This window comes from Micromonospora sp. TSRI0369 (assembly GCF_001905625.1).
Classification (GTDB): Bacteria; Actinomycetota; Actinomycetes; order Mycobacteriales; family Micromonosporaceae; genus Micromonospora; species Micromonospora echinospora_A.
Genome location: NZ_LIVU01000001.1, coordinates 1 through 456,262 on the forward strand (window position 1 = coordinate 1; position 456,262 = coordinate 456,262).

Below are 456,262 nucleotides of genomic sequence, written 5' to 3' on the forward strand. Positions count from 1 at the left end.
CACCCCGCGTAGGCGAGATCGTCAGTCGTCACGGGAGAGGCTACGCGTCCCGGGCGAGCGGCTCGGTGCCGAGCAGCGCGTCGACGAACTGCGCCGGGTCGAACGGGGCCAGTCGCCTTCACATTCGCGGTCTGCTCGTCGTTCAGGTCGATGCGCGACTGGGTGCCCTGCACGCCGTGCGGGATCAGCTTGTCACCCTGCACGCTCACGCTCACGCTCACCGGCTTGACGCTAGTGGTGGTGTCGGCCGCGTGGGCGGCGACGGGGCCGGCGAACACGCCACCGGTGAAAGCCAGACCAGCAATACCCAGGATGCTCTTACGCAGAATCGTGTTCATCAGAGGGCTCCATTCGGGGGATCGACGCCCACACCGACAGGGGATTCGGCGCGGGTGCGAGCACCGTCAGGCGCTCAAAAGAAGTCTTCGAGAGTTCGGCTGCTCGCGGGGGCGGGGGCCTCTACGCGGCGCCGGAAGAATGTCCAACGACCCGCAGCCCGGCATCATTCCCGGGCGCCTCACGCCACCGGCAAGCGGCGCGGGTTCACGTCGTCGGGCGCCTCACGCCACCGGAGGGGGCGGCGCGGGTTCACCTCGTCGGAACCATGCACAACGACCGGCAGCCCCGGACTGTTCCCACACCCGGCGCCGCCGCCGCGAGGGGCGGGGCCTTGCTCGGTCGGTCACCTGGTTACAACGCCACCGGCCCGCCCACGATTCCGCCACCAGAGTGCCACCCACCACCCCCGAACCGGACACTCACCCCACACCTCCCACACACGCCAGATGCAGCCGCGCCCGGCCCGCCGCCGAGCGCATCCCACCGTGCCCAGCCCGGGCAACCTCGCTCCGCCGGCCCGTGATCAAGGAGTTTGCGGCACCTTTCGGCACCTACGAGGACACAAACTCCTTGATCACCCCCGAAGGAGCCCTCCCACCCATCACAGGGTCGATCATGAGGTTAGCGGCGACAAAACGGACACCACGTGCCGCCAAGTTCATGATCGACGCCCTCGAGGCGGGCCGAACCGAGGGGCGGAGCGAGGGGCGGAGCGAGGGGCGGAGCGAGGGGCGGAGCGAGGGGCGGAGCGAGGCCACGCGATCTTGCAGTTTGAGCCCTCCGAACGTCCCATTCGCGCGGTTTACGGGGTACCGAAGTGCAAGATCGCGCGCTCAGGGGAGCCCTGGGCGGGTTGAGGCGCCCCAGGAACTCCCCCGAGAATCCTCGGTCGGCGATCTTGGAGTTGTGGCACCTCGCGAAGGCTGTCAAACCCCGACAACCTGGGCGCCACAACTCCAAGATCGGGGAGAGGGTGCGAGATCGACGAGGGAGTGCGGGTCAGCGGCGGCCGTGACGGGCGCGTAGGTAGTCGGACACCACGTACTCGCCCAGGTCGTCCAGGTCGGGGGTGAACATCCGGCCACCCGAGCGCCGCGCCACCGCGTCCACGAACCGGCGCAGTCCCGGGTCGTCGCCCAGCATGAACAAGTTGAGCGTGGCGCCGTACCGGGTCAGCCGGTCCACCTCCCGGATCGTCGCCGAGATGGTCTCCGGCAGCGGCGGCCAGTGGAAGTACGCCTCGCCGTCCTCCGGGTCCAGGTGGGCTGTGGGCTCGCCGTCGGTGACCACGAGCACCACCGGCTCGGCGCCCGGATGGCGGCGCAGGTGCCGGTCGGCGAGCCGCAGCGCGTGCTGCAGGTTGGTGCCCTGCTGCATGTCCGGCTCCACCGCCGCCAGCTCCTGCTGGGTCAGCGGCATCGCCTCCCGGCCGAAGCCGACGATCTGCAGCGCGTCCTGCGGGAACCGGGTCGCCATCAGGTGCGACAGGGCCAGCGCGGTCTGCTTCATCGGACCCCAGCGGCCCTGCGAGATCATCGAGTACGACAGGTCGACGCAGAGCACCACAGCCGCCGACGCGCGCCGCTCGGTCTCCACCACCTCGAAGTCCTCGACCGCGAGCGGCACCGGCACTCCGGGCCCGGCCCGGCGTACCGCCCGGGTGAGCGTGCGCACCACGTCCAGCGGCTGCTCGTCGCCGTACTCCCAGGGGCGGGACGCGCCGCTCACCTCGCCTGCCGCGCCCGCGGTGCGGAGGTCGTGCTGGCCGCGCGGGCCGGCGGTCAGGTCGGCGAAGACACGCCGCAGCGCGGTGCTCGCGAGGCGGCGCAGCGCCTTCGGGCTGAGCGTCAGCCCTTCCGCGTCGCGGGTGACCCAGCCCTGGCGGCGCAGCTCGCGTTCCAGCTCCTGCAACCGGCGTACGTCGTCGGCGGCGTCGCGGCCCAGCGTGCGGGCGACCGCCTCCACGTCGACGTCGTCGAGCGTGGCGCCGGACTGGTCCTGGTCGAGGGAGTCCAGCAGCTCGTCGAGTTCGGCGATCTCGTCGAGCGCACCGGTGGCCTCGCCGTAGCCGAGCGGCTGGTCGCCGCGGACCCGCTCGCCGCGCTGCCAGTTCAGGTCCGGCCGCAGCGACCGCAGGTGCGCGTCGAGCTGGGACAGCTCACCGGCCAGCCGGTCGCCGAGCGACTGGCGCATCAGCCCGGCCAGTTCCTCGCGCTGCCGGTCGGACAGCGACCGCATCAGCCGCTCACCCGCGGCGGCCCGGCGGGCCAGCACGTCGATCAGCTCGTCGACGTTAGTGGGCCGCTCCGGGAAGAACTCGCCGTGCCGGCGCATGAACTCGGCGAACGCGTCGGTGGTGTCCTCCGAGCGGGCGTGCCGGGCGAGCAGGTCGTTGAGGTCGCGCATCATTTCGGCGAGCTGCCGCTGTGCGGCCGGGTCGGCGGCGGCTCGCGCCGCGTCGCGCAGCCCGGCGAAGCGCTGCTCCAGCACGTCGCCACGCAACCCGTCGAGAATGCGCTGGTACGTCTGCCGCGCCTCGGCGCTGGCCCAGTCGTACCCGGAAAGCTCCGACACCGCGCGGGCGGTGGAGCGGGGCAGGTTGTCGAGCACGGCCTCGGCGAACCGGGCGTCGTCGCCGTCGCGGCCGCGCAGCTCGTCGCGTTCGGCGGCGAGCGCCTGGTCGAGCAGCGCCCGGGCCCGGGTGACGGCGCCGTCGAGGTCACCGCGGCGCAGCGCCTCGCGACGCAGGCGGCGGGCGCGGGCGGCCAGGTCGTCCAGGCCGCCCCGCCCCTGCGGGCCGCGCCGCAGCAGCTCACGAAGCGACTCGCGCAGGCTGCCGCCGGCGAGCACGTCCGAGCCGACCGCGTCCACCGCGGCGCGCACGTCGTACGGCGGGGCGAGCGGGTCCGGTCCGCCGCGCCACTGCCCGTACCGGAAGCGGTTGCCGCCGGCCACTGTCAGTCCCGGTCCCCGTAGACGGTGCGCCCGGAGTCGGTGACGTCCTTGCCGAGTCGCCGGGTCAGGTGCAGCCCTTCCAGCACGAACTCGATGCCGGCGGCGGCCTCCTCCGGGCTGGGCGCGTCGCCGAGCCCGAGCCGGTCGAGCACCTTGGCCAGCCCCGGTACGGTGCCGACCTGGCGCAGCAGCTCGGCCGAGGAGACCAGCTCGCCGGTCTCGACGGCGCCGCCCCCGGCGACGATCGCGGTGAAGCCGGACAGGTCCAGCCCGGCCAGGCGGGCGCGGAACGTCTCGGCGGTGGCGGTACGCAGCAGGTGCGCGAGCACCTCGATCTCGCGTCCCTCCTCGCCGCTCTCGAACTCGACCTTGCCGCGCAGCGTGGAGGTGACCGAGACGGTGTCCCCGATCCGGGCCACCGGCGCCTCCGGCCGGGACGCCGACCCGGCCCCGCCACCCGAGGCAGCAGCAGAGGCACCGGCCAGCAGACCGGAACGGCGCAACGCGGCGGCGGCCACTGTCTCCGCGGCGGCGATGGCGAACCGGGCGGACACACCCGAGCGCGGGTCCACCGACGGCGACTCCCGCACGTCGCGGGCGAACCGGGCCAGCACCTCCAGCACGTGCTCCGGCACGACGGCGACCAGATCCGCCTCCTGCCGGATCAGCGACAGCTCCAGGTCCAGGTCCAGCGGGTAGTGGGTACGGATCTCCGCGCCGAACCGGTCCTTGAGCGGCGTGATGATCCGGCCCCGGTTGGTGTAGTCCTCCGGGTTGGCGCTGGCCACCAGCAGCAGGTCCAGCGGCAGCCGCAGCTGGTAGCCGCGGACCTGGATGTCGCGCTCCTCCAGCACGTTGAGCAGCGCCACCTGGATGCGTTCGGCCAGGTCGGGCAGCTCGTTGACGGCGAAGATCCCCCGGTTGGTACGCGGTACGAGCCCGAAGTGGATGGTCTCCGGGTCGCCGAGCGTGCGCCCCTGGGCGAGGCGGATCGGGTCGACGTCGCCGATCAGGTCACCGACGCTGGTGTCCGGCGTGGCGAGCTTCTCGCCGTACCGCATCGAGCAGTGCAGCCAGCCGATCGGCAGGTCGTCGCCGGCCGATTCGACGAGCGCCCGGGAGGCGGGCGTGATCGGGTGCATCGGGTGCTCGTTGAGCACCGAGCCGGGGATCACCGGGGTCCACTCGTCCAGCAGCGCGCCGAGCGAGCGGATCAGCCGGGTCTTGCCCTGCCCGCGTTCGCCGAGCAGCACCATGTCGTGCCCGGCGAGCAGCGCACGCTCGACCTCGGGCAGCACCGTGTCCTCGTAGCCCACGATGCCGGGGAAGCGGTCCTCGCCGGAGCCCATCCGGGCGAGGAGGTTGTCTCGGAGTTCCTGCTTGACCGTGCGGTACTGGTGGCCGGCCGCGCGCAACGCGCCGAGCGTGCTCGGCAGCTCGGCGGGCGGAACCGGGAGAACCTGGTTGGGAGCGGTCACCCGATCCACGCTAGCGCGCTCCGATGACCGGCGGCGCCCGTCGCCACTGACGCCGCCGGAGCGCCGCTCACCTCCCGAGGCGGGCGCGGACCATCCGGGGCACGGCGGCCAGGCCGGTGACCGGGCGGAACGCGTGCGCGGCGGCGACCAGCGCGGCGTACTCGTCGTCGGCGAGGTCGATCTCGGCGGCGGCCGCGTTGCGTTCCATCTGCTCGACCCCGGAGGCACCAGGGATGGCCACCACGTTGGGGTGCCGCAGCACGTACGCGAGCGCGATCTGGCTCGGCGTGGCGTCGTGCGCGTCGGCGACCTCGCGCAGCGTGGCGATCAGCTCGGCGCCGCGTTCCAGGTTCTCCGGCAGGAAGTACGGGTTGGCCCGGCGTACCGCCCCGGCGGGCGGGTTCGTGGCGTCGTAGCGGCCGGAGAGGAAGCCCTGCGCCAGCGGCGAGTACGCGATGACGATGCGGCCGGCCTGCTCCGCGTACGGGATGAGGTCTTCCTCGGGCCCGCGGTCGATCATGCTGTAGCGGACCTGGTTGCTCAGCACCCGGCGGCCCAGCGCGGCCTCGGCGAACCGCCACCGGCGCAGGCCGTAGTTGCTGACCCCGACCTCGCCGACCAGTCCGACGTCCTGCAAAGAGCGCATGCCGCGCATGGTGGTGGTGTCGGCGACCACCGGGTTGGCCTGGTGCACCTGGTAGAGGTCGATGCCGTCGACGCCGAGCCGGGCGGCGGAGGCGACAGCGCGCTGCTGCACGACGGGGGCGACCGGCAGCAGCGGGAAGATCTTGCTGGCGACCACGACCTTGGCCCGGTCGTCGCCGAGCGCCGCGCCGAGGATGCGCTCGCTGCGGCCGAAGCCGTACAGCTCGGCGGTGTCGAACAGGGTGACGCCCAGGTCGAGCGCCCGGCGCACGATCTCGGCGGCCCGGCGCTCGTACTCGGGGCCGTAGCCCCACTCCTTGGAGCCGAACTGCCAGGTGCCGAGACCGATCTTGGAGATGGGCTTGGGGGTGTCGAGCCGCACGTAACGCATGAGGCCGAACGTACCCGCGCCGCTGCGTGCGCACTCCGGTCCGGACAGAATGGCCTGGTGACCTACCTCGCCAGCGACGACCGTTACCACGAGATGATCTACCGGCGCAGCGGCCGGAGCGGGCTGAAGCTCCCCGTCATCTCCCTCGGCCTGTGGCACAACTTCGGTCCGGACCGGCCCTTCGAGCGGCAGCGCGACATCGTCCGCCGCGCCTTCGACCTCGGCATCACCCACTTCGACCTGGCCAACAACTACGGCCCGCCGCCCGGTTCGGCCGAGGAGAACTTCGGCCGGCTGCTCGCCACCGACCTGAAGCCGTACCGGGACGAGCTGGTGATCTCCAGCAAGGCCGGGTACCTGATGTGGCCCGGCCCGTACGGCGAGTGGGGCTCGCGCAAGTACCTGATCTCGTCGCTGGACCAGTCGCTGCGCCGCCTCGGGCTGGACTACGTCGACATCTTCTACTCGCACCGCTTCGACCCGGAGACGCCGCTGGAGGAGACGATGGGCGCGCTCGACGCGATCGTCCGCTCCGGCAAGGCACTCTACGTGGGCATCTCCAACTACGACTCCGAGCAGACCGAGCGCGCCGCCGAGATCCTGCGCGACCTTGGCACGCCGCTGCTGATCAACCAGCCGTCGTACTCGATGATGAACCGCTGGACGGAGAGCGACGGCCTGCTGGACACGCTGGAGCGTGTGGGCGCCGGCTGCATCGCGTACAGCCCGCTCGCCCAGGGCCTGCTCACCGACCGTTACCTCACGGGCATTCCGGCCGACTCCCGGGTGCGTACGAGCGTCTTCCTCAACGAGAGCGACCTCGACGAGGAGACGATGGCGACGGTCCGCGGGCTCGCGGCGGTGGCCGAACGGCGCGGTCAGACCCTCGCGCAGCTCGCCCTGGCCTGGGCGCTGCGCGACCCGCGCATGACCAGCCTCATCATCGGCGCGAGCAGCGTCGCCCAGTTGGAGGGCAACGTGGCCGCGCTGGACAACCTCGACCTCGCCGGTGACGACCTGGCCGAGATCGAGGGCCTGCTCGGCTGAGTCACCAGATCCGGCGCCGCCCGGCGCGGTGGTTGCGGACACCGCACGGCCGCCCGGGCGGCGGGCCGCCGGTCCGGTTCAGCCGCAGCCCCACAACTGCCGCGGCGAGCAGCGCGACGACGACCGCCGCCGCGCCGACGACGAGCGGCCGGGACAGCGGTCCGCCGTCGGTCACCGTCGCCACCGGCACCGCCGGCTCGTCGTCGGTCGCCGCCCCGGCGAGGGTACGCGGAGGCGACGCGCTCGCCTTCGGCGCTGCCGGTGACGCGTCCGGCTCACCGCGGGCCGCCCGGAAGATGACGTCCGAGCAGGAGTAGTAGGTGTCCTGGGTGTCCGAGTTCTGCCAGATGACGTAGACGATGTGCCGGCCGGTGCGGTCGGCCGGCAGCCGGCCCCGCATCTCGTACGCGCCGGAGCGGATCGGCGGGTCGGTGACCTGAAGGAACGGCTTCTTCTCCAGGTCCGCCCAGGTCAGCCGCTGCTGCGGCGAGTACGAGCCGGTGGTGACGTAGTACCGGAACGTGCCCTGGTGCGGGATGGTGGTGCGGTAGCGGAACGTGTGCCGGGCACCGGCGGTGAGCGTGGTGGCCGGCCAGTCAGCGCGCGGCAGGTCCAGCCCTCGGTACGCGGACAGCCCGCCACTGCACAGTTCCCCGTCCGGGATGAGTTCCCGGTCCCGCCCGTCGACGCGGGCGACCCGGATGTTGTCCCACTCGCGTACCGCCGCGCCGGCGGCGATCGCGGCCCGGCACGCGGGTGTCTGCGCGCGGCCACCCTCCGGCCCGCACGCGGCGGCCCGGCTCAGCGGGCTGGTCGGCGCACCGTGCGCGACGGCCGGTGTGGCGCCGAGCGGCACCGTCACGGCGACGGCGGCGAGCGCGGCGAACGCGCGGCGTGCGGCCATGTGATCGACCTCCTGCGCACTGGTACGGCCGCGAGGCGTCAAAGGTTCGATCCGCGCCGATCGGCCGGGCCAGTGTGACCGAACGGACAGGCGGGGCGGCGGGGCGCGTACAGGGGGACCTACAGTGACGAAACCCTGTGATCGAGGAGCGTCCCTTGCCCGAGCCGGAACCGTCCCCCGAGCCCTCCCGCGCCGCCGCGGCGGACGGGCCCGCGACGGGCGACGTCCCACCTGCCGCCCAGCCGTATCTGCTGGTAATGCCCACCATGGAGGGCGCGCCCACGCCGGTGCCGTGGCCCGGCGCGGAGGGGCAGCCCGGCTGGGCGATTCCGGTCACCGTCCCGCCCGGCACCCAGGGGTACGCGCTGTTCCTCCCGCTGGTGCCGGCGACCGGCCAGCCGAGCGCGGTGCCCGCTCAGGCGAAAGCGCCGGCCGTCGAACGCTCCCCGGTGGAGGGTGCCGCCCACTCCCCCGCCACCGGCGACGCCGCCAAGCCGCAGCCGGCTCCCGCGGGCGCGGGCGTGTCCCCGACCGGGGAGGGTCCGACAGGGGCGGCTGATCGTGGAGAGCCCGTCGCCGCCACGCCGGACGCCGCTCCGGCGGCCCGGCCTGCCGCCGCCCGAGCCGACGGAGCCCCTTCGGCTGCCGAGGACGCCGCATCGGCGGGTCCGTCCACCTCGGGCACCGGCACGGCGGCTTCGGCCACCGGTTCGCCTGCCGCCCCGGATTCGTCCCCGTCGGATGCGCCGAACCCGCAGGCCGGGTCCACGCCGCAGGCTCCCGGCGCGCCGGGGACCCCGAGCGCGCAGCCGATTCCCGGCCCGTCGCCCGCGCCGGGCACACCGCACGCTCCGGGCATGTCGCCGCCTCCCGGTCGGCCGATGGGCGCGCCGCCGTACCCCGGCCCGGGGTGGACCGGCCACCCGCAGGCGCCGGTCTGGGCGCCGCGACCGCCGACGCCGCGGACCTCGTTCCTCGGCGCGCGGTGGCCCGGCCCGAAGAAGGCGACCGGCCGGGCCGCGCCGCTCGCGGTGCTGGCCGGCGCGGTCGGCAGCGCGGTCTTCGTGCCGCTGGGCCGGGTCGGCGTCGGCTGGTTCCTGGGGTGGCTCACGCTCACTGTCGCGGTGGTGCTGGCGGTCCGGGCGAAGACCGCTGACCTGCCTCGCGCCGACCGGCTCATCCGGGCCGGGTGGGCGGCGGCCGCGCTGGCCCTGATGGCCGTGCCGGCGTTCCGCAACGCCTGGTGGCTCGTGACGTTCTGCGTGCTCGGCGCGCTGGGCTGCGCCACCCTCGCGATCATCGGCGGGCGGCTGGTGCGGTCGATCCTGTTCGGCCTGGTCGCCACGCCGTTCGCGGCGCTGCGCGGCCTGCCCTGGGTACGCCGGCACGTCACCACCTCGGCGTCGGCGGCGACGGTCAGCAAGGTGACCGTCTCGGTGGTCGCCACAGTCGTGGTGCTCGTGGTCTTCGGCAGTCTGCTCGCCTCCGCCGACGCGGCGTTCTCCGAGGCGCTCGGCTCACTCGTTCCCGAGACCGACATGGGTTCGGTGTTCAGCTGGGTGTTCCTGGCAGTGGTGGGCGGGCTGATCGCGGTCGCCGCGGTCTACACGATCGCCGCGCCGCCCGACCTGTCCACCGTGGACAAGTCCGGCGAGCGGCGGATCGGCCTGCTGGAGTGGGCCCCGGCCATCGGAGCGCTCGTCCTGCTGTTCGCCGGGTTCGTGGTGGTGCAGTTCACGGTGCTCTTCGGCGGGCAGCAACACGTGCAGCGCGTCGCCGGTCTCAGCTACGCCGAGTACGCGCGCAGCGGCTTCTGGCAGCTTCTCTTCGTCACGCTGCTGACGGTGGCGGTGCTCGGTGGCGTGGGCCGCTGGGCGCGCCGGGAGCGGCCGGTCGAGCGCGTCCTGCTGCGTGTGCTGCTGGGGCTGATCAGCGCGCTGAGCGTGGTGATCGTGGCGTCGGCGCTGTCCCGGATGTGGACGTACCAGAAGGTCTACAGCTTCACCGGTGAGCGGATCTTCGTGATGGCGTTCGAGATGCTGCTCGGCACGGTCTTCCTGATGATCATCCTGGCCGGCGTCCGGTTCAAGGGCCGGTGGATTCCCGGCACCACTGTCGCGCTGGCGGTGGCGATGCTGCTCGGCCTGGCGGTGCTCAACCCGGAGGACTACGTCGCGCGCCGCAACGCGCTGCGGTACGAGCAGACCGGCAAGATCGACGCCTGGTATCTGCGGGCGCTGTCCGCCGACGCGACGCCGTCGCTGGCCAAGCTTCCCGACCCGGTACGCCGGTGCACGCTGAGCTGGATCGCCGACGACCTCGCCGAGCCCGACCCCTGGTACGCCTGGAACCTCGGCCGCCAGCGCGCCCGCAAGGCACTGGAGGAGGTCGGTCCGCAGGCGGTCGGCGGCCCGAAAGACTGCCGCCGCGCGGACCAGTTCGACCTGCCGAAGACGCGGAGTCCCCGCTGACGTACCCGACCGGGCCGCGGATCGCCGCGGCCCGGTCAGGCCGGGCCGCCGCCGAAGCCGATCTCGTTACCGTCCGGGTCGCGGAAGATCGCCTTGCGGACGCCGTTGTCGTAGGTCTCCTGGACCGCAGGCGTCAGACCACGGCCGGCGATCGCCGCGACGCGGGAGTCGAAGTCCTCGACGAAGACCGTCTGCATGGCGTGACCGGCGTGGTCGGGCCGCACCTCGACGTAGAGGTAGCGGTGCTCGGCAAGCTCCCACACCGCCTCGTGGTCGTTGGGCAGGAACTGCGGCGGGGCGCCGAGCAGCCGCTCGTACCAGGCCGTCGACACGGCGAGATCGCGGATCGGGACGCCGGCGAACAGGTCGACAGTCATCCGGCCAATCTAGCGGCGTCGACGTGCCCGCGTGGGCTCACGCCGTACCGGCGCTTGAACGCCGTACTCAGGGCGAACGAGCTGCCGTAGCCGACCCGGCGGGCCACCGCGCCCACTGTGGCGCCGGGCTCGCGGAGCAGGTCGGCCGCGAGCGCCAGCCGCCAACCGGTCAGGTACGACATGGGCGGCTCGCCCACCAGCGCGGTGAAGCGCCGCGCCAGCGCCGCCCGGGACAGCCCCACCTCGGCAGCCAGCGACGCCACCGTCCACTGACGGGCCGGGTCGTCGTGCAGCATCCGCAGCGCGCGGCCGACCACCGGATCCGTGTACGCCCGGTACCAGGCGGGCGCGGCGGCGCCCGGCCGGGCGAGCCACTCCCGCAGCGCGGCGATGAGCAGCAGGTCGAGCAGGCGATCCAGCACCGCCTCCTGGCCGGGGTCGTCCTTGACGATCTCGTCGGCCAGCAACGGCACGAGCGGCGTGTCCCAGGACTCGCGGCGGACCACCGCCAGCGACGGCAGCGCGTCGAGCAGCCGCCGCCCGACAGCGCCCCGCACCGGGTACGTGCCGGTGAGCAGCACGGTCCGGCCGTCCGGCCCGTTGCCCCAGGTGCGTACGCCCCACCGCGTCATCGCGAACAGCTCGCGCCCGTCCGGCGTGGTGCAGCGCTGGCCCGGGTGCACGACCACCTGCGGCACGGTGACCGGGTCGTCCGCCACCGTGTACGGGGCCGGGCCACGCACGATCGCCACGTCACCGTCGCCGAGCCGCGCGGCCTCCCCTTCCGCGGGCACGATCCAGGCGTCCCCGCGCACCACGGCGACCAGCGTGAGCGGCGCCTCGTCCCGGATCAGCATCGACCAGGGCGGCGTGAGGATCGAGCGCAGCAGGAAGGCACCCCGCGCCCGGGGACCGTCGAGCAGGCCGGAGACGGCGTCCACGAGACGATTGAACACAGGATCGCGCGTCCTGGCCATGGGCCGTCTCACCGCGCGGCGGTTCGATGAACACATGCGACTCGTACAACAACTGACGCTGGTCGGCGCCACAGTCGGGGCCGGGCTGATGGCGGGCCTGTTCGCCGCGTTCGCGTACGCCGTGATGCCGGCGCTGCGCGGCGCGGACGACCGCACGTTCGTGGACGCCATGCAGCGCATCAACGCCACCATCGTCAACGGCTGGTTCCTGCTGGCCTTCCTGGGTACGCCGGTGCTCGCCGCGCTCGCGGCGGTGCTGGCGTGGCGTGGGGTGGCCCGGCCGGGGCTGCCGTGGATCGTCGCCGGGCTCGCCCTCTACCTGGTGATGTTCGTCGTCACCGTGGCGGTGAACGTGCCGCTGAACGACGCGCTGGCGGCAGCCGGTTCGGCCGGTCCCGGTGCGGCACGGGAGCGCTTCGAGTCCGCCTGGGTCACCTGGAACGTGGTTCGGGCGGTGGCGAGCACTGCGGGGTTCGGCGCGCTGTGCTGGGCGCTGCTGCTCGCCGGCCGGGCGGCCGGTTGAGCGGATTCTGGCCGGTTCAGCCCATTGCCGGCACCACCCGGATTGCTGGCACACCGCCGTTCGCCAACTCACACCGCCGGTGGGCCGGCGGTCATCAGCGGGGGCCGAAGACCGTGCCCAGCTTGGACAGCCGAGCGTTGTCCAGCTCCCACTGCAGCACGGTATCGAGCGTGTCGAGTGCCCGCCCCTCGACCAACGCCTTTGTGCTCTGCAGGCCGTCGACCACCTCGGGCAGGGCCGCCACCACCGCTGCGGTGGCGGTCCGCATGGGCTCTTCGGCGCCGTCAGCCACGGCCCGGATCAGGTTCACCACCGGGATGCGGGCGGTGCCCGCGTACCGCCCCGCGATCCGCTCCAGGCCGGCCGGCATTCCGACCCCCGCCTCCCGCGTGGCCGCGGACAGCCCGGCGAGGATGAACTCGGCCAGTTCGCTGCGGCCCACGGCGAGACCGGGCAGCACCGCCGCGACCGCGGCCCGGGTCGCCGTCTCCACGGGCGTCTCGGCACCGCCGTCTTCCGGGGCGTCCGCTTGGTAGGCCAGCCGCCGCCGACCCGCGGTGCTCATCTGGAACAGCACCATGAGCGTCATCGCCCGGTAGAAGTCGCTCACCCCGTCGGCACCTGCCAGCGCGGCCAGCCGCGGCACCGCCCCCGGGGTGGCGGGCACCACCGAGCCCTGCGGGAACGCGTCGCTCGCGATCGCTGCGATCAGGTCGCCCACACCGTCGAAGGTGTGGCCCTCGAAGGGCACCACCTCGGCGGCCGCGCGAAGATCGGCGGCAGGACGACGGAAACCACCGCACTTGAGTCCGGGAGGCGCGGGCAAGGACGGCGCGACGGCTGTCTGCCCGCCGACGAGCTCCGCGCGGATCCGGTCGGCCTCGGCCCGGTCGAGCTCGTGCGCGAGGCCCTCCCGGGAGAAGCGCTCGATCGCCTTGTCCGGAAACTGGCCGCACGCCGAGTTGACCTGCCCGCCGTACTTCCGGGCAATTGCCGCAACGGCCTTCTTCTCGGCCGGTGAGACCTCCAGCGGACCCTCGTAGGGCGGGTCCACGGCCAGCGAGTGAACTCGCCACCAGCCGGCGAAGCGACCCTCCAGCGGGTCGGTCGGCACCTCCCGTACCGCGACCAGCAGGTGGCCGCGCTCGGCCAGCTTCTCGGCGACGGCATGGGCCGAGACCTCATCCGGCACCGACACGACGAAGCGCATCTCACGAATCACGGCGGAGCATCCGGACGAGCGCCATCGAGAAACTCCAAGCCGGTCATCGCCGAAGTCCAAATCACCGACCAGGGAGTCGTACCCGTGTTCAGATCCCCACCGACACGACAATGCCCCCGCCCGAAACGGACGAGGGCACTTCAGGAGTACCACCGGTTCGCACAATGGTGCGGTCGGTGGAGCCGAGGGGACTCGAACCCCTGACCCCCACACTGCCAGTGTGGTGCGCTACCAGCTGCGCCACGGCCCCTTGCGTTCGCGCCCGTTCGCCCGGGCACGGGAAGAACTATACACACGCCGCCCCGCATGGTCATCTCGCGGGGGTCCCCCACCGAAGGGGTCAGTTCAGCGCCACGTCCGGCGGGAAGTGGGCCACCGCCGCCATCATGCCGCCCTGCCGGCGCAGCACCATCGGCCAGAGATCATCCGGCCGTTCGACGAAGGCGTCACCGGGCAGCGCATCCAGCACGAACCAGGAGCCCTCCTCGATCTCGCGCTCCACCTGCCCGGCGCCCCAGCCGGAGTAGCCGGCGAACACCCGGATCCCGCCGACTGCCTCGCGCAGCTTCTCCGGGTCGACGGAGAGGTCGATGGTGCCGACCGCGCCGGAGACGCGGTGGAAGCCTTTGACCGGCCGGACGGGGTGCCGCATCCGGGCCAGGCAGATGGCGGAGTCGGGCTGTACGGGACCGCCCTCGAACAGCACGGCCGGGTCGCGGGCCAGGTCGCTCCAGTCGCCGAGCACGTCGGCCACCGAGACCTCGGTGGCCCGGTTCAGCACCACCCCGAGGGCGCCGCCGGGTTCGTGGGCGACGAGCAGCACGACCGTACGGTCGAAGTTCGGATCCTTGAGCCCTGGTGTCGCGACCAGCAGTCGTCCGGTCATCGACTCCATGGCTCGGCCACCGATCGCCTGCCCCTCACTCTGCATGTCCGACACCCGTCAGCCGTGCGCCCGTACGGGCCCGAGGCCGTCGACCGTCCACCCTGTCAACGCCATGTCACGCACCATAGCTTGCGTTCCGCCCGCTGGTTAAGGTCTGACAGGCGGGTGATCGCCACGTATCGAGGGAGGGCCGGATGGCGGCGGAGGCCGAACTGGCGGTGATCGGCGGGTCGGGTCTCTACGCTCTGCTCGACGGGGTTGAGCACGTGGTGGACACCCCGTACGGCGAGCCGTCAGGCCCGATCACCGTGGCCGAGGTGGGCGGTCGCCGGGTGGCGTTCCTGCCCCGGCACGGGCGCGATCACCGGTACCCGCCGCACCTGATCCCCTACCGGGCCAACCTGTGGGCGCTGCGGTCACTGGGCGTACGCCAGGTGCTGGCGCCCTGCGCGGTGGGCGGCCTGCGGCCGGAGTTGGGTCCGGGCACGTTCGTGGTGCCGGATCAGTTGATCGACCGCACCACCGGGCGCGTGCAGACCTACTACGACCGGGGCGCGGTGCACGTGTCGTTCGCCGACCCGTACTGCCCGGCGGGGCGGCGCACGCTGCTGGACACGGCGGCCGGTCGGGGCGTGCCGGCGGTGGACGGCGGGACGGTGGTCGTGGTCGAGGGCCCGCGCTTCTCGACGCGGGCGGAGTCGCGCTGGTTCGCCTCGATCGGCGGCACGATCGTCAACATGACCGGGCACCCGGAGGCGGTGCTGGCCCGCGAGCTGGCGCTCTGCTACACGTCGATCGCGCTGGTGACGGATCTGGACGCGGGTGTCGAGGCGGGCGAGTCGGTCACCCACGAGGAGGTGTTCCGGGTCTTCGCCGAGAACACCGACCGGCTGCGTGGGCTGCTGCTGGACGCCGTCGCCGCGTTGCCGGCCGAGCGGGAGTGCCAGTGCGGGAGCGCGCTGGACGGAATCAAGCTGCCGTTCCCGCTGCCCTGAGCGTGGGAAGCGCCCGAAAAGTCGGCTACGGCCCGATAGATTCGGCTGGTCGGGGGACCGGGCACCGGACTGTCTCCGGCATCCGCATGGAGGACGGGGGCAGCCGGCGATGGCGACGGTGCGGGAGGCGACCTACGACCTGCTGCGCGCCCTCGGGCTGACCACCGTCTTCGGCAACCCCGGCTCGACCGAGGAGCCGTTCCTCCAGGAGTTCCCGGCCGACTTCCACTACGTGCACGCGCTCCAGGAGGCGTCGGCGGTCGCGATGGCCGACGGCTACGCCCAGGGCACCGGCCGGCCCGCGCACGTCAACCTGCACACCGCGCCGGGCACCGGCAACGGCATGGGCAACCTGGTCACCGCCTGGCACAACCGGACCCCGCTGATCGTCAGCGCCGGCCAGCAGACCCGCGAGATGCTGCTGATCGAGCCGCGCCTGGCCAGCCCCCGGGCGGTCGAGCTGGCCCAGCCGTACGTCAAGTGGGCCCACGAGCCGGCCCGCGCGCAGGACATCCCGGCAGCCTTCATGCGGGCGTACGCCTCGGCGGTGCAACCACCGGCCGGGCCGGTCTTCCTCTCGCTGCCGATGGACGACTGGGACCGCCCGGCGGACCCGCCGCCGCAGGTGCGTACCGTCGCCACCCGGATCGCGGCGGACCCGGACCGGCTGCGGAGCTTCGCCGGCGCGCTGGCCGCCGCCCGCGCCCCGGCGCTGGTGCTCGGCGCGGCGGTGGACCGGTCGGACGCCTGGCCGGACGCGGTCGCGCTGGCCGAGCACCTGGCCGCCCCGGTCTGGGCCGCCCCGGCGCCGGAGCGGGCCGTGTTCCCGGAGCGGAATCCGCACTTCCGGGGCGTGCTGCCGTACGCGATCGGGCCGCTGTCGGAGGCGTTGCGCGGCCACGACGTGGTGCTGGTGGTGGGCGCGCCGGTGTTCCGCTACTACCCGCACGTGCCGGGCGAGTACCTGCCCGGCGACGCGCGGCTGCTGCACGTCACCGACGACCCGGACGAGGCGGCCCGCGCCCCGGTCGGGGACAGCCTGCTCGGCGACGCCCGCTTGACCATGGCCGCGCTGCGGGAGCTGCTGCCGACGACCGACCGGCCGGCGCCGTCACCGCGCCCGCAGCCGGCCCCGCCCGAGCCGGCCGACCCGCCGAGCGCCGACGCGTTGTTCGCCGCGCTGGCAGCCGCGTGGCCGGCGGACGGGGTGCTGGTGCAGGAGTCGCCGTCCAACCTGGCCGCGCTGCGCCGCCGGCTGCCGATCGAGCGGCCTCGCTCGTACCTGACGATGGCCAGCGGCGGCCTCGGCTTCGGGCTGCCGGCGGCGGTCGGCCTGGCGCTCGCCGAACGCGACACCGGGCGCTGCCGCCCGGTGGTCGCGGTGGTCGGCGACGGCTCGTTCCACTACTCGGTGCAGGCGCTGTGGACGGCGGCGCGGCTGCGGCTGCCGCTCGCCGTCGTGGTTCCGGTGAACCAGCAGTACGCGATCCTCAAGGCGTTCGCCGACCTCAAGCACACCCCGGGCGTGCCCGCGCTGGACCTGCCCGGGCTGGATGTGACGGCGGTGGCGCACGGCTACGGCTGCGCCGGTGAGGTGACCACGCTGGACGGGCTCGGTGCGGCGCTCGCGGCCGCGCTGGCCGCGGACCGGCCGACAGTGCTGCCGGTGCCGATCAGCACCGACGTGCCGCGGATCCTGTGAGACTCAGCCGGGCCGGACGGTGAGCGGGGCGCCGCTGGCGGCGTCCAGCACGGCCCGGCCGCCGAGCGGCGCGTCGAGCGTGACGCTGACCGGCTTCAGCACGAGCTGTGCGGTGCAGGTGCCGGTGGACGTGACCACGGCGCCGCCGATCACCACCACGTCCGGCCGTTCCAGCACCAGCGGGGTGGGCGGGCCGTCGCAGGCTCCGACGCCGAGCACGTAGTCGATCCGGTTGCCCTCGACCGCCCGCAACTGCTGCGCGGACACCAGGCCCGCCGGGAGCGGCTGGGCCGGCACCGCGCCGCCGGGGGCCCGGCCGGTCACGCGCGGCGCGACAGCGATCCGGGCCACCGGTACGGCCAGCTCGTCCACGGTGAACAGCCAGGCGGGCACCTCGGCGCGGCCCCGGCTGGTCAACACCGGTGCGCTGCCCAGCCGTACCTCGGTCACGGTGAGCGGGACGCACGGCGTCGGCGCCGAGGTCGACACCGGGTCGTTCGGGCCGGGCCGCCCGGTCGCGGCCGGCTCCGGCGCGGCCGGGCGCCCGTCGCACGGCGGCGGGTCGCCCTGGCGGAGCTGGGCGTACGCGTCGGCGGCGCTCATCAACGGCACCCGCAGCGTGCCGTCGGGGAACCGGATGGTGCCGTCCGTCGGCACGGCGGCCGGGATCGGGATCTGGTCCCGGTACCAGCCGGCCCCGAACGCCACCTTCGTCTCGTCGGTGAAGCCCGGGTCGCTGCTGAGCACTGTGGCGTCCTGGAGCGGCACGTACCCGTCGCGCCAGCCCGGCCCGGGCCGCCAGCCCGCGGCGACCTCCTCGGCCCGCTCGGTGAAGGCGGGCCGCTGGTCCGGGCCGGTGGGCGGCGTCCGGACGGGAGCGGCGCCGGGCGTGGCGCAGGCGGAAAGGGCCAGCAACGGGATCCCGAGCAGGGCGAGCACACGACGCATACCGGTTGGACGCGGGCCCGTCCCGGCCGGTTCCCCCGGGCTCAGTCCTCGCCACCGAGGTCGGCCTGGTACGCCTCCCAGAGCAGGTCGGCGCCGTGCCGCCGGTGCCGGTCGAGCGCGCGCAGCAGGTCCACGGTGCGGGCGCGCACCTGGGCGGCGGACGCCCCGGGCAGCCGGACCGCGTGCTGGAGCGCGGCCAGCGCCGCCAGGATCGCGGCGTGCTCGGCGACCAGCAGGCGTACGCCCCGGTGCAGCCGCGGCGCGGCGCGCACCAGGTCGGCGTAGTGACCGCCCGGCCCCTCGGTGACGCGGACGTGTTCGGTGAAGCCCTGCCGGACGGGGTCGAGGTCGGTGAGCAGGCGCTCCCGCCAGCGCGGGCCGCCGGTGGCCCGCGCGAGGGCGCGCAGGTCGCCGGGAGCGGTGGGGAGCACGGAGATCGGCTGCTGGATCGGACTGGTGACCATGGGACACCTCCCGCTGCTGGGCGAACCCGTATGGCGATGGTGGACCCGGTTCGCGGCGCTGTCCAGCGGTGGAGGACGCCTCATCTGCCGCATTGGCAACAACTGCCCCGGCAGCCGCAGGAGCCTCAGACGACTGTGCGCCCCGGTCCGTCGTGGACCGGGGCGCACAGGCCGTGTAGTGGAGGTGCCGGGAATCGAACCCGGGTCCTTCGCCGGTTTGTCAGGGCTTCTCCGAGCGCAGCTCGCTGTGCCTCTACTCGGCCCCACCGCTCACGCGAGCAAGTTGGTGTGACGGGCCCAGTCGCTGATTGATCTCGCCGCACGGACCCCGCGACCGGGTCCGATTGGCCAGCCTTCTAGCTGATGCCGGCTAACTGGGTCGAAGGCGCTCCCAGGCCGACAGACTTGCTACTCGCCTCAGGCGGCGAGAGCGAAGTCAGCGCGAGTGTTCTTGGCGCTTATTGGTTTCCGACGACCGATTCTCGAGACGACGTCGGCTTCCTCGGCTCGCTTCCCCTGTCGCTGCGTACGAAGTCGAAACCAGTCACCCCCTCGTAGCGCTGCCCCTGTCGGCAGCACACCAAGCGTAACGCCTGGCGCAACCGGATTCATCCCGAGGCCCGCCCGACGCGGGCAACCGGACGAACCGGACATATCACTCGGCCCTGCCCTTGCCGCGCCGGCCGACCGCCCGGGCGATCTCCTTGGCGGCGTCCCGCTTGGCGAGGTCCTGGCGCTTGTCGTACGACTTCTTACCCCGGGCCAGGCCGATCTCCACCTTGGCCCAGCCGTCGGAGAAGTAGACCTGCAACGGCACCAGCGTCAGGCCGCTCTCCTTGAGCTTGCCCAGCAGCCGGTCGATCTCGATCCGGTTGAGCAGCAGCTTGCGGGTGCGCCGGGGCTCGTGGTTGGTCCAGGTGCCCTGGGCGTACTCCGGGATGTGCATGGCGTGCAGGTAGATCTCGCCGTCCCGTTCCTGGGCGAACGCGTCGACGAGCGACGCCCGCCCGGCCCGCAGCGACTTGACCTCGGTGCCGGTCAGCGCCATGCCCGCCTCGTACGTGTCGAGGATGGCGTAGTCGTGCCGCGCCTTCTTGTTGGAGGCGACCACCTTGCGACCCTTTTCCCGTGGCATCGGCGCCACCTCCCTTCCGGTCCGTCGCCGGCCACCGGCCGGCGAGCGAAGATCATGCTACCGGAACCACAAGGGCCCTCCCGCGCGGTTTATTCCGTGCGGGAGGGCCCTCGTCGGAGCCGGACGGGTGACTAGACCCGCAGGTAGAAGCGGAGCGTGACCCAGGCGGTGACCGCGCTGACCACGCCGCCGACGGCGGCCATCAGCGGGAAGGTCAGGAAGATCTCGGACCAGGAGATCGGGGTGATCAGGCCCTCCAGGGCCGCCATCGAACTGCCGGCCGCGAGCACCTTCACCGCGATCAACGCGAGCAGGCCGAGGAGGGAGCCGAACAGACCGGCCACCACCGCCTCGAGCACGAACGGCGCCTGGATGAACCAGTTCGACGCGCCGACCAGCTTCATGACCGCGACCTCACGCCGCTTGCTGTAGGCGGCCACCTGGATGGTGTTCGCGACGAGCAGCAGTGCGGCGGCGGCCATCACGATCGCGATCGCGAGAGCGCCGTTCTGGAAGCCGCTGAGCACGCCGAAGACCTTGTCGAGCAGTTTGCTCTGGTCGACGATCGTGTCGATGCCCTCGGCGGTCTTGTACTTGTCGTAGATCGCCTTGTACTGCTCGGGGTCGTTGAGCTTGACCCGGTACGACTCGGGAAGCTGGTCCGGCTTGACCGCGCTGACCAGGTCCGGGGCGTCGGCGTACATCTGCTGGAAGCGCTCGTACGCCTGCTCCTTGTTGACGTACGTCGAGTCCTTGACCAGCGGGTCCTGGCCGAGCTGCTGACCCAGCGCGTCGACCTGTTCCTTGGTGGCATCGGTCTTCAGGAAGATCGAGACCTCGACGTTCTCGTAGTAGAGGTCCTTCATGTCGCCGACCTTCTGGTACAGAAGGCCGCTGCCGCCCAGCATGAAGAGCGACACCGCCATTGTGATGATCATGGCGATGGTCATGGTGACGTTGCGCCACAGCCCGACCAGTACTTCGGACAGGACGTACTTCATCCGCATCGGGATATTCCTCCGGCTCTCCGGCGTGAGGGTTCGTCGTCAGGGTCTACGGAACGTCGTCCGGCTCAGCCGTAGACGCCGCGGGCCTGGTCGCGCACGATGCGGCCGCTCTCGATCTCGATCACCCGGCGCCGCATCTGGTTCACGATGTTGGAGTCGTGCGTGACCATCACGACGGTCGTGCCGGTGCGGTTGATCCGGTCCAGCAGGCGCATGATCTCGATCGAGGTGTCCGGGTCCAGGTTTCCGGTGGGCTCGTCGGCCAGCAGGATCAACGGCCGGTTGACGAACGCCCGGGCCACCGCCACACGCTGCTGCTCACCACCGGAGAGCTCGTGCGGGTAGCGGTGCTCCTTGCCACCGAGACCGACCAGCTCCAGCACCTCCGGCACGACGCGGCGGGCCACCGCCTTCGTCTTGCCGATCACCTCCAGCGCGAACGCCACGTTCTCGTACGCGGTGCGGTTCGGCAGCAGGCGGAAGTCCTGGAAGACGCAGCCGATGGAACGCCGGAAGTGTGGTCGCTTCCAGGAACGCATCGACGTGACGTCCTTGCCGTTGACGACGACCCGGCCCTTGTTGGGCGTGACCTCGTGCAGCAGCAACTTGATGATGGTGGACTTGCCGGAGCCGGATGGACCGATGAAGAAGACGAACTCGCCCTTCTCGATCGAGACGGACACGTTGTCGAGCGAAGGCCGGGACGCCTTCGGGTACGTCTTCGTCACTTGCTCAAGCTGAATCACGGGTCGGTAGTCTACGCGGTGTAACCGCAGAGCCAAGCCCCCAGGCCCGCCGAAGCGGTGCGCGTCATCGATTTACCCGGTCAGAACGAGATCGATGACGCGCTCAGTCCGACCGTGATCACGCACCGTCAGCGGTGAGCTGCTGCTGCTTCCGCCAGCGGATTCCCGCCTCGATGAAGCTGTCCAGGTCACCGTCGAAGACCGAGGACGGATTGCCCGTCTCCTGTTCGGTACGCAGATCCTTCACCATCTGATACGGGTGCAGGACGTACGAGCGCATCTGGTCGCCCCAGGAGCTGGTGCCGCCGGTCTTGAGGCCGGCGAGCTTCTCCTCCTCCTCCTGCCGCTTGCGCTCCAGCAGGCGGGCCTGGAGCACCCGCATCGCGGAGGCCTTGTTCTGCAGCTGGGACTTCTCGTTCTGGCAGGTGACCACGATGCCGGTGGGGATATGGGTCAGCCGCACCGCCGAGTCGGTGGTGTTGACGCTCTGCCCACCCGGCCCGGACGACCGGTAGACGTCCACCCGGACCTCGTTCTCCGGGATGTCGATGTGGTCGGTCTGCTCGGTGACCGGCAGCACCTCGACCCCGGCGAAGCTGGTCTGCCGGCGGCCCTGGTTGTCGAACGGGCTGATCCGCACCAGCCGGTGGGTGCCGGACTCCACGCTGAGCGTGCCGTAGGCGTACGGCACCTTCACCGTGAAGGTGGCCGACTTCAGGCCCGCCTCCTCGGCGTACGAGGTCTCGTAGACCTCGGTCGGGTAGCCGTGCCGCTCGGCCCAGCGCAGGTACATCCGCAGCAGCATCTCGGCGAAGTCCGCGGCGTCCACGCCGCCGGCTCCGGCCCGGATCGCCACCAGCGCCTCCCGGGAGTCGTACTCACCGGAGAGCAGCGTGCGGACCTCCATCTCCTGGATGGCCTTGGTCAGCCCGGCGATCTCCGACTCGACCTCGGTCAGCACGCCCGGGTCGTCCTCCGCCTGGGCCAGCTCCAGCAGCACCCCGGCGTCGTCGAGCCGGGAGCGCAGGTCGCCGAGCTTGGTGATCTCGCCGTTGACGTACGACAGCTGCGACGTGACCTGCTGCGCCTTGGCCTGGTCGTCCCAGAGGTCCGGCGCGGAGGCCTCCTGCTCCAGCCGTGCCTTCTGCTCGCGCAGCTTGTCGAGGTCGAGCACGGCCTCGATGTTGCGCAGCGTGGCGTCGAGTTCCTTGAGCTGTTCGGCGTAATCGGCAGCGGTCACGACAGACAAGACTACTGCCTGGTCGACGCGGGTGGTCAGCCGACGGGCGCGGTCTTGAGCCAGGACAGGGCCGCCTTGTGGTAGGCGACGGCGAACTCCAGCGCGCTGGCGTCGTAGCTGTCGCCTTCCTTCTTGGCGTTCTTGACCTGCTCCCGCACCGCCGCCAGGGCCTCGGTGTGGTACTCGTTCGCCGAGGCGTACAGGTTCTTGAGCTGGCTCGACGAGTGCAGGTCGCCGAACGCGATCCGTAGCGCTATCGGGTTACGGATGGTGTCCTTGCCGGGATTCTCCGCCAGCCAGCGGGAGAATGTCCGTTTACCGGCCGCTGTCAGCGCGTACGGCTGGCTCATGCGCGGCCCGGGCTTGCCGAGACGCACCAGACCCTTCTCGGCCAGGACCGGTAGCTCGCGGTAGACCTGACTGCGGGTCATCGACCAGTACGGCGCCAGCCGGCGCTCGGCCGCGGCCATCAACTGGCCGCCAGTCATCGGGCCGTCGTGCAGCAGGCCGAGCAAAGCTGCTGCCGTCGGGTTGACTCCGGAATCCGCCATGCCCTCTAAGCTGCCACTTTGTCGGCTCTGGCGTCCAGGATTTGCCTATTTCGGCACCCGATGACTGGTCCGATGTGCACTGTCGGATGAGGAAGAGGGCCCGCCCCGGCCGGGACGGGCCCTCTCGAAGCCACTCAGCCCATGTGCGGGTAGGCGTGATCGGTCGGCGGAACGAACGTCTCCTTGATCGTCCGGGGCGACATCCAGCGGACCAGGTTGTGCCAGGAGCCCGCCTTGTCGTTGGTACCGCTGGCCCGGGCGCCGCCGAACGGCTGCTGCCCGACCACCGCGCCGGTCGGCTTGTCGTTGATGTAGAAGTTGCCGGCCGCGTACCGCATCTTCTCCGCCACCTGGTCGACCACCCGGCGGTCGGTCGCGAAGATCGACCCGGTCAGCGCGTACGGCGCGATCGACTCGGCCTGGGCGACCACCTCGTCGAAGCGGGCGTCGTCGAAGACGTGCACACCGAGGATCGGGCCGAAGTACTCGGTGGTGAACGTCTCGTGCGCGGCGTCGGAGCACTCGAACAGCGTCGGCCGGACGAAGTAGCCGACCGAGTCGTCGGCGGTGCCGCCGGCCAGGATCCGGCAGGAGTCGTCGCCCTTGATCAGCTCCAGCGCGGCGGTGTGCCGGCCGAACGCCTTGTCGTCGATCACCGCGCCGCCGAAGTTGCTGAAGTCGGTGACGTCGCCGTAGGTCAGCGAGTCCGCGGTGGCGGCGAGCCGGTCGCGCAGCCCGCCCTCCCAGATCGACCGCGGGACGTACGCCCGGGAGGCGGCCGAGCACTTCTGCCCCTGGTACTCGTAGGCGCCCCGGATCAGCGCGGTGTGCAGCGCGTCCACGTCGGCGCTGGTGTGCGCGACCACGAAGTCCTTGCCGCCGGTCTCGCCGACCAGGCGGGGGTAACCGCGGTAGCGGGCGATGTTGTCGCCGACGGTCTTCCACAGGTGCTGGAACACCTTTGTCGAGCCGGTGAAGTGGATGCCGGCCAGGTCCGGGTCGGCGAGCACCACCTCGGAGACCTCCTCGCCGCGCCCGGTGACCATGTTGATCACGCCGGGCGGCAGGCCGGCGGCCTCGAACAGGCGCATGGTGAAGTGCGCCGCGAACTGCTGGGTCGGGGACGGCTTCCAGACCACTGTGTTGCCGAGCATGGCCGGCGCGGACGGCAGGTTGCCGGCGATCGCGGTGAAGTTGAACGGGGTGATCGCGTAGACGAAGCCCTCCAGCGGCCGATGGTCGAGACGGTTCCAGACCCCGGGCGAGGACAGCGGCTGCTCGGCCAGGAGCCGCCGGGCGAAGTGCACGTTGAACCGGAGGAAGTCGATCAGCTCGCACGCCGCGTCGATCTCGGCCTGGACGGCGGTCTTGGACTGGCCGAGCATGGTGGCCGCGTTGAGCGTGTCCCGCCAGGGGCCGGCGAGCAGGTCGGCTGCGCGCAGGAAGATCGCGGCCCGCTCCTCGAACGGCAGCGCCCGCCACATCGGAGCGGCGTCCTTGGCGGCCCGGACCGCGGCGCGGGCGTCGTCGTGGGTGGCGTGCCCGGTCACGCCGAGGACGTGCGCGTGCTTGTGCGGCTGCACCACGTCGATCGACGCGCCGCCGGCCATCCGCCGCTCACCGGCGATCGTCATCGGCAGCTCGATCCGCTCGGCGGCCAGCTCGGCCAGCCGCCGCTGGAGCCGCTCCCGGTCGGCGCTGCCGGGTTCATAGTTGTGAACCGGCTCGTTGATCGGCTCGGGTACGGAGAACACGGCGTCCATCACAGGCTCCTGGCGATCTCGACGGCGACGGCGAAACCGGACCCGCGGGCACCGGCCGGGCGGCCGGACGCCGGGGCGCCGCGGGGTGGGCGGCGGCGGGACCTGGCCCGATTCTGTCACGACAAGCCCTCGCCGGAAGCGCCTCCCTGGCACACCGGACGGCCAGCCCATCTCCGGACCGTAGGCCCCAGCCCGCCCCATTCCGACGAACCATCGGACAACAGCCCTCTTCTTCGAAGATTCGTCGGCCCCCCACGCACTAATTGATCCACTCCACCTCGGGGAGGTGGCGGTATCCGAGCATCCGGATGGCACCACCTCCCCGAGCTGCAGTCGCCACACGACCTCCCCCGAGGAGGACGGGCACGCCCCGACTCGCGGGTATCGGCCACTGATCCACTCCACCCCGGGGAAACGGCGGTATCCGAACCCTCCGGATGCCACCACATCGGCGAACTGCAGTCGATCAAGGCACAGACGGCACGTCGCAGGCCGCGAGCACCGTCCGACCCCACGACCCAGCCCTGCCTCAGGTTCCCGCGCACCCCGCCTCGCGGAAATCGGCCACTGATCCACTCCACCCCGGGGAAACGGCGGTTTCCGAACCCTCCGGATGCCACCACATCGGCGAAGCGCAGTCGATCAAGGGCACAGGCGGCACACGGCCCGCCCGAGGAACGGTGGTGCGCCGCGTACCCTGGATGACCGGTGACCTGCCCGGCCCGGCGCGGGGAGATCCGGCGACCGTCGAAGGGAAGACGATGAGCAACCAGCCCGGCAGCTCCACGGCCGCGCAGACGGATCAACCCGAGGCCGTCGGGCCGACCACGGGCGACGGGGCCGCCGTCGAGACCTCCGCCGTCAAGGCGTCCTCCGGAGAGGCACCGACAGGCGAGGCAGCGTCGGGCGAGGCACCGTCGGCCGTGGCAGCGCCGGGCGAGGCAGCGTCGGGCGAGGCTTCGACGGGCGAGGACGCGGCCGGACCCGCGCATGCGGACGAGGGCACCGTCACCGGCGGGCGGCCGGAGTTCGCCCCCGGCGCGCTCGTGCTCGCCCTGGTCTCGATCGGGTGGCTGGCCGCCATGCTCTGGTCGACCCGCGAGGCCATCCACTCGACCGCGGCCGGCGTCACCGCGATCAGCCTCTCCGCGTACGCGCTGCCCGGTGTCATCACCGCGGCGCTGGTCAGCGGTGCCACCGTCGCCCTGGCCGCGACCAACCGGCTGGGCCGGGCCACGCTGCGCTTTCTGGCCGCCGTCGGAACCGGCCTGGTGATCGGGCTCCTCGCCGCGGTGGCGATCAACCTGACGTACGCGGACAACGCCACCACGAACACGATCGCCGGAACCACGGCGGCAGCCGCGATCATCGGCGGCGCGATGGCGGGCGCGCGTCAGGCCCGGGTGGTGGGCGCGATCACCGCCGCGACGCTCACCGCGCAGATCTTCGTGGTGCTGTTCAGCCGCGTCCGCGACCCGCTGTCCGATCTGTTCGGCGCCGGGGAGACCCAGCAGTCGGTGCTCGACGCCGCGAAGTGGGTCTCGCGTACCGAATCGCTGCTCGCCGGCCTGCTCGCCGGCCTGGCGGCGTACCTCTATCTGACCTGGTCCCGCCGCCGGGCGGAGCGCCGGGACGGCGTGGCGTCGCCGCTGCGCTGGCCGGCGTACCTGGTGGCCGGCGCGGGTGCGGGCCTGCTCCTGCTGCTCACCGAGGTGATCATCCGGATCGGCGGCCGCGGGCTGCTCGACCTTGCCGCCGCGCTCAGCGAGGCCGACGAGGTGGCGCAGACCGCGCTCGGCACCTCGCGGGTGGACAACGGGATCTGGGTGCTCTTCGTGGGCGCGCTGACCACGCTCATCGTGTTCGGCCGCACGCTCGGCCCTCGCCCGGTCGAGGACGAGACGGACGAGCCGGCGGCGCCCTGAGCGGCTGACTCAGCCGGCCTCGCGCAGCAGCAGGTCCAGCTCGGTCACGTCGTACCACTCCAGCTCGTGGTCCTCGGCGCTGTCGACGGTGAACTGGGCGTCGGGGTCGCCGGCCTGGGCCTCGGCCACCACCTCGACGGCAGCTGCCACGTCCTCGACCGCCTCCGCGCCGTCCACGTGCAGCGCGGCGACCGACTTCACAGGTACGGGCCCGGCCGGCCGGACCACGCTCGACCCCAGCTCGCCGCCGACCCGTCCGACCGCCCGGGCAGGCAGGTCGGCCGACACGACAACCCGTCGCCGGGGCGCGGCGGAATCGCTCCGGAGCAGGAACAGCGCGTCCTGGGCGGCCCGGGTGAAGGCCACGTACTCGAGTTCCTCCTCGTCGCCCTCGGCGTACCACTCGCGCAGTTCCGGAGTGACCGCGTGCGCCGCCTCGACGGTCAGCCCCTCCTCGCGCAGCCGGGCGAGCATGGGTACGGTCGCCGGCAGGTACACCCGGACAAGCTCGTCGGTCACCGGTCACTCCCGCACTCAGGCCAACCGCCGGCGGACGCCGGCTCCGGGCGCCGATCATGCCGTACGCCAGGACCGTCATACACCCGGCACCCGCGCGGGTGAAGTCTCCCGCCGGTGTGTCAGGCGAACGGGCCTGGGGCGATGTCAGCCGGTGATGGCAAACTTAGGCAAACGAAGCCAACCCCGGGAGTCGCCGTGGAGTCGAGGTTCCTGCTGCTGTCCGACGTCGCCGCCGAGCTGAACGTCTCGGACTCGCAGGTCTACCACATGGTCCGCAGCGGCGAGCTGCCGGCGATCAAGATCGGCGGCCGGGGGCAGTGGCGGGTCGAGCGCTCCCGGCTGGAGGAATACATCGAGCGGAAGTACGCCGAGACGGCGGAGTGGGTACGCGGGAACCCACTCGGTGAGCGCGACGAGGAGTGACCACCCGAGGACCGTCGGCCATTGACGACGGTCAGGCCAGTCCGGGAAGATGAAGCACTGTCGGAGGCAAACGAAGGCAAACGCAAGGATCTGAGATGGTCGACACCCGCCGTCCCCGCGCACCCCGCCCGCCGGTCCGTCTCCGGCCCGCCCCGCCGCTCGATCCGCCGTGCACCGACGAGGACCCGGTCTGGAGTCCGCTCGGCCAGCTCGCGCTCGACCTCGCCGACCCGCGCCGCCGTGACCCCGCACGCGCGGCAGCACGCCCGGCCGGACGCGCCCCGGATCCGCCTCCGGCCTGGCCGCGCTGGTCCAGCTCACTCGACCGGCCGCCGACCCTCGCGCCGCCCCCGGATGGCCTTGCCGCTCCGCCACCCGCCGCCGACACGTCCGGGCCGGTGCGCACCACGCCCGGACCCACCGGCGCCACGCCCGGACCCAGTGGCACCACACCGGGACCTGGCGGCCCCACGCCTGGAGCCGGCGGCGCGATGCCCGGATCCGGCGGCACCGCGCCCGGATGCGGGAGTCCCACTTTCGACACCGGCACTCCCACCTCGGCGCTCGCTTCCGCCACGCCGGAAGGAGCGCGTGCGGCGCACCGGTTCGTCCGCACCTTCCTGGAGATCGTCAACGGCTTCCGGCCGCCCGGTCAGCTCCGGCCGCTCTGCCTGCCCGAGACCGTCGCGCTGGTGACGGCCGAGCTGACCCGCGCGGCACGCCGGGTGACTCCGGTCCGCCGCCGTACCGCCCGGCCAGCCCTGCTCCTGCGGCGGCTGCGGGTCTGCGAGCCCCGCGCGGGCGCGGTCGAGGCGACCGCCGTGTTCGTCGGCGCCGCAGGCACGAGCTGGGCCGTCGCCCTGCGCCTGGAACGCCGCCGCGGCACCTGGCTGTGCCTGGTCCTCGACGTCCTCTGACCCGCGATCCGCCCTCCCTGCCCGGGCACGCCACGCCACGGCCCTGCCTGCGCGATCTTGCACTTGCCGACCCCCGATACCGGCACGAATCGGTCACCACGGGGGCCGCAACTGCAAGATCGCGGGAGAGGGAGGGGAGGGGGAGTGTGCGGGAGGGACGGCGGGGACGGCGACGGGCCCCGGCCGGAAGGCCGGGGCCCGTCGGGGCGCTTGTTCGGGGTCAGTTGCCGCCGTTGGGCGAGCCGTGGCAGCGCTTGTACTTACGGCCCGAGCCGCACGGGCAGGGCGCGTTACGGGACGGGCCCTCGCCGCCGTCGACCTGGCCCGGGGCGGCCCGCCGGGCGGTGCTCGCCGCGACCGCCTGGCCGCTCGCCCCGGCCGGCGCCCGACGCGGCGTGGAGGCGGCAGGACGCTCCGACTGCTGGCCGATGCCGAGCGCCGGCGCCTGCTGCTCCGGCCGCTCGATCACCGGGACGCCGCGACCGGCCTCGCCATCCACCGCGGGGGCGGAGTACTGCAGGCCCTGCTGCTGCGGCGCGCGGTTGAGACCCTTGGCCCGGATCTCCACCGGCTTCTCCAGCAGCTCCACCTGCTCGGCCTCCGGCTCGGCCTCCTCGACCTGCACGTCCAGGTTGTAGAGGAAGCCGACCGTCTCCTCCTTGATGCCGTCCATCATGGAGGCGAACATGTCGAAGCCCTCGCGCTGGTACTCGATGACCGGGTCACGCTGGGCGTACGCCCGCAGGCTGATGCCCTCCTGGAGGTAGTCCATCTCGTAGAGGTGCTCGCGCCACTTACGGTCGATCACCTGGAGCAGGACCATCCGCTCGAGCTGGCGCACCGCCTCCTCGCCGAGGCTCTCCTCGCGCCGGTCGTACGCGGCGTGCGCGTCCTCCTTGAGGCGGGCGAGCAGGAAGTCCTGGTCGATGCCCGAGCGGGAGCCGACCTCCTCCTCCAGCTCCTCGACGGTGATGCCGACCGGGTACAGCTGCTTCAGGCTCGACCACAGCTGGTCGAGGTCCCAGTCCTCGGCGTAGCCGTCGCTCGTCGCGCCGACCACGTACGCGGTCACCACGTCGTCGATCATGTTGCGGACCTGGTCGGACAGGTCTTCGCCGTTGAGCACTCGGAGGCGCTCGGCGTAGATCACCTGGCGCTGCTTGTTCAGCACCTCGTCGTACTTGAGGACGTTCTTGCGGATCTCGGCGTTCTGGCCCTCGATCTGGGCCTGGGCGCTCCTGATCTGGCGGGTGACCATCTTCGACTCGATGGGCACGTCCTCCGGGATGTTGAAGCGGTCCATCACCGCCTCGACCGCGCCGGCCCGGAAGCGCTTCATCAGCTCGTCCTGCAGCGACAGGTAGAAGCGGGACTCGCCCGGGTCACCCTGCCGGCCGGCGCGACCGCGCAGCTGGTTGTCGATCCGGCGGGACTCGTGCCGCTCGGTGCCCAGCACGTACAGGCCGCCGACGGCGGCGACCTCCTCCGCCTCGGTGTCGCACGCCTGCTTCCAGGTCGGGAGGATCTCCTCCATCGCCTTGGCGTACTCCTCCGGCTGCTCGACCGGGTCGAGCCCGCGCTGGCGGAGCTCGTTCGCGGCGAGGAACTCGGGGTTGCCGCCGAGCAGGATGTCCGTACCGCGGCCGGCCATGTTGGTCGCGACGGTGACCGCGCCCCTGCGCCCGGCCTGCGCGACGATCTCCGCCTCCTTGGCGTGGAACTTCGCGTTCAGCACCGAGTGCGGGATGCCGCGGCGGCGCAGCATGTGCGACAGGATCTCGGAGTTCTCCACCGAGACGGTGCCGACCAGCACCGGCTGGCCCTGCTCGTGCCGCTCGGCGATGTCCTCGACGACGGCGTTGAACTTGGCCTTCTCGGTCTTGTAGATGACGTCGGGCCGGTCGAGCCGGACCATCGGCCGGTGCGTCGGGATGGTCACGACGCCGACCTTGTAGACCTTGTTGAACTCGCCCGCCTCGGTCTGGGCGGTACCGGTCATGCCGGAGAGCTTCTCGTAGAGGCGGAAGTAGTTCTGGAGGGTGATGGTGGCCAGGGTCTGGTTCTCCTGCTTGATCTCCACCCCCTCCTTGGCCTCGATCGCCTGGTGCATGCCCTCGTTGTAGCGGCGGCCGTGCAGGATGCGGCCGGTGAACTCGTCGACGATCAGGACCTCACCGTCGTTGACGATGTAGTCCTTGTCGCGCTTGTAGAGCTCCTTGGCCTTGATCGCGTTGTTCAGGTAGCCGACGAGCGGGGTGTTCACCGACTCGTAGAGGTTGTCGATGCCGAGGCGGTCCTCCACCTTGGCGACGCCGCGCTCGGTGATCGCGATGGTGCGCTTGGCGTAGTCGACCTCGTAGTCGCCCTCGCCGTCGGTGCCGGGCTGGAGCCGGGCCACCAACGTGGCGAACTCCTGGTACCACCGGGCGGAGTGCTCGGCCGGACCGGAGATGATCAGCGGGGTACGCGCCTCGTCGATCAGGATCGAGTCGACCTCGTCGACCACGGCGAAGAAGTGGCCGCGCTGAACCAGCTCGTCCTTCGACCAGGCCATGTTGTCGCGCAGGTAGTCGAAGCCGAACTCGTTGTTCGTGCCGTAGGTGATGTCGCACTCGTAGGCCGCGCGGTGCTCGGTGGCGGGCCGGTTGGGCAGCACCACGCCGACGCGCAGGCCGAGGAACTCGTGCACCCGGCCCATCCAGGCGGCGTCGCGCTCGGCCAGGTAGTCGTTCACCGTGATCACGTGCACGCCCTTGCCGGCGAGCGCGTTCAGGTAGACGGGCATGACCGAGGTGAGCGTCTTGCCCTCACCGGTCTTCATCTCGGCGATGTTGCCGAAGTGCAGCGCCGCGCCACCCATCACCTGGACGTCGTAGGGGCGCTGGCCGAGCACCCGCGAGGCGGCCTCACGGCACACCGCGAACGCCTCGGGCAGCAGGTCGTCGAGGGTCTCGCCATCCTCGAGCCGCTCCTTGAACTGGTCGGTCATGTCGCGCAGCTCGTCGTCGCTGAGGTTGACGTAGTCGTCCTCGATCGAGTTGACGGCGGCAGCGATGGCCTTCAGCCGACGCACCATGCGGCCCTCGCCGGCGCGAAGGAACTTTTCCAGAATCGACACGGATCAACGCTCCCCTAGACGGTCTCGAACCATCGTAGGCGCTCGGAGGCGACGATGGTCACTGGTGGCGGCGGTCCGGGCTCCGGAACCCGACATAACGCCGCGACCGTGCGCCACCGGCCGCTAATCGGGTTACGCCGTGCGCGAACGATCCGGCACGATGGCTCGAATGGAGCCTGTGGAGATCATCGAGGACGGCCTGTTGCTGCGCCCCTGGCGCGCGGAGGACGCGGACGCGGTGCACCGTGCCTGCCAGGATCCGGACATCCAGCGCTGGACCACCGTACCTCGCCCGTACCTGCCCGGGCACGCCGCCGAGTTCGTGACCACGTTCAGCGCGACCGCCTGGGCCGAGGGCACCGGCGCCCCGTTCGCGGTCTGCGACGCCACCACCGGTGAGCTGCTCGCCTCGTGCGGCCTGGTCTCCGTGGACCGCGAGCTGGACTCGGCCGAGGTCGGCTACTGGACCACGCCGTGGGCCCGGGGCGGCGGCGTCGCGGTCCGCGCGACTCGCGCGCTCGCCCGCTGGGCGTTCGACGCGCTCAAGCTGCGTCGGCTCACCTGGCAGGCCGAGATCGGCAACCACGCCTCCCGGCTCGTCGCGCTGCGCGCCGGTTTCCGGATCGAGGGCGAGTTGCGGCTGGCCCACCCCGCCGAGGGCGGCCGTCCGGAGGGCTGGATCGGCTCCCTGTTCCCCGGCGAGGTCGCCGCTCCCGGCGACCCGGTCCCCTACGGTCCGGACACGCTCCAGGCCCGCCGCGCGGCGGTCTTCGGCCGGCCGCAGCCGGTCCTGTTCGCCACCGCCGGGGGCACCGAGCTGCGGCTGCGCGCGTTGGAGGAGCGCGACCTGCCCGAGGTGACCCGCACCTGCCAGGACGAGCAGACGGTGCGCTGGACCACCGTGCCGCACCCGTACCGGCCGGAGCACGCCGAGGGCTTCCTGCGCGACCTGGTCCGCCCGGCCTGGGCCCGGGGCACCGCCGCGACGTTCGCCGTGGCCGACCCGGACGACAGCTACGTCGCCTCGATCGACCTGCGCATCCTGCCCAACGACCCGCTGGTGGCCGACGTGGGCTACATGACCGCGCCGCACGCCCGCGGCCGGGGTTACCTGCCGGCCGCGCTCACCGCGCTCTGCGCCTGGGGTTTCACCACGCTCGGCCTGGCCCGGATCGAGTGGCGGGCCAACGTGGGCAACACCGCGTCGCGGCGGGCCGCCGAGAAGGCCGGCTTCACCGTCGAGGGCACGCTGCGCGGCGGCGTCCAGCACCGCGGCGAGCGCCAGGACGCGTGGATCGGCGCGCTGCTGCCGGAGGACCTGGTGTGAGCCCGGAGACGATCGAGGGGTACGGCGTCCGGCTGCGGCCGTGCCACCTTGCGGACGTGCCGGACATGGTGGCCGGGTGCGCCGACCCGGAGACCCGCCGGTTCATGCCCCTGCTGCCCGACCCGTACGACGCCGACGCGGCCCGCTGGTGGATCACCGAGGGCTCGCCGGCCGCGTGGGCGGCGGGCGGGGCCGCGTACACGATCGCCGACCCGGCCACCGACCGGCTGCTCGGCAGCATCGGTCTGAGCCGGCTCAGCGCGGAGCGGGCGAGCTACGAGATCGGCTACTGGGTGGGTCCTGCGGCGCGCGGCCGGGGCGTGGCCACAGCCGCCACCCGGCTGCTGACCGAACGGGCGTTCGCCGCCGGGGCGGCCCGGCTGGAGCTGCTCACCCGCACGGAGAACGTGCCGAGCCAGCGGATCGCGCTCGCCTGCGGCTACCGGCACGAGGGGGTACGCCGGGCGGCGGGCGCGAGCGCCGGCGGCGTACGCGAGGATCTGATCGCCTGGGTGCGGCTTGCCGACGACCCGCCCGGGCCGGTCCCCCGTCTGCTGCCGGACCTGCCCGGCGGCCGGCTCACCGACGGCGTGGTGACGCTGCGCCCGGTGGAGCCGGCGGACACCGACGCGATGTACCGCCTGCACTCGCTGCCGGAGGTGGTGGCGAACCGGGTGCCGCCGGTGACGCCGCAGCGGGCGGCGCTGGCGCGGCGCTGCCGGCTGGCGGCGAGCCGCTGGCTCGCCGGCGAGGCCGCCGACCTGGCGATCCTCGACGCGGCCACCGGCACTGTCGTCGGCGGATGCGCGCTGTTCTACGACGAGCCGGGCACCGGACAGGCCATGCTCGGCTACAGCCTGCTGCCCGAGGCGCGCGGGCGCGGGCTGGCCGCCCGTACGGTCCGGCTGGTCGCCGGGTGGGCGTTCGGCATCGGGGTGGCCCGGCTCTGGGCCGGCACCCGGCCGGACAACGTCGCCTCGCAACGCGTGCTGGAGCGGGCCGGTTTCCGGCGGGAAGGGCTGCTGCGCGGGCGGCTGCCCGGCCCGGACGGCGCCCGGGTCGACTCGGTGGTCTACGGCCGGCTCGCCACCGACGAGAACTGAGGACGGGCCCTCACGCGTGCGTGGGGGCCCGTCACCGGTCAAGGGGTCACGCGTCGAGCTGGATGATCCCGTAGTCGTACGCGTGCCGCCGGTAGACCACGCTCGGGCGGCCGGACTCCTTGTCCTGGAACAGGTAGAAGTCGTGGCCGACCAGTTCCATCTGGAACAGCGCGTCGTCGACGGTCATCGGTTCGGCGGGGTGGACCTTCGCCCGGGCGATGTGCCACGGCTGGTCGTCGGGTTCGACGTAACCGTCCTCGTCGGGACGTTCGGCGACAGCGGTGGCGGCGCCGTGGCCGTCGCGCGCCGCCAGGCCGGGCCCGTCGAGGTCGGCCACCGGCAGCCCGGCGGTCGCGGCGGCCACGGAGATCGGCGCGTGCCGTCCCCGGTGCACCCGGCGGCGGTCCGCAGCGCGGCGGAAGCGGGTGTCCAACTTGGCGATTGCGGCGTCGAGCGCGCTGTAGAAGTCGCTCGTGCAGGCCTCGGCCCGGATCACCGGGCCGCGCGTGACGCAGGTGATCTCCACTCGCTGGCAGTGGTCCGCCTGGCGTGGATTGCGCTCGTGGAACAACTCGACGTCCACGCGAATGAGCTTCTGGTCGTAGCGTTCGATCTTCGCGAGCTTCTCGGCTACGTGCACCCGGTAATGGTCCGGCACTTCGACGTTACGGCCCTTGACCACGATGTCCACGTGACCTCCCTTGTTCGGACGGTCGTTCGGTCCGGAGAATCCGGTCGACCCGCCCGGGAGGGCCCCGCTCGGCGTCGACCGGTGGTGTTCGGCTACGCCTCCTTCCAGCGCCGGGGGAAGGTTGGCATCCTCTCTACCCCCGACACCGAAACGCTAACTCCTGTACCGCCAACCGTCACCCCTGGTTGCCGAAAGGGGTTGCGGAATTTAACACCTCATACACCATGGGGTGAAACGGATACACGAAGCGTCACCGAAGGTGCCGCTTTTGCGTTGCGGCGAGCACGGCCGCGGCCTTTGGCGTCATTCCCGCGCGGTGCAACATCCGGCTCACGGCCGCCAGCGTCGCGCCGGTGGTGACGATGTCGTCGAGCAGCACCACCGTCCCGGCCGGCCGGTGCCCGGCAGGCGGGCGGCGCAGCCGGAACGCGGCCTCGGCCGCGGTGGCCCGTCCGGCGCTGTCGAGCGTCACCGAGTCGGGCCGGGGCAGCGCCCGCAGCGGTCGCAGCACGCGTACCGGCCAGCCGGCCGCGCGCAGCCGGGCCGCCGCCGGACGGACCAGCCGGTCCAGGTGGTCGCCGTAGCGGGCCCGGGCGGCGCGGGCGGTGTCCGGCACCGCCACCAGCGTCACCGGGCCGGGCTGCCCCACCGCCTCGGCGACCACCTCCGCCAGCAGCGCGCCCAGCGGCCGGGCCAGCCCGTGCCGGCCCCGTTCCTTGTACGCGAGCAGCGCCTCGCGCAGCGCCCCGCCGTACGGGCCGAGCGCGACACAGGGCGGCAGGCCGGGTGGGGCCGGATCGGGCCGGGCCGGCGCGGGACGCAGCGACTCCAGTTCGCGTACGCAGGCGGGGCAGAAACCCTGCCGCAGCCGCGCCGATCCGGTGCCGCAGCCGGCGCACCCGGCGGGCAGCACCAGGTCGGTCAGGTCCGACCAGAGCCCGCCCAGGTCACGCACGGGCAGCTCAGTAGAGGAAGAACGGGGCGGTCGGGTTGGTCGCCCGGCTGCCCGCCGGAACGTCGAGCACCTGTTCCCGCTTGACGAAGTCGAACGGGTTGTTCCGCCAGGCCGCTCCGTCCGTCTCGAACATGAACGAGAACGCGGCCAGGCCCCGGTCGCTGCCGCCCGGGTAGCCGGCGAGCTGGGTGACCGGGGCGCCGATCTCCACCGCCAGCGGGGTCTCCCAGACGCCGTCGACGCTGAGCTGGTGGATCGCCGAGCGCCGGTCCGCCTCGTTGCCGGCCAGCGCCAGTTCGTTCTGCGCCACCCAGTCCACCACCGTCACGCCGGTGAGCAGCGTGGTCACCCGGCGGGGCTGTCCCAGGCGCACCACGCCACCGTCGACGCTCACCGCGGCGACGTAGAGCGCGCCACCGCTGACCAGGGCGATCCGGTGGCCTTCGAGGGAGCCGGAGACGGCGGTCACCGGGCCGGGGACGGACAGCGGGATCTCACTCATCCCGCCCACCCCGTCGAACCGGTAGAGCCGCCCGTCGGCCGCCACCAGACCACCCGGCCGGGCCTTGTTCAGCGACCGCAGCCACGTCGGACGGCTCATCGCGCGGAACGTGCGGTCGCTCGCCGTGAGCGTGGCCACCGGCTCCGCGCCGGCGCCCACCTTGAGCCGCTTGCGGTTGTCCGTCCCGGTCACCACGAGCGCGGCCAGCACCTGGTCCTCGGCGCGGGCGAGCGCGGCGGAGACCACGTTGCGGTTCTCCTCCGCCGGCAGCGGCACGGCGGCCCGCGGCTCGTTGCCGAAGGCCAGCGGGCGTACGGCCCCGTCGTAGACGCCCAGCCGCATCGGGTTCGCCCCGCGCGGGTACGCGGCGGCCGAGACGCGCTCCCGCTGAAGGTCGACGGTCAGCCGCTTCTGGTTCTGGATCTTGAGGTCGACCGTGCCGTCCAGGTCCGACAGCGACCAGGCCAGCTGGGTGCCGAGCCGGTTCAGTCGCTGCTCGTTGGCCCCGGGCATGTTCAGGTTGATCTCCCAGTGCCCGTTCGTCCCGGTCGCGTTGTTGATCAACTGGGTGCCCTCGGGCAGCCCGGTCACCCCGGCGGCCAGCCAGTCCGAGGGGCGGTCCGCCAGCCACCTCATCACCTCGGTGATCCCCCGCTCGGTCGGCGCCGCGGAGAGCAGATAGCGCTGGTCCGGCACCAGCCGGGTCTGGTCCGAGTTCCAGAAGTAGACGGTGCGGGCCTGGTAGTACTCACGCATCGCCGAGTCGCTCGCCAGCAGCACGTTCGGCGCCTCGGTGATCAGCAGTCCGGTCCCGGCCGGCTCGGCCCGGCGCAGCTCGAAGACGTACTGCGTGTCGCTGGCCACCGGCGGGCCGAGCGTGCCGTCGGCCCGCAGCACGCCGACCTGCTGCACCTTGAGCGTCACGGTGCTGGTGCCCTGGTTGTTCGGCGGCGTGCTCTCCGGCTTCTCCCGCAGCCGCACCACTGTCAGCTCGACCTCGCTGGTCTGCGGCTTGCCCGGGAGCAGGTCGCGGGACTCCTCGGCGAGGAACTTGCGGGCCCGGGCGTACGCCTGGTCGCGTTCCCCGGCCGCCGCCGCCCGCAGATAGTTCTCGATGAACGGCACCGGCTCGCTGCTGTCGGCCGGTTCGGGCGGCCGGGCCGCGCTGCCGTTGAGCGCCCCGCCCTGCGCGGCCGGCACCGACCCGTCGACCTGGACGTCGGTCTCACCCGGGATGCCGCAGCCGACGAGCGCGGCCGGAAGCAGGGCGCCGGCCAGCAGCAGGGCCAGGGCGCGGCGGCTCACGGCCGGACCTCCGCCCGGTCGCCGTCGGCGGCGGGTTCCACGCTCAACGCCCCGGCGCCGGCACCCGGGCCGATGGCGAGCAGGCCGCCGTCGCGGGGACCACCGAACGGCACCGTGGCGTCGGCCGGCACCAGCCGCAGCGGGGAGGTGGTGAGCCGGTCCCCGGCCCGGGCCGGCAGCGTGAGCCGGAACTGGGCGCCCTGGCCGGGCGCGCCCCACGCCTCCAGCCAGCCGCCGTGCAGGCGGGCGTCCTCCAGGCTGATCGACAGGCCGAGCCCGGTGCCGCCGGTCTGCCGGGCACGCGACGGGTCGGCCCGCCAGAAGCGGTTGAACACCAGCTTCTCCTCCCCCGGCTTGAGACCAACGCCGTGGTCGCGCACGGTGATCGCCACCGCGCTGCGGTCCTGACCCAGGGTGATCCGTACCGGTTTGGCCTCGCCGTGCTCGACCGCGTTGCCGACGAGGTTGCGCAGCACCCGCTCGACGCGCCGGGGGTCGACCTCGGCGATCACCGGAGTGTCCGGCAGGTCCAGCTCGATCGTGACCCCGACCCGCTCGGCCAGCCCGGCCAGCCGCTCGGTCACGCGGTGCACCACCGGCACCAGGTCGGTGGGCTCGCTGTCCAGCACCGCGAAACCGGCGTCGAACCGGCTGATCTCCAGCAGGTCGGTGAGCAGTTCCTCGAACCGGTCCAGCTCGGCCTGGAGCAGCTCGGCGCTGCGGGCCACCGCCGGGTCGAACTCGTCCCGCTCGGCGAAGATCAGATCGGCGGCCATCCGGACCGTGGTCAACGGCGTGCGCAGCTCGTGCGAGACGTCGGAGGTGAACCGGCGTTGCAGCCGGGACATCTCCTCCAGGCGCAGGATCTGCCGTTGCAGGTTCGTCGCCATCTGGTTGAACGAGGCGGCCAGCAGGGCGAGGTCGTCCTCGCCGGAGACCACCATGCGCTGGTCGAGCAGGCCGGCGGAGAGCCGCTGCGCGGTGCGCGCGGCCACCCGTACCGGGGTCACCACCAGGCGGGTGACCAGGGCGGCGAGCAGGCCGAGCAGGAGCACGAGCGCGACGCCGGTGGCGACCACCGTGGCCCGGGCGTCGGCCGCCGTCGCATCCTGCCGGGCCAGGGGTACGAGGTAGTAGAGCTCGACCTGCCCGAACTTGGTGGGCACCGGGGAGCCGTAGACCAGGTATTTGGTGCGCTCGCCGCCGAGCGAGCCGGTGCGGATCTGGTGGGCGACCTTGCCGGAGGCCACGGTGGCTCGCAGCTCGTCGCCGATCACCGTGCCCACCGGCACCTCGGGCGTGGTACGCGGCTCGATGAACTCGGCGAAGTTGTCGGCGGTGATCGCCACCACGACGCCGCTGGTCTGCGTCGGGTCGCCACCGGCCAGGTAGTTCACGGTGCCGTCGATGGTGTTCTGGAGCTGCGCCTCCTGTGGCTGGCTGTAGAGGTTGAACTGCTTGGCCGCGTACTCGCTGCCGTTGCTCAGCCGCAGCCGCACGTCGGTCTCGGCGTTCTCCAGCAGGATGCTGGTGATCTTGTCAGCGATCAGGTAGGCGAAACCGCCCACCAGGAGACTCGACGTCACCAGCGTGATGGTGACCACACGGACCTGGAGCGACCGCCGCCAGGCCTGGTGCACCGCGGCCACCAGCCGGGCGACCCGGCCACTCAGGGCGAGCCAGAGCGCCCGCACGGCGTGGAACCGGCGGGTCTCGGGGGTCGGCGTGTCCGGCAGCGGGGTGGTCACCACAGTGCTGACCAGGCTATCCGGTACCCGCCTTGTAACCCACGCCCCGCACGGTCAGGATGATTTCGGGTCGCTCCGGATCCGGCTCGATCTTGGCGCGCAGCCGCTGCACGTGCACGTTCACCAGGCGGGTGTCGGCGGCGTGGCGGTAGCCCCAGACCTGCTCCAGCAGCACCTCGCGGGTGAAGACCTGGCGCGGCTTGCGGGCGAGCGCGACCAGCAGGTCGAACTCCAGCGGTGTCAGCTTCACCTCGTCGCCGTCGCGGCTGACCGTGTGGGCCGGCACGTCGATGGTGATCTGGTTGCCGGGCGGCCCGATCGTCAGCATCTCCGGGGCCACGTCCTCGCCCCGGCGCAACCGGGCCCGCATCCGGGCCACCAGCTCCTTGGGCTTGAACGGCTTGACCACGTAGTCGTCGGCCCCGGACTCCAGGCCGAGCACCACGTCGACGGTGTCGCTCTTGGCGGTCAGCATCACGATCGGCACGCCGGACTCGCCCCGGATGGCGCGGGCCACGTCGATGCCGCTCATGCCGGGGAGCATCAGGTCGAGCAGGACGATGTCGGGTCGGTTGTCGCGGAAGGCGGCCAACGCCCGTTCGCCGTCCGCGACGAAGGACGGCACGAAGCCCTCGCTGCGCAGCACGATGCCGAGCATCTCGGCGAGGGCGGGGTCGTCGTCGACCACGAGTACCCGGGCTCTCATGGGGTTTATCGTTCCATCCCCGTTCGTCTGGAGGGTTCGGCGTCTCCACGGCACGGTAGCGCCGAGCGGGCCCGCGCACCACAGCAGTCGGCGTGGCCGCCCAGCGTGGCGCGTCGAGGCGGACGGGTCCACCGGATGCGGACCCGCCGTGCAACCATGATCCCTCGGGCGCCGCACCGCCCGCCACCTCCGCCCTGCATGCCCAGGAGTACGCGTGCCCGACGCCGGCCCGACCGCGGTGCTGCCGCGCCGTCCGCTGACCGTCGGCGAACTGCTCGACGCGGCAGTTCTGCTGCTGCGCGACCACGCCCGGGTGCTCGTCCCGCTCGCCCTCCTGCTGGCCCTCGCCGAGCAGGCGGTGCTGCACCCGCTGCGGCTGCTGGCCGAGGCCGACCCGCCCCAGTGGTGGCCGGCGGACACCGGTGACCCGCTGCCCTGGTACTGGCTGCTGCTGGCGACCGGCGCCGGCACCGAGGCGGCGATCATCGCGCTGCTGGGCGGCCCGGCCGCGCGCGGCGCCGGCGCGGCCCTGCTGGGACGCCGTCCCGGGCCGGCCGAGCTGCTGCGCGGCTCCCGCCCCGGCGTAGCGGTGCTGGCCGCCGTCGCGATCGGCCCCGTCGTCGCGCTCGCCGCCCTGACCGGGCCGGGCTGGTTCCTGGCGTACGGGCTGCTCGGCCTGGTGGTGCCGGTGCTGGTGCTGGACGGGGTGCCCGGACACCGGGCGCCGTGGCGGGCGATCCGCCTGGCGGGCCGGGTGAGCGCGCGGGCCGCCGCCGTCCGGCTGCTGGGCTATCTGGGCTGGTGGCTGATCCGGCTCGGCATCGGGCTGGGCGTCTACCACGGTCTCGGCATGCTGGGTCTGTTCGACGTGTCCGCCTGGGCGCTGCCGGTGACGGTCGCCGCCTTCGCCGCTGTGAACGCGCTGGCGTACCCGGCGCTGGCCTGCCTGGACGCGGTGCTGCACCTGGAGACCCGGATCCGCACCGAAGGGCTGGACATCCGGCTCTCGCGGGCGCCGGCCGGCGTACCGGAACCGGCCCTGCTGGCGGCGCAGCGGTGAGCCGGTGGTGGACCGAGACGGTGGCGGCCCTCGGTGACCTGCTGCCGCTGCCGCTGGCCGCGCTGATTCTGCTGGCGGTCGCGCTGCTCACCGCCCTGGCCTGGTACTTCTTCCCGGCCTGGGTGCCCCGGCGGCTGCCCCGGTTCAGGCTGCCCCGGCTGCGCCGGCCACGCCTGCCACGGCTGCGGCTGCCCCGCCTGCGCCGGCCGGCGCGCCGCCGCCGCTCCGACCCGCCGCCGGTACGGGTGCCCGCGCCCCGGACCCCGGACGCCGTCGCGGCCGACGCGCCCGGGCTGGCCGATCGGCTCGCGGCCGAGGGCCGGTACGCCGAGGCGGTCCGGGAACGGCTGCGCGAGATGGTCCGGCTCCTGGTCGTGCGGCACGTCGTGGAGCCCCGCCCCGGGCTCACAGTCGTCGAGCTGACCGAGGCGGCGGCCCGCGCCCGGCCGCAGGTGCGGCCGACGCTGCACACCGCCGGGGCGATCTTCTCCGACCTCTGGTACGCCCAGCGCCCCGCCACCGCCGCGCACGACCGTCGGATGCGCGAACTCGCCGCCGACCTGCGTCGCGAGCTGACCGGGGAGGAGCCGCGATGACCGCCACCACAGTGACCTCGGCGGACACGGCCACCGCGGCGGCGCCGCGCCGTCGGCGGCACCGGCTGCTCGTCCCGCTCGGGCTGGCCGTGCTGCTGATCGTGACCACGCTCGTGCTGCACGCCGTCGACCGGCCCGACACCGACGAGCCCGGCTTCCTCTCCCCGGTCGCCACCGACGACGACGGCGGCAGCCGGCTCGCCGAGGCGCTGCGCGCGCAGGGCGTGTCGCTGCGCCGGGAGACGACGTTCGACGGGATGCTGCAAACCGCCGGCATCGCGCCCAGCACCGTCTTCCTGCCCGCGCCCGGACTGGTGCACCCGGACCTCGTCGACCGCCTGATCGCCCTGCCCCCGGGCAGTCGTCTGGTGCTTGTCGAGCCCTCGCCGCGGGTGCTCGCCGGGCTGGACACGCCGGCCGAGGCGGCCACCCGCCGCTGGGCCGCGCGGGCCGTGCCGCCGGACGCGGACGGCACGCCGTGCCCGCTGCCCGAGGCGGTCCGGGCCGGCGCCGCCGCGATCGACCTGCAGCGCTACGCCGGGCCGCCCGAGGTCGACCACTGCTACGGCGGCGCGCTGCTGCGCGCCCCCGGCCGGGTCGAGGTGGTGCTGGCCGGCGCCAGCGACCCGTTCCGCAACGACCGGATCGACGAGTGGGGAAACGAAGCCCTCGCGACCGGTCTGCTCGGCGGGAACCGCCCGCTCGTCTGGCTCGACCTGCCCGAGCCGGTACCGGCCCCGACCCGCCCGAGCTGGTCCGCGGAGCCCTTCACCGAGCAGCCCGCGCCGGGCGGCAGCGGCCGGTCGGAACGGTCCGAACCGCCCGATCGCGCCGACCCGCCGTGGGAGAACCCGCTCTGGGGCGCGTTCCCGCAGTGGTTCTGGGCCCTCCTGGCGCAGCTCGCCCTGGCCGGGCTGCTCGTCGTGCTCTGGCGGGCCCGCCGCCTCGGGCCACCGGTGTCGGAGCCGCTCCCGGTGACCGTCCGGTCCGCCGAGACGGTACGCGGCCGTGCGCGGCTCTACCGCCGGGCGGGCGCCCGGGGCACTGTCGCCGAGACGCTGCGCGCCGCCGCGCTGGACCGGCTGCTGCCCCGGCTCAACCTGCCCCCGGACACGCCCGACGACGAGGTGGCCGCCGTGATCGCCGCGCGCGCGGGCGCCGACCCGGAACGGGTGGCCGAGCTGCTCTACGGCCCCGCCCCGGAGAAGGACCGCGAGCTGCTGGAGCTGGCCCGCGAACTGGACGCCCTGACCCGTACCCTGGCCCCGCATCCGAGCGAAGGAGACACCCGGTGACCGGACCTGTCACGACCACCGCCCCGTCCGGCGCCCGCGCCGCCCTGCACCGGCTGCGCGCCGAGGTGGCCAAGGCAGTCGTCGGGCAGGACGCCGTGGTCACCGGTCTGGTGATCGCGCTGCTCTGCCGGGGGCACGTGCTGCTGGAGGGCGTACCGGGGGTGGCCAAGACGCTGCTGGTGCGGACGCTGGCCGCCGCGCTCGACCTGGACGCCAAGCGGGTGCAGTTCACCCCCGACCTGATGCCGGGTGACGTCACCGGCTCGTTGATCTTCGACCAGCGCACCGCCGCGTTCACGTTCCGGGAGGGGCCGGTCTTCACCAACCTGCTGCTCGCCGACGAGATCAACCGCACCCCGCCCAAGACGCAGTCGGCGCTGCTGGAGGTGATGGAGGAGCGTCAGGTCTCCGTCGAGGGCGAGCGCCGCCCGCTGCCCGACCCGTTCATCGTCGCGGCCACCCAGAACCCGGTCGAGTACGAGGGCACCTACCCGCTGCCCGAGGCGCAGCTCGACCGCTTCCTGCTCAAGCTGACGGTGCCGCTGCCGGAGCGGGAGGAGGAGCTGGGCGTGCTCCGCGCGCACCACGCCGGCTTCGACCCGCGCGACCTGCGTGCCGCCGGCGTACGCCCGGTGGCCGGCGCGGCGGACCTGGCCGCCGCCCGGGCCGAGGTGCAGAGGGTGCACGTGGCCGAGCCGGTGCTCGGCTACATCGTGGACCTGTGCCGGGGCACCCGCTCCGCCCCGGCGCTGGAGCTGGGCGCGTCGCCTCGGGGCGCCACCGCGCTGCTGAACACCGCCAAGGCGTGGTCCTGGCTGGCCGGCCGGGACCACGTCACGCCGGACGACGTGAAGGCGGTGGCGCGGCCCACGCTGCGGCACCGGCTGCGGCCGCGCCCGGAGGCGGAGCTGGAGGGCGTGACGGTGGACGCGGTGCTGGACTCCGTGCTGGCCACCGTGCCGACGCCGCGATGACCTGGCGGGCGGGTCTGCTGCTCGGCGTGGGCGCGCTGACGCTGCCGTTCTGGCCGGCGCCGTTCCTCGGGGTGGCCGTGCTGACCGTCGCGGTGCTGCTGCTGGTGGCGCTCGACCGGGCGATGGCCGCTCCGCCGCACGCGCTCACCGTGACCCGCTCCGGCGACCGGACGGTGCGGCTCGGCGGCACCGCCACCGTCACGCTGCACCTGACCAACCCCACCCACCACACGCTGTACGCACAGGTGCGCGACGCCTGGGTGCCGTCGGCCGGGGCGCGCCCGGACGTGCCGCCGCAGCGCCTGCTCACCGTGCCGCCCGGCGGCAGCGCCACGCTGCCGGTCCGGCTCACCCCGACCCGGCGCGGCGACCGGCCCACGGTGGCGCTGACCGTACGCTCGTTCGGGCCGATGCGCCTGGGTGCCCGGCAGCGCGCCGGGCAGCCCGCCACACCGCCGTGGACGCTGCGGGTGCTGCCCCGGTTCGACTCCCGCCGGCACCTGCCGGAGAAGCTGGCCCGGCTGCGGGTCATCGACGGCGTGCAGGTGACCCGGGGGCGCGGCCACGGCACCGAGTTCGACACGCTGCGCGAGTACGCGGTGGGCGACGACGTCCGTTCGATCGACTGGCGGGGCAGCGCCCGTCGCGCCGACATCCTGGTCCGCACCTGGCGCCCGGAACGGGACCGGCGCCTGGTCTGCGTGCTGGACACCGGCCGCACCTCGGCGGTCCGGCTGGGCGACGAGCCCCGGCTGGACACCGCTATCGACGCGGCGCTGCTGCTCACCGCGCTCGCGGCCCGCGCCGGTGACCGGGTGGACCTGCTGGCGGCGGACACCGAGATCCGGGCCCGGGTGACCGGCAGCGGCCGTCCGGCCCTGCTCGCCCGGCTGGTCGAGGCGGTGGCGCCGCTGGAGCCGACGCTTGCCGAGACCGATTTCGAGCTGATCGCCGGCGAGGTGCTGCGCCGGGAGCGGCAGCGCAGCCTGGTGGTGCTGTTCACGGCGCTGGAGGCGGGCGCGATCGGCGAAGGACTGCTGCCGGTGCTGCCCCGGCTGGCGACCCGGCACCGGGTGGTGCTGGCCGCCGGCAGCGACCCGGTGCTGAGCAGGCTCGCCACTGCCACCCCGAGGGGCCCGGACGACCCGTACGCGGCCGCGTCGGCGTGGCGGGCGCTGGCCGAACGGGACCGGGTACGCGCCGCGCTGTCCCGCTACGGGGTGACAGTGGTGGACGTGCCGGCGCACCAACTCGCGCCGGCCGTCGCGGACACCTACCTGCGGCTCAAGTCCCTCGGCCAGCTCTGACCGCGCGCCGGCCGAGCACCAGCGCGTACGCGAGGAAGGCCAGCCACACCGCGGCCCCGGCGGCCACCCGGAGCGCGACCGGCAGCGGCGCCGGGGTGACGAACGCCTCGACCAGCGCGGAGACCGCGAACAGGCCGACCAGACCGGCCGCCACCACGACGGCGAGCCGTCCCGCCTCGGCGACCGCCCGGCCCCGCCCGAGGTCCGCGGGCGGGGCGATCCAGGCCCAGGCGGTACGCAGTCCGACCCCGGCGGCGACGTAGATCCCGGTCAGCTCCAGCAGGCCGTGCGGCGTGATCAGGCCGAAGAAGACGTCCGCCCGGCCGTAGGCGACCATCACGCCGCCGACCACGCCGATGTTCAGCGCGTTCTGCCACAGCAGCCAGAGCACCGGCACCACGAGCACCCCGGCGGCCAGGCACTGGGCGGCCAGCCAGGCGTTGTGCGTCCACAGGTGGAACGCGAACGTGGGCGCGGCGAACTCGGTGTAGTAGCCGGCGAAACCGGAGTCGACGAGTTCCCGGGCGGCCTCGTCGCCGACGAACGCGGCGGCGGTGTCCGGGTTTTCGGCGACGAACCAGATGAGGAACGCGGTGAGCAGGCTGAACCCGGTGGCCACGCCGCACCACCACGGCCAGGCCCGGTAGAGGGCGGCGGGCAGGTCGGCCACCAGGAACCGGCCCACCGCCGCCCAGGAGAACCGCGGACGGCCGGTGACCCGGGCCCGGGCCGCGAGGACCAGGTGGGACAGCCGGTTCACCAGCGCCGGCTCGGGCGCCCGGGCACGCAACGCGGACAGGTGCGTGGCACTGCGCTGGTAGAGCGCCACCAGCTCGTCGACCTCGGCCGCGTCGAGACGACGCCGCCCGGTCAGGTACTCCAGCCGCCGCCATTCGGCGTTGTGCTCGGCCACGTACGCGTCGAGATCCACTCGCCCTCCCCCGTTCGGCGTACATGGTGTTCACTGTCGGGGTGCGCGCGCAACCTCCCCCACCGCCCCGATGGGCCGACGCCGGTCTGGTCAGCGGCGAGGCGGTGGAGCTGGACGTCCGGGCGGCCCGGCTGGGCTCCCGGGTGCTGGCGCTGCTGATCGACGCGGTGATCCAGCTCGTCCTGGCGCTCGTGCTCGGCGTGGTGCTGGGGATGGTGGCGCTCGCCCTGCTCGGGGACTTCCTCGACGCCGCCCTGGCCGGCGCGCTCCAGATCGTGCTCCTGGTGCTGGTGCTGATCGGCTACCCGGTGGTGATGGAACGTTTCGCCGGTGGCCGGACGGTGGGCAAGCTGGCCGTCGGGCTGCGGGTGGTCCGGGCCGACGGCGGCCCGGTGGGGGTGGGCCAGTCGCTGACCCGGGCACTCGTCGGCGTCGCGGTGGAGTGGCCCGGGCTGGTGCTGCCGCTGCTGAGCTGGGCGGCGAGCGTCACGGTGATGCTCACCGACCCGCGCGGACGCCGGCTGGGCGACCTGGTCGCCGGCACGCTCGTGGTGCACACCCGGGGCGCCGCGCTGTGGCGGCCGCTGCCGCCGGCCGCGCCGCCGCTGCTGGCCTGGGCCGCCACGCTCGACCTGACCCGTCTCGACGACGGGCTGGCGCTGGCCGTCCGGCAGTACCTGGACCGGCTGCCCCAGCTCGCCGAACCGGAGCGGCTCCGGCTGGGCCGGGGGTTGTGGACGGAGGTCGCGGCGGTCACCTCGCCGCCTCCGCCGTGGGCCGCGCCGGACTGGGCGTATCTGTCGGCGGTGCTCGCCGAGCGGGGGCGACGGGCCGCGCACCGGCTGGGCCGCAGCCGGGCGGTCGCCGCCACGCTCTGGCCGGAGCTGGTCCCGGTGCCCGCCGTCGTGCCGGGTGCGGCCGGGCCGGATCCCGCCGGGCCGGGCGCGGGCCGGTTGCGGCCCGCCGCGCCGCAGGTCGCACCCGATCCGGTACGCCGCTGAGCCGGCCTCAGGAGAACAGCGCGCGCCCCCACCAGTCGGCCGCGTCGCGGAGGCCGGGCGGGCAGGCGAACAGGCCGCTGGAGACGTGCCGCAGGTACTCGTTCATCGCGTCGTTGCGGGCCAGCCGGGTCTGGATCGGCACGAACTGGCGGCGCGGGTCGCGCTGGTAGGCGATGAAGAACAGCCCGGCGTCGAGCCGGCCCAGCCCGTCCGAGCCGTCCACGAAGTTGTAGCCGCGGCGCAGCAGGCGGGCGCCGTCGTTCTGATCCGGGTGGGCCAGCCGCACGTGCGCGGTGTCGGCGATGAGCGGCTCGCCGTCGTCGCCCTTCGCGGCGAAGTCCGGCTCGTCGAACTCGTCCCGGCGGCCGAGCGGGGCGCCGCTGCCCTTGGTCCGGCCGACGATCATCTCCTGTTCGGCCAGCGGGCTGCGGTCCCACGTCTCGATCAGCATCCGGATCTTCCGGGTGACCAGGTAGGAGCCGCCGGTCATCCAGTCCGGGCCGTCGCCGGGCTGCGCCCAGAGCTGGTCGCGCAGCAGGCCGGCGTCCTCGGCCTTGAGGTTGGCGGTGCCGTCCTTGAAGCCGAACAGGTTGCGCGGCGTGGCCTGGTCCCGTGACGTCGACGAGGTACGCCCGAAGCCGAGCTGCGACCAGCGGACGCTCACCACGCCCATGCCGATCCGGGCGAGGTTGCGGATGGCGTGCACCGCGACCTGCGGGTCGTTGGCGCACGCCTGGACGCAGATGTCCCCGCCGGACAGTTCCGGCTTCAGTGCGTCCCCGGCGAAGTGCGGCAGGTCGGCCAGGGCGGCCGGACGCCGGGCCGCGATGCCGAAGCGGTCCCGGCCCTGCGCGTCGCGGAACAGCGTCGGCCCGAAGCCCACGGTGAGGGTGAGCTGCGACGGGGGCAGTCCGAGCGCCTCGCCGGTGTCGTCCGGCGGGGCCTCGGGCATGCCGCCGACCGCGCCGATCACCCCGGCGTCCTTGCCGGCGGTCATCCGGGCCGCCGCGGCGGTCCACTCCTGGAGCATGGCGACCAGCCGGTCCCGGTCCTTGGCGACCACGTCGAACGCGACGAAGTGCAGCCGGTCCTGGGCCGGGGTGGTGATGCCGGCCTGGTGCTCGCCGAGGAACGGCACGGAACCGGCGGCCGATCCGGTCGCCGACGCCTCGTTCCCGCCGGCGAGCAGCGCGCCCGCGCCGCCCGCCACCCCGGCGACTCCGGCCACGCCGACGCCGGCCAGGGTGATCGCCCGGCGGCGGGAGACGCCCCGGCCGGAGCGCTGCGTGTTCGGCTCGCTCGTGGCGTCACCGTCGGCCGGGCCGGTCATCGCGCGACTGCCGCCGCGACCTTGCTGACCGGCTCGGCCAGGGCGTTCACCGCGTCCGACAGCTCCTTCAGCTCGGTCTTCGTGAGCTGGGTGTGCAGCTTCCAGCCGTCGCCGGCCCGGTGCCGCCCGAGCGTGGTCTCCACGTTCGCGAACTCGCTGTCGAGCTGCTTGATCAGGTCGGGCGCGCGCTGCTCCAGGGCCGGGCGCAGCGCGGCGATCGCCGCCTTGGAGCCCTCCAGGTTGGCGTTGAAGTCCCAGAGGTCCGTGTGCGAGTACCGCTCCTCCTCACCGGTGATCTTGCCGCTGGCGACCTCGTCGAGCAGCGCCTTGGCGCCGTTGGCGAGTTGGAGCGGGGTGAGCTTCTCGGCGTCCGCCTTGGCCACGATCGCCTTGACGTCGACCAGGAGCTGGTCGGCGATCGCGCCGTCGGAGCTGACGTCGCCGGTGGTCCAGAGATCCTTCTCGATCCGGTGGAAGCCGGTGAACTCCATCCCCTCCTCGACCACCTCCTCGCGGCCGTCGATCTTCGGGTCGAGGTCGCCGAAGCTCTCCGCGACCGGCTCGATCCGCTCCCAGTAGGTGCGGGCCACCGGGTACAGCGCCTTGGCCTTGGCCACGTCGTTCGCCTTGACCGCCGCCACGAACTCCTCGGTCTTCGTCAGCAGCGCGGCGGTCTGGCTGCGCACGTACCGCTGGTAGCTCTCGGTGGCCTGGGTCAGCGCGGCATCAGGGGCGACAGTCGCGGCGGTGCCGCTGACCTTCAGCGCGCCCCGGATGCCCCGGCCGCTCATCCCGGGCTTGCAGGCCGTCTCGTACGTGCCGGCGGACAGCTCGACGCGCAGCTCCCGGCTGAGCCCGGGGGCGATGTTCTCCACCTCGCCCATCACCCGGTCACCGGCGGCGTAGACGTAGAACTCGTTGACCTTGGAGCCGTTGTTCGTCACCTTGAACGTGACCTGCCCGGCGTCGATCTCGGTGTCGCCGACCTCGCAGACGGTGTCGGTGGCCTTGACGGCGATCGGCCCGCCGCTCGTGGCGTCGGCGTCGTCACCGCCCCCGCAGCCGGCCAGTCCGGCGACGGCGAGCAGCCCGGCGGCGGCGGGCGCGACGAATCGAGTGGTACGCATCGTGCGGGTCTCCTCGGAAACGGACGGGTCAGGCGCGGGGGGACGGAACAGCGGCGACGTCGGCCGGCGCGGTGGGCGTGTCGGCTGCGGGCTCGGCGGGCCGGGCCGGCTTCGCGGGCTGGGCCGGCTTGCGCAGGAAGAGCACGAGCACCGGCACCGCGTACGCGACCCAGGCGATCAGCTCCAGCACCGTCGGCGCGGCGGTGATGTTGAACATGCCGGCGAGCAGCGCGCCGTACCAGGTGTTCGGGTCGAGCGTGGTGGAGATGTCGAAGGCCAGGTCGTTCAGGCCGGGCAGGACGCCCGCCTCCTGGAAGTCGTGCACGCCGTACTTGAGGATGCCGGCGGCCACCAGGATGAGCAGCGCCCCGGTCCAGGTGAAGAACCGGCTCAGGTTGATCCGGACCGCGCTGCGGTAGAGCAGGAATCCGATCACCACTGCGGTGGCGACACCACCGGCCAGGGCGAGCAGCGAACCGGGCCCGGTGCCGCCGGCCACGCTCTCCGCTGCGGCGTAGAAGATGAGCGCGGTCTCCAGTCCCTCCCGGATCACCGCGAGGAACGCCATGCCGGCGACCGCCAGGGAGCCGACCGCGAGCGCGTCGGTGAGCTTGCCGCGCAGCTCGCCCGCGATGGTGCGGGCAGCCCGGCGCATCCAGAAGATCATCCAGGTCACGAAGACCACTGCGGCGATCGAGGTGACCGCCTCGAACATCTCGCGCGACTCGTACGTGCGCAGCAGCGAGGTCGAGGTGTACTGGATCAGGGAGCCGAAGCCGACGGAGAGCGCCACGGCCAGGCCGACGCCGGCCCAGACCTGCGGCAGCCGGTCCCGCCGCTGCGACTTCACGAGGAACGCGACGAGGATGCTGACCACAAGTGTCGCTTCCAGACCTTCGCGCAGGCCGATCAGGTACGTGGCGAACATCAGCTGCTCCGTCGTCGCTAACTTAGGGCAGGCATACCTTCCTCCTGTTCACAGCAAACGTCAAGCTGATCGCTGTAACGTCACCCGGTTCGGCACCGACCGGCTGCTCCCGTACGCGAAAAGGGACCGGGACGGCCGCGCGGCGGCCGGCCCCGGTCCCTTCCGGAGTGTGAACTCAGTAGCGGTAGTGGTCGGGCTTGAACGGGCCCTCCGTGGAGACGCCCAGGTAGGCGGCCTGCTCCTTGGTGAGCGTGGTCAGCTTCGCGCCGAGCGCGTCCAGGTGCAGCCGGGCGACCTTCTCGTCCAGGTGCTTGGGCAGCACGTAGACGCCGATCGGGTACTCGTCGGGCTTGGTGAACAGCTCGATCTGGGCGATCGTCTGGTTGGCGAACGAGTTCGACATCACGAAGCTCGGGTGACCGGTGGCGTTGCCCAGGTTCAGCAGGCGGCCCTCGGAGAGCACGATGATCGCGTGGCCGTCGTCGAAGCGCCACACGTCGACCTGCGGCTTGATGTTCTCCCGGGTCACGTCGCTGCGCTTGGCCAGGCCGGCCATGTCGATCTCGTTGTCGAAGTGGCCGATGTTGCCGACGATGGCCTGGTGCTTCATCCGGGCCATGTGCTCGTTGGTGATGACGTCGAAGCAGCCGGTCGCGGTGATGAAGATGTCGGCCTGCTCCACCACGTCGTCGAGCGTGGCGACCTGGTAGCCGTCCATCGCCGCCTGCAGCGCGCAGATCGGGTCGACCTCGGTCACCACGACCCGGGCGCCCTGGCCGCGCAGCGACTCGGCGCAGCCCTTGCCCACGTCGCCGTAGCCCATGACCACTGCCATCTTGCCGCCGATCAGCACGTCGGTGGCCCGGTTGATGCCGTCGATGAGGGAGTGGCGGCAGCCGTACTTGTTGTCGAACTTGCTCTTCGTGACCGAGTCGTTGACGTTGATGGCCGGGAAGCGCAGCGTGCCGGCGCGGTGCATCTCGTAGAGCCGGTGCACGCCGGTGGTGGTCTCCTCGGTGACGCCCTTGATGCCGGCGGCGATCCGGGTCCAGCGCTGGTTGTCCTCGGCCAACGAGCGGTGCAGCAGTTCGAGGATGACCGCGTACTCCTCGGAGTCGGCGGACTCGACCGGCGGCACGGCGCCGGCGGACTCGAACTCGGCGCCCTTGTGGACGAGCAGGGTGGCGTCGCCGCCGTCGTCCAGGATCATGTTCGGGCCCTGCCCGTCCGGCCAGGCGAGCACCTGCTCGGTGCACCACCAGTACTCCGGCAGCGTCTCGCCCTTCCAGGCGTAGACCGGCACGCCGGCCGGGGCCTCCGGGGTGCCCTCGGGGCCCACCACGATCGCCGCGGCGGCGTGGTCCTGGGTGGAGAAGATGTTGCAGGACGCCCAGCGGACCTGCGCGCCGAGCGCGACAAGGGTCTCGATCAGGACGGCGGTCTGGACGGTCATGTGCAGCGAGCCGGTGATGCGGGCGCCGGCCAGCGGCTGGGCCTCGGCGAACTCACGCCGGATCGCCATCAGGCCGGGCATCTCGTGCTCGGCGAGCCGGATCTCCTTGCGCCCGAACGCGGCGAGCGACAGATCCGCCACCTTGTAGTCGCCCTCGGCGAGGGTGCTCGGCCGAGCCTGCGACGACGCGCCGCTGGAGGCCGCGGGGAGGGTGCTGGTCATGGAAGCTCCTGTCGAACGATGTGGTGCGCAGCCTTCCACCTTACGCGCGCGCCCCGTCCGGTCGGTGCCCGGTTGACCGAGCACACAATCGGCCGGTCGGCGGACAGCGCACGGGGCGGTCGGTCATGGACGGACTTTCCATCCACGGCCCGGCCGCCCCGCGCATCCCCCCGGTTTGGTTCCCCCGCACGTCATCGGACCTTCGTCGCGACAACGCTGCGTACCCATAGAGTCACACCGCGCCAGTGCGGCGTCAAGCTATTTCGGGAAAGTCGGACTTGCGGTTATTGCCGGAGCGCTCAGCGCAGGCCGCAGGTGGCGACGAACGCCTCACCGTCCCCGCCCAGCGTCAGCGGACCGCCCGCCGCCGTGCCCACGGCGGCCTGTCCCGCGCCGAGCGTGACCACGCCCACCCCGTCGTCCACGGTGAGCTTCCCGGCCCGGCAGAGCACCACCCGCGGCCCGGGCTGCGTCAGCCGCGCCCCCGGCGAACCGGCGGCGACCTCGACCCGGTGCAGCGCGAAGTCCTCCACCGGCACCGGCCACGTCAGCACCCCGGGCGCCACCGTCTCCGGCCGCAGCACCGGCTCGGTCAGCACCTCGAACCGGAGCACCCGCAGCAGCTCGTCCACGTCGACCCGCTTCGCGGTCAGCCCGCCGCGCAGCACGTTGTCGCTGGCCGCCATGATCTCCACACCGGTGCCACGCAGATAGGCGTGCAGGTTCCCGGCCGGCATCCAGATGCCCTCGCCGGGCGCCAGCCGGACGTGGTGCAACAGCAGCGCCACCACCACGCCCGGATCGTCCGGATAGCCGGCCGCCAGCGTGCGTACCAGCTCCGCGTCCGCCGGCGCCGGACCGTCGTCCGCCGCCAGCACGGCCGCCACCAGCCCGGCACGCTCCGCCCGCGGCCAGCTCAACAGCAGGCGTACCGCCTCCCGCAAACCCGCCGGCCCGGCGCGCAACGCCGCCACCACAGGTTCCAGCGCGGGTACGCCGAACGCGGCGATCGCCGCCGCCGACTCCCCCGGGTCGCGGAAGCCGCACAGCGCGTCGAACTCCGAGAGCGCCACCAGCAGCTCCGGCTTGTGGTACGGGTCGACGTAGTTGACCCGCCCCACGTCGGCGGCGTGCCCGGCGCGGGCCTGCTCGGCGTCGGGATGGGCTTGGAGGCTCAGCGGGGAGTCGGCGGCCAGCACCTTCAGCAGGAACGGCAGCCGGGTGCCGAACCGGCCGACCAGCCGCTCACCCAGCCAGTGGCCCGGCTCGGCCACCAGCAGCTCGGTGAGGCTGACCGGACGGCCGTCCCGCTGCACGGTGCCCGGGGCGCCCGGGTGGGCGCCCAGCCACAGCTCCGCCTCCGGCCCGTTGCTCGGCACCGGCCGCCCCTGCAACTCGGCGATCGCGGTGCGCGAGCCCCAGGCGTAGTCGCGGATCCGGCCCTGCAACAACTCCATCGGTCAGCTCCCGGGCCGCCCGGCCACCTCGTCGGCCGTATGCGCCTCACCGGTGGGCGCGGTCTCCGGGACGGCGGTCGCCGCCGCCTGCCCGGTGCCCGCCCGCTCCGCCTCCGGCGAGTAGATGTCCGGCTCCAGGTAGATCACCCGGGCGGTCGGCACCTCACGCCGGATCCGGGCCTCGACCGCGTTGATGTCGCGGGCCAGGTCCTCGGCGGTCTCCCAGGCCGGCACCGCGATCTTCGCGGCCACCATCAGCTCCTCGGGGCCCAGGTAGAGCGTCTTCATGTGGATGATCCGCTCGACCTCGGGACCACTGGTCACGGCCTGCTCGATCTTGTCCAGCTCACTCTGCTCGGCACCCTCGCCGAGCAGCAGGCTCTTGGTCTCGATCGCCAGCGTGATCGCGATGACCACGAGCAGCACGCCGATCATCGCGGTGCCGGCCGCGTCCCACATGCCGTTGCCGGTGATCAGCGTCATGCCGACGCCGAACAACGCGAAGACCAGACCGACCAGGGCGCCGAAGTCCTCCAGCAGCACCACCGGCAGCTCCGGGGCCTTGGCCCGGCGGATGAACCGGACCCAGGTCTGGTTGCCCCGGACCAGGTTGGACTCCTTGATCGCGGTACGGAACGAGAAGCCCTCCATCACGATCGCCGCGACCAGCACCACCACCGGCACCCACTGCCAGCTCTCGATCGGGTGCGGGTCGGACGCCTTGTGGTACGCCTCGTAGAGCGCGAACAGGCCACCGATGCTGAACAGCACGATCGCCACGATGAACGCGTAGATGTAGCGCTCCCGGCCGTACCCGAACGGGTGCTGGGGCGTGGCCTGCCGCTTGGCGCGGCGGCCACCGAGCAGCAGCAGGCCCTGGTTGCCCGAGTCGGCCACCGAGTGGATCGACTCGGCCAGCATCGACGACGAGCCCGTCAGGGCGAACGCGATGAACTTGGTGACGGCGATGCCGAGGTTCGCCGCCAGGGCGGCGACGATCGCCTTGGTGCCCCCGTTTGCGCTCATTCCCCGCCTCGCTCGATGCCCCGTGTGCTCACTGGTTCGCCAGCTCCTTCATCTCCGTGATGGCCGGTACCGCCATCGGGTCCAGGCCGTGTGCCAGGGCGAGGTAGATCGAGGCGAAGTCGGGGACCGCCACCAGCGACGCGAGCCGCTCCAGCGCGGAACCGCCCTCGGCGGTCACCACGTCGCAGCGCACCCCACGGCGCTCGGCGAGCGTCTGCACCGCGTCCGCGCGGCGCTCCTCCACCGCCAGCGGCTCGTCGGTGTCGTCGTCGGCGTTGAGCCCGCCGTCGCGCAGCAGCACCAGCCGCAGCCGGGTGCCGTCGGACTCGTCGTCGCCCGGGTCGGCGAAGATGTCCCGCTCGCCCTCGGCCAGGCCGCCGAACACGCCGTCGAGCAGGCCGACACGGCCCCGCCCCGCCTCGCCCAGCGCCCCGGCGACCACCGGGTAACGGGCATTGGCGGACAACGTGTCGCCGAACCGCCGAGCCGCGACGGTCGCCAGCGGCGACGAACCCCAGACGATCGGGATCGAGCCGGACAGCCCCAGCGCCAGCGACTTCGCCGGGTTGACGAAGGACTCCGCGGTCGGCCGGCATCGATCGGCGTCGGCGTCGAGCCGGGCCGCCGTCTCCGCCAGATCGGCCTCGTTGACCTTCACGAGCCCGAGGGTACGGGCGGCGAGCAGAACCGGCACGGTGAGCGCCCAGAGGCTGGCCCGGGCCGGCGCGCGCCGGGGCACCGGGATGAACGGCGCCCGGGCCCGCTCCGCCACCGACTGGAGTTGCGAGTCGGGCGCGCCCACCGCCACCAGCCGGGCGCCACGGCGGTGCGCCGCCTCGGCCGCGCCCAGCGCCTCGGGGCTGCGGCCGGACGCGCTCACCGCGATGACCACGTCCGCCGCGCCCACCCAGCCCGGCACGCCGGCGCTGCGGTGCGGGATGACCGGCACCGGGCAGCGCGGCCCGGCGACGGTGGCAAGCACGTCACCGGTACGCCCGGCGGTGCCGATTCCGGCGATGACCACCGCGCGGGGCCGGCCGTCGTCGGCGAGCACGGACAGGTTGGCCTCGGCGGCCAGCGCCGCCGACTCGCGCACCTGGGCGCCGGCGGACGCGGTGTGCCGGAGCATGCCGCCCGGATCCCGCTCGGCCAGCAGCGCCGCGTCGTCGAGCAGGGCCTCGTCTGGGCGCCGGTGCCCGCTGACCCCGGCCGTACCCTCCATCACCGCGACGACCCGCCCCGCGCCTCGTCGGCGGCGGGTCCACCGCGCGCCTCGTCCAGCAGGAGCACCGGCACGTCGTCGCGGACCTCGAAGATGCGACCGCACTCGGTGCAGGTGAGCGTCTGCGCCTGCGCGTCGTAGTCGAGCGGGGCGTGATGCGTGTCCGGGCAGGCGAGGATCTCGAGCAACTGCGGGTCCAGGGCCACGGCGCGGCTCCTTCCACGTATGTGGTCTCACCGGTCGGCGGTGCCGATCGGCGCACGCGATCTTATCGGCCAACCGGCCCCGGCACCGGGCCCCGTTCGGCCCCGGTGTCCGTCCTCCGGCCGGGCAGGTGGCGGCCACCGGGTCACGGCGTGACCACCCACCGTCACGGTAACCCCGGGAGCCGGTCGGGTTCGGCCTCAGTCCGGCAAGCGGGGCAGGACGCTTGTCGCGTCCCCGCCCGCGGGGGCCTGCGGCACCGGGCCGGGCACGGGCGGCGTCGGGCTGGGCGCGGGCGCGCCGTACACGTTGCCGGCCGGACGGGGCGCCGGCGCGCCGCCGTACACCGTTGGGGCCGGCCCGGTCGCGCCGGAACGGTAGGTGGTGGTGCTGCGTGGCAGCGGGACCGGCGGCGGCTCGGCGACCGGCCCGCCGCCGGTGCGATCGGCGCGGCTGCGGCGGAGCAGCAGGACGATGAGCGCCGCGCCGACGAGCACCAGCGCGATACCGAACCACATGATCATGGAACCTCCGAACGACGAGTCGTCGGCCGCGGCGGTGGCCGGGGCGACGGCGGCGGCGACCGGCGACGTGTCCGTCGCCTCGGCCGGCGTGGTCTCGCTCGCGCTAGGCGTGGGCGTCGGCGAGGGCTTACGGGACGGGCTCGGGCTCGGCGTGCCCACCAGCCGGGCCGACCCACCGGCCCGGCCGAGCACGTCACCGTTCGCGGCGCTCGCCTCGCCCGCCAGTTCCAGCCGCCCGCCGACGGCGCCGGCCAGGAAGGACACCCGGTAGCGCACGGTGGCGCCCTTGCCCTTGCACAGCGGCCGGTCGACCGGTGCGACCTCGGCGGTCGCAACCGCGCCGTCACCACCGGAGACCGGCACCGGCACCCAGCGGCCGTCGGCGGCAACCTGCACCCGCACCTGGTCCGCCCGCAGGCCCTCCAGCCGGAGCCCGATCGCGGTACGCAGCTGCACACAGCCGTCGGTGCGCTTGCGCACCTCGACAGTCACGGCGCCCGGCGAACCACCGGCGGTGAAGCTGCCCGCCGAGCGCAGTCCGACCCGGTCGTCCCGGGCCAGCGCCGGCGACGCCGGGACGGCGACGAGGGCACCAAGCAGCGCGCCGACAATGGCCCACCGCGCCGCGTGCCGCCCCACCGACATCCCCACCTCACCGTTGCGTCCGGACCGGATCCGCCGGTCAGGTTACTACCGGGCCCGGATGGTGCCCGCGCATCGACCACGCCACATGTGCGCCGCGCCACGCGATCACCGCCGGTCCAGGTCACCGCCGGAGACGACGGCCGCGGCGAGCGCCCGGCGGCACAGCTGGTCGGCCGTCCGGGTCGTCTCCGGCAGCCGGTACCGGGGCGTCAGCGCCAGTACCCGATCCACCGCGTTGTCCAACCCCATCCGGTGCCCAACGCTGACGAAGACCGGCCGGACGCCGTCCCGGGTACGCAGCACCCGCCCGACCACGTCGCCCTCGTCACACAGGTCGGCGCAGTCACCACGCTCCGGGCCCGGCCCCGTCCACGAACCGACGAGCGGCGTCTTGCCCACCCCGATCGCGGGCACACCGGTCACCAGACCCAGATGGCAGGCCAGCCCGAACCGACGCGGATGCGCCAGCCCGTGCCCGTCGCACACCAGCAGCTCCGGGCGAACGGTCAGCCGGTCCAACGCCGCCAGCAGCGCCGGCATCTCCCGGAAGGCGAACAGCCCCGGCACGTACGGAAAGGCGGGCCGGCCCACGCACACCGCCTCGTCCACCACGGCGAGGCTGACCGCGTCCAGCACCGTGACGGCGGCGGCGAGCAGGTCGCCGCCGGGCGCGTAGGCCACGTCCAGCCCGGCCACCGTCGCGGGCGCGCTGGGCCCGGGCCCCACCAGGTCCACCCGCGACCGCAACTCCTCCTGTACGCGCGTCGCCTCCGCCGCGTCGGCGGGCGGCACGTACGGCACGGGTATGCCTTCGTCGACGGACATGACGTTCCCGGCCGCGTCAGGAGGCGGTGGCGGCGATGGTGGGGTCGGCGGCGGGGTCACCGGCCTGCTGGAGCTGCTCCTCGAACATCACAAAGGTCCGCCGCCGGACTCCCCGGATCAACGCCTGCTCCTGGGGCGTCGGATACCGACGCTCCTCCCGCAGCGTTTCCTCGATCGCCCGGACAGTCTCGTAGAGAGCGAAGATCGGCCCGTCGCCGTGCAGATAACGGCCTCGTTCGTGCTCAGTGAGCTGAACGAACTCATCTCGCGATATCTCGTTGATCTCGTCGCCGCCGACGAAAAGCACCTTGTCGATGAGATTGTTGGCCTCGCGCCAACCGCCGCTGTCCTTGGAGAGTCTCCAGCCTGCTACGCCGCCGTCGGGGGTGGCCACGAGCTTCATGGGCGAGTCGTAGTAGTTGAAGAACTTCGGCAGCCTCACGCCCGCCAACTGCCTCATCGCGGTGGCTCCTCAAGGTCTTCGTCAGTCGACAGGCTTACGACAGTTGGGTCGGCGCCGGGATCACCGGCGCGCTGGAGTTGTTCTTCGAACATCACGAAGGTTCGCCGCCGGATGCCCTTGATCAACGCTTGCTCCTGGGGCGTCGGGTATCGACGCTCCTCCCGCAGCGCGTCTTGGATCGCCCGAACGGTCTCGTAGAGAGCGAAGATCGGCCCGTCACCGCGCAGACTCAGGCCCCGCTCCTGCTCGACGTACCAGACGAACTCCTCGAGGTTGACCTCGAATATCTCGTCGTCCCTACCGAACAGCACCCTGTCCACGAGATCGTTTGCTGGCTGCCACCGGCCGGTGTCGAGTGAGAGCCGCCATCCCGCCATGCCGCCGTCCTCCGTCCTCACCAACTTCACCGGCGAGTCGTAGTAGAGGAAGAACTTCGGCAACACAAGGCCGGCCCGGTGGGTCACTGCTTCACGCCTCTTCCTGCTGTACCGCGTTCCAGTAGATCGCCTGCGTGCGTCTTAGCAGACCATCCCGGACCGCCGTCTCCATCGTCGTCAGCGAACGACCGTCCAGCTCCGCCAGCGCGTCAATGTCCCGCCGGACCTCATACAACGCATGCTCCCATTCGGCGACGGCCTCCAAGGCTTTGAGTTGCAGGCGCAACTCCCCCACGTGCCCGTTGGACAGGCGAAGGTTCAGCAGGATGTCGCTGTGGCCACTACCGTTCGGAGCGACGAAGCGATCCTTGACATCCAGAATCATCACCTCGGGATCCTCGACGAGGTCAGCCAACGCGTCATAGATGTCATTGAGCGTGGAGAACTCCACCTTCGCTGCGGCCAAGTCTTTCAGGCGAGAAGCGTCATTCCCATATTCGACCAGTTTGTCCATGATCCGGTCGTGCCTCTTGGGTTCGGTGCGCCAGCCGGGCTTCCCCTTTTCTCCCGCAAGAACGGTAGCGGTTGCATTCAGTTCCCCTTGCGCTACAGCCGCTTCGGCAGTCAGTCCATCAAGGTATGCGGCGACGTAGGCCTGGTCCCGCTTCCTGCTCGGGTCGAACCCGTCCTGTCCGGTCGGCTGGCGCTGGGAAGCCAAGTTCCGCGTCAGCCTGAGCTGCTCAGGAGTTAGTGGGGTGGGGGAAGGGTTCGGGTCGCCCTCCAGCGCCTGCGCCTCAGGTCCGTTCCTCTCGACATCCGCCAGCACGTCGCCGAGTACGTCGATGGCCTGCTGGTGGCTGGCCAGGTGATGCAGGGTCAGCGGCCGCGCGGTCAGCGAGTTCGCGAGTTCCGGTGTCGCCAGGATCATCCGGACCAGGTCGGGCCGCTCCGCGAGCTGCCGTACCAGCGTCTCGGCCAGCAATTCCTCCCGTCGCGGCGGTGCTTCCCAGCTCTGGTCGAGCATCCGTTGAATGCGCGGGTCGGCGAGCAAGCGGCTGAGGTCGGCCGCGGCGGCGTCGTCCAACAGGGGTACGAGCCGCCGCAGCGTCGGCACGTCGGCGTGCTGCGCCAGTTCGACGGGCGTCACCCCGGCGGCGAAGGCCGCGTCCAGGCTTCCACTCTGGGCGAGCACGTCGCGTACGTAGAGCCCGCCGGCGATCCGGTCGGCGTGCGCCTGCCGGTGTTCCTCGCGTACCCGGTCGGGCTCCGGCACGACGGGCGGCGCGTTGCCCGGCGGCGGTCTGTCCGCGCGGGGGTGGATGGTGGTGGACTCGCCGAGCAGGTGGACGTGATTGAAGTCCGGCGCGTTCCCGTCGTCCGCCGGCGGCGGCTCGGGCAGGCGTGGCGGCGCCGGACGGGGCCGTGGCTCGGGCAGGACGTTGTACGTGCCGGGCGGGCGGCCGGTGACCGGCATCGGCCGGCCGTCGGGGCCGAGCACCAGCGCGTCGACGCCGACCACGTTGCCCTCGAACGCACGGCCGCTGTGGTGGTAGAGCGGCCGGTCCGCGGCAGCGCCCGACTGCGGGTCGAGGAAGAGGATCGTGCCGTTCTGGTTCAGCGCCACCCAGGCGTGCGATCCGCCACCCTCGAAGCTGGTGATGAGGAAGGCGTAGCTGCCGTGGCCGCCCGACGCCAGTTGCGCGTATAGGTCGCGGTAGCCGCGATCCACCAGCCACCGCCGCTCCTGGCCGGTGATGCCGGGCCGGTCGACCGGGCACAGGTTCTGGAACCGGCCGCCGGTGGTCTCCTCGACCCGCAGCGGTCCGTCCGCCTCGCCACCCACCGGCCGGAGCACGTCACCGTCGAGGTAGCCGTCGAAGGTACGCGGAGCGGCGACTCGCGGCCGTCCGTGGACCCAGGTCTCGAACAGGGACAGGGTGCAGTCGAGGCAGTTGATGCCCCGGGTCGCGTCCGCCGCCGGACCTCCGTCGTTCGCCAGGCGGAACCACCCGCCACGCCGGGGATCGGCGGTACGCGCGACGCTGCCGTCCGGGTTGCGGGGCATCTGCCGTTCCAGGTCGGTCTGGTGCAGCGCGAGCGGTGGCCGGAGCCCTCCCCGGCGGCCGTAGGGCCGGGACCTGTCGATCGGTTCGGGATGGCCACGGCCGGTGAGCGCCGAATGGTCGGCCGTCTCGACGGCGCCGACGGCCAGGTCCGCCACGTCGTCGTTGATGCGGTAGAAGTCGAGGTCGTCCTCGACCATCACCTGCTCCGGCACGAGTCGCCCGGCGAGGACCTGCCGAGCCTCCTCGCGCAGGTCGGCCGCCTCAAGATCCGCCTCGTGCGCTTCGCGGTGCCATCGTTGTGCCGCCACCGTCCGCCCGGTGCGACGCAGTTCCATCGCCTGCGCGGCCCAGTCGCTGGCCCGTTCCTCGTGATAGGCGGCACGTTCGTGCAGCCAGTCGGCCCTGGTCTGACGTCGGCGATCCTCGAACCACGTCCGCTGGGACTGCAGGTAACCGTGGTAGCGGCGCCGGTCGAACGACTCCCGGTCGGCCGCGAGGCGCGCGGCGCGCTCCCGGATGGTCCGTAGGTCGGGAGGCGGCGGGTCGAGCGGGCCGGGGTTGGGTGCCGGTGGATCGGTGGCGGGCCGGGGTGGCGCCAGGGACTCCAGCAGCGGAAAGCGCGGGTTCGGCGTCGGGCGGGGGTCCGGCCCGAGCGGCCCCTGGGGTGAGGCGGACTGCGGCTGTGGCGGCGGGGCGCTCAACGGTGCGGGGTGCCCGACGTCGGGGGCAGTCCGGTCCGACAGTGGTGGCGCCGCCGACTGCGGGTGCTCCCCGATCGATGGGGACAGCGTGGCCGGTCCCGCTGCCGCCTGGACCGGAGTCGATGGCGGCGGGGAGTTGCTGCCGGGCGCCAGGGGCGGGTAACCCGTGCCGGTTCGCGGGTCGACCTGCTCGGCAGGGGGCGCGACGGGCACATCCGTGATCACCGAGGACAACGTGGGGCTGGAAGCGACCGATAGCCGCGTCACGTCCGGTGGGGTGGCAGCGGCCACCGGCGGCGTCGCCGTCTCCGGCGCCGGACGCGGCGGGTCAACCGCCAGCGGGTGAGCGGCGGCAGCGTGCGGTGGGACGGGTGCGGGTGTCGGGGAGACCTGGCCCGCCACCGCTTCGCCGCCCTGGACGAGCGGCTCGGCGACCCGCTGGGCCGGAATGAGCCCGACGGGGTCGGCGACGGGTGGCACGTCCAGCCCGACCGGCGGAACGGTCAGCCCGCTCAACTGCCCGTCGAGGCGGCGTTGCAGCGCCGAGTCCGCCTGATTGGTGGTGGACCCGGCCGCACCCGAGGCGGCCGCCCGCGCCAGATCCTCCAGCGACGGCCCGTGGCCGGTGGCCAGCCCGGCCGCGGTCTCGGCCAGCGTCTCCCCGGCCATCTCCCGACCGAACCGCTCGCCGATCTCCGCAAACCGCCCGCTCGCATGCCGGCCCAGACCCGCCAGCGGCGCGACCGCCCCACCGGCGAAGCCGCCGAGAGCCGACGTGCTCACGTCGGTCAGGTCCAGGCCGTCACGTCGACCGGTGGTGTTCTGATACGTCTGGGTCGCGAGGTTGGTGCCCGCCTCCTGACCGGCCTCCACCAGGCCGCCGAGCGCCGCCCGCCGGGCCAGCCCACGGGCGCCGGCCTTCGCCGCCTCCTTCGCGGCCCGTTCGCCCGCCTCCTTGAGCCCCTGCTTGACCGCCTTGCGCGCGAGCTGGGCCACCAGGCGCTTGAAGATCTGCTGGACGACGACCCTCGTCGCGGTGATCGCGGCGGCGGCCGCCGGGGAGGCGGCGCCCAGGGTGAGCACGGCGGCCACCGCCAGGGCCAGCAGCTCCACCACCAGGATGCCCAGCTCGATCCAGGCTTCGAGCTTCGCGCCCTCGATGTCGCAGCCGCAGGAGTCGACCAGCCGGCCCAGCTCGTCGGTGGCCGCCACGAGGACGTGCAGCGGCGCGTCCTCACCTTCGGCGAGCTTGTGCCAGGCCGTGTCGAACGCGCCGGCGACCAGGCCGACGCCGCCGTACCCGCTCTTCACCTCACCGGCGGCGGCGGTGGCGTCGTCGCGCGGACCGATCAGGACGCCTGCGACGCCGTACCACTGGTCGGCCAGGTCCCAGACGGCGCGCTCGTTGCCCTCCGGCCACTCGACGCCGACGACCCAGTCGAGCGCCTCGTAGATCCAGCCGGGCACGTCCCACGGGCAGAAGTCGAGCGGGTGCGGGATCGGGCTGGGCAGCATGCTCACGCGCGGATCCTCCGGTGGTCAGCGCCAGTGCCGATGCGGGTTGTGGCCTTGCTGCGGGATCTTTCCGAGGTCACGGGCGTTGCTCAGGTCCGTCTCGACGGTGGCCGCGACCGAGCGGACGACGTCCGACCCGAGCACCTCCAGCGACCGGCCGAGAAGCTCCCATGCGCGCAGCAGCGTCTCGGCGTAGCCCTGGTAGTGCTTGTCGAAGGCGGCGCCGATGTCGTCCCGGCCCCAGGGCCGCTGCGCGCTCGCGGTCGCGATCGGGTCGCCTGTCTCCCGCCGGGCCGCGCTCATCGCCTTACCGGACAGGGTCAGGTCGGCGCCACCGCGCCGGGCCCGGTCCGGGTCCAGCCAGATCTCTCCTCCGGCCACCTGTCACTCGCCGCGTGCCAGCACGGCGTCGGCCCGGCCGAGCAGCGCGCCGAAGTCATTGGTACGCAGGAACTCGACCGACGGCGAGCCCGGGGGCAGATATCCGGAGACCAGCTCGCGGGTGGCAGTGACCGCGGCCGTGGAGGCGCGCAGAACGGTCTCGGTGATCTTCCGGCTCAACCCTCGGGCATCCCGCTCCTGGAAGGCCGCCGGGCTCACCTCGACGCTGATCAGCTCGCCCCGCGCACCGACCACAGCTGTCACCTGACCGTCGTCGGAGCGTTCGGTGACCCGCAGCTCGGCCAGTTTGACCTGAAGTTCGTCCAGACCGGACCGCAACCGCTGGTACTGGCCGTACACCTCGTCGAATCGCGTGCGTAGTGCACGGTTCGCATCCCGGTCCGCACTCTCGGCCACCGCCGCACCCCTTCCGTCACCGTGGGTAGGCCCGACCATACCGGGTGCCACGAAATCCGTGGGGTCCGGTAATTTCAAGTGGTGATCGAGCGACAGCAGGCCGAGCAGATCGCCTCGGTATGGGCCCGGCGGGACTCCGACCGCCTCGGTTTTCCCTGCACGCCGGTGGTCGAGGAGTTCGACCTGGGCTACGTGGTGTTGTCCACTGTGTCCACCGACGCGCGGGCGCTGCCCGGCGACCTGCCGACCACCGTCATCGACAAGGAGACCGGCGAGGTGTCCACCTGGCCGCGGATTCCCGCACCGGCGGTCGAGGCGATGTACCGGCAGCAGCGGCCCGCCGAACCTCGTGCGCCGCGCGCCGTCGACCCGGCCGCTCAACTGCTCCGCGAGCTGACCCGGCTGCCCACGCCGGGCGCGGCGGCGCACCTCACGCTCGACGGCCGACGGCACGTCGCGCAGGGCGCGAAGGGCGACGTCGAGGTCCGGCACCATCCGCTGGTCCAGTCCTACCTGGACGACCTACCCCCGGGCCATCTGGTGCGTGGCGGCGAGCGGCACGCCGAGATGATCGTGGTTTCCGACGCGCTGTACGAGCACGACCACCGCCGCGCCGCCGAGGGGCTCCCGCCGCTGACCATCGAGGATGCCCGCGACCTGCTCGGCACGAGCCGGATCGAGAGCTTCCGGATTCGCGAGCCCGGTGACCCCGCGGGCGGTCCGGCCGACCTCCGCTGCGAGTCGTGCATCAGGTTCCTCGTGCACCTCAACGTGCTCCCCTGGCCGGAGTTGGCCTACGCCGAGGAATGGCAGTCGGATCCGCAGACACCCCCCGAGCCCGGCCGGTTTCCCGCCGAGGTCGCGAACGCGCTGGTGATCGCGGGCTGGCGGCCGCACTTCGGCGACGAGGTTTCCGCCGCCACCTCGGTCCGTAAGGTCACCGAGGTCAGCGGCACCAAGCACACGCATGCTTCCTTCCCCGCCGCGCTTGCGACACTCACCGCCTTTCCCGGGCTGGTGACCGCCCGCCAGGGTCCGGGCGAAGCGGTGTGGATCTCGCGCTTCGAGGTACGCCCGCGAAAGATGGCCCACAGCGCCGACTCTCTCGCCGACTTCGGGTCGGTCATCGGCGTCCGCCTCTTCCCGCTGGGCAGCGAACGTCAGGAGAGCATCCTCGCCGTCGACGAGCACGGCCGGATCTTCGCTCTCGACCAGGCCGGCGAATGGTTCCTCGGCCCCGACATCGACGCCGCCCTCACCACCCTGCTGCTCGGCCGCGCCCCCGCCCGGGTCCGCGACGACGGCACCTGGTGAGGCCGGGGGCGAGTGAGCCGGGGGCGAGCGATCAGAGGGCCACGCCGGTCAGCACGGTGACCCGCGGCTCGGTGTAGTCGTCCATGGCGCTGCGCAGCCCTTCGCGCCCGACGCCGGAGCCCTTCACGCCGCCGTACGGCATCTGGTCGGCCCGGTACGACGGCACGTCCCCGACGATCACGCCGCCGACCTCCAGCGTCCGGGCGGCGTCGAACGCCACGTCGAGCCGGTGGGTGAAGACGCCGGCCTGCAGGCCGTACGCGGAGTCGTTGACGGCGGCGAACGCGGCCCGGTCGTTCGTGACCGGCGCGACCACGAGCACCGGCCCGAACACCTCCTCGGCGCACACCTTCGCGTCGGCCGGCACGCCGCTGAGCACGGTGGGCGGATAGGTCGCGCCGTCGCGCCGCCCACCGGTCTCGATGACCGCACCGGCGGCGACCGCCTCGTCCACCCAGGTCTCGACGCGCTGCGCCGCCTCGACGGACACCAGCGGGCCGACGTCGGTCAGCTCGGAGCGCGGGTCGCCGGTGCGCAGCGCCTGCACCGCAGCGACGAGCCGGGGCAGGAAGCCGTCGTAGAGCCGTTCGTGCACGTAGACGCGCTGCACCGCGATGCATGACTGCCCGGCCTGGTAGTTGGAGAACGTGGCGATGCGCTGCGCGGCGAAGGTCAGGTCCTGCTCCGCCGACCAGTCCTCGCAGATCACCGCCGCGGCGTTGCCGCCGAGTTCCAGCGTGACGTGCTTGTCCGGCGCGGCCCGCCGGATGGCCGCGCCGACCGGCCCGGAGCCGGTGAACGACACGACCGGCAGCCGCGGGTCGGCGACCAGTTCGGCGGCCCGCTCGTTGGGCAGCGGCAGCACCGAGAACATGCCGTCGGGCAGGTCCGTCTCGGCCAGGATCTCGCCGAGCAGCAGCGCGGTGAGCGGGGTGGCCGGGGCCGGCTTGACCACGATCGGCGCGCCGACGGCCAGCGCCGGGGCGACCTTGTGGGCGACCAGGTTGAGCGGGAAGTTGAACGGGGTGATGCCGAGCACCGGGCCGCGCGGCACGCGCCGGACCAGGGCGATCCGCCCGGTGGCGGCGGGGTCGGTGTCGAGTCGTTGTAGCTCGCCGGAGAAGCGGCGGGCCTCCTCGGCGGCCCAGCGGAACGTGGAGATCGCGCGCCCCACCTCCGCCTTCGCCCACTTGACCGGCTTGCCGTTCTCGGCGGTGATCAGCGCGGCGACCTCGTCGGCCCGCTCGGCGAGCCGCCGGGACACGTGGTCCAGGGCCGCCGCGCGGGCGTGCGCGGGCAGGGCCGCGGCCTCCGCTGCCACCCGGGCAGCGCCCGCGACGGCGGCTTCGACCTGGTCGGCCGTGGCGAGCGTGGTACGCCCCACCGGCTGCCCGTCGTACGGGTGGGTGACTGTCAGCTCGTCCTCGCCGTGGGCGGGGCGACCGGCGACGTAGAAGGCTCTCGGCTCCACGACCGGCAGCCTAGACCACAGGCGTCCACGCGGAAACAGTTGCTCAAACCCTTGTCTGCCTCGGATTTAGTAGCCAAGATGGCAGTCAGATTGCGATAACCTCCGCTGACCCTCTCCCCGGCCACCCTCTCGGAGACTTCTGATGAGCGACCAGCAGCAGCTGCGCAACTTCGTCAACGGCGAGTACGTCGACCCGGTGGACGGCGGCTACGCCGACCTGATCGACCCGTGCACGGGCGAGGTCTTCGCCCAGGCCCCGGTCTCCGGCGCGGCGGACGTGGACGCGGCGATGAAGGCCGCCGCCGCCGCGTTCGAGACCTGGCGGGACACCACCCCGGCCGAGCGGCAGCGGGCGCTGCTGAAGTTCGCCGACGCGGTGGAGGCCCGGGCCGCCGAGCTGGTCGACGCCGAGGTCCGCAACACCGGCAAGCCCCGGCAGCTCACCACCGAGGAGGAGCTGCCGCCGGCCGTGGACGAGCTGCGCTTCTTCGCCGGCGCCGCGCGCCTGCTGGAGGGCCGCTCGGCCGGTGAGTACATGGCCGGGCACACCTCGTACGTGCGGCGGGAGCCGATCGGCGTCTGCGCCCAGGTGACGCCCTGGAACTACCCGTTGATGATGGCGGTCTGGAAGATCGCCCCGGCGCTGGCGGCGGGCAACGCGGTGGTGCTGAAGCCGTCGGACACCACGCCGGTGTCGACGCTGCTGCTGGCCGAGATCGCCGCCGAACATCTGCCGCCTGGTGTGTTCAACGTGGTCTGCGGCGACCGCGACACCGGCCGTACGCTGGTCTCCCACCCGACCCCGCAGCTGGTGTCGATCACCGGCTCGACCCGCGCGGGCATGGAGGTCGCCGCCGCGGCGGCGCCGGACCTGAAGCGGACCCACCTGGAGCTGGGCGGTAAGGCCCCGGTGGTGATCTTCGACGACGCGGACCTGGCGGCGGCGGCCGAGGCGATCGCGACGGGCGGCTACTTCAACGCCGGCCAGGACTGCACGGCGGCGACCCGGGTGCTCACCGGGCCGGGCATCCACGAGGACTTCGTGGCCGCGCTCACCGAGCAGGCCCGCAACACCCGTACCGGCGCGCCGGACGACGCCGACGTGCTCTACGGCCCGCTGAACAACGCCAACCAGCTCGCCCGGGTGAGCGGTTTCGTGGACCGCCTGCCGGACCACGCGAACGTCACCACCGGCGGGTCGCGGGTCGGCGAGCGCGGCTTCTTCTACGCCCCGACAGTGGTCTCCGGCCTGCGGCAGACCGACGAGATCATCCAGGACGAGGTGTTCGGGCCGGTCATCACCGTGCAGCGCTTCTCCGACGAGGACGAGGCGGTGCGCTGGGCCAACGGCGTGGACTACGGCCTGTCCGCCTCGGTGTGGACGCGCGACCACGGCCGGGCCATGCGGATGACCCGCCGGCTGGACTTCGGCTGCGTCTGGGTGAACACGCACATCCCGTTCGTCTCGGAGATGCCGCACGGCGGCTTCAAGCACTCCGGCCACGGCAAGGACCTGTCGGTCTACAGCCTGGAGGACTACACCCGGGTCAAGCACGTCATGCACAACATCGAAGGCTGATCCCGGTGGCCACCAGCGAGGAGCTGCACAAGCGCCGCGTCGAGGCGGTGGCGCGGGGCGTGGGCAGCACGATTCCCGCGTACGTGGACCGGGCGGGCGGCGGCACGATCACCGACGTGGACGGGCGGGAGTGGATCGACTTCGCCGCCGGCATCGCGGTCACCAACGTGGGCAACTCCGCGCCGCGCGTGGTCGAGGCGGTACGCGCGCAGGTCGAACGGTTCACCCACACCTGCTTCATGGTCGCGCCGTACGAGTCGTATGTGGCGGTCTGCGAGCAGCTCAACGCGCTGACCCCGGGTGGCTTCGAGAAGCGCTCGGCGTTGTTCAACTCCGGCGCCGAGGCGGTGGAGAACGCGGTGAAGATCGCCCGGCACGCGACCGGGCGGCCCGCGGTGGTGGTGTTCGACCACGCGTACCACGGCCGGACCAACCTGACCATGGCGCTGACCGCGAAGAACATGCCGTACAAGCACCGGTTCGGGCCGTTCGCCGGTGAGGTCTACCGGGTGCCGATGTCGTACCCGCTGCGCGACGGCGGGCTGGACGGCGCCACAGCGGCGGCCCGCTCGATCGAGATGATCGAGAAGCAGGTGGGCGCGGAGAACGTGGCGGCGCTGCTGATCGAGCCGATCCAGGGCGAGGGCGGCTTCGTCGTACCCGCGGAGGGGTTCCTGCCGGCGTTGCGCGAGTGGGCGACGGCGGCCGGGGTGGTGTTCGTCGCCGACGAGATCCAGACCGGTTTCTGCCGCACCGGCGACTGGTTCGCCTGCGAGCACGAGGGCGTCGAGCCGGACCTGATCACGCTGGCCAAGGGCATCGCGGGCGGGCTGCCGCTGGCGGCCGTCACGGGCCGGGCGGAGCTGATGGACGCGGTGCACGTCGGCGGTCTCGGCGGCACGTACGGCGGCAACCCGATCGCCTGCGCCGCCGCGCTCGCGTCGATCGAGACGATGCGGGAGCTGGACCTGGCCGCCGCCGCCCGCCGGATCGGCGCGGTGATGGGCGAGCGGCTGCGCGCCATCGCCGCCGGTGACCCGCGCGTGGCCGAGGTACGCGGCCGGGGCGCGATGCTCGCCGTGGAGATCGTCGTACCGGGCACGCTGACCCCGGACCCGGCCGCCACGGCGTCGATCTCGGCGGCCTGCCACGCGGCCGGGCTGCTCACGCTGACCTGCGGCACCTACGGCAACGTGCTGCGGTTCCTGCCGCCGCTCGTCATCTCCGACGACGAGCTGGGCCGGGGCCTGGACATCCTGGCAGCCGCCTTCGGCTGACCCCCGGACGTGGAACACCATGGGCGTGATCTCCCCCGGGCCTGCCCATGGTGTTCCACCCGGGAACTCAGCGGATCAGCTCGACGGTGTTGCGCCGGACCAGGTTCTTGCCCGGTTCCCGGATGGCGTCCATGGCGGCGGTGTTGAGCAGCACGCAACTGCCCGACGGCCCGGTCACCGTCACTGTCACCGCCTTGTTGTTGTCCAGGTTCGTCACCCGCAGCCGGGTGCCGAACGGGAACTGACCGCTGGTGGCAGCGGGTGCCCCGCCCTCGGCGAAGAACGTGAGCGCGCCGGAGCAGACGCTGCCGCCGATCGGCTGCGCCGCACCCGGGCGGGTCTCACCCGGTTGCGCGCCCGGGGCCGGGGCGGCGGCGCCGTCGAGGCGTTCCACCACGTTGCGGCGGATGACGTTCTTGCCCGGCTCGCGTACCAGGTCCATGGCGGCGGCGTTCAGCAGCACGCAGCTCCCAGACGGCCCGGTCACAGTCACCGTGGTCACCTTGCGGTTGTCCAGGTTCGTCACCCGTAGCCGGGTGCCCACCGGGAACCGGTCGCTCGTCGCGGCCGGCGGCCCGCCCTCGGCCGAGAACGTCACCGACCCGGCGCAGACCGACCGCGCGGCCGGCGCGGTGTCCGCGAAACCCAGTCCGGTCCCCACCGAGACCGCCATCGTGGCGGTCACCGCCACGGTCGCCGCCAGCACGTGCTTGCGCTGCACCCTCACGTTCTCTCCCGTCGTCGCTGTCGCTCGACGCGTGGTACGGACGGGAGGGCCAGACCGTTCACTTCGGTCCGCGGGCTACAACGGACCGTAGCGGGTGTGTGGCGCTCCGGTCATGAGCGCCCAGTACCTGTCGCCGTAGGACCAGTGCCACCACTCCGTCGGGTAGTTCACCAGGCCCGCGCCGCTCAACGCCGCCACCAGCACGTTCCGGTTGCGCCACGCGCTCACGGGGATGTGCCGGGCCGCCGTGAAGCAGGCGTCCGCGCTCTCCTCCGGGGTGGCGTCGAGCGCCGTACCCATGTCCAGCTCCGCCCCGTCGTTGTCGCACAGAGTGAGGTCCACTGCCCCGCCGGTGCTGTGCGGGGCCACCTCGACCGGCGAGACGAACTTGGTGGTCTCCCGGTGCAGCCGGTCCGCCGGCCAGTCCGGATGCCGCCGCCGCAGCTCGTCCCGGTAGCCGGTGAAGATGTCGAGCTGCGCCCGGAACGGCCGGTAGCCCTCGACCACGAGCAGGCGCAGCCCGGCCGGCAGCGCGCGCTGCGCGGCCAGCAGCCGGTCCGCGACCCCGCGACGCACCCGGGCGTACGCCCCGGCGGGGTCGGCGGCCCGCGCGTCCACCCGCAGCCCGGGCACCTCGCGCAGGTCCACCAGGGGTTCACCGTCGTCCCGGCTGGACACCGCGGCGACCCGGGGGTCGGACAGCAGGATCACGGCGTACCCCCGGGGTGTGCGGTGGACGGCCGGGCCGCGTGGCGGGCGAAGGCGAGCGCGACCAGCCGGTCCACCACCTCGGCGTACGTGACGCCGGACTCGGCCCACACCTTCGGGTACATCGAGTGCGCGGTGAAGCCGGGCAGCGTGTTCAGCTCGTTGACGAACAGGTCGCCGGTGGCCTCGTCGTACAGGAAGTCGACACGGGCCAGGCCCCAGCCGCCGATAGCGGTGAACGCCCGCACCGACAGCTCACGGATCCGTTCGGTGACCTCGTCCGGCAGCGGCGCCGGGACGATCATCGGGTCGGCGTCGCCGAAGTACTTCTGCCGGTAGTCGAACCAGCCGCCCGCGACCCGGACCTCGCCGACCGCCGACGCTTCCGGCTGCCAGCCGCCGAGCACGCCGCACTCCAGTTCCCGGCCGGTCACGCCCTGCTCGACGAGCACCACGTGGTCGTGCCGGAACGCCTCCTCGACCGCCGCCGCCAGGTCGTCGCCGTCTGCGACCCGGGAGATGCCGATCGAGGAGCCCATCCGGGCCGGCTTGACGAACAGCGGCCCGCGCAGCCCGACGACCAGCTTCTCCGGGTCCGCCGCGGCCCGCCATGTCGGCTCGTCGAACCAGACGTACGGGGTGGTCGGCACGTCCTCGGCGCGCAGCGCCCGCTTCATCGCCACCTTGTCCATGCCGACGGCGGAGGCGAGGATGCCGCAGCCGACGTACGGCACGCCCAGCGATTCGAGCAGCCCCTGCACCACGCCGTCCTCGCCGTACGGGCCGTGCAGCACCGGGAACACCACGTCCAGTTCGGCGTGCACAGTGGCCGGGGCGTCGGCGGCGGTGACCGCGACAGTGCCGGCGGCTGCCCCGCGCCGCAGTTCCACCGCCGGGCCGGTGACCGGCAGCCGGTCGTCGATCGCCCGTCCCGCCGCCACTGTTCCGAGGTGCTGAGCGAGCACCGGTTCCGGCAGCAGCCGCAGCGCGCCGGTCCGGGTGAGGCCGAGCGCCACCACCCGGTGGCCCTGCCCGGCCAGGGCCCGGGCCACGCCCAGCGCCGAGGCGCAGGAGACCTCGTGTTCCGCCGACGGGCCCCCGAACAGGACACCGATCCGCACTGTCGACCTCATGCCGCCACTCCCGCCGTCATCCGGTCGCCCGCCAGCCGGGCCACCAGGTCCGCTTCCACGTTTCCGCCGGTCAGCACCACGCCGACCGTCCTTCGCCGCCCACCACCAGAAGGCCACGGCGTCCCACCGACGTCGCCGGGACCGGGGGCGTCGCCGTGATCGGCCGCCGTGACCGCGCCGCCGCCGGGACCGGCCACCTCGTCCAGCCGCAGCGCGCCGGCCAGCCCGGCCGCGCCGGACGGCTCGACCAGCACCTTCAGGTCCAGCAGGAGCAGCCGGAACGCCTCGACGATCGCGTCGTCGTCGACCCGGACCACCCCCCGCACGGCGGTCCGGGCCACCGCGAACGGCAGGTCGCCGACGCAGCCGGGACGCAGTCCGTCGGCCAGGCTCGGCGCCGGCGCGACAGGCGTGGGACGTCCGGCGGCCAGGCTGCGGGCGAGCGAGTCGCACCCGACCGGCTCCACGCCGTACACCTCGATCGGCGTTCCGGCCGCCGCCAGGCAGGCCCCGGCGATGCCGCCGCCTCCGCCCACCGGCACCACGAGAGCGTCCAGCGGCGTACCGCGCCGCGCCGCCTCCTCGATCAGCTCCAGACTGGCGCTGCCCTGCCCGGCCACCACGTCCGGGTGGTCGTACGCGTCGACCAGCGGGTGACCCTCCACCTCGGCGATCCGCCGGGCGACGGCCAGGCGCTCCTCGACAGTGGTGCCGGCCCGGACCACCCGGGCCCCGGCCGCCCGCGCCCGGTCCACCTTGACCGGCGCGGCGTCGACCGGCAGCACGACAGTCGCGGCCAGCCCGTGACGGCGGGCGGCCAGCGCCACCGCGACGGCGTGGTTCCCGGTGCTCTGCGCGACCACGCCGGTGTGCCCGGCGGCGGCCAGCCGGCCCACCGCCAGCATCGCGCCGCGCATCTTGTACGAGCCGCCGTCCTGGAGGTTCTCCGCCTTGAGCAGGATCCGGGCGCCGGCCAGGCGGTCGATCGCCGGGCTGTGCAGCACCGGGGTACGCACCACCCGGCCGGACAGCACGCGGGCGGCCTCCTCGACCTGTGTTCGGTCCGGCAGCGCCGGCGCGTCGATTCGGGACATGGTCTCTCCTTCGGGATTCGAGTGGGCACGGCGGCGCGGCAGGTCGAACAGCCAGCGCGCGCCGAGCGCGGTAAGGCCGCGGTGTGCGGCGAGGCTCAGCGCCAGCACGAGCGCGGTGAGCACTACCGGGTAGACGGTCACGAGCAGCGCCCGCGCGGGCCCGCCCAGACCGGGCACCGGTGCGGCGAGGAGCAGGTCCAGCAGCGCCAGCACCGGCATGTGGATCACGTAAATGGGAAGCGTGCGGCGGCCGAGCCGGGCCAGTGCCGGACCGGCCAGGCGGTGCCGGGCCAGCCGGGCGGCGGCGGTCAGCCCGAACGCCACCGCGACCACGGAGACGAGCAGGTACACGCCGGGCCAGCTCTGCGCGCCGGCCAGCGCCATCGCGGCCAGCCCGATCGCGTACGCCGCGCCGGCTGCCGCGAGCCGCCGGGTGCTCACGCCGTCCGCCCACCGTGTGAGGTACGGCTTCAGGTGCACGCCGGCCAGGAAGAACACCAGGTTCTGGTAGACCTGCCCCCGGTTGCCGGGGCTGTCCAGCAGCCCGGTGGCCGCCACCGCGGACAGCGCGCCCGCAGCGCTCAGCAGTACCACCGGGTGCACCCGGCGCAGCGCTTTCGCGATCACGAAGTAGAGCGCCAGCGCGTACAGGTACCACAGGTTCGAGGGCGTCACGGTGAGCTGGGCCAGCAGCTCACCGGGGTCGGTGGCCCGGTCGGTCGGGAAACCCGGCGCCAGCGCCAGCAGCGCGGTGTGGATCGGCAGCCAGACCGCGTACAGGTAGAGGTTCCGCGCGATCCGGGGCCGCCCGGACACCCGCCACGGGCGGGCCACCGCGTTCGCCGCGAAGATGCCGGAGATCGTGAAGAACAACGGCATCCGCAGCGGCAGCAACTGCTCGCCGAGCAGCCCCCACGCGCCCGGCACCGGCAGGCCGAGCCGCCAGTCGATGCGCAGGTAGTCCTTGACGACGACGTGCCACAGCACCACGAGCACGATGCAGGCGCCCTTTGCCACGTCGGCCCAGGCCACCCGGTCACCGGGTGGTGCGCTCCCCTCGGTACGCGTCGGCACTGCGGTCTCCTCTCCGGCCGTCTCCGGGGAAGGCGGCGGTGCCGCCGGTCCCGTCCTCGGGCAGGTGTCATCGCGGGACGCCGCGACGGCGGCTCCCGGAGTCGTATGTGGGGTGGTCAGCCCACGTGGGGCAGGTGGACGTCGACCCGCAGGCCGCCGTCGTCACCTGGGCGGGCCGCGATGATGCCGCCGTGCGCCTGGGTGATGGAGCGGGCGATGGCCAGGCCGAGCCCGGCGCCGCCGCCCTGGTTGGTCCGGTCCCGGGCAAGGCGCCGGAACGGTTCGAACAGCCCGTCGACAGCTTCGGCGGGCACGGCCTGCCCACTGTTGGTGACGGTCAGCGCCGGGTCGCCGCCGACGGTGACGACGAGCCGCCCGCCCGGGCGGTTGTACTTGATGCCGTTCTCCACCAGGTTGGTGACCAGGCGTTCCAGCAGCACCCGCTCGCCGGTCACGATCCGGGGCGACAGCCGGGTCTCGACCGTCACGCCGGCCTCGGCGGCCCGGTCGGCGTACGCGGCCAGCACGCCGGTGACGATCTGTTCGAGGCGTTGCGGGGTCGAGGACCGCAGGCCCTGGTCGCTCTCACTGAGCGCCAGCAGCCCTTCGATCAGCCGCTCGTTGCGTTCGTTCGTGGCGAGCAGTTGCGCGGTCAGCAGCTCCAGTTGCTCACCGGTGAGCGACTGCGCCATGCCGACCTCGATCAGCGTGCGTTGCACCGCGAGCGGCGTACGCAGCTCGTGGGAGGCGTTCGCGGCGAACCGCCGCTGCCCCTCGTACCCGGCGGTGACCCGGTCCAGCATCGCGTCGATCGCGCGGGCGAGCCCGGCCAGCTCGTCCCGGCCGCGATGCCGGATGCGGTAACCGAGGTTCTGCGGCCCCAGGTTCGCGATCGGGGCGGCCAGGTCGCGCACCGGGCGCAGGCACCAGCGAGCAGCTCCCCACACCGCGAATCCGGCTGCCACCAGCACCAGCAGTTGGACCAGCAGCGGCAACAGCGGGACGAACGGGCGGCCCGGCTCGCACACCGCGCCGATGGTGGCCAGGCCGCAGAACCACTGGGCCTGCCCCCACACCAGTTCGAGCAGCGACTTGACCATGTTGGGCACGAAGAACCCGGCGAGCAGGGCGAGCACCCCGACCAGCAGGATGCGGCGGCGGGGGCTCATTCCGGTTCGCCGATCCGGTAGCCGGCCTTCGGCACGGTGTGGATGACCGACGGCTGGCCGAGCTTCTTGCGCAGGGTCATCACCGTCACCCGGACCGCGTTGGTGAACGGGTCGGCGAACTCGTCCCACGCCTGTTCCAGCAGCTCCTCGGCGCTGACCACCCGGCCACCGGCCCGCATCAGCACGTGCAGGACGGCGAACTCCTTGGGGCTGAGCCCGAGCGGGCGGCCGTCGCGGGTGGCGGTGTGCCGGGCCACGTCGAGCACCACGCCGTGCCGCTCCAGCACCGGCGGCAGGGCCGGGGTGGACCGGCGGCCCAGCGCCTGCACCCGCGCCACCAGCTCGGCGAAGGCGAACGGCTTGGTCAGGTAGTCGTCGGCGCCCAGCCCGAGGCCGGCGACCCGGTCCCGGATGCCGGCGGCGGCGGTGAGCAGCAGCACCCGGGTGCCGGCGTCCGACCCGGCCAGGCTCCGGCACACCTCGTCGCCGGTGGCGCCGGGCATGTCCCGGTCCAGCACCGCCACGTCGTACCGGTTGACCCCGATCCGTTCCAGCGCGCCGTCGCCGTCGTAGCAGACGTCGACGGCCATGGAGAACCGCCGCAGCCCTTCGGCGACCGTGTCCGCCAAGAGCCGCTCGTCGTCCGCCACCAGCACCCGCACCGTTGCGCTCCCCCGTGTCTTCCCTCGTCGTCCGGCACACCTTCGCAGGCCGCAGTTAAGGGTTCTGTAAGCGTCCGCAGCAGCCATCCTCCACGCGGGCCACGCTGCGACAACCGGCGTAGGACCGGATGGGCCGTTCGTCCGGTCCGCAGGCGGCGCGAGCACTGCTGAAGTGACCCGGATCACGCATTGGCGCTCAGGCGTGAGGTGGGTCACGATGGGTGGAAGGAGGCGCTGGTGGCTGACCCGTGGCTCGCCCTGGAGTTCGGCGCGGATCCGGTAGAGCGGATCGCGCAGGTCGGTGCCGCCCACGAGGCGTTCCTCACCGTGGGCACCACAGGCGGCGTCCGGGAGGTGGTCGCCCGCTCCTGGGAGCGGTCCGCGCTGCTCGACCCGGAGGCCACCGCACCGGTCGACCTCACCGACGACGCGCTGGAGACCTACCGCGCCGCGCACCCGCTCGCCCGGGTGATGCCGCTCTTCCGCGACCTGCTCGGCGGCATCGCGCAGGACGGCGCGCACCTGATGGCGGTCTGCGACGCCGCCGGGCGGCTGCTCTGGGTGGAGGGCCACCCCGGGGTGCTGCGGCACGCCGAGCGGATGAACTTCGTACCGGGCGCACGCTGGGACGAGGCGCACGCCGGCACGAACGCCCCCGGCACCGCCCTCGCCGTCGACCACGGCGTGCAGATCTTCGCCACCGAGCACTTCGTCCGGCCGGTGCAGCGTTGGACCTGCGCCGCCGCGCCGATCCACGACCCGGTCAGCGGCGCGCTGCTCGGCGCCGTCGACATCACCGGCGGGGACCACCTGGCCAACCCGCAGAGCCTGGCACTGGTCCGGGCCACCGCCCGGGCCGCCGAGGCGTTCCTGGCCGGCGCCGCGCCCGCCGCGCCGGACGTGGCGTACGTGTCGGCGCTCGGCCGCGACGAGGCGGAGCTGCGCGTCGGCGGCCGGCGCATCCGGCTGGGCCGCCGGCACAGCGAGCTGCTGGTGCTGCTCGTCGACCATCCCGAGGGACGCACCGGGGAACAGCTCGGCCTCGACCTCTACGGCGACGACCGGCGGCACCCGGTCACGCTGCGCGCCGAGCTGTCCCGGCTGCGCCGCGTGCTCGGCGAGGAACTGCTCGACTCCCGCCCGTACCGGCTGCGGCCGGCCGTGCGCGCCGACTTCCGTACCGTCACCGAACTGCTGGAACGTGGCGATCCGGCGGCGGCGCTGCGCGCGTACCGTGGGCCGCTCCTGCCCCTGTCGGACGCGCCGGGAGTGGCGCGGCGGCGCCGCCTGGTCGACGGCCAGCTGCGCGCCGCGGTGCTGGCCGGCGCCGACCCAGGGCTGATCGCCGCCTGGACCGCGACGGCGGCCGGGGCCGACGACCTCGCCGCCTGGCAGGCCCTGGCCCGGGCGCTGCCGCCGGGCACGCCGCGCCGGCCACTCGCTGTCGCGCGGGCCCGCCAGCTCGCCGAGGAGTACGCGCTGCCGCGCGCAACGTTCCTGCAACGTCCCGGAAACTAGCCTGCCCGCCATCCACCCCAGACGGACGGCGGAGGTACCCATGACGCGCTACGACGCCCCCACCCACTGGCAGTCCCGCTACGACCACTACATCGGCGGCGAGTACGTGAAGCCGCACGGTGGCAAGTACTTCGAGAACCCGACCCCGGTGACCGGGCAGACCTTCTGCGAGGTGGCCCGGGGCACCGCCGAAGACGTGGAGAAGGCGCTCGACGCGGCGCACGGCGCGGCCGACGCGTGGGGCCGCACCTCGGTCGCCGAGCGTTCGCTGATCCTCAACCGGATCGCCGACCGCATGCAGGACAACCTGGAGTCCCTGGCGATCGCCGAGACGTGGGAGAACGGCAAGCCGGTACGCGAGACGCTCGCCGCCGACATCCCGCTCGCCATCGACCACTTCCGCTACTTCGCCGGGGCGATCCGGGCGCAGGAGGGCTCGCTCGGCGAACTCGACGACGACACAGTGGCCTACCACTTCCACGAGCCGCTCGGCGTGGTCGGGCAGATCATTCCGTGGAACTTCCCGATCCTCATGGCGGTGTGGAAGCTCGCCCCGGCGCTCGCCGCCGGCAACGCGGTGGTGCTCAAGCCGGCCGAGCAGACGCCCGCCTCGATCCACCACCTGCTCTCGCTGATCGGCGACCTGCTGCCGCCGGGCGTGCTCAACGTGGTGAACGGCTTCGGCGTCGAGGCGGGCAAGCCGCTCGCGTCCTCGCCGCGGGTGGCGAAGGTGGCGTTCACCGGCGAGACCACCACCGGGCGGCTGATCATGCAGTACGCCAGCGAGAACATCAGGCCGGTCACGCTGGAGCTGGGCGGCAAGAGCCCGAACCTCTTCTTCGACGACGTCAGCGCCGCCTCCGACGACTTCCTGGACAAGGCGCTCGAAGGCTTCACCATGTTCGCGCTCAACCAGGGCGAGGTGTGCACCTGCCCGTCCCGGGCGCTCATCCAGCAGGGCCACTACTCCGACTTCCTGGCCGCCGCCGTGGACCGGACCCGGCAGATCAAGCAGGGGCACCCGCTGGACACCGACACGATGGTCGGCGCGCAGGCCTCCAACGACCAGTTGGAGAAGATCCTTTCCTACCTGGACATCGGGCGGCAGGAGGGCGCGAAGGTGCTGACCGGCGGCGAGCGGGCCGACCTCGGCGGCGAGCTGTCCGGCGGCTACTACGTCCAGCCGACGATCTTCGAGGGCGACAACTCGATGCGGATCTTCCAGGAGGAGATCTTCGGCCCGGTGGTGTCGGTGACGTCCTTCGCCGACCTGGACGACGCCGTGAAGATCGCAAACGACACGCTGTACGGGCTCGGCGCGGGCGTGTGGACCCGGGACCTCAACACCGCGTACCGGGCCGGGCGGGCGATCCAGGCTGGCCGGGTCTGGACGAACTGCTACCACGCCTACCCGGCGCACGCGGCGTTCGGCGGCTACAAGCAGTCCGGCATCGGCCGGGAGAACCACAAGATGATGCTGGAGCACTACCAGCAGACCAAGAACCTGCTGGTCAGCTACTCGCCGAAGAAGCTTGGCTTCTTCTGATGGGCGACCCGGTAACAGTGACCCCCGCGGCGGCCGACCTGATCCGGTCGCTGCGGGGGCAGCACGGCCCACTGATGTTCCACCAGTCCGGCGGCTGCTGCGACGGCAGCGCCCCGATGTGCTACCCGGCCGGCGAGTTCCGTACCGGCGGCTCGGACGTGCTGCTCGCCTCGCTGGCGGTCGACGGCGTGCCCGAGCCGGTGGAGTTCTGGATGTCCAAGGCCCAGTGGGAGTTGTGGCAGCACACCCGGCTCACCGTCGACGTGGTGCCCGGCCGGGGCAGCGGCTTCTCCCTGGAGGCCCCGGAGGGCGTCCGGTTCCTCATCCGGTCCCACCTGAACCGCTGATCTGTCCGAGATCTTGCAGCTCGCGGGCATCGCGGCGGTGGGATGCTGACGCCGTCCACTTCGGAGTACGCGTCCCACCACCGCTCGACAGGAGCCCGCCCATGCACCCGGTCCGACAGCCAGTGCTCGCCGCCGGCCTCACCGCCCTGGCCACCGCCGCCACGCTCGGGCTCGCGCCGGGCGCCGCCGTCGCCGCCCCGGCGGCCTCCCCCAGCATCTCCGTCAACTGGTACGGCACGACGGACGGGCGAGCGCACACCGCCACCGTCCGCGGCCGGTTCGACTGCGGCGCCGAGCGTGGCCTCGCGTACATCGAGGTGCACCTCGACCAGCGGCGCGGCTCGGTCACCGGCTTCGGGTTCGGCGTGATCGGCGCGTGCACCGACGAGCGCACCGCCGGCACCTGGACCGCGACCATCCCCGCCGACCAGGGCAGATTCCGCCCCGGCCCGGCCACGGTGATCGCCCGCCTGGTGATCGAGCCCAACTCCCTCACCGAAACCACCGAGCCCGTACGCCTGCGCCCCCGCTGCGCCCACCCCTGACGCCCCGCCCCTCCCTCTCCCCCCGCGATCTTGCACTTGGCGCCCCGGAGTTGTCGTGATTGCCCTTTTTGTCGGGCACCTAAGTGCAAGATCGCGGGGGAGAGGGAGAGGGAGAGGGAGGGGGCGAGGGCGGGTTAGGGGGTCAGGGCGGCTCGGAGGGTGGTGAGGATGTGGGACGGGCGGCGGTACAGGTCGCGGTCGGTGAAGTAGCGCATCCGCCAGCCGTTGGCGTCGAGCCAGTTGATCCGGTCGCGGTCGTACCGCAGGTGTTCCCGGTCCAGGTGGGACAGGCCGTCGTACTCCACTCCCACCCGCCGTTCCCGGTAACCCAGGTCGATGCGGAAGCGGGGTATGCCGTACCGATCGTGAACCCACATCTGCGGCTCCGGGGCCGGAAGCCCGTCGTCGAGCAGCAGTAGCCGTAACTGGCTCTCCTGCCGGCACTCGGCCCGACCGTCGGCTCGTGGCACGAGGTCACGCGCCTGCCGGACGCCACGCAGGGCGCGATGCAGAGGCAACTCGGCCGCGAGGTCGTCGGCCGTCACGGCGCCCGAGCGGAGTGCGGCGTCCAGCACGGGAAGGGCGTCCATCCGGCGGGTGCCCCGGGCCAGGTCGATCGCACACTGCGCGGCGGGCACACACGATAGGCCGCCGACGAACACCGGCCGGACCGGCAGGACGGAGTGATGGACGACGAGACCCGGCAACCGGGGCTTGGCGACCTCCGGCGGCAACTGCACGTGCACAGCGGATTCCCGGAGCACCCCGAACCCGTGGCGGCGTGCCGCGCTCTGCATGGCGAGCATCGCGCCGCCGGGTAGACACAGCAGCAGCGCCCTCAGTTCGTCCTCGTCATCGCACGGCGTCGGCGCGTAGACACCGCGCCGCACCCGGATCAGTTCCTCCCGTTTGACCTGTGTGCGTACTCGCTTCACGGTGAGGACCCGCATCAGTTCCCGGGTCCGCCAAAGCTGCGTCGACATACCCGAACCATGCAGCCCCACCCCCGCCGGCCTCCCTCACCGCCTGCCTCCCCTGTGGACAAGAACCGGGATGTGCACAACCCCCACCATCCCCGCCCGTGTGCTAAGCCCTCACCCCCACCCGCGCGATCTTGCAGTTGGTGCCCGATGAGCGCCCGAAAAAGCCGGAATGCCGGGGCCGAAAGTGCAAGATCAACGGGGAGAGGGAGGGGTGGCGGGTTAGCGGGAGTCGAGGAGGGGCTGGGTGGGGTTCCACGGGGTTCCGGTCTCGGCGTCGCGGCGGCGGCGGGCTATCGCTGACAGCGCCTCCAGCACCACCCGGTTGCCCAGGTAGGCGGTGATGTCGGCGTGGTCGTACGGCGGGGCGACCTCGACCACGTCCAGCCCGACCACCGGCAGCTCGTAACAGACCCGGCGGACCGCGTCGAGCAGTTGCCGGGAGGTGAACCCGCCCGGCTCGGGCGTGCCGGTACCGGGTGCCATGCCCGGGTCAACCACGTCCACGTCGACGGAGAGGAAGACGCCCTCGCACTCGTCGGTCGCGATGCCGAACGCCTCGGTCAGGCAGGTGTCCAGGCCCCGCGCCACGATCTCGGTCATCTCGTACGAGCGCATCCGCTGCTCGGCCATCCAGGCCAGCGTGTCAGGGCCGGGCCAGTAGCCGCGCAGCCCGATCTGGAGGAAGCGGTCGCCGCGTACCGCACCGGAGGAGATGAGCCGGCGCATCGGCTGGCCGTGCCCGTGCAGCGAGCCGAACTCGACGTCGCCGGTGTCGGCGTGCGCGTCGAAGTGCACAAGCGACACCCGGCCGAGCCCGTGGTGCCGGGCCACCCCTGTCGCGTCCGGCAGCGCGATGGAGTGGTCGCCGCCGAGCACCACCGGGATCGCCCCGGCGGCGGCGACCGCGTGCACGGCGGTCTCCAGCGCGGCCAGCGAGCGCTCGATGTCGCCACTGAACATCTCGACGTCGCCGGCGTCGTAGACGCACAGGTCCTTCAGCGCGTCCACGCGCAGCGCCAGCGACGGGCGGGAGCCGTCGTGCGGCAGGTAGCAGGCCTGCCGGATGGCGGAGGGCCCGAACCGGGTGCCCGGCCGGTGCGAGGTGCCGCCGTCGAACGGCGCACCGATGATCACCACGTCCGCGTCGGCGTACGTGACCGGCTCCTCGACCGTGCACGGCGGCACGCCGAGGAACGTGATGTCGGGACCGTACATCGGGCCGTACCGGGTCATCGTTCCTCCATCCCCCACGGCGAACCGTAGCCGGTGAGCAGGTCCAGGAAGGGGGTCGGCGGGAACGCCTCCGGGCCGAGCACACCCGTGCCGGACCAGGCGCCGGTGGCGAGCAGTTCCAACGCGACGACCGGGTTCACGGCGGTCTGCCAGACCACCGCCTGGTGGCCGTACTCGCTCATCGACCACTCGTTGTCGACCACGTGGTAGAGGTAGACGCGGCGCGGCCGCCCGTCCGGGCCGGTGCCGGTGACGTAAGTGCCGGCGCACGTCTTGCCGCTCATCCGGTCGCCGAGCGTGGCCGGGTCGGGCAGCGCGGCGGCCACCAGGTCGCGCGGCGACACGTCGACGCCGCGTACGCGCACCGGCTCGGTCGAGTCGAGCCCGAGCTTGTGCAGCGTGCGCAGCACCTCGATGAACTCGGCGCCGAGGCCGTACTTGAAGGTGACCCGCTTCGCCTCGACCCAGCGCGGGATGAGCAGCACCTCCTCGTGCTCGACGTTGACGCACTCGACCGGGCCGATCCCGGCCGGGAAGTCGAACACCTCCGGCTCGCTGAACGGCTCGGTGGTGAACCAGCCGCGCCCGGCCTCCCAGATCACCGGCGGGTTGAGGCACTCCTCGATGGTGGTCCAGATGGAGAACGAGGGCGCGAAGTCGTACCCGGCGACTGTGAGGTTCGCGCCGTCGCGTACCCCGATCTCGTCGATCTCGGCGAAGAGTTCGTCGGCGGCGTAGCGGGCGAAGACGTCGGACAGGCCCGGTTCGACGCCGATGCCGCACAGCGCGAGCCGCCCGGCGGCGGCCCACCGCTGCGCGACGGCGAACTGCTCGTCGCCGAGCTTGACCCCGGTCTCGGCGTAGGGACGCTCGGGGTGCGGCCGGGACAGCGACATGGCCATGTCGAGGTAGTCGGCCCCGGCGGCGAACGCGCCGTCGAAGATCGGCATGACGAAGCGCGGGTCGACGGCGTTGAGCACGTGGGTGATCCGGTGTTCCCGGCACAGCGCGGCCACCTCGTCGGCGGAGGAGGCGTCGACTGTGGCGGCGACGAAGCGGTCGCCGTGCCCGGCGACGGCCCGCGCCGACCGTGCCGGGTCGTGGTCGGCGACCACCATGAGCTCGAAGAAGGAACGGCGGGCGGCGATGGATACGGCGGCGGAGCCGACGCCACCGGCGCCGACGAGGAGGATACGCATCAGGAGTCGAACCCCAGTCCAAGACGGTCGAGAGTACGGAGCCAGAGGTTGCGCCGTCCGTCGCGCGCGTCGGCGCGGGCGAGCGACCAGCGGGTGAGGTTGATGCCCACGGACCGGGCCGGTTCCGGCGGGAACGGCAGCGGCTTGCTGCGTACCAGGTCGAGCCGGGTCAGCGGGGTGTCCGCGACGGAGAGCAGGTCGAGCGTCACGCGGGCGCCGAACCGGGTCGCGCCGACGCCGAGCCCGGTGAACCCGGCCGCGTACGCCAGACGCCCTTCATAGGCCGTGCCGAAGAACGCGCAGAACCGGGTGCAGGTATCGATGACGCCACCCCAGCGGTGACTGAAGCGCACATCGGCGAGCTGCGGGAAGGTCGTGAAGAAGTGCGAGGCGAGCGTGGTGAAGGTGGCCTCGCGCTGCTCCAGCGCGGGCGCCACCCGGTTGCCGTAGTGGTAGATCGCGTCGTAGCCGCCGAACAGGATCCGGTTGTCGGCGGTGAGCCGGTAGTAGTGGAACTGGTTGCCGGTGTCGGCGAGCCCCTGCCGGTGCCGCCAGCCGATCGCGTCGCGCTGCGCGGCGGTCAGCGGCTCGGTCATCAGCGCGTAGTCGTAGACCGGCACGATCCAGGAGCGCATCCGGCGCAGCAGCGGCGGGAACGCGTTCGTGGCCAACACGACCTGCCGCGCCCGTACCGCGCCGGGCGCCGCTTCCGCCCCGCCCGACGTGCCGGCGAGCAGCGCGGCGCCGTCGCGGGCCAGGCCGGTGACGCGGGTGTGCTCGTGCACGCGTACGCCCAGGTCGAGCGCGGCGCGGCGCAGTCCCCAGGCGAGCTTCGCCGGGTCGAGCAGGGCCACCCGATCGCGATCCCACATCCCGCCCAGGTACGTCGGCGACGCCACCTCGGCGCGTACCTCGTCGCGGTCGAGCAGCCGCACGTCGTGGCCGTACCGGCGGGCCAGCTCGGCGTCGGCGGCGAGCCCGTCGAGCTGGTACGGCTCGACCGCCACCGCCAGTTCGCCGGTGCGTTCGAAGTCGCAGTCGATGTCGTACTTCGCCACGGTGGCGGCGATGGCGTCCAGGTTCTCCCGGCCCAGCCGTTCCAGCTCGCCGATCTCGCCGGGGAACCGCTCGACGCCGTTGGCGAGCCCGTGGGTGAGCGACGCGGCGCAGAACCCGCCGTTGCGCCCGGACGCCGCCCAGCCGCAGGTGCCCGCGTCGACGAGCAGGACGTCGCGGTCCGGGTCGGCCTCCTTTGCGAGCAGCGCGGTCCACAGCCCGGCGTACCCGCCGCCGACCACGAGCAGGTCGGCGGTGTGCGACCCGGACAGCGGCGGCAGCGGGTCGGGCCGCTCCGGCCGGTCCAGCCAGTACGGCACGGGCACGGCGTCGGCCAGCGCCCGGCCGGTATGCGGGAGTGTCATGGCTTGCCCGCAGGTGTGGCGACCACCGCGAGGGCGGCCCGTCGTGCCCGCCGTCCGCGCAGCGAGGTGGCCCCGACCAGCAGCAACGCGATCACGAACATGGCCGTGCCGATCACGTTGACCTGCGGCGGGATGCCCCGCTGGGAGGCGCCCCAGACGTACATCGGGAACGTGACTGTGGTGCCGGCGTTGAAGTTCGTGATGATGAAGTCGTCGAAGCTGAGCGAGAACGCCAGCAGCGCGGCGGCCACGATGCCGGGCAGCACGAGCGGCAGCGTGATCCGCCGGAACGTCTGCCACTCGCTGGCGTACAGGTCCATGGCGGCCTCCTCCAGCCGCCGGTCCATACCGGAGAGCCGGGCCTTCACGGTGACCACGACGAACGACATGCAGAACATGACGTGCGCGATGACGATCGTCCAGAACCCCTGCGGCACCCCGGCGGCGACGAAGAGGGCGAGCAGCGAGGTGCCCATCACCAGTTCCGGGGTGGCCATCGGCAGGAAGATCAGCCCGTTGAGCCCGGACCGGCCGCGGAAGCTGTGCCGGACCAGCGCGAACGCCATCAGCGTGCCGAGGAGCGTGGAGGCGACTGTGGCGATCAGGCCGATCTGCATGCTGCGTACCACCGCGTCGCACATGTCCGAGGTGGCGCAGGGCTGCTTCCAGTTGTCGAGCGTGAACTCGTTGAAGTCGTAGGAGAGCCGGCTGGAGGGCCGGTTGAAGGAGAGCCCGGCGACCACCATGATCGGCAGCGTCAGGTAGCCGAGGACGAGCAGCGCAACGCCCATCACCCACCGGTCGGCGAGCCAGCGCCTCATCAGAGCACCTCCTCCGTACCGGCCCGGCGCAGGTAGACGAAGACGATCGCCAGGATCGCGGCCATCAGCAGGAACGACAGCGCCGCGCCCTGCGGGTAGTCCAACCGGACCAGGAACGCCGAGTCGATGACGTTGCCGATCATGTACTCGTTCGGCGTGCCGAGCAGTTCGGCGTTGATGTAGTCACCGGTGGCCGGGATGAAGAACAGCAGCGTGCCGGCGATCAGGCCGGGCATCGACAGCGGCAGCGTGACCTTGGCGAACGCGCGCACCGGGCTCGCGTACAGGTCGCTCGCCGCCTCCAGCAGCCGGGGATCGAGCCGCTCCAGGCTCGCGTACAGCGGCAGCACCAGGAACGGCAGGAAGTTGTACGTCAGACCGAGCACCACGGCGATCGGGGTGGCCAGCAGCCGGCCGTCCGGTCCGAGCAGGTGCACGTCGCGCAGCAGCCCGACCAGCGCGCCGTTGTCCGACAGGATGGTCTTCCAGGCCAGCGTGCGCACCAGGAAGCTGGTGAACATCGGCGCGACCACGGCCACCAGCAGCAGGTTCTTCCACCGTCCGGCCTTCTGCGCGATCGCGTACGCCAGCGGGTAGCCCATCAGCAGCCCGAGCACCAGCGCGATGGCCGAGTAGAGGAACGACCGGGAGAACTGCGGCCAGTACGCCTGCAACGCGTCCGGGTAGTTGCTGAACGCCCAGGTCATCGCGTACCCGGTGGAGAGCGAGCCGGCCGGGTCGTAGAGGCTGGCCGAGGCGAGCTGCACCAGCGGCAGCGCGAAGAACACGAGCAGCCAGGCCGCGCCGGGCAGCAGCAACAGGTACGGCAGGAGCCGGTTGCGCCCGCGCCGCACCGGCGGCGGCGCCGGTTTCCCGGCGGAGGTCGGTACGTGGGCCAGCGCGCTCATGCCGACGCACCCACCGGCGGCTCGTCGAGCAGCGGCGCGGTCTGGTCGTCCTCACCGGCCGCCCGGGGCAGCAGGAACGCGTGCCGCGGATCCCAGTGCGCGGTCACCGCCGTGCCGACCGCCAACTGACCGCCCAGCCCGCTGTTCGCGGCGAACGCGGTCAGCTCGCTGCCCCAGGCGGTGCGCACCAGGTACTGGGTGCTCACCCCCACGTAGGAGGCGTCGGTGACCACGCCGCCGACGTGCTGGTGCCCGGCCGGCACCCCGTCCGGGCCCTCGGCCAGGTGCAGCTTCTCCGGACGTACGCCGAGGAAGGCCGGACCGTCGGTGAGCCGGGCCCGGCCGGCGGGCACCGAGAAGCGCGAGCCGTGCGCCGTGACCAGCACGTCGTCGGCGGCGCGGCCGCCCGCCTCGGCGGCGAGCAGGTTGGACTGGCCGAGGAAGTTCGCGACGAACGCGGTGGCCGGGTATTCGTAGATGTCGGCGGGCGCGCCGAGCTGCTCGATCCGGCCGGCGTTCATCACCGCGACCGTGTCGGCCATCGTCATGGCCTCCTCCTGGTCGTGGGTGACGTGCACGAACGTGATGCCGACCTCGGTCTGGATCCGCTTCAGCTCGATCTGCATCTGCCGCCGCAGCTTCAGGTCGAGCGCGCCGAGCGGCTCGTCGAGCAGCAGCACCTGCGGGTGGTTGATGAGCGCCCGGGCCAGCGCGACGCGCTGCTGCTGGCCGCCGGAGAGCTGGGCCGGGCGGCGCCGGCCGTACCCTTCGAGCTGCACCAGCGCGAGCATCTGCTCCACCTGGTCGCTCACCTTGCGGATGCCGCGGCGGCGCAGCCCGAACGCCACGTTCTCGTGGATGTCCAGGTGCGGGAAGAGCGCGTAGCTCTGGAACACGGTGTTCACCGGCCGCTTGTACGGCCGCAGCCCGGCGATGTCCTGCTCGCCGAGCAGCACCTGCCCGCTGGTCGGCTGCTCCAGCCCGGCGATCATCCGCAGCGTGGTGGTCTTGCCGCAGCCGGACGCGCCGAGCAGGGCGAAGAACGAGCCCTGCCCGATGGTGAGGGTGAGGTCGTCGACGGCGGTGAAGACGCCGAACCGCTTGGTCAGGTCGACCAGTCGCAGGTCGCCGGCCGGGGTCTGCTGCCCCTTCACGCGCCGATCACCTGCTGGAACTTGGTCTCGTACTCCTTCTCCTGCGCCTCGTCGAGCGCCATGAAGACCTTGGCCTTGGACAGCATCGTGTCGTCCGGGAAGATCAGCGGGTTGCTCGCCAGGTCCGGGTCGATCTTCTCCATCTCGGCCTGCGCGCCCTGCACCGGGCAGATGTAGTTGACGTACGCGGCCAGCTTCGCCGCCACCGCCGGGTCGTAGTAGTGGTTCATCAACGCCTCGGCGTTGGCCTTGTGGGTGGCCTTGTTCGGCACCAGCATGTTGTCCGACCAGAGCATCACGCCGGACTCGGGCACCACGAACTTGATCTTCTCGTCGTCGAAGCCGAGCTGGACCACGTCGCCGGACCAGCCGATGCACGCGGCGATGTCGCCCTTGGCCAGGTCGGGCGCGTAGTCGTTGCCGGTGAAGCGCCGGATCTGCTTGCTGTCCACGGCCTTCTTGAGCTTGTTCAGCGCGTCGTCGAACTGGGCCGAGGTGAACTTGGCCGGGTCGTGGCCGAGCGACTGGAGCAGCAGGCCGATGGTGTCCCGCATCTCCGACAGCACCGTCACCTTGCCCTTGAGATCGGGGCGCGTGAGCAGCTCGTCGACGGTACGGATCTCCTTGGTGACGTTCGCGTTGTACGCGAGCCCGGCCAGCCCGGACTGCCACGGAACGGCGAGCTGGGTCTCGGCGTCGAAGGAGCGCCCGCGCAGCGACTGCAGCAGGTTCGCCTCGACGTTTGGCATCTTCGACTTGTCCAGCTTCTGCACCCAGCCGAGGCGGATCACCCGGGCGGCCATCCAGTCGGTGAGCACCATGACGTCCCGGCCGGTGCTCTGACAGCCGGCGAGCTGGTTGCGCACCTTGCCGAAGAACTCGTTGTTGTCGTTGACGTCCTCGGTGTACGTCACCTGGATACCGGTGGCCGCGACGAAGGCGTCGAGCGTGGGGCGCTTGGACTCATCCTTCTCGTCGGTGTCCATGTACTGCGGCCAGTTCGAGAAGGCGACCTTCTTCTCGCTGCCGGACAGATCCTCGCTCTTGCACCCGGCTTCGGTCTGCTGGGCGCCCTTGGTCCCGCAGCCGGCCAGAGTGCCCGCGGTGGCGAGCAGCGCGGCCGAGCCGACGGTCCCGGTGAGCAGACCGCGCCGGGTGAGGGTCCGGAGGGGACTACGCATGTGACGACTCCTTGGGGGGCATCGTCGGCGGCAGGACGGGGGCGGCGCGCCGGCGGGAGGGTCAGTGGCGATGGACGACTGATCCTGACATGAGAAAACCTCTCTCACAAGGGATTCCGTTGCAGGAATAGCCAGTCGCCACGAAATACGCCAGACTGCGCGGGGCACTACGATCGATCCGGAGAATCGGACACGAGGAGCGTCGATGGTCAACCGGCACCAGGAGAACTCCAACGGCGGCCGCCGGGTCACCGTGCGTGAAGGCTCCAATCACGCTCTGCTCGACGACGTGGCCAAGCAGATCATCGAGCAGCTCCAGGAGGATGGACGCCGCCCGTACGCGAGCATCGGCAAGGCGGTCGGCCTCTCCGAGGCGGCGGTACGCCAGCGGGTGCAGCGGCTGCTCGACGCGGGCGTCATGCAGATCGTCGCGGTCACCGATCCGCTCCAACTCGGCTTCCCCCGCCAGGCCATGATCGGCCTGCGCACCGACGGCGACCTGGAGTCGGTGGCCGACCGGCTGGCCGAGTTCGAGGAGATCGACTACGTGGTGATCACCGCCGGCTCGTTCGACCTGCTGGCCGAGGTGGTCTGCCGCAACGACGCGCACCTGCTGGAGATCCTGCAGAAGCTGCGCGGCGTGCCCGGGGTGCTCTCCACCGAGGCGTTCGTCTACCTGAAGCTGCGCAAGCAGACCTACAGCTGGGGCACCGCCTGATGCGGATTCCGTTGACGCAGCGCTGACGCAACGCTGAATCCGTCGCGTTGAGGCTTGTTCACTTGCCTTATCGGCACCGCCTGTGGGATAACCGTGGGCAGAGCGGCCGGTGTCACCCCTGACCGGCCCGAGACCCGATGGGGCTGACATGGCCAACGCCACCGACCACCTGTGGATGCACTTCACCCGCATGGCGAGCTACCCCGCCGGCGAGGTTCCGACAATCGTCCGGGGCGAGGGCGCGTACGTCTGGGACGCACAGGGCCGCCGCTACCTGGACGGGCTGGCCGGGCTGTTCGTCGTCAACGCCGGCCACGGCCGCGCCGAGCTGGCCGAGGCCGCCGCCAAGCAGGCCGGCGAGCTGGCCTACTTCCCGCTCTGGTCGTACGCCCACCCGAAGGCCGTCGAGCTGGCCGAGAAGATCGCCACGCTCACGCCCGGCGACCTGAACCGGGTGTTCTTCACCACCGGCGGTTCGGAGGCGGTCGAGGCGGCGTGGAAGCTGGCCCGGGCCTACTTCAAGCGCACCGGAAAGCCCACCAAGCACAAGGTGGTCAGCCGCTACATCGCCTACCACGGCACCTCGATGGGCGCGCTGTCGATCACCGGTCTGCCCGGCATCAAGACCGACTTCGAACCGCTGGTCCCGGGCGGCATCAAGGTGCCGAACACCAACTTCTACCGGGCCCCCGAGCACGGCGACGACGCCGAGGCATTCGGCCGGTGGGCCGCCGAGGAGATCGGCCGGGCGATCGAGCGGGAGGGGCCGGAGACCGTCGCCGCCGTCTTCCTGGAGCCGGTGCAGAACTCCGGCGGCTGCTTCCCGCCGCCGCCCGGCTACTTCGAGCGGGTACGCGAGATCTGCGACGCGTACGACGTGCTGCTGGTCAGCGACGAGGTGATCTGCTCCTGGGGCCGGCTCGGCGAGTACTTCGGCGCCGTCCGGTACGGCTACCAGCCGGACATCATCACCACCGCGAAGGGGATCACCTCCGGCTACGCCCCGCTCGGCGCGATGATCGCCAGCGAGCGGCTGATGGAGCCGTTCCTCACCGAGACCGGCATGTTCGCGCACGGCGTGACGTTCGGCGGCCACCCGGTCTCCTGCGCTGTCGCGCTGGCCAACCTGGAGGTGTTCGCCCGGGAGGACCTGATCGGACACGTCCGGGCCAACGAGGGCGCGTTCCGGTCCACCCTGGAGAAGCTGTACGACCTGCCGATCGTCGGCGACGTACGCGGCGACGGCTACTTCTACGGCATCGAGCTGGTCAAGGACAAGACGACGCGGGAGACGTTCGACGAGGCAGAGTCGGAGCGGCTGCTGCGCGGCTTCCTGTCCACCGCGCTGTTCGACGCCGGGCTCTACTGCCGGGCCGACGACCGCGGCGACCCGGTGGTGCAGCTCGCCCCGCCGCTGATCGCCGACCAGCAGCACTTCGACGAGATCGAGCAGATCCTGCGCGCGGTGCTGACCGAGGCGTGGTCCCGGCTCTGAGCCGATGACGGGCTACCAGCACCTGTCGTACTGGCTGTCCAGCCTGGACGAGCCGCTGACACCGCGACCCGGGTTGCCCGGCGACACGGACGCCGACGTGGCGATCGTGGGCGCCGGGTACACCGGGCTGTGGACGGCGTACTACCTGGCCGAGGCCGACCCAACGTTGCGCGTCGTCGTGCTGGAGCGGGAGATCGCGGGGTACGGCGCATCCGGGCGCAACGGCGGCTGGTGCTCCGCGCTGTTCCCCACCTCGCTGCCGGCGCTGGCCCGGCGCCACGGCCGGGACCGGGCGCTCGCGCTGCAACGGGCCATGCACGACACGGTCGGCGAGGTGGGCCGCGTCGCCGCAGCCGAGGGCATCGACTGCGACTGGCGGGCCGGCGGCACTGTGACGCTGGCCCGCAGCGAGGCCCAGCTCGGCCGGGCCCGCGCCGAGGTGGCCCAGGCCCACGCGCACGGGCTCACCGACGACGACCTGACGCTGCTCGACGCCGCCGAGGCCGCCGCGCGGTGCGACGCCGAGGGGGTACGCGGCGGCACGTACACCCCGCACTGCGCGGCCGTGCACCCGGCGAAGCTGGTCCGGGGCCTGGCCCGGGCGGTGGAACGCCGGGGCGTACGCATCCACGAGCGCACACCGGTGACCGCGCTGCGGCCGGGCGCGGCGGTGACACCGGCGGGCGTGGTCCGGGCCCCGGTGGTGGTCCGCGCGACGGAGGGCTACACGCCGGGGCTACCAGGCCAGCGGCGGACGGTGGCGCCTGTCTACTCGCTGATGGTGGCCACGCCGCCGCTGCCCGAGGCGACCTGGGCGCGGATCGGGCTGGCGGAGCGGGAGACGTTCTCCGACTACCGGCACGTCATCGTGTACGGCCAGCGCACCGCCGACGGCCGGCTCGCGTTCGGCGGGCGGGGCGCGCCCTACCACTACGCCTCCCGGGTCCGGCCCGGCTTCGACCGGGAGCCCCTGGTGTTCGCGGCGCTGCGCCGCACGCTCGGCGAGCTGTTCCCGGCGCTCGGGCCGGACGTGCCGGTGACGCACGCCTGGGGCGGGCCGCTCGGCGTGGCCCGCGACTGGGCCGCGTCGGTGGGGCTGGACCGCCGCACCGGGCTCGCCTGGGCCGGCGGGTACGTCGGGGACGGCGTCGGCACCAGCAACCTCGCCGGCCGTACGCTGGCCGACCTGATCCGGGGCGTGGACAGCGACCTCACGGCGCTGCCCTGGGTGGGTCACCGCTCCCCGCGCTGGGAACCGGAACCGCTGCGCTGGCTCGCGGTGAACGCCGGCCTGCGGGTGATGTCCTCAGCCGACCGGAGAGAGCACCGGACGGCCCGCCCGTCCCGCCGGGCCGATCTCTTCAACCGCTTCCTGGGCCACTGACCGCACCCGGCTCCACGCCCCGTTGATCATGAAGTTGGCGGCACTCAGGGAGATCGAAACGCCGCCAACTCGGGGAAGTGGTGGGGTCCGGGCGGGTTGGATGCGGCCACCTCGCCGTAATTGTGTTGATCTTTGCGGGGCCGGGTGTGCCTGGGGTTCGTGATCGACACCAGTTCGGGGTGGTGGTGGGGTCCAGGTGGGTTGAATGGCGCCACTTCCCCGCACTGGTGTTGACCTTGGCCTAGCCGGGTGCGCCCAGGGTTCGTGATCGACACCAGTACGGGGTGATGGCGGAGTCCAGGCGGGTGGGATGGCACCACATCCCCGCACTGGCGTTGACCTTGACCCGGCCGGGTGCACCCAGGGTTCGTGATCGACACCAGTACGGGGTGATGGCGGAGTCCAGGCGGGTGGGATGGCACCACATCCCCGCACTGGCGTTGACCTTGACCCGGCCGGGTGCACCCAGGGTTCGTGATCGACACCAATTCGGGGTGGTGGCTGGTTTCGTCCAAAGGGCGCCGCCACCGGTGAGGCGGTGCGCCGGTCGAGGGTGGCGCGGACGTCGCCGCGCCGGTCAGCCCATCCTGGACTTCCGCCCGCCACCCCGGACGACCTGGCCGAGACCGGCCGGCGGGTGACGGCGGCGGGCGCCCGCTGGTCCGCGCGCGTGGCCGACCAGCGCGACCTTCATGATCGATCGATGACGGGGCGAGGCCGGGGGGTCGGTCAGTGGTGGGGCGGGATCACCCGGAGGTGGCCGCGCCGGCCCTGCTGGGGGGTCTGGGGCTTGGTGCCGGGCTCGTCCTCGGGAGGCCGGGGCGGGGCCGGGCGGGCGGCCTCGCGGACCGCCTCGGCCAGCGCCACCAGGTCGTCAGTGGTGGGCGGCGGCGGCTCGAACTCGCCCTCGTGCCGCACCACGTCCCAGCCGCGCGGGGCGGTCAGGCTGCGGGCGTGCGGCTCACACAGGTCGTACGTGTGCGGTTCGGCGAACGCGGCGAGCGGGCCCACCACCGCCGTCGACTCGTTGTAGACATAGGTCAATGTGGCGACCGCTTGCCGGGGGCAGCCGTTACGGGAGCAGCGCCGTGGTGACCTCACGGCGGCAGGGTATCCCCATTACCGGGTCCGGCGCACCGCTTCGCGTTACGACACGCCCGTCATGGTGATCACAATTCCTCCGTCCGGCGCACCGGCGCGCCGGACGGCCGCGCGACGGCGGGCGGGCCGCCGTCGCGGGCTACCCTGTCCGTCATGACGAGCCCGCAGAACCGCCGCCCCGGCTCCGGCCGGCGCACCCACCGTGACCGGCACGGTCGCGGGTTGCGCGGGCGGCTGGTGCCGGCCACCGTCCCGCTGGCCCGGACGAAGGCCGAGGTCTTCGACGACCTGGTGCTCGACACGGTGGAGACGCTCGAACGCCGGTTCGCCAAGGAGCTGGCCGGGGTGGAGTTCGCGGTCGAGGACGTTCCGCCGGACCTGAACGTCTACGACTCGGACGTGCTGGAGGACGGCGAGGTGCCGCTCGCCCGGCTGCTGCCCGGGCGGCCCGGCCGCCAGGAGGTGCCGCCGCGCATCGTGCTCTACCGGCGGCCGCTGGAGTTCCGCGCGATGGACCGCGAGGACCTCGCCGACCTGGTCCACGACGTGATCATCGAGCAGGTGGCGAACCTGCTCGGGGTGGACCCGGACGAGCTGGCCTGACCCCCCGTCGGGCGGCCGTCCCGCTGCCGGTTGCGCCGCCACCCGGCCGGCCCCCGCCGGCCGGACAAGCGACCCGGGCCCGGGCGGCCCCCACCGCCCGTCGGCCCGTACGTGTGTCAGGCGGCGACCCGCCGCTTGAGCTTGCGCCGCTCCCGCTCGGAGAGGCCACCCCAGATTCCGAACCGCTCGTCGTGGCCGAGCGCGTACTCCAGGCATTCCGTCTTCACTTCGCACCGCGAGCAGATGCGCTTCGCCTCGCGGGTCGAGCCGCCCTTCTCGGGAAAGAACGCCTCCGGGTCGGTCTGCGAGCAGAGCGCCCGCTCCTGCCACTCCGGCGCGTTCCCGAGCAGGTCGGCCACCTCGAGCTGGCCGTCCATCGATTGCCTCCTTGTCGCGCACCGGCGTCATTCGCCGCTGCAACCCCCCACGCGAAAGGCGTGCCTGTCCGTACGGTCACCATTTGTTGCGTTCCGTGCGAACAACCCCATTCAAATTACACGCGTGTAATGCGTGCGCCGTCAAGCCAAACTTGATAATGGAGTCGCCCTCCCGACACGTCCGGGACGACCGCCGCGGTCGCCCGTAGCCTCGCAACCTGCCCTATCGATTCAGACCCCGGACGAGTAACGCCCTCCCCGGCGAGTTGCCGGAAGTTTTCTGCCGTGGCGCACCGTCGGCGGGCCGGCCGGACGCCCCCGCCGGCCGCTCGTACCAAGATCAGAATTGGTGGGGCAAAGGGTAACGCGCCCGCCGCTGTACCGCCCGTCGAGCCGTCCAACGCCGACTGCGCCCCGTCCACCATGTGGACGGGGCGCAGGCTTCGGCGCGGTCGCCGGTTCAGTCCACGCGAGCTGGTGAGCTGGCTGGCCAGACGAATTCGGCGATGCACCCGCCGGTGACCGAGATCGCGCCGGCCGATGTGTTCTCGTCCCACCAGACGGTATAGACACCCGCCTCCAGGTCCGGGTAGACGGCACTGTGGAAGACCCCGTCCAGGACGTGCCGCTCACGTACCGCGGAGTGGGTCCGCGGTCCGTCGAGGTCCGCCCGGCTGATCTCGATCTCCCGGCCGTGCAGGTCCCGGCCGGTGTGGATGATCAGCGCGCCCCGGTTGCCGCCGAGGTCGAGCACGACGCTGCCGGCCTCCGACGGGCCGAGATCGTGATGGTGTGACATGCGCGGCTCCCGTCAGGACTTCTTCGCCTGCGGGTTGCCGAACCCGTCGTACGGCGTGCCGAGGAACGGGAAGTCGGCCAGGAACGGCGCGGTGACGTCGGCCGCGCTCAGACCCGGAGTGACCGCCGCCGCGGCGGCGTCGGGCCGGAACGTCTTGTCCACCAGCGGCACGGTCAGCCCCGCGATGGCGCGCAGCGCGATGGTCACCACGTCGTCGGCGACCCGGCGGCCGTTCGGGAAACCGGCCAGGTCGCCGCCGAGCACGCCGAACCGGTCCGGCGTGCGGCTGGGCCGGATCGCCGTGTTCAGCCGCAGCATGTCCGCCCGGACGTCACCGGTGGTGTTGGCGAAGCCGTCGATCAGTCCGGCCGGGATGCCGGTGAGCAGGATCGCCACCAGGTCGGCGCGCGGCTTCTTGGACTTGTTCAACGCGTCCAGACTGGGGAACACGCCCGGGTAGAGCGCCGGCAGCAGCGCGGCCAGCTCCGGCCGCTCGACGAACCCGGCGAACCGCTTGTCCTCCGACGGCGGCAGCGTGTTCCACACGTCCTTCCTGGACATCGGCACGATGACCTCGTTGAACAACGGGTTACCGAGTCGCGACACCTGGGTGAAGGGGCCAGCGGCGGTGTCCGCGGCGACCCGGTCGCCGAGCACCCGGACCTGCTGACGGGACGCGGTGGTCCACACCCCGATGGTCGAGGCGCGGTCCGCGACGCCGTAGCGGGCGGCCTTGCGGCGTACCTGGCTCAGCGGCACCTGCACGGCGAGGCTGTGCACGTTCAGCCGGTCCAGCGCGTTCACCGGCTCGCCCTCGGCCTGGAACAGCTTCTTGCCGGCGACGTGCAACTGCTGGAACGGCCGCAGCGTGCCCAGGTCGAACACCGCGCCCAGGTCGACGAAGAAGCCGTCGGCCCGTTGGCCGGCGAAGACCTTCTCACCGGTGGACAGCTTGAACGTCGCCTGGCGTACGAGGTTCTGGTACTTCGGTGTGGACAGCGGCCCGACGTTGCAGGGCGGGCAGGGCAGTTTGTGCGCCAGTACGCGCGCCCGGCCGTCGACGATCCGGGTCAGCCGGTAGAACTGCCGCCGGTTCCAGTTCTTGCTCTCCAGCGACTCGATCGGCCCGGTGTTGTAGAGAAAGCTGTTCTGGTTCGTGATCTCGGTGGTGAATTCGAAACGATAGGTGACGTCCGGATTACCGTCGCCATCGTTGTCGATGTGAATCTCGTACCGGACGTCGTCGCCGAACTCGAAGAAGTTCGGGCCGCCGGACGGAAGTTGCAGCGGCACGTAGTTGGCGATCAACGTGACCGTGTCCGGCTGGTTCGGCGTGACGAACGCGTACAGGTCGGAACTGTCGGCGACGGGATCCTTGGCGATCTCCGGGGCCTCGCGGTGAGAGGACATGGCGGACGCACCTTCGTCGGGGGAACGGAAGACGGAGCCGGCGCCGGGAGCCCACGCCGGTGGAGGGTGGGATCAGCGCCGGCCGGCGGCGCGCACCAGGCGGTCGGCCAGACCGCGGTCGCGGACCTCGACCCTTGTCGTGCCGACGAAGACGTCCATCACGCCGGTGGCGGCGTCGCGGAGGTGGACCACGATCGGCTCGTCGCGCCGGCTCGCCGTGGGGGCGTTCTGCGCGGCGGACAGACCCGGCACGGTGAGGGCGGCGGCGCCCAGTGTCGCGCTCGCCGCGGCGGTGAGCGTCTGCCTGCGGGTCAACCGCGGCCAGGTCCGCCGTTTCGGCGCGTCGGTGGTCTCGTCAGTGCTCATCGGCAACCTTTCCGGACCGGCGCCGCAGCGCCGCAACGGGCCCGGGACGCCCGGACACCCGCCGGGCCCCCGGTTCGGGGGTCACCGGCGGCGGTCCTCGCCGAAACCGCCGCCGGCATCCACAGGTACGGCGGGCGACGGGGAAAGGTTCGACCTCAGGCGCCGGCGTGACCGTACGCGGTCGTCCGCTTGCGGAACGGGCGGCCGGCGGCAGTGGCGATCGCCCGCAACTGCTCCTCGGTACGGGCCGAGCCGTTGCCCGAACCGGCCATCCGGGAGATGGTCTCCTCCATCAGCGTGCCGCCGAGGTCGTTGCAGCCGCCGCGCAGCATCGACACCGTGCCCTCGTCGCCGAGCTTCACCCAGGAGCACTGGATGTTGTCGATCCGGCCGTGCAGCAGCAGCCGGGCCATCGCGTGCACCGCCCGGTTCTCCCGCCAGGTCGGTCCCGGGCGGGCGATGCCGGCCAGGTAGATCGGCGCGTTCGTGTGCACGAAGGGCAGCGCCACGAACTCGGTGAACCCGCCGGTGCGGTCCTGCACCCCGGCCAGCACCCGGAAGTGGGCGAGCCACTGGCCCGGGTGGTCGACGTGGCCGTACATCATCGTGGAGCTGGACCGGATGCCCAGCTCGTGCGCCGTGCTCACCACCTCGACCCAGGCGGCGGCCGGCAGCTTGCCCTTGGTGAGCACCCAGCGCACGTCGTCGTCGAGGATCTCGGCGGCGGTGCCCGGGATGGTGTCCAGCCCGGCCTCGCGGAGCTGGAGCAGCCACTCCCGCACCGGCACGCCGGCCTTCGCGGCGGCGGTGACGATCTCCATCGGGGAGAAGGCGTGCACGTGCATGCCCGGCACCCGCGCCTTGATCGCCCGGACGATGTCGGCGTAGCCGGTGACCGGCATCTTCGGGTCGATGCCGCCCTGCAGGCACACCTCGGAGGCGCCGGCCGCCCACGCCTCCTCGGCCCGGTCGGCCACCTGCGACAGCGAGAGCCGGAACGCGTCGGCGTCGCTCTCCCGCTGGGCGAACGCGCAGAACCGGCACCCCACGTAGCAGACGTTCGTGAAGTTGATGTTCCGGTTCACCACGTAGGTCACGTCGTCGCCGACCGCGTCCCGGCGCGCGTCGTCGGCCAGCCGGCACAGCTCGTCGAGCGCCGGGCCGTCCGCGCCGAACAACGCCAGCGCCTTCGCCTCGTGCGCTGGCGTCAGCAACGCGGCCGGGTCGTCCGCGGCCAGCCGCAGGCCCGCGCGCAGGTCGGCGTCCGCGCCAGCACCCCGCGGTACGCCCGAGCGCGCCTCCGGCGCCACCTTGCCGGCCACCTCGGCCCAGTCGCCGTACACGCTGTCGAAGTCGCCCCGCCGGTCCTCGGTGCGGCCGGTGACGTCGATGGTGGCGTGCAGGTCGGTGCGACCGCCGTAGGTCTCCTCCGGCTCCTGCCAGGGCTGCCCCACCGGGCGGGCCTCCTCGACCGCGAGCCCGGTGGCCGGGTCGGCGAGCGCCGTGACGTGCGGCAGCAGGCGCGGGTCCAGCCACGGGCCGCCCGCCCGGACGTACTCCGGGTAGACGGTCAGCCGCTCGCGCAGCGTGAACCCGGCGCTCGCGGTACGCGCCGCCAGCTCCTCCAGGTGCGGCCAGGGCCGCTCCGGGTTGACGTGGTCGGGCGTGACCGGCGAGACGCCGCCCCAGTCGTCGATGCCGGCGCGCAACAGCAGGTCGTACTCGCCCGCGATCAGGTTCGGCGGGGCCTGGATGCGGGCCTTCGGGCCGAGCAGCACCCGGGCCACCGCCACCGTGGCGGCCAGGTCGTGCAGCTCCGCGTCCGGCATGCCGCGCATCGCGGTGTCCGGCTTGGCGCGGAAGTTCTGCACGATCACCTCCTGGAGGTGGCCGTACTCCCGCATCCCCCGGCGGATCGCGAAGATCGCGTCGACCCGCTCGGCCCGGTTCTCACCGATGCCGATCAGGATGCCGGTGGTGAACGGCACCCCGACCCGGCCGGCGTCGTCGAGCACCCGCAGGCGGACCGCCGGCTCCTTGTCCGGTGAGCCGAAGTGCGGGCCGCCCGGCTCGGACCAGAGCCGGGTGGCGGTGGTCTCCAGCATCATGCCCATGCTCGGCGCGACCGGCTTGAGCCGCTGCAGCTCCGACCAGGTGAGCACGCCCGGGTTGAGGTGGGGCAGCAGGCCGGTCTCCTCCAGCACCGCCACCGCGCAGGCGCGCAGATAGTCGAGCGTCGAGTCGTACCCCCGCTCGTCCAGCCACCGGCGGGCCGCCGGCCACCGCTCCTCGGGCCGGTCGCCGAGCGTGAACAGCGCCTCCTTGCAGCCCTGCGCGGCGCCCTCCCGGGCGATCGCCAGCACCTCGTCGCGTTCCAGGTAGGCGGCGGGCAGCCGGTGCGGCACGGTGGCGAACGTGCAGTAGTGGCAGCGGTCCCGGCAGAGCCGGGTCAGCGGGATGAAGACCTTCTTCGAGTACGTGACCACGCCCGGCCGCCCGGCGTCGCGCAGGCCGGCGTCGCGGATCTCACCGGCGACCCGGAGCAACTCGTCGAGCATCTGCCCACGCGCGGCGAGCAGCGCGCCGGCCTCGTCGGCGTCAAGCGCCCGGCCGGTGGCGGCCCGTCCCAGCGCCCGCCGGACGCTCGCCTCGGTCGGTTCGGGGTCGCTGCGATCAACCATCCGCCCAGCCTATGTGCTGCCGGGCAGCAGGCCGCCCGCGCCCGCTCGCGGTCCGGGCAACGGGACGGCCCGCGTGGCCCGCCTCACAGCGGGACCGGCGCGGGCCGTCGACCGTCTGCCGTCCGGCGGGCGACGTCGCTCCGTCGCCCGCCGCGCGGCTCAGCGGGGCCGGTTCGGGTCCTCGCGGTCGAACCGCTGGGTGCGCTCGTCGTCGGCGGCGGGCGACGGCGCGCCCGGCTCGGCGGACTGGCGCGGGATCGCCTGCGTCGGGTCGGCCGACGGCGGCTGGCCGAACGGCGGCGCGGGCTGCGGCGAGCCGTACTGCGGCGCCTGCTGCGGACCGGCGAACGGCGAGCCGGGCTGCGGGGCCGACTGCGGGTCGGCGAACGGCGGGCCGGACTGCGGGGCGTGCGGCGGCGCGGTGTTGAACGGCGGCGCCGACTGCGGCTGGCCGTACTGGCCGGGCTGCGGCCACCCGGGCGGGGGCGAGCCGGCCTGCGGGTAGCCCTGACCCGGCTGCTGCGGCACGCCGCCCTGCGGGTAGCCGCCCGGACCGGGGTAGCCGCCGGGCTGACCCGGCTGCTGCGGCCAGCCGGGCTGGGCCTGGCCGTACACGCCGGGCTGCGCCTTGGGCTTCGGCACGTAGTAGAGCGTGCGCCAGATCTTGAACACCACGAACGCGGCGACCGCGAAGATCGCCAGCCAGGCCGCGCGGGTCAGCAGACCGAGGAACCCGTCCAGCACCTGACCGTCGGCGAGCCGGCCGACCAGCCAGATCAGGAACGTCAGCGCGCCGAACACGGCGGACACCGCGTACTCGATCAGCGCCACCTGCGTGATCAGCTTGGCCTTCGGCACGACCGGGAGGATCGCGGTGGCGATCAGGACGGCGAGCACCGGCAGGACCGTCGCCTCCAGGCCGATGAAGCTGAAATACGTGCTTCCCGCCCGGCCGCTGAACGTGCTGTAGTCGTCGACCGGCACCAGCAGGCGGAGCAGACCGACGAAGAGCAGCACGGCGTTGGCGCCGAGAAGGACGAGCGCGGCCAGTTCGCGCAACGGCTTGATCAACTGGCTGGCCTGCGCGGCGTCGCCGGACGCGGGCTCGGCGGGGCTGGTCACGGACTCCCCCAGGGGACGAAAGCGGACAGTTGCCGAAGTGAGCGTAGTCTCTCCGGCCACCGAACGATCGACGGCGGCACGTGCGGAAGGATGGACGCATGCGCATCGTGGTTCTGACCGGCGGCATCGGGGGCGCCCGTTTCCTGCTCGGCGTGCGGGCGTACGCCCGCGAGGTGGGCGCCGAGGTGACCGCCGTGGTCAACGTCGGCGACGATCTGCTGCTGCACGGGTTGAAGGTCTGCCCCGACCTGGACAGCGTGCTCTACACGCTCGGCGGCGGCGCCGACCCGGAGCGCGGCTGGGGCCGGGTGGGCGAAACCTGGACGGTGAAGGACGAGCTGGCCGCGTACGGCGCGGAGCCGAGCTGGTTCGGCCTGGGCGACAAGGACCTCGCCACCCACCTGGTCCGCACCACGATGCTCAGCGCCGGCTATCCGCTGTCCCAGGTCACCGAGGCGCTGGCGGCGCGCTGGCAGCCGGGCGTACGGCTGCTGCCGGCCACCGACGAGCGCCTGGAGACCCATGCCGTCATCACCGACGAGCAGGGCCGGCGCGCGATCCACTTCCAGGAGTGGTGGGTGCGGTACCGCGCCGACGTACCCACCGACCGGTTCGTCTTCGTCGGCGCCGACGCGGCGAAGCCCGCGCCCGGCGTGGCGGAGGCGATCGCGGCGGCGGACGTGGTGCTGATCGCGCCCAGCAACCCGGTCGTCAGCATCGCCCCGGTGCTGGCCGTGCCCGGCCTGCGCGACGCGGTGACCGGCGGGCCGGCCCCGGTGATCGGAGTGTCGCCGATCATCGGCGGCGCGCCGGTACGCGGCATGGCCGACCGCTGCCTCGCCGTGCTCGGCGTGGAGTGCAGCGCGGCCGGGGTGGGCGGCCTCTACGGCGCGCGGTCGGCCGGCGGGCTGCTCGACGGCTGGCTCGTCGCGCCGGAGGACGAGAACGCAGTGGTGCCAGACGTGACAGTCCGCGCGGCGCCGCTGCGGATGACCGACGAGGCGGCGACCGCCGCGATGGTGCGCGCCGCGCTGGAGCTGATGTGAGGCTGGAGATCCTGCCGGTGCAGGGCATCGGCGACGTGACCGAGGGCGACGACCTGGCGGCGCTGATCGCCGGCGCGGCGCCGTGGCTGCGCGACGGCGACGTGCTGGTGGTCACCAGCAAGGTCGTGTCGAAGGCGGAGGGCCGGCTTGTCGACGTGCCCGCCGACGGCCCGGAGCGGCTCGACGCGCGGGACCGGATCCTGGCCGACGAGACCGCCCGGGTGGTGGCGACGCGGGGCACCACCCGGATCGTGCAGACCCACCACGGGTTCGTGATGGCTTCCGCCGGCATCGACGCGTCGAACGTGGACAAGACCCGGCTGGTGCTGCTGCCGGTCGACCCGGACGCCTCCGCACGCGCGTTGCGTGCCGCGTTGCGCGACAGGTACGGCCTCGACGTCGCCGTGATCGTCAGCGACACCATGGGCCGTCCGTGGCGCAACGGGCTCACCGACGTGGCGCTCGGGGTGGCCGGCATGCCGGCCATCCGCGACCACCGGGGCGAGGTCGACCCGTACGGCAACGAGCTGTTCGTCACCCAGATGGCGGTGGTCGACGAGCTGGCGGGCGCCGGCGAGCTGATCAAGGGGAAGTGCGACCAGGTGCCGGTCGCTGTGGTCCGGGGTTACCTCGGCACGCCCCGGGACGACGACGAGGGCGCCCGGACGCTCGTCCGCGACGCCTCGATGGACCTGTTCTCGCTGGGTACCGCCGAGGCGCGCGCCGCCGGTCTGCGGGAGGCGGCGACGCTGCCCGACCGGACCGGCACCGACCCCGCCGACCCGGCCGCGGTGCGGCGGGCGATCGCCGCGGTCGCCGATGTGGTCGCCCCCGGCACCGTCTTCACCCACGTCACCGACGACGAGGTACGCGCCGGACTCGCCGCCACCGTGCCCGGCTGGCCCGCCTCGGCCACCGGCCTGCTGCTCGGCGCGGCGCCGATCCCGCTCGACCCGGCGGACCTGGTCCGGTTCGGCGCGGACGTGCAACGCCTGCGCGCCGCGCTGGCCGCCGAGGGAATCGGGTCCGTCCTGCTCCCGCCCCCGGGCGGCAGCGCCGCCAGCGCCACGCTGGCGATCTGACGCGCTGCCCACCAGGGGCGCGGTCCGGCGCGGCGGGTCGCGGTCCGGCGTGGCCGGCCCGGTGGGTGCGCTCAGGCGTCGAGGACGGCTCGGCCCAGCGGCGTCAGCGTGTGCAGGACGGTGTTGCGCTCGCGCTGGCTGACCAGCAGCCCGGCGTTGCGCAGCACCGTGGTGTGCTGGCTGGCCGCGGCGGCGGAGATGTGCAGCCGGCGGGCCATCTCGCCGGTGGTGCAGCCCTCGTCGGCGGCCTGGAGCACCCGTGACCGGGTGCGGCCGAGCAGGGCCGCGAGTGCCTCGCCCTGCGGTGACGCGCCGACGCCGGACGCCGGTGTCAGCCCGGCGAGCCGGTCCACCGGGTAGACGAGCACCGGGGGCAGGGTGGGGTCGACGAGCGCCACCGGGGTACGCGAGCAGAAGAACGACGGGACGAGCAGCAGCCCGCGCCCGTCCAGGTGCAGTTCCCGGGTGTCCGGATAGTCGAGCACCTCAAGCACGCCGGAGTTCCACCGCATGTTCGGCCGCAGGCTGGCCAGCAGCCCTTCGGCGCCGCCGTCGAGCATGGCGCGGGCGCGCCGGGCCCGGTCCGCCTCGACAGCTGCCTGCACCCGGGCCCAGTACGGCGTGACGGCCAGCGAGTGGTACCGCGCCATGGCGTCGGTGAGGTGGTGCAGCGTCTCCGGCTCGCCGCGGGCCAGCGCGGTCGCCGAGGACGGCAGCGTGGTCTCCTCGGCGAGCCGGGTCAGGTCGCGGCGCAGCATGTCGACAGGGGTGCCCCGGACGGCGTCCAGCCCGACCTCGAAGCCCTCCCGGCTGGCGAACGGAGTGAGGAAGTCGGGGAAGTAGCCGCGCGGCGGGTTGAGCGCGAGGAGCAGGCGGTACTGCTCGGCACCGCTGTCGGTGCGCAGCCCGTGGGCCACTGTGCGTCGCCACGTGGTCATCATCGGGTCGCGGCCGCGCCCCTGGAGCAGGTGCAGGCTGAGGACCAGCTCCCAGAGCGGGTCCGCGGCCGGGGCGACCCGGGTCCGCAGGACGTCCTCGCCCGAGAAAATGATCTTCAACATGGAGTGCTCCCGTGCGGACGGCGGGGGTGCCCGCCACGCCTCGCACTTTACCTGCCGGCACTAATCTCCATATTTAAGCCTGAGGTGAAAGACCTCGACGGTGAGGTGGCCGGTTCGGCAGACTCTTCCTTGCCCGCCGACGCCGGGGCGCAGTCTCGACCCGGTCGCCGGCTGACGGGCGTGACCGGGCGGCACCACGAGGGTCTGCGACATCGTCGCAGGGGTGCCGCCCGGTCTTCGCTCGTCCGCCGGTGGGTCGCCGCGCCGGCGTACCGCGGTGGCGCTCGTAGAGTGTCCGGGTGCCCGACACCGACCTCACCACGTACGCCGACCTGCACGCCGACGCCGTCGCGGCGCTGAGCCGCTGGACGGCGACCAGCCCGGCCGCCGCCGCCAACCGGGACCGGACGCTGGCGCTGCTGGCCGACGGGCCGGTGGCGATGAGCCGGACGCACCGGGCGGGGCATGTCACAGCCAGCGCGCTGGTGCTCGACCCGGACGGCCGGGTGCTGCTCTGCCTGCACAGCAAGATCCGCAGGTGGGTGCAGCTCGGCGGGCACTGCGAGCCGGGCGACCGGACACTGGTGGCAGCCGCGCTGCGCGAGGCCACCGAGGAGTCCGGGATCGCCGGCCTGACAGTCGAGCCGGAACCGATCGACGTGGACATCCACCAGGTCGCCTGCCAGGGCGGGTCGTTCCACTACGACGTCCGCTACGCGGTGCTGGCCCCGGCCGGGGCGGTCGAGCAGGTGAGCGCCGAGTCCGAGGCGCTCGGCTGGTTCCCGCCGGACCGGCTGCCCGAGCCGCTCGCCCACGCCACGGCCCAACTGGTGCCGCCGGCGCTCGCCGTGCTGGCCCGCCACGCCGCCCGCTGAGCGGAGGCGGGCCGTCCCGGCCGGATCAGACCAGGCCCTCCTCGCCGCGTTCCTTCAGCTCGTCCACGACCTTCTTCACGTCCTGCGCGCGGTCACGCGGGCAGACCAGCAGCGCGTCCGGGGTGTCCACCACGATCAGGTCGCGCACCCCGACAGTGGCGACGAGCCGGCCGGAGTGCGGCACCACGACCGTGCCGGTGGTGTCGTGCAGCAGCACGCCCGGCTTGGCGTCGCCACCCAGCACCACGTTCCCGGCGCCGTCGGCCGGCAGCACCTCACCGAGCGTGTGGAAGTCACCGACGTCGTTCCAGCCGAAGTCACCCGGCACGGTAGCCACCCGGCCCGCAGTCGCCGCGCCCTCCATGACCGCGTAGTCGACCGAGATCCGGGGCAGCGTCGGCCAGACCCGGCCCAGCACGTCGTCCTGCTCCGGGGTGCCCCAGGCCGCCGCGATGGCGGTGATCCCGGCGTGCAGCTCCGGCTGCTGGCGGGCCAGCTCGGCGAGGAAGACGTCCACCCGCCAGACGAACATGCTGGCGTTCCAGAGGTGCCGGCCGGAGTTGACGTAGACCTCGGCCACCTCCGCCGCCGGCTTCTCCTTGAACTCGCGCACCGGGCGCAGCGGGCCGTCCCCCACCGGATCGCCGGTCTCCAGGTAGCCGTAGCCGGTCTCCGGGCGGGTCGGGGTGATACCCACAGTCATCAGCAGCCCCTGCTCCGCGCCCCGGATGGCCTGCCGTACCACCTCGGCCAGCCGGGCCGGGTCGCCGATCAGGTGGTCGGCGGCGAACGAGCCCATCACCGCGTCCGGCGTACGCGCGGCGATCACCGCGGCGGCCAGCGCGATCGCCGCGCAGGAGTCCCGGGGCGACGGCTCGACCAGGATGTTCTCCTCCGGCACGCCGGCCAGCTGCCGAGCCACCGCCGCGGCGTGCGCGGCCCCGGTGACCACGAGCGTGCGCTCCGGTGTGGTCAACGGCGACAACCGGTCGACAGTGGCCTGCAGGAGCGAGGCGGGGGTACCGGTCAGCGGGTGGAGGAATTTGGGATGGCCGGCACGGGACAGCGGCCACAACCGTGTGCCACTGCCACCCGCCGGGATGACGGCGTAGAACATCAGCACATCATGCCCGAAGCGGGCGAGTCGTCACGGTCGGTCGTCCAGGGCCGCCCGCCGGCCCTCAGGACCGGGCCCGTCGCCAGGCCGCGATGTGCACGTCCGCGCTGGACTCCCAGGTGAACTCCTTGGCCCTGTCGAACCCGGCCTTGGCCAGCGAGAGCCGCCGCGGCTCGTCGTCCAGCAGGGCGGCCAGGTCGGTGGCGATCTGGTCCGGGTCCTCGCTGGTGTACGCCACCGCGTCGCCGCCCACCTCGGGCAGGGACAGACGCGGCGTGGTGAGCACCGGGGCCGCGCACGCCATCGCCTCCAGGATCGGCAGGCCGAAGCCCTCGCCGTAGGAGGGGTAGGCGGCCACGAGCGCGCCACCGAGGAAGCCGGGCAGGTCGGCGTAACGCAGGTAGCCCGGGCGCAGCAGCCGCAGGTGCGACGGCACCTCGGCCACCGCGCGGTCGATGTCGTCGTCGTGCCCCTGACCGCCCGCGACCACGAGCGCCGGCGGGTTCGGCCGGTCGGCCACCGCCCGCGCCCAGCCACGGATCAGGTTGGGTACGTTCTTGCGCGGCTCCTTGGCCCCGAGGAACGCGACGTAGCTGCTGTCGCCCAGACCCAGGCGGGCCCGCACGCGCGCCTTCTCCTCGTCGCCGGGCGCGTGGAAGGCGTCCTGGTCGACGCCGTGATAGGCGACGTCGATCCGGGTCGGGTCGGCGTCCAGCAACCGGATCAGCTCGTCGCGGGTGGCCTTGCTCGGCACGATCACCCGGCTGGCGCGCCGCAGCGAGGTCTTGATGGCGCTGCGGAAGAACGTCCGGCGCGACTTGTCGTAGTGCTCCGGCTCGGTGAAGAACGTCGCGTCGTGCACAGTGACCGTCACCGGGCATCCGGCCCGCAGCGGACAGGTGTAGAAGGGCGAGTGCAGCACCTCCGCGCCGACCTGCTGGGCCAGCAGCGGCAGGCCGGTCTGCTCCCAGGCCAGGCGCGCCGGCCGGTGCGCCACCGCCGCCGGGGCGGGGATCACCTCGGCGCCCGGCAGCATCCGGGTGTAGCGCTCCAGGTCGGTGCGGAGGCTCACCACCGCCAGGTCGACGCCGGTGCCGCAGACCCGGCCCAGCGCGCCGAGCAGTCCGTCGACGTATCTACCGACGCCGCCACGGTCGGCGGGGACACTCGTGGCGTCGATGAGAACGCGGGGCGGGCGACCGGCGGTCACGGGGCGGCTCCTCAGATGGCGCAGTTGTGGGGAAGAACACTGTCGGCAAGCGTACGCCGCGCCGGACGCACGACGCTGACCGCGACCCGACGGTACGCCGACTTGACGTTGTCATCGAGTACGCACGCGGGGCGCGTATCGTTCGCGCCGATGGCCGACAACATTGCCCGGGTGTTCGCCGACGCGATCGCGCCGGACCCCACCCGACCGCTGCTGACCTGGTACGACGACGCCACCGGCGAGCGCACCGAACTCTCCGGCGCGACGCTTGCCAACTGGGTGGCGAAGACGGCCAACCTGCTCACCGACGAGATCGGCGCCGCGCCGGGCGACCCCGTCGGCGTGTTGCTGCCGCCGCACTGGCAGACCGCCGCCGTGCTGCTCGGCTGCTGGTCGGCGAAACTGACGGTGACCGACGCGCCGGGGCCGGTGGAGGTCCTGTTCGTGGCCGCCGACCGGGCGGACGAGGTGGCCGGGTGGCCGGCCGGCGAGCGGTACGCGCTGGCGCTCGACCCGTTCGCGCTGCCGATGCGGCAGGTGCCGCCGGGCTGCGCCGACTTCGTGACGGCGGTACGCGGGCACGGCGACCACTTCACGCCGTACCCCGACGGTGGCGAGGCGGACGCGGCGCTGCTGGCTCGCGCGCAGGCCCGCGCCGCGGAGCTGGGCCTCACCCCCGGCGACCGCCTCCTGGTGGACGTGACCCGCCACCCCGACCCCGTCGACTGGCTACTGGCTCCCCTGTCCGCCGGCGCCAGCGTGGTGGCCTGCGCCCACCCCGATCCGGCCCGCCTGGCCGCCCGAGCCGAAACCGAAAAAACAACCCAAACCCTGACCTGACCCACCCGCCCTCCCCCGCGATCTTGCAGTTTCGGCCCTCGGGAGGGGCGATTCGCCCCCTTCGTCGGGGCGGAAAGTGCAAGATCAACGGGCGGGGGTGGGGTTACGCGGGGGTGGGGTGGGTGCTGGTGGCTCGGCGCTGGGCCAGGGCGGCGAAGGCTGTCAGGGACTCGGGGTTGGCCAGGGCGCCCTTGGCTGCCGCGCTGTCCACAGGGGTGCCCGTCAGGATCTTCTTGACCGGCACCTCCAGCTTCTTCGCGCTGAGCGTGCGGGGCACGGCCCGGACCTGGTGGATCTCGTCCGGCACGTGCCGCGGCGACAGCGCGGTACGCAGCTCCCGGCAGATCTTGCGCCGCATCTCGTCGTCGAGTTCCAGGCCCTCGGCGAGCACCACGAACAGCAGCAGCTCGCCCGCGCCGCCCTCGTCGTCCTCCAGGTGCACCACCACCGAGTCGACCACCTCGTCCAGCCCTTCGACCACCGAGTAGAACTCGGCCGTGCCCAGCCGCACGCCGCCCCGGTTCAACGTGGCGTCGGACCGGCCGGTGATGACGCATCCGCCGCGCTCGTTCACGGTGATCCAGTCGCCGTGCCGCCACACCCCGGGATAGACCTCGAAGTACGCCTCCCGGTAGCGGGCGCCGTCCGGGTCGTTCCAGAACCCCACCGGCATGCTCGGCATCGGCTCGGTGATCACCAGCTCGCCGAGCTGCCCGATCACCGCGCTGCCGTCGGCGGAACGGGCCTCCACCTTCGCGCCCAGCGCCCGGCAGGCGATCTCCCCGGCGTACACCGGCAGCAGCGGCACGCCGCCCACGAACCCGGTGCACACGTCCGTGCCGCCGGACAGCGACTGGAGCTGGAGGCGGTCGCTGACGTTCTCGTACACCCAGGTGAAGCCCTCGGCCGGCAGCGGCGCGCCGGTCGAGCCGAGGCCGCGCACCGCGGACAGGTCGGCGATCTCCCGCGGCACCAGCCCGGCCTTGCGGCAGGCCAGCAGGAACGGCGCGGACGTGCCGAAGTACGTGGTGCCGGTGTCGGCGGCCAGCCGCCACAGCGCGCCCAGGTCGGGGTGGCCCGGGTTGCCGTCGAACAGCACGATCGCCGCGCCCACAGCCGGACCGGAGACCAGGAAGTTCCACATCATCCAGCCGGTCGTGGTGAACCACAGGAACCGGTCGGACGGACCCAGGTCGTGGTGCAGCGCCAGCATCTTGAGGTGTTCCAGCAGGATGCCGCCGTGGCCGTGCACGATCGGCTTGGGCAGGCCGGTCGTGCCGGAGGAGTAGAGCACGTAGAGCGGGTGGTCGAAGGCCACCGGAGTGAACGTCAACGGCTCGTCGGCCGGTGCCGCCAGCTCCGCCCACGGCAGCGCGCCGTCGGGGGCCGGGCCGTCCGGATCGAGGTACGCGATGGCGACGGTGTGCCGCAGCGACGGCAACGCCGCCCGGATCGCGGCCACCTCGGCGCGCCGGTCCACAGGCTTGTCGCCGTACCGGTAGCCGTCCACGGCGACCAGCACCGTCGGCTCGATCTGCTGCCAGCGGTCGGTGACGCTGCGGGTGCCGAACTCGGGCGCGCAGGAGGAGAAGATCGCGCCGAGGCTGGCGGTGGCGAGCAGCAGGACGTACGTCTCGGGGATGTTCGGCGCGTACGCGGCCACCCGGTCGCCCGGCCCCACGCCGAGGCGGCGCAGCCCGGCCGCCACCCGGCGGACCCGCTCGCGCAGCTCGGCAGCGGTGAGGGTCTCCGGCGCGCGGGTCTGACCGTGCGCGATCACCGCCGGGTCGTCGTCGCCCAGCCCCGGCATCCGCAGCACGTTCTCGGAGTAGTTGAGCGTCGCGCCGGGGAACCAGCGGGCGCCGGGCATGGCCCGGCCGGTGAGCGTGGCGGTCGGCGGGGTGTGCGCGACCACGTCGAACCAGTCCCAGATCGAGCGCCAGAACGCGTCCAGGTCGGTCACCGACCACTGCCACAGCGCGTCGTAGTCGGCGAACTCCAGCCCGCGGTGCTCGGCCAGCCAGCGCAGGTAGTCACCGATCCGGGACTGCTCCCGCACGTCCGCCGGCGGCGTCCACAGCACGTCAGCCACTGTTCCACCCTCCCCTGGGCCCGCCACGACGGTGTGCCGGGGCCGTGGCGCCATCTTGCCCTACCTCGTGCCGCCATTGTCCGCGCCGGGCGTGGCGTACGGGGCGTGGCCCGCCCACACCCCGCACCCCCACCCCATGTGGCCCTTCCTTACACCTCAGCCGGCGCGGTGGGCCTGGATCGCTCGGCGGCGGGCCAGCCGGTGCGCCCGCCGGATCTCGGCCTCCCGGAAGCGGCGCTCGTCCTCCGGCGTCTCGGGCAGCACCGGGCGCACCGGCCGGGGCGCGCCGCCCACGTCGACCCCCACGAAGACCAGGTACGCGGTGGCGACCGGAACCGGCTCGTCCTCGGCCGAGTCCCAGCGCTCGGCGACCACCTTCACTCCGACCTCCATCGAGGTGCTGCCGGTCCAGTTGATCTGGGCGTGCGCGTGCACGAGGTCGCCCACCCGGACCGGCTCGGAGAAGACGATCTCGTCGATGGAGGCTGTCACGGCGGTGCCGCCGCTGTGCCGGGCCGCCGCCGCGCCGGCAACGTCGTCCACGAATTTCATCAGTACCCCACCGTGCACGGTCCCGTACAGATTGACATCGACCGCGGTCATGATGCGACTGAGCGTGACGCGGGAGTACGAGGTCGGCTTACCCGGCGGGACCGCGGGATGATCTGTCATGCCGAAAACGGTACGGTGCGCGGATGCGACATCTCTGGAGCTTCCTCGCCGGGTTGGCGGTGGCGCCCGTCACCTGGGTGCTCGTCACGCTCGGTCAGGACGGATCTGAGCGGACCGTCGACCGCTGGGTGGAGATCGGGACGTACAGCACGCCGAACCTGATCGAGCCGGCCGTCTATCTGGGCGTCGCCGGCATCCTGCTCGGCCTGCTCGGCACGTTGCGCTTCTCGCCGTTCGGCCCGCTGGCGGCCGGCCTGCTGCTCGCGGTCCCGTACCTCGGGCTGTTCGTCGCGCCGTTCAGCGTGCGGGACCGGGTGCCCGGTGACCTGAAGCTGCTCGGCGACCCGCTGCCGCTGCGCGACCCACTGGACAACGGCACGCTGTTCCTCATCGGCGTGCTGCTGCTGATGGCCGTGTTCAGCACGAGCCGCTGGCGGCGTCCCGCCACACCGGAGACGGCCGAGGCGGAGCTGACCCCGGCCCCCGCGCCGGTGGAGCACAAGCCGACGCTCACCGACTGGCCTCCGGCGCAGGCGAAGGATCCGGACACGCCGCCACTCACGCTGGCGTACCCCGAGACCCCGACCGAGCCGCTGCCCCGCCGTACCGCCGGGGAGTCGCCGTGGTCGGCCCCGCCGCGCGGCGCGGGCCGGCCGGAGGGCACCGAGAGCCGTTGAACGAGCGCGGGCGGGCCGGTGCAAACCGGCCCGCCCGCCCGAACGCCTCCGGTCAGCCCTTGAGCAGCTGACGGGCCATGACGATGCGCTGCACCTGGTTGGTGCCCTCGTAGATCTGGGTGATCTTGGCGTCCCGCATCATCCGCTCGACCGGGTAGTCGCGGGTGTAGCCGTAGCCGCCGAGCAGCTGGACCGCGTCCGTGGTGATCCCCATGGCGGCGTCCGACGCGAAGCACTTCGCGGCCGCGCCGAAGTACGTCAGGTCCGCGTCGCCGCGCTCGGACTTGCCGGCGGCCGCGTACGTGAGCTGCCGCGCCGCCTCCAGCTTCATGCCCATGTCGGCGAGCATGAACTGGATGCCCTGGAAGTCGGCGACCGGCTTGCCGAACTGCTTGCGCTCCTGGACGTAGCCCTTGGCGTAGTCCAGCGCGCCCTGGGCGATACCGACGGCCTGGGCGGCGATGGTGACCCGGGTGTGGTCCAGCGTCTTCATGGCGGTGGCGAAGCCGGTGCCCTCGGCGCCGATCATGCGGTCGGCCGGGATCCGTACGTTGTCGAAGTAGACCTCACGGGTCGGCGAGCCCTTGATGCCGAGCTTCTTCTCCGGGGCACCGAAGCTGACGCCCGGGTCGGACTTCTCCACGACGAAGGCGGAGATGCCCTTCGAGCGGGCTGTGGGATCGGTCACGGCGAAGACGGTGTAGTACTCGGAGACGCCCGCGTTGGTGATCCACCGCTTCACGCCGTTGAGCACCCAGTGGTCGCCGTCGCGTACCGCCTTGGTGGTCATCGCGGCGGCGTCGGAGCCCGCCTCCGGCTCGGAGAGGCAGTAGGAGAACATGCCCTCACCGGCCGCGACCGGGGTCAGGTACTTGCGCTTCAGCTCCTCGGAGCCGGCCAGCAGCAGCGGCATGGTGCCCAGCTTGTTCACCGCCGGGATCAGCGAGGACGAGGCGCAGGCCCGCGCCACCTCCTCGATCACGATGGCCGTGGCCAGGGCGTCCGCGCCGGCGCCGCCGTACTCGACGGGGATGTGCGGGGCGTGGAAGTCGGCGGACCGCAGCGCCTCGTAGGACGCCTTGGGGAACTCACCTGTCTCGTCGGCCTCAGCGGCATGCGGTGCCACCTTGGCCGCACAGACCTCACGGACCGCCTCCCGGATCGCCTCGTGCTCCTCCGGCAACCGGTAGACGTCGAACGACTGCTCTGCGGCCATGTCGGCCCTCCCCTTTCACCGCTATCATGCGCAGTCTGTACCGCCCGGGGGCCGACGACTGCCGCAAACTGAAGGATAGCCACCGGCCCCTGTCGGACCTTACCGGCGGGTAGGCTCGCGCCCGAGCGTCGCCCGCCCGGCCCCACTACCCTCACAGCAGAAATTCAGTTCCCTCGGTGCCCGGCCCAGGCGCCCCCAGCAGAATGCGACGCGTGGAAGCGCCGCCAGTGCGAGCGGAGAAGACAGGCGTGACGATTCCGTACCCGAACACCCAGCCGATGCCCGCCATCGCCGCGGTGACCCCGCCGTCCGGCGCCGCCCGTCCCCGGGTGACGTTCCTCGGCACCGGCTACCTCGGTGCGACCTACGCCATCTGCTACGCCGAGCTGGGCTACGAGGTGCTCGGCTTCGACGTCGACGCGGACAAGATCGCCAAGCTGAACGCCGGCGAGGTGCCGATCCACGAGCCCGGCCTCGACGAGCTGCTGCGGCGCAACCTGGCCGCCGGGCGGCTGCGGTTCAGCACGGACATCAAGGAGACCGCCGACTTCGGCGACGTCCACTTCATCTGCGTCGGCACCCCGCAGCGGGCCGACGGCATGGGCGCCGACCTGTCGTACGTCGAGGCGTCCGTGACCAGCCTGGCCCAGCACCTGACCCGCAAGGCGCTGATCGTCGGCAAGTCCACCGTGCCGGTGGGCACCGCCGAGTGGGTGGAGCAGCTCGTCGGCAAGCACAGCCCGGCCGACCTCGGCGTCGAGGTGGCGTGGAGCCCCGAGTTCCTCCAGGAGGGCTTCGCCGTCGACGACGTGCTGCGTCCGAACCGGATCGTGGTCGGCGTCAAGAGCGAGTGGGCCAACGGCATGCTCTACGCCGCGCACAAGGGCGTCTTCGACCTCGCCGCCACCGAGGACCGCGAGGTCCCGCTCGTGGTCACCGACTTCGCCACCGCCGAGCTGGTCAAGGTCGCCGCGAACGCGTTCCTCGCCACCAAGATCTCCTTCATCAACGCGATGGCCGAGGTCTGCGAGGCGGCCGGCGGCGACGTCACCCAGCTGGCCCGCTCGATCGGCTACGACCCGCGCATCGGCAACCGCTTCCTCCAGGCCGGCCTCGGCTTCGGCGGCGCGTGCCTGCCCAAGGACATCCGCGCCTTCCAGGCCCGCGCGCAGGAGCTGGGCGCCGGTGAGGCGCTGCGCTTCCTGCACGAGGTCGACCTGATCAACCTGCGCCGGCGCAGCCGCGTGGTGCAGCTCGCCGCCGAGCTGCTCGGCCGCCGCTCCGGCCCGGCCGGGCCGGACCTCTCCGGCACCCGCGTCGCGGTCCTCGGCGCCACGTTCAAACCCAACACCGACGACGTACGCGACGCGCCGGCGCTCGCGGTCGCCGCGCTGCTCGGCAAGGCCGGCGCCGACGTGCACGTGTTCGACCCGCAGGGGATCGAGAACGCGCGCCGCGCGGTGCCCGAGCTGACGTACGAGGAGACCATGAACGACGCCGTCCGCGGCGCCGACCTGGTCTGCGTGCTCACCGAGTGGGCCGAGTTCCGCAACGCCGACCCGGTCGCCCTGGGCGAGCTGGCCAACGGCCGCAAGGTGGTCGACGGGCGCAACTGCCTCGACTCGACACTGTGGACGCAGGCCGGGTGGGAATACCGCGGCATGGGCCGCCCCTGACCCGCTGACCGGCCGGACCGGCCCGCCGGGGACACCCTCCCCGACCGGGCCGGTCCTTTTTGTTGTCCGGAACGCGCCTGCAACTGTCGAAATCCCGGCCCGCTCAAGGCATGCTGCCTCTGGGAGGTCCACAGTGCGAGGGCACGGGCGGACGGGAGACTGTCGTGGAGAGCTTCAGGTGCCCCTCGTGCGGGCAGGACATCAAGCCCGCCGTGGTCTGCCCGAACTGCGGCGCGCATCAGCCGCAGTGGGCCGAGCACCTGGCCGGCATCGAACGGTCCATCGCCGAGATGAAGGCCCGCGACGCCGAGATCGCCCGGGAACAGCGGCAGATCGCCGCCAAGATGCAGGCCGCCCTCTTCCAGCGGGACATCCTCGCGCACGCCGGTGAGGAACGCATGCGGCAGGCCACCCGGCCGCGCCGGGTGCTGCGCCGCCGCCCCGGCCGCCGGCCGCCCACCGCCGCCACCGGCGCCCCGCCCCGGGTGCCCCGCCAGGGCACGCCGCCGCCCGGCCCTCCGGAGGACCTGCCCCCGTCGCCGCCGCGCGGTCGCCCGCGCTGGCTGGACGCGGACGACCCGGAGCACCCGCCCGAGGCGTCCTCGCGGGAGGTGCAGAACATCCCGCTGGGGCTGGGCGCCCTCCTGCTCGGCGTGGCCGCGGTGGTCTTCGCGGCGGTCGCCACCAGCTCGATGGACGCGCTGGCGCGTCTCGGCGTACTGCTGGTGGCGACAGCGGTGATGCTCCTCGCCCCGCCGGTCCTGGCCCGGCGCGGGCTGACCTCCACCGCCGAGACCATCGCCGCGGTCGGGTTGCTGCTGGTGCCGCTGGCCGGGTACGCGCTCTGGGCCGTCGACCGGATCGGCGGCGGCTCCTCGGGCGCCGCGTTCGCCGGATCGATCTTCCTGGTCACCACGCTCGTCGCCCTGGGTTACGCGTACGGGACCGGTCTGCGCGCCCCACGCTTCGCCACCGTGCTGGCCGCCCAGCCGGTGCTGCCGCTGCTGGCGTACGAGCGGATCACCGGGCCGGTCGGCTGGGCGCTGGTACTGACAGTGGTGGCCGTGCTCGACCTCGCGCTCGTCCGCTCGGCGGTGGTACGCGAGCGGCCGGTCCGGCGTGACCTGCCCGCGACCGAGCCGCCCTCACCCGTCGCGCCCCGGCAGCGCGCCGACGACGACCGGCCCGAGTCGGCGCCGGAGGAGGCCGGCGAGGTGCTCGGCGGTGAGACTCCTCCGGAGCCTGCCGCCACCGCCCGGCCGGTGCCGTGGCTGTCCGAGCTGACCTGGCTGCTGCACGGTGTGGCGGTCGCTGTCGCGCTGGCGTACGCGGTCACCGGCCTGCTGCGCGCCACCACCGTCCCGCCGGCCGCCGCCGCGGGTACGACGCTGCTGCTCGCCGCCCTGGTCGCGCTGGCCGGAACGCTCGTGCTGCGCCGGCCGCCGCTGCCCGACGTCGGCGCCGGCATCCTCACGCTCGCGGTGATCGGCGCGCTCGGCCGGGTCGCCTCGGTGGCCCTGCCGGGCCGGTCCCTGCTGCTGATCTCCGCGGTCATCGCGCTGACCGGGATCGCCGTCCGGGCCGTACCGGAGGCGGCCCGGCGGGGTCCGCAGATCGCGTCGGCGGTGGCGCTCACTGTGAGCGGCCTGGTGGTCGCCGGTGGCGCGCTGCGCGCCGGGCTGGCGCCGGTCCGGGCCGCGTTGCCGGCCTGGTCGGCGGACCTGAGCGGGTGGCACGCCGAGCTGGCCCGGGCGGTCGGCCCGACCGGCTGGCAGCTCGCCGCCAGCGCGCTGCTGCTGACCGTCGCCGCGGTGATCGCGCTGCCGCCCGAGATCCGGCGCGAGTTCGCGGTGGTCGGCGCGGCGCTCACCGCGCTTGCCGTACCCGCGTCGTTGGGCCTGGGGTGGGCAGCGGCCTGCTGGCCGATGCTGCTCACAGCGGTCGCCGTCGGGGTGCTCGGGCTGAGCGCCGGCACCGAACGCGCCGCGGTGACGCACGCGGTCACCGCGGCCGGGCTGGGTCTGATCGGCGCCGGCGCCGCGCTCGCCCGGCCGGCGCTGACCGCCGCGGCGCTGACGCTGCTCTTCCTGGCCGGGGCGCTGGTCTCCCTCGCCCCACGGGTCCGGCTGGCCGCCGCCGCGACCGACACCGTCTGCGCCTGGGCGGCCGGCGGGGCGGCGTTCGCCCTGCCGGGCGCCGTCGCCGCGTTCGTCGCCGCCACCGCGCCGACCCCACCGATCGCCACTCCGGCGAACCTGCGCGAGGTCACCGTTCCGATCCTCGCGGCGAGCTTCCTCGCCGTCTGCGTCACGCTCGGCTACGCCGCCCTGGTGCAGGTGGCGCAGCGGCACCTGAGCATGCCGCACGCGCTCGGCACCGTGCTCGGCGCGGTGGCCGTCGCCGCCGCCGCGTTCGGGGCGCCGGGCGCGACCTCGGCGGACGCCTGGGTGGGCAGTCTGCTCATGGTCGCCGCCGCCCTGCTGGCGCTCGCCCCGCGCATCGACGCGGGACGCCGCGCCGACATGTCGCTGGACGGGTCCGACCTGGCCCTGGCAGCCACCACCGTGGCGCTCGTCGCCACGCTGGCCCGGATCGCCGCGGTGCTCGCCCCCGGCGGTCAGCTCGTGGTGGCCTCCGCGCTGGTGCTGCTGGTGGCGGTGGCCGCCCGCGCGCTGCCGGAGGAGTGGCGGCGCGGACCGATCCTCGGCATCGCCGCCGGTGGCCTGCTCCTCGGCCTGATCGCCGCCTGGAGCGCGCTGCGCGGCGGGCTCGGCGTGCTGGCCACCCCCGGCCCGATCTGGGCCGGGGACCTGAGCGGGTGGCCGGCCGCGCCGACGGGCGGGTCGACCTGGCAGGCCCCGGTCGCGCTGGTGCTGCTCGCGGTGACCGCCGCCGTCCTGCTGCCGGCGCCGTGGAAGTACGACGTGTCGGGCCTGGCCGTCGTGCTCGCCACGGTGGGCGCGCCCGCCGCGTTCGAGTTGCCCTGGTGGTCCCCGGTGCTGGTCGGCGCCATGGTGGCCACTGTCTACGGCATGGCGGCCGTGGCAGCTGTCGATCCCCGGGCCTCGCTGTCCCGGGCCACGGTGGCCGGTGTGGTGGCGCTGCACGCGGCCGGGGCGGGGCTGGTCCGGCCGGGAACCACAGCGCTGGCGCTCGGCAGCATCGCGCTGATCGGGGCGACGGTGGCCGCCCTGGCCCGCACGCTCGCGCCGTCGCTCGTGGAGGACGTACGCACCGAGGGCATGCCGCCGCACCTGGTGCAGGTGGGCGGCGCCGGCGCGGGCGCCGCAGTGCTCGCCCTGCCCGGCGCGGTGGCCGCCCTGGCCGCCGCGTTCGGCCATCCGCCTCAGGTGGTCCTGACCGCCGCGCTGGCCGCCGCCAGCATCGGCCTGGCCGCGATCGCGGCCGTACGCCGGCTGGTGCCCCAGTACCTGCCGTTCGCCAGCGTGGCGGTGGTCGGGGCGGCCACCGTCACCGCTGCCGCCGCGCTCGCGGTCGGCCTGCCGGCGGGCGTGTTCGCCGCCGCCGCCGCGCTGCTCGGCGTCCTCGCCGAACTGGTACGAGCGGCCACCGTCCCGCCTGTCGGCTCGGCCCGGCCGGTACGCCGCTGGACCGTCCTGCTGAACGGGTCGATGCGCCGTGACCCGGACGATCCGGTGCTGCGCTGGCGGGTCAGCCCGGCCGCCGGCGCGCTCGCCGCCGCGGCGCTGCCCACCGCGCTGGCGCTGGCCACGCTGGCGCCCGCGCTGGTCGTGGCGTTGTTCTCGCCGTTCGCGGTGCTGAGCCGGGTGTGGCAGGGGCCGCCACCGGAGCTGCTGACCCCGCCGGCGAACGCGGTGAATCCCACCCACGTGCTCACCGCGCTGCTGCTCACAGTGACCGCGGCGCTCGCCGCCACCGGGTTCAGCGGCGGCCGGCGGTCCCGTGCGGTGCCGGTGATCCTGCCCGGGGCGGCGATCACGCTGCTGATCACGCCGGTGGCGCTCGGCCGGGGCTGGCCGGTGACCGCGCTGGCCGCGCTGGCGGTGTTCACCATCTCGATGCTCGGTCTGGCGCTGACCCCGCCGCCGGCGCTGGCCGAGCCGGGCCGGTCGATCCGGGTGGCCCGGGTGCTGGTCTTCGCCCTCGGGCTGGCCGCCGGTGGCGCCGGGCTCGCCGGCAGCCTCGCCACCAGCGACCTGACCGTTTTCACGCTCGGTGGCGCGGTCGGCGTGGGCACCGTCGCCGCGCTGTTCGGCACCACCCAGCGCGCCCGCATCCTGGGCTGGCTGTTCGGCTCGCTGATGGCCCAGCTCTTCGTGCTCACCGTCGGCCTGAAGTCCGGGCTCGCCGCGGTCTGGTCCGCCTTCGGGGTGCTCGCTGTCGGCGCGGCGTTGCAGGTCTTCGCCGCCACGCTGCCCCGGCTGCGCCGCCCCGAGGCGTACCGGGAGGCGGCGACCGTCGAGTGGAGCGGCTTCGGGGCGGCGCTCATCGCACTGGCCCTGGCGTACGACTCGCCCCGGCACATCGCCGCGCTGCTGGCCGCCTGGGGTGCGGTCCTCGGGGTGGCGGCCACCCGTCCGGGGCGGCGGCCGATGGAGCGCAACCTGCTGTTCTGGGCAGTAGTGGCCTGCGAGATCAGCGCCTGGTGGATCCTGATGCGGGTGGCTGACGTGGCGCTGCCGGAGGCGTACACGCTGCCGTTCGCGGCGCTCGCGCTGCTGGTCGGGGTGCTGCAACTGCGCCACCGGCCCGACCTGTCGAGCTGGGTGGCGTACGGCCCGGCGCTGGTCACCGCGTTCCTGCCGACGCTGGCGATCGTGATCGCCACCGACTCCAGCATGCTGCGTCAGGTGCTGCTGCTGCTCGGGGCCGTCGCGGTGCTCATCTTCGGCTCGACCAGCCGGCAGCAGGCGCCGGTGATCGTGGGCGCGACGGTGACCGCGATCGCGGCGGTGCACGCGTTGTTCAGCCTCGGCCCGTGGCTGGTGCTGATCCCGGTCGGCATCGTGCTGCTGGTGCTCGGCGCGAGCAACGAGCGTCGCCGCCGCGCCCAGGAGCGCCTGCAGACAGCGCTGCGCGGCATGCGGTGAGCCGCAGCCGAGCACGCGGAGTGACGAACGGTCAGGCCAGGGAAGCGCGCAGCGCCGCTTCCTTCTCGGCGACCAGATCCTCCAGGCTCGCCTGGTAGGCGGCCATCTTGTCGCGCAGCACCGAGTCGGCGGCGCCGAGAATGCGTACCGCCAGCAGGCCGGCGTTGCGGGCGTTGCCGATCGAGACGGTGGCGACCGGCACGCCGGCCGGCATCTGCACGATGGACAGCAGCGAGTCCATCCCGTCCAGGTACTTCAGCGGCACCGGCACGCCGATCACCGGCAGCGGGGTGACCGAGGCGACCATGCCGGGCAGGTGAGCCGCTCCGCCCGCGCCCGCGATGATCACCTGGATGCCGCGGCCGGCGGCGGCACGGCCGTACTCGATCATCTTGCCCGGGGTGCGGTGCGCCGAGACCACGCCGACCTCGTACGGCACGCCGAACTCGTCCAGCGCCTCGGCTGCGGCCCGCATGACCGGCCAGTCCGAGTCGCTGCCCATGATCAGCCCGACGGTGCTCATGACTGCCCCTCCTGGAGCCAGCGGGCGGCACGCGCGGCCCGGGCCCGTACGTCGTCCAGGTCGCTGCCGATCACCGTGACGTGCCCGATCTTGCGGCCCGGGCGGACCTGCTTGCCGTACAGGTGGACCTTGGCCCCGGGCTCGGCGGCGAACAGGTGATGCAGCCGCTCGTCGATGGAGATGCCGCCCGGCTCGCCGCCGAGCACGTTCGCCATCACCACGACCGGCGCGGTGAGCGAGGTGTCCCCCATCGGGTAGTCGAGGACCGCCCGCAGGTGCTGCTCGAACTGCGAGGTCCGGGCCCCCTCGATGGTCCAGTGCCCGGAGTTGTGCGGCCGCATGGCCAGCTCGTTGACGACAAGCCCGGTCGGCGTGTCGAACAGCTCCACCGCGAGCAGGCCGACCACGCCGAGCGCGGTGGCCAGGTCGATGGCGAGCTGCTGCGCGGCGACGGCCTGCTCCTCGGGCAGGTCGGGCGCGGGCGCCAGCACCTCGACGCAGATGCCGTCGCGCTGCACGGTCTCCACCACCGGGTACGCGGCGACCTGCCCGAACGGCGAGCGGGCCACCTGCACGGCCAGCTCCCGGCGCAGGGCCACCCGCTCCTCGACCAGCAGCGGCGTGCCACCGGCGAGCAGCGTGGCGGCCAGCTCGGCGGCCTGGGCCGCGTCGTCGACCATCCAGACGCCCCGCCCGTCGTAGCCGCCCCGGGCGGCCTTGAGCACCACCGGCCAGCCGGTCTCCTCGCCGAAGGCGATCAGGTCGGCCGGGGACTCCACCGGACGCCAGGCCGGGTTCGGCGCGCCCAGCTCGCCGAGCCGTTCCCGCATCACCCGCTTGTCCTGCGCGTGCACCAGCGCCTCGGCCGGCGGGAACAGCTTCACGCCCTCGTCGGTCAGGGCGCGGATGTGCTCGTTCGGCACGTGCTCGTGGTCGAAGGTGACCACGTCGCAGCCCTTGGCGAACGTGCGCAACGCGGCCAGGTCGGTGTGGTCGCCGTACTGGACGTCGGCGGCGACCAGCGCCGCGCCGTCGTCCGGGGCGAGCGCCAGCACGCGCAGCGACTGGCCGAGGGCGATGGCGGCCTGGTGGGTCATCCGGGCCAGCTGGCCGCCACCCACCATGCCCACGACGGGGAGACCGGTACGGGAGTCCATAGCGCCGCCAGCCTATAAGGGCCGGTGCCGGGCCGGACCGTGAGGGCGGCCCGGCCCACTCCGCTCAGCCGAGCTGCGCGACCAGCTCCTCGACGGTGGTCACCGGCCGCTGGCAGACGAAGCCCCGGCAGACGTACGCTGCGGGCCGCCCGTCGACGAACGGCCGCCCGGCCAGCAGCGGCACGCCGGGCTGGTCCGGGGCGCCGGCCACCACCACCGCGCCGGGCGGGGCGTGCCGCCGGGCAGCGGCCACCAGCGGGTCGCCCTCAGGGTCGCCGGTCGCCACCGCGATCTCGTACGGCCCGGACAGCAGCGCCTCGCCGACGGTGGCCGCGTACCCGGTGAACCGGGCGTGCCGGTCGACGATCGGCGCGACCGTCGTCAGCGTCTGCTCGGCCGCCTCCCGGTAGCGGGTCTCCCCGGTCAGCGCCGCGTACGCCACGAGCGCCGCGACGATCGCCGAGCGGCCGGACGGTGTCGCGTTGTCTGTCGGGTCGGCGGGCCGGGTGACCAGGCGCTCGGCGTCGTCGGCGGTGTCGTAGAAGGCGCCGTCCGGACCGGCGAACCGGGCCAGTGCCACGTCGAGCAGCTCGCCGGCCAGGCTCAGCCACCGCCCTTCGCCGGTGAGCTGGTGCATCGCGCAGAACGCCTCGGCGACGCAGCCGTAGTCCTCCAGCACACCGGCCGGCTCACCGACCGCCTTGTCCCGGGAGACCCGGCGCAGCCGGCCGTCCACCAGGTGCACCGCGGCCAGGTGCTCGGCGGCGTCCCGCATCGCGCCGTCGGAGACGATCAGCACGCCGTCCATCAGGTTCGCGTCCTCGTCGTCCGGCGACACGAGCAGCGCGGCGACCTGCTGGAACTCGGCGATGGCGGTGATCGCGAGCCCGTTCCAGGCGGCCACCACCTTGTCGTCACGGGCCGGTTGGGGCCGGGTGTCCCGGGCGGCGAGCAGCCGGCCCACCACGTCCTGCCAGCGGGCCCGCACCGCCGGGTCGGCGTCGTCGACGTCCCGGGCCAGCCGCAGCACGCTGCTGCCGTGCTCGAACGTGCCCTCGGCGGTGACCTCGAACAGGTCGGCGGCGAACCGGCCGTCGTCCTCCCCCAGCACCTCGGCGAGCTGGTCGGGGGTCCAGACGTAGGTGAGCCCTTCGACGCCCTCGGTGTCCGCGTCCAGCGCCGAGGCGAAACCCTCACCGGCGCGGTGCAGCTCGTCGGCGAGGAACCGGGCGGTGTCCCGGGCCACCCGGCGGGCCAGCCGGTCGCCGGTGAGCCGCCAGAGCTGGGTGTAGACGCGCAGCAGCAGCGCGTTGTCGTAGAGCATCTTCTCGAAGTGCGGCACGGTCCAGTGGCCGTCCACCGAGTAGCGGGCGAAACCGCCGGCGAGCTGGTCGTTGAGGCCGCCGCGGGCCATCGCCTCGCAGGTGTGCCGGACGATCTCCAGGCTGCGGGCCGAGCCGGTGCGCTGGTGGTGCCGGAGCAGGAAGAGCAGGTTCATGTGCGGCGGGAACTTCGGCGCGCCGCCGAAACCGCCGTTCGTCTCGTCGTACTCCCGGGCGAGCTGGCTCGCGGCGGCGTCGAGCAGGTCGGCGGTGAGCGGGGCGGTCACGCCGCCGACGGCCTGCGCGCCGCCGATCGCCTCGACCACGGCGGCGCCCTGGCGCAGCACCGCCTCACGCTGGTCGCGCCAGGCGGCGGCGACCGAGCCGAGCAGGCGGATGAAGTTGGCGCGCGGGAAGTACGTGCCGCAGAAGAACGGGGTGCCGTCCGGCGCGGCGAAGACGGTCATCGGCCAGCCGCCCTGCCCGGTCATCGCCTGGGTGGCGGTCATGTAGACCGCGTCGACGTCGGGGCGCTCCTCCCGGTCGACCTTCACGCAGACGAAGTCGTCGTTCATCAGCCGGGCCACTGCCTCGTTCTCGAACGACTCGTGGGCCATCACGTGACACCAGTGGCACGCCGCGTAGCCGACCGAGATGAGCACCGGCACGTCGCGCCGCTTCGCCTCGGCGAACGCCTCGTCGCACCAGGGCCACCAGTCGACCGGGTTGTCGGCGTGCTGGAGCAGATAGGGCGACGTGGCCTCGGCGAGTCGGTTCACCACCCGACCCTATCCACCATCGCCGTCCGACGCCGTGGGCGCGGCAGGGTTCAGGAAGCACCGTCGGCGCGCAGCGGGAAGACGTTGCCCCGGGCCCCGTCGCGCAGCGAGCCGAGCACCGCGGCGATCTTGTCGGCGGGCATCGGCTTGAAGAAGTGGTAGCCCTGCGCCGCGGTGCAGCCCAGCTCAGCCAGCGCGATGCGCTGCTCGGCGGTCTCGACGCCCTCGGCCACGACCCGCAGCCCCAGCTCGTGGGCCAGCCCGACGGTGGTCCGGACGATCGCCGCCGCCTCGGGTGAGTCGGCCATCCGGAGCACGAACGACCGGTCCACCTTCAGCTCGTCCACGGCGATCCGGGTGAGGAACGTCAGCGAGGAGAAGCCGGTGCCGAAGTCGTCCACGGCGAGCTGCACACCCATGGCGCGCAGCGTGGTGAGCACCTCGTCGATGACCTCCAGCTCGCTCATCACCACCGTCTCGGTGATCTCCAGGACCAGCCGGTGCGGCGGCACCTGGTGGCGGCGCAGCGCCTCGTCGATCTCGGCGGGCAGCCGCGGGTCGAGCAGGCTGCGCGCCGACAGGTTCACCGAGATGGGGACGTCCAGCCCTTCCCGTGCCCACCCGGACGCCACGGCCAGCGCCTTGTCCAGCACGTAACGGGTGAAGCTGCCGAGCTGCTCGCTGTTCTCCACCGGGCGGATGAAGTCGGCCGGGCCGAGCCAGCCCCGGCGCGGGTGCCGCCACCGGATCAGCGCCTCCACGCCGGTCGGCGCGCCGGTGGCCAGGTCCACCGCCGGCTGCAACGCCAGCACCAGCTGGTCGTCGGCGGCCAGCGCCTCCCGCATCTCCGCGAGCAACGCCAGGTGGTCGGTGCTCGCCGCGTCGCGGGAGCTGTCGTACGCGGCGACGCTGCCGCCGCCCTCCTTCGCCTGGTACATGGCGATGTCGGCGCGGCGCAGCAGCTCGGTCAGGTCGGCCGTCCCCGCGTCGGCCACCACCACGCCCACCGCCACCTCGACGGACATCCGCACCCCGGCCACCTCGGTCGGGGCGGCGAGACGTTCGGCGACCTCCCGGGCCTGGCGCAGCGCGTACGCCAGCGGGGCCGCGCGGTCCTCGACCAGCGGCACCGAGGTCAGCAGCAGGGCGAACTCGTCGCCGCCGAGGCGCCCGAGCAGGTCGCCGGGCCGGGTCAGCGCGGCGAGCCGGTTGGAGGTGAGCCGCAGCAACTGGTCGCCGGCCGAATGCCCGAGCGTGTCGTTTACCTCCTTGAACTGGTTCACGTCGAGCAGCAGCAGGGCCACCGGGTGGTCGTGCGGGCGCTGCCGCAACGCCTGGTCCCCCTTGGTGAGCAGCGCCGCCCGGTTCAGCAGGCCGGTGAGCTGGTCGTGCACCGCGTCGTACGACGAGCGGGCGGTGACCAGTCGCAGCTCCCGGTGGGTGGCGGCGTCGTGCAGGGCGGCGGCGAGCGCGTCCCCGAAGGCCGCCACGCCGTCGCGTTCCCGGGCGCTCGGCGGGGCGGACCGGGCGAACCGCACCCGCAGCCGGCCCACCTCGGCGGGGCCCACGACGAGTTTCCGCACCAACTCGTGCTCGGCAACCCCGGCGCACCCGACGGGTTCCACCTCCCGGTCGCGGACCTGCCCGCCACGATCGGCCCGGTACCGGCGCCAGCGCCCCTCTCCCCGGGCCACGTCGACCTCGACCAGCTCGGCGCCGAACAGGGTGAGCGCGCCGGTCACCGCGGCGGTCGCCACGCCCCGCTCGTCGAGCTGGTTGAGCGCGGCGGTGGCCTCGGCGAACGCCCGCCAGGTCCGCCGCTCCTGGTCGGCCCGCAGCCGGTGCCGGTAGGTCTGCTGGAGCAGCCAGAGCGGCGGCGGCAGGAGCAGCAGCCAGCGCGCGTCGAGTTCGAGCAGCGCGACCACCACCAGGCCGACCGCCACGTTGCCGACGAACATGAGCAGCTTGCCGCGCAGCGCGGCGAACAGCGGCGGCCCCATCGGGATGCCGTGCCGCAGCGCGAGCGCCACGGCGCCCAGGAAGGCGGTGGTGAGCAGGTACGTCACCGCGGCGGCGGTGAGCGTGAGCGCCAGCTCCGGGGTGGGCGCGGCGAGCAGCGGCGGGCCGAGGGCGGTCGCGACGGCCGCTGCCAGCGCGGTGGCGGCGGTGAGCGAGCCCGCGATCCCCGCCAGCTCCAGGGCCGGTCGACGGTCCGAGACCACCGACATGACGGTCCAGGCGGCGCCCGCCCCGAGCAGGGCCGCGGCCGGGAGCCAGCCGGCCGGCACCAGCCAGAGGCAGACCACCAGCGCGGCCTCGCCCCAGGTGATGCTCACCATGCCCGACGCGGTACGGAAGCGCAGCCGGGCGAGCTGGGCCACCGCGAACGCGACGGTGGCGATACCGAACCGGGCCGGGCCGGGCAGCGGCTGGTCCACCGGAAGGTGCGACGGGACGCCGAGGCCGAGCACGGCGGCCAGCAGACCGGTGAACGCGACCGCGACGGTCAACACGACGACGCCCGTCGGCGTCCCGCGCAGGCCGACCCGGTCCGGGGGACGGTCGGCCGGCTCGGTGGTCACGGGGCCGCCCCGTCACCGGGCCGGGCGGGGGCATGGCCGGGGGCCGGTGCTGCCTTCGACATCGGCGTCCCCCTTCCGCGCAGGGTCCGGGGCCTGACGGTCCCCCCGGCGGAAGGCTAAGCCAAAGCCGGTGGTCGCAACAGGGGGCGACGACCGGATTGGGCGTGATTCACGCGGTGTTCAGCTGTTCCGGCGCTGCTGGGAGCCGCTGGGCGCGTTCGTCGGTGAATCCTGCTCGACGAGCCCTTCTGTCGGATCGGCGACTGCGGAATCGACCCGGTCCGGGCCGGCCTGCTGCGGGAAGCGGTCGGGCAGCCGGCGCAGCCGGGCGTTCATGTTGCGGATCAGCAGGACGGTGACGGTGGCCAGCGCGAGGATGAGGAAGAGGCCCATCGGACCGGCCAGACCACCCGTGCGGGTGTCACCGAAGTTGTTCTGCGCGAGCACCTCGACGGTGGTCAGCATGGTGTTCCTCCGATGTGCGACTGGGCACCAGGGTAGACCCCGGCCCGGTCAGTGGGCACGGCACGCCTCCCGTACGCCGGCGAAGAGGTCGGACTCGGGCAGCGGGCTGTCCAGCAGCGATCGGGCGAGTTGGAAGTCCTCCGTCGGCCAGGCGCGCTTCTGCAACTCCATCGGCACCTGGAACCAGAACCCGTCCGGGTCGATCTGGGTGGCGTGGGCGCGCAGGGCGTCGTCGCGGACCGGGAAGTAGTCGGCGCACTCGACCCGGGTGGTGATCCGCGCGCCCTTGTCGGGGCGCTCGTCCCAGCGCTTCATCCACTCGCCGTACGGCGACTCGAGCCCGGCGGCGAGCACCGCCTCGTGCAAACTCATGATCTTGGCGCGGGAGAAGCCCACGTCGTAGTAGAGCTTGAGCGGCTGCCACGGCTCGCCCAGCTCGGGGTGACGCTCCGGGTCACCGGCCGCGTCGAACGCCGCGACCGTGATCTTGTGGGTCATGATGTGGTCGGGGTGCGGGTAGCCGCCCTCCTCGTCGTACGTGGTGACGACGTGCGGGCGGAACTGCCGCATCAGGCGCACCAGCGGCGCGGCGGCGACGTCCACGTCCTGCAGGGCGAAGCAGCCCTCCGGCAGCGGCGGCAGCGGGTCGCCCTCGGGCAGCCCGGAGTCGACGAAGCCCAGCCACGCCTGCTCGACGCCGAGGATGGCCCGGGCGGCGTCCATCTCGGCACGCCGGATGTCACCGATGTTGGCCCACACGTCGGGGCGGTCCATCTTCGGGTTGAGCACGCTGCCCCGCTCGCCACCGGTCGCGGTGACGACCAGGACGTCCACCCCCTCGGCGACGTATTTCGCCATGGTGGCGGCGCCCTTGCTCGACTCGTCGTCGGGATGGGCGTGCACCGCCATGAGACGCAGCTGTTCTGCCACCTTCGGCGCTCCTCGTCTGTGCCCGCCGACCCACGTCCGGTCGGCTGACCTGCCGGAATCTCCCCCCGCGCCCGCGAAAGCCCCCGTGACGGCCGGTCGGGGGCCGCCACCGGAGTGGCCAGGGCCACGCCCGCCGGTCCAGGCCGACCTGCCATCCTTGACTCAGCGCCGGGCTGGGAAGATGGACCTAGCCATTCTTGCCGATGCCGCCGACAACAACGCCAGGAGATACCCGCCGGTGAGCGAGACGCACGCCACAGTCGCAGCGGGAGCGCCGGTCTACCCGCCCGGCCGGTACGGCCGACGCCGGGAACCGGGCCGCCGCCGGCCACTCCTGCTCGCCCTGACGGTGACGGTCCTGCTCGCCGTCCTCGGGCTGGGCGCGGCGAAGCTCTACTACCAGTACGGCGACCCGGAGTACCAAGGCGAGATGATCAGCTACTCCGACATCACCGACTCCCGGGTGACAGTCGACTTCCGGGTCACCGTGCCGCCGGGTGGCTCCGCCACGTGTCTGCTGCGAGCCCGCTCGCACGACGGCGCCCAGGTGGGCAGCGTCGAGACCACGGTGACCGCGGAGCCGGGCCAGCGCCACATCCGGACCCGCCAGGAGGTGCCCACGAGCGCCCGGCCGTTCATCGGCGAGGTGTTGCGCTGCCGGCCGGCCGGCTGAGCCGGAGCGCCGGCGAGCCGCCGGCAACCGCACCCCGGTCCCGTCGCCGGCACCGGGGTGATTGATCACACCTCGACGTGTGCGGCACTGGTAGCCTTGCAAGTTCACCTGTCAGCCAGTCCGCACCAACCGAGGAGACCGCCTGTGTCCACAAATGGAAACGAGGCGCCCGCCACCTGGCTGTCCCAGGACGCCTACGACCGTCTGCAGGCAGAGCTCGACGAGCTGATCGCCAATCGACCGGTCATCGCCGCCGAGATCAACGCCCGGCGCGAGGAGGGCGACCTGCGGGAGAACGGTGGCTACCACGCCGCCCGCGAGGAGCAGGGCAAGGCCGAGGGTCGCATTCTCTACCTGAAGGAGCTGCTGCGCACCGCCAAGGTCGGTGAGGCTCCGGACACCGACGCGGTGGCGCCCGGCATGGTCGTGAAGATCTACTTCGACGACGACGCGGACGACAGCGAGACGTTCCTGCTCGGCTCGCGGGAGATCGCCTCCACCACCGACCTGACGGTCTACAGCCCCGAGTCCGCGCTCGGCCGGGCCATCCTCGGCGGCAAGGCCGGGCAGACCTGCACCTACACCGCTCCCAGCGGCGCCGATATCAAGGTGACGATCGTTTCCTTCGAGCCGTACAGCGGCTGACCTTCCGGACCCGCGCCGGATGGCTCGGGTCCCGAACCCGACCGAGGCTGACAGGCTCCTCGGACCCGAGCCGCACACCCGAACGCCCCGCCCGGATCATCCGGCCGGGGCGTTCGCGTTGACCAGGAGGCTCAGCCCTCGCCGGTGAAGACCACCTGGTAGCCGCTGGCCCGCAACGCGCTGATCAGGGTGTCCGAGTGCTCCACCCCGCGCGTCTCCACGGACAGGGCCACCTCCACCTCGCCCAGGCCCAGGTGCGGGTTGGCCCGTTGGTGCACCACGTCCACCACGTTGGCCCGGTGCTCGGCGATCTCGCCGAGCAGGGAGGCGAGCTGGCCGGGCCGGTCGACGCAGCGCACGGTGATCCGCAGGAACCGGCCGGCCGCGGCCAGGCCGTGCTCGATCACCCGGAGCATGAGCAGCGGATCGATGTTGCCGCCGGAGAGCACCGCGACCACCGGCGCGGTCACCTCCACCGCGCCGGCCATGAGCGCCGCCACGCCGACCGCCCCGGCCGGCTCGACGACCTGCTTGCCGCGTTCCAGCAGCATCAGCAGCGCCCGGGAGATGTCCTCCTCGGAGACCGTGACGACCTCGTCGACGAGCTTGCGGACGTGCGTGAAGGTCAGCTCCCCCGGCCGGCCGACGGCGATCCCGTCGGCGATCGTCGCGAACGAGGGCAGACGTACCGGCTCGCCGGCCCGCAGCGAGGGCGGGAAGGCGGCGGCGCTCGCCGCCTGGACCCCGATCACGCGTACGTCGGGACGCAGCGCCTTGGCCGCCACCGCCATCCCGGAGACCAGCCCGCCACCGCCCACCCCGGTCACGATGGTGCGCACGTCCGGGCACTGTTCGAGGATCTCCAGCGCCACAGTGCCCTGCCCGGCGATCACGTCCGCGTGGTCGAACGGGTGGATGAACACCGCGCCGGTCCGCTCGGCGAAGGTCTGCGCCGCGACGAGCGACTCGTCCACCGTGTTGCCGACCAGCTCGACCTGCGCGCCGTACCCCTTTGTGGCGGCGACCTTCGGCAGCGGCGCGTTCACCGGCATGAAGACGGTGGCGTGCGCGCCGACGAGCCCGGCGGCGAGCGCCACCCCCTGGGCGTGGTTGCCGGCGCTCGCCGCGACCACCCCGCGGGACCGCTCCTCGGCCGAGAGCCGGGAGATCCGCACGTACGCGCCACGCACCTTGTACGACCCGGCGCGTTGCAGGTTCTCGCACTTGAGCCAGACCGGCCCGCCGAGCGCGGCGCTGAGCGGCCGGGACGGCTCCAGCGGGGTGGTGCGGGTGACACCGCCGAGCAGTTCCCGCGCGGCCTGAACGTCGGCGAGACCGACCAGTTCCGTCATGCCCCGATCGTGCCACCCGGCCCCGGCGGAACCTGCGGCGACATGGCCGAGGCGGCTGGCGCAGGCCAGCCCGGGTGCCCGGGCCAGGCGGGCTGACCGGGCCAGGAGGGCACCGCCCGCGCGAGCCGGTCCTGCTGGGCGGCGGAGATCCGGCGGACCAGCACGACGAACGCGATCCCGGCGATCAGGCAGGCCACCGCCGGCACCAGCCGAGGCGCGAGCGCCTCCTCGTAGAAGCGCACGTACGTGCCGAACTCCGCGTCGTTGCGGGGCAGCTCGGTCAGCCGGTCGTACCGCTGCTGCTCGGCCCGCGCGACGAACCGGTCACCGATCAGGAACACCAGCCAGCTCGCCCACCACACCCCGACCAGCCACGACTGGCGGCGCTGCCACACGCTGTTGCGGAGCAGGTCGGCGAGCACCCGGGCCGGCACGACGAAGTTGGCGAACGGCACCAGCCAGCCGGCGATCGCCCACGCCGGACTCAGGTTCGACACGGCGCCCGGGAACGCGTCCAGGTTCTTGCGCGCCCGCCAGGTCCAGATCACCACGAGCGTCCCGGCGGCCAGCAGGGCGAGCAGGTAGGGCAGGGTGAACAGCACCTCGACCAGCACGACGCCGAGCAGCACGTCCCGGTCGAGCTGCTCGGCGGCCGAGCGGGCCATCTCTGCGCCCACCAGGGGGAACAGGGCCGTCAGCAGGTAGCACAGGGTGGCGGCGCCGACCGCGAACGCGCTGGCCACGGCCAGTCCGCGTACGCCGTAGGTGGGTACGCCGGGGGCCACGGCGGGCTGGCCGACGCGCGTGCCGCAACGCTGGCACTCCTCGTAGGCCGGGGACGTGGCGTCCCCGCAGGTCTGGCAGTGCATGGTGGGACCGTCCGAGGTGGTGTGCGCGACAGGGGCGCGCACACGCTAGACGATCACGCGGCGGCCGGCGACCCCGTACCGATCCGGGGGTAGCCGGGGGCGTGCCGCGCCCACGGCGCCTGCATCTCGAACTGACCGGCCACGCCGAGCAGCAGCAGCTCCGAGCCGGGCGGGCCGACGAACTGCACGCCCACCGGCAGCCCGTCCGGGCGGCGGCCGACCGGCACCACGATCGACGGCAGCCCGGCGATGTTCCACGGCGCCGCGTACGGGGCGTACCTGATGTTCGCCGACATGTTCGCGAGCCAGGAGCGGCCGGACCAGCCGGCGGCCTCCGGCGGCGGCCCGGCCAGCGCCGGGGTGAGCAGCAGGTCGATCGAGTTGTCCGCGAAGAAGTTCACCGACCGTTCGCGCCAGGCGGTCCGGTCGGCCTCCCGCACGTACCCTCGGCGCTGCGCCCACTCGCCCAGCGTGACGTGCCGGCGGCTGCGCCGCTGGAGCTGGCGCGGGGCGACCCCGGCGGCGCGCACGTCGGCGGCGGCCGCCGCGAACCAGGTGGCGATGCCCTGCAGGCCCAGCCGGGTCGGGTAGACCGGGTCGGTGGGCACGGTGTCGTGACCGGCGGCGGCGAGCAGCCGGCCGGCGGCGGCGACCGCGTCCCGGTTCGGCGCGTCCGGGGAGACGCCGCGCACCGGCGAGCGCAGCGAGACGCCGACCCGCAGCCGCGCCGGTGGAACCAGCTTGTCCGGCCGGCGACCGGCGAGCACCGAGAAGCCGACCACCGCGTCGGCCACGGTGCTGGTGAGCATGCCGTGCTCGGTCAGGCCGAACCAGTCGTCCGCGCCGAGCTGGCAGGGCACCACGCCCCGGCCGGGCTTGAGCCCGACCAGGCCGCAGCAGGCCGCCGGAATACGGATCGAGCCGAGGCCGTCGTTGCCGTGGGCCATCGGCACCAGCCCGGCGGCCACCGCGGCGGCCGCGCCGCCGGAGGAGCCGCCGGGGGTACGCGTCGTGTCCCACGGGTTGCGGGTGGCCCCGCTGTCGTCGTCGGTGAGCGCCCACAGGCCCAGTTCCGGCATCCGGGTCACGCCCAGGATCACCGCGCCCGCGCCGCGCAGCCGCCGGACCACCTCGTGGTCGGCCTCCGCCACGCCGGTACGCATCGCGGCCGACCCGTTCCACGTGGGCAGGCCGGCCACCGGCGTGTTCTCCTTGACCGCCACCGGCACGCCGGCGAGCGGGAGGTTCGCCAGTTCCTCCTGCTCGTCTACCTTCTCGGCCTCGGTGATCGCCTCACCGCCGCGTACCGTGCGGAACGCGGCCAGCTCGGCGTCGACCCGGGCCACGTGATCCAGGTGGTCGGCGACGACCTGGGTGGCGGAGACGTCGCCACGGCGTACCGCCCGGGCGATCTGTTTCGCTGTCGCACCGACCCACGTCGTCGGCAAGATCTCCGGCACTGCCACCCTCCCCAGCCAGCGGTCAGCCCAGGGCCTGCTCCAGATCGGCGAGCAGGTCGTCGACCGTCTCGATGCCGACAGACAGTCGCACGAGATCGCCGGGAACTTCAAGCGGCGAGCCCGCAGCGCTCGCGTGTGTCATCCGGCCGGGGTGCTCGATCAGGGACTCGACGCCGCCGAGCGACTCGGCGAGCACGAACAGCCGGGCCCGGTTGCAGATCTCCACGGCGTGCTCCTCGCCGCCCGCCGCGCGGAACGAGATCATGCCCCCGAACCGCCGCATCTGCTTGGCGGCCACCTCGTGCCCGGGGTGCGAGGGCAGGCCCGGGTAGATGACCTGCGCGACCTTCGCGTTGCCGTCCAGGTAGGCCGCGATCCGCTCGGCGTTGTCGCAGTGCCGGTCCATCCGTACCCCGAGCGTCTTGATGCCGCGCAGGGTGAGCCAGGCGTCGAACGGGCCGTTGATCGCGCCCATCGCGTTCTGGTGGTAGCGCAGTTCCTCGCCGAGCGCCCGGTCCGCGGAGACGAGCGCGCCGCCGACCACGTCGGAGTGTCCGCCGACGTACTTGGTGGTGGAGTGCACCACCACGTCCGCGCCGAACGCGATCGGCTGCTGCAGGTACGGCGAGGCGAACGTGTTGTCGACCACCAGCAGCGCGCCGGCGTCGTGCGCCACGGCGGCCAGCGCCGCGATGTCGGCGATGCCGAGCAGCGGGTTGGTCGGCGTCTCCACCCACACGATCCGGGTGGCGCCCGGGCGGATCGCCGCGCGCACGGCGTCCGGGTCGGAGACCTTCGCCGGGGTGTACGTCAGCCCCCAGCGCTCGGCCACCTTGGCGAACAGCCGGTAGGTGCCGCCGTACGCGTCGTCCGGGATCACCACGTGGTCGCCCGGCTTGCAGACGGTCCGCAGCAGCGTGTCCTCGGCGGCCAGCCCGCTGGCGAAGGCGAGCCCCACCTGGCCGCCCTCCAGCGCCGCCAGGCATTCCTGGAGCGCGTCCCGGGTGGGGTTGCCGGAGCGGCTGTACTCGTAGCCCTCGCGCGGCGCGCCGACGGCGTCCTGGGCGTACGTGCTGGTCTGGTAGATCGGCGGAATCACCGCGCCGGTGCGGGCCTCCGGGGCCTGACCGGCGTGGATCGCGAGTGTCTCGAAGCCGTGCCTCATGCCGCAGACGTTAGCCCCCCGCCCGCTCCCGCTCCCGGCAACCCGGCGCGAGTCACAACCCCGAAGGTGTCGGAGTGGTCGGCCATACTGGTCCGGTGAGTACGACCGAGGCGCTCCCCTCCCGCCTGCACGGCGTCGCCGACCGGATCCCCACGTCCCTGGACGAGCTCAGCGGGCCCGAGCACGGTCGGGTCACGCTGCCGACCCGCCTCGCGTGGTCCGGGCTCACCGAGTTCGATGTCGACGACAGCGGACAGAGGCTCACGCTCTATCGCACGCTGATGGACTGCGGGCAGCGCGAGGACATCGTCCGGTACGTCAATCCGGCGCTCCTCCGGCAGGACTGGTCTCGCATCCGCAAGCTGACCGCGCGCCGGGTGATCCGGCTCTGGGAGAGCAGAATGCCGGGCCTGGCAGCCTAGCCGTGGACGAGTTGCACGCGCGCTTGCTGCACGTCGGATTCCGCGCCGGTGACGACCTCGGTCTGGTGCTCGCCGGTGGTTACGCACTCGCCGCGCACGCTCTCGTGAGCCGACCGTCCCGCGACATCGACTTCGCCACCGCAACCGCGCTGCCGCTGCCCCTGGTGGCGGCGCGGCTGGCCGAGGCGTACCGAGCCGAAGAGTTCGGTTGCCGGGTCGTCGAGGCGACGCCGCGGATGGCCCGGTTGCTGGTCGAGGGGCCCGGCTTCGCCTGCGAGGTCGACCTCTTGAAGGAGGCGATCGGGCCGCCTGCGAGGTTGCACATTGGCCCTGTGCTCGCGCTGGAGGATGCCATCGGCCTCAAGGTCAGGGCGCTTCACGACCGCGCCGCGCATCGCGACTACATCGACGTACGCGCCGCCAACCGGATCGTGGAGTGCGGCGAACTCGAATCCTTGGGCGCCCGGCACACCGTCGCGTTCTCGCTCCACGAGCTGGCCGACCGACTCGGCGGGGTCGACGAGCTCGACGTGGAGACCTTCGCGTCCTACGGTCTCGGCGAGGACGACATCGGCGCACTCAGGCGCTGGGCTCGTCTGTGGGAGGCGGACATCCGGACGCGCCTTGCCAACGGCGAGACCGGACCGACCGGCGTCCCCGACGACGACTGGGACACCTACCTCGACCGCGCCTGACCCACTGCCGGTCTTCTCGTCGATCATGAGGTTGACGGTGGTTGCCGTCCGATTTGTCGCCGCCAACCTCATGATCAACGCTCGCCCGGAGGTGGGGTGGGCGGGTCGGGCCTAGGGTGGGAGAGATGAGCGGGTGCGTGTTCTGCGGGATCGTGGCGGGCGAGGTGCCGGCCTTCCGGGTCACCGACGAGCCGGACGGGGTCGCGTTCCTGGACACCCGGCCGGTGTTCAAGGGTCACGTGCTCGTCGTGCCCCGCACCCACCTGGTCACCCTGGCCGACCTGCCGGCCGACGCGCTGCCCGGCTACTTCCGGCTGGTGCAGCGCATCGCCGTGGCGGTGGAGACCGGTCTGGGGTCCGGTGGGACGTTCGTGGCGATGAACAACCGGGTGTCCCAGTCCGTACCGCACCTGCACACCCACGTGGTGCCCAGGACCAAGGGGGACGGGCTGCGCGGCTTCTTCTGGCCCCGTACCCGGTACGCCGACGACGCCGAGGCCGAGGCGTTCGCCGGGCGGATCTCGGCGGCGCTGGCCTGACGTGAGCGCGGGCGGGTAAGGAACCGGGGGCCGACGCTGTTGCACGCTGGGAAAGCCAAGAGAGGAGTCCCACCGTGTTCCTCCGCCGCATGAAGGCCGAGATGATCTCTCCTGACCAGGCTCTGCCGGGCCGCCCGATCGCGATGCCGATCGCCGACCGGCACGAGGTGCTGCCGTCGACGCTGAAGGGCCCGTTCCCCGAGGGCGCGCAGGTCGCCGTCTTCGGCATGGGCTGTTTCTGGGGCGCCGAGCGGCTGTTCTGGACCCTCCCCGGCGTGATCACCACGTCCGCCGGCTACGCGGGTGGCTACACCACCAACCCGACGTACGAGGAGGTCTGCTCGGGCATGACCGGGCACGCCGAGGTGGTCCAGGTGGTCTACGACCCGTCGAAGATCGCCTACGAGGACCTGCTCAAGGTCTTCTGGGAGAACCACGACCCGACCCAGGGCATGCGCCAGGGCAACGACGTGGGCACCCAGTACCGCTCGGCGATCTACACCACCACCGACGAGCAGGCCGCCGCCGCGAAGGCGTCGCGGGACGCGTTCGCGCCGATCGTGGCCCGGGCCGGCAAGGGTGAGATCACCACCGAGATCGCCCCGCTCGGCGACTACTACTTCGCCGAGGACTACCACCAGCAGTACCTGGCTCCGACAAAGAACCCGAACGGCTACTGCAACCACGGCCCGAACGGGCTGAGCTGCCCGGTCGGCGTGGCCCGCACGGCCGGCTAGACCCGCCACCGATCTTGGAGTTGTGGCACCTCGCAACCTCGCGGAACCGGCATCACAGGCGCCACAACTCCAAGATCGCGGATTCCGGCTGCGGCTGGACGGGCATGCGGTGTTCCTCACACCCGGCACGGGCCGGGTTTCCGGCATCCGCGCCCTGGAGGGCAGGAACCGAAGACCTGACAGGCGACCACCCTGCGTGACGGCGCATCGTAGCAAGCTGTCACACGTTCGTCATCGTCTCAACAGGCGAACCGAAACAACCTCTGGCAGCATTGGCTCGTATGTGCGGACTTGCGGGAGAGTTCCGCCGTGACGGTTCACGCGCCGATGTCTCGGCCGTGGAGCGGATGGCGGCCACGATGAGTGACCGAGGGCCCGACGACAGCGGCGTCTGGTCGCAGGGGCCGACCGCGCTGGGACACCGGCGCCTGAAGATCATCGACTTGTCCGCCGCGAGCGGCCAACCGATCGTGGACGCGGCCGCCGGGCTCACCGGCGTGTTCAACGGCTGCATCTACAACTACCGGGAACTGCGCGCCGAGCTGCAGGCCAAGGGCCACCGGTTCTTCTCGTCCGGCGACAGCGAAGTAGTGGTCAAGGCGTACGCCGAGTGGGGGCTCGACTTCGTCGACCACCTGATCGGCATGTTCGCGGTGGCGATCAGCGAGCGCGACACCGGCCGCCTGGTGCTGGCCCGGGACCGCCTCGGCATCAAGCCGCTCTACCTGGCCGAGACCCCCGGCGTGGTGCGGTTCGCCTCGACCCTGCCGGCGCTGCTCGCCGGTGGCGGCATCGACACCACCATCGACCGGATGGCGCTCGCCCACTACCTGAGCTTCCACAGCATCGTGCCGCCGCCGCGCACCATCCTCGCCGGCGTCACCAAGCTGCCGCCGGCCACGGTCCGGGTGTACGAGGCGGACGGCTCCAGCCACGAGCGGGTGTACTGGGATCCGTCGTTCAGCCGCGCCGCCGAGCGGGCCGGCTGGTCCGAGCGGGACTGGCAGGACGCGCTGCTCGACTCGCTGACCACCGCCGTACGCCGCCGCATGGTGGCCGACGTCCCGGTGGGCGTGCTGCTCTCCGGCGGCCTCGACTCCAGCCTGGTCGTCGCGCTGCTCGCAGGCGAGGGGCAGGCCCGCTCCGGCCTGGCCACGTTCTCCATCGGCTTCGACGCGGTGGGCGGGCGTGAGGGTGACGAGTTCGTCTACTCCGACCTGGTCGCGAAGACGTTCGGCACCGACCACCACCAGATCCGGGTGCCCACCGGCGACCTGCTGCCGCCGCTGGAGGCCGCCGTCGCGTCCATGAGCGAGCCCATGGTCAGCCACGACTGCGTCGCGTTCTGGCTGCTCAGCCAGGAGGTCGCGAAGCACGTCAAGGTGGTGCAGTCGGGTCAGGGCGCGGACGAGATCCTGGGCGGCTACCACTGGTACCCGCCGCTCGCCGGGGTGGACCGGGAGCAGGCGCTCGAGACGTACGCGAAGGCGTTCTTCGACCGCGACGCGGCCGGACTGGCCCGGGTGCTCAACCCGGCGTGGCTGGCCGACGGCGACCCGGCGCGGGAGTTCGTGGCCGCGCACCTGGGCCGCCCGGGCGCGCAGACCGCCGTCGACGCCGGCCTGCGGATCGACACCCAGGTCATGCTGACCGACGACCCGGTGAAGCGGGTCGACAACATGACCATGGCGCACGGGCTGGAGGCCCGGGTGCCGTTCCTCGACCACGAGTTCGTCGAACTCGCCGCGAGTTGCCCGCCGGAGCTGAAGCTGGCCCAGGGCGGCAAGGGCGTGCTCAAGGAGATCGGTCGCCGGGTCCTGCCGCACGAGGTCATCGACCGGCCCAAGGGCTACTTCCCGGTGCCCGGTCTCACCCACCTGGAGGGCAAGCTCCTCGACCGGGTACGCGACGCGCTCACCTCGCCGGAGGCGCGCCGTCGGGACCTGTTCCGCGCCGACTACGTCGACGCGCTGCTCGCCGACCCGAATGCCGAACTGACCCCGTTGAACGGAAACAAGCTGTGGCAACTGGGACTCCTGGAAATGTGGCTCCAGAGCCACGGAATCGACTGACAGTGACCGACACCCTCGCCACCGGAACGGCGCGTACCGACCGGGAACGGGTGCTGGGGCGCCGCCGGGAACGCATCGGCCCCGGCGGTGACCCGGTCGCACCGGGCACGCCGGAGCCGCGACAGCCGGAGACCGCGTCCACCGACGCCTCGGGCGTGGTGCTGGACTGCGGCTGGGGCCGGCTGGTGTTCGGGCAGACGTTCGACGACCAGGTGCACGTGGCAGACGTGCTGCGCTCCGAGGCGGTCGGCGCCCGGGACATCTGCATCTACCTGCGCGACCCCCACGTGCTGGTGTCCCGGCTGCCGGACGAGCTGTTCATCGACCCGTCGCTGACCTACCGGCTGCCGCTGGGCGAGAAGCGTCCCGCCGCCACCGAGGGCGGCGAGGTGCCCGGGCTGACCGTCCGGCCGCTGCGCGACGCCGCCGACGCCGAGGCGGTGAACCGGATCTACGCGCGCAACGGCATGGTCACCGCCCCGGTCGAGGTGCTGGTGGACAACGCCGGCACGGACCGGTTCCTGCACCTGGTGGCCGAGGACACCACAGGTGAAGTGGTCGGCACCATCACCGGCGTGGACCACGTGGCGGTCTTCGGCGACCCGGAGAACGGCGCCAGCCTGTGGTGCCTGACCGTGGACTTCAACACCGCCCCGCCCGGCACCGGGCAGGCGCTGCTCACCGCGCTCGCCGACCGGCTCGACGGGCGCGGCCGGGCGTTCGTGGACCTGTCCGTGCTGGCCGAGAACTCGGGCGCGATCCGGCTGTACGAGCGCCTCGGCTTCCACCGCACCGGCACGCTCTGCGTGAAGCGGAAGAACCCGATCAACGAGCGCCTGTTCCTGCCCGCAATGCCGCAGGGGTACGACGAGCTGAACCCGTACGCGAAGATCGTCGCGGACGAGGCGATGCGCCGCGGCATCCGGGTGGAGGTGACCGACCCGCACTGGGGTGAGCTGAAGCTGACCACCGGCGGCCGGACCATCCACACCCGCGAGTCGCTGTCGGAGCTGACGTCGGCGGTGGCCATGAGCCGCTGCGACGACAAGCGGGTGACCCGGCGCATCCTCACCGAGGCCGGGCTGTCGGTGCCGCGCGGGCGCACCGCCACCGGCGAGCCCGACGACGTGGCGTTCCTGAACGACGTGGGCCCGGTGGTGGTCAAGCCGGCGCGCGGCGAGCAGGGCAACGGCATCACCGTCGGCGTGCGTACGCCGGAGGCGCTGACCGCGGCCGTCGAGCTGGCGCGCCGGTTCTGCCCGGACGTGCTGATCGAGGAGCTGCGCGCGGGCGAGGACCTGCGGGTCGTGGTGATCGACCACGAGGTGGTCGCCGCCGCGGTACGCCGCCCGGCGCAGATCACCGGCGACGGGGTGCACGACATCACCGAGCTGATCGAGCGGCAGAGCCGCCGCCGGGCCGCCGCGACCGGGGGCGAGTCCCGCATCCCGATCGACGACATGACCCGCGAGGTGGTGGCCGAGGCCGGGTACCGGATGCACGACGTGCTCCCGGAGGGCGAGGTGCTCGCGGTACGCCGGACGGCCAACCTGCACACCGGCGGCACGATCCACGACGTGACCGCCGAGCTGCACCCGGCGATCGCCGAGGCGTGCGTCACCGCGAGCCGGGCGCTGGACATCCCGGTCACCGGGCTGGACCTGCTGGTCCCCGCCCCGGACCGGCCGGAACACGTGTTCATCGAGGCGAACGAGCGGCCCGGACTGGCCAACCACGAACCGCAGCCCACTGCCGAGCGCTTCGTCGACCTGCTCTTCCCGGGTACCCGGGCACCGCAGCGACTCTGGTCGCCTGCCGGTGCGGCAAGCTCTGGGGCATGACCGCACGCAAGCCCCAACCGCTCAAGCTCGACCTCGACTACCTCCGCCAGGTGCTGGTGGAGCTGCTGGAGATCCCCAGCCCGTCGGGGCGCACCGACCACATCCAGCAGTACGTGGGCGAGCGGCTCTCCGCGATCGGGATCAGCTCCACGCTGACCCGTCGCGGGGCGCTGAGCGCCTGTCTGCCCGGCCCCCGGTCGACCGGCGCCGACCGGGCGATCGTGGTGCACACCGACACCATCGGCGGCATGGTGAAGCGGCTCAAGGAGAACGGCCGGCTGGAGGTCAACCCGATCGGTACGCACAGCGCCCGCTTCGCCGAGGGCGCCCACGTGCGGATCTTCACCGACGACCTGGAGCGGGTCGTCACCGGCCAGGTGCTGCCGCTGAAGGCGAGCGGCCACCGCTACAACGAGGCGGTCGACCTCCAGGGCGTCGGCTGGGAGCTGGTCGAGGTGCGGGTGGACGAGCCGGTGCACGACGAGGCCGGGCTGCGGGCGCTCGGCATCGACGCCGGCGACTTCGTGGCGTTCCTGCCCAACCCGACCATCACCCCGAACGGGTACGTCAAGTCCCGCCACCTGGACGACAAGGCGGGCGTGGCGGCGGTGCTTACCGCGTTCAAGGCGATGGTCGACGCCGGGGTCACCCCGGCGGTCACCGCGCACCTGCTGGTCACCGTCACCGAGGAGATCGGCCACGGCGCCAGCCACGGGCTGGACCCGGACGTCGCGGAGATCGTCTCGGTGGACGCGGCGGTGGTCGCGCCGGGCCAGCAGTCCCGGGAGACCGCTGCGACGCTGGCGATGGGCGACGGGGTCGGCCCGTTCGACTACCACCTGACCCGCAACCTCGCCTCGATCGCCAAGGAACACGGCGTCGACCTGGTCCGGGACGTGTTCGACTACTACCGCTCGGACGTGGCCGCCGCGGTCGAGGCCGGGGCGCACGCCCGGGTGGCGCTGCTCGGCTTCGGGGTGGACGCCACCCACGGCCACGAGCGCACCCACCTCGACGGCCTGCACCAGCTCACCCAGCTGCTCTGCCTCTACCTCCAGAGCCCGCTTGTGTTCCCGGAGTGGGACGCCGAGCCGGAGGGCGACCTGGCCGACTTCCCGTCGCTGGCGGTGCAGCCGGCGAACGAGGATGGCCCGCGCGAGGGCCCGATCGGCCTGGACTGACCGGGCCTGTGATCGAAATCCGTTGCCGCGGCCGCCGGGAAGTGGATAGCGTGGCGGTACACGGGAAAGGAGGTGGTCCAGACTTGTATAGCAATCGGACTCGTGAGGTGGCTGTCCGCTAGCCGCTGTCCTCGACAGTGAAATCTCGTCCGCCGCGAGGCGGGCACCTGCAGGATCGTCGAGACCGTGTGGCAGCGGTGCGGCGAAACCACGACAGCCACCCGACCCCCGGGGTGCCGGCCCAGTCCAGCCGGCCCGCGCGCGAGCGCGGAAGCCCCGGGGGTCGCTTTTTGCGCTCGGGAGGATGCCGTGTCCATGCGTGAGCTGGTGGTGCTCGGTACGGCCAGCCAGGCCCCGACCCGGCAGCGCAACCACAACGGCTACCTGCTGCGCTGGGACGACGAGGTGATCCTCTTCGACCCGGGCGAGGGCAGCCAGCGGCAGATGCTGCACACAGGTGTCACAGCCACCGACCTGACCCGGATCTGCGTCACCCACTTCCACGGCGACCACTGCCTCGGCCTGCCCGGCATGATCCAACGGCTCTCGCTGGACCGCGTACCGCACCCGGTGGCTGTGCACTTCCCGGCCGGTGGCGCCGAGTACTTCGCCCGGCTGCGCCACGCCTCCAGCTTCTACGAGACCGCCGAACTCGCCGTCGAGCCGATCGACGCCGACGGGCAGCGGATCACGCTCGGCGTCGGCACGCTGGAGGCCCGCCGGCTGCGGCACCCGATCGAGACGTACGGATACCGCCTGGTCGAGCCGGACGGCTGCCGGATGCTTCCGGAGCGGCTGGCCGCGTACGGCATCGCCGGTCCGGAGGTGGGGCGGCTGCTGCGCGACGGCCACCTGGACCGCGACGGACGCCGCGTCACCCGGGACGAGGTGAGCGTGACCCGGCCCGGGCAGCGGTTCGCGTTCGTGATGGACACCGGGCTCTGCGACGGGGTGTACGCGCTGGCCGAGCACGCCGACCTGCTGGTGATCGAGTCGACGTTCCTGGAGTCGGAGGCGGCACTCGCCGCCGAGGTCGGGCACCTCACCGCAGGTCAGGCCGCGCGGGTGGCGGCCGAGTCGGGGGTACGCACGCTCGTGCTCACCCACTTCTCCCAGCGGTACGCCGACCCGCGCCGCTTCCACGACGAGGCCCGGGAACACTTCACCGGTGATCTGGTGATCGCCGAGGATCTGCTGACGGTTCCGGTGCCGCCCCGGCGGGTACCGTCGCCCGGGTGACGATCTCCCTACGTTCCGCGACCGAGGCCGACCTGATGGTAGTCGGCGCCCTGCACCAGCGCTCACGGGTGGCGGCGTACTCGTCGTTCCTGCCGCCCGAAACGCTGGCCGACCCGACGCCCGAGGCGATGGGCCGCTACTGGGTGGAGCGGCTGACCTGGGAGGGCGCCGACCACCGGATGACAGTGGCCGAGCGGGACGGGCGGCTGGTGGGCTTCAGCTACCTCGGGCCGGACGACGAGGGCGACCCGGCGACCGGGCTGCTGAACGCGATCCACCTGGAGCCGTCCGAGCGAGGGCGGGGCACCGGGCGGGCGCTGATGGTGGACGCGCTGGACGCGATGCGGGCCCGCGGGTGGACCCGGGCGGCGTTGTGGGTGCTGCGGGACAACGCCGCCGCGCGCCGCTTCTACGAGCGCGGCGGCTGGGCCGCCACCGGTGAGCAGCGGGACGAGCACATCGGCTCGGCGCTCGTCCCCCAGCTCCGCTACGCCCGCCAGGTGTAAGGAAGGGCCCCCTGTTAACGCCTCCGGTAGAGGAAGGGCCCCTTATTAACACCACGTGTTAATAAGGGGCCCTTCCTTGCACGCGCAGGGTCAGCGGGCTCCGAGGTGGGCGAGCAGGTCCTGGCGGGTCAGCACGCCCTTGGGCTTGCCGTCGACAAGCACCAGCGCCGCGTCCGCCTTCTCCAGCAGCCCGACCGCCTCGCTCACCGGCTGCCCGCCGCCGATCATCGGCAGCGGCTCGCCCATGTGCCGCTCGATCGTGTCGTGCAGGTGAGCCTGGCCGGTGAAGAGCGCGTCGAGCAGGTCCTTCTCCGCGATCGAACCGGCCACCTCACCGGTCACCACCGGCGGCTCGGCCTTCAGCACCGGAAGCTGCGAGACGCCGTACTCGCGCATGTAGTCGATCGCGTCGCGGACCGTCTCGGTCGGGTGCACGTGCACCAGCTCGGGCAGGCCGCCGGGCTTGCCGGCGAGCGCGTCGGCCACCGTCGGCTCGGTGCCGGAGTCGTCCAGGAAGCCGTACCGGGCCATCCACTTGTCGTTGAAGATCTTCGACAGGTAGCCGCGGCCGCCGTCCGGCAGCAGCACCACGATCACGTCGTCCGGGCCGGCCTTGCGGGCCACCTCCAGCGCGCCCACCACCGCCATGCCGCAGGAGCCGCCGACCAGCAGGCCCTCCTCGCGGGCCAGCCGGCGGGTCATCTCGAAGGACTCCTTGTCCGACACCTCGACGATCTCGTCGGCGACCGACCGGTCGTACGTCTCCGGCCAGAAGTCCTCACCGACACCCTCGACCAGGTACGGCCGGCCGGTGCCGCCGGAGTAGACCGAGCCCTCCGGGTCCGCGCCGATCACCTTCACCCGGCCCTCGGACGCCTCCTTGAGGTAGCGGCCGATGCCGGAGATGGTGCCGCCGGTGCCGACGCCCGCGACGAAGTGAGTGATCCTGCCCTCGGTCTGCTTCCACAGCTCCGGGCCGGTGGTCTCGTAGTGCGAGCGCGGGTTGGCCGGGTTGCTGTACTGGTTGGGCTTCCACGCGCCGGGGATCTCCCGGGCCAGCCGGTCGGAGACGTTGTAGTAGGAGCGCGGGTCCTCCGGCGCGACGGCGGTCGGGCAGACCACCACCTCCGCGCCGTACGCGCGCAGCACGTCCTGCTTGTCCTGGCTGACCTTGTCCGGGCAGACGAAGACGCACCGGTAGCCCCGGAGCTGGGCCACCAGGGCCAGCCCGACGCCGGTGTTGCCGCTGGTCGGCTCCACGATCGTGCCGCCCGGGCGGAGGATGCCCGCCTTCTCGGCGTCCTCCACCATCCGCAGCGCGATCCGGTCCTTGACCGAGCCGCCCGGGTTGACGTACTCCACCTTCGCCAGCACGGTGGCCTGAATGCCCTCGGTGACGTTGCGCAGGCGGACCAGCGGGGTGTTGCCGATCAACTCGACGACGTTGTCGTAGTACTGCACCTCGTTGTGCCCTTCGTCGCGCCGCCGTCGTGGGGCGGTCGGTCAGCCGTCAGTTCGCCGACCAGCGTACGTGTCGTCAGGGCACCACATGCCCCGGGATGACCGAGCTGCGACGTGCCTCCCACTCCAGGAACCGCTCGGTCTCGGCGAGCACGCTGCCGGCCAGCCAGGTGACCATCACCGCGTCGTCGGCCAGCCCGAAGATCGCCAGGGGGATCTCCGGCAGCAGGTCGATCGGACTGACGATGTACGCGGTCGCCCCGGCCATCAGCGCCAGGCGCAGGCCCCCGTCGTACTCGCCCCGGGTGGTCGCGCGGATCATCCGCGGCAGCGCCGCCAGCCGGGCCCCGAGCGACGGCCCGCCCCGCGTACCCGCCGCCAGCGCCCGGGCCAGCGCGGCGAACGCGGCGCTGCGCTTCAACGTCTTCCCCATGTTTTCGCCCCTCTCCGCCCGACCATGGTGCGGCCCGGTGGCAAGCCCGCGCCCGCTACCCCCATCGGTACCCAATCCGGGCACCGCCCAGCCATCCGATCGCGGACAGTGGGGGTCGTACCGGCGCGATACTGTCGGTTCATGGGGGACGCTGGTTCCGTCGCGCCGGTCCGCTGGCAGCGCGCCCGGCACATCGCCCGCCTCGCGGCGATCGGCACGGGCGCCACGGTGGCGGCCACCGCCGCCACCGGCGGGGTGCTGCTCGGTCAGGCCCGGCAGGCCCGCCGCACCATCCCGATGGCGCAGGCCCCGCCGCCGCGCTGCGACGGTGTCTACGGCGCGAGGCTGCCCGGCCCGCCGGTCACCGTGGTCGTCCTGGGCGACTCCTCGGCGGCCGGCTACGGCGTGCACAGGCGCCGGGAGACCCCCGGCTCGCTGCTGGCCACCGGGCTGTCCCGCCGCCTGCACCGGCCGGTACGCCTGCACCGGTTCGCCGTGGTGGGCGCGTTGTCGGCCGGGCTGAAGCCGCAGGTCGAGTCCGCCCTGGAGGTCGAGCCGGACGTGGCGGTGATCCTGGTGGGCGGTAACGACGTCACCAACCGCACGCCGCCAGCGCTGGCAGTGCGTTACCTGGTCGACGCGGTCCGCACGCTGCGGGCGGCCGGCTGTGAGGTGGTCGTCGGCACCTGTCCCGACCTGGGCACCATCCGGCCGATCCAGCCGCCGCTGCGCTGGCTGGCCCGGCGCTGGAGCCGCCAGCTCGCCGCCGCCCAGACGGTGGCCGTGGTGGAGGCCGGTGGCCGTACCGTCTCGCTCGGCGACATGCTCGGGCCACGGTTCGCCGCCGAGCCCGGCCGGATGTTCGCCTGGGACCGGTTCCACCCCTCCGCCGAGGGGTATGCGATCGCCGCGGCGGCCCTGCTGCCCACCGTGCTGTCCGCGCTGGGCGCCGTCCCGGAGCGCAGGCCTGTCCTGCCCGGCGTGGAAGGCGTACGGTCGCTCCCGGAGGCGGCTCACGAGGCGGCCCGGCACGCCGGTACGGAGGTCAGCGGCGCCCAGCTCCGGGGCCGCGACCGCGGGCCCGGCGGCCGCTGGGCGCAGCTTCGCCGACGGGCCTTCTTCGGCGTCGGCGCGCTGCCCCCGACCGGCAGCGCCGCCGACTCGGCCACCCTGGAGGAAACGGCATGAGCGAGCGAATCAGCCGGCTCAGCGCAGAGGTGCCTCGTGGCGGCACGGAGCGAAGCGGAGTGCTGTCATGAGCGAGCGCGGTGAGGCGGCCCGGTGGGGCCGGGCGGCGGCCCTGTCGCTGCTGGCCGGCACGGTGGGCGGCGCGGCGGTCCTCGCCGGGCAGGCCATCGCCGCCCGCAGCCGGGAGTACGCACAGCCCGAGCTGGGTCTGGTGCTGCGCGCCTCGGTCGGCCGGGCGGACGCGCCGCCGCTGCGGCTGGTGCTGCTCGGCGACTCGTCGGCGCTCGGCGTCGGCGTCGACCGCTTCGAGGAGACGATCGGCGGTCAGCTCGCGAACCTGCTCGCCGAGGGGCCGCACGGCCGCCGGGTGCACCTGTCCAGCGTCGGCGTCTCCGGCTCCCGCGCCACCGACCTGGCGACCCAGGTGGCCCGGGCGCTGCTGGGCGAGCGGCCCGACGTGGCGGTGGTGCTGATCGGGGCGAACGACGCGACCGCGCTGGGTCGTCCAGGTGACGCGGCTGCCTATCTCGGCTCGGCGGTACGCCGGCTGCGGGAGGCGCACGTCGAGGTGGTGGTGGGCACCTGCCCGGACCTCGGCGCGGTACGCGCGGTCGCCGCCCCGCTGCGCCAGGTGCTCGGCTGGTCCGGCCGGCGGATGGCGCGGGCCCAGACAGCGGCCGTGCTGGACGCCGGGGGCACGGTGGTTGACCTGGGCACCGAGACGGGACCGGTGTTCCGCGCGGATGCCGGCACGCTCTGCCACGACGGCTTCCATCCGTCCGCCGACGGCTACCGGGTCTGGGCGCACGCCCTGCTGCCGGCGGTCGAGGCGGCGGCGACTGTCGCGTTCCGGCACCACCGCCGACCGCCCACGGGGTGACATTTCCCGCCCGCTGTACGCCTTCCCGCGCATGTTACTGGCGCGTTAACGTTGGCTCATGCCGATTGAGTCGCCCCGCGACGCCGTCATCGTCGCCACCGCCCGGTCCCCCATCGGCCGCGCGTTCAAGGGTTCCCTCCGCGAGGTCCGCCCGGACGACCTCGCCGCCACCATCGTCCAGGCCGCCCTCGACAAGGTCCCGGCGCTCGATCCCACCACCATCGACGACCTCTACCTCGGGTGCGGCCTGCCCGGCGGCGAGCAGGGCTTCAACATGGCCCGGGTGGTCGCCACCCTGATGGGCCTGGACGGCCTGCCCGGCGCCACGCTGACCCGCTACTGCGCGTCCTCGCTCCAGACCACGCGGATGGCGATGCACGCGATCCGGGCCGGTGAGGGTGACGTGTTCATCTCCGCCGGTGTGGAGATGGTCTCCCGGTACGCCCGGGGCAACTCGGACACGCTGCCGCCGGAGGCGCAGGCGCTGGTCGGCGGCGGCTGGGAGAATCCCCGCTTCGCCGAGGCGCGGGAGCGTTCCGCGGCCCGCGCCCAGGGTGGCGCCGAGGTGTGGACGGACCCGCGCGAGGCCGGGCAGCTCCCCGACATCTACCTCGCCATGGGGCAGACCGCGGAGAACCTGGCCCAGGTGTACGACGTGACCCGCGAGGACATGGACGCGTTCGGCGTCCGCAGCCAGAACCTCGCCGAGAAGGCGATCGCGGACGGCTTCTGGGCCCGCGAGATCACCCCGGTCACCACGCCCGACGGCACAGTTGTCAGCACCGACGACGGCCCGCGCGCCGGGGTGACGCTGGAGGCCGTGGCCGGTCTGAAGCCGGTGTTCCGCCCGGACGGCCGGATCACCGCGGGCAACTGCTGCCCGCTCAACGACGGCGCCGCCGCCGTGGTGATCATGAGCGCCGAGCGGGCGTCCGAGCTGGGCCTCACCCCGCTTGCCCGGATCGTCTCCACCGGTGTCACCGGGCTCTCCCCCGAGATCATGGGCCTGGGTCCGGTCGAGGCGTCGAAGCAGGCGCTGAAGCGGGCCGGCATGACCATCGACGACGTCGACCTGGTCGAGATCAACGAGGCGTTCGCCGCGCAGGTGATCCCCTCGTACCGGCAGCTCGGCATCCCGGAGGAGAAGCTGAACGTCGCCGGTGGCGCTATCGCTGTCGGCCACCCGTTCGGCATGACCGGCGCCCGGATCACCGGCACGCTGCTCAACGCGCTGGAGTGGCACGACAAGACGATCGGCCTGGAGACCATGTGCGTCGGCGGTGGCCAGGGCATGGCGATGGTGCTGGAGCGGCTGAGCTGAGACCGGTTCGCCGGGGCGCGGGCCGGGTACGGGAGGCCGTATGGCCACCGTCGTGGAACGTGAGCGCAAGTACTCCGGCGACGAGGGTTTCCAACTGCCCGACCTGACCGGGTGCGGTGGCGTCGTGACCATGTCCGACGCCACCGTCTCGGATCTGGACGCCGTCTACTGGGACACCGACGACCTGCTCCTGCTGCGCAGCGGGCACGCGCTGCGCCGGCGTACCGGCGGGCACGACGCGGGCTGGCATCTGAAGGTGGGCGCGGTCGGCGGCGCGCGGGTCGAGCACCAGTTCCCGGCCGGGGCCTCCGACGACGGCCCGCCGGCCGAGCTGGTCGCGCTGATCCGGGGCGCGTCGCGGGGCCGTCCGGTCGCGCCGGCCGCCCGGGTGGTCAACCATCGCCGGGAGCGCCGGCTGCTGGACGCGGACGGCCGGGTGCTGGCCGAGGTGGCCGAGGACGACGTCCGGTCCGAGGATCTGGTGGACGGCGCCGCGCGGACGTGGCACGAGATCGAGATCGAGCTGGTCGAGGGCGACGAAGGGCTGCTCGACGCGCTGGGCGAGCGGCTGGGCGCGGCCGGCGCCCGGGAGGTGGCGGTCAGCAAGTCGCACCGGGCCGTCGCCGGCCGGATCGAGCGCTTCGACGACGAGCCGGCTGACGGCCCCGCGGGTCCGGTTCTCGGGTACGCCCGGGCGCAGCGGGACGCGATCGTCGGCAACCACGCGGCCGCGTACCAGGGTGACGAGGAAGCGATCCACGACATGCGCATCGCGACCCGCCGGTTGCGGGCGACGCTGCGGACGTTCCGGGGCCTGTGGGATCGCCGGGAGAGCGAGGCGGTCCGGGCCGAGCTGCGCTGGCTCGGCGGCGAGCTGGGCCGGGTCCGCGACACCCAGGTGATGGCCGCCCGGCTCACCGAGGCGGTGCACGATCTGCCGGACGATCTGGTGCTCGGCCCGGTGGCCGCGCGGATCGGTGAGCGGTTCGCGGCCGACCTGGCCGGGGCGACGGTGGCGCTGCGGTCCGCGCTGGACTCCGACCGCTGTCCCGAGCTGCTGGCCCGCCTGGACCGGCTGGTCGACGGCGCGCCCGCCGACGTCGGCCGGCGCTGGGTGGACCGCCGGATCGGCAAGGCGGTACGCCGCGCGGACGAGCGGCTGGACCGGGCGCTCACTGTCGACGGGCCGGCCGGGGACGCGGCGCTGCACGAGGCGCGCAAGAAGCACAAGGCCGCCCGGTACGCGGTGGAGGTGCGTGAGCCGAGCGCCGGCAGACCGGCTGCCCGCCTGGTGAAGCGGTTCAAGGCCCTCCAGGATCTGCTCGGCACCCACCAGGACTCGGTGGTGACCCGGGAGACGCTCCGGCGGCAGGCGCTCCAGGCGTACGCCGACGGCGAGAACACGTTCACCTACGGCCTGCTGCACGCGAGGCAGGCGGAGGCCGCCGGCCACGACCGCCCCGCCGTCCTGCGGGCACGCGATCGGGCAAGACGCCGCAAGGTCCGCCGCTGGCTCAAGCCCTGACCGACCCCTCCACCCCGTCGATCATGAGGTTGGCGGGGATTCGCGTCCGTTTTGTCGCCGCCAACCTCATGATCAGCCCAACAGGGGGCGGGGCTGTCAGAGGGTGGCGCGGGTTCGGGTTATCGCCTCTGTGGCCTCGGTCAGCACGGGCTCGGGGGGCGCGGCCAGGGTCAGGTCGGCGGCGACCACGCGGAGCTGGTCGGGCAGGGCCAGGTCGCTCGGCAGCCGGGGCACATCGCGGCGCGGCTCACCCGCCGCGTCGGCGGCCAGGTTGGCGATCTCCTGGACCAGCTTGTGCACCAGGTCGGCCCGGGACACGTTGCCGCCCCCGGCCGGAGCCGACCAGCGCGGCTGCTGCCAGTGCTGCACCTGTCGGACCAGCAGGGTCACCGCCCGGTCCAGTTCCGCTGCGCTCATCGCCGCCGAGTCTACGGTCAGCGGCGTACGTAGCTGAGCAGGCGCAGGATCTGCCAGTACAGGAAGATCAACCCGACGAGCAGCCCGAACGCGCAGTACCAGGCGTAGCGGCGGGGCAGCCGGTTGGCCACCGACCGCTCGACCAGGTCGAAGTCGAGGACGAAGCTGAGCGCGCCGGCGATGATCGCCACCACCGAGAACACGTACGGCAGCCAGCCCACCCGGTCGCTGAGGCTGTAGACGGCCACGCCCTGCCGCCCGGTGAACAGGTACGCGAACAGGTTCACCAGGCCGATCGCCACGATCCCGACGAGCGTGCCGATGACCAGGCGGGCCAGGCGCGGGGTGGCGCGTACCAGCCGGGCCCGGTAGAGCGCGGCCATGCCGAGGAAGACGCCGAACGTGCCGACCACCGCCTGCACCACGATGCCCGGGTAGACCAGTTCGAAGGCGCGGCTGGCCACGCCGAGCAGCAGCCCCTGCAGCACCGCGTACCCGACGATCACCGGCGGGCTGGTGATCTGCTTCAGCGAGATGACGAGCACCAGGGCGAGGCTGGCCAGCGCGCTTCCGGCCAGCGCGGCGGAGATCCACGCGGCCTCCGGCATCAGCACCCAGGACACCGCCGCCGTGACGCCGGTGACCAGCAGCAGCCCCACGGTCCGGCTCACCACGTCGGCCACCGTCATCGCGTCGGCGGTCCCGACCCCGAGCACCTGCCGTTCGGCGCGGCCGACGTCGTCCAGCCGGTCCAGCACCGGATTGGCACTGCGCACCGTGACCACCTCCCGCCGACGTACCCGAGTCCCACTCTGCCCCGGGCGGCCCGGAAGGGGCGGGAAAACGGCGACGCCCGCCGCCGCGGATGCGGCAGGCGGGCGTCGGCGGCGGGCGTCGGTCAGTCGTCGCCCTGGAAGTAGCTGAGCAGCCGCAGGATCTCGATGTAGAGCCACACCAGGCCGACCACGATGCCGAAGGCGGCCGTCCACGAGTAGCGCTGCGGGAGGCCCATCCGGACCCCCTCCTCAATGTCAGCGAAGTTGAGCACGAAGCTCAGCGACGCCACCACGATGCAGACCAGGCTGAACCCGATGGCCAACTTGCTGCCATCCCGCAAGCCAGTGTTCACGCCGGCCAGAGACAACACGAAATTGATCAGCATGACCGCGAAGAGGCCTGCCATGATCGAGACCAGGATGCGGGCGAACTTCGGGGTGGCCCGGATGATCCGCGCCTTGTAGATCATCGCCATGAGGAAGAAGACGCCGAAGGTCGCCACCACGGCTTGGAGCACGATCCCGTCGTACCGCGCCTCGAAGGCCTTGCTGACCATGCCGACGAAGACGCCCTCGATGATCGAGTACGCCACCACGAGCGCCGGGTTGGCCATCCGGGAGAACGAGATGATCAGACCCAGCACCAGGCCGACCACCGCGGCGCCGATCCACGCCACGCCGACGAGCGAGTCCGGCACGAGCACCCAGGCCGCTGCGGCCGAGGCACCGAGGATGGCGAGCATGAGGACCGTCTTGACGACCACGTCGTCGAGCGTCATCGGGGTCACGGTGGGCGGGGCCACCGGCTGGCCGTAGCCGCCCGGGTAGGGCTGCTGCGGGTACTGCTGCTGGGGGTACTGCTGGGGGTATCCGGGCTGACCGTAAGGCCCGGGCTGGGCGTACCCGGCCGCCCGCTCACGCTCCGCCGCCTGGCCGAGCCGGGCGAGCACCGGGTTCGAGGTCTTCACTTCTCAGGCCTCCCTCAGGGGGTCGATCGCACGTAGACGTGCTACTCCAGGGTAAACGTGGCCGCAATCGCGCGTGCGACAGCTAGCTGTGGGAAAGCTGAGAGTTCATGTGCCCGGGGCGGGGGTCGAACCCGCACGCCTTGCGGCAGCCGCTTTTAAGGCGGCCGTGTCTGCCGTTCCACCACCCGGGCGGGTGACACCGGCGCGCCGACACGCGCGGTGCAGATCTCACCGTAGCGGCTCGGCCGCGACGCGGCGTACCCCGACGGCTGCGGCCGTTATGGTCGAGGCCGTGACCAGCGCCGCCCGCACGGCCCTCCGGCCGGATCAGGTCCGGGCGGTGCGCCCGGCGGCGGTCACGCGGCGGATGGCGGCCGCCGTCCGGCGGCACCGCGCGGATCTGCTCGTGGGGCTGGCGTTCGTCGTGCTCGCCGGCTGGCTCACCCACGGCCTCTGGCCGGCGCCGGGCGCGCGGGTGCTCGCGCTCAACCCGGCGGACCAGACACTGTACGAGTGGTTCCTGGCGCTCGACGCGCGCGCCCTTCGCGGCGAGCTGAGCCTGGTCAGCGACCGCCTGAACGCGCCGGACGGGGTCAACCTGATGGCGAACACCTCGGTCGTCGCGCTCGGCGTGCTGCTCGCCCCGGTCACGCTGGCGTTCGGGGCTCCCGTCACGTTCGCGCTGCTGGTCGCGCTCAACATGGCCGGCACCGCGCTGGCCTGGTACCTGCTGTTCACCCGTGTCCTGCGGGCCCGCCGGCTCGCCGCCGGGCTCGGCGCGGCGCTGTGCGGCTTCGGGCCGGGCATGGTCTCGCAGAGCAACGGCCACCTGCACATGACCGCGCAGTGGCTGGTCCCGGTGCTGGTCTGGCTGGTGGTCCGGCTGCTGCGCGCCGCCGACCCGGCCGGGCGCCCGGACGGCCCTGACCGGCGGCGGACGGCGTCGTCGGCGGCCGGGCTCGCCGCGGTCGTCACCGTCCAGGTGTTCGTCGGCGAGGAGGTGCTCTTCCTCACCGCGCTCACGCTGGCGGTGATGACTGTCGCGTACGGGCTGGCCGACCGGGATCTGCTGCGCCGGGCCGGTCCCGGCTTCGCCCGTGGACTGATCGGCGCCGCCGGGCTGGCGCTGCCGGTGCTGGCGTACCCGCTCTGGGTGCAGTTCGCCGGCCCGCAGGGCGTCGCCGACGGGATGTTCCCGCCCGCCTACTTCTCCGCCGACCTGGCCGGCTGGACCCGCCTCTCCGCGCTGACGCTGTTCGGCAGCCCGGAGGCGGTCCGGCTGACCACCGGTCCGGCCGAGTTCACCATGTTCCTCGGCTGGCCGCTGCTGCTGGTGGCGGTCGGCTGCGCGGCCTGGCTGGGCCGGCGGCCCCTGGTGGTGGCGCTGGTGGCCGGCGCGCTGGTCACTGCCGCGCTCGCGCTCGGCCCCGAGGTCATGATCGGCGGCGAACGGACCGGGCTCCCCGGCCCGTACCGGCTGCTGGCCGGGCTGCCGGTGGTGGACGGCGCGCTGCCGATGCGCTTCGCGCTGGCGGTGCTGCCGCTGGTCGGCACCGTGCTCACGCTCGCCGTGCACCGGGCGCTCGGCGAATCCGGCCGAGTCCGCCGGGCCGTCCCGATCGCGGTCGGCGCGGCGGTGCTCAGCGTCCTGCCGACACCGCTGCCCACGATGGACCGGCCGCCGCTGCCCGAGTTCGTCACCGGCGGCCACTGGCGGCAGTGCGTACGCCCCGGCGGGGTGCTGGTACCGGTGCCCACCGCCACCCCGCAGGACCCCTGGCCGATGCGCTGGGCCACCGCCACCGGCGTCGACTTCGGCATGCCGGAGGGCTTCTTCATCGGCCCGTACGGCCGGGGCGGCTCGGCCACCATGGGCACCTGGCAACGCCCCACCTCGGCCCTGCTCGCCGACGTGGCCCGGCGGGGCGTGGCGCCCGCGGTCGGCGACCGGCAGCGCCGCCAGGCCGCCCGGGACGTCGAGTTCTGGCGCGCGTCCTGCGTCGCGGTGACCGACGACGCGCCGCACGCGGAGATGCTGCGCCGCACCCTGGAGCAGCTGTTCGGGCGGCCGGGTACGCGGCTCGCCGACGCCTGGACCTGGCGGTTCTGAGCCACGAAAACGGCGCGGGGACTTTCCGTTCGGAAAGTCCCCGCGCCGGATCCGTCAGACGCGCGCGGCGACCGGCGGGGCGGACGCCTCGGCGAACTCCTCACGCGGGTCGTGCAGCTGCCCCAGCGCGACCACCTCACGCTTGAGGAAGAACGCCAGCGTCCAGTCGACCACCACGCGCACCTTGCGGTTGAACGAGGGGATCCGCGACATGTGGTACGTCCGGTGCATGAACCAGGCCGGCCAGCCGGTCATCTTGATGCCGTAGACCTGCGCCACGCCCTTGTGCAGGCCGAGGCTGGCCACGCTGCCGGCGTGCTTGTGCTTGTAGTCGACCGGCTCGCGCCCGCGGATCACGTTGGCGATGTTGTCGGCCATCCGCGCCGCCTGCCGCACCGCGTGCTGGGCGCTCGGCGAGCAGAAGTTGCCCGGCTCCTTGGTCAGGTCCGGCACCGCGGCGCAGTCGCCGGCGCTCCACGCGCCCTCGACCACCCGGTCGCCGTCCACGATCTGCAGTGTCGGCCGGCAGGTGACCCGGCGGCGCTCGTCGCGCGGGAAGTCCGTGGCGTCGAGCATCGGCGACGGCTTCACACCGGCGGTCCAGACGATGGTGTCGGACGGGAAGCTGTCGCCGTCGGAGAGCTTCACCACACCGTCAACGCAGGACTCCAGCCGGGTGTCCAGGCGGATGTCCATGTCCCGCTTCATCAGCTGCTGCACCGTGTAGGCGCCCATGTCCCGGTCGACCTCGGGCAGCACCCGCTGGGTCGCCTCGACCAGCACCCAGCGCATCTCCTCCGGCTTCAGCTCCGGGTAGTAGCGCAGCGCGTCGCGGGCCATGTCCTCCATCTCGGCGAGCGCCTCGATGCCGGCGTAGCCGCCGCCGACGAAGGTGAACGTCAGCGCCCGGCTGCGTACCGCCGGGTCGGTGGTGGAGGCCGCCACGTCGAGCCGGTCCAGCACGTGGTTGCGCAGGTAGATGGCCTCACCGATGGTCTTGAACCCGATGCCGTGCTCGTGCAGGCCGGGAATCGGCAGGGTGCGGGAGACCGAGCCGGGCGCGACCACCACGTGGTCGTACTGGATCTCCCGGGCCGGGCCGCTGATCGGCTGCACCACGGCGGTCATGCGGTCGTGGTCGATCCGGGTGACAGTGCCGGCCACCACGGTGCACTTACGCAACTCCCGCCGCAGCGGCACGACGGCGTGCCGCGGGGAGATGTTGCCCGCCGATGCCTCCGGGAGGAACGGCTGGTACGTCATGTGCGGCTGCGGGTCGACGACGATGACCTCGGCCTCACGGCTGCTCAGCTTCTTGGACAGGCGCAGAGCGGCGTACAGGCCCACGTGACCGGCACCCACGACAAGGATCCGCTTCGGGTTCACGTCATCTATCTTTCCCCGGGGGCCCCCGGTAATCCCGCGCGAGACCCCCTTCTGTGACGGAGCACAACCGGTGTGACCTGCGCAACGTCACCGGAACGCTGCGTCACCTGCGACGCAGCAGCCAGCCCAGCAGCGCGCTCAGCCCCACCGCCACCAGCAGCCCCACCACTGTCGCCGCCTGCGAACCGTCCGTCCCGCCGACCCCACCGAGCCACGCCAGCACCACGCCGAGCACAGCGCTGGCGAGAACCACGCCGCCCGCCCGGCCCAGCCACCGGAACACCACGTCCGGGTCGATCAGCCCGTCGTAGGGCAGCAGCGCGGCGAGCGCGCAGAGCGAGTGCGCCAGGTAGAGCAGCGTCGCCACGGCAAGCAGCCGCCACAGCGCCGGCGGCCGGTCGAAGCCGAGCGTGGCCAGCAGCCAGCCGGCGACAGTCACCAGCGCGGTGAACGTCGGCCAGATCCGGCGCGGCCCGAACGCCGGCAGCACCGCGGCCGCCGCCAGGGCCAGCAGCGAGCGCGCGGTGAGGGCCTGCACCGGGTACGCGAGCAGGAAGCCGGCCAGCACGGTGAGGAAGATGCCGCCGCGTACCAGCAGCGGCAGCGGGCTGACCCGGGCGGCCGCGTACCGCAGGGCCCGCACCCGCTCCATCAGAGCATCCGTCATTTGAAACCCGCCTTCGGGGCGGTCGCCAGCCGGGCCACGTCGCGCAGCACCTCGTCCAGGCTGCCGGCGCCGGCCCAGCGCACCACCGGCACGCCGTGCTCGCGGAGCTGGCCGATCATCGTGTCCCGGTCCAGCCGCCACAGCCGGTACGCCACCTCGGCCCAGCCCCGTTCCTTCGGCATCGGCAGCTCGGCCGGCAGCGTGTCCACCGCCACCACGAACCGGCCGCCGCGGGCCAGCCGGGCCAGCATCTGCGCCGACCGCTCGTCGAGCAGCGGGGTGAGCACCACCACGAGCGCGTCCGAGGAGAGCAGTTGCGGGCCGAAGACCTGGTCGTACGGCTCGTGCGGGGACGACTCGGCGTGCACGTCGAGCAGCCACTCCAGCACGGTCAGGTACTGCCGCCGCCCGGTGGCCGGACGCAGCCGGCGAGCGGCCGGGCCGTACTCCAGCATCGACACCCGGTCGCCGCGGTGCAGGTAGTGCTCGGCGATCGCGGCGGCGGCCCGCACCGTGGTGTCCAGCACCGACGCCGGGCCGTTCACGCCACCGGAGCGGCCCGCCTCGGCCAGCACGTCCAGCAGCACCACCACCTCGGCGTCCCGGTCCGAGAGCGTCGCCGCGACGTGCAGTTGGCGGGCCCGCAGCGACACCCGCCAGTCGATACGGCGCAGCCGGTCGCCGGGTGCGAACACGCGTACCCCGGCCAGCTCGCCGCCCTCCCCCGGCCGCCGCGACCGGTGCGCGCCGACCAGCCCGGCGGCCCGGGGCATCGCCTCGACCGCGTCGAACGGCTCGGTACGCGGATAGACCCGGGCGCGGATCGGTTCGGTGATCACGGCGCGGGAGACCAGCAGCCCGTCGGCGGCGGCGACCCGCACCCCGGCCGGCCCGATCGGGTGCCGCCCCCACCGCAGCGCCGTGCCGGTCAGCTCCAGGTCGACGGCGCTGCCCCGGGGCACGGAGGTGACGAACGGGCGGTCCGCCCCACCGGAGCGGCTCACGTCCAGCCCGGTGCCGCCGAAGCCGACCTGCTCCACCCGCAGCCAGCGCGACATCCGGGTCCGCACCACCGCCAGGTCGTACCCGACCAGGTCCGGGTTGGCCACGGCGACGGTCGCGGCCAGCGGGGAGCCCTCGACCAGGTGGGTGTCCCCGACGCCCAGCTCCAGCTCCGGCAACCCGGCCGGGCGGCGGCGCAGCGCGTACGCGGTCCCGAGCGCGAACGGCGTGGCGAGCACCACCAGGTCGATGCGGCCGAGCAGCACCGCGGCGACGAGCAGCACGCCGGTGAGCAGCACGGCCCGGCCGAGCGCCCAGGTGGGCACCCAGCCGCTCGCCGCCTCGGCCCGGTCCATCAACGCCCGGCGGCGTAGCTGGGCAGCGCGCCGCTGGCCGGGGCGGGCGTGGACTCCAGCACCTCGCCGACCACGAACGCCGGGTCGACCCGGCGCAGCCACATCTCCGGCCGCAGCGTGATCCGGTGTGCGAGCGCGGGCGCCGCCACCGCCTTGACGTCCTCCGGCACGACGTAGTCCCGGTTGGCGAGCACCGCCCGGACCCGGGACAGCAGCAGCAGCGCCAGCGAGCCGCGCGGGGACGCGCCGACGAGCACGGACGGGTGCTCCCGGGTCGCGGCGGCCAGCGCCACGATGTACCGGCCGACCGAGTCCTCGACCACCACGTCCTCCAGCGCCGCCTGCATGGCGCGCAGCGTGGCGGCGTCCACCACCGGCTTGATCTCGGCCTCCTCGCGGCGGCGCGCGATCCGGCGGCGCAGCACGTCCCACTCCTCGTCGTGGGTCGGGTAGCCGAACGACACCCGCAGCAGGAACCGGTCGAGCTGCGCCTCCGGCAGCGGGTACGTGCCCTCGTACTCGATGGGGTTGGCGGTGGCGAGCACGTGGAACGGCTCGTCCAGCCGGTAGGTCACGCCCTCCACCGACACCTGCTTCTCCTGCATCGCCTCCAGCAGCGCCGACTGCGTCTTCGGCGGCGTCCGGTTGATCTCGTCGGCGAGCAGCAGGTTGGTGAACACCGGCCCGGCCCGGAAGGCGAAGTCGCCGCTGCTCTGGTCGTAGAGGAACGAGCCGGTCACGTCGGCGGGCAGCAGATCCGGCGTGAACTGGAGCCGCCGGAAGTCCAGCCCGAGCGCCTGCGCGAAACAGCGCGCGGTGAGCGTCTTGCCCAGGCCGGGCAGATCCTCCAGCAGCACGTGACCACCGGCGAGGATGCCGGCCAGCACCAGCTCCAGCGCGTCCCGCTTGCCGACCACGACGGTGCCGACCGCCTCCAGGACGGTCCGGGCGAGCCGGCCCACCTCGGCGGGGGCCATGCTCCGGTCCACGTCGTTCATCAGATCTTCTCCAGTTCGGCGACGATCGCCGCGAGGTCGCGCGGCGACGGAGGGCGGCGGGCGGGGGTGGTGAGGAACGTCCACAGTGGCTCGCCGAGCACCGACCGGGCGCGGGCCGGATCGGACTCGCGGGTGACGCCGTGGCGCTGGCGCAGCCGCTCGTCGGCCAGCTCGCCGAGGCGGGGCAGGATGCGTTCGGTGAACCGCTCCCGGTTGTCGGCGGACCAGTCCAGCGGGCGCTCCCAGCCGTTGATCGCGGTGCGCAACGCGTCCCGGGCGGACCAGTTCCAGGTGCCCGGCTCTTCACCCGCGGGCGCGCGGGCACCGGCGCGGGGCGGCGGCGGGGGTGAGAGCGCCGTGGTGACCCGGCGTACCGCGAGCACGGCGAGCACTCCGGCCACGACGATCCAGAGCGGCACCTTCAGGCCGACAGCGCGCAGCCCGACCACTATCACCACGACGACGGCGGCGGTGACCGCCGCGGTCCGCAGCAGCGCGCGCGCCCGACCGCCGCCCGAGGGCCGCACATCCTCCCCGGCGGGCTCCTCGCCGAACGAGAGCAGGTCGTCGATGCTCGTGCTCACGACCTCTCCCCCGCCAGGCTGGTCAGCTCACCGCGCAGCCGCCGCAGCGCGGCGCGCGCCTGGTCGCGGGTGTGCTCGTCGACCGGGTGCGTGGCGTACCGGGCCTCCCGGTAGACGTGCGCGAAACCGTCGAGCACGTCGGCGCTGGCGATCGCCGGGATGCCGGCCTCCGGGTCGCCGCGCAGCAACCGGGCGACCAGGTCGGTCGGAGTGTCGCCGGTGTGCCGTGGCACGCCCGCGTCCTCGGCGGCCTCCTCCAGGCGTACCCAGCAGGCGATGACAGCGGTCCGCGGGTCGGTGGAGCGGTCGTCCAGTTCGACGAGCCCGGCGTCGAGCGCGGCCACCACCTCACGCGCGGTCCCCTCGGCGGTACGCCGGGTGCGCCGCACCGGCACGGCACGGGTGGTACGCCGCAGCGCGCCCCGGAGCACGTTCCACAGCACGTACCCGATCGCGCCCAGCACCGCCGCGGACAGCAACGCCACGGCGGCGGTGGCCAGCCAGCCGGGCACGCCGCCCGAGGTGGACTCACCGACGTCGCGGGGTTCCACCGGGTACGACGGCACCGCCTCCGGCGACGGGTAGTCCGGCACGTACGGGATGGTGTCGGCCGCGGGCGGGATCCGGCTGGCCCCGATGGCGGAGTGACCGGCGGCGAACGCGGCGAGCGCGAGCAGCACCGTCACCGCGGCGACCGGCCACCACCTGCGCAGTACGCCGAAATCCATCCCACCGCCTCAGGTGTTCCTCAGTCCACCCCGGCCAGGTCCTTCGCCCGGGTGAACACGTCGTCCAGCATCGCCGGCGTGAGCCGGCCGGTGAACGTGTTCTGCTGGCTGACGTGGTAGCAGCCCAGCAACTCCGGCACGGACTCGCCGGACCAGTGTGCCCCATGGCCGAACCCCGGTCGCGGCGTGGGCGGTCGCTGCCCGTACACCTGACCGAGCACCGGCCACCACGCAGCCCACGCGAACGCGCCCAGCGCGACCACGACGCGCAGCGTGGGCCGGATCAGTTCGACCTCGCGGTGCAGCCACGGCGCGCAGGTGTCCCGCTCGGCCGGGGTGGGCTTGTTGTCCGGCGGCGCGCACCGCACCGCGGCGAAGATGCGCGTGTCGCGCAGCGTCAGGCCGTCGTCGGCGGAGACGCTCGTCGGCTGGTTGGCCAGCCCGGCGCGGTGCAGCGCGGCGAACAGGACGTCGCCGGACCGATCCCCGGTGAAGATCCGGCCGGTGCGGTTGCCGCCGTGCGCCGCCGGCGCCAGGCCGAGAATGGCGATGCGCGCGTCCTGCGGGCCGAGGCCGGGCACCGGCCGTCCCCAGTAGTCCTGGTCGCGGAACGCGGCCCGCTTGACCAGCGCGACCTCCTCACGCCACGCCACCAGGCGCGGGCAGGCGAAGCAGTCACTGACCGCGCCGTCGAGGTCGGCCAGGTCGGTCGCCCGCGCTGCGCGGGCGACCACGTCCTGCGGGGTACGCGACTCAGCCAAGCTTCGCCCGGAACAGTTCCAGCGTGCGGGCCCAGGCGGTGGCGGCCGCCCGCTGGTCGTAGTGCTCCGGCCGGTCCTCGTTGAAGAACGCGTGCGCGGTGCCCGGGTAGTCGAACGTCTGGCAGGTGCCGCCGGCCGACTCGATGGACCGGCGTACGCTCTGCACCCCGTCGGCGGCGGACAGGCCGTCCGCCTCGGAGCAGTGGATGAGCGCGGCCTTCCCCGCATAGTCGGCCCAGTCGGCGGCCATGCCCTCCCAGGGCAGGCGCGGGTAGAACCCGGCGGTGGCCACGATGCGCTCGGAGAACGTGCCGGACCACAGGGCCAGGCTGGCGCCCGCGCAGAACCCGGCGCAGCCCACCTTGCCGGCGACCTCGGGCCGGCTCGCCAGGTATTCGGCGGCAGCGGCGATGTCACTCGCCGCCTCGTCCATCTGGGAGCTGTTGAGCATCAGCCGCGGCTCGGTCGGCTTGACGGCCGGGCCACCGTGCCGGAAGTCGGGCGCGAGCGCGACGAAGCCGGCCTCCGCGAAGCGGTCGACCACGGCCCGTACGTGGGGTACGAGACCCCACCAGTCCTGGATGACGATGACCGCCGGGCTGGCCGCACCGCCGGAGGGTATCGCGAGATACCCCTCGCTCGTCCCCCCGTTGCCGGTGAAGCTCACCATCTCGCCCATGGGCCCGTCCTCCTTGCGGTCAGTCAACGTTGGCTGGTCGCACAGTTGGCTGTTATGTGCCGGTAGCGTGCCACGCGGTCAGCGGCCCGGGGAAGACAGAACAACAGTGGCATTCACCTCCTGTTGAACCGCCCCACAGGTATAGCGATCGCTAAACTGGTCGCATGGTGCCGGACGCGAGAGGAGGGGAAGGCATGAGCGACTACTCCCGATGGCAGGACATCCGCGTCGACCACGTCGCCCGGGCCGGAGGCGAAGAGGCGGTCGACGCGGGCAAGCAGCAACTCCTCGCCGAGGTCATCGGTCACCGACTCGCGGAAGTGCGCCGAGCGCGGGGGTTGACCCAACAGCAGGTGGCTGACCGCATGGGCGTCACCAAGGGACGGATCTCCCAGATCGAGCAGGGAAAGATCTCCGGTCAGGACGTGGTGGCCCGGTTCGCCGCCGCCCTGGGTGGCCGACTCCATCAGGCGATCTACTTCGACGACGGCGACATCGCCGCCATCGCCTGACAGCGGCTCCGCGCGAGATCTTGGATGATTGCGGCCCCTGTGAGGGCCGTTTCCTTCCAAGATCTCGCGCGGTCGAGCGCGCTCAGGGGGTTGACGTGGGTTCCGGGGAAGCGCTGGTGGTCGGCGCGGTGGGGGTGGCACTGCCGCTTGGCGCGAATGCTGGCGGGGCGATCGACGGTGAGACCGGCGGGCCGAACGGGGCCCGCTCCGGACAGTACGGGTAGGTGTTACGCATCTCCGGCACCGCGCCCGTGTCGGCCATGCAGCTCGGCCAGCCGAGCGTGATCGGCACGCCGTTCTGGTCGAAGAGCCGCGCGTCGCGGATCAGCCGCCCCTGCTGGTCGTAGACGAAGACGTCCTCGATCCGCTCGTACCGGTGGTCCACAGAAGTCTGCTCGTAACTGCTGTAGACGTCGGTGTCGGCGCGCTCGTCCACCTGGGCCAGCACGGCGAAGGAGAACAACAGCAGCGCGGCGGTGCCGATCTGGTGCAGTTGTCGCCGCCACCCGTTGATCCCGGCCGAGCGACGACCCCACCACATGGACGCGACGATCGCGCCGATGAGCAGCAGCATCCCCATCGAGCTGTTGCCGTCCAGCCGGGGCACCAGGCCGGACCGGCCGTCCACCATCCAGGCCACGATCAGCGCGGCCAGCCAGCCACGCACCAGCCACCAGGCCGGGCGCAGCGGACGCAGGAAGTCGCTCACCGTCTCGTGCCCGAGCACCGGGCCGAGCTGGCGGTCGAGCAGACGCAGCTGGGTGGCCGCCTCCCGCCGGGCCTCGGCGAGGCGGTGGAAACGCGTCGGCCGCCGGCTCGGCTGGGCACCGGCGACGGCGCGCAGCTCGGCGGCGTACGCCTCGGGGGTGCCCAGCCGGTCAACCAGCGTGCCCTCACCCTCGGCGGCGACCTCGGCGAGGTGTTCCGGCAGCTCCTCGGTCAACTCGTCGCGGACCTCCGGCGGCAGGTCGGCGAGCGCGGCCCGTACCCGGTCGACGTAGTCCGTGATCTCCTGCCCCGTGACGGTCATGCCGCCATCCCCCGATCGTCGAGCAGCGCGTCCATGGTGGTGGCGAACGAGCGCCAGGTCTTGCCGGAGCTGGTGAGCTGGTCACGCCCGGCGGCGTTGAGCGAGTAGTACTTGCGGTGCGGCCCGGACTCGCTCGGCACCACGTACGTGGTGAGCAGACCGGCCGCGAACAGCCGGCGCAGCGTGCCGTAGACCGAGGCGTCGCCGACCTCGGTGAGACCGGCCTCGCGTAGCCGCCGCAGGATGTCGTAGCCGTACCCGTCCTCGTCCTTGAGCACGGCGAGCACCGCCAGGTCGAGCACGCCCTTGAGGAGCTGCGTGGTATCCACGCTCCGCACACTAGTGTGTATAACGCACTACCGTCAACGACACAGCACCACGACACCTACCTACCGACGGGCGGTCCATCCATCGGTACGTGCGGCCGCACGACCCGGCGACCGCGATCGGGTACGGGAGAACAGTTCCTCACGCTCATCCCCCGACGGTGCCGCCTCCTGTTGTCACCGTCAACAGTCTCCGTAGTTGTCGCTGTTCGGCGACGCCGACGCTGCCATCGTCAACGTGTGGAGCTGGTGGGCGTGTCGGAGATCCGGGCGATGCTCGGCAACGTGTCGCGTCAGCGGGCATCCGTGATCGCCAACCAGCGCAACTTCCCGGAGCCGATCGCCGTGCTGGCGATGGGCAAGGTCTGGCGGAAGTCGGACGTCGAGAAGTGGATCAGGGAACACCGTCCCGACCTGACGACGGACTGACCCCGCCCCTTCTTGTTGACCAAGGAGTTGGCGTCCTCACAGGCGCCCGGATCGGACACAAACTCCTTGATCACCGCCTGAGAAGGCAGCGGCGAGAGGGCCAGAGGGCTAGGCGAGACTCCAGGCGGTGCCGTCCGGCAACTGCGACAGCATTTCCGCCGATGGCTCAGACGTAGAGCTTGCGGAGCTCGCGGGCGATGTCCGAGACCTCGGTCAGGGTGCCGCTTGCCACCGACATCACGAGAGCCTCGGCCTGATCAACGTCGACATCCTGGATCGGCACCTCGTTGAGGGCCAGAAACACCCGCCCCGCCGCCCAGGCGAGACGCTTGTTCCCGTCAATCAGCGCGTGGTTCATGCAGACCGAGTGCAGCAGCGCGGCGGCCTTGGTCCAGAGATCGGGATAAGCCTCCTGGCCGAACGCCACGGTGGCCGGGCGGACCACCGCCGATGAAAGCAGACCGAAATCACGGACCTGCGGCGTCCCAGCCAGCACGATCGAGGCGATCTCCACGAGGTCGTCGACCTCGAGATAGTGGATCACTCCGCCAACCGCCGCAGCAGCTCGGCGTCACGCTCGGCAACCTCCCGCGCAAGATCCCGCACGCGGGCACGATGACTGCGCGCCGAGACGTACTCCTCGACGGCCACAACGATGGTGGCGTTCATCGACCGGTGCTCCTGCTCGGCAAGCTGCTTGAGCCGTTCGTGCAGTCCGTCCGGAAGATTGACAGTGGTGACCATATGGAAATCATACCGGCCACACGCAGGGGAACCACCTATCCCGAGGTCGCCGCCAGGCTCCAGGCGATGCCGTCGAGGATGTCGTGCTCGGAGGCGACCACTGACGGCATCCCGGCCCGCTCCATGATCACTCGCAGCACCAGCGCGCCCGCGCCGATCACGTCGGCCCGCCCCGGGTGCATCACCGGGTACGCCAGCCGCTGCTCACTGCTCTTGCCGAGCAGGTCGGCGGTCACCTCGGCCACCTGCTCGTACGAGACGCGGGCGTGATGGATGCGGCTCGGGTCGTACCCCTGGAGTCCTTCGGCCAGGGCGACCACTGTGGTGACCGAACCGGCGAGCCCGACCAGCGTGGCGGCCTCCCGGCCGGGCACGGCGGCGAGCGCCCGGTCCACGGCGGCGGCGATGTCGGCCTCGGCGGCGGCGATCTGCGCCGGGGTCGGCGGGTCGCCGTGCAGGTGGCGTTCGGTCATCCGGACGCAGCCGATGTCCACCGAGATCGCGCCCCGCACGCCGTCATCGCGGGTGCCGACCACGAACTCGGTCGAGCCGCCGCCGATGTCGACCACCAGGTACGGCGGCTCGGCGTCGGCGGGCAGGCCGCGCACCGCGCCGGTGAACGACAGGCGTGCCTCCTCGTCGCCGGTCACCACCTCGGGCGGTACGCCGAGCGTGCGCTCGACCATGGCACGGAAGTCGGCGGCGTTGGAGGCGTCGCGGGAGGCCGAGGTGGCGCACATGCGTACCCGCTCGGCGCCGGACTTCTCGATCTCGGCCGCGTAGTCGGCGAGCGCGACCCGGGTCCGCTCGATGGCCTCGGGGGCGAGCATGCCGGTCTGGTCGACGCCCTGCCCCAGCCGGACGATCTCCATCCGCCGGCTGACGTCCACGAGCGGCGCCGGGTCCCCGTCCGACGCCTCCGGCAGATCGGCGATCAGCAGTCGGATCGAGTTCGTCCCGCAGTCGATGGCTGCCACGCGCGCGCTCACGGCGCCCACCCTACGGCAGCCCACCCCCACCCCCGGGCTCAGAGGCGCAGCAGCATGCGGGAGTTACCGAGGGTGTTGGGCTTGACCCGTTCCAGGTCCAGGAACTCCGCGACACCCTCGTCGTACGAGCGCAGAAGCTGCTCGTAGACCGGCTGCGGCACGGGCGCGCCGTCGATCTCGCGGAAGCCGAACGAGCCGAAGAAGCCGGTCTCGAACGTGAGCACGAAGATCCGGGCGATGCCCAGCTCCCGCGCGGAGTCGATCAGCTCACCGACGATCCGGTGCCCGATCTTGTGCCCCCGGCAGGACGGGTCGACCGCCACCGTCCGGATCTCGGCCAGGTCCTCCCACATGACGTGCAGCGCGCCGCACCCGACGACGGCGCCGTCCGGCGTCACCGCGACCCGGAACTCCTGCACGTCCTCGTACAGCGTCACAGTCGCCTTGCTGAGCAGCCGCCGGTCGTCGGTGTACGTGTCCACCAGCCGCCGGATGCCGCGCACGTCGGCGGTGCGGGCCCGGCGCACAGTGATCTGGTCGGCGCTCATCTCACTGGACCGCTGGCACGTCCACGCAGGGGCCGGCGGCCCACCACTTCTCCACCAGCGCCAGCGTCTCGTCGCCGAACGGGTTGACCCCCGGCCCGGCGGCGAGCGCGTGCCCCAGGTGCACGTGCAGGCACTTCACCCGCCCCGGCATGCCGCCGGCCGAGATGCCGGCGATCTCCGGCACCTCACCGATCGCCTCCCGGCGGGTCAGGTAGTCCTCGTGCGCGGCCCGGTACTGCGCGGCCAGCTCCGGATCCTCGGCCAGCCGCTCGGCCATCTCCTTCATCAGCCCGGCCGACTCCAGCCGGCTGCACGCCGCTGTGGCACGCGGGCAGGTCAGGTAGAACAGCGTCGGGAACGGCGTGCCGTCGGCCAGCCGGGGCGTCGTCTCCACCACGTCGGGCAGGCCGCACGGGCACCGGTGGGCCACCGCGCGGGTCCCGCGCGGCGGGCGTCCGAGCTGCGCGGCCACCGCGGCCAGGTCGGCCTCGGTGGCCGGCTGGCGTTCCGGCGGGGGTACGGAGTCCGCCGCCGGCTCCTGCGGTGGTACGACGCTCAAGGAAGTGCCTTTCGTGTGGTGCTCACTTGTCCTGGCGCTCGGCGTTCGCCGCCCGCACGCTCCCCCACAGGGTGTCGTACCAGGGCTCCGGCCCGGTCGGCGCCCCCGGTTTCGCGCCCTTGCCGGCGTCCTTGGCCGCGCCCTCCGGGTCGGAGAGCACCACCAGCAGCGTCTCGCCCGGCTTGCCCATGAAGAACCGCTCCCGGGCCTGCGTCTTGACGTACTCCGGGTCCTTCCACTTGGCCGCCTCGGCGGTGAGCCGCTCGATCTCGGCCCGCTGGGCTGCCTGCGCGGCCTCCATCCGTTCGATGTCGGCCTGCTGGTCCAGGTAGACCCGGACCGGATAGGTGTACGCCAGGGCGAGCGCGATCAGCACCGCGAACAGCACTGTGGCGCGCCCGGTGAAGCGCCGGGGTTGGGGTGCGGTGAGCCGCTTGACCGGACCACCGGCAGCGGTACGCCGGGCCGCGGCGGGGCGGCTCGCGGAGCGTACGCCGTCGCTGGCCCGGGACGCGCCGGGTGACCGGCCGGCGGCGCGCGCCTCCGCGCGGACGCCGTTGTCGCGGGCCGTGGACCGGACCCGGGCACCGCCCGTCCGGCCGGGCTGACCCGGCCGACGGGCGGGCCGCTGGCCACCCGGTGTGCGGCGCTGCTGCATCGTCACACCCCTCCCCCGGAGCGCTCGCTCAGGCCGAACGGTAACGCGGGAACGCGCCGGCGCCGGCGTACCGCGCCGCGTCGGCCAGCTCCTCCTCGATCCGCAGGAGCTGGTTGTACTTGGCCACCCGGTCGGAGCGGGCCGGCGCGCCGGTCTTGATCTGCCCGCAGCCGGTGGCGACGGCCAGGTCCGCGATGGTGGTGTCCTCGGTCTCGCCGGAGCGGTGGCTCATCATGCACTTGAAACCGGCCCGGTGGGCCAGGTCGACGGCGTCGAGCGTCTCGGTGAGCGAGCCGATCTGGTTGACCTTGACGAGCACCGCGTTGGCGGCCTGCTCCGCGATGCCCCGGGCGATGCGCTGCGGGTTGGTCACGAACAGGTCGTCGCCGACGATCTGGATCCGGTCGCCGAGCGCGGCGGTGAGGGTGGCCCAGCCGCTCCAGTCGTCCTCGGCCAGCGGGTCCTCGATGGAGACGATCGGGTAGTCGCCGGCGAGCTTGGTGTAGTAGTTGCTCATCTCCTCGGCGCTCTTCGCGGTGCCCTCGAACGTGTACGTGCCGTTGTCGAAGAACTCGGTGGCGGCCACGTCGAGCGCGAAGACGATGTCGGTGCCCAGCCGGTACCCGGCCTTCTCCACGGCCTCGGCGATCAGGTCCAGCGCGGCGGCGTTGGTGGGCAGGTTCGGGGCGAAGCCGCCCTCGTCGCCCAGGCCGGTCGACAGGTCCTTCTTCTTCAGCACCGACTTCAGCGCGTGGTAGACCTCGGCGCCCGAGCGCAGCGCGTCCCGGAACGTCGGCGCGCCGATCGGCGCGATCATGAACTCCTGGATGTCGACGTTCGAGTCGGCGTGCGCGCCACCGTTGAGGATGTTCATCATCGGCACCGGGAGCAGGTGCGCGTTCGGGCCGCCCAGGTAGCGGAACAGGCTCAGCTCGGCGCTGCCCGCGGCGGCCTTCGCCACGGCCAGAGAGACACCGAGGATGGCGTTCGCGCCCAGCTCGCCCTTGTTGTCCGAGCCGTCGATGTCGAGCATCTTCTGGTCGATCAGCCGCTGCTCGCTGGCCTCGTAGCCGATGAGCTGGTCGACGATCCGGTCCTCGATGTTGGCGACGGCCTTCTCGACACCCTTGCCCAGGTAGCGGTCCTTGTCACCGTCGCGCAGCTCGACCGCCTCGAAGGCGCCGGTGGAGGCGCCGGACGGCACCGCGGCGCGGGCGATCGTGCCGTCGTCGAGCCCGACCTCGACCTCGACCGTCGGGTTGCCCCGCGAGTCCAGGATCTCCCGGGCGACGATTCCCTCGATGGTTGCCACTGAGTCGCTCCTCGTTTGTGTGGTTCCGGTCCGTATGGGCCGCGACGGTGCGGCTGAGGCAGGTGTTGAACGCAGCGTATCGGTCCCCGCCCCGCCGTACGCCGCTCGGGGCGGGCCCCGAGGCGCTTGGTGAGACGGACATTCCCGGATTACCGGTCGTCAACCGGCAACCGGTTTGCGAGACGTTGCGTCGATCGACAAGGCTGGGCATCATGCCTGCCGCCTCGACGACTCTCCGCGTGCTCGCCGCCTCGGTCATCGCGTCGCTCTCGGTCACCGGCTGCCAGGCCCTGGACGACGCCGGCGTCGCGCTCGGTCGGGCCGACCTGGTCAACGACCTCGCCGCGCGGATGGACCGGGCGCTGGAGCAGACCTGGGCCGCCGACTACCAGCTCGACGGCGGTCGCACCGCCTCGATCGCGCAGACCAAGAAGCCGCTGCGGTCCACGTACACCTGGCCCGGCGGCAAGATCACGGTGACGCAGGAGTCGGTGACCCGGTGCGCGAGCACCGCCACCCGTACCTCCTGCACCGTCTCGCCGCCCGTGCTCACCGCCGGGAAGCCGTCGGTGATCGTCTACGACGAGGCGCGCAAGCAGGGCCTGGTCACGCCGCCCGCGGTGATCCGGCTGCTCACCGAGGCCGCGCTGGCGCCGGACGCCGTCATCGAGCAGAGCGACACCACGCTGGCCGGGCACCACGCCACCTGCGTGAACGTCACCCACGACGGCGAGCGCTTCAGCACATGCGTGACGAACGAGGGCGTGCTGGGCAGCTTCTCCGGCATGATCGACGGCAAGCCTGCCGAGGTGACGCTGAGCCGCTACACCGAGAGCGTCGAGGCCGCCGCGTTCGCCGTACCGGCCGGCGCCGGCGTGGTGGACCGCCGACCCGCCACGTCGTGACCCCGCCCGGCGGCGCCTCGTCCGGCGCCGGGTTCCGGCCCGCCGCTGATCACGGGCGGCCCCCGCGGCCGGGCGACCTGGCGCTGCCGGTCGCCGGCCGGAAACTGCTGACCGATCCGGACACCGGGCAGCCGCTGCGGATCGACGCGCTGCCCGGCGACCTCGCCTGGACACCCGTCGGCACGCTCGGCGGCACCCCGGCGTGGGCGGCCGAGGTCACCGACCCCGAGTCGCTGCCCGGCCGGTGGCGCGGCTGGCGCGGCCTCGCCGCCGAGCTACCCGCGCCCCACGCCGACCTGGCCGGGCGGGCGCTCGCCGTGGTCACCTGGCGGCGTACCCACAGGTGGTGCGGGGCGTGCCGGGCCGAGCTGGCCGACGTGCCGGGCGAGACCGCGCGGCGCTGCCCGGACTGCGGGCTGACCGTGTTCGTGCCGCTGTCCGTCGCGGTACTGACAGCGATCACCCGCCCCGGCCCGGCCGGCGGCGCGGGCGAACTCCTGCTGGTCCGGCACGCGCACGGGCCGACCGAGTTGTGGGCGCTCGTCGCCGGGTTCGTCGAGGCCGGGGAGTCGCTGGAGGCGGCGGTGCACCGCGAGGTCGCCGAGGAGGTCGGCCTGACCCTGCGACGCCCCGCGTACGTGGACAGCCAGCCGTGGGCGCTGACCGGGCCGGGCACGTTGCTCGCCGGATTCACCGCCGAGGTGACCGACCCGGCCGCCGAACCGGTGGTCGACGGGACGGAGCTGACCGAGGCGCGCTGGTTCCCGGTCGACGCGCTGCCCGCCGAGCTGCCGCCCGCGTACTCCCTGTCCCGCTGGCTGATCGACGCGGTCGCCGCCGGCTGAGCCCTCACACCCCCAGCAGCGTGCGCAGGTGGCGCGGCGGCGGGCAGTCGTGCGCCAGCATGGCGTCGTGCCAGTCACGCACCGGCACGCCGTCCGGCCGGGCGGCGGCGATGTCGGCCATCTCGCTGTAGCCGACGAAGTACGTGGAGAGCTGGGTGGAGGTGAGCAGCGCCCGCCGCCACTTGCCGGCCGCCTCGCCCTCCTCCTGGAAGCCGCGCCCGGTCATCAGCGCCATCGCCTCGGACTCGGGCAGGTCGTCGCAGTGCACGAGCTGGTCGAGCAGCGCGTTGATGGTCATCCGCAGTTGCATCTTGAGCTGCTGCAACCGCACCGGCAGCCCGCCGAAGCCGAGCCCGGCCATCAGCTCCTCGGTGTAGACCGCCCAGCCCTCGATGAACACGCCCGACTCGGTGAGCGCGCGTACCCGGGTCGGACCCTCGTAGCGGCGGGCGTGGGCGAGCTGGAGGAAATGGCCGGGCATCGCCTCGTGCACGGTCAGGTTGCGGATCATGTGGTCGTTGTACTCGCGGTAGAACGACTCGACCCGCTGCGCCGGCCAGTCCGCCGGGGTGGGCGCGATGCAGTAGAACGTCGGCACGTCGGCCGTCTCCAGCGGCCCCGGCGAGTCGCAGTAGGCCACCGCCACACCCCGGGCGAACTCCGGCATCTCCTGGATGACGCACGGGTCATCGACCATGCTGACCAGGTCGTGGAGACGGACGAAGTCACTCGCCTCGTCGAGCGTCACCGAGGCGAGGTCCACGATCGTGGCGTCGGCCGGATGCTCGGCGGCCAGCAGGTCCAGCGCCCGGCGTACCGTCTCGTCGTCGCCCGGACCACCGACCAGCTCGACCGCCGCCGCGCGGATCTCCTCGGTGACCCGGTCCAGGTTGGCCCACGCGCGGCGCTGCACCTCGGCGGCGCTCAGCTCGGTGTCGAGCGTGTGCCACAGCCGCGCCTCCCAGCGCCGCCGGCCCAGCCGCGGGTCACGCCCCGGGCCGGCGTCGGCGGCCAGGCCCTGCCGCAGCCAGGCCACGAACTCCTCCAGCGCGGCGATCGCGGCGGTGGCCGCCGGGCCGACCCGGTCCCGCAGCGCCGGCGCCTGGGCGAGCAACGCCGGCACCTCGTCGCGGATCAGCGCCGCCGTGCCGGTGAACTGCCCGACCGCCGTCTCCGCATGGATCCGCGGCATGTCCCGCAGCGTCGCGCGCGCTGTCGCAAGCGCATCGGGTACGGCCGACAGACGCCCGGCGAGGCTGGTCAGGCGCTCCTCGGCCGGGGCGAAGGGACGGGCCAGCAGGGCATGCAGCAGCGGCCCCGGATTGTGGCGCAGCGGATCCCACTCGTGGCCGCGGATCTCGGTGGCCTCGAACAGACCCCTGTCGATCATGCTGGTGAGCAGCGCGTGGTCGACGCTCTCCGCCACGTCCAGCGCATCCGGGTCGATCTCGGCGAGCGCGTCGGCCGCGTCCTTCAGCATCGCCTGATCGGCGGCGAGCGCGTCGGCGGACAGGTCGGGCAGCCGGTCGTCGTAGCGGTGGTCCCCGGCGGTGGTGGCCAGCCCGGGCCGGCTCTCCAGCAACGCCTCCACGATCCGCTCCGCCAGCGGCACGAACGACTCCATACCCGGCACCCTACCGATCACCCCCGACCCTTTCCCCGTCCCGCCCGCCGGGCCACCCTCCGCGTTGATCAAGGAGTTTGTGTCCCCACCAGCGCCCACCTAGACCCCAAACTCCTTGATCACCGAACCGACCCACTGGGCGGCTGGGCAGATCTTGATATTCGGTCTACAAGTCTCGGGAGGCGAGAGGGCTCGGCTCAAGTAGGGGCACGGCGGGTTGGGGCAGCCGCCAGCGCGGGATGAGCCGAGGGCAGCGGGACAGGGCTGGCAGCGCGCGGGACTCCGACCGGGCCGACAAGGGCGGCGAAACGCCGATCCCCATCATCAGCCTGTCCCACCACCACGCAACCGCCCCCGGCAGCTCTCCGCGATCTTGCACTTCCTGCCCGGACAGAAGGGATATTTGCGACGCCCAGAGGGCCGCAAGTGCAAGATCGCGGCGGTGTGAGAGGGCGCGAGGGCGCGGGGGCGCGGGGAGGTGGGGTGGGGTCAGGCGGGGTGGGTGGGGGTGGCGCGTTCGGCGGCTCGGACCGCCTCGGCGTACGCCAGGGTGGCACGGCGCAGGGCGGCCTCGGGGTCGATGCCGGCCTGGCGGGCGGCGGCGACAGTTGCCAGCAGGCTCGCGCCGAGCCGGGCCTCCGGGTCCACCTGGGACTCGGCCAGTGGGGGCGGTACGGCAAGGCCGACCCGGCCGGCCCGGTCCAGGATCTTCGCGGCCAGCGCCAGCGCGGGCTGGCTCAGCGCGATGCCGTCCAGCACCGAGTCGCGGGTCTTCTCGGCCCGCTTGATCCGTTCCCAGTTAGCCTCGATCTCCTCGATCGAGCCGGCCGGCTCGCCGGAGAACACGTGCGGGTTGCGCCGCACCATCTTGTCGACAAGCGTGCCCGCCACGTCGTCGACGCTCCAGCTCTCGCCCTCCGGCAGGTTCTCGGCCAGCCGGGCGTGCAGCAGCACCTGGAGCAGCACGTCGCCCAGTTCCTCGCGGAGCGCGTCGGTGTCGTCGGCGCTTATCGCGTCGTACGCCTCGTAGCACTCCTCCAGCAGGAACCCGGCCAGGCTGCGGTGGGTCTGCGCCCGCTTCCACGGATCGCCGCCCGGGGAGGCCAGCCGGTCCATCACCTCGACCGCGTCGAGCAGCCGGGCGCCGGGCGGGTCCCACGAGCCGTACATCAGCTCCAGCTCGGCCAGGGCGGGCTCGCGGGCCAGCCGCAGCCCCAGCTCACGGGCGAGCGCCTCGTCCCCGGCCGGGCCGGCCAGCCACACCGCGCCGCCGTGCGTGGCGGTGGCGTCGAGCAGCGCCTGGGTCGCGCCCTCGGCCACCACGCTCACCTCGGCGCCGGCCGTCCGGACCGCCCGGGTCAACTCGCTCTCCGCACCGGCGAGGACCGGCGCGGAGCGTACGGCGTCCCAGGCGGCCGAGGTCAGCAGGCCGGCGGGCAGCCGGGGCGAGGTGACGAGCAGGACGATGCGCGCGGTCATACGGTTCCGGGAGCCGGCGAACTACCGGCCGGCGCCTCCGGCGTCGAGATGTCGGTGACCGGGCCGTCCTGGTTGACGTAGGGCAGGGAGTAGAAGACGAGCGACTGGCCGGTGTTGACGAGCGACGGCACACCGGTCACCCCGAACCGGGGGTTGACGCGGATGTCCGCCTTCTCGGCCTCCTGCTGAAGCGCGGTGCTCAGCGCGGTGGCGCTGCGCACGAACCCGGCCTCGCCGAACGCCTGCCGGACCTCGGCGACGCTCAGGCCCGGCTGGATCGCCCCGGTCTTCTCGATGGCGCGGTAGACGGCCATCAGGGACTCGTCGCTGAGGTCGGCCGGGGGCAGGCTCTGCTGGAGGGTGGCGGAGAGGTCCACCCACTCGCCCCACAGCTTCGTGTACTCGGTGGTCGCCGGCATCCGCAGCTGCTGCTGGAGCTGCTCCGGGGACACCTCGTCGGTGACCTGGAGGCCCTTCTCGGCTGCCACGCGCTTGCCGAGGTCGAGCGCGACGAGCAGGTTCAGCACGTCCTGCCGGGTCACCGAGGACCGCAGCTCCTCCGGCGACGGCGTCTGCGGCGCCTGATTCCGGACGGCGTCCGCGTACTGCCGCTGCGCGTCGTCGTAGATCGCGTCGACCCGCTCGACGGAGTACCGGGTGTCTCCGACGTAGGCGGCGACGTCCGGGGCGGATCGGCCACAGGCGGCGAGAGAGAGCGCGGCGAGGGCCGCGACGCTGACGGCGACGAGGGAACGGCGGGCACGCATGTGGGTCACTCTCTCACGCCCCGTACCAGCCTGTGACTCCACCCACCTCATCGCGCACCCGCCGGGACCGCACGAGCCAGCTCCTCGGGCTTGCCGGGTCATCGTCCGCTCGCCACTGCGGGGCTGGCAACACCGGCCAGCTCCTCGGGCTTGCCCAGGACATCCGCCAGGAGCTGCCCGCACCACTCCAACAGCGCCTGGTCGCGCAGCGGCTCGCCACCGATTCGCCGGGTGCTGGGCCGGGGCACGCTGACCTGGTCGAGCGCCTGCTTGTAGACCGAGTCCGGGTGGTAGCGCTTGAGCCGCATCTGCTTCGAGTCGGGCAGCGGCAACGGGCCGAACCGGATGTGTTTGCCCTGCATCGACACGTCGGTGAGCCCGTACCGGCGGGCCAGCAGCCGGAACTGCGCCACCGCGACCAGGTTCTGCACCGGGGCGGGCGGCTCGCCGTACCGGTCGGTCATCTCGGCGACCACCTCGCGCAGCCGCTCGGCGTCGCGGGCCTCGGCGAGCTTGCGGTACATCTCCAGGCGCAGCCGCTCCACCCCGATGTAGTCGTGCGGCAGGTGCGCGTCGATCGGCAGGTCGACCTTGACCTCGGTCTCCTCCTCCGTGCTCTCGCCCTTGAAGGCGGAGACGGCCTCGCCGACCATCCGGACGTACAGGTCGAAGCCGACACCCTCGATGTGGCCGGACTGCTCGCCGCCGAGCAGGTTGCCGGCGCCACGGATCTCCAGGTCCTTCATCGCCACGTACATGCCCGCGCCGAGTTCGGTGTGCTGGGCGATGGTGGCCAGCCGCTCGTGCGCGTTCTCGGTGAGCGGCTTCTCCGGCGGGTAGAGGAAGTACGCGTACGCCCGCTCCCGGCCCCGGCCGACCCGGCCGCGGATCTGGTGCAGCTGGGCCAGGCCGAGCAGGTCGGCCCGCTCGACGATGAGCGTGTTGGCGTTCGGGATGTCGATGCCGGACTCGACGATCGTGGTGCAGACCAGGACGTCGAACTCCTTCTCCCAGAAGCCGACCATCACCTTCTCCAGCGCTTCCTCGCCCATCTGGCCGTGCGCCACCGCGACCCGGGCCTCGGGCACCAGCTCCCGCAGCTTGCGGGCCGTCTTCTCGATCGACTCGACCCGGTTGTGCAGGTAGAAGACCTGGCCGTCGCGCAGCAGCTCGCGGTGGATGGACGCGGCCACCTGCCGGTCGTCGTACGCGCCGACGAACGTGAGCACCGGGTGCCGCTCCTCCGGCGGGGTGGCGATGGTCGACATCTCCCGGATGCCGGTGATCGCCATCTCCAGCGTGCGCGGGATCGGGGTGGCCGACATGGCGAGCACGTCGACCGAGGCACGGAGCGTCTTCAGGTGCTCCTTGTGCTCGACGCCGAACCGCTGCTCCTCGTCGATGATGACCAGCCCGAGGGACTTGAACCGGGTGGACGCCTGGAGCAGCCGGTGGGTGCCGATGACGATGTCGACGGTACCGGCGGCGGCCATCTCCAGCGTCTGCTCGGTCTCCTTCGGCGTCTGGAACCGGGACAGCTGCCGGATCGACACGGGGAACTGGCTCATCCGCTCGGCGAACGTGTTGTAGTGCTGTTGCACGAGCAGCGTGGTCGGCACCAGCACCGCCACCTGCTTGCCGTCCTGCACCGCCTTGAACGCCGCCCGTACCGCGATCTCGGTCTTGCCGTAGCCGACGTCGCCGCAGATCAGGCGGTCCATCGGGACGGTCTGCTCCATGTCCCGCTTGACCTCCTCGATGGCGGCGAGCTGGTCGGGCGTCTCCTGCCAGGGGAACGCGTCCTCCAGCTCCCGCTGCCACGGGGTGTCGGGTGCGAAGTTGTGCCCCTTGGACGCCTTGCGCGCGGCGTAGAGCTGGATGAGCTGCGCGGCGATCTCGCGGACCGCCTTGCGCGCCCGCGCCTTGGACTTCTGCCAGTCCGAGCCGCCCATCTTGTGCAGCGTGGGCTGCTCGCCGCCGACGTAGCGGGAGAGCTGGTCGAGCTGGTCGGTGGGGACGAAGAGGCGGTCGCCGGGCTGGCCGCGCTTGCTCGGCGCGTACTCGATGACCAGGTATTCGCGGCTGGCGCCGTTGACGGTGCGCTGCACCAGCTCGACGTACCGGCCGATGCCGTGCTGCTCGTGCACCACGAAGTCGCCGGCCTTCAGCTCCAGCGGGTCGATGGTGTTGCGCCGCCGACTGGGCATCTTGCGCATGTCGCGGGTGGAGGTGCCCCGGCCGCCGGTGACGTCATTGCCGGTCAGGAGCACGAACTTCGACGCCTCGTCGACGAAGCCGGCGGTCAGACAGCCGCACGACACGAGCAGCTCGCCGGGCGCGGGCGCGGTGGGCACCTCCTCGGTCAGCCGGGCGCCGAGACCGGCGTCGCGCAGCACCTCGACGGCCCGCTGGGCGGGACCGTGCCCCTCGAAGACCAGCGCGATCGACCAGCCCTCGCCGGCCCAGCGCTTGAGGTCGTCGACCACCCGGGAGGTCTCGCCGTGGTAGAGCGGGGCCGGCTGGGCGGCCAGGCTCACCGCGATGGCGTCGTCGGGGGTCACGTCGACCTCGGCCGGCGCGTCCTCCCAGGGCTGCCGGGCCGGCGCCGCGTCCGCCTCGACCAGGCCGAACGGGGCGAGCGTCCACCAGGGCTGGCGCAGGGCGCGGGCCGCCGTGCGTACCTCGGCCAGGGTCTTGAAGGCGGCGGCGCCGAGGTCGACCGGGGCCTGGCCGCCGACGGCGGCCGCGGCCCAGCTGGCCTGGAGGAACTCCTCCGAGGTACGGACCAGGTCGTGCGCGCGGGTGCGGATGCGCTCGGGGTCGCAGAGGAGTACGTGGGTGCCGGCCGGCATGCAGTCGACGAGCAGTTCCAGCGCGTCGGCGCCGATCAGCGCGGGGGCCAGCGACTCCATCCCCTCGACCGGAATGCCCTCGGACAGCTTGTCCAGGATCTCGGCCAGCTCGGGGTGCTCGACGGCGAGCGCGGCGGCCCGTTCGCGCACCACAGGGGTCAGCAGCAGCTCGCGGCACGGTGGCGCCCACATCTGCGCGACGCCCTCGATGGTGCGCTGGTCGGCGACCGCGAACGTGCGGATCTCCTCCACCTCGTCGCCCCAGAACTCGACCCGGGACGGGTGCTCGTCGGTGGGCGGGAAGACGTCCAGGATGCCGCCGCGTACCGCGAACTCGCCGCGCTTGGTGACCAGGTCGACCCGGGCGTACGCCATGTCGGTGAGCCGGCGGGCGACCTCTTCGAGGTCGGCCTCGTCACCGGCGGCGAGCTGCACCGGTTCCAGGTCCCCGAGGCCCTTGAGCTGCGGCTGGAGCAGCGAGCGGACCGGTGCGACGACGACCCGCAGCGGCCCGGTGCGGCCGTGCGCGTCGGCCGCGTCCGGGTGGGCCAGGCGGCGCAGCACGGCCAGCCGCCGCCCGACGGTGTCGGAGCGGGGCGAGAGCCGCTCGTGCGGCAGCGTCTCCCAGGACGGGAAGACCGCCACCTGCTCCGGCGGCAGCAGGCTGCCCAGCGCGGAGGCCAGGTCGTCGGCCTCCCGGGTGGTGGCGGTGACCGCGAGCACCGGGCGGCCCGCGCCGCCGGCCGGCTCGTCGGCGGCGACCGCGGCCACCGCGAACGGGCGCAGCGCGGCGGGGGCGGTCAGGTCGAGCCCGTCGACCTGGGCGGCACCGGAGCGCGCCAGGTCACGCGCCCGGGCCAGCCCCGGGTCGGCCAGGGCGGCGGAGAAGAGTCCGGTGAGCATCAGTGATCACTTCCAGCGGATCGACACACGACGACGACCCCGCGTCCAGCCGGACGGGGGGTGCACCGTCCGAGCCTATCCCCCTCTCCCGACAATCCGGGCCCGCCCAGCTTGCGGATCTTGACGCTCCGCCACGGCACGTGATGCGGTGGGCGGATGGTCGAGTATCGGGCGGTCTTCGACGCCGAGGTGGAGTTCGCAAACGGTGGTGGCCTGCGCACGGACGGGTTCCGGCTGGACGTGCCGCACCCGGATGTCACAGACGACGAGGTGGCGGCGCTGCTGGTCCGGCACCTCGGGCTGCTCATGGCCGGCGAGGTACGGATCACCAACCGGACCGTCGTCGAGGAGCCGCACAAGGGCGGACGGGGCCTCGATGTGCCGGCCTCCGGTGGGCGGAAGCTCGTCGAACTGAGTCACGTGATCGCCGAAGGGCTGGTCACGCTGCCCGGCTGGCCCGGCCCGGCGATCAGCGAGTGGCTGACCCGGGAGGCGTCCCGGGGCCGGTACGCGCCGGGCGTCGAGTTCCACGTCGCCCGGATCGACATGATCGCCAACACCGGCACGTACGTGGACACGCCGTCGCACCGCTTCGCCGACGGGCCGGACCTGACCGGGGTGCCGCTGGACCGCCTCGCCGACCTGCCCGGCCTGGTGGTACGGGTGCCGGCCGGTACCCGGGCGGTGGACAAGCTGATGCTCGCCCCGTACGACGTGGCCGGGTGCGCGGTGCTGCTGCACACCGGCTGGGACGCGCACTTCGGCACCGACGGGTACGCCGCGCCGGACGCGCCCTACCTGACCGGTGACGGCGCGCAGTGGCTGGCCGAGGCGGGCGCGGCGCTTGTCGGCATCGACTCGATCAACATCGACGACATGACTCCGGCGGCGGCGGGCCAGCGCCCGGCGCACACCGGTCTGCTGGCCGCCGGGGTGCCGATCGTGGAGCACCTGACCGGCCTGGACGCGCTGCCGCCGACCGGTTTCCGGTTCACCGCCGCCCCGCCGCGGGTGGCCGGCATGGGCACGTTCCCGGTCCGCGCGTTCGCCGTCGTGGCCGCCTGACCCACGCCGCCAAGCGCCGCCAAGCGCCGGGTGGAACGCCATGGGTGTCAAAAGGGCGCTGAGACACCCATAGCGTTCCACTGAACCGCCACTTCGAGGCGTGAGTGGAACGGCATGGGTGTCAAACGGCGACGTAGACACCCATGCCGTTCCACCGAGCAGGCGGGCGGTGGGCGGCGGGCGGCGAGCTGTGGGCTCAGTAGCGCACGGCGATGCGGCGGTCGACCGCGTCCACGCGGATCTCGCCGCCGTACGGGATGATCACCTGCGGGTCGGTGTGGCCCAGGTCGACGTCGAAGACCACCACCGGGTCGTCGTTGTAGGGGGCGAGCGCCGACAGGATCGCCGCCCGCTGGTCGGCGGCCCAGGCCAGCCGCTGCGCGACCGTGTGCGGCCGGTCGAAGTCCCACGCCTTGGGGCGGCCCACCACGATCGCCGGGAAGCCGGCGAGCAGGCCCCGCTCGCCCAGGTTCCGCACCATCCGGAAGACCTCCTGGGCCGGGGGCATCTCCTCCGAGGTCTCCACCAGAAGCACCGAACCGGCCAGGTCGGCGGCCGACGGCACCCGGTCGGCGGCGGCCAGCCAGTGCACGATCTCCAGGTTGCCGCCCCACGTGCGGCCCTGCACGACCCGGGCCGGGCCGTGCCAGCGCCAGCCCTCGGACGGGTACATCGGCGGCTCCTCGGCGAGCGTGGCCGGGTCGCGCCAGTCGCACGGCTCGTCGCCCCACTCGGAGGCGGGGGTCAGCTCGTACCAGCCGGAGGTGAACAGCGCGGCGCGCAGCGAGTCGAGCGTGAGCGGGTGCGGCTTCCCGGAGCGCCCGAGGTGCACCAGCACGGACCCGCCGTGGTAGCCGACGGTGTCCATCCGGTAGAGGTGGTTGAGCACGTTGGTGTTGTCCGAGTAGCCGAAGTAGGGCTTCGGGTTGGCCCACAGCTCCTCGTCGTTCAGGTACGGGGTGACAGTGATCAGGTCGTCCCCGCCGACGGTGGCCAGCACGGCGGTGATCGTCGGGTCGGTGAACGCGGCCATCAGGTCGCGTGCCCGGTCGCGCGGGTCGGCGCCCATGACGCGGGTGGTCGGGTACTCCACCGGTTCCAGCCCCAACTCGTCGCGGAGCCGGCGCAGCCCCAGCTCGTACACGTGGGGGAAGAGACCCGGCAGGCCGGCGGAGGGCGAGACGACCGCGACCCGGTCGCCCGGCTTCGGTTTGGGGGGATAGATGGGTGCCTGCATGGCCCGACGCTATCGGCCCGGACCAGCGGTTTTCGCCCTGACGAAACCGCCTCAGCCAGGCAAATGCCGCCAATAGGCTGAGCGCGTGGAGGACGAGCCGGAGCTGCGTACCCGGGACTGGCTGCCGCGCACGGCGGCGCTGATCCTCGGCACCCTGGCGCTGGCCAGCGCGTTCATCGCCGCCTACGTCGGCGCGCTGCACAAGCCCGACCCGCGCGACGTGCCGGTCGCCGTCGTCACCGGCGACCAGCAGGCCCAGGCCGTGATGTCCGCCGTCCGCGCCCGCACCGACACGATCAAACCCGTCGGGTACGACAGCCGCGGCGCCGCCGACGACGGGCTCAACGACAGGTCGGTGTACGCGGTGCTCAGCTCCTCCCCCGACGGTGGCCTGACGCTCGCCACCGCCAGCGCCGGAGCGCCCGCCGCCACCGAACTCGTCACCGACGTGTTCACCGAGGCGGCCCGGCAGGCCGAGGTGCCGCTGGAGGTCACCGACGACGTGCCGGTCTCCGCCGACGACCCGCGCGGCCTGGTCCCGTTCTACCTGGCCGTCGGCGTGGTGCTCGGCGGCTACCTGGCGTCCACGGCGCTGGGCATCTCACTCGGCACCAGCCCACGCAGCCTGCGCCGGGCCGGACTGCGGATCGCCACGCTCGCGGTGCACGCGCTCCTGCTCGGCGTCATCGGGGCGATCCTGGTCGGACCGGTGCTCGGCGTGTTCGCCGGTCACGTGGCGACGGTGGCGGCAGTCGGCGCGCTCGCCGCGCTCGCGGCCGGCATGGTCGCCGCCGCCGTGCAGGGCTGGCTCGGGCTGCTCGGCACCGGCATCGTGATCCTGCTGCTCGTGGTGCTCGGCAACCCCGGCTCCGGCGGCATCTACGCGCCCGAGTTCCTGCCGCCGTTCCTGCGCGGCATGCACCGCTGGAACGTGCCCGGCCTCGCCACCGACCTGTTCAAATCGGCCATCTACTTCGACTGGCGCGGCGGCGGATGGGCGCTGACCGGCCTGCTGATCTGGGTGGTCGCCGGCCTGGCCGGGCTGCTCACCGCGACCATGTTCCGCGCCCGGCCGCGCCCGGAGCCGGGTCGGCACGCCGTCGACCGGGGTTGACCGGCGGGCCGTCCCAGAGTGCAGATCATCACGCGGTCCCCCTCCTGTCCCCCGGGGGTACGCGGATACGATCCAGGGGAGTCGGACAGCGCTGTCCTTCGTCCTCGCGTAAGGAGCGCAACCGTGACCGACCAGCACGACCACGACGGCCCCGACGCCGCTCTCCGGGCCGACATCCGCCGCCTCGGCACGCTGCTCGGGCAGACCCTGGCCCGTCAGGAGGGCCGGCCGCTGCTCGACCTGGTCGAGGAGATCCGGGCCCAGGTCCGCTCCGACGCGCCGGCCGCCGCCCAGCGCCTCGCCGGGCTCGACGTCACCACCGGCACGAAGCTCGCTCGCGCCTTCTCCACCTACTTCCACCTGGCGAACATCACCGAGCAGGTGCACCGCGCCCGGGACCTGCGCCGCCGCCGCGCCACCCACGGCGGCTGGCTGGACCAGGCCGCCAAGATGATCGCCGAGCGGGGCGTACCGGCCGAGGAGATCGCCGCCGCGGCCCGCCGCCTGGCCGTACGCCCGGTCTTCACCGCCCACCCGACCGAAGCGGCCCGCCGGTCCATCCTGTCCAAGCTGCGCGCGGTGGCCGACGAGCTGGACACCGAGACCGCCAACGCGATCCTCTACGGCGCCAGCGACGAGGGCCCGGCCAACCGCCGCCTCGCCGAACTGCTCGACCTGATGTGGCAGACCGACGAGCTGCGGCTGGACCGGCCGGACCCGACCGACGAGGCGCGCAACGCCATCTACTACCTGCGGGACCTGTACGCCGAGGCCGCGCCGCAGGTCCTCGACGACCTCGCCGACACGCTGCGCACGCTCGGGGTGGAGACGTCCCCGACGTCCCGCCCGCTGAGCTTCGGCACCTGGATCGGCGGCGACCGCGACGGCAACCCGTTCGTCACGCCGGTGGTCACCCGCGAGGTGCTGCGCATCCAGCACGAGCACGGCATCGCCGCCACCGAGAAGGCGATGGACGAGCTGATCACCGAGGTCAGCGTCTCCCGGCGGCTGCGCGCGGTGTCGCTCGACCTGTCCGCCAGCCTGGCCAAGGACCTGGACGCGCTGCCCGAGGTGGCGCCCCGGTTCCGCCGGGTCAACGCGGAGGAGCCGTACCGGCTCAAGGCGCGGTGCGTGAAGGCGAAGCTCGCCAACACCCGCGAGCGGCTGCGCGCCGGCACTCCGCACGTGCCGGGGCGGGACTACCGGGGCTCGACCGAGCTGATCGCCGACCTGGAGCTGCTGCGCGCGTCGCTGGCCCGCAACTCCGGCCAGCTCACCGCCGTCGGGCGGCTCGCCTCGGCCATCCGTACGGTGTCCGCGTTCGGCCTGCACCTGGCCACCATGGACATCCGGGAGCACGCGGAGAAGCACCACGAGGTGCTGGCCCAGCTCTACGAGGCCGTCGGCGAGGTGTCCGACTACCCGGCGCTGTCCCGGCTGGAGCGCACCAAGCTGCTCGCCGACGAGCTGACCGGCCGCCGGCCGCTCTCCACCCAGGACAGCCCGCTCACCGAGTCGGCACGCAAGACGTTCGACGTGTTCGCGGCCATCCGCGAGGCGCAGGACCGGTTCGGCCCCGAGGTCATCGAGTCGTACATCATCTCGATGACGCTCGGCGTGGACGACGTGCTCGCCGCCGTGGTGCTGGCCCGCGAGGCCGGCCTGGTGGACGTGCACTCGGGGCGCGCCCGCATCGGCATCGTGCCGCTGCTGGAGACGCCGGCCGAGCTGAACGCCGGCGGTGAGCTGCTGGACGAGTTGCTGTCGCTGCCCGCGTACCGGGCGCTCGTCGCGGCGCGGGGCGACGTGCAGGAGGTGATGCTCGGCTACTCCGACTCCAACAAGGAGGCGGGTATCACCACCAGCCAGTGGTCGATCCACCGGGCGCAGCGCGCGCTGCGGGACGTGGCCGCGCGGCACGGCGTACACCTGCGGTTGTTCCACGGCCGGGGCGGCACCGTCGGCCGGGGCGGTGGCCCCACCCACGACGCGATCCTGGCCCAGCCGTACGGCACGCTCGACGGCGCGATCAAGGTGACCGAGCAGGGCGAGGTCATCTCCGACAAGTACACGCTGCCCGCGCTGGCCCGGGAGAACCTGGAACTGACGGTGGCCGCGGTGCTCCAGGCCACGCTGCTGCACACCGCGCCCCGGCAGCCGGCCGAGATGCTGGAGCGTTGGGACGCGGCGATGGACGTGGTCTCGGAGTCGGCGTTCCGGTCGTACCGGTCGCTGGTCGAGGACCCGGACCTGCCCGCGTACTTCTGGGCCTCCACGCCGACCGAGCTGCTCGGCGCGCTGAACATCGGGTCCCGGCCGGCGAAGCGCCCCAACACCGGCGCCGGCCTGTCCGGCCTGCGGGCCATCCCGTGGGTGTTCGGCTGGACGCAGACCCGGCAGATCGTGCCGGGCTGGTTCGGCGTGGGCTCCGGGCTGGCCGCCGCGCGGTCGGCCGGGCTGGCCGACGTGCTCGCCGAGATGAACCGGAACTGGCACTTCTTCCGCACGTTCCTGTCGAACGTCGAGATGATGCTGACCAAGACCGACCTGGACATCGCCCGGCGGTACGTGGAGACGCTGGTGCCGAAGAAGCTGCACCCGATCTTCGACAAGATCGAGCAGGAGTACGAGCTGACCAAGCAGGAGGTGCTGGCCGTCACCGGCTCACCGGCGCTGCTGGAGAACTCCCCCGTGCTGCAGCGCACGCTCGCCGTGCGGGACACCTACCTGGAGCCGCTGCACCACCTCCAGGTGGCGTTGCTGCGGCAGTACCGCGAATCCGGCGCGGCCGGGCGGGCGGTGGCGACCGCGCCGGGTGGGCGACGGGCCCCGAACGACGGTACGGCGCTGGAGCGGGCGCTGCTGACCACCGTCAACGGCATCGCCGCCGGCATGCGCAACACCGGCTGAGGTGTAAGGAAGGGCCCCCTCTTAACGCCTCGTGCATAAGAGGGGGCCCTTCTTAACGCGTGCGCCGAGCGCGCCGCGAGCGGCCCGTCCGACGCGCGGCGTTCCGGCGCGGTGTCCGGCGCGGCGGCGCCGGCTAGAAGTCGCCGCCGCCGAAGTCGCCGCCGCCGAAGCCACCGAAGTCGCCGCCGCCGAAGTCCCCGCCACCGCCGAAGTCGCCTCCGGCGTAGTCGCCACCGCCACCCATGTCGCCACCGCCCATGTCGCCCTGGTCGCCGAAGTCCTGGCCGTCGCCGAAGCCCTCCTGGTAGCCGGCGTCGTAGCCGTACCCGGGGTCGGCGAACGCGGGCGAGAACAGCGCGTCGGCGATCAGGAGACCACCGACCACACCGACGCCGGCGCCGAGCGCGGTCTTCCACCACGGCGTGGAGTACCAGCCGGCCGGCACCGGCCGCCCCTGGAACCGGCCACCCGGGTAGTAGTAGGGCGTCGCGTTCCCCGGCTGCGGTCCGGCCCGGAACGTCTGCCCCTGCACGTCGACCTGGCGCTCCTTGGTGAGCGCGCCGGCACCCTGGGCGGCGGCGAGCGGCGGCAGCTCCGGGCCCGGGTCGATGCCCATCGCGGTCCGGGCCGCCCGGATGTACGCCAGCCCTTCCAGCGCGGTCTCCCGGGCCAGCGCGAACTGGCGCGGCGTGCCCGCCTGCTCCAGCTGCGAACCGGCCGCGTTGTACCGCTCACCGGCGTCGGCGAGCGCCTGCCGGACCGCCGGGGCGTCGCCGTGCAGGTTCATCAGCTGGCCGCCGAGCCGCTCGTACCACCGCTGCGCCTCGGCGCGGGCGTCGGCCAGCTCGTTCGACCGGCGCGATCTACTCCCCCGTCGCCAGAACACGAGTGCACCTCCGAGCAGCACGATCAGGAACAGCCACAACGCGAACTCCATGACTCGAACGTACCCACCGGGCGCTCGTCGTACCCGTTTGGCAAGCTCTTGGCCATGAGCTTTGCGACGCTGGCCGTGGTGCTGCTCTGCCTCGCCGCGGGCGGCGCGGTGGGCTGGCTGGCCGCCCGGGCGCGCTCGGCGGCGGACATCGCCCGCCTGGAGGCGACGCTTGCCGCCACGCAGGCCGGCGAGGGCCGGCTGGAGCAGTCCATGCGGGCGCTGAGCTACGAGGCGACAGCGCAGTCCCAGGAGGCGGTGGCCCGCGCGGTGGCGCCGCTGCACGACACGCTGCGCCGCTACGAGCAGCGGGTCGCCGAGCTGGAGCGGGACCGGGTCGACGCCTACGCCGAGCTACGCGAGCAGGTGCGGTCCATGAGCGCCGTCTCGGGTGAGCTGCGCACCGAGACCAAGCAGCTGGTCGCCGCGCTGCGCGCGCCGCAGGTGCGCGGCCGCTGGGGCGAGCACCAGCTCCGCCGCATCGTCGAGGCCGCCGGCATGCTGGAGCACTGCGACTTCAGCGAGCAGGTCACCGCCGCGACCGACCACCAGGGGGTACGCCCCGACCTGGTGGTACGGCTGCACGGCGGCCGGACGGTGGTGGTGGATGCCAAGGCGCCGTTCGACGCGTACCTGACCGCGATGGAGTCGCGCGACGAGCGCGGGCGCGACACCCACCTCGACGCGCACGCCCGGCACCTGCGCGCGCACGTGGACGGCCTGGCCGCCAAGTCCTACTGGTCGGCGTTCGACCAGACGCCGGAGTTCGTGGTGCTGTTCGTGCCGGCCGACCCGTTCCTGGACGTGGCCCTGCAACGCGACCCGACACTGCTGGAGCACGCGTTCGCCCGCAACGTGGTGCTGGCCACCCCGGCGACGCTGGTGGCGCTGCTGCGCACTGTGGCCTACTCGTGGCGGCAGGAGGCGCTGGCGCACAATGCGGCAGCCGTCCACTCGCTGGCCCGTGAGCTGTACGGGCGGCTGTCCACGCTGGGCGATCACGTCGGCAAGCTGGGCAGCTCGCTGAGCGGGGCGGTGACGGCGTACAACCGGGCGGTGGGTTCGCTGGAGGCGCGGGTGCTGGTGAGCGCGCGCAAGCTGGCCGAGCTGGGCGTCTCCGGCGACGAGCTGGCCGCACCCGCGCAGGTCGAGCTGGCGCCGAGGCAGCCGCAGGCGCCGGAGCTGCTGGGCGCGCCGTCCACATCGGCCGAGAGGTCGACGGACGTCGACGCTTAACACGTCGCACGTGATGACGTAGACCGATCTGTGTCACGGACTGATCACAAACCCAGGCCGGGTAGTGACACGTGTCGTCCTGACACGCAGGATCACCGTCACACGTGCCCTGCCCCTCGAGGGCCCTGTTCTCTGGAGGAAGAGAACGTTGAGTAAACCCCGCACGCGCAGCCGGCGTCCGTCCGCCGCGCTCCTGGCCTCGGTCCTCGCGGCCGGCGCCCTGACCGTCGGAGGTGGCGCCGGCACCGCGAGCGCCGCCCCCGCCGCCCCGCAACCCTCGCAGCCGACCGCCGCGAAGGCACTGGGCGCACACGACGCCAAGTTGCTCGACGAGGCCGAGGCGAAGAACGCGCCGACCGTCACGATGATCATCGCGGCGAAGAAGGGCTCGGCCAAGAAGGTCGTCGACGGCCTGGCCGGCCTGGGCGCCACCGTCAGCCAGCGCTACGACCAGATCGGGTACGTGCTGGCGAAGGTCCCCACCGACAAGGCGCTCAAGGCCGCCACGCTGCCCGGCGTCGCCGCGGTCGACCTGGACGAGACCATCAAGCTCCCCGACCCGGCGCCCGAGGCGGCGCCGAAGGGCGCGAAGACCGCCTCGCAGGCCCAGACGCTGGCCGGCCCGGGCGGTGACACCGGCGCGGTGAACCCGTACATGCCGACGAACGAGACCGGCGCGGAGGCCTTCAAGGCCGCGAACCCGCAGTGGGACGGCCGCGGCGTCACCATCGGCATCATGGACTCCGGTGTGGACCTCGACCAGCCGGCGCTGCAGACGACCACCACCGGCGAGCGCAAGATCGTCGACTGGGTCACCGCGACCGACCCGCTGGAGGACGCCTCCTGGCGGCCGATGCTGACCGACGTCAGCGGCCCGTCGTTCACCACCTCGCTGGGCACCTGGACCGCGCCGGCCGGCAACTACCGGTTCAACGTGTTCCGCGAGAACATCACCGCGAACAGCGACGCGCGCGGCGACCTCAACCGCGACGGCGACACCACCGACTTCTGGGGCGTGCTCTACAACCCGGCCAACGGTGACGTCCGCGTCGACGCGAACCAGAACAACGACTTCACCGACGACGAGGTGATGCGGCCGTACAAGGAGCGGTTCCAGGTCGGCCACTTCGGCACGGACAACCCGGCCACCGCGGTACGCGAGCAGATCCCGTTCGTCGTCGAGTACCGGCGCAACGTCAACACCGCGCCGGTCGGCGGCCCCGGCCTGGTCGACTACGTCAACATCGGCATCATCGAGAGCACCCACGGCACCCACGTCGCCGGCATCACCGCCGCCAACGACATGCTGGGCAACAGCGCCTTCGACGGCGCCGCCCCGGGCGCCAAGCTGGTCTCCGCCCGCGCCTGCTCGTGGGGTGGCGGCTGCACCGCCGCCGCGCTCACCACCGGCATGGCCGACCTGGTCATCAACCGCAAGGTCGACGTGGTGAACATGTCGATCGGCGGCCTGCCCGCGCTCAACGACGGCTCGAACGCCCGCGCGGTCCTCTACAACGACCTGATCAACACCTACGGCGTGCAGCTGTTCATCTCGGCCGGCAACTCCGGCCCGGGCCTGAACACCGTCGGCGACCCGTCGGTGGCCACCGACGTGGTCAGCGTCGCGGCGAGCGTCAGCAAGGACACCTGGCTGGCCAACTACGGCTCGGTGGTCCGCAAGGACAACGCGCTGTTCAACTTCTCCTCGCGCGGCCCGCGTGAGGACGGCGGCTTCAAGCCGAACATCGCCGCCCCCGGCTCGGCCATCTCCACCGCGCCGACCTGGCAGCCGGGCAACCCGGTGCCGGAGGCGGGCTACCCGCTGCCCCCGGGCTACCAGATGCTCAACGGCACCTCGATGGCCGCCCCGCAGGCCACCGGCGCCGCCGCGCTGCTGCTGTCGGCCGCGAAGGCGACCGGCAAGGGCGTCACCCCGGCCGCGCTGCGCCGGGCCGTCTACACCTCGGCCCAGCCGATCGCCGGCGTCCCGACGTACGCGCAGGGCTACGGCATGTTCAACGTGCCGGGCGCGTGGAGCCTGCTCGCCAAGGGCGTGCCGACCCGCACGTACACCTCCGAGGCGCCGGTCTGCACCGAGCTGTCGCCGAACCTGACCCGCTACGACCGGGCCTCCGGCACGTTCGTGCCGAACCCGAACGTCGGCACCGGCCTCTACAACCGCTGCGCCGCCGACCGTGGTGGCCAGAAGGTCAAGGAGGGCCGCCACTACGAGGTGAAGCTGACCCGGACCAGCGGCCCGAACAAGGGCATCAAGCACGAGGTCGCGTTCCTCGGCAACGACGGCACCTACTCCGCTCCCAAGGTGGTCTGGCTGCCGCTGAACACGACGGTCACGGTCAAGGTGAAGGCCAAGCCGATGACGGCCGGCGCCCACGGCGCCATCATGACCGTCGACGACCCGGCCACCAACGTGGTCGACTTCGAGGTCGCCACCGTCGTGGTCGCCTCGAACCCGGTGTCCGCTCCGGCGTACTCCTTCTCGGCCGAGGGTTCGGTCGAGCGGAACAACTTCCGGTCGTACTTCGTGACCGTCCCGCCGGGTGCGGGCGCGCTGCAGGTCAACCTGTCCGGCATCGCGACCGGCTCGCAGACCCGCTTCATCGCCATCAACCCGTACGGCGTGCCGGTCGAGAGCACCGCCAGCACCGCCTGCTACACCAACTTCTCCGACGCCGCGGTCTGCAAGCCGCAGGAGCGGGACTACCAGAACCCGATCCCGGGTGTGTGGGAGATCGAGGTGGAGGCGCGCCGCACCTCGCCGGCGCTGGACAACCCGTTCCGGCTGCAGGCCCGCGTGCAGGGCGTGAAGGTGGAGCCGGCCGTGGTGCAGCTCCCGTCGGTCACCGCCGGCACGCCGGCTCCGGTGAGCTGGAAGCTGACCAACACGTTCGGCCCGGTCCAGGTGACCGGCGTCGGCGGGCCGCTGGCGAGCGTCCGGGCCGAGCGGCCCAGCATCACCCAGGGCGCGAGCCAGGAGTACCTGGTGGAGGTGCCGGCGGGCGCCACCTCGTTCACCGCGCGGATCGGCAACCCGTCCGACCTGAGCGCCGACCTGGACCTGACGGTCTTCCTGGGCACCACCCGGGTGGGCCAGTCGGCCGACGGTGACTCGGAGGAGGCGGTCACGCTGACCAACCCGGCGCCGGGCACCTACCGCGTCGTGGTCGACGGTTACTCGATGAGCGACCCGAGCACCGCGTACGACTACCGGGACTCGTTCGCCTCCCCGGCGCTGGGCTCGCTCTCCGCGCCGTCCACGCCGCTGTCGCTGGCCAACGGCGCCACCGCCACCCTCACGGGTTCGGTGACCGCCCTGTCCACCCCGGCCGCCGGCCGGGAGCTGTACGGCGACATGGCCGTGACCACCACCGAGGGCGCGGTCGTCGGCCGCGGTTCGGTGGAGGTCCTCGCGGTCAACTGAGCCGCTGACACGACGGAGCCCCGTCCCCTCTCGCAGGGGGCGGGGCTCCTTCGTGTCGTCAGGCGGGGCGGGCGGACTCCACCACGAACGGGGTGCCCTGCTGGCAGGTGGTCATCATGCCCGGTTCGGGGCGGCCGGTGACCTCGACCCGGGCGCCGGCCTTGAGCACGTCGCGCGGGCCGCCGACCAGCAGGTGGCCGTCGAGCAGCAGGCAGTTCGGCTCGACCCCGGCCTGCACGGTGCCGGTGATGACGGTGCCGCCGACACCCGGAGGCGTCGACGGGCCGCCCTTCCAGGAGGGGTCCGGCCGGCTCGGGCTGGTGCCGGGATCGGGCTGGCTGGTCACCGGGGCGGCTCCCGTCGTACTCGGGCTCGGGCTGGGATCGGCGGACCCGTCGCCGGGTGCGGCGCAGGCGGTCAGCGCGAGGCCGGCGAGCAGTGCGACGAGCACCGTGCGAGGAGTCTTCATGGTCGATTGGACGCGGCGGACGGCCGTTCCGTTCCCGGTCAGCCGCGCGCCGCCGCGGCCTTCATGTCGCGCTTGAGTTCCTGCGGCAGCGAGAACGTCAGCCGCTCGTCCGCCGTGGTGATCTCCTCGACGTCGCCGAAGCCGCGCTCGGCCAGGTGCGTGAGCACCTGCTGGACCAGTTCGTCCGGGACGCTCGCGCCGGAGGTCACGCCCACCGTGCTCGCGCCGGCCAGCCAGGCGTCGTCGATCTCGTGGGCGAAGTCGACAAGGTGTCCGGCGCGGGCGCCGGCGTCCAGCGCCACCTCGACCAGCCGGACGGAGTTCGAGGAGTTACGCGAGCCGACCACGATCACCACGTCGCACTCGGGGGCGATCTCCTTGACCACGTGCTGGCGGTTGGAGGTGGCGTAGCAGATGTCGTCGCTGGGCGGCGACTGGAGCAGCGGCAGCCGCTTCTTGAGCCGGGCCACGGTCTCCAGCGTCTCGTCCACCGACAGCGTGGTCTGGGAGAGCCAGACCACCTTCTCCGGGTCGCGCACGGTGACCTTGTCGACGCCGTCCGGGCCGTCGACGAGCTGGATGTGGGCGGGCGCCTCACCGGCGGTGCCGATGACCTCTTCGTGCCCTTCGTGGCCGATGAGCAGGATGTCGTAGTCCTGCGCGGCGAACCGCCGGGCCTCGTGGTGCACCTTCGTGACCAGCGGGCAGGTGGCGTCGATCGCCCGCAGCGAGCGCTCCTTGGCCTGCTCGTACACCTCGGGGGCGACGCCGTGGGCGGAGAAGATGACCGTGGCGCCCTCCGGCACCTCCTCGTTCTCCTCCACGAAGATCGCGCCCTGGGCCTCCAGCGTGCGCACCACGTGCTTGTTGTGCACGATCTGCTTGCGCACGTAGATCGGCGCGCCGTAGAGCTTCAGCGCCTCCTCGACGGTCTGCACCGCCCGGTCCACGCCCGCGCAGTAGCCGCGGGGGTTGGCCAGGAGCACGCGCTTGCCGGTCCGGGGAGTCGTCTCAGCGTCAGTCACCCGCCCATCGTACGTGCCGCTCTCCCGTGCGGCAGCGGCCGCGAGGCGCACGCGGGCGCTGTCGGGCCCGGGCCGTAGGGTGGGCTGGTGAGCGCGGGAGAGGACGGGCAGAGCAGGCCGGAGGGGCGCAGCACGCCCGAGGAGCCGTGGCCGGTCCGGGTGGTCAGCCAGAAGGTCGGCGCCTGGATCGCCCGCCTGGGCTGGGTGTGGGTCGACGGCCAGGTGGCGCAGATCAGCCGCCGTCCGGGCGCGAGCACCGTCTTCCTCACGCTGCGCGACCCGTCGGCCGATCTCAGCCTCACCGTCACCACGAACCGCGACGTGCTGGACGCGGGCGCGCCGGAGCTGCGCGAGGGCGCCCGGGTGGTGCTGCACGCCAAGCCCGAGTTCTACGCGGCGCGGGGCACGCTCAGCCTACGCGCCGACGAGATCCGCCAGGTCGGCCTCGGTGAGCTGCTGGCCCGGCTGGAGAAGCTCAAGAAGCTGCTCGCCGCCGAGGGCCTGTTCGACCGGGCCCGCAAACGGCGGCTGCCGTTCCTGCCGGGCCGGGTCGGCCTGATCACCGGCCGCGCCTCGGCGGCCGAGCGGGACGTGCTGACGAACACCCGCCGCCGCTGGCCCGCCGTCGACTTCCGCACGATCAACGTGGCCGTGCAGGGGCCGAGCGCGGTGCCGGACATCGTCGGCGCGCTCAAGGTGCTCGACGCCGATCCGGCGGTCGACGTGATCGTCATCGCCCGGGGCGGCGGTGGCATCGAGGATCTGCTGCCCTTCTCCGACGAGACGCTGTGCCGGGCGGTCTTCGCCTGCCGCACACCGGTGGTCAGCGCGATCGGCCACGAGACGGACGCGCCGCTGCTCGACTACGTGGCCGACGTGCGCGCCTCCACCCCCACCGACGCGGCCAAGCGCATCGTGCCGGACCTGACCGAGGAGGTCCGGCTGATCGGCCAGGCCCGGTCCCGGCTGGAACGCGCCGTTCGTCACCTGGTCGACAGGGAGCAGCACCGGATCGACCTGCTGCGCTCCCGCCCGGTGCTGGCCCGCCCGCAGGTGATGGTCGAGCAGCGGGCCGTGGACGTGTCCGCGCTGCGCGACCGCGCCGGCCGGTCCCTGGAGCACCGGCTGCGGGGTGCCACCGACGACCTGCGGCACACGCTGGCCCGGCTGCGCGCGCTGTCCCCGGCGGCCACGCTGGAGCGCGGCTACGCGATCGTGCAGCGCGCCGACGGCCACGTCGTCCGCGCGGCCTCCGAGGTGGCAAAGGGCGATCCACTGCGGGTACGCCTCGCCGAGGGCGAGCTGACCGCCACCGTCGACGGCTGAGGGAAGAGAGACGATGACCGGTACGAGTACGACCAAGGAAGAGCAGCTCAGCTACGAGCAGGCCCGCGCCGAGCTGGCCTCGGTGGTGGAGAAGCTGGAGGCCGGCGGCACCTCGCTGGAGGAGTCGCTCGCCCTGTGGGAGCGCGGCGAGCAGCTCGCCGGGGTGTGCCAGCGCTGGCTGGACGGCGCGCGCGCCCGTATCGACGCCGCCCGGCAGCGCGCCGAGGACTGACGGTGGGGTCCGGCGCGATCGCCGAACCCCACCACAGACCTCAGTTGAACAGGTTGTACAGCTCGGCGGGCGCCTCGACGACCTGGTCGGCCGGGGGCTTCTGGGCTGCCGCCGCGTTGCCGTAGTCGGTGTAGGTGATCTTCAGGTCCTGCGCGGCGTTCTGCCCGGCCGCCGGGATCTTGAGCACCATCTCGCTGAGCCGGCCCTGCGTGTCGACCTTGGCGGTGAACGGCACCGACTGGGCCTGCGCGCCGAGCGCGGTGATCACGGCCGGGTCGAGCGAGCCCGCCTCGGCGGCCTTGGACACGTCGACGGTGCCCTCGTACGCGCCCTCGCCGGTCTGCCGCACCTCGGTGATGCCCTGGGTGAGCACGGTGCTGCCGGCCGGGTCGAGCTTCTCGAAGTCGAAGCCCAGTGATCGGTTGCCCTTGATCCGGTTCTGGTCGAGGTGGTGGTACTTGCCGGTGTTGAGGTTCTTCACGCCGGGGATCTGCGCGGCCGCCGTGCCGCCGAGTTCCAGCTTGACCCAGCTGTCCGGCTTGGCGTGGATCAGGTCCAGCTTCATCATCAGGTCCGACGACGGGTCGCCGATGGTCATCCGCATGTCGGCGCTCTGGCTCGGCTCGTGCACCTGCCCTTCGGCGGTGGAGCCCGCGCCGGTCATGGTGAACTTGAAGTTGCCCTCGCGGATCGCGTTCGTGGAGTCGAGCAGGGCCTGCTTGGCCGCGCTGCTGGACGCCGTAGCGCTCGGTGCGACGCTGCCGGAGGCGCTCGGGGTCGCGGAGGCACCGGCGGTCGTCCCGTCGCCGTTGCAGGCCGCCAGGCCGGGAATGAGCAGCGCCGCGGCGAACGCGGTGGCGCTGAAGCGTCGTATCTTCACGTCAACCTCTCCAGGTGGGTCGTCCGGGCTCGATGTCCCTTCTGTTCCCGGAAGCGGGGATCCGCAATCCCGCCTCACCCGGAGGGAGGACGTCAGCGCAGCGACGTGGCGAGCTTGCGCAGCTCCGTCTCCCCGGCGTCGCCGACCACGATCACTGTGCGGTTCGGCTCCAGCAGGACGAGCGCCTGCTCGTTGCCGCGGGCGGTGTAGCGCTGCCAGCTCAGCCCGCCGGGCATGTCGGCCGCCCCCTGCGGCCGGCCCTCGCTCAGCTCGGCCGGGAGCAGCTTCTCCGCCGGCACGTTGCTCTCCACGAGTTGGGCGCCCCGGCCCTCGGGGGTCACGTACCCGATTCGCAGCGTCGAGCCGTCGGCCTCGGTCCGGAAGCGGGCGTTCACCGTACGCCAGTCGTCGCCCAGCCCGGTCGGCTCGCTGACCGGGAAGACGTTCGCGGAGCGGGCCTGCTCCAGCGCGGGCGCCGGGTCGACGGTGACCGGCGAGTCGCCGCCGAGAAAGCCGCGGTAGAAGGCGAGCAGCAGCGCGATCGGGACCAGCAGGATCAGCAGGGACAGCGCCATGTCCTTCGGCGACCGCTCGGAGCGGGCCTTCTCCTTGCCGGCGGGCGGCGCGGGCGTGTCCCCCGCAGCGGCCGGTTCGCCCTGCTCCGCGACGAGCGCGGGCTGACCCTCGGGCGGGGTCGGGCCGCCGCCCGGCCGGACCGGCGGCTGGCCCTGCGGCGGGGTGGCGTCGGTCGGTGCGCGGTCGGCAGGCTGTGCGGCTTCCACAGGGCCATTGTCGCAGCCCTCCGGGTGGCGTGATCCTGGCCTCCTCCGCCCCGCCGGGACCGCGAACCTGAGATCGTGTGAGGATCAGCGACAAAACCGGCGGCGACGACCGCCGGTCCCACCCCGCAACGTCGCGAGGAGGCCGCCATGACAACCACCAGGACGCGGACGCCCCAGGATCTCGACCGCAACCTCGCCCTCGATCTGGTACGGGTGACCGAGGCCGCGGCGATGGCCGCCGGCCGCTGGGTCGGCCGGGGCGACAAGGAGGGCGGCGACGGCGCAGCGGTCGACGCCATGCGCAAGCTGATCAACTCCATCCCGATGCGCGGCGTCGTGGTGATCGGCGAGGGCGAGAAGGACAACGCCCCGATGCTGTTCAACGGCGAGGAGGTCGGCGACGGGACCGGCGCCGAGGTGGACGTGGCGGTCGACCCGATCGACGGCACCACGCTGATGAGCAAGGGCATGCCGAACGCGCTCGCCGTGCTCGCGGTGGCCGAACGCGGCGCGATGTTCGACCCGAGCGCCGTCTTCTACATGGAGAAGCTCGCCGTCGGCCCGATGTACGCCGACGTGGTGGACATCAACGCCGGGGTGGCCGAGAACATCCGCCGCATCGCCAAGGTCAAGGGCACCGACACCGCCGAGGTGACCGTGTGCGTGCTGGACCGGTCGCGCCACGACGACCTGGTCAAGCAGATCCGGCGTACCGGGGCCGGGATCCGGTTCATCTCCGACGGCGACATCGCCGGGGCCATCGCTGCGGCCCGCGGCGAGTCGGACGTCGACGTGCTGATGGGCATCGGCGGCACCCCGGAGGGCATCACCGCCGCGTGCGCGCTCAAGTGCATGGGCGGCATGATGCAGGCCAAGCTCTGGCCGAAGGACTCCGAGGAACGCCGCAAGGCGCTGGACGCCGGGCACGACCTGGACCGGGTGCTGTTCACCGACGACCTGGTCACCGGCGACAACTGCTTCTTCGTGGCCACCGGCGTCACCTCCGGCGACCTGCTGCGTGGCGTGCGCTACCGCTCCGGTGGCGCGTACACCCAGTCGATCGTGATGCGCTCCAAGAGCGGCACGATCCGGGTGATCGACTCGTACCACCGCCTGGAGAAGCTCGCCCTCTACTCGGCCGTCGACTTCGACGGCCGACCGCTGGCCGAGCAGGAGTGAGCCCGGCGGCGTCCCGCCCCCGCCCCTAACGGGCGGCGGGGGCCGGGGCGCGCAGGCCGGAGACCATCTCGTCGACGACCCGGTCCAGCGGCGTCGCCTCGATCCCGAACGTGGTGGTGGCGGCGCTGGAGTCCATCACGAACGGCGCGGCGAACTGGTGCGCGGTCTCCCGCATCTCGCGGACGAACGGGTCGGCCAGGCCACCCAGCCAGAGCACCGGGTAGGGCATCCGGGCCAGTCGTGGCGCCGCCACGCCGGCCCGCTCCGCCGCCAGCTCGGCCAGGGCCCGCATGGGCACCGGCGGCGGGCTCGGCACGTGCCAGGCCCGTCCCCAGGCGCGCGGGTCGGTGGCGGCCGTGACGAGGGTACGGGCGACGTCCGGCACGTACGTCCACGTGTGCGGGGCGTCCCAGTCGACCGGCAGGAACACCCGCTGCCCGGCGAGCACCTTGGGCAGCACCATCATGGGCAGGGAGTTGCCGCCGAGGCCGATGTAGTCGGAGCCGCGTACCTCGGTGACCCGGGCCCGCCCGGCGCGGTGGGCGTCCAGCGCGTCGGCCCACATCCGGTTGCGGACCCGGCCCTTGACGCCGGTGGCGGCGAGCGGGGTCGCCTCGGTCATCGGCGCGTCGACCGGGCCGTACCCGTAGAGGTTGCCGACCGTGGCGAGCACGGCGCCGCTGCGCTCCGCGGCGGTGAGCAGGGCGGCGGCCAGCGGCGGCCAGTCCGTCGCCCACCTGTGGTACGCCGGGTTGGCGCAGTTGTGGAGCGCGGCCGCGCCCTCGGTCAGCTCGGTGAGCCGGTTCGCGTCGGCGGCGTCGGCGGCCACCCGCTCGACCGCCGGGTGATCCGGGCCGGTGCCGCGCCGGGTGACCACCCGCACCTGCTCGCCGCGCTCGGCGAGCAGGTTGGCGGTGGCGGTGCCGACGGGGCCGGCGCCGACGATCACATGCAGGGCCATGACAGGTCCACCTTTTCTGAAGCAGTTGTCCGAAGCGAGAGCACCGCTCTCGAAACAGAGCATGACTCAAGCGCAGGTCAACTGTCAAGAGCACTGCTCTCTCTTTTGATTGCTGCTCTCATCCGTGGCAGAGTGAGGGCATGGTCGCTCCCTCACTGCGCGCCCGGGTCCGCGCCGGGATGATCGAAGAGATCAAGACGGTGGCCCGCCGCCACCTGGACACCGACGGCGCGAACCTCTCGCTGCGCGCGGTCGCCCGGGACCTCGGCATGGTCTCCTCGGCGATCTACCGCTACTTCCCCAGCCGCGACGACCTGCTCACCGCGCTGATCCTGGAGGCGTACGACGCGCTCGGCGACGCGGTGGAGGCGGCCGACGCCGCCGAGGACCCGGCCGACCTGCGCGGACGCTGGCTCGCCGCCTGCCGGGCCGCCCGCGCCTGGGCGCTGGCCCACCCCGCCGAGTACGCGCTGCTCTACGGCAGCCCGGTGCCCGGGTACGCGGCCCCCGACGAGACAGTCGTGCCGGCCCAGCGTCCACCGGTGACGCTGATCGGCATCCTGCGCGACGGGCTGGCCACCGGCCGGCTCGCCCCGCCCGGCGAGGAACTGCCCGAACCGCTGCGCGGCGACGTGACCGAACTGGTCGAGCAGATCGGCATGGACGTCCCGCCCGCGCTGCTGGCCCGCGGCATGGCCGGCTGGACCCAGCTGTTCGGGCTGATCAGCTTCGAGCTGTTCGGCCGGATCAACCGGGCGCTGCCGCACCGCGACGAGTACTTCGACCACCAGATCAACCTGATGGCAGACCTGATCGGCCTGCCCTGACGCGGACCGGCGTCAGGTGCCGTCGGAGGAGTGACCGGGGAACAGGTGCGCGGTCGGGTCGATGACGACAGCCGCGTTGTTCACAGCCGTGGCCGCCTCGCCGAAGCCGGTGGCGATCAGGCGGACCTTGCCCGGATATTCCGTGATGTCCCCGGCCGCGAACACCCGGGGCAGGTTGGTGGCCATCGCGCTGTCCACCACGATGTGCCGCCGGTCGATGTTCAGCCCCCACTCGGCGAGCGGGCCGAGGTCGGCGGTGAAGCCGAGCGCGGCCACCACCGTGTCCACCGGCAGCGTCTCCACCTCGCCGCCGCGTACGGTCAGCTCGGCGCCGGTGACGGTGTCCTCGCCGAACAGGCGGCTCACCTCGGCGTTGACGACGATCCGCACCGGCAGCGCGCGGACCCGCTCGATGGTGGCGGCGTGCGCCCGGAAGCGGTCCCGCCGGTGCACGAGCGTCACCGACCGGGCCAGCGGCGCGAGCGTGGCGGCCCAGTCGAACGCCGAGTCGCCGCCGCCCACGATGAGCACGTGCCGGTCGGTCAGCTCGGCCGGCTGCGGCACGAAGTAGACGATCCCGCCGCCGGTGAAGTTGTCCGCGACCGGCAGCGGCCGGGGCGTGAAGCTGCCGAGCCCGCCGGTGACGACCACCGCGCCGCAGCTCAGCTGCTCACCGCCGGCCAGGCCGAGCACCGGCCGGCCGTCGAGGTAGGACAGCTTTTCCGCGCGTACGCCGAGCTGGTAGTCGGGGTGGAAGGGCGCGGCCTGGGCGACCAGGTTCGCGACCAGCTCGCGGCCCTTGATCGCGGGGAAGCCGGCGACGTCGAGGATCAGCTTCTCCGGGTACATCGCGGTGATCTGACCGCCCGGCTCGGGCAGCGCGTCGATCACCGACACGGAGAGTCCGCGGAATCCGGCGTAGTAGGCGGCGAAGAGCCCGGCGGGACCGGCCCCGATCACGGCGACATCGACCTCGCGCATGGCTCACCGTCACTTTCCGCTTCGGGATCAACCCTCGCTGATGCCGAAACGGTAGGCGGGCGGGTGGCCTCGGGCAAGCACGTCCCGCTGTTCGATCAACGTGCCGTCAGGGCAGCGTCATCCTGGGTGAGCCGAGACGGTCCGCGTCGTCGGTGTCCCGGCGGCGGCGGAACAGGATCGCCGCGACCACGCCGCCGAGCAGCCCGAACAGGTGGCCCTGCCAGGAGACGCGCTCGTCGGTGGGGAGGATGCCCAGCAGTTGCCAGCCGTAGAGCAACCCGACGAGCAGGCCGACGGCGAAGTTCCACCAGCTCCGCTCGACGACGCCGCGGGTGAGCAGGATGCCGAGGTAGCCGAAGATCACGCCGCTGGCGCCGACCACCACCGAGTTGGGCGAGCCGGTGAACCAGACGCCCAGGCCACTGACCAGGATGATGACAGCGGTGGACCAGAGGAACCGGCGGGTGCCCGCGGCGAGCACGAACGTGCCCAGCAGGATCAGCGGGATGCTGTTGCTGTAGAGGTGGTTCCAGCCGGCGTGCAGGAACGGTGAGAAGAAGACACCGTCCAGGCCCTGGATCCGCTGCGGGATGATGCCGGCGGTGTAGTCCAGGCCGAGTCGCAGGCCGACGTCGAGGGCCTCGATGAGGAACAGCACCGGCACGACCGCGCACATGGCGACGAAGGCCCGGCCGAGCGCCGCGTAGAACGCATCGGTGCCGAACCGGTGAGGGTCGCCGCCGCGAGGGCTGTCGGGCCAGGTCACCTACCAAGAGCTATCAGTAAAAGTGGCTGGCCGCCAGTCGGGGCCGGGTACGACGACGGCGGGACACCCGGTTCTGCCCGGGTGTCCCGCCGTCGTCACAAGGTCAGTACCAGCCTGAACTCTGCGACTTCTGCCAGGCGCCGCACGGGGTGTCGTACCGGCCCTTGATGTAGCCGAGACCCCACGTGATCTGGGTCGCCGGGTTGGTCTTCCAGTCGTCGGCCACCGAGCTCATCTTGCTGCCCGGCACCGCCTGCGGGATGCCGTAGGCCCCGGAGGAGCTGTTGGAAGCCTTCGGGTTCCAGCCGCTCTCCTTGGTCCAGAGCTTGTCCAGGCAGGGGAACTGGTCGATACCGAAGCCCTTTTGGAGCATGATGGCGCAACCGATCTTCCGGTTGCCGCTGTACTCCGCGCACGAGGACGGGATCGGCCCGTCGTACGGCTTGACCTTCGCCTCGCTCTCCGCCGCTTCCGCTTCCCGCTCCTTCTTGCGGGTGGCGGCGGCCGCCTCGGCCTTCTTGGCCCGCTCGGCGGCCTCCTTCGCCGCCGCGGCGGCACGCAGCTTCGCCTGGTACTCGGCGGCACGCTGCCGGGACGAGTCCACGCGGTGGTCGGACAGCCGCTCGCGCTGGTACGCGTACTCCGCCTGGTCGACCTCCAGGCCGACCTGCGCGGTCAGGCCCTGCTGCTGGGTCTGGCGATCCTCGCCCAGGTAGAAGCCGCCGGCCACGCCCACGGAGAGCAGTGCGACAGCGGCGGTGCGGGCGCCGAACCGGCTCCACAGCCGAGTCACGAAGTTTCCCTTCGTCGGGGGCAGGGACGCGGCACGCGCGTGGCCTCACCGGGCCGCGCCGACGTGCCGCGAGCGCTCCGGTACCGGTGTGACTGCGGGGCGTGTAGGGCTCCCGAGTGGTCGGTGACGCTCGATGGACACCATTGCGCACAGTGAGGCCGGTGGGAAATGGCCAGCCCTAAAAGTGATCTGCGTCACCTTAAAAATGCGGACAAAGTGGGGTAAAAGCGGCACTCAGCCGGGGATGTCCTCCAGCAGGTCGGTGACCATGGCGGCGATCGGAGAACGCTCCGATCGGCTGAGCGTGACGTGCGCGAAGAGGGGATGCCCCTTCAGCGCCTCGATCACCGCGGTCACCCCGTCGTGCCGGCCGACCCGCAGATTGTCCCGCTGCGCCACGTCATGGGTGAGCACCACCCGCGACCCCTGACCGATGCGGGACAGCACGGTGAGCAGGACGCCCCGCTCCAGCGACTGGGCCTCGTCGACGATGACGAACGCGTCGTGCAGGCTGCGGCCGCGGATGTGGGTCAGCGGCAGCACCTCCAGCAGCCCGCGCGAGGTGACCTCCTCCAGCACGTTCTCGTGCACCACCGAGCCGAGCGTGTCGAAGACGGCCTGCGCCCACGGCGACATCTTCTCCGACTCCGAGCCGGGCAGATAGCCGAGCTCCTGACCGCCCACCGCGTACAGCGGACGGAACACGATCACCTTCTTGTGCCGGCGGCGCTCCATCACCGCCTCCAGGCCGGCGCAGAGCGCCAGCGCGGACTTGCCGGTGCCGGCCCGGCCGCCGAGCGAGACGATGCCGATCGACTCGTCCAGCAGCAGGTCGAGCGCGACCCGCTGCTCCGCCGAGCGGCCGTGTACGCCGAACGCCTCCCGGTCGCCCCGGACCAGCCGGACCGTCTTGTCCGGCAGCACCCGGCCCAGCGCCGAGCCGCGCCCGGACTGCAGCACCAGGCCGGTGTGGCAGGGCAGGCCCGCCGCGGCGTCGACGTCGAGCGTCTCGCCCGCGTACAGCCGGCCGATCTCCTCCTCGGACAGATCCAGTTCGGCCATACCCGTCCAGGTCGGGTCGCTGGCCTGGCCGTGCCGGTACTCGTCGGCACGCAGGCCGACCGAGGCCGCCTTCACCCGCAGCGGCATGTCCTTGCTGACGAGCGTGACCTCACGCCCCTCGGCGGCCAGGTTGAGCGCCACGGACAGGATGCGCGCGTCGTTCGACTCGTTGCGGAAGCCGGGCGGCAGCACGCCGTCGTCGGTGTGGTTCAGCTCCACCCGCAGCGTGCCGCCCTGCTCGTTGGCGGGCACCGGACGGTCCAGCCGGCCGTGCCGCACCCGCAGCTCGTCGAGCATGCGCAGCGACTGGCGGGCGAACCAGCCCAGCTCGGGGTGGTGCCGCTTGCCCTCCAGTTCGGAGATGACGACCAGCGGCAGCACCACCTCGTGCTCGGCGAAGCGGTGGAACGCCGCCGGGTCGGAGAGGAGGACCGAGGTGTCCAGGACGAAGGCCGGGCCGGCTGGTCGGGGCTCCTCGGCCTCGGCAACGGCGCTGCGGCGGCTGCGGGTGGTCCGGCGGGTCTGGGCGGTCGAGGCCGGGGTCTGCTGCTCGGCTCCGGCGGGGGTACGGCGAGTGGTCACAGGCCTGCTCCGCGGATGGGCACCCGGCCACCCGAGTTCCGCCTCTTCCGGTGCCCGGAGGACACGGGGTCGGATGCGGGCCCCGTGTGCGAGGACGCAGGTCCGGGCTGTCCGGCTGGCCCGGGAAAACCCCGCGCCATGCCTAGACGCTAATCGCCGAGGGGCCGCGGGGCTAGAGGCGCGCGTGGATCATCGTGTGCCAGTCGCCGGACGTACACCTGTTCGGGTGACGGGCGGACCGGAACCGGCCGGGATGCATGCCCCCTGCGCGCATCCCGGCCGGTCGCCACGGTCGGCGTCGCGGCGCGGGCGTCAGCCCGGCCGCCGCGCCAGCGTGCCGGCCCTCGGGCCGCCGCCGGTCGCGCCGAACGACGATCCGGTGTACGTGGTGCCCGTCCGCCCCACCGCGCCGAGCTGAGCGGTGGCGGTGACCCGTACGGCCGGGGCGGAGCCGGACCGGGCGGCGACAGCGGCCGGTACGGCGGTGCCGGCGAACGGCACGGCCGAGCGCCCGGCCGACGTCACCACAGTCGCGCCGGGGGCGGACAGCGCCGAGGCGATGGCGGCCTGGGCGTCCCGACGGCGGCGGTTCCAGGCGCCCCGGTCACCGTCGAAGTAGCCCTGCCGGTAGCCGAACCGGTAGCCGATGCGGTAGCTCAGCTGCCCGTGCAGGCGACCGGCCGCGTAGCAGGTGGAGCCGAGCACCAGCACGAGGACCACGGCGAGAAAAGGGGTCATCGCTCGTCCGCCCCGGGCAGCGGGTCGACCACCAGCAGCCGCTCCAGGTCGTCGGTGCTGACCTCTTCGACCAGCTCGACGCTGATCCGGCAGCCGTCGAGGATGACCTCGGCCACCGACGCCCGGCGGATCTCGCCGCCGGAGTCGTACACCCGGACGCTCAGCTCGGGACAGCCGAGGTGGGTACGCCAGGCGTCCCACTCCCCCCGGTCACCGACGCTGAGCGAGAGGTACCGGCAACCCCGGGCGAGATAGAGACGCCACGGGGCGCTCAGCCCGGCGGACACGCCGTCCGCGATCAGCCCGAAGGCCTGGGCGCGGGTCGCGAGCTCGGTCACGAAACCCCCTCGGCACCCGCGGAGTGACGCATGTGAGCACTCGTCGTCTCAAACACGTGACACACCGTAAGTTGTCTCATGAGCGTGACAGTATCAGCTTTTCAGGCCGTTGCCGCCGTACTCGTGTCCATCTATTCTGCCCAGGTGACACCCCTCAGGAGCAGCCCTGGATCGTTTACCGGAGATGCGCGATCACCGTCACGTCGGCGTGACAGCAGCGTGCCGAGACCGCCCGACGGGACCGACTGGCCGTACCGTCACGGGGTGACCGAGACGGCCAACGCGCGGAAGATCGCCTTCGCCACCTTCGTCCGCCGCGCCCTCGACGACGCACGAGCGCTGCGGGCCTGGAGCGGCACCGAGGTCTCCCGGCGCACAGGCGTCTCCCGCCAGACCATCAACCGCTGGGTCCGCGGGGACTGGGCCAGCGACCCGGAGGCCGAGCGGGTGGTCGCCTTCTGCGAGGGCCTGGGGCTCGACCCGGCCGCCGCCTTCACCGCGCTCGGCTGGGACCGCGCCGCCGGTCCACGGGCCACGCCCACCCCACCGCCGATGGACCCGGACGTGGAGGCGCTGCTGCGCCGGCTGGTCGACCCGACCGTGTCGGACGCGGAGAAGTTCCACATTCGAGAAACCATCCGTTACCTCGCATACCGCCCGACCCTGCCGGGCGGTGTCCGAAATAGGGGTAAACAAGCCGGGTAGTTCCTCAGATGGCGAAAGAACGGAAGGTCGGACCCGATCGTTTCGCCTCGGGGACGGAACGGACCCGCTAGCGTCCACGTTTGTACTGCTAGGGGCTCGTCATCGGCGGGGGGACGGGACACAGCCGAACCCAGCCCTGCGGGACAGAAGGAGGGGTCTGTCCATGACCCTGAAATGGTTGGCAGTCGTGGTCGCGGTGGTGTCGCTGACATCGTGCGTGACCGGCAACGTGGTGGTCGGCGTACTGGACGGCGGGCAGCTTCCCCTGGTCGTCAACCTCTTCGCGCTCACCACGGCCGGCACCGCGGTGATCCTCGCCGTCGTCGCCGAGCTGCACGATCGTCTCAACGACCGGGTCAGCGCGCTCACCGAGTTCCTGGTGGCGCGGCTCAACGAGATCGAGGCGCACACCGGCGACCGCAACACCGGCTTCGTGGAGGGCTACCTGCTCAGCCACGGGCAGGACGCGGCAGTGGTGCCGTTCGGGCGCCGGGGACGAGGAGCCGCCGAACGCTGACCCCCACGCCGTTTCGACGTCACATCTCGGCCACGAATACGCCGCCCGGCGCGGGGTACGCTGACGCGCGTGCCGCCGTTGAATCTGGGCAACCAGCAGCCGAAGACCCCGTTGAACGCGGAGCACGCCTGGCGTGCGACCGCCGATCGCGCACGGGACGTCGTTCTCTTCTTCGACTTCGACGGCACGTTGGCGCCGGTCGACGACGACCCCACGGCCGTCCGGCCCGCGCCCAACGTGCTCACCGCGCTGGAGGCGCTCGCCCCGCACGTGCGGCGGATCGCCATCGTCTCCGCCCGGCCGGTGGACTTCCTCCGCGACCACCTCGGTGGCCTCACCGGCATCGACCTGTACGGGCTCTACGGCCTGGAGCACAGCCACTCCGGCGGCGAGACGGTCACCGAGCCGGCCGCCCTGCCCTGGGTGCCCACCATGTCCGAGCTGGCCGAGCAGGCCCGCGCCGAGTTGCCGCCCGGCGCGCTCGTCGAGTTCAAGCGGCTCTCCGTCGCGCTGCACTGGCGTACCGCCCCGCAGCTCGGTGAGCTGGTGCAGGAGTGGGGCCGGGCCCAGGCCGAGCGGCTGGGCCTGCGCGCCCAGCCGGGCCGGATGGTGCTGGAACTCAAGCCCCCCGTCGACCGGGACAAGGGCATGGTGATCGGCGAGACGGTCCGGGACGCCGGCGGCGCCTGGTACTTCGGCGACGACGTCTCCGACATCAAGGCGTTCGCCGCGCTGCGCGCCCGTGCCGCCGCCGACCCCGGCTTCCTCGGTGTCTGCGTCGCCGTCGCCAACCCGGAGACCGGGCACGAGGTGGCCGACGCCGCCGACCTGACCCTGGACTCCCCCGCCGCGCTGGCCGAGTTCCTCACCGACGCCCTGCGCCACCTGACCTGATCTGACCCTCGCGCCGGGGGTCAGGTGCCGAAACGGCGCTGGCGGGTGGCGTAGGAGCGCAGGGCGCGGAGGAAGTCGACCTTGCGGAAGTCGGGCCAGTTCAGCTCGCAGAAGTAAAACTCCGAGTGCGCGCTCTGCCAGAGCATGAAGCCGGAGAGCCGCTGCTCGCCACTGGTCCGGATGATCAGATCCGGGTCCGGCAGCCCCTTGGTGTAGAGGTGCTCGGAGATGTGGTCGACGTCGAGCGAGGTGGCCAGCTCCTCGAGCGTGCCGCCGTTCGCGGCGTGCTCCACCAGCAGCGAGCGGACCGCGTCGGCGATCTCGCGCCGCCCGCCGTACCCGACCGCGATGTTGACCTGAGCCCCGCCGTCGCGGTTCCGGGTGCGCTCCTCGGCGGCCTTGAGCGCGGCGGCGTGCTGCGCCGGCAACACGTCGAGCGCGCCGACCATCCGCAGCCGCCAGGGGTTGCCCTCCTCGGCCAGCTCGGTGGTGAGGTCCTCGATGATCTGGAGCAGCGGGTCCAGCTCGGCGGCCGGACGGGAGAGGTTGTCGGTGGAGAGCAGCCACAGCGTGACGTGCCCGACGCCGGCCGCGTCGCACCAGCGGAGCAGCTCCTTGATCCGCTCGGCGCCCATCCGGTGGCCGTCGTTCGGGTCGACGAAGCCCATCTCCCGGGCCCATCTGCGGTTGCCGTCGCACATCACGCCGACGTGTGCGGGTACGGGCTTGCCCGCGAGCTTCGCCGTCAGCCGGCGCTCGTACACGGAGTAGAGGAGTTTCCGCAGAGTCATCACCTTGCAGGGTAGCGACCCGTGAGAAAGATCAGTGTCTCGGTGGCGTATCAGCCGACGGCGAGCCGCTCCGGCGTGGTCGCGGCACGTCAGCGGCGATCGCCGCGAGCGTGCGGACGTCCAGCCGGCCGTCGCCGAGCCCCAGCTCCACCACCGTGCGGTAGACCCGCTCGTCGCGTCCGGCCGCGCCGACCACCGCGTCGACCACCCAGCGACGCCGGGCCAGCCAGGCCGCCGCCGAGCTGTGCCGCAGATGGGTGCCGAGCCGGGCGCGCAGCGCAGCCGCGTACCCGGAGGCGGCCCCGGCCGGATTGCCGGCCGCCGCCGCGCCGGCCAGCGCTCCCGAACGCAGCGCGTAGAAGATGCCCTCGCCGGTGAACGGGTTGATCAGCGACAGCGCGTCCCCGGCCAGCACCACCCGGCCCCGCCCGGGCGCCGGCCGGTGGGTGGACAGCGGCAGGTGGTGCGCGCGCAGGTCGGTCACCGTGGCCGGGTCGACGCCGGGCAGCAGCGCGGCCGTCCGGGCCAGCAGGTGCGCGCGGGTCAGCGGCTCGCCGCGCAGCACCTCCCCGTACCCGACGTTCGCGCGACCGTCGCCGATCGGAAAGGCCCAGGCGTACGCGGGCCAGCGCGCCGCCGAGGTCACGATGAGCTGTTCGGGCGGCCCGGGCGGGGCCGGCGCGTAGCCCCGGATGGCGAGCGCCAGGTGCCGGTCCGGGTTGACCGGGTGTCCGAGCGCGCGCCGCACCACCGATCCGGCGCCGTCCGCGCCCACCAGCGCCCGCGCGGACAGCTCACCGTCGAGCACCACCCGGTCGGGGGCGATCTCCACCCGGCGTACGGTGTGCCGCCGCAGCTCCGCGCCGGCCGCCACCGCCGCCGCGACCAGGCGTGCGTCGAACACCAGGCGGGGCACCGTGTACGCGGGCCGGGGCAGCGTCCGGGCGACAGTGCCGCCACCGGGCGCGACCAGGCGCAGCGCGGGCAGGGGCGGGTAGCCGTCGACGGCTCCGGTCACGCCCAGTTCGGCGAGGACGTCGAGCGCGTGCGCGGCGATGCCGTCACCGCACGCCTTGTCCCGGGGGAAGTCGTACCGGTCCAGCAGCAGCACCCGCGCCGCCCCGGCCCGCCGCGCACCGAGCGCGGCGGCCGCTCCCGCCGGCCCCGCCCCGACCACCACGACGTCCCACACCCCCTCATCCTGCCCCGCCGCCCCCACCCCGGGGCGACGATCATGAGGTTGACGGCATCAACGAAGATCGAAATCGCCGCCAACTTCATGATCAACGGGGTGGAGGCGGGGTGCGGGTGGCGCGGTAGAGGGACCAGAGGCAGAGGGCTGCCGCCGTGACCAGCGGGGCGCCGTCGCGGATCAGGCCGTCGACGCCGAGCAGCCACCAGCACAGGGGCAGGTCGAACGCGAGGACGCCGAGCGTGACCGCGACCAGGGCCTTCCGCGCCCAGGCCCGGTCGCGCAGCAGGAACGCGGTGCAGAACAGCACGGCGTAGCTGACCGCGATGCCGCCGCCGAACCACAGGACCAGAGCCGGTACGGCGGCGAGCTGCCCGTCCAGCACGGCGCCGGTCGCCACGAGCGCCGGCACCAGCATCAGCGGGCTGTAGGTGAACGCCGCGACCCGGGCGGTGAGCAGCCAGCCGTTCGCCTGCGGGCGCTTCGGCGTCATCTCCCGCCAGGCGATCGTCCCGCCCTCGACGACCAGGCCCTTGCGGTGCCGGACCAGGTGCGCGCGGATCGCCTCGGAACGGTAGAGCAGCACCACCACGGCGACGCAGAGCGCGGTGAGCACGGCAAACCCGATCAGGCCGGGCAGCGCGGGCACCCCTTGCCGGGGCACGATCAGCCGCCCGACCGCGAAGATCGTGGTCACCGCCAGGATCAGCCCGAACGGCCGGGCGCTCACCCGGCCCTTGTTCACCTGCCCGATCAGCAGCAGGAAGCCGAGCGATCGGAGCATCGCCCAGCCGGTGCGTACGGCCAGACCGAACTCCTGCTCCGGGGCGTACCAGTAATTGAGCAGCTCGACCACGACGGTGGCCGCCGCGGTCACGGCGAGCAGCGTGGTCAGCGCCCGGACGGCGGACGGCCGCCGGACCTCGACAGGTTCAGCGGCCGTCCTCATGGCATCCGATGGTGCCCGCAGCGGGCAACCGGCACACCTGTTACTTCTGCGGCTCCGCGTCGAGGCGGGCGCGCAGCGCGTCCAGCTCGGCCCAGAGCACGCCGGGGAGCTTGTCCCCGAACTTCTCGAACCACTCGGTGACCAGCGGCAGCTCGTTGCGCCACTCGTCCGCGTCGACCTTCAGCGCGATCCGGACGTCCTCCGGGGTCATGTCCAGACCCTCGACGTCGAGCGCGTCCTGCGCCGGGACCATGCCGATCGGGGTCTCCACCGCCTCGGCCCGGCCCTCCAGCCGCTCGATGACCCACTTGAGCACGCGGGAGTTCTCGCCGAAGCCCGGCCAGAGGAAGTTGCCCTCGGCGTCCTTGCGGAACCAGTTGACGTAGTAGATCTTGGGCAGCTTCGCCTCGTCGCCGTCGGCGCCCTTGCCCATCTCGATCCAGTGCCGGAAGTAGTCGCCGGCGTTGTAGCCGATGAACGGCAGCATGGCCATCGGGTCGCGGCGCACCACGCCGACCGCGCCGGAGGCGGCGGCGGTGGTCTCCGAGGAGAGCGTGGCGCCCATGTAGACGCCGTGCACCCAGTCGCGGGCCTCGGTGACCAGCGGGATGGTGTCCCGGCGACGGCCGCCGAACAGGATCGCGTCGATCGGCACGCCGTTCGGGTCGTAGTAGTCGTCGGCCAGGATCGGGCACTGGGTGATCGGGGTGCAGAAGCGGCTGTTCGCGTGCGAGGAGAGGTTCTCGCTCTCCGGCGTCCAGTCGTTGCCCTTCCAGTCGATCAAGTGCGCCGGCGGCTCACCCATGCCCTCCCACCAGATGTCGCCGTCGTCGGTCAGCGCCACGTTGGTGAAGATGGAGTTGCCCCGGTCCAGCGTCCGCATGGCGTTGGCGTTGGTCTTCCAGTCGGTGCCGGGGGCGACACCGAACAGGCCGTACTCCGGGTTGATCGCGTAGAGGCGGCCGTCCTGGCCGAACCGCATCCAGGCGATGTCGTCGCCGATGGTCTCGACCTTCCAGCCCGGGATGGTCGGCTCCAGCATGGCGAGGTTGGTCTTGCCGCAGGCGGACGGGAAGGCGCCGGCGATGTGGTAGACCTTGCCCTCCGGCGAGGTGATCTTGAGGATCAGCATGTGCTCGGCCAGCCAGCCCTCATCGCGCCCCATCACGCTGGCGATACGCAGCGAGTAGCACTTCTTGCCGAGCAGCGAGTTGCCGCCGTAGCCGGAGCCGAAGGACCAGATCTCCCGGGTCTCCGGGAAGTGGGAGATGTACTTCGTCTCGTTGCAGGGCCAGGCCACGTCCTGCTGCCCCGGGGCGAGCGGGGCGCCGATCGAGTGCAGCGCGTGCACGAAGTCGGCGTCGTCGCCCATCGCCTCCAGGATCGCCGACCCCATCCGCGTCATGATCCGCATCGAGGCGACCACGTACGGGCTGTCGGTGATCTCCACGCCGAACATGGGGTTCTCGGCCTCGATGGGGCCCATGCAGAACGGGATGACGTACATGGTGCGCCCGCGCATGCTGCCGCGGTACAGCTCCGTCATCGTCCGCTTCATCTCGGCCGGCGCCATCCAGTTGTTGGTGGGGCCGGCGTCCGCCTCGTCGACGGAGCAGATGAAGGTGCGCTCCTCCACCCGGGCGACGTCCGTGGGGTCGGTACGCGCGTAGAACGAGTTGGGCTTCTTCTCGGGATTCAGACGGATGAGGGTGCCGTTCTCGACGAGCTCGTCGGTGAGGCGGCGCCACTCCTCATCAGACCCGTCCACCCAGACCACGCGGTCGGGGGTGGTCAGTTCCGCGACCTCACGTACCCAGGCCAGCAGCTTGGGGTGGGATGTCGGGGCCTGATCGATACCCCGAACAGCAGCCGGAGCAACCATGTCACTTCTCCTTGTGGTCGACGCTGACCGATCTATGGGGTGCACGAGTTCTGGCGGGCAAGTACGCCGCCTCGTGGAAACCTGGGATTGGGCTCAGCGTAAACCGGACTGCCTCGCCAGTCAGTGGGACTGGTTGTGAAGAACTGCACAAGGTACGGCCACGCTGCGGCTTCACGATCTGATACCCGCTTTCGCGCGCAGTTTCACGCAAATCCTGCGGTGAACCTTCGACGGCCTGGTCCGTCACCGGAGCGACCGCGACGCCCGATCGCGGGGAAGCGTACGAACATGTCGTGAAAGACGATTCCGTGATGGGCTCCACAGATTCACACAGCGGGTTACCCTCTGCTCACGGACATCGAGAACGGGCGACAGATCCCCGACCCGGGCGGCCCGGCCGCGAGGGCCACGACGAAGCCGTCGTGGCCGACTCGCCGTTGCGGTCCGCCCGCGTACCCGACAACCGGTACTCTCGGCGGGTGGCCGCGACGATGACCGGGGACCAACCGGGGGCTCCGCAGACCCGTCGGGGTCCGATCGGAGCACTACTCGACCGTTTCGGTCACCTGATCCACGAGTTGAGCAAGTTCGCCACCGTCGGCGGCTTCGCCTTCGTGGTCGACTTCGTCCTCTTCAACTTCCTGTCCAGCGGCCGGGACATGCCGCCGCTCGCCGCGAAGACCATCTCCACGGTGATCGCCGCGACCGTCGCCTTCCTCGGCAACCGGTTCTGGACGTGGCGGCACCGGCAGCGCTCCAACCCGGCCCGGGAGTACGCGCTCTTCTTCTTCTTCAACGCGGTCGGCCTCGGTATCGCGGTGGCCTGTCTCGCGGTCAGCCACTACGGGCTGGGGGCGGTCTGGCCCGCGGTGTTCCAGACCCCGCTGGCCGACAACATCGCCAGCTTCATCGTCGGCACCGGTCTCGGGACGCTCTTCCGGTTCTGGTCGTACCGACGGTTCGTCTTCGTCGACGCGGGAACACCACCAGTTCCGGCAACGAGCCACGACCGAGAGTCCGGGGCGTGACGAACCGCCCATCCCGACCCGCCGGGCCGAGCCGGCCCAGCCCACTGCCTAAGGTGTTCCGCATGCCTGGAGTCCGTCTGCTGCCCGAGCGCTGGCAGAAGTTCATCCACGAGGCGCTCAAATTCGGCGTCGTCGGCGGCATCAACACCGTCATCAATTACGCGGTGTTCAATGCCCTGGCACTCACGGTTTTCCGGGACGGCCAGCTGAAAGCGACAGTGATCGCGACGATTGTCGCCACGATCACGTCGTATCTGATGAATCGTCACTGGACGTACCGGGATCGGCCGAAATCGGCACTCCGGCGGGAATACGTCCTGTTCTTCCTTTTCAACGGCGCCGGCCTCGTCATCGAACTCGGCGTCCTTGCCCTGGCCAAGTACGGCCTCGGCGTACACGGGCTGCTGGCGCTGAACGTCGCCAAGACCATCGGTGTCCTGCTGGCCACGCTGTTCCGCTTCTGGTCCTACCGCACGTTCGTCTTCCAGCCGGTGCCCAAGCACGCCGAGGAGACCTGGCACTCGGTGCCGCGTGACGAGTGGGACAACGTCGCCGAGATGGACCCGGTGGCCGAGCTGGCCGAGTCGGTGAGCGAGCTGGAGGAGGAGGAACCTCCCCCGGGCGCCGGGCGACCCGACTACGCGCCACCCCGGGGCCGTCCGGCACCGGCCGACGCCGGGCTCGGCGGCGCGCTCGGCGCCGACCTGGACGCCGAACTCGCCGCCGAACTCCAGCCCCGCCGCGCGCGACGCTGACCGACGGAAAGGCCGGCACCCCCGGGAAGGGGGTGCCGGCCTTTCCGTCGGCGGCGCGGTCAGGGCTGGTCGCGCAGGGACCTGCCCTCGGTCATGTCGGCGAGGATCTCGCGCATCTCGCCGTCGCCCAGGCTGTGCTTGTCGTGGTGCGCCTCGACCAGCTCGTACAGCTTCGTCTGCACCTTGTCCACGCCCGGCACGTCGTGCAGCACCGACTGGCCGCGCTCACCCGCCGACTCGATGGTCAGCGTGCCGCAGCCGAGCAGCCGCTCCACGAAGCGCTGGTTCATGGCGTGGTCGTTGATCCGGGTCAGCGGCAGGTCCCGCCGGTTGCGCGACAGCACCCCCTGCTGGAGCAGTACGCGCTCGTTCGTGAACAGGTAGTGCGTGGTGCGCCAGACCAGAAACGGCCACAGGCCCAGCCACAGCACCAGCGCCAGGGCGACCACGGCGATCGCGTAGAGCGCGATGGTGCCGCCGCTGCCGTCGGGCAGCAGGAGCCAGCCGGCGACGACCGCCGCGACGGCGAGCACGAGCACCAGGACCGGCCGGATCAGGGCCTTCCAGTGCGGGTGCAGGTGCAACACGACGTGCTCGTCCTCGGTGAGCACGTCTTCGGGGAACGCCACGGGGGAACCTCCTCGCAGAACAGGACGCGCTGACCGTAACCGGTCGGCGCACCCGGTCGGCATCGGCCGCGCGGGCGGCTGCCCGTGGTTGTTAAGAGGGGGCCCTTCCTCTACCGGAGGCGTTAAGAGGGGGCCCTTCCTTTCACCGCAGGTGCAGCACGTCGCCCGCGGCGAGCCGCAGCGTCCCGGCGTCCGTCTCGACCAGGAGCTGCCCGTCGGCGTCCACCCCGGTGGCGGTGCCGTGCGCCTCGCTGCCGTCGGGCAGCAACACCCGCACCTGCCGGCCGATGGTGGCGCACCCGGCCAGGTACGCCTCGCGCAGCCCGCTGGCCTCCGCGTCACCTCCGGCGTCCCGCCAGCGCTCGTACCAGTCGGCGAGCGAGCGCAGCAGCGCCCGCAGCAGCGGATCCCGGTCGGTGGCGGTGGCGCCGGCGAGCTGGAGCGACGTGGCGGGCAACCCGGTCGGGTTCTCCGGCAGCTCGTCGGCGCGCAGCGTCACGTTCAGCCCCACACCGATGACGATCCCGGGCGGCCTGTCGTTCTCGCCCGGCACCGCCTCGGCCAGCACGCCGGCGCACTTCGCGCCGTCCACCAGCAGGTCGTTGGGCCACTTCAGCCGCGCGTCCAGCTCGGCCAGCAGGCGTACCGCCTCGACCAGCGCGACACCCGCCAGCAGCGGCAGCCAGCCGTACCCGGTGACCGGCACCGGCGCCCAGCCGCGCTCGGCGTCCGCCTCGCCGGGCCGCAGCAGCACGCTCGTGGCGAGACCGGCGCGCGGCGGCGACTGCCAGACACGGCCCCGCCGGCCCCGGCCGGAGGTCTGCCGCTCGGCTACCACCACCAGGCCCTCCGGCTCGCCGGCCCGCGCCGCGGCCACCGCGTCCGCGTTCGTCGAGCCGGTCTCGGCCAGCAGCTCCAACCGGCGCCAGGGCCCGTTCGGCGCGACCAGCGCGCGCCGCAGCCGGGCCGCGGAGAGCGGCGGTCGGTCCAGATCCGTGTACGGCGAGCCGGGCATCACGCCAGCCTACGGCCCGGATGAGGCGTACTGCACAGCCTCAGACACCTGAACCATCGTTATATTCCACGGGTGACTACCGAGACCGGGTTCAACATCCACACGACCGCCGGCAAGCTGGCGGACCTGGAGCGACGGCTCGACGAGGCGGTGCACGCCGGGTCGGCACGCGCGGTCGAGAAGCAGCACGCGCGGGGCAAGAAGACCGCCCGCGAGCGGATCGAGATGCTGCTCGACGAGGGATCGTTCGTCGAGCTGGACGAGTTCGCCCGGCACCGCTCGACCAACTTCGGGCTGGAGAAGACCCGCCCGTACGGGGACGGCGTGGTGACCGGCTACGGCACCGTGGACGGCCGGCAGGTCTGCGTCTTCTCGCAGGACTTCACCGTCTTCGGCGGCTCCCTCGGCGAGGTCTTCGGCGAGAAGATCGTCAAGCTGATGGACCTCGCCATGAAGATCGGCTGCCCGGTCGTCGGCATCAACGACTCCGGCGGCGCGCGGATCCAGGAGGGCGTCACGTCCCTCGGGCTCTACGGCGAGATCTTCTTCCGCAACGTGCGGGCCAGCGGCGTCATCCCGCAGATCTCGCTGATCATGGGCCCGTGCGCGGGTGGGGCGGTCTACTCCCCGGCGGTCACCGACTTCACCGTCATGGTCGACCAGACCTCGCACATGTTCATCACCGGCCCCGACGTGATCAAGACGGTCACCGGCGAGGACGTCGGCATGGAGGAGCTGGGTGGCGCCCGCACCCACAACACCCGCAGCGGCAACGCGCACTACCTCGGCACCGACGAGGAGGACGCGATCGAGTACGTCAAGGCGCTGCTGTCGTACCTGCCGTCGAACAACCTGGACGAGCCGCCGGTCTTCGACGCCCCCGCGATCCTCGACGTCACCGAGGACGACCGGGAGCTGGACACGCTGATCCCGGACTCGGCCAACCAGCCGTACGACATGCACCGGGTCATCGAGCACGTGCTCGACGACGGCGAGTTCCTCGAGGTGCAGCCGCTGTACGCGCAGAACATCGTGGTCGGTTTCGGTCGCGTGGAGGGCCGCCCGGTGGGCGTGGTGGCGAACCAGCCGATGCAGTTCGCCGGCACGCTCGACATCGCCGCGTCGGAGAAGGCGGCCCGGTTCGTGCGCACCTGCGACGCGTTCAACGTCCCAGTGCTCACCTTCGTGGACGTGCCTGGCTTCCTGCCCGGCACCGGCCAGGAGTGGGACGGCATCATCCGGCGCGGCGCGAAGCTCATCTACGCGTACGCCGAGGCCACCGTCCCGAAGGTCACAGTCATCACCCGCAAGGCGTACGGCGGCGCGTACGACGTGATGGGCTCGAAGCACCTGGGCGCGGACCTGAACTTCGCCTGGCCGACCGCGCAGATCGCGGTGATGGGCGCGCAGGGCGCGGTCAACATCCTCTACCGCTCGGACCTGGCGAACGCCGAGGACCCGGCCGCCGTCCGGGCCGAGAAGATCGCCGAGTACGAGGACACGCTCGCCAACCCGTACATCGCCGCCGAGCGCGGCTACGTGGACGGCGTGATCCCGCCGCACGAGACGCGCGTGCAGATCGTGCGGGCGCTGCGGGTGCTGCGGACGAAGCGCGAGACGCTGCCGCCGAAGAAGCACGGCAACATCCCGCTGTGAGTCGATCCGGTGCCCCCGCCGTGGCGCGGCGGGGGCACCGGCGTCAGCAACCCGGGTTCGCGGCGACGCACATCCGTTCGGCGGCGACCCGGGCCAGCTGCCGCACCTGTCCCTCGGTCACCTCGGCGCCCGGCACGTCGGTCCGCAGCCGGCCGGACGGGATCAGCACCGTCACCAGGTCGCCCACCCGTACGACCAGCCGGTCGTCGCCCGACATCGGGTATCCGGGCGGCCGGCCCGTCGTCTCGTCCGGCGGCACGGTGACCTCGTGCCGCAGCAGCAGCGCCTGGTCTCCGGCGAAGCCGCTCGCCGCGACGTACCAGCGGTGCACGACCTCGGCGCCGGTCATCCCCCGCTCGGTGTAGACCTGACCCGTCGTCCGCCACGCGCCGCAGGCCGCGACAGTGTCCTCCAGGTCGTCGACGAACCGTCCGGCCGCTCCGGACCGCATCCGGTAGACGTCCTGGGTGAGGACCGTTCCGACGGTGGTCGCGGGCTCGGTCGGCGGTTCCATCAGGGTCTGCGACCGCGAGTAGCGCGAGCGCGGCTCCTCGGCCGGCAGCCCCTGCTTCCCGGCGCAGACCTGGAGGAGGTCGTCGACCCGGACCGGCTCGTCGACGCCGGTCTCGCTGAGCCGCTCGCCGGTCCGGACCGGGATGTCGGCCGGTTCCAGCATCGCCTCGGCCACGATCTCCGCCTGCCCGTCGTAGCCTCCGGCGGCCGGTGACGGCGGCGGCGCGCCGACCCGGTTCACCAGCGTCGCGGCCAGCGCCGCGACGACCACCACCGAGGCCGCGGCGAGCGCGGCGGAGCGCCGGCTGCGCCGCCGGGCGGCGGCCCGGATCGTCTCCGGATCCGGCCAGGTGACGTGCCGCAGGTCCCGGTGCAGCAACTCCACGAGCGCGACGTCGTCAGGCATCTGCCGCCTCCTCTTCCAGGTCCACCACGGCGAGCAACTCGGCGAGGGCGGTCCGCCCCCGGGACAGCCGGGCCTTGACGGTGCCGACCGGGGCCTCGGTCTCCCGGGCCACCTCGGCGACCGGCATGCCGAGCAGGTAGTGCAGCGCGATCGCGGTGCGCTGAGCCTCGGGCAGCCGGCGCAGCGCGGCGACCACCTCCAGCGTCTCGGTGCTCGGCGCCGGCACGTCCGCCACCACGCCGTGCCGCAGGTAGGCGCGGGCCCGGCTGCGCAGGCTGCGCCAGCGGCTCACCGCGATCCGGCTCGCCACCACCCGCACCCATGCCTCCGGGTCGTCGTACCCGCGCACTGTGGACCACCGCTGCCAGGCCCGGATGTACGCCTCCTGCACGGCGTCCTGCGCCTCGGCCAGGTCGCCGGTGAGCACGTAGACGAAGCCGAGCAGCCGCTGTCGGCTGCCGCGGTAGAACTCGTCGAATCCGTCGCTGTCGGGCACCTGCCACCTCCCCGTGTTCGTGAGGGGACACGCCTGGCGGCGCGGCGCGGGTTGCCCGCTCAGCCGACCAATTTCTCCAGCTCGCCGAGCGGGAAGCCGCCGGCCGGAATCCGGTCGCGGACCGCCCGGCGTACCGCGGTCTGCACCGCCGCGTTGGCCGGGGTTGGCACGCCGTGCAGGCGCCCGAGCAGCACGATCTCGCCGTTGAGGTGGTCGGTCTCGACCGAGCCCGCACCACGGGCCAGGCTCTGCCAGGTGGAGCCGCCGGAGCGCTCCTCGCCGCCCACTGGCCGGTGCGACACCCGGTCACCGCGTTCGGCGGCCTCCTCCTCGACTGTGGTGTGCGCGATGCCGGCGGCGGCGAGCGCCGCCTCGCCCTCGGCGCGTACCCGCTTCGACAGGGCTTCGGGCACGTCCCGGCCGAGCAGCGCCTGGAGGCCGTTGCCGAGGTTCGCGAGCAGCTTGCCGTACTTCCAGCGCATCACGTCGTCGCGGACCGGCGCGACGAACCCGGCGGCGGTCAGGTCGGCGGCGACCGCCCGGCTGGTGTCGTCGGCGCCGCTCGGGTAGCGGCCGATGTGCAGCATGCCCGGGTGCGGATGCCCGTTGGCGACCACCAGGCCCGGCTCCAGGTGGGTTGCGGGCAGCCAGACGCAGACCGGATGTACGCGGGCGAAGCGCCGCAGCGCGGCCGGCTCGTTCGCCACGCCGTTCTGGGCGAGCACGACCGGCAGCCGTTCGCCGGCCGTTCCGCCGCCCTCGACCGGGGCGTCCGCCCACGCCGTCAGCGCCGCCACGGTGTCCTGCGACTTCACCGTGAGCACCAGCACGGTGTCCGCAGGCAGCGGCGGGCCGTCCGGCCCGGCCACCGCCGGCAGCCAGCTGGTGACCTCACGCTCCGGCGTCCGCAGCGTGAGCCCTCGCTCCCGCAGCGCGTCCAGATGCGCGCCGCGCGCCACGAGCGTCACGTCGTGGCCGGCGTCGGCCAGGAGTACGCCGATGGTGCCGCCGACCGCGCCCGCTCCGATGATCACGTATCGCACGGATCCGATTCTGCCCCGCCTTGGCGGTGGCCGCCCCCGGACGGGACGTGGCGCGCGGACCGCCGTCAGCCGATCAGGCCGGCATCGGTGAGGATCGGACCGGCGAGCAGCAGCGCGCCGACCACCAGCGCCCCCACACTGACCAGCAGGAACACGCCCACCCAGAACAGCGCCGGGAACGGCGTGAGCCGGGCGAGCTGATCCGCGTCGGACTGTGGCATCCGGCCCCGGGCGCGTTGCCGGTGCAGCTCGAACACCGGCCGTACGCCGCCGAGCAGCAGGAACCAGACCGACGTCCAGGCGAACGCGGCCTGCACCTCGGGCGAGGTGTACCAGGAGACGGCGAGCACCACCCCGCCGGTGACCAGCAGCGAGAGCACGCCGAACAGGTTGCGGATCATCACCAGCATGGCCAGCAGCAGCGCCACCGCCAGCCACAGCAGCAGCGTTATCCGGTTACCGGCCAGCAGCCACGCGCCGCCGAGACCGAGCAGCGACGGCGCGACATACCCGGCGAGCAGCGTGAGGATCATCCCCGGCCCGGTGGGGCGGCCGGCGGAGAGCGTCAGCCCGGAGGTGTCCGAGTGCAGCCGGATGCCGTGCAGCCGGCGGCCGGTGAGCAGCGCGACGAGCGCGTGGCCGCCCTCGTGCGCGATGGTCACAGCGTTACGGGCGATCCGCCACGGCAGGCGGGTGACGACCACGGCGAGCGCGACCACGGCGGTGAGCACCACCAGCAGCGGCGGCGGGTCCGGCTGGGCGCTCATCAGCGTTTCCCAGAGCGTGGTGAGGCCGTCGATCAGGGGCATGGGCGGGGAGCCTACCGGCCCGAGCCGTGTCGCTCGACCGGGCGAGTCTCATAGAGTGTGAGACTGATCGGACGAGGCGCCGGAGCGGAGGTGAGGTCGGTGAGCGCAGCTCCCTTGGAGCCCTACAGCTCGCACGTCGGTCCGTGGACCGAGGCCGACTACCTCGCGTTGGGCGACAGCCACGACCGCATCGAACTGCTCGACGGGAGCCTGATCGTGAGCCCTGCCCCGAGCAAGAGGCACCAACTGGTGTCCTGGAACCTCGTGGACAGCCTGCGTCGGGCCGCCCGACCGCTCGGGCTGCTGGTGTTCGAGGCGGTGAACGTCCGGCTCGGCGTCGACCGCATGGTCATCCCCGACGTCGTCGTCGCGGACACGGACGACGAAGGCATCGTGATCGACGCGGGCGAGGTGCGACTGATCTGCGAGATCGTCTCGCCCGGCAATGCCGCTGCCGACCGGGTGTTGAAGATGCAGTTCTACGCCATTGCCCGGATTCCCTGGTACCTGCTTGTCGAGCAGGACGGAGACGCCCACTCGCTGCGGCTGCACCGGCTCGACGGCGCGCACTACGTCGAGGACGCGGTGGCCAAGGCGGGCGAGACGCTGAGTGTCACCGAGCCGTTCCGCTGGGCGATGGACCCGAGCGCGCTCCGCTGATCCGCAATCGACGCGCCACCTGGGCGAACGATGGCCGTCGATGAAAATTTCTTTGCTCCCTATTGCGATCTAGGGCATTAAGCTCCAAAGATGGGCGTCAATAGACGGACGCCCATCTGGAGGCAAACCATGGCCCGTACCAGACTCTCCGTACGCCGGCTCCTCGCTGCCGGCCTGGCCGCCGCCGCCACCGCGGCCGTGGCCCTCGTGGCGACCGCCGGACCGGCCGCCGCCGCGACCACGCCCGGGATCGACGTCTCCCGTTACCAGGGCAGCATCAACTGGACCAGCGTGCGCAACGCGGGCATCCAGTTCGCCTTCATCAAGGCCACCGAGGGCACGAGCTACAAGGACCCGAACTTCAACGCGAACTACGTCAACGCGTACAACGCCGGGGTGATCCGCGGGGCCTACCACTTCGCCCGGCCGAACATCTCCGCCGGCTCCACCCAGGCCAACTACCTGGCCAGCAACGGCGGCGCCTGGTCGGCCGACAGCCGTACGCTGCCCGCCGCGCTGGACCTGGAGGGCAACCCGTACAGCGGCGGCTACTGCTACGGCCTGAGCACCACCGGCATGCGCAACTGGGTCCAGGACTTCCTCAACACCTACCGCTCCCGCACCGGCCGGTACGCGGTCATCTACACCACGACGAGCTGGTGGAACCAGTGCACCGGCAGCTGGAGCGGCCCGTGGGGCAACCACCCGCTGTGGATCGCCCGCTGGGCCAGCTCGCCCGGCACCCTGCCGGCCGGAGCTCCGTTCTACAGCTTCTGGCAGTACACGAGCACCGGCTCCGTCTCCGGGATCAGCGGCAACGTCGACCGCAACTACTGGAACGGTGACCGCAGCCGGCTGATCGCCCTGGCCAACAACACCTGACCCACCGGCTTACGACAGTGGGACCGCCTCCTTGCGAGGCGGTCCCACTGTCGCGTCGTACGTGGCTCAGGCTCTGCGGCGCGCGGAGGCGGGCACGGGCACCGGCGTCCGGCGCATCCAGCGCCACACCGCCACGCCCGCGATCGTGAGGGTCAGCACACCGAGGACCGCGACCGGCGCGGACAGGCCGGCGGCGATCAGCAGCAGCACGACGTCGCCGAGCGCAACGAGCATCCACAGTGCCAGCCTCGGGCCGGTGTCCCTGCGTCGGTAACCCATGTCGCACCTCCTTCCGTCGTCGAAGGGACTCATACCCCCGACGACGGAAAGCCATGCGAGCGAGTTTCGTAACCGGCGGGATTCCCGGTCAGTTCTTGCGGTCCGGCACGAAGCCCTTGGTGATGATCTCCCAGTTCGCCAGGTTGGCGTCCCAGTCCTTCGCGGGCACCTCCCAGCGCAGCGCGAAGCCCCGGTTGCTGGCGGTCGCCACACCACGGTTGCGCACATGGAAGCGGGTGTCGCCGTTGCGCGTCTCCAGCCAGTCCCAGTCGGCACAGGTGCGGAAGTAGGGGTCGCACTTGGTGATGCCGACCAGCTTGTAGCCCCGGACGCGGGAAGCGCGGTACGGCTCCTGGCCCTTCCAGTCGGCGTACGCGTCGGGCTTCGGGTTCGGCGTCCACTGGATGAACAGCACCCGCCGGCTGCCGCCGACCTCGTAGAGCACGACGTTGTCGCCGCCGACCCGGGCCTGGAAGTTCTCCGGGATCGGCACCTTGAAGCCGTTCGGGCCGGTGTAGAGGCGCCAGCCGGCCGGCAACGCGGCCCCGGACGCCGACGGGCTGGCCGACGGCGTGGGGCTGGCCGACGCGCTCGTCGCCGGAGCACTCGGCGACGAACTCTCGCTCGGCGCGGCCGGCGGCGCAGCCGACGCCGAGGTGCCGGCCGTCGGCTCACCGCCGTCGCCCTCGTCACCGTTGTTGAGCAGCGGCACGGCCACCACCAGGCCGACCAGCAGCAGCAGGACCAGCGCGCCGATCAGCAGGTTGCGGCGGTTGGGCGCGGACTTCTCGACCGGCAGCACGGTGGCCCGGCCGGTCGACGGCGCCTCCTGCACCGGAGCCGGGCTGACCGGCGCGGAGCCGGTCACGGCCGGGCTGACCGGCGCCGGGGTGTCGGTGACGGGCTCGCCGTCGAGCCGCGTCTCGTCCAGCGCCGGGTCGACGCCGTCGACAGGGGCCTCGTCGTCCACCCGGGTCTCGTCGGTCGACGGCGCCGGGTCGAGCTTGGTGGTCGGATCGGCGACCGGGGGCGTCACCTTCGCGGTGGGACCGGCGTCCGTAGTGGGCGCCGGCACCTTCGCCGTCGGGTCGACGGTCGCTGCCGTACCCCCGGTGGCGGCCCCGGAGACCGAGGTCGCCGCGCGTTCGGCCTGCTCGGCCGGGCGCGGCGCCGGCACCAGCGGCGGGCGCGGCACGCGCGGGCCGTTCGGCCCGGGCCGGCGTACGCCGTCCAGCAGCGAGATGCCCTTGGCCCGGCGACCGGCGGCCTTGCGCAGCATGCGTTCCGCGACCTCGGCGGTGATCCGCTCGTCCGGGTCCTTGCGCAGCAGGCCCTGGAGCACCGGCTTGAGCGGCCCGGCGTTGCGCGGCGGCGGCATCGGCTCGGTGGCGAGCGCCGCGAGCGTGGCGATGGCCGACGGGCGCGCGTACGGCGACTTGCCCTCGACCGCCGCGTAGAGCGTGGCGCCCAGGGACCAGAGGTCGGCCTCCGGCCCGGCCGTGCCGTCGCGGGCGCGCTCCGGTGAGATGTACGCGGGCGAGCCGAGCACCATGCCGGTGCGCGTCACGTTCGGGTCGCCGGGGATCGTGGCCAGGCCGAAGTCGGTGAGCACCACCCGGCCGTCCTCACCGAGCAACACGTTGCCCGGCTTGACGTCGCGGTGCATGATGCCGGCCTTGTGCGCGGCCTTCAGCGCGTTCAGCACGCCGAGGCCGATCTCGACCGCCTTGGCCGCTGAGACCGGACCGTCCTCGGCGATGGTGTCCTGCAACGACTTCGAGGCGACGTACTCCATGACGATCCACGGATCGCCGTCGGTACGCAGCACGTCGAAGATGCGGACCACGTTGACGTTGTTGAGGCGGGCGATCGCCCGCGCCTCACGCAGCGAGCGCTCGCGCATCTCGCGGCGCTCCTCCGGGGTGAGACCGGGCGGCGGGACCAGTTCCTTGATGGCCACGTCCCGGTGCAGCACCTCGTCCCGCGCCTTCCAGACGCGGCCCATGCCGCCCTGACCGAGCGGCGTGAGAAGCCGGTACCGGTCGGCGACGAGTTGGGGGAGCGCGTTCGACATCGCAGAAACCGTACCCGGACGCCCGGACGCTCACACCGTCGGCACGCCACTGTATGGCGAAGGTCGAATTCGCGACGCGTACTCTTGGGTCATGTCTGCCGAGGAGCCGCTGTTCCGGATCGTCCGTGGCGTGCCCACCGCCGAGGAGCTGGCCGCTCTGGTCGGCGCGATCATGGTGCGCACCCGCCCGACCCAGGCCGCCGCGCCGGCCCCCGTGTCGCAGTGGGCGCGCAGCGCACGTCCCGCCCTCGCCCGCCCGGTGGCCGGCGTCGGCGCGTGGCGGGCCTCCGGCCTGCCCCGCTGACGTCTGCTTTCACCCGCGGCGCCGGGCGGGGCTGCCAGGATCCACGTTGAGCCACTAACCTCACTCAGGGAAACCGTGTGGTGACGGGCAGGAGGCTCCGATGATCCCGGAGGACAACCAGCCAGCCGGCTGGCTGCGCGGCTACGGCGGCATCGAGGCCGACATCCGGCAGATGCGGGAGTTCGCCGATCGACTCCAGGACGAGGTGACGCGCAACTACTCGCCGCATCTGTCCTACATCGCCGACGACATGAAGGCCCCGGTACCCAACCCGGCCGACGCCTTCATCGAGCTGGTCCATTTCCTCCAGGCCCACCACGACACGCAGACCGCAGCGGTCAGCGCCGTGTGGGACCTGGCGCCCGCCACCGGCCGGCTCGCCGACGCCGCCGGCCGGATCGCCACCCACTACGGCGACGCCGACGCGTTCTCCTCCGCCCGGGTCACCGACGTCGAACGGGCGCTCGCCGGGCCGTCGAGCACCGTCGCCCGCCCGCTGCCGCCACTCGCCGACCCCACCGCCCCCGAACAGAGCCGGGTGATCCTGCCGTGATCGAACGGGGCAGCGGACGCACCTCTGGGCTGACCGACTGGCGGCTGATGGACGTCCTCAGCATGTGGGCATGCGTGCAGGACCAGGACACCACCGGCCAGTGGAAGCAGGTCGCCGGGTGGCGCAAGGTCTGCGACCTCGCGCTGACCCACCTGAGCCGGCTGCGGGAATACCGGCGCGGCCTCGCCGAGGCATGGCCGCCCGAGACCAACGCCGCCGCGCGGGCGTACATCGCCGAACTCGACCAGCTCATCGACCGCGTGCAGCGCACCCACGACGCCGCCGCCGCGAACTACGACGCGCTCGCCGCCGCCACCCGCGCCATCGGCAGCGCGCGGGCCGAGCTGCAACCGCTGCGCGAGGAGTACGAGAAGAAGCTGCGGCAGAAGCGGGCGTACGAGGCGACGATCGCCGACCCGAAGGCGGTGGCTGGTAGCCGGTTGCCGGAACGGCCCCCGGTCACGGACGACGACCTGGAGCAGTTGAACGTACGGGCGCGCGGGTTGATGACGGGGTTGAGCGGCGAACTCCAGCACGCCCAGGTCATGCTTCAGCGTCCGCCCGCGCCCAAAAAATGGCCCGGCCGTGATGACGGGGCAGCACTGCCGAACGAAGCTCCAACAATGCCTGCCATTCCGCCCGTAATCCCTACTCCGCTTGTGACGCCAGTCAAGAGCAACCCGGCACCCGGACCGAATGTCAGCAGGCTTGGCCCCATCATGCCAAGTTCCCCGGGAATTGGGCCAGTGCTCGGGGGAGCCCCAACTGGCATCGTGCCGACACCACAGGGTTCCGGCTTGGCTCCGGCCCCCACGCCCACCCATCCCGCACCCCCTCCAGGGCTGGGCGGCCCACCCTTAATTCCAGGGCCGCCAGGCTCAATGGCCCGTGCGTCTCAACCGCCGCCAATTAACGAGTCGCTGCCCTCAGGGAAGACAGGCGCAAATAGCGGAGATGGCATCCGTCGCGCCCTGCCACCTCCCACGAACTACCCAGGCGGGCTGATCGGCGGAGTTCCGGGTTCGGGCCAGGCAGCCTCATCGATGCCGCAGCGTCGAATCAACCCGGTGGGCGGTGTAATCGGCGGGGGCGGAGCCGGAACAGCGCCGACTGGTGCCGCTGGGTCGCGCCCTGGATCAGGGAAATTCTCGACGCCGGAGGGATTTAACGGCGCCGCTCCTCTTGGCGGTGCCCCTGGCCTTGGACCCAGTCGCACATCCGCCAGGCAACACGGCGAAGACCGCGAACCTTCATGGGATCCGGACCACCCCTGGGTCACCAAGAAGGGAGTACCTCCTGTCGTAATTCCACCGGAGGACGAGGGGCCGATTAACCCCGGTCCTGCCATCGGATTCGATAGGTGAAGGAGACCCTGAGCCGAGTACTAGCATATTCGGCAATTGTCGGCTTTGCCTTCCCCGCACTCACCTCAGCCGGGCCGGGAACACCTTTCCATCTCACCGCCGTTGGGCAGCCAAAGCCGCAATGGCATCTAGATTATCTCCGGACATCCGAGGCGCATTCCCTGTCCAAAGGTTCTGGGACGGTAATTGCCGTGGTGGATACGGGCGTCGCACCCCACCCCGACCTTCAGCAGAATCTTCTAACCGGCATAGACCTAACGGCCGACCACTCGCCTAACGGTCGGAGGGATTCGGATGGTCACGGGACAGCAATGGCCGGGCTCATCGCCGCGAACGGCGGACCATCCAACAGAGGCGCTGCCGGTGTCGCCCCAGACGCCGAAGTCTTGCCCGTGCGGGCAAAGATTAAGAACTCGGAAGGTGACGTCGCCGACTTGGTCAGGGGCATTGAGTTTGCAGTTTCAGCAGGTGCCGATGTCATAAGCATTTCTGCTGCGGCTCCGGCAGCCGCCGAAGTCCAGAGGGCAATCAGGCTTGCACAGCAAGCAGACATCGTGGTCGTGGCGTCGGCAGGCAACACCACAGGTTCAACCAGCGTGGAGTATCCGGCCCGCGAGCCCGGTGTAATCGCTGTCGGTGGGGTTGATCGGCAAGGACATCATGCTGACATCTCGGTTGCCGGGCCGGAAATTGATGTCGTAGCGCCGGCCGTCGACATTTACAGCACCGGCCTCAACGCGGGTTACCGAGTCGGCACCGGCACGTCGGATGCCACCGCGATCGTTGCCGGCGCGGCTGCCCTGATCCGCTCCAAGTACCCCAACCTCCCCGCGCAGGAAGTCGCCCACCGGCTGACCGCGACCGCCGTCGACAAGGGACCACCCGGCCGCGACGACCAGTACGGCTACGGCGTCATCGACCTGGTAGCGGCGCTCACCGCCGACGTCCCCCCACTCGGCTTCGAGTCCTCGAACGTCACGCCACCGGCATCGGCGGAGGCAGCCCCGGAAAAGGGCGACGACAGCGCGACCGTACGCGGGCTCGCCACCCTGGGTGTGCTGGTGGCGGCGGGCGGCGGGTACCTGTTCTGGCGTCGGCGCCGACGTGCCGACGACCCGCCGCCGAGGGTCAGCCGGTAGCGTCGGCGGGGTGTCGACCTCCGTACCGGTGCGCCTTGTGCTCGCCTCGCAGTCTCCCGCCCGCCGCAAGTTGCTCCAGGCCGCCGGGATCGAGCCCGACGTGCTGGTCAGCGGCGTGGACGAGTCGCAGGTGGTCAGCGAGCGCGCCGAGGATCTGTGCCTGGAGTTGGCCCGGCTGAAGGCGCAGGCCGTACGCGATCGGCTGCGGCCGTCGCCGGACGAGCGCACTCTGGTGCTCGGCTGTGACTCGGTGCTGGCCTTCGACGGCGAGATCCTGGGCAAGCCGGACGACGCGGCGGACGCCACCCGGCGCTGGCAGCGGATGCGCGGGCGCAGTGGCGTCCTGCACACCGGGCACAGTTTGATCGACGTGACGCACGAGTCGCAGGCGGAGGCGGTCGCGTCGACGACCGTGCATTTCGCCGACATCAGCGACGAGGAGATCGCCGCGTACGTGGCGACGGGCGAGCCGCTGGCGGTGGCCGGCGCGTTCACCATCGACGGGCTGGGCGGCGCGTTCCTGACCGGGATCGAGGGTGATCCGGGCACGGTGGTGGGATTGTCACTGCCGCTGCTGCGCCGGCTGCTCGGCGAGGTGGAGCTGAGCATCGTCGACCTGTGGACGAAGGTCGCGCCGGGGGGCCAGGAAATCGAGCATCTCGGCTAACGTCCGGACATGACCACAAAGCCGCTGCCGCTCACGCCGGAACTGCATGACTATCTGGTGGCCCATGGGTCCGCGCCGGACGAGATCGTCCGGGAGCTGGCCGAGGAGACCCGGGCGGCCCTGCCTGCCGAGGCGGTCATGCAGGTCGCGCCCGAACAGGCCGCCTTCCTGACGTTCCTGACCCGGCTGCTCGGCGTACGGCAGGCGGTGGAGGTAGGCACCTTCACCGGCCTCTCCTCACTGGCGATCGCCCGCGGGCTGGCCGAGGGCGGGCGGCTGACCTGCTTCGACATCTCCGAGGAGTACACGGGTGTGGCCCGGCGCTACTGGGAGCGCGCCGGTGTGCAGGACCGGATCGAGCTGCGCATCGGCCCCGCCGCGGAGACGCTGCGCGAGCTGCCCCGCGAGCGCTACCTGGACTTCGCGTTCATCGACGCCGACAAGGTCGGCTACCCGATTTACTGGGACGAACTGGTGCCCCGCATGCGTCCCGGCGCGGTGATCGCTGTCGACAACACGCTGCGCGACGGCCGGGTGCTGGCCCCGCGCAACGCCGACGACCGGGCCATCGCCGCGTTCAACGACGCGGTGATCGCGGACGTCCGAGTCGAGGCGGTCATGCTGCCGATCGCCGACGGCGTCACGCTCGCCCGGGTGCTCTGAGCCGGCCGAACACAACTTCGGCGAGGTGGCGGTATCCCTTAGCGCCGGATGCCGCCACCTCGCCGAAGTGGAGTCGATCAAGCCGGGCAGGCCGGGCAAGCCGCGCGGACCGCGCCGGGCCCCCCGGTCAGCGGACGCTGCGGGCGAACTGGCGGGCGGCCCAGAACACCCCGGCGGCGGCGAGCACCGCGATGATGCCGAGGCCCTGCCAGACCCGGTCGTTGCCGAGGTCGCCGTTGAACAGCGCGCGCGTGCCCTCGACCGCCCAGGAGAACGGGTTCCACTTGGCCACACCCTGGAGCCAGCCCGGCGCGAAGGTGAGCGGCAGCAGGATGCCGGAGAGCAGCAGCACCGGCTGCGCGACGGTGTTCATGAGCGGGGCGAGCGCGTCCTCGCTCTTGACCTTGAGCGCGATGCCGTAGGAGACGGCCGAGGTCATCAGCGCGATGAGGGCGAGCATCAGGTACGCCAGGAGCAGGTTGCCGATGAAGACGCGCAGGTCGAACGCGAGCGCCAGCAGCGTGATGATGACTGCCTGCACGATGAGCGAGACCACGTCGCGCAGTGACCGGCCGAGCAGCAGCGCGAGCCGGCTGACCGGGGTGACCCGGGAACGCTCGATCACGCCGGCGCGCAGCTCGGCGATCAGGCCGAAGCCCTGGAACAGGCCGCCGAAGATGGCGAGCAGCACCAGCAGGCCGGGCACGAAGATCTTGTAAGCGGCGGCCTGCGTCGGGGCGTTCAGCGCGGGCTTGAGCAGCGGGGCGAACAGGAGCAGGTACATCACCGGCTGGAAGACGCCGACGAAGATCCACACCGGGTTGCGCAGCAGCAGTTGCGTCTGGCGCTGGAAGATCAGCCAGGTGTCGCGGGCGAGTTTCATGACAGCTTCTCCGGGGGTCAGGACTCGCGCAGCGAGCGGCCGGTCTTGGTGAGGAAGACGTCGTCGAGGCTGGGCCGGTGCAGCTCGATCGAGCGCAGGTCCAGCCCGGCGTGGTCGAGGCGGCGCAGCACCTGCGGGATGGCGGTGGCGCCCTCGTCGACGTAGAGGCGCAGGCCGCCCTCGTCGACGGTCTCCAGCTTGCTCACGTACGCCTCGGTGTCGAGCAGTTCGGCGGCGCGCGGGGTGCTCGGGGCGTCCAGGCCGACGATCACCACCTCGCCGGAGATCTCCCGCTTCAGCTCGGCCGGCGTGCCCTCGGCGACGATCTCGCCGTGGTCCATGATCGCGATGCGGTCGCAGAGCGCGTCCGCCTCGTCCAGGTAGTGCGTGGTGATGAAGACGGTCATCCCCTCGGTGCGCAGCCGGCGGATCTCGTCCCACATGTGCGCGCGGCTCTGCGGGTCGAGACCGGTGGTCGGCTCGTCCAGGAAGACGATCTTCGGCTCGTGGATGATGCCGAGCGCGATCTCGACCCGCCGGCGCTGGCCGCCGGAGTAGGTCTTGCACTTGCGGTCGGCGTACTCGGTGAGTTGGAAGGCGTCGAGCGCGCGGGCGGCCCGCCGGTTCGCCTCGGCCTTGCCGATGCCGTAGAGGCGCGCCTGGAGCACCAGTTCCTCGCGGGCGGTCGACTCGTCCCAGGTGCTGCCGCCCTGGGCCACGTACCCGATCCGGCGGCGCACCTCGGCCGGGTCCTTGCGCAGGTCGGCGCCGGCCACAGTGGCCTGGCCGCCGTCCGGCTCGATGAGGGTGGCGAGCATCCGCAGCGTGGTGGTCTTGCCGGCGCCGTTGGGCCCGAGGAAGCCGAAGATCTCCCCCTCGGCGACGTCGAGGTTGACGCCGCGGACCGCGTCCACGGTCTTCGTCTCGCGACCCTCGCGGGAGCGGTACGACTTCCGCAACCCCCTGGTCTCGATCATTTCTGCTCCTGGTCGTCCGGGCGGACCTGACCGGCCGCCGATCGTCCGCGAGGACGCACGAATCCCCCGCGATTCCTGCCGAGGCTAACGCGATATAGCTTTTCTAGTCAACGTTGATTATGTCGTGTCATCGCGAGCCGTCAGTCCAGCCCGACCAGCCCTCGGCCCGCTCCATCCCATCGGGCAGGTACGACACTCCCGACTCGATCCGCTCCGCGATCCGCTCGCACCACGCCGTCTCCGCCTCGGCCCGCGCCAGCCACAGCTCGAACATCCACCCGACGTGCACCGGCTTGCGGTTGCGCACCCAGTCCGAGTCGAGCGAGGCGCGCATCGACTCGACCCCGGCGCGAAGCAGGTTCGCCCGGTTGCGCAGCGCCGCCGCGGCCTCCTCGCGCGGCATCGCCGGCAGGAAGGAGAACGCCGCCACGAACGGGTCCGGCGGCTCCTGGACCTGCCACCACTGCGCCCGCAGCAGCGTCTCGAACTCGTCCTCCCCCTTCGCCGTCACCTCGTACGTGGTGCGGGCCGGACGGGCGCCCACCTGCTCGACCGACACCGTCCGCAGCAGGCCCTCGTCGGTGAGTTTGCGCAGCGCGTGGTAGATCGAGCCGGGCTGGACGTTGGCCCACTTGTCCGCGCTCCAGCTCAGCAGCTCGCGGCGCACGTCGTAGCCGTGCACCGGCTGCATCCACCGGACCAGGCCCAGAATCATCATCCTCGTTGCCGACACCGGACAAGCGTAATAGGCAAATTTGACTACAGTGCCGCATCCCACACTGAGCGATCGTTAGGCTCCGCAGGTCGGCCGCTAAACTCCCGGCAACGACCTCCCGGGAGGAGCCACAAGGTGCGCAAGGTTCTCATCGCCAACCGCGGCGAGATCGCCGTCCGCGTCATCCGCGCGTGTCGCGACGCGGGGCTGGCGAGCGTCGCCGTCTACGCGGACTCCGACCGGGACGCCCTGCACGCCACGCTCGCCGACGAGGCGTACGCCCTCGGCGGCGACACCGCCGCGGACAGCTACCTGCGCATCGACAAGCTGATCGACGTGGCGGCCCGGTCCGGCGCGGACGCGGTGCACCCCGGCTACGGCTTCCTCTCCGAGAACGCCGACTTCGCCCAGGCCGTCATCGACGCCGGGCTCACCTGGATCGGCCCCACCCCGCAGGCGATCCGCGACCTCGGCGACAAGGTGACCGCCCGGCACATCGCGCAGCGGGCCGGCGCGCCGCTGGTGCCCGGCACCCCGGACCCGGTGGGCAACGCGGACGAGGTGATGGCGTTCGCCGTCGACCACGGCCTGCCGGTCGCCATCAAGGCCGCCTTCGGCGGTGGCGGGCGCGGCCTCAAGGTCGCCCGCACCATGGAGGAGATCCCGCACCTGTTCGAGTCGGCCACCCGCGAGGCGGTCGCCGCGTTCGGCCGGGGCGAGTGCTTCGTCGAGCGTTACCTCGACAAGCCGCGCCACGTCGAGGCGCAGGTGCTGGCCGACCAGCACGGCAACGTGATCGTGGTGGGCACCCGGGACTGCTCGTTGCAGCGCCGGCACCAGAAGCTGGTCGAGGAGGCGCCCGCGCCGTTCCTCACCGACGCCCAGCGCGCCCAGATCCACGACAGCGCCAAGGCCATCTGCCGCGAGGCCGGCTATCACGGCGCCGGCACCGTGGAATACCTGGTCGGCGCGGACGGAACGATCTCGTTCCTGGAAGTGAACACGCGGCTCCAGGTCGAGCACCCGGTCACCGAGGAGACCGCCGGCATCGACCTGGTACGCGAGCAGTTCCGCATCGCCGACGGCGAGAAGCTGCGCTTCACCGAGGATCCGACGCCGCGCGGGCACGCCATCGAGTTCCGGATCAACGGCGAGGACCCGGGCCGCAACTTCCTGCCCGCGCCGGGCACCGTCACCGCGCTGCGCCTGCCCTCCGGGCCGGGCGTGCGGGTGGACACCGGCATCTCGGCCGGCGACGTGATCGGCGGCAACTTCGACTCCCTGCTCGCCAAGGTGATCATCGTCGGCGAGACGCGCGCCGAGGCGCTGGAGCGGGCCCGCCGGGCGCTCGACGAGATGGTGGTCGAGGGCATGGCCACCGCGCTGCCCTTCCACCGCCTGGTGATCCGCGACGAGGCGTTCACCGCCGAGCCGTTCACCGTGCACACCCGGTGGATCGAGACCGAGTGGGACAACACCGTCCCGGCCTTCACCGCCACCCCGGGCGCCGCCGACGAGCCGGCCGAGCGCGAGACCGTGGTGGTCGAGGTGGGCGGCAAGCGGCTGGAGGTCGTCCTCCCCGCCGGGCTCGGCGGGGGTACGGCGGCAGCCGCGCCCGCCGCGAAGAAGCCGGCCCGCCGGGGCGGCGGAGGCAAGGCGGGCGCCGCGGTCAGCGGCGACACGCTCACCTCGCCGATGCAGGGCACGATCGTGAAGATCGCGGTCGCCGACGGCGACGAGGTGGCCGAGGGCGACCTGGTCGTGGTGCTGGAGGCGATGAAGATGGAGCAGCCGCTGCACGCGCACAAGGCCGGCACGGTGAGCGGGCTCGCCGCCGAGGTCGGCGCGGTGATCACGTCCGGCGCCGCGATCTGCACCATCGCCTGAGGTGTAAGGAAGGGCCCCTTCTTAACAGCGCCGGGCCGGGTGGTCTGAGCCACCACCGGAGGCGGGCACGGCCCGGGGCGGGAATGATGGCCGGGTGCGGTTCCTTCACGGCGCGGTCCCCGCGCACGACCTGACCTACAACGACGTCTTCATGGCGCCCAACCGGTCCGAGGTGGGCTCCCGGCTCGACGTCGACCTGGCCACCACCGACGGGACCGGCACCACCATCCCGCTGGTGGTGGCGAACATGACAGCCGTCGCGGGCCGGCGGATGGCCGAGACGGTGGCCCGGCGCGGCGCGGTGGCGGTGATCCCGCAGGACATCCCGATCGAGGTCGTCGCCGACGTGGTCGGCTGGGTCAAGCAGCGCCACCTGGTGCACGACACAGCGATCACGCTGGGCCCGACCGAGACCGTCGGCGACGCCATCCACCTGCTGCCGAAACGGTCGCACGGCGCGGTGGTGGTGGTCGACGCGGACAGTCGGCCGATGGGCGTGGTCACCGAGGCGGACACCGTCGGGGTGGACCGCTTCGCCCAACTCCGGCACGTGATGTCGACCGAGCTGCACACCGTCCCGGCGGACGCGGACCCGCGTACCGGATTCGACCGGCTGTCGGCGGGCCGGCGGCGGATCGCGCCGGTGGTGGACGCGCAGGGCCGCCTGGTCGGGGTGCTGACCCGGCAGGGCGCGTTGCGCGCCACGCTGTACAAGCCGGCCACCGACGACCGGGGGCGGCTGCGCGTCGCCGCCGCCGTGGGCATCAACGGCGACGTCACCGGCAAGGCCGCCGCGCTGCTGGAGGCCGGGGTGGACACGCTCGTCGTGGACACCGCGCACGGGCACCAGGAGCGGATGCTCCAGGCGCTGCGGGCGGTCCGCCGGCTGGATCCGCCGGTTCCGGTGGCGGCCGGCAACGTGGTCACCGCCGATGGCGTACGTGACCTGGTCGACGCCGGGGCGGACATCATCAAGGTGGGCGTCGGGCCGGGCGCGATGTGCACCACCCGGATGATGACCGGCGTGGGCCGTCCACAGTTCTCCGCGGTGCTCGACTGCGCGGCGGCGGCCCGCTCGCTGGGCCGGCACGTGTGGGCCGACGGCGGCGTACGCCACCCGCGGGACGTGGCGCTGGCGCTCGCCGCGGGCGCGTCGAACGTGATGATCGGCTCCTGGTTCGCCGGCACCTACGAGTCCCCCGGCGACCTGTACACCGACGCCGACGGGCGGCGCTACAAGGAGAGCTTCGGCATGGCGTCCTCGCGTGCGGTGAGCGCCCGTACGGCCGAGGACAGCGCGTTCGACAGGGCCCGGAAGGCGATCTTCGAGGAGGGCATCTCGTCGGCCCGGATGTACCTGGACCCGAGCCGGCCCGGCGTGGAGGACCTGATCGACGAGATCATCTCCGGGGTGCGCAGCGCGTTCACGTACGCGGGCGCGCGCAGCCTGGAGGAGTTCCACGAGCGGGCGCTCGTCGGCGTGCAGAGCGCCGCCGGCTACACCGAGGGGATGCCGCTGCCGACGAGCTGGTGACGCCCGGCCGGCTCAGTGGAACAACCGCCTGATCACGGTACGGGCGGCGGCCTCCGGGTCGTCGCCCACCTGGGGCGGCAGCGCGCCGGAGAGCCAGAGCGTGGCGAAGCCGTGCACGATCGACCAGGCGGCGAGCGCGTCGGCGTCCGGCTCCCGCCCGGTGTGCCGGGCCACGCCGCCGCGCAGCAGTTCGCCCGACCGCGCCCGGGCGGCGATCAGCTCCGGGTCGTCGGGCCGGTACAGCTCGGGCCGGAACATGACGTCGAAGTGCGCCCGGTGTCGTACCGCGAACCCGACGTAGGCCACGCCGGTGTCGAGCAGGTCGTCGCCGGCCTGCCGGAGCGCGTCGGCGAGCAGGTCGAAGCCCTCGGTGGCGAGCGCGGTGAGCAGCCCGGCCTTGTCCCCGAAGTGGTGTGCGGGCGCGGCGTGCGAGACCCCGGCGCGGCGGGCCAGCTCACGCAGGCTCAGCGCGGCCGGCCCGGTCTCGGCGATCGCCTCCGCCGCGGTGCTCAGCAGGACGCGGCGGAGGTCGCCGTGGTGGTACGAGGCCATGCCGTCACCCTAACTTGTCATTGACAAGATGACACCCGTCGCGCAATCTTGTCACCGACAAGATGCTCGTCGGAGGGATCGACAATGGCACCCCTGATCGCACTCCTCGCCGGCACCGCGCTGGCCCGCGTCGCCGGCCTGCTCGGCGTGGACGCCCTGGACGGATGGCACCCCGCGCTGCGGGTCGGGCTGGCGCTGATGTTCGTGCTGACCGGCGTGGCCCACTTCGCGTCCCGGCGCACGGACCTGATCGCGATGGTCCCGCCGTCGCTGCCCCGGCCCGACCTGCTGGTCACCGTGACTGGCGTGCTGGAACTGGCGGGCGCGCTCGCCCTGCTGTTCCCGGCCACCGCGCGTCCGGCGGCGGCCGGGCTGGCGTTGCTGATGCTCGCCATGTTCCCGGCGAACGTGTCTGCCGCGCGCCGCCGCCTCACGCTCGCCGGCCGCCCGGTGACCCCGCTGGGCGTCCGTACCGTGCTCCAGGTCGTCTTCGTGGTCGCCGCGCTGACGGTCGCGTTCGGCGGATGAACGCCGCGCCAGGCCGGCGGCGCCCCTCCCGCGTGAGCCGCACGCCGGGTCGGCGGCGCCCCTCACAGGCTCGGGCCGGCGGCGGCCCCCGCAGGTGAGCCGCCGCCCGGCCGGAGCGCTCAGGCCCGGGCCGGCTCCGCCTCGGTACGCGGCGTGGCGTCCCCGGGCCGCACCGAAGGCAGGCGAAGGCAGGCGACCAGGCCGATCAGCAGGAACCCGGCTCCGGCGAACGCCGCGTACCGGGTGGCGTCGGAGAACGCCGCCTTCGCCTCCTCGGCGATCGGCGCGGTACGCGGGTCCGCCTCCAGCCCGCCGATAGCCGCGCCCGCGCTCTCCTTGACCGCGCTCACCACCTGGTCCCGCTGGGCCGGGTCGAGTCCGGGCTGGTCGGCCAGGCGGTCGCCGAGCAGTCCGCCGAGGCCGGCGAAGAGCACGGTGCCGAGCACGGCGATGCCGAGCGCGGAGCCGACCTGCCGGGCGGTGCTCTGCAGGCCCGAGCCCTGGCCGCTGCGGCGTACCGGCACCTCGGACAGGGAGACGCCGGTGAGCTGGGCGGTGGCCAGGCCGACGCCGACGCCGTACACGAACAGGAAGCCCACCGGCGCCCACCAGCTGGTGTCCGGCGCGACCACGAACCCGAGCCCGGCCACGCCGACCAGCTCGGCGGCGACACCGAGCTGGACCACCCGGGCCGCGCCCCAGCGCTGGGTGAGCGGCGCGCCGAGGCCGCTGGCCAGGAAGCTGCCGACGGCGAGCGGCAGCAGCGCCAGGCCGGTCCGGAAGGCGCTGTAGCCGAGCACGTTCTGGAACCACAGCGGCAGCGCGAACAGCAGGCCGAACTCACCCAGGCTGACGATCCCGGCGGCCAGGATGCCGTTGCGGAACGAGCCGATGCCGAACAGCGACAGGTCGAGCAGCGCCGGCCGGCCGGCCCGGTTGCGGCGTACCTGCTGGGTCAGGAAGAGCCCGAGCGCGGCGAGCCCCAGGAGCGCGGCCACCGGCACCGGCGAGATCGACGCGGTCCAGTCCAGCCCGAACAGGCTGAACGGCCGCTCCCGCTCCCACCAGCCGTAGGTGCGGCCCTCGATCAGCGCGAAGACCACGCCGGTCATGCCGATCACGGAGAGCAGCGCGCCGGGCAGGTCCAGGCCGCGCTCGGCCCGGTCGTCGCGGGACTCGCCCACGAGCACCAGCGTCGCCACGATCACGGCGAGGCTGACCGGGACGTTGATGCCGAAGGCCCACCGCCAGGAGTACGTGGTGGTGAGCCAGCCGCCGAGCAGGGGCCCGAGCGCCGCCGCGCCGCCGATGGTGGAGCCCCAGACGGCGAACGCGATGCCCTTCTCCCGGCCGGTGAAGTTGGCGTTGAGCAGGGAGAGCGAGGTGGGCAGCATCATCGCTCCGCCCACGCCCTGGAGCACCCGGGCGGCGATGAGCGTCTCGCCGGAGCCGGCGAGCGCCGCGAGCACGCTCGCGGCCACGAAGACGGTGACGCCGACCAGGAACATCCGCCGCCGCCCGGACCGGTCGGCGAAGCGGCCGGCGACCAGCAGCAACGCGGCGAAGACCAGGGTGTACGCCTCCTGCACCCACTGCGCGTCGGTGGAGGTGATGTCCAGGTCGCGGATGATCTGCGGCACCGCGACGTTCACGATGGTGGCGTCCACGATGATCATCGCGACGCCGAGGCTGATGGCGAGCAGCCCGAACCAGCGTCCCCGTCCGTCGCTGCGCATGTGCGGCCCCCTCTGTTAGCTAGATTCTCTAGCTACCCGGGCTGCTAGCTTTATCCCATGGAGGGGGTGCCGTCAACCGGGGAGATCGCGCCGGCCGCGCCGCCCAGCAGCGAGGCCTCCCGAGCGCTGCGCGACGTGCTGCGGATCGCCGGTGACACCCGGGCCGCGCTGGCCCGCCGCCTGGGCCTCAACCCGACCGACGCCGCGGCCATCGACCACCTGGTCTCCAGCCCGGAGCCGCTGGGCCCAGTCGAGCTGGGCAACCGGCTCGGCATCCGGTCGGCCTCGGCGACCACGCTCGTGGACCGGCTCGTGCAGGCCGGTCACGTCGCCCGGACCCCGCACCCGTACGACAGGCGGCGGCTCAGCCTCCAGGTGACCGAGAGCGCCGTCGACGAGGTGCTGGAGGCGCTGCGCCCGCTGCTCGTCGGCGTCGACCGGGCGGTCTCCCGGCTCACCCCCGAGCAGGCCGAGGCCACCGCGGCATTCCTGCGCGAGGTCACCGACGTGATGCGGGACTACGTCGCCACCGCGCCGGACGAGCCGTCCCGGGCGCGCCCCGAACGTGGCTGAGGAGCTTCTCAGAAATTAGTTTGGGCCCTGATGATTCGGGGGCTAATCTGACAGCCGTGAATCCTGGGCCCCTCGTACGCTTTCCCGACGCGCTGCACCACGCGCCGCTCGGCCGGCTGGTCTCGATCGCCGGTCACGTCGTCGAGCAGCACTGGGGGCGCTACCTGGCCGAGCACCACGGGCTCACGTCCGCCGGCATGCGGGTCCTGATGATCCTCCTCCGCTCCGGCGACGCGAGCCACCGGGAAATGGCCGAGCTGTGCTTCGTCCGGCCCGCCACGCTCACCGGCATCGTGGACACCCTCGAACGCGACGGCTTCGTCAGCAGACGCCGCGCGCCCGAGGACCGCCGCACCGTCCGGCTCGCCCTGACCGACAAGGGCGGCGAGCACGCCCGCGCCATCATCGACATGATCCACAGCGATCGGCCACTGACGTCGGTCGACGCCGACCCGGACAAACGGGCGGTGATCCGCGAGTTCCTGATCGAAATCATCACCGGCATGTCCGACGGGGACCTCCGTCGGTTGAACCGGGACAGCGAGTCCGACACCGAGCCGCCAACGGGGAGCCATCCGTGTTGATCCGCCTGCTCCGCACACACCTGCGCCCGTACCGACGATGGCTGGTCGCCGTGGTGGCGTTCCAGTTCGTCGGCACCATCGCCTCGCTCTACCTGCCCAGCCTGAACGCCGACATCATCGACCGCGGCGTCGCCGTCGGCGACACCGACCAGATCCTGCGTACGGGCGGCTGGATGCTGCTGGTCAGCCTGCTCCAGATCGCCTGCTCGATCGCCGCCGTCTACTTCGGGGCGAAGACCGCGATGGGCTTCGGCCGCGACGTACGCGGTTCCATCTTCCGGCGGGTGAACAGCTTCTCCGCCCGCGAGGTGGCCCGTTTCGGCGCGCCGTCCCTGATCACCCGCAACACCAACGACGTCCAGCAGGTGCAGATGCTGGTGCTGCTGAGCTGCACCATGCTGGTCGCCGCGCCGATCATGAGCGTCGGCGGCGTGGTGATGGCGCTGCGCGAGGACGTCGGGCTCTCCTGGCTGATGCTGGTCTGCGTACCGGTGCTCGCAGTCGCGCTGGGCCTGATCATCCGCCGGATGGTGCCGGGCTTCCGGCTCATGCAGACCCGGATCGACACCGTCAACCGGGTGCTGCGCGAGCAGATCACCGGCATCCGGGTGGTCCGGGCCTTCGTCCGCGAGCCGTACGAGACCGACCGCTTCCAGGCGGCGAACACCGACCTGACCGCCACCGCCCTGCGGATCGGGCGGCTCCAGGCGCTGATCTTCCCGATCGTGATGCTGGTCCTGAACGTCTCCAGCGTCGCGGTGCTCTGGTTCGGCGCGGCGCGTGTCGACTCCGGTCAGATCCAGGTCGGCGCGCTGACCGCGTTCCTGCAGTACCTGATGCAGATCCTGATGGCGGTCATGATGGCCACCTTCATGCTGATGATGGTCCCCCGGGCCGCCGTCTGCGCCGAGCGCATCGAGGAGGTGCTGGACACCGACTCGTCGGTGGTGCCGGCGCCCGACCCGGTCACCGAGGTCACCGGCCACGGCGAGCTGGAGCTGCGCGGCGCCGGATTCCAGTACCCGGGCGCGAGCGCGCCGGTCCTGCACGACATCTCGTTCCGCGCCGAACCGGGCCGGACCACTGCGATCATCGGCTCCACCGGTGCCGGCAAGACCACGCTGCTGACGCTGATCCCCCGCCTGGTCGACCCCACCGCCGGCGCGGTCCTGGTCGACGGCGTGGACGTCCGGGAACTCGCCCCGGATGAGCTGTGGCGGCGGATCGGGCTGGTGCCCCAGCGGCCGTACCTGTTCAGCGGCACCGTCGCCAGCAACCTGCGCTACGGCAACCCCGACGCCACCGACGCCGACCTGTGGGCCGCCCTGGAGATCGCCCAGGCGCGCGACTTCGTCGCCGACATGGCGGGCGGGCTGGACGCGCCGATCGCGCAGGGCGGCACGAACGTCTCCGGTGGCCAGCGGCAACGGCTGGCGATCGCCCGCGCGCTCGTCCGCAAACCGGAGATCTATCTCTTCGACGACTCCTTCTCCGCGCTCGACCTCGGCACGGACGCCCGGCTGCGGGCCGCCCTCAAGCCGGTCACCGCGGACGCGGCGGTGGTGATCGTGGCCCAGCGGGTCTCCACGATCGTCGACGCCGACCAGATCATCGTGCTCGAGGACGGGGGTGTCGTCGGGATGGGACGACACGAGGAACTGCTGGAGAGTTGTCCCACGTACGCCGAGATCGTGGCGTCGCAGCAGACGGCGGAGGTGGCCGCGTGACGTCGTCGGTTCCGCAGCAGAAGAACGAACCCACACGACTGCCTCCGGCCGGACGCCGGCCCGCCGGTGGACCGCCGCACATGAACATGGGCATGCCGGCCGAGAAGGCGATGAACTTCGGGCCGTCGGCGCGCCGTCTGCTGGGGCGGCTGCGACCGTACCGGCTCCAGCTCACCGGCGTGCTCGCGCTGGCCCTGGGCAGCGTCGGGCTCAGCGTCGTCGGGCCGAAGGTGCTCGGCCACGCCACCGACATCATCTTCAGCGGGGTGATCGGCCGTCAGCTGCCGGCCGGCACCACTACCGAGGCGGCGGCGGAGGCGGCCCGCGCCGAGGGCAACGGCAACTTCGCCGACATGCTGGCCCGGATGGACGTGATCCCCGGCACCGGGATCGACTTCGCCGCGCTGGGCCGGGTGCTGGCGTTCGCGGTGGTGCTCTACGTCGGCGCGAGCATCCTGCAGTGGGCACAGGGCTGGGTGCTCAACGGGGTCGTGCAGCGCACAGTGCTGAAGCTGCGCGCCGACGTGGAGGACAAGCTCAACCGGCTGCCGCTGCCGTACTTCGACAAGCAGCCCCGGGGTGAGCTGCTGAGCCGGGTCACGAACGACATCGACAACGTGTCGCAGACGCTGCAGCAGACGCTGAGCCAGTTGCTCACGTCGCTGCTCACCGTCGTCGGCGTACTCGGGATGATGTTCTGGATCTCGCCGTTGCTGGCGCTGGTCGCGCTGGTCGCGGTGCCGCTGTCGGTGGTGGTAACCAGCCAGATCGCGAAGCGGTCGCAGGGCAAGTTCATCGCGCAGTGGAAGCACACCGGCGAGCTGAACGGCCAGATCGAGGAGGCGTACACCGGGCACGAGCTGGTCAAGGTCTTCGGCCGGCAGAAGGAGGTCGAGGCCGCCTTCCACGCCAAGAACGAGGAACTGTTCCGGGCCAGCTTCGGCGCGCAGTTCGTCTCCGGGATCATCATGCCGGCGATGTTCTTCATCGGGAACCTCAGCTACGTCGCGATCGCGGTGGTCGGCGGCCTGCGGGTGGCGTCCGGCTCGATGAGCCTCGGTGACGTGCAGGCGTTCATCCAGTACTCGCGGCAGTTCACCCAGCCGCTCACCCAGGTCGCCTCGATGGCCAACCTGCTGCAGTCCGGCGTGGCCTCGGCCGAGCGGGTCTTCGCGGTACTCGACGCCGACGAGCAGAGCCCCGACCCGGCGGAGCCGGCGCGGATCGCCGACCCGCACGGGCGGGTCGAGTTCGAGCACGTCTCCTTCCGGTACGACCCGGAGAAGCCGCTCATCGACGACCTGTCGCTGGTCGCCGAACCAGGTCACACGGTGGCCATCGTCGGTCCCACCGGCGCGGGCAAGACCACGCTGGTCAACCTGGTCATGCGGTTCTACGAGCTGGACGCCGGCCGGATCACGCTGGACGGGGTGGACATCTCCACGATGCGCCGCGACGACCTGCGCGGCCGGATCGGCATGGTCCTCCAGGACACCTGGCTGTTCGGCGGCACCATCCGGGACAACATCGCCTACGGGCGTCCGGACGCCACCGAGGAGGAGATCCTCGCCGCCGCCCGGGCCACGTTCGTCGACCGGTTCGTCCGCAGCCTGCCCGACGGCTACGACACCGTGATCGACGAGGAGGGCAGCAACGTCAGCGCCGGGGAGAAGCAGCTCATCACCATCGCCCGCGCGTTCCTGGCCGAGCCGGCGCTGCTGATCCTGGACGAGGCGACCAGCTCGGTGGACACCCGCACCGAGGTGCTGCTCCAGCGCGCCATGGCGGCGCTGCGCTCGGACCGGACGAGCTTCGTCATCGCGCACCGGCTCTCCACCATCCGCGACGCCGACCTGATCCTGATGATGGAGCAGGGCCGGATCGTGGAGCAGGGCACCCACGACCAGCTCGTCGCCGCCGGTGGCGCGTACGCCCGGCTCTACCGGGCGCAGTTCACCGGCGCGGTGATCACCGACGAGGTCCCGGCGCCGGCACCGGCCGGCCCGCCGAACGGAATGCGTGCCGGCGCCGGCACGCCGGTCGGGAACTGACGTGGAGCCGGCCACCGGCCCGACACCGGCCGCCGCCCGGGTGCCTTCCCGGCACCCGGGCGGGCCGGAGTCAGCCGGGCGGGAGCAGCCCGCCCGACCGGCTCGCGACCACCGCGCCGATCAGGCCCAGCGCCTGCGCGGCGGGCATCGGATCGAGCACCCGCCCGCCGCGCAGACGCAGCGAGACCGACCCGTCGGCCGCCTCCCGGGGGCCGAGGACCCCGGTGTACGGGATGCGCCTGCGGGCCGCGTCGCGGATGCGGGCGCCGAGCGAACCGGCGTGCTGCACCTCGGCCCGCAGCCCGGCCGCCTCGGCACGGCGGGCCAGCCCGGTGGCAGCGTCGGCCTGCGCCGCGTCGACCGGGAGCAGCAGCACCTGCACCGGGGCGTACCAGGCGGGGAACGCGCCCTGGTGCACCTCGATCAGGTACGCGAACAGCCGCTCCATGCTGCCCACCAGGCTGCGGTGCACCATCACCGGCCGTTTCCGGCGTCCGTCCGAGTCGGTGTACGACAGGTCGAACCGTTCCGGCTTGTCGAAGTCGAGCTGCACGGTGGAGATGGTCGACTCCCGGCCGGCCGCGTCCACGATCTGAATGTCGATCTTCGGGCCGTAGAACGCGGCCTCACCCGGCGCCTCGACGACGCCCACCCCGTCGAGTGCCGCGCGCAGCAGGTCCTCGGCCCGCGCCCAGCTCGCGTCGTCGCCCACGTACCGCTGGCCCGGCCCACGCAGCGACAGCCGCAACCCGGCGGGACGGACGCCGAGCGCGGCGTGCGCCTCGCCGATCAGCCGCAGGATCTCGCGGACCTCGTCGCCGACCTGATCCAGGGCGCAGAAGTTGTGCGCGTCGTTGAGCGAGATGGCACGCACCCGGGACAGCCCGCCGAGCACCCCGGAACGCTCCGCGCGGTACATCCCGCCCAGCTCGGCGACGCGCAGCGGCAGCTCCCGGTAGGAGCGCCCGCGGGCCCCGAACACCAGCGCGTGGTGCGGGCACAGCGCCGGGCGCAGCACGAACTCGTCGTCGGCGCTCAGCCGCATCGGCGGGAACATGTCGTCGGCGAAGTAGCCCAGGTGGCCGGACAGCTCGAACAGCTCCCGTTTGCCGAGCGGCGGGGAGTAGACGTGCCGGTAGCCGGCCCGGCGCTCCAGCTCCCGCACGTACTCCTCGACGGCATGCCGGGCGGCGGCGCCGTCCGGCAGCCAGATCGGCAGCCCGGCGCCCGCGAGCGGGTCGGAGACGAACAGCTCCAGGTCCCGGCCGAGCCTGCGGTGGTCGATCATGTCGCTCTCCTTGATCGGGTACGACCCGGAGGCGAGCAGGCCCGGAACGCCGCGAGGCCCCGGAGCGGATCGCCCCGGGGCCTCGTCGACAGAAACGTCAGTGCGGCGCGCCGGGAACACCCGGCGTCGTGGTCACTACCGCGCTGCGCATGCCCCGAACGTAGACGCGCGGACGCCACCGGCGCACCTGGATTTCGGAGAGAGGGTGCGGGTCGCCGACACGGGACCTGTCGGCGACCCGCCGCGGCCTGGGCATCGGGAACGGGGGACCCGACGGCTCCGGTGCCGCGTCCCGCCAACGGTACGCCGCGATCCGTCGATCCGCCGCCCCGTCGCGGGGCCTCGCCCACCCGTAACCTCCGGCCGGGTCGGCTCGTTTCACACCTACGGCCCGTCGGTGTCGCCTGTCACCGCCAGGTGGGGCCGGTGGTGGTGACGCCGGACACGGCGTCAGGCTCGGTCCGGTCGAACGGAGAACTCCGGCGAGGTGGCGGTCGTGGCCGAACTCATCTCTGACGTCGCGTCGCCCATGTGGGCGTACGCGCTGCTGCTGACCCTGCTGATCGCCGATGCCTTCGTTCCGGTGGTGCCGACCCAGCTCGTCATGATCACCAGTGGGGCGCTGACCGTCTACGGCGGGCTCAGCCTGCCGGCCACCATCGCGGTCGGCGCGGCCGGCGTCTTCATCGGCGACCTGGCCTGCTACCTGATCGGCCGCACCACGCCGACGCGCCGGGCGGCGCGTGCCACGCCACGCGGGCGGGCGCGCCGGGCCGTCACCCGGGTCACCCGCGGGCTGCGCGAGCCCGGGCCGCTGGTGATCCTGCTCTGCCGGTTCGTGCCCGGCGGCCGGATGGCGGCCTGCTTCTCGGCCGGCCGCAGCCGCTACCCGTACCGCCTGTTCCTGCCCTACGAGGCGGCGGCGGCGCTCGCCTGGTCCAGTTACGGCGCGCTCGTCGGCCACCTGGGCGGTACGGCGCTGACCCACTCGGCGTGGCGGCTGCTGCTGATCGGTGGCGTGGCGGCGGCCGGGTTCGCGCTGGCCGGGTGGGCGATGACCTGGATCAGCAGCGCCCGGCAGACCCGCGCCGAGGCCACCGCCGAGTCGACCGGCAGCTGACGAGGTTCTCCGGGTAGCGGTAGGGGACGACCCGGGGACCGAAGTGGGTGGTGGTCCCGGATCCGTCTGGGGCGGTTCCGGCGACAGGCTGGCCGTATGCCTGGAACGCGGAGAAGCGGCCTGCTGGCCCTCGGCGGGATCGTCCTGGCGGCGGTGCTCGCGGTGATGGGTCACGTCGGGGTGAGCGACGATCTGGATCCCTGGTCGCTGACCGTCAGCGACTTCGCCGTCTCCGATCGGGGCGGCGTCATCGACACCGCGATGGCGGTGCTCGCGGCGGCCAGTGTCGTGCTGCTGCCGGCGCTGCGCCGGGCCGGTGCGGGCCTGGTCCCGCTCGCGCTGCTCACCGCCTGGTCGGCCGGGTTGCTGGCCGCGGCGGTGGTTCCCACGAATGAGCCGGGTACGCCGATGGACACCGCCGCGTACGTGCACCGGTACGCCTCGGTGCTGTCGTTCCTGGCCATGCCGGTCGCCGGCTGGCTGCTGGCCCGCCACCCGGTCGCCGGAGCCGCCGCCTGGCTACGCGGCCTGACCGCAGCCAGCCTGGTGCTGGCGGCCGCGATGATCTGGTCCGCCTACCCCGGCGACCGAGCCCTGCTCGGCCTGATCGAGCGCGTGCTCATCCTCACCGAGACAGCCCTGCTGACAACCCTGGCCCTGCACCTCACCCTGACCAGAGTCGTCGATCATGCAGTTGTGACCCCGCACAGACCGGGTATTCCGGTCGGATCGGGGGCCGCAACTCCATGATCGACGAGAGGAAGGGCGGGGACGGGACTACTCCAGCTCGTGGAGCATGAGCTGGCGGGCGGCCTCGGTGATGGAGCCGGACAGGCTCGGGTAGATGGTGATGGTGTGGGCCAGCTCGTTCACCGTCAGGTTGTTCTCCACCGCCATCGTGATCGGCAGGATCAGCTCGCTGGCCTTCGGCGCCACCACCACGCCGCCGATCACCTGGCCGCTCGCGGGCCGGCAGAACAGCTTGACGAAGCCGTCGGCCAAGTCGTCCATCTTCGCCCGCGCGTTGCCGGACAGCGGCAGCATCACCTGGCGGGCCGGGGTCTTGCCGGCGTCCACCTCGTCCTGGGAGACGCCGACAGTCGCTAGCTCCGGGTCGGTGAAGACGTTCGCCGCGACGGTACGCAGCCGCAGCGGCCGGACCGCCTCGCCCAGCGTGTGCCACATGGCGATCCGGCCCTGCATGGCCGCGACGCTGGCCAGCGGCAGCACGCCGGTGCAGTCCCCCGCCGCGTAGATGCCCGGCACGTTGGTACGGGAGACCCGGTCCACGGTCACGTAACCGCCCCGGGCCAGCTCCACGCCGTACTCGGCCAGGCCCAGGTCGGCGGTGTTCGGGATCGAGCCGACCGCGATCAGCGCGTGCGAGCCGGTGACCTGACGGCCGTCGGAGAGCAGCACCTCCACCCCGTCGCCGACGCGGCGGACCGCCTCGGCGCGGGAGTTGTTCAGGATGCTCATGCCCCGGTTGCGGAACACCCGCTCGATCGCCATGGCGGCGTCGGCGTCCTCGTGCGGCATGACCCGGTCCCGGCTGGAGACCAGCGTGACCTTGACGCCCATGGCCAGGTACGCGCTGGCGAACTCGGCGCCGGTGACGCCGGAACCGACCACGATCAGGTGCTCGGGCAGGGCGGGCAGGTCGTACACCTGACGCCAGGTCAGGATGCGCTCGCCGTCCGGTACGGCGGTGGGCAACTGGCGGGGGGTCGCGCCGGTCGCGACGAGCACCGTCGACGCGGCGATCGAGTACTCCTCGCCGCCGCCGGCCGGGGTGACGATCACCCGGTGGGTGTGGCCGAGCGTGTCCTCGCCCAGCCGGGCGGTGCCGGCCACGAACTCGACGCCGGCCTTGACCAGCTTGGTGTGGATGTCGGCGGACTGCGCCAGGGCGAGCCGCTTGACCCGCTCGTGCACCGCCCGCGCGTCGACGGTGACCGCCTCCAGGCCGTCGGAGTGCACGCCGAACTCCTCGGTGTCCCGGTAACCGGTGACCACCTCCGAGCTGGCGATGAACGTCTTGGAGGGCACGCAGTCGGAGAGCACGCAGGCGCCGCCGGCCCCCTCCGCCTCGACCACCGTGACCTCGGCGTCCAACTGCGCGGCGACCAGGGCCGCCTCGTACCCGGCCGGCCCGCCGCCGATGATCACGATCTGGCTCACAGCAGTTGCCCCTCGTCTGTGCTCACAGTGACTTTCTTCTCCCCGTCGGGTTCGACACGCACTGTCGTATTCTCCCCCACCCGCCAGCCGGGCTATCGTCGTCGCCGTGCGTCTCTACGCTGCTTACGGCTCAAACCTGGACCCCGCCCGCATGCGCGCCTACTGCCCGCATTCGCCGATGGTGGGTACCGGCTGGCTGGAGGGGTGGCGGCTCACCTTCGCCGGCGAGGACGTCATCGGGTGGGAGGGCTCGGTCAGCACCGTTGTCGAGTCCCCGGGTGACCGGGTCTTCGTGGCCCTCTACGACATCCACCCGTACGACGCCGCGCAGCTCGACGAGATCGAGGGCGTGACCGCCGAGACGTACCGCCGGCTGACGGTGCGCGTCTCGACGCTCGACGGCGACGTGACCGCGTGGGTCTACGTGTTCGACGGTTACGAGGGCGGACTGCCCACCGCGTGGTACCTGTCGGAGCTGGCGAACGCCGCGGAGAAGGCGGGCGCGCCGGACGACTACGTCACCGAGCTGCGGTCCCGCCCCACCGGCACCGCGTCCGCGTAGCGCGTCTCCCACAGTGACAGTGTGCGCCGAGCGCCCCCGGGAGCGCTCGGCGACCCCGGGACGGGGGTGCGGGGTCACACCCGCGAGGCGGGCACGCTCCGCTCGTACATGTCGGCCCAGTGCTCCTCCACCAGCCCGACGGAGCGGTAGAGCGTGACCGGCGCGGTCGGGTTGGCCAGGTCGACGCCGAGCCCGGCCCCGGCGCGGCCCTTCGCCGCGTAGACCGCGAAGGCCCGGCGCAGCAGCGCCGCGCCCACCCCGCGCCGCCGGTACGCGGGCAGCACCGACAGCGTCCGCACCCACCCCCGGTCCTGGTCGAGCGCCTGGTCGGAGGACTGGAGCGCGCCGGCCGGCTCGCCGTCGACCTCGGCCAGGAACCACTCGTCCCAGACCTTGCCGTACGAGGGCAGCAGGTCCCGCCACCGCTCGAAGTCGAGCGGGTCATGATCGGGCGTGTCCCGGAACGCGGTGTCGTAGATCCGGTGGAACAGTCGCAGGTCGCTCTCGTCGTCGGCGCGCAGCGGTCGCACCGTCACCCCGGGCGGGGGCGCCGGCTCGGCGGGCAGGTCGGCGAGCGAGCGGCTCATCCGGATGTAGCGCTTGATCCGGGTGAACCCGGCCTCGGTCAGCTCTCCCGCCCAGCGGGTCTCCGGCGCGTAGACCCCGGCGCGGGCGGTGAGCGCGGGCAGCCCACGTTCGGCGGCCCGTTCGGCGACCCGCTCCAGCAGCCGGGCCAGCAGCGGCGCGCGCAGGTCGGCGCCGCGGTCGGGGTCGACGAGGACGTCCACCCACTCCCGGCCCACGCCGCTCGGGTTGGCCAGGATCGACCAGGCCACCGCCGTCCCGTCCGGGTCGGTGACCAGCCAGGAGTCCCGCGCCGGGTCGACGAACGGCGCGGTCAGCGCGGACCGCACGTCCTCGTCGTCGAAGTCGGGGTGGCCGACGGCGAACGTGTCGGCGGCGTGCACCACCGCCAGGATCGCGGGCACGTCGTCGAGGGTCGGGCGGCGGGCCGACCAGCCGGCGGGGAGCGTCACGGGCCAGATCCTGACAGCCTCACCGGCGGGTCCGCCTCCCATTTATCCGCGTCGGGCGCGCTGCCGCGCGGCGCCGAGCAGAACCAGCAGCTCCGCGCCCTCGGCCGCGCTCAGCACGCGGAACGCCGCCGACGCCAGGCGTTCGGTCACCGCCTCGGCCCAGAGCCGCCGGCGCACCAGCGGCCCGACCGGCGGGTACGGGGGCGCCCAGCCGCACGCGGCTGCTCCCGCCTCCCCCTCCGGCCCGGCCAGCACCGCCTCCAGCGGTGTCAGCCCGGCCGCGCGCACCGCCAGCAGGTACGCCCCGGCGAAGTGCTCACGCAGCAGCAGCATGCCGACCGCCGCCCGCGCGCCCGGCGACGGGTCGGGCACCGGCATGGCCCGCCAGGCGGCGAACAAGGGCATGCCGCTGCCGTCCGCCGCCTCGACCGCCCGGCCCAGCAGCGCGGCGAGCCGCGACGACTCGGCGCCGTCACCGAGCCGGGCCGTACCCCACCGGCAGCACTCGGCGAGGTTGGCGGTGGCCACCTCCAGCGGCGGGACGGTCCGCGCGGCGGCGTCCCAGCCGTCCGTGACCGCCTCCGGCGCGATGAAGCCCAGCGCCGCGGCGACCGTCTCGGCGCGGACGTCACCGAGCGCCCCGGCCCGCCCGGTGATGTAGAAGGCCCACCCGGAGATGCCGAGCAGCCGCGCCCGGCGCAGCGTGGACGGGCAGCGGTTGAACGCCTCCCCGAGTTCGAGCACCAGCGGTTTGCAGGCGGCGGCGAGTTGCTCCGGAGTCATCGACGGTCCATCGCCGTCAGTCCACCGTGGCCATTCATCACGCTCAGTCTGCCTGTTCGTCACCGGTGTCGGCATCCCCCTCTTCGGCGTCGAGCGCCTCCAGGACGGCTTCCACCTCGCCGGCCCGGCGGCGGGCGGCGGTGACCGCCCGTTCCGCGCCCCGGCGGGCCAGCCGGGCCCGGCTCAGCTCCTGCTCGGCCACCGCGCGGCGGCGCTCCAACTCGGCCAGTTCCGTCTCGATCCGGTCCAGCGTGGCGGCGCCGTCGCGCTCGGCCGCGTCCGCCGTGGCCAGCTCCTTCTCGGCCCGTTCCAGGTCCGCGCGGGCCCGGGTCAGCTCGCGGGTCGCGGTCCGCCGCCGCCCGGCCCGTTCGGCCCGCGCCGCCCGCTCGTCGCGGGCCCGTCGCGCGTCGGCCCGCTCGGCCGCCCGATCCGGTACGACGGGCGCCTCCTCGCCTCCGGTCACGAGCCGCAGTTGGGGGCGGGGCACCTCGCCGAACCCGGCGTAGTGGCTGGCCCGCAGCAGGCGTCCGGCGCGTACCTGCTCGGCCACCTCGATGTCGGCGAGCGCGGCGTTCAGTGTCGCCTCCACCTCGCCCAGCGGCAGCTTCCCGGCCGGCGGCGCGGCGGGTTCGGCGGCGGCCAGGCGGCGTACCTCGGCGACGAGCGCGCCCACGACGGCGCGCCGCTGCGCGGACAGTTCCCGCAGCGTGCCGCCGCGCAGGTCGCGTTGCGCGGCGCGCAGCGACTCGGCCAGCTGGGTCAGGTCGGCGACCAGCTCGGGCCGGCGGATGGCGAGCAGGTTGACCAGCCAGGCCGCCACTGTGGGCCGGCGCAGCTTGCCGATCTCCCGGGCGGTACGCGGGTCGCCGGACTGCCGCGCCTGCGCGACGGCGGCGTCCCGGGCCGCGACGAACCGGTCCGGCGGCGCGGCGTAGAGCCGCCGGATCACCTCCGCGGGCACCTCGGCCATGCTCAGGCGTCGATCCGGGTGCCCGGCTCCAGACGGCGGTAGTCGGTCTTGGACAACGCGGTGTACTGCCGGTCCAGCACGCCGAGGCCGTTGTCGTTGAGCAGCGCGTCGTGCAGCGCGTACGCCCGGCGCGGCGCGACCGCGCGGATGAAGTCGACCACCTCGGAGAACTTCGACCAGGGCGCGTGGATCGGGGCGAACAACGTGTCCACCTGCACGTCGTCGGGCACGAACAACGAGTCGCCCGGGTGGTAGACCACGTCGGCGAAGAGGTAGCCGATGTTCTGGATCACCGGGATGTCCGGGTGGATGACCGCGTGCTGCCCGCCGTACGCCCGCACCGGCACCCCGGCGACGGTGAACGACTGTCCGGGCTCGACCGTCACCAGCGCCTCGGCGGCGTCGCCGAGCACCCCGGCGAGCGACGCCGGGCCGTGCACCGGCACGGACCGCCGCTCCAGCGCCCGGGTCAGCGCGGGGACGTCCACGTGGTCCGGGTGCTCGTGGGTGATCAGCACCGCGTCCGCCCCGTCGAGCGCCTTCGGATCGCTGAAGACACCCGGGTCGACGACCAGCACCGCACCGTCGTGCTCCAGCCGCAGGCAGGAGTGGGCGTATTTGGTCACCTGCATCGTGACTCCTCGAATACCGAATCGTGATGTCCTCAGCGCAGTCTGCCGGAACCGGCGCGACCACGCGCCACGTCCGAGGTATCGGTCCCGACGCGCGGGGCCGTCGACGATCGGAGTACGGGGAATGGGCGGACGACGATTCCGGGGCCTTGCCCTGGTGGCGGTGGGTCTGGTCGCGGCGCTCGCAGTGGGCGGCTGCGGCGCGGACGCGGACAGTGGCAGCGACTCGGCCGAGCCGGCCGCGGACCGGGGCGCGGCGCGCGAGCAGCCCGCCGAGGGCGGCGCGGACGGCGACCAGGCCGCTCCCGGCGGCACCGGCGGCGCGGATCTGCGGGTCGACCAGCGGTCCATCATCTACACGGGGACGATGCAGGTCCGGGTGGACGATGTGGAGGCCGCGGCGCGGGAGGCGGTCACCGCGGTGACCGCGGCCGGTGGTTTCGTCGGCGGCGACCGGCGGACGAGCCGGTCCGCCGAGGCCCGGGCGACGCTGACGCTGCGGGTGCCGGCGGACAAGTTCGCCGGTGTGATCGACCGGCTCGCCGGCCTCGGCCGGCAGGAGCGCCGGGAGATCCGCACCGAGGACGTCACCGAGCAGATGGTCGACCTGGATTCCCGGATCGCCACCCAGCGGGCGCGGGTGGAGAGCGCCCGCAAGCTGCTCGCCCAGGCGAGTTCGGTGGACGAGCTGGTCCGGCTGGAGAACGAGGTGGGCACCCGTCAGGCGGACCTGGCCGCGCTGGAGGCACGCAAACGCCGGCTGGCGGACCTGACCTCGTTGTCCACCATCACCGTGACGTTGCTCGGGCCGGACGCCAGCACCGCCGAGGAGGAGGCCGATTTGGGCTTCCTCAGCGGGCTGGACGGCGGCTGGACGGCCTTCCGGGCCTCGGCCCGCATTGCGCTCACAGTGCTCGGCGCGGTGCTGCCCTTCGCGGTGGTGATCGGCGTACCGCTGTGGTTGCTGCTCCTGTGGCGCCGCCGCCGGCGGGCCCGGCGGACGCCGCCGCCCGGCCTGGGCGCGATGCCGCCGTTCCCGTCCGGGCCGGCCGGTGATCCGGTCAGCGCGCCGCCGCCAGTGCCCGCAGCGCGGTCTGGACCATGAGGCGTACGCCCGCCTCGATGGCGCGCTCGTCCACGTCGAACGAGGCCCGGTGCAGGTCCACGTTGGGCCCGCTCCGGCCCACGCCGAGGCGGGCGAGCGCGCCGGGCACGTGCTCCAGGTACCAGGAGAAGTCCTCGCCGCCCATGCTCTGCGGCGTCTCGGCGATGCCGTCGGGGCCGAACGCGGCGGCGGTGGCGGCGGTGAGCACGCCGATCGCGCGGGCGTCGTTCGTCACCGGCGGCCGGCCGCGCAGGTACTCCAGATCGACTGTGGCGCCGGTGGGCGCGAGCACGTCCCGCACCACCTGAGCCACGATCTTGGGCGCCTCGTCCCAGGTGTCGCGGTCCATCACCCGCAGCGTGCCGGCCGCGCACGCCTCGGAGGGGATGACGTTGTAACGGGTGCCGGCCGAGGCGTGGCCGAACACCAGCAGCAGCCCGCTGTTGGCCGGCACCCGGCGGCTGATCAGGGTCGGGACCTCGGTCACCAGCCGGCCGAGCGCGTCCACCAGGTCGACGGTCAGGTGCGGGCGGGCGGTGTGCCCGCCCGGCCCGGTGAGCCGGACGGTGACGTTGTCGGCGGCGGCGGTGATCGGGCCGACCCGCAGGCCGACCTTGCCCACCGGCAGGTTCGGGTCGCAGTGCAGCGCGAAGATCTGCGCCACGTCCTCCAGCCCGCCGGCCTCGATGACCTCCAGCGAGCCGCAGGGCAGGATCTCCTCGGCCGGCTGGAAGATCAGCCGCACCCGGCCGTCGAGCTGGCCGATGTCGGCGAGCTGGGCCAGCAGCATGCCGACGCCGAGCATCACCGACGTGTGCACGTCGTGGCCGCAGGCGTGGCAGACGCCGTCGACCGTCGAGCGGTACGGCACGTCCTTCGGGTCGCTGAGCGGGAGCGCGTCGATGTCGGCGCGCAGCGCGATCACCGGGCCGTCCGGGCGTCCGTCGATGTCGCAGATGACGCCGTTGCCCTTCGGCAGCAGGCGCGGCTTCAACCCGGCGAGGGACAGCTCGCGGTGCACCAGGGCGGCGGTCTCGAACTCCTCGCCGGACAGTTCCGGGTGGGAGTGAATGTGCCGGCGCGTTTCGATGAGGCCGGGTACGCGCAGTGCGAGGAGATGGTCGAGCTCGAAGGGCAGGGGCTGGGAACCGGTCGGCGCCCCGGGCCGGGACGACGCCAGCGGGCCACCGGAAGGCAGCGTCAACGCACTCGTCACGTCGAATTCTCGATCACTAGAGATGGATGGATCATCGGGTAGAACAGCAGACAGCCTAGACCTCCGGCGGTGACGCTGCGCAACATCTTTCGCGTAGCGGTCGGACCGCGCAGCGTCACGAATGCCCTGGTGGGAGGGCTCGATTATCTGCGGGACAGCAGGTAGATCACGGTCGGAGCCCGCCATCTGCGTCCCACCTCCTACAACGCGTAACCGTTTCAACGGCCACTAAAAACCGGGCCGTCGTTCCGAATTGTCGCATTAGTCGCGGCAATTAACTGCCGCTCGGACAATTGCGCGACAACTGTCGGCTGCCGGAAGACTCCCGACGGTGACATGACCGCCCGGCCGTCGACCGCACAGGCTGTCCGTCCCGTTCACCCGATCCGGTTTACCCGCATCGGCGAATCGCACACGCGCGGCACCGGACGCCACCGCCCGGCAACCCGCCGTGACCGGCCGGGCGCCGTCGCCCGGAAGGGGACCAACGGTACGCCTCACCGGCCCGGTCCGCCCAGGTCAGCCCGCTACCGGACGCACGACGGCGGCCCACGCCGGGCACCTGGGTGCGCCGACGGGACCGCCGTCGAAAAGCCGTCAGAACCGATCGCTCGGCCGGTAGATCCCCCACACCTCGCGCAGCGTGCCGCAGACCTCGCCGACGGTGGCCCGGGCGCGCAGCGCCTCCTTCATCGGGTAGAGCACGTTGGCGTCGCCCTCGGCGGCGGCACGCAGCTCCGCCAGCGCCCGCTCCACCGCGCCGGAGTCACGCTCGGCGCGCAGCCGGGCCAGCCGCTCCCCCTGCGCCGCCTCGATGGTCGGGTCCACCCGCAGCGGCTCGTACGGCTCCTCCTCGTCGATCTGGAACCGGTTGAGGCCGACCACCACCCGCTCACCCGAGTCGATCTCCTGGGCGATCCGGTACGCGGACTGCTCGATCTCCCGCTTCTGGAAACCGGCCTCGATCGCGTCCACCGCCGAACCGTGGTCGAAGACCCGGTCCATCAGCTCGGTGGCCGCCGCCTCCACCTCGGCGGTCATCGCCTCCACCACGTACGACCCGGCGAACGGGTCGACGGTGGCGGTCAGGTCCGTCTCGTACGCCAGCACCTGCTGGGTCCGCAGCGCCAGCCGGGCCGCCTTCTCGGTGGGCAGCGCGATCGCCTCGTCGAAGCTGTTTGTGTGCAGCGACTGGGTGCCGCCGAGGACCGCGCCGAGGCCCTGCACCGCCACCCGGACCAGGTTCACCTCCGGCTGCTGGGCGGTGAGCTGCACGCCGGCGGTCTGGGTGTGGAACCGCAGCATCATCGACTTCGGGTTCTTCGCGCCGAACTCGTCGCGCATCAGCCGGGCCCAGATCCGCCGGGCCGCGCGGAACTTCGCGACCTCCTCCAGCAGCGTCGTACGGGCCACGAAGAAGAACGACAGGCGGGGCGCGAAGTCGTCCACTGCGAGCCCGGCGGCGAGCGCCGCGCGGACGTACTCCACGCCGTTGGCGAGCGTGAACGCGACCTCCTGCGCGGGCGAGGCGCCGGCCTCGGCCATGTGGTAGCCGGAGATCGAGATGGTGTTCCACTTCGGCACCTCGGCCCGGCAGTAGGCGAAGGTGTCCGCGACCAGCCGCAGCGAGGGCTTCGGCGGGTAGATGTACGTCCCCCGGGCGATGTACTCCTTGAGGATGTCGTTCTGGATCGTGCCGTTGAGCGCCGCCCCCGGCACGCCGTTCTCCTCGGCCACGAGCTGGTAGAGCAGCAGCAGCACCGAGCCGGGCGCGTTGATGGTCATCGAGGTGGAGACCTTGTCCAGCGGGATGCCGCCGAACAGCGTGCGCATGTCCTCGATGGAGTCGATGGCGACACCGACCTTGCCCACCTCGCCGTGTGCGATCGGGTCGTCCGAGTCGTACCCCATCTGGGTGGGCAGGTCGAACGCGACGGACAGGCCCATCGTCCCGGCGCCCAGCAACTGGTGGTACCGCGCGTTGCTCTCGGTCGCGGTGCCGAAGCCGGCGTACTGTCGCATCGTCCACGGCCGGGAGGTGTACATCGTCGGGTAGACCCCGCGGGTGTACGGGAACTCACCCGGCTCGCCCAGCCGGTCCTCCAGGTCCGCCGGAAGGTCTGCCGCCGTATAGAGGCCCTGGATCGGGAAACCCGACTCGCTTGACCGCGCATCGCTCATTACCGGATGGTAGGACGCGCTGACCGCCTGGTGGGTGAGGGATACCGCACACCTGGCCACGGCGAACCACCGGAGGTGAGCGACCGGACACATACCGTCGAGTAGGTAAACGCCCGCCGCGTCGGGTTTCGCATCGGGCGTCGGAACCAGCAAGATAGAGGGGTTGTGTCCCAGCCCCCTCGATATCCCCCGGTGGCTTTTCTGTGACTCAGATTCCGACGTGGAGCGGCGGACCGGCCAGTCCCCCCACGGGACGCGCGGCGCCCGGCACCACCATCGGTGGTCGCTACTCGCTGCGCTCCCCCGTGGGCAACGGAGGCATGGGCACGGTCTGGCGGGCCACAGACACATTGCTGCGCCGTGACGTGGCGGTCAAGGAGGTCGTCCTCCCGCCGGGGCTCGCCCCGAGCGACCGCGACGCGCTCTACGAACGGACGCTGCGGGAGGCCCGCGCCGCCGCCGCGATCCAGCACCCGGCGGTGGTGCAGGTCTACGACGTGGTCACCGAGGGCGGCCGGCCATGGATCGTGATGGAGTTGCTGGACGCCCGCAGCCTCGCCGACATGGTGATCGAGGACGGGCCGGTCGCGCCGCGCGCGGTCGCCAAGATCGGGATCGCGCTGCTCGGCGCGCTCGAGGTGGCGCACGCCATCGGCGTGCTGCACCGCGACGTCAAGCCCGCCAACGTGCTGATCTGCTCCGACGGCCGCTGCGTGCTCACCGACTTCGGCGTCGCCCGGATGCCCACCGACGTGCAGCTCACCACGCCGGGCATGGTGCTCGGCTCGCCCCACTTCATCTCCCCCGAGCGGGCCATGGGCCAGGAGTTCGGGCCGCCCAGCGACCTGTTCTCGCTCGGTGTGACGCTCTACACAGCTGTCGAGGGCCGTCCCCCGTTCGACAAGGGCGACCCGATCGAGACCATGCACGCAGTGGTCGAGGACCCGCCCGCCACGCCGCAGCGCAGCGGCCCGCTCACCGGCGTGCTGATGGGGCTGCTGGAGAAGGACCCGGCCCGCCGGATGGACGTGCACCGGGCCCGCGCCAACCTGCGCGAACTGCTCGCCGGGCCGCTGACCAGCACCGCCACCGCCGTCAACTCGGTCACCGACCCGTACGCGGTGGTGCCGGTGCCGCGCCCGACCACGCCGTCGGCCATCGCGGCCGAGCCGAAGCCGGGCGGCCAGATCGGCGGCCGGGCCATGATCGGCCCCGAGGAGTCGCTGACCGACCGGCTCGCCGCGCTGCGCCGCGGGGAGCGGCCCACGGGCGAGAAGGCGGCGGCGGGCGACGCCGCGCTGGACGAGACCAGCGCGGACGCGCTGGCCGGCCCGCTGCACACCCCGACCGGCGCGATGTCCGGGCCCGAGGCCACCCAGCGCATCTCGCCGGACGCCACGGTCCGGCTCGGCCAGGGCGCCGGGGCGGACGCCACCCAGCAGGTGCCGACCACCCGGCCGGTCTACGGCCGTGCCGCCGACGCCACCCAGCCGGTGTACGGCGGCGGCAACCAGTGGTCGGTGCCCGGCACCGGCCAGCCGTGGACCACAGCGGCCACCGCGCCGGCCGCCGGTGGCGGCGGCGCGCTCGGCCCGGCCAAGGGCTTCCTCGGCCGGATCAAGGCGTGGCCGCGCAAGGTCCAGCTCGCGGCCGCCGGTGGCCTCGCAGTGGTGCTGCTGGTGAGCGTGATCGCGCTGACCAGCGGCGGCGACGAGACGCCACCGCCGATCGTGGGCACGCTGCCGTCGAACTCGGCCGCCGCCGCGCCCGAGATGCAGGAGCAGACCGTCAAGGGCGTGACCATCCAGGTGCCGAAGGGCTGGCAGCGGCAGACCGGCGGCCTCTACGTCGACTACGTCGACCCGGCCGACGAGGGCCGCAAGGTCCGGGTGATCGCCGAGCCGTGGGGCGGCACCTCGATCAGCTGGGCCGAGTTCGCCTCGCGGAACCTGAACAAGAACAGCGCCAAGAGCAAGTCCTGCCCCGCCCCCTACACCGAGATCTCGGTCTCCGAGCAGCCGCTCGCCGGGCAGACCGCGGGTCAGCTCGAATACACCTGCGGCGAGGGCGAGTCCATGCGCCACGGCATCTGGCGGGGCTTGGTCAAGGACGGCAAGGTCTACTCGTTCTACCTCTCCTCGACCGACGCGCGGTTCGCGGAGAGCAAGCCGATCTTCGACGCGATGGTCGGCTCGTTCCAGCTCACCGAGGCGAACTGAGTCGAGGCCGACGGCCAGTGGTGATCCGCCGCCGTGCTATCAAGAGGCAATGGCGGCGGAAACCACTGACCTTGACGACCTTCGCGTCCGAGCCGAGCGCTGGCTCGCCGACGACCCCGACCCGGCCGACCGCGAAGAGCTGCGCGCCGTCCTCGACGGGCTGCCCGACACGGCGGCCGACCTGGCCGACCGGTTCGCCGGCCCGCTGACGTTCGGCACCGCCGGGCTGCGCGGCCCGCTGCGCGCCGGGCCGAACGGCATGAACCTCGCCGTGGTCACCCAGGCCGCCGCCGGGCTCGTCCGCTGGCTCGCCGCACAGGGCGGCGAGGGCCCGCTGGTGATCGGGTACGACGCCCGCCGCGGCTCGCGTGCGTTCGCCGAGCGCACCGCGCAGGTGGCCACCGGGGCGGGCCGCCCGGCGCTGCTGCTGCCCGGGCCGCTGCCCACGCCGGTGCTGGCGTTCGCGGTACGGCAGCTCGGCGCGGTCGCCGGGGTGATGGTGACCGCCAGCCACAACCCGCCCCAGGACAACGGCTACAAGGTCTACCTGGGCGCGCAGCTCGGCGGTGAGCTGGGCGCAGGGGCGCAGATCGTGCCGCCCGCCGACGCCGGCATCGAGGCGGCCATCCGGGCCGTCGGCCCGCTCGCCGAGGTGCCGCTCGGACCGGCCGGGCAGATGCTCGGCGACGACCTGGTGACCACGTACGTGGAACGGGCCGCCGCCGTGGTGGACCCGACCGGGCCGCGGGACCTGAAGGTGGCGTACACGCCGCTGCACGGGGTGGGCGGCGCCGTGCTGACCGCCGCGTTCGCGCGCGCCGGGTTCGGGGTGCCGGGCGTGGTGCCGGAGCAGGCCGAGCCGGACCCGGCGTTCCCGACCGTCAGCTTCCCCAACCCGGAGGAGCCGGGCGCGGTGGACCTGCTGGTCGCGCTCGCCGACCGCACCGGCGCGGACCTCGCCGTCGCCAACGACCCGGACGCGGACCGCTGCGCGGTGGCGGTACGCGATGCCGGGTCCTGGCGGATGCTGCGCGGCGACGAAGTGGGCGCGCTGCTCGCCGATCATCTGATGCGACGCGGCGTGACCGGCCTGTACGCCACCACGATCGTGTCCTCGGCGCTGCTGCGGGCCATGGCGGCGGCCCGAGGGCTGCCCTACGACGAGACGCTCACCGGGTTCAAGTGGATCGTCCGGGCCGGCGGCGGCCGGGAGCCGCTGGCGTACGGCTACGAGGAGGCGCTCGGCTACTGCGTCGCGCCCGAGCACGTCCGCGACAAGGACGGCATCACCGCCGCGCTCACCGTCGCCGAGCTGGCCGCCGGTCTCAAGGCGGAGGGCCGTACGCTCCTCGACCGGCTGGACGAGCTGGCCGCCGAGTTCGGCGTGCACCACACCGAGCAGCTCTCGGTCCGGGTGGAGGACCTGCGGGTCATCGCGGACTCGATGGCGCGGATCCGGGCGGCCACCCCGGCCACCCTGCTCGGGCAGCCGGTGACCGAGGCGTCCGACCTACTCCCCGACGCGGACGTGGTGATCCTGCGTACCGGCGCGGCCCGGGTGGTGATCCGGCCCTCCGGCACCGAGCCGAAGCTCAAGGCGTACCTGGAGGTGGTGGAGCCGGTGACCGGCGGCGACGTGCCGACGGCCCGGCAGCGCGCGCGTGCCGCGGTCACCGAGCTGCGCAACGAGATCGCCGCCGCCCTCGGCCTCTGACCGGATGTAAGGAAGGGCCCCTTCTTAACGCCTGGCGTTAAGAAGGGGCCCTTCCTCTACCGGAGGCGTTAAGAGGGGGCCCTTCCTTACCGCTTGCCCAGGGCGGCGTCGACGGCCTGGCCCAGCGCGGCGATGACCAGGCTGATCGAGGGGCGCACCACGCTGTCGTCCAGGCTCACCGTGCCGGAGAACCCGGCGCCCGCGGCGATCTCCTCCAGGCGGCGCCCGGCGTCCTCGGCGGCCGGACCGGTGAGCCCGAGCGCCGGCTCCATCCGCAGCACCGCGACGAGCGTGGCGAGCGCGGCGGTCCGCTCGTCGGGGAGTTGCCCGCTGGTCAGCGCGTCGGCCAGGCGCTGCCGGATGTCCGCCTCGACCGAGGGGTCCGCCACCGGGTAGCGGTGCACGTGGATGAAGTCCAGCTCGGTCTCCTCCACGTCCCGGACCACGCCCCGCCCGCACAGGTCGGTGAGGATCCGGTCGCGCAGCCCGTGCCGCAGCCGCTGCACCCAGGACGAGGGTGTATGCGGGGTCTCTGCGGCGACCTTGGCGAGTACGGCGTCGGCGATCGGCTCACCGGTCGGCGCCGGATCGATCACCGCCAGGTTCCCGTCCGCGTACGCGAGCCGTCCGGCCAGGGCCAGCTCGACCAGCACCGCGGCGGCCATGCCCAGGTCAAGGCTGATCCGCGGCATGGTGGCCTTGCCGGTTTCGTCGTCGTACGCGAGGAGCAGCAGCTCTTCGGCGAGCGCAACACCAGTCATGGCCCGGAACGCTAGCGCCTCCCCGCACCCCCGCGCACCAACTCGCCGGGGCAGTCCGGTTCCCGGTGCGGAGGGCCGACCCTCCGCACCGGGACCGGCATCAGAAACGGGGCATGCCGCCGAACTGGCGGTCACCGGCGTCACCGAGGCCGGGGACGATGAACATCCGGTCGTTGAGACCCTCGTCGATCGAGGCGGTGACCAGGCGCAACGGCAGGCCGGACCGCTCCAGCCGCTCGATGCCGACCGGCGCGGCCAGCACGCAGAGCACTGTGATGTCGGTGCAGCCACGGTCGGCGAGCAGCCGGCAGCAGTGCTCCAGCGAGCCGCCGGTGGCGAGCATCGGGTCGAGCACCAGCACCGGCAGGCCGCTGAGGTCGCGCGGCAGCGACTCCATGTACGCGCGAGGCTCGTACGTCTCCTCGTCGCGGGCCAGGCCGACGAAGCCCATCGACGACTCGGGCAGCAGGCCGAGTGCGGCGTCGGCCATGCCGAGACCGGCCCGCAGCACCGGCACCAGCAGCGGCGGGTTCGCCAGCCGGCTGCCTTCGGTGGCGGTGACCGGAGTCTGGATCGAGTACTTCTCGACCGGGAAGGAGCGCGCGGCCTCGTACACCAGCATGGTGGTGAGTTCGCGCAGCGCGGCCCGGAACGACGACGAGTCGGTCCGGGCGTCCCGCATGGCGGTCAGCCGCGTCTGGGCGAGCGGATGGTCAATGACGGTTACGTCCACGATCGCTCAACCTACCGCTCCGCGGCCGGGCGCACGGTGGGTGCGGCCCGACCAGCGACCCCGCTCACGTACGACGCTCGCAACCCGTCCACCGTGACCAAGATCACAGGACTCGCTAGTGCGTACTATTCGGGGCATGACGGCGACAACGACGTCGGCCCGGTCGGATCTCTCCGAGCTGGGACGATCCGAGACCGCTCTGCGGACCTTCCTGCACGGCCTGCCCGGCGTGGACCAGGTCGGCGCGGAGCAGCGGGCGGCACAGCTCGGCACCCGCTCCATCAAGACCACGGCGAAGGCCGAGGCGATCGACCTGGCGATCCGGATGGTCGACCTGACCACCCTGGAAGGCGCTGACACGCCGGGCAAGGTACGGGCGCTGGCCGCGAAGGCACTGCGCCCCGACCCGGCCGACCCGAGCTGCCCGCACGTCGGCGCCGTCTGCGTCTACCCGTCGATGGTCCCGTACGTGGCCGAGGTGCTGCGCGGCAGCGGTGTGCACCTGGCCAGCGTGGCGACCGCGTTCCCGTCCGGGCAGGCCCCGCTGGAGATCAAGCTCGCCGACGTGCGGGCGGCCGTCGAGGCCGGCGCGGACGAGATCGACATGGTGATCAACCGGGGCGCGTTCCTGGCCGGGCGCTACGCCGAGGTCTACGACGAGATCGTGGCCACCAAGGAAGCGTGCGGGGACGCCCACCTCAAGGTGATCCTGGAGACCGGCGAGCTGGCCACCTACGACAACGTGCGGCGCGCCTCCTGGCTCGCCATGCTGGCCGGCGGCGACTTCATCAAGACCTCCACCGGCAAGGTGCCGGTCGCGGCGACCCTGCCGGTGACGCTGGTGATGCTGGAGGCGGTCCGCGACTTCCGCGCCGCCACCGGGCGTCAGGTCGGCGTCAAGCCGGCCGGTGGCATCAAGACCACCAAGGACGCGATCAAGTACCTGGTCATGGTCAACGAGACGGTGGGCGCCGACTGGCTGAGCCCGGACTGGTTCCGGTTCGGCGCGTCGAGCCTGCTCAACGACCTGCTCATGCAGCGCACCAAGCTGACGACCGGCGTGTACGCCGGCCCCGACTACTTCACCCTGGACTGAACGCGATGTTCGAATACGCACCCGCCCCCGAGTCCCGCTCGGTGGTGGACATCAAGCCCTCGTACGGGCTCTTCGTCGACGGCGCGTTCGTCGACCCGGCCTCCGGCGGCAGCTTCAAGTCGGTGAACCCGGCCTCCGAGGAGGTGCTCGCCGAGATCGCCGAGGCCGGCGCCGACGACGTGGACCGCGCGGTACGCGCCGCCCGGACCGCGTACGAGAAGGTCTGGGGTCCGATGCCGGGCCGGGACCGGGCCAAGTACCTGTTCCGGATCGCCCGGATCATCCAGGAGCGCTCGCGCGAGCTGGCCGTGCTGGAGTCGCTGGACAACGGCAAGCCGATCAAGGAGTCCCGCGACGTCGACCTGCCGCTGGTCGCCGCGCACTTCTTCTACTACGCGGGCTGGGCGGACAAGCTTCCGCACGCGGGTTTCGGCCCCGACCCGAAGCCGCTCGGCGTGGCCGCGCAGGTCATCCCGTGGAACTTCCCGCTGCTCATGCTGGCCTGGAAGATCGCCCCGGCGCTGGCCGCCGGCAACACAGTGGTGCTCAAGCCGGCCGAGACCACCCCGCTCACCGCGCTGCTGTTCGCCGAGATCTGCCAGCAGGCCGACCTGCCCGCCGGTGTGGTGAACATCGTCACCGGCGCGGGCGACACCGGCCGGGCGCTGGTAGAGCACCCGGGCGTGGACAAGGTCGCGTTCACCGGCTCCACCGAGGTCGGCCGCGCCATCGCCCGCTCGGTCGCCGGCACCCGCAAGAAGCTCACGCTGGAGCTGGGTGGCAAGGCCGCGAACATCGTCTTCGACGACGCGCCGATCGACCAGGCCGTCGAGGGGATCGTCAACGGCATCTTCTTCAACCAGGGGCACGTCTGCTGCGCCGGTTCCCGGCTGCTGGTGCAGGAGTCGGTGGCCGACCGGGTGCTGGAGTCGCTCAAGCGCCGGATGGCCCAGCTCCGCGTCGGTGACCCGCTGGACAAGAACACCGACGTCGGCGCGATCAACTCGGCCGCGCAGCTCGACCGCATCCGGGAGCTGTCCGACGCCGGGTCCGCCGAGGGCGCGGAGCGCTGGTCGCCGCCGTGCGAGCTGCCCGAGCGCGGCTTCTGGTTCGCGCCGACCATCTTCACCGGCGTCACCCAGGCGCACCGGATCGCCCGCGAGGAGATCTTCGGCCCGGTGCTGTCCGTGCTCACGTTCCGCACCCCGGCGGAGGCCGTCGAAAAGGCCAACAACACGCCGTACGGCCTGTCGGCCGGGATCTGGACCGACAAGGGCTCCCGGATCCTGTGGCTGGCCGACCGGCTGCGCGCGGGCGTGGTGTGGGCCAACACGTTCAACAAGTTCGACCCGACCTCGCCGTTCGGCGGCTACAAGGAGTCGGGCTACGGTCGCGAGGGCGGCCGGCACGGGCTGGAGGGGTACCTCAATGTCTGAGCGGGTCGCGGTACGCAAGACGTACAAGCTCTTCATCGGCGGGAAGTTCCCGCGCAGCGAGTCGGGACGGTCGTATCTCGTGCAATCGGCGAACGTGTCTCTTGCCTCCCGGAAGGACGCGCGGGACGCGGTAGTGGCCGCCCGCGCCGCGGTGAAGGGATGGGCCGGGGCGACCGCGTACAACAGGGGTCAGATCCTCTACCGGGTCGCCGAGATGCTGGAGGGCCGCCGCGAGCAGTTCGTCGCCCTGGGCGTACCGGCCGACGAGGTGGACGCCGCGATCGACCGCTGGGTCTGGTACGCGGGCTGGTCCGACAAGATCGCCCAGGTGTACGGCGGCGCCAACCCGGTGGCCGGCCCGTACTTCAACCTCTCGGCGCCGGAGCCGACGGGCGTGGTGGCGGTGGTGGCCCCCGAGACGCCGGCGCTGCTCGGCCTGGTGAGCGTGATCGCCCCGGCGATCGTCACCGGCAACACGGTGGTGGTGGCCGCCTCCCCGGCCGAGCCGCTGGCGGCGGTGACGCTGGCCGAGGTGCTCGCCACCTCCGACCTGCCCGGCGGGGTGGTCAACATCCTCACCGGCCGGCTGACCGAGACCGTGCCGACGCTCGCCTCGCACATGGACGTCAACGCGATCGACCTGACCGGCGTCGCCGACGCCGATCTGGCCGCCGACCTGGAGGTCAAGGCCGCGGAGAACCTCAAGCGGGTGCTGCGGCCGGCCCCGGCCGACCACGACTGGCACGCCGATCCCGGCGTCACCCGGATGACCACGCTGCTGGAGACCAAGACGGTCTGGCACCCCAAGGGCGTCTGACCGACGGCAGTCCGGTCCGGCCCGAAGTGGCGGCACACCCACCCGGGTTGCCGCCACTTCCCGTTCCCGCACTGGTGTCGATCCCACCGAGCAAGATCAACACTATTTCCCCGGATGTGGCCACATCAACCAGCCCCGGACGGCACCACCTCCCCGAGCCGGTGTTGACCTTGCCCCAACACCCCACCCCGGCCAGCAAGATCAACACCAGAACGGCGGGGTGGCCGCATCCACGCACCCCGATACCGCCAGCTCCCCGAACCAGTGCGGATCTTGTCCGGGCCCCCACCCCGAGCTTCAAGATCAGCACCAGCACGGCGAGGTGGTCGCATCAACCCGCCCCGAATACCGCCAGCTCCCCGAACTGGTGCCGAACTTGACCGGGACACTCGCCCGGATCAGCAGAATCAACACCAGAGCCCCGAAGTGCTCTGGCCTTGCCCCGACGCGCGCCCGAAGCCAACAAATCAACACCCACCCCTCGAAGTAGCTGCACCAACTAGCCCTAGACGGCACCACCTCCCCGAGTCGGTGTTGATCTCACCCGGGGCGCCACCCGGGACGGAAAAGATCAACACCAGCAGGCTGAAGCGGCTGCATCGAGCAGCCCGGGACGGCACCACCTCGCCGAGTCGGCGTTGATCTTCACCAGGGTGCGCACCGGGACGAGCAAGATCGACACCACCTCCCCGAAGTGACTGCATCAACCGGCCCCGGACAGCACCACCTCCCCGAACTTGTGTCGATCTTGCCGGCGAGCGCCCACCCGAGAACGGCAAGGTCGACACCGGCTTCCCCGGAAACGGCCCGGGCTCCCGGTCGGGAAGATCGACACCAGCACGCCGAGGTGGCTGGATCGACCCGCCCCGGACCGCACCACCTCCCCGAGCTGGCGCTGACCAGGGAGGACGACCGCGCCGGCGGACGGGATCTACTACCGGGGGTAGGATTGACGGGTGACTCGGCTGGGGGACCTTGAGCGTGCGGTGATGGACGTGCTGTGGGACGCGGCACCAGCCGCCTCGGGCGGTGTGACGGTGCGCGAGGTCGCCGACGCCCTGGACGGCCGGGAACTCGCCTACACCACTGTCATGACCGTGCTCGACCGGCTCGCCGGCAAGGGCATGGTGCAGCGTGAACGCGAAGGCCGCGCCTGGCGCTACCGCCCCGCCGCCACCCGTGAGGCGTACATCGCCCAGCTCATGCTCGAAGCCCTCGATCTCGGCGGCAGCCGGGACGCCGCACTCGTACGCTTCGCCCGCTCGGTGACCGGCACGGAGGCGGACGTGCTCCGCGCCGCGCTCGGCGCCGAGGCCGGGGCCACCGAACCCGCGACCGTCGAGGACGGTCCGACCGGCCGGATCGAGGACCCCCGGTCCGGCCGGCCGGCGCTCGACGAGGCGACGGACCGGTAGGCGGCCGCCGTGGCGTACGCCCTGCACTTCGCCGCGACCATTCTGGCCTGCTGGCTGACGGCGCAGGTCCTCGCCGCCGCGCGCTGGACGTGGCGCGCGCCCCGGGTGGCGATCCTGTGCTGGCAGGCGGTCGGGCTGGCGCTCGGCCTGTCGGCCATGGGGCTGCCGATGGCGCTGGGCCTCGACGTCTACGACCGGGCGACCGGGTGGGCGCTGGTGGCCCTCGTCAGCGACCTGGCCCACGGCACGCTGCCGGCCGGTGTGGGCGCGGTGCACCTCAGCCTGGTCGGCGTCGGTCTCGGCATCGGCGCGGTGCTGCTCACCACGACGGTACGCAGCCTGCACGGCGCGGTACGCGCCCAGCGCCGGCACCGCGAGCTGCTGCACCTGGTGGCCCGGCGTGACCCGACGGTGCCCGGCGCGCTGGTGCTCGACCATCCGAGCGCTGCGGCGTACTGCCTGCCCGGGGTGCGGCCCCGGGTGGTGGTGAGCGCGGGCACGCTCGACCTGCTCGATCCGGCCGAGCTGGCGGCGGTGCTCACGCACGAGCGGGCGCACGCGCAGGAGCGGCACGATCTGGTGCTGCTGCCGTTCACCGCGCTGTGCCGGGCGCTGCCCTGGTTCCGGTGGGTGCGGGACGCGCACGCACGGGTGGCGTTGCTGGTGGAGATGCGCGCCGACGACAAGGCCCGGGAGCTGCACGCGGACGCGCCGCTCGCGGGCGCGCTGCGCCGGTTCGCCGCCGCCGAGCACCGGGTGCAACCGGCCGGCACGCTCGGTCTCGGCGACCGCGACCTGGACGTACGGGTGCAGCGGCTGCTCGTCGCGGACCGCCCGCCGCGGGTGCTCGGCGCGATGGCGCTGGCCGTCGCCGGCACGCTCGTCTCCCTGCCGTTCGCCCTGTTCCTGAGCTGACCGGTCCCCTACGGGACTTCTCCGGGTTCGCGGGCCCTTATAGGTAGCGCCGCTACGTGTAGTTTTACTACGACAAGCGAGCCAACCTGTGGGAGGACGTCCGTGGACCCGCTGCTCCTCGCCCGCCTCCAGTTCGCCACCACCACCTCGATCCACTTCCTGTTCGTGGCGGTCACGATCGGCCTGGTCACGCTCCTGGTCGGCCTGCAGACCGCCGGCTTCCTGACCGGCAAACCGGTGTACGAGCGGCTGACCCGGTTCTGGGGCCAGCTCTACGTGATCAACTACGTGCTCGGCATCGCCACCGGCATCGTGATGGAGTTCCAGTTCGGGCTGAACTGGAGCGGGCTGTCGCGCTACGTCGGCAACGTGTTCGGGGCGCCGCTGGCCATCGAGACGCTCGTGGCGTTCTTCCTGGAGTCCACGTTCCTCGGCATGTGGATCTTCGGGTGGCACCGGCTGCGGCGCGGCGTACACCTGGCGCTGCTCTGGGGCGTGGCGATCACCGCGTACGCCTCGGCGTTCTGGATCATGGTGGCGAACGCCTGGCTGCAGAACCCGGTGGGGTACGAGGTCCGCGACGGCGTCGCCCACCTCACCGACTTCGGCGCGCTGCTCACCAATCCCACGTTCGGCATGGCGTTCGGCCACGTCGTCTCGGCGAGCCTGGTCACCGGCGGCCTGCTGATGGCCGCGGTCAGCGCGTGGCACCTGCTGCGGCGTACCACCGACTTCGCGCTGTTCCGCACCTCGCTGCGGCTCGGCCTGATCACCGCGGCCCTAGCGGTCAGCCTGCTCCAGGGCTTCGGCTTCGCCCAGTTCGGGCCGGTCACGCAGGTCCAGCCGACCAAGTTCGGCGGCGGCCCGGACCGCGACGCGCTCGTCGCCGACTGGACCGCGCGGTTCGGCCCCGGCGACTGGGATCCGCCGGTGCTCTCCAACGTCGGTCTCGGCTTCATGATCCTGATCGGTTTCACGCTCGGCGCCCTCTGGCTGCTGCTGCCGCTGCTCTGGCGCGACTGGATCATCCGGCTGCGGTTCCCGCTCTGGCTGATCCTGCTCGGCCTGCCGCTGCCGTTCGTGGCGATGCTGCTCGGCTGGATCGCCCGCGAGGTGGGCCGCCAGCCCTGGGCGGCGTACGGGCTGCTGCCCACCGCGCAGGCCGTGTCACCGGTCTCGCCCGCACTGATGCTCGCCTCGCTGATCGGGTTCAGCCTGCTGCTCGGCGCGCTCGCGGTGACCAACTGGACGCTGCTGGCCCGGCACGCCGCCCGCGGGGCGCACGACCCCGCCCTCGGCCGCCCGCCCGCGCCCGACACCGACCCCCACCACCAGCCCGTGCTCGTCTGAGGGAGCCCGCCCGTGGAACTCGCCTGGTACGCCCTGCTCGGCCTCTTCTTCGCCACGTACCTCGTGCTCGGCGGCTACGACTACGGCGTCGGCCTGCTGCTGGCCCGGCGCGGCCCGGCGCCGGGACCCCGGACCACGCTCACCGCGCTCGGGCCGTTCTTCCTCGGCAACGAGGTCTGGCTGGTGGCCGCCGTCGGCATCCTGTTCGGCGCGTTCCCCCGTCTGGAGGGCGAACTGCTCTCCGGCTTCTACCCGGCGGTGCTCGCCGCGCTGACCGGGGTGGTGCTGGTGACCGCCGGGGTGCAGTTGCGCAGCCGGCCCGCCTCCGAGGCGGCGCGCGCCGGCTGGGGCCGGGTGGTGGTGGTCGGCAGCGTGCTGGCCGCGCTCGGCTGGGGCGCGGTGCTCGGCGGGCTGCTCCAGGGCGTGCCGCTCGGCGCGGAGGGGCACGTGGTCGGTGTCGGTCATCTCGCCACCCCGTTCGTCGCCGCCGCCGCGCTGGCCCTGCTGGCGCTGGTAGCGGTGCACGGTGCGACATTCCTCACGCTGCGGCTGCCGGCCGACGACGCCCCGGCCCTGGCCCGGCTGGCGAGCGGCCTGGTGCCCGCCGCGCTCACCGCCGTCGCCTCGGCCACCGTCCTGGGCGTGCTCTCCGACCGGGTACGCGCCGCGGTGGCGCGCCCGGCTGTGGCCGTACTCCTGCCGTTGGCGCTCGTGGCGGTGCTGCTGGCGGCCCGCGCGGCGCTGCGGCGGGGCCGGGCCGGGGTCGCCTTCGCGGCGACCGCGGCGGCGCTGGCGCTGCCCGCGCCGCTGGTCGGGGCCGCGCTCTGGCCCCGGATCCTGGTCTCCACCACCGATCCGGCGGCCTCGCTGACGGTGGCCGAGGCGGCCGCCAGCCGACCGACGCTGGCACTGTTGGGATGGCTCGCGTTACCGCTCGTGCCGGCCCTACTAGGCTTTCAGGCGATGTGCTGGTGGGTGTTCCGGGGACGGATCGACGGCAGGGCACCGGTGTACTGGTGAGCCGCCGCCCGTTCGACCCGCGTCTGCTGCGTCGGGTCCCCGCGGCCCGGCGCGACCTCGCCGTGCTCGCGGCGCTGGGCGGCCTGACCGCGCTGCTGGTGATCGCCCAGGCCACCGCGCTGGCGACGCTGCTGGCCGCCGCGTTCGACGGGCGGCTGCACCGGCCGGCGCTGGCCGGGTTCGTGGCGGCGGTCGCCGGGCGGGCGCTGGTGAGCTGGGCACAGGGCACCGTGGCGGCGCGGGCCGCCGCGACGGTCAAGGCGGCGCTGCGCGCCGACCTGCTGGGCGCGGTCGGCCGGCACGGCCCCACCTGGGTCGCCGGGCAGCGGGCCGGGCAGCTCGCCACGCTGGCCGGGCGCGGCCTGGACGCGCTCGACCCGTACTTCACCGGCTACCTGCCGCAGCTCGTGCTGAGCGTCACGGTGCCGGTGGCGGTGCTGGCCCGGATCGTGTTCGCCGACTGGAGCTCGGCGCTGATCATCGCGCTCACCATCCCGCTCATCCCGATCTTCGGCGCGCTGCTGGGCTGGCAGGCGCAGGCCGCCACCGAGCGGCAGTGGCGGCGGCTGTCGCTGCTCGGCGGGCACTTCCTCGACATGGTGGCCGGGCTGCCCACGCTGCGCGCGTTCGGCCGGTCCAAGGGCCAGGTCGACGTGGTACGCCGGATGGCCGACGGCCACCGCGAGGCCACCATGAAGACGCTGCGGATCGCGTTCCTGTCCGCGCTGGTGCTGGAACTGGTCGCCACGCTCTCCGTCGCGCTCGTCGCGGTGCCGGTCGGCATCCGGCTGCTCGGCGGCGGCCTGACGCTCTCCACAGCGCTGCTGGTGCTGCTGCTCACCCCGGAGGCGTACCTGCCGCTGCGGGCCGCGGGCAGCCGGTTCCACGCCAGCATGGAGGGGCTCACCGCGCTGGACGAGGCGCTCACGCTCTCCGACACCGGCGCGCCCGCCGCGGCCGAGCCCCGGCGTCCGGCGCCGGGTGGCCGGGGTGAGATCCGCTTCGAGGGCGTGAGCGTCGCGTACGACCGGACCACCGCGCTGCGCGACGTCACGCTGACCGTCCGGCCCGGTGACCGGATCGCCGTCATCGGGCCCAGCGGCGCGGGCAAGAGCACGCTGCTGAACCTGCTGCTGGGCTTCGTCACCCCGACCTCCGGCCGGGTCACCGTCGACGGCGTCGACCTGGCCGAGGTCGACCTCGACGCCTGGCGCCGTGAGCTGGCCTGGGTGCCGCAGCGGGCGCACCTGTTCGCCGGCTCGCTGGCCGACAACATCCGCCTCGGCGCCCCGGACACCCCTGACGACGCGCTGGCCGCCGCGGTCGCCGACGCCGCGCTGGACGAGGTGGTGGACGCGCTGCCCGACGGGCTGGACACCCGGCTCGGCGAGCGCGGCCACGGCCTGTCCAGCGGGCAGCGGCAACGGGTCGCGCTGGCCCGCGCGTTCCTGCGGGACGCGCCGATCGTGCTGCTCGACGAGCCGACCGCGCGGCTGGACAGCGCCAGCGAGGCGGTGGTGCTGGACGCGACCCGGCGGCTGGTCGCCGGACGTACCGCGCTGCTCGTGGCGCACCGGCCCGCGCTGCTGGCCGACGCCGACCGGATCCTGCGCGTCGAGGACGGCCGCGTCACCGAACTGCACCCGACCGGCCCGGCGGTGACCCGATGATCCCCGTCTCCCCCGCCCGGCCCGGCGCCGAGCGGGCGGTGCTGCGCCTGGCCGGGCCGTACCTGAGCCGGCTGCTCGGCGCCGGCCTGCTCGCCGCCGCGACCGAGTTCGCCGGCCTGGCGCTGATGGCCACCGCCACCTGGTTGCTGATGAGCGCGGCCGGCCGCCCGCCGCTGGACCGGCTGACGGTGGCCATCGTCGCGGTCCGGGCGCTGGCGGTCAGCCGCGGCGTGCTGCGGTACACCGAACGGCTCGCCGGGCACGACGCCGTCCTCCGCATGATCACCGACGTCCGGGCGCGGGTGTTCGCCACGCTCGCCGCCCGGCGCGACGCCGGCCGCCGTACCGGGGACGCGCTGAGCCGCCTGGTGTCGGACGTGGAGGCGGCTCAGGACCTGCTTCTGCGCGTACTAGTGCCGGGAGCGGCGGCGGCGGTGGTCAGCGTGCTCGCCGTCGGCGTCGCCGCGCTGATCTCACCGCCAGCTGCCGGTGTGCTCGCGGTCGGCCTGCTGGTGGCCGGCGTGGCGCTGCCCGCGCTCGCCACCCGGCTCACCCGTCGCGCCGCCGACGAGGTCGCCCCGCTGCGCGGCGCGCTCGCGGTGGACGCGGTCGACCTCACCCACGGCGCCGCCGACCTGGCCGCGTTCGGGGCGACCGGCGCCGCGCTCGCCGCCGCCGAGGGCCGGGCCGGACGGCTGGCCCGGCTGGAGCGCCGGCTCGCCGCGACCGGCTTCGCGGTGGACGCGACTGGCGTACTCGTGGGTGGCCTCACCGCCGCCGCGGTGGTCGCAGTCGCGCTGCGGGCCGGGGTCGGCGGGGTCCTGGTGGGTGTCCTCGCGGTCGGGTCGCTCGCCGCCGTGGAGGTGGCCCTCGCGCTCGTCGCGGCGGCCCGCCAGCGGGCCCAGCTCCGGACCGGGCTGGCCCGGGTGGCCGACCTGCTGGCCGAGCCCGCCACCGCGGCGCCGCGGAGCGAGCCGGAGCCGGCGATCGACGGCCACGACGTGGAGTTCGCCGACGTGACGGTCCGCTACCGGGCCGGGGCCGCCCCCGCGCTGGCCGGGTTCGACCTCGACCTGCCGGCCGGCCGCCGGGTGGCGGTGGTCGGGCCGAGCGGCGCCGGCAAGAGCACGCTCGCCGCCGTGCTCACCGGCGCGGTACGCCCCGACGCCGGCCGGGTCACAGTCGGCGGCGCGCCGGTGGCCGGGATCCCGGACGAGCGCCTGCCCCGGGTGGTCGGCGGCCTCCTCGCCGAGGCGTACGTCTTCCACGCCACCGTCCGGGAGAACCTGCTTCTCGGCCGTCCGGACGCCACCGAGGCGGACCTGGTCGCCGCCACCCGGGCGGCCGGCCTGCTGGACTGGGTACGCGAGCAGCCCGAGGGCTGGGACACAGTGGTCGGTGAGCAGGGCGGTCAGCTCTCCGGCGGGCAGCGGCAGCGCCTCGCGCTGGCCCGGGCGCTGCTGGCCGCCCCGCCGGTGCTGGTGCTCGACGAGCCGACCGAAGGGCTCGACCCGGCGGCTGCCGACGCGGTGCTGGACTCCGCGCTCGCCGCCACCCCGGCCGGGCACTCGGTGCTGCTGATCAGCCACCGGCTCAGCGGCCTGGCCGGGCTGGACGAGATCGTGGTGCTCGACGGCGGCCGGGTCGTGCAACGCGGCCGGCACGACGAGCTGGTGGCACGTCCGGGCTGGTACCGGGAGCAGTGGCTGCGGCAGCAGACGGCCGAACGCGGCTACCTGGCGATCACCCCGTAGCGCCCCGGCCCCGCGTGCGCCGGGCGGCCCTGAATCCGATCGGGGTTTTCCCCGACGCGGCAGCCGGTCCTCGATGGCAGGCTTGTGCGCATGCGGGTCCATGACGAGGCAGTGGTCGACCGGCGGCTGCGCGAGTTGTCCGGGCGGTTGTACGGGCCGGACCGGCTCAAGACCGACCTGCTGACCGAGACGCGGCACGCGCTGGAGGACGCCGTCGAGGCGTACCGGGAGGGGGGCCTGCCGCGCGCGGAGGCGGAGCGGCGGGCGGTCGCCGAGTTCGGCAGCGACCGGCAGCTCGTGCCGGAGTTCCAGGCCGAGCTGGCCAGCGGGGCGCTGCGCGGGCTGGCGCTGCGCACGCTCCTGATCTCGGTGGTGCTGATCGCCGCCGGCGACCTGACCTGGCAGGGGTCGAGCTGGAGCGGCGGTCCCCCGCCGCCGGCGAGCTACCTGCTGCTCTCCGCCGGGCTGGACGTCATCTGGGTCGTGGTCGCCGCGCTGGCCCTGGCCGCGTTGCTCGTCGGCCCGCTCACCGCCCGGTGGGGGTCGCCCCGGCTGGTCCGTCCTGCCCGGCTGATCGGTTTCGGTCTGACCGGCGCCCTGGCGCTCGGTGTGGTCGCCGGGGGCGCGCTGTTCGGCTGGTCGGTCGGGCTGTGGGACGCCGCGCTCACCTGGCCTCCGATGATCATCGGGGCGACGGTGGTCTCGGCGGCCTGGTTCGCCCTGGTCCGGGCCGCCCGCTGCTGGGTGCTCGCCGAGCGGCGGCTGGCCGGCTGAGTCGCCGGCCGCAGTGGCCGGCCCACGGCCCGGCCGGTTCGGTCGGCCGGGGTCAGGCCGGCGCCGTGGGCGGCCCGTCCGCCCCGAGGAACCGGCCGACGGTGGCGCTGAACTCGCGCCAGCCGGCCCGCTCCCCGGCCAGCGCCCGGCCACCGGCCTCGGTCAGCTCGTAGGTGCGGCGTTCCCGGCCGTTGACGGTGCTCCACGTGCTCGCCACCAGCCCGGCCCGCTCCAGCCGGCGCAGCGCCGGATAGATGGTGCCGGTGGGCAGATCCAGCGTCCCGCCGCTGCGGGCGCGCAGCGCCTCGATGATCGCGTAGCCGTGCCGCGGCCCCTGTTCCAGCACGGCGAGCAGCAGCGCGTCGAGGTGTCCGTGCAGCGCCTGCGCCTTCATGCGTAGCAACGCTACTTGTCGGGTCTCCGGAACGCCATGGGGTGCGGCTCCCGGCCGGAACGGTTCGCCCACTAGGGTATGTGCGCAGAGTCACTCGGCGGCGCGACGCCGTCGGGTGGGCAACCGAACGCACACGGAGGTCAGCGTGGCCCGCCAGTCGCCCCAACGGCCCGACGCCGACGAGCCCGAGCTCGACGACACCGAGGCGCCCGCCGCAGCCGACGAGGTCGAGGCGGACCGCCCGCCGGTCAACCGCGCGCTCTGGGACGAGGTGCGGATCGACCCGGTGGAGATCGCGCTGCCCGCCGGCACCGGTTTCACGCTGCGGGCGTACCGGCCGGCGCGCGAGCTGACCCCGACCGACGTCGTCGAGCGCGACCAGGACGACCCCTTCCTGGCCCGTCGCCAGGTCGTCGAGACCGAGGACGACGAGGAGGTGGTGATCCTCGACGAGGAGTTCGCCGCCCTCTCCGCGGAGGAGGACGACGAGGACGACGAAAAGGCCGAGAAGGCCGCCAAGGGGCGCCGCAAGGGCAAGGCCGACGACGACGCGGCCGAGGACAAGGCCGAGTCCGAGGACGACGACGAAGAGGCCGAGGAAGACGACGAGGACGAGGACGAAGACGCCGCGGGCGACGAGGAGGTGCCGGTCTTCCTCACCCACAAGGGCCGGCTCCTGCTGTTCAAGACCCCGGAGTCATTGGTCTCTTTCATCCGCTCCGGCGCGCCCAACGACCTGTCCCAACTGGACAGCTGGAATGAATTGTCCGAACGGCTGGAACCGGCCGACATCGCCCCGCTGGACGAGGACACCTACGAACTCGACCTGGTGGTGGAGAACCTGCGCGGTGGCCACGACGCGTGGGACCACGAGTTGCTCATCGAAGCCGGTGAGATCGCCCGTGACCTGGCGTACGCCCTGCGGCTACCAGCCGTGCTGGACATGCTCTCCGCCGGCTCCAGCCTGGACGACCTGGACGAGGCGCTGCGGGCTTCCGTCAATGGCGGAATCGGTGGTTTTCTCGGCCGTCGCCGCTTGAAGAAAATCGGGGCACAAACCGCAAGTTTGGGTTGGCGCACCATTGTCGGCAAGATCTCTGCGGTTGTGGACTGGCGCGACTGACCCGGAGCGGGGAGCATCAGTCTCTGGCAGAACAAGACCTGTGTCCCGGGAGGAGGACGACGCCGTGGCGCTCGTGCGCGTGTACTGCGGTCTGGCCTCGGCAGATCCGGCCGACCGAACGGCTTCGGCCGGAACGACGCTGACGTCCGCTGTGGTCGACGACGCAGGCCGTCTGCTGCACGTCTGTGAGATCGGGGACGAGGCCGCCGGGTACGCCCAGCTGGTCGCGCTGCTGGTGGAGCGGTCCGGCGGTCCGAGCGGCGCGGCCATCGCCGCGGACAGTGACGACCACATCGTCACCTCGCTGCTGAGCGCCGCCGGCCGTCCGCTGGCGATCGCCGACGACGACTCGGTCGACGACTTCGCCGAGCGCTTCGCCGACGACGACTCCCTGGAGGAGATGCAGTCCCCGCCCGCCGAGCGCCGCGCGGTCGGGCTGGCCCGCGCGCTGCAGGCCGGCGCGCTCTCCGCGGTGACCCTCCCGGCGCCGCGTGAACTCGCCGGATACACGCAGGTCCTGGCCGCGCACGCGGCGCTCGCGAGCGGCCGCCACTCGGCCGCGGTGACGCTGCGCGAGGTGCTCCGCGAGCTCTACCCGGCCGCGCTGCGCGCGTACCCGGACCCGGCGGACCGGGTCGCCCTCGCGGTTCTCGACGCGCTGCCCGAGCCGGGGATGCTCACCGGTTCCGCGGCCCGTGGCCGGGACGGCGGGCTGACCGCCGACGCGGTGGTCGCCCATCTGGTCGCCGAGGGTGTGGCGGACGCCGACGCCGTCTCCGACGCGGTGACCGCGCTGCGGGTCGCCATCTCCGAGACACCCCGGCGGGCCACCGTCAACCGGACGCTCACCGCCGCCGTCGCCGAGACGGTACGGCAGGCGGTCGCCTCCGTCCGGACCTGTGACGCCGGATGCGACGCGCTCGTGGGCGCGCTCGCCGAACGCACCGCTCCCGCTCTCGCGCCCGCGACCGGCCGCCGGGCCGCCGCCCGACGCGGTGAGCAGGTCGACGAGCTGCCCCCGGCCACCGACCTGCGCGCGGTGCGGCCGGTCCAGCCCGAGCCGGTCGCCGAGCCGGCATCCCACCGTGGTCGTCCCGAGCCGGCCGGCGCACCCGAGCCGACCGGGCGACGTGGTCGCCCGGAGCCGATCCCCGGCGGGCGCCGCGGCCGGCCCGAGCCGGTCTCCGGCCCGGCCGCCACGACGACGCCCCGGCCGCTCGCCCCGCCGCCCGTGGCACCCGCTCCGGTCACGCCTCCGCCGGTCGCCCCGGCCCCGGTGACGCCCGTGGCCCCGGCGGCCTCGCTGGGCCGCCCGGCCTCCGCACCGCAGTCCCGGCCCGAGCCGACCGGCGCGCCGCTGCCGTCGCGGGTGGACGGACCCACCAACCGGCCGATCTCGGCGCCGCCCCCGCCGCCGCCCGGCATCACCCCGATCGCCCCGTCGCCGCGCGGCGCCGTGCCACCGGCCGAGGCCGGCGAGCCGTTCCGCCCGACGCTGACCACCGCGGCGATCAACAAGGCGCGGGCGGAGCGGCAGCGCACCGTCATCCCGCCCCGTCCCAAGACCAATCAGCACCAGGAGCCGCCGACCGGCGGGTTCAGCGCCACCGACCTGAGCATCCCGGTGCCGGCTCCGCGCCCGCCGGCGCCGGAGGCCGCGCCGCCGGGCTCCCGGGCGAACTGGCCGCTGGTGAACAACGAGGACGACACCGCCCGGGAGCGGGAGGGCACCACCTACGCGTACGGGCGGGGCGTGGACGCGCCGAGCGACCCGGGCCGGGTCACCCCGCCGTGGCTCGCCGACGACCTCCCGCAGGAGCCGCCGATGCTGCGGCTGGTGGAGCCGCCGCCGCTGGCCGACCGGGCGCTGCGCGGCGAGATGAGCCGGCCGGCCGATCCGGGGCTGGACACGCCGCCGCTGCGCCTCGTCGACCATGGCGACCCGAGCCGCGCCGCACTTCCGGCCCCGCCCGAGCGGCGTCCCGCGCCGAAGGAGCACCGGCCGCCGCCGGTCTCCGACGACGGCGACGGCGACCTGCTGATCTTCGCGCAGGCCAAGTCCGCCTGGTTCGTCGGGCACGGCGACGAGGCCGACCTGGAGTGGTCCAGCACTGCGGACACCGGCTGGCAGGCGGCCGAGCAGGCCGCCCGTCCGGCCGTCGGCGCGGAGACCAAGGCCGGCCTGCCGAAGCGGGTGCCGCAGGCCAACCTGGTGCCGGGCTCTCCGCTGCGCGAGGAGCGTCCCCTGCGGATCGTCCGGAACGCGGCGAGCCTCGCCGAGAACACCACCGGATACTTCCGGGGCTGGCGGCGTGGCCAGGAGATCGGCGGCTTCGCCGTGGGCGGCCGTCCGGGCCGCGAGGCGGCCGGCGGTTGGGACTTCACCCGCGACAGCGGGGACCGCGAGGACGACCGGGAGTACGAGTACCGCTCGGCCGGCTACCGCTCCTGATCGGGGTTCGCCGAGTCCGCAGTTGGGGTGTTTCATCCCACACCCGGGTGATTTGACGCTGGGTCGGACCGGCCGGGAACATACCCGGCGGACCAGCGGCGGCGCCTGATCGCCGGGGTGGGAAGGCGATTCCAATGGCGACACCGGCGTTCGACTCCACTGTGCTCACCCGTCGGGGCGTCCTGGCCGCCGCGGCCGGGAGCCTGCTGCTCGCGGGTTGCGCGCCGCAGGGTCAGCGGCCGGACGACGGCCCGTCCAGCAGCGCGCCGAGCGACCAGGACCTGATCGTCGGCGCGAGTCTGGAGCTGACCGGCGCGGGGGCACTGCTCGGCGCCGCCCAGCGGCAGGCCCTGCAACTCACCGCCGACTCGCTCAACCGCACCGGCATCCCGGTCGGCAACCTGGTCCGGTCGGTCCGGCTCCAGATCCTGGACAACGGCAGCAATCCTCAGGTCGCGGCCCGTCATGCCGCAGACCTGACCCGGGCCGGGGCGCAGGCGCTGATCGGCGGCGTGCTCGGCGAGACCTCCGCCGCCCTGGCTGCGGCCGCCCAGCGGGTCAAGACGCCCTTCCTGTCGCTCGGCTACGGTGACCGCATCGTGCTGCCGCTGGACGAGCGCACGTTCACCTACAAGCTCACCCCGGACGCCGTCGACATGGCAGGCCGCCTGGTGGAGCTGTTCAAGTCGAAGCGGGTCCGGCAGGTGTCCCTGCTGGCCGCGGGCGGGCTGCACGGTGACTCGGGTGTGCGGGCGATGCGGGACGCGCTCGCCGACAGCAGCACCGACTTGGCCCGCACGGTCCGCCTGCCGGGGACCGGCCGGCGCTTCCGCGCCGCCGCCGACCGGGTCGCGGGCGGCACGGAGGACGGAGTGGTCATCTGGGCTACCGCGCCGGACTCCGGCGCCGCGGCCCGGGAACTCCGCGCCGCCGGGCACCGCGGCCCGATCTTCTTCGACGCCGGCGCGGTCGCCGACGACACCGTGCAGGGCGCCAACGCCGCCGCGGTGGAGGGCGCGTACGCGGTGCACCCGGCCTGCCTGGACATCTCCGGCGCGGTCGCCACCACCACGGCGCAGCTGGCCCGGCGGGACTTCGCCAACCGCTACACGCAGCGGCACGGCGGCAGCCCGGACTTCGCCCCGTACGCCTCGGACGCGCTCCAGCTCCTCGCCATGTCGGCGCGGATGGCGACGAGCCTGGACCGGGGCCGGCTGCGGGCCCTGCTCCAGGCGCAGACCGTCGAGGGCATCGCGGGCGGGTACGCGTTCAGCGCCGGGCGGCACGGCGGCATGGAGCGCGACTCGCTCGCCGTCTACCAGGTCTACCGGGGCAGCTGGACCCGGTACGCCTGACCGGAACGACGCCCGGCGACCGTCCTACCTGGAGGGTCACCGGTCGACCGCGTACCGTGTCCGACCCCGGACGGCAGGAAGCGCCCGGTGGCCTCAGGCCGCCGGGCGCTTCCGCGCGTCGGTCAGGCGGGCGCGACGGCCCGCGAGCGCCGCATGGTGAGCACGTACTCGACGAGCGAGATGAGCACGTGCTTCGTGGACTCCCGGTTACGGGCGTCGCACGGCACCACCGGCACGTCGCGGGAGATCGCCAGCGCGTCCCGGACGTCCTGCGGATCGTGGTATTGCATGCCGTCGAAGCAGTTGATGGCCACCAGGTACGGCAGCCGCCGGTGCTCGAAGAAGTCGATGGCGGCGAAGCAGTCGGCGAGCCGCCGGGTGTCGACCAGCACGACAGCGCCGATCGCACCCCGGACCAACTCGTCCCACATGAACCAGAACCGCGTCTGACCCGGCGTACCGAAGAGGTACAGGATCAGGTCACGGTCGATCGAGATACGACCGAAGTCCATCGCCACCGTGGTCGTCGTCTTGCCCGGCACCTGCCGGGTGTCGTCGACGCCGACACCGGCGGAGGTCATGATCGCCTCGGTGGTCAGCGGCGTGATCTCCGAGACCGAGCCGACCAGCGTCGTCTTGCCGACGCCGAACCCACCGGCGATAACGATCTTCGCCGACGTCACGCGCCCGCTCGGGGCCGGCGGCCGGTGCGACATGTCAGAGCCTGCGAAGTCCACTCAGCACCCTCTCCAGCAGTTCAGTGCCCACCGCGTCGTCGGAGTCGTCCAGGATGGTCGGCTCGTGGACCGCGACCAGGCCGTCCGTCGCCATGTCGGCGATGAGCACCCGGGCCACGCCGAGCGGAAGCTGCATCCGCGCCGCGATTTCGGCGAGCGACTGCACACGTCCGTCACACAACGCGGCGATGTACTGGTGTTCACGACCGTGGCCACCATTGCCAGTGGCAACCGCTCGGCCGCGCACCGTCGTCTCGACGAGCGCCTCCAGGGCGATGTCGAGCCGGGGACGGGTACGACCACGGGTGACGGCGTACGGCCGGACCAATGCGCCGGTCGGCTCGTCACGATCCATGTCGCCGCTCACCTCCCTCGTACCCGGCACCGGCTCGCCCCGGTGACATTCGTCGCTGTCGTTGTTGTTCCCGCACCTGACCCACCGGCCAGCGCGTCATTCAGCCCATCATCCCCACAGCCGTGCGCGGCTGCGGCGTCAGGGCATCGCCCACCCGGTCCACGAGCAGGGCCATCTCGTACCCGACCTGACCCACGTCGCAGCTCCGCGCCGCCAGCACGGCGAACGACGAACCGTCGGAGATGGACATCAGGAACAGGAAACCGTTGTCCATCTCGACGACTGTCTGCAACACCGCTCCGCCCTCGAAGCAGCGGGCCGCGCCCTGGGTCAGGCTGACCAGACCGGACGCGATCGCGGCGAGCTGGTCGGCACGGTCCCGCGGAAGGTCACGGGACGAGGCCAGAAGCAGGCCGTCGGCCGAGACCGCGACCGCGTGCGCCACACCGGGCACCCGGTCGGCGAAGTTGGCGAGCAGCCATCCGAGATCCTGCGTAGTAGTCATCCTTGTTGCTCCTTCTGCCCGCTCCCGGCCACCGGGCCTGAGCCAGACTGCGAGGACTGCTGCCCGCCCGGAGTGCCCTCCGGGCCGGTCGTGTTGCTGTCGGTGTTACGCCCGCGCTGCACGCCCCGATGGTAGGCCGAGAGCAGACCCCGGACGCCCTCCGGCGTCCGCCGCTGCACCGAGGCAGAAGGCTTGTCGATGCTGCCCGGCACGAGCTGGGCCATCGGCTTCCGCTTCGGCAGGCCCTTCTGGGTGGTTTCCGCGACCGGCACCTCGGTGGCCGCCGAGGCGGCGCGCCAGCCGTCGTCGGCCGCGGTCTGCCAGGGCGAGGACTGCGGCGACGCGGTCGGCTGCCGGGTCGGCAGCCCTCCGGCGTACGCGGGACGGGTGTTCCCGTTCGCCGCGCCGTTGTCACGCGGTGCTCCGCCGGCCGTCGGAGTGGGTGCCATCGGTGCGTTACCTGTCGTTGCGGGTGTCGGCTGCGGCACCGGCCGGCCGGCGGTGTCCACCTTGGCGAACTGCTGGGTGGCGGCGCCGCCGTTCGTCGTCGGGGCCGGGGCGGGAGCCGCCGCCTCCTCGTTGGGCCCGGGCCGGCGGGTACGGAACCACGCCGACTCCAGCTCCCGGAAGATCGGCAGCTCCATCGTCTCGTCCGCGTACCGCTGGCGGTTGCCCTGCTGCTGCGCCGGGGCCGGCCGCGCCGCCGGGGTGGCGGCCGGCCGGTTCGTCGCCGGGGTGGCGGCGGCCGGCTGGCCGGTCGCGGGCTGCGAGGTGGCCGGCATTTCCGTGCGCGGCACCCGGGGCAGCTCGGTGGTCATGTCCATGCCGCTGGTGGGCCGTTCCGGCGCCACGGGGGCCGGGGCCGGGGGCGGTGCGACCGGCGGCCAGACCGGCGGCGCGCCCACGCCCGGCATCGGCGTCTGCGGGCGCGCCGGCAGCTGGTTCGCCGGCGGCGCGGAGACCTGGTAACCGGTCGGCTGACCGGAGACCGGCACGGCCGACGTGGGCTGGCCGGAAACCGGCGCGGCGGAGACCGGACGGCCGGACCACGGGTCACCGGAGACCGGGGCGGCCGAGACCGGACGGTACGGCAGCTGGTGCCCGGCGGCCGGGGCGCCGGAGACCGGCGGCAGCGGCGGCGCCGACACCGGCGGGACCGGCGGCGCGGAGACCGGCGGCGGGCTGTAGGGCCGCGCCTCGGGGCTGCTCGGCAGCTGGCGTGGGATCGCCGGCTGCTGGCCGCTGGTGCCCGGGTCGCCCTCGGCCGGGTTGCGCCGCTGGGGCAGCGGCTCGAACCCGGAACCGGACGAGGGCCGGGAGCCGAACGCGCCGTCCCCGCCGCCCGGGTTGGCGCCGGTCAGGTCGGACCAGGCCGGCATGGCGCGGCCGCCACCGGCGTTCGCCGGAGTGCCGGAGCCGTTGCGGGACGCCGGGTCGAACGCGCGTCCGCCGAGCGTGACCTGGTTGCCGGAGGCGCCCGGGTGCGGGGCCGGCGGCAGGCTCTGCGGGCTGCTGCCGAAGGCGGCCAGGGCGCCGAAGGCCGGGGTCGGGCCGCTCTGCTGCGGACCGGCGGCCGGCAGGGCCGGCCCCGGCTGTCCGCGGCCGGCCAGGGCGCGCGGCACCAGGACCGTGGTGGGCAGCGTGACGTCGGCGACGGTGCCGCGGTCGGTGCCCGGTCGCAGCTCGACCCGGACGCCGTGGCGGGCGGCCAGCCGCGCCACCACGACCAGGCCCATCATCCGGGAGACCGCGACGTCCACCTGCGGCGGCGTGGCCAGCCGCTCGTTGAGGTCACGGAGCTGCTCCGGGCTGATGCCGATGCCCCGGTCCTCCACGTAGAGGGAGGCGCGGTCGCCGACCCGGCGGGCCTCCACCATGACCTGGGAGTCGGGCGGGGAGAACGCGGTCGCGTTGTCGAACAGCTCGGCGACCAGGTGCACGAGGTCGTTCACCGCGTGGGCGGCGACCTCGATGTCCCGGTCGATCACCCCGAACTCGATCCGGGTGTAGTGCTCGACCTCGGACTGGGCGGCGCGGAGCACGTCGATCAGGGCGGCGGGCTCGCGCTGCACGCGCGTGGAGTCCGCGCCGGCGAGCACCAGCAGGTTCTCGTCGTTGCGGCGCATCCGGGTGGCCAGGTGGTCGAGCTGGAACAGCTCGGCGAGCCGGTCCGGGTCCTCCTCGCCGCGCTCCAGCCGGTCGAGGTGGCCGATCAGCCGGTCGACCAGGATCTGCGAGCGGCGGGCCAGGTTGACGAACATGGTGGCGACCGACGCCCGCAGGGCGGCCTGCTCGGCGGCGGTCCGGACGGCCTCCAGGTGGACGGCGTTGAACGCCTCGGTCACCTGGCCGAACTCGTCCTTGCTGCGCACCGGCAGCGGCTCGGCGATCTGGTTGGCCAGCTGCACCGGGGTGAGCTGGCCGGTCACCTGCGGGTCGCGTAGCCGGGCGACCGCCTGTGGCAGCCCGTACTGGGCCACCGCCAGGGCGCCCTGGCGCAGGTCGCGCAGCGAGCGGGCCATCGAGCGGGCGACCAGGTACGCGAAGAGGATGGCCAGCAGCAGCATGGTGAGCAGCAGGCCGGTCTCCAGGAACACCTGGCGCTGGGTGTCCGAGCGCAGCGCGTCGGCCTGCCGGACCACGTTGCCGTCGAGGCGGGACTCCACGCTGCGCATCAGCTTGGCGTTGGCGACCATGGTCTGGTCCCACTGGTCCGGGCCGAACGGGGCGTTCGCCATCGAGCCGTTGTTGTTGCTGGAGATGAAGCTCGTGAAGCGGTCCGCCTTGCGCAGGTCGGGCCCGGAGACGGTCTGGTCGTAGAACAGCTTGTCCGGCTCGGTGGCGATCGCCTGGAACGTCGCGAGCGACTGCGCCTGGCCGGTGCCGCTGGCGATGAACTGCTCGCGCAGCGCGGCGGTGTACTGGTTCTGGGTGATCGCCTGGTGGACGACCACGCGGCGCTGGGTCAGGTATTCCTTCTGCCGGGCCACCGCGCCGGCCGCGCGCATCCGGTCGCTCAGGTCGTTGTCACCGGCGAGCTGGGTGGCCGAGTCGCGGATCGACAGCAGGTCCTCGATCAGCTGCCGGTACGCCTGGTCGGCGTCATTGATCTTGAGCTTGCCGTTCAGCACCTGGCTCCGGGTCGCCGGGAGGTCCTTCAGCTGGGTGTCGATCGTGTCGAGCAGCCCGACGAAGTTGCGGGGCAGGTCGTCGATCTCGCCACGCTGCCGCAGGTAGGGCGACTTCGCCTGGTCCACCCGCTGGTTGGTCCGGTTGTAGCCCTCCTGGTACTGCGCCCGGGTCTGGAACTCCTTCGCGCCGAGGAAGAGCACGGCGCCGACCCGCTCGTCCTGCACGGTGTCGACCAGGTCACCCGAGTAGCCGATCAGGTTGGCCAGATCCCCCGCCCGGTTGGCATTGTTGAGCGTCTCCAGGTGGTCGACCAGACCACTGGTGCCCACCACGACCGTGGCGATGGTCGGCACGATCATGATCAGACCGAGCTTGGACCAGATCGGCATGTCGCGCAGCCGATTCATCGGCCGGCGCAGCCGCGACAGGAAGGAGCCCGCCGTCGTTGGCCGTTTGCTCACGTCACCGCCCTCGCATTACCGCGCCCGACGCTGCCTGAGGGCAACGCCGAGCGACCGACCCGGCGGGTCGGACCTCCGAGATTCCATCACGCCGCCCCGCAAAGAGAAAGACCAGGTTGTCCCTCACCGGAGGTGTGATGAGATGTTGATGCAATTTGATAGCAATCCGTCTGGCCGGAGTCACTGAAGGTAATGGAACATCCGCATCGCGTTGTCCTGCTCGCTGGCCCTTCCGGGTCAGGAAAGTCATACATAGCGCAGCGAACCGGACTTCCGGTGCTCTGCCTGGATGACTTCTACAAGGACGGCGATGACCCTACGTGTCCACGTCGGAACGGACAGGTGGATTGGGAGTCCCCACTGTCCTGGGATGCGGACACAGCGGTGCAAACAATCACCCGACTGGCCCGGGAGGGCAAGGCCGAAGTGCCGGTTTATGCGATCGGCGCGGACCGCAGGGTGGCCACCCGGCCATTTGACATCGACGGATCGCCAATCTTTGTCGCCGAGGGGATCTTTGCCGCCGAGATCGTGGCCGAGTGCCGGCGGCGAGGGCTGCTCGCCGGGGCGTACGCGCTGCGCCGCCCGCGCGGCGCGACGTTCCTGCGCCGCCTCGCCCGGGATCTCGCCGAGCAGCGCAAGGCCCCCCGGGTGCTGCTGCGACGCGGGGTCGCGCTGCTGCGCGCCGAGCCGGCCGTGCTGCGCCGGCAGACCGGGCTGGGCGCGGAGGCGGCCCGGGCCGGTCAGGTGCTGCGCGGGGTGGCCGCGCTGCTCTCCGGCCACCCCCGCCAGTCGTGATCAGCCGATCAGCTCGGCGTACGCCGGCTTGATCACCTCGTCGATGATCCGCAGGCGCTCGTCGAACGGGATGAACGCGCTCTTCATCGCGTTGATGGTGAACCACTGGAGTTCCTTCCAGCCGTAGCCGAAGGCCTCCACCAGCAGCGCCATCTCCCGGGACATCGAGGTGCCGCTCATCAGCCGGTTGTCGGTGTTCACTGTCACCCGGAACCGCAGGTCGCGCAGCAGGCCGATGGGGTGGTCGGCGATCGAGGCCGCCGCGCCGGTCTGCACGTTCGACGACGGGCACAGCTCCAGCGGGATGCGCTTGTCCCGCACGTACGCGGCCAGCCGGCCCAGCACCGGCGGGTTGCCGGGAGTGATGTCGTCGACGATGCGTACGCCGTGACCGAGCCGATCCGCGCCGCACCACTGGATCGCCTGCCAGATCGACGGCAGGCCGAACGCCTCCCCGGCGTGGATGGTGAAGTGGAAGTTCTCCCGCTGGAGGTACTCGAACGCGTCCAGGTGCCGGGTGGGCGGGAAGCCCGCCTCGGCGCCGGCGATGTCGAAGCCGACCACCCCGGTGTCGCGGTGCCGCACGGCCAGCTCGGCGATCTCCTGCGAGCGGGCGGCGTGCCGCATGGCGGTGAGCAGTGTGCCGATCCGGATCGGGGTGCCGGCCTCGGCGGCCAGCGCGCTGCCCTCCCGGAACCCGGTGACCACCGCGTCGACCACCGCGTCCAGCGTCAGGTTCTGCTCCAGGTGCTGCTCCGGGGCGAACCGCACCTCGGCGTAGACCACGCCGTCGGCGGCCAGGTCCAGCGCGCACTCGCGGGCGACCCGGCGCAACGCGCCGGCGGTCTGCATGACCGCCACCGTGTGCGCGAACGTCTCCAGGTAGCGCTCCAGCGAGCCGGAGTTCGCCGCCTCGGCGAACCAGACACCGAGCGCCGCCGGGTCGGTGGTGGGCAGTTCGTGGCCGACCTCGGCGGCCAGTTCGACGATCGTCGCGGGCCGCAGGCCGCCGTCGAGGTGATCGTGCAGCAGCGCCTTCGGGACCTTGACGATGTCCTCGTACGAGATTGCGACCATGCTCCGACCCTAGTCACCCCCGGCAGGGGCGCGGCGGTGGACCGGGCCGGTTCAGGGCCGCCAGCCGTACACCCGCTCCACCGCCAGCCGCAGGACCAGCCGCCCGTCGGCCACCATGGCGGCGCGATAGTCGGCCCAGTCGGGGTGCTCGCCGCGGATGCGCCGGTAGACCTCGACCAGTTCCTCGACGCTCGCGTCGTCGGTGGCGGCGGCCGGCGGGGTGAGCGTCACGGTGCCCTCGGCCACCGCGTACGCCCCGCCGTCGGGGGTGGTCACGTGGAAGCTGGCCCGGGGGTCGCGGCGCAGGTTGCGCACCTTCGCCCGGTTGTCGGTGGTCGAGCAGCGGATCAGGTCGGGCTCGGCCAGGTAGTCGAGGTTGGACAGCTGGGGCCGGCCGTCGCGGCGCAGCGTGACGAGCACCCCGCGCCCGCGCTCGCCGAACAGCTCCCACAGCCGCGCGTCCGCCGCGCTCACGCCGTCACCCGCAGCGGCGCCAGCGCGGCGGCCAGCCGGGCGAGCTGATCCAGCATGAGCGCGGCAGCCTCCTCGCGAGCCGGGTCGGGTCGCAGCTCGCCCGCCTCGTCCAGCGCCTGCCGCAGGAAGACGACCACCGCGTCGTTGACCGGGGTCATGTTCAGCGTGGTCACTACCTGCTTGATCATCTGCACCGCGCGCAGACCGCCGGAGGTCATGCCGTAGCTGACGAAGCCCACCGGCTTGTGCTGCCACTCGTGGTAGAGGTAGTCGATCGCGTTCTTCAGCGGCGCGCTGAAGCCGTAGTTGTACTCCGGCATCACCAGGACGAAGGCGTCCCCGGCCTCGATCTCGGTGCTCCAGGCGCGGGTGTGCTCGTGCAGGTAGACCCGCTCGGACGGGTGGTGCGGCTCGTCGTGGAAGGGCAGCCCGACCTCGGCCAGGTCGAGGAGGCGTACCTCGTCGAAGCCGGCGTGGCGGACGGCGGCGGCGGTGAACCAGTCACCGATGCGGCGGCCGACCCGGCCGGGACGGGTGCTGGCGACGATCACGTTCAGGCGGGGCATGGCGAGGTGGCTCCTGTCGGGGTGGCGGCCGGGGACGGCGCGGCGAGTCGGGGGACGAACCAGGCGACGATCGGCCCGATGCCGATCGCGTAGAGCAGGGTGCCGGGGCCGACGGTGCCGCCGAGCAGCCAGCCGGCCGCCAGGACTGTCACCTCGATCCCGGTGCGCGCCGGGCCGAGCGGGAGGCCGCGGGCGGCCAGGCCGGTCATCAACCCGTCGCGCGGGCCCGGGCCGAGCCGGGCGCCGAGGTAGAGCGCGGTGGCGAGGCCGTTGAGCACGACGCCTGCTACCAGCAGGCCGATGCGGCCGGCGAGTGGTTCGAGCGGCGGCAGCACTGCCAGCGTCGCGTCGAGTGCCAGGCCGACGAGCGCGACGTTCGCCACCGTGCCGACGCCGGGGCGCTGCCGCAGCGGGATCCACAGCAGCAGAACCAGCAGCGCCACCCCGTTGACCACGAGCCCCATCGGCAGGCCGGTGCGGTCGGCGACGCCCTGGTGCAGCACGTCCCAGGACGCGAGCCCCAGGTCGGCGCGGAGCATCAGCGCGACGCTGACGCCGAACAGCGCGAGGCCGGTGAGGAGCCGCACCGTCCGGGACGGCAGTTTGGTTGACATGTCATCAAGCTAGACCGCGGATTGGTGACATGTCAACAACACCGGTAGGATCGGCGCATGGACGAACCGCGCTGGCTGGACGAGCAGGAGGAGCGCGCGTGGCGCGGCTACCGCCGCATGCGCCGCCTGCTCGACCTGGAACTGGCCCGGGAACTGATGCAGGACGCCGGTCTCTCCGAGCCGGACTACGACGTCCTGAGCGACCTGTCCGAAACCCCTGAACAACGGCTACGGCTCAGCGAACTCGCCGACCGGATGCTCTGGTCCCGCAGCCGCCTGTCCCACCACATCTCCCGGATGCAGCAACGCGGCCTGGTCACCCGGGAGGAGTGCGCCACCGACGGCCGCGGCTCGGTCGTCGTGCTCACCCCGGCCGGACGCCAGGCCGTCGAGGCCGCCGCGCCCGGACACGTCGCGGCCGTCCGGCGGCACCTGATCGACCGGCTCACCCCGGCCGAGGTGTCCGCGCTCGGCACGCTCAGCCAGCGGGTGATCGACCATCTCACCGGTCACCCGGAAGCGAAGGGCTGAGCCGTGGACGACCGCGTCCTGGCCCGGCTGCGCTGCCCGGTCTGCGCCGAACCGCTCACCGGGACCACCGCCGGCACCACCCGCGCCCTGCGCTGCCCGCGCGGACACAGCTTCGACACCGCCCGGCAGGGGTACGTCAACCTGCTCGCCGGCCGCTCCCCGCACACCGGGGACAGCGCCGACATGGTCGCCGCCCGGGCCGACTTCCTCGCCGCCGGCCACTACGACACCGTCGCCGCCGCGCTCGCCGACACCGCGGTCCGCGTCGCGGGCGTCGACCCGTACCCCCTGGTGGTGGAACCCGGCGCCGGGACCGGGCACTACCTCGCGGCGGTGCTGGCGGCGCTGCCGGACGCCGCCGGCCTGGCCCTGGACGTCTCCAAGCCGGCGCTGCGCCGCGCGGCCCGCGCCCATCCGCGGGCCGCCGCCGCGCTCGCCGACACCTGGCAGCGCCTGCCGCTGGCCGACCGGTCGGTGACCGTGCTGCTGAACGTGTTCGCGCCGCGCAACGGCCCGGAGTTCCACCGGGTGCTCGACCCCGGCGGCGCGTTGCTCGTCGTCACCCCGGCCGCCGACCACCTGGCCGAACTGGTCGAGGCGCTGGGCCTGCTGCGGGTGGACCCGGCCAAGGCCGACCGGGTCGCGGGCAGCCTCGGCGCCCACTTCAGCGAGGAGTCCGCAACGGGGCACCGGGCCCGGCTGACGCTCACCCGCGCCGAGGTCACCACGCTCGTCGGGATGGGACCGAGCGCCTGGCACGCCGAGCCGGAACGGCTCGCCGCGCGCATCGCCGCGCTGCCCGAGCCCGTTTCGGTCACGCTCTCGGTCCGGCTCGGCGTGCACCGCCCGCGCTGACCCGGCTCAGGTGGACAGGTCGACCTCTTCCCAGCCCGGCGGCTCGTCGTGGTACGGCCCGCGCAGCACCACCGCCCACTCCAGCGCCCACCGCCGCTGGCCGATCGCGTTGGCGTCCACCAGCCCCGGCAGCGCGCGCCCGGCCTCCTCGGTCTCCAGGTACGCCCAGTCCAGGCAGTAGTGCAGGTCGAGCAGCGCGGCGGCGTCCCCGGGGTGCTGCGGCGCGGCCAGGATCCGGGCCCGCCACTGGCCGAACGTCTCCCCGGCGACCAGGTTCGGCATCCGCTCGACCAGCCGCTCGTCCACCGGCACCGTCGGGTCCAGCTCCTTGGCCAGCCCGAGCACCCAGGCCAGCGAGAACAGCGCGTCGTGGTGCAGCACGAACGACCTGTGGTCGCCCCGGCCGCCCATCACGAACTGCCACTCCGGCGGGGTCACCGAGTCGACCAGGTGCGACTCCAGCAGCCAGCTCATCGCCGCCTGCGCGGGCATGCCGAAGCAGCGGGCCAGGATCACGTGCAGCACCGCGATCCGGGCCTCGATCTCCGGGGTCGGACGCAGCTCGATCTCGTCGCCCGGCTCCCAGACCAGCGGGAACTGCGGCGGGGGCAGCGGGAGGCCCAGCCGGGACAACTCGTCCAGGCTCGCCTCCCGGACGGCCCGGGGGTCGGGAGCGGGTACGCGCACGGTCAGTCCCTGTCTGTTCGGGTCCTCGCCGGTCGGTCCCCCCTGGCCTGGGAGGATAGCGACTCCGACCGGGCCGGCACCATGGCCCTCAGCCGATCCGCTCGATGACGAGCGGCGTCGCCTCCGGCGCGTCCGGCGCGATCCGCACCGCCTCGCGCGCCTCGGCCAGCGCGGCCGGGATCCGCTCGGCGTGCTCGGCGCGCAGCTCGAACAGCGGGTCGCCGACACGCACCCGGTCACCGCGGCGCTTGTGCAGCACCACGCCGGACGGGATGCTCACCGGGTCCTCCTTGCGGGCCCGGCCGGCGCCGAGCCGCCAGGCGGCCACCCCGATCGCGTACGCGTCCAGCTCCGCGACCCAGCCGTCCTCGGCCGCGGTGACCACCTCGACCTCGTTCGCGGTGGGCATGGGCGCGTCCGGGTCGCCGCCCTGCGCCCGGATCATCGTGCGCCAGGCGTCCATCGCCCGGCCGTCCCGCAGCGCCGCCTCCGGGTCGGCGTCCGGCAGGCCGGCCGCGTGGAGCATCTCCCGGGCCAGCGCCAGCGTCAGCTCCACCACGTCGGCCGGGCCGCCACCGGCGAGCACCTCCACCGACTCGGTCACCTCGACCGCGTTGCCGACGGCCAGGCCGAGCGGGGTGGACATGTCGGTGAGCAGGGCGACAGTCCGCACGCCGTGCGCGCCGCCCAGCTCGACCATGGTGCGGGCCAGCTCGCGGGCGTCGTCGGCGTTCTTCATGAACGCGCCGGAGCCGACCTTCACGTCGAGCACCAGCGCGCCGGTGCCCTCGGCGATCTTCTTGCTCATGATCGAGCTGGCGATCAGCGGGATCGCCTCGACGGTGCCGGTGACGTCGCGCAGCGCGTACAGCTTGCGGTCGGCCGGGGCGAGCCCGTCACCGGCCGCGCAGATCACCGCGCCCACGTCGCGGAGCTGGGCGATGAACTCGTCGTTGGTGAGCGCCGCCCGCCAGCCCGGGATCGACTCCAGCTTGTCCAGCGTGCCGCCGGTGTGGCCCAGGCCCCGGCCGGACAGCTGCGGGACGGCCGCGCCGCACGCGGCCACCAGCGGGGTCAGCGGCAGGGTGATCTTGTCACCGACGCCGCCGGTGGAGTGCTTGTCGACTGTCGGCCGGGCCACCGGCGACAGGTCGAGCCGCTCGCCGCTGGCGATCATGGCGGCGGTCCACCGGGCGATCTCCGGCGCGGTCATGCCGCGCAGCAGGATCGCCATGGCCAGCGCGGACATCTGCTCGTCGGCGACCAGACCCTTCGTGTACGCGTCGACCACCCAGTCGATCTGCCCCTCGCTCAGCACACCCCCGTCCCGCTTCGCCCGAATGACATCAACCGCCGTAAAAACACTCACTTCTCAAGATCCAATCAGTAATCGCGCATGGTCGCACTCACCCGCGAACGGTGACCGTCGAGGAATCGGGCCGAGGGTGACCGGCGGAGGGATCAAGCCTGACCGCCCGGAGCCGGGCACCCTCGGCCCGATTCCCCCCAGCTCAACCCCAGCGAACCGGAATCTCCGTAGGAGGCTCACCCTCACCGGCCCAGAAGACCGTGCCGGACGCGTCCACCACCACCACGCGCGGCGTACGCGCCAGCCCCCACTCGATCGCGCTCGCCGGGTCGTCCCAGGTCGAGCCCTCCTCCAGCACGCCGGTCTCGGCGTCCTCGGCGCCGCCGGAGGAACGCTCCCAGTACGCCGTCCAGACCTGCTGCCCGGCCGAGAGGTCCGGGTGCACGAACACGGTGCCCCGGCCCCGCCAGGCGGCCAGCCGGTCCGGCACCACCGGCACCGGGTGCTCGCCGGTCACCGCCTCGATGTCGGCCACGTCGAAGGCGTGCGGCAGCAGCTCGGCCATCCGCAGCGGCCCGCCCTTCGCCTCGACCAGGCACTCCGGCCCGCCCTGCTCCCACAGCAGCTGCCGGCACCGCCCGCACGGCATCAGCGGCTCACCGGTGGCGTCGACGCACGACAGCGCCACGATCCGGCCCCCGCCGGTCGCGTGCAGTTGCGAGACCACGCCGCACTCGGCGCAGAGCGTGACGCCGTAGCCGGCGTTCTCCACGTTGCAGCCGACCACGACGCGGCCGTCGTCGACGAGCGCGGCGGCGCCCACCGGGAACTTCGAGTACGGCACGTAGGCGTGCCGCATGACCTCGGTGGCGGCGGCGCGCAGCCGCTCCCAGTCGATCTCCATCACGACCCCCATTCTGCCCAATTTGCGCCGATCGGTCGCGGCGCGGCCCGGAGACGACGATGCCCGGCGGGTCGCCCCGCCGGGCACGGTGTCGCGGCGGGCGGTCAGCCCTTGATGTACGGCTTGCCGTCGGCGGCCGGCGCCCGGACCTTGCCGACCAGCCCGGCCACGGCCAGGATCGTCGCCAGGTAGGGCAGCATCGCCAGGAACTGGCTCGGGATGCTGCTGCCGATCGCGCCCAGGTAGGTGGCGAGCTGGTCGGCGAAGCCGAAGAACAGCGCCGCGAGCAGCGCGCCGGTCGGGCTCCACCGGCCGAAGATCAGCGCGGCCAGGGCGATGAAGCCCTTACCGCCGATCATGTTCTTGGTGAACGAGTAGAGCGCCAGCGTGTACGAGGCGCCGCCGACGCCGGCCACCAGACCGGCCAGGATCACGTTGCGGTAGCGCAGCCGCAGCACCTTCACGCCCAGCGTGTCGGCGGCGGTCGGGTGCTCGCCGACCGACCGGGTCCGCAACCCCCACCGGGTACGGAACAGCGCCAGGTGGATGACCAGCACCAGCAGCAGGCCGAGGTAGAGGAAGATGTTGCCCCGGAACAGCGCCGGACCGATCAGCGGGATGTCGGACAGCAGCGGAATCTCCCAGTTGCCGAACCGGGGCGCGCTGTTGTACTTCGCCGCGTCGGTCTGCATCAGCCGCTCGTAGAGGAAGCCGGTGATGCCGACCGCGAGCAGGTTGAGCACGATGCCCATGACCACCTGGTCGACCAGGTAGCGGATGGAGAACACGGCCAGCAGGAACGAGATGAACGCGCCGCCGATGGCGGCGGCCACCAGGCCCACCCAGACGCTGCCGGACATGCTGCCGAACAGCGCGCCGGAGAACGCGCCCATCAGGAGCTGACCCTCGATCGCCACGTTCACCACGCCGGAGCGTTCGCAGAGCACACCGGCGAGCGCACCGAAGATCAGCGGCAGGGCCAGGATGAACGTGCCGCGTACGACGTTTACGAGCGGCATGAAGTTGCGGCCCTCGGGCGCGGCGGAGACCTGCCAGCACAGGAAGCTCAGCACGAAGGCGACCAGCCCGGCGCCGAGCAGCAGCGAGAACCAGCGCTTGTGCACGCCGGCCAGCAGCGCGCCTCCGGTCGCGGCGGTGATCAGCCCGAACAGGATCGCGCCGACCGTACCGTTGATCTCCAGGGCGGCGCCGCCCTCGGTCTCGCTGAGCGTGAACCGCGCGTGCTGGTCGGTCGCGAGCGCGCCGAACAGCACCGCCGCGAGCACGCCGAGCGCCAGCAGGACCGCGCCGATCTTGCGGTTCCGGGTCCAGAAACCCTCGTCGACCGCGGTAACGGCGACCTCGGGGACAGCGGTGGTGGACATGCTCACCAGCCCTTCGCGAGGCTCGTCTGCAACCGGGCGGCGCGGGCCGCCCGGAGCTGGAAGATCGTCTTCACCAGGGCAGGCGCGGCGATGAAGATGACGATGAGCGCCTGGAGCACGGTGACCAGTTCCAGCGAGATGCCGGAGTACGACTGCATCCGGTTGCCGCCGGCCTGGAGCGCGCCGAACAGCAGCGCGGCCAGCAGCACGCCCCACGGCTTCACACGCCCGAGCAGCGCGACCAGGATGCCGTCGAAGCCGATCTGCGCGATCACCAGCGGGGTCAGCGCGTTGGCAGTGGTGCCGAGCACCATGGTCGAGCCGCCCAGACCGGCCAGCATGCCCGCGATCACCATCACCAGCACGTACGTCTTGGTCACGCTGATGCCGGCGGTCCGGGCCGCGTCCGGGTTCGCGCCCACCGCCCGCAGCTCGAAGCCGAGCGTGGAGCGGTTGAGCAGCCAGGCGATGAACCAGGTGGCCGCCACCGCGAGCAGGATGCCGGCGTGCACCCGCAAATCCTCGCCGAGCAGGCGGGGCAGCTGCGCGGTGGAGTCGACCGGCTTGCTGATCGCGTCCGACCGGTTCGGGTTCTGCACCCCGTTCTGGACGATGATCCAGGACAGGAAGTAGACCGCCACGTAGTTGAGCATGATCGTGTTGATCACCTCGTGCGCGTCGGCCCGGGCCTTGAGGATGCCGGGGATGAAGCCCCAGAGCGCGCCGCCGAGCGCGCCCGCGATCAGCGCCACCAGCAGGTGCACGACGGGCGGCAGCGGCAGCGCGAAGCCGGCCACGGCGGCCAGGATGACGGCGATCGTCGCCTGACCCTGGGCGCCGATGTTGAACAGGCCGCCCCGGAAGGCGAGCGCCACCGACAGGCCGGTGAAGACGAGCGGCGCGGCGTAGGTGAGCGTCTCCGAGATCGGGCTCATGACGGCGGTGAAGCCGACCGCGTCCGGGTCGAAGATCGCGCCCTTGAACAGGTTCGCGTACGCCTCGCTGACCACCGTCCAGCTCGCGTTCAGCGCGTCCGAGGGGCGAGCCGTGATGTAGCTGTAGGTGGCCAGCACCTCCGGGTCGGACACGATGATCAGCACCGCGCCGACCACCATGGCCAGCAGCACCGCGAGCACTGTCACGGTGACCGTGTTGGCCGCCCAGAGGTTGTCCAGGAACATCCGGCCCATGCCGGGGCGGGATTCTCCCGCCGGGGCCGGCTTCTTCGCGGTCGCGGTGGCCGGCACCGTCTGCTCGGTGTCACCGGCCGGTTGCGTCGGCGTCGCCCGGGCCTCGCTCAGCGACTCCTGCGCCTCGGTCGCCGGTTCCTTGTCCGGGGAGCCCGAGACGGGGTTCGGGTTGGTCATGCCTCGTCCTCGTTGCCAGGGCCGTCGTCGGTCGCGGTGGCGGCGTCCGGGGTGGCGGCGTCCGGGGTGATGCCGGCCATCAGCAGGCCGATCTCCTCGCGCGGGGTGTCCGGGCCGACGACGCCGATGATCCGCCCGCGGTACATGACCGCGATCCGGTCGGCCAGGCCGATCACCTCGTCCAGCTCGCTGGAGACCACCATGACCGCCGTGCCGATGTCCCGCTCGCGGATGACCCGGCTGTGGATGAACTCGATCGAGCCGACGTCCACGCCCCGGGTGGGCTGGGCCGCGATGAAGAGCTTCAGCGGCCGGGACAGCTCCCGCGCCACGATCACCTTCTGCTGGTTGCCGCCGGAGAGTGTGCCGACCGCCGCGTCGGCCGAGGAGGTACGGACGTCGAACTGCTCGATCCGTTCCCGGGCCGACTTCGCGATCGCCTCGGGCTTGAGCGACAGGCCCTTGCCGAAGGGCGGCCGGTCGTAGATGTCCAGCACCAGGTTCTCCGCCACGGAGAACTCCTTGACCAGGCCGTCCACGCTGCGGTCCTCCGGCACGTAGCCGACGCCGGCATGGAGCACCTTCTTCGTCGACCAGCCGGACGTCGGCTCGCCGTCGAGGCTGATCGTGCCGGCGAGGGTCGGGCGCAGGCCCATGATCGCCTCGATCAGCTCGGTCTGGCCGTTGCCCTGCACGCCCGCCACGCCGAGCACCTCACCGGCGTGCACTGTCAGGTCGACGCCGTCGACAGCGCGTACCTGCCGGTCGTCGTCCACGACCAGGCCGGCGACCTCCAGGACCGGCCTGCCCGGTGTGGCCGGCTTCTTGTCCACCGTCAGCCGGACGCTGCGTCCCACCATCAGCGCGGCCAGTTCGTCCCGGCTGGCGCTCGGCTCGGCGGTGCCGACCGTCTTCCCGCGCCGGATCACGGTGATCCGGTCGGCGATGGCCTTCACCTCGCCCAGCTTGTGGGTGATGAACACGATCGACTTGCCGGCGGCCTTGAGCGACCGCATGACCGCAAGCAGCTCCTCGGTCTCCTGCGGGGTGAGCACGGCGGTCGGCTCGTCGAGGATCAGCAGGTCGACGTCGCGGGTGAGGGCCTTGACGATCTCCACCCGCTGCTGGATGCCGACCGGCAGGTCCTCGATCACCGCGTCCGGGTCGACCCGCAGGTTGTACCGCTCGGACACCTCGGCGACCTCGCGCCGGGCCCGTCGCCGGTCGAGGACGCCGGCGAACGGCCCCCTGACCTGCTCGGCGCCGAGCATCACGTTCTCGGCCACGGTAAAGACCGGCACGAGCATGAAGTGCTGGTGCACCATCCCGATCCCGGCGGCGATCGCGTCCGACGGGCCCTTCAGCTTCAGCGGCTTGCCGTCGACCAGGATCTCGCCCTCGTCCGGCTGGTAGAGGCCGTAGAGCACGTTCATCAGGGTCGACTTGCCGGCGCCGTTCTCGCCGAGCAGGGCGTGGATCTCTCCAGGCTCCACCGTCAGGTCGATGTGGTCGTTGGCGACCAGATCACCGAACCGTTTGGTGATGCCGCGCAGTTCGAGTCTCAGCGCAACCTCCTGGAGTGCGAGCGATGGTGCAGCGTAGCGACCTGCCGCGCCGCCACCGCGCCGGGTGGGGATGTTCGGGGGATTCAAGGTGATCGGCCGCCCCGGCGCCGGGGTTCGGGACCCCGTTGCGCCGGGACGGCCGGATCGTCATGCCTGGTGCCCGCCGGCCCTCGCTGCCGATGATGGCATCGCGGCGGCCGGCGGGACTGTCACTTGGTCGGCTGGGCCTTCGAGGTGACGGTGATGGTGCCGGCGGCGATGTCCGTCTTGATCTTGTCGACCTCGGCCTTCAGGTCCGCCGGGACCTTGCTGTCGAAGTCGTGGTACGGGGCGATCGAGACGCCGTTGTTGGCGAGCGTGCCCACGAAGCCCGGCGTGGCCTGGAGCTTCTCGCCACCGGCGGCCTTCAGCGCGGCCTCCTTGACGGCGTCCGGGATGTTCTTGACGACGGTGGTCAGGATCGCCGAGCAGTCCGGGGTGCTCTCGCAGCCGTCGATGTCGACCCAGACGGTCGAGTACTTGCCGCCCGAGGCCTTGGCCGCGGAGGTGGTGCCGAGACCGGCGCCACCGGCGACCGGCATGACGATGTCGGCACCCTGCGCGACGAGCGCGTCGGAGACCTTCTTGCCCTCGTCCTGCTTCTCGAACGAGTTCGCGAAGGAGCCCTTCTGGGCGGCCTTGTCCCAGCCGAGAACCTGGACGTTCTTGCTCTTGGCCTTGTTGTAGTACGCCACGCCGTCGGCGAAGCCGTCCATGAAGATGGTGACCGGCGGGATCGGCAGGCCACCGTAGGTGCCGACCTTGCCGGTCTTGCTCATCCCGGCGGCCAGGTAGCCGGCCTGGAACCCGGCCTGCGCGGTGTCGAACTGCATCGGGTAGACGTTCGACACACCCGGGTTGGCGTCGACGATGGCGAACTGCTGGTTCGGGTTCTTCTCAGCCGCCGCCTTGGTGGCGTCCGACATCAGGCCACCGACGGCCAGGATGAAGTCGCACTTCTGGTTGACGAACCCGGTCAGGTTGACCTCGTAGTCCGCCTCGGCCTTCGACTGGACGTACTTGATGTCGATCTTGTCGTTCTCCTTCTGCGCCTCCTGCAGGCCCTTCCAGGCCGAGGCGTTGAAGGACTTGTCGTCGACGCCGCCGACGTCAGTCACCATGCAGGCGCTGAACTTCTTGCCGCCGTCGCCGCCGGCGTTGTTGTCGTCGTCCGGAGCCTCACCACACGCGGCAGCGCCCAGCACGAGTCCACCCGCCGCAATGACGGAGGCAATCCGCATCCCACGCACAGAGCGCAAGACGTCTCCTTCCCCTTGCACACCGCGTCGTGCGCGGTGTGCAGCCCTTCGCCGGCCTGCGATGTGCCGCCGGCGTCCCACGTTACGGACGGGAGCGTACGCCCGCGCCCACCCACCGGCCGACAATCGTGCACGACTGTTGAGTGTCCGTTACCCCGGTGTAACCCTTGCGTGGGGCAGGTCACTAATCAGGCCGGTGGGCGTGCGCGGCGATGTCGCGAACGTCCCTTTCCCCGGGCTTCCCCGACGTCTGGCGAACTAACGCCAGAACACCGCGACGGCAGCGTTGACCAGCGTCAACCCGACGATCGCGAGGAAGTGGCCGCGGTTGACGGTCTCCCGCTTACGGGAGAAGAAGACCATGACGAAGATGAGCAGCGCGAGCACCAACTTGGTAACAAGTTTCGCCGGGGCCGGCTCGTCCCCGTCGCGCAGCGGGGCGGACAGCCCGATGCCGGTGAGGACCTGGATGATCGCGCCCCAGAGCATGGCCGCGTTGATGCGCAGCTTGCCGGAGACGTACTGGGCGATCCCGCCGCCGAGCAACAGCGCGAAACCGATCAGATGGACGTAGAGAAGAATCAGTCGAAGAGCTTCCACGCCGCCCATCCTCCCCCATCAACGACGCTTCGTAGTAGTCACCCCGCCGACCTGCCGTCATACCGTGACCCCACACTCCCCCGCGATCTTGCGGTTGCCGCCCCGGCAAACGGGGCAGAAGCCGTGCCACAGAGGCCGCAACCGCAAGATCGACGGAAGGTCAGCGCAGGCGCCAGACCTGGAACGTGGGGCCCTCGGCGGGGAGGGTTACCGCGCCCTCGGCGTCGGGGCGGAGGGCGGGGGCACCGCCGTAGACGTTGTCTGCGGCGCCCACGCCTTGCAGGCGTACCGGGGTGCCTGCGGCACGCCTTGCCAGCACCAGCACCGTCGACGTGGGCGCCTCGCGCAGGAAGACGAGCGTGTCCGCGTCCGCGTGCACCCAGCGCAGGCCGCCGTGGCGCAGCGCCGGCTCGTCGCGGCGCAGCGTCAGCAACGACCGGTACGCGTCGAACGTGCGCCGGTCCCAGCTCTCCGGCCGGCGCCACGGCATCGGCGTACGCGAGCCCTCCCCGTTCGTACCGGTCAGGCCCAGCTCGTCCCCGGCGAACACCACGGGCGTGCCGGGCATGGTGGCGAGCAGTCCGGCCGCCACCTCCTGCCGTGCCGCGTCACCGACCACGGTGCGGATCCGGGCCGAGTCGTGCGAGCCGAGCAGCTGCCACGAGTGCGTGTACGACCGCCAGGAGATCAACGACCGGTAGGTGTTCATGGTGGCGAGCACCGCCGCCGCGTCGCGCCGCCGTACCCCGCCGGGGGTGCCGAGGAAGTTCGGCACCGGGTCGTCGCCGTGCCGCAGCCAGGACCAGACCGGGTCGGTGAAGCCGACGTAGTTCATCGTCCCGTGCCAGCCGTCGCGGTCCAGGTCACCGGTGTGGTCGTGGCCGTGCTCGGCGAGCAGCAGCCCGTCCGCGCGGGTTTCGGCGACCACCTCGCGCAGCAGCCGCGCCACCTCGTGGGTGTACGCGTCCGCGCCGCGGCGCCCGGTCATGTTCGCCACGTCGACCCGCCAGCCGTCCAGCCCGTACGGCGGGCGCAGCCAGCGGCGCAGCAGCGAGTCCTCGGCGGTGGCGAACCGGCGGCGCAGTTCCGCGCTGCCCCAGTTCAGCTTCGGCAGCGACTTCACCCCGTTCCACGACTCGTAGTCCGAGCCGGGCAGGTCGAAGTAGTACAGCTCGCGTTCCGGCGCGTGCACGTCGGAGACGGCGGCGGTGAACCAGTCGTGGGCGTCGCCGGTGTGGTTGCTGGTGATGTCGCCGAGCAGCCGCCAGCCCCGGGTGTGCACGGCGTCGGCGAGCCGGGCCAGCGCCGCGTCGCCGCCGAGCAGCGGGTCGACGGTGTCGAAGCTCGACGCGTCGTACCTGTGGTTGGAGCGCGCCGGGAACACCGGCGTGAGGTAGACGGTGTTGACGCCGAGCCGGTCCAGGTGGTCCAGGTGTTCGGTGACGCCGTCGAGGTCGCCGCCGTAGAACTGGCGGGGCGTCTCCGGGCCGCGGCCGACGACCGGGGTGTCCCAGTCGCATCCGATGGCCCAGTCCGGCGTGGTCCGGTCGTCGGCGGCGGCCGAGCGGGCGAACCGGTCCGGGAAGATCTGGTAGATCACCGCGTCCCGGGCCCAGACCGGCGGCGGAGCGTAGCTGACCAGCTTGAAGTCGCCGTTGTCGGGCACGTCGTGGTCGGACAGCCCGGCCGCGTTGAGCCAGCGCGCGCCGCGTTCGCCGTCGAGCAGGAAGCGGTAGTTGCTGACCGGGTTGCGGACCTCGACGTCGGCCCGCCACCACACGTCGCCGTTCGCGGTGCGGTCGACCCGTGCCTCGGCGAAGCGCGGCTCGCCGTCGCCGGTGGTGCGCACGTGCACCTGGGAGACGCCGGAGCCGGCCGGGACCCGGACGAAGACCGGGACGGTCTGCCCGAGCGCGGGCTCCTGCTCCGGGACGTAGGTGGCGGAGCCGTCGTGGTGCGGCTGAAGAGACATGGTGCTGCCTTTCGCGTCTACCGACAGGGAGAGGGGCGGGCACCCGCCGCGGTCGGTTCACCCGACCGCGGCGGTCCGCCCTTCAAACCGCTCCGGTGTACGCCGACACGACGCCCTTGCCGCAGCGTGAGCCGAGGAGGCTCAGCCCTTTACCGCTCCGGAGGTGAGTCCGGAGACGATGTAGCGCTGGAGCAACTGGAACACCAGCACCGTCGGGATCGCGGTGAGCAGCGTGCCCGCCGCGAACATCCCGAAGTTGTTGTTGCGCTCGCCGGCCACCAGGCCGTACATGCCGACCGCGAGGGTCTTCGCCTCGGGTTCGGTGAGGAACACGTTGGCGATGATGAACTCGTTGATCGACCCGATGAACGCGAGCAGGCCGGTCACCGCCAGGATCGGCGCCACCAGCGGCAGCATGATCCGGAAGAAGACCTGCACGTGCGACGCGCCGTCCATGGTCGCCGACTCGTCCAGCTCCTTCGGCAGCGTGTCGAAGAAGCCCTTCATCAGCCAGGTGTTCGCGCCGAGCGCGCCACCCATGTAGAGCAGGAACAGGCCCCACGGGGTGTTGAACCCGATCGACGGGTAGAGGTCGGTGAGCGTGGTGAAGATCAGGAAGATCGCCACGATCGCCAGGAACTGCGGGAACATCTGGATCAGCAGCAGCGCGAGCAGGCCCACCCGGCGTCCGGCGAAGCGCATCCGGGAGAACGCGTACGCCGCCAGCGACGACAGGAAGATCGACGCGAAGCTGGCCACACCCGCCAGCAGCAGCGAGTTGAGGAACCAGTGGCCGAACGCGGTCCGGTCGAACAGGTTCGTGAAGTTCTCCAGCGACGCCCCGGTCGGCAGCAGCTCGGTGGAGGAGAGCGTGCCGAGCGGGTTGAACGCCGCCGAGATCACGAACAGGATCGGGAAGAGGCTGAACGCCACCGCCAGCACGCCCACCACGTGCCGCCAGCCGACCTGCGCGAACCAGCGTCCACGCGAGCGGCGGGCCGGCGTGCGGGTGGTCGTGGGCGTCTTCGCGATAGTGGTCACGAGTACACCTCCTCCTGCTTACGGGTCCGCCGGAAGCTGATCGCCGACACCGTCGCCACGATCGCGAAGATGAAGATCGAGACGGTGGCGGCCAGGCCGAACTCGGCGCCCTGGGCGCCGAACGCGAGCCGGTACGTGTAGGTGATCAGCAGGTCGGTGGCGCCGTTCGTCGGGTTGTCCGGCGCGAACGGGCCGCCCTCGGTGGTGAAGAGGATCGCGTTGACGTTGTTGAAGTTGTACGCGAACGACGCGATCAGCAGCGGCGAGAGCGCCACCAGCAGCAGCGGCAGGGTGACCGACCTGAACGACTGCCAGGGCGACGCGCCGTCGACCGAGGTCGCCTCGGTCAGCTCCCGCGGGATGGCCTGCAACGCGCCGGTGGCCACCAGGAACATGTACGGGTAGCCGAGCCAGAGCTGCACCAGCAGCACCGCGATCCGGGCCGACCAGCTGCCGCCGAACCAGTCGACGTTCAGCCCGAAGAGGTTGTTGAGCAGCCCGAAGTCGGTGTTGAACATGTCCCGCCAGATCAGCAGCATGGCGAACGACGGCATGGCGTACGGCAGGATCAGCAGCACCCGGTAGAAGTTGGTCCCCCGCATCCGGGGTGAGTGCAGCGCGAGCGCGATGGCCATGCCGAGCAGGAACGTCAGGCCGGTGGAACCGATCGCGAACGCGAAGTTCCAGGCCAGCGTGCCGAAGAACGGGCGGGAGATGTTCGGGTCGGTGAGCACCGCGCTGAAGTTCTTCAGCCCGACGTCGACCTTCCAGCCCTGGGCGAGCCGCTCGCCGTCGGCGGCGACGAAGGAGCCGGACCCCTCGTCGGCGGTCCACGTCTTGCCGGTCTCGCTGTCCTTGACGCAGTCGCACGCGGCGTCGTACGCCCGGAGCGCCTTGCCCTCGTAGGCCCGGGTGAGGCCGTTGGAGCGGATGGCGCCCTCGTCGGTGGGCACGATGAGCGCGGTGACGGCGTCGCTGCGGCTGCTGGCCTGCCCGATGTTCAGCAGGGTGTAGCCGTCCGCCGCGGTGATCTTGCCGCTGAGGCTGCTCACCTCGACGTCGGCGGCGTCGAGCTTGCGCAGCCCTTCCGCGTCGCCGGCGAAGACGTCCTTGGTCTTCGGGTCGCTGAGCAGGAAGACCAGGGCGCCGGTCGCCGGGTCACCCTTCGTGGCGATGGTGAGGTTGTACTCGGTCGAGCCGGGGACCTGCTTCACCGAGGAGGTCTGCACGGCGACGATCGCGTCGTCCTTGCTGCCGCGGTGGCCGTCGCCGAAGTTCGTGAACGCGGTGCTCGCGGTGTAGAGCACCGGGAAGACCTGGAAGGCGATCAGGAAGAGCGTGCCGGGGACCAGGTACTTGGCGGGGATGTGCCGGCGGCTCAGGTAGAGGTAGAACAGGCCGGCGGTGGTGGCCACCAGGATGCCCAGCCCGATCCAGTGTTCGGCCTCGATGAGCGGGAAGGCCGCCCAGATCGCGATCCCGGCCACCAGGCCGAGCAGGACCACCTTGACGACGAGGCCGGTCGCGGTGATCGGCGCGTGTTGCCGCGCGGTACGGGACGTGCGCGGGAGCCCACGGCGTACGGGCTCCCGGCCCGGGGCCTGCGGTGCAGACCCCGGGCCGGACAGCGGCGCGCTCATTACTTGATCTGACCCTGGATGGTCTTGCCGGCGGCCGTGATCGTCTTGGCCGGGTCGGCGCCGCCGATGATGGCGGCCTCCGCCTTGCCGAACGGGTCCCAGATCGCGGCCATGGCCGGGATCGCCGGGAGAACCTGGCCGTTCTTGCCGGCCTCGGAGAACTTGGCCAGGTCCGCGTCCTCACCCTTGACCTGGTCGAAGGCGGCGGTCAGCGCCGGCGGGCGCGGCTCGGCCTTGTACAGCGCGACGGCCAGCTCGGGCTTGGTCACGTAGTTGGTGACGAACTCCTGGGCCAGGGCCTTGTTCTTGCCCTTGGCGGCCACGTAGAACGCCTGGACGCCCACGAACGGCTGGGCCTCCTGGCCACCGGCGAAGCCGGGGACCGGGGAGATGTCGTAGGAGATGTTGGCCTTCTTGGCGTCGGCCACGGCCCACGGGCCGGAGACCAGGAACGCGCACTTCTTGCCGGTGAAGGTGGCGATGGAGTTCTCGCCGGTGATGGAGCGCTTCAGCGCACCCTCGCCCTTCTCACCCAGCTTCGCGATCTTCTGGAAGGCAGCGATCGACTCCGGCTTGCCCACGCCCAGGTCCTTCGGGTCGTAGTCGCCGTTCGCCGTGGTGCCGAACAGGTAGCCGCCGCCGGAGGTGTAGAGCGGGTAGATGTGGTACGCGTCGCCGTTCTGGCCGGACTGCAGGCACAGGATCTCGCTGGCCTTCTTCTCGGCCTTGAGCTTCTTGCCGGCGGCGACCAGGTCCTCGATCGTCTTCGGCGCCTCGGGGGCCAGCTCGGTGTTGCGGATCAGCGCGACGTTCTCGGTGGCGTAGGGCACACCGTAGAGCTGGCCGTTGAACGTGACGGCCTTGATGGCGGTCTCGTTGAAGCCGGCCTTCTGCTCGGCCGGGAGCTGCACCGGGTCGATGGCGCCGTTCTGGACCAGGTTGCCGATCCAGTCGTGCGCGCCGACCACGACGTCCGGGCCGCTGCCCTGCTGCGAGGCGGTGACGAAGTTGGTCTGCAGGTCCTTGGAGACGGCCTGGACCTCGACGGTCACGCCGTTCTCCTTGCCGAACTCCTCGGCGAACGGCTTGAGCGCGGCCGTGCGCTTGTCGTCGGCCCAGATGACCAGCTTGCCGCCGGTCGCCTTGGCGGACTCACCGGCGGCCGGCTTGTCGTCGCTGCCGCTGTCACCACAGCCGGAGGCGGCGAGCGCCAGGCCGAGGACGGCGACCACACCCGCGGTACGGATGCGCATCGGTACTCCTGTCGTCATGGCGGCCCGCCGGGGGAAGGGCGGCCCGCCAGTGGAAACCTCTGAAATTTCTTGCTGACCGGCGCCGTGGTGCTGCGCCGCTGCTCTCGCATGTTGCGGGGACGTTAGCAAGAGGTTGCAGAGAATGGAAGGGCTTGCAGAAGTGTACGCAAGACTTTGCCGTTGGGCTAAAGTGCCGCACATGCGCGCTCGACTGTCCGACATCGCCCAACAGGCTGAAGTCAGCGAGGCCACGGTGTCGCGGGTGCTCAACGACCGCCCCGGTGTGGCCCCCGAGACCCGGCAGGCCGTCCTCACCGCCCTCGATGTGCTCGGCTACGAACGCCCGGCCCGGCTGCGCAAGCGCAGCGCCGGGCTGGTCGGCCTGGTCGTGCCGGAGCTGGACAACCCGATCTTCCCGGCGTTCGCCCAGATCATCGAGTCCGCGCTCGCCCCCACCGGCTACACACCGGTGCTCTGCACGCAGACCCCGGGCGGCGTCCGCGAGGACGAGTACGTGGAGATGCTGCTGGACCGGCAGGTCTCCGGCATCGTCTTCGTCTCCGGCCTGCACGCCGACACCGCCGCGGACCACGACCGCTACCGCACGCTGCTGGCCCGGCCGCTGCCGATCGTCATGATCAACGGGTACGCCCCGGGCATCCCCGCCCCGTTCGTCTCCTGCGACGACCGTGAGTCCGCCGAACTCGCGGTCGCCCACCTGGTCGCGCTCGGGCACCGCCGGATCGGCCTGATCACCGGCCCGGACCGCTTCGTGCCGGTGCAGCGCAAGGTCGCCGGCTACAAGGCCGCGATGGGGCGCCTCACCGACATCACCTCCGACGAGCTGACGGAGCTGACCGAGCTGTCGCTGTTCGGCGTGGAGGGCGGCGAGGCGGCCGCCGGCCGGCTCATCGAGCGCGGCGTGACCGGCCTGGTCTGCGGCTCGGACCTGATGGCGCTCGGCGCGATCCGGGCGGCCCGCCAGCGCGGCCTCTCGGTGCCCGGTGACATCTCCGTGGTCGGGTACGACGACTCTCCGCTCATGGCCTTCACCGACCCGCCGCTGACCACCGTGCGTCAGCCGGTCGCCGCCATGGCGGTCGCCGCGGTGCGGGCCCTGGTCGACGAGATCAACGGCCATCCCTCCCCGAACTCGGAGTACCTGTTCCGCCCCGAGCTGGTGGTACGCGGCTCCACCGCGGTGACCCGCCCCGCCGACCCCCCGAAACGCCAGCGCCCCACCCCCTCCTCCCCCTCCCTCCCCATCCCCGCCTGACAGCCCCGCACTCCCCTCCATCCCTCCCGCCCCGGCTCAGGGCGCGGCGATCATGAAGTTGGCGGGGACAAAGCGGGCAGAGACTGCCGTCAACCTCATGATCGACCGGATCGGCGGCAGTGGGGGTGGGTGGGCGTCTCGGGATTCGGGAGACGGGGGCAGGGTCGGCGCGAGTGATGGCTGTCATTTCTTGCGCAAGAAATGCTTGACTCTTGCAGTGCTGTGGCGGCATTCTGCTCAGACACCCTGCGCCGCCACAGAACGGGAATCGACAGCGATGACCTCCGCCACCACCCCCACGCCACGGACCGCCGACGACGACTGGTGGCGGTCCGCGGTCGTCTACCAGGTGTACGTCCGCAGCTTCGCCGACGCGAACTCCGACGGGGTCGGTGACCTCCAGGGCATCCGGCAGCGCCTGCCGTACCTGCGTGACCTCGGCGTGGACGCGCTCTGGCTGACGCCGTTCTACACCTCTCCCCAGGTCGACGCCGGCTACGACGTGGCCGACTACCGCGACGTCGACCCGCTGTTCGGCAACCTGACCGACTTCGACGAGATGATCACCGACGCGCACGCGCTCGGCCTGCGGATCATCGTCGACATGGTGCCCAACCACACCTCCAGCGCGCACCCGTGGTTCGCCGCGGCGCTCGCCGCCGGTCCCGGCTCGCCGGAGCGCGAGCGCTACCTGTTCGCCGACGGCAAGGGCGAGCAGGGCGAGCTGCCCCCGAACGACTGGGAGAGCATCTTCGGCGGCCCGGCCTGGACGCGGGTGGTCGACGGCCAGTGGTACCTGCACCTGTTCGACCCGGCGCAGCCCGACCTGAACTGGCGTCACCCGCAGGTGCGGGCCGAGTTCGAGGACATCCTGCGCTTCTGGCTGGACCGGGGCGTTGACGGCTTCCGGATCGACGTGGCCCACGGGATGATCAAGGCCGAAGGGCTGCCGGACGTCGGCTTCAACTCGATGACCACCGGCCAGCGCCAGTCCGAGCTGCTGGGCAAGGGCCGGCTGCCGTACTTCGACCAGGACGAGGTGCACGACATCTACCGCGCCTGGCGCCCGATCCTGGACAGCTACCCGGGTGGCCGGATGGCTGTGGCCGAGGCCTGGGCCGAAACGCCGCAGCGGCTGGCCCGGTACATCGGCCCGGACGAGCTGCACCAGGCGTTCAGCTTCGACTTCCTCGACGCCACCTGGTCGGCCGACTCGTTCCGCAAGGTGATCGACACCGCGCTGGCCGAGTCGACGATCGTCGGCGCGCCGACCACCTGGGTGCTGTCCAACCACGACCGGCAGCGTCACGTCACCCGGTACGGCGACGGCGAGGTCGGCCTGCGCCGCGCCCGCGCCGCCGCGCTGCTGATGTTCGCGCTGCCCGGCTGCGCGTACGTCTACCAGGGCGAGGAACTGGGCCTGCCGGAGGTGCTGGACCTGCCCGACGAGCTGCGCCAGGACCCGGCGTTCCGGCGTACCGGGGAGAGCCGCGACGGTTGCCGGGTGCCGATCCCGTGGGGCGGCGAGCTGCCCCCGTACGGATTCGGGCCCGACGGCAGCGAGCTGAGCTGGCTGCCCGCGCCGGCGACCTGGCGGTCCCTGTCGGTGTCCGCGCAGACCGGGGCCTCCGGCTCGACGCTGGAGCTGTACCGGACCGCGCTGCGGATCCGGCACGAGCACCCGGCGCTCGCCGAGGTCGGCGGCATCACCTGGCTGGAGACCGAGCCCGGCGTCCTGGCGTTCCGCCGCGCCGCCGGGGACGCCGAGCTGACCTGTGTGGTCAACATCAGCGGCGCCGACGTGACGGTGCGCGGCCACGGCCGCCCGGTCGTCGCGAGCGCCGACCTCACCGAGCGGGGCGACGGACACGTCCTGCCGGTGGACGCGGCTGCGTGGTTCGAACGGCGCTGAGCCGGGTAACCCGCCAACGACCTGGCCGTCCGTTGTGCCCCGCGCCGACGGGCGGCTGGGCTGCCGACCCCTTGTGGTGGGGGGTGAGGTGGTCCCGGCCCCTCGGGAGTCCGCTCCCGGGGGGCCGGTGTCCATCCCGGCAGCCCGGGGTACCACCGGGGGATGACAGCACGCGTGGCGCAGTACACCCTCGACGTCAGCGACCTGGACCGGATGGCCCGGTTCTGGTCCGCCGCCCTCGGCTACACGGTCTCGCAGGGCGACGACGGCAACGCGAAGCTCTACCCGCCGTCCGGCCGGCCCGGCCCGACCGTCTGGTTGCAGGGCAGCGGCACCCCGAAGCACGGCAAGAACCGGCTCCACCTGGACCTGGTCGCCGACGAGGGGCAGACGGCGGAGGTCGAGCGGCTGATCGGGCTCGGCGCCCGGCTCGCCGACGTCGGGCAGACCGGCGCGGAGGGCTTCGTGGTGCTCGTCGACCCGGAGGACAACGAGTTCTGCGTGCTCGACGGGCCGCCGCGTTGAGCGTCCTCAGCCGCCCTTGGCGGTGAGCAGCGCGGCGATCCGGGCGAACCCGGCCCGGATCTCCTCCCGGTCGGGCGGATTCGCCGGCTCGGGCTCGGGCTGCCGCTCGGCTGCCAGTTCCAGCTCCTCGTCGATGACGTCCTCGAAGTCGCCGTACAGATCGGCCTGGTCGATCTCGGCTGCCTCGTCCTCGGCGGCGATCTGCGCCGCGGCGATCTCGCCCCGGATCTCCTCCGGCGTGAGCGCCGGCAGCAGCGGCTCCACCACCGCCATCAGCTGCTCCTCGGCCACCACCGCCTCGGCCAGCGCCAGCGCGTGCGCCCGCTCGTACGGGCCGCAGACCACCGGCTCCCACTCGTCGTCAGCGCCGAGCGGGCCGAACGTGATGATCCACGGCAGGCCGAGCATCGGCGAGTCGTCCGGCAGGTCGAGTGTCACGAGTGCGCCCACCGGCCCATCATCGTCGGCCGGGCTTCGCCCGGGGACCGCATCGGCGGAGACTCTCCCCGCTCAGGGGACCGCGCTCAACCATGCGTGCCGGCGTCCAGCGCCGCACGGACCAGGGCGACCGCCCGCTCCGGCGGTACGCCCAGGCGGCGTGCCTCGGCGGCGTACCCGGCGGCGGCCTGCTGGAGCCGGTCGGCGGCGTCGTCCCGTCCCGGCGCGACCACCGTGCCGTGCCGGCCGCGCGTCTGGACCAGCCCGGCGGCCTCCAGCTCCCGGTAGGCCCGCGCCACCGTGTTCACCGCCAGCCCCAGGTCCGCCGCGAGCTGCCGCACCGCGGGCAGCCGGGTGCCCACCGGCAGCCGCCCGTCGCCGATCCGCGCCGCGAACTGCGCGCGCACCTGCTCGTACGGCGGCACCGCCGACGCGGCGTCGATCCGGATCCGCGCGCTCATCCCGCCCCTCCCGGCGTTCCCGGCTCGGTCTCCTCGTCGAGCACGTCCGCCTCCACGTCCACCTCCCGGGCCCCGCCCTCGGCCATGTCCACCACCCGGCCGTACGGGCTGGTCGCGGCGAGCGCCGCGCCGAAGAGCACCAACTGGTTGAGCAGGTAGAGGTAGAGCAGCAGGCCCACGGCGGTGGCGACCACTGTGTACGCCGGGTTCCGCTCGGTGCGTACCACGTAGTAGCGACCGACGGTGTTGAGCAGGGTGATCCCGATCGCGACGGCGAGCACCGCCGGTCGCAGCCGCCGCCGGCTCATCCGCAGCCGGGGCACTGCGAGCAGCATCGCGGCGGCGAGCACGGCGTTGACGAGCACGCTCAGCACCGCGCTGATCGTGGTCAGGCCCACCGAGCCGGTGCTGCGCAGCAGGAACCGCAGCAGCGACTCCAGCGCGTCGACGGCGGCCACCGAGACGAACAGCAGCACGAAGACGGCGACCAGCACACCCAGGTCGACAAGACGCCGCATCACCAGGTTGCCGGGCTGCTGGTTGAAGCCGTACATCAGCCGCTGCGAGGAGCGGATCGCCTCCACCCAGCCGATGCCGGTGAAGACCAGGATGACCAGGCCGACCACGCCGACGGTGTTGCTGCTCTCGGCGATCTGCGCCGGGTCGAGGAAGGGCAGGTTCTCTTCCAGGAAGTGGGCCGCCGCGCGGCTGACCTCCTCGTTGTCGCGCAGCACCGCGCCGAAGATCCAGTACGCGACCAGGGCGAGCGCGAACACGGCGAAGAAGCCGTAGTACGCGATGGCGGCGGCGAGCCGACCGGCGAGCAGGTCGGCGTAGAGCGTCCCGGCCCGCCAGACGTGGTCGAAGGCCGACGAGCGGCCACGCGCCGCGTCGATGCGGCGCCCCACCGCCGCCTCGATCCGGCCGAAGACGTTCACCCCGTCATCCTCGCCGATCTTCGCCCGCGGTGGAGGTGCCCCGGCCGGTCGGATGTTCAGCGTTGCCCGCCGAGCCGGAAGTCGCGGCGGGGCTGCCACCGGGTCGCCCCGCTGTGCGAGAACAGCGTGAACGCCTCCACCTGGAACAACGCGGAGAAGTCGGCCAGGTCCTCGTACGCCTTGTCGAGCACCTCGGTCGGCACGTCCTGGGCCACGGTGACGTGCGGGTGGTAGGGGAAACGCAGCTCGCGCCGCAGCTCGGGGGCCGAGTTGATGGCGGCGGCCAGCAGCTCGCACTCGCTGATCCCGGCCGCCACCGTCACGAACACCACCTGGGTGACCGGGCGGAACGTGCCGGTGCCCCGCAGGTGCAGGGTGAACGGCAGGTGCGCGGCGGCGACCCGGGCCAGGTGATCCTCGACGGCGGGCAGCGCGCGTACCGGGATCTCGGTGGGCCCGAGCAGGGTGACGTGCGCGGGGACGGCGGCCGGGTCGCCGGCCTCGACCCGGCGGCGGGTGAGCATCCCGCCCCAGGGCTCGGGGACGTCGACAGCGATCCCGATCTGGATCGTGTCTGCGCCGCCCGGCACCGCGTCACTGCCCGCCACGTTGCGCGCCACCCCTTCGGCCACCGGCTGCGTCACCCGTTTCCGCCCGACCGGGCCGCTACTCGAACCGCACCGGCGGGAAGAAACCGACCCGCTCGTACGCGTCACGCAGCGTCGCGGCGGCCACCACCCGGGCCTTCTCCGCGCCCCGCGCGAGCAGCTTGTCGAGCTGGGCCGGGTCGTTCAGGTAGCCGTTCGTGCGTTCCTGGATCGGGGTGACGAACTCGCGCACCACCTCGGCCAGGTCCTTCTTCAGGTCGCCGTAGCCCTTGCCGTCGTACGCGGCCACCAGGTCGTCGATGCCCCGCCCGGACAGCGCCGAGTAGATGGTGAGCAGGTTGCTGATGCCCGGCTTGCCCTCGGCGTCGAAGACGATCTCGCGGCCGGTGTCGGTGACCGCCGAGCGGATCTTCTTGGCCGAGCGGGCCGGATCCTCCAGCAGGTCGATGATGCCGGCCGGGGAGGACGACGACTTCGACATCTTGGCCGTCGGGTCCTGCAGGTCGGTGATCTTCGCGGTGTCCTTCACGATGTGCGGCGCGGGCACCGTGAAGGTGCGGCCGAACAGCGAGTTGAAGCGCTGCGCCAGGTCCCGGGAGAGCTCCAGGTGCTGCCGCTGGTCCTCGCCGACCGGCACCGCGTTCGCCTGGTAGAGCAGGATGTCGGCGGCCTGCAGGATCGGGTACGTGAACAGGCCGACGCTGGCCCGCTCACTGCCCTGCTTCTGCGACTTGTCCTTGAACTGGGTCATCCGGCCGGCCTCGCCGAACCCGGTGATGCAGCCGAGCACCCAGGCCAGCTGCGGGTGCTCGGGCACCTGCGACTGGACGAACAGCGTGCTGCGCTCCGGGTCGAGGCCCAGCGCGAACAGCTGCGCGGCGGCCACCCGGCTGCGGTGCTTGAGCACCTTCGGGTCGTGCCCCGCGGTGATCGCGTGCAGGTCGACCACGCAGTAGAACGCGTCGTGGCTGTCCTGCAACGCCACCCAGTGCCGCAGCGCGCCCAGGTAGTTGCCGAGGTGGAACGAGTCGGCCGTCGGCTGGATGCCGGAGAAGACGCGCGGGCGGGCGGGTACGTCGGACATGGCGGCAATTCTGTCAGCAAGCCCCGGCGTCCGTCATGACGGGCCGGTGGATCGGGCGGGTACGGGCGGAAGCGGACCGTCCACCTCACGCCGGGGCTCGGGCAGCCGCGCGGCGGAGACCGCCAGGCGGGACACCCGCCGTCCGTCGAGCGTCAGTACCCGCAGCAACCAGCCGGCCGGATCGGCCGGGACCGATCCGCTGTCCGGGTCGAGCGCCACCGGCACCTCGTCCCCGGCCACCGGCAGCCGGCCCAGCGCGGCCATCACGAACCCGCCCACCGTCTCGTACGGGCCGGCGGGCAGCGGCACGCCGGTCCGTTCGGCGAAGTCGGTCAGGTTGAGCCGGCCGTCCACGACGGCGGGCAGGCCGGCGGCCTCCGGTTCGAGCGGGCCGTGCTCCTCGTCCCGGATCTCCCCGACCAGTTCCTCGACCAGGTCCTCGCAGGTGACGATGCCGGCGGTGCCGCCGTACTCGTCGATCACCACGGCCAGGTGGTGGCCCTCCCGGCGCATCTCGGTCAGCGCCGCGAGCACGCGCTTGCTGTCCGGCAGGCGCTTCACCTCGCGGGTCAGCTCGCCGACCACCAGCGGCCGGTCGGGCTCCGGGCGCAGCAGCACGTCCCGCAGGTGCACCATGCCGACCACGTCGTCGTGCGTGCCGTCGACCACGGGGTAGCGGGTGTGCGGGTCGTCCCGGACCAGCCGCTGGGCCCGCGCCAGCGGCAGGGCGGCGCTGAGGAAGACCACCTCGGTGCGGGGCACCATCACCTCGCGTACGAGCCGGGCGCCGGCCAGCAGCACCTCGTCGATGATCCGGCGCTCGTCGGCGTCGAGCAGCGTGTTCGCCGCGACCAGATCGCGCAGCTCGGCCTCGGTGATCCGCTCCCGTCCGGCGACCGGGCTGGCGCCGAGCAGGTCCGTCACCAGCCGGGTGGCGCCGTCGGCCGCCCGCACCACCAGGCGGGCCACGGTACGGGCCAGCGGGCCGGGTTCGCGTCGGAGCCGCCCCGACGGACGCCGCCGGGGCCCGGGACCACCACCCTCCCGCATGAGAAGGATGGTAGACAGCGGCCACCGTGCGCCCGGGCCAATGTTCGGATCTGTTCAATCATGAAGGATTGTGATGGAATGGAGGCGGACTCAACTCGACAGCCGCGACACCGCCCCCGGCCGTAGGGTGATCGCGGGACGGCCGCCACGCGACGCGGCCCAGGCAGGAGGACGACCGACGTGAAACTGCTCGTCACCGGCGGCGCCGGCTACATCGGCAGCGTGGTGACCCGGATGCTGCTCGACCACGGCCACCAGGTGACCGTGCTGGACGACCTGCGCACCGGTCACCGGGAAGCCCTCGCCCCCGAGGCGACCCACGTCGACCTGCCGGTGCACGAGGCCGCCCGGGTGCTCACCCCCGACGCCGGGTTCGACGGCGTGCTGCACTTCGCCGCCCTGATCGCCGCCGGCGAGTCGATGATCCGGCCCGAGCTGTACTGGCACACCAACACCGTCGGCTCGATCGCGCTCATCGACGCGGTCCGCGCCGCCCGGGTGCCCCGGATGGTCTTCTCCTCCACCGCCGCCGTCTACGGCAACCCCACCGAGCTGCCCATCCCCGAGACCGCCGTCAAGGCCCCCACCAGCACCTACGGCGCGACCAAGCTGGCCGTCGACATGGCGCTCACCTCCGAGGCGATCGCGCACGACCTGGCCGCCGTCTCGCTGCGCTACTTCAACGTCGCCGGGGCGTACCTGCGCGACGGGCTGGCCATCGGCGAACGGCACGACCCGGAGACACACCTCATCCCGATCGCGCTCGACGTCGCCGCCGGGCGGCGGGAGAAGCTCCAGCTCTTCGGCGACGACTACCCCACGGTCGACGGCACCTGCGTACGCGACTACATCCACGTGGAGGACCTGGCGCGCGCCCACCTGCTCGCGCTCGACGCGGCCACCCCGGGCCGGCACCGCATCTACAACCTGGGCAACGGCAACGGCTTCACCAACCGGCAGGTGGTCGACGTGGTCCGCGAGGTCACCGGCCACCCGGTGCCGGTCGAGGTGGCCCCCCGCCGCGAGGGCGACCCCGCGGAGCTGGTCGCGTCCTCCGCGCTGGCCCGCGACGAGCTGGGCTGGACGCCGGCCAAGCCGACCCTGCACGACATGGTCGGCGACGCGTGGGCGTTCTACCGGGCACACGTCGCGGGGCAGCCCTCATGACGGTCGCCGACCGCGCCACCGCCGGCTTCCGGCAGCGGTACCGCACCGAGCCGGCCGGCCGCTGGGCGGCGCCCGGGCGGGTCAACCTGATCGGCGAGCACACCGACTACAACGACGGCTTCGTGCTGCCCTTCGCGCTGCCGCTGCGTACCGTGGTCGCCGCCGCGCCCGACCCCGACGGGCGCTGGACGGTCTGGTCGGAGCTGGACGACGAGCCGGTGGAGTTCGGCGCCGCGGAGGCCGACGAGCCCGGCGGCGTCGACGGCTGGGCCGCCTACGTGGCCGGGGTGGTGTGGGCGCTGCGCGCCGCCGGGCACGACGTGCCGGGCGCGCGGCTCGCCGTCGCCTCCGACGTGCCGGTCGGCTCCGGGCTCTCCTCGTCGGCCGCCATCGAGTCGGCGGTGCTGGCGGCGCTGGTCGACCTCGGCGGCCTGGACCTGCCCGCGCAGGCGTGGCCCCGGCTCGCCCAGCGGGCCGAGAACGACTACGTCGGCGCGCCCACCGGGATCATGGACCAGTCCGCCGTGATCCGCGGCCGGGAGGGGCACGCGCTGTTCCTCGACTGCCGCACCGAGGAGGTCGAGCAGATCCCGTTCGACCTGGACGCCGCCGGGCTGGCCGTGCTGGTGATCGACAGCCGGGCGCCGCACCGGCACGCGGACGGCGAGTACGCCGCCCGGCGCCGCAGTTGCGAACGGGGCGCCGCCGCGCTCGGAGTCGCAGCGCTGCGCGACGTCGACGTGGCCGACCTCGACGCCGCGCTGGCCCGGCTCGACGACGAGACCCGCCGCCGGGTCCGGCACGTGGTCACCGAGAACCAGCGGGTGCTCGACACCGTCGCGCTGCTGCGCGCCGGCCGGGTCCGCGACACCGGTCCGCTGCTGACCGCCTCGCACGCCTCCATGCGCGACGACTTCGAGATCACCGTGCCGGAGATCGACACCGCGGTCGAGGCGGCGCTGTCCGCCGGGGCGTACGGCGCCCGGATGACCGGCGGCGGCTTCGGCGGCTGCGTGCTCGCCCTGGTCGACGCGGACGCCGCCGACCCGGTGGCCGCAGCCGTCACCGAGGCGTACGCGAAGCGCGGCTTCACCGCCCCCGGCACGCTCACCGTCCGCCCCGCAGGAGGCGTAACCCGCCTGGGCTGAGGTGTAAGGAAGGGCCCCTTATTAACGCCTGCGGTAGAGGAAGGGCCCCTTGTTAACAGTGAGCTGTTAACAAGGGGCCCTTCCTTACACGCAGGGGTCAGCCGGCCTCGACGATCATGCCGGCGCCGACCGTACGGTTCGTGGCCTCGTCGATGATCACGAAGCCGCCGGTGGTGCGGTTGCGGCGGTACTCGTCGGCGAGCAGCGGCACCGTGGTCCGCAGCCGGACCCGGCCGATCTCGTTGAGCTTCAGCTCCCCCACCGTCTCGTCCCGGTGCAGCGAGTTGATGTCCAGCCGGTAGTGCAGGCCGCGCACGATCGCCCGCGCCGAGCGGGTGGTGTGCTTGATCGCGTACCTGCCGCCGACCTGCAACGGGCGGGTCTCGTCCATCCAGCAGACCATCGCCTCGATGTCCTGCACGGCCATCGGGGCGTTGTTCGGCCGGCAGATCATGTCACCGCGGGAGATGTCCAGCTCGTCGGTCAGCCGGACCGTCACCGACATCGGCGGGAACGCCTCGTCCACCGGGCCGTCGGCGGTCTCCACCGCGGCGATACGACTGGTGAACCCGGACGGCAGCACCATCACCTCGTCGCCCGGCTTGAGCACGCCCGAGGCCACCTGCCCGGCGTAGCCCCGGTAGTCGGTGACGGTGGTGGACTGCGGCCGGATCACGTACTGCACCGGGAACCGCACGTCGACCAGGTTGCGGTCCGAGGCGATGTGCACCCGCTCCAGGTGGTGCAGCAGGGACGGCCCCTCGTACCACGGCATGTTCTCCGAGCGGGTGACGATGTTGTCGCCCCTGAGCGCGGAGACCGGCACCACGGTCAGGTCCGGCACGTCGAGCTTCGCCGCGAACGCGGTGAACTCGTCGGCGATCCGCTCGTAGACCTCCTGCGACCAGTCGACCAGGTCCATCTTGTTCACGCAGAGAACCAGGTGCGGCACCCGCAGCAGCGAGCAGAGGAACGCGTGCCGGCGGGACTGCTCCACCAGGCCCTTGCGCGCGTCCACCAGGATCAGCGCCAGGTCGGCGGTCGAGGCGCCGGTGACCATGTTCCGGGTGTACTGGATGTGCCCCGGGGTGTCGGCGATGATGAACTTGCGCCGCGGCGTGGCGAAGTAGCGGTACGCCACGTCGATGGTGATGCCCTGCTCCCGCTCGGCGCGCAGGCCGTCGGTGAGCAGCGCCAGGTTGGTGTACTCGTCGCCACGCGCCGCGCTGACCGCCTCGACCGCGGCGAGCTGGTCGGTGAACAGCGACTTGGTGTCGTAGAGCAGACGGCCGATGAGCGTCGACTTGCCGTCGTCGACGCTGCCCGCGGTGGCGAACCGCAGCAGGTCCATCGGCCGCGCGGTCTCGCTCTCGGCCGGCGCCAGGGTCTCGACGCTCATCAGAAATAGCCCTCTCGCTTGCGGTCCTCCATGGCGGCCTCGCTGACCCGGTCGTCGCCGCGGGTCGCGCCGCGCTCGGTGATCCGCGTGGCGGCCACCTCCTCGATCACCTTCTCCACCGTGTCGGCGTCCGAGCGGACAGCCGCGGTGCAGGAGGCGTCACCCACGGTCCGGTACCGCACCTGGGTCTTGAACGGCTGCTCACCGGCGCGGGCCCGGAAGAACTCGTTCACCGCGTAGAGCATGCCGTCGCGCTCGATCACCTCGCGCTCGTGCGCGTAGTAGATCGACGGCAGCGGAATCCGCTCCCGCGCGATGTAGTGCCACACGTCCAGCTCGGTCCAGTTCGACAGCGGGAACACCCGGATCGACTCGCCCGGGTGGTGCCGGCCGTTGTACAGCGCCCACAGCTCCGGACGCTGGTTCTTCGGGTCCCACTGGCCGAACTCGTCGCGGAAGCTGAACACCCGCTCCTTGGCCCGCGCCTTCTCCTCGTCGCGCCGGGCGCCGCCGAACAGCGCGTCGAAGCGGTGCTTCTCGACCGCCTCCAGCAGCACCGGCGTCTGGATGCGGTTGCGCATGCCGTCGGCGGACTCGCGGACCAGGCCCTTGTTCAGCGCCTCCGGCACGCTCGCCACGATCAGCTGCAGGCCCAGCTCGGCCACCCGCTGATCGCGGTAGTCGAGCACCTCGGGGAAGTTGTGCCCGGTGTCCACGTGCATCACCGGGAAGGGGATGTTGGCCGGCGCGAACGCCTTCTGTGCCAACCGGAGCATCACGATCGAGTCCTTGCCGCCGGAGAAGAGCAGCACCGGCCGCTCCATCTCGGCGACCACCTCACGCATCACGAAGATGCTCTCCGCCTCGAGGGCGTCGAGGTGCGACACCTGGTACGCGGCGGGGGACGTCATGACACGAACTCGATTCGCACGGATCCGTACATCGGATTCCAGACCTTTCAGGTCGGACTCGTGAAGAAGAACGCTCAGGTTACCCGGAATGCCGCTGCAACGCTGCAAGCAACCGACTCGCGAGATCCTTGCGGCAGACCAGCAGATCCGGTAGGCGCGGGTCGGCCCCGTTGTATTTCAGCGCAGAACCGTCGATCCGGGAAGCATGCAGACCGGTGGCCGTCGCCACAGCGACCGGAGCGGCCGAATCCCACTCGTACTGACCGCCCGCGTGGATGTACGCGTCGACCTCACCGGTGACCACGGCGGCGATCTTCGCGCCCGCCGAGCCCATCGGGACCAGATGAGCGCCGACGTCCTCTGCCAGATCGGTCAGGAAAACCGGCGGACGGCTACGACTGGCCGCCAACCGGATGACCCGGCGGCTGCCGCCCACGGCGGCCTCCACAGTCATCGGCGGGTAGGCCGGCGGATGATCCGTGCCGAGCACCCGGTGCTGGGCCGGCAGGCCCACCGCGCCCGCCACCAGACCGTGCGGCGTCGACGCGGTACGCGACCAGAGCGCCACGTGCACCGCCCAGTCCGCGCGCCCCTCCTCCGCGTACTCCCGGGTGCCGTCCAGCGGATCGATGATCCAGACCCGGTCGGCGGTCAGGCGGGACAACGCCTCGCTCGTCACCTCCGCCGTCCAGGCCAGCCGCGAACCCTCGTCCTCCTCCGACAGCACCGCGTCCGCCGGCCGCCACCTCGCCAGCTCGGTGCGGATCAGGTCGTGCGAGACCTTGTCCCCGGCCGACCGGAGCGCTCCCGCGTCGGCGAACCCCAGCTCCGTACGCAACGCCGTCAACGCCTGGCCGGCCCGCGACGCCAGCCACCGGGCGAAGCCGCCGTCGATCATCGGAGGAGTGCCCATGATGCTCCCGTCGCCCCTTCGCTCCGTCACCCGAACCGGTCAGCCCCCGTGGTACAGGTTCTGCGTCGGCTCCACACCCTTGAGAACCACCGACTCCACCACGTCCGCCGCGCGGTCCACCAGGAACTCCAGCTCCTTGCGCTCCGCCGGGGAAAAATCCGAGAGTACGTAGTCAGCCGGGTCCTGCCGGCCCGGCGGCCGGCCGATGCCGAACCGCACCCGCACGTAGTCCTTCGTACCGAGCGACTTCGACATCGAACGCAGGCCGTTGTGGCCGCCCTCGCCACCGCCGCACTTCACCCGCACCTGCCCGTACGGGATGTCCAGCTCGTCGTGCACCGCGATCACGTGCGCCGGCGGGATCTTGTGGAACTGCGCCAGCCCGGCCACCGGACCGCCGGAGAGGTTCATGTACGTCAACGGCTTGAGCAGCACCAGCTTCGGGCCGCCGAACCCCAGCCGCCCCTCGGCGGCCTCGGCCATCGCGCGCTTGTGCCGCCCGAACTTCGCGCCCACCCGGGCCGCCAGCAGGTCGGCCACCATGAACCCGACGTTGTGCCGGTTGTTCGCGTACTCCCGGCCGGGGTTGCCCAGGCCGACCACCAGCCACGGTCCCGCCTCGTCCGTCACCCGACGTCCCTTCCCGCTCGCTTCCCCGACCAGCCGTCCCGATACGCCGACAGGCGCCCCCGGGAACCGGGGACGCCTGTCGCACAGCCTTGCGGACCGGTCAGGCCTCGGTCTTCGCCTCGGCCGGGGCCTCCTCGCCCTCGGCGGCCGGAGCGCCCTCGGCACCCTCGGCGGTCTCCTCGCCGGCCTCGGCCTCGGCCTCCTCGGTGGCCTCCTCGACCTCGGGGAGGGTGGCCTCGAGCTGCTCGGCGGTCGGAGCGGCGGTCACCGACGCGACAGCGGTGCTGTCGTCGGTGGCCAGCTCGACGCCGGCCGGCAGCTCGACGTCGGCGGCGGTGATCGTGGTGCCCGGCTCGGCGCCCTCGATCGACGCCTCCAGGTGGTCCGGCACCTTGGTCGCGTCGGCCGTCACCGACAGCGTGTCGTGGTCGTGCACGATCAGGGTGTCCTTCGCGGCCTCACCGGTCAGCTGGACCGGGACCTCGACGGTGACCTTCTCGCCCCGGCGGACCAGCAGCAGGTCCACGTGCTCGAAGGTGTCCTTGATCGGGTCACGCTGGATCGCCTTCGGCAGCGCCAGCACCTGCGTGCCGTCGCTGACCTCGATGGCGAAGAGCTGGTTCGCGCCACCCTTACGGATCGCGGCGGCGAACTCCCGCGCCGGAAGCGCGATGTGCTTGGGCTTCTCGCCGTGGCCGTACAGCACGGCGGGCACCTTGCCGGCCCGGCGGGTACGACGGGCACCACCCTTGCCGAACTCGGTACGGGGCTCGGCGCTGATCTTTACCTCGGACACGGGGAAACTCCTGATGCTTCGCTGCGGCGGCTTGTCGTCTGGCGGTGCTGGGGCGAGGGGCTCGCTGGGGCTAGGGTCATGAACGACCGCCCGGAGCACCGCGTCGATGACGGCGCCTCCGTGCGGTGCTTGTCAGCAGCCCGCCGGGCACCCTCGCCGTGGCAACCGCACCAGTCTACCCGAGGGCTTTCCCGGCTTTCCGGCAGTCCCCCATATCACCGCCGCGCCTGTTCCGCAGGGCATCGGCCCGGCCGCCGGACGTGCCGGCGACCGGACCGCGACGATCAGCTCAGGCCACCGAACAGGGTGGTCACCGAACCGTCGTCGAAGACCTCACGGATCGCCCGCGCCAGCAGCGGGGCGATCGACAGCACTGTGAGCTTGTCCAACTGCTTCTCCGACGGCAGCGGCAGCGTGTTCGTCACGACGACCTCGCTGATCGGGCTGTTCTTCAGCCGCTCGGTCGCCGGGTCGGACAGCAGCGCGTGCGTCGAGGCGACCACGATCTCCGCCGCACCCTGCTCCTTGAGGATGTCCGCCGCCTTGGTGATCGTGCCACCGGTGTCGATCATGTCGTCCACGATCAGGCACACCCGGCCCTCGACCTCACCGACCACCCGGTTCGCCACGACCTGGTTCGGCTTCAGCGGGTCACGGGTCTTGTGGATGAACGCCAGCGGGCAGCCGCCCAGCCGGTCGGTCCACCGCTCCGCCACACGGACCCGGCCCGAGTCCGGCGCCACCACAGTCATCGGCCGGCCCGCGTACTTGTGCTCCACGTACTCGGCCAGCACGTCCATGGCGAACAGGTGGTCCACCGGGCCGTCGAAGAAGCCCTGGATCTGCGCGGTGTGCAGGTCGACGGTCAGGATGCGGTTCGCGCCGGCCGTCTTGAGCAGGTCGGCGATCAGCCGCGCCGAGATCGGCTCCCGGCCGCGGTGCTTCTTGTCCTGCCGCGCGTACGGGTAGAACGGCAGCACCACGGTGATCCGCTTGGCCGAACCGCGCTTCAGCGCGTCGACCATGATCAGGGTCTCCATGACCCAGGTGTTCACGCCGTGCGTCACGGACTGCACCACGAAGGCGTCCGAACCACGAACCGAGTCCTTGTACCGGACGAAGATCTCGCCGTTGGCGAAGTCGTACGCGTCGGCCGGCGTCGGCGCGACGCCGAGCACCTCACCGATCTCCTTGGCCAGCTCCGGAAAACCCCTCCCGGAGAAGAGCATCAGGCTCTTGCGGTTTTCGGCGACGATGCTGCCCATGGGCCCGTCTGCTCCCGTATGTCGGTGGTGCCCGGCGGCGGTGGGGCCGGGGAGTGTTCGGTTGCAGTATGCCCCCGGTTCAACGATCCACCCACGGCCCGCCGATCCCCGTGGAGTCAGTCACCTTCCCTTGCGGCCCCGCCCGTCTCCGACGCATCCTCACCGGCCCGCCGCGCCGCCTCCGCGGCCTCCGTACCGGCCCGCTTGCGCAGCACCCAGCCCTCCACGTTGCGCTGCTGGCCCCGCGCCACCGCCATCGCACCCGGCGGCACGTCCCCGGTGATCACCGAACCGGCAGCGGTGTACGCGCCGTCGCCAACCCGCACCGGCGCCACGAACATGTTGTCCGCTCCGGTACGCGCGTGACTGCCGATGGTGGTGTGGTGCTTGCGCACCCCGTCGTAGTTGACGAAGACAGTGGCCGCGCCGATGTTGCTGTGCTCGCCGATCGTCGCGTCCCCCACGTACGACAGGTGCGGCACCTTCGACCCGTCACCGATCGACGCCTTCTTGGTCTCCACGAACGTGCCGACCTTCGCCTTGCGGCCCAGCCGCGACTCCGGCCGCAGGTACGCGTACGGGCCCACGCTGGCCTCCGGCCCCACCTCGGCGCCGAGCGCGTGGGAGCGCACCACGCTCGCGCCCGCGCCCACCACCGTGTCCACGAGCGTGGTGTCCGGGCCGACGAGCGCGCCCTCGCCGACCACCGTGGTGCCCTGCAGCTGCGTGTTCTGGTCGATCACCGCGTCCCGCTCGACGGTCACCGTCACGTCGATCCACGTCGTGTGCGGGTCGAGGATGCTGACCCCGGTACGCATCCAGCCCTCGTTAACCCGGTCGCGCAGCAGCCGCCGCAGCGCCGACAGCTCGACCCGGTCGTTGCAGCCGAGCGTCTCCACGTGGTCGGCGGCGCAGTGCACCGCGACCGGCTCCCCGGCGTCGCGCAGCAGCGCGAAGACGTCGGTCAGGTACTCCTCGCCCTGGTCGTTGTCGGTGGAGAGCTTGCCCAGCGCCTCCCGCAGCCGGGCCGCGTCGAACGCGTAGATGCCCGCGTTGATCTCCCGCAGCGCGCGCTGCTGGGGCGTGGCGTCCCGCTCCTCGACGATCTGCTCCAGCTGCCCCTGCACGTCCCGCACGATCCGGCCCAGACCGGTCGGGTCCGGCACCTCGGCGGCGAGCACCGTCGCCGCGGCGGCGGCGTCCTCGTGCGCCTCGACGAGCGCCTGGACCGTCTCCGGCCGCAGCAGCGGCACATCCCCGTTGATCACCACGACGGTGCCGGTGGCGTCCGGCGCCGCGTCCAGCGCGATGCGGACCGCGTGGCCGGTGCCGAGCTGGCGCTCCTGGAGCACCGGCGTCGCCGCCGGGGCCACGTCGGTCAGGTGCGCCCGGACCTGGTCGGCGCCGTGGCCGACCACCACCACGGTGCGGTCCGCGCCGAGCGGCGCGGCCGCGGCGAGGACGTGACCGAGCAGGGTACGGCCGAGCAGCGGGTGCAGCACCTTGGGCAGGGACGACTTCATCCGCTTGCCCTCACCGGCGGCGAGCACGACAACGGTGCGGAGGTGGGGCTGGGACACGACGTGGCTCTCCCGTCGGGACGGCGACAGTCTCGCGGTCATGCTAACCACCCGCGGGAGGGCAAACAGCAGAAGCTCCCGGGAGAGGATTCGAACCCCTATAATCAGGACCAAAACCTGACGTCCTGCCATTAGACGACCCGGGACGGTCGAAAACGGGCAAAAGGCAAGCTGCCCGCCGGCTGCCTACACCTTACCGGTCACGTGGTGGATCTTCATTGCTCATTCCTTTCATGATCCCCTCGATCCTCCAGTAGAGCCGGCTCCCGCCCACCACATGGATGGTCAGGCAGCCGCGATAGTCGGTTCCGACGTTCTTCCGTGTCGTCAGTGGACGATGCCTCTTGATAGTGGTGGGTTGAAAGCGATCAGCGGGCACACCCACCCGCTCGGCCCACCACCGGACCGCCGCCGCGTCGTCAGCCGTCTCGTGGATGCTGACCCGGAATCGTCGATCCTCGGGCGGGACCTCGACGGCATCCAGGAAGCGCAGGAACAGGCCCACGAGCAACGGATCGCTGTTGACGAACTTGATCCTGCAGTCGTGCGGACGCCACGGCTTGGCCTTGCCGCCCTCACACCAGTAGATCGCCGCCCCGATCAGCAGCAGTTCGCGCAGGCCCAGCCCTCGCACCCACTCGGCGGACGCCGCGACCGTCTCCGCCCTGGCCGCGTCACGGGCGGCGCGGTGCGCGCCCCACTGCGCATCGGATCGGGCCCGCTGTGCGGCCTGACGACGCCGCCGCACCAACGCCGGTCGAGCGGCAGGTGGCGAGTCCAGAGATACGCCGTCGACTTGGAGACGTCGAGCCGCTCCGCGATCTCCCCGACGGGACAGCCGGCACGCCGCAGTGCCAGCGCCTGGGCGTGCAGCTCAGGCTTTCGGCCACGATAGGAGCCGTGCGCGTTCGAGCGATCGCCACGAGTCACCCCCAGAGACTAGAACTGGCGTACGACAAATCAACCGGTCGGACCGCGTACGCCTCGCCTGGCAGGATGGGGCGGGTGACCGACGTTCCCGGCAGTGACCGCGCCCGCCGGCGGCCCGCGCCGGCGGCGAAGCCGTCCCGGGTGCGGATGTCCGCGACGCAGCGGCGCGAGCAGTTGATCTCGATCGCCCGGCAGATCTTCGCCGAGCGTGGTTTCGACGCGACCTCGATCGAGGAGATCGCCGCGCGCGCGAAGGTCTCCAAGCCGGTGGTCTACGAGCACTTCGGCGGCAAGGAAGGGCTCTACGCGGTGGTGGTGGACCGGGAGGTCCGGGCCCTGCTGGACCGGATCACCACGGCGTTGACAGCGGGCAATCCGCGGGAGCTGCTGGAGCAGGCCGCGTTGACGCTGCTGACCTACATCGAGGAGGAGACCAGCGGGTTCCGGGTGCTGGTCCGGGAGTCGCCGCTGATGTCGGCGACGGGCAACTTCAGCAGCGTGATGAACGACGTGGCGCACCAGGTGGAGCACATCCTCGCGGGCGAGTTCTCCATCCGGGGGTACGACCCGAAGCTGGCCGAGCTCTACTCCCAGGCGCTCGTTGGCATGGTGGCGTTGACCGGGCGCTGGTGGCTGGAGGTGCGCAAGCCGCGCAAGGAGACGGTGGCCGCGCACCTGGTGAACCTGGCCTGGAACGGGTTGTCGCACCTGGAGTCGAAGCCGGGTCCGATCCCCCGGGGTTGAGCTGGATCCTCGGCCCGTGCGGTGCAGCGGTGGCGCTAAGCCCCTGCGGCAGCCGCGATCGCCGAGTCGAAGTCGGGGGCGGCACCGATCTGGGCGAGCAGCACGTTCGCCGCGTTGTAGCAGTCGAACCTTTCGATCTTTCCGTCACGGAGATGCCAGAGATCAGCCGTCGGCACGTCGATCCGGTTGCCGGTCGGCGGGATCTCGCCGGCCGGGGTGGGGAAACCGCCGAGGTGGGTTCCCTGAATTCGTAGTTCGACGGCGACGACATCACCGAGAGCATGCACGTCGAGCAGCTCGCGGTGGACGTCGGGAAAGACGCCGGCGAAGCCCGTCAGCGCCTGAGGAATCTGGTCCCCGCGGAAGGTCAGCCCATTGGGCACGTCGTTGAACGTTCCGTTCTCGGTGAACAGGGCGCGAAAGCCGGGTCCGTCGAGGACGTCCCCTTCCGCCAGCCGGTATGCCTCGCGAACGATCTCTTCGTTGCTCTTCATTCTGCCGTCCTTGATTGTCGTGCCGCAGCGGGAAACAGTTCTCATCGATGCGCGCCGCAGCCACGTTAACAAGTTTTTGACCAGATGGTCAATAACGTAGGCTGCCCACGTGCCCCGTCCCCGCAAGTTCGTCGAGAGCGATGTCGTCAGCAGCGCCAGTGAGGTGTTCGCCGTGCACGGCCTCGCCGCCTCGACCCTCGACGACCTGGTGCGGGCGACCGGCCTGGGCAAGCAGAGCCTCTACAACGCGTTCGGCGGGAAGCGGGAACTGTTCCTCCGGGCGCTCTCCGAGGATCGGGAGGAGGCGACGCGCGCCGTCTCGGAAGCGCTCGGGCACGACGGCGCTTCGCCGCTGGAACGGATCCGGGGTCACATGCTCCGCATGGCGATCGAGTTCAGCAGCAGTGACCGGAGGGTCTCGCTCACCACGCGCGCGCTCGTCGAGTCGACCGGCGAGGAGGATCCGCTCTCCACTGTCACGAAAGCCGGCATCGAGCAGCTCGCCGGGATCTACGCCGGATGCCTGGAACACGCCCGGGAGAACGGGGATCTCCCGGAGGACGCGAACGTGCAGTCACTGGCGGTCTACTTCGTCGCGGTCACCCGGGGGATGGAGTTGCTCGGCCGTGCCGGTGTCGGCCGCAGCGTCCTCACCGCTGTCGCACTCGACGCGCTTCGCGCGCTCCACGGTCCGCGGGCCGACCGGGCCGACGAGGTCCCGTCGACGCGGGAATGAGCCGCGACGCCCGTGGTGGCGGCGACGACAGCCGGTTCAGCGCTCGGCGATCGGGTGGTAGCGGCGCTGCCGCTCCTCCTCGGACTGCTCCGGGGTGCCGACCTTGTCGTAGAGGCCGGTGGCGAGCAGGACCAGCCCGAACAGCAGCGACACGATGACCGTCGACATCGAGAAGTTCAGGAAGTTCGCCGAGGTCTGCAGCACTGACATCATCAGGATGCCGGTGATCAGGAAGACCGCGCCGGCGGTGAGGTTCATGTAGTGGCCGAGGTTGTCGCGGCGGGACGCGCCGACCAGCAGGACCGCGCCGAAGACGACCGAGACCAGCGAGAAGGCCAGGTTGGTGCGCAGGCCCAGCGCCCAGTCGCTGCCCCGGCCGAACAGTCCTTCGCCCCAGGTCAAGAAGACGCCGTAGACGCCGAAGACCAGGATGTAGAGGCCGATGAGCCCGGACAGCACCCGGTAGAGGGGCCGCGCGGGGTGGTTCACCGGGAAGTGCGCCATGGTGCCCTCCAGTCGTGTGACTGATTCGGGGCAATTGTCGCCTGGGTTGTCCGTTCGCGTCCGGAAAACACCCAAGGCCCGGCGCGCCGCGCGCCGGGCCTTCGTGCGAGAGGGGTCAGAGCACCAGGCGGGCCTTCTGCCACGCCTCGTGCTCGTCGTCGGAGCCGACCTTGCTGTACATGCCGGCCATCAGGAGCACCAGCGCCAGGGTCAGGACCACGACGTCGGTCATGATCGAGAAGTTGAAGATGTTGACGTCGGTCTGCAGGAACGCCAGCGAGCCCAGGCCGATCACCATCAGGGTGTAGGCCAGCCACTGGTTGACCGCCACGTCGAGGTTGCGGCCGATCGCGGTGCCGACCAGAATCACCACGCCGACGAGCACCGACACCAGCGAGAACGCCATGTTGGTGCCCTGACCGAGCACCTTGGTGTCGTCCTGGGCGAAGAAATCGCCACCGGCGCTGGCGATGACGCCGAGGCCGCCGAAGACGACGAAGTACAGACCAACGATCCCGCCGATCGCCCGGTAGATCGGCCGCGCGGGGTGGTTGACGGGGGTGTGGGCCATCTCTGCGTCTCCAAAAGACCGTTCGGACGAGGGTTCCACCGGTGATTGTCCCGTACGCCGGTCAGTGACGCCGCACACCCCCCACCCCGGCGGCAGGTCAGCCGCCGGGCAGCTCCTCGGCCAGGGCCAGCCAGGTCTCCTCGGTGCGGTCCCGCTCGGCCCGTACCTCCTTGAGCTGTGCGTCCAGCTCGGCGACCCGGGCGTAGTCGGTGGCGTTCGCGGCGAGTTGCTCGTGCAGGGCCGCCTCCTTCTGCTCCAGCTTGGCGATCTGCCGTTCCAGCCGGTTGAGTTCCTTCTTCGCGACGCGTACCTCGGCGGCGGACATGCCCTCGCGGGCCGGCGCCGCGGTCGCCGGGGTGAGGTCGGCGGGCGCCGGGCCGCCGGCCGCGGCGGCGCGCGCCAGGTACTCGTCGACGCCGCCGGGCAGGTGCACCAGCCGGCCGTCGCCGAACATGCCGTACGCGACGTCGGTGACCCGCTCGATCAGGTAGCGGTCGTGGCTGGCCACCACGATCGTGCCGGGCCACGAGTCGAGCAGGTCCTCCAGCGCGGCGAGCGTGTCGGTGTCCAGGTCGTTCGTGGGCTCGTCCAGCAGGAGCACGTTGGGCTCCCCGGCGAGCAGGCGCAGCATCTGCAGGCGGCGGCGCTCACCGCCGGACAGGTCGCTCACCGGGGTCCAGAGCCGCCGGTCGTCGAAGCCGAAGATCTCGGCGAGCTGGGCGGCGCTGATCTCCCGGTCGCCGAACTGCACCCGGCGGGCCACCTCCTCGACGGCTTCCAGCACACGCAGGTGACCGGGAAGTTCGGCGAGTTCCTGGGAGAGGAACGCGGGCCGGACGGTCTGCCCGGCGGCGAAGCGCCCGCCGTCGGGGCCGGTCACCCCGGCGAGCATCCGCAGCAGGGTGGTCTTGCCGGCGCCGTTGCGGCCGAGGATGGCCACCCGGTCGCCGGGCCCGACCTGCCAGGTGGTGTCGTGCAGGATCTCCTTCGGGCCGGCGTGCAGCCGGACGCCTTCGAGGTCGTACACCTGCTTGCCCAGCCGGGCGGTGGCGAGCCGTTGCAGCGACATGGTGTCGCGGGGTTCCGGCACGTCGGCGATGAGCGCGTTCGCCGCGTCGATGCGGAACTTGGGCTTCGAGGTGCGCGCGGGCGCGCCGCGGCGCAGCCAGGCAATCTCCTTGCGGAGCAGGTTCTGCCGGCGGGCCTCGGTGGCGGCGGCCACGCGCTGCCGCTCGATGCGGGCCAGCGTCCACGCGGCGAAGCCGCCCTCGTACGCCCGGACGGTCTGGTCGGCGACCTCCCAGGTGGCGGTGCAGACGGCGTCGAGGAACCAGCGGTCGTGGGTGACGACGACGAGCGCGCCCTTGCGGGTGACGAGGTGGCGGGCCAGCCAGTCGACGCCGCCGACGTCGAGGTGGTTGGTGGGCTCGTCGAGGACGAGCAGGTCGGCGTCGCGGACCAGCAGGGCGGCGAGCGCGACGCGGCGGCGTTCCCCGCCGGACATCGGGCCGACCGGCGTGTCCAGGCCGAGGTGGGGCATGCCGAGGCCGTCGAGGATGGCGCGCACACCGGCGTCGCCGGCCCACTCGTGCTCGGCGCCCATGCTCTCGTCGAGCCAGGCGGTGCCGAGCACGACGTCCCGCACGGTGAGGTCGGGGGCCAGGTCCAGGCGCTGCGGCAGCCAGGCGACGCGCAGGTCGCGCCGGTGGGTGACGCGGCCGTCGTCGGGTTCCTCGGCGCGGGTGAGCAGCCGCAGCAGCGTCGACTTGCCGGCGCCGTTGAGGCCCACCACGCCGACCCGGTCGGCGTCGTCGAGGCCGAGCGAGACGTCGGTGAGCAGCGGCCCGGCGGCGCCGTACCCCTTGGACACCCGGTCCAGGTTGACGATGTTGGCCATTCCCCACCTTTCACGACTCAGGCGTCCCGGGGCCCGGGACGCCTGAGTCAAGGGTACGGGGCCTCAGACCACGCGGGCGCCGGCGACCGGTCCGTGCGCGACGCGGGCCTCCCGGCACACCCCGGCGGCGGTCAGCTCGGCGGCGATCCGCCCCGCGTCGGCCTCGCCGGCGGCGAGGAAGACACAGGTGGGCCCGGAGCCGGAGACGATGCCGGCCAGCGCGCCGGCCGCCTCGCCCGCCTTGAGCGTCTCGGCCAGCGAGGGACGCATGGTCAGGGCGGCGTCCTGGAGGTCGTTGCCGAGCGTGGCGGCGAGCACCCGCGGGTCGCGCTGGCGCAGCGCGGCGAGCAGCGCGTCGGTGCTGCCCAGCGGCGTGCCGGCGGCGCCAGCGTCACGCAGCCGGTCCAGTTCCCGGTAGGCGGCCGGGGTGGACAGGCCGCCGTCGGCGATCGCCACCACCCAGTGCCAGGAGGTGGGGCGGGCCAGCACCGGGCTGACCGCCTCGCCCCGGCCGGTGCCGAGCGCGGTGCCGCCGTGGATGAGGAACGGCACGTCGGAGCCGAGGTCGGCGGCGATGCCGGCGAGTTCGTCGCGGGACAGCCCGGTGCCCCAGAGCGTGTCGCAGGCGACGAGCGCGGCGGCGGCGTCGGCGCTGCCGCCGGCGAGACCGCCCGCGAGCGGGATCTGCTTGCGCAGGTGCAGCCGGGCGTGCGGGGCGACGCCCGCGTAGCCGGCGAGCGCGTGCGCGGCGCGCAGCGCCAGGTTGGTGTCGTCGAGCGCCAGCTCTCCGGCGCCCTCACCCTCCATGGTGAGGGTGAGCGTGTCACCGCGCCGTGCGGTCAGCTCGTCGTAGATGGAGATCGCGTGGTAGACGGTGTTCAGCTCGTGGTAGCCGTCACGCCGCAGCGGTCCCACCCCGAGATGCAGGTTGACCTTGGCGGGCACCCGCACCTTGACCGGGCCACTGGCCCCGCGTCGCTGCCCGTCCTCGTCCTCCGGTCGCCATGCCTCGGTCACCGGGTGAGCTCCCCTGGACGCGGGCGGATGTCGAACGGCTTCTGCACGGTCAGCTCCTCGGCGGGGTCGGGCAACGGCGCCAGCCTACTGCTCGGCGGCGGAGCCGTCGGGGGCCGACGCGGCGATGGCGGCGAACTGCTCCACGGTGAGCGATTCGCCGCGTGCGCCCGGGTCGACACCGGCCGCGGCGAGCGTCGCGGCGGCCCGGTCCGCGCCGCCGGCCCAGCCGGCCAGGGCGGCGCGCAGCGTCTTGCGGCGCTGGGCGAACGCGGCGTCGACGACGGCGAAGACGGCCTTGCGGGGTACGTCCGGCCGGGGCGGTTCGCGCCGGGTGAACGCGACCAGGCCGGAGTCGACGTTCGGCACCGGCCAGAACACGTTCGGCGGGACCTTGCCGGCGGCCCGGGAGCGGGCGTACCAGGCGAGTTTGACCGACGGGATGCCGTACACCTTGGAGCCGGGACCGGCGACGAGCCGGTCGGCGACCTCCTTCTGCACCATCACCAGGCCGTGCCGCAGTGTGGGCAGCTCGGCGAGCAGGTGCAGTACGACCGGCACGGCGACGTTGTAGGGCAGGTTCGCCACCAGCGCGGTCGGCGCCGGGTCGGCCAGATCGGCGGCGGTGACCCGCAGCGCGTCGGCCGGGTGGACGGTGAGCCTCGCGGCGGCCTCGCCGGCGAAGCGGGCGGCGGTCTCCGGCAGCGCGGCGGCCAGCGCCGGGTCGAGTTCCACAGCGTGCACGTGCGCGGCGACCGGGAGCAGGGCGAGCGTGAGCGAGCCGAGCCCGGGGCCGACCTCAAGCGCCACGTCGTCCGGGGTCAACCCGGCGGTGGTGACGATGCGGCGCACGGTGTTCGGATCGTGCACGAAGTTCTGGCCGAGCTTCTTGGTCGGCGTGACGCCGAGGCGCGCGGCGAGTTCCCGGATCTCCGCCGGGCCGAGGAGTCCGGTCACGCCCCGTAGCGTAAGCGGCCCCGCCCGGGGGGAAGGAAGGGCCCCTTCTTAACGCCTCGCGATATGGAGGGGCCCCTTCTTAACGCCACGGGCCGAACGCGCGCTCACCGTTGGTGGAGATGGTGGCGCAGAGGGTGTCCAGGTCGGCGCCGGTGGTCCCGGCGAGGAAGCGGACGGTCAGCGGGATCAGGTACGAGGCGTTGGGCCGGCCCCGGTGTGGCATCGGGGTGAGGTACGGCGCGTCGGTCTCCACCAGCATCTGCTCCGGCGGGGTGACGGCGGCGGCCTCGCGCAGCGCGGCGGCGCTGCCGAACGTGACGGTGCCGGCGAAGCTGAGCAGGAAGCCGCGCCGGACGCACTCGCGGGCGAAGTCGGCGTCGCCGGAGAAGCAGTGCATGACCACGGTGTCCGGGGCGCCCTCGTCGTCGACGATGCGCAGCACGTCGGCGTGCGCGTCGCGGTCGTGGATGACGAGCGCCTTGCCGCGCCGCTTGGCGATGGCGATGTGCGCCCGGAAGCTCTCCTCCTGCGCGGCCCGCCCCTCCTCGCCGGTACGGAAGAAGTCCATCCCGGTCTCGCCGACGCCGCGTACCCGGTCCCGGCCGGCGAGCGCCTCGATCTCGCGCAGCGCCTCGTCCAGGTCGGTCAGCCGGGGCGCCTCGTTCGGGTGCAGCGCGACGGTGGCGAGCACCGGGGCGTACCGGTCGGCGACGTCGGCGCTCCACCGGGACGAGTCGACGTCCACCCCGACCTGGACGAGCCGGTCCACGCCGGCCCGGGCGGCGACGTCGATCGCGGCGGCCACCGGGTCGTCGCCGGGGGTGCCGCCCGGGGGTGTCCCGAATTCGCCGACGGTGATGTCGAGGTGGGTGTGGCTGTCCAGCACGGGCACGGGCAGCGGCTCGGGTGCGGGCGGGAACTCCCCGGCCCGGCGGGCGGCGCGCTGCTTGCGGGTCTCGGTCTGCTCGGTCATCGCGGCCAGCATCACACACCGGCCCGGGGCGGCGTTCCCGGACCGCCACCGGCCGTTCACACGCCCCACATCTGGCGGGCTTAGCGTCCTGGAGTGACAGTCACCGACCAGACCGGTGGGCCCGCCTCCGACCGGGCCGGGTTGCGCGTGACGTACGCCGGCCGGGTGCACCCGGCCGAGGAGATCGCCCGGGGCGCGGCGTACGAGCTGTTCAGCGCCGACGAGGCGCCCGGGTTCGAGTGGTGTCCCCGGCCCGGGGGCGGCTATCCGTGGCGCCGGTTCGTGCACGCGACCGAGGTGGACGCGGTGCACGGGGGCCCCGGGACGGCCGACGAGACGGACCCGCCGCTGCTGATGCCGGTGCACCGCGACCGGGGCTGGGCGTACGTACACCGGCTCAGCCAGCAGCCGGGGGCGGCGGGCGACCCGACGCTGGCCGCGGTGCGGGCCTCGGCGGTGATCCGGCCGGGTACCCGGATGGTGAAGGTGCTCTCCGCCCGGCAGCTCGCCGGCTACGTGCGGGGCTGGCTGCCGCACGGCTTCTGCTACCGGGAGCACGACGTGGCGCACCTGCGGACGCCGGCCGGGATGGCGGTGCTGCGGGGCGACTCCGAGAGCGGTGACGTGGCGTACGCGCTGCGCTGGCGGGCCGCCGACCCGGCCGACTACGACGTGCCGGTGGGCGAGGCGCACCGGGGGCTGATGGCGTTGCCGCCCCGGGACCGGCTGGGGCCGCCGGTGCTGGGCACCGGGTTCGTGCCGAGCAGCGCGCAGCTCGTGCCGGAGTTCGTCACCCGGGAGTTCGCCGACCTGCCGATGCCGGCGAACGCCACGCTGCTCGCCTATCCGGCCGAGGGGGTGGAGGTGGTGCTCTACACCTACCAGGCGGAGCAGCGTGGGTGGCTGCGCCTGGCGGGTCCGCAGTGGCGGCACCTGCTCGCCGCGGTGCCCGGGCTTTCCGCCGACCAGGAGTACGTGCCGACCGGCGAGGCGCCGCGCTCGACCCGGCTCGTCGGCGCGTACGCGGGTTCGGAGTACGAGGCGGTGGCCGACCAGCCGGGCGGGTTCCGGGTGCTGGCGATGACCCGGGCGGCCCGGTACCCGGTGGACACGCCGGCCCGGCGGCTGCGCACGGCGACGTGGCGCGGGGCGCCGTGCCTGGTGCTGCGGGAGGAGGGCGGCTGGCTGCGGTTGCGGTTGCGCCGTCCGGATCCGGACGCGGTGGCCGCGACCGGGGCGCAGTGCCTGGAACGGGGTGTCTACGAGGTCTGGGCGCCGGGCGCCGAGCTGACCGACGACCGGGTGGTGGATCTGCCCTATCCGGACCGGCACGCATAGACGGGGGCGCGTGGGGAAGGCGTGGGGCGTCCGAGAAACCCGCGCGAGGGGGAATCCCGACATGCCTTTCGTCACAGTCGGTACGGAGAACTCCGCACCCATCGACCTGTACTACGAGGATCACGGTTCCGGTCAGCCGATCGTGCTGATCCACGGTTTCCCGTTCAACGGGGCTACCTGGGAGAAGATGAGCGGTCCGCTGCTGAATGCCGGATACCGGGTGATCACGTACGACCGGCGAGGGTTCGGCAACTCCGCCCAGCCGGCCATGGGCTACGACTACGACACGTTCGCCGCCGACCTGGACGTGTTGATGACCGAACTGGACCTGCGCAACGCGATCCTGGTCGGGCACTCCATGGGCACCGGTGAGGTGACCCGCTACCTGGGCGCGTACGGGTCGGACCGGGTGGACCGGGCGGTCCTGTTGGCCCCGTTGGCGCCGTACCTGCTGAAGACGCCCGACGACCCGGAGGGCGTCGACAAGAGCATGTTCGAGGGGTTCCAGAAGGCGATCATCCAGGACCGGTTCGCCTACCTGACCCAGTTCTGCGACGCGTTCTTCAACGCCAGCGAGAACCGGGGGAAGCTGGTCAGCGACGAGGCTTACCACGCGCACTGGCAGATCGGCGCGCAGGCGTCGGCCAAGGGCACCCACGACTCGGTGGACGCCTGGCAGACCGACTTCCGCGGTGACCTGCCGAACATCGACGTGCCGGTGCTGATCATCCAGGGCGACAAGGACAACGTGCTGCCGTACCCGGTGACGGGCCAGCGGCTGGTGAACATGCTGTCCGACGCCAAGCTGGTCACGCTGAAGGGTGCGCCGCACGGCACGCCGTGGACCCATCCCACCGAGGTCAACAAGGCCATCATGGAGTTCATCGGCAAGCCGAGCATGGCGACCGCCTGACCTGGCGGACGACCGCGGCCCCGGGGAGATCCCCGGGGCCGCGGTTCGCGCGTGTGCTCAGCCGGCCAGGCGGGCCAGCTCCTCCTCGACGATGGACGGGTCGAGCTTGCGGAACACCGGCTTCGGCGCCGCGAGCGGCCGGTCCACTTCCAGGGGTACGGACTCCCAGCGCGTCCCGACCGTGTAGTCACCGGTCAGCACCGGGTACGACGGCCCGCCGTCGAGGTCGTCGACCTCCTCGATCACCGGCATCGGCGCGTGCGTGCCGGTGCCGCCGAGCAGCTCGTGGATCTTCTGCGCGGAGTGCGGCAGGAACGGGGTGAGCAGCGTGTTGGCGTCGCTGACCACCTGGAGGGCGACGTGCAGGATGGTGCCCATCCGGGGCTTGTCGTCAGCGCTCTTGAGCTTCCAGGGCGCCTGCTCGGAGAGGTACTTGTTGGCCTCGGCGACGACCTTCATGGCCTCACCGATGGCCTGCTTCTGCCGGTGCCGGGCGATCAGGTCGCCGACGGTGGCGAAGCCCGCCTTCGCGGTGTCCAGCAGCGCCTGGTCGGCCTCGGTGAGCCCGGCCGGGTCGACCGGCGGGATCGCGCCGAAGTTCTTCGCCGCCATCGAGACGGACCGGTTGACCAGGTTGCCCCAGCCGGCGACCAGCTCGTCGTTGTTGCGGCGCAGGAACTCGGCCCAGGTGAAGTCGGTGTCGTTGCTCTCCGGCCCGGCCACCGCGATGAAGTAGCGCAGCGCGTCGGCGTCGTAGCGCTCCAGGAAGTCCCGCACGTAGATGACCACCTTGCGGGAGGAGGAGAACTTCCGTCCCTCCATGGTCAGGTATTCGCTGGAGACGACCTCGGTGGGCAGGTTGAGCCGGCCCAGTTCGCCCGGCTCGCCGTCGCGGGCGCCCTCGCCGGAGTAGCCGCCGAGCAGCGCCGGCCAGATCACCGAGTGGAAGACGATGTTGTCCTTGCCCATGAAGTAGTACGAGCGGGCGTCCTTGCCCTCACCGTCGGCCGACCACCACTTGCGCCAGGCCTCCGGGTCGCCGGTGCGCCGGGCCCACTCGATGGACGCGGACAGGTAGCCGATGACCGCGTCGAACCAGACGTAGATCCGCTTGTCCGGCCGGTCGCGCCAGTCGTCGAGCGGGATCGGCACGCCCCACTCCAGGTCCCGGGTGATGGCTCGGGGCTGGAGGTCGTCGAGCAGGTTGCGGGAGAACCGCAGCACGTTGGGGCGCCAGCCCTCGCGGTTGTCCAGCCACTGCCGCAGCGCGTCGGCCAGGGCGGGCAGGTCGAGGAAGAAGTGCTCGGTCTCGACGAACTCCGGCGTCTCCCCGTTGATCTTCGACTTGGGGTCGATCAGGTCGATCGGGTCGAGCTGGTTGCCGCAGTTGTCGCACTGGTCGCCGCGCGCGCTGTCGTAGCCGCAGATCGGGCAGGTGCCCTCGATGTAGCGGTCGGGCAGCGTCCGGCCGGTGGACGGGGAGATCGCCCCGGTGGTGATCTTCGGGACGATGTACCCGTTGCGGTACAGGCCGGTGAACAGCTCCTGCACCACCGCGTAGTGGTTGCGCGTGGTGGTGCGGGTGAACAGGTCGTAGGACAGGCCCAGCGCCTGCAGGTCCTCGGCGATCACCCGGTTGTAGCGGTCGGCCAGCTCACGCGGGGTCACGCCCTCGGCGTCGGCCTGCACCTGGATCGGGGTGCCGTGTTCGTCGGTGCCGGAGACCATGAGCACGTCGTGACCGGCCATCCGCATGTACCGGGCGAAGACGTCGGAGGGAACGCCGAATCCGGATACGTGGCCGATGTGGCGCGGGCCGTTGGCGTAGGGCCAGGCGACCGCGGCGAGAACGTGACTCATGAGCAGCAAGCCTAGTGATTGCGGTGGGCCGGTCGCGAACCAATGGGCGGCAGGCGCTGGCCGTACGTCCGATTTGTCGCCGACACGCGGCATGAGCTTCATCGCAAGCCGGGCGTACCGGTGTGAAATGAACATCGTGACCAACAGACCAGCGGCGCCGGAGCCGTCGGCGGCCACCACCCGGCGGGCGCGGCCCGCCCCGGCGGGCACGCCCGTCGCGCCGCAGCCCCGGCTCGATCCGGCGGACCCGCCGGTCGAGGTGGAGCCCACCACAGGCGCGCCGGTGGACGCGGTGCCGAGCCGGGTACCGGTGCGGCAGCCGCGCTGGCAGCGCAAGGCCGCGCAGGCGGGCGGCTGGGCGCCGATCGAGGAGGTGCACTGGGACGGCACGCCGCTGCGCGACGAGCCGCACCCGCTCCCCGTCCGGCCGCCGGTCCGCCGCGAGCCGGCCCGCCCGGTCCCCCCGCCGACCCCGCCCGTCGGCCTCGCCGTGCTGCTGACGTTGAGCCTGCTCGCCGCGTTCTTCGCCTGGGTGAGCGCCGGGCCGTTCTGGCTGGCCGCCGGGCACTCGACCGGCGGCACCGTGATGATCACCGAGTGCGCGGGCGGCGGGCTCACCCAGCGCTGCCGGGGGATCTTCCTGGCCGACGGCGACCGGTTCCAGGCCCAGGGTGTACGGGTCAGCGGCGTACCGGCCGGGCGAACCGCCACCGGCACCCTGCTGCCGGCACGGATGACCGGGCCGGACGGGTCCACCGCCTACGCGGACACCGGCCCCGGACGGCACCTGCGCTGGCTGCTCGGGCTGGCGCTGGTGGCCGGGTGCGCCGCCGGGATCGCCAGGTGGACCGGGGCGACCCGGCTGGCGGACGAGCGGCAGCGCCGCTGGGCGGTCGGCCTGGCGCTGGCCGGTCCGGCGCTGATCACCGTCGGGTTCCTGGCCGCCGCCTGGTGAGATGCTGTGTTAAAAGGGGGCCCTTCCGCTACCTGAGGCGTTAACAGAGGGCCCTTCCTTTCACTGGTGCACGACGGCGTAGACCTCGCGCCGTCGCAGCCCGTACGCGGTGGCGACCTCGGTGATCGCGTCCCGCCGGGACAGCCCGGCCGCCTCGCGCTCGGCCACCGCGGCGCGCAGCGTGTCGTCGTCGGGCCGGACCGCTGGCGTGGCCGGCGCGCCCGCCACGACGAGCGTGATCTCCCCCCGGGGGTCGCCGTCGGCGGCCCACTCGGCCAGGTCGCCCAGCGGGCGGCGGACCACCTCCTCGTAGGTCTTGGTCAGCTCGCGGCAGAGCGCGGCGGGCCGGTCCCGGCCGAACGCCTCGGCCAGGTCGGCGAGCGCGGCGGCGATGCGGTGCGGCGCCTCGAAGAACACGAGCGTGCGGTCCTCGGCGGCGAGGGACCGCAGGCGGGAGCGGCGGGCGCCGGGGGTACGGGGCAGGAAACCCTCGAAGCAGAACCTGTCGCAGGGCAGCCCGGACAGCGCCAGCGCGGTGGTGACCGCGCTCGGCCCGGGCGCCGCGGTGACCGGCACGCCCGCGTCCAGGGCGGCCCGGACCAGCCGGTATCCGGGGTCGGAGACGCTCGGCATGCCGCCGTCGGTGACCAGCGCGACCGTGTAGCCGGCGGTGAGCACCTCGGCCAGCTCCGGGGTACGCCGCTCCTCGTTGCCCTCGAAGTAGGAGACGATCCGGCCCGGCACTGTCACGTCGAGGTCGCGGGCGAGCCGGGTGAGCCGCCGGGTGTCCTCGGCGGCGACCACGTCGGCGGCGGCCAGCACCTCGCGGAACCGGGCGGACGCGTCGGCCGGGTTGCCCAGCGGCGCGCCGAGCAACACCAGCCGTCCGACCTCGGACATTTCCCCCACGGCGTGTGCTCCTTCATCGAAGGTCGTACCAATTTCGGAGACGACGGACGCCACCGGGCACCCTCGCAGCCTACGATCGCCGGGTGACGAGTGCGTCGACAGCACAGAGCGCGAACCCGGATCCCTCCACCGCCGAGCGGGGCGACGGCAACGGGGGCGGCCTTCCGGCCGCCGTCCGGCGCCGGCTCGCCACCGTCGACGACCGCATCGGTCGGGGGCAGGCGTGGCTGGCCACAGCCGTGGTGGTGGCGATCGCGGCGATCCTGCGTTTCGTGGGTCTCAGCTTCCCGCCCGGCAAGGTCTTCGACGAGACCTACTACGCCAAGGACGCGTACGGGCTGATCGACCGCGGCGTCGAGTGGAACTACAAGGACAACGGCCCGTCGTACGTGGTGCATCCACCGCTGGGCAAGTGGATGATCGGGATCGGCGAGTGGGCCTTCGGCTACCAGGACGCGGACAGCGGCGTCTCGGTGCCGGGCCACCTGATCACGACGTCGCCGGAGTTCGGCTGGCGGTTCGGCGCGGCGGTGGCCGGCACGCTGTCGGTGCTGCTGCTGGTCCGCATCGGCCGGCGGATGTTCCGCTCCACGGTGCTCGGCTGCGCGGCGGGCCTGCTGCTCGCGCTCGACGGGTTCCACCTCGTGCTGTCCCGCACGGCCATCCTCGACATCTTCCTGCTGCTGTTCGTGCTGGCCGCCTTCGGCGCGCTGGTGCTCGACCGGGACGCCCGGCGGCGGCGCTGGACGCGGGCCCTGGAGTCCGGGCTCGACCCGACCCGGCCGGGCCGCGCCGGGCGGCCGCCGTCCGGGTGGCGGAACTGGCCGTGGTGGCGGCTGGCGGCCGGGGTGCTGCTCGGCTGCGCCTGCTCGGTCAAGTGGAGCGCGATCTACTTCGTGCCGGCATTCGCGCTGCTGGTGCTGCTCTGGGAGGTGGGCGTCCGCCGTTCGGCCGGGGTCCGCCGCCCGTGGCGTGACGCGGTGCTGGACGAGCTGCCCTGGCTGCTCGCGGCCGGCGTGCTGATGGTGGTCACCTACGTCGCGACCTGGTCGGGCTGGCTGCTCAGCGACGAGGGCTACTACCGCCTGGCCGAGCGCTACCCGAACAACCCGGAGCTGAGCGACACCCCGTTCATCGGGGCGCTGAACAACCTGTGGGAATACCACAAGGCTTCGTACGGCTTCCACACCCAGCTCGACGACCCGCACAAGTACCAGTCCTGGCCGTGGCAGTGGCTGCTGCTCGGCCGCCCGGTGGCGTTCCACTGGTCCGGGGACGGCAGTTGCGGCGCGCCGAGCTGCGCCTCGGAGGTGCTGCTGCTGGGCACCCCGCTGCTGTGGTGGTCGTTCCTGCCGGCGATCGCCGCGACCGCCTGGCTCGGCCTGGCCCGGCGGGACTGGCGGGCGGGCGCGATCCTGCTCAGCGTCGCCGCCGGCCTGCTGCCCTGGTTCTGGTTCGCCCTCGACGGCCGGACGATGTTCTCCTTCTACGCCGCGCCCGCGGTGCCGTTCCTGGTGCTCGCGGTGGTCTATGTGCTCGGCGCGATCACCACTCCGGCGCCGGTGACCGCGACGACCGCCACGGCCGCGCCGCCCGACCCGCAACAGCTACGGGATCGGCGCATGGTGGGCGGGATCATCGCGGGCGCCTACGTGTTGCTGGTGGCGCTCTGTTTCGCGTACTTCTACCCGATCTTCGTGGGCCGGGTGCTGCCGTACGCGGAGTGGTCGGCGCGCATGTGGCTGGACGGCCGCTGGATCTGAGGCGCGGGCGCCGGCACAAAGAAGCGCGCCCCGATCGCCTGCCACGGGGGAAGCGGGCGATTGGGGCGCGCAAGACAGAGCTTAACCACACTCCGGCACGGGCACAACGGGTGCGGGCCGGTCAGATTTACGACGGGCACGCCACTCCCGGAACGTCGCCTCAATCATCTGACCGTGGGTCATCCTGCGGGAACATAACGGGTTCGATCTCCGGCGCAACGGCCGCGCGGAGGGTCGCCAGACCCGGATGATCTTCCAAAGTGGATCTCACTACACTTCGCCCGGTGATCAACAAGAGACGATCGACGATTGTCCTCTTCGGACTCCTGGCGGCCGCCGCGCTGATCGGGCCGAGCCCTGCCGGGGCCGACGACGAGACCACCGAGCCGGTCGCCGAGCCGCCCAAGGTAGAGCTGGTCCTCGATGTCAGCGGCTCGATGCGGGCCCGGGACATCGACGGGCGCAGCCGGATCTCCGTCGCGCAGCAGGCGTTCAACGAGGTGGTCGACGCCCTGCCGGACGAGACACAGCTCGGCATCCGGGTGCTCGGTGCCACCTACCAGGGCAAGGACAAGAAGCAGGGCTGCCTGGACACGCAACAGATCGTGCCGGTCGGCCCGGTGGACCGTACCCAGGCCAAGGCCGCCGTCGCCGGGCTGCGCCCGACCGGTTTCACACCGGTCGGGCTGGCGCTGCGCTCCGCCGCGCAGGACCTGGGCACCGGCAGCACCGCCCGCCGGATCGTGCTGATCACCGACGGCGAGGACACCTGCGCCCCGCCCGACCCGTGCGAGGTGGCGCGCGAACTGGCCGCCCAGGGCACCCGGCTCGTCGTCGACACGCTCGGTCTCGCCCCGGACGAGAAGGTACGCAAGCAGCTGCTCTGCATCGCCGGCGCGACCGGGGGCACCTACACGGCGGCGCAGAGCGCCGACGAGCTGACCGGCCGGATCAAGCAGCTCGTCGACCGGGCCCGGGACACGTACACGGCCACCCCGGCGGTGGTCGGTGGCGGCGCGGCGTGCCAGGGCGCGCCGCTGCTCGCCCCCGGCGTCTACAGCGACCGGGAGGCGTTCTCCGAGCACCGCTGGTACCGGGTGCCGGTGCGGCCCGGACAGGAACTGCGCGCCTCGGTGAGCGTCGCGCTGGACCGGCCGGTCAACCCGGACTACGGCGTGCTGCTGCGCGCCACCGCGCCGGACGGGCGGGAACTGGTCCGGGGCGTCGACGCCGGAAGCGGGCGCACCGACGTGATCTCCGCCGGCCTGCGCTGGTCGGCCGCCGAGGAGGAGGACGACGGCCCGAGCCCGGAGCCGAGCCCCGGCGCGGAGCAGGCCGTACGAACCGTCTGCCTGGTGGTCAGCAACTCGTTCGCGGCCCGGCCCGGTACGCAGGCCCAGCCGGGCATGCCGGTGGAGCTGACGGTCGACGTGGTGGCCGCCTCCCCCGCCCCGGACGGGCCGGACCTCGGCCGCGGCTGGGTGCTGCTGCTCCTGCTCACGCTTGCCGGACTGCTCACCGGGCTGGTCGCCGGACTGCTCACCCGCTGGTGGGTGCACACGTGGAGGGTGAACTGAGCATGCGTACGCTGATTCGCGCCGCGGCGGCGACGGCCGTCACGGCACTCGCCCTCACCCCGGCGGCGGCCCTGGCCGCGCCCAGCCCGTCACCGGGCGCGACCACCGTGACCAAGGCCGGCACCTCGTTCCTCACCGCCACGACCGTCACCGCCGGGCAGCCGGTGCAGGTGGGCGCGTCGACCGGCGACCACCTGTACTGGTCGTTCCGGGCCGACGCCGGGCAGGTGCACGAGATCACCGCCACCGTCACGTTCCCGAAGCGACGCACCGGCGCGTCCACCTGGAGCGTCGACGTCTTCGACGGGCTGCGCCGCCGGCAGGCGTGCACGGCCGGCGCGCAGACGCCGACAGCGGACGCTGCGGCGACGAGCGTGGCGCTCGGCTGCACGCTGCGCCGGGTACGGCCGTGGGCCGAGCCGTGGTCGGGCGACCCGCTGCCCGGCACCTACTACGTCCGGCTCTCCGTCACCGACCTGCCCGAACCCGACCTCGGCCTGCCGGTCGAGGTGGAGATGCTCGTCGGCGCGACAGACGAGGGCGGCGCGTCCGGCGACGACGGCGAGCTGGCCGCGCCGCTGGTGCCGAACACCAGGGCCGGCACGGTGCTGGCCGCCGAGCCGACGCCCGAGCCGGTGGCCGAGGAGGAGACCGACCTGACCGGCTGGCTCCCCGACGCGGGCTCGCGCTGGGTGTGGACCGGCGTGGGCGGCGTGCTCGCGGCCGTGGCCGGCGTGGTCGGCTTCGCGCTCACCCGGCGGCCCCGCCGCGGCTGAGAACCACTTCCGGTGGCCGTCGTGAACCCGACGCGACGGCCACCGGGAGCTCAGATCGTCCTCGGGCCGCGCGGCACCCAGCCGATGAAGCGGTCCTGGAGCGCGGTGACCGGCACGGAGCGCAGGTCCTGCGTGGCGGCGGCCAGGCAGGAGCCGAGATAGACGCTCAACGACGCCCGGTCCACCTGGTACTCGCTCAACAGGTGGTGACGTTTCGTGGCGCAGGGCCATTCGTCACCGCACGAGCCGCAGGTCCAGTCGGGGGTCACCGGCACGTGCTCGCCGTCCCGCCTCCCCGGTGCCTCCGCGCCACGCGTCATCCGCCGCTCCTTCTCTGTCCGGGATCGTGGTGGTGATGGACCGGTTGCCTCCCCGCAACGCTCTGTCAGCGCCGCGGCACGCCCCCGCGTTACGGTACGTTCACCGCGTGTCCCCGTCATCCACCGCACGTGCGTGATCTGCTGCCGGCCGTGGTCGCCGTCTCGGTGGCCGGACCGGCCGACTGGTCCGGCGAACTGCTTCCGGCCGAACAGGCCGCCCTCGGCGACCGCGCGGTGCTCCACCGCCGCCGCGACTTCACCGCCGGCCGGGTCTGCGCCCGCCGCGCGCTCGCCACGCTCGGCCTGACCGCCACGGCGGTACCGGCCGGCGCGGACCGGGCCCCCGTCTGGCCGCCCGGCGTCGTCGGCGCGATCACCCACACCCGGGACTACTGCGCGGCCGCCGCCGCCCGCGCCACCGACGTGCGCGCCGTCGGCATCGACGCCGAGCGGCTCCGCCCGCTCTCCCCCGGGGTACGACGGAAGGTGTGCCGCCCCGACGAGGAGGCGGACCTGGCCCGGCTGCCGGCCGGGATGCCCTGGCCGACCGTGTTGTTCAGCGCCAAGGAGACCGTCTACAAGGTATGGCACCCGCTCGTCGGAACCTGGCTGGGCTTCGCCGACGCGCGCGTCACGCTCGACCCGGAGGCGGGCACGTTCCACGCCGAGATCGCGCCGGCCCGGCTCGCTGCCGCCCCGGTGGCCGACCCGCCGTCCCGCGTGACCGGACGGTTCGCGGTGGACGACGATCTGGTGCGCACCGCCGCCGTCCTGCCACATCGATGACGCCCTGTCGGCCGGGTTGCCGCGGGCTTGTACCGTCGTTCCGACTGAAAATCCCGAAGGCGCCCCAAGGAGTACGGTGAGCCACCCTCAGCCTCCGTCCGGGTCACCGGACCCGAACCAGCAGCCACCGGAGCCGCCGACGCAGGCGTTCCCCACCGCGCCGATGCCGCCGAGCGACCCGTACGAGCCGCCGCCCGCCCCGGACGCGCCGACGCCCCCGGTCTCAGGCGCGCCCTATCCGCCGCCTCCGGGCACGCCGCAGCCGCCCGTTTCGGGCGCGCCGTATCCGCCGGTGTCGGGCGCGCCGTATCCGCCGACCTCCGGTGCGCCGTACCCGCCGCAGCCGGGGCCGGGTCAGCAGTACCCGCCACCCGCTCCCGCCCAGGGCTTCCCGCCGGCGCCGCCGACCTCGGGCGCGCCCTACCCGCCGCCGGGTAGCGAATACCAGCAGCCGGGCGCGGCATATCAGCCGCCTGGCAGCGAGTACCAGCCCCCGGGCGGCGCGTACCCGCCCCCCGGTAGCGAGTACCAGCAGCCGGGCGCGCCGTACCCGCCGCCGGGCAGTGAGTACCAGCAGCCGGGCGGGGCGTATCAGCCGCCGGGGGGCTACCCGCCGCCGGGCGGTGGGCAGCCTTACCCGCCCACCGGCGCGCCGTACCCGCCGCCGGGAGCGCCCTTCGGGCCGCCGGCCAAGAAGTCGAACAAGAACGTCTGGATCACGATCGGCATCGTCGCGGCGCTCCTGCTGCTGCTCTGCTGCGGTGGCGGCATCTTCGCCGTCTACAGTGGCGTGAACAAGGCCCAGGAGGTCGTCGACTCGCCGCCCACGCCGAGCGTCACCGACGGCGTCCCGGCCCAGGAGACCCCGACCGGCGCTCCCACCGGCACGCCGCAGCCGGGCACCACCGACGACAAGACCTTCAACATGCCGGCCGGCGACAAGCTGATCATCAACGACGCCGACGGCACCATCGAGATCACTGTCGGAAACTTCCGGACCCGGAACGCCGCCTGCAACGAGATCATGCCCGGCCCGAAGAAGGGCATGTTCATGATCGCCGACGTGACCGCCGAGATCACCAAGGGCACCGGTTCGATCAACCCGTTCTACTTCTCCTGGGTGGCCGAGGACGGCACCGAGGAGAACGGCATCGGCGGCGCCTTCTCGGGGTGCGGCAAGCTGATGACCTCGGGCAACAACCTGCCCGCCGGTTCCAAGCGCAGCGGTCAGCTCATCTTCGACGTCAAGGACCAGAACGGCGTCGTCGAGTACAAGCACCGCTTCCGTACCGCCGGGTCCTGGAAGCCCTGACCCGCGCCTGACCCGCACCGGGGCCGGTCCGTCTCGGACCGGCCCCGGTGACCGTTCGGACGGTGCCCGCCGGCCGAATGGTCATTTCCATGTGCGCGCGGGCGCTCCCGGTGGCCAGGCTCGGAGGATGGCGAACGAGACGACCATCCCGCTGCTGCCCTGCCGTTCAGTTGACGACGTGGCGCCCTTCTACCAGGCGCTCGGATTCGAGGTGACGTACCGGCAGGAGCGCCCGAACCCGTACCTGGCCCTGTGCCGGGAGGATCTCAACCTGCACTTCTTCGGGATGGCCGAGTTCGATCCGGCCGACTCGTACGGCTCCTGTGTGGTGGTGGTGGACGACCTGGCCGGCCTGCACCGCGCCTTCGCCGACGGCATGCGCACCACGTACGGCAAGGTGCTGGTCGCCGGCGTACCCCGGATGACCCGGCCCCGGCCCCGCCGCAATCAGGACGGACACTCCGGTTTCAGCATCGTCGACCCGGGCGGCAACTGGATCCGGTTCGTGGCCCGGGCCTCGACGCCGGACGTCGACGACCGGGGCGGGCTCGCCCGCACGCTGGGTAACGCCGTGGTGCAGGGCGACTCGCGCGGCAATCCCGGTCAGGCCGCGCGCATTCTCGACGGCGCGCTGGCCCGGCCGGACGCGGCCGACGACCCCGCCGTCCTGGTGGAGGCGCTGGTCTACCGGGCCGAGCTGGCGCTGCAACTCGGGGAGCCGGAGGCCGCCCGGGATCTGGTGCGGCAGGCCCGGTCGGTCCCGCTGGACGACGAGTCGCGCGCCCGGCTGGCCGACACGCTGCGGCACGCCGAGGACCTGCTCACAGCCCTGCCGCCCGCGTAGCCGCCCGGCGCACCCACGGCCGCCCGGCGCATCCACGGCCGGGCGGCGCGGGCCGTGCCGGGATGCGGGCTGACGCCGAGCCGGTGGCGGCGGTTTGGCGTGCGGGTCAGCGGGGACGCGACGTGGCAGGCGGCGAGGGCCGCCACGCGACGATCCGGGGAGGCGGCATGAGCGTCGAGCGGGCGAACAACGACCTGGAGAACCTGGCCGGTCCGGCCCGGGCCCGCCTGGGTGACCTGAACCAGGACGAACACGCCGAAGCCGACCGGGTGCGGGAACTGGACGAGATCCGTGGCAAGCGCCCCGGCGAACACGTCCAGGAGGACGCCCGCGACGCCGACGACAACTTCACCGCCTAGCGTCTCCGCGCTCCCCAAAGCGCAGATCTTGGAAGCAAACGGCCCTCATGGGGGCCGAAATCTTCCAAGATCTCGCGGCGTCCGGTCACCCACGATGATCGGCAGATCGATGCCGTACGCCTGGCGGCGTCGCGCGTCCCGATCGGGGACCGCCGATGGGTCGGCTGTGCCCTGGCTTTCATCGGTCGGCTGAGCATGCCGACGGATTGTCGGCGCATGTCGCCGAGCGTCGATGCGAAATGCGCCAGTTGACCAATCGCAATCATTGATGGCGCAAGCAGACTGTGTGGCGTGACCAAGCCATCACCGCAGAGATCATGGCCGATACCGAAGCAGTCCTGGTGGCGCCGGCTCTCCGGCGGTACGAAAGCCGTACTCGTGTCCGGCGGGGTACTGATGCTGTGCTGCTGCGGCGGCGGGCTCGCCGCCTTCGGCGGCGCGACGGACGAGAAGCCCGCGTCGATCAGCGCGGCCTCGTCCGCGACCGCGCGCAGCGCCGATCCGCCCCCTGCCGCCCACTCGTCCGGCTCGCCCTCGAACGCCGCCACACCGACCGACTCGCCGTCCGCCCTGCCGACGACGCGGTCCGCCGAGCCGTCGCCGCAGACCGCGACCGCGCGGCCGGCGCCCCGGCCGAAGCCGAAGCGGACCACGCCCAAGCCGACGCCGAAGCGGACCACGAGCGCGCCCCGGACCACCAAGCCGTCCACCGGCACCGTCCAGGGCTCCGTCCACCCTGGCGCCTTCTGCTCGCCGGTCGGCGCGACCGGCCGTACCGCCAAGGGCACGCTGATGCGCTGCACGCGCAAGGCCGGCGAGGACCGGGCGAGGTGGCGCGCCGCGTGATCCGCGTCGGCGGACGGTGTCGGGGGTGGTTCCTATCCTGGGGCGATGGTTCTCACTGACGTCACCGGGTCCTGGGTCGGCACCAGCGGCTTCCGTCTGATGCCCGCCGATCCGCTCGCCGAGTCGCCGGCCAACGCCACCGTCGCGACCGCCGCCGGTGGCCACCTGACCACCGTGTCGTACTCGTGGGCCCATCCGGTCGACGGGCCGCAGGACGGTCTGCTGGTGATCGCCGCCGGCGAGCAGCCGGGCTCGCTCGTCGCCTGGTGGGGCGACTCGTGGCATCAGCAGCCGACGCCCATGACGCTGACCGGCACGGCGGGCGGCGCGGCGGCGGTCGAGCTGAGCGCCGGGTACGGCGGCGGATGGGAGTGGCGAATCACCGTGGACACCGCCGACCCGGCCACCCTGCGGCTGCGGATGGAGAACGTGGTCCCCGCCGACCAGGCGGGGGCCGACATGCCGGCCGGCCCCTACCCGGTCATGGTCACCGACGTGCGCCGCGCCTGAGCCCGGTCAGGCGGCGCCGTCGAGGATCTCCCGCAGCCGGCGCGCGAACGCCTCCGGCTGCCCGGCGTGGCCCATCTCCTCACCCAGGAACCCGCCGTGGTGGCTGGGGAAGACCGCGGCCTTCCCGCCGAGCAGCTCGGCCGCGGCCACCGACGTGCGTCCGGTGAAGGTGTCCGCCGACTCCTCGCCCACCGCGACGACGACCCGGGTACGCGTCGCGCGCAGCGCGTCCACGTCCGGCCGGAAGCGGGTGACCGCCGCGGCGCGGTCGGAGAGCAGCGGGTCGTCCCGGCTGCCGTCGTCCTCGGTCGGCATGCCGAACGCGGCCGGGTCGGGCAGCGGCTGGGCGAAGTACTCGTCGGTGAACTCGCCCCGCCACGACGTCATGGCCACGAACGCCGCCATGCCCGCGCCCCAGCCGCTCTTCTGGTACGCCTCCTGGCAGGCGGCCATGGCCCGCCGGGCGGCCTCGGCGTCGGGAAGCACCTGCACCAGCGGCGGCTCGTGCGCCACGAGCGTGGCCACCGCGTCCGGGTACGCGGCCACCAGGGCGAGCGCTGTGACCGCGCCGCCGCTGCTGGCGAACATGTCCACCGGTCCCGTGCCGAGGGCGTCGATGATGTCGCGTACGTCCCGGGCCTGGACCTCGGGCACGTCGTCGCCGCGGCCGTCCTTGCGGACGCTGCGCCCGAGCCCGCGCGGGTCGTACGTGACGACGGTCCGCTCCGGGAAGTACGAGGCCAGCGTTGCGAAGCCGTCGGCGCACATGGGCTGGCCGATCATGAACAGCGGGCGGTGTCCGGCGTCGGCGGCGCTCGGCGTGCGAATGTCGTAGACGAGGTCGACCTCGGGCGTCTGCAGGGTAAGCGTGTTCATGCCTATGTCGACCGTCGCCGGTCCGGGAATTCATCGGTCCGGCGGGAAACTCCGCCGGCACCGGGCTCGCGGCGGTGTCGACGCCCACCGCCGCGAGCCGTGCCGTCGTCGTCAGCTCACCGTGCCGGTGACGGTGCTGCCGGACTTCGTCACGTAGTAGGTCAGCTTCGTGCCGCTCCAGAAGTGGAACGTCAGGGTGACCCGCTGACCGTCGTTGACCTCGGCGAAGAACTCCGGCTTCAGCGCGATCGTATTGCCGGTGTAGTTCGGCGCGAAGGTCACGTCGAACTCCTTGTACGAGGTCCAGTTGTGCGGGCCGGCGTTGCTGCCGTCCGCGTACTTCGCCTCCATGGTGGCGAGCTGGTCGCCGCGGAACTGCGCCGGGAGCGTGAACGCCGCGGTGGTGCCTGTCGCGTTGGAGAGCACCGGCGGGTCGTACGTGATGATGCTGATCCGCCACGGCACGCCCGCGGAGAAGCGCGCCTGGAGGTTGGCGTTCACGCCGTACGCGCGGGAGCCGACCAGCCGGGTGAGCGCCGACGCGGTGAGCGTCAGGGTGCTGCCGGAGACCGTGTAGTCGGTGCCGTTGACCAGGTCGGTGGTGCCCTGGCGCAGCCCCTGGAACGTGGTGCCGTTCAGGTTGAGCGTCAGGCTCTTGGCGGTGATCGTGCCGGTACGCGGCACGTACACCTGGTCGCTGGACGCGGTGCCGGAGCGGGTGGTCCAGCTCGACTTGATCTGCGCGAACAGCTCGGGGTCCTTCCACACGAACGACGTGCGGTCGAGGTGCTGGCCGTTGTCCCAGAGCTGGGTGGTCAGTTTGCGGCTGCGCGCGTAGTGGCCGAGGAACTCGAAGAACTTGAGCTTCTCGCCCTGCTCGATGGTGCCGGTGTGCCGGTCGAAGCCGAGCAGCCCGTACTCGCCGATGATGACCGGGATGTTGCGGGTGACGAAGGCGTTGTAGACGCGGTCGAACTGGTCGGTCAGGTCCTGCTGGACGGTGGCGTCGAACTTGGTGCCGCCGGCGACGTTCACGCTGAACGGCCAGTACCCGTAGAAGTGCACAGTGGCGATCAGGTTCGGGTCGTTGAGCGTGTTGAACGTGCTGACCAGCTCGTCCACCCGGGCCTGCTCGGCGGAGGTGTGCAGGGTCGGCAGCACGAGCAGCCGGGTGGCGTTGTTTCCGCCGGACTGACGGACGATGCGGTGGAACGAGGTGTTCAGCTCGTTGAGCAGCGTGGCGTTCTGCGCGTCGCCGGAGCTGCCGGTGAACTGCGGCTCGTTGACGCTCTCGAAGGTCAGCTTCGGTGAGGAGTCCTTGAACGCGGCGGCGATCTGCGTCCAGAGCGCGTTGTAGCGGTTCAGCACGTTCGTGCGGTCGGTGGGCATCGTGTTGATCCACTGCCACGAGTCGTGGTGGATGTTGAGCACCACGTAGAAGCCGTCGGCGAGCGCCCAGCCGACGACCTCGCGTACCCGGTTCAGCCAGGCGGAGTCGATCGTGTAGTTCGGCGCGGCGCCGTGGTGGTTGCTCCAGGTCACCGGGATGCGGATGCTGTTGAAGCCCTGCGCCCGGACGTTGTCCAGCAGCGCCTCGGTGACCCGCGGGTTGCCCCAGGCGGTCTCGTCCGCGCCGACCGCGTCGAAGGAGTTGCCGAGGTTCCAGCCGGGCTGCATGGCGGCGACGGCGGCCATGGCGTTGCCGGCCGGCGGCGGGGTGGTGGGCGGCGGCGTGGTCGGGGGCGGGGTGGTCGGCGGCGGCGTGGTGCTCGGCGGCGGGGTGGTTCCGCCGACGCCGCCGGTGCAGGCCACGCCGTTGAGCGTGAACGCGGTGGGCGCGGTGTTGGCGCCGGTCCAGGAGCCGTTGAAGCCGAACGAGACGGTGCCGTTCGTGGCGATCGCGCCGTTGTAGCCGACGTTCGTGGCGGTGACGTCGGCGCCGGAGGAGGTGACATTGGCGCTCCACGCCTGGGTGACCCGCTGGCCGGACGGGAACGTCCAGCGCAGGCTCCAGCCGTTGACCGGGTCACCGAGGTTCGTCACGTCGACGTTCGCGGTGAAGCCGCCGGGCCACTGGCTGGCGGTCGTGTAGGTGACGCGGCAGCCGGCCGCCGCCTGGGCGTTCGTCGCCAGCAGTGCGGTGCCGGCCACGAGTGTGGCGGCGGTCGCCGCGACCAGGCCGACCCGCAATCGGGCGGTACGGAAAGAGCGGAACATGGTGGTTCCTTCGTGGTGGGGTGGGCGCGTGGACGGGGAAGGCGGGGCGCGCACCCGCCCAGCGCGAGAATAAGTTTGGATTCCAAACATTGTCAATCGGCGTATGTGGATGCTTAACCGTTCCGGCATCCCGCCCTCACCCCACCGACCAGGCCGGTTCGACGACCGGACACATCGATCCGACGGCCGGTCCGAAGGCGGGCGGACACGCTTTGTGGGAACAAACTCGGCTGGGAATCCTCGCTACGCTCTCGCCCGCCAACACCGCTCTGAACTCAAGGGGACATCGTGCGCAGAAGGCTTCTCGGCATCGCGTCGGCGATCACCATCGCCCTCGCCGGCACGTTCGCCGCCGCCGCTCCGGCCCAGGCCGCCACGCCGCCTTTCATGATCACCAAGGTGTACTACGACTCCCCCGGCAAGGACACCCGCTCGAACGCGAGCCTGAACGCCGAGTACGTCCAGCTGACCAACAAGCGCAAGACGGTCCTCAACCTCAAGGGCTACTACGTACGCGACAAGGCCGGCCACGTCTACTCGTTCACCGGCGACTTCAAGGTGGCCGCCGGGAACAGCATCGTCATCCACACCGGCAAGGGCACCAACAAGGGCACCCACCGCTACTGGGGCAGCGCCGCGTACGTCTGGAACAACGACGGCGACACCGCCTACCTGCGCAACCCCTCCGGCAGCCTGGTCGACAGCTGCAGCTGGGGCAAGGGCGGCCGCGGCTACACCAGCTGCTGACCACCCCGCGAAACGGCCGGCCCACCCGCTCGGGGTGGACCGGCCGTTTCCGTCCGTCACACCGCCGCCGACCGCACTGTGACGTGGTCCGACAACGCGCGCAGGAAGTCCGGCGCGTCGAAGATCCGCCCGGCCGAGGCGACACCCTTCACCCGGGTCCGCCCGGTCAGGACGCGGTGCGTCGCCTCCACCGCGAGCGGCGCGGTGACCGCGTAGATGTCCTGCCCCTGCGCGACCACCCGCCGCCGGACGTCGCCGGCCCGCACCACCACGTCGACGGTGAACGTCTGCGCGGACCGGCCGTGCTCGTCCACAGCGGCCGGAGCGTCGCCCGCCGCCAGGTCGCGGGCCGCGTCGGCGGTCATGTACGTGCACACCTCCGGGATGTCCAGGTGACTCGGCACCGTCACCACGTCGGCCATGGTGAACTCGCCGAGCACCGGCCGCACCCCCAGCGGCGCCGGGAACTCCCAGTCCAGCCGGGGCAGGTCGCCGTCGGCGTACACCAGTCGCCCGTCGGTGAAGCGGACCCGCCGGCCGTCGCGGCGCTCGCGCGACACGACGCCGGAGGCGACCGTCCCGGCCGTCGGGTGCCAGCTACTCAGCCCGTACGCGACGTGCGCCTCGTCGGCCGCCGTCCAGTCCCCCATCGCGGCGGTCACCAGCAGGTCACCGAGTCCGCCGAAGAACGCCATCGCGGGCACCACAGCGACACCGGCGGCCTCGGCACGCTCGGCATAGTGCGCGAACGTGTCCCGGTTGGCCTCGATCTCGGCCGCCACGTCGACGTAGGGGATCCCGGCGCGCAGCGCGGCCTCGATCAGCGGGCCCGCGGTCGAGGCGAACGGCCCGGCGCAGTTGACCACCGCCGCCGCCCCGGCCAGCGCCCGGTCCAGCGAGCCCGGATCATCAACCGACGCCACCCGGTGCTCCCCCTCCGGGAACGCGGCCGCCAGCTTCCCGACGTCGCGCCCGAGCGGCAGCGGCTCGTACCCCCGCTCGCGCAGCTCCGCCACCACGAACCGCCCGGTGTGCCCGTACGCCCCGAACACCGCCACCCGCATGACGCCCCCTCAAAAGATCGACTGGAATGATCCTCGCCGGGATCCGGGGGCCGGGCCAGTGTCGCAAACGCCAATGCCCGTACAGTTTCGGACATGACCCTGATCGCGCTCGCCGCCACCGACGGGATGCTGCACTTCGAGCTGGCCGCGGCCTGCGAGATCTTCGTCCGCGACCCGACCGGTCTCGCCGACCCCTGGTACGACCTGGTGGTCTGCGGCCCCGGCCCGGTCGGCGTCGGCCGGTTCGCCGTCACGCCCGACCACGGACTGGACCACCTGGCCCGCGCCGACACGGTGATCGTCCCGGCGATCGAGGACACCGACGCCGACCCGCCGTCCGATCTGGTCGAGGCGGTCCGCGCCGCCCACGCGGCAGGTGCCCGGATGGTCTCGTTCTGCACCGGCGCATTCGTGTTCGCCGCCGCCGGCATCCTCGACGGGCTGCGCGCCACCACCCACTGGGCGCACACCGAGGCGCTCGCCGCCCGCTACCCCCGCGTGCACGTCGACCCGGACGTGCTCTACGTCGACAACGGCACCGTGCTCGCCTCCGCCGGCAAGGCCGCCGCGATCGACCTCTGCCTGCACCTGATCCGCCGCGACCACGGCTCCACAGTCGCCAACGCGGTCGCCCGCCGCCTGGTCGTGCCGCCGCACCGCGCGGGCGGCCAGGCCCAGTACGTCACCACCCCGGTCCCGGCCCGCGAGGACCACCCGCTCGCCGCGCTGCTCCCCTGGGCGATGGCGCGGCTGGACCGCCCGCTCACAGTCGCGGACCTGGCCCGCCAGGCCAACATGAGCACCCGCAACCTGGTCCGGCACTTCACCGCCGCGACCGGCGCCACGCCGTCGCAGTGGCTGTCGACGCAGCGCATCCGGCGGGCGCAGGAACTGCTGGAGAACACCGACGACAGCATCGACGCCGTCGCGGAGGCATCCGGCATGGGTACGGCGACGACGCTGCGCCGGCACTTCCACCGCACAGTGGGCGTGCCGCCGGACACCTACCGCCGCACGTTCCGCCGAGGCTGACCGGCACAACGGCTATGGTCGGTTCGTGCCGCCCGAGGGGACGGTCGCCTGATACTCGGCACGGGGGAAGTGTGTTCGACGTGATCGTGGTCGGCGGCGGGCCGACCGGCATGATGCTGGCGAGCGAGTTGCGCCTCCAGGGCGTCGGCGTGCTCGTGCTGGAGCGGGACCCCGAGCCGCCGCCGTACGTGCGCTCGCTCGGCCTGCACGTCCGCAGCATCGAGGTGATGGACCAGCGAGGGCTGCTGGAACGGTTCCTCGACAACGGCGGCAAGCACCCGATCCGGGGGTTCTTCGCCGGCATCGACAAGCCCGCCCCCGCCGATCTGGACACCGCCCACCCGTACGTGCTCGGCATCCCGCAGACGCTCACCGACCGGCTGCTCGCCGAGCACGCGGCCGAGGTCGGGGCCGAGATCCGGCGCGGTCGTGCGGTGACCGGGCTGGATCAGGACGACGACGGCGTGACAGTCCGCCTCGACGACGAGACCTCGGAGCCGCTGCGGGCGCGGTTCGTCGTCGGCTGCGACGGTGGGCGCAGCACCGTCCGGAAGCTGCTCGGCGTCGGGTTCCCCGGCGAGCCGTCGACTGTCGACACGCTGCTGGGCGAGATGGAGGTGACCGCCTCCCCGGACGAGATCACCACGATCATGACCGAGGTACGCCGCACCGAGAAGCGGTTCGGGCTCGGGCCGTCCGGCAAGCCCGGCGTGTTCCGGGTGGTCGTGCCGGCGGCCGACGTGACCTCGGCACCGCCGACGCTGGAGGACTTCAAACGGCAACTGACCGCGTACGCCGGCACCGACTTCGGCGTGCACTCCCCACGCTGGCTGTCCCGGTTCGGCGACGCGACCCGCCTGGCCGAGCGTTACCGGGCCGGGCGGGTGTTCCTGGCCGGCGACGCCGCGCACGTCCACCCGCCGCTGGGCGGGCAGGGGCTCAACCTGGGCGTCCAGGACGCGTTCAACCTGGGCTGGAAGCTGGCGGCGGCGGTGCACGGGTGGGCGCCGGGCGATCTGCTCGACACCTACGAGTCCGAGCGGCGGCCGGTGGCCGCCGACGTGCTGACCAACACGCGCGCGCAGATGCTGCTGACCACGAACGAGCCCGGGCCGCAGGCGGTACGGCAGGTGCTGACGCAGCTCATGGACTTCGACGAGGTCAACCGCTTCCTGATCGAGAAGGTCACGGCGATCAGCGTCAGGTACGACGTCGGCGAGGGTCATCCTCTGCTCGGGCGGCGGCTGCGTGACGTACCGCTGCCGCAGGGGCGCCTGTACGAGCTGATGCGTACCGGCAGGGGGTTGTTGCTGGACGGGACCGGGAAGCTGTCGGTGGACGGCTGGGCCGACCGGGTCGGGCTCGTCGCCGGCACCGGTGACGGGCTGGACGTGCCCGCGGCGCTGCTGCGGCCGGACGGGCACGTGGTCTGGGTGGGCGACGGTCAGCGGACGTTGGAGGGCGCGCTGACCAGGTGGTTCGGCGGCGGGACGGTTCGCGGGTAGCGACGGCGCACGGACTCGGCAATGATCAGCTTCATGTCCGACGACAACCTGGCCGACACCTGGCGTCGCATCATCCTGGGAGACGGCAAGTCCTGGGTCGTGTTCGCGCACGGCACATGCGTCGTCCTGCCGGACCCCGAGCCGGGCGTCGACCTCGCCGCACAGGCCGTCGAGATCCTGCGCGAGTACGGCCCCGTCCACGTCGGCTCACCGTCTGCGGACTTCGGTACCGTCACGCTCGATCCCGGACCCGGCTGGGCGGTCTACGGCCATCACAACGACGTGTTGACCTACGTCGGCCCCGACGAGGTCTCGGACGACAGCGACCTGGCGGTTGGTCTGTACGGGCGCCACAAGCGAAATCGAGACGGCCATGAGCTGACCGTCGTACACGTCGAGGACAAGCGGGCCCGCTGACGCGTCGGCGCTGCCGGGTCAACCGACCGCAGCGCAATAGGCTCCAGATCGTGCACGGATTCACCGACGTCGACCGGCAGCCGGACCCGAACTCGTGGGTCGGCGTGCTCGACCGCCTGACCGGCGAGCCCTTCTACCAGGCATACCAGCAGCGGGTACGCGAGTTGCTCAGCCCGTCGCCCGGCCGGCGCTACCTCGACGTCGGTGCGGGCACCGGGGCGAGCGCGGTCCGCCTGAGGGACGATCACGACGTCACCGTGCTGACGGTGGATCGTTCCCTGACCATGGCTCTGGCCATGCGAGCCCGTGGCTTGACTCAGTGCGCCGTCGCCGACGCGCATCAGCTGCCGTTCCTCGACAACTCGATCGACGGCGCCTGGGCCGACCGCACCGTGCAGCACCTCGCCGATCCGCACGCCGCGATCGGGGAACTCGCCAGGGTCGTACGCCCGGGTGGCCGCGTCGTTCTTGCGGACCCCGACTACGACACGCAGGTGCTCGACATCGCCGACCAGGATCTGGCCCGGCGCGTGCTGAGGTTCCGGGCTGAGGTCCTGCTCCGCAACGGCACCCTGGCTCACCAGCACGCCGGCATGCTCGCCACGCTCGGTCTGGCCGACGTCACCGTCGAGCCCCGCACGCTGCTGGTTCGGGACCCGAACGCCGCCGACAACGTTCTCGGCCTGCGCAGTTGGGCTGACACGGCGGCTCAGCGCGGCGTACTCGACCCCGCCGAGGCTCGCGCGTTCGAAGAGCAGTTCGACGAGGCGGTCGAGGCGGGCCGGTTCACGTACGCGGTCACGTTCTTCCTCACCGCCGCCACCGTCATGTAAGGGGATTCTGGTCCGGGTAGTGAGCGGGCCGACACCCCTCGGGGTGTAGGCGGGCGGGATGCCGGGTACCTCGCGCCCAACCCCGCACCCCTGCACAGGAGGACCCCATGACCGTCGTACTCGCCGTTGTCTGCGACGACGGGGTGGTGATCGGCGCGGACTCCCAGATCACCGAGAGCGGCCGTGGTCTGAGCTTCCCCGCCCAGAAGCTGCACCCGCTGGGCGACTGCGCCGCCTGGGGCGGCAGCGGCGCGCGGGGAGTACTCAACGACCTGCGCCCTCTTCTCCAGGACTCGGCCACCGCCATCCTCGAAGCGCCGGACATCGGCGACGAGTTGCAGGAGCGCGTCCTGCCCGTCTTCAAGAAGCACTACGAGAACTACATCCCGGACGTGCCCGGCGAGGGCGCCGGCGGCGGGGTGTCGGCGTACCTGCTCGCGGCCGGCTACAGCCAGGGCGGGCCGTGGATCGTGGAGATCAACCCCAACGGGCTCATCGGCCGCTACGAGGACGTGGGCTTCCACGCCATCGGCTCCGGCGCGCCGATGGCCCAGCAGGCCGGCGCGCTGCTGTCCCACTTCCGGATGACCAAGCGCCCCGTCGAGTACGGCGTGGTGGGCGTGGTTCGGGTGCTTGAGGCGCTGGAGCGGACCTCGCCGTCGGTCGGCGGGCCGTTCAGCGTCGCGTGCATCCGCGAGGAGGGCGCCCACCACCTCAACGAGAAGGAGATCGCCAAGGCGCTGAAGGACGCCGAGCGCTGGCGCGACCTCGAGCAGAAGGCGCTCGACGGCCTGTTCGACTGACGTCGGCGCGTGACTCACAAACCGTCATCCGCGCAGAGGAGCCCGGACAAAAGTCCGGGCTCCCTCCGGTCAACGCAGTGTCGTCAGGCAGGGATCGCGGTGAGGTACCAGAGCTGCCCGGTCACGTTCTGGCACTTGTCGGTGAACGCCGCACCCTTCAGGACGGACGTCGGCGCGAATCGGTTGCCTTCCAGGCATTCGCCTTCCTTCTCCCGGAACTTCGTCTGCAGCCGGAAGAGGTTGTCTCCTGCCTTGACCAGCTTCCACTGCTGTCCGGTGACCTCGCGGCACGTGTCCAGGAATGCGGCGCCGCCGAGGACCTTCCCGGCGAGCTGGTTGCCCTCGAGGCACTTCTCCTCGCCGAGGAACTTCGTCCGCAGCGTGTAGTAGCCGTCGGGGCGCTTGGTGAAACTCCAGGCCTGCCCGTCAACGTCCTGGCAGGTGTTCTGGAACGCGGCGCCGGCGAGGGTCGAGTTGCCGTCGACGCGGTTGCCTTCCAGGCACTCGTTCTCGCCGCGGAACACGGTCTTGAGCTTGTAGTATCCCCCCGCCGAGGGCGGGGCCTGCGCCGCCGGCTGCCCCGCGACATCCACCGTCTTCACAGCGGCGGCGTCCGAGCCGTCCACCGGCTTCTCGTTGGTGGACGTGTCGACCGCCACGGCGGGCGCGGAAGCGGACGCAGACGCGGCTGCGGACGCAGAGGCGGATGCCACGCTCGTCGGCGTGGCCGGGTCGGACGCAGACGGGCTTGACTCACTGGCGTTCTCGCAGCCCGCCGCGGCCAGGGCCAGAACCGCCAGGACGACCACCGCAGACCTTCTCATTCTTTTCACTGTCATTCCCATCAAAGACGAATTTCGACTCAATCAGCACGCCGGCAACTACCACAATTCATCCGGCCAATCGCACGGAACACCGGTGCCGCAACGGTACGGTTGCTCCGGATGGCCGCAACAGGTCGAGTGGGTGGCAAGACTGCGTCTGTTCGGGGCGGCCCGACTGGTTTCTCGGCTCATTGTGGGCGCGGGGCCGACGATGCCGGATCCCCCGGTCAGGCCGGAACTCTAAATGCCATTAACAATAAGGAAGTCAGGAGCGCCGATCGAATCCAAAGGGGCTACTGCCGACAAACTGGATATCCCAAGCATCCGCATCAAGTCATAGCATTGTCTTGAATAGCGAAGACTTCCGATTGTCGCCGTCTCGGACGGTAATGCTCGGCAGCAAACGCCCTCATAGCACCCGAAGAGGCGAGCGGCGACGCCGCCGAGCAGGTGGCCGAACCGCTCCGGAAGACGGTTCGAGACGACGCAGGGCCCCCGACATTCCGGCGCCCTGTTCGCCTCCTGGTCGATGGCGGTCACAGCGGTTTCGAATCCTTCGCCCTCGCGGTCGCTCTTGACACGCCCGACTACTGTCGCTGCGGCTATTCCTGTCGTGTCGGGGCTGACTACTCGGACGTCTATCTCAAGAGCTTCGTCAAGCGCGCCGACCGTCCACAGACATCCTCGTATCCGAGTTGGCGGTACAGGCGATAGGCGTGCTCTCGGTTGCGGCTGCTCGCCACCTCCACGCGAAAGCAACTCAACTCATTTGCTCGACTCTCGGCGACGACGAACGGTGCCCAATAAGCGTCAGCGCTCACCCGAGACCTCGGGCAAGCGCTGATCTGTACCGAACATGTACTTGCTGATCTTGCCAGCAGCAGGTGTTACTGGTGGAGCTGAGGGGATTTGAACCCCTTACACCTTCTGCGGGGAGAGATCATCGCGAGTCGGGCACTTCTGCCGCGCGACCTGCGCAATCATCATCAAGACCTCTCGACGTTTGACACGGCTTGTCGCTCTGTGTTGTGCCGGATCTGTGCCCGATGATCTTTGTCGTGCTTGTGCGGCGCATCCATCCCACGCTCCGCCTGAGGTCCCTTGATCACGCCAACTACGGTCACGGTCATGGATGGATGGCAGTGGGCGGAAGTGGCGTCCGCGACCGTGACGCCGGTCGTCCTAGGGGTGATGCTTTGGAGAGAACGTGACCTGCTTGCTGGGGAGCCTCGGCCCCAGGAAGCCTCCGCCACCCCTCCTCAGCCGCCGAGGCCTCTGTTCAGGTTCGCGCGGGACACCGGCAGCAATGTCCTGGCGAATCTGATCGCTGCCGCAGTCGTGTACCTCCTCGGGGTTGTCGGTGGACTCCTTCCGCGTTCGCCTTCCCTTGTCATCCTGTCGATCATGCTCGTCCTCGGTGGCCTCGGGGTAGTCCTGTTTCCGCTTGGAATGCTTCTTCCCGGCCGGCCGGGAGCGCTCGCCGCTTCCGGCTCGATCATGCTGGTAGGCCTGGTCGGCATCATCGCCCCGTTCGTAGACCGCGGTCGGCTTCACAGCTTCGAAGGCGTGGCCTATCCCATCGTCGGCTGGTTGGCGATCACTTGCGCGATCTTGATATACCGCTTCCGGAGTCGTTACCTCTGAGCACGCCTAAGCCATCCCGTCGACCTTCGTCCGCACCCCGGTGGAGTGGGTGGGGCCTGCCCGGTCAAGGTGGAGCACCCCACCGTCTGAACGACCTTGACCGGGCAGGCCCCACCCACTCGGCTCTGCCCGGACGGAGGTTGTCGGGATGGCGCCACCATCCCAGAGCGCCTGAGCGCCCCGCCGGAGGCACTGCCTGTGTCTCGTCCAACGTGAAGCCCCGGAACTGCCACTGATCATGGCGGCCCGGGGCTTCTTCGTATGTCGCGCCGCTGGCGGGCTATCACCGATCGCGCTGTGGCCGAAGGCCTAAGGCGCGAGCGGCGGGCCATCGGCCCGGCCCTGGTTCGGCGGCGCGAGCGGTCCGCGAAGCGGGCCGCCTTGATCCCGTACAGAAAATCCTCACAGGAACAAGAAGAGTCGAAACGAGTCAGCAACGAGACAACAAGTCAGTCGAGACAGCCTAGTGAGCCAACGTCTGCGCCTTGATATGGTGCACCGACTGCATGCAGATCAAGAGGGACATAGATGGACTTTTTAAAGCCGGTTATGCCATACGGGATTGGCATCGCCTTAGTGCTTGTCGCCCTGTGGTGCCTGAAGCAGTTTCTCGGAGAATCATTCAAGGAGTTCGGGAAACGGTTTGCAACCTGGCTTGCTGGCGGAAATCGAACCCTCGGAAGAAGACGGCAAAAACGCTATCGGAAAAATCTGCTGCAGAATACCAGCAAACACCCTCTAGGCTTCCTTAGGGATCAGACAGTAGAGATCGATCGGATATACGTTCCCCTTCAGGTTTCATATGGCGGGCAGCGACGGGACGTCTATCGCGAGATCCAGGGGCGAAGCCGCGTCGTGATACTCGGAAGCGCCGGGGCTGGAAAGTCCATGCTACTCAAGTCCTCTGCGTACCGATGGGCGAAGTCTCGACCTGAAGGCAGTCGGCTGCCAGTCATCGTCGAGCTACACCGGTACAACGAAGACGGTGCCACATTAACCGGGCTTACTGAGGAGGCACTTGCACGAAATGGCATCCGAGCTGCAGGCGCCATGCTTGAGAAGGCCATGGACTCAGGAAAGGTTAGCTTACTGCTCGACGGATTGGATGAGGTATCCACGAGCCGCCGAGCGAGGGCCATGCAGGAGATTAGAACAATCGCTGAGACCTATCCTAGTTGCCAGTTCATCGTAACGTGTCGGGACGCGACTTATGACGGGGGGTTGGCCCCGACGTTCGAAAATCCCGTCGTTATAGCAGCCTTCGACGACGCTGCGATGCGCCGGTTCCTATTCCTATGGTTTACCGATCAAGAGAAAACCGGCAGCAAGATCAGGAAGCTCGTTGACCGGATGATGGCAGACTTGCGGAGCAACCCCTCGGTCTTGCGTTTGGCCCGGAGCCCTCTACTCTTAACAATGATGGCGTCGCTCCACACCACGGATCCAGGTTTGGGGCCATCCTTTATGCAATCCCGCGCCGAGTTTTATCGCGAGGCCATTGAGCATTTGCTCCGACGCGACTTCGACCTCGGCCGGCACGAAAGCGTGGCTTCTTATAGAGCCGGGCACAAGCTACTTTTACTGCGGCGGATTGCCCTACATGTGCAAGGCGCTGATGACCCCCACTCAGATGGTCGGACCATCTCTGAGCCAATGGCGCTGAAGCTGGCGAAAGCACTGCTTGCAGAACTGAATATGGAAGCACCGCACGCGCGCCCAATGTTCGAAGAAATCGTAGAGAGAAGCGAACTTCTCATCCCTGTAGATGGAGCGCGCCTGCAATACGAGTTCCCGCATCTAACATTGCAGGAATACTTGGCAGCAGTTGAGCTTGGCGATGATCCTGAGCGCCTGTTGGCGCTCTATCGGGACAATCCAACTCGCTGGCGCGAAACTGTGAAGCTCTGGTGCGCCGGAGTCAACCGTGACTGCACGAGAGTGATTACGCAGATCTTCGGAAGCAATTCGGAAGGCCCGCTGCTGGCGCTGGAATGCCTCGCCGAGGCGAAGAAGGTGGACGACGCAGTTGCGGTTCGGATCGTTGACCACTTCCAGCGACGCCTTGGAACACGCGACAGCGACTCGGCTCTGATAATCGCTGCATTGGGCGCCGTCGCGGGTGATGCAGGACCGCGAGGCAGGGCAGGATTTAACTTCCTGCGTGACACGGCATCATCCAGCAACGACGACGATCGAAGAACTGCAGCAATGCAAGCTCTGGCCGCTTCTCGTCAACCCGCGGCCGTTAAGGTCCTTGCCACCCTCGCCGTCCAATACCCCGCTGCCCACAATGCCCTCAGATCTATGGGCGAGCAAGCGGTTCCGGAGTTGGTCGCACTGGCGGCAACTGGTTCCCTTACGGCCCTTGATGACATCGCAGCAATTCGAACTCCGTCGGCTGCGTTGGGCCTATGTGAGCTAATCTGGACAGATTCAGACGTGGCACGCCGCGCGGCATGGAGGCTGGGTGAGTTGATCGGTAGCACGGATATAGATGAGGAGATACGTCTTGCAATACTAGACTTTCCGCGCAATGCTCCACGACTCGATTGGGTGTGGGAGCCGTTCGACCAAGGCAACGTTCGTGCTGTCATGGGACGGGTTGCATATCTAATCCTTGACTCTTCAGTAAATGATGCTCCTACTGGCAGGCTCTCTCTAGACGCACGCCTAGCATTGCCGCTTGCTTCAGTAGCAACTGCAGACGAATTCAGACCGGATTACTTCCCTAACGCAGACCCAATTATCTATACCCGCATTAAGATGCTGATAGAGGAAGCGGCCAAGCATCGCAGAAGGGTGCGACCAAGCACCACCTTTGAGCGGGTGGGCACAGAGGTGGGCGGGCCACTCCGCCTTCGAGGCAACCTACTAGAGTTTAATCCCAACGACACTCTTCCCATATGCATTGACTTCCTAACAAAAGCAGGCGCGACTGCTAGAACAATTAAGCTCTGGCTTAGCCTGCCCGCGCGAGCGGCCGTTGTGCTTGCTGCCGGAGCATTCCTAGACGGCAAGCCTAAGCGCAAAATGGAGAATGAGTGGCGCCGCATCAACCAGAAGCTCGTGGACGATGAGTTGGTAGGGACAATAGGAGCGCTTTTATTTGTGATAGCACTCGCCATTCCCGTCATCCTGGGGCTTTCCCGTTCAGTTTCGTCGCTTGCCGGAATTTGGGCTTGGGGACCGCGGTTCCTACATGTACTATCCATTGTCCCAGTCGCCCTAGGTGCACTTTTCCTATACGTTGGCGGGAAGGGCGGTAAGCTTGGCAAGGCCGTCGCAAGAGTCGACATGCCGGCCACAGCAATCGCCGCAGTTGTTTTCATCGTGGCGGCATCCGTAATCGGAGTGTCGACGGTTGGCGGATGGATCGGCCTAGCCGCCGCCCTGATCGCCTTCTTTGGGTCTCTACTTGTTGGAGTAACGCTCTTTTCCATCAGCATTACGCTATCGGGTAGGCTGACCCATGTTTTTAGCGAAGCTTTACGCTCCGCACGCGTGCAAGCCAACGCTGGGGCTTCGATCATCGGGAAGCACCGCAGTGCGAAGTAGATCGAATTGCCAGTCAGACTGGGGTACCGCTGCTGTTAGTTGCGCCAACCTGCTGATACTCTTTGCTCCTGTCTGGAAGTTTTGGTTCATTAGAGCGAAGCGAAAGCCCTCAATCAAGCGTAGGATTGATGGATGACCAACGTCGTTGACCGTGCCGCGCGATTGGCCGAGCTGCATCTCGCAGAGGCTCTGCCTCGCCGTTGGGCACACGTACGAGGCGTCGCTGCGAAAGCTGAGCGGCTGGCTCGGCTAATCGGCGCGGAGCGTGACGTACTTGTTGCCTCCGCCTGGGTACACGACATCGGGTATGCACCAGAAATCGTTGATACAGGGTTTCACTCACTAGATGGGGCACGCTGGCTGCTTCGCGAGCAGTTTGACCATAGGATCGCCGCCCTTGTCGCACACCACTCGTGCGCCTCCTTCGAGGCGGAGGAACGAGGGCTTGGTGGCGCATTGGCCAAGGAGTTCCCGCGCGAAGAGTCAGCCGTAGCTGACGCGTTGTGGTTCGCCGACATGACCACAGGGCCAGACGGCCAAGACCTCAGCGTCGAGGAACGGCTTTCCGAGATCCGAAAGCGTTACGGCCCTCAAGACTTGGTAACGCGGTTCTGGCAACGGGCCGAGGCCCCTCTGCTGGAAGCGGTACGGCGGACGGAAACGCGCCTGGCTGCTCAACCGATGTAGGGCTCGCTTCGACGTTCGAAGCCGTGGTCGATGCGTAGCCGCATCGATGGATGAATAGACAGGTCGCTCAGTTTATCCTGGGCGATCCATCTCACGGCCGAGGACTCGTTGCTAGTTGTCGGCTTGCCAGCTATGTAACGACCCCGAAAACAAATTGAAAACTGCTGCCGTACTTCACCGTCGCTGTATTCCACGACGTGGTGAGGGTTGGTGTAGATCCCCACCACATCGGTCACCTCCACGTCGATGCCGGTCTCCTCACGCGTCTCCCGTACGGCTGTCTCGGCGATGTACTCGCCGAAGTCCTGGGCACCACCGGGCAGCGCCCACAGACCGTTGTCGGTTCGCTGGATGAGCAGCACCCGGCCCTGCTCGTCCTGCACGAAGACGGTCACCGCGACAACGATGCTGTTCGGCTTCGGGGCGTTCGGGTTGTTGAAGTGCTCAATCCGGGCCATGGTTCTAGCTTCTCACCGTGGGCAGCTCAGTGCTCCGGCCAGACGGCCCGCTTCTTCCCTAGAACGCGGTTGAAGCTGGCGACGTAGCTGTCGAAGAGGTCCCCGCCGCCGAGTCGGCGCAAATGCAGCACCGGCGCGTACGCGGCTGGCGTGCCGTAGAGGTGCGTGTTCACCAGCATCTCGTCATCGAAGCGATAGATCGAGTTGTAGAGGATCGTGTCGTGGTAGTAGATCCCGACGTTGTCGAGGTCCCGTAGGTCCTTGTAGAAGGCCAGGGCGTTGAGGATCTTGCTGGACATGGCGTGACCGATGCCCTCGTCGTCCCCGCGCTCGGCGATGTTCTTGCCCTCCGGGTCTCCGAATAGCAGTTCGACCTGGGCGCCTTCCAGCGCCTTCGCCCGCAGCGTCGGCACCCACCGGTGGTTGAACTCGGGCAGGAACAACCCGCCGTAGACCAGGACGCCGACCTGCCGGGTGGCCTTCTCCAGGAGCTGCTGCCAGAGGTCGGTCGGGACGGCCCCGCGGCGCGGGTAGATGTGGACGACCTCGGACTGGCTGACTTGCACGGCTCGCTGCGTCGGCAGGGCGTCCGGCCAGAGATACGACTCGCTCTCGTCCAACAGTTCGGCGATGGAGTGGCGGTAGCGCGGGTACGGGTTCCGGTTCTGGGTGATCCACCGCTCGACGGTCTTCGGATCGACGCCGAGCTGGTCTGCGAGATTGGCCGGCGTCAGACCCTTCTTCAGCAAGCCGCTGCGCAGCCGATCGTTGGGCATCGTGACTCCTCATCCTCGGTCGGGGACGACTGGGAGGGACGACTAACCGTAGCAAGGACGTCCCTAGTCGTCCATGGATCGTGGTGAACTCGTCACTACCGATCGACGCACTCTGATTGCACAAGAGCTGCCGTCCAGGGAGGACGTATCTGGCCCAGCGATACGGGCTCAGCTCACGAGTTGAAGGAGTCAGTCATGGGACGTCTGCTGCTGGACACCTCGCGGGTGTCGTACGAGGTGTCGGTGAACCCGGTGCCGAAGCTGGACCAGAACGGTCAGCAGAAGTTCGACCGGGAGACGAAGAACCCGATGTGGACGGTGCACCTCTACGCCCTGTCGGAGGGCAGCGCGGAGGTCATCAACGTGACGGTCGTGAACCCGGTGATGCCGCCGGTGACGGTCCGTCAGCCGGTGGTTCCGGTGGACCTGGAGGCGCTGCCCTGGGTCAACGACCGGGACGGCAAGGTCCGTTCGGGTGTGGCGTTCCGGGCCTCGGGTCTGACGCCGCTGGACACCGCCGCCTAGCGGCGGGCGTGTCATCTGCTCCAACAGAAGTAGTGGTGGACACGGGCTCGCTGGTGATTGGCGTCGTCTGCGAGCCCGCGTCCTGTCAACAACTCCGGTCCCGTGTTGGGAGGACTTGTCGTGTCCAAGTCTACGTCGCGGTCCCCGTTCGGCTGGTCGAACCGTGGGGGCAACGTCACTGTCATCGAAGCTCCGATTGCCCGTTCCTACCGTCGTCGGGCCGTCATCGCCTTCTGGGTCGTTCTCGGCGTCGTCGGCCTTCTGGCCGCTACCGTCGCCTCGCACTACCTGCACCCGATCGTGGGCGCCCTGCTCGGCGGGATCATCGGCGCTGTGCTCGGCGCGGTGACGTTCGCGCTGATCGTGGCGTGGCCGGTCCTGCGCGTCTTCTGGCACTGGCTGCCGGAAATCGGGCTCGGCCTGGCCGTCGTCTACGGCTGGACCGCGCTGATGCAGTCGACGCCGCTGTGGGGGTCGCTGCTCGTCGTCGCCCTGGTCGTCGGTGTGCCGGCCGCGATCGCACCCGTGCGTCGCCGCGTGATGGCGCTCGTGTGGTGTCTGGTGGTGCGGCACCGGCTGCGGCTGTGTTTTGCCGCGTTCATCGCCACCAACCGGCACGGCTCGCTGCCGCTGATCCTGCCCGCGAAGCCGACCCCGGCCGGTGAGCGGGTGTGGGTGTGGCTGCGTCCCGGTCTGTCCCTGCGGGACTTGGAGCAGGACGGCCAGGTGCAGAAGCTCGCCGTCGCCTGTTGGGCCAACGAGGTCCGCGTCATGCGCGCCTCCCGCCGCTACGCCGCTTTGATCCGCCTGGACATCACCCGCCGCGAACCCCTCGCGGCAACCATCGTGTCCCCGCTGCCGGACCACGTCCCCACGGACATGCCCGCCAACGCCCCCACCTCCCCGGGCATGCCGCCTGTCGGCCTGGACCTGCCCGACGTGCCGGACACCCCGGCCACCCTCACCGCCGAGACTCCTCGGCCGCGCAAACCGCGCAACCCCACCGCCGAGGCGAGCCCGAACGGGTTCGACCCCTCCGACTACGCCTGACCACCGGGACGGCGCGGACCAGTACCCACCGGGTCGAGAGTCCGCGCCCTTCCCACCCATACCCGTCTTTGACACGTACGTGTCAACCGACCCCACCGGGAGCCCGTCATGGATCTCACCGACACCATCGAACTACCCGCCACCCCGGTCGACACGGTGCCGGTCGGCGCGGGCCTGTCCATCTTCGACCCCGTGTTCCTCGGCATCGACGAGTTCGGCCAGGCCGTCTACCTGCCGATGATCTACCGGAACATCCTCATCGGCGGTGAGCCCGGCGCGGGTAAGTCCTCGCTGTTGAACACCATCGTGGGCCACGCGGCGCTGTGCCCGGACGTCAGGTTGTGCCTGCTCGACGGCAAGCAGGTCGAACTCGGTCTGTGGCAGGACGCCGCCGACGTGTTCGTCGGCCCGGACATCGAGCACGCCATCCGCACCCTGCGCCGGGTGCAGACGGTGATGGACAACCGCTACTCGTTCCTGATGTCGCGCCGCCGCCGCAAGATCGGCCGCAACGACGTGTTCGGGCAGATCCTCGTCGCATGCGACGAGATCGCCTACTTCTCCGCCACCGCCGGGGACAAGAAGACCCAGGAACTGTTCGCCGCGCTGCTGCGCGACATCGTGGCCCGTGGCCGCGCCGTCGGGATCATCGTCGCCGCCGCGACGCAGCGACCCTCGTCGGACATCATCCCGCCGTCGCTGCGGGACCTGTTCGCGTGGCGGTTCGCCGGCCGCTGCACCAACGACGTCTCCTCCGACATCATCCTCGGCCACGGCTGGTACGCACGCGGCTTCTCCTCCAACACCATCGACCCCAACAACCAGGGCGAGGGCTTCCTCATCGCCGAAGGCGGCATCCCGAACCGCGTCAAGGCCGCCTACATGAGCGACACCGACATCATCCGCGTGGCCGACTACGCCGCCTGGACCCGCCGCCACGACAGCTCCGAGATCGGAGCGGCGGCATGAAGGCCCGGACCGCTGTCCCGACCCGCGTGGTGGACCTGGTGCTCGTCGGCACCGGTGAGGACATCGCCGCGCTGACCGCGATCACCCGCAACGCGGGCGTACTCGTCTTCCGCTCCGCACCCACCGCCGCTGGTCCTCATGACGACCGGCAGCGGGTGTTCCTCCGGCTCCACCTGCACCACCGATAGAGGACGGCCGACAGACCGGGACACAGCCCTGAGAAAGCGAACCCGGTCTGCCGACCCAACCACCGCCCACGAAAGGACGTGGCCGCCATGAACCCTACCCAAAAACCGACCACCACCCCCGGCGCGCTGGCCGACCTGACCCCGGCCGACACCCTGCGCTGCGCCGCCCGCTACCTGGAAATCCACGGCTGGACCCAGGGCACCTACTACAGCAACCAGGGCGGCACCTTCCCGCCCGCCTGCGCCGTCGGCGCGATCGGCATGGCCGCCCACGGCCGCCTCATCACCATCCCCGCCACCCACGGATCCGGCGCCCGCGACTGCACCCGCGCCATCGACTACCTCACCGACTACCTCACCGACCTCGGCATCATCGCCTACGGCGACGACTGGAGCACCGCCCCGACGGACGCGATCGAGTGGAACGACCGCGACGACCAGACCGCCGAGCAGGTCATCACCACCCTGCGCGCCGCCGCCGACAACTACGACTGGGACCACGCCACCGAGGACGACCTCGAAACCTACGCCGACGCCTGCGTCTGGGCCGAGAAGCAACCGACCCGTGAAGGCTTCCTCGCCTGGATCGGTGCCCGATGAGCACCGTCACCGCGCTGCCGACCGGCAACGTCCACGCCATCCTCGACCGCGCCGCCCTCTACCTGGGCCAGCACGGCTGGACGCCGACCGGCCTCTACGACGCCCATGACGGGTGCCGCGCGAAGTGCGTCTGTCACCGCACCGGTCTCTACCCGGCGTCGATCCTCGGCGCGATCCGGGCGGCCGTGTTCGGCCGGCCCCGCTGGTACCTCACCGGCATCACCGACGCCGAACAGCACACCTACAGCGCCGCCGTCGAGTGGTTCAACACCTACCTCATCGCCGTCGGCCACGACGGCCAGCACGCCCCGGTCTTCGCCTGGGAGACCACCCCCGGCCGCACCCCGGCCCACGTCACGCAGGCGCTGTGCGCCGCCGCCATCGCCTACCGCAAGCACACCATCCGGAGGGCCGCATGAGCACCGCCGCCCACACCACCGACCTGACACGTACGTGTCAAAACCCCGTCTCCACCGCCGCGCTCGTCGGCGCGCTCGAATCCGCCTGGGCCGCGATCCGCGCCCAGCACACCGAGATCCCGGCCGTCGTCCTCATCGTCGGCTCCGGCTCCCCCACCAAGCCCAACCAGGGCATGAAGTGGGGCCACTTCGCCGCTCTGCGCTGGCAGCACGGCGACACCCAACTCCCCGAAATCCTCATCTCCGGTGAAGGGCTGTCCCGCGAACCGGAAGCCGTCTTCACCACCCTCCTGCACGAAGCCACCCACGCCCTGGCCGACGTCCGGGGCATCCAGGACACCTCCCGGCAGGGCCGCTGGCACAACAAGCGCTTCGCCACCCTCGCCGCCGAACTCGGCATGTCCACCACCAAGGACGACAAGCTCGGCTACTCCCCCTGCACCCTCACCGACATCACCCGCGCCCGCTACCGGGCCGTCATCACCGACCTCACCGAAGCGCTGCGCTTCTACCGCCACCCCGAACCCACCGGGGAAGGCAAGCAGCGCACGAACAACAACAACGGCGTCTCGTGTGAATGCGAGTGCCCCCGCAAGCTGCGCATCGCTGTCACGGCCTTCGAAGAAGGGCCGATCGTCTGCGCCGTCTGCGCGGCGGCGTTCCTGCCCGAGGACATCGACCGGGACACCTACGAACACCCCACCTTCGCCACCGGCACCACGACCGGCGACGACCACCAGGACCAGGACGACGCCGACGACTCGGAGGACGACCCGATGGTGTTCTACGACCCGACCGGCGAGCGCTACGGCCTGCCGACCTACCCGTACAAACTCGCTCCCGGCGACCTGCTGACCCGCCGTCAGCTCCGCGCCCGACAGCTGCGACCCGGCGGCCAGGACCCCGCCGCGCAGATCCTCTGGCGTCGCGGCAAGCGCGTCGCCTACCTCTACCGCCTCGACCTCGCGCAACCCAAGCGCACCGCCACCGCCGCACAGCTGGCGGCCATCCACAAGGCGCTCACCGCCCGGCGCACCTGCCCCGACTGCGGCCAGGTCAAGCCCTACTACATCCCCCGCCGAACCGGCACCTGCCTCGACTGCACGGAGGGCACCCGATGAACCCGCTCGACAAGCGCATCGGCGAACTCATGGTTCGTCTTCGCCTCACGCGCCGCGCCGCCACCCAGCGCGCCCGCCTCGAAACCCCCGCCCCCACCAAGACCACCACCCCGGACACCGCCCCCCGCCGGTCCAACTACCGCCTCGTGGCCTAGCCGAAAGGACATCGCCATGTACCGCTACATGATCTCGTTCAACTACGAAGCGCCGACCGGTATCGGCTTCGCCAGCTTCGAGCTGCCCTGCAAGCGGCCCCTCCGCTCCATGGATGACGTCAACCGCATCGTCAACGACCTCCGCAAGGAGGGCTTCGTCAACGCCGTCGTCCTCGGCTTCTCCCTCTTCACCGACCCCGCCCCCGGCCCTCAGGCGGCGTCATGAGAACCAAGAAGAACGGCCGCGTCTACGCCTACATCGGCGCTTTCTCCGGCGGACTCGTCTCCGTCGCCGCCAACATCGCCCACTCGTTCATCGCCCCGGCCAACGCCCCGGCCGACTGGTCGCCGGAACCCGGCGCGGTGGTCTCTGCGGTCGTGTGGCCGCTGTTCCTGTTCATCGCCATCGAAATCCTTGCTCGTACGCCCTGGCCGACCGGCTGGGGCTGGAACGTGCTGCGCTGGGTCGGGCTGCCGCCCGTGGCCCTGGTCGCCGCGTTCGTGTCCTACCGGCACCTGTCCGGACTGCTCGACCACTACAACGAGGAAACCCTCGTCGTCTGGTTCGGTCCCCTCGCCGTGGATGGCCTGATGCTCATGGCCACCGCCGCGCTCCTCGCCACCGGAAACCGCACCACCCGGCCCACTGATCTCGTCCCGGCACCTGCGCCGGCCACCACCGCCGAGGCCCCGTCATCCGACATCCCCGCCTCGACGCTGGTCCGCCCGGCCGCCGCGACCCCGGCCACCAACCCCGTACCCGACACCGACACCGATTCGCGTCCCATCGAACCCGTCAACCCGCCCACCCCAACCGAGGACACCGACACCCCGACGACGGTCGAGCCGACCCCGGACACCGTCACGGACCCGATCCCGGCACCTGCGGCACCGGTCACCACCGGCCCGCCCCCGGCGCTGCTGTCCAACGCCCGGCTCGTCGCCGCCGCGCACGAAAAGGCCCACGGTGAACCGATCAACCCGGGCCAGCTCGCCGTGCGACTGCGCGTGCCCACCCACACGGCCGCCGACCTCCTGACGGCCCTCCACAACCAACCGACCATCAACGACAAGACCCACAACGGCACTGCCGTGGGAGCGACCGCGTGACCTCCTCGACGCTGCCTCTCGCACCCGGGACCACCACGGTCCCGGGTACGGGAGCCTCCGCCGAGCCCGCCGGTTACTGGCCCTGGGCTTCCCCCACCTCCACCCGCCCCGCTGATGACGGCTGGGTACGCGGCCACGACCCCCGCACCGTCGCCTCCGCCCGCGTCCGCGCACAGGACCCCGACTACCCGGACTGGCTCGGCCACGTCCGCGCCGCCTCAGCCTGCAAGCACCCGATCCGCCTGGCCGGGCAGATCCACGTCAACGACCGCGACGGCAACCGCATGGTCACCATCGACACCGACACCATGCCCGACGGCGCGATCTACACCCCCTGCGGCAACCGCCGCGCAGCCGTCTGCCCGTCCTGCGCCGAGGTCTACCGCCGCGACACCTACCACCTCATCAAAGCCGGACTCCAAGGCGACCGCTGGGGGCTCCCGCCGCTGCACGAACACATCGCCATCTTCCTCACCGCCACCGCCCCGTCGTTCGGGCCGGTGCACCACCGGGTGGTGAAGGTCCACGCCGCGGACTGCCGCAAGAAGGACGGCTGCACCTGCCGCGCCTCCGTCTGCCACCCCTTCGGCCGGACCTGCCCCCACGGCCAGGAGCTGCGCTGCGGTGTCCGGCACAAGGCCGGTGACGGGCAGCTCGGTCAGCCGTTGTGCCTGGACTGCTACGACCACACCGCCCAGGTCGTCTGGAACCACGAAGCCCCCGAGCTGTGGCGCCGCACCATCCAACAGGTCGACCGCGAGCTACGCCGCCTCGGCCGCGCCCACGGTGTAGAGCTGCGCCGCCGCTACATCAAGGTCTACGAATTCCAAGTACGCGGCGTCGTGCACTACCACGCGCTGATCCGCCTCGACGGACACAACCCCGACTGCCCCGGCGCGATCGTCCCACCACCCCGCCAGATCACCCGGGACATGTTCGAACAGGCGGCCCGGACGGCGTTCGTCAAGACCTCCTACACCTCCGCCGGCCACCCCGCCAACGGCGGCCAGGGATGGCACATCGCCTGGGGGGACAAGGGACTGGACGTCAAGCACGTCAACGCCCCCGGCGGTGAAGTCAACCTCGCCCAGATCACCGGCTACATCGCCAAGTACGTCACCAAGAGCACCGAGGTAACCGGCCTGACCCTGCGCCGCGTCGATGACCTCACCGTCGACGTCCACGGCGACCCGGCAACCCACCTCGGCCGACTCATCCGCGCCTGCTGGGACATCGGCGAACACCCCGACTACACCCGCCTTCGCCGATGGGCGCACCAGTTCGGCTACGGCGGCCACATCACCACCAAGAGCCGCGCCTTCTCCGCAACCCTCGGCTTCATCCGCCACCAGCGCACCATCTGGCGACGCACCGAAGGCCACCCCCACACCTGGGACGACGAACAAGCCGAACAGGTCATCTACGAACTCGGCTACCACGCCACCGGCTGGATCACCACCGGCGACGCCCTGCTGGCCAACACCGCCGCCGCCCAAGCCCGCGCCCGACACCACGCCGGACTCGACGCCCTGGCCGACGAACTCACCGCCGCTCGCGCGGCCCGACCCCTGGCCGCTTGACACGTACGTGTCAACGCCACGGTGTAGCCGTTCCTTGACAACTCCACAGCGCAAGCAACGCCGCCCAACGCCCGGCCCGAAAGGAGCACGCATGCCCACACGCCCCCGCCCCCTGGTCGCGGTTCGGCTCATCGGCCCGACCGCCACTGTCACCACCCACGCCGCCACCATCGCGGCCCAGCTCGTCGCCCACTACGGCCGCGAACGAGTCACCTGCCGCACCAGCACCCGCACCGCTGACTACAGCGGCGAAAGCCGCGCCTACATCACCATCACCCGGAAGGAGCCACGATGACCGCACCCACCCCGACCCCGCTGCCGGAACTGTGGTCGATCCAAGACACGGCCGCGTTCCTCCGTGTTCCCGTCGGAACGCTGTACCAGTGGCGGCACCGCCGCATCGGCCCTCGTGCCTTCAAGGTCGGCCGCCACCTGCGCTACAACCCGGCTGACGTCCGGGCATGGCTGGAAGATCAGGCGGCCTGACATGCCCATCGATGATTTGTGGTACCTCAGCAAGCGCGGTCCGAACAACGAGCGTTTGAAGTCCAAGCGCTACGGGCGCGGGAAGCGGTGGCGCTGTCGATACGTCGACCGCAACGGGGAGGCGCGGGAACGTCTCTTTGATCGGAAGGTCGACGCGGAAGCCTGGGATGCCAAGGCACGCGCGGGGCTCGCCGAGGAAGTCCGGATCGATCAGGGAGAGCGCCGCCTGACTTTCCAGGACTACGGGGAGCGGTGGCGGCTGTCGCGTCAGATCGGGCAGGCCCTCGACTACCAGCGCCACACCGAATCCCGGCTGCGTCACCACCACTACCCGCACTTCGGTGACCGGCCGATCCGGGCGATCACCGTCACCGACGTCCTGGAATGGGTGGCCACGCTGTTGCGCAACAACGTCGCGCAATCGTCGGTGAAGACCTACTTCGACCTGCTCAACAACATCATGAACTCGGCGGTGGCCGACAAGGTGATCCCCGACAACCCGTGCAAGTCGATCCGGCTGTCCGCGATCCTGCGAGGCTTCTCCCGATCGCCGAAGTGGGTGCCCACCGACGATGACGTCCTGGCCCTGGTCGACGTGGTGCCCGACGAGTATCAGGCGGCCATCTGGGCCGGTGCGGGTGAGGGATTGCGGCTCGGGGAAGTCCTCGGCCTGGAGGACAGCACCCGGTGCATCGACCCGGATCGGCAGGAACTGCACGTGGTGCAGCAACTGCGGTTCCACAAGGTCGCCTACGGTGGCTTCTACCTCGCTCCGCCAAAGGCCGGTTCGGTCGGTGAAGTGGACCTGGACGACCATGTCGCGGCCGTCTTCGCCCAGCACGCCCGCACCTATCCGCCCGCCCTGGTCGAACTGCCGGACGTCACCGCTGGCACTCCCGACCCGGGCAGGGAACCCAAGCGCCGGTTGGTGCCGCTGCTGTTCACCGACGAGCTGGGCCGGCCGATTCATGACCAGCGCTGGTCCACGATGTGGCGGGGATGGTGCAGGGCGGCTGGCTGGCCTGATCAGGGCACGTTCCACTCGCTGCGGCACTATTTCGCCACACGCCTGATTACCTCGGGTGCCGACCCCACGGACGTGCAGAACGCGCTGCGGCATTCCAGCCTGCGGATCACGCTGGAGACCTACGTCCACTGGTGGCCGAAGAAGGACCGCCGCCGCAACATCATCAGCGGCGCGCTGCGTGAGGCGAGCGCCAAACGAAATCGGGGCCCGAAGGCCCCGGATAATCGCTGAGTTGTGCCGGATCTGTGCCCGCTGATCTTGCTAGCGGGGTTTCCCCTGGTCAACGGTGTTACTGGTGGAGCTGAGGGGATTTGAACCCCTGACCCCCTCGATGCGAACGAGGTGCGCTACCGGTCTGCGCCACAGCCCCTCCGCCGGCGAACCGGCGTCGGTCCCACCCAGCTTTCACCGGGTGGGCCGGCGACAAGGCTAACAGGTCGCGCCCCCGCGGCGCGAACCGCCCCACCGCCCACGTAGATCTTGGAAGGAAGCGGCCCTCGGAGGGGCCCAATTCTTCCAAGATCGCCCGCCACGGGCGGCGCCAACCGCGTGAGTGGAACGTCATGGGTGCCATGGAGGGCCGGTGACACCCATGACGTTCCACCCGCTGGGCGATCACGGCGCGGACGAGGGCCGCGCCGGGCGCGCACGCGAAGATCGGTCAGGCGCCTCGGCCGGACTGGTAGGGGCGTCCGCGCAGGCCACCCGCCCGCCGGTAGGACACCGAGCCGCCGCTCGCCGCCGGTGGCAGATCCGCGGGACGGTCCAGCCCCATCGCCGTACGCCGGACCGCCTCGCGCTGGGCGGCCAGCCGGCGCTGCGCCTCCCGGCGGGCCGCCGCACGCCGGGCCTGCTCGCGGCGCACCTCGGCCTGGCGGGCGGCCAGCCAGGCCGCTTCCCGGGCGTCCGCGCGCCGCCGCCGACGCTCGGCCAGGGCGCGCTGCCGCAGGTGTACGACATACGCCACGAGCAGCGCCCCGGTGACCGAGACGCTGATCCAGAACCCGGGTCCGACGAGCACCACGCCGCCCAGTTCCACCAGGTTGAGCAACAGCAGGGCGGCGAGCACCCGGCGCCGACGGTAGATCGCCGGCGTGTGCCGCCGCCGGGGCGGGTTCCGTCGGCGGGACTGCGCCGGGACGGCGGAGACGGGCCGGAGCCGACCGGAACGGCGGCGCAGCGGTGGTGCGGAGACCGGACGGGCGAGACTACCCGTGTCGGAGTCTTCACTGAGGGTCACCACGAGGGAGCGCGGCGGGTGCAGCGGTCGCCGCCCGGGCACGGTGCGCCGTCGACGCTGGCGCTGGAGCACCCGCGCCGTCGACTGCGCCCGCTCCGCCACCAGCCGCTCGGTGGCGTCGTACCGGCGGACCAGCGCCGGAGCGAGGGCGAGCAGACCGGCGGCGGCGAGGACGGCGAGGAGCACCGACGTGGGCACCCTCACCCCTCCCGTCACCAAAGTTCTCTGGCGAGCGCCACACGCCGCAACTTGTTCCGTCGACCGTCGTTTACGGCGCACTTCGTGCGGGCGGGCAGCGCTTGCCACAGCTTGCAGTTACTTGAGGTTACGGGCCGTCGACCCAGTTCACAGTGCGCCGCGCCGGGCGGGCACGTCAGCGGCGGGTGTCACGTACGCGGTGCCACCGCGCCAGCAAGCCGCCCTCGGCCACTACTTCCTCGCCGGTCATCGCGTATCCGATGTGGTCGCGCCACGCGCCGTTGATGTGCATGTAGCGCACGTGATAGGCCTCCTCGCGGAAGCCGAGCTTCTCCACCACCCGGCGGGACGGCATGTTCTCCGGCCGGATGTTCACCTCGATACGGTGCAGCCCGCCGGGTCCGAAGGCGTGGTCCACGGCGAGCGCGACAGCGGTCGGGATCACGCCCCGGCCGGCCACCCGGGAGTCCACCCAGTAGCCCACGTACCCGGAACAGAACGCCCGCCGCACGATGCTGCCGATGTTGACGTGACCGACCAGCCGCTCCCGGCCGTCCTCCCGCAGGCACACCGCGAACGGCATGCCCTCACCGCTGCGCGCGGACTTGCGCTGGTCGGCGTGGACCAGCCGGAACGCCGCGGGCGAGTTGGTCTCGTACCAGCCGCCGGGCACGTGCGACTCCCACGGTGCCAGCCATTCGCGGTTCGCGCGCCGGATCTCCGACCAGGCGCCGGCGTCCGAACGCCGGTACGGCCGCAGCACCACCGGGCCGTCCACAAGCACCGCCGGCCATCCCGGAGCCCGCCAGAACCTCACCGAGCCGGCCTTTCGTTCGCGACTGCGGGGCTCGCAAGCTCACTCCTCGCGCTCACCGGCGCCGGTCCAGCAGGAGCACGTCGACAGTGGACCCCGCGGCGGCGGTGGTCACCCGCTCGCCCAGCACCAGCAGGCCGTTCGCCTCGGCCAGGCCGGACAGCGTGTACGGGCCACCGGCGAGCGGCTGCACCGTGTATCCCCCGCCGCGCCGCTCGGCGACGTGCGCGGGCCGGAACTCGCGCAGCCCGGCCGGCGACGAGACGGTCTCCAGCAGGTGCGCGCGGACGCTCGGCCGGAACACCGGCTCGGCGCCGGCGAGCAGCTGGATGGCCGGGCGGGCCAGCACCTCGAAGCCGATGAGCGCCGCGCCGGGCTCGCCGGGAAGACACACCACCGGCACCTCCTCGGCACCGACCGTACCGAACCCGAGAGCCGTTCCCGGATAGAGGGCCACCTCTGTGAAGGTGACCGGTCCGGCCCGGCCGCCCTCGCGGCGGGACAGGATGCGGCGGACCATGTCACCCGGGCCGGTGCCGGTGCCGCCGGTGGTGATGATCAGGTCGGCCCGCAGCGTCTGGTCCTCCAGCAGGCCGCGCAGCGCCTCCGGGTCGTCGTCGCAGATCCCCACCCGGTACGCGAGCCCGCCCGCCTCGGCCGCCGCCGCGGTGAGCGCGTGCGAGTTGGTGTCCACCACCTGCCCGGCCTGGCTGCCCCGGCCCACGTCGACCAGTTCGTCGCCGGTGGCCACGATGACCACGCGCGGACTGGGGCGTACCACGACGTGCCCGATGCCGGTGGCGGCGAACACCGCTACGAGCGCCGGTGAGACGTACGCGCCGGCGCGGGCGAGCAGCGTCCCGGCGACCAGTTCCTCCCCGGCGCGGCGCAGGCCGTACCCCCGTTTGGGTGCGCGGAAGATCTCGACGGCGGCCATGCCCTGGTCGGTCCACTCCACCGGGACGACCACGTCGGCGCCGATCGGTAGCGGCGCGCCCGCCGCGACCGAGAAGCACGAGCCGGGCGTGAGCCGCACCGGCCGCCAGCTCGCCGCGCCCAGGTCACCGACGACGTTGAGGCGGATGCTGCGGCCGCCGGGCATACCGGAGGGGGCCGGGACGTAGCCCGGCCCCCGACTCCCACCGGAGATGTCCTCCCAGCGCGCGGCGTACCCGTCCACCGCCGCCTGGTCGAAGGCGGGGTACGAGTGCGGGGCGACCACGTCCTCGGCGAGCACGTTGCCGTACGCCTGGGTCAGGTCGAGGTCGAGTGGAGGCAGCGCGCGTAACCTGCGCAGCACACTGCCCAGGTAGTCGGCGAGCGGCGTCAACTCGTTCGCGGCCGCCTCGGCGTCGGCCGTCGCGGTCATGTATCGGCACCGCCGGACGCGTCACGCACGCCGTTGAGGATCGCAGCGGTGACCGTCTCGTCGCCGTTGTTGACGAACTCGGTCAGCCACTTGCGGAACTCGGCGCCCAGGTCCTCCCGCTCGGCCGCGATCTGCACCACGGTCTGCAGGTAGCCCAGCGGCATGCCGGTGTCGTAGCGGGTGCCCCGGTAGACGATCGCGTGCACCGGCACCCCCTCGGTACGCAGCAGCTCCATCGCGTCGGTCAGCTGGATCTCGCCGCCGCTGCCCGGGTCGGTACGCCGGATCGCGTCGAAGATCTTCCCCGGGAGCACGTACCGGCCGAGGACCGCCAGGTTGCTGGGCGCGTCCTCCGCGCTGGGCTTCTCCACCATGCCGGTGACCTTGACGACCTCGGCGATGTCGGCGTACTCCGACTCGGCGGGCTCGACCGACGCGATGCCGTAGCGGCTGGTCTCGGCCGGGTCGACCTCGAAGAAGGCGAGCACCACGCCGCCGGTGCGGGCCTGGAGCTCCAGCATGGCCGGCAGCAGCGGCTCGGAGGGCTTGACGAACTCGTCGCCGAGCAGCACCGCGAAGGGCGCGTCGCCGACGTGCGACTCGGCGTACCCGACGGCGTGACCGAGGCCGAGCTGTTCCGGCTGGCGGACCGTGTAGATCGCGGCGAGCTCCTCGGTGCGCTTGACCTCGGCCAGCAGCTCGGGCTTCTTGGCGAGCCGTTCCTCCAGGTCGGGCCGGCGGTCGAAGTGGTCCACCATCGAGGTCTTGCCGCGACCGGTGATCAGCAGGATGTCGTCGATGCCGGCCTGCGCGGCCTCCTCGACGATGTACTGCAGAACCGGCCGGTCGACGACCGGCAGCAGTTCCTTGGGAACCGCCTTGGTGGCCGGCAGGAACCGGGTGGCCAGGCCGGCGGCCGGGATCACGGCCTTGACCGCGCGGGAGCGACCGGGGGTCGCTGAGGGGTTCGCTGAGTGCTCCGACATGTCGCGAGACTATCGGCCACGGCTCTGCCGCGGCGGGTGAGGACCGGAAGACGCGCCGCCCTGGACGGCGCCCGGCGCGTCCGCCGTGCCCGCCCGGGGCAGCCCGTCCGGCGGGCTGACGGTGGCGGCCACCACCGGGATGTCCTGGGTGGGAACCGGATCGGGCGCCGGGGCCAGCCGGTAGCCGTCGCGTCCCGCGGCCTTCGCCGCGTACAGCGCGTCGTCGGCGGCGTCGAGCACCTGCTGGCCGTCGGCGGCGTGGTCCGGGTAGACGGCGATGCCGATGGAGACGGTCACCGGCACATGGACCGGTTCGTCTGCGTTCCCCTCGACCGTCACCGGCTGGTCCCGTACGACCGCGCCGAGCCGCTCGGCGACGATCGTGGCGCCCCGCGCGTCGGTCTCCGGCAGCAGCACCACGAACTCCTCGCCGCCCTGCCGGAACGCCAGGTCCACCTCCCGGATCACGCCGCGTACCCGGCGGGCGAACTCGACGAGCACGGCGTCCCCGGCGGCGTGCCCCCAGGTGTCGTTGACGCGCTTGAACCGGTCCAGGTCGAGCGCGAGCACGCTGAGCATCCGCCCGAACCGGTTCGCCCGCTCCACCTCCCGGCGGATCGACTCGCGCAGGTAGCGGTAGTTCCACAACCCGGTCAGCGGGTCGGTGAGGGACAGCCGCTGCGCCTCCTCGTGCACCCGGACGTTCTCCACCGCGACCGCCGCGTGCCCGGCGAACGTCCGCAGCGTCACCACGTCGTCGTCGTGGAACTCGGGCCCGCCGAGCCGGTCGTAGAGCACGAGCACGCCGAGCGCCGCGCAGGCCGAGCCGGGCGGCTCGCCGTCGGCGGGCGGGTGGCCGGGACGGTCCGGGCCGCGCGACTCGGCGCCGCCGGGCGTGGCGAACGGCACCGCCACGTACGTCTCGCAGGACGGTTCCCCGGTCGGGGTCTCCGGTGGGGTCCACCGGCCGCGCAGCGGCTCGCCGGTGGCGGCGACCGCGCCGAGCACCCCGGCGCCGACCGGCACCCGCAGCGTCGCCGGGTCGGCCGGATCGCCTGTGGGCCGGCGTCCGGCCAGCCCTTCGACGCACCGGCCGACCAGCACGCCCTCGGCGTCGACGAGCAGCACCGCGCCGGCCCGGGCGCCGGTGGCGGCGATCGCGCTGTCCAGGATCACCCGGAGGATGCGTTGCAGGTCGTGCGTGCTGGCGAGCGTGTCGCCGAGCACGGCCAGATGGTTGCGGAGCTGGTCCCGGCTGCTGGTCAGCGCCGCCACGTAACTGCCGGTCTCCCGGGCCATCCGGTTGAACGCGCCGGCCAGCCGCCCGATCTCGTCCCGGCTGCGCACCGGCACCCGGGCGCTCAGGTCGCCGCGCGCCACCCGGTCCACCGCCCCGGCCAGCTCGCCCAGCGGCCGGGTGGTCACCCGGGCGAGCCGCCAGGCGGTCAGCACGGCCAGCAGGGCGGCCAGCGCCACCGCCGCGATCAGCGCACCGTACAGGCCGGGCGGGCGCTCACCGGGAATCGAGAGCACCAGCGGCAGCGGCTGACCGGGCATCGGGCCCACCCGCCGCACGTACCGGCCGTCGCCCGTCCCGGCCACCCCGTTCCCGTGCGCCTTGCCGGCGGCGGCCAGCACCGCTGCGCGTACTCCCTGGTCCTCGGTCGTGTGGGTGATCTGCCCGGGGGCGTCGAGGAGGGTGACCGCGACGCCTGTGACGGCGGCGAGTCGCGCCACGAAGGCCCGGTCGACGGGCTGCGCGGCGGCGACCGCGCCGAGGTCGGTGCCGGCCGGATCGCGCAGCCGCACCTGGGCGGAGAGCGCGCCCACTCCTGTGGCGGGGGCGCCGGCGCAGTCCTGCCAGCGCCCGGCCGGGCCGCCCGCTGTGACATAGGTGGTGCGGCCGGCGGCGTCGGCGATCAGCACGGCGGCGGCCAGCCCCCGGCCGACCACCTGGTCGGCCGCACGCGACCGGGCGGCCGGGTCACCCACGAGCGCGACCGCGTCAGCCGCCGCGCGCAGTTGCTGGCAGAGCGCGTCGATCGAGGTACGCACACCGGCCGCGGCCAGGCCCAGTCGCTCGGTGGCGCGGCTGCGGTCGACGGCGCTCAACGCGGCTCCGACGAAGAGCGCGCCGAGCAGGACGGGGCCGAGCACCACCGCGAGGAAGGCTGCCGTCAACCGCCCGCGTAGCGTCAAGCTTCCCCCCGGAAGTTCCGCGCCCCTTGGTGCGATGCTGACACAGAGCGACCATTAGGCAAGCGTTGCGTCAGGAGTGTTGCGTGCCGGAATTTTCGGATGAAGCGCACGATGCGAAGCAGAAGATGCGCGTCGCGCTACTCGCCGCCCGCCGGTCGCTGTCCGCGCCCGACCGCGCGGTGGCGGCAGCCGCCGTCCAGGCCGAGCTGGTGACCCTGGTACGACGGCTGCGACCGGCCCGGATGAGCGCGTACGTGCCGGTCGCCTCCGAGCCCGGCGGGGACGACCTGCCGGACGTGCTGCGGGCCGCGCTGCCGCCCGACGCCGAGTTGCTGCTGCCGGTGCTCTGCGACGACCTGGACCTGGACTGGGCCCCCTACAACGGGCGGGAGTCGCTGCGCGCCGCCGGCCGGGGCATGCGCGAGCCGACCGCGCCGCCCCGGGGCCGCGCCGCCGTGGCCGCGGCGGGACTCGTAGTGGTGCCGGCCGTCGCCGTGGACCGCCTGGGCATTCGACTCGGCCGCGGCGGCGGCTCGTACGACCGGGCGCTGGCGCGGGTGCCCGCCACGGTGCCGACTGTGGCTCTGCTGCACGACGGCGAGCTGGTCGAGGCGGTCCCCGCGCAGTCGCACGACCGCCCGGTGCACTGTGTGATCACTCCGGCGGACGGGCTGGTGGCCGTCCCGGGTGTGGGCCCGGGCGCTTCCGCTGGACGAACCCGGGGGTGATGACGCACCATTGGCACTCGAAGACCACGAGTGCCAACAGGCCGTGCCAAGATCCGGAGGAGAACGTGCCCACGTACCAGTACGCCTGCACCGCGTGCGGCCACCAGCTCGAGGCGGTGCAGTCCTTCTCGGACGACCCGCTGACCGAGTGCCCGGCGTGTGAGGGGCGGCTGCGAAAGCTCTTCAACTCGGTGGGCATCGTGTTCAAGGGCTCCGGCTTCTACCGCACGGACTCCCGTACGTCCGGCTCCGAAAACGGCACCGGCGCCGCGAGCAAGCCGGCTACCAAGTCCGAGTCGTCCTCGTCGTCCTCTTCAGGGTCGTCTGATTCGTCCTCGTCGTCCTCTTCGGGGTCGTCGTCCGGTTCGGGTTCGGGTTCGGGTTCTGGCTCGGGGTCCGGGTCGACGGCGGGCAAGGCGCCGGCGGCGTCCAGCTCTTCCTGACCAACGCTTCGCGCTGCACGTGGCCGTCCCGCCTCCGGGGCGGCCACGTTTCGTGTGGCAGGCCGGCTCGCCGCAGTTGCTCCCCACTCGGCGAGGTTGCTGCCTCACCCCGCCTTGCTCACCAGCTCGGCGAAGTTGCTGCATCAGCCCGCCCGGAAAGCACCACTTCCCCGAACTGGCGGCCCCAGCCGCACCGGACGTGACCACCTCCCCGAAGTGGTGACGCCGGGCCCTGCCCGGACTGCTGTTGTGCACAGGGCGGCGGGTTATCCACAGGGGCGAGCGGTGGGGCGGCGGGCGACTGTGGCCCGGTCCTAGCCTGCGGGTCGGATGGTTGGCCGACGGTGGGAGGCAGCGGTGGCGGGTGGCGAGGCGACGTTGCGTCCGGTCCGCTGGCGCGGGTTGCCGCAGCGCCGGACACTCCTGCGGGTGACACTCGTCGCGGTGCTGCTGGGACTGGCCGCGGCGGTGCTCCAGACACCTCCGTCCTGCCAACCCGGCGCGCCACCGGCAGCCTCGACGGCACCGGCCGGTACGCCGCCCGGCGGGCCACGCGCGTTGCCGGCCGGTGCGGTCGGTGTGCCGATCCGGCTGGCCGAGCCGGCCGCCCTCGCGGTGCTGCGTCCAGGTGCCCGGGTCGATCTCCTGGTGGTGCCGGCCGGCGGGTCGGCCGATCCCACGCTGCTGGCGCCGCGCGCGCTGGTGCTCGACGTGGTCGGCGCCACCGGGGCGGTCGACGGATCCTCCGCGCTCTACCTGGCGCTGCCGCCGGAGCAGGCGCGACGGGCGGTCGGGTTGCCGGAGGGCAGCCGCTTCGCCGTGGTCGTACGCGGGTGACGCGGAGCGGTCAGTCCCAGTGCGGCGGGCGCTCGGCGAGCAGCCAGTCGTCGTTGCCGCCGGGGCGCTCGCCCCAGCCGCGGTCGGTGTCGTCGGTGGTCTGTTCGGGCAGCACCACGAAGTCTTCGCTGAGGTCGACCACGCGGTCGTCGTCGCCGCGCGGTGTCCGGATGCCGGGGTCGGTCACGAGCAGCAACGATACCGCCGGACCGGCGGCCACCTCGATCCCGCGACGCCCGTCGCGGACGGGGGCCGTGATCGGGAACAGCCCGGCGCGGACCGGGCCGTGATTTCAAACAGCCCGGCACGGAGAGGACATGACCGGAACGGGCCGGCACGACGGGGCGTAATCCTGATCGGCCCGGCACGGCGGCACCGTGATCCTGGGCGGCCCGGCCCGGCCCGGACGGGCCACTCGATCCCGTCGGGCCCGGCAGCGGGCCGGAGCCCGCCGCGCAAGAGGCAGGCGCCGAGGTGCCGGTGTCGGGCGGCCGACCGGCCGGGGCGTTGGTAGCGTCGGACGGCGTGACGACGCCGAGCGGTGGCAGCCCCGACGACGAGACCTGGCGACGCCCGGAGCAACAGGCCACGGGCGAGGAGAACGACGCCGGGGCGTCCCGCCCAGGCGGGACGGGCTCCGGTCAGGCCGACCCCGGACATGTGGGCGACCCCGCCGATCCCGGACCCCTGGGCCGCCCGGCTGACCCCGGACCCGTGGGCCACCCCGCCGACCCCGAACCCGTGAGCCACCCGGCCGACCCCGGACCCGTGGGCGGTCCCGAACCCGTGAGCCACCCCGCCGACCCCGGACCGGTCGGCCGCCCCGCCGGCTTCGAACCCGTGAGCCACCACGCCGACCCCGGCGGGCGGGACGCGCCCGGAACCGGCGAAGCCGGGAGCCGGCCGACCGGAACCGGCGCGGCCGGGGCGAACGTCACCACCCCCGCCGACGCCTTGGGGGCGGCCGGGCCGAACAGCCCGTGGTCGCGCGAGGCGGCCACCGAGAGCCCGTGGGCGAAGCCGGAGGCGGCCGGCGGCTGGACGGTGGCGGGCGGGCCGTGGCCGGGCCGGTACGCCGGTGACCCGGCTGCCGGTGGCTACGCCGGTCCGCCGCCGAGTACGCCTCCGCCTCCGGGCTGGCGGCCGCCGGTGCACGTCCAGCCGGCACCACCCCGCCGGCTTCCGCCGCAGGACATGGCCGCGATGGATCAGGCGGAGCAGCGCGCGCAGCGGCTCACCTATGGCGTCGGGGCGGTCGTCGCCGTGGTGCTGGTGCTGCTCACCTGCCTGCTCTGCTCGCGGGTGCTGTTCTGACCCGCAGCGGTCAGACGATGCCGTCCCACACCATCTTGGCGCCGCTGTCACCGGTCAGGTAGACGTACACGAGCGCGAAGCCCGCCAGCACCGCCACCGCGACGGTGAGCAGGATCGGCAGCCAGCGGGGCAGGTTCCGGCCCGCGACGAAGCGGCTCGTCGACAGCACGAGCAGCAGCGCCGCGGCGCCGAGCCCGAGCGCGTACCAGAACAGCGTGTCCCCGTACGACGCGTGCTCACTGATCTGCTGGAGCCGGTCCGGCGGGTAGCCCTTCGCACGCAGGATCCCCTCCAGTTCCTCGCCGGACTCCGTGGCGACCCAGGCGGCCGCCGGGGTGATCACGGCGAGCGCGGCGACCGCCCAGTCCAGCCGGTGCCGCCAGCGGGGCAGCACCCCGTACGCGATGGCGAACAGCGCCAGCAGCGGCACGAGCACCACCACCGCGTGGATGACGAGCACGTGGAGCGGTAGACCGTTGAATTCCCTGAACACCGACACCTCCGGCGAGTGGGTGGTAAGGCGCGCTCAGCGTACGTCGCGAGGCTGTGTACCTCGACACACGCAGGCGCGGCCCCGCCGGTTCACCTGTGGCCCGGGACACCCGCGGGGACGCTCGCTTGTCGGCCTGTCACCTGCGTGCTGTCATGGATTCATGTCCACGGGTGAGGAACTGCTCCGGTCGAGGGGCCTACGGGTCACGCGGCCGCGTCTCGCCGTGCTGGACGTGCTCTCCGCCGGTGGTCACCTGGAGGTCGACGAGATCACCCGGCGGGTCCGCCAGCGGATCGACTCGGTCTCCACCCAGGCCGTCTACGACGTGCTCGGCGCCCTGTCGCGGGCCGGGTTGTCCCGCCGGATCGAGCCGGCCGGCAGTCCCGCGCGGTACGAGGCCCGGGTCGGCGACAACCACCACCACGTGGTGTGCCGGGGCTGCGGCGAGATCGCCGACGTGGACTGCGCGGTGGGCAGCGCGCCCTGCCTCGACCCCAACGTGGCGCACGGCTTCGAGCTGGACGAGGCCGAGGTGACCTTCTGGGGTCTCTGCCCGGCCTGCCAGTCGCGCCGCTCCGCCGACGACTGAGCGAAGCGCCGCGCCCGGCGTGGCACTCTTGATCGGTGGACACTGACGACCTCGGCCTGTTCGGTCCGGGCTCGGTCACGTGGAAGGTGCACGAGGAGCCGATCCTGATCGTGGCCGGCCTGCGCTCGCTCTATCTCCAGGCGCTGCATCCGCGCGCGATGGCGGGCGTGGCGCAGAACAGCAACTACCGCTCGGACGCCTGGGGCCGGCTGGTCCGCACGGCGAACTACGTGGGGACGACGATCTACGGCACCACAGCCGAGGCGGAGGCGGCCGGGCGACGGGTCCGTGCGCGGCATGCCCGGATGCGCGCCACCGACCCGTTCACCGGCGAGGAGTTCCGCGTCGACGAGCCGGAGCTGCTGCGCTGGGTGCACGTCACCGAGGTCGAGTCGTTCGTGAGCACCGCCCGGCGGGCCGGTCTGGCGCTCACCGACGACGAGGTGGACGGCTACTACACCGAGCAGCGCCGGTCGGCGGCCCTGGTGGGGCTGGACCCGGGCGACGTGCCGGGTACCGCCGCGGAGGTGGCGGACTACTACCGGGACGTACGCCCGCAGTTGCGGATGACCCGGGAGGCGGCCGAGACCGCGCTGTTCCTGACCGCGCCGCCGATCCCGTGGAAGCTCAACCTGCCGGCGCGGGTCGGCCTGAACCTGGGGCCGCCGCGCTGGGCGTACCTGGGGATCGCCGCCACCGCGCTGGGGATGCTGCCGCCGTGGGCGTTGCGGCTCTACGGCGGGCTGGGCCTGCCCACCACCGCGCTGTCGGCGGACCTGAGCGCGCGGGCGCTGCGGCTGGCGCTGGCCGCTGTGCCCCGGCGCTACCGGGAGGGCCCGTTGCAGCAGGCGGCCAAGGAACGCGCCGCCCGCCTGGCCGCGGCCTGACCGCGACCCGCGTTCAGTCCGGGTCGGCGAACCGCTCGACTGCGGACCAGGGCTCCTTGCCGGGGGTCTGCGCGCCGGTCGGGCAGGTACGCCGGTAGTCGCACCAGGCGCACCGCGGCCCCGGCTCGGTGGGGAACGCCGCGTCGGGGTCGGCGCCGTCGGCCACCGCGCGTTCGGCGGCCATGATGTCGCGGGCGGTGTCCTCGGCGCGGGTGAGCTGCCGGTGCAGGGACTCCGGCGCGTGCTCGTGCGCGGCGACGGTGCCGGTGGGCAGGTGGTGCAGCTCGACCCGGCGGCACGGCTTGCGGAACACCCGCTCGGCCGCGTACGCGTAGAGCGCGAGCGCCTGCGAGCCGCGCGCGTCGTCGGTGTCGAGGCCGGTGCGGCCGGTCTTGTAGTCGACGATGACCAGCTCGGGCCGCCCGTCCGGGCCGGGGCGCGAGTCGATCCGGTCGGTACGGCCGTTGAACGCGAGCACTGCTGTCTTCACCGCGACGACCCGTTCCACGCCGACCGGCTCGTCGGCCGGGTCGAGGCCCGCCACATAGCTCTCCAGCCAGGTCAGCGCCCGCCGGAACGCGTCGCGTTCCTGCTCGTCGTCGCGGTAGCCCTCACGGACCCAGGTGCCCTTGAGCAGCGTGCCGAGCACCTCGGGGCGGCGCCGGTCGGGGGCCAGCGCGTACCAGTTCTTCAGCGCGGTGTGGACGCTGGCGCCGAGCGAGTTGTGCGCCCACGGCGGGCCCTTGGGCGGCGCGGGCCGGTCGACGTAGGCGTAGCGGTAGCGGCGGGGGCAGTCGGCGTACGTGCCAAGTTTGCTGGGGGTACAGACGAACAGGCGTTCCGGCATGCCTTCGAAGCCGAGCTGCTCGGGTTGCTCGGCACGGGGTCGGGGGGCCCGGGAGCCGCTGGCCGCTGACTGTCGTCGCACCCGGAGAATCCTGCCATCCGGGTACGACACCGGACGACCCGCTCAGGCGTTGTTGAGGTACTGGGTCACGAACGCGGCGATCGCGTCGGCGATGAGCTGCACGGCGATGGCGGCGAGCAGCAGGCCGGCGATGCGGGTCAGCACCTCGATGCCGCCGGGGCGCAGCACCTTGACGATCCCGCCGGAGAAGCGCAGCACCACCCAGACGGTGACCATCACCGCGACGATGGCGAGCCCGATGGCCAGGTAGTCGACCCCACCGCCGGCCTGCTGGACGAAGAGCATGGTGGCCACGATGGCGCCCGGCCCGGCGAGCAGCGGGGTGCCGAGCGGCACCAGCGCGATGTTGGAGGTGACCTGCTGGCTCGGGTCGTCCGACTTGCCGGTCAGCAGTTCCAGCGCGACAAGGATCAGCAGCAGACCGCCGGCGGCCTGGAGCGCGGGCAGGTCGACGTGCAGGTACGCCAGGATCGTCTGCCCCGCCACCGCGAAGATCACGATGACCCCGAGCGCCAGCGCCACGGCCTGCCAGGCGGCCCGGTGCCGGTCGCGCGCCGTCAACGGCCCGGTGAGCGCGAGGAAGATGGGCATCATTCCGGGCGGGTCGACGATCACCAGCAGGGTCACGAAGACCTCGCCGAAGAGCTTGAGATCCACGCGGACACGGTAGCCGTGCCGCCGGAGCGCTTCAGCTCGAAGCGACAGGGGTCACCCCGCGGGCCAGCGCGACGATCCGCTCGTACGCCTCGGGTCCGGTGGTGTGCGCGCCGAGCCGGACGGTCTTGTGCGTGCCGTGGAAGTCGGACGAGCCGGTCACCAGCAGCCCCAGCTCGGCGGCGAGCCGGCGGACGTGCTCCCGCTCGGCCGCGTCGTGGTCCTCGTGGTCGGCCTCCAGGCCGGCCAGGCCGGCCGCCGCCAGGTCCGCGATCAGCTCGTCCGGCACGATCCGGCCGCGTCGGCTGGCCTTCGGGTGGGCGAAGACGGGCACGCCGCCGGCCGCCCGCACCAGCGCCACCGCGCGGAACACCTCGATGTCGTCCTTGGGCAGCCGGTACCGCTCGCCGAGCCAGTCCGGCCCGAACGCCTCGCTCGTGGTGGCGACCAGACCGGCCCGGATCAGCGCCTGCGCGATGTGCGGGCGGCCCACCGTGCCGCCGTCCGCGCCGGCCAGGATCTCCGTCCAGCTCACCTGGATGCCGTCGGCCTGGAGCAGCCGCACGATGTGCTCGCCGCGTACCTCGCGGGCCCGCCGGACCCGGGCCAGCTCCGCGGCCAGTTCCGGCTCGTCCGGGTCGAAGAGGTACGCGAGCAGGTGCAGCGGGATGGCCGGCTCGACGCCGAACCAGCGGCAGGAGATCTCCGCGCCGCGGATCAGGGTGAGGCCCGGCGGCAGGGCGGCGACGGCGGGCGCCCAGCCGGCGGTGGTGTCGTGGTCGGTGAGCGCCACCACGTCGAGCGCGGCGTCGGCGGCGGCCCGGACCAGTTCGGCCGGATCGAGCGTGCCGTCGCTGGCGGTGGAGTGGGTGTGCAGGTCGATGCGGGCCGGAACGATCACCCGCCCGACGCTACGCGCCGTCCGGCGTGGCGGGGACGTCGGCCACCACCACCGGCCGGTCCCCCGGCGCCAGCCCTTCGACAGGCGACGCCGTGGGCCGGTCCCCGGCCAGCACCCGCTCCGGCTTGACCCGGACCAGCCCGCCGGTCGCGTCCACGTGCAGCGCCACGCCCGCGTGGGTCCATGCCACGTCGCCGGCCAGCACCGGGCCGGCCGGGTGGGCGGCCGGGGAGGCGCCCGGGTCGGCCAGGTCGACCAGCAGCGCGGAGCGGGCGTTGCCGTTTGCGAGCAGCCACCGGCCGTCGGCGGAGACTCCGCCGAGTCCGTCGGCGGCCAGCTTCACGCCGCAGCCGGTACGCACCGGCGCGAGGTCGCGGGCCGGGTCGAGCAGGGCCAGGCAGTGCTGCCCGGGCCGGTCGGCGGTGACCAGGCCGACCAGGCGGCCGTCGGGCCGGGTGCCGTAGACGGCGCGTACGTCCGGGTTCGCGGGCGCCGGCTGCCCGCCGAGCGCGCGTTCCCAGACGCTCACCCCGCCCTCGTCGGGCTGCTGGATCAGCACGGCGTCGCCGGCGAAGCCGACCGGCACGGCGCCGTCGGGCGCGGGCGTCCGGACCGGCGCGATGAGCTGCCCGGCGACCACCCCGGCGGCGATCACCTCGGGGCCGTCCCGCCAGGCGACCTGCCGTCCGTCCGGGGAGACCGCGACCGCGTCCGCGGCGGCGAGCATGACCTGCGGCGCGGTGCCGTTGGCCGGGACCCACCAGAGGGTACGACCGGCGGCGGTGGCCGCCGAGGTCATCAGCCAGCCTTCCCGGTCGTGGACGCGCTGCGCCCGTTCGACGCCGCTGACCCCGGTCAGCTGCCGCCGTTCGCCGCCGCTGGTGTCCAGCCGGTCGCCGACGAGCAGGTCGAGTTCGGCGCGGACCGGCCCGAAACGGGTGATCGAGGGCCCCGAGGCCAGCGGGGACGGGGAGAACCCGGGCGGGTCGCCGAGCACGACGGTGGGGGTGCCGCCGTCGCCGCCCGCGGCGCTGAAGTGGGCGACGCCGGTGGTGACGAACACGGTGGCGACCCCGGCCAGGGCCAGGCCGGTGAGCGTACGCCGCCGGCCCGTGCGCCGTGCCCGGCGCAGGACCGCTCCGGCCGGGTCGACTGGCAGCGGCCGGGACGTGACGACGCGGCGGGTCAGCGTCTCCCGCAGCGCGCGTTCCAGCTCGTCGTCGCTCACGGCCAATGGACGCTCCGGGCCATCCGTCCGGTTGTCACCGTTGCGCCGGATGCCGGTCATCGGCTCTCCGCCGCGATCGGAACGGCGGGGCGGACCGGGGCCGCCGGTGGTGGGACCGGTCGCGGCACCCGGGTGGCGGGCCGTCGCGCCGGGGTACGGGGCACGGACTGTCCGTCGCCGCGCGCGGGCGGCACGGACCGGCCGGCCGGAGCGGGCGGCGGCGACGCGGGCCCGGGCAGGCTCAGGGCCGCCTCGGAGCCGAGGCGGCGGCGCAGCGTGTTGAGCGCCCGCGAGGTCTGGCTCTTCACAGTGCCGGGGGAGATCTCCAGCAGCGCGGCGGTCTGTGCCTCGGACATGTCCTCGTAGAAGCGCAGCACCAGCACGGCCCGCTGCCGGGCGGGCAGCGCCTGCAGGTGCCGCCAGAGCGCGTCCCGGTCGAGTTGCTGCTCGATCTCGTCGACGCCGGCGTGCTCCGGCAGCACCTCTGTGGGGCGCTCGCCGTGCCAGCGGCGACGCCACCAGCTGGTGGACGTGTTGACCAGGACGCGGCGGGCGTACGGCTCGATGGCGTCGATCCCGCCGAGCCGCTTCCAGGCGAGGTAGGTCTTGGTCAGCGCGGTCTGGAGCAGGTCCTCGGCGGTGGCCCAGTCACCGGCGAGCAGGTAGGCGGTGCGCAACAGCGCGCCGGACCGGGCCGCGACGAATTCGCGGAACTCCTCCTCCAGCGGATCCCTGCTCACCACGCTCGTCTCCCCCCGTCCTGCCTGGCAGAATGCCACGGCCCGGCCGGTCAGGTCGATGGCGGAAGGTGTGCAGTTCATCCGATGTTCGGACGAAAACTTTCAGGCTCCGTCGTCGGCCTTCGCCTCGTCGGCCTCCTTGCCCAGCCGCGCCTCGACCGCCTGCGGCTCGTACATCTCCTCGACCACACGCAGGTAGAGCTCGTTCGGGTTGGGCAGGTTCTTGATCACCCGGAGCGCCTGTTCCTGGCCGGCGGACTCCAGCACGAACGTGCCGTAGTTGAGCGCGCGGCCGGTCGGGCTCTGCTCGTACTTCATGTCGGTGACCCGGGTGAGCGGCATCATCGCGACCTGGCGGGTGATGATCCCGGCGACCACCATCACCCGTTTGTTGGTGAGGATGAACCGGTCGTACCACCAGTCGGCGACCCGCCAGGCGACCCAGCCCATCACGCCGAACCAGAGCAGCACGGCGACGGTGGTCAGCGCGCCGACGTTCCGCCCGGCGAGGAAGCCGGAGAGGTAGCCGAGCACGAACGTGGCCGCCACGCCGACGATGATCGGGGTGGTCAGGTGGATCCAGTGCCGCTTCCACTCGCCCCGGTAGCGCTCGGTGGGGAAGAGGTAGCGCGCGACCAGCGAGCTGGGCTCGTCCTCCAGCGGCAGCACCCGGCGTGGGGCCATGCCGGTGGCGTCGGCCCGCAGCCCGGCCAACTCCTCCTCGGAGATGGGCTGCTCCGGGAAGCCCTCCGGGTCACGCGCCCAGGCGCGGCTCGAACGCCCCTCGCCGGCGTAGGTGCCGCCGTAGCCGGCGTCGTCCGGGTCCCCGTAGGGGCCGGGGCCGTACGCGCTGGGAGGATCGTCCGGGTCGATCCGCGGGATCGGCTCGGTGTCGCGCTCCCGGCGTGCCCGGTCGGGGTCGTCCGGGTCGAAGGGTGGACCGGAGGGGCTTCCCATGGGCGGCTAGGCGACGAGGTTGGTGAAGAAGTCGCCGAAGCCCTGCGCGATGTCCATGATGCCGCCACCGAGAGACTTGAAGACGTCGGCGGCGGAGTTTGGCCGGTACGCAACGAAGAAGATCAAGAATGCGATGCCGGCCCAGGTGAGGACCTTCTTGACCATAGCGGGCCATCCTCTCGCGCGGCGCCGGGTCCGTTTACCGCAGCGGCACCCAGAGTATCAGCATGGTGTCTTACCGTGAATATCTGCGTCCGCTCTCCGACTCGCCCGCGCGGGCCCGGTCAGGCCCGCCCGTGCAGGTACGGAGACGGTGCGCCGTACACGAGTTCGGGCGGTGTCCACTCGGCGAGGTCGTGCAACACGACTTCTTCCGCGAGGAGGTGACCCGCACTCGCCGGCCAGGCTATCGCATGGAGCCACATTCCCCGAGCCTCGCCGGCGTACGCGCTTCGATCCGTTTCGGAGCGTACGAGCCACAGTGGAGTCGGATGGCCGCCCACCCGGATCTTCGCGTGCGGCAGCCGCTCGGGATGACCAGGGCCGGGATCGGTCAGCGCCTCCTCCACCTGCGGACCGGGATCGGGGCCGGGCAGTCCCGCGAAGCGGGAACCGAGACCGACGCCGGGTTCCTCGGCGACGAAGATCAGGTCGGCCGGTCCACCGTCCAGCGGGGCCGGTCCGGCGCAGGCGACCAGGGTGGCCCGGACTCCCGCGCGCTCGTCGCCCGCCCAGGCCACACCGGTGAGCGTCCAACCCGGTGGGAGCGGCCACGGACACCACAGCGGCATCCGGAGCCGGCCGGTCGGGTCGGGGTCGGCGGCCATCCGCTCCACCACGCTGGCCATGATCTCGTCGTTGATGCGCTCGGGCACGTGCAGCGGCGCGACCGGGCCGCAGCGCAGGCACCGGTGCTCGGAGTGCATCAGGTCCGGCTCGCGCACCGGCCCGGCGCATCTCGGACAACTCACCGCGACAGTCACACACTCACCGTCGCCCTCGCGCGGCGAGGCGTCAAGCGGGCCGGGCCGACCGGCGTGGGATTTCCGTCCGGTGGTGGAACCGCGGCGTCAGTCCGGCGGCGGCCCGGCGTACGACCGGATCCAGGCGTGCATGGCGATGCCGCTGGCCACGCCCGCGTTGATGGACCGGGTCGAGCCGTACTGGGCGATCGAGAAGAGCGCGTCGCAGGCCGACCGGGCCACCGGGGACAGGCCGGGCCCCTCCTGGCCGAAGAGGAGCACGCAGCGGCGCGGCAGGACCGCGGTCTCCATCGGCCGCGACCCGGGCAGGTTGTCGATGCCGACCACCGGCAGGCTCTCGTGCCGTGCCCAGGCGACGAACTCCTCGATCGTCGGGTGGTGCCGGACGTGCTGGTAGCGGTCGGTCACCATGGCGCCCCGGCGGTTCCACCGCCGCCGCCCGACGATGTGCACCTCGGCGGCGAGGAAGGCGTTTGCGTTGCGGACCACGGTGCCGATGTTGAAGTCGTGCTGCCAGTTCTCGATCGCCACGTGGAAGTCGTGGCGGCGGCGGTCCAGATCGGCCACGACCGCCTCGCGCCGCCAGTAGCGGTACCGGTCCACCACGTTGCGCCGGTCACCGGCGACGAGCAGCTCCGGGTCGTAGCGCGGGTCGTCCGGCGGGTCACCGGGCCACGGCCCCACTCCCACGTCGAGCTGGTCGTCGGTCACGGTTGCCGAGGGTACGGCCCGGCGGCGCCGCGCGTCAGCGCAGGTCGAGCGCGCCGCCCAGACGGTCGAGGAAACGCCGGTCGGCGGGACTCGGCGTGGTCTGCCCGGCGCGGCACACGCGGGCGGCCACCGACTCCACCCACTGCCGGTACGCCGCCGAGTCGGCCGGGTCGGCCCGGCGGCGCAGCACCCGTACCGCGGCCCGGGCGGCGGCCAGCAGGTCGACCAGGTCGGTCAGGCGCTCGTCCCGCTCGGTGGCGCCGTCGTGGCGGGCGTAGATGGCGGCCACCACGGCGCGGACGAGATCGCTGTCGAAGGCCCGGCCGGCGGCCACCGCGTCCAGCCCGGCGAGGCCGGCGGCGACGCCCCGGGGCGGACGCCCGGGCCCGGGTGAGGCGGCGGCGACGAGGACGCGGCCGGGCAGGTCGGTCAGCAGGTCCCACTCCGCCGCGGAGTAGGCGGCGGTGGTGAGCGGGGCGGCGCGGCGACCGGCGGAAGGCGGCTCTCCGGCTGCGGAGTGGCTCATGGGCACCTCCAGCCCGAGCATATGCCTCCGGAAGAGGTCCGGGCCCCGTCCCCGCCGAACGGAGAACGAGGCCCGGTGAGCCGGAGGGACGCGGGTCAGCGCGGCTCGGGGAAGCTGGGCCGCTCCGGGTCGACGCCGTCCGGGACGGCGGCGGCCGCGTACTCCTTCTTCGGGACCATGACCTTGCGGCGGAACACGCAGACCAGCGTGCCGTCCTGGTTGTAGCCGCGGGTCTCGACCGCGACCACGCCCCGGTCGGGCTTGGAGGCCGACTCCCGCTTGTCCAGCACCGTCGTCTCGCCGTAGATGGTGTCGCCGTGGAACGTCGGCGCGACGTGCCGCAGCGACTCGATCTCCAGGTTGGCGATCGCCTTGCCGCTGACGTCCGGCACGGACATGCCCAGCAGCAGCGAGTAGATGTAGTTGCCGACCACCACGTTGCGCTTGAACTGCGAGGCGGACTCGGCGTAGTGCGCGTCCATGTGCAGCGGGTGGTGGTTCATGGTGAGCAGGCAGAAGAGGTGGTCGTCGTACTCGGTGACCGTCTTGCCCGGCCAGTGCCGGTAGACCGCGCCGACCTCGAACTCCTCGTAGTAGCGGCCGAACTGCATCCTTGTCCCCTTCGACAGGCGGCGATGGAGTTCGGCACAGCATGCCTTATCGCTTGTTAAGGCGAGGGACGGGGCGTTCGCGCGGCGGAAATGTCACACCGGCGCGACCGGGTCCGGACGCAATGAGCGGCGGGGCCCTCCCCGGCACCCGCCGCCCACGCTCTGATGCGAAGAATTCTGCCGTACGGCGCTCCGCACCAACAGAGACGGAGGTCACATTTATCTTTTCGTAACACTACTCAAAGTCACCGACACCCTGTCGGTAAGCGATCTCCCCAGGCAGGATCGATGCTCGTCAGAGCCGAAGTTACTGATTCGTAGCAAGAACTGAGCGTGATCTCCTTGGAAACGCTCCCATCACGTCCCGTCACGCAAGTGCGGCGTGCATTTGCGTTCCGCACGAGCGGAGGGCACAGATAGAGTTCGATGTGCCCAGGGTCACCGTCCGGGCGCTGAGCGTTTCGTCCCCACGGTCCCGGGAATTCGGACGGACTGACCCTGGTTCCACCGGACGTACGACAATCCGCGGTGATCGGAGAGAGCAATGGCAACGGTTGAGCTGACCACGGCCAACTTTGACGAGGTGACCGGCCAGGACGGGATCGTCCTGCTCGACTTCTGGGCGGACTGGTGCGGCCCGTGCAAGCGCTTCGCCCCGGTCTACGAGCGGTCCTCGGAGAAGCACCCGGACATCGCCTTCGGCAAGGTCGACACCGAGGCGCAGCAGGAGCTGGCGGCGAAGTTCAACATCAGCTCCATCCCGACGATCATGGCGATCCGCGACGGCGTGATCGTGTTCGCCCAGCCGGGCGCGCTGCCGGAGTCGGCGCTGGAGAACCTGATCGAGCAGGTCCAGGCGCTGGACATGGACGACGTCCGCAAGAAGCTGGCCGAGCACAACCACTGACGTTCCCCACGCCGCCGGCCGGTCCCGCCCCGGGCCCGACCGGCGGCGTTTTCGCGCCCGCCGCACCGGCGGGACGGACAGTCAGGAATGGCTGACTGAGGGACACTTTCGGCCGCTTCACTCCCGTATCGTCACCACGCGATGGAGACCTTGACCGCCCGCGGGCGCGCGGTCCGAGTGGGCGCCACCCTGCTCGGCCTGGCGCTGCTGCTCCTGGGCACCGTGCGCGGCACCGACGACGACTTCCCGTTCGGGCCGTTCCGGATGTACTCCACCTCCGACCCGCCGAACGCGCCCGCCCCGGACACCCGGGTCGAGGGCGTGGACCGCACCGGAGCGGTGGTCCCGCTCGGCCAGGACGCCACCGGCATCCGCCGCGCCGAGATCGAGGGCCAGCAGGACCGGTACGCCGCCGACCCGAGCCTGCTGCGCACCGTCGTCGACGCGTACGCCGAACGCCACCCCGGCGCGCCGGAACTGGTGGAGGTGCGCATCGTGGTCCGCTGGTTCGACATCCAGGGCGGCCGCCCGACCGGCAAATGGACCGACGAGACCGCCGTCCGCTGGGAGACCGGCGGATGACCGCCTGGCTGACCGAGGCGGTCCCGCGCGGCCGGATCGCGGCGTTCCGCACCCTTGTCTATCTCTTCGTCGCCGCCGACCTGGTGGTCTTCACCCCCTGGGTACGCACCCGGGTGGACGTGCCCGGCGACCTCTACCAGCCGCTGCTCGTCGGCCGGCTGCTCCCGCTGCCGACACCCACCCCCGCCCTGGTCGGCGTGGTGTTCTGGGCCCTGCTGGTCACCGCGCTGCTCGCCGCCACCGGCCGGGCGCACCGGCTGCTCGGCTGGACGGTCTTCGCGCTGTACTTCGAGTGGATGATCGTGGCGATGAGCTACGGCAAGGTCGACCACGACCGGTTCGCGTTCCTCGTGGCGCTTGCCGTGCTGCCCACCGCCGGCCGCGCCCGGCACGGCGACCCGACCCGCACCGAGGCGGGCGGCTGGGCGTTGCGGGTCACCCAGATCTCGGTCATCTGCACGTACTTCCTCGCCGCCTGGGCCAAGTTCCGCTTCGGCGGGTTGGACTGGGCGAACGGTTCGGTGCTGGCCCGCGCGATCATCCGGCGCGGCACCGACCTCGCCGACCTGATCGCGCAGGTGCCGCACCTGCTGATCGTGGCGCAGTTCGGCATCCTGGCGTTCGAGCTGCTCAGCCCGGTGGTGTTCGTGCTGCCGTCACGGTGGCGGACGATGACCGTCGGCTTCTTCTACTCGTTCCACCTGGTGACCGTCGCGACGATCACCATCTCGTTCGCGCCGCACCTGGTGGCGATGACCAGCTTCCTGGCGCTGGAGAAGGTCCGCCCGGTGGTGTTCGTCAGGCGTCTGCTCGGCCGTCCGCCGCCCGCCGCGCCGACGTCCCCCGTACCGGCGTCCCCCGCGGCAGCGCCGGTCTCCGCGGCGGCGGCCCCCGACCCGTCCCCGACGGCCGGCGCCTGACCGCCGGCGTCCGGGCCGGTCAGGTGTTCGGGCCGGGGCGGCCGGTCGGGCCGTACAGCCGTTCCCGGGCCTCCTGCGGCAGCGCGCACGCGGCCGTGCCACCCGGCAGCCGGTGCCGGTTGCGGGCCACCCAGCGGTACGCGGGCCAGGCCGCCGCGCGTACCGGGGAGAGGCGCAGCCCGGCCCCGGCGGACCGCCAGAGCGGCCCGCTGTCGCCGAGTAGCCGGGCGATGGCGTCCGGCCCGGCGGCGCGGGAGCCGTCGGCGCCCACCCACTGGACCGCCTCCTCGCACTCGGCCTCCGTCAGGCCCAGCGCCGCCAGGTCGGCGAACTGCCACGGCACCACCCGGGCGCCGGTCGGGATTCGACGCTCGATGAACTGCGCGCACCGGGTGCAGAAGGCGCAGTCGCCGTCGTAGACGAAGGTCGACGTCTCCATGCTCTCCATCCTGCACCGCCCCCGGACGCGGCGGCGCGCGGTGTCCGCAGCGTCACTTGCGCTTTGTTCGTACACGTGTTCGAATGAGGTCCATGCGCTGGGACAACCTCTCCGCTCCCCCGGACGAGGGGACTCCCGATCGGGCGGCGCCGGCGGCTCCACCCCTGCCGCTGGCGCTGCCCGGCGCCATCGCCCGCACCTTCGACACCCCGGGCTTCGCCGGCATGACCTTCTACGAGGTCCGCGCCAAGTCGATCATCAACCGGGTGCCCGGTCAGTCGCGTGTGCCGTTCGAATGGACGATCAACCCCTACCGGGGCTGCTCGCACGCCTGCGTCTACTGCCTGGGCGGGGACACGCCCATCCTGATGGCCGACGGGCGCACCAGGGCGATCAGTGAGCTGGAGCCCGGCGACCGCATCTACGGCACCCGGCGGCGCGGCGCCTACCGCCACTACGTCGTCACCACGGTGCTCGACAAGTGGTCCACTGTGAAGCGCGCCTACCGGGTCACCCTGGCCGACGGCACCACGCTCGTCGCCAGCGGCGACCACCAGTTCCTGACCGAACGCGGCTGGAAGCACGTCACCGGGAGCATGCGGGGCGGCGGACGCCGTCCCCACCTGACCACCCGCAACCGCCTGCTGGGCACCGGCCGGTTCGCGGCGGCGCCGAAGCGCTCGGCCGACTACCGCCGGGGTTACCTGCACGCCCTGATCCGCGACGACCAGGCCGGCGCGAGCGCCCGGTTCCGGCTGGCCACCGCCGAGGCGGAGGCGCTGGAGCGGGCCGAACGCTATCTGGCCGACGCCGGGGTCACCGTCGAGCGGGCCACTGTCACCCGGGTCGGCCGCCGGCCGACGACCACAGTGGTACGCACGTCCGGCCCCGCCGAGGTCGTCACCGGCCTGCTGCGCCCGCCGGACGAGGCGACCGACGACTGGTCGCTGGGCTACCTGGCCGGCATGTTCGACGCCGCCGGCACCTGCCACCGGGGCGTGTTCCGGATCAGCGTCGCGGACGACGCTAGCCAGGCCCGCACGTCCGGCGCGCTTGAGCGTTTCGGCTTCCGGTGGGCGCTCGACGTGCCGGGCGTGCCGGGCGCGGCGCGCCAGCTCCGGCTGACCGGCGGGCTGCCCGAGCGGCTGCGTTTCTTCCACCTCACCGACCCGGCCGTCACCGCCCGGCGCTCGATCGAGGGCATGGCGCTCAAGTGCGCGGCGCACCTCCAGGTGACAGCCGTCGAGGATCTCGGCCTGGAGCTTCCGCTGTGGGACATCACCACCGGCACCGGCGACTTCATCGCCAACGGCGTGGTCAGCCACAACTGCTTCGCCCGCAACACGCACACCTACCTCGACCTGGACGCGGGCGCCGACTTCGACCGCAAGGTGATCGTCAAGGTCAACGCCGGCGAGCTGGTACGCCGCGAGCTGGCCGCCCCGCGCTGGCGCGGCGCGCACGTCGCCATGGGCACCAACGTGGACTGTTACCAGCGGGCCGAGGGCCGCTACCGCCTGATGCCGCCGATCATCGAGGCGCTGCGCGACTTCGCGAACCCGTTCTCCATCCTGACCAAGGGCACCCTGCTGCTGCGTGACCTGCCGCTGCTGCGCCAGGCGGCCGAGGTGACCCGGGTCGGGGTGTCGTACTCGGTGGGATTCGTGGACGAGGCGCTCTGGCGGGCGGCCGAGCCGGGCACACCGAGTCCCCGCCGCCGCCTCGACGCGGTCCGTGCCCTGACCGACGCCGGCTTCTCCGTCGGCGTGCTGATGGCGCCGATCCTGCCGGGCCTCAGTGACGACGAGGAGTCGATCGACGCCACCGTCGCGGCCATTGCCGCCTCGGGCGCGGCCAGCGTGACGCCGTTGCCGCTGCACCTGCGGCCCGGCGCGCGGGAGTGGTACGCCCGCTGGCTGGCCCGGGAGTTCCCCCACCTGGTGCCCCGCTACCGGCGGCTCTACCAGGCCGGCTCGTACGCGCCGCAGGCGTACCAGCGGGAGGTGACCGCGCGGGTGCGGATGGCGGCACGCCGGCACGGGCTGCACCGGGGCGAGACCGGCGACAACCGCCGGCTGCCGGAGACCCCGCCGCCCGCCCCGGCCGCCGAACAGCTCTCCCTGCTCTAGCGACCGGGGCACCCGCGCCGGCGGGGCTAGTCTCGGGGGATGCGTTCCGCTCAGCAGATCCTCGCCGACTCCGCCGTGATCGCCGTCGTGGGTGCCTCCCGCGATCCGGGCAAGGCCGCGCACCGCGTACCGCTGGAAATGCAGCGGCACGGCTGGCGGATCATCCCGGTCAACCCGACAGTGGACGAACTGTTCGGCGAGAAGGCGTACCCGACGCTGGCCGACATCCCGCACCCGGTCGACCTGGTCGACGTGTTCCGCCCGGCGCGGGACGCGGTCGACGTGGTCCGGCAGGCGGTGGCGATCGGCGCCCCGGCGGTGTGGTTGCAGCTCGGGATCTTCTCGGACGAGGCGCGCCGGATCGCCGAGGAGGCCGGCCTCGACTACGTCGAGGACATGTGCCTCCTCGTGGAGCGGGCCGCCGCCGGGCTGACCCGGCGCGCCTGACCGTTCCGGCCTACTGCTTGTACTGCTTGAGCAGGCCGCGCGAGATGATGGTCTTCTGGATTTCCGAGGTGCCCTCGCCGATCAGCAGGAACGGCGCCTCGCGCATCAGGCGCTCGATCTCGTACTCCTTGGAGTAGCCGTAGCCGCCGTGGATCCGGAACGCCTCCTGGACCACCTCGGCGCAGTACTCGGAGGCCAGCAGCTTCGCCATGCCCGCCTCGACGTCGTTGCGCTGGCCGGCGTCCTTGAGCCGGGCGGCGTTGACCATGAGCGCGTGCGCGGCCTCGATCTTCGTGCCCATCTCGGCGAGCTTGAACGCGACGGCCTGGTGCTTGGCGAGCGGCTGGCCGAAGGTGTGGCGCTGCTGGGCGTACGCGACCGCCAGCTCGAACGCCCGGATCGAGATGCCGCAGGCGCGGGCCGCGACGTTGACCCGGCCGACCTCGATGCCGTCCATCATCTGGTAGAAGCCGCGGCCGACCTTCTCCTCGCCGCCGAGCACGGCGGAGGCGGGCACCGTGACGCCGTCGAGCACCATCTCGGTGGTCTCGACGCCCTTGTAGCCCATCTTGTCGATCTTGCCGGGGATGGTGAGGCCGGGGGCGGTCTCGCCGAAGCCGGGCTCCTTCTCCAGCAGGAAGGTGCTCATGTTGCCGTAGACCGAGTCGGCCCCGGTGTCGGTCTTGACCAGGGTGGCCACCACCGACGAGTACGCGCCGTTGGTCAGCCACATCTTCTGGCCGTTGAGAACGTAGTTGTCGCCGTCGCGGACGGCCTTCGACTTGATCGCCGAGACGTCCGAGCCGCACTCGGGCTCGGACATCGAGAACGCGCCGCGCACCTCGCCGGTGGCCATCCGGGGCAGCAGCCGGGCCTTTTGGTCGGCCGAACCGTGCTGCGAGATCAGGTACGCCACGATGAAGTGCGTGTTGACGATGCCGGAGATCGACATCCAGCCCCGGGACAGCTCCTCGACCACGAGCGCGTACGTCAGCAGGGACTCGCCCAGCCCGCCGTACTCCTCGTCGATGGTGAGGCCGAACAGCCCCATCTCGCGCATGCCGTCGAGGATGTCGCTCGGGTACTCGTCGGCGTGCTCCAGCCGCTGCGCGTGCGGGATGATCTCTTTGTCGGCGAACTCCCGGACAGTTTCCAGGATCGACCGCTGCACGTCGGTCAGTCCGGGCGTCTGGGCGAGTCGGGCCATCTCAGCCTCCGGGGTCGTCGGCGCATTACTCAGGGGTAACTGAACGCTCGGTCAGTATCGGCCCCGGGACCGGCACAGCCAAGGTGACCAGTCCCTACAACCGCTGTGAAAAGGTTCACCGCTGCGGGTAGCGTCCGCAAGAGAGAGGGCCCGTTCACCTGGGGAAAAGGGGCGCGCGTGACCGACGAGCAGCCACCCTCACCGTACGAGCCGCCGCCGCACGGCCAGCCGTACGGGCAGCCGCAGTACGGCCAGCAGCACCCGCAGTGGGGCCAGCAGCCCCCGTACGCCCCGCAGCCGCCCTACGGCCAGTACGGCCCGCCTGGGCAGGGGCCGCGCCCCGGCGGCACGAACGTGCTCGCCATCCTGTCGCTGGTCTTCGCGTTCGTCTTCGCGCCCGCCGGCATCGTCTGCGGCCACCTGGCCAAGCGGCAGATCCGGCAGACCGGCGAGGACGGCGACCAGCTCGCCACCTGGGGGCTGATCCTCAGCTACATCTTCACCGCTGTCGGCCTGGTGGCCTGCTGCGGCTGGATCGGGCTGGCGATCTGGGCCAACTCCGACAACGGCACCTACTGACGCTCAGCGGAACTGCGCCTCCCGGACGCTGTTGCCACCGTCGACCACGAGCATCTGCCCGGTGATGTACGAGGCGGCGGGCGAGCAGAGGAACGCGATCGCGGCGGCCACCTCGTCCGGCGTGCCGGGACGCCCGACCGGAGTGCCCAGCCCCTGCTTGATCTCGGCCATCGTGGACGCCGCGGTGTGGATGATGCCCGGCGCCACCGCGTTCACAGTGACCCCGTCGGCGATCATCTCCATCGCCAGCGCCCGGGTCAGCCCGACCACACCGGCCTTGGCCGCCGCGTAACCGGCTTCGGTGGGCAGCGCGTTCACCGGCCCGGCGGTGGCGGCCAGGTTGACGATCCGCCCCCAGCCCCGCTCGGCCATGCCGCCGATGAACGCCCGGCTGCACAGGAACGCCGTGGTCAGGTTGCGGTCGATCTCGCCGCGCCACTCGTCGTACGTCAGCTGCGCCACCGGGCGCAGCACCTCCGGGCTGGCCCGGCTGGCCAGGCCCGCGTTGTTCACCAGCACCTCGACGTCGCCGAGCTGCTCGGCCACCGCGTCGGCGAGCGCGCCCACCTCCGACTCGTCGGTGAGGTCGGCGACGAAACCGGTCACACCCAGTTCGCCCGCGCGGTCGTGGATGCGCCGGGTGGTGGAGACGATCGCGACCCGGGCGCCCAGGTCGGACAGCCGGCGCGCGGTCGCGTACCCGATGCCGTCAGGACTGCCCGCGCCGGTGACGAGCGCGACGCGGCCGTCCAGCCGCATGGTGGCCGGTTCCGGCAGCGGCGCCGGCCGTTCGGAGTCGGCGGCGCCGACCGGCTCGCCGCCACGCGGGCGCCGCACCGACCCCGGCCGGCTCATGTCCCGTCGCGACCGACCCCCACGCGCGTCAAGTGCCATGCCGAGGATCCTGCCCGGTACCGACCCGCCGGGCAACGCGCGCCCGGAAAGAGGGTGCTCCGTGTCGCGCGCCCGGTGGCTACCCTGAGCCGACCACGTACCTGGAGATGATCAGATGAGCTATCCCCCACCGCCCGGTGGTTGGCAGGACCCCTCGGCGGCCGGGCCGCACTCGGCGCCGCCGGCCGACCCGATAATGCCCGGGATCCCGAATCAGCCGGGCCCGGCCGACCCGTACGCGCCGGTCGCCGATCCCTATGCTCCGGTCGCCGACCCGTACGCGGTCGCGAAGTCCCCCTACGCCCCGCCCGGCGGTGACCCGTACGCCGCCGCGATGCCCGGCTACCCGCCCCCGGGCGCCTACCCGCCGCCGGGGGCCTATCCCGGCTACGCGATGCCGCCGGCCCGCACCAACACTATGGCCATCGTGGCGCTGGTCCTGTCGCTCGTCGGCTTCGCCTCGTGCATCACCGCGCCGATCGGCGCGATCATGGGCCACGTCGCCAGCAAGCAGATCCGGGAGACCGGTGAGCAGGGCGAGGGCATGGCCAAGGCGGCCATCATCGTGGGCTGGATCCTGACCGCCCTGCTCGCCGCCGTCATCATCTTCTACATCGTGATGATCGTGATCGCGATCGGCGCGTCCAGCACCAGCAGCAGCTACTGACGCCACCGGGCCGCCCCCGGCGAGGGGGCGGCCCGGCGTGCGGTCAGGCCGCTGGCGGCGTGAACGAGGAGGTACGGGACATGCCGGCGGCGCGGCCCTTGGCGGCGATCACGAGCGCCATCTTGCGGGACGCCTCGTCGATCATCTCGTCGCCGAGCATCACCGCGCCGAGCTTCCCGCCCGCCTCCGAGGTGTAGTAGTCGTAGGCGTCGAGGATCAGCTCGGCGTGGTCGTAGTCGGCCTGCGCCGGCGAGTAGACCTCGTTCGCCGCGTCGATCTGGCCGGGGTGCAGCACCCACTTGCCGTCGAAGCCCAGCGCCGCCGAGCGCTTCGCCACCTCGCGGAACGCGTCCACGTCGCGGATCTGCAGGAACGGGCCGTCGATGGCCTGCTTGTCGTGCATCCGCGCGGCCATCAGGATGCGCATCAGGATGTAGTGGTACGGGTCGCCCGGGTAGTCCGGGATCAGCGCGCCGACCACCAGCGACTTCATGTTGATCGAGGCCATGAAGTCGGCCGGGCCGAAGATGATCGTCTCGACCCGGGGCGAGGCCCCCGCGATGGCGTCCACGTTCACCAGCCCGGCCGCGTTCTCGATCTGCGCCTCGATGCCGATCCGGCCCACCTCCAGGCCGAGCGTCTTCTCGATCTGGGTGAGCAGAAGATCCAGCCAGTGCACCTGCTCGGCGTTCTGCACCTTCGGCAGCATGATGCAGTCCAGGTTCGCCCCGGCACCCTCGACCACCTCGATGACGTCCCGGTACGTCCACGGCGTGGTCAGGTCGTTCACCCGGACCACGCGGGTCTTGCCGGTCCAGTCGCCCTCGTTCAGCGCAGCCACGATGTTCTTGCGCGCGTCCGGCTTGGCCAGCGGCGCGACCGCGTCCTCCAGGTCCAGGAAGACCTGGTCGGCGGGGAGGCCCTGGGCCTTGCCGAGCATTTTGACGCTGGAGCCGGGTACCGCCAGGCAGGATCGGCGGGGGCGACCGACAGCGGTCATGGATGCGCTCCTTCCAGCGTCCGGCGCAGGCGCCGACGCAGCGGTGGATTTCGAGAACTTAACGATCCCAAAGGGCGTGGTGACGCCACGGTAACCTCGTGCCGTGACCGGGGTGAATGGACCTGTGGAAGATCTCACTGAGCGTCGGATCGTGGTGCTGACCGGGGCAAGCTCCGGCATCGGCCTGGCCGCCGCCGAGGAGCTGGCGCGCCGCGGCGACCAGGTGGTGCTCGTCGGCCGCGACCCGGCCCGGCTGCGCGCCGCGGGCGAGCGCGTCCGCGAGTGCTGCGGCGAGCAGCCCGAGCTGTTCCGCGCCGACTTCGCGGTGCTCGACGACGTACGCGGGCTCGCCGAACGGCTGCGCGAGCGGTACGACCGGATCGACGTGCTCGCCAACAACGCGGGCGCGATCGTGCTGGAACCGATCGCCACGGTCGACGGTTTCGAGCTGAGCATGCAGGCCAACCACCTCGCCCCGTTCCTGCTCAGCAACCTGCTGCGCGACCGGATCGGGCGGATGGTGGTCACCGGCTCGGACGCGCACCGCAGCGGCGTGCTCGACCCGGACGACCTCAACTCCGCGCTGCGCTCCTACCGGCCGTTCCGCGCGTACGGCACCAGCAAGCAGGCGAACATCCTGTTCACCGCCGAGGCGGCCCGGCGCTGGCCGGAGGTGCCGGCGCACGTGTTCCACCCCGGCGTGGTGCGTACCCGCTTCGGCAACGAGAGCCGGATCGTGGCGCTCGGCATGCGGCTGCTGCCGTTCCGCAGCCCGGAGAAGGGCGCGGAGACGCTGGTCTGGCTCGCCTGCCAGGACCCGTCCCGGCTGACGAACGGCGGCTACTACGCCGACCGGAAGCCGCACCGGCCCCGGCCCAAGGCGGCCGACCCGGCGCTCGCCGCCCGGCTCTGGACGGCCAGCGCGAAAGCGGTCGGCATCGACGTCTGAGGGCCACCGCGACCGCCGGTCCGCTGGGACACTCGACGCCATGACGACGGGGAACGAGGTCCTGCTGGTCGCGCTGGTCGACCTGAGCGCCGACGCGGACGCCGGGCGGCGGTACGAGGACGCGGTGCTGGCGCTGCTCGGCCGGCACGGCGGCGAGTTGGAACGGCGGCTGCGTACCGGCGACGGGGAGACCGAGGTGCACGTGATCCGGTTCGCGGCCCGCGCCGGGCTGGACGCGTTCCTGGTCGACCCGGACCGCGTCACGCTGCGCGCCGAGCTGGGCGACGCCGCGCCCGCCACCCGCGTGCTGGAGGTACACGACGTCTGACGCGTCCCTCTTCCCTCACTTCATCACGAAGGGTCACGAAGAACAAGACTTGATCTTGGAGCTGGTGAGGCGCAGGGTCGGGGCATGGACTTCGATCCCCTGGCCACCGCCCGCCGGGCGCTCTGGATCGGCGGCGCGCAGTGGGCCGGCAAGACGACACTCGCTGTCACGTTGGCGCTGCGGTACGGGCTGACCGCGTACCTCTACGACCGCCACGACGCGCGAGGGCACGACGACCGGCGGATCGCCGACCGGATCCGCCGAGGTGAGCCGCCGGACGGTCCGGACGCGGAGGCGATCTGGGTGACGACGAACCCGGAGCGGATGGCAGCCGAGACCCTCGCCGAGTTTCCGCGCCGCTTCGAGTGGGTGCTGGACGACCTGAGCGCGCTGGTGAGCGGTCGTCGGGTGGTCGCCGAGGGCTGGGGGCTGCGCCCCGAACTGGTCGCCCCGGTCGTCGAGTCGACCCGGCAGATGGTGGTGCTGGTACCGACGCCGGAGTTCCGCGCGTACCAGTTGGAACGGCTGCCTCGGGCGACAGCCCGCCACCCCGGGGTGAGTGACCCGGAGCAGGCGTGGCGTCATCGGATCGCGCGCGACGAACTGGTCGCCGCCGACGCTGTCGCCCGCGCCCGGGCACTCGGGGTCCGCGTGATCGAGATCGACCGCGGCCGGGACGCCGAGGCGGTCGCCGCGCTGGTCGCCGACCATTTCGCCGGATACCTCTGAGGTCACGTCACGTGCACCGGGACGCTCGTGACCACCACGCCGGGCAGCGCCCGCAGGGCGGTCCGCAGCCGCTGCTCGGCGCGGCTGTGCAGCAGCCGGTACCGCCGCCGGCGCAGCACCACCTCCGGCACGATCACGGTGAGCGTCAGCTCCGGGCTCGCGGTGTGCAGCGCCTCCAGGTAGTGCGCGAGCGGCCCGATCACCGACCGGTACGGCGACACGATCGTCTCCAGCCGCAGGTGGTCGCCCCAGGTCCGCCACTGGTCCCGGAACCGGTCCGCCTCGTCCTGCGCCGGAGCGATGTGCACGGCGAGCGTCGGCCGCCCGAGTGACGTCGCGTACGCCAGCGCGCGCAGCGACGCCCGGTTCAGCCGGGCCACCGGCACCACCACCAGGTGGCGTACCTGCTGGGGCAGTTCGTCGCACTCGGCGGGCGGCGCGGACGGCGGCGAGTGCAGCGCCAGCGCGCCGTGCAGCCGGTCGTAGTGCCTGCGGATCCGGCGGAACAGCAGCACCAGCAGCGGCACCGCGAGCACCACCACCCAGGCGCCCTCGGCGAACTTGGCGACCGCCGCGGTCAGCAGCACCAGACCGGACAGCGTCGCGCCGACCGCGTTCAGCGCGAGCCGGCGGCGCCAGCCCGGTCCCCGGCGGCGTCGCCAGTGCACCACCATCCCGGTCTGGGACAGCGTGAAGGCGAGGAAGACGCCCACCGCGTAGAGCGGGATCAGCCGCTCGGTGTGCCCGCCGAACGCGACGAACACCAGCACGGCCGTCAGCGCCAGCGCCACCAGCCCGTTGCTGAACGCCAGCCGGTCGCCCATGTGCAGGAAGCGGCGCGGCGCGTGGCCGTCCCGGGCCATGAAGAACAGCAGCCGGGGAAAGTCGTTGAACGCCGTGTTCGCCGCGAGCAGCAGGATCAGCGCGGTGGTGGCCTGGAGGATCGCGTACCCGGGTCCGCTGGGGAACGTCACCCGGCCGAGCTGGGACAGCAGCGTCTCGTCCGCCCGGGGCGCCAGGCCGTCGAGGTGGATCAGCCCGACCAGGCCGGCGAAGAGCGTGACCAGCATGGCCACCATCCAGCCGAGCGTGGTGCGGGCGTTGAGCCACTCGGTCGGGCGGAACGCGGGCACCGCGTTGGAGACCGCCTCGATGCCGGTCATCGACACCGCGCCGGAGGAGAACGCCCGCAGCACCAGCAGCAGGCCCAGGCCCTCGGCGGCCGGCGCCGAGGGCGGCGGCAGCGGCGCGAAACCCCGCGAGGCGGCCTTCGCGTACCCGACCGCCAGCACCGCGACCAGCACCACCACGAACGCGTACGTGGGCAGCACGAAGATGTTCCCGGCGGTGCGTACACCGCGCAGGTTCCCGGCCAGCAGCACGGCGATCACCAGCACGCCGAGCGGCACCGTCCACCGGTCGAGCCCGGGCAGCGCCGAGGTGACCGCGTGCACCCCGGCCGCGACCGACACCGACACGGTCAGCACGTAGTCGAGCATCAGCCCGGCCGCGGCGGCCAGTCCCGGCGTACGCCCGAGGTTGTCCCCCGCGACGATGTACGAGCCGGCGCCGTGCGGGTAGGCCGGGATGGTCTGCCGGTACGACAGGCCGACCGCGACCATCAGCACCACCAGGACGGCGGCCAGCGGCAGGGCCAGCCCGAGCGCGGCGCTCCCGGCCAGCACCAGCACCGCGAGCATCGCCTCCGGCCCGTACGCCACGGAGCTGAGCAGGTCCGAGGAGAGCACCGGCAGCGCGACCAGCTTGCGCATCCGCTCGTACAACACCGACGCGCTGGACAACGGCGGACCGAACAGGGTCCGGCGGACCCGGGCGACCGACCGGCCGGCCCGGTTGCCGGGCATGTCCGCCGCGCCGGTGGCGACCAGTTCGCCCGGCTGCGCCACGGTGAACATGTCGATCGGCGCCAGCCGGCCGAACCGGGTCGGCGCCGGCTGGTGGTCGTGCCGCCCGAGCGTCGGGTCGACCGGCAGGTCGTCGGCGCGGCGCGGGCCGCGCCACCGCTCGCCGATCCGGCCGAGCGCCGCCCGTTCCTCGTCGCCGAGCGGCGGGAACTCGGCCGAGGGCGTGACGACGGTGCCCGCCTGCGCCGCGTCGTCCCGCTCCGCCCTCACCCTGAGCACTTTCGTGCAAACCGGACCGCCCGGTGGCCGGAACGGCGCGACTTCGCCCCGACCGGCTCAGTCGGGCGCGGGAGCGTCGCCGGGTCGCCGCGCCTGCGCCGCGTCGCCGAGCGGGGTCGGATCGGCGGGCGCGGCGACCGGCGTGACGCGGCGACCGGCCCGCGCCCCGCCGAGCACCACCACCGCCACGCCGGCCAGCAGCAACGCCAGGCCGGGCAGGGCCAGGGGCCGGGGCAGCTGATCCAGCCACACCCAGCCGATCAGTGCCGCGCCGGGCGCCTCCAGCAGGATCAGCACGCTCACGGTGGTCGCGGAGACCCGGTGCAGGGCGTAGTTGAACATCGAGTGGCCGAGCAGTTGGGCGCCGGCCACCAGGCCGAGGATCGCCAGCCAGGTCGGGCCGTCGAAGCCGTGCAGGCGTACCCCGCCGAGCAGACACACCACCAGCAGGACCAGCGCGCACACGCCGTAGCAGACGGTGGTGTAGGTGGTGGTGCTGATGCTCGCCCGGGCCCGCTCGCCGAAGGCGGTGTAGACGGCCGCGAACAGGCCGCCGACCACCGCGAGCAGGTCACCGGCGAACGCGCGGCCGGAGACGCCGAAGTCCGCGCCGGTGGCGAGCGCCGCGCCGAGCACGGCCACCGCGATGCCGGCCCACACCGCCGACGGCAGCCGCCGTCCCTGCCAGCGGGCGATCAGGCCCTGCCACACCGGCTGCGTCGCGCCGAGCGCGGTCGCGGCCGCGACCGAGGTGAGCTGCGCGCTCGGCATCCAGGTGGCGAAGTGTGCGGCCAGCGCCACCCCGGCGAGTACGCAGTAGAGGCCCTCGCGCCGGCCCGGCCCGACCGTCAGGGCGCGCAGTTCGGCCCGTCGACGGGTCAGCGCCACCGGCCCCAGGACCACCGCCGACAACGCGGTACGCCAGAACGCGACAGCGAGCGCCGAGGCGGCGGCGAACGCCACGAGCGGCGCCGAGGACGACACCGAGGCGACGGCGAGGGCGAGCGCGCCCACCGTCAACACGTCGAGCGGCGGGCGGTGCGGAACGGTCGGCACGAACGGTAATCCTCACACGGACACCCGACAGACACGGAAAGTCAGCACTCCGTTACGATCATGCGTCCCGGCGATCTCCCCCTCGACGTCCGGAGGCGTTCCCTCATGCCCAGATTCCAGGCCGTGCTGTTCGACTTCTTCGGCACCCTGACCCACGGCGTCCGGCGCGGCGCCGCCCACCGCGCCACCGCCGAACTGCTCGGCTGCTCCACCGAGGCGCTGGTGGAGGTGCTGGACGGCAGCTTCTACGAACGGGCCAGCGGTTCCTTCGGGAACGCCGAGTCCACCATGCGCTGGGTGTGCGCCCGGCTCGGCGTCCACCCGTCCGACGCGGCGGTGCGCGCCGCCGTCGCCACCCGCCACCGGGCCGTACGGGCCGACACCCGGCTACGCGCGGAGGCGGTTTCGGTGCTGGCCGCGCTGCGCCACCGGGGCGTCGGCACCGGGCTGGTCAGCGACTGCACGCACGAACTGCCGGCGTTCCTGCCACAACTCGCGGTCGCGCCGCTGCTCGACGCCCAGATCTTCTCGGTACGCCTCGGACGCTGCAAACCGGACCCGGAGCTGTACCTTGCCGCCTGCTACCGGCTCGGCCAAGCCCCGGCCGACTGCCTCTACGTCGGCGACGGCGACAGCCAGGAACTGACCGGCGCGGAACGGGCCGGGCTGAGCGCGGTCCGGCTGGCCGCGCCGGACCTGGCCGGCCACGTGGTCCTCAACGCCGACCACGGCTTCGACGGGCCGTCGCTGACCTCGCTGACAGACGTGCTCGACCTGCTCGACCCGGTCCCCGTCGCCTGACCGGGCGCGTCGGACGCTGCCCGGCCTGTCGGACCCGGCCCGGCCCGTCGGACACGGGCCGTCGGACGGTTCGCGGTCAGCGGCGGCGGACGCGGTGCAGGCGGAACGGCTTGCGGGCGGCCCGCACCACGGGGGCGGGCCGGGGCTGCTCACTCAGCGAGCCGTCCGGCAGGTCGGCGCCGGTCACGGCGGCACCTGCGGGCGTGAGCCGGTTGAGCGCGCACCCCTGCGCCGCCCACCGCTGAACCAGGTCGGCGGCGGCCCCTGAGGCGTTGAGCCGCTTCGCCGCGACCAGCGGCGCGGCGGTGTCCCACTCCTCGGTGCCGGGCCGCAGCCGGGTCACCCGCGCCGACCAGGTGACGATTCGTCCGCCGTGGTCGCCGCGCAGCGTGACCTCGGCCGTCTCGCTGTCGGCCAGCCCCGCGGCGGCCTGCTCACCGGGGCCGGTGACCACCAGCAGCGTGCCGTCCAGCGGGAGGCACCACAGCGCGTACGCCGGGCCGCCGCCACTGCTCACCCAGCAGACAGCGGCCTTCTTCACCGCCTCGTCCACCAGCGGAGGAGTCACCCGCTCGTCCACCTCGTCACTCACCCCGCCATCCTCCCCCATCCCGCCCCATCCCTCCCGCCCTCACCCTCACCCGCCCACCCGCCCCCGCCTCCGGCCGCTTGATCAAGGAGTTTGTGTCCTCCAGAGGCCCGTTCGCCGACACAAACTCCTTGATCACCGGGTGAGCCCTCCGGGCGGAGGGTGAGGCGGGGAGTGGGCAGGGCGGGGTCAGCCGATGAAAGGGGGGACGGTGATCTCGCCTCGGGCCACCGGCATCACATGGCCGGAGACGGTCGCGCCCAGCGCCAGCCCGCCGGAGGCGGTCACCGTGCAGGTCAGCGTGGAGGGGCGGTGGATCTCGATGCCCTGCCGGACCGTGTACTCCGCGCGCCCCTCGCCGGGCAGCAGCCCGCTGGCGACCAGCCACACGCCCAGCCCGAGAGCGGCCGAGCCGGTCGCCGGATCCTCGGGCACGCCGAGCCCCGGCACGAAGACCCGGGCGTGCGCGGTTTGCGAATCGGCGTCCCAGGAGAAGAGGCTGACGTGCTCCACGCCGTACCGCTCCGCCGCCGCCGTGTTCAACCGTGCCCGGGCCACCGCGTCCGGGCGTACCGGAAGGTAGGGGAACTCAAGGCCGCACCCGGCGACGCGCGGTGGCGGGCCGACGTGGTCGGGGCCGGTGAGGCCGACCATCTCCAGCAGCGGTTCCGGGTCGAGTTCCGGGCCGAGCGTGGGCGTGCCGCCGGTGAGCGTCGCGCCGGTGGCGGTCACCTCGATCGGCAGGACGCCGGCGCCGCACTCCTGGGTGACCCGGCCCGCCTCGAAGACGCCGCGCCGGCTCGCGGTCACCGCGGCGCCGACGCTCGGGTGCCCGGCGAAGGGCAGTTCGTCGGCCGGGGTGAAGATCCGCGCCCGGTAGGTGGCGCCCACCTGTGTGGGCGGGAGCACGAAGACCGTCTCGGACAGGTTGAACTCCAGCGCGAGCGCCTGCATCTGCTCGGTGGCCAGCCCTTCCGCTCCGAACACCACGGCCAGCGGGTTGCCGGCGAAGGGGCGGTCGGTGAAGACGTCCACGATCTCGTAGCCCAAGGTCGACATGCTGTTAGAGAGTAGGCCCTTAGGCTGGTGCCCGTGAGCACGCCGAACCGGGTCTACCTCGCTCGACTCGCCGGAGTCGCCGTTTTCGACCCGAACGGCGATCAGGTCGGCCGCGTCCGGGACGCGGTGGCGCGGATGCGCGCGACCCAGCGACCGCCGGAGGTGGTCGGCCTGGTCGCCGAGATGCCGATGCGGCGGCGCATCTTCCTCTCCATCAACCGGATCACCTCCATCGATCCGGACGGCGTGGTGCTCGGCAGCGGCACGCTCAACCTGCGCCGCTTCGAGAAGCGCCCGAACGAGCTGCTGGTGCTCCAGGAACTGCTCGACCGCCGGGTCCAGGTCGAAGGCGGGCGGGCCGGGTCCGTGGTGGACGTGGCCATGGAGTGCAGCCGCGGCGGCGAGTGGACGCTGAGCCGGGTCGCCGTCCGCGAGCACACCGGCCGGCTCACCCGGCGCGGCCACCTCCACCAGGTGGACTGGGACCGGGTGCACGGCCTGGGCGCGGTGGGCGACAACCGGGGTACGGCGAACCTGCTCGCCATCCTGGAGGACCTGCGCCCGGCCGACCTCGCCAACGCCCTCCAGGACCTGCCCGACGCCCGGCGCAACGAGGTGGCCGCCGCGCTCGACGACGAGCGCCTGGCCGACGTGCTCGGCGAGCTGCCCGAGCACGACCAGGTGGAGATCCTTGCCGCGCTGGACCGCCAGCGCGCCGCCGACGTGCTGGAGGAGATGGAACCGGACGACGCCGCCGACCTGCTCAACGAGCTGCCCCCGCCGGAGCAGGACGTGCTGCTCGACCTGATGGAGCCGGACGAGGCCGACCCGGTACGCCAGTTGCTGCGCTACGCCTCCGGCACGGCCGGCAGCGTGATGACCTCGGAGCCGGTGATCCTGCCGCCGGACGCCACGGTGGCCGAGGCGCTGGCCCGGATCCGGGAGCCGCAGCTCTCGCCCACGGTGGCCGCCCAGGTCTTCGTGACCCGCGCCCCACTGACCACGCCCACCGGCCGCTACCTGGGTATGGTGCACTTCCAGCGGTTGCTCCGGGAACCTCCGGCCGATCTGCTCGGCGGCATCGTGGTGAACGACATCGACCCGCTGCGGACGTCGACGCCGCTGCCCGAGATCACCCGCCGGATGGCGACGTACGACATGGTGAGCATGCCGGTGGTGGACCGGAACAACCGCCTGGTCGGCGCGGTGACAGTGGACGACGTGCTCGACCACTCCCTGCCGCGGGACTGGCGGGACCGGGACGCGGCATCCCCCTCGTCCGCCACCCACGACGGCCCCCTGGACGGCGACGATGAGTGATCAGCGACGAGGCGACCGGCTGGACCAGCCGCGCGCCCCGCGGAACCTGCGCCTGCGCCGGGTCGACGCGGAGACGTTCGGTCGCTGGGCCGAGGGCATCGCCCGGGGCATGGGTACGGCGAACTTCCTCGTCTACATGACGCTGATCCTGGTCGCCTGGTTCCTGTGGAACACGCTGGCCCCGGCGAACCTGCGCTTCGACCCGTACACCTTCACGTTCCTGACCCTGATCCTGTCCCTGCAGGCGTCCTACGCGGCGCCGCTGATCCTGCTCGCGCAGAACCGGCAGGCGGACCGGGACCGGATCGCGCTGGACGAGGACCGGCGGCGGGCCACGTTGCAGAAGGCGGACACGGAGTACCTGGCGCGGGAGATCGCCGCGTTGCGGATCGCGATGGGTGATGTGGCGACCCGGGACTTCCTCCGCTCCGAGCTGACCCGGCTGGGTGAGGAGCTGGACGAGGCCGCCGAGCGGCGTCGCAAGCTGGAGCGGCGGCAGCAGGAGCGCGGGACCCGCCGGGCGGCCGGCGGCGAGCGCCTGGACGAGCCCCGGGACGAGCTGGACGGCGACTTCGCGCGGGACGGTCGCTACGACGGCTGACCGGCCATCGAATCGCTCACACCGCCCCCGCCAGCGGCGGTGGCCAATGACCCGCGACGTAGCATTGCGGGCATGTCAGCACCCGTCAGCACCGTCTCCGACGCGATCCAGGCCGCCCTGGCCACCGTCAACGACCCGGAGATCCGCCGGCCGATCACCGAACTCGGCATGGTCCAGTCCGCCGAGCGGGACGACGACGGCGTGGTCCGGGTGGAGCTGCTGCTCACCGTGGCCGGCTGCCCGCTGAAGGACAAGCTGCGCAGCGACATCACCGCCGCGGTCGGCGCGGTGCCCGGCGTCAGCGGCGTGGAGATCGTCTTCGGGGTGATGAGCCCGGAGCAGCGCCAGGAGCTGCAGTCGAAGCTGCGTGGCGGTGGTGCCACGGCCGAGCCGGTGATCCCGTTCGCCCAGCCCGGCTCGCGGACCCGCGTCTACGCGGTCGCCAGCGGCAAGGGCGGCGTCGGCAAGTCGAGCGTCACCGTCAACCTGGCCGCCGCGCTCGCGTCCCGGGGCCTGTCGGTGGGTGTGGTGGACGCGGACATCTACGGCCACTCGGTGCCCCGGATGCTCGGCGCCGACGGCGCGCCGACCCGCGTCGAGGACATGATCATGCCGCCGCAGTCGCACGGCGTGAAGGTCATCTCGATCGGCATGTTCACCCCCGGCAACGCCGCTGTGGTCTGGCGCGGGCCGATGCTGCACCGGGCGCTTCAGCAGTTCCTCGCCGACGTCTACTGGGGTGACCTGGACGTCCTCCTGCTCGACCTGCCGCCGGGCACCGGCGACATCGCGATCTCGGTGGCCCAGCTGCTGCCGAACGCGGAGATCCTGGTGGTCACCACGCCGCAGGCCGCCGCCGCGGAGGTCGCGGAGCGGGCCGGCGCGATCGCGCTGCAGACCCACCAGCGGGTGGTCGGCGTCATCGAGAACATGTCCTGGCTGGAGATGCCGGACGGCTCCCGGATGGAGGTCTTCGGGGCCGGTGGCGGCGCGGCGGTGGCCGAGTCGCTGACCCGGACCATCGGCGCGCAGGTGCCGGTGCTGGGGCAGATCCCGCTGGACACCCGGGTACGTGAGGGCGGCGACGCCGGTCAGCCGATCGTGCTGGCGCAGCCGGACGCGCCGGCCGCGAAGGCCATGTTCCAGGTCGCCGACCGCCTCGCGGTGCGCCGCGAGTCGCTGCTAGGCAAGCCCCTGGGCCTCAAGCCGGCAGGCCGCTAGCTCCCACCGCTCCCCACCGCCCCTTCCCGCCTATGCGGGAGGGGGCGTCCCCTTTTCCGGGGTCGATCATGAGGTTGGCGGTCGCCGGAGCGGCGTGTCGCGCCGTCAACTTCATGATCAGCGCGACAAGAGGGCCGTCAGGTGGCGTCGTCGTAGGATGGGCGGGGGGCCGGCGGCGTCGGCGTGGGCGTGCCGGTGGCCACGCTGGGGGTACGCAGGTCGGCGGCCTTCGCGACGTCCTTCAGCTCGTCGTGCACGCCGGTGACGTCCGAGCGCAGGTTGTCGTACATGCTCTGCAGCGGCTTGCGGATCGCCTGCTCGTCGTCCTCGCTGAGCAGATGCTTGCGGATGAACGCCTTGGGGTGCAGATCCTCCAGCTGGATGTCCGTGCCCAGCTCGCGGCTCAGGTCGCCGGTGGCGTTGCGCGCCATGTTGCGCAGGTTGCGGACCATCCGGAGACCGTCGTTGATGACGTTGGGCAGCCGATCCCCGAAGATCAACAGCGCCAGGAGCAGCAGGACGCCGATCTCCCACCAGTTCAGGTTCTCGAACACCGCGGCCTCCTCGTCCGTGTCAGGGCAAGACTACGCACGTCAGGTGACCGTCCGGGAGGGGGTGACCGGTGCTCACTTCGCGTCAGCGGCGAGCGTCACCGACGCGTTCTGCCGCGACGACCCACGCCGGTACTCGACTGTCACCACCGACCCGGGCGCGTACTTGCGCACCAGGGCCACCAGATCGGTCGGGTCGGTCATCGGATGGCCGTCCAGCCGCAGCACCACGTCCCCGGTACGCAGCCCGGCGGCCGCCGCCGGGCCGGCCGGCTCGACCGCGTTGAGGCGTACCCCGCCGCCGGTGGCGCCGGTGCCGCCGACCTGGGCGCCGATCACCGTACGCCGGGCCTTGCCGGTGCCGATGATGTCCTCGGTGATCCGCTTCGCCTGGTTGATCGGGATGGCGAAGGCAAGGCCGATGTTGCCGGCCTCCTGCCCGTCCGCCACCAGTGACTTGATCGTCGAGTTCACCCCGACCACCCGGCCGGCCCCGTCGACGAGCGGGCCGCCGGAGTTGCCGTGGTTGACGGCGGCGTCGGTCTGGATCGCGGCGTAGTAGCGGGTCGGCCCGCCCGGCTCGCCGGCCTGCATCGTCCGGTCCAGCGCGCTCACGATGCCGGCGGTGACGGTGTTTGCGAGCGACAGCGGCGAGCCGATCGCGAGCACCGGGTCACCGACGGCCAGGGCGTCGGAGTCGCCGAACTGCACCGGGGTCAGCCCGGTGCGGGAGACTTTGATCACTGCGATGTCCGACTCCGGGTCCTGCCCGACCACGGTGCCCGCGGCGGTGCTGCCGTCGTTGAACACGACTGTCGCCTTGCCGGGGCCGTCGGCCACCACGTGGTCGTTGGTGACGATGTGCCCCTCGGCGCTGACCACGAAGCCGGAACCCTCGCTGGTGCCGCCGAGACTGACCACCCGGATGGTGACCACGCTGGGCAGGACCCGCTCGGCGACGCCCGCGAGCGACTCCGGCTTGCGCTGGGCCAGCGCCGGGGCCTGCCCGGACTGCGCGCCGAGCGTCGGCACGTCCCCGCCGCGCAGGAGGGCGTACGTCAGGGCGCTGCCCAGGGAACCGGCCAGCAACGCCGTGACCAGCGAAATCAGCACCACCTGGCGCAGCCCCGGCCGGGTCGGCAGGTCCGGATCGGTGACCGGCTCCGGCTCACCCGCCCCGGGCGCCGGCGCGGCCGGAACCACCACTGCGGCCGGCGCGTACGGGTCCCGCCACGGGTCGGCGAGCGCGTCCGACCACCACGGCGACGTCGCCTGACCCGGGGTGTCCTGCGCGGGTCGTCCCGGCGCCGGTCCACCCGGTGCCGGTGATCCGCCGGGCCGGCGCCAGTCCCAGCCGTCGGTCACGTCGGTGCCTCCCACTCCGTCCCCCTTGCCCCGTGCCGGAGACCGGCGGAGCCGGACGACCGTGACGCGCGGGACGCATCCAGGATTACACGGATGACGCGAATGGAGTCAGGGGTTGCCCTCCGTGACCGCTTCACAGCGGACTCGCGGCTGCGCGGGTACCGGCCCGCCTCTACGCTCACAGTGCATACCGCCCCTCGCACCAGTCCGCCCCCGGAGGTGTCCCATCGCCACGGTCGCCGGTCACGGCAGTTCGACGGCCCAGGCGCTTCACTTCGCCGAGTCGTACGTCACCGAGGACCTCGTGCTGCGCACGGCCCGTGCCCTCGCCCACGAGGTGGGGGTGGAAGCGGTCACGCCCGGGTCGGGCGCCGCCCTGCGGCTGCTCGCCGCCGCCGGCAGCGCCCGGGCGGTGGTGGAGATCGGCACCGGCACCGGGGTGAGCGGCGTCTGGCTGCTGCGCGGCATGCGCCCCGACGGGGTGCTGACCACGATCGACGTCGAGGTGGAGTACCAGCGCATCGCCCGTCGGCTGTTCCAGGAGGCGGGTTTCCCGTCGGGACGCACCCGGATCATCACCGGCCGGGCCCTCGACGTGCTGCCCCGGCTCGCGGACGGCGCCTACGACCTGCTCTTCGTGGACGCGGCGGCCACCGGCTTCGCCGCGTACGTGGACGCGGCGCTGCGGCTGCTGCGCCCCGGCGGGGTGCTCGCGCTCAACGGCGCGCTCGCGGCGGGCCGGATCGGCGATCCGGCCGCGCGGGACGTCGAGACGGTCACCGTGCGGGAGACCATCAAGACGATCCGCGAGTCGGAGAACTGGGTGCCCGCGCTGCTGCCGGTCGGCCACGGCCTGCTCGCCGCTGTGAAGAGCTAGATCAACCCAGCGTCGCCAGCCAGCGCAGCAACCCGCGTACGCCCCAGCCGGTGGCGCCCTTGACCAGCTCGCCGTGCGTGTCGTCGGACCACGAGGGCGCGGACATGTCCAGGTGCGCCCAGCGGTCCCGCAGGTCACCGGTGAACTCCCGCAGGTACAGCGCGGCCACCACCGAGCCGGCCCCCTGCGCCGGTGAACTGTGCAGGTCGGCGACGTCGCTGGCCAGGTGTTCGACGTAGTCGTCGGCGAGCGGCATCCGCCAGGCCCGCTCACCGGCCGCGGTGATCGCGTCGAGCAGGTCGCCGGCCAGGGCGTCGTTCTCGCTGTAGAGCGCCGCGTGCCGCTTGCCGAGAGCCACCGCGTTCGCGCCGGTCAGCGTGGCCAGGTCGACGAGCAGGTCGGGCTTCAGCTCGCGGACCGCGTACGCCATCGCGTCGGCGAGCACCAGCCGGCCCTCCGCGTCGGAGTTGGTGCTCTCGCTGGTCAGCCCGCCGTAGTGCCGGATCACGTCGCCGGGGCGGAACGCCGACCCGCTGACCATGTTCTCGGCGAGCGGGGCCAGCGTGGTGACCCGTACCGGCAGCCCCAGCTCGGCGGCGCCGAGCGTCGCGGCGATCACGGCGGCAGCCCCGGCCATGTCCTTGCGCATGAGCTTCATGGCGGGAACCGGCTTGATCGAGATGCCGCCGGTGTCGAACGTGATGCCCTTGCCGACGAGCACCACGTGGGTGCGCGCGCCCTCCGGCCGCCAGTCCAGCTCGACCAGGCGCGGGCCGCTGGCGGAGCCGCCGCCGACGGCCAGGATGCCGCCGAAGCCCTCGGCCGCCAGCTCCTGCGGGCCGCGTACCCGCAGGTGCAGGCCGGTACGGCCGGACGCGGCGCCGGCCACCTGCGCGGCGAACCACTCCGGGTTCTTGGTGGACGAGGGCGTGTTCGTCAGGTCCCGGGCCAGGCGGGTCATCTCGGCGGTGGTCCGGGCGGCGTCGAGCGTGCCGGCGAGGGCCTCCGGGTCGTCGACGAGCACCAGCGCCTCGGCCAGGGCGGGACGTCCGCCGGCCTCGGTGAGCCGGAAGCGGTACGAGCCGAGCAGCAGGCCCTCGGCCAGGCCGCGCAGCGCCGCCGTCGCCTCGGCGGGAAGCGCGATAGTGATCTGCGTCTCATCCTTCGCCGCGCGGGCCAGCGCGGCCCCCGCGGCACGCCAGTCGTGCTCCTCGCCGTTCCCGACGCCGAGCAGCCACAACCGTCCCGGAGCGCCACCGGGACGCAGGTGCTCGCGCACCTCACCGGCCGCGCCGGTGAGCCGGGTGGCGGGCAGCACGGCGGCGGCCTCGGCCCGGACGTCCTCGCCGGGCGACACCGCGGTCGGGACCAGCTCGGCCGGAGAGTCCGGCTTCCCGGGACGGACGGGCAGGGCGAGAGCGTCGGACCCCACGGGTCCGCTCACCAGACGAATGACCAGCACGCTGGACCGTACCTCCGAAACGGTTTCAACGGGGACGTTTCATCGCTCGCCCACCGAGGAAGGCCCTGAGCCACCGGCGACGCCGGTGGCTCAGGGTATGACGAACCGCCCGCGCGGCGGACGCCACGCGGACACTCCTCGAATCAGCCCGCTGCCGCCTTCAGCGCGTCACCAAGCGCGGTGGCCTCGTCGGGAGTCATCTCGACGACGAGCCGGCCACCACCCTCCAGCGGGACACGCATGACGATGCCCCGGCCCTCCTTGGTGACTTCCAGCGGACCGTCGCCCGTCCGCGGCTTCATCGCCGCCATGTTGTCTCCCCTCAGACCTACACCAGGGTCGGTGAGTTGCCCCACAGCCACTTCGCCATCGCCATCCGCAACCCTCGCGGAAGGCTCGACCAACGATTTTCCCTGATGAACACCGCCGGACCCAAACCGAAGCAGCATTGATGTAACAGCATCTAGCTTATCTTGGATAGGCCTGTCACAATGTGCGGTCATGCAGGCACGGTCGGCACTCTTCGACCTGTACGGCGACCACCTCCGGGCCCGGGGTGGCCGCGCACCCGTCGCCGCCCTGGTCAAGCTGCTCGCCCCGCTCGGGATCGCCCCACCGGCGGTGCGTACCGCGGTCAGCCGGATGGTCCGTCAGGGCTGGCTGGATCCGCTCCGGCTCGCTTCCGGACCCGGGTATTCGATCACCCCGAAGGCGGCCCGTCGACTCGACGAGGCGGCGTCGCGGATCTACCGGACCGGACGGCACAGCTGGGACGGACGGTTCGACCTCCTGGTGCTCACCCCGCCCACGTCCCGCCGCGACCGGCAGCGGCTCGCCGCCAACCTCACCTTCCTCGGCTACGGCACGCTCGACGACTGCACCTGGGTCGCCACCCGCGCCGGCGAGGACGTCGACCTGCTGCTCGACGAGGCGGGCGTGCGCTACGAGCGGTTCACCGCCGCCCACACCGCCGGCACGCCCGGCGCGATGGGAGTGGTCCGCCGCGCCTGGGACCTGGCCGAGATCGGCCGGGCGTACGAGCGCTTCGTCGCCGAGCAGAAGCCACTCCTGTCCGGCGTCACGGTGCGCAGCAGCGACGAGGACGCGTACGCGGCCCGGTTCCGGCTCGTGCACGCGTGGCGTACGTTCCTGTTCCGGGACCCGCAGTTGCCACCGGCGCTGCTGCCCGAGCGGTGGCCGGGCACCAGCGCGGCCAGCTTCTTCGACCGGCACGCCGCCCGGCTCCGGCCGGCCGCGGACCGGTACGTCGAGCAGTGCCTCGACGCGAGCAACCGCCTCGCCAGACAGAAGGGTCGTTAGAAACGTGACCGAGCCGCTCCTCGTCGACCGCACCGACGCCGTCGTCACCCTGACGCTGAACCGCCCGACGGCGATGAACTCGCTCGACGTGGCGCTCAAGGAGGCGCTCCGGGACACCCTGGCCGAGCTGGAGACCGACCGCTCCTGCCGGGCCGTGGTGCTGACCGGCGCGGGCAGCTCGTTCAGCGCCGGACAGGACCTGCGCGAGCACGTGCGGACGCTGGACTCGGCCGACACCGACCCGCTGGGCACGGTCCGGGCGCACTACAACCCGATCGCCGCCCGGCTGGCCAACCTGCCCAAGCCGGTGGTCGCCGCGGTGCGCGGCATGGCCGCCGGGGCGGGCGCCTCACTGGCCCTGCTCGCCGACTTCCGCATCGGCGGCCCGAAGACCCGCTTCCTGATGGCCTTCGCCGGGGTGGGGCTGGCCGCCGACACCGGCGCGTCCTGGACGCTGCCCCGGCTGGTCGGCCACGCCAAGGCCGTCGAGCTGCTGATGCTCGCCGAGCCGGTGGGCGCCGAGGAGTCCTGCCGGCTGGGCCTGCTCACCAAGCTGGTGGACGACGACGAGCAGGTGCTCCCGGCCGCGCAGGAGCTGGCCGCGCGGCTCGCCGCCGGCCCGACCGTCGCGTACGGGGCGATCAAGCGCCAGCTCTCCATCGCCGACGCCGGCACGCTCGCCGACGCGCTGGCCGCCGAGGCGCAGGCGCAGGCGATCTGCGGCGCCACCGCCGACCACCACGCCGCCACCAAGGCGTTCGTCAACAAGCAGAAGCCGGTCTTCGAGGGCCGCTGAACCCGCGCCGGGCCGGGCGCCGGGAATGCCCCGCGCGCCCGCTCAGCGGGCCACGTGGCCGCCGTGGATGGGGATCGTGTGCCCGGGTCAGTCGTCCTCTTCCGGATCCTGGTTGGCCTCGACCCCGAGCACGAACGCCTGCATGGCCAGCTCGTCGCCGTAGGGCGAGACGAACGCCGGCAGCTCACGCGGACCCAGCTCCTGCACGTAGGACCAGAAGATCCGGACCGCCTCGGCCCGCGACGCCGCCTCGATCGGCAGGTCCAGGCTGACCAGCCAGGTGCTGCGGGCGGGCGGCGGGCCGATCCGGTCGGCCAGCGCGCGCCAGCGGGCCGGGTCGAGCGCGACCACCGGCCCGTCCGGCGCCGCGCCGTCGACCGGAACCGGCTCGTCCAGCGCCCGCCGGGTGTACGTGATCACGAGCGACCCGGCCGACGGGTCGGACTGCGGGTCGTCCGGGTCCTCCCGGGTCTCGGACGTCGCAAGCGCGACCCGGCCGAGCGCCACCAGCCGCAGCGGCTCGCCGACGAGCACCGCGACCCGGTCGCCCGGCCGCGGGCGGGCCGCCCCGGCCGGCCCGGTCAGCTCCAGCACGTCGTGGTGCACCAGCCGCTCGGCCTCGAAGCGCTCGGCCGGCAGCAGCACCGCCCAGGCGCCGGTAGTGGTCTCACCGTCGGTCGTCCCGCTCGTACGCGGCTCGGTGTCGGTCATGTCCCAATCCCATCACGCCGGAGGTCGCGGACTCCGTCACACCCCGGCCCGGTCACCGCTCACGTGGCAGTCGGCCAGGTGGTCGTCGACCATGCCGGTGGCCTGCATCAGCGCGTAGGCGGTGGTGGGGCCGACGAACCGGAAGCCCCGCTTCTTGAGCGCCTTGGCCATCGCGACGGACTCCGGGCTGGTGGCCGGCACCTCGGCGAAGGACCGGGGGCGCGCCGCCCGGGGCGGGGGCGCGAAGGACCAGAGCAGCGCGGAAAGACCCTCGGGCAGCTCCGACGCGGCCCGGGCGTTGGCGACCGCCGCCTCGATCTTGGCCCGGTTGCGGACGATCCCGGCGTCGGCCATCAGCCGGGCCACGTCGGCCTCGCCGTAGCGGGCCACCCGCTCGATCCGGAACCCGGCGAACGCGAGCCGGAACGCCTGCCGCTTGCGCAGGATGGTCAGCCAGGACAGGCCGGACTGGAACGCCTCCAGCGTCAGCCGCTCGTAGAGCGCGTCGTCGCCGCGCAGCGGCCGGCCCCACTCCTCGTCGTGGTAGACGGCGTAGTCGGGGGTGCTCGCTCCCCACGCGCAGCGCGGCAGCCCGTCTGGGCCGGTCACCAGGTCAGTCACGGCGTCCACGGTAGGTCAGCCCACCGACAACCCTGGGTCAGGGCAGGCGGCCCTGCTCGACCAGCCGGGCGAACTTCTTCAACGCCTGCGTCAGGCTGAACTTCGAGCCGGGCCAGAGCACCGGCCAGGCCACCCGGCCCGCCGGGCCGCCCGGCAGGTGGAACCACTCGTGCCAGACCACCTGGGTGCGGTCGCGGTCCATCGGGGTGCAGCGCAGCACGCCGGGGCCGCGCAGCAGCTTGCCGCAGTGCACCACCCCGACCTCGTACGGGGCGTCGACCCGGACCACACGCATCTCGTCGCGGAGCACGGCCGGGCCGAGCGCGGTGACCGCCTCGACCAGGCTGCCCTCACCGCCGTCGCCCTCGACCACCCGGACCCGGGTCAGCGGGATCCAGTCCGACTGGCGCTCCCAGTCGGTCAGCGCGGCGAAGACCCGGTCGGCCGGCGCGTCGACGATCACCGTGGCGGTGACCTCGCCGGCACCGCGCCGGGACGCCTCGGTGAAGTCGTCCGCCGGCCGGCCGGCGCCGGTCACGCCGACTCCGACCGGACCACCGGCCCGCGCTCCCGGTCGGAGTCGCCGCCGGCGGCGATCCCGTCGGCCGGGTCGACGGTGTCCTCGGTCGCCGCGGCGGCGGGCGCCTCCGCCACGCCCGGCTCGGCCGGGGCGCGTCCCGGCTGCCCGTCGGCGTCGGTGTGGGCCGGGCGCTCCGGCGCGGACAGGTCGATCACCACCGGCTCCGGGTCGGACGGGTCGACGGCCGGTTCCGTCTCGGGCCGGGTCGCGGCGGCCTCCTCGCGCGCCCGGCGCAGCGCGTCGGCGTCCTCGGTGCGCCCGTCGCGCAGGGCCGCGTTCTCCGCCTCCAGCACGCTGATCAGCTCGGACTTGTAGCCGATGTCGTACGCCGCCCGGCGCAGCGCGGAGTCGACCTGGGCCATCCGGTAGCCGCGCAGCGCCGTGTCGAAGCGGACGCCTGTCACGTCCGACTCGTCGAGCGGACGGCTGCCCGGCAGGGGCACGGCCCGCCCGTCCGGCTCGGCCGGTGTCAGGCCCGGATCCTTGCCGGAGACCAGCACCGTCACCCCGAACACCACAGCCGCGACTGTCAACGCGACGACCAAGAGGAGCAGAACCTCACCCATGCACAGATCGTGGCATGCGGGCCCGGATCGGGCGAGCCCTCCGGGACGTCCGGTCGGTAAATGCGTCCGGCGCACGGGACCGGAACCGGTGGCGCGGACGGGACCGGATAGCGTCGGACCGGCCGGCGAGCGCGGGCGACGAGGAGGCGGGCATGACCGGGGCGTTGCGGCTGGGCGGACGGACGTTCGGCCCCGGTGAGCTGGTGGTGATGGCGATCGTCAACCGCACGCCGGACTCGTTCTTCGACCGGGGTGCCACGTTCGCGCAGGACAGCGCGCTGCGCGCGGTGGAGCGCGCGGTGGACGAGGGCGCCGAGATCATCGACATCGGCGGGGTGAAGGCCGGCCCGGGCGACGAGGTGGACGTGGCCGAGGAGATCCGGCGGACGGTGGACACCATCGCCGCGGTCCGGTCCGCCTTCCCCGAGGTGGTCATCTCCATCGACACCTGGCGGGCCGAGGTGGCGGTGGAGGCGGTGGCGGCCGGCGCGGACCTGCTCAACGACACCTGGTCGGGGGCGGATCCGGCGCTGGCCCGGGTGGCCGCGGCGACCGGCGCCGGGCTGGTCTGCTCGCACGCCGGCGGGCTCGCTCCGCGTACCCGGCCGCACCGGGCCGCCTTCGACGACGTGGTGGCCGACGTGCTCGCCACGGTGACCGGGCTGGCCGAACGCGCGGCCGGGCTGGGTGTTCGCCGCGACGGCATCCTGATCGACCCGGCGCACGACTTCGGCAAGAACACCCGGCACTCGCTGGAGATCACCCGCCGGCTGGCGGAGCTGACCGGCACCGGCTGGCCGCTGCTGGTGGCGCTGTCGAACAAGGACTTCATCGGCGAGACGCTCGACCTGCCGGTGCCCGAGCGGCTGGAGGGCACGCTCGCCGCCACAGCGGTCTCGGCCTGGCTCGGCGCCCGGGTGTTCCGCGCCCACCAGGTACGCCAGACCCGCCGGGTGCTGGACATGGTGGCGTCGATCCGGGGCGACCGGCCGCCGGCGGTGACCCGGCGCGGGCTGGCCTGACCGGTCAGGTCCAGCGCAGGACGCCGCGCCGCCAGGCGTAGAGGATGCCGAGCGCGACGATCGACACGAAGACGCCCATCTCGACGACTGTGGTGGCCCCGAAACCGGGCCGGTCGAACACCAGCGCCCACGGGAACAGGAAGACGGCCTCGACCGCGAAGAGCACGTACAGGTAGGCGTAGACGTAGTAGCGGATCTGCATCTGGGCCCAGTCGCCGCCGACCGGGTCGATGCCGCACTCGTACGTGGCCCGTTTACCCCACGGTTCGGCCGGACGGCTCGGACGTAACACCCGGTTCGCGGAGAACGCCGTCACGAAGAAGAGCACGGCGGCGAGCAGCAGCAGACCGAGCGTGGCGTACGAGCCGAGATATCCGGTCACGACCGGAGCGTACCGGTCCCGTCCAGATGTCCCGGACACGTTACGAATTCGTTTCCTGGCAGGACTAGTGCCTGATGGCAAGCATCACCGAATAATGAGACTCCCTTGACCCGTCCCGGAGGACAGATGCCCCGCCTGCGCGTTCGACCCGTTCGGCGGGCCGCGCTCCGCCGTACCCTCGCGCTGCTGGCGCCCGTGCTGGTCGCGGCGGTGGTGGCGGTGGCGCCGGCCGGTGCGACGGCCGGCGTCGGAGGCCCGCTCGGCGTGGCCCGGGTGGTCGAACCCGCCGATCCGGCCGCGGAGCCGACCGAGCCGGTCCCCACCGAGGATCCGGGGACCACGTCGCCGGCCCCGCCGCCCACCGAGGCGCCGCCACCCCCGAGCACGCCTCCGCCGCCGGTCACCACCGCGCCGGCCCCGCCGGTCAGCAGCCCGCCCGCCGAACCGGCGCCGACCAGCGCGGCCCCGAACACCACCAGCGCGCCGCCGCCGGTCGTGCCGCCGGTCCAGCCCCCGCCGCCGCCCTCGGCCCAGCCGCCCGGCGGGCCGCTCGGGGTACGGGTGAAGACCGAGGACGTGGTGCTCACGCCCGACTACTGGAACGCCGACAGCACGGTGGCCACGCTGCGGGTGACGGTGACGAACACCGGCGGCCGGGCGGAGCGGATCACGCTCGCCTACACGCTGCCGCCCGGGCTGACCGACGCGGGCACGCCGGGCTGCCAGCCGACCGGCGGCGCCAACCACAGCTGCGTCGGGTGGGACGCCGAGCCGGGTGCCCGGTTCAGCGCCACCATCCGGGTACGGGTCGACGGCGACGCCTGGCGGACCATGCCGCTGACCGGTTCCGTGCAGGTCACCGCCGTCGCGCCGGGGGTCAGCGGAGCGGCGTACGACGACGAGGGCTTCCCGGTGCTCTTCCCGCCCGGGCCGCCGGTGCCCGGGATCTCGCTGCGCGCCGACGAGGTGCTGTTCGACATCAGCGGCGCGCCCAGCACGCTCACCGTCCGGCTCGGCAACACCGGCGCGGTCGACGCCGTGGGCCGCGTCGAGGTGCTCCTGCCGGCCGGCGTGACGGCCGGCGACACCGGCAACGGCTGCGCCGCGGTGACCGCCGACCGGACCCGGTGCGAGCTGGGCGTCCTGCCGGCCGGCCGGACCGCGACCCTGCGGTTGACGCTCGCCGCCTCGGCCGAGGCGCAGCGCCGGGCCCCGCTGGCCGGTGCGGTGATCGGCCGGCTGGATCCGCGCAGCGGGCGGGACCGGCAGGTGCAGATGAGCTTCCGGATCAGCGCCGCCGCGGCGGACGCCACCCCGCCGGTGGACGCGCCGGGTCCGACCGCCTCGCAGGGCGTGCTCGCCGCCGGCGGCGGGCCGGCCGACGACGACGCCTCGATCCGGCGGACCGCGATCGCGCTGATCGCCGTGTCCGGCCTTCTGGTCGTGCTCGCGTTGACGCTGGCGACCCGTTCGCTGCGCCGCCGCAGCGACATCACCATGCCGGAGCCGCCGGTCACCGACAGGTGATCATGGATGGGTGGTGATCTGGGTTACGGACCCAGGTACTAAACCCTGCAAAGCGGGGCATACAGCGGCCCGAACCAGTCCCATACGTCGGACCTCGACCAAGGTGGCCCTAACGTGGCGACGTAGGCTCTGACGTGAGAATCGGAGCGGGCCGGGCCGGCAGGGGCGACGGCGCTCAGCGAAGCGAGGTGCGGGTGTGACCAAGCAGATCCGTCAACTGGACCGGGTGGTCATCCGGTTCGCCGGTGACTCCGGCGACGGCATGCAGCTCACCGGCGACCGGTTCACGTCGGAGACGGCGCAGCTGGGCAACGACATCTCCACGTTGCCCAACTTCCCGGCCGAGATCCGCGCCCCCGCCGGCACCCTCCCCGGCGTCTCCAGCTTCCAGGTGCACTTCGCCGACTACGACATCCTGACCCCGGGTGACGCGCCGAACGTGCTGGTGGCGATGAACCCGGCCGCGCTCAAGGCCAACCTGGCCGACCTGCCGCGCGGGGCGGACATCATCGTCAACACCGACGAGTTCACCCGGCGCAACCTGGCCAAGGTCGGCTACGCGACCAGCCCGCTGGACGACGACTCGCTCGCCGGGTACGCGGTGCACCCGGTGGCGCTCACCTCGATGACGATCGGCGCGCTGGCCGAGCACGCCGTCTCCAAGAAGGACGCCGAGCGGGCCAAGAACATGTTCGCGCTCGGGCTGCTGAGCTGGATGTACTCCCGCCCGTACGAGTCCACGCTGCGCTTCCTGGAGCGCAAGTTCGCGGCCCGTCCCGAGCTGGTGGCGGCGAACGTGGCCGCGTTCCGGGCCGGCTGGAACTTCGGCGAGACCACCGAGGACTTCTCCGTCCGGTACGAGGTCAAGCCGGCGAAGATGCTGCCCGGCACCTACCGCAACATCACCGGCAACGCGGCGCTGTCGCTGGGCCTGGTGGCCGCCGGGGTGCGCTCCGGGCTGCCGGTGTTCCTCGGCGCGTACCCGATCACGCCGGCCTCGGACATCCTGCACGAGCTGAGCAAGCACAAGAAGTTCGGCGTGGTCACCATGCAGGCCGAGGACGAGATCGCCGCGGTCGGCGCGGCGCTGGGCGCCTCGTACGGCGGCGCGCTCGGCATCACGACCACCAGCGGCCCGGGCGTGGCGCTCAAGAGCGAGACGATCTCCCTCGCGGTGGCGCTGGAGCTGCCGCTGGTCATCGTCGACGTGCAGCGGGCCGGGCCGTCCACCGGCATGCCCACCAAGACCGAGCAGGCCGACCTGAACATGGCGCTGTACGGCCGGCACGGCGAGGCGCCGGTCGCGGTGATCGCGCCGAAGTCGCCGTCGGACTGCTTCCACGCGGCGCTGGAGGCGGCCCGGATCGCGCTCACCTACCGCACGCCGGTGATCCTGCTGTCGGACAACTACGTCGCCAACGGCTCCGAGCCGTGGCTGCTGCCGGACGTGGAGTCGCTGCCCGACCTGCGGGTCGAGTTCGCCACGAAGCCCAACGGCGAGGACGGCACCACGTTCCTGCCCTACCTGCGGGACCCGCAGACGCTGGCCCGTCCGTGGGCGGTGCCCGGCACCGCCGGCCTGGAGCACCGGATCGGCGGTCTGGAGAAGGCCGACAAGACCGGCGACATCTCGTACGACCCGGCCAACCACGACTTCATGGTGCGGACCCGGGCGGCCCGGATCGAGGCCATCCCGGTGCCGGCCGTCGAGGTGGAGGACCCGGACGGCGACGCCCGGGTGCTGGTACTGGGCTGGGGCTCCACGTACGGCCCGATCGGCGCGGCCTGTCGTGGCCTGCGCCAGCGCGGGCACTCGGTGGCCCAGGCGCACCTGCGGCACCTGGCCCCGATGCCGGCCAACCTCGGCGAGGTGCTGGCCCGGTACGACAAGGTGGTCGTCCCGGAGATGAACCTCGGCCAGCTCGCCCACGTGATCCGGGCGAAGTACCTGGTCGACGCGATCGGCTACAACCAGGTCCGCGGCCTGCCGTTCACCGCCGCCGAGCTGGAGACGATGCTGGAAGAGGTCCTGAAGAATGTCTGAGCCCGTCGCCCTCAAGCTCACCGCCAAGGACTTCAAGTCCGACCAGGAGGTGCGCTGGTGCCCCGGCTGCGGCGACTACGCCATCCTGGCGGCCGTGCAGGGCTTCATGCCGGAGCTGAACATCCCCCGGGAGAACATCGTCTTCGTCTCGGGCATCGGCTGCTCGTCGCGCTTCCCGTACTACATGAACACGTACGGGATGCACTCGATCCACGGCCGCGCCCCGGCGATCGCCACCGGCCTGTCGGTGTCCCGGCCGGACCTGTCGGTCTGGGTGGTCACCGGTGACGGCGACGCGCTCTCCATCGGCGGCAACCACCTGATCCACGCGCTGCGCCGCAACGTGAACCTGAAGATCCTGCTGTTCAACAACCGGATCTACGGGTTGACCAAGGGCCAGTACTCGCCGACCTCCGAGGTCGGCAAGATCACCAAGTCGACGCCGGTCGGTTCGGCGGACGCGCCGTTCAACCCGCTGTCGCTGGCGCTCGGCGCCGAGGCCACGTTCGTGGCCCGGACGATCGACTCGGACCGCAAGCACCTCCAGTCGGTGCTGCGGGCCGCCGCCCAGCACGAGGGCTCGGCGTTCGTGGAGATCTACCAGAACTGCAACATCTTCAACGACGGCGCGTTCGACACGCTGAAGGAGCCGGCCACCCGGGACGACTTCCTGATCCGGCTGGAGCACGGGCAGCCGATCACGTTCGGCAAGGACGGGCAGTTCTGCGTCGTCCACCCGCCCGGCGGCTTCGGCCTGGAGGTCCGGGAGACCGCGAACACGCCGGCCGAGGAGATCGTGGTGCACGACGCGGGCGTGGCCGACCCGGCGTACGCGTTCGCGCTGTCCCGGCTGCCCGGCCTGGACCTGAGCAACACCCCGATCGGGGTGTTCCGTTCGGTGGGCCGCCCCTCCTACGACAGCGTGGTGCAGGAGCAGGTCGCGGCCGCCAAGGCCAGCGTGGACAAGACCCCGGAGCAGCAGCTCGCCGCGCTGCTCGGCAGCGGCGACACCTGGACGATCCTCTGATCCGCCGCTGACCCGTCATGTGAAAGGGCGGGCCGTTCCCCCGTGGAGCGGCCCGCCCTTCGCGTGTGACGCAGCCCGGTCAGGCGGCCGCCGGGGCGGGTACCCACAGCTCGTCGACGGCCCGCTCGGCCGCGGCGAGGCTCTGCTCGAACAGCGGGATCAGCTCGGCCATCGCCGGGTTGACCGGGGCCAGGGTCAGCTCGGCGCAGATGAACCGCGGCTCCAGGCCGGTCAGCGACAGGCCGTGCGGCAGCCACGGCTCGGCGTGGTCCCAGCCCTCCCGCGGGGTGCCCGGGCCGTACCCGCCGCCGCGGCTGACCAGGACGACGAACTGGCGGTCGCCGAGCAGCCCGGCGTTCGTCACCGGGTCGTAGGCGATGCCGGGGGCGATCAGGTGGTCGACCCAGGACTTCACGCTGCTGGGCGCGCCGTAGTTGTAGAGCGGGAGCCCGAGCAGGACCGTGTCGGCCTGCTTCACCTCGGCCACCACCTCCTCGGTCAGCTGCCAGGACGCCTGCTGCTCGGGGGTGTGCTGATCCGGCGGCACCATGCGCGCGAGGCCGCTCGCGGTGTTCAGGTGCGGCAGCGGGTTCTGGCCCAGGTCACGGTAGGTGACGGTGCCGTCCGGGTGGGCGGCACGCCAGGCGGCGGCGGCGCGGGCGCTGAGCCGCCGGCTGATCGACCGCTCCCCCGTGATGCTGGAGTCGATGTGCAGTAGGTGTGCCATTGGTGATTCCTCCTCCGACGATCGTTCGTGTAGGACCAACTATTTATAGCAGGTCGATGTTCCTCGGAGCGCGTAAACTGGGTCACATGTCCGCCGCACCGGTCGAGGAGTCCGAGCGCCGCTCCGGGCCCCTGCTCGACCACCTGGCCCGGCGGATGCGGCTGCGCTCGGAGTCGGTGCTGGCCCCGCTGGGCCTGCGCCCCCGCCACCTGGTGGCGCTCACCGTGCTGCGCGACTCCGGCGGCGTCAGCCAACAGGCACTCGCCGGCACGCTCCAGCTCGACAGCACGAACGTGGTCGGGCTGCTCAACGACCTGGAGGCGGACGGCCTGGCCGAGCGCCGCCGCTCCCCGGAGGACCGCCGCCGGCATGAGGTACGCCTCACCGACGCGGGCACGAAGCGACTACGCGAGGCCGAGTGCGCGCTCGCCGGCGCCGAGGAGGAGGTCCTCGGCGCGCTGGCTCCCGGCGAACGGGACCTGCTCTACGACCTGCTGCGACGGGCCACCCAGGGCCGGTCGTCGACCTGCGGCGAAGTGATGGCGGAGGGCGGCCCGGGCGCCTGCTGACCGCCGGCGCTCAGCGGGGCCGGGTCAGAGCGCGGTGGTTGCCTGCGGCCGGTCGTCGCGGACGTGGACCAGCATGTCGCCGGTCTCGATCACCGCGCCGGCACGGTCGTTGAGCGTGACCACCTTCCCCCGGCGGACCAGCGCGATGACCAGCGACTCCAGCTCACGCGGAGCACGGCCCACCTCGTCGCGCTCGGCCGACCGCATCGCCAGCGCCATGCCCTGACCGGGGGTGAGCAGGTCCTCCACCACGTCGATCAGGGGCGGGGCCGAGGTGGAGAGGCCGAGCAGCCGCCCGGCCGTGGCCGACGAGACGATCACGTGGTGCGCCCCGCTCTGCTTGAGCAGCGGCGCGTTCTCCGCCTCGCGTACCGCCGCGATGATCCGCACCTGGCCGGCGGTGAGCTGCCGGACGGTGAGCGCCACCAGCACCGAGGCGTCGTCGCTGTCGGTCGCGATGATGACCGACTTGGCGGTACGCACGTGCGCCTGCTCCAGCACCGACGAGCGGGTGGCGGAACCCTCGATCGTCACCAGGCCGTTCGCGGTGGCCTGCCGCAGCGCCGGCCCGCTCCGCTCGACCACCACGATCTTGGACTTGTCCGTACCGTTCTCCAGCAGGGCGGAGACCGCGCTGCGGCCCTTGGTGCCGTAGCCGCAGATGATGACGTGGTCCTTCACGGTTCTCCTCCACCGCGACAGGCGGCGCCCGGTGCGGTACTGCTCGGTCAGGACTTCCAGGGTGGTGCCGACCAGGATGATCAGGAAGAGCACCCGGGCGGGGGTGACGAACAGGACGTTGGCCAGGCGCGCGGACGAGCTGACCGGCGTGATGTCGCCGTACCCGGTGGTGGAGAGCGAGACCACCACGTAGTAGAAGCAGTCGAGCAGGGTCAGGCCGCTCTCGTCGACGTCGCGGTAGCCGTCGCGGTCGAGCCACACCACGAACACCGTGGCGAAGACCAGGCCGAGGGCGGCGAGCAGGCGCAGACTCAGCGCGCTCAGTGGCCCCCGCCGCTGCGCGGGAAAATGGATCACCGTCGGTCCCGCTCCGCCACCGTCGCCTGCACGCCCTCAAGATAGCGGGTACGCCCCGAGCCGGCTGGCTGGGCCGCAGGCCCGCCCCGCGCCGCCAACGCGGTCGCCTGGCTTTGATCCACACCTGCCCGGTCGGCACCACGGGGGCCGACCGGGCAGGTGCCGGGGGCGTGGACGGGGCATGATGGGAACGTCCGGGACGCCCGACCGCGAGGAGGCCGGCATGTCGTTGCTGCGACGGGTGATCGGCGGGGTGCTCCGGCGCATCCGCCTGCGCCAGGGCCGCACGCTGCGCGAGGTGGCCCAGGCCGCCGGCGTCTCGCTGCCCTATCTCTCCGAGGTCGAGCGCGGACGCAAGGAGGCCTCCTCCGAGGTGCTCGCGGCGATCTGCCGCGCGCTCGGCATCCACCTCGCCGACCTGCTCGAAGAGGCCCGCGACGAGCTGCGCCGCGAGCGGCCGACGCCGGTCGGCCCCGGGATCTCGGCGGCCCGGTTCGACCGGGTGCCGGTCGCCCGCACCGGGCCGCAGGCGCGGGTCGGCCCACCGCGGCTGTCCGTCACCCGCCGGCCGGCCGTTTCGCCCCGGCCGTCGGTGACCTGCCGTCCCACCGTCTCGCTCCGTCCGCCCGCCGCCCGTCGGCCGGTCACCGCCACACCGCTGCTCGGCGGGGCACTGCGGCCCGTCGGCCTCGGGCCCGCGCCGCTCGGGCCGGCCCTCGACGCCGCCACGCCCACCGGGTTCGGCGGCGGCATCCGGATCTGGCTGACCCCCTCCGCCCCGGCCGTCCGCCCCCGCCCGCGTATCTCATCGGCGGTGGCCCGGCGGCGGGCCCGCGCCGGCCGGCGGCGGCCGGTCGCCGCGTAGCTTCTGCCGAGGGCGGATCTGCCCCGGGCAGAAAGCCTGGGCCGCGACCGTGCGCCCGGCGGACGCTGGAGACCGCCGGGTTCCCGGGCGGTCCCCCGCCCACCGGCGGTACGGAGGTGCGCGGCGATGGGTGGCATCTGGATGCTCGACGATCGGCAGCCGGCGTTCGACGACCGGGTCTTCGAACGGCTGCTGAGGGAACGGATCATCTTCCTCGGCACCGAGGTCACCGAGGCGTCGGCGAATCAGATCTGCGCGCAGATCCTGCTCCTCGCGGCCGAGGACCCGGAGCGGGACATCTTCCTCTACATCAACTCGCCCGGCGGCTCGGTGAGCGCCGGCATGGCCGTCTACGACACCATGCGGTACGTCAAGAACGACGTGGCGACGCTGGCGCTCGGGATCGCCGGCTCGATGGGGCAGTTCCTGCTCTGCGCCGGGGCGGTCGGCAAGCGGTTCGCGCTGCCGCACACCCGGATCCTGATGCACCAGCCCTCCGGCGGGATGGGCGGCACGGCCTCCGACATCACCATCCAGGCCGAGAACATGCTGCACGTGAAGCGGACCATGCAGGAACTCATCGCCCGGCACAGCGGGCGCACGCTGGATGAGATCCAGCGCGACTGGGACCGGGACCGCTGGTTCACCGCCGAGGAGGCCCGCGAGTACGGCCTGATCGACCAGGTGCTCTCCCGCGTCGACCAGCTCGCCGGGTGAGCCGGGCGGCCCGGCCGGATCACCGGCCGGGCCGCCGCTGGCGTCAGGGGTAGCTGACCACAGTGCTGGTGCCGTACGAGCCGACGACCGGGGTACCGACGTCGTTGATCGTGCGCTCGATCCCGCCGCTGCCGTCGAGGAACACCGTGATCGCGTCGTGGAACCGCACCCCGGCCCGGCGCGGCGCCTCGATCCCCCTGTCACAGCGGATGTCCACGCCCTGGTTGAAGTACGAGTAGACGCCCAGTCCCCACGCCTCGTGCGTGCGGACGTGGTCGGCCACCTTGTACGAGGCCCAGCCGTTGCCGGTCGGGCTGCGCCAGGCCGCCTGGCTCGGCGGGTCGTAGGGCAGCTCGCTCTGGTAGAAAACGGTCCGGCCGCGCTCGCCGTTCCAGATCGTCTGCCAGCGCTGGTAGTGCTCGACGAAGAGCCCGTACGCGGTCACGTCGTCGCCGTTGACGATCACGCCGGTGGCAGCGGTGTTCACGGTCCAGCCGATCGTGCCGGCCCGGCCGTGGTCGCCGCGCCAGGCCCAGATGTTGTCGATCAGCGTGTGCCGGCTGTGCACCACGAGGCTGGTCACCGCCCGCCCGGCGTACGGGCCGCCGATGCGGAAGAAGACGTCCTGCAGCGAGATCGGGTTCGTGGCGTGCGACCGGTGGCAGTGCCGCGTACCGACCTCGACCAGCACCGGCGACTCGACCGGCCCGGCGTCCACCAGCACCCCGGCGATGCGGACCCCGTCCACGTCCTCGATCCGCAGCGCCGCGTCCCCACGGTCGGGCACCAGGCTCGGCATGCCGAGGCCGAGCACGACGGTGTCCGGGCGGCGTACCCGCAGGGCCCGGTCCAGGTGGTAGACGCCGGGCGTGAGCAGCAGGTGCCGCCCCCGGGCCAGTTCGGCGTTGATCCGCTTCGCCGAGTCGGTGGGCCGGGCCAGGAAGAACGCGGACAGCGGCAGCGACGGCACCGGCGCGCCGCCGGTGGCCCAGGTGGTGCCGGCGGTGTCGCGGCGCAGACGCGGTACGGCGACCCGCCAGGCGCCCCGGGCGTCGACGAACAGGTACGGCTTCTCCCGGGTGACCGGGCTGGTCGGCAGCGTGGTGTACGGCGGGTCGGGGAAGCCCTGCGCGGGCGCACCGATCACGCCGGAGAACACCTGGTTCCACACGCCGTTGGTCCACTCGCCGCCGAGTTCGCTGTCCCGGGTGAGCCACTGCTGCTGGGAGCCGTTGATGGTGATGCCGTCCACCTTGGAGTCGGCGATGTAGCCGCCGCTGGAGTAGCCGCCATTGCCGGGTTCCAGCCACAGGATGCCCTTGACGTGCACCCTCCGCATCGGTGACGCCTGCGAGACGGCCCACTGATTCGACCAGTCGGTGGGGGTGACCGCGAGGTTCTCCGCCGAGCGCCAGAAGTTGGTGAGCGCGGAGATGCCCGCGGGCGAGTTCGGGTCCGGCTGCCCGACCACCCGGACCGCGCCGTGGATCTCCACGTCGTCCGGGTGGGCGCCGAGACCGGCCACTGTCGTGTAGTAGCCGAGCCGGGCGTCCACCGCGTAGCGGCCGGGCTTGAACAGCACGGCGTACCTGTCGAAGCCCATCTCGTTGCGTTCCTGCGCGGTGAAGAGGCGGTCCAGCGTGGACTGGATCTCCTCGACCGGCGTGCTGGGGTCGTACACGAAGACGTTCGGGCCGAAGTCGGGCTCGCGTGCCGGGCGCGCGGCCGGGGACGCGGCGGCGGCGCCGGCCGGGAGGCCGAGGGCGGTGAGCGACGCCGCGGAGGCGGTGAGCGTGAGGAAACGGCGGCGGGAGGGGTCGGGTGATCGCATCTGCCTGCCTGTTCGGTGATGGGACGGGAGAGCGCTCTCTCGGCTGTTCCTACCTCATCACCGTCGATACCGCCAGAGCCCGCCGGTTCCGGAATCGGCGGGCTCTGCGTCGTACGTCGGTCAGGCGCGCCCGGCGCGCTGCTTCACCAGGTCGTCGACGAGCCGCTCCACGTAGTCGGCGGTGTCCTCCCACCGGGTGACCGCGTGGCAGCGGATGTCCATGGCCTTGACCGGGTAGTCGTTGCCGCCCACGTCCAGCCGGTCCCCCACGAAGAGCACGTTGTCGATGGTGAGGTCCAGGTGCTCCAGCAGCTTCCGCATGCCGTACGCCTTGTCCACGCCCTTGCGGGTGACGTCGATCGAGGTCGAGCCGCCGCCGCGGACCTCCAGATCGGGCAGCTTCGCCGCGACCGCGTCCCGCAGCCGCCGCTTCTTGTCGCCGTCCGGGTCCCAGCCGTACTTCTCCGCTGGCGGGGCGGACTGGCCCAGCGCGGAGAACGTGATCTGGCTGCCCCGGTCCTCGATGATGTCGCCCCAGGTCTTCGCCTCCCACAGGCCCAGCGCCTGCGCGGACTCGGTGAGCGCGGTGACGACACGCGCCTTGTCGGCCTCGCTCAGGTCCTCGGCGTAGACCTGCCGCCAGTCCCCGTCGGACCAGCGGTAGTACCGGGTGCCGCAGGTGGGCATCAGGTGCAGCCGCTCGCGCTGCTCCTCGGTGAGGTCGAGGTGGGCCAGCACCTGCGACTGGAACTGCTCGAACCGACCACCGGAGATGATGAGTACGTCCACCTCGGTGAGCAGGTGGCCGAGCAGCTCCGCCATCCGACGATCGATCTGGGACTTGGAAATCGCCAGGGTGTCGTCCAGGTCGAACGCCACCACTCGAAGATCGTTCACGAATACCTCATGTCGTCGCGGACAGGCCAGAACTAGCAGGGTACCGACGCACCCTGGCGCCGACCTGGAGGGCCCGGACCGGAGGGCTCACCAGACCACACGGCCCTCATGACAGAGCGTAACAGCGGCTCCGGCACGTGCGGCGGGCTTCCACCGGCCGCCACGGACGCGACCAGCACGGGTGCCGGGCCGCCGGGCCACCCTCCGAGCCGTTGACGACATCGCCACCCGTCGATAGCCTTCGGTCGTCAATTACCTTCATCAATGGAGGACGCGCGGTGAAATTTCTTCCGGAGCGCCGAACGCTCGCCGCCCTCGCGGCAACCGCCCTGCTCGCCGGCACGGTGGCGGAGGCGCCCGCCGCGGCCGCGCCCGGCAGCGACCTGTCCACGCTGGCGAGTTCGTCCACCTTCCCGCTGGCCGACCCGGACACCCTGCTGGCGAAGGACGGCTCCTACGTCACCTACGGCACCACAGTCGGCGCCGGCACCGGCGCGCGCTGCGGCGCGACCGGCAGGCTGTACGTACCGGTCCTCGTCCACGGCTCCGGCAGCAGCGTCGGCATGGCCGACTGCGCCTCACACGACGCGCTGCCATCCGGTCCGGGCGCCTGGGCCGAGCCCGGCGGCGCGGTCTGGGCCCCCGGCGTCGCCCGCTTCGGCAACCGGTTTTTCATGTTCTACACCGCCTCCCGCAAGGGCTCCGGCCAGAAGTGCATCGGACGGGCCATCTCCGACAGCGCCCGCGGCCCCTTCCAGAACCAGGGCGAATGGGCCTGCCCGGACGCCGGCCGGTGGGCGCTCGACGCCAACCCCTTCGTGGCCGGCGGGAACCTGCACGTCACCTACCGGGACGACGCCATCGCCAGCGGCGCCGAGACCGGCATCTCCACAGTCCGCACCGACAGCGAGGGCCGCGCGATCTGGGACACCCGCCGGGACATGCTCAAGAGCACCGACATCACCTGGGACACCGCCAAGATCAGCGGCGGTACGCACGTGGTCGAGAACCCGGCGATGTGGAAGGCCGCCGACGGCGACTGGTACCTGATGTACTCGGGCAACAACTGGGACAGCGCGCGCTACTCCACCGGCATCGCCCGCTGCGGCGCCAGTCCTCTGCCCGGCTCCCGCTGCACCCCCATCCGCGAAGGCGTGTCCCGGCCCTTCTTCGGCTACACCGGCAGCGCCGGACTCAACCCGATCCGCGACCTGCCCGGCAACCACCAGGGCCCCGGCGGGATGGACGTCTTCGACGCCGCCGACGGCACCGAGCGCGTGGTGTGGCACTGGTGGAACGGCTCCACCCGCTTCCCGATGACCGGTGTTCTGACCCGCCCTTCGACCGGCTTCCTCGTCTCGTAGTCCGCCACGTACAAGGTGAGCGGATCCCCAGTTCGACGCCGGCATCGACCAGATCGGCTGGCTCCAGGGGTCGAACGGGGTCCAGATCCAGCTGCGCAACCGCAAGACGGTGCCCATGCACGTCGACGGCCACCGACGCCCGCGTGGCGGTGCTCCAGCTCCGCCGCGCCTGACCACACGCCTGCTCACCGTAAGCTTCGGATTGGTCACGTTCGGTAGAACTCGTTCACGGAAAATTGCATTTGGCAAGAGGTGGCACCGAAATTTTCTCGATGCGATGCATCTGCTTGTCAGGTACCCGACAGTGAATTGCCCGCTCTTGTGCTAGCTGTCCGCCGGGAGGATGCTCGAACCGTCGAACGGCACTGCGTCGCCTCACACAGAGGGCGGCGCCCGGCTGCCACCGGACGCCGCATTCGACTCCACCGCTGCAACGGAAGGAGTCACGTTGACTGTAATCCCTCACGGGTCAGACTTCGAGACACCAGAGGACGAGGACGAAACCGTTGCCGAGCCGACCGACCGGCACCGGCTCATCCTGGCGTACATCAAGACGCTCAGTCCGATCATCGCCGCCGTCGTCGCCTGCATCGGGACGCTGGTGGCAGCGCTGGTCCGCTGACCCGCCGGCCCCGCGCCCGAGCTCCGGCCGGACGCGGGGCCGCCCCGTCCCCGCCTCGTCGCCGGTTCGCCCGACCGCTGTCCATGTGTCACCGTCAGGCTGCATCACCGGCCGACAGCAGCCGGGGCCAGACCTCTACCACGGTCAGGACCACCAGGGGTTGACGCAACCGGGCACCAGGTCGGCCACTCCACGTCATGTCGCGCCGCGGCTACATGCTCCACCAGCCGCAGCGGAGGCACCGATGCGGTGGTCGTAGCCTTCCGGCCGCCGCAGCATGCAACAGTCGCCCGGGCCAGCAGCTGTTCGACCATAGGCGAGCCGCATACGCCCCGGTGAGTGGAGCTGATCGAGCAGCATGGCTCGCCTACCGCGACCTGGCTGAAGCTCCATCACCCATCGCCTCCGACATGTCCAGCCGCAATCAGGACGAGGAAGATGCAGCGAGCAGAGCAGAGGTTGCGTCAAACGCCGTCGACCGGGAACTAACGGTTTTGGAGCTTCTTGCTCCCCACCAGGTCCACGAGGCTGCGGCATGCCACGCAACAGCGAAACCGACCCGAAACCTCACATTTACGCAGATGAAATAACAGCACCTGTCCACCTCGGATCCTGGCACCAACAGCCTGCGCGAGTAGATCGATCGACGCAAGCTCAAGAAGCCCTCAAGATTGAAGAGTAGGAGTAGACCCCCGCGACTCCGGTGATACCGTCCACTCCAACATATTGATCACCGAGAAAGCGGGTAACCATTGATGGCAAGGGCGAGGAAAAGCGCTCAAAGCAGCATTCTTGGAGCAAAGATGCGTGTCCGGATGCTGTTCGCAGCAGCTGCGGCGCTGCTCGTAGTCGTCGGCGCCGCAAACCCGGCCGCAGCAGCCGGAACCGCGACCGTCAGCATTGGGAGCAGCGCCGCGGTCGGTGTGCAAACCGATTTCGAGAACCCAAGGTGGTCGAACCATTATTCGAACATACGAGTCGTCGGCAACTTCACCAACCACACCGCCACCTCGGTGAAGCTGACGTCCATCAAGGTCTGCTACTCGGACGGCCAAGGCAAAAGGGTGCTGATTTCGCCGTGGATCACGAATAGCAGAGGGACGTTCGATGTGGATTGGCAGGCGGCTACATACCTTCCCTCCCAGTGCGCGACGTACACTCACGCGCGCACCCTTTCCAAGCAGCCGGACGGGGAAATGATGAGGGTGATCCTGCGCATCACCATGGAAGACCGAAGCACCACTTCCACCATCTCGGGGTTCTACCGGTAATAGCCGGTCTCCCATCTCGGGGTTCTACCGGTAATAGCCGGTCTCCCATCTCGGCCATGTGCGTGCGAATTCCTTCCGCCGGACATGGCCGAGTGCAATTCAGCATAGGGATTCGACCAGTTGAACGCAGGGCCAACGGACGACGCCGGCTGGCTGGCGTTCCTGCGGTCGCTGACCGCCCGCGGCCTGTCCGGCGTCCGCCTGGTCATCTCCGACGCTCACGCCGGCTTGGTCCAGGCCATCGGAGCGGTCCTACCGGGGGCGTCATGGCAGCGCTGCCCCACCCACTACCTGCGCAACTTGCTGACCAAGTCGCGCAGCCGTGATCCAGCCCGACCAACACGACACCGGCCAGACCAACGCGGCACCGATCGCCGCCCAACCTCAGCCCGGATCCCGCGATGGCCCGTCTCTTACACCAGCGCGGTCGTGACCGCCGACACCTGCTCATACCCGTCTCCTGCGCCGATGTCCGCCATCAGTTCGGCCGGTAGGTGGCGAGGCGATCGGGCACGCAAGCCCTCGCAGGCGGAGCAGTGGTCGTAGCACCAAGCGTCTGAACTGGTGCCCCCGGCAGGATTCGAACCTGCGACACACGGTTTAGGAAACCGATGCTCTATCCCCTGAGCTACGAGGGCGCGAGGGCCCAGTCTAGCGACCTGGGGGTTCACCTGGGGTGGCAGGGAGTCGCCCACGTTCCCCGGACCGCTGTTCTCCCAGCCCAGGACCACAGCCCGAGCACACAAGCCCCGGGTCGCGACCGGCGGTCGGTCGCGGTGACCCGCGTCGGCACCGGTTCACCCCGGTCGGCATCCGCTTGAGGAGTCTCCATGTGACTCCGATTGAGCCTGGCGGGCAGGATGAAGTGGCCGGCGCGATGAGGTCGCGTCGGGGAGCGGACCGCCGCCGGCGTCGACTGTCTGGGGCGTCACGCTGACACGCCGCACCGGCCCTCCACGATCCTCGCCACACCTTGGCGACGGTCAGCGGGGAACCATGCGTCAGGTGTCGAGGCCTGCGAGGTTGAGGCGTTCGAGCAAACTGGGCTTGCGGGCGTGCGCCGCCCGGAGCTCGGCCAGCCGGTGCTGGAACGACGAACTGTCCCCGTCGCGTTCGCTGAGTTCGCGCAGGTCGACGAGGAGTTGAACGGCGGTGTCGTATTCGCGGGGTTTCTTCGTGGCGATGAGCTCGTCGACTCGCTGCCAGGCGACGGGTTGGTCGACTGCGAGGGTGTCGAGGTGCCGTTGCCGGGCGGCTGCGGCGGACCGTTCGCGGCGGATCCGGTCGCGTTCGCGTTGCTCAGCGTCCCGTCGTTCCCGTTCGGCGCGCAACCCCGCGGCGGTGGCGAGCAGTTCCCCGGCGGTACGGGCGGCTGCCGGGGTGGGCGTATCAGTGCGGTGTGCGTCGCGGTAGCGGCGCAGCAGTCGGTTGCGCAGTTGGCTGTCGCCGCCGGTGATCAGGTCGGTCAAGATGGCGTCCTTGTCCCGCGCGGACAGCCCGACGACCCAGGTGCGTAGTTGCACGGCGGTCGGTTCGCCAGAGGCGTCCGGCGGCGACCCGGCGGCCGCAGCCGCGATCAGGTCGGGGTCGATGCGCAGGAACTCGGCGACGGCGGTGAGGGGCGCGTCGAGGGTCCCCAGCCGGGCGGGGACGGGCGGTTCAGGCTCGTCGTCGGCGATCTCGGCGGACTGTACGCAGCGCAGCCAGGCCAGGTAGAGCAGGCGCAGGTCGCCAGCGGCGAGGCTGGCCCGGACCGGGATGATCGAGGTGAGCAGGCCGTGGCCGTCGAGGTCCCACTCGTCCGCGCCGTCCTCGTCCTCGTCGTGGAGGTCGATGATGACGTGCTTGCCGGCAGTCGAAGCGCAGGCGCTGTCACCTTGGCAGTACTGGGCGACCGTCGCGGGGTCGAGCACGTTTTTCGGTAGTCGCAGCATGAGCTGGCGGGTGCCCCAGTTCGCCAGGTACAGGTGAGCGTCGAAGTACCGTTCCATCAACGTGCGCGGGTCGCCCTTGAAGTCGCCCCACTCGTAGGTGTTGACGAAGCTGGTGGCGGTGATGTCGGCCCGGGTCGACAGCGACCGAAGCTCGGCCCGCTCCCGGCCGGTGAGGGGCCGGTCGACGGCGGTGAACTCGTAGTACTGGTACTCGCTCACCGTGGCCTACCGTCCGGCCCAGTGCCGGTAGGCGTCGATCCACGCGGCACCATCCGGCGCGGGGGCGGGTAGCGGAAGGTCGAGAAGGCCGACCCGTTGCCGGTGGCGGCCCCGGACGCAGACCGCGACGATGCTGTCCGCGGCCAGCTCGATCTTGCCTATGGTGACCTCGACGCCGAGGACGGTGGTGGTGAACGGCACCGCCAGATGCTCCTCGATCATGGCGAACAGGCCGGCACGCTGGTCCTCGTGACCGTCCGTGTCGACGGTGGCTTCCTCGATCATCGCCTCCAACGCGGCGGTCCCCTTCGATGCCATCGGCGGAGGATAGCGGACCGGTGTCGAGGTGTTCGGAGCCTGATACGCGAGGATGGTCGGCATGGGTTCGGTGGCCGAGTTCGTCGATCTTCGGCGGGAGGTGGAGCGGTTACGGGCGGAGAACGCCCGGCTGGCGCGTCTGCTGGAGTTGCGCGGCCAGGACACGTCTGCGGCGCCGGAGCAGTTGTCCGCTCCGGTTGAGCCGCCAGGGCTGGTCACCATGGCTTCGCCGACCCGGGACAAGCTGGCGTTGTTCGCCGACCGGTTCCGGGCCCGGGCCGACGTGTACGCCGTGCGGTGGGACAACGCCCGTACCGGCGCTGCCGGGTGGATGCCCGCGGTCGCGGGCGGTTGGCGTAAGGGTATGGATCGGCGGGGTGCCACCTACCTGCCCCGCACGACGGAGGTCGTCGCGGCGCATCTGGTCGGCGACGTGTTCATGGGCCTGTATCCGCTGATGCCCGGCAACACCTGCCACTTCGTCGTGGCCGACCTCGACGGGCCGACGGCGGTGCTCGACGCCCTCGCGTACGTGAAGGCGGCACGGGTCAGCGCGGTGCCCGCCGCGTTGGAGATCTCCCAGTCGGGCCGCGGCGCCCACGTGTGGGTCTTCTTCACCGGCGCTGTTCCTGCGGCCACCGCGCGGGCCGTCGGCACGGTCCTGTTGCGTGAGGCGATGGTGCTGCGCGGGTCGATGGACCTCCGCTCGTACGACCGGCTGTTCCCCAACCAGGACGTGCTGCCCGAGGGTGGCTTCGGCAACCTCATCGCCGCGCCGCTTCAGGGTCGCCGCCGCAAGGACGGACTGACCACCTTCCTCGACCTCGGCACCCTTGAGCCGTACGCCGACCAGTGGGCGTTCCTGTCGACGCTGGATCGGCTCAGCCCCGGCGATGCCGAACACGTCGCCCGGCAGGCCAAGCACGCCCTCACCGGCGCGGACGTCGCTACGATGAGCCGGTCCACCGCGACCCAGGTCCACCCTCCGCTCCCTGCGGTGGTCCACGCGGAGGCCGGTGCCGGGCTGAGCATCGACACCAGGCAGCTCACGCCCGCCGCGCTGGCGACGTTCAAGCACGCCGCCGCCATGGCCAACCCGAAATTCTACGAGTTGCAGCGACTCCGCAAGTCCACCTGGGACACCCCGCGCCTCATCCAGGGCTACGACCTGACCCTCGATGACCGCCTGGTCCTCCCGCGGGGCCTGCGGCACACCATCGCCGCCATCGTCGAGCGCGCCGGGTCACGGCTGGCCGTCACGGACGTACGAAACTCCGGGACCGAGATCGACACCGCGTTCACCGCCGAACTCACTGGCCAGCAGGCCGACGCGGTCGGCGCGCTTCTCGCCCACGACGACGGGATCCTGGTCGCCCCACCGGGCTCCGGCAAGACCGTCATGGCTTGCGCGGTGATCGCCGAACGCAACACCTCCACCCTTGTCCTCGTCGACCGCAAAGCCCTAGCCGACCAGTGGCGCACCCGCGTCGAGCAGTTCCTCAGCATCAAGCCCGGTCAACTCGGTGGCGGCCGACGCAAGCTCACCGGCACGGTGGACATCGCGCTGCTGCCCTCCCTCGCCCGGCGCGACGACGTCGCCACCCTGACCCAGGGGTACGGGCACGTCATCGTCGATGAATGCCACCACCTCGGCGCCGCAGCCTACGAGCACTCGGTCAAACGGATCGCCGCGCAGTTCTGGCTCGGCCTCACCGCCACCCCTACCCGACGCGACGGCCTCGGCCAACTCGTCACCTGGCAACTCGGACCCGTCCGCCACACCCTGACCGACGAGAAACAAGGCACCCTCGCGGCCGCGATGCACACCGACGCCGGACCCCGTCGAGCGCTGTTCATCCACGAGACCACTTTCCAACCCGGCGACGTCGACCTGGACGCGCCCGGCGCGCTCGCCGAGGTGCACCGAAGGCTGGCCCTCGACGAGCCCCGCAACACCCAGATCGCCGACGATGTCGCCGCGGCCCTGACCCGCGGTCGCAACTGTCTCGTGCTGACCCGCCGGGTCGCCCAGGTCGAGACCCTCACCGCCCTGCTCGCCGCACACGGACATCAGGCGCTTGTGCTCCGGGGCGCGATGAGCACCCGCGAACGGCGGGCCATCGTTGACCGGCTCGACGGCGCCAAGGCCGGCGACGGCCTCCTTGTCGTCGGCACCACACCGTTCATCGGTGAAGGCTTCGACGCCCCCGCCCTCGACACCCTCTTCCTCGCCGGCCCGATCTCCTACGACGGCCTACTCGTCCAATGCGCCGGCCGCGTTATCCGCGCCGCGCCCGGCAAGGACCTCGCCGAGGTCCACGACTACCACGACCCGGCCACACCAATCCTCGCCGCCTCACTCCCACGCCGCATGCCCGGATACCGGGCCCTCGGCTTCACCAGAACATGAGCGCATCAATCGCGATCATCATGACTGGTCCGCCGGCTACAGAGCTACGACGTAAGCCAAGCGCGCTGGGCCTAGCCTGGTAGGCTAACGGGCCATGGGCCGGTTCTCCGAGGATGAGCTGCAGGCGGTTGTCTCCCGGTATGAGGCGACGCGGGCCGCCGCGCTGACCGAGCGGGATGAGCAGCTGCGGGCGTTCCACGCGGCCGGATGGCGGCCGGTGGACCTGCAGCGGGTCACCGGATACAGCCGGGAGACGATCCGCCAGGCGCTACGACCGGAAGTCCGGCGGGCGACCAACATCAACCGGCGCAGGACATCACCCCAGCCGCCAGCGGACTACCGACCCTACGGCGACCGGAAACCCTACGTCGTGGCCGAAACCCTCGCCGCACTGCGCGGCCCGACCGGCGGCACGGTGACGCTTCCGCGTCACCTCGACTGGTCAGGGCAAGCCGAGTACGACCTGAGCCGGACCGCGCGCCTGGCCACCATGTACAAGGTGGTGCTCACCGAAGCCGCTACCGTCGAGGATCTGAACACCTGGCTCGACGCCGACCTCCTCCGGCAGCTCTGGCCCACCCTCTGGCTGCCGCCCCAGCTTCGCCAGCGCTGGGAGGACGCCTTCCCCGAACTCGCCGCGACCCGCAGCAACGCGGCATAGCGGTGGACCCGTTCCACGAACGCCTCGCCCGTACCGGGCTCGCGGCTGCCAATCGATACGGCTTCGCGCTGGCCGGCGGTTACGCGGTGCAGGCGGCCGGGCTGCTGGAGCGGCCCAGTGAGGACGTCGACCTGTTCACCGCTTGGGACCGCCGCGACGAGTTCACCGCTGCGGTCACCGCCGTCGTGCACGCCTACCGGAACGACGGCCTCACCGTCGAGACCGAGCGGCAGTACGACACGTTCGCCCGGCTGGCCGTCACCGACGGCACCCGGGTTTCCAAGGTCGAACTCGGCGTGGACTGGCGCGCCAACGAACCAATCCTCATGGCGATCGGACCCGTCCTCCACCCTGACGACGCGGTAGCGAACAAGATGAGCGCCCTCTACGGGCGAGCGTTCGCCCGGGACTTCATCGACATCGACGCCACCCTGCGGTCAGGCCGCTACACCCGCGAAGCCCTCCTCACCCTCGCGCAGCGCGCCGACCGCGGCTTCGACCCGCGCATCTTCGCCGACGCCCTCGGACAAGCCGCCCAGCTCGACTCCGACGACTTCACCCAGTACGGCATCACCGGCCCAGCGCTGGACGATCTCCGTAGCCGATTCGCGGAGTGGCGCCGCGACCTGCTCGACGGCGAGGAAGGGTGACTCGGTCCCGACTCCCGGCAGCGTAAGCCTGCACACGCAGGGCCCAGAACGTCCAGCTGATCTTCGGCAAGCGATCGCAGCGAGCCCGCGAAGCGACCGGCACGCCACGAGGGACAGCAGGAGAAAGCAGGTCGTCGGCCTGTGGACACCGGCAGAGCGTCGTCTTAGGAAACCGATGCTCTATCCCCTGAGCTACGGGGGCGCGAGCGCCTAGTCTAGCGACCTGGGGGTTCACCTGGGGTGGCAGGGAGTGGCCCGCGTTCGCCCGCCTTCTCCGCACCCCGTTTTCCCAGCCCAGAAGCACGCCCGGAGCACACGGACCCCGGTTTGCGACCGGCGGTCGGCCGCGGTGACCCGCGTTGGCACCGGTTCACCCGGGTTGGCATCCGCTGGAGGAGTCTCCATGTGACTCCAATTGATCTTGGTGGGCAGGGTGGGCCGAGCCGGCACGATGGGGTTGCGTCGGCGGCGAGCGGTTTGGTTCAGGCCGCGGCGCGGATCACCGGTGCCGGTCGAGAGTGAATTCTTACGGTCGCGGATGAGTGCCCAGACAACGTCAACGCGTCGCCGGGCGAGAGCGAGAACGGCTTGCCGATGGTTCTTTCCTTGCTCGCGCGGCCCACCCATCAACATCGAGACATTCGGAATATGTGATCGCCGCCATGCCCGGCCCGTTCGGTTGTCCCGCGACCGGCCGGGCTGCTGCGCGACCGGCAGCCTGGCCGATGGCGGCTGGACCGGCATGTTCCGCTGCTCGAGCTGTTACCAGGTCAGCGGGAACAGCGGGTCCACGCCCACCTCAAGGTGATCAACCAGCACAGGCACTCCGGCTACATCTACCGTGGCGCGGGCGCAAAGTGCGCTGCGGGCACGGCGACCTCCAGGTCGCCGTGCCCGCGGATCTGCGCGCCGTGGAACAGATCCACCACCTGGCCAGCCGTGACGTACCAACGAACTACGGAGGCGTTCGGCCAGAACGGCGCGGATGTCAAGCCCTCACGCGTCGGCATCAGGAGGGCTCACGACCACCAGCCTGAAGCGGACGAGAGATCCGGCCGGACAAGAGATTCGTCTGCTCGTCGAGGGACGGGCGGTCGTCCTCGCCCACCCGCGCCGAACTATCCGTCGGAACCTCGGGGATCGGCGTTCCCTCGCACTCCGCTCCCCGTTTCGGCAGCCTTCCGTTCAGCAGGTAGTCGTCGATGGCGGCGTCGACGCAGGCGTTGGTGCCGTGGACGACGTGGTAGCCATCGCGGGGAACGCTGAGGAGCCGGTGCCCGAGCAGGTTTGCCATCGCCCGACCGCCCTCGTACGGCGTTTGCGGGTCGAACTCCTCCTGCACGACCAGCCCTGTCGGGTAGCCGCTGCGGCGCAGCTTCACCAGCGGCTCGACACGCTCCACCGAGCCGAAGGTGCACTCACGCGGAGAAACCGCCGAAGCACCCCAGCCGTAGGGAAAGTGCTCGGAGAAGTAGCGCATGTCCGCGTAGTACACCTTGAGGTCGGCGGGCCATTCGGCCTCGCAGTTGACTGCCTCCCAGACGCCATTGCTGGTCGGCGGCGGGTCGGCCTGGATCTCTTGCTGAAGAGCCAACGCCCGGCCCAGGTCACCCGGCACGTCCGAGGGCGTCTCGACCTGCTGACGCAGCCGGCTCGCCGTCGCTGCGAAGAAGTCCCAGTACGCCACCTCGTTGGTGGCCCCGATGAGGCCGTCGAACTCGGTGCCGTCGTACACGAAATCACCCTGGTCGATCGGGCGTTGCTCCAGCTTCGCCCGGGTCCGTTCGATCGTGGTGCGCACCTGCGACCGGGTAGTTCCCAGCCCGTAGATTCCGTTGCGCTCGGCCACCCACGTCATCCAGGCGTCGGCGGTCCTACGTTGGGCGATTGCCTGTTGCTTCCACGCCTCCCGCCATATCCATTGCGGGTGGATCGCGGAGTCCAGGACGTTGCGGTTCAGTCGCTTCGGAAAAAGCGTGCCGTAGACGGCCGTCACGTACGTGCCGTAGGACTTCCCCATCAGGTTCAGCTGACGCTCACCCAGGACCGCGCGGACGATGTCGAGATCTCTGGCGTTGTTGGCGGTGGTGAAGTAGGGACGCCGGGCACCGTCCGCACGTTCGCATTGCTGATCACGCCTGCGGAACTCCTCGGTGTACGCCCGCATCTGCGCGTCGGTGAAGCGAGTCCTGCCGGACAACTGCACGCTCGTGCCCTCGCACAGCAGAGGCTGCGACTGCCCGACACCGCGCGGGTTGTACCCGATGATGTCGTACCGCGTTGACAGCGCCTCGTACGCCGGATCCTCCGACGCGTAGATTCCCTGCCCGCCCGGCCCGCCGGGGACCTCGACCAGTACGCCGAGCCGGTTCGGCTGATCGCTCGCCAGGCGCCGGGAGAGCTCGACGGCTTCCCGGGGACCGCCCGGCCGCCGGTAGTCCAACGGCACCCGCACTGTCGTGCATTCCACCACCGGGGACGCGCTCTCGACACGGGGAAGCGCGGACGCCGAAGCAACCGGTGACCGCCTCGGGGGCACCGGCGGGCGGGGGCAGGGTACCCACGCAGGACGCTGCGCGTAGAACTCCGCCAGTCCGACCGGCACCGCGTCGGACTTCGGCGCGGTGTTCGCCTCGGCGAGAGGCACCACCTGTACGCACAGAGCCGCTGTTGCCGTGGCAATCAGACCGGCCTTGCTCTCCGTTTCATCCCCGACCTTCATTCTTTGCGGCAGGAGTCGCTGAAACGGTCCTGCGGAACAGCACCGTCGTGGTGCCGGTGCTGACCGTCATGGCCGCAGGGCGGTCGCGGCCGGAGTCCAGGTCGACTCGTCCTCGACGTCGGCGACCGTGATCCCCTTGGCGATCTTCTCCAGCTCGGCCCGCGGCAGCTGGTTACCGTGCCCAGCGGGGCTGACCTCGAGGACGACTGTGCCGTCGGCGCTCCAGGACTGGCACCAGCTGTTGGGCAGCGGGCCGTCCCACCCGGGCCGGCCGGGTACGTCGTAGCACTTCGTCACACCGGGCTTCGGCGTCTGGTCCGCGCTGCTGCTCGGGATGACGGAGATGTGGAACCCGTCTTTGATGCCGCCCTCGGTCGCGTCGTACGGTGCGGTCAGTCCAGTGCTGGGCACGGCGGACCTGGTGTACGTCGCGCCGCCGTAGTCGCCGGCGCGGGCCGCGGCGATGCCGCCGAGGCCCGCCGTGGCGTGGGTGCCGATCTGCAACGGCACGTAACCGTCCGGCAGGTAGCCCACCGTGAAGGGCACCAGGGCCGGCGTCGGCCTGCTGGGCTTCAGGCCTTCGACCAGGCCGGCCAGCTCCTCGAAGCTCGGCGTGGCCTTGTGGCCGGAGTACGACGTGACAGCCGCCCAGGCGTTGTCGGCGTACTCCCAGGCGAAGAGCTTGTTGCCGCCATCCACCGGGCGCTGCGGGTCAAGGCCGACCGGCAGGGTCGCCTGCACGGCCCTGCGACCGGCCACGGTGACGTTCGTGCCGTCCTTGATCCTGGCGGGGTCGAACGCACCGGGCCGGTAGACGGTCAGGTATGCCCAGAGGGCCGGCTTCCCGTTTTCCTTGTTCCGCAAGAACGCGGCGCCCTGCTCCTCCACCTCCTTGCGGGTCATGGGCTTGTCGTTCGAGGTGTGGCCGTCGGAGTAGACGGAGGCGATCTGGTACGCGGTGGACGCGACGATCGGGTCCTGCACATGCAGCGTGCCGGCGTCGTACCCGGTGAAGGTGAAGGTGAACGGCGCGGCGTCGGGCCACTCGGCCCCGGCCGGCTTGGACGCCGCCGCGCCGGCCACGACCGGCGCGGCCGGGGAGCTCTGCTCGGCACCCAGGGTCGGTACCACGAACGCGCCGGCGACCACGGCCACGACGAGGCCCGCCGCGCCGGCTGACGCGAATCCGGCCCGGCGGCGGCGCTCAGCCCGCCGCCCTGCCGTGATGATGTCGTCGATGGTGCGGGACATCGGCGGCTCATCGCCCGTTACCGCGTCAACGAGATCACGCAACCGCATGAGTCCACTCCTTTGTCGATGGTTCGATGAGATCGGTACGGTCGCCGCCGAGCGACTCGCGCAGCTTCGCCAGGCCACGGGACACCTGACTCTTGGCCGTGCCCACCGTGCAGTTCAGGACGCTGGCGGTGTCCTCCAGGCTCAGATCCAGGTAGTGCCGGAGCACGACTGCGGCTCGCTGCCGGGGTGGCACCGCGTCGAGCGCCGCCCGCAGGCGCATCCGCTCGTCGGTCGCACCGGCGGGGTCGCGCAGCGCGATGTCCGGCATGGCGTCACCGGCCGACCGCTCGCGTCGCCACGGCCGACGGGTCTCGTCGACCGCCGCCCGGTAGACCATGGTCTTGACGTAGAGATCGGGCCGGTCCAGCTTCCGCCAGCGGGGGTAAAGCCTGACCAGAGCGTTGGCCACGGCGTCCTCCGCCGCGTGCCAGTCGCCGCAGGTCACGTACGCCAGCTTGCGCAGTGACGCCATTTCTGACGTCACGAACTCGCGGAATGCTTGCTCGTCTTCGGCTATCAAGTCCACTGCCTCCTCGTGACGGAGGTAGAACGGAACCGCCCACCCGGAAAGTTGCACCGCTCGAAGAAGTGGGCGGATCGACAGGACGATCGAGCGGGTTCTACGGTCGCGCCGACGCGCCCTGAAGAGAGCATCGTCGCGGTCGAGCAGGTAGTGGTACCGGGCACTGCGGCTGGCCTCGGTCCGCGACGCGTACGCCGGGATGGTGCCGCAGGCCGCCTGAGCCGGGCGCGACCTGCGGCCGGGAGACCGGCGGGCCGGGCGCGGCAGCCAACGGCCCGGTCCCAGCTCGGAAGGATGACTCGGCTTCTGAAACGCGGGTTCAACCCGACGAAGACGCACTGCCACCGGGCCTGACCCGCGAGTGACACACCCAGGGCTGGCGACGGTCGGGGCAGCCGCACGCACCCGCGTCACGCACCCGGGACGCTCCGTCAGTGGCTGGAGAGTTGACGGTTCCAGGCAGAGCTGCCGATCAACACGGTCCTGCCCTCGTCGCTGCGTCGGAGCAGGTCGACCGCGTCGAGCTGCGATGTAGCAGCGGCCGTGCGGCGTACGGTCAGAATGGTGCGGGTCCGTGGCCTGCCAGCGACATCAATACCTGCGTGGCGAGTAGCTTGCGTATGCGGGTGACGGCGACTGTCCCTACCCGATCGTAGGGCAGCTCCAATTGCAGCCCCTGGTCTGCGTTGCGAAGGTCTGTCGTGATCTCGTCTGGACGGAACGTGCCGCCCCAGCCGTTGAGTCCTCCGCGCTGGTTGGTGCTGAGGGAAGCCATGCCGGAGATGCTGGTGCCGTCGACCAGGATCAGCCTCGCAGGACCGGAGTAGGTCGTCGTCATAGTCATCAACCCTTCAGAATTTGGCGCCGTGCACCCCGGGCCCTGGCTGTCTGACAGTCATCAGGAGGGAAGGCGTCGAGTCCGGCCATGGTGTGCTCCAACCGGACCGCGACCGTACGTGCCTCGACCGTCAGGGCGGCGGCGGTGCGGTATTCGGCTCGTGAGGGATAAGGGTCGCTGCTTGGCAGACTGGTGCCCGTGGTCCGAATGTGGTGAGCGCATGAGACGCCGAACGGCGGCCCGCTGAATCAGTCGGGCCGCCGTCCAGAAGGTGTGGATCAGAGCGGGCGGATGTTCTCCGCCTGCGGGCCCTTCTGGCCCTGGGTGATGTCGAACTCCACCTTCTGGTTCTCGTCGAGGCTGCGGAAGCCGCTCGCCGAGATCGCGGAGAAGTGGGCGAAGACGTCGGCGCCGCCGTCGTCCGGGCTGATGAAGCCGAAGCCCTTGTCGGCGTTGAACCACTTCACGGTGCCTGTAGTCATGTCTGCTCCTTCGCAGGCTGTTAGAGACCGCACGGTGCGGACCCTTACGCCGCCGCGTTGATCACCCGCGTCGAAACGACACGAAAACGAAAAGCGCCTGGATGGGTTTCAGATGCCCCATCAGGCGCCGGAAAACGTCTACGGAAATCAAAACTGCAACCCGGCTACCGTAGCACATGATCCGTCGTGGAGCCGATGGCGGTCGTCCTCGACGCGCTCAACGCCGGTCCGCCACGCGCGGGCACCGGCGGCCTACGGCCGCCTCGGGCCGCCGGTCACGAACAGCAACATCCCGGCCGATCGCCGGGATGCGGAGAGGCGCGACAAGCAGGAGTACGGGCTACCAGGACCGAGCCGGCCAGTCTGCCGCCGTGGCCCACGCTACTGCTTCTCGTTCTGCCGCAGGGCTTCCTCGAGCTGGTCTTCCAGGATGATGATCCGGCAGGCGGATTCCAGGGCGGTGCCCTGATCCACCATCTCGCGGGCCCGGGCGGCAAGACGCAACTGGTAGCGGGAGTAGCGGCGGTGCCCGCCGGCAGAGCGGTGCGGGTTGATCAGTTTCGCCTCGTCCAGGCGGCGCAGGAAGTCCTGCGTGGTGCCGAGCATCTCTGCGGCCTGACCGATGGTGTAGGCCGGAGTGTTCTCGTCGCCGAACATGTCATCGGGGTCTCGCCCCATGCCACCTCCATGTCGAGGGCCCCGGCGCATAAGCGCCGGGGCCCAGGGCTAACGGGTCAGAACACCATCTACCGACGGGAAAGTCGGCTTGTCGTATCCGCACCAGCCATCGAAGGCTTCGGGTGCGAGGATCGCATATGCGTGACCGGAGACCACCTCTCGTTCGATGGAAACTGCGGTGTCCGCCCGAGCCTGGAAAACGGCTACTGGCGGGCGATCCAACGGTGTACGGCCCTCCCTTTCCTCTGCTTACTTCTTACCCTTGCGGTCGTACGTCGTACGGTCCGTCGGCGCCGGAGCCCACGCGACTTCATGGCCCCGACACGTGCGGCGAACATCAGCTGGAGCCCTGAACAAGCCTTGGCCCCACCTGCATGCCCCATCGCGCATCACACGTTGAGGCTGACGTGCTCCTACTGCCGTTCCAGGCGGAACGAATTCCGCTTCTCACCGTCCGTCGTGACCTCACGGCCGGGCGGCCCCGTCTGCGTCTTGACGGATCTTCTCTCTCGACTCGAAGAAGATTATTCCACGCCGCCGAGGATGTCTAGTCGTTCCGACCTAGATTTTCTGGTCGACCGCCGTCAGGGTCAGCGGCGTGCCCCGGCAGGCACGTGAGGGCCGCGCCGACAGCTGAGCCCACCGAGCACCTCGGTCATGCGGAGCGCCACTGGTTCCAGGAGGTCTTTCGCGGTTCGGTGGAGCCGCTGCCCTGGCCGGACGAGAACACACCGCTGCGCACGTCTCGATCGCCGTCCCAGGTCTTCGACTTCTATCGCGACCAGTGCCAGGCCTCCGACGCGATCATCGCCGCGGCACCGTTGACGGCGGAGCCTGTCGGCCGGCACCCGGAGGAGCCGCTGGCGTCGCAGACCACCGACCTGCGGCGAATCGTTCTACACGTCATCGAGGAGACCGCCCGGCACGCCGGCCACCTGGATGTCGTGCGCGAACTCATCGACGGGCGGACCGGTCTGGGCCCGCGCTGAGCAACGAGCGACGACTCAGGTCACGACGCGGACGCCGGGCCAGCGTTCGGCGGGGCGGTGACGGGCCAGTCGTTGCCGGGAGACCTCCGGGTCGACCCGTGTCGGGTTGCGTCGCCACACGCCGTCGAGCAGGTCGTCGAGGCCGTGCGGCGCACACACCGAGATCCGGTCGTACGTGTCGAGGCGTACGGCCACGGCGGTGGCGTACTCGGGCCAGGTGGCGACCGCGTCGGCGATGGTGCGCAGCGGGTTCACCGGGCCACCGCCGAACTTGGCGGGATACCAGGTGTGCACGGCGGCCTGGTTCTTCGCCTCCCACGGCGGATCCGACCAGCTCGCCACCAGTCGCCGGGTGGCCCGGTCGTCGTTGTCGCGGCTCAGGTCCGCCGGGTCGAGGAAGACCACGTCGACGTCGCGCACGGACGAGAGGTCGAACCCGTGGCCGTACCGCTCGCCCCAGACTAGGTCGCGGATGACGCCCGCGCCGATCCAGGCGTCCGGCAGGCCGCAGTCCCGAACGACGCCCAGCGCCCGGACCAGCCAAGGGCTGCGCCAGACCAGGTCCCGCAGTTCGTCCTCCCGCATCGGTTCTCCTGAGATCAGGCGGAGGTCGCCGGGCCGGGCGCGAGGTTGAGCACTCGCATCGCGACGTCGACCGAGGCCTGGAGGTCCTCGCGGCTCGCGCCGGCCGCGGCGTGCACGGCGTGGCCCTCGCTGAGCGCCATCACGAACCGGGCGAGTGCCCGGCTGTCGACGCCTTCCGGGAGGTCTCCTTCCTTCGCCGCGCGGGACAGCCGTTCTTCCAGAGCGGTCTCGGTGGCGGCCCGGCCGGCGGCCAGCATCTCGGAGATGCGGGTGTTCTCCGGGGAGCAGGAGAGCCCTCCCTGGATGGAGAGGCAGCCGGCGGGGTGGTCATCGGCGGTCAGGCCGTCGGCGCTGGCGCGCAGGAAACTCTCCACGGCTGCGTACGCGGTGGGTTGTTCGAGTGCGGCGCGGGCGTTGGCCAGGTTGGTCTCGTGGTAGCGGGCGAAGGCCCGCCGGAACAGCTCCTCCTTGCTGCCGAAGGTGGCGTAGAGGCTCGGCCGGTTGATGCCCATCGCGCTGGTGAGGGAGCTGAGCGACGCGCCTTCGTAACCGTGTCGCCAGAAGACCTCGGCGGCCCGGTCGAGGACCGTCTGCTCGTCGAAGGCCCGCGGTCGTCCCGGTGTCGGAGTGCCCATACGACCACTCTACCGCTCGGTACAGAAGTGACGCAGCGCACCAACCGGTCGGTACAGAATCTTGTTACGGTGATGCCATAACCGATCAGTACAAAAGTGCGGCAGGGCCTCGGCTCACCGCGAACCGAGGGAGACGCATGACCGTCACATTGATCACCGGCGCGAACAAGGGCATCGGTTTCGCGACCGCCAGGCAGCTTCTGGACCTGGGGCACATCGTCTACGTCGGGGCCCGCGACAAGCGCAAGGGCGAGGAGGCGGCGGCAACGCTCGGCGCGCGGTTCCTGCACCTCGACGTGACCGACGACGCCTCGGTGACCGAGGCCCTGGCAACGATCGACGCGGCCGAGGGCCGGCTCGACGTCCTGGTCAACAACGCGGGCATCGCGGAGAGCGGCCCCGTCGACGGGCCCACCGCCCTGCGGGTGTTCGACACCAACGTGGTCGGGATCATCCGGGTCACCGAGGCGGCACTGCCCCTGCTGCGCAGATCCGCCAACCCCGTGGTGGTCACGGTGTCGAGCAGCGCGGGCTCCTTCTGGGCGACGAACCATCCCGACCGGCCGGAGTTCGATCTGCCGTTCCCGCTCTACTCGGCGTCCAAGGCGGCCGCCACCATGATCACCCTCAAGTACGCCAAGTCTCAGCCGGGCATCAAGTTCAACGCGGTCGAGCCGGGCTTCACCGCCACCGACATGACCGCAGCGCTCGGCGGCGGGAGATCACCGGCCGAGAGCGCCCGGATCGTCGTACGCCTGGCGACGCTCCCCCCGGACGGCCCGACCGGGACGCTCCAGGACGAGTCCGGGCACCTGAACTGGTAGCCACACAACTGACAGCTTTGAGGTGGAGACCATGACAACCATCGGCATCATCGGCGCGGGCGAGGTCGGCAGCCAGATCGCACGGGCGGCGATCGCGGCCGGATACGCGGTCGTCATCGCCAACTCGCGAGGGCCCGAAACGTTGGCCGGCCTCGTCGCCGAGCTGGGTCCGTCGGCGCGGGCGGCGTACGCCAGGGATGCCGCGGCGGCGGGCGACTTCGCCGTCGTCGCCGTACCCCTGAGGGTCGTCAACGACATGCCGGCCGAGGAACTCGCGGGCAAAGTCGTCCTGGACACGAACAATTACATGGTCTGGCGCGACGGGCACATCCCGGTCGTCGACTCGGGTGAGAAGACGGTCCACGAACTACGTCAGGAACAGCTCCCCACGTCGAAGGTCGCCAAGGCGTTCACCCACATCCAGGCGCCCCGCCTTCTCACCTCCGCCCGGCCTGCCGGCGCCCCTGACCGGCTGGCGCTCTCCGTCTCCAGCAACTTCCCTGAGGCGGTTGCTCTGGTGACGCGGCTGTACGACCAGTTCGGCTTCGACACCGTGGACAACAGCCCGCTGAGCGAATCCTGGCGCAGCGGCCCCGGCCAGCCCGCGTGGATCCGGCACGCGCACCAGAACCGCGAGGAGCTGGCCCTCAACCTGAGGAGAGCGCGGCGACTCGCGCGGGCGTGATTCTCGGCGTCAGCGCCGCGTGGACTCGACGGCGCTCTCGCGGGCGGGCCCCTCCGCGGTGAACGGGCTGCGCAGGCGGGTCATGGAGGCGGCGCTGATGTCCGCGGCCGGACTGCGCTCCTCGTCGGTGGCCTTGACCCCCTCGACACCGAAGGGATTCAGGGCGAATGTCTTGTCGGGCACGTCGTGCTCCAAGGGAATCTGCACGGCAGCACTCGACTCAGTCGTCGCGGCTGAGAAACCGTGGGAAGGGCAGGGGGTCGGCGATCAGCCGTCGGTACCCCGCATCGACAGCGTAACCCCCGCCGGCCGCCTGAGCGAGCCGCGCCGACCAGGAGCACGCGGACGGGCCCGGCGCGGAGGAGCGTTCCTCCGTGCCGGGCCCGTCCGGACGTCGTGCGGGTCAGGCGGCGCAGGTGGCCGTCGCGCCCTGACCGGTTCCGGTGCCCTGGAACCCGAAGTTGGTCGTCTGCCCGGCGCCCACCTGTCCGTTGTAGCCCACGTTCGTGAACCGGACGGTGCCGCTGGTGCCGCTGGCCTGAGCGTTCCAGGTGCCGGTGATCGCGGCGCCGCTGGGCAGCGCGATGGTCACGGTCCAGCCGTTGATGCTCGCCGAGCCGGCGGTGACGTTCACGCTCGCGGTGAAGCCGCCGTTCCACTGGTTGATCGCGACCGACGCGGAGCAGCCGTTACCCGCCGGCGGCGGCGTGGTCGGGGGTGCCGTGGTCGGCGGAGCGGTGGTGGGCGGCGCGGTGGTCGGCGGAGCGGTGGTCGGCGGGTTGGTCGTCGGCGGCGCGGTGGTGGGCGGCGGGTTGGGCGCGCCGTTGGCCAGGCTGAAGGCCAGGTCCGGCTGGAACGAACCGGCCGTGTAGCGGCAGCCGTCCGCCTCGCCCGGCGGCTTCACCCAGAGGTACGCGTCGATGTTGGCGTCGCCGGTGTTCGTCGTGGGGTACTGCCCGATGCGCCGGTCGGTGTTGTCGTCGGCGCACCAGTCCCCGGCCGCTCCGCCGTTGCGGCTGGTGTCGATGACCTGCCGCTTGCCGGAGATGCCCATGCCGTTGAGGGCGGAGATGACGGCCCGGCCGAAGTTCGCCTCGCTGGACGTCGGGTTGAAGTTCGACACGTTTGTGAAGAACCCGTCGGCGTACTGCACGCCGGCCGCCCGGAGCCGGTTGGCCGTGTCGTTCGCGCTGTTCCAGGTGGAGTGGCCGCCGTCGAGGTACACCTTGGCGTTGGGGTTGCCCGACTTGATGGTCTGGGTCGCCGTGGTGAGCGCCTGGTTGCGGGCGTTCAGCTCGCTGGTGCTCAGGCAGGTCTGCAGGGCGAGCGAGTCGGTCTCCAGGATGATCAGGACCGTCTGGTTGCCGAGCCCGCGGGCGAAGTTGGACACCCAGGTCTGGTACTGGTTGAGGTCCGGAGCGCCACCGGCGCTGGCTCCGCCGCAGTCCCGGTTGGTGATCTCGTACACCGACAGCACCGGGATCTGCTGCGCCGCGTTGGCGGCGCCGATGAAGCTGGAAACCTCGGACTGGATGGTCGACGGGTTGAAGTTGGCGTACCAGCGCGCCTGCGGCTGGCTGGCGATCTTGTCCCGGATCACGGCGGCGCGGGAGTCGCCGGGGTTGGCGGCGACCCAGCGGACCACTGCCGAACTCGGGTCGCGGTAGAGCGACCCGGACACGGTGCCGGCGGACGCGCCGCCGACGGCGAGACCGACGCCGGCGGCGGCGAGGCCCGCGACGGCCGCCACACTGATGGCCGCTGACCTGCGGCGGGCGGAGAGGATAGCCACGACGTGTTTCCTCCTGATCACATCGAAGTATCTAAGTTCATGGGAGCGTTCCCATGGACGGTAACGGAGGCGGGCGTCGATGCCAAGATGTGAACGTCGGCCACTGCCCCGTAATGTGGCAACGATCGACGAAGCGGCGTGGGAGGAAGACCAGGCATGACGGCGCAACCGGGCCAGCATCTGCCCACGCCAACGCCCGCTGACGAGGATCTGCGGACGCTGTTCGGGCAGTCCATCGCCGTCTTCGCGGCGCTTGCCGGGCCGACCCACGTGGTGGAGGCGGCGAACCCGGCGTTCTTCACCGCCATCGGTGAGGAACGCGCACGTACGGGAGTCGCCCTCGCCGAGTTGATGCCGGAACTGGACGGCCAGGGCTTCATCGCCCTGCTGGACGAGGTCTACCGGACGGGCGAGTCCTACACCGGTCACGACGCCCGGATCATGCTGGGCACCGGGTCGCACGCGCGGGAGGCGTTCTTCGACTTCACCTACGAGCCGCGCCGCGACGCCGCCGGCACGGTGACCGGGATCCGCGTGATCGGGGTGGAGACCACGCAGGTCAAGCACGCGCAACGGCTGATGGCCGAACACCGCGCCATGCTGGAGCAGATCGCCCGGCAGGCGCCCCTGGCCGAGGTGCTCGACGGGATGGCCCGCTGCATCGAGAACCTCGCACCGCAGGAGGTCCTCGTCTCCGTCCTGCTCGCCGACGCCGACGGCCGGCACCTGCGCCACGGCGCCGCGCCCAGCCTGCCCGACTTCTACAACGAGGCCATCGACGGGATTGCCACCGGTGAGGGCCTCGGCTCGTGCGGCACCGCCGCGCACCGGCGGGAACCGGTAGTCGTCACCGACATCGCCACCGACCCGTTCTGGGCCGACTTCCGCGATCTGGCCGAGCGGGCCGGGCTCGCCGCCTGCTGGTCCACGCCGATCCTGGCCCGCGACGGCAGCCTGCTCGGCACGTTCGCCATGTACCACCGCACCCCGCGCGTCCCGCGGGACACCGACCTGGCCCTCGCCCGGGTCTTCACCGGCACCGCCGCCCTGGCCATCGAACGTCACCACATCGAACAGGCGAAGTCCGAAGCGGACGCTCGCGCGCGGGCCGCGCACGACGAGCTGGCCCGGGTAGTGCGGGCGGAGCGGGAGCTACGGGCCGAGGCGGAGCAACGCGCCGCCGCGGCAGCGAAACTCACCGCCCGGCTGCGCGCCGCCGCCGCGGCGCAGGCCGCCAGTCCCCGCCCCGGGCAGTGTCAGCTCGGCGGCAGCGACGGCTGCGCCGCACCCGCCGAGATCAAGGTCGCCGACTCGTGGGGTGACTCGGCGTGGGGCTGCCCGGTGCACGTCGAGGAAGCCATCATCAACGTCCGCTCGGTCTTCATCGCCAACGAGGAGCTCGGCGGCCTGGCCGCCTACCTCAACCGCTGACCACCGGTCGATCCCGCGCCCGGGAAGCGTCGACGCCGCGCCGAGGCCTGGAGCGGGCGCGTCCTTCGTCTACTCCGCCGCCTGGGTGGAGGGGCCGTGCGGCGATCGCACCATCGCCCCGATGAGCGCGGCCAGCGGCACGGTGGCGAAGCCGACCCGGGCGTCGCTCGCCCCGTACGGCAGCCACAGCTCGCCGGCGTGGACGAGCCCGCCGCAGGAGTAGACGACGTTGGGCACGTATCCGTCCCGGTCTGCCTCGTCGGGTGACAAGAGCGCGCCGGGAAGCCGTGCGACGACCCGCTCCGGCCGGCGCAGGTCGAGCAGGAGCGCGCCGATGGCGTAGCGGCGCATCGGGCCGACGCCGTGGGTGAGCACCAGCCAGCCGTCGTCGGTTTCGATGGGCGATCCGCAGTTGCCGACCTGGATCAGCTCCCAGCTGTCGCGAGGGGCGTGCAGCGGCACCGGTTCCTGCCAGCGGTTCTCGCCGTTCAGACAGGTCAGGCCGATGGTCTCGCCGTCGGCGCGGCACAGGGCGAGGTGCCGGCCGCCGACGGTACGGGGGAACAGCGCGACGCCCTTGTTGCGGACGCCCGGCCCACGCATCGGGGTGGCCTCGAAGCGGCGCAGGTCGGTGCTGGCCAGCGCGCGGGTGGCGATGCGCCGGCCGTCGTAGGCGGTGTAGGTGGCCCGGTACACCGGTCCGTTCTCGTCGGTGAACCGCACGAACCGGGCGTCCTCCATGCCGTTGCTCTCCGCCGGCGTGGCCGGCCAGAGCACCCGTTGATGCAGGGCGGTGTCGGCGGGGAAGGCGGTGGCGTAGCCGGCGGCGTTGGTGCGGCGCAGTTGTTCGAGACTGGCCATCCCGCTACTGCGGGACAGCAGGTCTGGTGGCAGGTCGCC

432 protein-coding genes, 5 tRNA genes, 1 other RNA gene and 6 pseudogenes (1 of these 444 cut by a window edge) are annotated in these 456,262 nt (G+C 72.4%); 187 read left to right on the forward strand and 257 right to left on the reverse strand.

The window, feature by feature from the left end:
* From AMK25_RS00005 to AMK25_RS00020, 4 genes and pseudogenes are all read right to left on the reverse strand, one after another.
* Positions 1-338: pseudogene (locus AMK25_RS00005) on the reverse strand (hypothetical protein); the annotation flags it as partial.
* A gap of 1,000 nt (positions 339-1,338) precedes the next feature.
* On the reverse strand, positions 1,339-3,294 hold the full coding sequence (locus AMK25_RS00010; protein ID WP_073824579.1) for a vWA domain-containing protein: 1,956 nt from the start codon (positions 3,292-3,294) through the stop codon (positions 1,339-1,341).
* A gap of 2 nt (positions 3,295-3,296) precedes the next feature.
* Positions 3,297-4,781 carry a sigma 54-interacting transcriptional regulator gene (locus AMK25_RS00015; protein ID WP_073824583.1) on the reverse strand — a complete coding sequence of 495 codons (1,485 nt, stop codon included), beginning with the start codon at positions 4,779-4,781 and terminating at the stop codon, positions 3,297-3,299.
* A 58-nt stretch (positions 4,782-4,839) separates the two neighbouring features.
* Positions 4,840-5,808, reverse strand: a complete 969-nt coding sequence (locus tag AMK25_RS00020) for an aldo/keto reductase (protein ID WP_073824587.1) — start codon at positions 5,806-5,808, stop codon at positions 4,840-4,842.
* Between the two features lie 57 nt (positions 5,809-5,865).
* Between AMK25_RS00020 and mgrA the strand changes: the two genes are divergently transcribed.
* Positions 5,866-6,855: an L-glyceraldehyde 3-phosphate reductase gene (gene mgrA, locus AMK25_RS00025; protein ID WP_073824591.1), complete on the forward strand. Its 990-nt coding sequence runs from the start codon at positions 5,866-5,868 to the stop codon at positions 6,853-6,855.
* Position 6,856: 1 nt separating this feature from the next.
* Here the strand turns inward: mgrA and AMK25_RS00030 are convergent, their stop codons facing one another.
* Positions 6,857-7,759, reverse strand: coding sequence for a lytic polysaccharide monooxygenase auxiliary activity family 9 protein (locus tag AMK25_RS00030; RefSeq protein WP_073824594.1), 903 nt, complete (start codon positions 7,757-7,759; stop codon positions 6,857-6,859).
* A 155-nt stretch (positions 7,760-7,914) separates the two neighbouring features.
* Between AMK25_RS00030 and AMK25_RS00035 the strand changes: the two genes are divergently transcribed.
* The gene (locus AMK25_RS00035; protein ID WP_073827002.1) at positions 7,915-10,230 is read left to right on the forward strand and encodes a DUF4153 domain-containing protein; all 2,316 of its coding nucleotides are present in this window, start codon (positions 7,915-7,917) and stop codon (positions 10,228-10,230) included.
* Between the two features lie 35 nt (positions 10,231-10,265).
* On the opposite strand, the gene AMK25_RS00040 is transcribed toward AMK25_RS00035, so the two are convergent.
* Both AMK25_RS00040 and AMK25_RS00045 read right to left on the reverse strand, forming a co-directional pair.
* Positions 10,266-10,607 (reverse strand): VOC family protein, encoded by a 342-nt coding sequence (locus AMK25_RS00040; RefSeq protein WP_073824598.1) that lies wholly within the window; start codon positions 10,605-10,607, stop codon positions 10,266-10,268.
* Positions 10,604-11,548: an AraC family transcriptional regulator gene (locus AMK25_RS00045; RefSeq protein ID WP_073824601.1), complete on the reverse strand. Its 945-nt coding sequence runs from the start codon at positions 11,546-11,548 to the stop codon at positions 10,604-10,606. Before AMK25_RS00045 ends, AMK25_RS00040 begins: the two co-directional genes overlap by 4 nt.
* Positions 11,549-11,618: 70 nt before the next feature.
* Here AMK25_RS00045 and AMK25_RS00050 point away from each other — a divergent pair, with 70 nt between their 5' ends.
* On the forward strand, positions 11,619-12,107 hold the full coding sequence (locus AMK25_RS00050) for an anthrone oxygenase family protein (RefSeq protein WP_073827003.1): 489 nt from the start codon (positions 11,619-11,621) through the stop codon (positions 12,105-12,107).
* Positions 12,108-12,201: 94 nt separating this feature from the next.
* Here AMK25_RS00050 and AMK25_RS00055 read toward each other — a convergent pair whose 3' ends face one another.
* The 3 genes from AMK25_RS00055 to AMK25_RS00065 form a co-directional block, all read right to left on the reverse strand.
* Positions 12,202-13,329: a hypothetical protein gene (locus AMK25_RS00055; protein ID WP_143194659.1), complete on the reverse strand. Its 1,128-nt coding sequence runs from the start codon at positions 13,327-13,329 to the stop codon at positions 12,202-12,204.
* A 177-nt stretch (positions 13,330-13,506) separates the two neighbouring features.
* Positions 13,507-13,579, reverse strand: a tRNA-Ala gene (locus AMK25_RS00060).
* Positions 13,580-13,669: 90 nt separating this feature from the next.
* Positions 13,670-14,260 (reverse strand): YqgE/AlgH family protein, encoded by a 591-nt coding sequence (locus AMK25_RS00065; protein ID WP_073827004.1) that lies wholly within the window; start codon positions 14,258-14,260, stop codon positions 13,670-13,672.
* Between the two features lie 149 nt (positions 14,261-14,409).
* Between AMK25_RS00065 and AMK25_RS00070 the strand changes: the two genes are divergently transcribed.
* Together AMK25_RS00070 and mdlC are read left to right on the forward strand one after the other, a co-directional pair.
* The gene (locus AMK25_RS00070) at positions 14,410-15,210 is read left to right on the forward strand and encodes an S-methyl-5'-thioadenosine phosphorylase (protein WP_073824608.1); all 801 of its coding nucleotides are present in this window, start codon (positions 14,410-14,412) and stop codon (positions 15,208-15,210) included.
* A gap of 109 nt (positions 15,211-15,319) precedes the next feature.
* Entirely contained in the window at positions 15,320-16,912 is a 1,593-nt protein-coding gene (gene mdlC / locus AMK25_RS00075; protein WP_073824612.1) for a benzoylformate decarboxylase, read from the forward strand.
* Between the two features lie 3 nt (positions 16,913-16,915).
* On the opposite strand, the gene AMK25_RS00080 is transcribed toward mdlC, so the two are convergent.
* The 9 genes from AMK25_RS00080 to pruA form a co-directional block, all read right to left on the reverse strand.
* On the reverse strand, positions 16,916-17,860 hold the full coding sequence (locus tag AMK25_RS00080; RefSeq protein WP_073824616.1) for a hypothetical protein: 945 nt from the start codon (positions 17,858-17,860) through the stop codon (positions 16,916-16,918).
* A 41-nt stretch (positions 17,861-17,901) separates the two neighbouring features.
* Positions 17,902-18,324 carry a hypothetical protein gene (locus AMK25_RS00085; protein WP_073824620.1) on the reverse strand — a complete coding sequence of 141 codons (423 nt, stop codon included), beginning with the start codon at positions 18,322-18,324 and terminating at the stop codon, positions 17,902-17,904.
* Between the two features lie 176 nt (positions 18,325-18,500).
* Positions 18,501-18,876: a transfer-messenger RNA gene (gene ssrA / locus AMK25_RS00090) on the reverse strand.
* Between the two features lie 103 nt (positions 18,877-18,979).
* Complete coding sequence (smpB, locus tag AMK25_RS00095) at positions 18,980-19,459, reverse strand: SsrA-binding protein SmpB (protein WP_073824623.1); 480 nt, start codon at positions 19,457-19,459, stop codon at positions 18,980-18,982.
* A 131-nt stretch (positions 19,460-19,590) separates the two neighbouring features.
* Positions 19,591-20,466, reverse strand: coding sequence for a permease-like cell division protein FtsX (gene ftsX, locus AMK25_RS00100; RefSeq protein WP_073824626.1), 876 nt, complete (start codon positions 20,464-20,466; stop codon positions 19,591-19,593).
* Between the two features lie 65 nt (positions 20,467-20,531).
* A complete protein-coding gene (gene ftsE / locus AMK25_RS00105) occupies positions 20,532-21,212 on the reverse strand; it encodes a cell division ATP-binding protein FtsE (protein ID WP_013284225.1) in 681 nt (226 codons plus the stop codon).
* Between the two features lie 118 nt (positions 21,213-21,330).
* Positions 21,331-22,452 carry a peptide chain release factor 2 gene (gene prfB, locus AMK25_RS00110; RefSeq protein ID WP_073824629.1) on the reverse strand — a complete coding sequence of 374 codons (1,122 nt, stop codon included), beginning with the start codon at positions 22,450-22,452 and terminating at the stop codon, positions 21,331-21,333.
* 35 nt (positions 22,453-22,487) lie between these two features.
* Entirely contained in the window at positions 22,488-23,003 is a 516-nt protein-coding gene (locus AMK25_RS00115; RefSeq protein WP_073824633.1) for a PadR family transcriptional regulator, read from the reverse strand.
* A gap of 134 nt (positions 23,004-23,137) precedes the next feature.
* Positions 23,138-24,766 (reverse strand): L-glutamate gamma-semialdehyde dehydrogenase, encoded by a 1,629-nt coding sequence (pruA, locus tag AMK25_RS00120; RefSeq protein WP_073824636.1) that lies wholly within the window; start codon positions 24,764-24,766, stop codon positions 23,138-23,140.
* A 761-nt stretch (positions 24,767-25,527) separates the two neighbouring features.
* On the opposite strand from pruA, the gene AMK25_RS00125 reads away from it, so the two are divergent.
* Positions 25,528-26,691 carry a hypothetical protein gene (locus AMK25_RS00125; RefSeq protein WP_073827005.1) on the forward strand — a complete coding sequence of 388 codons (1,164 nt, stop codon included), beginning with the start codon at positions 25,528-25,530 and terminating at the stop codon, positions 26,689-26,691.
* Positions 26,692-26,700: 9 nt separating this feature from the next.
* Here the strand turns inward: AMK25_RS00125 and AMK25_RS00130 are convergent, their stop codons facing one another.
* Entirely contained in the window at positions 26,701-27,210 is a 510-nt protein-coding gene (locus AMK25_RS00130) for a DUF6912 family protein (protein ID WP_073824639.1), read from the reverse strand.
* A 141-nt stretch (positions 27,211-27,351) separates the two neighbouring features.
* On the opposite strand from AMK25_RS00130, the gene AMK25_RS00135 reads away from it, so the two are divergent.
* Positions 27,352-27,633: a helix-turn-helix domain-containing protein gene (locus AMK25_RS00135; protein ID WP_443189893.1), complete on the forward strand. Its 282-nt coding sequence runs from the start codon at positions 27,352-27,354 to the stop codon at positions 27,631-27,633.
* 95 nt (positions 27,634-27,728) lie between these two features.
* A complete protein-coding gene (locus AMK25_RS33150; RefSeq protein WP_241826199.1) occupies positions 27,729-28,550 on the forward strand; it encodes an Rv3235 family protein in 822 nt (273 codons plus the stop codon).
* Positions 28,551-28,770: 220 nt separating this feature from the next.
* On the opposite strand, the gene secA is transcribed toward AMK25_RS33150, so the two are convergent.
* Positions 28,771-31,668, reverse strand: a complete 2,898-nt coding sequence (secA, locus tag AMK25_RS00145) for a preprotein translocase subunit SecA (protein WP_073824643.1) — start codon at positions 31,666-31,668, stop codon at positions 28,771-28,773.
* Positions 31,669-31,837: 169 nt separating this feature from the next.
* Between secA and AMK25_RS00150 the strand changes: the two genes are divergently transcribed.
* Both AMK25_RS00150 and AMK25_RS00155 read left to right on the forward strand, forming a co-directional pair.
* Entirely contained in the window at positions 31,838-32,995 is a 1,158-nt protein-coding gene (locus tag AMK25_RS00150; RefSeq protein ID WP_073824646.1) for a GNAT family N-acetyltransferase, read from the forward strand.
* A complete protein-coding gene (locus AMK25_RS00155; protein ID WP_073824650.1) occupies positions 32,992-34,098 on the forward strand; it encodes a GNAT family N-acetyltransferase in 1,107 nt (368 codons plus the stop codon). The genes AMK25_RS00150 and AMK25_RS00155 overlap by 4 nt, the downstream gene beginning before the upstream one ends.
* A gap of 46 nt (positions 34,099-34,144) precedes the next feature.
* Here AMK25_RS00155 and hpf read toward each other — a convergent pair whose 3' ends face one another.
* The 5 genes from hpf to mtrA form a co-directional block, all read right to left on the reverse strand.
* Positions 34,145-34,789 (reverse strand): ribosome hibernation-promoting factor, HPF/YfiA family, encoded by a 645-nt coding sequence (gene hpf, locus AMK25_RS00160; protein WP_073824654.1) that lies wholly within the window; start codon positions 34,787-34,789, stop codon positions 34,145-34,147.
* Between the two features lie 250 nt (positions 34,790-35,039).
* Positions 35,040-35,744 carry a ComF family protein gene (locus AMK25_RS00165; RefSeq protein ID WP_073824657.1) on the reverse strand — a complete coding sequence of 235 codons (705 nt, stop codon included), beginning with the start codon at positions 35,742-35,744 and terminating at the stop codon, positions 35,040-35,042.
* 7 nt (positions 35,745-35,751) lie between these two features.
* On the reverse strand, positions 35,752-37,551 hold the full coding sequence (locus tag AMK25_RS00170; RefSeq protein WP_073824660.1) for an LpqB family beta-propeller domain-containing protein: 1,800 nt from the start codon (positions 37,549-37,551) through the stop codon (positions 35,752-35,754).
* Positions 37,548-39,287 (reverse strand): MtrAB system histidine kinase MtrB, encoded by a 1,740-nt coding sequence (gene mtrB / locus AMK25_RS00175; RefSeq protein ID WP_073827006.1) that lies wholly within the window; start codon positions 39,285-39,287, stop codon positions 37,548-37,550. Before mtrB ends, AMK25_RS00170 begins: the two co-directional genes overlap by 4 nt.
* 28 nt (positions 39,288-39,315) lie before the next feature.
* Complete coding sequence (gene mtrA, locus AMK25_RS00180; RefSeq protein ID WP_030501405.1) at positions 39,316-40,005, reverse strand: MtrAB system response regulator MtrA; 690 nt, start codon at positions 40,003-40,005, stop codon at positions 39,316-39,318.
* Between the two features lie 214 nt (positions 40,006-40,219).
* Between mtrA and AMK25_RS00185 the strand changes: the two genes are divergently transcribed.
* From AMK25_RS00185 to AMK25_RS00205, 5 genes are read left to right on the forward strand one after another with little or no spacing between them, the layout of a single operon-like run.
* Complete coding sequence (locus tag AMK25_RS00185) at positions 40,220-41,065, forward strand: hypothetical protein (RefSeq protein ID WP_073824667.1); 846 nt, start codon at positions 40,220-40,222, stop codon at positions 41,063-41,065.
* The gene (locus AMK25_RS00190) at positions 41,062-41,661 is read left to right on the forward strand and encodes a DUF4129 domain-containing protein (RefSeq protein ID WP_073824671.1); all 600 of its coding nucleotides are present in this window, start codon (positions 41,062-41,064) and stop codon (positions 41,659-41,661) included. The genes AMK25_RS00185 and AMK25_RS00190 overlap by 4 nt, the downstream gene beginning before the upstream one ends.
* Positions 41,658-42,956: a DUF4350 domain-containing protein gene (locus AMK25_RS00195; RefSeq protein WP_073824674.1), complete on the forward strand. Its 1,299-nt coding sequence runs from the start codon at positions 41,658-41,660 to the stop codon at positions 42,954-42,956. The genes AMK25_RS00190 and AMK25_RS00195 overlap by 4 nt, the downstream gene beginning before the upstream one ends.
* Positions 42,953-43,930: an AAA family ATPase gene (locus tag AMK25_RS00200; protein ID WP_030501401.1), complete on the forward strand. Its 978-nt coding sequence runs from the start codon at positions 42,953-42,955 to the stop codon at positions 43,928-43,930. Before AMK25_RS00195 ends, AMK25_RS00200 begins: the two co-directional genes overlap by 4 nt.
* Complete coding sequence (locus tag AMK25_RS00205) at positions 43,927-45,237, forward strand: DUF58 domain-containing protein (RefSeq protein WP_073824677.1); 1,311 nt, start codon at positions 43,927-43,929, stop codon at positions 45,235-45,237. The genes AMK25_RS00200 and AMK25_RS00205 overlap by 4 nt, the downstream gene beginning before the upstream one ends.
* On the opposite strand, the gene AMK25_RS00210 is transcribed toward AMK25_RS00205, so the two are convergent.
* On the reverse strand, positions 45,215-46,168 hold the full coding sequence (locus AMK25_RS00210; protein WP_073824680.1) for a stage II sporulation protein M: 954 nt from the start codon (positions 46,166-46,168) through the stop codon (positions 45,215-45,217). The two genes, AMK25_RS00205 and AMK25_RS00210, sit on opposite strands and share 23 nt — an antisense overlap.
* Before the next feature lie 41 nt (positions 46,169-46,209).
* Between AMK25_RS00210 and AMK25_RS00215 the strand changes: the two genes are divergently transcribed.
* Entirely contained in the window at positions 46,210-47,169 is a 960-nt protein-coding gene (locus AMK25_RS00215) for an RDD family protein (RefSeq protein WP_241826200.1), read from the forward strand.
* A 7-nt stretch (positions 47,170-47,176) separates the two neighbouring features.
* Here AMK25_RS00215 and efeB read toward each other — a convergent pair whose 3' ends face one another.
* The 15 genes from efeB to AMK25_RS00290 form a co-directional block, all read right to left on the reverse strand.
* A complete protein-coding gene (gene efeB, locus AMK25_RS00220; protein WP_073824687.1) occupies positions 47,177-48,499 on the reverse strand; it encodes an iron uptake transporter deferrochelatase/peroxidase subunit in 1,323 nt (440 codons plus the stop codon).
* Entirely contained in the window at positions 48,496-49,626 is a 1,131-nt protein-coding gene (efeO, locus tag AMK25_RS00225) for an iron uptake system protein EfeO (RefSeq protein WP_073824691.1), read from the reverse strand. The genes efeB and efeO overlap by 4 nt, the downstream gene beginning before the upstream one ends.
* Before the next feature lie 28 nt (positions 49,627-49,654).
* Complete coding sequence (gene efeU / locus AMK25_RS00230; protein ID WP_073824695.1) at positions 49,655-50,554, reverse strand: iron uptake transporter permease EfeU; 900 nt, start codon at positions 50,552-50,554, stop codon at positions 49,655-49,657.
* A 175-nt stretch (positions 50,555-50,729) separates the two neighbouring features.
* On the reverse strand, positions 50,730-52,229 hold the full coding sequence (gene ahcY, locus AMK25_RS00235) for an adenosylhomocysteinase (protein WP_073824699.1): 1,500 nt from the start codon (positions 52,227-52,229) through the stop codon (positions 50,730-50,732).
* Between the two features lie 299 nt (positions 52,230-52,528).
* Complete coding sequence (manA, locus tag AMK25_RS00240) at positions 52,529-53,686, reverse strand: mannose-6-phosphate isomerase, class I (protein ID WP_073824703.1); 1,158 nt, start codon at positions 53,684-53,686, stop codon at positions 52,529-52,531.
* Between the two features lie 3 nt (positions 53,687-53,689).
* Positions 53,690-54,712: a cation diffusion facilitator family transporter gene (locus tag AMK25_RS00245; RefSeq protein WP_073824707.1), complete on the reverse strand. Its 1,023-nt coding sequence runs from the start codon at positions 54,710-54,712 to the stop codon at positions 53,690-53,692.
* Positions 54,713-54,740: 28 nt separating this feature from the next.
* Positions 54,741-55,937, reverse strand: coding sequence for an SIS domain-containing protein (locus AMK25_RS00250; RefSeq protein WP_073824710.1), 1,197 nt, complete (start codon positions 55,935-55,937; stop codon positions 54,741-54,743).
* On the reverse strand, positions 55,934-56,140 hold the full coding sequence (locus AMK25_RS00255) for a Trm112 family protein (RefSeq protein ID WP_030501390.1): 207 nt from the start codon (positions 56,138-56,140) through the stop codon (positions 55,934-55,936). Before AMK25_RS00255 ends, AMK25_RS00250 begins: the two co-directional genes overlap by 4 nt.
* Before the next feature lie 198 nt (positions 56,141-56,338).
* Complete coding sequence (locus AMK25_RS00260; RefSeq protein ID WP_073824713.1) at positions 56,339-57,307, reverse strand: hypothetical protein; 969 nt, start codon at positions 57,305-57,307, stop codon at positions 56,339-56,341.
* Positions 57,308-57,412: 105 nt separating this feature from the next.
* The gene (nfi, locus tag AMK25_RS00265) at positions 57,413-58,132 is read right to left on the reverse strand and encodes a deoxyribonuclease V (RefSeq protein ID WP_073824716.1); all 720 of its coding nucleotides are present in this window, start codon (positions 58,130-58,132) and stop codon (positions 57,413-57,415) included.
* A 16-nt stretch (positions 58,133-58,148) separates the two neighbouring features.
* Complete coding sequence (locus AMK25_RS00270; RefSeq protein ID WP_073824719.1) at positions 58,149-58,592, reverse strand: hypothetical protein; 444 nt, start codon at positions 58,590-58,592, stop codon at positions 58,149-58,151.
* Positions 58,589-59,059 (reverse strand): hypothetical protein, encoded by a 471-nt coding sequence (locus AMK25_RS00275; protein ID WP_073824722.1) that lies wholly within the window; start codon positions 59,057-59,059, stop codon positions 58,589-58,591. The genes AMK25_RS00270 and AMK25_RS00275 overlap by 4 nt, the downstream gene beginning before the upstream one ends.
* Positions 59,060-59,063: 4 nt before the next feature.
* On the reverse strand, positions 59,064-63,254 hold the full coding sequence (locus AMK25_RS00280) for a toxin glutamine deamidase domain-containing protein (protein WP_241826240.1): 4,191 nt from the start codon (positions 63,252-63,254) through the stop codon (positions 59,064-59,066).
* A gap of 24 nt (positions 63,255-63,278) precedes the next feature.
* Entirely contained in the window at positions 63,279-63,635 is a 357-nt protein-coding gene (locus AMK25_RS00285; protein ID WP_073824728.1) for a hypothetical protein, read from the reverse strand.
* Positions 63,636-63,638: 3 nt separating this feature from the next.
* Positions 63,639-64,052, reverse strand: coding sequence for a YbaB/EbfC family nucleoid-associated protein (locus AMK25_RS00290; protein WP_073824731.1), 414 nt, complete (start codon positions 64,050-64,052; stop codon positions 63,639-63,641).
* Between the two features lie 78 nt (positions 64,053-64,130).
* Between AMK25_RS00290 and AMK25_RS00295 the strand changes: the two genes are divergently transcribed.
* Complete coding sequence (locus AMK25_RS00295) at positions 64,131-65,366, forward strand: SUKH-3 domain-containing protein (protein ID WP_073824734.1); 1,236 nt, start codon at positions 64,131-64,133, stop codon at positions 65,364-65,366.
* A 31-nt stretch (positions 65,367-65,397) separates the two neighbouring features.
* Here the strand turns inward: AMK25_RS00295 and AMK25_RS00300 are convergent, their stop codons facing one another.
* Positions 65,398-66,837, reverse strand: coding sequence for an aldehyde dehydrogenase family protein (locus tag AMK25_RS00300; RefSeq protein WP_073824737.1), 1,440 nt, complete (start codon positions 66,835-66,837; stop codon positions 65,398-65,400).
* Positions 66,838-66,979: 142 nt separating this feature from the next.
* Here AMK25_RS00300 and AMK25_RS00305 point away from each other — a divergent pair, with 142 nt between their 5' ends.
* Complete coding sequence (locus AMK25_RS00305) at positions 66,980-68,416, forward strand: gamma-aminobutyraldehyde dehydrogenase (RefSeq protein WP_073824740.1); 1,437 nt, start codon at positions 66,980-66,982, stop codon at positions 68,414-68,416.
* Between the two features lie 5 nt (positions 68,417-68,421).
* Complete coding sequence (gene gabT / locus AMK25_RS00310) at positions 68,422-69,693, forward strand: 4-aminobutyrate--2-oxoglutarate transaminase (RefSeq protein ID WP_241826202.1); 1,272 nt, start codon at positions 68,422-68,424, stop codon at positions 69,691-69,693.
* A 67-nt stretch (positions 69,694-69,760) separates the two neighbouring features.
* On the opposite strand, the gene AMK25_RS00315 is transcribed toward gabT, so the two are convergent.
* The 6 genes from AMK25_RS00315 to AMK25_RS00340 all read right to left on the reverse strand — a co-directional run bounded on the left by AMK25_RS00315 (position 69,761) and on the right by AMK25_RS00340 (position 76,260).
* Positions 69,761-70,420, reverse strand: a complete 660-nt coding sequence (locus AMK25_RS00315) for a hypothetical protein (protein WP_073824743.1) — start codon at positions 70,418-70,420, stop codon at positions 69,761-69,763.
* Positions 70,421-70,495: 75 nt separating this feature from the next.
* Complete coding sequence (locus AMK25_RS00320) at positions 70,496-71,131, reverse strand: M15 family metallopeptidase (protein ID WP_073824746.1); 636 nt, start codon at positions 71,129-71,131, stop codon at positions 70,496-70,498.
* Positions 71,128-72,261, reverse strand: coding sequence for a D-alanine--D-alanine ligase family protein (locus tag AMK25_RS00325; RefSeq protein WP_073824749.1), 1,134 nt, complete (start codon positions 72,259-72,261; stop codon positions 71,128-71,130). Before AMK25_RS00325 ends, AMK25_RS00320 begins: the two co-directional genes overlap by 4 nt.
* A complete protein-coding gene (locus AMK25_RS00330) occupies positions 72,258-74,429 on the reverse strand; it encodes a pyridoxal-phosphate dependent enzyme (protein ID WP_073824752.1) in 2,172 nt (723 codons plus the stop codon). Before AMK25_RS00330 ends, AMK25_RS00325 begins: the two co-directional genes overlap by 4 nt.
* Positions 74,430-74,545: 116 nt before the next feature.
* On the reverse strand, positions 74,546-75,598 hold the full coding sequence (locus AMK25_RS00335; RefSeq protein ID WP_073824755.1) for a sensor histidine kinase: 1,053 nt from the start codon (positions 75,596-75,598) through the stop codon (positions 74,546-74,548).
* Complete coding sequence (locus AMK25_RS00340; protein WP_073824758.1) at positions 75,595-76,260, reverse strand: response regulator transcription factor; 666 nt, start codon at positions 76,258-76,260, stop codon at positions 75,595-75,597. The genes AMK25_RS00335 and AMK25_RS00340 overlap by 4 nt, the downstream gene beginning before the upstream one ends.
* 237 nt (positions 76,261-76,497) lie before the next feature.
* Between AMK25_RS00340 and AMK25_RS00345 the strand changes: the two genes are divergently transcribed.
* The 4 genes from AMK25_RS00345 (at position 76,498) to AMK25_RS00360 (ending at position 80,216) form a co-directional block, all read left to right on the forward strand.
* On the forward strand, positions 76,498-77,778 hold the full coding sequence (locus AMK25_RS00345; RefSeq protein ID WP_073824761.1) for a diguanylate cyclase: 1,281 nt from the start codon (positions 76,498-76,500) through the stop codon (positions 77,776-77,778).
* 40 nt (positions 77,779-77,818) lie between these two features.
* The gene (gene adh / locus AMK25_RS00350) at positions 77,819-79,324 is read left to right on the forward strand and encodes an aldehyde dehydrogenase (RefSeq protein ID WP_073824764.1); all 1,506 of its coding nucleotides are present in this window, start codon (positions 77,819-77,821) and stop codon (positions 79,322-79,324) included.
* The gene (locus AMK25_RS00355) at positions 79,324-79,671 is read left to right on the forward strand and encodes a DUF779 domain-containing protein (RefSeq protein ID WP_073824767.1); all 348 of its coding nucleotides are present in this window, start codon (positions 79,324-79,326) and stop codon (positions 79,669-79,671) included. Before adh ends, AMK25_RS00355 begins: the two co-directional genes overlap by 1 nt.
* Positions 79,672-79,772: 101 nt before the next feature.
* Positions 79,773-80,216, forward strand: a complete 444-nt coding sequence (locus AMK25_RS00360) for a hypothetical protein (RefSeq protein WP_073824770.1) — start codon at positions 79,773-79,775, stop codon at positions 80,214-80,216.
* Between the two features lie 134 nt (positions 80,217-80,350).
* On the opposite strand, the gene AMK25_RS00365 is transcribed toward AMK25_RS00360, so the two are convergent.
* The 8 genes from AMK25_RS00365 to AMK25_RS00400 all read right to left on the reverse strand — a co-directional run bounded on the left by AMK25_RS00365 (position 80,351) and on the right by AMK25_RS00400 (position 89,116).
* Positions 80,351-81,199, reverse strand: a complete 849-nt coding sequence (locus AMK25_RS00365; RefSeq protein WP_073824773.1) for a DUF559 domain-containing protein — start codon at positions 81,197-81,199, stop codon at positions 80,351-80,353.
* A gap of 219 nt (positions 81,200-81,418) precedes the next feature.
* Positions 81,419-82,432: an agmatinase gene (gene speB / locus AMK25_RS00370; RefSeq protein ID WP_073824776.1), complete on the reverse strand. Its 1,014-nt coding sequence runs from the start codon at positions 82,430-82,432 to the stop codon at positions 81,419-81,421.
* Entirely contained in the window at positions 82,429-83,631 is a 1,203-nt protein-coding gene (locus AMK25_RS00375) for a saccharopine dehydrogenase family protein (protein ID WP_073824778.1), read from the reverse strand. Before AMK25_RS00375 ends, speB begins: the two co-directional genes overlap by 4 nt.
* On the reverse strand, positions 83,631-85,052 hold the full coding sequence (locus AMK25_RS00380; protein ID WP_073824781.1) for an NAD(P)/FAD-dependent oxidoreductase: 1,422 nt from the start codon (positions 85,050-85,052) through the stop codon (positions 83,631-83,633). The genes AMK25_RS00375 and AMK25_RS00380 overlap by 1 nt, the downstream gene beginning before the upstream one ends.
* Complete coding sequence (locus AMK25_RS00385) at positions 85,049-85,873, reverse strand: ABC transporter permease (protein ID WP_073824785.1); 825 nt, start codon at positions 85,871-85,873, stop codon at positions 85,049-85,051. Before AMK25_RS00385 ends, AMK25_RS00380 begins: the two co-directional genes overlap by 4 nt.
* Positions 85,873-86,781: an ABC transporter permease gene (locus AMK25_RS00390; RefSeq protein WP_073824789.1), complete on the reverse strand. Its 909-nt coding sequence runs from the start codon at positions 86,779-86,781 to the stop codon at positions 85,873-85,875. The genes AMK25_RS00385 and AMK25_RS00390 overlap by 1 nt, the downstream gene beginning before the upstream one ends.
* On the reverse strand, positions 86,778-87,935 hold the full coding sequence (locus AMK25_RS00395) for an ABC transporter ATP-binding protein (RefSeq protein WP_073824792.1): 1,158 nt from the start codon (positions 87,933-87,935) through the stop codon (positions 86,778-86,780). The genes AMK25_RS00390 and AMK25_RS00395 overlap by 4 nt, the downstream gene beginning before the upstream one ends.
* Complete coding sequence (locus AMK25_RS00400; RefSeq protein WP_073824796.1) at positions 87,932-89,116, reverse strand: polyamine ABC transporter substrate-binding protein; 1,185 nt, start codon at positions 89,114-89,116, stop codon at positions 87,932-87,934. Before AMK25_RS00400 ends, AMK25_RS00395 begins: the two co-directional genes overlap by 4 nt.
* A 205-nt stretch (positions 89,117-89,321) precedes the next feature.
* Here AMK25_RS00400 and AMK25_RS00405 point away from each other — a divergent pair, with 205 nt between their 5' ends.
* From AMK25_RS00405 to AMK25_RS00415, 3 genes are all read left to right on the forward strand, one after another.
* Positions 89,322-89,834, forward strand: a complete 513-nt coding sequence (locus tag AMK25_RS00405; protein WP_073824798.1) for an Lrp/AsnC family transcriptional regulator — start codon at positions 89,322-89,324, stop codon at positions 89,832-89,834.
* 148 nt (positions 89,835-89,982) lie between these two features.
* On the forward strand, positions 89,983-91,329 hold the full coding sequence (locus AMK25_RS00410; RefSeq protein ID WP_073824804.1) for an aspartate aminotransferase family protein: 1,347 nt from the start codon (positions 89,983-89,985) through the stop codon (positions 91,327-91,329).
* Positions 91,330-91,333: 4 nt separating this feature from the next.
* A complete protein-coding gene (locus AMK25_RS00415; protein WP_073824808.1) occupies positions 91,334-92,713 on the forward strand; it encodes an NAD(P)/FAD-dependent oxidoreductase in 1,380 nt (459 codons plus the stop codon).
* A 729-nt stretch (positions 92,714-93,442) separates the two neighbouring features.
* Here AMK25_RS00415 and AMK25_RS00420 read toward each other — a convergent pair.
* On the reverse strand, positions 93,443-93,814 hold the full coding sequence (locus AMK25_RS00420; protein WP_073824812.1) for a DUF3499 domain-containing protein: 372 nt from the start codon (positions 93,812-93,814) through the stop codon (positions 93,443-93,445).
* Positions 93,815-93,967: 153 nt separating this feature from the next.
* Here AMK25_RS00420 and AMK25_RS00425 point away from each other — a divergent pair, with 153 nt between their 5' ends.
* Entirely contained in the window at positions 93,968-94,417 is a 450-nt protein-coding gene (locus AMK25_RS00425; RefSeq protein ID WP_018787548.1) for a metallopeptidase family protein, read from the forward strand.
* A gap of 116 nt (positions 94,418-94,533) precedes the next feature.
* On the opposite strand, the gene AMK25_RS00430 is transcribed toward AMK25_RS00425, so the two are convergent.
* From AMK25_RS00430 to AMK25_RS00455, 6 genes are all read right to left on the reverse strand, one after another.
* Positions 94,534-94,794, reverse strand: coding sequence for a WhiB family transcriptional regulator (locus AMK25_RS00430; protein WP_013284161.1), 261 nt, complete (start codon positions 94,792-94,794; stop codon positions 94,534-94,536).
* 460 nt (positions 94,795-95,254) lie between these two features.
* Entirely contained in the window at positions 95,255-95,593 is a 339-nt protein-coding gene (locus tag AMK25_RS00435; RefSeq protein WP_073824816.1) for a phospholipase, read from the reverse strand.
* A gap of 12 nt (positions 95,594-95,605) precedes the next feature.
* On the reverse strand, positions 95,606-97,003 hold the full coding sequence (locus tag AMK25_RS00440; RefSeq protein ID WP_073824819.1) for a DUF4331 domain-containing protein: 1,398 nt from the start codon (positions 97,001-97,003) through the stop codon (positions 95,606-95,608).
* A 72-nt stretch (positions 97,004-97,075) separates the two neighbouring features.
* Positions 97,076-97,369, reverse strand: a complete 294-nt coding sequence (locus AMK25_RS00445; protein WP_071096699.1) for a hypothetical protein — start codon at positions 97,367-97,369, stop codon at positions 97,076-97,078.
* Positions 97,370-97,524: 155 nt separating this feature from the next.
* Positions 97,525-100,050: a bifunctional FO biosynthesis protein CofGH gene (locus AMK25_RS00450; RefSeq protein ID WP_073824822.1), complete on the reverse strand. Its 2,526-nt coding sequence runs from the start codon at positions 100,048-100,050 to the stop codon at positions 97,525-97,527.
* A gap of 159 nt (positions 100,051-100,209) precedes the next feature.
* Entirely contained in the window at positions 100,210-101,172 is a 963-nt protein-coding gene (locus AMK25_RS00455) for a hypothetical protein (protein WP_073824825.1), read from the reverse strand.
* Between the two features lie 98 nt (positions 101,173-101,270).
* On the opposite strand from AMK25_RS00455, the gene cofD reads away from it, so the two are divergent.
* Both cofD and AMK25_RS00465 read left to right on the forward strand, forming a co-directional pair.
* Entirely contained in the window at positions 101,271-102,218 is a 948-nt protein-coding gene (cofD, locus tag AMK25_RS00460; RefSeq protein ID WP_073824828.1) for a 2-phospho-L-lactate transferase, read from the forward strand.
* Positions 102,215-103,300, forward strand: a complete 1,086-nt coding sequence (locus tag AMK25_RS00465; protein WP_073824831.1) for a coenzyme F420-0:L-glutamate ligase — start codon at positions 102,215-102,217, stop codon at positions 103,298-103,300. Before cofD ends, AMK25_RS00465 begins: the two co-directional genes overlap by 4 nt.
* Before the next feature lie 71 nt (positions 103,301-103,371).
* Here the strand turns inward: AMK25_RS00465 and AMK25_RS00470 are convergent, their stop codons facing one another.
* The gene (locus AMK25_RS00470; protein ID WP_073824834.1) at positions 103,372-104,361 is read right to left on the reverse strand and encodes an ArsR/SmtB family transcription factor; all 990 of its coding nucleotides are present in this window, start codon (positions 104,359-104,361) and stop codon (positions 103,372-103,374) included.
* 299 nt (positions 104,362-104,660) lie between these two features.
* Here AMK25_RS00470 and AMK25_RS00475 point away from each other — a divergent pair, with 299 nt between their 5' ends.
* Complete coding sequence (locus AMK25_RS00475) at positions 104,661-105,236, forward strand: NUDIX hydrolase (RefSeq protein ID WP_073824838.1); 576 nt, start codon at positions 104,661-104,663, stop codon at positions 105,234-105,236.
* Positions 105,237-105,261: 25 nt separating this feature from the next.
* On the opposite strand, the gene AMK25_RS00480 is transcribed toward AMK25_RS00475, so the two are convergent.
* Entirely contained in the window at positions 105,262-106,353 is a 1,092-nt protein-coding gene (locus AMK25_RS00480) for a mannose-1-phosphate guanylyltransferase (RefSeq protein WP_073827008.1), read from the reverse strand.
* A gap of 64 nt (positions 106,354-106,417) precedes the next feature.
* Positions 106,418-107,563: a glycosyltransferase family 4 protein gene (locus AMK25_RS00485; RefSeq protein WP_073824840.1), complete on the reverse strand. Its 1,146-nt coding sequence runs from the start codon at positions 107,561-107,563 to the stop codon at positions 106,418-106,420.
* A 150-nt stretch (positions 107,564-107,713) separates the two neighbouring features.
* Here AMK25_RS00485 and AMK25_RS00490 point away from each other — a divergent pair, with 150 nt between their 5' ends.
* Entirely contained in the window at positions 107,714-108,403 is a 690-nt protein-coding gene (locus AMK25_RS00490) for a TIGR03089 family protein (RefSeq protein WP_073824843.1), read from the forward strand.
* A gap of 103 nt (positions 108,404-108,506) precedes the next feature.
* On the opposite strand, the gene AMK25_RS00495 is transcribed toward AMK25_RS00490, so the two are convergent.
* Positions 108,507-110,495, reverse strand: coding sequence for an acetoacetate--CoA ligase (locus tag AMK25_RS00495; RefSeq protein WP_073824846.1), 1,989 nt, complete (start codon positions 110,493-110,495; stop codon positions 108,507-108,509).
* A gap of 156 nt (positions 110,496-110,651) precedes the next feature.
* Complete coding sequence (locus AMK25_RS00500; RefSeq protein ID WP_073824849.1) at positions 110,652-111,167, reverse strand: acyl-CoA thioesterase; 516 nt, start codon at positions 111,165-111,167, stop codon at positions 110,652-110,654.
* A 23-nt stretch (positions 111,168-111,190) separates the two neighbouring features.
* Here AMK25_RS00500 and AMK25_RS00505 point away from each other — a divergent pair, with 23 nt between their 5' ends.
* Positions 111,191-111,844: a hypothetical protein gene (locus AMK25_RS00505; RefSeq protein ID WP_073824852.1), complete on the forward strand. Its 654-nt coding sequence runs from the start codon at positions 111,191-111,193 to the stop codon at positions 111,842-111,844.
* 52 nt (positions 111,845-111,896) lie between these two features.
* Here AMK25_RS00505 and AMK25_RS00510 read toward each other — a convergent pair whose 3' ends face one another.
* A complete protein-coding gene (locus tag AMK25_RS00510; RefSeq protein ID WP_073824856.1) occupies positions 111,897-113,060 on the reverse strand; it encodes an acyl-CoA dehydrogenase family protein in 1,164 nt (387 codons plus the stop codon).
* Positions 113,061-113,308: 248 nt separating this feature from the next.
* On the opposite strand from AMK25_RS00510, the gene AMK25_RS00515 reads away from it, so the two are divergent.
* Both AMK25_RS00515 and AMK25_RS00520 read left to right on the forward strand, forming a co-directional pair.
* Entirely contained in the window at positions 113,309-114,736 is a 1,428-nt protein-coding gene (locus AMK25_RS00515; RefSeq protein WP_073824860.1) for a UDP-glucose dehydrogenase family protein, read from the forward strand.
* A gap of 164 nt (positions 114,737-114,900) precedes the next feature.
* A complete protein-coding gene (locus AMK25_RS00520; RefSeq protein ID WP_073824863.1) occupies positions 114,901-119,808 on the forward strand; it encodes an SCO7613 C-terminal domain-containing membrane protein in 4,908 nt (1,635 codons plus the stop codon).
* 31 nt (positions 119,809-119,839) lie between these two features.
* On the opposite strand, the gene purE is transcribed toward AMK25_RS00520, so the two are convergent.
* The 6 genes from purE to mca all read right to left on the reverse strand — a co-directional run bounded on the left by purE (position 119,840) and on the right by mca (position 127,566).
* On the reverse strand, positions 119,840-120,331 hold the full coding sequence (gene purE, locus AMK25_RS00525; protein WP_073824865.1) for a 5-(carboxyamino)imidazole ribonucleotide mutase: 492 nt from the start codon (positions 120,329-120,331) through the stop codon (positions 119,840-119,842).
* Positions 120,328-121,488, reverse strand: a complete 1,161-nt coding sequence (locus tag AMK25_RS00530; RefSeq protein WP_073824868.1) for a 5-(carboxyamino)imidazole ribonucleotide synthase — start codon at positions 121,486-121,488, stop codon at positions 120,328-120,330. The genes purE and AMK25_RS00530 overlap by 4 nt, the downstream gene beginning before the upstream one ends.
* A gap of 64 nt (positions 121,489-121,552) precedes the next feature.
* Positions 121,553-123,589, reverse strand: a complete 2,037-nt coding sequence (locus AMK25_RS00535; RefSeq protein ID WP_073827009.1) for a thioredoxin domain-containing protein — start codon at positions 123,587-123,589, stop codon at positions 121,553-121,555.
* 50 nt (positions 123,590-123,639) lie between these two features.
* A complete protein-coding gene (locus AMK25_RS00540; protein ID WP_073827010.1) occupies positions 123,640-126,129 on the reverse strand; it encodes a putative bifunctional diguanylate cyclase/phosphodiesterase in 2,490 nt (829 codons plus the stop codon).
* A gap of 222 nt (positions 126,130-126,351) precedes the next feature.
* Positions 126,352-126,636: a hypothetical protein gene (locus tag AMK25_RS00545; protein WP_073824871.1), complete on the reverse strand. Its 285-nt coding sequence runs from the start codon at positions 126,634-126,636 to the stop codon at positions 126,352-126,354.
* 48 nt (positions 126,637-126,684) lie between these two features.
* Complete coding sequence (gene mca, locus AMK25_RS00550; protein WP_073824874.1) at positions 126,685-127,566, reverse strand: mycothiol conjugate amidase Mca; 882 nt, start codon at positions 127,564-127,566, stop codon at positions 126,685-126,687.
* Positions 127,567-127,804: 238 nt separating this feature from the next.
* Between mca and AMK25_RS00555 the strand changes: the two genes are divergently transcribed.
* The gene (locus AMK25_RS00555; RefSeq protein WP_073824878.1) at positions 127,805-128,239 is read left to right on the forward strand and encodes a DUF4307 domain-containing protein; all 435 of its coding nucleotides are present in this window, start codon (positions 127,805-127,807) and stop codon (positions 128,237-128,239) included.
* A gap of 144 nt (positions 128,240-128,383) precedes the next feature.
* A complete protein-coding gene (gene greA, locus AMK25_RS00560; RefSeq protein ID WP_073824882.1) occupies positions 128,384-128,884 on the forward strand; it encodes a transcription elongation factor GreA in 501 nt (166 codons plus the stop codon).
* Positions 128,885-129,015: 131 nt separating this feature from the next.
* Here greA and ilvA read toward each other — a convergent pair whose 3' ends face one another.
* From ilvA to AMK25_RS00580, 4 genes are read right to left on the reverse strand one after another with little or no spacing between them, the layout of a single operon-like run.
* The gene (gene ilvA, locus AMK25_RS00565) at positions 129,016-130,236 is read right to left on the reverse strand and encodes a threonine ammonia-lyase (protein WP_073824885.1); all 1,221 of its coding nucleotides are present in this window, start codon (positions 130,234-130,236) and stop codon (positions 129,016-129,018) included.
* Positions 130,233-131,147 carry a DUF4328 domain-containing protein gene (locus tag AMK25_RS00570; protein WP_241826203.1) on the reverse strand — a complete coding sequence of 305 codons (915 nt, stop codon included), beginning with the start codon at positions 131,145-131,147 and terminating at the stop codon, positions 130,233-130,235. Before AMK25_RS00570 ends, ilvA begins: the two co-directional genes overlap by 4 nt.
* Positions 131,148-131,158: 11 nt before the next feature.
* The gene (locus AMK25_RS00575; protein WP_073824888.1) at positions 131,159-132,571 is read right to left on the reverse strand and encodes an amidase; all 1,413 of its coding nucleotides are present in this window, start codon (positions 132,569-132,571) and stop codon (positions 131,159-131,161) included.
* A 16-nt stretch (positions 132,572-132,587) separates the two neighbouring features.
* The gene (locus tag AMK25_RS00580) at positions 132,588-133,730 is read right to left on the reverse strand and encodes a cystathionine gamma-synthase (protein WP_073824892.1); all 1,143 of its coding nucleotides are present in this window, start codon (positions 133,728-133,730) and stop codon (positions 132,588-132,590) included.
* Between the two features lie 95 nt (positions 133,731-133,825).
* Here AMK25_RS00580 and AMK25_RS00585 point away from each other — a divergent pair, with 95 nt between their 5' ends.
* The 9 genes from AMK25_RS00585 to AMK25_RS00625 all read left to right on the forward strand — a co-directional run bounded on the left by AMK25_RS00585 (position 133,826) and on the right by AMK25_RS00625 (position 142,962).
* The gene (locus tag AMK25_RS00585) at positions 133,826-134,152 is read left to right on the forward strand and encodes a hypothetical protein (protein ID WP_241826204.1); all 327 of its coding nucleotides are present in this window, start codon (positions 133,826-133,828) and stop codon (positions 134,150-134,152) included.
* A gap of 2 nt (positions 134,153-134,154) precedes the next feature.
* Positions 134,155-134,847, forward strand: a complete 693-nt coding sequence (locus AMK25_RS00590) for a nucleotidyl transferase AbiEii/AbiGii toxin family protein (protein ID WP_073824900.1) — start codon at positions 134,155-134,157, stop codon at positions 134,845-134,847.
* Between the two features lie 125 nt (positions 134,848-134,972).
* On the forward strand, positions 134,973-135,386 hold the full coding sequence (locus tag AMK25_RS00595; RefSeq protein WP_073824903.1) for an HIT family protein: 414 nt from the start codon (positions 134,973-134,975) through the stop codon (positions 135,384-135,386).
* A 74-nt stretch (positions 135,387-135,460) separates the two neighbouring features.
* On the forward strand, positions 135,461-136,123 hold the full coding sequence (gene msrA / locus AMK25_RS00600; RefSeq protein ID WP_064447692.1) for a peptide-methionine (S)-S-oxide reductase MsrA: 663 nt from the start codon (positions 135,461-135,463) through the stop codon (positions 136,121-136,123).
* 281 nt (positions 136,124-136,404) lie between these two features.
* Positions 136,405-138,195, forward strand: a complete 1,791-nt coding sequence (locus tag AMK25_RS00605; RefSeq protein ID WP_073824906.1) for an N-acetylglutaminylglutamine amidotransferase — start codon at positions 136,405-136,407, stop codon at positions 138,193-138,195.
* A gap of 2 nt (positions 138,196-138,197) precedes the next feature.
* The gene (gene ngg, locus AMK25_RS00610) at positions 138,198-140,036 is read left to right on the forward strand and encodes an N-acetylglutaminylglutamine synthetase (RefSeq protein WP_073824908.1); all 1,839 of its coding nucleotides are present in this window, start codon (positions 138,198-138,200) and stop codon (positions 140,034-140,036) included.
* Positions 140,033-141,217 (forward strand): osmoprotectant NAGGN system M42 family peptidase, encoded by a 1,185-nt coding sequence (locus AMK25_RS00615; protein ID WP_030501323.1) that lies wholly within the window; start codon positions 140,033-140,035, stop codon positions 141,215-141,217. Before ngg ends, AMK25_RS00615 begins: the two co-directional genes overlap by 4 nt.
* Positions 141,218-141,526: 309 nt before the next feature.
* A complete protein-coding gene (locus AMK25_RS00620; RefSeq protein WP_073824911.1) occupies positions 141,527-142,456 on the forward strand; it encodes a ribonuclease Z in 930 nt (309 codons plus the stop codon).
* Positions 142,453-142,962 carry a GNAT family N-acetyltransferase gene (locus tag AMK25_RS00625; RefSeq protein WP_073824914.1) on the forward strand — a complete coding sequence of 170 codons (510 nt, stop codon included), beginning with the start codon at positions 142,453-142,455 and terminating at the stop codon, positions 142,960-142,962. The genes AMK25_RS00620 and AMK25_RS00625 overlap by 4 nt, the downstream gene beginning before the upstream one ends.
* Before the next feature lie 90 nt (positions 142,963-143,052).
* Here AMK25_RS00625 and AMK25_RS00630 read toward each other — a convergent pair whose 3' ends face one another.
* The gene (locus AMK25_RS00630; protein ID WP_073824917.1) at positions 143,053-144,423 is read right to left on the reverse strand and encodes a cystathionine beta-synthase; all 1,371 of its coding nucleotides are present in this window, start codon (positions 144,421-144,423) and stop codon (positions 143,053-143,055) included.
* A 76-nt stretch (positions 144,424-144,499) separates the two neighbouring features.
* Positions 144,500-144,856 (reverse strand): YkvA family protein, encoded by a 357-nt coding sequence (locus AMK25_RS00635; protein ID WP_013474058.1) that lies wholly within the window; start codon positions 144,854-144,856, stop codon positions 144,500-144,502.
* Between the two features lie 141 nt (positions 144,857-144,997).
* Between AMK25_RS00635 and AMK25_RS00640 the strand changes: the two are divergent.
* From AMK25_RS00640 to AMK25_RS00655, 4 genes and pseudogenes are all read left to right on the forward strand, one after another.
* Positions 144,998-146,115, forward strand: a pseudogene (locus AMK25_RS00640) (SGNH/GDSL hydrolase family protein).
* Complete coding sequence (locus AMK25_RS00645) at positions 146,112-146,924, forward strand: SGNH/GDSL hydrolase family protein (protein ID WP_073824920.1); 813 nt, start codon at positions 146,112-146,114, stop codon at positions 146,922-146,924. Before AMK25_RS00640 ends, AMK25_RS00645 begins: the two are co-directional and overlap by 4 nt.
* Before the next feature lie 58 nt (positions 146,925-146,982).
* The gene (locus AMK25_RS00650; RefSeq protein WP_073824922.1) at positions 146,983-148,245 is read left to right on the forward strand and encodes an acetyl-CoA C-acetyltransferase; all 1,263 of its coding nucleotides are present in this window, start codon (positions 146,983-146,985) and stop codon (positions 148,243-148,245) included.
* Between the two features lie 40 nt (positions 148,246-148,285).
* Entirely contained in the window at positions 148,286-149,770 is a 1,485-nt protein-coding gene (locus tag AMK25_RS00655) for a CYTH and CHAD domain-containing protein (protein ID WP_073824925.1), read from the forward strand.
* Positions 149,771-149,866: 96 nt separating this feature from the next.
* Here AMK25_RS00655 and AMK25_RS00660 read toward each other — a convergent pair whose 3' ends face one another.
* From AMK25_RS00660 to AMK25_RS00675, 4 genes are all read right to left on the reverse strand, one after another.
* Positions 149,867-150,187, reverse strand: a complete 321-nt coding sequence (locus tag AMK25_RS00660) for a hypothetical protein (RefSeq protein WP_073824927.1) — start codon at positions 150,185-150,187, stop codon at positions 149,867-149,869.
* A 17-nt stretch (positions 150,188-150,204) separates the two neighbouring features.
* Complete coding sequence (locus AMK25_RS00665; protein ID WP_073824930.1) at positions 150,205-150,963, reverse strand: Bax inhibitor-1/YccA family protein; 759 nt, start codon at positions 150,961-150,963, stop codon at positions 150,205-150,207.
* 122 nt (positions 150,964-151,085) lie between these two features.
* Positions 151,086-151,931 (reverse strand): Bax inhibitor-1/YccA family protein, encoded by an 846-nt coding sequence (locus AMK25_RS00670; RefSeq protein ID WP_073824932.1) that lies wholly within the window; start codon positions 151,929-151,931, stop codon positions 151,086-151,088.
* A 110-nt stretch (positions 151,932-152,041) separates the two neighbouring features.
* Positions 152,042-152,122 (reverse strand) — tRNA-Leu (locus tag AMK25_RS00675).
* Between the two features lie 101 nt (positions 152,123-152,223).
* Between AMK25_RS00675 and AMK25_RS00680 the strand changes: the two genes are divergently transcribed.
* On the forward strand, positions 152,224-154,041 hold the full coding sequence (locus tag AMK25_RS00680) for a hypothetical protein (protein WP_241826205.1): 1,818 nt from the start codon (positions 152,224-152,226) through the stop codon (positions 154,039-154,041).
* A gap of 54 nt (positions 154,042-154,095) precedes the next feature.
* Here the strand turns inward: AMK25_RS00680 and AMK25_RS00685 are convergent, their stop codons facing one another.
* From AMK25_RS00685 to AMK25_RS00720, 8 genes are all read right to left on the reverse strand, one after another.
* The gene (locus AMK25_RS00685) at positions 154,096-155,427 is read right to left on the reverse strand and encodes an NAD(P)/FAD-dependent oxidoreductase (protein ID WP_073824937.1); all 1,332 of its coding nucleotides are present in this window, start codon (positions 155,425-155,427) and stop codon (positions 154,096-154,098) included.
* Positions 155,428-155,530: 103 nt separating this feature from the next.
* On the reverse strand, positions 155,531-156,094 hold the full coding sequence (locus AMK25_RS00690) for a hypothetical protein (RefSeq protein WP_073824938.1): 564 nt from the start codon (positions 156,092-156,094) through the stop codon (positions 155,531-155,533).
* Positions 156,091-157,452: a DUF58 domain-containing protein gene (locus tag AMK25_RS00695; RefSeq protein ID WP_073824941.1), complete on the reverse strand. Its 1,362-nt coding sequence runs from the start codon at positions 157,450-157,452 to the stop codon at positions 156,091-156,093. The genes AMK25_RS00690 and AMK25_RS00695 overlap by 4 nt, the downstream gene beginning before the upstream one ends.
* On the reverse strand, positions 157,452-158,450 hold the full coding sequence (locus AMK25_RS00700) for an AAA family ATPase (protein WP_073824943.1): 999 nt from the start codon (positions 158,448-158,450) through the stop codon (positions 157,452-157,454). Before AMK25_RS00700 ends, AMK25_RS00695 begins: the two co-directional genes overlap by 1 nt.
* Complete coding sequence (locus AMK25_RS00705) at positions 158,450-159,034, reverse strand: hypothetical protein (RefSeq protein WP_073824945.1); 585 nt, start codon at positions 159,032-159,034, stop codon at positions 158,450-158,452. Before AMK25_RS00705 ends, AMK25_RS00700 begins: the two co-directional genes overlap by 1 nt.
* Positions 159,031-159,762: a DUF4129 domain-containing protein gene (locus tag AMK25_RS00710; RefSeq protein ID WP_073824948.1), complete on the reverse strand. Its 732-nt coding sequence runs from the start codon at positions 159,760-159,762 to the stop codon at positions 159,031-159,033. The genes AMK25_RS00705 and AMK25_RS00710 overlap by 4 nt, the downstream gene beginning before the upstream one ends.
* Before the next feature lie 20 nt (positions 159,763-159,782).
* Positions 159,783-160,496 (reverse strand): uracil-DNA glycosylase, encoded by a 714-nt coding sequence (locus AMK25_RS00715; protein ID WP_073824950.1) that lies wholly within the window; start codon positions 160,494-160,496, stop codon positions 159,783-159,785.
* Between the two features lie 19 nt (positions 160,497-160,515).
* Positions 160,516-161,202: a dienelactone hydrolase family protein gene (locus AMK25_RS00720; RefSeq protein ID WP_073824952.1), complete on the reverse strand. Its 687-nt coding sequence runs from the start codon at positions 161,200-161,202 to the stop codon at positions 160,516-160,518.
* A gap of 194 nt (positions 161,203-161,396) precedes the next feature.
* Here AMK25_RS00720 and AMK25_RS00725 point away from each other — a divergent pair, with 194 nt between their 5' ends.
* A complete protein-coding gene (locus AMK25_RS00725; RefSeq protein ID WP_073824954.1) occupies positions 161,397-161,714 on the forward strand; it encodes a helix-turn-helix domain-containing protein in 318 nt (105 codons plus the stop codon).
* Positions 161,715-161,796: 82 nt separating this feature from the next.
* Here the strand turns inward: AMK25_RS00725 and AMK25_RS00730 are convergent, their stop codons facing one another.
* The gene (locus AMK25_RS00730) at positions 161,797-162,744 is read right to left on the reverse strand and encodes an HAAS signaling domain-containing protein (RefSeq protein WP_073824957.1); all 948 of its coding nucleotides are present in this window, start codon (positions 162,742-162,744) and stop codon (positions 161,797-161,799) included.
* Entirely contained in the window at positions 162,741-163,073 is a 333-nt protein-coding gene (locus tag AMK25_RS00735) for a PadR family transcriptional regulator (RefSeq protein ID WP_030501302.1), read from the reverse strand. Before AMK25_RS00735 ends, AMK25_RS00730 begins: the two co-directional genes overlap by 4 nt.
* 237 nt (positions 163,074-163,310) lie before the next feature.
* Here AMK25_RS00735 and AMK25_RS00740 point away from each other — a divergent pair, with 237 nt between their 5' ends.
* Positions 163,311-163,499 carry a hypothetical protein gene (locus tag AMK25_RS00740; protein ID WP_198937417.1) on the forward strand — a complete coding sequence of 63 codons (189 nt, stop codon included), beginning with the start codon at positions 163,311-163,313 and terminating at the stop codon, positions 163,497-163,499.
* 166 nt (positions 163,500-163,665) lie between these two features.
* Here the strand turns inward: AMK25_RS00740 and AMK25_RS00745 are convergent, their stop codons facing one another.
* From AMK25_RS00745 to eno, 7 genes are read right to left on the reverse strand one after another with little or no spacing between them, the layout of a single operon-like run.
* A complete protein-coding gene (locus tag AMK25_RS00745; RefSeq protein WP_073824959.1) occupies positions 163,666-164,043 on the reverse strand; it encodes a type II toxin-antitoxin system death-on-curing family toxin in 378 nt (125 codons plus the stop codon).
* Positions 164,040-164,243: a ribbon-helix-helix domain-containing protein gene (locus tag AMK25_RS00750; protein ID WP_073824963.1), complete on the reverse strand. Its 204-nt coding sequence runs from the start codon at positions 164,241-164,243 to the stop codon at positions 164,040-164,042. Before AMK25_RS00750 ends, AMK25_RS00745 begins: the two co-directional genes overlap by 4 nt.
* A gap of 35 nt (positions 164,244-164,278) precedes the next feature.
* Complete coding sequence (locus tag AMK25_RS00755) at positions 164,279-165,220, reverse strand: Ppx/GppA phosphatase family protein (protein ID WP_073827013.1); 942 nt, start codon at positions 165,218-165,220, stop codon at positions 164,279-164,281.
* A 50-nt stretch (positions 165,221-165,270) separates the two neighbouring features.
* Positions 165,271-165,780 (reverse strand): amino-acid N-acetyltransferase, encoded by a 510-nt coding sequence (locus tag AMK25_RS00760; RefSeq protein WP_073824966.1) that lies wholly within the window; start codon positions 165,778-165,780, stop codon positions 165,271-165,273.
* Between the two features lies 1 nt (position 165,781).
* Positions 165,782-166,339: a DUF501 domain-containing protein gene (locus AMK25_RS00765; protein ID WP_073824968.1), complete on the reverse strand. Its 558-nt coding sequence runs from the start codon at positions 166,337-166,339 to the stop codon at positions 165,782-165,784.
* A 22-nt stretch (positions 166,340-166,361) separates the two neighbouring features.
* Positions 166,362-166,997 (reverse strand): FtsB family cell division protein, encoded by a 636-nt coding sequence (locus AMK25_RS00770; protein ID WP_073827014.1) that lies wholly within the window; start codon positions 166,995-166,997, stop codon positions 166,362-166,364.
* 28 nt (positions 166,998-167,025) lie between these two features.
* Positions 167,026-168,309 (reverse strand): phosphopyruvate hydratase, encoded by a 1,284-nt coding sequence (gene eno, locus AMK25_RS00775; RefSeq protein ID WP_030501297.1) that lies wholly within the window; start codon positions 168,307-168,309, stop codon positions 167,026-167,028.
* Between the two features lie 212 nt (positions 168,310-168,521).
* Here eno and AMK25_RS00780 point away from each other — a divergent pair, with 212 nt between their 5' ends.
* A complete protein-coding gene (locus AMK25_RS00780) occupies positions 168,522-169,214 on the forward strand; it encodes a hypothetical protein (RefSeq protein WP_073824970.1) in 693 nt (230 codons plus the stop codon).
* Positions 169,211-170,059 carry an NAD(+) diphosphatase gene (locus AMK25_RS00785; RefSeq protein WP_073824973.1) on the forward strand — a complete coding sequence of 283 codons (849 nt, stop codon included), beginning with the start codon at positions 169,211-169,213 and terminating at the stop codon, positions 170,057-170,059. Before AMK25_RS00780 ends, AMK25_RS00785 begins: the two co-directional genes overlap by 4 nt.
* A 4-nt stretch (positions 170,060-170,063) precedes the next feature.
* Here AMK25_RS00785 and AMK25_RS00790 read toward each other — a convergent pair whose 3' ends face one another.
* The 4 genes from AMK25_RS00790 to mfd all read right to left on the reverse strand — a co-directional run bounded on the left by AMK25_RS00790 (position 170,064) and on the right by mfd (position 177,684).
* On the reverse strand, positions 170,064-171,683 hold the full coding sequence (locus AMK25_RS00790) for a DUF885 domain-containing protein (RefSeq protein WP_073824976.1): 1,620 nt from the start codon (positions 171,681-171,683) through the stop codon (positions 170,064-170,066).
* A gap of 489 nt (positions 171,684-172,172) precedes the next feature.
* Positions 172,173-173,162, reverse strand: coding sequence for a nucleoside triphosphate pyrophosphohydrolase (locus tag AMK25_RS00795; RefSeq protein WP_073824978.1), 990 nt, complete (start codon positions 173,160-173,162; stop codon positions 172,173-172,175).
* A complete protein-coding gene (locus tag AMK25_RS00800; protein ID WP_073827015.1) occupies positions 173,159-173,929 on the reverse strand; it encodes a SurA N-terminal domain-containing protein in 771 nt (256 codons plus the stop codon). The genes AMK25_RS00795 and AMK25_RS00800 overlap by 4 nt, the downstream gene beginning before the upstream one ends.
* Before the next feature lie 98 nt (positions 173,930-174,027).
* Positions 174,028-177,684, reverse strand: a complete 3,657-nt coding sequence (gene mfd / locus AMK25_RS00805) for a transcription-repair coupling factor (RefSeq protein WP_073824980.1) — start codon at positions 177,682-177,684, stop codon at positions 174,028-174,030.
* 156 nt (positions 177,685-177,840) lie between these two features.
* On the opposite strand from mfd, the gene AMK25_RS00810 reads away from it, so the two are divergent.
* Entirely contained in the window at positions 177,841-178,749 is a 909-nt protein-coding gene (locus AMK25_RS00810) for a cyclase family protein (RefSeq protein WP_073824982.1), read from the forward strand.
* Between the two features lie 196 nt (positions 178,750-178,945).
* Here the strand turns inward: AMK25_RS00810 and AMK25_RS00815 are convergent, their stop codons facing one another.
* A complete protein-coding gene (locus AMK25_RS00815) occupies positions 178,946-179,986 on the reverse strand; it encodes a S66 family peptidase (protein ID WP_073824985.1) in 1,041 nt (346 codons plus the stop codon).
* A gap of 85 nt (positions 179,987-180,071) precedes the next feature.
* On the opposite strand from AMK25_RS00815, the gene AMK25_RS00820 reads away from it, so the two are divergent.
* Together AMK25_RS00820 and ppc are read left to right on the forward strand one after the other, a co-directional pair.
* Complete coding sequence (locus tag AMK25_RS00820) at positions 180,072-181,100, forward strand: hypothetical protein (RefSeq protein ID WP_073824987.1); 1,029 nt, start codon at positions 180,072-180,074, stop codon at positions 181,098-181,100.
* A 123-nt stretch (positions 181,101-181,223) separates the two neighbouring features.
* Positions 181,224-184,010, forward strand: a complete 2,787-nt coding sequence (ppc, locus tag AMK25_RS00825; RefSeq protein ID WP_073824990.1) for a phosphoenolpyruvate carboxylase — start codon at positions 181,224-181,226, stop codon at positions 184,008-184,010.
* 133 nt (positions 184,011-184,143) lie between these two features.
* Here the strand turns inward: ppc and AMK25_RS00830 are convergent, their stop codons facing one another.
* Positions 184,144-184,947: a hypothetical protein gene (locus AMK25_RS00830; protein WP_073824992.1), complete on the reverse strand. Its 804-nt coding sequence runs from the start codon at positions 184,945-184,947 to the stop codon at positions 184,144-184,146.
* 54 nt (positions 184,948-185,001) lie between these two features.
* Here AMK25_RS00830 and AMK25_RS00835 point away from each other — a divergent pair, with 54 nt between their 5' ends.
* Both AMK25_RS00835 and AMK25_RS00840 read left to right on the forward strand, forming a co-directional pair.
* Positions 185,002-186,180: a DNA recombination protein RmuC gene (locus AMK25_RS00835; protein WP_073824995.1), complete on the forward strand. Its 1,179-nt coding sequence runs from the start codon at positions 185,002-185,004 to the stop codon at positions 186,178-186,180.
* Between the two features lie 148 nt (positions 186,181-186,328).
* Positions 186,329-189,622, forward strand: a complete 3,294-nt coding sequence (locus AMK25_RS00840) for a S8 family serine peptidase (RefSeq protein ID WP_073824997.1) — start codon at positions 186,329-186,331, stop codon at positions 189,620-189,622.
* A 58-nt stretch (positions 189,623-189,680) separates the two neighbouring features.
* Here the strand turns inward: AMK25_RS00840 and AMK25_RS00845 are convergent, their stop codons facing one another.
* Together AMK25_RS00845 and AMK25_RS00850 are read right to left on the reverse strand one after the other, a co-directional pair.
* Positions 189,681-190,091: a hypothetical protein gene (locus tag AMK25_RS00845; RefSeq protein WP_030501283.1), complete on the reverse strand. Its 411-nt coding sequence runs from the start codon at positions 190,089-190,091 to the stop codon at positions 189,681-189,683.
* Positions 190,092-190,129: 38 nt separating this feature from the next.
* Positions 190,130-191,116 carry a 4-hydroxy-3-methylbut-2-enyl diphosphate reductase gene (locus AMK25_RS00850; RefSeq protein WP_198937418.1) on the reverse strand — a complete coding sequence of 329 codons (987 nt, stop codon included), beginning with the start codon at positions 191,114-191,116 and terminating at the stop codon, positions 190,130-190,132.
* Between the two features lie 87 nt (positions 191,117-191,203).
* Between AMK25_RS00850 and xseA the strand changes: the two genes are divergently transcribed.
* Both xseA and AMK25_RS00860 read left to right on the forward strand, forming a co-directional pair.
* Positions 191,204-192,442 (forward strand): exodeoxyribonuclease VII large subunit, encoded by a 1,239-nt coding sequence (xseA, locus tag AMK25_RS00855; RefSeq protein ID WP_073825002.1) that lies wholly within the window; start codon positions 191,204-191,206, stop codon positions 192,440-192,442.
* 13 nt (positions 192,443-192,455) lie between these two features.
* The gene (locus AMK25_RS00860; protein WP_073825005.1) at positions 192,456-192,674 is read left to right on the forward strand and encodes an exodeoxyribonuclease VII small subunit; all 219 of its coding nucleotides are present in this window, start codon (positions 192,456-192,458) and stop codon (positions 192,672-192,674) included.
* A 40-nt stretch (positions 192,675-192,714) separates the two neighbouring features.
* Here the strand turns inward: AMK25_RS00860 and AMK25_RS00865 are convergent, their stop codons facing one another.
* Positions 192,715-193,554 (reverse strand): hypothetical protein, encoded by an 840-nt coding sequence (locus AMK25_RS00865; RefSeq protein WP_073825008.1) that lies wholly within the window; start codon positions 193,552-193,554, stop codon positions 192,715-192,717.
* 92 nt (positions 193,555-193,646) lie between these two features.
* Positions 193,647-194,336 carry a DUF4245 domain-containing protein gene (locus AMK25_RS00870; RefSeq protein WP_073825010.1) on the reverse strand — a complete coding sequence of 230 codons (690 nt, stop codon included), beginning with the start codon at positions 194,334-194,336 and terminating at the stop codon, positions 193,647-193,649.
* Between the two features lie 147 nt (positions 194,337-194,483).
* Between AMK25_RS00870 and glpX the strand changes: the two genes are divergently transcribed.
* A complete protein-coding gene (gene glpX, locus AMK25_RS00875) occupies positions 194,484-195,515 on the forward strand; it encodes a class II fructose-bisphosphatase (protein WP_073825013.1) in 1,032 nt (343 codons plus the stop codon).
* A 25-nt stretch (positions 195,516-195,540) separates the two neighbouring features.
* Here glpX and AMK25_RS00880 read toward each other — a convergent pair whose 3' ends face one another.
* Entirely contained in the window at positions 195,541-196,476 is a 936-nt protein-coding gene (locus tag AMK25_RS00880; RefSeq protein ID WP_073825015.1) for an NAD-dependent epimerase/dehydratase family protein, read from the reverse strand.
* Positions 196,477-196,616: 140 nt separating this feature from the next.
* Here AMK25_RS00880 and AMK25_RS00885 point away from each other — a divergent pair, with 140 nt between their 5' ends.
* Positions 196,617-197,303, forward strand: a complete 687-nt coding sequence (locus AMK25_RS00885; RefSeq protein WP_073825018.1) for a TetR/AcrR family transcriptional regulator — start codon at positions 196,617-196,619, stop codon at positions 197,301-197,303.
* 12 nt (positions 197,304-197,315) lie between these two features.
* On the opposite strand, the gene AMK25_RS00890 is transcribed toward AMK25_RS00885, so the two are convergent.
* The 6 genes from AMK25_RS00890 to AMK25_RS00915 all read right to left on the reverse strand — a co-directional run bounded on the left by AMK25_RS00890 (position 197,316) and on the right by AMK25_RS00915 (position 202,563).
* Positions 197,316-198,284, reverse strand: a complete 969-nt coding sequence (locus tag AMK25_RS00890) for an NAD(P)/FAD-dependent oxidoreductase (protein ID WP_073825020.1) — start codon at positions 198,282-198,284, stop codon at positions 197,316-197,318.
* Positions 198,285-198,390: 106 nt separating this feature from the next.
* Entirely contained in the window at positions 198,391-199,050 is a 660-nt protein-coding gene (locus AMK25_RS00895) for a rhomboid family intramembrane serine protease (RefSeq protein WP_030501272.1), read from the reverse strand.
* A 103-nt stretch (positions 199,051-199,153) separates the two neighbouring features.
* Positions 199,154-199,843, reverse strand: coding sequence for a transglycosylase SLT domain-containing protein (locus AMK25_RS00900; protein WP_073825022.1), 690 nt, complete (start codon positions 199,841-199,843; stop codon positions 199,154-199,156).
* 234 nt (positions 199,844-200,077) lie between these two features.
* Positions 200,078-201,487 carry a PhoH family protein gene (locus AMK25_RS00905; RefSeq protein WP_073825025.1) on the reverse strand — a complete coding sequence of 470 codons (1,410 nt, stop codon included), beginning with the start codon at positions 201,485-201,487 and terminating at the stop codon, positions 200,078-200,080.
* A 312-nt stretch (positions 201,488-201,799) separates the two neighbouring features.
* Positions 201,800-202,225 carry a hypothetical protein gene (locus AMK25_RS00910; RefSeq protein ID WP_073825027.1) on the reverse strand — a complete coding sequence of 142 codons (426 nt, stop codon included), beginning with the start codon at positions 202,223-202,225 and terminating at the stop codon, positions 201,800-201,802.
* Positions 202,222-202,563, reverse strand: a complete 342-nt coding sequence (locus tag AMK25_RS00915; protein WP_013284064.1) for a hypothetical protein — start codon at positions 202,561-202,563, stop codon at positions 202,222-202,224. Before AMK25_RS00915 ends, AMK25_RS00910 begins: the two co-directional genes overlap by 4 nt.
* Positions 202,564-202,827: 264 nt before the next feature.
* Here AMK25_RS00915 and AMK25_RS00920 point away from each other — a divergent pair, with 264 nt between their 5' ends.
* The 3 genes from AMK25_RS00920 to otsB all read left to right on the forward strand — a co-directional run bounded on the left by AMK25_RS00920 (position 202,828) and on the right by otsB (position 204,679).
* Positions 202,828-203,268 carry a helix-turn-helix domain-containing protein gene (locus AMK25_RS00920; protein WP_030501268.1) on the forward strand — a complete coding sequence of 147 codons (441 nt, stop codon included), beginning with the start codon at positions 202,828-202,830 and terminating at the stop codon, positions 203,266-203,268.
* A 163-nt stretch (positions 203,269-203,431) separates the two neighbouring features.
* Positions 203,432-203,785: a hypothetical protein gene (locus AMK25_RS00925; RefSeq protein ID WP_026268070.1), complete on the forward strand. Its 354-nt coding sequence runs from the start codon at positions 203,432-203,434 to the stop codon at positions 203,783-203,785.
* 69 nt (positions 203,786-203,854) lie between these two features.
* Positions 203,855-204,679: a trehalose-phosphatase gene (gene otsB, locus AMK25_RS00930; RefSeq protein WP_073825030.1), complete on the forward strand. Its 825-nt coding sequence runs from the start codon at positions 203,855-203,857 to the stop codon at positions 204,677-204,679.
* Between the two features lie 20 nt (positions 204,680-204,699).
* Here the strand turns inward: otsB and AMK25_RS00935 are convergent, their stop codons facing one another.
* From AMK25_RS00935 to AMK25_RS00950, 4 genes are all read right to left on the reverse strand, one after another.
* On the reverse strand, positions 204,700-205,470 hold the full coding sequence (locus AMK25_RS00935; RefSeq protein WP_073825033.1) for an isoprenyl transferase: 771 nt from the start codon (positions 205,468-205,470) through the stop codon (positions 204,700-204,702).
* Positions 205,471-205,501: 31 nt separating this feature from the next.
* Entirely contained in the window at positions 205,502-206,689 is a 1,188-nt protein-coding gene (locus AMK25_RS00940; RefSeq protein WP_443189894.1) for a geranylgeranyl reductase family protein, read from the reverse strand.
* Positions 206,690-206,753: 64 nt separating this feature from the next.
* Positions 206,754-207,611 carry a hypothetical protein gene (locus AMK25_RS00945; protein WP_073825040.1) on the reverse strand — a complete coding sequence of 286 codons (858 nt, stop codon included), beginning with the start codon at positions 207,609-207,611 and terminating at the stop codon, positions 206,754-206,756.
* 40 nt (positions 207,612-207,651) lie between these two features.
* Positions 207,652-209,493 carry a phosphoenolpyruvate carboxykinase (GTP) gene (locus tag AMK25_RS00950; RefSeq protein WP_030501263.1) on the reverse strand — a complete coding sequence of 614 codons (1,842 nt, stop codon included), beginning with the start codon at positions 209,491-209,493 and terminating at the stop codon, positions 207,652-207,654.
* Positions 209,494-209,984: 491 nt separating this feature from the next.
* Between AMK25_RS00950 and AMK25_RS00955 the strand changes: the two genes are divergently transcribed.
* The gene (locus tag AMK25_RS00955; RefSeq protein ID WP_036343057.1) at positions 209,985-210,521 is read left to right on the forward strand and encodes a GtrA family protein; all 537 of its coding nucleotides are present in this window, start codon (positions 209,985-209,987) and stop codon (positions 210,519-210,521) included.
* 62 nt (positions 210,522-210,583) lie between these two features.
* Positions 210,584-211,276, forward strand: a complete 693-nt coding sequence (locus AMK25_RS00960; RefSeq protein ID WP_073825044.1) for a GtrA family protein — start codon at positions 210,584-210,586, stop codon at positions 211,274-211,276.
* Positions 211,277-211,335: 59 nt separating this feature from the next.
* On the opposite strand, the gene AMK25_RS00965 is transcribed toward AMK25_RS00960, so the two are convergent.
* Together AMK25_RS00965 and AMK25_RS00970 are read right to left on the reverse strand one after the other, a co-directional pair.
* Entirely contained in the window at positions 211,336-211,905 is a 570-nt protein-coding gene (locus AMK25_RS00965; RefSeq protein ID WP_073825048.1) for a PH domain-containing protein, read from the reverse strand.
* A 142-nt stretch (positions 211,906-212,047) separates the two neighbouring features.
* Positions 212,048-212,920 (reverse strand): biotin--[acetyl-CoA-carboxylase] ligase, encoded by an 873-nt coding sequence (locus AMK25_RS00970; protein WP_073825051.1) that lies wholly within the window; start codon positions 212,918-212,920, stop codon positions 212,048-212,050.
* Positions 212,921-212,992: 72 nt separating this feature from the next.
* On the opposite strand from AMK25_RS00970, the gene AMK25_RS00975 reads away from it, so the two are divergent.
* Complete coding sequence (locus tag AMK25_RS00975) at positions 212,993-214,576, forward strand: acyl-CoA carboxylase subunit beta (RefSeq protein WP_073825055.1); 1,584 nt, start codon at positions 212,993-212,995, stop codon at positions 214,574-214,576.
* A gap of 43 nt (positions 214,577-214,619) precedes the next feature.
* Here the strand turns inward: AMK25_RS00975 and AMK25_RS00980 are convergent, their stop codons facing one another.
* The 4 genes from AMK25_RS00980 to AMK25_RS00995 all read right to left on the reverse strand — a co-directional run bounded on the left by AMK25_RS00980 (position 214,620) and on the right by AMK25_RS00995 (position 217,843).
* A complete protein-coding gene (locus tag AMK25_RS00980) occupies positions 214,620-215,495 on the reverse strand; it encodes a hypothetical protein (RefSeq protein WP_073825058.1) in 876 nt (291 codons plus the stop codon).
* On the reverse strand, positions 215,488-215,991 hold the full coding sequence (locus AMK25_RS00985; protein ID WP_073825061.1) for a SigE family RNA polymerase sigma factor: 504 nt from the start codon (positions 215,989-215,991) through the stop codon (positions 215,488-215,490). Before AMK25_RS00985 ends, AMK25_RS00980 begins: the two co-directional genes overlap by 8 nt.
* Before the next feature lie 59 nt (positions 215,992-216,050).
* The gene (locus AMK25_RS00990; RefSeq protein WP_073825064.1) at positions 216,051-217,034 is read right to left on the reverse strand and encodes a ketopantoate reductase family protein; all 984 of its coding nucleotides are present in this window, start codon (positions 217,032-217,034) and stop codon (positions 216,051-216,053) included.
* A 65-nt stretch (positions 217,035-217,099) separates the two neighbouring features.
* Positions 217,100-217,843 (reverse strand): M50 family metallopeptidase, encoded by a 744-nt coding sequence (locus AMK25_RS00995; RefSeq protein WP_073825067.1) that lies wholly within the window; start codon positions 217,841-217,843, stop codon positions 217,100-217,102.
* A 99-nt stretch (positions 217,844-217,942) separates the two neighbouring features.
* Here AMK25_RS00995 and AMK25_RS01000 point away from each other — a divergent pair, with 99 nt between their 5' ends.
* Positions 217,943-218,503 (forward strand): Uma2 family endonuclease, encoded by a 561-nt coding sequence (locus AMK25_RS01000; RefSeq protein WP_241826206.1) that lies wholly within the window; start codon positions 217,943-217,945, stop codon positions 218,501-218,503.
* Between the two features lie 129 nt (positions 218,504-218,632).
* Positions 218,633-219,385, forward strand: coding sequence for a GH25 family lysozyme (locus AMK25_RS01005; RefSeq protein WP_073825074.1), 753 nt, complete (start codon positions 218,633-218,635; stop codon positions 219,383-219,385).
* 66 nt (positions 219,386-219,451) lie between these two features.
* Here AMK25_RS01005 and AMK25_RS01010 read toward each other — a convergent pair whose 3' ends face one another.
* Entirely contained in the window at positions 219,452-219,664 is a 213-nt protein-coding gene (locus tag AMK25_RS01010; protein ID WP_073825077.1) for a hypothetical protein, read from the reverse strand.
* Between the two features lie 88 nt (positions 219,665-219,752).
* A complete protein-coding gene (locus tag AMK25_RS01015; protein ID WP_073825081.1) occupies positions 219,753-221,738 on the reverse strand; it encodes a serine/threonine-protein kinase in 1,986 nt (661 codons plus the stop codon).
* A gap of 91 nt (positions 221,739-221,829) precedes the next feature.
* Here AMK25_RS01015 and AMK25_RS01020 point away from each other — a divergent pair, with 91 nt between their 5' ends.
* Both AMK25_RS01020 and AMK25_RS01025 read left to right on the forward strand, forming a co-directional pair.
* Positions 221,830-222,042: an acyl-CoA carboxylase subunit epsilon gene (locus tag AMK25_RS01020; protein ID WP_073825084.1), complete on the forward strand. Its 213-nt coding sequence runs from the start codon at positions 221,830-221,832 to the stop codon at positions 222,040-222,042.
* 100 nt (positions 222,043-222,142) lie between these two features.
* Entirely contained in the window at positions 222,143-222,595 is a 453-nt protein-coding gene (locus tag AMK25_RS01025; RefSeq protein ID WP_073825088.1) for a hypothetical protein, read from the forward strand.
* A 292-nt stretch (positions 222,596-222,887) separates the two neighbouring features.
* Here AMK25_RS01025 and AMK25_RS33025 read toward each other — a convergent pair whose 3' ends face one another.
* Positions 222,888-223,058 carry a hypothetical protein gene (locus tag AMK25_RS33025; RefSeq protein ID WP_198937419.1) on the reverse strand — a complete coding sequence of 57 codons (171 nt, stop codon included), beginning with the start codon at positions 223,056-223,058 and terminating at the stop codon, positions 222,888-222,890.
* 909 nt (positions 223,059-223,967) lie between these two features.
* On the opposite strand from AMK25_RS33025, the gene mycP reads away from it, so the two are divergent.
* The 3 genes from mycP to AMK25_RS01045 are packed head-to-tail and all read left to right on the forward strand — an operon-like array spanning position 223,968 to position 226,428.
* Entirely contained in the window at positions 223,968-225,098 is a 1,131-nt protein-coding gene (gene mycP / locus AMK25_RS01035; protein WP_073827016.1) for a type VII secretion-associated serine protease mycosin, read from the forward strand.
* A gap of 10 nt (positions 225,099-225,108) precedes the next feature.
* Positions 225,109-225,765 carry a Maf family protein gene (locus AMK25_RS01040; protein WP_073825095.1) on the forward strand — a complete coding sequence of 219 codons (657 nt, stop codon included), beginning with the start codon at positions 225,109-225,111 and terminating at the stop codon, positions 225,763-225,765.
* 9 nt (positions 225,766-225,774) lie between these two features.
* Positions 225,775-226,428 carry an O-methyltransferase gene (locus tag AMK25_RS01045; RefSeq protein ID WP_073825098.1) on the forward strand — a complete coding sequence of 218 codons (654 nt, stop codon included), beginning with the start codon at positions 225,775-225,777 and terminating at the stop codon, positions 226,426-226,428.
* 127 nt (positions 226,429-226,555) lie between these two features.
* Here the strand turns inward: AMK25_RS01045 and AMK25_RS01050 are convergent, their stop codons facing one another.
* From AMK25_RS01050 to AMK25_RS01060, 3 genes are all read right to left on the reverse strand, one after another.
* Positions 226,556-227,311: an ABC transporter permease gene (locus AMK25_RS01050; protein WP_073825101.1), complete on the reverse strand. Its 756-nt coding sequence runs from the start codon at positions 227,309-227,311 to the stop codon at positions 226,556-226,558.
* 17 nt (positions 227,312-227,328) lie between these two features.
* On the reverse strand, positions 227,329-228,288 hold the full coding sequence (locus tag AMK25_RS01055; RefSeq protein ID WP_073825106.1) for an ATP-binding cassette domain-containing protein: 960 nt from the start codon (positions 228,286-228,288) through the stop codon (positions 227,329-227,331).
* A 127-nt stretch (positions 228,289-228,415) separates the two neighbouring features.
* The gene (locus AMK25_RS01060; protein ID WP_030501242.1) at positions 228,416-229,006 is read right to left on the reverse strand and encodes a PadR family transcriptional regulator; all 591 of its coding nucleotides are present in this window, start codon (positions 229,004-229,006) and stop codon (positions 228,416-228,418) included.
* A gap of 132 nt (positions 229,007-229,138) precedes the next feature.
* On the opposite strand from AMK25_RS01060, the gene AMK25_RS01065 reads away from it, so the two are divergent.
* Positions 229,139-230,890 (forward strand): acetyl/propionyl/methylcrotonyl-CoA carboxylase subunit alpha, encoded by a 1,752-nt coding sequence (locus AMK25_RS01065; protein ID WP_073825110.1) that lies wholly within the window; start codon positions 229,139-229,141, stop codon positions 230,888-230,890.
* 94 nt (positions 230,891-230,984) lie between these two features.
* Positions 230,985-232,424, forward strand: coding sequence for a GuaB1 family IMP dehydrogenase-related protein (locus AMK25_RS01070; RefSeq protein WP_073825114.1), 1,440 nt, complete (start codon positions 230,985-230,987; stop codon positions 232,422-232,424).
* Positions 232,425-232,436: 12 nt separating this feature from the next.
* On the opposite strand, the gene AMK25_RS01075 is transcribed toward AMK25_RS01070, so the two are convergent.
* A complete protein-coding gene (locus tag AMK25_RS01075) occupies positions 232,437-232,976 on the reverse strand; it encodes a TetR/AcrR family transcriptional regulator (RefSeq protein WP_073825118.1) in 540 nt (179 codons plus the stop codon).
* A gap of 84 nt (positions 232,977-233,060) precedes the next feature.
* Between AMK25_RS01075 and AMK25_RS01080 the strand changes: the two genes are divergently transcribed.
* Positions 233,061-233,504 (forward strand): DoxX family protein, encoded by a 444-nt coding sequence (locus AMK25_RS01080; protein ID WP_073825121.1) that lies wholly within the window; start codon positions 233,061-233,063, stop codon positions 233,502-233,504.
* A gap of 119 nt (positions 233,505-233,623) precedes the next feature.
* Here the strand turns inward: AMK25_RS01080 and AMK25_RS01085 are convergent, their stop codons facing one another.
* On the reverse strand, positions 233,624-235,240 hold the full coding sequence (locus AMK25_RS01085; RefSeq protein WP_073825124.1) for an MFS transporter: 1,617 nt from the start codon (positions 235,238-235,240) through the stop codon (positions 233,624-233,626).
* A gap of 57 nt (positions 235,241-235,297) precedes the next feature.
* Here AMK25_RS01085 and AMK25_RS01090 point away from each other — a divergent pair, with 57 nt between their 5' ends.
* The 4 genes from AMK25_RS01090 to AMK25_RS01105 all read left to right on the forward strand — a co-directional run bounded on the left by AMK25_RS01090 (position 235,298) and on the right by AMK25_RS01105 (position 240,175).
* The gene (locus AMK25_RS01090) at positions 235,298-235,813 is read left to right on the forward strand and encodes a MarR family winged helix-turn-helix transcriptional regulator (RefSeq protein WP_073825128.1); all 516 of its coding nucleotides are present in this window, start codon (positions 235,298-235,300) and stop codon (positions 235,811-235,813) included.
* 56 nt (positions 235,814-235,869) lie between these two features.
* Complete coding sequence (locus tag AMK25_RS01095; RefSeq protein ID WP_073825132.1) at positions 235,870-236,397, forward strand: MarR family winged helix-turn-helix transcriptional regulator; 528 nt, start codon at positions 235,870-235,872, stop codon at positions 236,395-236,397.
* Positions 236,391-238,124: an ABC transporter ATP-binding protein gene (locus AMK25_RS01100; protein ID WP_073825136.1), complete on the forward strand. Its 1,734-nt coding sequence runs from the start codon at positions 236,391-236,393 to the stop codon at positions 238,122-238,124. The genes AMK25_RS01095 and AMK25_RS01100 overlap by 7 nt, the downstream gene beginning before the upstream one ends.
* Positions 238,125-238,204: 80 nt before the next feature.
* Complete coding sequence (locus AMK25_RS01105) at positions 238,205-240,175, forward strand: ABC transporter ATP-binding protein (protein WP_241826242.1); 1,971 nt, start codon at positions 238,205-238,207, stop codon at positions 240,173-240,175.
* Positions 240,176-240,245: 70 nt separating this feature from the next.
* On the opposite strand, the gene thrS is transcribed toward AMK25_RS01105, so the two are convergent.
* On the reverse strand, positions 240,246-241,463 hold the full coding sequence (gene thrS / locus AMK25_RS01110; protein ID WP_073825143.1) for a threonine--tRNA ligase: 1,218 nt from the start codon (positions 241,461-241,463) through the stop codon (positions 240,246-240,248).
* A gap of 496 nt (positions 241,464-241,959) precedes the next feature.
* Between thrS and AMK25_RS01115 the strand changes: the two genes are divergently transcribed.
* Positions 241,960-242,583 (forward strand): DedA family protein, encoded by a 624-nt coding sequence (locus AMK25_RS01115; protein WP_073827017.1) that lies wholly within the window; start codon positions 241,960-241,962, stop codon positions 242,581-242,583.
* 96 nt (positions 242,584-242,679) lie between these two features.
* Entirely contained in the window at positions 242,680-243,333 is a 654-nt protein-coding gene (locus tag AMK25_RS01120; protein ID WP_073825146.1) for a DUF998 domain-containing protein, read from the forward strand.
* 27 nt (positions 243,334-243,360) lie between these two features.
* Here AMK25_RS01120 and AMK25_RS01125 read toward each other — a convergent pair whose 3' ends face one another.
* Positions 243,361-244,764 (reverse strand): NAD(P)H-quinone dehydrogenase, encoded by a 1,404-nt coding sequence (locus AMK25_RS01125; protein ID WP_073825150.1) that lies wholly within the window; start codon positions 244,762-244,764, stop codon positions 243,361-243,363.
* 106 nt (positions 244,765-244,870) lie between these two features.
* On the opposite strand from AMK25_RS01125, the gene AMK25_RS01130 reads away from it, so the two are divergent.
* Positions 244,871-245,326 (forward strand): gamma-glutamylcyclotransferase, encoded by a 456-nt coding sequence (locus tag AMK25_RS01130; protein ID WP_030501227.1) that lies wholly within the window; start codon positions 244,871-244,873, stop codon positions 245,324-245,326.
* A 74-nt stretch (positions 245,327-245,400) separates the two neighbouring features.
* Here AMK25_RS01130 and AMK25_RS01135 read toward each other — a convergent pair whose 3' ends face one another.
* From AMK25_RS01135 to AMK25_RS01150, 4 genes are read right to left on the reverse strand one after another with little or no spacing between them, the layout of a single operon-like run.
* On the reverse strand, positions 245,401-246,363 hold the full coding sequence (locus tag AMK25_RS01135; protein WP_073825154.1) for a GNAT family N-acetyltransferase: 963 nt from the start codon (positions 246,361-246,363) through the stop codon (positions 245,401-245,403).
* A gap of 42 nt (positions 246,364-246,405) precedes the next feature.
* A complete protein-coding gene (locus AMK25_RS01140; protein ID WP_073825157.1) occupies positions 246,406-247,146 on the reverse strand; it encodes an SCO6745 family protein in 741 nt (246 codons plus the stop codon).
* Positions 247,147-247,189: 43 nt separating this feature from the next.
* Positions 247,190-248,116: a hypothetical protein gene (locus tag AMK25_RS01145; protein WP_073825161.1), complete on the reverse strand. Its 927-nt coding sequence runs from the start codon at positions 248,114-248,116 to the stop codon at positions 247,190-247,192.
* A 2-nt stretch (positions 248,117-248,118) separates the two neighbouring features.
* Positions 248,119-248,748 (reverse strand): MBL fold metallo-hydrolase, encoded by a 630-nt coding sequence (locus tag AMK25_RS01150; RefSeq protein ID WP_073825165.1) that lies wholly within the window; start codon positions 248,746-248,748, stop codon positions 248,119-248,121.
* A gap of 124 nt (positions 248,749-248,872) precedes the next feature.
* Here AMK25_RS01150 and AMK25_RS01155 point away from each other — a divergent pair, with 124 nt between their 5' ends.
* Positions 248,873-249,853 (forward strand): DUF4349 domain-containing protein, encoded by a 981-nt coding sequence (locus tag AMK25_RS01155; RefSeq protein WP_073825169.1) that lies wholly within the window; start codon positions 248,873-248,875, stop codon positions 249,851-249,853.
* Here the strand turns inward: AMK25_RS01155 and AMK25_RS01160 are convergent.
* The gene (locus tag AMK25_RS01160) at positions 249,810-251,069 is read right to left on the reverse strand and encodes an amidohydrolase (protein WP_073825173.1); all 1,260 of its coding nucleotides are present in this window, start codon (positions 251,067-251,069) and stop codon (positions 249,810-249,812) included. The two genes, AMK25_RS01155 and AMK25_RS01160, sit on opposite strands and share 44 nt — an antisense overlap.
* 597 nt (positions 251,070-251,666) lie before the next feature.
* The gene (locus AMK25_RS01165; protein ID WP_073825177.1) at positions 251,667-253,250 is read right to left on the reverse strand and encodes an acyl-CoA mutase large subunit family protein; all 1,584 of its coding nucleotides are present in this window, start codon (positions 253,248-253,250) and stop codon (positions 251,667-251,669) included.
* 203 nt (positions 253,251-253,453) lie between these two features.
* Here AMK25_RS01165 and AMK25_RS01170 point away from each other — a divergent pair, with 203 nt between their 5' ends.
* Positions 253,454-255,469: a serine/threonine-protein kinase gene (locus AMK25_RS01170; RefSeq protein ID WP_073825181.1), complete on the forward strand. Its 2,016-nt coding sequence runs from the start codon at positions 253,454-253,456 to the stop codon at positions 255,467-255,469.
* A gap of 49 nt (positions 255,470-255,518) precedes the next feature.
* Positions 255,519-257,183: a phospho-sugar mutase gene (locus tag AMK25_RS01175; protein ID WP_073825185.1), complete on the forward strand. Its 1,665-nt coding sequence runs from the start codon at positions 255,519-255,521 to the stop codon at positions 257,181-257,183.
* An 86-nt stretch (positions 257,184-257,269) separates the two neighbouring features.
* On the opposite strand, the gene AMK25_RS01180 is transcribed toward AMK25_RS01175, so the two are convergent.
* Complete coding sequence (locus AMK25_RS01180; RefSeq protein WP_073825187.1) at positions 257,270-257,944, reverse strand: GOLPH3/VPS74 family protein; 675 nt, start codon at positions 257,942-257,944, stop codon at positions 257,270-257,272.
* 100 nt (positions 257,945-258,044) lie between these two features.
* Positions 258,045-258,677, reverse strand: coding sequence for a uracil phosphoribosyltransferase (gene upp / locus AMK25_RS01185; protein WP_073825190.1), 633 nt, complete (start codon positions 258,675-258,677; stop codon positions 258,045-258,047).
* A 136-nt stretch (positions 258,678-258,813) separates the two neighbouring features.
* Here upp and deoC point away from each other — a divergent pair, with 136 nt between their 5' ends.
* The 10 genes from deoC (at position 258,814) to AMK25_RS01235 (ending at position 270,924) form a co-directional block, all read left to right on the forward strand.
* Positions 258,814-259,773, forward strand: coding sequence for a deoxyribose-phosphate aldolase (gene deoC / locus AMK25_RS01190; RefSeq protein ID WP_030501215.1), 960 nt, complete (start codon positions 258,814-258,816; stop codon positions 259,771-259,773).
* 5 nt (positions 259,774-259,778) lie between these two features.
* Complete coding sequence (locus AMK25_RS01195) at positions 259,779-261,209, forward strand: aldehyde dehydrogenase family protein (protein ID WP_073825193.1); 1,431 nt, start codon at positions 259,779-259,781, stop codon at positions 261,207-261,209.
* Positions 261,202-262,026 carry an aldehyde dehydrogenase family protein gene (locus tag AMK25_RS01200; RefSeq protein WP_073825197.1) on the forward strand — a complete coding sequence of 275 codons (825 nt, stop codon included), beginning with the start codon at positions 261,202-261,204 and terminating at the stop codon, positions 262,024-262,026. Before AMK25_RS01195 ends, AMK25_RS01200 begins: the two co-directional genes overlap by 8 nt.
* Before the next feature lie 956 nt (positions 262,027-262,982).
* Positions 262,983-263,441, forward strand: coding sequence for a BlaI/MecI/CopY family transcriptional regulator (locus AMK25_RS01205; RefSeq protein WP_073825200.1), 459 nt, complete (start codon positions 262,983-262,985; stop codon positions 263,439-263,441).
* Positions 263,442-263,450: 9 nt separating this feature from the next.
* Positions 263,451-264,356, forward strand: coding sequence for a M56 family metallopeptidase (locus AMK25_RS01210; protein WP_073825204.1), 906 nt, complete (start codon positions 263,451-263,453; stop codon positions 264,354-264,356).
* A gap of 102 nt (positions 264,357-264,458) precedes the next feature.
* Positions 264,459-265,706, forward strand: coding sequence for a cytochrome ubiquinol oxidase subunit I (locus tag AMK25_RS01215; RefSeq protein ID WP_073825207.1), 1,248 nt, complete (start codon positions 264,459-264,461; stop codon positions 265,704-265,706).
* 12 nt (positions 265,707-265,718) lie between these two features.
* On the forward strand, positions 265,719-266,726 hold the full coding sequence (locus AMK25_RS01220) for a cytochrome d ubiquinol oxidase subunit II (protein ID WP_073825210.1): 1,008 nt from the start codon (positions 265,719-265,721) through the stop codon (positions 266,724-266,726).
* Positions 266,723-268,396: a thiol reductant ABC exporter subunit CydD gene (gene cydD, locus AMK25_RS01225; RefSeq protein ID WP_073825213.1), complete on the forward strand. Its 1,674-nt coding sequence runs from the start codon at positions 266,723-266,725 to the stop codon at positions 268,394-268,396. The genes AMK25_RS01220 and cydD overlap by 4 nt, the downstream gene beginning before the upstream one ends.
* Positions 268,393-270,150 carry a thiol reductant ABC exporter subunit CydC gene (cydC, locus tag AMK25_RS01230; RefSeq protein ID WP_073825216.1) on the forward strand — a complete coding sequence of 586 codons (1,758 nt, stop codon included), beginning with the start codon at positions 268,393-268,395 and terminating at the stop codon, positions 270,148-270,150. Before cydD ends, cydC begins: the two co-directional genes overlap by 4 nt.
* 90 nt (positions 270,151-270,240) lie before the next feature.
* On the forward strand, positions 270,241-270,924 hold the full coding sequence (locus tag AMK25_RS01235; protein WP_073825219.1) for a permease prefix domain 1-containing protein: 684 nt from the start codon (positions 270,241-270,243) through the stop codon (positions 270,922-270,924).
* 52 nt (positions 270,925-270,976) lie between these two features.
* Here the strand turns inward: AMK25_RS01235 and AMK25_RS01240 are convergent, their stop codons facing one another.
* The gene (locus tag AMK25_RS01240; RefSeq protein ID WP_073825223.1) at positions 270,977-271,318 is read right to left on the reverse strand and encodes a PadR family transcriptional regulator; all 342 of its coding nucleotides are present in this window, start codon (positions 271,316-271,318) and stop codon (positions 270,977-270,979) included.
* Between the two features lie 115 nt (positions 271,319-271,433).
* On the opposite strand from AMK25_RS01240, the gene AMK25_RS01245 reads away from it, so the two are divergent.
* From AMK25_RS01245 to AMK25_RS01255, 3 genes are all read left to right on the forward strand, one after another.
* Positions 271,434-272,441 carry a DNA primase gene (locus AMK25_RS01245; protein ID WP_073825226.1) on the forward strand — a complete coding sequence of 336 codons (1,008 nt, stop codon included), beginning with the start codon at positions 271,434-271,436 and terminating at the stop codon, positions 272,439-272,441.
* Positions 272,442-272,481: 40 nt separating this feature from the next.
* On the forward strand, positions 272,482-274,893 hold the full coding sequence (locus tag AMK25_RS01250; protein WP_073825228.1) for a transposase: 2,412 nt from the start codon (positions 272,482-272,484) through the stop codon (positions 274,891-274,893).
* A 134-nt stretch (positions 274,894-275,027) separates the two neighbouring features.
* Positions 275,028-276,248 carry an ABC transporter substrate-binding protein gene (locus AMK25_RS01255; RefSeq protein ID WP_073825232.1) on the forward strand — a complete coding sequence of 407 codons (1,221 nt, stop codon included), beginning with the start codon at positions 275,028-275,030 and terminating at the stop codon, positions 276,246-276,248.
* Positions 276,249-276,370: 122 nt separating this feature from the next.
* Here the strand turns inward: AMK25_RS01255 and AMK25_RS01260 are convergent, their stop codons facing one another.
* The 4 genes from AMK25_RS01260 to AMK25_RS01275 all read right to left on the reverse strand — a co-directional run bounded on the left by AMK25_RS01260 (position 276,371) and on the right by AMK25_RS01275 (position 281,438).
* Positions 276,371-276,964, reverse strand: a complete 594-nt coding sequence (locus tag AMK25_RS01260; protein WP_030501201.1) for a GTP-binding protein — start codon at positions 276,962-276,964, stop codon at positions 276,371-276,373.
* 1 nt (position 276,965) lies between these two features.
* The gene (locus AMK25_RS01265) at positions 276,966-277,340 is read right to left on the reverse strand and encodes a DUF742 domain-containing protein (protein WP_073827018.1); all 375 of its coding nucleotides are present in this window, start codon (positions 277,338-277,340) and stop codon (positions 276,966-276,968) included.
* A gap of 100 nt (positions 277,341-277,440) precedes the next feature.
* Positions 277,441-277,845, reverse strand: a complete 405-nt coding sequence (locus tag AMK25_RS01270) for a roadblock/LC7 domain-containing protein (RefSeq protein WP_013283992.1) — start codon at positions 277,843-277,845, stop codon at positions 277,441-277,443.
* Positions 277,842-281,438: a sensor histidine kinase gene (locus AMK25_RS01275; RefSeq protein WP_073825235.1), complete on the reverse strand. Its 3,597-nt coding sequence runs from the start codon at positions 281,436-281,438 to the stop codon at positions 277,842-277,844. Before AMK25_RS01275 ends, AMK25_RS01270 begins: the two co-directional genes overlap by 4 nt.
* 384 nt (positions 281,439-281,822) lie before the next feature.
* On the opposite strand from AMK25_RS01275, the gene AMK25_RS01280 reads away from it, so the two are divergent.
* Positions 281,823-282,236: a hypothetical protein gene (locus AMK25_RS01280; protein WP_241826207.1), complete on the forward strand. Its 414-nt coding sequence runs from the start codon at positions 281,823-281,825 to the stop codon at positions 282,234-282,236.
* On the opposite strand, the gene AMK25_RS01285 is transcribed toward AMK25_RS01280, so the two are convergent.
* Genes AMK25_RS01285 through yczE form a run of 4 tightly spaced genes read right to left on the reverse strand, consistent with a single transcriptional unit; the run spans position 282,237 to position 284,967 of the window.
* Positions 282,237-283,313, reverse strand: a complete 1,077-nt coding sequence (locus tag AMK25_RS01285) for an adenosine deaminase (protein WP_073825242.1) — start codon at positions 283,311-283,313, stop codon at positions 282,237-282,239.
* A gap of 51 nt (positions 283,314-283,364) precedes the next feature.
* Positions 283,365-283,787, reverse strand: coding sequence for a PPOX class F420-dependent oxidoreductase (locus AMK25_RS01290; RefSeq protein ID WP_073825246.1), 423 nt, complete (start codon positions 283,785-283,787; stop codon positions 283,365-283,367).
* Positions 283,784-284,353: an NADPH-dependent FMN reductase gene (locus tag AMK25_RS01295; RefSeq protein ID WP_073825249.1), complete on the reverse strand. Its 570-nt coding sequence runs from the start codon at positions 284,351-284,353 to the stop codon at positions 283,784-283,786. Before AMK25_RS01295 ends, AMK25_RS01290 begins: the two co-directional genes overlap by 4 nt.
* Positions 284,341-284,967 carry a membrane protein YczE gene (yczE, locus tag AMK25_RS01300; protein WP_073825253.1) on the reverse strand — a complete coding sequence of 209 codons (627 nt, stop codon included), beginning with the start codon at positions 284,965-284,967 and terminating at the stop codon, positions 284,341-284,343. The genes AMK25_RS01295 and yczE overlap by 13 nt, the downstream gene beginning before the upstream one ends.
* A gap of 57 nt (positions 284,968-285,024) precedes the next feature.
* On the opposite strand from yczE, the gene AMK25_RS01305 reads away from it, so the two are divergent.
* Positions 285,025-285,498, forward strand: a complete 474-nt coding sequence (locus tag AMK25_RS01305) for a MarR family winged helix-turn-helix transcriptional regulator (RefSeq protein ID WP_073825257.1) — start codon at positions 285,025-285,027, stop codon at positions 285,496-285,498.
* A 3-nt stretch (positions 285,499-285,501) separates the two neighbouring features.
* On the forward strand, positions 285,502-286,353 hold the full coding sequence (locus AMK25_RS01310) for a putative RNA methyltransferase (protein ID WP_073825260.1): 852 nt from the start codon (positions 285,502-285,504) through the stop codon (positions 286,351-286,353).
* A 6-nt stretch (positions 286,354-286,359) separates the two neighbouring features.
* On the opposite strand, the gene AMK25_RS01315 is transcribed toward AMK25_RS01310, so the two are convergent.
* The 12 genes from AMK25_RS01315 to AMK25_RS01370 all read right to left on the reverse strand — a co-directional run bounded on the left by AMK25_RS01315 (position 286,360) and on the right by AMK25_RS01370 (position 301,374).
* A complete protein-coding gene (locus AMK25_RS01315; protein WP_073825264.1) occupies positions 286,360-287,040 on the reverse strand; it encodes a DUF4272 domain-containing protein in 681 nt (226 codons plus the stop codon).
* An 88-nt stretch (positions 287,041-287,128) separates the two neighbouring features.
* Entirely contained in the window at positions 287,129-288,409 is a 1,281-nt protein-coding gene (locus AMK25_RS01320; RefSeq protein ID WP_073825267.1) for a thymidine phosphorylase, read from the reverse strand.
* Positions 288,410-288,551: 142 nt separating this feature from the next.
* Complete coding sequence (locus AMK25_RS01325) at positions 288,552-289,253, reverse strand: cytidine deaminase (RefSeq protein ID WP_036342968.1); 702 nt, start codon at positions 289,251-289,253, stop codon at positions 288,552-288,554.
* Between the two features lie 104 nt (positions 289,254-289,357).
* Positions 289,358-290,638 carry an ABC transporter permease gene (locus tag AMK25_RS01330; RefSeq protein WP_073825271.1) on the reverse strand — a complete coding sequence of 427 codons (1,281 nt, stop codon included), beginning with the start codon at positions 290,636-290,638 and terminating at the stop codon, positions 289,358-289,360.
* A gap of 2 nt (positions 290,639-290,640) precedes the next feature.
* Positions 290,641-291,828, reverse strand: coding sequence for an ABC transporter permease (locus AMK25_RS01335; protein WP_443189899.1), 1,188 nt, complete (start codon positions 291,826-291,828; stop codon positions 290,641-290,643).
* A 173-nt stretch (positions 291,829-292,001) separates the two neighbouring features.
* Positions 292,002-293,657 carry an ABC transporter ATP-binding protein gene (locus tag AMK25_RS01340; protein ID WP_073825277.1) on the reverse strand — a complete coding sequence of 552 codons (1,656 nt, stop codon included), beginning with the start codon at positions 293,655-293,657 and terminating at the stop codon, positions 292,002-292,004.
* 122 nt (positions 293,658-293,779) lie between these two features.
* The gene (locus tag AMK25_RS01345; RefSeq protein WP_073825281.1) at positions 293,780-294,850 is read right to left on the reverse strand and encodes a BMP family lipoprotein; all 1,071 of its coding nucleotides are present in this window, start codon (positions 294,848-294,850) and stop codon (positions 293,780-293,782) included.
* 276 nt (positions 294,851-295,126) lie between these two features.
* Positions 295,127-295,468: a hypothetical protein gene (locus tag AMK25_RS01350; protein WP_030501184.1), complete on the reverse strand. Its 342-nt coding sequence runs from the start codon at positions 295,466-295,468 to the stop codon at positions 295,127-295,129.
* 160 nt (positions 295,469-295,628) lie between these two features.
* Positions 295,629-297,440, reverse strand: a complete 1,812-nt coding sequence (locus AMK25_RS01355; RefSeq protein ID WP_073825283.1) for a glycoside hydrolase family 13 protein — start codon at positions 297,438-297,440, stop codon at positions 295,629-295,631.
* A 141-nt stretch (positions 297,441-297,581) separates the two neighbouring features.
* Entirely contained in the window at positions 297,582-298,481 is a 900-nt protein-coding gene (locus AMK25_RS01360; protein ID WP_073825286.1) for a sugar ABC transporter permease, read from the reverse strand.
* The gene (locus tag AMK25_RS01365; RefSeq protein WP_073825288.1) at positions 298,478-300,121 is read right to left on the reverse strand and encodes an ABC transporter permease subunit; all 1,644 of its coding nucleotides are present in this window, start codon (positions 300,119-300,121) and stop codon (positions 298,478-298,480) included. The genes AMK25_RS01360 and AMK25_RS01365 overlap by 4 nt, the downstream gene beginning before the upstream one ends.
* Positions 300,121-301,374 carry a sugar ABC transporter substrate-binding protein gene (locus AMK25_RS01370; RefSeq protein ID WP_073825291.1) on the reverse strand — a complete coding sequence of 418 codons (1,254 nt, stop codon included), beginning with the start codon at positions 301,372-301,374 and terminating at the stop codon, positions 300,121-300,123. The genes AMK25_RS01365 and AMK25_RS01370 overlap by 1 nt, the downstream gene beginning before the upstream one ends.
* 199 nt (positions 301,375-301,573) lie before the next feature.
* On the opposite strand from AMK25_RS01370, the gene AMK25_RS01375 reads away from it, so the two are divergent.
* The 3 genes from AMK25_RS01375 (at position 301,574) to AMK25_RS01385 (ending at position 305,087) form a co-directional block, all read left to right on the forward strand.
* Positions 301,574-302,650 (forward strand): LacI family DNA-binding transcriptional regulator, encoded by a 1,077-nt coding sequence (locus AMK25_RS01375; protein ID WP_073825294.1) that lies wholly within the window; start codon positions 301,574-301,576, stop codon positions 302,648-302,650.
* A 277-nt stretch (positions 302,651-302,927) separates the two neighbouring features.
* The gene (locus tag AMK25_RS01380) at positions 302,928-304,562 is read left to right on the forward strand and encodes a glycoside hydrolase family 13 protein (RefSeq protein ID WP_073825297.1); all 1,635 of its coding nucleotides are present in this window, start codon (positions 302,928-302,930) and stop codon (positions 304,560-304,562) included.
* Positions 304,563-304,724: 162 nt separating this feature from the next.
* Positions 304,725-305,087: a VOC family protein gene (locus AMK25_RS01385; RefSeq protein WP_073825300.1), complete on the forward strand. Its 363-nt coding sequence runs from the start codon at positions 304,725-304,727 to the stop codon at positions 305,085-305,087.
* Between the two features lie 6 nt (positions 305,088-305,093).
* Here AMK25_RS01385 and AMK25_RS01390 read toward each other — a convergent pair whose 3' ends face one another.
* The 6 genes from AMK25_RS01390 to AMK25_RS01415 form a co-directional block, all read right to left on the reverse strand.
* Positions 305,094-305,537 (reverse strand): hypothetical protein, encoded by a 444-nt coding sequence (locus tag AMK25_RS01390; protein WP_073825304.1) that lies wholly within the window; start codon positions 305,535-305,537, stop codon positions 305,094-305,096.
* 74 nt (positions 305,538-305,611) lie between these two features.
* On the reverse strand, positions 305,612-305,986 hold the full coding sequence (locus AMK25_RS01395; protein WP_073825307.1) for a GntR family transcriptional regulator: 375 nt from the start codon (positions 305,984-305,986) through the stop codon (positions 305,612-305,614).
* Entirely contained in the window at positions 305,983-306,924 is a 942-nt protein-coding gene (locus AMK25_RS01400; protein ID WP_073825311.1) for a YhjD/YihY/BrkB family envelope integrity protein, read from the reverse strand. Before AMK25_RS01400 ends, AMK25_RS01395 begins: the two co-directional genes overlap by 4 nt.
* A gap of 56 nt (positions 306,925-306,980) precedes the next feature.
* Positions 306,981-307,568: a 2'-5' RNA ligase family protein gene (locus AMK25_RS01405; RefSeq protein WP_073825315.1), complete on the reverse strand. Its 588-nt coding sequence runs from the start codon at positions 307,566-307,568 to the stop codon at positions 306,981-306,983.
* Between the two features lie 22 nt (positions 307,569-307,590).
* Entirely contained in the window at positions 307,591-308,616 is a 1,026-nt protein-coding gene (trpS, locus tag AMK25_RS01410; protein ID WP_073825318.1) for a tryptophan--tRNA ligase, read from the reverse strand.
* 33 nt (positions 308,617-308,649) lie between these two features.
* On the reverse strand, positions 308,650-309,666 hold the full coding sequence (locus AMK25_RS01415; protein ID WP_241826208.1) for a hemolysin family protein: 1,017 nt from the start codon (positions 309,664-309,666) through the stop codon (positions 308,650-308,652).
* Positions 309,667-309,846: 180 nt separating this feature from the next.
* On the opposite strand from AMK25_RS01415, the gene galE reads away from it, so the two are divergent.
* Entirely contained in the window at positions 309,847-310,833 is a 987-nt protein-coding gene (galE, locus tag AMK25_RS01420; protein ID WP_073825326.1) for a UDP-glucose 4-epimerase GalE, read from the forward strand.
* Complete coding sequence (gene galK, locus AMK25_RS01425; protein WP_073825330.1) at positions 310,830-311,981, forward strand: galactokinase; 1,152 nt, start codon at positions 310,830-310,832, stop codon at positions 311,979-311,981. The genes galE and galK overlap by 4 nt, the downstream gene beginning before the upstream one ends.
* Positions 311,982-312,078: 97 nt before the next feature.
* Here galK and AMK25_RS01430 read toward each other — a convergent pair whose 3' ends face one another.
* From AMK25_RS01430 to AMK25_RS33155, 10 genes and pseudogenes are all read right to left on the reverse strand, one after another.
* Complete coding sequence (locus tag AMK25_RS01430) at positions 312,079-313,380, reverse strand: sulfate adenylyltransferase subunit 1 (protein WP_073825334.1); 1,302 nt, start codon at positions 313,378-313,380, stop codon at positions 312,079-312,081.
* On the reverse strand, positions 313,380-314,291 hold the full coding sequence (gene cysD, locus AMK25_RS01435) for a sulfate adenylyltransferase subunit CysD (RefSeq protein ID WP_073825338.1): 912 nt from the start codon (positions 314,289-314,291) through the stop codon (positions 313,380-313,382). The genes AMK25_RS01430 and cysD overlap by 1 nt, the downstream gene beginning before the upstream one ends.
* 79 nt (positions 314,292-314,370) lie before the next feature.
* Positions 314,371-315,204 carry an inositol monophosphatase family protein gene (locus tag AMK25_RS01440; protein ID WP_073825341.1) on the reverse strand — a complete coding sequence of 278 codons (834 nt, stop codon included), beginning with the start codon at positions 315,202-315,204 and terminating at the stop codon, positions 314,371-314,373.
* A 39-nt stretch (positions 315,205-315,243) separates the two neighbouring features.
* Positions 315,244-315,834 (reverse strand): aminoacyl-tRNA hydrolase, encoded by a 591-nt coding sequence (gene pth / locus AMK25_RS01445; RefSeq protein ID WP_073825345.1) that lies wholly within the window; start codon positions 315,832-315,834, stop codon positions 315,244-315,246.
* 100 nt (positions 315,835-315,934) lie between these two features.
* A complete protein-coding gene (locus tag AMK25_RS01450) occupies positions 315,935-316,630 on the reverse strand; it encodes a 50S ribosomal protein L25/general stress protein Ctc (RefSeq protein ID WP_073825349.1) in 696 nt (231 codons plus the stop codon).
* A 284-nt stretch (positions 316,631-316,914) separates the two neighbouring features.
* Entirely contained in the window at positions 316,915-317,895 is a 981-nt protein-coding gene (locus tag AMK25_RS01455) for a ribose-phosphate diphosphokinase (RefSeq protein WP_030501163.1), read from the reverse strand.
* Positions 317,896-317,951: 56 nt separating this feature from the next.
* Positions 317,952-319,517, reverse strand: a pseudogene (glmU, locus tag AMK25_RS01460) (bifunctional UDP-N-acetylglucosamine diphosphorylase/glucosamine-1-phosphate N-acetyltransferase GlmU); the annotation flags it as partial.
* Between the two features lie 33 nt (positions 319,518-319,550).
* Positions 319,551-319,621: transfer RNA gene (locus AMK25_RS01465), tRNA-Gln, on the reverse strand.
* A gap of 47 nt (positions 319,622-319,668) precedes the next feature.
* The gene (locus tag AMK25_RS32165) at positions 319,669-320,223 is read right to left on the reverse strand and encodes a hypothetical protein (RefSeq protein WP_083664589.1); all 555 of its coding nucleotides are present in this window, start codon (positions 320,221-320,223) and stop codon (positions 319,669-319,671) included.
* Positions 320,224-320,270: 47 nt separating this feature from the next.
* Positions 320,271-320,405 (reverse strand): annotated as a pseudogene (locus AMK25_RS33155) (hypothetical protein); the annotation flags it as partial.
* 66 nt (positions 320,406-320,471) lie between these two features.
* Here AMK25_RS33155 and AMK25_RS01480 point away from each other — a divergent pair.
* Positions 320,472-321,149: a TetR/AcrR family transcriptional regulator gene (locus AMK25_RS01480; protein WP_198937420.1), complete on the forward strand. Its 678-nt coding sequence runs from the start codon at positions 320,472-320,474 to the stop codon at positions 321,147-321,149.
* 35 nt (positions 321,150-321,184) lie between these two features.
* On the opposite strand, the gene AMK25_RS01485 is transcribed toward AMK25_RS01480, so the two are convergent.
* The gene (locus tag AMK25_RS01485) at positions 321,185-321,643 is read right to left on the reverse strand and encodes an ester cyclase (RefSeq protein WP_073825366.1); all 459 of its coding nucleotides are present in this window, start codon (positions 321,641-321,643) and stop codon (positions 321,185-321,187) included.
* A gap of 109 nt (positions 321,644-321,752) precedes the next feature.
* Between AMK25_RS01485 and AMK25_RS01490 the strand changes: the two genes are divergently transcribed.
* Positions 321,753-322,379 (forward strand): TetR/AcrR family transcriptional regulator, encoded by a 627-nt coding sequence (locus AMK25_RS01490; protein ID WP_073825370.1) that lies wholly within the window; start codon positions 321,753-321,755, stop codon positions 322,377-322,379.
* 36 nt (positions 322,380-322,415) lie between these two features.
* Here AMK25_RS01490 and AMK25_RS01495 read toward each other — a convergent pair whose 3' ends face one another.
* From AMK25_RS01495 to AMK25_RS01520, 6 genes are all read right to left on the reverse strand, one after another.
* Positions 322,416-322,883 (reverse strand): DUF4383 domain-containing protein, encoded by a 468-nt coding sequence (locus AMK25_RS01495; protein ID WP_073825374.1) that lies wholly within the window; start codon positions 322,881-322,883, stop codon positions 322,416-322,418.
* Positions 322,884-322,998: 115 nt separating this feature from the next.
* A complete protein-coding gene (locus tag AMK25_RS01500; RefSeq protein WP_073825378.1) occupies positions 322,999-323,454 on the reverse strand; it encodes a DUF4383 domain-containing protein in 456 nt (151 codons plus the stop codon).
* A 97-nt stretch (positions 323,455-323,551) separates the two neighbouring features.
* On the reverse strand, positions 323,552-325,351 hold the full coding sequence (locus tag AMK25_RS01505) for an ABC-F family ATP-binding cassette domain-containing protein (RefSeq protein ID WP_073825382.1): 1,800 nt from the start codon (positions 325,349-325,351) through the stop codon (positions 323,552-323,554).
* 63 nt (positions 325,352-325,414) lie between these two features.
* Entirely contained in the window at positions 325,415-326,368 is a 954-nt protein-coding gene (locus AMK25_RS01510; protein ID WP_030501156.1) for a 4-(cytidine 5'-diphospho)-2-C-methyl-D-erythritol kinase, read from the reverse strand.
* Positions 326,369-326,452: 84 nt separating this feature from the next.
* Positions 326,453-327,322 (reverse strand): 16S rRNA (adenine(1518)-N(6)/adenine(1519)-N(6))-dimethyltransferase RsmA, encoded by an 870-nt coding sequence (gene rsmA, locus AMK25_RS01515; RefSeq protein ID WP_073825385.1) that lies wholly within the window; start codon positions 327,320-327,322, stop codon positions 326,453-326,455.
* Between the two features lie 79 nt (positions 327,323-327,401).
* Positions 327,402-328,307 carry a TatD family hydrolase gene (locus AMK25_RS01520; protein WP_073827019.1) on the reverse strand — a complete coding sequence of 302 codons (906 nt, stop codon included), beginning with the start codon at positions 328,305-328,307 and terminating at the stop codon, positions 327,402-327,404.
* Positions 328,308-328,388: 81 nt separating this feature from the next.
* On the opposite strand from AMK25_RS01520, the gene AMK25_RS01525 reads away from it, so the two are divergent.
* Together AMK25_RS01525 and AMK25_RS01530 are read left to right on the forward strand one after the other, a co-directional pair.
* Complete coding sequence (locus AMK25_RS01525; RefSeq protein ID WP_073825389.1) at positions 328,389-329,633, forward strand: hypothetical protein; 1,245 nt, start codon at positions 328,389-328,391, stop codon at positions 329,631-329,633.
* 61 nt (positions 329,634-329,694) lie between these two features.
* Positions 329,695-330,546, forward strand: a complete 852-nt coding sequence (locus AMK25_RS01530; protein WP_073825393.1) for an alpha/beta fold hydrolase — start codon at positions 329,695-329,697, stop codon at positions 330,544-330,546.
* Between the two features lie 57 nt (positions 330,547-330,603).
* On the opposite strand, the gene metG is transcribed toward AMK25_RS01530, so the two are convergent.
* Positions 330,604-332,406 (reverse strand): methionine--tRNA ligase, encoded by a 1,803-nt coding sequence (gene metG, locus AMK25_RS01535; RefSeq protein ID WP_073825397.1) that lies wholly within the window; start codon positions 332,404-332,406, stop codon positions 330,604-330,606.
* A 127-nt stretch (positions 332,407-332,533) separates the two neighbouring features.
* Between metG and AMK25_RS01540 the strand changes: the two genes are divergently transcribed.
* On the forward strand, positions 332,534-333,361 hold the full coding sequence (locus tag AMK25_RS01540; protein WP_241826209.1) for a hypothetical protein: 828 nt from the start codon (positions 332,534-332,536) through the stop codon (positions 333,359-333,361).
* A gap of 60 nt (positions 333,362-333,421) precedes the next feature.
* Here the strand turns inward: AMK25_RS01540 and rsmI are convergent, their stop codons facing one another.
* A complete protein-coding gene (gene rsmI, locus AMK25_RS01545) occupies positions 333,422-334,261 on the reverse strand; it encodes a 16S rRNA (cytidine(1402)-2'-O)-methyltransferase (RefSeq protein WP_073825401.1) in 840 nt (279 codons plus the stop codon).
* A gap of 92 nt (positions 334,262-334,353) precedes the next feature.
* Here rsmI and AMK25_RS01550 point away from each other — a divergent pair, with 92 nt between their 5' ends.
* The 3 genes from AMK25_RS01550 to AMK25_RS01560 all read left to right on the forward strand — a co-directional run bounded on the left by AMK25_RS01550 (position 334,354) and on the right by AMK25_RS01560 (position 338,386).
* Complete coding sequence (locus tag AMK25_RS01550; protein ID WP_073825405.1) at positions 334,354-336,033, forward strand: dolichyl-phosphate-mannose--protein mannosyltransferase; 1,680 nt, start codon at positions 334,354-334,356, stop codon at positions 336,031-336,033.
* 284 nt (positions 336,034-336,317) lie between these two features.
* The gene (locus AMK25_RS01555; protein ID WP_073825409.1) at positions 336,318-337,610 is read left to right on the forward strand and encodes a VWA domain-containing protein; all 1,293 of its coding nucleotides are present in this window, start codon (positions 336,318-336,320) and stop codon (positions 337,608-337,610) included.
* A gap of 2 nt (positions 337,611-337,612) precedes the next feature.
* Positions 337,613-338,386 carry a peptidase gene (locus AMK25_RS01560; RefSeq protein ID WP_073825411.1) on the forward strand — a complete coding sequence of 258 codons (774 nt, stop codon included), beginning with the start codon at positions 337,613-337,615 and terminating at the stop codon, positions 338,384-338,386.
* 50 nt (positions 338,387-338,436) lie between these two features.
* Here AMK25_RS01560 and AMK25_RS01565 read toward each other — a convergent pair whose 3' ends face one another.
* Positions 338,437-338,706, reverse strand: coding sequence for a hypothetical protein (locus AMK25_RS01565; protein ID WP_036342963.1), 270 nt, complete (start codon positions 338,704-338,706; stop codon positions 338,437-338,439).
* A 129-nt stretch (positions 338,707-338,835) separates the two neighbouring features.
* Between AMK25_RS01565 and AMK25_RS01570 the strand changes: the two genes are divergently transcribed.
* From AMK25_RS01570 to AMK25_RS01585, 4 genes are all read left to right on the forward strand, one after another.
* Complete coding sequence (locus tag AMK25_RS01570; protein WP_073825414.1) at positions 338,836-339,492, forward strand: 4'-phosphopantetheinyl transferase family protein; 657 nt, start codon at positions 338,836-338,838, stop codon at positions 339,490-339,492.
* 76 nt (positions 339,493-339,568) lie between these two features.
* Positions 339,569-340,804: a hypothetical protein gene (locus tag AMK25_RS01575; protein WP_073825417.1), complete on the forward strand. Its 1,236-nt coding sequence runs from the start codon at positions 339,569-339,571 to the stop codon at positions 340,802-340,804.
* Between the two features lie 127 nt (positions 340,805-340,931).
* Positions 340,932-341,648, forward strand: coding sequence for a hypothetical protein (locus AMK25_RS01580; RefSeq protein ID WP_073825420.1), 717 nt, complete (start codon positions 340,932-340,934; stop codon positions 341,646-341,648).
* Positions 341,649-341,815: 167 nt separating this feature from the next.
* Positions 341,816-342,007, forward strand: a complete 192-nt coding sequence (locus AMK25_RS01585) for a general stress protein CsbD (protein ID WP_073825423.1) — start codon at positions 341,816-341,818, stop codon at positions 342,005-342,007.
* Here the strand turns inward: AMK25_RS01585 and AMK25_RS31745 are convergent.
* A complete protein-coding gene (locus AMK25_RS31745; protein ID WP_143194662.1) occupies positions 342,004-342,810 on the reverse strand; it encodes a hypothetical protein in 807 nt (268 codons plus the stop codon). The genes AMK25_RS01585 and AMK25_RS31745 overlap by 4 nt on opposite strands.
* An 88-nt stretch (positions 342,811-342,898) precedes the next feature.
* On the opposite strand from AMK25_RS31745, the gene AMK25_RS01595 reads away from it, so the two are divergent.
* The gene (locus AMK25_RS01595) at positions 342,899-343,363 is read left to right on the forward strand and encodes a hypothetical protein (RefSeq protein ID WP_073825428.1); all 465 of its coding nucleotides are present in this window, start codon (positions 342,899-342,901) and stop codon (positions 343,361-343,363) included.
* Positions 343,364-343,369: 6 nt separating this feature from the next.
* On the opposite strand, the gene AMK25_RS01600 is transcribed toward AMK25_RS01595, so the two are convergent.
* Both AMK25_RS01600 and AMK25_RS01605 read right to left on the reverse strand, forming a co-directional pair.
* On the reverse strand, positions 343,370-344,239 hold the full coding sequence (locus tag AMK25_RS01600) for an alpha/beta fold hydrolase (protein WP_073825430.1): 870 nt from the start codon (positions 344,237-344,239) through the stop codon (positions 343,370-343,372).
* Between the two features lie 111 nt (positions 344,240-344,350).
* Positions 344,351-346,456, reverse strand: coding sequence for a cellulase family glycosylhydrolase (locus AMK25_RS01605; RefSeq protein ID WP_073825434.1), 2,106 nt, complete (start codon positions 346,454-346,456; stop codon positions 344,351-344,353).
* Positions 346,457-346,744: 288 nt separating this feature from the next.
* On the opposite strand from AMK25_RS01605, the gene AMK25_RS01610 reads away from it, so the two are divergent.
* Entirely contained in the window at positions 346,745-347,203 is a 459-nt protein-coding gene (locus AMK25_RS01610; protein ID WP_073825437.1) for a lamin tail domain-containing protein, read from the forward strand.
* 56 nt (positions 347,204-347,259) lie between these two features.
* Here the strand turns inward: AMK25_RS01610 and AMK25_RS01615 are convergent, their stop codons facing one another.
* On the reverse strand, positions 347,260-348,267 hold the full coding sequence (locus AMK25_RS01615; protein WP_073825440.1) for a saccharopine dehydrogenase NADP-binding domain-containing protein: 1,008 nt from the start codon (positions 348,265-348,267) through the stop codon (positions 347,260-347,262).
* A gap of 93 nt (positions 348,268-348,360) precedes the next feature.
* Here AMK25_RS01615 and AMK25_RS01620 point away from each other — a divergent pair, with 93 nt between their 5' ends.
* The 5 genes from AMK25_RS01620 to AMK25_RS01640 all read left to right on the forward strand — a co-directional run bounded on the left by AMK25_RS01620 (position 348,361) and on the right by AMK25_RS01640 (position 352,857).
* Positions 348,361-349,299, forward strand: a complete 939-nt coding sequence (locus AMK25_RS01620; RefSeq protein WP_073825444.1) for a helix-turn-helix domain-containing protein — start codon at positions 348,361-348,363, stop codon at positions 349,297-349,299.
* 71 nt (positions 349,300-349,370) lie between these two features.
* Positions 349,371-350,804 carry a rifampin monooxygenase gene (rox, locus tag AMK25_RS01625; protein WP_073825447.1) on the forward strand — a complete coding sequence of 478 codons (1,434 nt, stop codon included), beginning with the start codon at positions 349,371-349,373 and terminating at the stop codon, positions 350,802-350,804.
* 33 nt (positions 350,805-350,837) lie between these two features.
* Positions 350,838-351,221, forward strand: coding sequence for a hypothetical protein (locus tag AMK25_RS01630; RefSeq protein ID WP_198937421.1), 384 nt, complete (start codon positions 350,838-350,840; stop codon positions 351,219-351,221).
* A 50-nt stretch (positions 351,222-351,271) separates the two neighbouring features.
* Positions 351,272-352,054 (forward strand): methyltransferase domain-containing protein, encoded by a 783-nt coding sequence (locus AMK25_RS01635; protein WP_073825451.1) that lies wholly within the window; start codon positions 351,272-351,274, stop codon positions 352,052-352,054.
* A 107-nt stretch (positions 352,055-352,161) separates the two neighbouring features.
* The gene (locus AMK25_RS01640) at positions 352,162-352,857 is read left to right on the forward strand and encodes a proteasome protein (RefSeq protein ID WP_073825454.1); all 696 of its coding nucleotides are present in this window, start codon (positions 352,162-352,164) and stop codon (positions 352,855-352,857) included.
* 83 nt (positions 352,858-352,940) lie between these two features.
* Here AMK25_RS01640 and AMK25_RS01645 read toward each other — a convergent pair whose 3' ends face one another.
* The gene (locus tag AMK25_RS01645; RefSeq protein WP_241826210.1) at positions 352,941-353,666 is read right to left on the reverse strand and encodes an RICIN domain-containing protein; all 726 of its coding nucleotides are present in this window, start codon (positions 353,664-353,666) and stop codon (positions 352,941-352,943) included.
* Positions 353,667-354,809: 1,143 nt separating this feature from the next.
* On the opposite strand from AMK25_RS01645, the gene AMK25_RS01655 reads away from it, so the two are divergent.
* The 3 genes from AMK25_RS01655 to AMK25_RS01665 all read left to right on the forward strand — a co-directional run bounded on the left by AMK25_RS01655 (position 354,810) and on the right by AMK25_RS01665 (position 359,567).
* Entirely contained in the window at positions 354,810-355,325 is a 516-nt protein-coding gene (locus AMK25_RS01655; protein ID WP_073825465.1) for a hypothetical protein, read from the forward strand.
* 528 nt (positions 355,326-355,853) lie between these two features.
* Complete coding sequence (locus AMK25_RS01660) at positions 355,854-358,880, forward strand: NACHT domain-containing protein (protein ID WP_083664617.1); 3,027 nt, start codon at positions 355,854-355,856, stop codon at positions 358,878-358,880.
* A 132-nt stretch (positions 358,881-359,012) separates the two neighbouring features.
* Positions 359,013-359,567: an HD domain-containing protein gene (locus tag AMK25_RS01665; RefSeq protein WP_073825472.1), complete on the forward strand. Its 555-nt coding sequence runs from the start codon at positions 359,013-359,015 to the stop codon at positions 359,565-359,567.
* On the opposite strand, the gene AMK25_RS01670 is transcribed toward AMK25_RS01665, so the two are convergent.
* Both AMK25_RS01670 and AMK25_RS01675 read right to left on the reverse strand, forming a co-directional pair.
* Complete coding sequence (locus tag AMK25_RS01670) at positions 359,555-360,025, reverse strand: NUDIX hydrolase (RefSeq protein WP_073825475.1); 471 nt, start codon at positions 360,023-360,025, stop codon at positions 359,555-359,557. The genes AMK25_RS01665 and AMK25_RS01670 overlap by 13 nt on opposite strands.
* Positions 360,026-360,051: 26 nt before the next feature.
* The gene (locus AMK25_RS01675; RefSeq protein ID WP_073825479.1) at positions 360,052-360,801 is read right to left on the reverse strand and encodes a helix-turn-helix domain-containing protein; all 750 of its coding nucleotides are present in this window, start codon (positions 360,799-360,801) and stop codon (positions 360,052-360,054) included.
* 195 nt (positions 360,802-360,996) lie between these two features.
* On the opposite strand from AMK25_RS01675, the gene AMK25_RS01680 reads away from it, so the two are divergent.
* The 14 genes from AMK25_RS01680 (at position 360,997) to AMK25_RS01740 (ending at position 370,262) form a co-directional block, all read left to right on the forward strand.
* Positions 360,997-361,326 (forward strand): hypothetical protein, encoded by a 330-nt coding sequence (locus tag AMK25_RS01680; RefSeq protein ID WP_073825482.1) that lies wholly within the window; start codon positions 360,997-360,999, stop codon positions 361,324-361,326.
* Positions 361,327-361,446: 120 nt separating this feature from the next.
* Entirely contained in the window at positions 361,447-362,376 is a 930-nt protein-coding gene (locus AMK25_RS01685) for a hypothetical protein (RefSeq protein WP_073825486.1), read from the forward strand.
* Between the two features lie 108 nt (positions 362,377-362,484).
* Positions 362,485-363,345 (forward strand): FtsK/SpoIIIE domain-containing protein, encoded by an 861-nt coding sequence (locus AMK25_RS01690; protein ID WP_073825489.1) that lies wholly within the window; start codon positions 362,485-362,487, stop codon positions 363,343-363,345.
* Positions 363,342-363,533 (forward strand): hypothetical protein, encoded by a 192-nt coding sequence (locus AMK25_RS01695; RefSeq protein ID WP_073825492.1) that lies wholly within the window; start codon positions 363,342-363,344, stop codon positions 363,531-363,533. The genes AMK25_RS01690 and AMK25_RS01695 overlap by 4 nt, the downstream gene beginning before the upstream one ends.
* Positions 363,534-363,620: 87 nt before the next feature.
* A complete protein-coding gene (locus AMK25_RS01700) occupies positions 363,621-364,133 on the forward strand; it encodes a DUF6197 family protein (protein ID WP_073825496.1) in 513 nt (170 codons plus the stop codon).
* On the forward strand, positions 364,130-364,552 hold the full coding sequence (locus tag AMK25_RS01705; RefSeq protein ID WP_073825499.1) for a DUF6197 family protein: 423 nt from the start codon (positions 364,130-364,132) through the stop codon (positions 364,550-364,552). The genes AMK25_RS01700 and AMK25_RS01705 overlap by 4 nt, the downstream gene beginning before the upstream one ends.
* A gap of 776 nt (positions 364,553-365,328) precedes the next feature.
* A complete protein-coding gene (locus AMK25_RS01710) occupies positions 365,329-365,673 on the forward strand; it encodes an RRQRL motif-containing zinc-binding protein (RefSeq protein ID WP_073827022.1) in 345 nt (114 codons plus the stop codon).
* Entirely contained in the window at positions 365,670-365,828 is a 159-nt protein-coding gene (locus tag AMK25_RS32170) for a hypothetical protein (protein ID WP_158070656.1), read from the forward strand. Before AMK25_RS01710 ends, AMK25_RS32170 begins: the two co-directional genes overlap by 4 nt.
* A gap of 16 nt (positions 365,829-365,844) precedes the next feature.
* Positions 365,845-366,054, forward strand: coding sequence for a hypothetical protein (locus AMK25_RS01715; protein ID WP_073825502.1), 210 nt, complete (start codon positions 365,845-365,847; stop codon positions 366,052-366,054).
* Positions 366,051-366,938, forward strand: coding sequence for a DUF2637 domain-containing protein (locus AMK25_RS01720; protein ID WP_073825505.1), 888 nt, complete (start codon positions 366,051-366,053; stop codon positions 366,936-366,938). Before AMK25_RS01715 ends, AMK25_RS01720 begins: the two co-directional genes overlap by 4 nt.
* Positions 366,935-368,518, forward strand: a complete 1,584-nt coding sequence (locus AMK25_RS01725) for a replication initiator (RefSeq protein ID WP_073825508.1) — start codon at positions 366,935-366,937, stop codon at positions 368,516-368,518. The genes AMK25_RS01720 and AMK25_RS01725 overlap by 4 nt, the downstream gene beginning before the upstream one ends.
* A gap of 91 nt (positions 368,519-368,609) precedes the next feature.
* Positions 368,610-368,813 carry a hypothetical protein gene (locus AMK25_RS01730; protein WP_073825511.1) on the forward strand — a complete coding sequence of 68 codons (204 nt, stop codon included), beginning with the start codon at positions 368,610-368,612 and terminating at the stop codon, positions 368,811-368,813.
* Complete coding sequence (locus tag AMK25_RS01735; protein ID WP_073825514.1) at positions 368,810-369,004, forward strand: helix-turn-helix domain-containing protein; 195 nt, start codon at positions 368,810-368,812, stop codon at positions 369,002-369,004. The genes AMK25_RS01730 and AMK25_RS01735 overlap by 4 nt, the downstream gene beginning before the upstream one ends.
* Before the next feature lies 1 nt (position 369,005).
* Positions 369,006-370,262 carry a tyrosine-type recombinase/integrase gene (locus AMK25_RS01740; RefSeq protein WP_083664590.1) on the forward strand — a complete coding sequence of 419 codons (1,257 nt, stop codon included), beginning with the start codon at positions 369,006-369,008 and terminating at the stop codon, positions 370,260-370,262.
* A 62-nt stretch (positions 370,263-370,324) separates the two neighbouring features.
* On the opposite strand, the gene AMK25_RS01745 is transcribed toward AMK25_RS01740, so the two are convergent.
* The 6 genes from AMK25_RS01745 to AMK25_RS01770 form a co-directional block, all read right to left on the reverse strand.
* A tRNA-Ala gene (locus AMK25_RS01745) sits at positions 370,325-370,401 on the reverse strand.
* A 291-nt stretch (positions 370,402-370,692) separates the two neighbouring features.
* Positions 370,693-371,475, reverse strand: a complete 783-nt coding sequence (sepX, locus tag AMK25_RS01750; RefSeq protein WP_184681852.1) for a divisome protein SepX/GlpR — start codon at positions 371,473-371,475, stop codon at positions 370,693-370,695.
* A gap of 169 nt (positions 371,476-371,644) precedes the next feature.
* Positions 371,645-372,286 (reverse strand): GNAT family N-acetyltransferase, encoded by a 642-nt coding sequence (locus tag AMK25_RS01755; RefSeq protein ID WP_073825520.1) that lies wholly within the window; start codon positions 372,284-372,286, stop codon positions 371,645-371,647.
* A 52-nt stretch (positions 372,287-372,338) separates the two neighbouring features.
* Positions 372,339-373,652 carry a molybdopterin molybdotransferase MoeA gene (locus AMK25_RS01760; RefSeq protein ID WP_073825523.1) on the reverse strand — a complete coding sequence of 438 codons (1,314 nt, stop codon included), beginning with the start codon at positions 373,650-373,652 and terminating at the stop codon, positions 372,339-372,341.
* On the reverse strand, positions 373,649-374,638 hold the full coding sequence (locus tag AMK25_RS01765) for a UTP--glucose-1-phosphate uridylyltransferase (RefSeq protein WP_073825526.1): 990 nt from the start codon (positions 374,636-374,638) through the stop codon (positions 373,649-373,651). Before AMK25_RS01765 ends, AMK25_RS01760 begins: the two co-directional genes overlap by 4 nt.
* A gap of 9 nt (positions 374,639-374,647) precedes the next feature.
* The gene (locus tag AMK25_RS01770; RefSeq protein ID WP_073825529.1) at positions 374,648-376,837 is read right to left on the reverse strand and encodes a GGDEF domain-containing protein; all 2,190 of its coding nucleotides are present in this window, start codon (positions 376,835-376,837) and stop codon (positions 374,648-374,650) included.
* 83 nt (positions 376,838-376,920) lie between these two features.
* Between AMK25_RS01770 and AMK25_RS01775 the strand changes: the two genes are divergently transcribed.
* Both AMK25_RS01775 and AMK25_RS32565 read left to right on the forward strand, forming a co-directional pair.
* Positions 376,921-377,565 carry a 5-formyltetrahydrofolate cyclo-ligase gene (locus AMK25_RS01775; RefSeq protein ID WP_073825532.1) on the forward strand — a complete coding sequence of 215 codons (645 nt, stop codon included), beginning with the start codon at positions 376,921-376,923 and terminating at the stop codon, positions 377,563-377,565.
* Positions 377,565-377,723, forward strand: a pseudogene (locus AMK25_RS32565) (FmdB family zinc ribbon protein); the annotation flags it as partial. The gene AMK25_RS01775 and the pseudogene AMK25_RS32565, both read left to right, overlap by 1 nt.
* 62 nt (positions 377,724-377,785) lie before the next feature.
* On the opposite strand, the gene AMK25_RS32570 reads toward AMK25_RS32565, so the two are convergent.
* Positions 377,786-378,055, reverse strand: a complete 270-nt coding sequence (locus AMK25_RS32570; protein ID WP_241826211.1) for a hypothetical protein — start codon at positions 378,053-378,055, stop codon at positions 377,786-377,788.
* Positions 378,056-378,338: 283 nt separating this feature from the next.
* On the opposite strand from AMK25_RS32570, the gene AMK25_RS01785 reads away from it, so the two are divergent.
* On the forward strand, positions 378,339-378,845 hold the full coding sequence (locus AMK25_RS01785) for a flagellar biosynthesis protein FlgA (protein WP_073825535.1): 507 nt from the start codon (positions 378,339-378,341) through the stop codon (positions 378,843-378,845).
* Between the two features lie 10 nt (positions 378,846-378,855).
* On the opposite strand, the gene AMK25_RS01790 is transcribed toward AMK25_RS01785, so the two are convergent.
* Positions 378,856-379,032: a hypothetical protein gene (locus AMK25_RS01790; RefSeq protein ID WP_370013414.1), complete on the reverse strand. Its 177-nt coding sequence runs from the start codon at positions 379,030-379,032 to the stop codon at positions 378,856-378,858.
* A gap of 599 nt (positions 379,033-379,631) precedes the next feature.
* Here AMK25_RS01790 and AMK25_RS01795 point away from each other — a divergent pair.
* The gene (locus AMK25_RS01795; RefSeq protein WP_443189895.1) at positions 379,632-380,159 is read left to right on the forward strand and encodes a hypothetical protein; all 528 of its coding nucleotides are present in this window, start codon (positions 379,632-379,634) and stop codon (positions 380,157-380,159) included.
* A 10-nt stretch (positions 380,160-380,169) separates the two neighbouring features.
* On the opposite strand, the gene AMK25_RS01800 is transcribed toward AMK25_RS01795, so the two are convergent.
* The gene (locus tag AMK25_RS01800) at positions 380,170-380,652 is read right to left on the reverse strand and encodes a DUF2231 domain-containing protein (protein WP_073827026.1); all 483 of its coding nucleotides are present in this window, start codon (positions 380,650-380,652) and stop codon (positions 380,170-380,172) included.
* A gap of 160 nt (positions 380,653-380,812) precedes the next feature.
* Here AMK25_RS01800 and AMK25_RS01805 point away from each other — a divergent pair, with 160 nt between their 5' ends.
* The gene (locus tag AMK25_RS01805; RefSeq protein WP_030501115.1) at positions 380,813-381,241 is read left to right on the forward strand and encodes a Fur family transcriptional regulator; all 429 of its coding nucleotides are present in this window, start codon (positions 380,813-380,815) and stop codon (positions 381,239-381,241) included.
* 35 nt (positions 381,242-381,276) lie between these two features.
* Positions 381,277-382,128 (forward strand): oxygenase MpaB family protein, encoded by an 852-nt coding sequence (locus tag AMK25_RS01810; RefSeq protein WP_073825541.1) that lies wholly within the window; start codon positions 381,277-381,279, stop codon positions 382,126-382,128.
* Between the two features lie 13 nt (positions 382,129-382,141).
* Here AMK25_RS01810 and AMK25_RS01815 read toward each other — a convergent pair whose 3' ends face one another.
* The 11 genes from AMK25_RS01815 to AMK25_RS01860 form a co-directional block, all read right to left on the reverse strand.
* The gene (locus tag AMK25_RS01815; RefSeq protein WP_241826244.1) at positions 382,142-382,975 is read right to left on the reverse strand and encodes a RecB family exonuclease; all 834 of its coding nucleotides are present in this window, start codon (positions 382,973-382,975) and stop codon (positions 382,142-382,144) included.
* Between the two features lie 123 nt (positions 382,976-383,098).
* The gene (locus AMK25_RS01820; RefSeq protein ID WP_073825547.1) at positions 383,099-383,713 is read right to left on the reverse strand and encodes a MarC family protein; all 615 of its coding nucleotides are present in this window, start codon (positions 383,711-383,713) and stop codon (positions 383,099-383,101) included.
* A 31-nt stretch (positions 383,714-383,744) separates the two neighbouring features.
* Entirely contained in the window at positions 383,745-384,611 is an 867-nt protein-coding gene (locus AMK25_RS01825; protein ID WP_073825550.1) for a PHP domain-containing protein, read from the reverse strand.
* A gap of 10 nt (positions 384,612-384,621) precedes the next feature.
* A complete protein-coding gene (locus AMK25_RS01830; RefSeq protein WP_241826212.1) occupies positions 384,622-385,839 on the reverse strand; it encodes a hypothetical protein in 1,218 nt (405 codons plus the stop codon).
* A 56-nt stretch (positions 385,840-385,895) separates the two neighbouring features.
* Positions 385,896-386,582, reverse strand: a complete 687-nt coding sequence (locus AMK25_RS01835) for a SigE family RNA polymerase sigma factor (RefSeq protein WP_073825556.1) — start codon at positions 386,580-386,582, stop codon at positions 385,896-385,898.
* A gap of 99 nt (positions 386,583-386,681) precedes the next feature.
* The gene (locus AMK25_RS01840) at positions 386,682-387,536 is read right to left on the reverse strand and encodes a PH domain-containing protein (RefSeq protein ID WP_073825558.1); all 855 of its coding nucleotides are present in this window, start codon (positions 387,534-387,536) and stop codon (positions 386,682-386,684) included.
* A gap of 6 nt (positions 387,537-387,542) precedes the next feature.
* Positions 387,543-387,701 (reverse strand): hypothetical protein, encoded by a 159-nt coding sequence (locus AMK25_RS32270; protein ID WP_013283898.1) that lies wholly within the window; start codon positions 387,699-387,701, stop codon positions 387,543-387,545.
* Between the two features lie 119 nt (positions 387,702-387,820).
* Entirely contained in the window at positions 387,821-388,519 is a 699-nt protein-coding gene (locus AMK25_RS01845; RefSeq protein ID WP_338013364.1) for a DUF6758 family protein, read from the reverse strand.
* A gap of 87 nt (positions 388,520-388,606) precedes the next feature.
* On the reverse strand, positions 388,607-389,230 hold the full coding sequence (locus AMK25_RS01850) for a TrmH family RNA methyltransferase (protein ID WP_073825560.1): 624 nt from the start codon (positions 389,228-389,230) through the stop codon (positions 388,607-388,609).
* Between the two features lie 34 nt (positions 389,231-389,264).
* Complete coding sequence (locus AMK25_RS01855) at positions 389,265-389,756, reverse strand: hypothetical protein (RefSeq protein WP_073827028.1); 492 nt, start codon at positions 389,754-389,756, stop codon at positions 389,265-389,267.
* Positions 389,757-389,851: 95 nt separating this feature from the next.
* Positions 389,852-390,385 (reverse strand): MaoC family dehydratase, encoded by a 534-nt coding sequence (locus AMK25_RS01860; RefSeq protein ID WP_338013367.1) that lies wholly within the window; start codon positions 390,383-390,385, stop codon positions 389,852-389,854.
* A 526-nt stretch (positions 390,386-390,911) separates the two neighbouring features.
* On the opposite strand from AMK25_RS01860, the gene trxA reads away from it, so the two are divergent.
* From trxA to AMK25_RS01875, 3 genes are all read left to right on the forward strand, one after another.
* Positions 390,912-391,274, forward strand: a complete 363-nt coding sequence (gene trxA, locus AMK25_RS01865; protein WP_018789069.1) for a thioredoxin — start codon at positions 390,912-390,914, stop codon at positions 391,272-391,274.
* A gap of 141 nt (positions 391,275-391,415) precedes the next feature.
* The gene (locus AMK25_RS01870) at positions 391,416-391,856 is read left to right on the forward strand and encodes a hypothetical protein (RefSeq protein WP_073825563.1); all 441 of its coding nucleotides are present in this window, start codon (positions 391,416-391,418) and stop codon (positions 391,854-391,856) included.
* On the forward strand, positions 391,853-392,776 hold the full coding sequence (locus tag AMK25_RS01875) for an HTTM domain-containing protein (protein WP_073825566.1): 924 nt from the start codon (positions 391,853-391,855) through the stop codon (positions 392,774-392,776). Before AMK25_RS01870 ends, AMK25_RS01875 begins: the two co-directional genes overlap by 4 nt.
* Before the next feature lie 19 nt (positions 392,777-392,795).
* Here the strand turns inward: AMK25_RS01875 and AMK25_RS01880 are convergent, their stop codons facing one another.
* On the reverse strand, positions 392,796-393,215 hold the full coding sequence (locus AMK25_RS01880; protein WP_073825569.1) for a thiol-disulfide oxidoreductase DCC family protein: 420 nt from the start codon (positions 393,213-393,215) through the stop codon (positions 392,796-392,798).
* Between the two features lie 92 nt (positions 393,216-393,307).
* On the opposite strand from AMK25_RS01880, the gene AMK25_RS01885 reads away from it, so the two are divergent.
* Positions 393,308-395,344: an intein-containing Rv2578c family radical SAM protein gene (locus AMK25_RS01885; protein ID WP_073825572.1), complete on the forward strand. Its 2,037-nt coding sequence runs from the start codon at positions 393,308-393,310 to the stop codon at positions 395,342-395,344.
* 39 nt (positions 395,345-395,383) lie between these two features.
* Positions 395,384-395,791, forward strand: a complete 408-nt coding sequence (locus tag AMK25_RS01890) for a CoA-binding protein (protein WP_073825576.1) — start codon at positions 395,384-395,386, stop codon at positions 395,789-395,791.
* A 10-nt stretch (positions 395,792-395,801) separates the two neighbouring features.
* Here AMK25_RS01890 and AMK25_RS01895 read toward each other — a convergent pair whose 3' ends face one another.
* Positions 395,802-396,998, reverse strand: a complete 1,197-nt coding sequence (locus AMK25_RS01895; protein ID WP_073825580.1) for an acyl-CoA dehydrogenase family protein — start codon at positions 396,996-396,998, stop codon at positions 395,802-395,804.
* 177 nt (positions 396,999-397,175) lie between these two features.
* Here AMK25_RS01895 and AMK25_RS01900 point away from each other — a divergent pair, with 177 nt between their 5' ends.
* On the forward strand, positions 397,176-397,577 hold the full coding sequence (locus AMK25_RS01900) for a DUF4190 domain-containing protein (RefSeq protein WP_073825583.1): 402 nt from the start codon (positions 397,176-397,178) through the stop codon (positions 397,575-397,577).
* A gap of 3 nt (positions 397,578-397,580) precedes the next feature.
* Here AMK25_RS01900 and AMK25_RS01905 read toward each other — a convergent pair whose 3' ends face one another.
* A complete protein-coding gene (locus tag AMK25_RS01905) occupies positions 397,581-398,471 on the reverse strand; it encodes an SDR family NAD(P)-dependent oxidoreductase (RefSeq protein WP_073825586.1) in 891 nt (296 codons plus the stop codon).
* Between the two features lie 115 nt (positions 398,472-398,586).
* Here AMK25_RS01905 and AMK25_RS01910 point away from each other — a divergent pair, with 115 nt between their 5' ends.
* Positions 398,587-399,138, forward strand: coding sequence for a DUF4190 domain-containing protein (locus AMK25_RS01910; RefSeq protein WP_073825590.1), 552 nt, complete (start codon positions 398,587-398,589; stop codon positions 399,136-399,138).
* Positions 399,139-399,181: 43 nt separating this feature from the next.
* Here AMK25_RS01910 and AMK25_RS01915 read toward each other — a convergent pair whose 3' ends face one another.
* On the reverse strand, positions 399,182-400,138 hold the full coding sequence (locus AMK25_RS01915) for an HpcH/HpaI aldolase/citrate lyase family protein (protein WP_073825594.1): 957 nt from the start codon (positions 400,136-400,138) through the stop codon (positions 399,182-399,184).
* Between the two features lie 124 nt (positions 400,139-400,262).
* On the opposite strand from AMK25_RS01915, the gene AMK25_RS01920 reads away from it, so the two are divergent.
* The 3 genes from AMK25_RS01920 to AMK25_RS01930 all read left to right on the forward strand — a co-directional run bounded on the left by AMK25_RS01920 (position 400,263) and on the right by AMK25_RS01930 (position 402,144).
* A complete protein-coding gene (locus tag AMK25_RS01920) occupies positions 400,263-401,087 on the forward strand; it encodes an SDR family NAD(P)-dependent oxidoreductase (RefSeq protein ID WP_073825597.1) in 825 nt (274 codons plus the stop codon).
* Between the two features lie 40 nt (positions 401,088-401,127).
* Entirely contained in the window at positions 401,128-401,415 is a 288-nt protein-coding gene (locus AMK25_RS01925; RefSeq protein ID WP_073825601.1) for a hypothetical protein, read from the forward strand.
* 84 nt (positions 401,416-401,499) lie between these two features.
* Positions 401,500-402,144, forward strand: coding sequence for a hypothetical protein (locus AMK25_RS01930; protein ID WP_073825604.1), 645 nt, complete (start codon positions 401,500-401,502; stop codon positions 402,142-402,144).
* Between the two features lie 2 nt (positions 402,145-402,146).
* Here the strand turns inward: AMK25_RS01930 and AMK25_RS01935 are convergent, their stop codons facing one another.
* Positions 402,147-404,279 (reverse strand): APC family permease, encoded by a 2,133-nt coding sequence (locus AMK25_RS01935; RefSeq protein WP_241826213.1) that lies wholly within the window; start codon positions 404,277-404,279, stop codon positions 402,147-402,149.
* A 66-nt stretch (positions 404,280-404,345) separates the two neighbouring features.
* Positions 404,346-405,344, reverse strand: a complete 999-nt coding sequence (locus AMK25_RS01940; RefSeq protein ID WP_073825611.1) for a DMT family transporter — start codon at positions 405,342-405,344, stop codon at positions 404,346-404,348.
* 105 nt (positions 405,345-405,449) lie between these two features.
* Between AMK25_RS01940 and AMK25_RS01945 the strand changes: the two genes are divergently transcribed.
* On the forward strand, positions 405,450-406,145 hold the full coding sequence (locus AMK25_RS01945; protein ID WP_073825614.1) for an HAD family hydrolase: 696 nt from the start codon (positions 405,450-405,452) through the stop codon (positions 406,143-406,145).
* A gap of 76 nt (positions 406,146-406,221) precedes the next feature.
* Here AMK25_RS01945 and AMK25_RS01950 read toward each other — a convergent pair whose 3' ends face one another.
* Complete coding sequence (locus AMK25_RS01950; protein WP_198937423.1) at positions 406,222-406,755, reverse strand: hypothetical protein; 534 nt, start codon at positions 406,753-406,755, stop codon at positions 406,222-406,224.
* Positions 406,756-406,923: 168 nt separating this feature from the next.
* On the reverse strand, positions 406,924-407,793 hold the full coding sequence (locus tag AMK25_RS01955; protein ID WP_073825620.1) for a PhzF family phenazine biosynthesis protein: 870 nt from the start codon (positions 407,791-407,793) through the stop codon (positions 406,924-406,926).
* A gap of 33 nt (positions 407,794-407,826) precedes the next feature.
* On the opposite strand from AMK25_RS01955, the gene AMK25_RS01960 reads away from it, so the two are divergent.
* The 3 genes from AMK25_RS01960 to AMK25_RS01970 all read left to right on the forward strand — a co-directional run bounded on the left by AMK25_RS01960 (position 407,827) and on the right by AMK25_RS01970 (position 410,935).
* A complete protein-coding gene (locus tag AMK25_RS01960; protein ID WP_073827029.1) occupies positions 407,827-409,113 on the forward strand; it encodes a magnesium transporter MgtE N-terminal domain-containing protein in 1,287 nt (428 codons plus the stop codon).
* Positions 409,106-409,714, forward strand: a complete 609-nt coding sequence (locus AMK25_RS01965) for a DUF1003 domain-containing protein (RefSeq protein WP_073825623.1) — start codon at positions 409,106-409,108, stop codon at positions 409,712-409,714. Before AMK25_RS01960 ends, AMK25_RS01965 begins: the two co-directional genes overlap by 8 nt.
* Positions 409,715-409,786: 72 nt before the next feature.
* Positions 409,787-410,935 (forward strand): Mrp/NBP35 family ATP-binding protein, encoded by a 1,149-nt coding sequence (locus AMK25_RS01970; RefSeq protein ID WP_073825626.1) that lies wholly within the window; start codon positions 409,787-409,789, stop codon positions 410,933-410,935.
* 137 nt (positions 410,936-411,072) lie between these two features.
* Here AMK25_RS01970 and AMK25_RS01975 read toward each other — a convergent pair whose 3' ends face one another.
* Both AMK25_RS01975 and AMK25_RS01980 read right to left on the reverse strand, forming a co-directional pair.
* On the reverse strand, positions 411,073-411,489 hold the full coding sequence (locus AMK25_RS01975) for a preprotein translocase subunit TatB (protein WP_073825630.1): 417 nt from the start codon (positions 411,487-411,489) through the stop codon (positions 411,073-411,075).
* A 72-nt stretch (positions 411,490-411,561) separates the two neighbouring features.
* A complete protein-coding gene (locus tag AMK25_RS01980) occupies positions 411,562-412,866 on the reverse strand; it encodes a S1C family serine protease (RefSeq protein ID WP_192900183.1) in 1,305 nt (434 codons plus the stop codon).
* Positions 412,867-413,077: 211 nt separating this feature from the next.
* Here AMK25_RS01980 and AMK25_RS01985 point away from each other — a divergent pair, with 211 nt between their 5' ends.
* A complete protein-coding gene (locus AMK25_RS01985; protein WP_255419527.1) occupies positions 413,078-413,728 on the forward strand; it encodes an O-methyltransferase in 651 nt (216 codons plus the stop codon).
* 1 nt (position 413,729) lies between these two features.
* On the opposite strand, the gene AMK25_RS01990 is transcribed toward AMK25_RS01985, so the two are convergent.
* Both AMK25_RS01990 and AMK25_RS01995 read right to left on the reverse strand, forming a co-directional pair.
* Positions 413,730-415,190 carry a leucyl aminopeptidase family protein gene (locus AMK25_RS01990; protein ID WP_073825637.1) on the reverse strand — a complete coding sequence of 487 codons (1,461 nt, stop codon included), beginning with the start codon at positions 415,188-415,190 and terminating at the stop codon, positions 413,730-413,732.
* 143 nt (positions 415,191-415,333) lie between these two features.
* Entirely contained in the window at positions 415,334-415,501 is a 168-nt protein-coding gene (locus AMK25_RS01995) for a DUF3117 domain-containing protein (protein WP_013283866.1), read from the reverse strand.
* Positions 415,502-415,691: 190 nt separating this feature from the next.
* Here AMK25_RS01995 and AMK25_RS02000 point away from each other — a divergent pair, with 190 nt between their 5' ends.
* Together AMK25_RS02000 and AMK25_RS02005 are read left to right on the forward strand one after the other, a co-directional pair.
* Positions 415,692-416,510 (forward strand): PaaX family transcriptional regulator, encoded by an 819-nt coding sequence (locus AMK25_RS02000; protein WP_073825640.1) that lies wholly within the window; start codon positions 415,692-415,694, stop codon positions 416,508-416,510.
* Between the two features lie 4 nt (positions 416,511-416,514).
* Positions 416,515-417,306, forward strand: coding sequence for an enoyl-CoA hydratase-related protein (locus tag AMK25_RS02005; protein WP_073825644.1), 792 nt, complete (start codon positions 416,515-416,517; stop codon positions 417,304-417,306).
* A gap of 87 nt (positions 417,307-417,393) precedes the next feature.
* Here the strand turns inward: AMK25_RS02005 and AMK25_RS02010 are convergent, their stop codons facing one another.
* Genes AMK25_RS02010 through AMK25_RS02025 form a run of 4 tightly spaced genes read right to left on the reverse strand, consistent with a single transcriptional unit; the run spans position 417,394 to position 419,784 of the window.
* A complete protein-coding gene (locus AMK25_RS02010) occupies positions 417,394-418,017 on the reverse strand; it encodes a hypothetical protein (protein ID WP_073825648.1) in 624 nt (207 codons plus the stop codon).
* A 36-nt stretch (positions 418,018-418,053) separates the two neighbouring features.
* Positions 418,054-418,638 (reverse strand): DNA-3-methyladenine glycosylase I, encoded by a 585-nt coding sequence (locus AMK25_RS02015; RefSeq protein WP_073827031.1) that lies wholly within the window; start codon positions 418,636-418,638, stop codon positions 418,054-418,056.
* A 37-nt stretch (positions 418,639-418,675) separates the two neighbouring features.
* Positions 418,676-419,176, reverse strand: a complete 501-nt coding sequence (locus tag AMK25_RS02020) for an SRPBCC family protein (RefSeq protein WP_073825651.1) — start codon at positions 419,174-419,176, stop codon at positions 418,676-418,678.
* Positions 419,173-419,784, reverse strand: a complete 612-nt coding sequence (locus tag AMK25_RS02025) for a DivIVA domain-containing protein (RefSeq protein WP_073825654.1) — start codon at positions 419,782-419,784, stop codon at positions 419,173-419,175. The genes AMK25_RS02020 and AMK25_RS02025 overlap by 4 nt, the downstream gene beginning before the upstream one ends.
* A 152-nt stretch (positions 419,785-419,936) precedes the next feature.
* Here AMK25_RS02025 and folP point away from each other — a divergent pair, with 152 nt between their 5' ends.
* Complete coding sequence (gene folP, locus AMK25_RS02030) at positions 419,937-420,806, forward strand: dihydropteroate synthase (protein WP_073825656.1); 870 nt, start codon at positions 419,937-419,939, stop codon at positions 420,804-420,806.
* A 4-nt stretch (positions 420,807-420,810) separates the two neighbouring features.
* On the opposite strand, the gene AMK25_RS02035 is transcribed toward folP, so the two are convergent.
* Positions 420,811-421,188, reverse strand: coding sequence for an NADH-quinone oxidoreductase subunit A (locus AMK25_RS02035; protein ID WP_073825659.1), 378 nt, complete (start codon positions 421,186-421,188; stop codon positions 420,811-420,813).
* A gap of 126 nt (positions 421,189-421,314) precedes the next feature.
* Between AMK25_RS02035 and AMK25_RS02040 the strand changes: the two genes are divergently transcribed.
* The 3 genes from AMK25_RS02040 to AMK25_RS02050 all read left to right on the forward strand — a co-directional run bounded on the left by AMK25_RS02040 (position 421,315) and on the right by AMK25_RS02050 (position 425,786).
* Positions 421,315-422,715 carry a hypothetical protein gene (locus AMK25_RS02040; RefSeq protein WP_073825663.1) on the forward strand — a complete coding sequence of 467 codons (1,401 nt, stop codon included), beginning with the start codon at positions 421,315-421,317 and terminating at the stop codon, positions 422,713-422,715.
* A gap of 196 nt (positions 422,716-422,911) precedes the next feature.
* Positions 422,912-424,759 carry a 2-oxoacid:acceptor oxidoreductase subunit alpha gene (locus tag AMK25_RS02045; RefSeq protein ID WP_073825667.1) on the forward strand — a complete coding sequence of 616 codons (1,848 nt, stop codon included), beginning with the start codon at positions 422,912-422,914 and terminating at the stop codon, positions 424,757-424,759.
* A complete protein-coding gene (locus tag AMK25_RS02050; RefSeq protein ID WP_043326944.1) occupies positions 424,752-425,786 on the forward strand; it encodes a 2-oxoacid:ferredoxin oxidoreductase subunit beta in 1,035 nt (344 codons plus the stop codon). The genes AMK25_RS02045 and AMK25_RS02050 overlap by 8 nt, the downstream gene beginning before the upstream one ends.
* Positions 425,787-425,865: 79 nt before the next feature.
* Here AMK25_RS02050 and AMK25_RS02055 read toward each other — a convergent pair whose 3' ends face one another.
* Positions 425,866-426,513 (reverse strand): FMN-dependent NADH-azoreductase, encoded by a 648-nt coding sequence (locus AMK25_RS02055; protein ID WP_073825672.1) that lies wholly within the window; start codon positions 426,511-426,513, stop codon positions 425,866-425,868.
* Between the two features lie 86 nt (positions 426,514-426,599).
* Here AMK25_RS02055 and AMK25_RS02060 point away from each other — a divergent pair, with 86 nt between their 5' ends.
* On the forward strand, positions 426,600-427,082 hold the full coding sequence (locus tag AMK25_RS02060; protein WP_241826214.1) for a MarR family winged helix-turn-helix transcriptional regulator: 483 nt from the start codon (positions 426,600-426,602) through the stop codon (positions 427,080-427,082).
* 24 nt (positions 427,083-427,106) lie between these two features.
* On the opposite strand, the gene AMK25_RS02065 is transcribed toward AMK25_RS02060, so the two are convergent.
* Positions 427,107-428,120, reverse strand: coding sequence for a potassium channel family protein (locus AMK25_RS02065; protein ID WP_073825680.1), 1,014 nt, complete (start codon positions 428,118-428,120; stop codon positions 427,107-427,109).
* A gap of 223 nt (positions 428,121-428,343) precedes the next feature.
* Between AMK25_RS02065 and AMK25_RS02070 the strand changes: the two genes are divergently transcribed.
* Entirely contained in the window at positions 428,344-428,985 is a 642-nt protein-coding gene (locus AMK25_RS02070) for a helix-turn-helix domain-containing protein (RefSeq protein ID WP_073827032.1), read from the forward strand.
* Between the two features lie 126 nt (positions 428,986-429,111).
* Positions 429,112-429,702 carry a ClpP family protease gene (locus AMK25_RS02075; RefSeq protein WP_073825684.1) on the forward strand — a complete coding sequence of 197 codons (591 nt, stop codon included), beginning with the start codon at positions 429,112-429,114 and terminating at the stop codon, positions 429,700-429,702.
* A 43-nt stretch (positions 429,703-429,745) separates the two neighbouring features.
* Here AMK25_RS02075 and AMK25_RS02080 read toward each other — a convergent pair whose 3' ends face one another.
* Entirely contained in the window at positions 429,746-431,533 is a 1,788-nt protein-coding gene (locus AMK25_RS02080; protein WP_073825687.1) for an adenylyl cyclase, read from the reverse strand.
* 120 nt (positions 431,534-431,653) lie between these two features.
* Entirely contained in the window at positions 431,654-432,430 is a 777-nt protein-coding gene (locus AMK25_RS02085; protein WP_073825691.1) for an HAD-IIB family hydrolase, read from the reverse strand.
* A gap of 278 nt (positions 432,431-432,708) precedes the next feature.
* On the opposite strand from AMK25_RS02085, the gene AMK25_RS02090 reads away from it, so the two are divergent.
* The 4 genes and pseudogenes from AMK25_RS02090 to AMK25_RS32280 all read left to right on the forward strand — a co-directional run.
* Entirely contained in the window at positions 432,709-433,794 is a 1,086-nt protein-coding gene (locus tag AMK25_RS02090; RefSeq protein WP_073825695.1) for a family 43 glycosylhydrolase, read from the forward strand.
* A 448-nt stretch (positions 433,795-434,242) separates the two neighbouring features.
* Positions 434,243-434,416 (forward strand): hypothetical protein, encoded by a 174-nt coding sequence (locus AMK25_RS32275; protein ID WP_013283846.1) that lies wholly within the window; start codon positions 434,243-434,245, stop codon positions 434,414-434,416.
* Positions 434,417-435,219: 803 nt separating this feature from the next.
* Entirely contained in the window at positions 435,220-435,687 is a 468-nt protein-coding gene (locus AMK25_RS02095; protein WP_073825698.1) for a hypothetical protein, read from the forward strand.
* Positions 435,688-435,825: 138 nt separating this feature from the next.
* Positions 435,826-435,999, forward strand: a pseudogene (locus AMK25_RS32280) (transposase); the annotation flags it as partial.
* 250 nt (positions 436,000-436,249) lie between these two features.
* Here the strand turns inward: AMK25_RS32280 and AMK25_RS02105 are convergent.
* From AMK25_RS02105 to AMK25_RS02115, 3 genes are all read right to left on the reverse strand, one after another.
* A tRNA-Arg gene (locus AMK25_RS02105) sits at positions 436,250-436,325 on the reverse strand.
* A gap of 363 nt (positions 436,326-436,688) precedes the next feature.
* Positions 436,689-437,840: a hypothetical protein gene (locus AMK25_RS02110; RefSeq protein ID WP_073825702.1), complete on the reverse strand. Its 1,152-nt coding sequence runs from the start codon at positions 437,838-437,840 to the stop codon at positions 436,689-436,691.
* Between the two features lie 6 nt (positions 437,841-437,846).
* Complete coding sequence (locus AMK25_RS02115; protein WP_241826215.1) at positions 437,847-438,158, reverse strand: hypothetical protein; 312 nt, start codon at positions 438,156-438,158, stop codon at positions 437,847-437,849.
* 61 nt (positions 438,159-438,219) lie between these two features.
* Here AMK25_RS02115 and AMK25_RS02120 point away from each other — a divergent pair, with 61 nt between their 5' ends.
* The 3 genes from AMK25_RS02120 (at position 438,220) to AMK25_RS02130 (ending at position 441,879) form a co-directional block, all read left to right on the forward strand.
* Positions 438,220-440,568, forward strand: coding sequence for a DEAD/DEAH box helicase (locus AMK25_RS02120; protein WP_073825707.1), 2,349 nt, complete (start codon positions 438,220-438,222; stop codon positions 440,566-440,568).
* Positions 440,569-440,662: 94 nt separating this feature from the next.
* Entirely contained in the window at positions 440,663-441,229 is a 567-nt protein-coding gene (locus tag AMK25_RS02125) for a hypothetical protein (RefSeq protein WP_073825711.1), read from the forward strand.
* 2 nt (positions 441,230-441,231) lie between these two features.
* Positions 441,232-441,879 carry a nucleotidyl transferase AbiEii/AbiGii toxin family protein gene (locus AMK25_RS02130; RefSeq protein WP_047891456.1) on the forward strand — a complete coding sequence of 216 codons (648 nt, stop codon included), beginning with the start codon at positions 441,232-441,234 and terminating at the stop codon, positions 441,877-441,879.
* A 1,009-nt stretch (positions 441,880-442,888) separates the two neighbouring features.
* On the opposite strand, the gene AMK25_RS02140 is transcribed toward AMK25_RS02130, so the two are convergent.
* From AMK25_RS02140 to AMK25_RS02165, 6 genes are all read right to left on the reverse strand, one after another.
* The gene (locus tag AMK25_RS02140; protein WP_073825718.1) at positions 442,889-444,328 is read right to left on the reverse strand and encodes an alpha/beta hydrolase; all 1,440 of its coding nucleotides are present in this window, start codon (positions 444,326-444,328) and stop codon (positions 442,889-442,891) included.
* Between the two features lie 339 nt (positions 444,329-444,667).
* Positions 444,668-445,852, reverse strand: a complete 1,185-nt coding sequence (locus tag AMK25_RS02145; RefSeq protein WP_198937424.1) for a hypothetical protein — start codon at positions 445,850-445,852, stop codon at positions 444,668-444,670.
* Positions 445,853-445,886: 34 nt separating this feature from the next.
* Positions 445,887-446,477, reverse strand: a complete 591-nt coding sequence (locus AMK25_RS02150) for a SigE family RNA polymerase sigma factor (protein WP_338013368.1) — start codon at positions 446,475-446,477, stop codon at positions 445,887-445,889.
* 502 nt (positions 446,478-446,979) lie between these two features.
* On the reverse strand, positions 446,980-447,261 hold the full coding sequence (locus AMK25_RS02155) for a hypothetical protein (RefSeq protein WP_073825727.1): 282 nt from the start codon (positions 447,259-447,261) through the stop codon (positions 446,980-446,982).
* Between the two features lie 278 nt (positions 447,262-447,539).
* A complete protein-coding gene (cspE, locus tag AMK25_RS02160; protein WP_013283833.1) occupies positions 447,540-447,743 on the reverse strand; it encodes a transcription antiterminator/RNA stability regulator CspE in 204 nt (67 codons plus the stop codon).
* A 381-nt stretch (positions 447,744-448,124) separates the two neighbouring features.
* Positions 448,125-448,421 carry a helix-turn-helix domain-containing protein gene (locus AMK25_RS02165; RefSeq protein ID WP_073825730.1) on the reverse strand — a complete coding sequence of 99 codons (297 nt, stop codon included), beginning with the start codon at positions 448,419-448,421 and terminating at the stop codon, positions 448,125-448,127.
* A gap of 614 nt (positions 448,422-449,035) precedes the next feature.
* Between AMK25_RS02165 and AMK25_RS02170 the strand changes: the two genes are divergently transcribed.
* On the forward strand, positions 449,036-449,410 hold the full coding sequence (locus AMK25_RS02170) for a mycothiol transferase (protein ID WP_083664595.1): 375 nt from the start codon (positions 449,036-449,038) through the stop codon (positions 449,408-449,410).
* Positions 449,411-449,425: 15 nt separating this feature from the next.
* Here the strand turns inward: AMK25_RS02170 and AMK25_RS02175 are convergent, their stop codons facing one another.
* Complete coding sequence (locus AMK25_RS02175; RefSeq protein ID WP_073825733.1) at positions 449,426-449,995, reverse strand: nucleotidyltransferase family protein; 570 nt, start codon at positions 449,993-449,995, stop codon at positions 449,426-449,428.
* 14 nt (positions 449,996-450,009) lie between these two features.
* The gene (locus AMK25_RS02180; RefSeq protein WP_073825737.1) at positions 450,010-450,630 is read right to left on the reverse strand and encodes a TetR/AcrR family transcriptional regulator; all 621 of its coding nucleotides are present in this window, start codon (positions 450,628-450,630) and stop codon (positions 450,010-450,012) included.
* Between the two features lie 137 nt (positions 450,631-450,767).
* Here AMK25_RS02180 and AMK25_RS02185 point away from each other — a divergent pair, with 137 nt between their 5' ends.
* Both AMK25_RS02185 and AMK25_RS02190 read left to right on the forward strand, forming a co-directional pair.
* Positions 450,768-451,454 carry an SDR family NAD(P)-dependent oxidoreductase gene (locus AMK25_RS02185; protein WP_073825741.1) on the forward strand — a complete coding sequence of 229 codons (687 nt, stop codon included), beginning with the start codon at positions 450,768-450,770 and terminating at the stop codon, positions 451,452-451,454.
* A 31-nt stretch (positions 451,455-451,485) separates the two neighbouring features.
* Positions 451,486-452,139, forward strand: coding sequence for an NADPH-dependent F420 reductase (locus tag AMK25_RS02190; protein ID WP_073827034.1), 654 nt, complete (start codon positions 451,486-451,488; stop codon positions 452,137-452,139).
* A gap of 9 nt (positions 452,140-452,148) precedes the next feature.
* Here the strand turns inward: AMK25_RS02190 and AMK25_RS02195 are convergent, their stop codons facing one another.
* Positions 452,149-452,346: a hypothetical protein gene (locus AMK25_RS02195; RefSeq protein ID WP_073825745.1), complete on the reverse strand. Its 198-nt coding sequence runs from the start codon at positions 452,344-452,346 to the stop codon at positions 452,149-452,151.
* A 196-nt stretch (positions 452,347-452,542) separates the two neighbouring features.
* Positions 452,543-453,931, reverse strand: coding sequence for a glycoside hydrolase family 6 protein (locus tag AMK25_RS02200; protein ID WP_073825750.1), 1,389 nt, complete (start codon positions 453,929-453,931; stop codon positions 452,543-452,545).
* Between the two features lie 156 nt (positions 453,932-454,087).
* On the opposite strand from AMK25_RS02200, the gene AMK25_RS02205 reads away from it, so the two are divergent.
* Entirely contained in the window at positions 454,088-455,362 is a 1,275-nt protein-coding gene (locus AMK25_RS02205; protein ID WP_073825754.1) for a GAF domain-containing protein, read from the forward strand.
* A 69-nt stretch (positions 455,363-455,431) separates the two neighbouring features.
* Here the strand turns inward: AMK25_RS02205 and AMK25_RS02210 are convergent, their stop codons facing one another.
* On the reverse strand, positions 455,432-456,262 hold the 3' portion of the coding sequence (locus AMK25_RS02210) for a glycoside hydrolase family 130 protein (protein ID WP_073827035.1). The gene runs 666 nt beyond the window's last position; the window shows 831 of its 1,497 coding nt (coding positions 667-1,497); its start codon lies beyond the right edge, outside the window; the stop codon is at positions 455,432-455,434.

Bases quoted from the DNA above. Each gene is read 5' to 3' on its own strand.
- AMK25_RS00605 (WP_073824906.1), top strand. From the start codon at position 136,405: ATGTGCGGACTTGCGGGAGAGTTCCGCCGTGACGGTTCACGCGCCGAT.
- metG (WP_073825397.1), bottom strand. From the start codon at position 332,406: ATGAGTCACGTTCTCGCCGCGGTCGCCTGGCCCTACGCCAACGGCCCG.
- AMK25_RS00710 (WP_073824948.1), bottom strand. From the start codon at position 159,762: ATGGATTTCGGCGTACTGCGCAGGTGGTGGCCGGTCGCCGCGGTGACG.
- AMK25_RS01415 (WP_241826208.1), bottom strand. From the start codon at position 309,666: ATGCGGGAGGGTGGTGGTCCCGGGCCCCGGCGGCGTCCGTCGGGGCGG.
- nfi (WP_073824716.1), bottom strand. From the start codon at position 58,132: ATGTCCGTCGACGAAGGCATACCCGTGCCGTACGTGCCGCCCGCCGAC.
- AMK25_RS01630 (WP_198937421.1), top strand. From the start codon at position 350,838: ATGTCCGACGACAACCTGGCCGACACCTGGCGTCGCATCATCCTGGGA.
- AMK25_RS00690 (WP_073824938.1), bottom strand. From the start codon at position 156,094: ATGACGGATGCTCTGATGGAGCGGGTGCGGGCCCTGCGGTACGCGGCC.
- AMK25_RS00195 (WP_073824674.1), top strand. From the start codon at position 41,658: ATGACCGCCACCACAGTGACCTCGGCGGACACGGCCACCGCGGCGGCG.
- AMK25_RS01560 (WP_073825411.1), top strand. From the start codon at position 337,613: ATGCGTACGCTGATTCGCGCCGCGGCGGCGACGGCCGTCACGGCACTC.
- folP (WP_073825656.1), top strand. From the start codon at position 419,937: ATGACCGGGGCGTTGCGGCTGGGCGGACGGACGTTCGGCCCCGGTGAG.
- AMK25_RS01505 (WP_073825382.1), bottom strand. From the start codon at position 325,351: ATGGCCAACATCGTCAACCTGGACCGGGTGTCCAAGGGGTACGGCGCC.
- AMK25_RS00845 (WP_030501283.1), bottom strand. From the start codon at position 190,091: ATGAAGACTCCTCGCACGGTGCTCGTCGCACTGCTCGCCGGCCTCGCG.
- AMK25_RS01140 (WP_073825157.1), bottom strand. From the start codon at position 247,146: ATGACTCCGGAGCAACTCGCCGCCGCCTGCAAACCGCTGGTGCTCGAA.
- cydC (WP_073825216.1), top strand. From the start codon at position 268,393: ATGATCCCCGTCTCCCCCGCCCGGCCCGGCGCCGAGCGGGCGGTGCTG.
- AMK25_RS01730 (WP_073825511.1), top strand. From the start codon at position 368,610: ATGCCCACACGCCCCCGCCCCCTGGTCGCGGTTCGGCTCATCGGCCCG.
- AMK25_RS01200 (WP_073825197.1), top strand. From the start codon at position 261,202: ATGTCTGAGCGGGTCGCGGTACGCAAGACGTACAAGCTCTTCATCGGC.
- AMK25_RS01915 (WP_073825594.1), bottom strand. From the start codon at position 400,138: ATGACCGCTGTCGGTCGCCCCCGCCGATCCTGCCTGGCGGTACCCGGC.
- AMK25_RS01930 (WP_073825604.1), top strand. From the start codon at position 401,500: ATGGACTTCGATCCCCTGGCCACCGCCCGCCGGGCGCTCTGGATCGGC.
- AMK25_RS01430 (WP_073825334.1), bottom strand. From the start codon at position 313,380: ATGAGCGTCGAGACCCTGGCGCCGGCCGAGAGCGAGACCGCGCGGCCG.
- AMK25_RS01480 (WP_198937420.1), top strand. From the start codon at position 320,472: ATGGGGCGGGTGACCGACGTTCCCGGCAGTGACCGCGCCCGCCGGCGG.
- purE (WP_073824865.1), bottom strand. From the start codon at position 120,331: ATGAGCACCGTCGGGCTGATCATGGGCAGCGACTCGGACTGGCCGGTC.
- cspE (WP_013283833.1), bottom strand. From the start codon at position 447,743: ATGACTACAGGCACCGTGAAGTGGTTCAACGCCGACAAGGGCTTCGGC.
- AMK25_RS01355 (WP_073825283.1), bottom strand. From the start codon at position 297,440: ATGTCTCTTCAGCCGCACCACGACGGCTCCGCCACCTACGTCCCGGAG.
- AMK25_RS01540 (WP_241826209.1), top strand. From the start codon at position 332,534: ATGAACATCGTGACCAACAGACCAGCGGCGCCGGAGCCGTCGGCGGCC.
- AMK25_RS01785 (WP_073825535.1), top strand. From the start codon at position 378,339: ATGGTTGGCCGACGGTGGGAGGCAGCGGTGGCGGGTGGCGAGGCGACG.
- AMK25_RS01620 (WP_073825444.1), top strand. From the start codon at position 348,361: ATGACCCTGATCGCGCTCGCCGCCACCGACGGGATGCTGCACTTCGAG.
- AMK25_RS01665 (WP_073825472.1), top strand. From the start codon at position 359,013: ATGACCAACGTCGTTGACCGTGCCGCGCGATTGGCCGAGCTGCATCTC.
- AMK25_RS00955 (WP_036343057.1), top strand. From the start codon at position 209,985: ATGACCGGGGACCAACCGGGGGCTCCGCAGACCCGTCGGGGTCCGATC.
- AMK25_RS00375 (WP_073824778.1), bottom strand. From the start codon at position 83,631: ATGCGTATCCTCCTCGTCGGCGCCGGTGGCGTCGGCTCCGCCGCCGTA.
- AMK25_RS01585 (WP_073825423.1), top strand. From the start codon at position 341,816: ATGAGCGTCGAGCGGGCGAACAACGACCTGGAGAACCTGGCCGGTCCG.
- AMK25_RS02165 (WP_073825730.1), bottom strand. From the start codon at position 448,421: ATGGGGCGAGACCCCGATGACATGTTCGGCGACGAGAACACTCCGGCC.
- AMK25_RS01895 (WP_073825580.1), bottom strand. From the start codon at position 396,998: ATGGCCCGACTCGCCCAGACGCCCGGACTGACCGACGTGCAGCGGTCG.
- AMK25_RS02010 (WP_073825648.1), bottom strand. From the start codon at position 418,017: ATGACCGACACCGAGCCGCGTACGAGCGGGACGACCGACGGTGAGACC.
- AMK25_RS02070 (WP_073827032.1), top strand. From the start codon at position 428,344: ATGTCGTTGCTGCGACGGGTGATCGGCGGGGTGCTCCGGCGCATCCGC.
- AMK25_RS00470 (WP_073824834.1), bottom strand. From the start codon at position 104,361: ATGTTGAAGATCATTTTCTCGGGCGAGGACGTCCTGCGGACCCGGGTC.
- AMK25_RS00405 (WP_073824798.1), top strand. From the start codon at position 89,322: ATGGTCAACCGGCACCAGGAGAACTCCAACGGCGGCCGCCGGGTCACC.
- AMK25_RS01025 (WP_073825088.1), top strand. From the start codon at position 222,143: ATGATCCCGGAGGACAACCAGCCAGCCGGCTGGCTGCGCGGCTACGGC.
- AMK25_RS00335 (WP_073824755.1), bottom strand. From the start codon at position 75,598: ATGAGCCCCCGCCGCCGCATCCTGCTGGTCGGGGTGCTCGCCCTGCTC.
- AMK25_RS02205 (WP_073825754.1), top strand. From the start codon at position 454,088: ATGACGGCGCAACCGGGCCAGCATCTGCCCACGCCAACGCCCGCTGAC.
- AMK25_RS01120 (WP_073825146.1), top strand. From the start codon at position 242,680: ATGCCTGGAACGCGGAGAAGCGGCCTGCTGGCCCTCGGCGGGATCGTC.
- AMK25_RS01020 (WP_073825084.1), top strand. From the start codon at position 221,830: ATGTCTGCCGAGGAGCCGCTGTTCCGGATCGTCCGTGGCGTGCCCACC.
- AMK25_RS00635 (WP_013474058.1), bottom strand. From the start codon at position 144,856: ATGGGGAAGACGTTGAAGCGCAGCGCCGCGTTCGCCGCGCTGGCCCGG.
- AMK25_RS01145 (WP_073825161.1), bottom strand. From the start codon at position 248,116: ATGGCCGAGGTGCCCGCGGAGGTGATCCGGCGGCTCTACGCCGCGCCG.
- manA (WP_073824703.1), bottom strand. From the start codon at position 53,686: ATGGAGTTGTTGCAGGGCCGGATCCGCGACTACGCCTGGGGCTCGCGC.
- AMK25_RS01740 (WP_083664590.1), top strand. From the start codon at position 369,006: ATGCCCATCGATGATTTGTGGTACCTCAGCAAGCGCGGTCCGAACAAC.
- AMK25_RS00950 (WP_030501263.1), bottom strand. From the start codon at position 209,493: ATGGTTGCTCCGGCTGCTGTTCGGGGTATCGATCAGGCCCCGACATCC.
- AMK25_RS01565 (WP_036342963.1), bottom strand. From the start codon at position 338,706: ATGACGCGTGGCGCGGAGGCACCGGGGAGGCGGGACGGCGAGCACGTG.
- AMK25_RS00490 (WP_073824843.1), top strand. From the start codon at position 107,714: ATGGCCGACAACATTGCCCGGGTGTTCGCCGACGCGATCGCGCCGGAC.
- AMK25_RS01165 (WP_073825177.1), bottom strand. From the start codon at position 253,250: ATGAGCGATGCGCGGTCAAGCGAGTCGGGTTTCCCGATCCAGGGCCTC.
- AMK25_RS01010 (WP_073825077.1), bottom strand. From the start codon at position 219,664: ATGGGTTACCGACGCAGGGACACCGGCCCGAGGCTGGCACTGTGGATG.
- AMK25_RS02180 (WP_073825737.1), bottom strand. From the start codon at position 450,630: ATGGGCACTCCGACACCGGGACGACCGCGGGCCTTCGACGAGCAGACG.
- ahcY (WP_073824699.1), bottom strand. From the start codon at position 52,229: ATGACCAGCACCCTCCCCGCGGCCTCCAGCGGCGCGTCGTCGCAGGCT.
- AMK25_RS00500 (WP_073824849.1), bottom strand. From the start codon at position 111,167: ATGACAGATCATCCCGCGGTCCCGCCGGGTAAGCCGACCTCGTACTCC.
- AMK25_RS01675 (WP_073825479.1), bottom strand. From the start codon at position 360,801: ATGCCCAACGATCGGCTGCGCAGCGGCTTGCTGAAGAAGGGTCTGACG.
- AMK25_RS00205 (WP_073824677.1), top strand. From the start codon at position 43,927: ATGACCTGGCGGGCGGGTCTGCTGCTCGGCGTGGGCGCGCTGACGCTG.
- AMK25_RS00480 (WP_073827008.1), bottom strand. From the start codon at position 106,353: ATGTTCTACGCCGTCATCCCGGCGGGTGGCAGTGGCACACGGTTGTGG.
- ilvA (WP_073824885.1), bottom strand. From the start codon at position 130,236: ATGACGGAACTGGTCGGTCTCGCCGACGTTCAGGCCGCGCGGGAACTG.
- AMK25_RS00260 (WP_073824713.1), bottom strand. From the start codon at position 57,307: ATGTCGGTGGGGCGGCACGCGGCGCGGTGGGCCATTGTCGGCGCGCTG.
- AMK25_RS00245 (WP_073824707.1), bottom strand. From the start codon at position 54,712: ATGAGCGCAAACGGGGGCACCAAGGCGATCGTCGCCGCCCTGGCGGCG.
- AMK25_RS01080 (WP_073825121.1), top strand. From the start codon at position 233,061: ATGGCACCCCTGATCGCACTCCTCGCCGGCACCGCGCTGGCCCGCGTC.
- AMK25_RS01970 (WP_073825626.1), top strand. From the start codon at position 409,787: ATGTCAGCACCCGTCAGCACCGTCTCCGACGCGATCCAGGCCGCCCTG.
- AMK25_RS00050 (WP_073827003.1), top strand. From the start codon at position 11,619: ATGCGACTCGTACAACAACTGACGCTGGTCGGCGCCACAGTCGGGGCC.
- AMK25_RS01150 (WP_073825165.1), bottom strand. From the start codon at position 248,748: ATGCAGGTGACCAAATACGCCCACTCCTGCCTGCGGCTGGAGCACGAC.
- AMK25_RS01705 (WP_073825499.1), top strand. From the start codon at position 364,130: ATGAGCACCGTCACCGCGCTGCCGACCGGCAACGTCCACGCCATCCTC.
- AMK25_RS01605 (WP_073825434.1), bottom strand. From the start codon at position 346,456: ATGTTCCGCTCTTTCCGTACCGCCCGATTGCGGGTCGGCCTGGTCGCG.
- AMK25_RS01870 (WP_073825563.1), top strand. From the start codon at position 391,416: ATGGAGACCTTGACCGCCCGCGGGCGCGCGGTCCGAGTGGGCGCCACC.
- efeO (WP_073824691.1), bottom strand. From the start codon at position 49,626: ATGCGTACCACTCGATTCGTCGCGCCCGCCGCCGCCGGGCTGCTCGCC.
- AMK25_RS02190 (WP_073827034.1), top strand. From the start codon at position 451,486: ATGACAACCATCGGCATCATCGGCGCGGGCGAGGTCGGCAGCCAGATC.
- AMK25_RS02000 (WP_073825640.1), top strand. From the start codon at position 415,692: ATGCAGGCACGGTCGGCACTCTTCGACCTGTACGGCGACCACCTCCGG.
- AMK25_RS00725 (WP_073824954.1), top strand. From the start codon at position 161,397: ATGAGCGACTACTCCCGATGGCAGGACATCCGCGTCGACCACGTCGCC.
- AMK25_RS01520 (WP_073827019.1), bottom strand. From the start codon at position 328,307: ATGCTGGCCGCGATGACCGAGCAGACCGAGACCCGCAAGCAGCGCGCC.
- smpB (WP_073824623.1), bottom strand. From the start codon at position 19,459: ATGCCACGGGAAAAGGGTCGCAAGGTGGTCGCCTCCAACAAGAAGGCG.
- AMK25_RS00365 (WP_073824773.1), bottom strand. From the start codon at position 81,199: ATGTCGACGCAGCTTTGGCGGACCCGGGAACTGATGCGGGTCCTCACC.
- AMK25_RS00615 (WP_030501323.1), top strand. From the start codon at position 140,033: ATGACCGCACGCAAGCCCCAACCGCTCAAGCTCGACCTCGACTACCTC.
- AMK25_RS00305 (WP_073824740.1), top strand. From the start codon at position 66,980: ATGAGCGACCAGCAGCAGCTGCGCAACTTCGTCAACGGCGAGTACGTC.
- AMK25_RS00885 (WP_073825018.1), top strand. From the start codon at position 196,617: ATGGTCGCTCCCTCACTGCGCGCCCGGGTCCGCGCCGGGATGATCGAA.
- AMK25_RS01285 (WP_073825242.1), bottom strand. From the start codon at position 283,313: ATGGTCGCAATCTCGTACGAGGACATCGTCAAGGTCCCGAAGGCGCTG.
- AMK25_RS01500 (WP_073825378.1), bottom strand. From the start codon at position 323,454: ATGGCCCACACCCCCGTCAACCACCCCGCGCGGCCGATCTACCGGGCG.
- AMK25_RS01890 (WP_073825576.1), top strand. From the start codon at position 395,384: ATGCGTTCCGCTCAGCAGATCCTCGCCGACTCCGCCGTGATCGCCGTC.
- AMK25_RS00650 (WP_073824922.1), top strand. From the start codon at position 146,983: ATGCCGATTGAGTCGCCCCGCGACGCCGTCATCGTCGCCACCGCCCGG.
- AMK25_RS00830 (WP_073824992.1), bottom strand. From the start codon at position 184,947: ATGGAGTTCGCGTTGTGGCTGTTCCTGATCGTGCTGCTCGGAGGTGCA.
- AMK25_RS01925 (WP_073825601.1), top strand. From the start codon at position 401,128: ATGACGACGGGGAACGAGGTCCTGCTGGTCGCGCTGGTCGACCTGAGC.
- AMK25_RS00790 (WP_073824976.1), bottom strand. From the start codon at position 171,683: ATGGAGTCGTTCGTGCCGCTGGCGGAGCGGATCGTGGAGGCGTTGCTG.
- AMK25_RS00890 (WP_073825020.1), bottom strand. From the start codon at position 198,284: ATGCGCGAGGTCGATGTCGCCGTGATCGGGGCCGGTCCCGCCGGGCTC.
- speB (WP_073824776.1), bottom strand. From the start codon at position 82,432: ATGACCCGGTACGGCCCGATGTACGGTCCCGACATCACGTTCCTCGGC.
- rsmI (WP_073825401.1), bottom strand. From the start codon at position 334,261: ATGTCCGAGGTCGGACGGCTGGTGTTGCTCGGCGCGCCGCTGGGCAAC.
- AMK25_RS01060 (WP_030501242.1), bottom strand. From the start codon at position 229,006: ATGATGATTCTGGGCCTGGTCCGGTGGATGCAGCCGGTGCACGGCTAC.
- AMK25_RS00360 (WP_073824770.1), top strand. From the start codon at position 79,773: ATGCACCCGGTCCGACAGCCAGTGCTCGCCGCCGGCCTCACCGCCCTG.
- AMK25_RS01050 (WP_073825101.1), bottom strand. From the start codon at position 227,311: ATGAAACTCGCCCGCGACACCTGGCTGATCTTCCAGCGCCAGACGCAA.
- AMK25_RS00150 (WP_073824646.1), top strand. From the start codon at position 31,838: ATGGAGCCTGTGGAGATCATCGAGGACGGCCTGTTGCTGCGCCCCTGG.
- AMK25_RS02055 (WP_073825672.1), bottom strand. From the start codon at position 426,513: ATGGCACACCTACTGCACATCGACTCCAGCATCACGGGGGAGCGGTCG.
- AMK25_RS01180 (WP_073825187.1), bottom strand. From the start codon at position 257,944: ATGACTGGTGTTGCGCTCGCCGAAGAGCTGCTGCTCCTCGCGTACGAC.
- AMK25_RS00960 (WP_073825044.1), top strand. From the start codon at position 210,584: ATGCCTGGAGTCCGTCTGCTGCCCGAGCGCTGGCAGAAGTTCATCCAC.
- AMK25_RS00980 (WP_073825058.1), bottom strand. From the start codon at position 215,495: ATGCCTGACGACGTCGCGCTCGTGGAGTTGCTGCACCGGGACCTGCGG.
- AMK25_RS00595 (WP_073824903.1), top strand. From the start codon at position 134,973: ATGAGCGGGTGCGTGTTCTGCGGGATCGTGGCGGGCGAGGTGCCGGCC.
- AMK25_RS00580 (WP_073824892.1), bottom strand. From the start codon at position 133,730: ATGAGGCACGGCTTCGAGACACTCGCGATCCACGCCGGTCAGGCCCCG.
- AMK25_RS01375 (WP_073825294.1), top strand. From the start codon at position 301,574: ATGCGCGCTCGACTGTCCGACATCGCCCAACAGGCTGAAGTCAGCGAG.
- thrS (WP_073825143.1), bottom strand. From the start codon at position 241,463: ATGATCGACCACCGCAGGCTCGGCCGGGACCTGGAGCTGTTCGTCTCC.
- AMK25_RS01345 (WP_073825281.1), bottom strand. From the start codon at position 294,850: ATGCGGATTGCCTCCGTCATTGCGGCGGGTGGACTCGTGCTGGGCGCT.
- AMK25_RS02025 (WP_073825654.1), bottom strand. From the start codon at position 419,784: ATGGGTGAGGTTCTGCTCCTCTTGGTCGTCGCGTTGACAGTCGCGGCT.
- AMK25_RS00125 (WP_073827005.1), top strand. From the start codon at position 25,528: ATGAGCAACCAGCCCGGCAGCTCCACGGCCGCGCAGACGGATCAACCC.
- AMK25_RS00280 (WP_241826240.1), bottom strand. From the start codon at position 63,254: ATGCTGCCCAGCCCGATCCCGCACCCGCTCGACTTCTGCCCGTGGGAC.
- AMK25_RS01295 (WP_073825249.1), bottom strand. From the start codon at position 284,353: ATGCCCCGCCTGAACGTGATCGTCGCCAGCACCCGTCCCGGCCGGGTC.
- yczE (WP_073825253.1), bottom strand. From the start codon at position 284,967: ATGTCAACCAAACTGCCGTCCCGGACGGTGCGGCTCCTCACCGGCCTC.
- AMK25_RS01090 (WP_073825128.1), top strand. From the start codon at position 235,298: ATGGAGGGGGTGCCGTCAACCGGGGAGATCGCGCCGGCCGCGCCGCCC.
- AMK25_RS01880 (WP_073825569.1), bottom strand. From the start codon at position 393,215: ATGGAGACGTCGACCTTCGTCTACGACGGCGACTGCGCCTTCTGCACC.
- AMK25_RS01385 (WP_073825300.1), top strand. From the start codon at position 304,725: ATGACAGCACGCGTGGCGCAGTACACCCTCGACGTCAGCGACCTGGAC.
- AMK25_RS01485 (WP_073825366.1), bottom strand. From the start codon at position 321,643: ATGAAGAGCAACGAAGAGATCGTTCGCGAGGCATACCGGCTGGCGGAA.
- AMK25_RS00135 (WP_443189893.1), top strand. From the start codon at position 27,352: ATGTCAGCCGGTGATGGCAAACTTAGGCAAACGAAGCCAACCCCGGGA.
- AMK25_RS00795 (WP_073824978.1), bottom strand. From the start codon at position 173,162: ATGACCGCGCGCATCGTCCTGCTCGTCACCTCGCCCCGGCTGCCCGCC.
- AMK25_RS00030 (WP_073824594.1), bottom strand. From the start codon at position 7,759: ATGGCCGCACGCCGCGCGTTCGCCGCGCTCGCCGCCGTCGCCGTGACG.
- AMK25_RS01950 (WP_198937423.1), bottom strand. From the start codon at position 406,755: ATGGGGGAGGATGGCGGGGTGAGTGACGAGGTGGACGAGCGGGTGACT.
- AMK25_RS01240 (WP_073825223.1), bottom strand. From the start codon at position 271,318: ATGAAGGCGCAGGCGCTGCACGGACACCTCGACGCGCTGCTGCTCGCC.
- AMK25_RS00425 (WP_018787548.1), top strand. From the start codon at position 93,968: ATGACGAGCCCGCAGAACCGCCGCCCCGGCTCCGGCCGGCGCACCCAC.
- efeB (WP_073824687.1), bottom strand. From the start codon at position 48,499: ATGACCGGCCCGGCCGACGGTGACGCCACGAGCGAGCCGAACACGCAG.
- AMK25_RS01715 (WP_073825502.1), top strand. From the start codon at position 365,845: ATGTACCGCTACATGATCTCGTTCAACTACGAAGCGCCGACCGGTATC.
- AMK25_RS00415 (WP_073824808.1), top strand. From the start codon at position 91,334: ATGACGGGCTACCAGCACCTGTCGTACTGGCTGTCCAGCCTGGACGAG.
- AMK25_RS00445 (WP_071096699.1), bottom strand. From the start codon at position 97,369: ATGAGCACTGACGAGACCACCGACGCGCCGAAACGGCGGACCTGGCCG.
- AMK25_RS01640 (WP_073825454.1), top strand. From the start codon at position 352,162: ATGACCGTCGTACTCGCCGTTGTCTGCGACGACGGGGTGGTGATCGGC.
- AMK25_RS00380 (WP_073824781.1), bottom strand. From the start codon at position 85,052: ATGACACTCCCGCATACCGGCCGGGCGCTGGCCGACGCCGTGCCCGTG.
- trpS (WP_073825318.1), bottom strand. From the start codon at position 308,616: ATGTCCGACGTACCCGCCCGCCCGCGCGTCTTCTCCGGCATCCAGCCG.
- AMK25_RS01805 (WP_030501115.1), top strand. From the start codon at position 380,813: ATGTCCACGGGTGAGGAACTGCTCCGGTCGAGGGGCCTACGGGTCACG.
- AMK25_RS01580 (WP_073825420.1), top strand. From the start codon at position 340,932: ATGGCGAACGAGACGACCATCCCGCTGCTGCCCTGCCGTTCAGTTGAC.
- AMK25_RS00835 (WP_073824995.1), top strand. From the start codon at position 185,002: ATGAGCTTTGCGACGCTGGCCGTGGTGCTGCTCTGCCTCGCCGCGGGC.
- AMK25_RS01195 (WP_073825193.1), top strand. From the start codon at position 259,779: ATGTTCGAATACGCACCCGCCCCCGAGTCCCGCTCGGTGGTGGACATC.
- AMK25_RS01710 (WP_073827022.1), top strand. From the start codon at position 365,329: ATGGTGTTCTACGACCCGACCGGCGAGCGCTACGGCCTGCCGACCTAC.
- AMK25_RS00645 (WP_073824920.1), top strand. From the start codon at position 146,112: ATGAGCGAGCGCGGTGAGGCGGCCCGGTGGGGCCGGGCGGCGGCCCTG.
- AMK25_RS01815 (WP_241826244.1), bottom strand. From the start codon at position 382,975: ATGCCGGAACGCCTGTTCGTCTGTACCCCCAGCAAACTTGGCACGTAC.
- AMK25_RS00970 (WP_073825051.1), bottom strand. From the start codon at position 212,920: ATGCCCGGCTCGCCGTACACGGATCTGGACCGACCGCCGCTCTCCGCG.
- AMK25_RS01380 (WP_073825297.1), top strand. From the start codon at position 302,928: ATGACCTCCGCCACCACCCCCACGCCACGGACCGCCGACGACGACTGG.
- AMK25_RS02040 (WP_073825663.1), top strand. From the start codon at position 421,315: ATGCCCCGCCTGCGCGTTCGACCCGTTCGGCGGGCCGCGCTCCGCCGT.
- AMK25_RS00115 (WP_073824633.1), bottom strand. From the start codon at position 23,003: ATGGCGGATTCCGGAGTCAACCCGACGGCAGCAGCTTTGCTCGGCCTG.
- AMK25_RS00750 (WP_073824963.1), bottom strand. From the start codon at position 164,243: ATGGTCACCACTGTCAATCTTCCGGACGGACTGCACGAACGGCTCAAG.
- AMK25_RS01255 (WP_073825232.1), top strand. From the start codon at position 275,028: ATGGCGACACCGGCGTTCGACTCCACTGTGCTCACCCGTCGGGGCGTC.
- AMK25_RS00810 (WP_073824982.1), top strand. From the start codon at position 177,841: ATGGTCGAGTATCGGGCGGTCTTCGACGCCGAGGTGGAGTTCGCAAAC.
- AMK25_RS00760 (WP_073824966.1), bottom strand. From the start codon at position 165,780: ATGAGCGCCGACCAGATCACTGTGCGCCGGGCCCGCACCGCCGACGTG.
- AMK25_RS01680 (WP_073825482.1), top strand. From the start codon at position 360,997: ATGGGACGTCTGCTGCTGGACACCTCGCGGGTGTCGTACGAGGTGTCG.
- galK (WP_073825330.1), top strand. From the start codon at position 310,830: ATGACGGTCGCCGACCGCGCCACCGCCGGCTTCCGGCAGCGGTACCGC.
- AMK25_RS00385 (WP_073824785.1), bottom strand. From the start codon at position 85,873: ATGAGGCGCTGGCTCGCCGACCGGTGGGTGATGGGCGTTGCGCTGCTC.
- AMK25_RS00925 (WP_026268070.1), top strand. From the start codon at position 203,432: ATGACCCTGAAATGGTTGGCAGTCGTGGTCGCGGTGGTGTCGCTGACA.
- AMK25_RS00355 (WP_073824767.1), top strand. From the start codon at position 79,324: ATGGGCGACCCGGTAACAGTGACCCCCGCGGCGGCCGACCTGATCCGG.
- AMK25_RS02075 (WP_073825684.1), top strand. From the start codon at position 429,112: ATGGGTGGCATCTGGATGCTCGACGATCGGCAGCCGGCGTTCGACGAC.
- AMK25_RS00655 (WP_073824925.1), top strand. From the start codon at position 148,286: ATGGCCACCGTCGTGGAACGTGAGCGCAAGTACTCCGGCGACGAGGGT.
- AMK25_RS00860 (WP_073825005.1), top strand. From the start codon at position 192,456: ATGACCGGTACGAGTACGACCAAGGAAGAGCAGCTCAGCTACGAGCAG.
- AMK25_RS00020 (WP_073824587.1), bottom strand. From the start codon at position 5,808: ATGCGTTACGTGCGGCTCGACACCCCCAAGCCCATCTCCAAGATCGGT.
- efeU (WP_073824695.1), bottom strand. From the start codon at position 50,554: ATGTTCGCCACGTACCTGATCGGCCTGCGCGAAGGTCTGGAAGCGACA.
- AMK25_RS00070 (WP_073824608.1), top strand. From the start codon at position 14,410: ATGGCGGCGGAGGCCGAACTGGCGGTGATCGGCGGGTCGGGTCTCTAC.
- AMK25_RS00065 (WP_073827004.1), bottom strand. From the start codon at position 14,260: ATGCAGAGTGAGGGGCAGGCGATCGGTGGCCGAGCCATGGAGTCGATG.
- AMK25_RS01105 (WP_241826242.1), top strand. From the start codon at position 238,205: ATGAACATGGGCATGCCGGCCGAGAAGGCGATGAACTTCGGGCCGTCG.
- AMK25_RS01235 (WP_073825219.1), top strand. From the start codon at position 270,241: ATGCGGGTCCATGACGAGGCAGTGGTCGACCGGCGGCTGCGCGAGTTG.
- AMK25_RS02115 (WP_241826215.1), bottom strand. From the start codon at position 438,158: ATGGCATCGAAGGGGACCGCCGCGTTGGAGGCGATGATCGAGGAAGCC.
- AMK25_RS00430 (WP_013284161.1), bottom strand. From the start codon at position 94,794: ATGGACGGCCAGCTCGAGGTGGCCGACCTGCTCGGGAACGCGCCGGAG.
- AMK25_RS02155 (WP_073825727.1), bottom strand. From the start codon at position 447,261: ATGACGACGACCTACTCCGGTCCTGCGAGGCTGATCCTGGTCGACGGC.
- AMK25_RS00880 (WP_073825015.1), bottom strand. From the start codon at position 196,476: ATGGCCCTGCATGTGATCGTCGGCGCCGGCCCCGTCGGCACCGCCACC.
- glpX (WP_073825013.1), top strand. From the start codon at position 194,484: ATGACAACCACCAGGACGCGGACGCCCCAGGATCTCGACCGCAACCTC.
- AMK25_RS00505 (WP_073824852.1), top strand. From the start codon at position 111,191: ATGCGACATCTCTGGAGCTTCCTCGCCGGGTTGGCGGTGGCGCCCGTC.
- AMK25_RS01600 (WP_073825430.1), bottom strand. From the start codon at position 344,239: ATGAACACGCTTACCCTGCAGACGCCCGAGGTCGACCTCGTCTACGAC.
- AMK25_RS32170 (WP_158070656.1), top strand. From the start codon at position 365,670: ATGAACCCGCTCGACAAGCGCATCGGCGAACTCATGGTTCGTCTTCGC.
- mtrA (WP_030501405.1), bottom strand. From the start codon at position 40,005: ATGAGAGCCCGGGTACTCGTGGTCGACGACGACCCCGCCCTCGCCGAG.
- AMK25_RS01265 (WP_073827018.1), bottom strand. From the start codon at position 277,340: ATGGATCGTGACGAGCCGACCGGCGCATTGGTCCGGCCGTACGCCGTC.
- AMK25_RS01330 (WP_073825271.1), bottom strand. From the start codon at position 290,638: ATGTCCACCACCGCTGTCCCCGAGGTCGCCGTTACCGCGGTCGACGAG.
- AMK25_RS00435 (WP_073824816.1), bottom strand. From the start codon at position 95,593: ATGTCACACCATCACGATCTCGGCCCGTCGGAGGCCGGCAGCGTCGTG.
- AMK25_RS00530 (WP_073824868.1), bottom strand. From the start codon at position 121,488: ATGGACTCCCGTACCGGTCTCCCCGTCGTGGGCATGGTGGGTGGCGGC.
- AMK25_RS00660 (WP_073824927.1), bottom strand. From the start codon at position 150,187: ATGAGCGCAGCGGAACTGGACCGGGCGGTGACCCTGCTGGTCCGACAG.
- ftsX (WP_073824626.1), bottom strand. From the start codon at position 20,466: ATGCGGATGAAGTACGTCCTGTCCGAAGTACTGGTCGGGCTGTGGCGC.
- AMK25_RS01670 (WP_073825475.1), bottom strand. From the start codon at position 360,025: ATGGCCCGGATTGAGCACTTCAACAACCCGAACGCCCCGAAGCCGAAC.
- AMK25_RS01760 (WP_073825523.1), bottom strand. From the start codon at position 373,652: ATGACCGCGACGGCCGACGCCGAGGCGGCCGCGAACGAGTTGACGCCG.
- AMK25_RS01720 (WP_073825505.1), top strand. From the start codon at position 366,051: ATGAGAACCAAGAAGAACGGCCGCGTCTACGCCTACATCGGCGCTTTC.
- AMK25_RS01840 (WP_073825558.1), bottom strand. From the start codon at position 387,536: ATGGGAAGCCCCTCCGGTCCACCCTTCGACCCGGACGACCCCGACCGG.
- AMK25_RS32270 (WP_013283898.1), bottom strand. From the start codon at position 387,701: ATGGTCAAGAAGGTCCTCACCTGGGCCGGCATCGCATTCTTGATCTTC.
- AMK25_RS00695 (WP_073824941.1), bottom strand. From the start codon at position 157,452: ATGGACCGGGCCGAGGCGGCGAGCGGCTGGGTGCCCACCTGGGCGCTC.
- AMK25_RS00800 (WP_073827015.1), bottom strand. From the start codon at position 173,929: ATGCGTGCCCGCCGTTCCCTCGTCGCCGTCAGCGTCGCGGCCCTCGCC.
- AMK25_RS02125 (WP_073825711.1), top strand. From the start codon at position 440,663: ATGGGCCGGTTCTCCGAGGATGAGCTGCAGGCGGTTGTCTCCCGGTAT.
- AMK25_RS01455 (WP_030501163.1), bottom strand. From the start codon at position 317,895: ATGGGCAGCATCGTCGCCGAAAACCGCAAGAGCCTGATGCTCTTCTCC.
- AMK25_RS01910 (WP_073825590.1), top strand. From the start codon at position 398,587: ATGAGCTATCCCCCACCGCCCGGTGGTTGGCAGGACCCCTCGGCGGCC.
- AMK25_RS01015 (WP_073825081.1), bottom strand. From the start codon at position 221,738: ATGTCGAACGCGCTCCCCCAACTCGTCGCCGACCGGTACCGGCTTCTC.
- AMK25_RS01735 (WP_073825514.1), top strand. From the start codon at position 368,810: ATGACCGCACCCACCCCGACCCCGCTGCCGGAACTGTGGTCGATCCAA.
- AMK25_RS01700 (WP_073825496.1), top strand. From the start codon at position 363,621: ATGAACCCTACCCAAAAACCGACCACCACCCCCGGCGCGCTGGCCGAC.
- AMK25_RS02060 (WP_241826214.1), top strand. From the start codon at position 426,600: ATGTCCGCCGCACCGGTCGAGGAGTCCGAGCGCCGCTCCGGGCCCCTG.
- AMK25_RS01945 (WP_073825614.1), top strand. From the start codon at position 405,450: ATGCCCAGATTCCAGGCCGTGCTGTTCGACTTCTTCGGCACCCTGACC.
- AMK25_RS00910 (WP_073825027.1), bottom strand. From the start codon at position 202,225: ATGACCCCTTTTCTCGCCGTGGTCCTCGTGCTGGTGCTCGGCTCCACC.
- AMK25_RS00410 (WP_073824804.1), top strand. From the start codon at position 89,983: ATGGCCAACGCCACCGACCACCTGTGGATGCACTTCACCCGCATGGCG.
- AMK25_RS01690 (WP_073825489.1), top strand. From the start codon at position 362,485: ATGGATCTCACCGACACCATCGAACTACCCGCCACCCCGGTCGACACG.
- AMK25_RS01615 (WP_073825440.1), bottom strand. From the start codon at position 348,267: ATGCGGGTGGCGGTGTTCGGGGCGTACGGGCACACCGGGCGGTTCGTG.
- AMK25_RS00040 (WP_073824598.1), bottom strand. From the start codon at position 10,607: ATGACTGTCGACCTGTTCGCCGGCGTCCCGATCCGCGATCTCGCCGTG.
- cysD (WP_073825338.1), bottom strand. From the start codon at position 314,291: ATGACGTCCCCCGCCGCGTACCAGGTGTCGCACCTCGACGCCCTCGAG.
- AMK25_RS01965 (WP_073825623.1), top strand. From the start codon at position 409,106: ATGAGTGATCAGCGACGAGGCGACCGGCTGGACCAGCCGCGCGCCCCG.
- AMK25_RS01655 (WP_073825465.1), top strand. From the start codon at position 354,810: ATGGATGGATGGCAGTGGGCGGAAGTGGCGTCCGCGACCGTGACGCCG.
- AMK25_RS00815 (WP_073824985.1), bottom strand. From the start codon at position 179,986: ATGCAGGCACCCATCTATCCCCCCAAACCGAAGCCGGGCGACCGGGTC.
- AMK25_RS01695 (WP_073825492.1), top strand. From the start codon at position 363,342: ATGAAGGCCCGGACCGCTGTCCCGACCCGCGTGGTGGACCTGGTGCTC.
- AMK25_RS01440 (WP_073825341.1), bottom strand. From the start codon at position 315,204: ATGGGCACTCCTCCGATGATCGACGGCGGCTTCGCCCGGTGGCTGGCG.
- AMK25_RS00080 (WP_073824616.1), bottom strand. From the start codon at position 17,860: ATGCGTCGTGTGCTCGCCCTGCTCGGGATCCCGTTGCTGGCCCTTTCC.
- AMK25_RS00085 (WP_073824620.1), bottom strand. From the start codon at position 18,324: ATGGTCACCAGTCCGATCCAGCAGCCGATCTCCGTGCTCCCCACCGCT.
- AMK25_RS00935 (WP_073825033.1), bottom strand. From the start codon at position 205,470: ATGACTCTGCGGAAACTCCTCTACTCCGTGTACGAGCGCCGGCTGACG.
- AMK25_RS01595 (WP_073825428.1), top strand. From the start codon at position 342,899: ATGGTTCTCACTGACGTCACCGGGTCCTGGGTCGGCACCAGCGGCTTC.
- AMK25_RS00545 (WP_073824871.1), bottom strand. From the start codon at position 126,636: ATGCTGACCACCGTCGAGGTGCTCGCGCAGAACAACTTCGGTGACACC.
- AMK25_RS00390 (WP_073824789.1), bottom strand. From the start codon at position 86,781: ATGAGCGCGCTGGCCCACGTACCGACCTCCGCCGGGAAACCGGCGCCG.
- AMK25_RS00945 (WP_073825040.1), bottom strand. From the start codon at position 207,611: ATGAGGACGGCCGCTGAACCTGTCGAGGTCCGGCGGCCGTCCGCCGTC.
- AMK25_RS01855 (WP_073827028.1), bottom strand. From the start codon at position 389,756: ATGAGCCACTCCGCAGCCGGAGAGCCGCCTTCCGCCGGTCGCCGCGCC.
- AMK25_RS01370 (WP_073825291.1), bottom strand. From the start codon at position 301,374: ATGCGCATCCGTACCGCGGGTGTGGTCGCCGTCCTCGGCCTGGCGCTC.
- AMK25_RS02120 (WP_073825707.1), top strand. From the start codon at position 438,220: ATGGGTTCGGTGGCCGAGTTCGTCGATCTTCGGCGGGAGGTGGAGCGG.
- AMK25_RS02175 (WP_073825733.1), bottom strand. From the start codon at position 449,995: ATGCGGGAGGACGAACTGCGGGACCTGGTCTGGCGCAGCCCTTGGCTG.
- AMK25_RS01660 (WP_083664617.1), top strand. From the start codon at position 355,854: ATGGACTTTTTAAAGCCGGTTATGCCATACGGGATTGGCATCGCCTTA.
- AMK25_RS01045 (WP_073825098.1), top strand. From the start codon at position 225,775: ATGACCACAAAGCCGCTGCCGCTCACGCCGGAACTGCATGACTATCTG.
- AMK25_RS00270 (WP_073824719.1), bottom strand. From the start codon at position 58,592: ATGAGGCAGTTGGCGGGCGTGAGGCTGCCGAAGTTCTTCAACTACTAC.
- AMK25_RS01075 (WP_073825118.1), bottom strand. From the start codon at position 232,976: ATGGCCTCGTACCACCACGGCGACCTCCGCCGCGTCCTGCTGAGCACC.
- AMK25_RS00720 (WP_073824952.1), bottom strand. From the start codon at position 161,202: ATGGGCGAGATGGTGAGCTTCACCGGCAACGGGGGGACGAGCGAGGGG.
- AMK25_RS02145 (WP_198937424.1), bottom strand. From the start codon at position 445,852: ATGTCCCGCACCATCGACGACATCATCACGGCAGGGCGGCGGGCTGAG.
- AMK25_RS00770 (WP_073827014.1), bottom strand. From the start codon at position 166,997: ATGCAGCAGCGCCGCACACCGGGTGGCCAGCGGCCCGCCCGTCGGCCG.
- AMK25_RS01530 (WP_073825393.1), top strand. From the start codon at position 329,695: ATGCCTTTCGTCACAGTCGGTACGGAGAACTCCGCACCCATCGACCTG.
- AMK25_RS01875 (WP_073825566.1), top strand. From the start codon at position 391,853: ATGACCGCCTGGCTGACCGAGGCGGTCCCGCGCGGCCGGATCGCGGCG.
- mfd (WP_073824980.1), bottom strand. From the start codon at position 177,684: ATGCTCACCGGACTCTTCTCCGCCGCCCTGGCCGACCCGGGGCTGGCC.
- AMK25_RS33150 (WP_241826199.1), top strand. From the start codon at position 27,729: ATGGTCGACACCCGCCGTCCCCGCGCACCCCGCCCGCCGGTCCGTCTC.
- AMK25_RS01175 (WP_073825185.1), top strand. From the start codon at position 255,519: ATGGCGGCGGAAACCACTGACCTTGACGACCTTCGCGTCCGAGCCGAG.
- AMK25_RS01055 (WP_073825106.1), bottom strand. From the start codon at position 228,288: ATGATCGAGACCAGGGGGTTGCGGAAGTCGTACCGCTCCCGCGAGGGT.
- trxA (WP_018789069.1), top strand. From the start codon at position 390,912: ATGGCAACGGTTGAGCTGACCACGGCCAACTTTGACGAGGTGACCGGC.
- AMK25_RS01005 (WP_073825074.1), top strand. From the start codon at position 218,633: ATGGCCCGTACCAGACTCTCCGTACGCCGGCTCCTCGCTGCCGGCCTG.
- cofD (WP_073824828.1), top strand. From the start codon at position 101,271: ATGCGCATCGTGGTTCTGACCGGCGGCATCGGGGGCGCCCGTTTCCTG.
- AMK25_RS00995 (WP_073825067.1), bottom strand. From the start codon at position 217,843: ATGCCCCTGATCGACGGCCTCACCACGCTCTGGGAAACGCTGATGAGC.
- AMK25_RS00780 (WP_073824970.1), top strand. From the start codon at position 168,522: ATGCCTGCCGCCTCGACGACTCTCCGCGTGCTCGCCGCCTCGGTCATC.
- AMK25_RS01995 (WP_013283866.1), bottom strand. From the start codon at position 415,501: ATGGCGGCGATGAAGCCGCGGACGGGCGACGGTCCGCTGGAAGTCACC.
- pruA (WP_073824636.1), bottom strand. From the start codon at position 24,766: ATGGACGCCGTGTTCTCCGTACCCGAGCCGATCAACGAGCCGGTTCAC.
- AMK25_RS02080 (WP_073825687.1), bottom strand. From the start codon at position 431,533: ATGCGATCACCCGACCCCTCCCGCCGCCGTTTCCTCACGCTCACCGCC.
- AMK25_RS02050 (WP_043326944.1), top strand. From the start codon at position 424,752: ATGTCTGAGCCCGTCGCCCTCAAGCTCACCGCCAAGGACTTCAAGTCC.
- deoC (WP_030501215.1), top strand. From the start codon at position 258,814: ATGACGGCGACAACGACGTCGGCCCGGTCGGATCTCTCCGAGCTGGGA.
- AMK25_RS01885 (WP_073825572.1), top strand. From the start codon at position 393,308: ATGCGCTGGGACAACCTCTCCGCTCCCCCGGACGAGGGGACTCCCGAT.
- AMK25_RS01305 (WP_073825257.1), top strand. From the start codon at position 285,025: ATGGACGAACCGCGCTGGCTGGACGAGCAGGAGGAGCGCGCGTGGCGC.
- AMK25_RS00400 (WP_073824796.1), bottom strand. From the start codon at position 89,116: ATGCGTAGTCCCCTCCGGACCCTCACCCGGCGCGGTCTGCTCACCGGG.
- AMK25_RS01155 (WP_073825169.1), top strand. From the start codon at position 248,873: ATGGGCGGACGACGATTCCGGGGCCTTGCCCTGGTGGCGGTGGGTCTG.
- AMK25_RS00700 (WP_073824943.1), bottom strand. From the start codon at position 158,450: ATGAACGACGTGGACCGGAGCATGGCCCCCGCCGAGGTGGGCCGGCTC.
- AMK25_RS01365 (WP_073825288.1), bottom strand. From the start codon at position 300,121: ATGAGCGCGCCGCTGTCCGGCCCGGGGTCTGCACCGCAGGCCCCGGGC.
- AMK25_RS02185 (WP_073825741.1), top strand. From the start codon at position 450,768: ATGACCGTCACATTGATCACCGGCGCGAACAAGGGCATCGGTTTCGCG.
- AMK25_RS01260 (WP_030501201.1), bottom strand. From the start codon at position 276,964: ATGTCGCACCGGCCGCCGGCCCCGAGCGGGCGCGTGACGTCGGCGAAG.
- AMK25_RS00325 (WP_073824749.1), bottom strand. From the start codon at position 72,261: ATGAGGTCGACAGTGCGGATCGGTGTCCTGTTCGGGGGCCCGTCGGCG.
- AMK25_RS00730 (WP_073824957.1), bottom strand. From the start codon at position 162,744: ATGACCGTCACGGGGCAGGAGATCACGGACTACGTCGACCGGGTACGG.
- AMK25_RS01765 (WP_073825526.1), bottom strand. From the start codon at position 374,638: ATGTCGGAGCACTCAGCGAACCCCTCAGCGACCCCCGGTCGCTCCCGC.
- AMK25_RS01495 (WP_073825374.1), bottom strand. From the start codon at position 322,883: ATGGCGCACTTCCCGGTGAACCACCCCGCGCGGCCCCTCTACCGGGTG.
- adh (WP_073824764.1), top strand. From the start codon at position 77,819: ATGACGCGCTACGACGCCCCCACCCACTGGCAGTCCCGCTACGACCAC.
- AMK25_RS00510 (WP_073824856.1), bottom strand. From the start codon at position 113,060: ATGGCCGCAGAGCAGTCGTTCGACGTCTACCGGTTGCCGGAGGAGCAC.
- AMK25_RS02095 (WP_073825698.1), top strand. From the start codon at position 435,220: ATGCGTGTCCGGATGCTGTTCGCAGCAGCTGCGGCGCTGCTCGTAGTC.
- AMK25_RS01905 (WP_073825586.1), bottom strand. From the start codon at position 398,471: ATGGCACTTGACGCGCGTGGGGGTCGGTCGCGACGGGACATGAGCCGG.
- mdlC (WP_073824612.1), top strand. From the start codon at position 15,320: ATGGCGACGGTGCGGGAGGCGACCTACGACCTGCTGCGCGCCCTCGGG.
- AMK25_RS00440 (WP_073824819.1), bottom strand. From the start codon at position 97,003: ATGTCCTCTCACCGCGAGGCCCCGGAGATCGCCAAGGATCCCGTCGCC.
- AMK25_RS01085 (WP_073825124.1), bottom strand. From the start codon at position 235,240: ATGCGCAGCGACGGACGGGGACGCTGGTTCGGGCTGCTCGCCATCAGC.
- AMK25_RS01395 (WP_073825307.1), bottom strand. From the start codon at position 305,986: ATGAGCGCGCGGATCCGGATCGACGCCGCGTCGGCGGTGCCGCCGTAC.
- AMK25_RS01955 (WP_073825620.1), bottom strand. From the start codon at position 407,793: ATGTCGACCTTGGGCTACGAGATCGTGGACGTCTTCACCGACCGCCCC.
- AMK25_RS01270 (WP_013283992.1), bottom strand. From the start codon at position 277,845: ATGACTACTACGCAGGATCTCGGATGGCTGCTCGCCAACTTCGCCGAC.
- AMK25_RS01325 (WP_036342968.1), bottom strand. From the start codon at position 289,253: ATGGAGATCGACTGGGAGCGGCTGCGCGCCGCCGCCACCGAGGTCATG.
- AMK25_RS01335 (WP_443189899.1), bottom strand. From the start codon at position 291,828: ATGGGCCGGATGTTCCTGGACAACCTCTGGGCGGCCAACACGGTCACC.
- AMK25_RS00450 (WP_073824822.1), bottom strand. From the start codon at position 100,050: ATGGTTGATCGCAGCGACCCCGAACCGACCGAGGCGAGCGTCCGGCGG.